We start from the raw sequence: 461,373 nt of genomic DNA, 5'->3' as shown, positions 1-461,373 counted from the left end.
GGCGGCCGACCCCGAGGCGTAGGGAGGCCGAGGCGGCCAACCGGCGACCTCTGGTCGTGGACCACAAGGCGATGAACGCTGAGCAGAAGGCCAAGGTGCGGGCAGAGCGCGCCAAGGCCCGCGAGTCGATGCTGCGCGGTGAGGAGCGCTACCTGCCGCCGCGGGACCGTGGCCCGCAGCGGCGCTTCCTGCGCGATGCCGTCGACAGCCGCTGGAATATCGGCGAGGTGCTGTTGCCGGTCATGCTGTTCCTGCTGGTGATGACCTTCCTGCCCATGGAGTGGGCACGGATGAGCGCCTTCCTGGCGGTCTACGGCCTCATCCTCTTCGGGATCGTGGACTGCTGGCTGCTGTGGAAGCGCACGAAGAAGAGCTTCGTGCGGGAGTTCGGTGAGGAGCCCGGCCGCGGCTCGGCCTGGTACCTGGTCATGCGCTCGTTCCAGATGCGCGGCAGCCGCGTGCCCCGTGCAGCGGTGGAACGCGGCTCCGAGCTGCACCGCCGCTAGGCCGAGAACTCGCCGGGCGGCCCCACGGACACGGCCGCCCGGAGACGCCTCAGTCGGCCGGCGAGAGGCTCATCGGGCCGTAGACGACCTCGTCGTCGCGCTGCAGGGTCACCGAGGCCACCCCCGCGTCGGCCAGAGTGGCCCACTCCTGCGACAGCCACGCCTCCGCGTCGGCCTGAGTGGGGAAGGTCGTCGAGGCCAGGCCGAGGTCGGTGACCTCGGTGCCGTCAGCCCGGCCGTAGCTCCACGTGTAGTTCTCGCTCATGGCCTCCACCCTAGGTTGCTGGGGGCCGTCCTTCATCTCAGCTCGCGGCGCCGCCCTCGACGAACGGTGGCTTCTTCACCTCGGCCTCGACCTTGCGCCCGCGCACGTCGATCACGACCGGCGTGCCCGCCTCCACGCCGCGGTCGAGCAGCGCCAGGGCGATGCCCTGCTTGAGGGTGGGGCTGAAGGTGCCGGAGGTGACCGCACCGATCTGCGCGCCCTCGGCGTCCAGGACCGTGCACCCGGGACGGGGTATGCCGCGCCCGGTCACCAGCAGGCCGCCGGAGAGCCGGCTCTCCTTGGCCTCACGCTGGGCCTGGAGCGCCTCCTTGCCCCAGAACTGCTCCTTCTTCCAGCCCACGGCCCAGCTCGTGCGGGCCATGACCGGGGTGATCTCGCGGGACAGCTCGTTGCCGTGCAGGGCGTAGCCCATCTCGGTGCGTAGGGTGTCTCGGCTGGCCAGGCCGGCGGGGACCCCACCGACGGGCTCCATCGCCTCCATCAGGGCGTCCCACACGGCCGAGGCGTCCTCGGTGCGGCAGACCACCTCATACCCCCGCTCGCCCGTGTAGCCGGTGCGGCAGACGGTCACCGGGTGGCCCTGCCAGTGCGTGTCCACGAAGCTCATGTAGCCGTGCCCCGCCGGCAGCCCGAGCGCCTCGAGCACCTCGTCGACCTTGGGCCCCTGCAAGGCCAGGACGGCGTGGTCCTCGTGGACGTTCTGCACGCTGATCCCCTCCGGCGCCGCCTCCTGCAGGCGGGCGACCACCTCGGCGTTGTTGGCGGCGTTGGGGATGAGGAAGACCTCCTCCTCGCTGCGCAGGTAGGCGATGAGGTCGTCGACGACGCCGCCGTTCTCGTCGCAGGCCAGCGTGTACTGGGCGCGTCCGGGCTCGATCTTGTCGAGGTCGTTCGTGAAGCACCGGTTGAGGAAGTCCTTGGCGCCGGGGCCACTGACCAGGGCCTTGCCCAGGTGGGAGACGTCGAACAGGCCGACGCGCTCCCGGACGGCGTGGTGCTCGGCGACGCCACCGGTGGCGGCGTACTCGATCGGCATCGACCAGCCGCTGAAGTCAGCCATCTTGGCCCCCAGCGCGGTGTGCTTGTCGTGGAGCGGAGACGTCTTCGTCGTGGCAGCACTCATGCCGGTCACCCTAGTCCCCGTCCGTTAGTTAGTCTCAGACTGACTAATCACGACCCCGACCGACAGGACCCGACGATGAGCCTGCCCACCACCGTGACCTTCACCAACTCCGCGCCCGCCGGGGTCGACGCCGACGCTCTGGTGCTCGCCGCCCGCAAGAAAGACGGCCAGGTAGTCCTGGTCGACAGCAACGGTCTCGGGGATGAGGCCCGGTCCTCGGTCGAGGCGGCCTTGGCCGCGGTCGGTGCCGAGGCCGGCTCCGAGGAGGTCACCAAGCTGACGGGTGTCGACGGTGTCGCGGCAAGCCTGGTGCTGGTCGTGGGACTGCCCGGCTCGGGCCCGGCCCCACGCACGGAGCAGTTGCGGCGAGCGGCCGGGGTGGCCGCGCGGGCGCTGGCCGGGCGGGAGAAGGCCGTCTTCGCCCTCGGCCAGACCGACCGCACCGAGGCCCTGGCCGTCGCCGAGGGCGTCGCCCTGGGCGCCTACACCTTCGCCGACCACCACGGCGTGGGCAAGGCCGAGTCCGCCAAGGCGGGCCTGGCGCAGGCGATGGTGACCGGGCTGGCGCAGGACGAGCAGGCTGACGCCGAGCTCGCTGCCGTCACCCAGGCCGTCGCCCTGGCGCGGGACCTGGTCAACACCCCGCCCAACGTGCTCTACCCCGAGACCTTTGCCGACCTGGTGGTCGAGCGGGCCGCCGGCACCCCCGTCGAGGTCGAGGTCTGGGACCCCGAGCGCCTGGAGGAGGAGCGCTGCGGCGGCGTCCTTGGCGTCGGCCAGGGCTCGGGCCGTGGCCCGCGCATGGTGACGCTGCGCTACACCCCCCAGGGCGCCAGCCGCCACCTCGCGCTGGTCGGCAAGGGGATCACCTTCGACTCCGGCGGTCTGTGCATCAAGCCGGGCGCCGCGATGGTCACCATGAAGATGGACATGGGTGGGGCCGCCGCCTGCGCGGCCGCCACGCTGGCGATCGCCGAGCTGGGCCTGCCTGTCCAGGTCACCGCCTACCTGTGTCTGGCCGAGAACATGACCGGCGACCTGGCCCAGCGCCCCGGTGACGTGGTCACCATGCGCGACGGCCGGACCGTGGAGATCATCAACACCGACGCCGAGGGCCGCCTGGTCATGGCGGACGGCCTGGCCTTGGCTAGCGAGCAGCAGCCGGACGCCATCGTCGACGTCGCCACCCTCACGGGTGCCTGCATCATCGCCCTGGGCGAGCGGACCATCGGCGTCATGGGCAACGACGACGAGCTGCGCGACTCCCTCGTCCGGCTCGGCACCGAGACCGGTGACACCGCCTGGGCGCTGCCGATGCCCGAGGAGATCAGGCCCACGCTTGACACCCCGGTCGCCGACCTCAAGCACACCGGCGAGCGGTCGGCCGGCGCGATGGTCGCCGCGACCTTCCTGCAGGAGTTCGTCGGCAAGCGGGGCGAGGGCGAGGACGCCGAGCAGATCCCGTGGGCCCACCTGGACATCGCCGGCCCGGCCTTCAATGAGAAGGCCCCGTGGGGCTACCGCGCCAAGGGCGGCACCGGCGCCGGCGTCCGCTCCCTCATCGCCTTGGCGCAGTCCTACCAGTCCCCCACCGCCTGACCGGGCACGCCATAGGGCCCGACGGAACACGTGATGCGGCTGTGCGGAGCACGCCGCCGCCGTTCTGTGGGGTGAACACACACGCAGGGGCACCTCCCGCGACGGGAGGTGCCCCTGGTCCGTGCCGGGCGAGCGTCAGCCGCTCTTGCGACGGAACATCTGCTCGGTCCCCGAGGTCTTGGCGCGGCGGCTTCCCGCCACCTTGCCGTGCTCGGAGTGGTCCGAGACATCCGTGCCTGCGTGGGCCCGCTTCTTGGCGAGCGCCTCGCGGAACTTGGCCTTGACGTCGTCCGTGGCCGGAGTGTCGTTCATGGCCACCTCCTTCCTCCCGGGGACATGACCTGCTCAGCCTCCCACGGGCCGCCCCGGCTGTCACGGCAATTCACGGGAGGTGGCAGGATGGCCACATGCCGACGACGCACTACGACATCGTGATCCTCGGGGGCGGCAGCGGTGGTTATGCCTGCGCGCTACGGGCGGCCCAGCTGGGTCAGAGGGTGGCTCTGGTCGAGAAGGACAAGCTCGGCGGCACCTGCCTGCACCGCGGTTGCATCCCGACCAAAGCGCTGCTGCACAGCGCGGAGGTGGCTGACTCGGCCCGGGACTCGGCGCGGTTCGGCGTGCAGACCACCCTGGAGGGGATCGACCTCGCCGCCGTGCACACGTACAAGGACGGTGTCGTCGGCCGGCTGTACAAGGGACTGCAGGGCCTGGTCAAGGCGGCCGAGAACATCACCTACGTCGAGGGTGAGGGCCAGCTGGCCGGGCCCACCACAGTCGTCGTCGGTGAGGACGAGCTGGTCGGGGAGCACGTCGTGCTCGCGACCGGTTCCTACGCCCGCACCCTGGGGATCGAGATCGGCGACGCGGTGATGACCAGCGACGAGGCGCTCACCCTGGAGCAGGTCCCGGGGCGGGCGATCATCCTGGGTGGCGGCGTGATCGGCGTGGAGTTCGCCTCCGTGTTGCGCAGCTTCGGCTCCGCGGTCACCATCGTCGAGGCCATGGACCGCCTGGTGCCGGCGGAGGACCCGGGGGTGAGCAAGGCCCTCGAGCGTGCCTTCCGCAAGCGCAAGATCACCTCCCGGACGGGCGCGCGGATGGAGTCGGTCAGCCAGCAGGACGGCGTGGTCACCCTCTCCCTGGAGGGCGGGGAGAGCCTGGAGGCCGACCTGCTGCTCGTCGCCGTCGGCCGTGGGCCGCGCACCGAGGGGTTGGGGTATGAGGAGGCGGGGGTCATCCTGGAGCGCGGCTTCGTGCAGGTGGACGAGCGGCTACGGACAGGGGTGGGCAACGTCCGCGCGGTCGGCGACATCGTGGCCGGCGTGCAGCTGGCGCACCGCGGCTTCGCGCACGGCATCTTCGTCGCCGAGGACATCGCTGGGCTGGAGCCCGAGCCGGTCCGCGACCACCTCATCCCCAAGGTGACCTACTCCGACCCCGAGATCGCCTCTGTGGGTCTGTCGGAGGAGCAGGCGCGCGAGCAGTACGGCGAGGGCGTAGCCAGCTACGAGTACAACCTCGGTGGCAACGGCAAGTCCCAGATCCTGGGTACGGCCGGTTTCGTGAAGCTGATCCGCTCCGCCGAGGACGGCCCAGTGGTGGGCATCCACATGGTGGGCGCGCGGATGGGTGAGCAGGTCGGCGAGGCCCAGCTCATCGTCGGCTGGGAGGCGTTACCGGAAGAGGTCGCCTCGTTCATCCACGCCCACCCCACCCAGAACGAGGCGCTCGGCGAGGCCCACCTGGCCCTGGCCGGAAAACCGCTGCACGCGCACGCCTGACCGACCCAGCGCCCGCATCCCAACTAGACTGCAGATCCCCGGACGAGGAGAGAGCGACAACATGTCGGAACGTGTATCGATGCCGGCCCTCGGTGAGTCCGTCACCGAGGGGACCGTCACCCGCTGGCTGAAGAACATCGGCGACAGCGTCGAGGTGGACGAGCCGCTGCTCGAGGTCTCGACCGACAAGGTCGACACCGAGATCCCCTCCCCCGTCGCGGGCACGCTGCAGGAGATCCTGGCGCAGGAGGACGACACCGTCGAGGTCGGCGCCGACCTGTGTGTCATCGGTGAGGGCGAGCCGTCCTCCGGTGGCGACGAGGGCTCCTCCGGTGAGGAGAACGAGCAGGAGGAGCAGGCACCCCAGGAGGACGCACCCCAGGAGGACGCCTCCCAGGGCAGCGACTCGCAGGAGGCCCAGGACGACAGCAGTTCCCAGGACCAGCCGGCCGACCAGTCCTCCGGCGGCTCCGGCGGGGGTGAGGTCTCCGGTGGCGAGACCGTGACCATGCCCGCGCTGGGCGAGTCGGTGACCGAGGGCACCGTCACCCGCTGGTTGAAGTCCGAGGGGGACCAGGTGGAGGTCGACGAGCCGCTGCTCGAGGTCTCGACCGACAAGGTGGACACCGAGATCCCCTCCCCCATCGCCGGCGTGCTGACGAAGATCATCGCCGGGGAGGACGAGACCGTGGAGGTTGGCGGCGAGCTGGCCGTCATCGGTGGCGAGGCCTCCGGCGGTGGTTCGGAGCAGGACAGCGGGTCCGCCCCCGCCGACGAGCCCGAGCAGGGCGACTCGGCTGCCGAGGGCGACGACCAGGAGCCCGCGGCGGACAAGGAGCAGGCGGAGGAGTCCGCCGACAGCGACCTGGGCGAGGAGCAGCAGGTCCAGCAGGAGGCCGCGCAGGAGTCGGCCAGCAGCTCCGGCGCCGAGAGCTCCCCGTCCTCCGCGCCGGACACCTCGGAGGCCGTGGGTGTGGGCACGCCGTCGGCCGACACCGGCAGCTCCTCGCACAAGCAGCAGAGCACCTCTCCGGACGTCAGCGCCTACGTGACCCCGCTGGTGCGCAAGCTGGCGGCCCAGCACAGTGTCGACCTGAGCAGCCTGCAGGGCACCGGCGTCGGCGGGCGGATCCGCAAGCAGGACGTCCTCGACGCCGCCAGGGCGCAGGAGGAGGCCGCCAAGGCACCGGCGCAGGAGACCCCGCAGGCCCCGGCCCCCGCGGACAGCCCACAGGCCCCGGCCGCCGGCGCTCCCTCAGCCCCCGCCGGGACCCAGGCCAAGCGCGGCACCACCGAGAAGATGTCGCGCTTGCGCAAGGTCATCGCCGCCCGCATGGTGGAGTCGCTGCAGACCGGCGCCCAGCTGACCACGGTCGTGGAGGTCGACGTCACGAAGGTGTCCCGTCTGCGCAAGCGGGTCAAGGACGAGTTCGCCCGCCGGGAGGGCACCAAGCTGTCCTTCCTGCCGTTCTTCGCGGTGGCCGCGGTCGAGGCGCTCAAGGAGCACCCGATCGTCAACTCCAGCGTCGAGGACGACACGGTCATCTACCACGGTGCCGAGCACCTCGGCGTTGCGGTCGACACCCCGCGCGGCCTGCTGGTGCCGGTGATCAAGGACGCCGGCGACCTCAACATCGCCGGGCTCGCCCGCAAGATCGCCGACCTGGCCGAGCGCACCCGGGACAACAAGATCAATCCCGATGAGCTCTCCGGCGGCACCTTCACGCTGACCAACACCGGCTCGCGGGGTGCGCTCTTCGACACGCCGATCATCAACCAGCCCAATGTGGCCATCCTGGGCACGGGCACGGTCGTCAAGCGCCCCGTGGTGGTCATCGACGAGGACGGGATGGAGACCATCGCCGTGCGCGACATGGTCTACCTGGCGCTGACCTACGACCACCGCGTCGTCGACGGCGCCGACGCGGCGCGCTTCCTGACGACCGTCAAGGAGCGCCTGGAGGATGGCAGCTTCGAGGTCTGAGATGGCCATCGCCATCACCGGGGCCGGCGGGCTGATCGGCTCCGCTCTGTCCACGGCGCTGCGTGGGCGCGGTGACCAGGTTGTGCACCTGGTTCGCCGCGCCCCGCGCCTCGCGGACGAGCTCGACCCGGGCGTCCGCGAGGCGCGCTGGACGCCTGGCGCCGACCTGGACCCCGAAGTGCTGGACGGCATCACGGCTGTCGTGCACCTCGCCGGCGCAGGGGTCGCGGACCGGCGCTGGAGCGACAGGCGCAAGCGCGAGCTGCTCGACTCGCGCACGGAGGGCACCGGCACCATCGCCCGTGCGCTCGCGGCGCGGGCGCAGACACCGGATTCCCCAGGAACCGCGTCCCCGCGCCTAGTGTCGGCCTCGGCCGTCGGCATCTACGGCGACCGCGGGGGGACGAGGTGCTCACCGAGGAGAGCCCGCCTGGTCAGGGCTTCCTGGCCGACGTGTGCCGCGACTGGGAGGCCGCGACCTGGCCCGCCAGCCACGCGGGCGTCCCGGTCGCGACGGTCCGCACCGGCATCGTGCTCGCCCGTCAAGGAGGCGCACTGGGCAAGCTCCTGCCCCTGGCCCGGGCCGGTCTTGCGGGCCCGCTGGGCGGGGGTGAGCAGTACTGGGCGTGGATCACCCTGCACGATCACGTCCGCGCTCTGATGTTCCTGCTCGACCACCCGGAGGTGACCGGTCCGGTCAACCTCAGCGGCCCGTGTCCCGACACGCAGACCGCGATCGTCAAGGCGCTGGGCCAGGCCCTCAGACGGCCCACGGTCGTCCCGGCGCCCACCATCGCCCTGCGGTTGGCCCTCGGGGAGATGGCGAGCGAGATCCTGGCCTCGGCCCGGGCGCTCCCGACCGTGCTCACCGAGACCGGGTTCACCTTTGACCACCCGGACCTGACCTCAGCGATGGCCTGGATCACGCACCACTGACGCCTCACCGCGCGGCCACCACCAGCCTGCGCCCGACGGTCACCCGGCCTTCCGAGGGCCCCGACCTGCCGACGGGTCACCTCAGCTCAGCCCAGGACCAGAGCAGCCACCGTCCTTCCTGCCGCACCAGCTCTAGGGCGACCCGCTCGGTGCGGGACGGGGCCCGCAGCACCCAGCCGTCGCCATCCCGGGCCTCGAGTGGCTCCCGCACCACCGTGACATCCACGTGCAGCCGGTCCAGATCCTCGTGCTGCACCGCCAGCTCGCGCACCTCGAACCCGACGCGAGGATAGTTGATCCCCGCCTCCCGGGCGCGGGACAGCTCTGCACTCTCCTCACCGTGGACCGGTGAACCAGCGGCCAGCACCGCGGTGAGCAGGCCGGGATCGGTGGCCTCCCAGGCCCTGGCCCGGGCATCCACCAGATCCTGCACGACCTGGCGCAGCCCCTCGGCGTCGGCGGCGTCCCCGTCCGGGTCGGACACCTGCTGCGCCGGTGGCGGGGCCGACCCGGCGGAGCCTCCCGCGGTCCCCTCCTCCGCCGTCCCCACCTCCTCGTCCGGCACCTCTTCTGCCACCTCGGTCACCACCTCGGTCACCGGGTCGTCCGTCGACTCCTGGGCAACGCCGGACCCGGCGGCCCCACCCCACCAGGAGCGGGTCAAAGACCACCCCATCCCGGCCAACATGACCAGCAGGAGCGCCCCCACCGCGAGACCCACGATGGCTCGGGCACGCTGGCGACCGTCCTGCTGCCTGGCGTCGGCATGCGGAGCGTCCGGGTCGACCCGTTCGGGCCGGTGGGCGCCGGGCTGGTCGCGCCCAGCACGCGCCGCCTCGTCCTCCTGGGCCACCTGCCGCAGGCGCTGGGTCAGGCCGTGGGCCGGGTCGGCGTCCGGGGCCACCTCCACCGGCTCGGGCGGGGCCACCGCGTGCAGCGCCACCGCCAGCTCCTCGGCGTCCGGTCGGTCTTCCGGCGCGCCCGCCATGCACCGGTGCACCAGGTCCACCAGCAGCTCGGGCAGGTCAGGCGCGACCTGGGCCAGCGGCTGGCGGTCGAAGCCCGGGCCCGGCACCTGTCCGGTCAGGGTGAGCCGCGCCAGGGCCCCCAGCTGGTAGACGTCGGACTCCCGGGTGGCCGGGAAGCCCTCGATGACCTCCGGTGCCACCATCCCGTCCCCCGCTCCGGTGCCGACGCCGCGCAGCCGATGCTCCCCCACGATCCGGGCTGTGCCTAGGTCCGCGAGCAGCGGCATGCCGTCCTCACGGAAGACGATGTTGCCGGTCGACAGGTCCCCGTGGACCACCCCCATCTGGTGCAGGTCCGCGAGCGCCGCGGCGACCGGCTGCAGCACCGTCACCAGCTCGCCCGGCGACAGCAGGCGCCGGCTGGCCAGCACCTGCGCCAGCGAGCCGCCGCCGGCGAGCTGGGTGACCAGCGCGACGGCGGGTGGGTCAGCGTCCCGCAGGGGCAGCACGTCGTAGAGGTGCACGACGTGCTGGTGCCGGACCCGCGCCAGCAGTCCGGCCTCCTGCAGGGCCTCGCCCACCCGGCCGTCGAGCGGCGCCACCACCTTCACCGCGACGGGCAGGCCGTCGCAGACCCGGCGGCCGCGCCATACCGTCGCGGTCGCCCCGGTGCCCAGCTGCCCGGTGAGGGTGTACCCGGGGATCTGCGGTGGGGTGCTCACGACGCGAGCCTGCCCGAGGCGCGAGCGGGCCCGCAGGACTTTTCCACAGGCGGTTACAGTGCGGGTATGCGGTTCGAGCACCTGGGCTTCTCTCCCGACCTCGTCGACTACCAGCAGGCGTGGGACCACCAGCGCGCGGTCCACGCGCAGGTCGTGGCCGGCGAGCTGCCGGACACGGTGCTGCTGCTCGAACACGCCGCCGTCTACACGGCGGGCAAGCGCACCGAGCCGCACGAGCGGCCGCTGGACGGCACTCCCGTCGTGGACGTCGACCGGGGCGGCAAGATCACCTGGCACGGGCCTGGGCAGCTCGTCGGCTACCCGATCGTGCGCCTGCCCTCCCCCGTGGACGTGGTCGCGCACGTCCGTCGCCTCGAGGAGATGATGATCGGGGTATGCCGTGACCTGGGCGTGCAGACCGGTCGCGTGGACGGGCGCTCCGGGGTGTGGGTGCTCGGCGACGGGGAGCGCCCGGACCGCAAGATCGGGGCGATCGGCATCCGGGTCAGCCACGACGTGACCATGCACGGCTTTGCCCTCAACTGCGCCTGCGACCTCGGCTGGGCCGACGTCGTCATCCCCTGCGGGATCGCCGACGCCGGGGTGACCTCGCTGGCCAAGGAGCTGGGCCGGGACGTGCCGGTGGCCGAGGTGCTGCCACTGGTCACCGCGCACCTGGAGCGCGTGTTGGACCCGGCCCGCACCACCGCCTGAAACACCACGCGGAGACCGTGGGGCGACACGCTGCCTGGGTAGGCCCTGCGCAGCCTCGGCAGCGTGTTGACTGCTCCCAGCAGGGATCGGCCGGGAGGCCGGCGGATGGGAGCAGAAGATGGGGCAAGCCGTGACCGCCCACGAGGGCGACGTTCTCGCCGTCGTCACGCGGGGATTGCGCAAGACCTACCGCACCAGGCGAGGGCGGCGCGTGGCCGTCCACGGCCTTGACCTGGACGTGCCCGCTGGCGGGGTGCACGGTTTCCTGGGGCCCAACGGTTCGGGCAAGACCACCACCATCCGGATGCTGCTCGGTCTGACTCGTGCCGACGGTGGCTCGATGCACCTCTTCGGCACCCCGGTGCCGCAGCAGCTACCCAGCGTCGTGGACCGGGTTGGGGCGATCGTGGAGTCGCCGAAGTTCTTTCCCACCTTCAGCGGCGCCAAGAACCTCTCCTTGCTCGCCGACGGCATCGGCACGCCGCGGCGCCGCGTCGGTGAGGTGCTGGAGGAGGTCGGGCTCGGCGCCCGGGGCCGCGACCAGTTCCGGGCCTACTCGCTGGGCATGAAGCAGCGCCTGGCGATCGCCGCGACGCTGCTGAAGTCACCGGAGCTGCTGATCTTCGACGAGCCGACCAACGGCCTGGACCCGGCCGGTATCCACGAGATCCGGCAGACGATGCGGCGACTGGCCGACGAGGGCCGCACCGTACTGGTCAGCAGCCACATCTTGTCCGAGGTCGAGCAGATCGCCGACACCGTCTCGATCATCGGGCGCGGCCGGGTGCTGGCCCAGGGCTCGGTCGCCGGGCTGATCGGGGGCGGCGGTGAGACGGTCGAGGTCGGGGTGGCCCACCCCGGGGTCGCGGTCCGCATCCTGCGCGACGCGGGTTTCACGGCCGAGTGGTTGGCGGCCCGGCGCGGCACCGACGCGGCCGAGGCGCTGGAGTATGCCGTCTCCGCCGACTCCGGGCGGCTCACCGTCACCGGCGCGCAACCGGCCGAGATCACCCGGCTGCTGGCAGCCCAGGGGCTGTACGTGGAGCGCCTGGTGCCCAGCCGGCGCGGCCTGGAGCAGATCTTCCTCGAGCTCACGCAGGACGACGCCCTCACCACTCAGTTCGCACCCGACGCGGGCGGCCCCGGCGATCGTGGTCCCGGCCATCGCCGTCCCGGTGCCGCCGGTCCGGAGGTTGCGCGGTGACCCGCCTGGTCCGGGTGGAGCTGCGCCGGATCCTGGCTCGGCGCGTCCTCGTTCTGGCCGTGCTTGCGGCGGCCGTCGTGGCGCTGATGGCGGTCTTCGGCGTGCACCAGCTCTCGGTCTCGATCAACGATCAGCGCGCCCACGCCCAGAACTATGTGGAGGAGGCCAGGAGCTACTGGGAGCCGTCCAGCCTGGAGGACTACCAGGCCTGCGTGCGGGACCAGGCCCGGGCGCGGCAGGAGACCGGTCAGGGGGAGGTCGACTTCGGCTGCGAGCAGATGCGGCGACCGCCCGTCCTCGAGGACTTCATGCCCGTCTCTCCCTCGATGGAGGGGCAGTACCGCGAGCTGTTGGGCTACCTCGTCTATCCCTTCCTGTTCCTGGCGCTCGCGGCTGGTTCGACGAGCGTCGCGGCCGAGTTCACGCACCGGACCATGGGCTCCTGGCTCACCTTCCTGCCCCGACGCCTGCCCGTCTTCAGCGCCAAGGTCGTGGCCGCGGCACTGACCGGGATCCCGATCGCCGGCGTCGGGCTGGGGCTGGTGCTGATCGGCGTTCCCGCGGTCTTCCGCTACCACGGGATCGACGACGGCCTCAGCGGGGCGCAGTGGGTCTCGATGGGCTGGATGGCGCTGCGCGTCGTCGGGCTGGCCGCGGCGGCGGCCGCGTTCGGCGCTGGCGCCGCCTTCCTGGTGCGGCACAGCGCGGTGGTGCTCGGCCTCATGGTCGGCTACCTGGTGCTGGCCGAGGGGATCCTGCGCGGCCTCTACCCCTCCTGGACCCGCTGGCTGCTCGGGACCAACCTCGAGGCCTTCGTCGAGCACGGCACGACTTGGGTGCAGTGGCCGACCTTCTGCGACGACATTACGGTCTCCTGCACCCCCACAACGCACGTGGTCAGCTTCGCCCAGGGTGCGGTCGTGCTGTCCACGCTGCTGGTCCTCACCCTGGGGCTGGCGCTGCTGCGCTTCCAGCGCTCCGACGTCGAGTAGAGATCCTGCCGTCGAGCAGGGCGGGCCCAGACAGAGGTGAGCTCGGCGCCCGGATAGGGACAACCGGGCGCCGAACCCACCGGTCTGTCAGCGCCGACGCAGGGCCTGGACCCCCACGGCCCCGGCGAAGGCGACGAGCATGCCCACCACCGGCGGGATGAAGAAGCCGGTCTCGTTGGCGGTCCAGGCGGCGAGGGAGGCGAGGGCATACACCGCGATGTTGCTCCACCGGACTCCGGGGATGTGCAGGGTGACCTCCTGCCCGGAGCCGCGCCGCAGGCGGGCCAGGTGGTCACCGAGGATGACCCCGCCCAGCGGCGGGATGAGGATGCCCAGCCATACCAGGTAGTCGACCAGGGAGTCGTAGATCCCCGTGACCGCGAGCACGGTGCCGAGCACGACACCGGCCACGACGAAGGGTCGCCGGGTCCGCACGTTGAACAGCTCGGCGCCGGCGACGCCCACGTTGTAGGCGGTGTTGTCGTTGGTGGTCCAGATGTTCGCCACGAGGAAGAGCAGACCCCAGGTGACCAGGCCCAGGTTGAACAGGACGACGACGAAGTCTCCCTCGCCGTAGGCGATCGCGCCGATCGCGCCGGAGAAGAGCATCAGCAGCTGGGCTGCGAGGAAGGCCCACATGCAGGTCCACAGGCCTGCCGCGGGCGTCTTGGCGAACCGGGTCCAGTTCGGCGCCTGGGTGCCGCCGGAGGCGAAGGTGCCGACGATGATGGTCACCGCCACGGCCAGGCCCATGCTCTCCGTCGGCTCAATGTCCAGCATCGGGCTCAGGCCACCGACCTCGTCGAAGGCCTGCCAGGTCACCCACGCCCCCAGGATGAGCATCAGCGGCAGTGCGACCAGGGACAGGACGTACATCCCCTTGTAGCCGATGTAGGCGGTGATCCCCATGACCAGGCCGGAGGCGACCATCAGCCAGCGGACAGAGGCGTCGCTGTCCCAGCCCAGCGCCTGCCCGGTGAGCAGCGCGAGGGTGGCGACGGAGACGCCGTACCACCCGATCTGGGTGCCGCCCAGCAGCAGCGAGGACAGCTTGGCACCGCCCTGGCCAAAGCTGGTCCGCGCCATCATCGCGGTCGAGAGGTTGGTGCGGGCGCCCAGCCAGCCCAACGCGCTCACGTAGATCCCCAGCACGAGGGAGCCCAGCAGCAGCACACCCATCAGCGGCAGGAAGGAGAACCCGGCTCCGACCTGGGCACCGGCCAGCATGGTCGGGGTGAACATGGTGAACCCGACGAGGACGATCGCCAGGGAGAAGGTGGTCTTGCGGGCCGACCTGGGGACGGGAGTGACCGGATAGTCCGGGTCGACGCTGATGTCGAAGGTCTCCGTGGTGCGGGATGTCGTCTCGCTCACGGCAGCTCCTGGCCGATGTCCTCGTGCCACAGCGACGGGTGCTCGGCGATGAAGCCGGACATCAGCTCCACGCACCGCTCGTCGTCCACGACGATGACCTCCACGCCGTGCTCGGCGACCCAGTCGTGACCGCCGGTGAAGTTCTTGCTCTCTCCCACGACGAGCCGCGAGATGCCGAACTGGCGCACCAGGCCGCTGCAGTACCAACAGGGGGACAGCGTGGTGACCATCGTCGTGCCGCGGTAGTGCGGCTGCCGCCCGGCGGCGCGGAAGGCATCGGTCTCGGCGTGGACCGACGGGTCCTGGTCCTGCACCCGACGGTTGTGGCCGCGGCCGAGCACCTCCCCCTCCGCCGACAGCAGCACCGCCCCGATGGGGACACCGCCCTCGGCCAGACCGGCACGTGCCTCCTCCAGTGCCGCCTCCAGACCGTGCCGGTCGCTGGGGCTCAGGTCCTCCACTGATCTCATCTGTGCCTACCTCCGCCTGTTCGGGACGTCACCGTCGACGTCCGGACCCGTCGAGCCTGGCAAACCCACGCCTGCGCCGCAATGGGCATACTGTCCAGGCCCGACCCGATGATCCGGGACACTTCGTCCGCGACCGGCCCACGACGAGAGGCGGAGGTATGACGCTTGCCCTGAGCCAGTTCCTTGGGCACCCCACGGTGCGTCGCGCCGACCCCGCCTTCCTGGGCCGTGAGGCCGACCTGGATCGACCGGTGACCTGGGTGCATTCCAGCGAGATCTACGAGATCGCGCCCCTGCTCTCCGGTGGCGAGGTGCTGCTCACCACGGGGCTGGGGCTGGCGGGGGCAGACGCCGGGACGCGGCGGCACTGGATCCGGGACCTGGCCTCCCGACAGGTGGCCGCGGTCGCGCTCGAGCCCGGCCGGTCGCTGCCCGAGCTGCCGGCGGAGATGGCCGACGAGGCCCGCCGTGCCGGGCTCCCGCTCATCGTCCTGCGGCAGGTGGTGCCGTTCGCGGAGATCTGTCGCGAGGTGAACTCCGACCTGCTCACCACCGACCTGGCGCGGCTGCGGCGCGGTGACGAGCTCACCACGCGACTGCACGAGCAGGCGGCGGACGGCGCCGGGCTGTCCGAGCTGGTCAGCCAGGCGGCGCAGGATCTCGGGGAGCCCATCGAGGTCCGGACCCTGTCCGGGCAGGTCGTCGCGGCCGCGGGAGGTCCGCAACGGGCCGGAACCGTCAAGCCGGACGCCGCGCACAGCGTGGTCCGCACCGCCGGGGCCCCGTGGGGCCAGGTGCTCCTGGGGACGCGGGTCACCGTCGAGACCAGCTTCCTGGCCCAGCGGGTGGCGGCGGTGGTCGGCCTGGTCGTCCAGCGCTCCACCCTTGACGGACCGGGGGCCAGCGACCCCGGGGTCAGCCTGCTCACCGACCTGCTGGACCGGCCGCGCTTCACCAACGCCGCCCAGCTGCTCACCCGCGGTGCGCTGGCGGGTTTCTGCCCGGCACCCGGGCAACTGGTGGTGGGGCTGGCCGGGGCCTGCGCTGACCCCCGGCGAGCCGCGGTCGTCCTCGGCCGGGTCGCCGGGTTGGGCCCCCACCTGCTCGCCGCCGTGCGCGGGCAGGTGCTGGGCCTGGTGGCGGTCGACCCGTCCGCGCCGGACCCGGCCGGTGCCGTCGCGGCCCTGGTGGCGCAGGCCGCCACCCGGCAGTGTGCCTGCCTGGTCGTCGGCCCGCCGCGCCGGCTGGAGGAGGCGGCCGACAGCCTGCTACGCGCCCGGGAGGGCCTGGACCTGTCCCCCGGCGATCTCGGCGCACGCACCTGGCGGGACTCCACGGCGCAGCACCTGCTGGCCAGGCTCCCCGCCGCGGACGTGCAGGCCCTCGTCGAGGACGGCTTGGAGCCGTTGCGCCGGTGGGACGCCGAGCATGGCACCATCCTGGTCGAGACCCTCGCCGCATGGCTCGAGAACGGTTTGAACGTCGCGGCCACGGCCCGCGACCTGGGGATCCGTCGACAGACCATGCATCAGCGGCTGGACCGCATCACCGGCGTGCTGGGCTACGACCCCGGGCAGGGCAGCGCGCTGGCGCACCTGGTGCTGGCGACCGCGGCGGCGCAGCACGGCCATGGCCCAGACCCCGGCCGCCCCTGGACCCAGCCCTGACCGGCACCACCGGGTTAACCGCCGGGGCCCCCGGCTCGCCGGGCGGCCGGACGGCATACCCTGGAGGGTGCGTGCGTTGACCCTAGACCGATCAACGCACACCCGACCAGCAAAAGGGAGTCCTCGTGACCGTCGCACCCGAAGGCCGCCGCCTGCTGCGCGTGGAGGCGCGCAACGCGGAGACGCCTATCGAGCGCAAGCCGGAGTGGATCCGGACCACCGCCAAGATGGGGCCGGAGTACCGCGAGCTGCAGTCGATGGTCAAGAGCGGCGGGCTGCACACGGTCTGCCAGGAGGCGGGTTGCCCCAACATCTTCGAGTGCTGGGAGGACCGCGAGGCGACCTTCCTCATCGGCGGTGACATCTGCACCCGACGCTGCGACTTCTGCGACATCGCCACCGGCCGGCCCAACGCCCTGGACATGGACGAGCCGCGCAAGGTGGCGGAGTCGATCCGCACCATGGAGCTGCGCTACGCCACGATCACCGGTGTCGCCCGCGATGACCAGAAGGACGGGGCGGCCTGGCTGTATGCCGAGGTGATCCGCAAGGTGCACGAGCTCAACCCGCACACCGGTGTGGAGATCCTGCCGCCCGACTTCGGCGCGGTGCCCGAGCTGGTCCAGCAGGTCTTCGACGCCCGCCCCGAGGTCTTCGCACACAACCTGGAGACCGTGCCGCGGATCTTCAAGAAGATCCGGCCCGCGTTCACCTACGACAAGTCCCTGCGGGTGCTGTCCATGGCGCGCGAGAACGAGCTGGTCACCAAGTCCAACCTGATCCTGGGGATGGGCGAGCGCGAGGAGGAGATCGAGCAGGCGATGCGCGACCTGCACGACGCGGGCTGCGACATCCTGACGATCACTCAGTACCTGCGACCCTCCAAGCTGCACCACCCCATCGACCGGTGGGTCAAGCCCCAGGAGTTCGTGCACTGGTCGGAGCTGGCTGAGCAGATCGGCTTCAAGGGCGTGATGGCCGGCCCGCTCGTGCGCTCCTCCTACCGCGCGGGCAAGCTCTACGCCTCGGCGATGCAGAAGTGGGGCCGGCCGGTCCCCGAGCACCTCAGCCACCTGCGCGAGCAGTACGAGGCCAATGTGCCGGCCCGCCAGGAGGCCGCCTCCCTGGTCGCCGCTGCACGTGAGCGGATGACGCCCGCCGCGCACGTATCCTGATCCCTATGTCGACCCCCGCCCAGGCCGAGCCGAAGAAGGGCCTCTTCGGCCGTAAGAAGAAGCCCAAGGACCCGAAGAAGCCCGGCTGGTTCAAGCAGTTCCGCCAGGTTTTCACCATGACCCGCAAGGCCGACCCGGCCTCGGTCTGGTGGATCCTGCTGGCCGCGCTGGCGGTGCTCGTGGTCGGTCTGCTCATCGGCCTCTGGCTGGATCAGGTTGTCTACCTCATGATCCTCGCGGTGCCGCTGGCCCTTCTGGCCGCCATGATCGTCCTGGGCCGCCGGGCCGAACGGGCCGCGTTTGCCCAGATCGAGGGCAAGCCAGGCGCGGCCTCGGCGGTGCTGCAGCAGCTGCGCCGCGGCTGGTTCTACGACCAGGAGCCGGTCGCCGCCGAGGCCGGTGGCCAGGTCCGCGGCATGCGCGACCTGCACAACGCGGCCATGGTCTTCCGTGCCGTCGGCAAACCGGGCGTCGTGCTCATCGCCGAAGGGCCGGCCGGTGCCGCCAAGCGGCTGACCGTCGCCGAGACCCGTAAGGTCACCCGGGTCGTCGGCGAAGAGGTGCCGGTGCACACCATCGTCGTCGGCCAGGGCGAGGGCCAGGTGCCGCTGGCCAAGGTCATCAAGACGGTCAAGAAACTGCCCCGCCAGATCAGCAACGACGAGGCCCTGGCCGTCCAGCAGCGGCTCAAGGCGCTGGTCGGCCGCAACCGGCCTCCGGTGCCGGCCGGCATGGACCCGATGCGCCCGCCACGGGCGAGCCGGCGCGCGCTGCGCGGCAAGTAGCCCTCGTGGTGGGCACGCTTGAGTCGCTCAGCGGGCCTTGACGACCACCGTGCGGGCGGCCTTGTCGTGCAGACCGCGGCCGTCGACGTCCATGATCACCGCAGGCACGAACAGGCAGAGCAGCGCGGCGCGGACGATCGAGCGACCCGGGGGCGGCGCCTGGTAGCCGTCGCCGTCGAGGGACACCACACGGATCCCCACCAACCGGTGCCCGATCGTCGTGCCAAGGGTGGTCACCAGGACCAGGTTGAGCACGAAGAAGAGGCCGAGCGGCAGGAAAGCCTGGGTCCCGCTGACCTGGCCCCACTGCATACCGAGCAGCCCGGTGGCGATGACCTGACACAGCGACCAGTCCACGACCAGGGCGACCAGCCGGCGCAGGAACGAGCCGGCCGCGCCCACGCCCTCGCGAGGCAGGCCCAGCGCTTCCCCACGGTAGCTCTCCAGTGCGTCCACGGTGGACCAGCCTAGTGCGCGGTGTCCGGGGCGTAACACGCACGTAACACCCGAGTGACGCACGAGAAATCCGCACCCTCTAGTGTCGATGTCGAAGCATGAACCCGACCAGCGGGCGGTCCGCGACCAGGAGGAAGAATGTTCAGTAACGCCGAGGAGGTCCTCGCCTTTATCAAGGACGAGGACGTCAAGTTCATCGACATCCGGTTCTGCGACCTACCGGGCGTCATGCAGCACTTCAACGTGCCCGCCGCGACCTTCGACGAAGAGTCCTTCACCACCGGGCAGATGTTCGACGGCTCCTCCATCCGTGGCTTCAAGTCCATCCATGAGTCGGACATGAAGCTGATCCCGGACCCGCAGACCGCCTACCTGGACCCGTTCCGGGTCGAGAAGACCCTGATCATGAACTTCTCGATCGTGGACCCCTTCACCGATGAGCCCTACGAGCGTGACCCGCGGCAGATCGCCCGCAAGGCGGAGAAGTACCTCGCCTCCAGCGGCATCGCGGACACCGCCTACTTCGGCGCCGAGGCCGAGTTCTACGTCTTCGACGACATCCGTTTCGCCTCCGAGCCCCAGGGCAGCTACTACTACATCGACTCCATCGAGGCCGCGTGGAACACGGGCCGGGCGGAGGAGGGTGGCAACCGCGGTTACAAGACCCGGTTCAAGGGTGGCTACTTCCCGGTGCCACCGGTCGACCATTTCGCCGACATCCGCGACCGCATGTGCATCGAGCTGGCCAGCGTGGGCCTGGACGTGGAGCGGTCCCACCACGAGGTCGGCACGGCCGGGCAGCAGGAGATCAACTACCGGTTCAACACCCTTCTGCACTCGGGTGATGACCTGATGAAGTTCAAGTACGTCGTCAAGAACTCCGCCTGGGCCGCCGGCAAGACCGCGACCTTCATGCCCAAGCCGCTCTTCGGGGACAACGGCTCCGGCATGCACACCCACCAGAGCCTGTGGAAGGACGGCGAGCCGCTCTTCTACGACGAGAACGGATACGGCGGGCTCTCCGACATCGCGCGGTGGTACATCGGCGGCCTGCTCCGGCACGGACCCTCGCTGCTGGCCTTCACCAACCCCTCGATGAACTCCTACCACCGCCTGGTGCCGGGGTATGAGGCGCCGATCAACCTGGTCTACTCCGCCCGCAACCGCTCTGCCTGCGTGCGCATCCCGATCACCGGCAGCAGCCCGAAGGCCAAGCGGATCGAGTACCGCGTGCCCGACCCCTCAGCCAACCCCTACCTGGCCTTCTCCGCCCAGCTCATGGCCGGCCTGGACGGGATCCGCAACCGGATCGAGCCGCCGGAGCCGGTGGACAAGGACCTCTACGAGCTGCCCCCGGAGGAGCTGCAGGACATCGAGCAGCTGCCGACGTCGCTGCCGGCGGTCCTGGACGCCCTCGAGGCGGACTACGACTACCTCACCGAGGGCGAGGTCTTCACCGAGGACCTGCTCGGCACGTGGGTCGACTACAAGCGCGCCAACGAGGTCGACCCGCTCCGCCTGCGGCCGCACCCGCACGAGTTCGAGATGTACTTCGACATCTGAGCAACGCCGCAGGTCAGCGACCTGTCAGACCCCACAGAGCGCAACGAGTCCGCACGGGACACGATCACAGCCACCACGGCTGCCCGTGCGGACTCGTCCGCGTCGGGCCTCAAGTGCCCGGAGGTGTTGAGCGTCGTCGTCGCGCTCCCCTGCCTTAAGCGTGTCAGCACGACCTTAGCGTTTCACGAGGCCTCCGTCCCCCCGGGAGGCTCGCTCGGCGGTATCCCCAGCCCGGACACTCCACCCCCGCGGGGACGGCGCGGAACGGGCCGGTGAGCTGGGTCACGAGTGGCGCCGAGTGGGCGAGCCGTCCCCTTCCTTCTCGGACGAGGTGCCTGCCGGTGCGGCAGGCAGCTGCACAGTGACACAGATGCCCCCGGCGGCCCGGGGTGCCAGGGTCAGGCTTCCCTCGTGTGCCTCGGTGATGCTCGTGACGATTGCCAGGCCGAGGCCGACGCCTGCGTGGTCGGTGCGGATGCGTTCGCTACCGCGCTGAAACGGCTCGACGAACGTCGCGGCCACCTCAGCGGAGAGCTTCTCGCCGGTGTTCTCGACAGTGAGTGAGACTCTCTCGGAGTCGTGACTGCTCGTGACCCACACCGTGCCGTGTTCCGGCAGGTTGTGCACCACCGCGTTGTGCAGGAGGTTGATGGTCAGCTGGAGGAGGAGCGCCGGTGACCCCATCGCCAACGCGATGTCGCCCGATGTCTCGATCGTGACGCCGCGTTGCTCTGCGACGGGCAGGAGTGTCTCGGTGGCCTCCTCCGCGGCCAGGGACAGGTCGACGGGTTCGCGGCTGAATGACCCCTGGCCGGCGCGGCTGAGCAGCAACAGCGCCTCCGTCAGGTTGATGGCTCGGCTGTTGACCGCCTGGAGGCGCTCGATGAGCTGCTTGGTGTCCGGGCTCGGGTCGTGGGCAGCCACGTCGAGCATCGTCTGCGAGATCGCGAGCGGAGTGCGCAGCTCGTGGGAGGCGTTGGCGGCGAACCTCTGCTGTTCGGCCACGTGTGCCTGGAGCCGCGCCAGCATGGCGTCGAAGGCGTCGGCGAGCTCCCGGAACTCGTCTTGTCGGCCTTGTAGCCGGATCCGGTGCGAGAGAGATCCGGTCGCCGCCAAGCGCGTCGCGTGCGTGATCCGGGTCAGCGGGGCAAGCATGCGGCCGGCGAGGACCCACCCTCCCACGAGACCGAATACCAGGAGGAAGGTCAGGGCCGCGGCTGTCGGCGGAGTGAAGGCGCGCACGAGGTCGGACTGGTTGGGCACGAACGTTCCGGGGGAACGGACGGAAACGTGGGTTACCTCCGGTACGTACCGCAGCAGGAACACCCACACCACCGCGAGCAGCAAGGTACTCGCGAGCATGATGACCCCGGCGTAGCTGAGGGCGAACTTGAGGCGGGCGCTCAACCTGGGCGCCCTAGGCACGGTCTTCGCCTTCATGGACCGTGTCCGGTCGACTATCGATGCGGTAGCCGACTCCTGGCACGGTTGTGATGACCCACGGTTCTCCGAGGCGTTTTCGCAGGGCGGACACAGTGATGCGCACGGCGTTGGTGAACGGGTCGGCATTCTCGTCCCACGCCCGCTCCAGAAGTTGCTCGGCGCTCACCACACCGCCTTCGGCAGCGACGAGCACCTCGAGCACCGCGAACTGCTTGCGGGTCAGCGCGACGTAGCGACCGTCCCGGTGGACCTCGCGGCGGAACGGGTCGAGCCGCAGACCTGCGATCTCCCGGACGGGCGGGCGCATGTGGGCGCGTCTGCGGTCGAGCGCTCTAAGCCGGAGCACGAGTTCGCGGAGCTCGAACGGCTTGGTGAGGTAGTCGTCGGCTCCGACCCCGAACCCGGAGGCCAGGTCATCGAGCCGGTCGGCCGCGGTGAGCATGAGAATCGGCATACCACCGCCGGAGGCGACGATGCGCTTGGCGACCTCGTCACCGGAGGGTCCGGGGATGTCGCGGTCGAGGACGGCGATGTCGTAGGCGTTGATGCCCAGCAGCTCCAGAGCGGTGTCACCGTCGCCGGCGATGTCGGCTGCGATCGCTTCCAGACGCAGGCCATCGCGGATGGCTTCGGCCAGGTAGGGCTCGTCCTCGACGATCAGCACGCGCATCAGACTCTCGATGTTACGAGTACGGATCTATCGTCAACGTATCGAAAAGCGCATACGCCCCGGCAACACCCCATTGCCTTGGCTGGTGGCATGTCCTACCGCAGACCGGCACGATCCCGAGCCCGCCGCACCCGCCCAGCCATCGTCGCCGTCCTCGCCGTCGTCGGCGCTGCGCTGGTCGGAGTCACCACATCTGACATTGGCTCCGTCCGGGCGACCAGTGAGGATCTCATCACCATCAGCGTTGACGGTCCGGCGATGTTCGCTGACGAGGATCCGGCCGTGGCCAAGCTCGACCCCGCTCTGCTCAGTGCCCTGCGCCAGGCTGCGCAGGATGCCGCCGGTGAGGGGGTACAGCTGCAGGTCAACAGTGGCTGGCGCTCGGCTGAGTACCAGGAACAGCTCCTTCGGGAGGCCATCTTGGAGTACGGGTCCGCGGAGGAGGCAGCTCGGTGGGTTGCGACTCCGGGGACGTCTGCCCACGTGTCGGGGGATGCGGTCGATATCGGGCCCTGGACGGCCGCGGAGTGGCTGTCCGAACATGGCGCCGGGTACGGCCTCTGCCAGATCTATCGGAACGAACCCTGGCACTACGAGCTGCGCCCAGAAGCCCTCGGAGACGGCTGCCCGCCCATGTATGACGACCCTACGCAGGATCCCAGGATGCAGCAGTGAGACTGTCCCGGTACGAATCGTCACGAGCTCTGTTCAGAACCCTCGGCAGGCTCAGGCGGAGGCTGGCTCTTCGGCACGTCTCAGACGATGGCAAAAGTCATCTGTGAGCGGTCGCGTTCAGGCTGCGATCGTGGAGCCGCCACACCGCGATCTCACGTGCGCGCCTGAGGAGCTGGTCATCGCCGTCGATGCCGCGATGGGCGATGGCTCCTTCGAGCAGCAGGTAGATCTCCTGAGCGACGGCGACAGACTCCTGGTGAGAGGCAGAACCTGGGCCGAGCAGCTCGACCAGGCGGTCGAGCACGGCTCGTTTGTGGGCGCGCACGACCCGGTAGGCGGGATGATCGGCGGGCAACTCCGCCGCAGCGTTGATGAACGCGCAGCCCCGATCCGATGACTCGGAATCTTGGGCGTACGAATCGAAAAGGGCGAGCACCGGAGACTCCGACTCCCGCGCCACCCGCCGCTCCATCCGTTCCCACCAGCGTTGGTGACGGGCCTGGAGGTAGACCGCGACGAGCTGGTCTTTCGACCCGAACCGGTCATACAGAGTGCGTTTGGTGATGCCCGACTCCGCAGCGATCGTATCGACACCGACCGCATGGATGCCATGCCGGTAGAACAGCTCGGAAGCTACTTCCACGAGGCGCCGCGCACCAGCGGTCAACGGCGGCATTTGTAGCACCTCAGCGGAGTCGTCCTCGGCCTCCATGTGAACTCCTCGCCTCGCGTCATTGACTTCACCGACCAGTATACGTACCGTGTTCTGGGTTCACAGATCTGTGAGATTGGAGCGGATAATGCGGGAGCAGAGCATGGTGGCCGAGGGGGACGAGGCTGGCCTACTCAGCCGGCGCCAGTCACTGTGGCTGACGGGCGCCGGGCTGTCGTTGATCGCGGTCTGCTACGGACTGGCCCGGTTCGCCTACGGGTTGTTCGTACCGGTCTTCCGCGCCGAGTTCGCGCTGGATGCCGGCACAGCCGGGGCGATCGCGTCCGGCTCTTACGTCTCATACTGCCTTGCGATCATCGCCTCCACGATCCTCACCCCACGGTTCGGCGGACGCGCCGTCGCCGTCGCAGCGGGAATGACTGCGACCGCCGGGGTGCTCATCGTCGCGGCCGCGCCAACTGCCGGAGTGCTCGCGGTAGGGGTACTCATCGCCGGATCGAGCACCGGCGTGGCATCGCCGCCCCTGGCCCACGCGGTTGCCCACACTGTGCCGGCACCGATGCGCAACCGGACGCAGACGGTGATCAACGCCGGCACCGGCATCGGTGTGGCTGTTGCCGGCCCGATCGCACTCCTTACCCACGAGCACTGGCGGGTCGCCTGGGTTCTGTTCGCGATCATCTGCGCCCTTGCCACCCTCTGGGCCGCCTTCGTTGTTCCTTCCGGGCCGGTGAACCGCTCGGGCGCAACCACCGCCGATGCCCTCATCCCTCGCCCCCTCCTACCCACCGGCAGCGGCCGACTGCTCACGGCGGCCGCGCTGATGGGAGCCGCCAGCTCCGCGATGTGGACCTTCGGTCGTGACTTACTCGTCAGCACCGGAGGAATGAGTGAATCCGCCTCGTCCATCGCGTGGGTCTTCCTCGGCGCCTTCGGCGTGCTCGGTGCGGCAGCCGGCGACCTGAGCCGTTGCTTCGGCATCAGGGCCAGTTGGGTGACGACCATGCTCGTCATGGGGCTGGCCACAGGCCTCCTCGCCGCGTATCCCGGTATCGTCGCGGTCGCGTGGCTCGCGTCGGCGGCCTTCGGTGCTGCCTACATCGCGTTGACCGGGCTGCTGCTGATCGGGGGAACCGAGGTCTACACGCAGGCCCCCGCAGCCGGGGTCGGATTAGCGTTTCTCGTCATCGCCCTCGGCCAGGCGGCCGGTGCTCCCGTCATGGGAGCTCTCTCGGCGAGCGCTGGCCCATTCATCGCCTTCATTGCAGCAGCCGCGGTCGCCGCGATCGGAGCCTTCATCCGCCCTGTCGTACGTCGGCCGTGAACGGTTCCGCTGGTCACCGGCGGTCGATCGATGTGGTGGCCTGTGGACTGCGAGTCCACCTCGGAGGAAGCGTCTGCCGATCAAGTACAGAGGGACCCCCTGGACCTCTCGACGGTGTTCCTGGTGCGGTTGAGTGCCGCAGAGCAGGACAAGATCCAGAGCGTGGCCGACGCCAACCACATCCCCGTCCCCACCCTTATACGCGCCTGGATCCTCGAGAGACTTGACCAGGAAGGCACCTGAGACGCACTACTTTGTCGCCAGTCGTTGGCTCGAGCTAGTGCCACTTGACCAGGTGACGAACTGCTGTCTGGTGGTCGGCGTGGCCGCTGGCGGGACTCCAAGAGCGCACCCGCCTTGCCAACGATGTCCGAGTAGGCGGCACATCGTAAGACGCTGGCGCTGGGGCGGTGGGCCGCGGAGTCCTGGAGGCCAAGGTCCTCAGTGGTCAGGTACTCCAAAGGGTCAACGTCCGAGAGGCTCGAGCAGCAGGTCGTCCTCGGTCAAGAGGTCCAGTCGCTCGCTCGTGGTGATCACGTAGTTGGCGACCGCGAGCTCGAACTGGCCGGTTCGGAGGCGGAGTTCTTGACGTTCTGGCCGCCGGCCCGCCCCGTCGACGTTGATGGTGAGGGTGCCGCCGGGGATGGGTACTCGCTGACCTTCAGGGGACTGGACCGCAGCTTCGGCCATCAGGACCGGTGCGGGCGAACGCCGTCGGTAGGGTCCGGCGTACGTCGAGTCGGCCCTCGAGTCTGGCGAGAGCGGTCGCCGCCCGGCTACTTATTATGGGGAGCTTGCAGGCCAATGTGGTCAGCGACCGCAAGGTCTGCCGCTTCTGGCTGCTCGGGACGGGGTGAGGCGCATCGCGAAGACGGCCAGATTCCCAGGCCCATCAGCCCCCACTCGCTACGGCACGCCGCCATCGCCAACGCTGTGGACGCCGGAGTGCCCCTACGCGACGCCCACATCCTGGCCGGTCACGCTGACCCCAGAACCACCGGGCACTACGACAGGGCCCGCGGCAACCTCGACCGCCACGGCGTCCACCTCCTCACCGCCTACGTCGCCGGCGTGTAGATATCCCTAGCGAAGACGTCAGTTCCGCCAAATGTGACGCGGGCGTAAAGCGGATGAGTGCACCGATGACACCGAGTCCGAAAAGATTTAGATCAATGCCTCACTGGGGTATGGGTAGCGACAAGAAGTGGCGAGTATGCAGGTCAGGGCGAAGGTGTGCTGGCTGGATAGAGTCCTGCGGCGGATCTTCTGCGGGCTGGCTGCGGACTGCTGGTGCCTCAGGACAGATAGCCTGGGGTGGTATGAGCGACGAGAGCCACGCTGATCCTGAAATCTTTCTTGTGACGATGGAGGAGGATCGCCGCGTCAGCATGATAGAGGGGCAACCACCGGAAGCCGCACTCCGCAGCCCCCGCACGTCGCTCTTCACGATCTTCTGCCCTGCGACGGCGACGATGAGAGCGCGCGGCTACTTGTTCACGACAAGGCGGGCGAGTGTCAACGACAGTTTCGACGTAGCCATCGATGCGGGCACCTTGCGCATCGTGGACAAGGAAGGAGGGGCCTTGCTGATGGCTTTCGCTCCAGGCATGTGGGGGACGTTCCAGAGTGCTGCCATCCTGGAGGGCCGTTATGCGATCCGCGTCGGCGCGACAACCGGCTCAGATGCTGGTTCTATGAAGAAAACGTTGATCCGGGTGCGGGACCTACAGTTGAGGATTGCAGAGGGTATGCACCCGTGGAGAGAGTCGACTCGCTACGACACGGGGGACTGCTGCACGGATAGGTGACACCTGAGCTGCCTAGTCCTCGGGCTGGGCTGAAAGGATGTTCACCGTGACCAAGCCCTACCCCCAGGAGTTCCGCGACGATGTCGTCAGGGTCGCGCGCAATCGGGAGCCGGATGTCGGACTCGATCAGATCGCTAAGGACTTCGGGATCCACTTCACGACGCTGTACACGTGGATGAAGAGGGCCGAGGAAGCCGACGGTGAGCGGCCCGGTGGGGCCGCGGTCGCCTCGGCTGAGCTGCGTGAGGCCAAGAAGCGGATCCGGTTGTTGGAGCAGGAGAACGAGGTCCTGCGCCGCGCGGCGGCCTATCTGTCTCAGGCGAACCTGCCGGGGAAATGATGTACCCGCTCGTCCGCGAGCTGGCCGTTGACGGGATCCCCGTCACGGTGACGTGCCGGGTGCTCAAGATTGCTCGCCAGCCCTACTACCGGTGGCTGGCGGGCCCGGTCACCGACGCCGACCTCGCCGCGGCGCACCGCGCGAACGCGCTGTTCGATGCTCACCGTGACGATCCTGAGTTCGGGTACCGGTTCCTGGCTGATGAGGCCCGCGATGCCGGCCACGCCATGAGCGAGCGGACGGCGTGGCGGTTGTGCTCGGACAACGGCTGGTGGTCTGCCTTCGGGAAGAGGCGGGGCAAGAACGGCAAGAAGCCTGGCCCGCCGGTGCACGAGGACCTGTGCGCTGTCAGCGATGAGAAGGGCCGGATCCGGCACGAGTTCACCGCCGACGCTGCGAACGAGCTGTGGGTGGGCGACATCACCGAGCATTGGACCGGTGAAGGAAAGCTGTACGTCTGCGCGTTAAAGGACGTCTTCTCCAACCGGATCGTGGGCTACTCCATCGACTCCCGGATGAAGTCCAGGATCGCCGTCACCGCACTCAACAACGCCGTCGCCCGGCGCGGTGACGTCACCGGTTGCGTGGTTCACACGGACAGAGGATCGCAATTTCGTAGCAGGAAATTCGTCCACGCTCTTAACCGCCACGACATGGTCGGGTCGATGGGTCGAGTCGGCGCCGCGGGCGACAACGCCGCCATGGAGAGCTTCTTCGCGCTGCTCCAGAAGAACGTCCTTGACCGACACCCCTGGGCCACCCGCAACGACCTGCGGATCGCGATCGTGACCTGGATCGAGCGCACCTACCACCGCCGCCGCCGACAAGCCGCTCTGGGCCGGTTGACCCCCATCGACTACGAGACCATCATGACCACACCAGCCAATCAGGCTGCGTGACTAACCACTGTCACCTGATCGTGCAGCAGTCCCCGGTCGACATCATCGTGGACGGTAAAAACCTAGTGGACTGGGTCCGCCCTCACGTACCACCCGGGTTCAAGCTACCCGAGTTTCTTGGTCACCCCATCGGGACCAACATGACCGAACTTCTCCTTGGTCATCGCCCTGAGGATGAGTCTGGGCGCACAGCGCTTCTCGGATGTACGTGCACGGTCATCGGCTGCGGGCCACTCCTTGCCCACATCGAGGTCGGATCCGAAACCGTGACGTGGTCGGACTTCGGGCCGGGATGTGGCGCAGACTACGAAGGGCTCGAGCTCCAATTCGACAGAGACACCTACATGGACGCGCTCACTCGGTACGAGCAGATCATCTGATCTGGTTGCGCAGCCGCACGGTGGACGCACGACTCTGCCGCGCTCAGGATGGCTGCGCTCGCCCGCTCATGCCGTGGGACGTTGTGGCACCTGCTGTCAAGGGTCGGATCAGACCGTGGTCGCAGAGCCGCCTGGAAAGCTCCTCCGGAGGTGGGATGCAGTCCCTGCGCATGGCACCTAGGTTGGGTCTCATGCCGACCATCGTCTGCCCTGCCTGCAGTCACGCCTTCGATCCTGCAATCTCTGGAGAGGGTGGCGTGCCTGATCCGTCTGTCGTCCGCTGGTTCGCCGCCGACGAGAGCGGGCTCGGTGACACTTCCACAGCTGAGGCCTACGCCCGCTACCTCCGGAGCACCGATGAGGCGCCCGCCTCGCGCGCGCGGTTCGTCGCTGACCTGGCCTACCTCGGCGTCGAAGAGGTGCTCGACGATGACACCCACATGCTGATCCGTCACTGAATGTCCCCGCATGGCGGGCAGACGGTCCCATTGGCCAGTGCCACGCCGGACCTCAACAGCATTGCGGGTCACCGCTCGGGTCGCAACGGCACCTCATCACTCCAGGCACGGCTCAGCTAGACATCCTGTTCTGCGGCGGGTCGCATGCCCTGGACGAGGCCGGCTCGCGCCAGACCTCCGGTAGCGTGCTCCCCTGACCGAGGCGTACAAGGACGACGCTTGCAGCCCTGCCCCTGGAAGGGACCCCCTCGATGCGGAAAGAAAGTCTAGGCGCACTTACTGTCGGCCTCCTTGCCTTCGGTATCGCCTTTCTCAACCTCACCAATCGCGCAGACGAGAACGCTTTTTGGCTCCTAGCCCTACTGGGTGTAGGGCTGATCGGCGGCGCCGTCGCACGAGGACTGCAGACCGGCACACCTTGAGACGCGTGGCGGCCGACCCTGTCCCACCTTGGAAGACGTTCGCTTCCCCCTTGCTACAGGCCGACCCACACAGGTCGCCCACTTCCTCACAGAAGCAAGAAGAATGCCGGACCGACCGCGCCTGACCGACAGCGCGTAAGGGCCCGACCGGACACCCCTGGTGGCGTTCGGTCGGGCCTCTTCACGTGCTCGGTAGGTCTGGCTCACCGGAGGGTGCGCAGGTGGTGCAGCACCTCCTCCGAGACGGCGACCGGGCCACCCAGGACGTTGATCGTCGAAGGGTCGAGCTGCTCCAGCTTGCCCCACGTCACACCCGGGACGTTGTCCTGACGGACCAGCAGCAGCGGTGCGGCCTCCCGCTTGGCCCACGCGGCGCCGGCGAGGGCGTCCGGCCAGTTCTGGCCCGAGGCCAGGACGACCATGTCGGCGCTGGTGAACTCCTCGGCTAGGAGCACCGCCGTGTGGTAGCGGTCATCGCCCGCCACCCGATCGACGTGACCGTAGGCCTCGAGCTCCCGCATCACCTCATCAGACACCGCCTCGACCCCACCGACCACGACGATCCGCTCGGGACTGATCCGCTCCAGCTCCGCGCGGGTCGCGCCCGGCAGCGACGTCGGACGGGTCAGCAGGACCGAGGCGCTCTCGTAGGCCGCCGGACCGACGGAGCCGCCGAAGGGCAGCGCCGATGCGGCGAGGGCGTCGGGGAAGTTGACCCCGGTCGTGACGTAGATGGTCTCCGGTATCCCGAACTCGCGGGCGACCAGAGCAGCCGTCTGGTAGCGGTCAGTGCCTCCGATACGACGCACCTCGGCAGCGGGCACGACCCCACGGATCTGGTCCATGACCGCGTCGTGGATCGCCTCGGTCCCGCCCAGGACCAGCACCGTGCTCGGTTCGAGGCGGCTGAGCTCGCTCCTGGTGGCGGAGGCGAGGCCGTGCGGTCTGGTCAGCAGGACCGGACCCGCCAGCTCACCGGCCCGCGCAGCGCCCACGAGGGCGTCGGCGAACTCCAGACCCGTCGCCACCACGACGGTGTCCACACCGGGCTCGTAGTGGGCCGAGATCTGGGCGGCCGTCGCGTACCGGTCGAGCCCGGCGACGCGCACCACCTCCGGGCCGTCCAGCTCGCCGTCGACGCGGAAGGCCCGGATCACCTCCTCCGTGACCGTGCTGCCGGCGGCGTCCGTCGCCGTGGCCCGCAGCGAGACGAACTCGGCGTCCGACGGGGCGTCGAACGCGACGGAGACGTTCCCCTGACCGTGCAGGGTCACCTCCGCCTCGGTCCACGTGTCGCCGTCGTCGGCGGACCACCAGGTCTCGAAGGCGGTCAGCTCCGGAGCCGGGGCCGGACCGTCCAGGGTGGGCATTGGGTAGACCTCGGCATCCATCCGGACCTGGCGCGCGCTCTCGTTGAGCAGGCTGAGCTGCTGCACGCCATACCGGATGTCGAGCATCGGCAGCGTCTGCAGGTCCTCGGTCGTGGCCGAGGGGAAGGTCCACTCGGTGTCTAGGTGGATGCTGCGTGGGAACTGCGGGTGGTCGATCTGTGTCCGCTGCACAAGACGGAGGTCTGCCTGCGTCGGCACCTCGGCCATGAGGTCCGGCCACTCCTCGCTCTCAGCGATGAGCTCACCTCCGGCCCACAGGCCGAGGTATGAGGAGGCCGCCCCCTCGACCATCGTCGCGTGACCGTGGTCGTCAGCCACGTGCGGTAGGACGAACTCGACGAGGTCAGCCTCTCGGACGCCGTGGATGCCGGGCAGCCCGTGGCTGTAGACCGCGCTCAGCCAGGCGGTGCTGAGCCGCTGACCCGGCTCGTAGCTCTCGAAATCGGTGTCCCACCAGGTCAGCGGCCAACCCTCATCATCGGGCTCCATCACCGACTGGACCCACTGGACGCCCTCGGTGCTGACGAACTCCGTGCGCTGCGTCGGGCCCTCCTGCTCGAAGAGGCCGATGGAGGCCATCCACCACCCATCGGGCAGCGGGCCTCGGCCCTCGAGGAAGAGGCTGGGATCGGTCTCGGCGCGGTAGGTCGAGTCGATGGCCGCGAGCTCGCTGTCGCTGACGACGTAGGTGAGGTCGGCGGGGACGACCGGCTCGACGAAGGCGAGGTCGTAGGTGTAGTCCGGTCGCTCGCCCGGGCCTTCCAGCCCGTGCGTGGACAGGTGCGCGAAGGTGCCGTCCAGGACGGGCTCGGTCGGGGTCGCGTAGAGCGGGATGTCACCGACTCCCCAGCCCACGCTCAACCCACCGTTGTCGGCGTAGTCGGTCCGCTGATGGGTCAGCGAGGCCTCCAGGGTGGTCGCCGGCTGCTCCGTCCGCACCGTCAGCGGGGTCGCCTCCCGCGCGTCCAGCTCGACCACCGTGTCACCGGCGACCTCGAGCTGCGGCTGGTAGATGCCGGTCAACGACACGACCTCCGGCCAGTCTCCGCTCTCGTCCCACTCCGGGAGGTAGGCCGTGACCGAGTAGGGGCCGGGCTCGACCCGGATCGTGGTCTCGCCGTCCACCGGAACGTCGATGTCGGCGAAGATGCTCGCGTCCTGGACGTTGAGGACGGCTGCGTCGACCTGGGCCGGCCCACCGCTGCGGTCGATCGCCCTGATGGTCAGGTCGTACTTGAGCGGCTCGTTCTCGAAACCGACGGTGGTGCGGACCTGCCGCCCCTCGTCGTCGCTGGCCAGCACGACACCGCCCCAGCGGCCGACGTCGACCTGGCCGGGGGTGATGGTGACGTCGACCGTGGCGGTTCCGCCGGCCGGGACGGCCAGGGTCTGCGCAGAGAGAGTCAGCGCGCTGCCACCGTGGTCCCCGGCATCGTCGGCGAGCTCGGTCGTCAGCGCGACCGTGACGTCGGTGTCGCCGTCGTTGCGGTAGGTCAGGGTCCGGGTCTCCGGCTGGAGCTCGTCCTGCGGGAACGGGAAGAGCCCGAAGGACAGCGAGGCCGGCTGCGCCACGAGCTGCGCATCCAGGGTCGTCGGCAGGTAGACCCGCCCGGCGCCCTCACGCCATACCGTGTCGCCGACCGGCTGAGCGGAGCCCATGAGCACCGACTTCAGCTCCTGGCCGGACAGGTCGGGCTGCGCCTGAGCCAGCACCGCCGCAGCCCCGGCGACGTGCGGTGTCGCCATCGAGGTCCCGGACATGCTGGTGTAGTGCTCGTCGATCGGGTCACCGAGCCAGCCGTCCGCGGCCCGCGCCGCGATGATGTCCACACCGGGGGCGACGATGTCGGGCTTGAGCGCGCTGTCGCCGGTGCGGGGACCCTGACCCGAGAACTCGGCCCAGACGTCCGACTTGTCGACTGCGCCCACGGTCAGTCCGAGGTCGGCGGTGCCGGGGGTAGCCACTGAGCCCGGACCCGCCCAGCCCTCGTTCCCGGCCGCGACGGCGATCAGGACGTCGTACTCCTCCGAGATGGCGTTGACCGCCTGCGCACCCGGGTCGGTGCCGTCGGTGAATCCGAAGGGCACGCCCAGGCTCATGTTGAGGATGTCCGCGCCCTGCTGGGCCGACCACTCCATGCCCGCGATGATCTCCGACTCCCAGCCGTACCCGTCGTCGTCCAGGACCTTGGTGTTGATCAGGGAGGCGTCGTACGCGACACCGCGCATGGCCGGGTCGACCGCACCGGTGCCGGCGATGATGCCGGCGACGTGTGTGCCGTGCCCCGCCCGGTCCATGGTGTCCGGACTGTCAGAGAAGTTGCCCTCCAGGATGACCTGCCCCGCCAGGTCAGGGTGGGTGGTGTCGATGCCGGTGTCCAACACGGCGACGGTGACGCCCTCACCAGTGAACCCGGCATCCCACGCCTGCGGGGCCCCGATCTGCGGCATCGACTCGGCATCCATGCTGCGCACGGGCGCGTCGAGCCACACCCGCTGGATCCTCGAGACCGCCGCGGGGCTGCTCCCGGGGCTGGCACCCAGGGCACCGACCAAGTTGAGACCTTCCTCGCCGGTGACGGCGGTCGCGACGGCATCGATGGAGGTCAGCGACCGGACCACGTCCAGGCCCGCATCCCGGGCGACACCGCGCATGAGGCTGTCGTCGCCCGTCGCGATGCTCTCACCGGTCATCTGCACGATGAGGCGGGTGTCCTGCTCGCCGGTGAGCCCGGCCTCGACCAGACCCGTCACGTCGAACAGGCGCCGGTCCAGCACACCGCTGGACACCAAGGCCGCCGCGTCGCTGGGCACGACAAATAGGCGTTCCCCGTCGTGCATCTGTCGGAAGGCGACGGGAACGCCGCCCGGGCGCGGCGCCGCGACGACGCTCGCCGTCGTGGTGGGCCGGGCACCCGCGGAGGTGGCCACCGTCACCACGTCACCAGTGATCAGGGTGACGGTATGCCGTTCCCCGCCCACGTCGCCTCCCGCCGAGGCAGTGCGCTCACCTCCCCCCGTGCCACCCGTGCCCGAGCCGGCGGCCTGGAAGGCCCCTGCCGATCCCGAGCCCACCGTGCTGGCCACCAGGCCAGCCACGACGACAGCTGCGATACGTCGCCCCATTGCGAGGTCCCCCGTCTGAACACGTAAGGAAATGTGAGCGGAGCGTATCCAGGGCGTCCGGGCGGCGCAAGGGCTCGTAGGAAATCACTCTGGCTCGCCTCGTCGAGGACTTCACCTCGAGCAATGGTCAGCCGCTGTAGGGCGGGACGACGTCCAGCACCCAGGTCACACCGTAACGGTCGGTCACCATGCCGTACAGCGGTGCGTAGCCGGCCGGCGCGAGGTCGGCCCGCACCGTGCCACCGACGGTCAGGGCATGCCAGTAACCCGTGATCTCCTCGGTGTCGGTGCCTCGCACCGATACGTAGAACGCGGCAGTCCCTGGGTGGTAGGACCGTCCCGGAGGGACGTCGAAGGCCATCACCGAGAACCCTCCGGGTGCGCTCACCCCGCCCCACTTGATCTGCTCGGCCACGGCGCCGTCGGCGGTGTCCTGCTCGTCCCCGGCCTGGGCGAAGGTGAAGGCCATGACCTGTCCGCCGAAGACCTGGGCGTAGAAATGCAGCGCCTCAGAGGCCTGTCCGCGGAAGTTCAGGTGCGTGGTGGTGGTGATGCTCATCTCGGGCTCCTTCTCTGCTGACGCCACCCCGTCGGTGGCGATGGGATGACTCTCTCCCGGGAAGAGGACAGGTTGGGTCCTGTTCTGGAGCATCATGAGGAGCATGACCGAGAGGAACCGTACGTCGACCCGGCTACTCACGCTGTTGTCCTTGCTGCAGGCCCGCAGGGACTGGCCAGGCGCCACCCTGGCCGACCGGCTGGAGGTCACGCCCCGCACGGTGCGCAGGGACATCGACCGGCTCCGCCAGCTCGGCTACCCCGTGCAGGCGTTCAAAGGGCCCGACGGGGGTTACCGCCTGGAGGCCGGCTCCCAGCTCCCGCCACTCCTGTTCGACGACGAGCAGGCGGTCGCGATGGCTGTGGGCCTGCAGCTCGCCGCCACGGGTGGCGCCGGCCTCGGTGAAGCCGCCTCCCGGGCCCTGACCACGGTGCGTCAGGTGATGCCCGCCCGACTCCGGCACCGCGTCGACTCTGTCCAGTTCACCCCTGTCGCCTCACACCGCGCTCCCGAGGTCACGCCTTCGGTCCTGGCGGCACTCAGCTCAGCGGTCCGCGCCCACGAGGTCCTGCGCTTCGACTACCGGAAGGACGAGGCAGCTGCCGGGGCACCAGTTGCGGCGGGGCCGACACCGGTCATCACCCCGAACCGGATCCCTCCTCCCCCCCGCCGCGTCGAGCCGCACCATCTGATCACTCGCAACGGCCGCTGGTACCTCCTCGCCTGGGACCTGGACCGCGGCGACTGGCGCACCTACCGCGCCGACCGCATCACACCCCGCCTCCCGACCGGACCCCGCTTCGCACCCCGCGACGTGCCCGGTGGTGAGCTCGCCACCTTCGTCAACGGCCTGTTCAAGGGCTCCACCGACGGCTCGGACGCCTGGCCCTGTACAGGCACCGTCGAGCTCGCCCTACCTACCTCTCAGGTGACGCCGTACGCCTACGACGGCATCGTCGAGGATCTTGGGCCCGAACGCTGCCGGCTCACCCTGGGCGCCTGGTCCTGGATCGGCCTGGCCGCCGCGATCGCCCGGTACGACGCCGATATCCTCGTTGTCGGCCCGCCCGCCCTCGCCGATGCCTTCCGCACGCTGGCCCACCGGTTCACCGCGGCGGCGGCGACCACCTCGCCCCGCTCAGCACGGTAGCCGCGCCCGCATAAGGGGACGAGCGACTGGCGGTATTGGCGTCCCCCAGGTCGCTGGAGGTCGTCGCCCGAGCCTGACGTAGCGACCCAGACTGAGCAACGGATTATGCGGAACATCCGGAACCTGCCGCTGTCGCGCGGAGCGACCATGCCACGGGCATGACAGTCGCTGAAGCGGGCATGATGTCGCTATGCCGGTCCATCGTCTGGGTGAATCTCAGTCCGTTGCCCTGCGGGCATAGCCGTTCTCATACGCCCCTGTGGGGGTTATCGACGGACCGGCACCGCGCGACTTTCATGCGATTCACCGGTCGGTCCTGCTACGACGCCGAGACTTCGACGCCGCGGCGCGCGAACTGCTCGGCGGCCAGATGCACGACCGCGCCGGCCTGGAGATGCACATCTCGAACGATCCACTGGAAGCCGGCTCCGTGGTTGTGCTCAGGCTAGGACTGGGGCGGTTCTCTTTACGGATTCCGTGCCGAGTAGTCGACGTCGTCCACGAGCCGCACCGCCGAGGATTCACGTACGGCACCTTGCCTGGGCACCCGGAGGCCGGCGAGGAACGTTTCCTCCTTGAGCAGCACCCCGATGGTCGCCTGTCCTTCACGATTACCGCCTACTCGAGGCCGGCGACAACGCTGGCCAGAGTGGCTGGACCGCTCAGCCGAACTGCACAGCTCGTGATGACCCGCCGTTACCTCAAGGCCATGGATCACCGCTCACAGCGCCGCGGTGAGACATCCGGATTCGTCCGAGGTCCGGGCAAGAAGGCAGCATCGGCCCACCGACCCAGAACAACGGATCGCACGAACCCCTGAAGAATGAACACCTCGATCGCTGGCTTCCCGGCAAGGGAACCTATGAGCCGCCCCGGGTTGCGTCGCAGTGCTAGTCGCGGCTGATCCGACTGGGGGTAGCGATGTCTTGTGGGTGGGAGACCTGCTCAGGTGTCGAGGCGGTCGGCGTGGTCGAGACCGTCACCCTCGACCACGATCTCCTCGTGGGAGACGTCGCTGCTGATGGTGCGCTCCTCGGTAGTCACGCTGCGGCGCAGCATCACCCGCTCGACGGGGACGACCTCCATCGTGACCACGGGGCGCTCGGCGTAGAGGACCATCTCCACGTCGTCGTCGGCGCGCGCCTCACTGAGACGTGCCTCGGGGCGGCGCGCCTCGTCCTGGGCGCGGTCGGAACCGAGGGTCTCGGCGTCGCTGCCGCGATCGTGGAGCGGGGCAGCGCTCACGTCGGCGGCGTCCTCCTCCACGACCTCGAGCTCCTCACGGCGCACGGTGACAGTGATCGTCTGCTCCTCCTCGACGACCCGCTTGCGCAGGACGACGCGGCCGCGGGCGACCTGCTCGGTGCGGACCCGCAGCTCCTCACGTCGGGTGACAAGGCTGGCGTCACTGTCGTTCCGCAGGTCTGCGTCGTGCTGGTCGTCATCGCGAAGGTGGGTGTCCGTGGGACGGTCGGTCATGGCGTGCTCCCGGGTTGTCGAGGGTTGGCACCGATGCCACCACCGATGCCAGGGAGGGCGGTGCCCCGTTGCCGTCCAGGCTCGCACGACCTGTCGCCCGTGGCGACCGGGGAAGCCTGTGGCGCCGCGCCTGCCTGCCCGAGCCGGTGACGAGGCCGGTTCCTCAGGCGTCGACCCGCTCGGCCGTGCGACGGATGGAGTCGGCGCTCTGCCGCAGCAGCCGGCGCTCGGCGTCGGACATCGGGACCTGCAGCCGCTCCATCGCGCCGCCAGAGCCCACCACGGTCGGGATGGACAGGCATACGCCGTCGATGCCGTAGTCGCCGGTAAGCATGGTGGACACCGGCAGCACGCGCCGCTCGTCGCGCAGCACCGACTCAACGATCTGGCAACAGGCAAGTGCGACGGCGTAGTTGGTCGCCCCCTTGCCCTCGATGATCTGGTAGGCCGCGTGCACCACGTCGTGGGCGATCGCATCCCGCGCGTCCTCGTCGAGCACCCCTCCGTGGCGTCGCGACCAGTCGACCAGGGGCACACCGCCGACGCTGGCCGAGCTCCAGAGCGGGAACTCGGTGTCGCCGTGCTCACCGACGACGTAGGCGTGGACGTTCTGGACCGCGACGCCGATCGTGTCCGCGATGCCGTACCGCAGGCGCGAGGAATCGAGGACGGTGCCTGACCCGAAGAGCTGCTCCGGCGGCATCCCCGTCATCCGCAGCGCCGCGGTCGTCACCACGTCCACTGGGTTGGTGACCATGATGTAGGTTGCGTCGGGCGCTACCTCGAGCAGGCGCGGCATGAGCTTCTTCGTCAGCAATACCGTGCTCTCGGCCAGCTCCATCCGGCTCTGGCCCGGCTGCTGCTTGGCGCCCGCGGTGACGACCACCACCCGCGCGTCGCGGCAGATCTCCACGTCGTCGCTGCCGTCGATCGACCCCATCGGCGTGAACGACAACCCGTGGCTGATGTCGAGCACTTCCGCCTTGAGCTTGGCGGCGTTGATATCGTGCAGCACTACGCGACGGGCGGTGCCGCGGACGAGGGCGGTGTAGGCGATCGTGGCCCCGACGGAACCCGCGCCGATGACGGCGACAGTGGGCGGCTGCCTTTGGGTGCGTGCGCTCATGGGCCTATCCTCCCCTGTCAGATGGGGTCGTGCAGACCTTCGACGCACCGTGACGACTGACGGGTCTACGTCGCCCCGCCCCCGGGGGTCGAAGCAGGTATGCCGTGGTGCGTTTCGCCCTCGCCGGCCGCCTCGCGACCTGGCAGCCGTCCTTGCCGACGTCGAGACCCCGACCTCACTCTCGTGCCGCGGGTCGCTCGCACGAATGAGCGGGTCGTCGGATCAGACGGGCGAGCCCTCAGGCCCCGATGTCCTTTTGCGACGCCCGTGCCAGGCGTTCGACGAGGTCGTCCGCGATGGGTTTGCGTGGCGAGAAGGTGATGCCGGTCTTGGTCGCCTTGAGGCCAGCCACCCCGCGCAAGCGTTCCAGCGTGGGTTGGAACGCTCGACTCTAAGGGGTTCTAGCCGATCGATGCCTCGCTGATTCCATACCTGAGGGACGGTTTCACTTCCCCCCGGCTCAGTCTGGCCACTCAGCTCGGGCGCGCCGTCGACCTGCCGGAGAGCCTGCCGGAGAGGTATCTGTGGGGTGCGTCAGATCGCATCGTGCTCGCGAGTATGACGAGGCCGTCCGCTGGTGGCTGGCAGAGGTCAACGCCCAGCCGTAGCCGAGCCCCTGAACGGAGCAGCACCCCCGCTCGGTCTCGGTGAGCGGGGGTGCGGCAAGCTCCTGTGGCGCCAGTAGTCCCTTACCTCGCCTACAGGGACGGCCCGTCGCCTTGCACGGCGCCGACCGTTTCCTGTCACAGCATACGGCAAAGGTTGGGTAAAGGGAACCAAAAGACAGTGGGCCCACGTGGGGCGGGGTCCGTTCTTGTGTTCGATGCTCGCGCACCTGCCGGCGCCCCCTCCCCCGCAGGTGCGTGTAGATGAAGGATCAAGTAGGGTTACTCACTGGTTGGCCCGCCCCCGTGGCGGTGTTGCCCTCGCGCCTCCTGTCGCCGTGACCGGCGGGAGGCGCTGCTCATCCCGCAACGGGACCGGGTTAAGCGGGGCTGGCGACCGATTGTCAGCCTCCCGGGGCGGCCGAGGTGAATGGCCAGCGCTCAGGGAATCGGTAGGGGGTTGTCCTTGAACCAGGAAGTCGCGTCCGGGTACCGGAGCACGCGCGCGAGGCCCGTCGGCCTCAGGCGAACACCCGAGCCAGCCAGTCAGCCCAGGCCTGCTCGGTGGCCTCCCGATCGATGTCCGCGTAGATGTAGTGGCCAACGGCCTGGGGCATGCCCATCGCCGAGTTGTCGTGGAAGCGATAGAGACCGTCGGCCGTGCGGAGCGCGAGGAAGTTGACGAACGGGGGATAGGCGAAGTCGACCACGCCCTCGAGCGCGGGCAGACCCTGGGGAGTCAGGCGCAGGTGCCGGCCCTGTTCGAACGGCCCTTGCACGCCCAGGGCCTTCTCGAGCGTGGCCCAGGATTCCGGGGTCCCCGAGGACGCCGGTCCCTGGGCGGTAACGAAGTGAGCGGGCCGGTTGGCGAAGTGCGTGAGGTACTGGGCCAAGGTGTGCAGATACATGTCCCAGCCGTAACCGGTCATCTCACCGAAGTCGAACTCCGCTTCCCAGTCGTCGCCGAGGTAGCCACTGTGGACGAAGGTGAGGGTGGTGGTGCTGCCGTCGTCAGCGGAGATGAGGTACTCGAACGCGTGGAAGGCGCCGTTCTCGGCCTCCGGCGTGCGCACGGCCAGGCGCTCGTTCTCGGTGGCCGACACCTCCATCCCCTCCCCCGGCTGGTAGGGGTCCGGGGACCAAGCGGCCTGACCCTCCGGGGTGGCGATCGCCCGCCACACCTGTTCTGGCGTGGCCTCCAGGACGACGGTCTTGCGGATCTCGAAGTTCTTCGACATGACGGTGCTCCTGAGGAGTGGTGCGGGACGGGCGGGGACGGCGTTCGGCGTCGTCTCTTCTTGGTCGACGGTTCAGTGGTGGTCAGTCGGTCGGGGAAGGAGGGCCGTCGACGGTGCCCGGGACGGCGGGGTGCAGGGCGATGACCAGACGATTGAGCTTGCCCGTGCCGGCCGTCCCCGACTGCTGGGCGGTGTGGTGCTTAGCCACCAGCTCGGTCACGGCTGCCGAGAGCTCTCCGGTGAAGGCGGCTCGGTCCGCGGCAGAGGCGAAGCGGATGTGACCGTCCATCGCGAACGTCGCCACCGGTCGTCCGGCCTGCTGGGCTCCGCTGAGCAGCGTGCCCACGTCGCGCACCAGGCGGGAGGCGAGGGCCAGCAGCCAGCGAGCCGAGAGCCGGTCCGGAGCTCGCCCCGGGTCGGGCTGGATCGGGCCGAGTGTGCCGGGTGAGATCACGTACGAGGCGGAGGTGGCCTGCAGCACCCGCTCGATAAAGTTCCCGCGGTGCCGCTCTGCCACCAGCTCGATCAAGCCGTGCTGTTCGAGGACCTTCAAGTGGTAGTTCACCCTCTGGCGGGGAATTCCGAGCCGGACGGCGATCGTCGACGCCGACCCTGGCTCGATCAGAGCCGTCAGGATCTTGCGCCGTAGAGGATCCAGCGACGCTTCGGCGGCCGCCGGGTCCGCGATCATGCTCACCTCGTGCATGGCTCCCATCCTGCCCCTTGACAAATTTGTTTGTCAAGAGCGGAAGCGGATGCCGAGTGACTGGCTGACCGACCCCCGGACCTAGGGAACCCGGTCCGTCGACGAGCCGAGACTGCACCTGCTCGGCTACGACGACTGGACCGGGTTCGCCTCGGCCACCATCATCGGCGGCAGACGCACCGCCAAGTCGGCGGCAGTTGCGATCACTTCCAACGGAAGACCTTGACCGCCACGGCGAAGGTGAGCACCGTCCACAGAGCCATCGAGATGAACTGCTCGGTCGGGAAGTCGCCCACGCCGAACCAGGCGGTGGTCATCGCCTGGCTGGCGCCGCCCAGCGGCATCCAGGTGGCGATCGTGCGGAGCATCTCCGGCATGATCGGGCCGGGGGTCCACAGGCCGGCGAAGAACAGCAACGGGAAGTAGATGAGCATCCCGATGCCGCTGGCCGCGGCCGCCTTGCGCATCACCCCGCCCAGGATCAGGCCGATCCCGAAGACCGATCCGATCGCCAGCGGCAGCGTCAGCAGCAGCAGTCCCCAATCGACCGGCAGCGGCACGTCCAGGAACACCACCGCGATCGCCACCGCGGCGACGCTGCCGATGGCCAGCCAGAAGAGGTTGACGCTGGCCAGCGCCACCAGGATGCCCTGCGGTGCCATCGGCGTCGTTGAGAGCCGGCGTAGCACTCCCTTCTCCCGGTAGGTTGCCAGGTAGGTCGGGAACGAGGACAGCCCGGCGGTCGCTATCGCGACGCAGACCATTGTCGGAACCATCAGGTCGATGACCTGCAGGCCGGTCCACGGGCCGGCGTCTTCAAGGCGCTGGTCCATGCCCGGGATCGCCAGGCCCATGCCGAGCAGCAACACGGTGGGGAAGGCGACGACGAAGAAGAGGTTGCCGTAGTCCCGGTTGAAGACCCGGAACTCGGTGCTGATGAGGCGGCCCAGTCCGGGCATACCCCCGCGGTGGGCGGGAGCGTGGCTGGACGCGGCCTTGCGGGGTGGTGTCGAGGTTGTGGTGCTCATGAGGACTCCTGCGGGGTGGTGACGAGCTCGACGAAGACGTCCTCGAGGGAGCGCGCCTGGGTCTGGACCTCGTCGGGGATGACATCCTGCTCGCTGAGGGCGAGCACGACGGCGGGTAGTACCCGGTCGGTGCCGGTGATCATCCAGGCACGGCCGGCCGGGGTGATGGACGTGACCTCGGCCAGGGCCTCCAGCCCCAGCGCGGTCGGGGTATGCCCGTACGGCAGGGCGATCCGGAACGCCCGACCGCCGTCGGTCGCGCCGGTGAGCTCAGCCGGGGAGCCGTGGGCAGCAACGACGCCACCCGCGATCACTATGAGCCGGTCGCAGAGGCGTTCGGCCTCGTCCATGAAGTGGGTGACCAGCACGATGGTGACGCCGGAGTCCCGCACCCGCTCGATGAGGCCCCAGGTCTCCCGGCGGGCCTGCGGGTCGAGCCCGGTGGTGAGCTCGTCCAGGATGGCGATCTCGGGGCGGCCGACCAACGCCAGCGCGATGGACAGGCGTTGCTTCTGACCGCCGGAGAGGTTGTCGAAGGGGGTGTCGGCCTTGTTCTCCAGACCCAGCAGCCGGAGCAGCACCTCGGGGTCCTCAGGGTCCGGGTAGAACGCGGCATACAGGCGCAGGGCTTCCCGCGGAGTGATCTTGCCCTGCAGGGTGGACTCCTGGAGCTGGATGCCCAGGCGCTCCTTGACGTAGGCAGGGTGCCTGCTCGGGTCGACGCCGAGCACCTCGACCTCGCCGCCGTCGGCCTGGCGCAGGTTGGCCACGATCTCGACGGTGGTGGTCTTCCCGGCGCCGTTGGATCCGAGGATGCCGAAGATCTCTCCCCGGCGTACCTCGAAGGACACGTCGCGCACGGCCGGCGTCCCGGCATAGCTCTTGCGCAGGTGCTGCACGCGGATCACCGGATCACCGGTGTCGTGCCTCGACGGCGGCTGTGGTCGTGCCGTCACATCGGTGGAGGTGCTCATGTCAGGACTCCTTTGGTGACAGGGTGAGGGTGCGGATCAACAGCAGGTAGGCGGCAGCGGCCAGGGTGATGATCGCGATGGCGATCACCGGGTGCCAGAGGCCGAGATCAACGGCGAGGTTGCCGGGCAGACTGTCCGGGGCCGGTCCCCAGGGCCGCCCAGGGGAGTTCGGGCGGCCCCCGAGGGCACCGACCAGGATGACCGGTGCCAGCGTGAGCGGCAGGGCCGCGGTGCCGAACAGCCCGCCGAGGCGGTAGTAGGCGGTGTGGACCAGCAGGCCAGAGATGTTCGCGGCGCAGAAGACGAGGAACAGGCTGGGCAGGTGCGGTGCGAGGGCACCGAGGGCCAGCCGCTCGGGGTCCGAGGCCAGCCCTGCCTGCCAGCCGAGCGCCTCGAAGATCCAGCGTTCCAGCACCAGGAAGACAGCAAACGCCGCGGTGAAGAGCGCGGCCATGGCGACAGCCGTCAGCACGGACCCGACGGAGGTGGCGCGGCGGGTGATCCCGTGCATCACGATTGTCGGGGTCAGGACGCCGCACATGATCATCAGCGAGAACGGGAACCAGATCCCCGCCTGCTGGCCGAACTGGACGATCGATACTTCGGGTGTGGTGATCCGAGTCATGATGAGCGCCGCCACGACGGCGATGCCGACCATGATGAGCAGGAACCACTTTGAGACGTACAGGCACACGCCCATCGTGGTGTCGAAACTGCGCATCCACTGCGGGCGCAACGACTGGGGCGCGGGGGCAGGGCGGGCAACGGTGGACGTGCTCATCGCGGGTCCTCCTCGGTCAGGTGAATGAACAGGTCTTGGAGCGGGACGGCACCGACCTCGATACCCGCAGCGCGGGCACGTTCCAGGTCGCCGGCGTCGAGCTCGCCGTAGACGGTGACCTGGCGCGTGGGGCCCAGGTCACGGGTGCCAATCACCGGCAGCCCGGAGACGAGGTCCGCTACCGTGGCCGCCGGCCCGGTCAGGGTCAGCCCCTGGGTCCTGACGTCGTCGGCCTCGTCCTGCATGACCAGGGCGCCGCGGTGCAGGATGGTGACCGTCTCGATAATCGGTTCCAGCTCTGCGATCAGATGGCTGGAGATGACATAGGTGCGCGGGTTCTCCGCGAAGTCAGCGATCAACTCGTCGTAGAAGCGCTGCCGGGTGGGCGCGTCCATCCCAAGGTGCACCTCGTCCAGCAACGTCAGCGGTGCCCTGCTCGCCAGTGCGATGATGGCCCCGACGGTGGAACGCTGACCGCGGGACAAGGTGTTCACCTTGCTCTTCGGCCGGAGACCGAAGGCGTCCACCAGGTCGTCGGCATACGCTCGGTCGAAGGTGGGACGCAGTGTCTCCACCATCTCCAGGGTGTCGGAGATCGGGTCGTCGACCAGCACGTCGCCGCTCTCGCGGACCAGGCAGATCTGCTCGGTCAGGGCGCCGCGTTCCCACGGGTTCTGCCCATCGACGCGGACCGAGCCGGAGGTGGGTCGACGACCGGCCGCGATCAGGGAGAAGAGGGTGGACTTGCCGGCGCCGTTGCGCCCGAGCAGGCCGTGGATGCGACCGGGGGCCCAGTCGAGCGAGACCTGATCCAGTGCTGTGGCGTCTTTGAAGCGGACGCTGACGTTCTCGAGGGTCACGTTCATCGGTCCGTTCCTTTCCGGGGGTAGTGGTCGGTGATGTAGGTGATGAGCTGCTGGGGGGTGATGCCCAGGTGGGCGGCCTCGGCCAGCACGGCGGAGAGCCGCCCCGAGAAGAAGGTGTCGCTGCCCCGGGTGCGCAGCAGCTCAGCAGCTCCGTCAGCCACGAACATGCCGACGCCGCGCTGCTTGTAGAGGACGCCTTCGTTCACCAGCTCGGCGAAGGCCTTGGCGGCCGTCGCGGGGTTGATTCGGTAGGTGGTCGCGTACTGGGTGGTGCTCATCACCTGCTCACCTTCGGCGAGGGCGCCGGAGAGGATCTCGCCGCGGATCGACTCGGCGATCTGGACGTAGATGGGCTCGCGTCCGTCGAACACGCAGCCTCCTTGGTCATGTGGTTCATTACATGACTAATGAACCACAGAACGCACCCGCCGTCAACCGTGCGACGAGATCGACCCCGCGTTCGTCTGCCGAGGCAGGCGAGGTGAGACCCTCAGGACCTCGACCGCGATGAACGGGATCGCCCCGGTCGCCAGCCCAGCACCGGTCCGACTCGTCGCCACCGCTGCCCCCGCAGGCGCCCCAAGTCCTTACCCAACCCGGTCGACGCCGCCACGCACCCTAGACGCCCTCGGTGGCGGCCCCCCCCCCCCCCCCACACGATTCGAGCGTCTACCGCTGCGGATCGATGAACCGCTGCCCGTCTTCATCGACGAGCACCGAAACGTGCTTGCCCGGGCCGCTGGCGGCTCCAAAAGCGGTGAGGTGGGGATCAGGTGACGTGCTGTTGCCTGTTGCTGAACCTAGCCATGACAGTTGCCATAGTCTCCATAAGGTCCGTGAGGCCGGGTTCCTCGACCGGGAAGTGACCGCATTCACGCAATATCGCCAATTGGGTGGGTGCTGCGATCTTGTCGAACCACGGAATGCTGACGTCGAGCGGGGTCCACGCGTCTGCTGCCGGCTGCGCCAGGATGACAGGAGTCTGCATCCCTTCCGGCGGCGTGTGCTGATATCTCAGGTAGGAGGCCAGGAAGCCGAGAGGAACACGCACCCCTCCACCACGAGGGTCAACCGCGCAGAGCCGGGACAGGTCGGCGCTACTGCTCATCTTGTGCAGGGCAGCCACCCATGACATCGGGATGCGCAGCCCAGCCAGGCGGCGGGGCAGCACTCGGGACATCGGTCCGGCGAGGATTCCGGCGGGTCCGAAACGGGTCATGACCCGCTGGACACGCCGGTCGCGGGGGTCAAGGAGGCACGTGGCCACGACTGCAGCGACGCGTCCAGAGCGTGCCGCCACCTCGTAGGCGAGCATGCCGCCGATGCTGGCGCCCAGGAGTATGAGCGGACGGCCGTCGTCCTCCTCCGCCAGGAAGTCGCACAGCAGGTCGACCCAGTCCGGGTACCGCACGGTTGCGGGATCTGGTGAGGTCGTCGCCCCATACAAAGGCAGGTCCACCGCGGCGAGGTCAGCGCTCGTGCCCGGCAGGAGAGAAGCGACCGGCCACAGCGCACTGCTATGCCCTCCGGCGCCATGGACCAGGAGAACCCGCGCCGGCGCGGCGGGGCTCCTCCTGCGCAGGACATGCACGTCATGGCCGCGCCACTCCCACCTGTCGTGCTCAGGATGCCTATCCACCTCACCGCGCCAGCGGTTTGGCAAGAAGGCGGCGTAGTCCTCAACCCCCGGTTCCGACACCCCCCACACACTACCTGGGACTGCCCTGAGGACCGCACCCTACTGTCGCTCCTAGGCGGTCGAAACTCGCGCTGCGCGCGTTCCCTCCTGGATGAGTGCCGGCAGGACGGCTGGGATGGGCCTGCACCGGTGTCGCAACCGGTCCGAGCGGGGACGCCGGTTCGCCGGTTGGAATAGCCCTGGCTTCCTGGGCGTATACAGCGTGCGGCGGGAGAGAGTCCCGACCCACAGCCATCGACGAGGAGCAGACGTGAGCAGCAGCGCACCCAGCATCGAGCTTAACAACGGCGTGCAGATCCCCCAGGTTGGTTACGGGGTGTTCCAGGTGCCAGAGGACGGTACCCAGCAGGCGGTCGAGACCGCCATCGAGGCGGGTTACCGCCACATCGACACCGCAGCGGGGTACTACAACGAGGCCGGGGTCGGCGCCGCGATCAAGGCCAGTGGGCTGCCGCGCGAGGAACTTTTCGTCACCACCAAGCTGCGCAACGGCGATCAGGGCTTCGACACGGCCCTGGGTGCGTTCGAGGACAGCCGCAAGGCGCTCGGCCTGGACGTCGTCGACCTCTACCTGGTGCACTGGCCGGTGCCGAGCAAGGGCCTCTACGTCGAGACCTGGGGCGCGTTTGAAAAGCTCTACGCCCAGGGTGCCGTCCGGGCAATCGGTGTCTCCAACTTCCTGCCCGAGCACCTGGCCACGCTGCTGGAGCAGGCCGAGGTAGTGCCGGCGGTCAACCAGATCGAGGTCCACCCGACGTTCCAGAACGTTGCGACGCAGGAGGCGACCCGCGCCGCTGGGATTGCGGTGGAGGCCTACTCCCCCCTTGGACAGGGCACCGACCTGGGCGACCCGGCCGTCACGACGATTGCCGAACGGATCGGTGTGACAGCCGGCCAGGTGGTACTCCGCTGGCACCTGCAGCAGGGCACCATCGTGATCCCCAAGTCGGTGACGCCCGAGCGGATCAGGTCCAATATCGACCTGACCGGTTTTGAGCTGACCCGCGACGACATGGCCACTATCAGCGCCATGGAGAAGGGGCAGCGCATCGGCGCCGACCCTGCAACAGCAGCGTTCACCCAGTACCGATCCTGATCAGATGGCCCCTGTCGCGTAGTGGTTCCCTCACAGTAAGGTCGCATGCAAGAGGGCGCATGAAGCCTTCGGCAACACCCTCGTCGGTGTCGTCGTGCACCAGGCCGCGTTGCATCTGGTCAGGGCAAACTCGTCGTCAGTATCAAGTTTCGGTGCAATCCGGCGCCTGACGTACTACTTTCTGCGAATAGCTCTACCGGTCTACCGGTAGTTGGCGGTGCAAACAGGCACTTCTCTCAGTTCCGTCCGCCGACGAACGCGACGGCGACGAGAATGTGCGCAAGGACTGTGGGTGCGACCCACAAGCCCAGCACGACTTGGCGAACCCAGGGATACCCGGCCCGCCAGTGCGCGTGCACAGAAGTAGAGGGTCAGACTCAAAGCACTTGTGAAAGGGAGTCCGAGGCCAGTAGCCCAGGCTTCTTCGCCGCCGTTCCATGTCTGCGACGCAGGGCGAACCTGACTATCGTGCCTGCGTTGCTGGGCGTCCTGCTGCTGTGCTGGTCCATGATTCCGGGAGTCACCGTGCCGCTGTGGGTGACATCGATAGCAGTTCTGCTTTTCTTCGCTGCTCTTATCCCGCTGATGCGCAAGGAAGGCATTATCAAGTCGAGGGCGGTAGCGCCAGGTTGGCGAGCACTGTCCGCTAAGCAGGGTCCAGGCGCCGGGCATGGTGTCCGGCGGCGTCGTGGTGCGGGCCGGGCCTGGTCATTCGCGTGATGAGCACCCCGAGGAGGCACAGTCCGGCGCCCAGCAGCATTCGTGGCGTGGGGACCTCGGCGAGGATCATCCAGCCCAGCAGGATGGTGACGACCGGGACGACGTACGTGGTTGCGGCTGTCCGGCCCGCGGAGGTGCGCCGGAGCACGTAGGCCCAGGTGGTGAAGGCCATCGCCGTGGGGAAGACGCCGAGGTAGACCACGCTCCACGTGGCCGCGGGTGCCGCGGAGGACAGATCGCTCACCAACTGGCCGCCCCACGGGACGAGCGCGACCGTGCCCGCCGCGGCCCCCACGAAGGTGAGGCTGGCCGCGTCCATGGTGCGCAGGAGGCGCTTCTGGACCAGGGTGCAGACGGCGTAGAGGACCGCGGCGAGCAGGGCCATCGCCAGGCCCGCGGGGGTGACCGTGGCCTCCTCGCCCGCACTGCCGATGAGGATGACCCCCAGGAATGACAGCGGCACGCCGAGGAGCAACTGACGGGGGAAGCCCTCCCCGAGCAGCGTCCCGGCCACGACCACGACGAGCAGCGGTGCCAGGTTGACGATGACCGCCGCCGTCCCGGCGTCAAGAGTGCGCTGCGCGGCGTTGAGGGCGAGGTTGTAGACGGCGAACCAGCCCAGCCCCCAGCCGGCCACCCACGCCCACTCCCACCCCCGAGGCGGGCGGAAGCCGGTTGCCGCCGCGACCAGTCCCAGACCGACGGTGCCGACGGCCATACGCAGGAGCGCCATGGACCCCGGGTGGTAGTCGAGGGACGCGGCCCGGATCCCGACGAACGCCGAGGCCCACAGAACCACGGTGACGGCGGCGGCGGCCAGGACGAGCGGTCGGTTCGCCGTGGTGGCGTCAGCGCCCCTCTCCCGGGGTGGCGGTGGGGAGAACGAGATCATGACCCCATCCTTCGCTCCGCTACACGCCGCGTCCAGCGCGCATTCATTAACAACCGTCCACGTCTGCTAAACAGTGCTAGCGTCGGGTCATGGACGTCCAGCGCCTGCGCGCCTTCCGCTCCGTCGTCGCGACCGGGTCGGTGCGCGCGGCCGCCGAGGCCCTCGGCTACTCATCCTCGGCCGTCAGCCAGCAGGTCTCCGCCCTGCAACGGGCGGTCGGACTGCCACTGCTGCAGCACGTCGGCCGCGGCGTCGAGCCGACTGCAGCGGGCGTCGCCCTGGCGGAGCGTATCGACGGCTTCCTTGCCGAGGTCGGGCACCTGGACGACTTTGTGGGCAGCCTGCGCAACGGACACAGCTCCACGCTCAACCTCGGTTATGTAGCCTCCCTCGCCGCCACCTGGCTGCCGACGATCGTCGGCTCACTCACCGCGGAGTTCCCCGAAACGGCAATCCACCTGCGCCACGCGGATGGGTTCGACGCCGCCGCCCGACCCCGGCTGGACGTCCAGATCCTCATCGAGCCAGCCGGCTTCGTGGAGCCGGACGGCTACCGCCTCGTGCCCGTCGCCCGGGAGCCCTACGTGGTCACCCTGCCTCCCGGACACCGGCTGGCCGACGCACAGGAGGTGGCGCTGGCCGAACTGGCCGACGAGCCCTGGATCGACAACGAGCTCGGCAACGCATGGTGCCGCCCCATTGTCGCCGACGCCTGCGCGGCAGCCGGCTTCCAGCCACGGTACCGACTGGGCGTCCACGACTACGCGCCCGCGCTGACCCTTGTCGGGGCTGGGCTCGGCGTCTCGCTCATGCCGGGGGTGGCCGCCCGGGCGGTCCCGGCCGGGGTCTCGATCCACCCCGTGGTGCAGCCAACCCCCGTCCGTGCCATCTCCGCCCTCGTGCTGCGCTCCACGTCCAGCACACCGGTGGTGCAACGGACAGTCGAGCTCATCCACCGCGCAGGGGGCACCCCAAGGCCCTAGTCCGGCCCCAGCCCTCCATGCGAACGCAATCAACTGCCATGGTCGCGCGGCACGGGCCAAGGGCATGACCGTGCGGTTGTCGCGGGAGCCGGCTACGGTGCCGCCACGTCACATGATTGCCGCACGTCGAAGGGCGGGCAGAAGAACTTGGCGCAAGCGATCGGGCTCATCACCCTTGCTGGGCTCGTGTGGCCCCCCGTCTGCTTGTGCGGGCCAGCGCTGTCCGGCCCTAGAGTCTCAAACATGCCGCCAGCACCTGTCCGGCCACGCCTGCTCGTCAACGGCAACGCAGCCCCGAGCCTGCACCGGGATCTCACTTCGGTGCGGGTGCATGTCGCCGTAGGACAAGCTACGGCGCAGGTGGCGCTAGCCGGGCCTGCGGAGGTCGGCCTCTTCGACCTCGACGATGTCGTGAACACCTCGCTCGAGATCCGTCTGCTGCAGGATGAGGAGTTCTTCGCCGGCTGGCTCACTGCGGTCGAGACGAAGTCCGGCGCTGACGTGCGAACCGTCCTTTATGCCGAAGGGTCGGCCCCGGAGACAGCCTCCTCATCGCCCCTCCCCCTGTCCTTCGGTGCCGAGGCCTCGGGCTCAGTGCGCAGGGACGCCGACGGGTGGACGGCGCACTGCACGTGCTCCCAGCTCGCCCTACGGATGAACAGCCGAATCGCCCTCACAACCCAGGACCCTGCCTTCGACGGTCAGCTGCGGGTCGTCGAGGCGTGGTACACCATCACCGCCCAGGAGGCCAGCGTGGAGTTCCTCGCCGTCGACGACAGGTCAGCGTAAGAGCGCGGTAGGAGGTAAGCGCGGCCGGGCCGGGCCGGATTACTCCGTGCCGTGCAGCGTGAGGATGCGCTGTCGTACAGCAACTCGAACGGCAAGGAGCCAGCGAGCAGCGGGTCACCGGACGGCGTCTCGCGCCTGGCGGTACCGGCGTCCTACAAGGCACTGGAGCTCACCACGCGAGCCTGACGACGCGAGCCAGCCTGAGCAACGGTTATCCGGAACGTCCGGAACCGCCGCGATGGGTTCTCCTCAGTCGATGAGGACGGTCCCTTCCCATTCGGCGTCGAACTCCCGCAAGCCGTCCCACTCCTCCAGGATGGGCAGGTACTTCTAGAAACACCGATCGAAGTGTTCGCCGGACATGGCCTCCTCATAACGGCTTCGGCTCGGCCATCGTTGGATGGCTAGGAGAGTCCGGCTGCCCAGCTGCTGCAACTCGAGGTGGCTGCCGACAGCCGGATCCTAGTGCCGTCGGGGCTCAGGCTCGGCAGCATCGACCTCAGATTCGCCTCGGGTGTTCTTCGTCCCGCCCAGGAGGAACCATCATGTTCGTGTAACCACAACCCTGACAGGTATAACTCTTTCTCACCTGCAGGATAGGCGCAACGCCGACATGGTCGAAAGTGGCGCTAGCCGTCTCGTCCTCCATTAATGTGAGGTTACCGCATCGCGAACATCCATGTTGATCGGTCAGCCACTGCGATACCATTCAGCCGCCTTCTATCGAGATTGAACGAGTTACTGTTGGGCACCGCTGGACGTTGATTTGGAGCCTGAATCGCCTTGCGCTTTTTGGCTTTCATTGCGCGACACAAAGAACCAGGCAATGAATGACAAGACGCCGAATGCTACGAGAGCCCAACCGACAAAATACCGCGATTCGCCGGGCTCATTCCCCATGAGGATGAGCGCCCCAAAGAGAACCGTGAACATCGCGAAGACGAAACGGATGAGATAGCGCGGCTCGATCACGTAGCGCCCTTGGCGGTAAGCATGGCGACGACGCTACACCATGGACGCCACGAAAAGCCGGCGGTCCAGCCCGTCTTAAGGCATAAAACACAATCGCTCCTGCCGCACTTCGGTTGTGATAACCGGGGTTCGGGGTACGCCTCAGATGGCCGCCGTGACTAGGCGAACCGCGAAGAACGCGGGCTTGCTGCATGGGCGCGACGGGCCTTGACCACCCAACCTCTGGACCAGGTCTCGCGGATCTGGACGTTGTCATGGGTGCCATTCGGTCGCGGTGAGAGAGAGATCGTCAGAAGTCGACGCGACGCCGCTCCTGTACCTTCCGCCAGATGGTCCATCCCACGCCGGCCGCCAGCAGGATGTACAACCCGATAGTGATGCCGCTGCTCACCAGCACCGAGGCGTCGTTGCCGGAGTTGGCCATGGCGTCTCGCAGGGAGTACTCCGCCAGCGGACCGAGGATGACGGCGATGAGAACCGGGGCGATGGGCACGTCGTAGCGTCGCATCGCGAAGCCCAGCAGGCCCAGGGCGAGCATCACGGTGAGGTCGAAGGTGCTGCCCGTCCCGGCATACACCCCGAGGCAGGCGAACACGAGGATGCCCGCATACAAGTAGGACTTGGGCACCTTGAGCAGCATCGCCCACAGCGGCGCGAACGGCAGGTTGAGGATGAGCAGGACGACCATGGCCACGAAGAGGCTTGCCAGGAGCGCCCAAACGATGTCGCCGCTGCGCTCGAACAGCAACGGACCCGGCTGCATCCCGTACTGCTGGAACGCCGCCAGCATGATGGCTGCCGTGGCAGAGGTGGGGAGGCCCAACGCCAGCAGGGCACCCATCGCCGTGCCCGCCGTCGCGTTGCCTGCGGCCTCCGGCCCAGCGACCCCTTGTATCGCTCCCTTGCCGAACTGCGGGTCCGCGCTGCGGCGGTCGATCCTGCGCTCGGTGCCGTAGGCCAGGAACGTCGGCACCTCGGCACCGCCCGCGGGGATCACCCCGAAGGGCAACCCGAAGGCGGTCCCGCGCAGCCAGGCGGGGGTCGCCTGCCGAAACTCCCGCCCAGACAGCCATGGGCGGCCCTTGGTCGGCACCAGCTTCCGCTCGTCCCTACGACCGACCCGTGACGCGACGTGGAAGACCTCCCCCACGGCCAGCAGCGCCACCGTGATGACGATAATACTGATTCCGTCGAGCAGGGATCGCTCCCCGAAGTCGAACCGGGCGGTGCCGGTGGGCTGGTCGATGCCGACCATGGCGAGGGCCAGCCCGATACCGAGGGCGGCCAAGCCCCGGATAGCGGAGTCGGAGACCACCGAAGAGATCGCGACGAACGCAAAGACGGCCAGCGCGAAGTACTCCGCGGGACCGAACCTGGTGGCCAACTGGGCCAGGGAGGGGGCGAAGAACACCACTAGGACAGTGGCGATCATGCCGCCGGTGAAGGCACCGATCGCTGCAGTGGCCAGTGCTTGCGCCGCCCTGCCGTTGAGCGCCATCCGATGCCCCTCGAACGCACTGGCGATCGCCGTGCTGTTGCCGGGGGTATTCATCAGGATGCCCGAGATCGAGTCGCCGAAGAGCCCCCCGAAGTAGATTCCGGCGAACATGATCAGTGCCGCCACCGGGTCCAGGACGAAGGTCATCGGCAGCAAGAGGGCGACGGCCATCGCCGAACCCAGCCCCGGGAGCACGCCCACCGCGGTGCCCAGCAGGCAGCCGATGAATACCCACAGCAGGTTGACGGGCGTAAGAATTTCGCCGAATCCGCCAGCGAGGTCAGCCAGCTGCCCCATTTCAGAACCTTCCGAGGAGGCCGGAGGGCAGGGAGATCTCGAGGATGCCACTGAAGGTGATCTGGATCACCGAGGCAAGCACGAGCCCGCCCAGCAGGCACGAGAGGTAGCGTCGGTTCCCCAGCCCGATCGCCACCGCCGCGAACAAGATGGTGGCGGCGATCAGCCAGCCCAGCCACTCCAGCGTCAAGATGAAGAAGAGCAGGCCCCCGAAGACCGTGAGCAGTGCCGGCCAGTTGCTGGCCTCCCGAGGCTCGTCCTCGACGACGAGGAGACGCCGCGGGCGGACGATGTCGGCCACCATCGCCAGCGCGACCACGAAGCAGAGGCCCGCGACGATGCGCGGAAAAGTCTTGGCGCCGAAGAGCCCACCGTCCCCCGCCTCCGTCATCGTCGCCGTGCCGTAGATCAGGAGGCCACCGATCGCGACGAGCACGGCCGGGATGATGACGGCGGAGAGGTCGCGCTCGGCCGGTGGCCCGTGCGCCTCGGCGGTGCCCTCGACCCGACCGGCGCCAGGTGTGATGTCGTTGCTCATGAAAGCCCCAACTCTTCTAGCAGTGCATCGATCCGTTCCTGTTCGTTGATGAGGAAGTCCTCGAACTCCTCTCCGGAGGCCGGATTCTCAACCCACCGGTTGCGCTCGACCGCGTCCCCCACGACTCGGTCTCCACCATCTCAGCGACCATGTCGACCAGCTCCTGACGCTCCTCCTCGGAGATCCCCGGGGGAGCGACGATGCCACGCCAGTTGACCAGGTCGACTTCGGGGTAGCCCAGTTCGATCATCGTCGGGGCGTCGACCCCCTCGAGCGGCTCCGGCGCCACGACCGCGAGCGCACGCAGCTGCCCGTCCTCGATGAGGTCACGGAAGTCGTTGAAGCCGCTGACACCCACGCCAACCGTCCCCTCGGCGGTCGAAAGCAGTGAGATGGTCAACTCGCCACCGCCGGCGTGCGCGGTGTAGCGCAGGTCCGCCGCAGGGACCCCGGCAACCTGTGCGAGTTGCGCAGCCACCATGTGGTCGATGCCACCGGCCGACCCACCACCGATGGGCAGGGACCCCGGATCGGCCGCCCACGTCTGCAACAGGTCGTCGAGGGTCTGGAAGTCGGAGTCGGCCGGGACCGCGATGACCTCGAAGTCCTCGGCCAGGCGGCTGACCGGTGTGACGTCCTGCAAGGTGGTCGCTCCCCCACCTTGGGTGATGCCGCCGAGCATCACCGTGCCCATGACCATGATCGTGGCCGGGTCGCCCTCCAGGCCGACGAGTCGGCTCAGGCCGATCGTGCCACCGGCACCGGGGATGTTGACCACCTTGACCGTGTTAGCGATGCCGTCCTCGCGCAGGGCCTGCTGAGACTCGCGGGCGACCAGGTCCCAACCGCCACCGGCTGCAGCTGGCGCGATGATCGTCAACGACGTCCTCGCTTGCTGACCCACATCCGACGTGCGGGCGTCGACGACCGCGAATCCAGTGAGCACGAGGGCGGCGACGACACCCGTATATCGCACCCAGCTCCGTTGGCGTTTCACGGTCCTTAGACTACGGTTGTTTGCAACTACAGGACTAGGTGTCGGGAGCCAATCGGATGTCGGTTGCCGTGGCGCACAGCATGACCGAGGCGGGCGCAGCCGCCTTGGAGTTGGCGATGACCGAATGCGGTTTCCGGTCGGAGCCCCTGGTCGTCCTGCACGTCGCCAAGGATGCTGACGACGCGCAGGACCCGCTGCACCGGGACCACTACCTGGAGCAGGTGCGCAGCCAGCTCAACGAGCTAGGGGCACCCGCTGACCTCGACTGGCGGCTCGAGGTCGTCGGCGCCGGCGGCGATGTGGCCGGCGCGCTGCTGGACCTGGCCGTGCAGGCCGGCGCGTCCATCCTGATCATCGGCCAGAAGCCGCGCAGTCGGGTGGGCAAGTTCCTGATGGGCAGCACAGTCCAACGAGTCGTGCTCGACGCCTCCATGCCCGTACTGGTCACGCGGGCTCACCCGGGATCACTCAAGGCCTGACACCAAGGCCAGCGTGTCAGTACTCACCTTTGTGGGGCCTGAAGACAGAATGCAGGGCGAGATCGACCGGCTCACCGAGGCGAGCACCCGGGGACTCTCGGGTACCTCCCCCGCTGACGTCCAGCGCCTGATGACCCAGGAGGTCATCCAGGACGCCACACGCCCGCGAGACGCCGCCTTCCGCTCCCGGGATCGGATCTACCAACTCCTGTGGCGTCTAAACGAGAATCACGCCATCAACGGCCCACCCGTCATGGGGGACCAGGGGCCATGGCCCCTCGGGAGGTGGGGCCGCAGAGACGGGTGGCAGCGAACAGACGACAACGCTGTCGGTTGAGAGTTCGGCCGTGCGAAGGGCCTGGTGCACCTATGCTTCCGGCTCCGACGGGGTCATCGAGCGTTTCAGCCAACGACTGCAGGGCAAGCTCCTCGCTGTCGAAGCTGCGGGGGTTGAGTACTTTTCCTCGCTCGTGGACGGCCACGACCCACCGGCCATCGCTGCGACGGGAGAGCAGGCTCACGCCACTGTCCTTACGTTGGTTCCAGTCCTCCTCGTACCCGACCTCTTCGGGAGACTGTCCAAGGTCCTCCTTAAGGCGGAGCAGGTCCCTCATGGTCCGCACGAATTAGGTCGCGTTTCATCATCAGGTCACCGGTTCCTGGTAGTCGTGATCGATATACCACTGTATGTCTCGACCTGGAGGGAAGTGTTATATAATAAGCCTCCGCCTGGCTACTCGAACCACGGAGCGATTCTCCCTCGTGACGCTGTCGAGAGCCGAAGCACCCGGTACTCCCCGTAGCTCACCTACTGATGTCGAAGACACGGAGCGCGCTGACCGACTCGTCGACGCCAGCAAGGGCGCGCACCCGCAGCAATCGCTTGTGGAGGGCGAGGTCGTCTGCTCGAAGCGCGCTGTGTAACCCACGCGCCTCGCAAGCAGTTCGTTGGACCCGGAACGGGGTGTGCGAGGCCGGCGCTGAAGAACGGGAGGAGACCTTCGACTTTTCCTGGCGTGAGGACCTTAGACCAGTTCGCAGTTCTACAGGCCAGCTTGGCAGAGGCGGCACTTCAGCTGCCGTATTACACTTCGCGGGCCGATGAGCTTGGAGGGAGGTCCAAGTGGTTCCGAGCAGCTCGGGGGCGGTGGTCCGGTTCACCGTCGCAACTTTCGTATGGACATGGCTGTGGTGGGGTCTCACCATCGGGCTGCTCCGGGTGAACCCCAACTCCTCGTGGACGATCCTCACGAGCTTCCTGGGCACCTGTGGCCCGGCTGTCGTGGCCATCGTGTTCCGTATCCGGCTGCAGGGTAGCCGCGGTGCGCTGCGTTCGATCGGTCGTAGCCTGCGACCGCGGGGCAGCAGGTGGGCATGGGTGCTTCTTAGCACCGCCGTCGTCGGTGTCGTCGGTGTGGCGAGGGCAGCGCACCAGGCGTTTGCAGGAAGCCCACCTGAGGCTCCTGCACTGTGGTTCATCATCCCCGCCCTCGTCGCGATGGCGATCGTGGGCGGTGGGCAGGAGGAGATCGGTTGGCGGGGGGTTTTGCAGCCCGCGCTGACGTGGCACCTCGGCCGATGGGCTGGCGCTGTGCTCGCCGGGGTGGTCTGGTTCTGCTGGCATCTGCCGCTGTGGTGGACCCCTGGAGCCGTGCAGCAGCACATCCCGATGGCGGCGTTCGCGGCCTTCTGCATCGGCTTCTCGCTGCTCGTCCAAAGGGGCTTTGAGGTGACAGGCGGTTCCGTCCTCCTCGCGGTGTGGCTGCATGCGCTGAACAACGCTTCAGCGGTGTGGCTGGTGTTCTACTCTTCGGCTTCAAACCAGCCGCCGATCGGCTCGTGGGTTCTCGGAACCGCCTACCTGGCCGTAGGCATCGTGGTGATGATGGCTCGGTATGGGGGTGAGTCGACGAACAGCGGAGCGAGTGCAGAGACCACCCGGGACTGCAGAAGCGTTGATTGACATGCAGGTGTGGTGTTTCAGGCCCCGCCGAGACGTCGCTCGAGCTCAGTCAGCCTGAGCGGTGGGGTAGATAGGTCTCGAACTCGATCGGAATCGGCGAAGTTCACCACGGGCTCTATCGAGGTCACGCAGCGCGTCGCGATTGACCTGCTCCTGCCCATCGCGGCCGTGCTCCCCTAGAACTGCCGCAAGAGGACCTTCACGCGGAGCGCCGGTGCGGGATGAATCCGCGGTTAACCCTTCTTGAGCTCCTCCGCAAGCATCACGATGATGCCGCTAGGGCCGCGGACATAAGTCAACTTGTAGACATCTTCGTAGGTCGCCACCCCACGTAACGGGTGGCAGCCGTGCGCCGCGGCGATCTGCAGTGCCTCTGGGATGTCGTCGACCGAGAAGGCGACGCGGTGCATGCCGATCTCGTTCGGTCGAGTGGGTTCCGTCTCAATCGCGGCGGGGTGGACGTACTCGAAGAGCTCGAGCCGACCGTTTCCGTCTGGCATCTGGAGCATGGCGATATTCGCATGGTTGCCGTCGAGGCCAACTGCCGTTTCGGTCCACTCTCCGCGGACCGTGTCGCGGCCGAGCAAGGTCATCCCAAGGTCGGAGAAGAAGGCGATCGCCGCCTCGAGGTCGCGGACGGCGATGCCTACGTTCTCGAGTTTGATGGGCATGCGTTTGACGCTACCGGTCTGGGCGCCGTCCTCCGTTCCCGGGGCCCGGCGCGGCACTTCCTCAGCGCAAGGCGTTTGCCAAACATGCGGCGTCGAGGACGGCTACGCACGCCCGACTCTGCCGTTGTCCGATCGTGTCGACGGAGATGGTCGCCGCGGCCGACCGCTGCCGCCACAACCGAACGCGCCGGGGTTTGCTTCAACTTCGGAAACCTGGGGGTGGTCGGGCAGGACAAGGTCGACCATCACGCCATAGTGGTCACTCCCACACGCCGTCGTCCGGTTGGTCGAGCACCCGCTCGCAGCCAGCCACGCGCAGCCTGGGGCCGTGCAGGCCGCTGCGCACGAGCACGTGATCGATCTTTCGGCTGACTCCGGTGGAGACCTCTCCCGCACGCACCAGCGGGTTAGCAACCTCGAACGTGTAGCCAGGATCCTCAGGATGTACGTACTCCCAGGCGTCCTGGTAACAGACGCTCAGGCCCTCTACCCCCTGCACCCCCGGAAGAACAGCATGCTTGCGGAGTCCGGCGTCGCGTCGAAGTCTCCCAGGATGACGGCGTGCACGTCACGGCCGCCGATGTGCTCCTCCAGCGTTCGTGCGGCCAGCACCGCCTGCTGCTCGCGCTCGAGCTCGTACGGGACAGCCAGCTGGGCTTGTGGTGAGCGAGCACCAGAGGTCCGAGTGGAGTATTGAGCTCCACCACGGTGGTTGCGGTCCAGGGCAGACCATCCCGAGAGCACTCGGTCAGATGCTGGTCGATCTCCGTGATGAGTCGATGTGGCCAGCGGGTCGCCAACGTGTAGTCGCGGTTTCTCCGTGGGTGCCTCGAGCACGAGGATCCTCGCCTCGGCCATGACCAAGTATGGCAGACCAACAACATCCGGAGCTGCGAACCCCCCCGCGGTGGGTTTCGACAACGATTCAGGAGGTGACGAGCGTGCGACCGAACATGATGACCATCGTCAGCATGGGCATCGCAGCACTGGCTGGGCTTGTCGGATTCCTGGTCGAAAGAATCTGGATTCTGCTGGCCCTGGGCTGCGTCTGCCTGGTCGGTTCCGTGTCAGCGCTGATATCGCGGCGGAAGATGAGCGCCGAAGGAGCGGCTGGAGCAGGTGGCCCACCCGCGCACTGACATGTCCTTCACGGGCTGAGTCAGTGCCCTAGGCCCGCCCAGGGACGAGCGCTCAGGGCCGGTGCGGCAGACGCACGTCCACCCACACGAGGCGGTGGTCGCTGGTGGGGAACGGGTAGGTGCCCACGAGCCGGAACAGCGGGTCGTCCGACAGCGGCCAGAAGACGCCGGCGTCGTCGATCTTCAATGACCTGCTGGGGAGCACGTAGTCGACCCGGAGGTTGCCCGGCGGCTCGGAGAAGTCGGCCGTGTCGAAGGCCGGGTCGCCCCGGTGTTCCAGGTTGCTCCCACCCTGGAGCAGGGCCTGCTCGTCCCCGCCCTCACTGGCCGGGGTGACCGTGGTGTTGATCCGTCGGTGGTTGAGCAGCTGGCCGATCGCGCCGTCGACGGAGTCGCCGTCGAAGGGATCGGCGTTGTAGTCACCGGCGATGACGAAGCGCTCGCCCGGCTTGAGCCCGCCCCGCGTTCCCTCGTCGTCGTATATGTAGGCGGACTGCTTCGGTGAGCTGACGTAGTCCGCCCAGAACCGGATCTCGTCGTGGTTGCGCCGGCCGTTGCGGTCCTCGGGACCATCGAAGGTCGGCGGGGTCGGGTGCGCCGCGAGCACGTGCACGGTCTTGTTGCCCACCTCCACGGGGACGTCCCAGTGGGACTTGCTGGACAGCCGCAGCACCTCCTGCTCCTCCTCGGAGTAGAACTCCTCCGGCAGCAGGTTCCCGGGCATGTCGCTCCACCGGAAGAGCTGGAAGGTGCGCACCTCGTTCTCAGCGATCGGATATCTGGAGTAGACGACCATGCCGTACTGCCCGGGGAATAAGCCGAAGCCAAAGGCGTCGTCAGGGCCACCGACGGTGCCGTCGTTGTTGAGGTCGAACCCGCTGGGGACACCCGTGTTGGCCGGCGCGATGTAGGCATAGGGGTAATCGATCGGGTCCGCGCCATTCTGCGACACCGCGAGGTAGTTGTCGCGGAACAGGTCCTCGTTGCCCGCCTCGTAGTCGAACTCATTGATGAGCACCACATCCGGCCGGGTGCGCTGGATAGTCTCGGCCACGTTCTGCGCCTGCAGGTTGTCGCCGGTCGACAGGTCACGGGCTAACTCACCCGCGTTGGAGCGGTTCAACGAGGCGTTGAAAGTCGCAAACCGCACGTCGAAATCCACCCGTCCCTGCCCCCGGTCGGGACTGCTGCACGATCAGGTGACAGTGGTTAGTCACGCAGCCTGATTGGCTGGTGTGGTCATGATGGTCTCGTAGTCGATGGGGGTCAACCGGCCCAGAGCGGCTTGTCGGCGGCGGCGGTGGTAGGTGCGCTCGATCCAGGTCACGATCGCGATCCGCAGGTCGTTGCGGGTGGCCCAGGGGTGTCGGTCAAGGACGTTCTTCTGGAGCAGCGCGAAGAAGCTCTCCATGGCGGCGTTGTCGCCCGCGGCGCCGACTCGACCCATCGACCCGACCATGTCGTGGCGGTTAAGAGCGTGGACGAATTTCCTGCTACGAAATTGCGATCCTCTGTCCGTGTGAACCACGCAACCGGTGACGTCACCGCGCCGGGCGACGGCGTTGTTGAGTGCGGTGACGGCGATCCTGGACTTCATCCGGGAGTCGATGGAGTAGCCCACGATCCGGTTGGAGAAGACGTCCTTTAACGCGCAGACGTACAGCTTTCCTTCACCGGTCCAATGCTCGGTGATGTCGCCCACCCACAGCTCGTTCGCAGCGTCGGCGGTGAACTCGTGCCGGATCCGGCCCTTCTCATCGCTGACAGCGCACAGGTCCTCGTGCACCGGCGGGCCAGGCTTCTTGCCGTTCTTGCCCCGCCTCTTCCCGAAGGCAGACCACCAGCCGTTGTCCGAGCACAACCGCCACGCCGTCCGCTCGCTCATGGCGTGGCCGGCATCGCGGGCCTCATCAGCCAGGAACCGGTACCCGAACTCAGGATCGTCACGGTGAGCATCGAACAGCGCGTTCGCGCGGTGCGCCGCGGCGAGGTCGGCGTCGGTGACCGGGCCCGCCAGCCACCGGTAGTAGGGCTGGCGAGCAATCTTGAGCACCCGGCACGTCACCGTGACGGGGATCCCGTCAACGGCCAGCTCGCGGACGAGCGGGTACATCATTTCCCCGGCAGGTTCGCCTGAGACAGATAGGCCGCCGCGCGGCGCAGGACCTCGTTCTCCTGCTCCAACAACCGGATCCGCTTCTTGGCCTCACGCAGCTCAGCCGAGGCGACCGCGGCCCCACCGGGCCGCTCACCGTCGGCTTCCTCGGCCCTCTTCATCCACGTGTACAGCGTCGTGAAGTGGATCCCGAAGTCCTTAGCGATCTGATCGAGTCCGACATCCGGCTCCCGATTGCGCGCGACCCTGACGACATCGTCGCGGAACTCCTGGGGGTAGGGCTTGGTCACGGTGAACATCCTTTCAGCCCAGCCCGAGGACTAGGCAGCTCAGGTGTCACCTATCCGTGCAGCAGTCCCGTCGGGCGCTCCAGCCGCGGGCACGGCGGAACCCAGTCCAAGCACCAGGGCGAGGGTCGACGTGGTCGCGATCCAACGGCGGGCCGAAGAGGTCATACCGCGCAAACTAAACCCGTATGCCGTGTTCCGCACCCGGACGCCACACCAACGCCTCCCCAGCCACCTGTGGGGCTGGGACGAAGGCTGCTTCTCGCGCCGGTGTTCGGCCGCCACGCCACGCAGGACGTCGAGGCCCAATGACGACGCAGGCACGGGGGCCAGCCTCACTGGCATGCGGGGCGGCGCCGCTAGGCCGCACGAGCGGCGATGACTGCGTGGGGACGTCGCTCACCCTCCGACTCCCGTTGCAAGCGTTCGACTTCCTCGAACTTGGCCATAGCCAATCGGCCAGCCATCTCGTCCATGGGCCACCGGTACGCAGTGATGACCCTGTGCTCGAAGGGCTCGCACACCCACCTTCGAAGGAGCCGACTACCAGCGCACCGCCGGGCGCTACGACCCGGCGGATTGCGGTCAAGTCGTCGTCCAACTGATCAGGGTCGAGATGGATCAGGGAACACCACGCCAGCACCCCCGCCACCGAGGCCTTGGGGCGGACGATCTCGACAAAGACCCCACCTGAAAGTACGCCTCCGGACCGACCTGCCGCGCGTGCGCGATGAAGTCTGGCACGAGGTCGATGCCCGTCACGTCGGCGCCGACGGAGCGCAAGAAGCCCGTCAGGTGACCGGGACCGCACCCAACGTCCAGGATGGGACCTTGGAGATGTCCCAACTGTCGCCCTATGAGCAGCAAGTCCTCAGGATGAACGTTCTCCACCGATCCCAGCCGGTCGATGTACAACTGCGCGAGTGAAGAGTAGGCGCGCTGGACATCTCGGGACTTCACAAGTCACAGGCTACTGAGCCGATCACCAAGGGACCACCGGTTGCGCAATTCGTGGGCATCGCCGAGCGTCTGTCGGCTCCCGTCTGGCTTCGCGGTGGGTGGGCGATGGATTTCTTCCTCGGCAGCGTTACACGTGAGCACCTCGACATCGACTGGTTCGCGCTTGCTGACGACGCACCACGGTTAGCCGCCGCGCTCATAGCAGAAGGGTTCGAAGACGTCACCACCGCACCCCACGATCAACAGATCGACCTGGTACGCGGCCCGATAGACCACGGAATTGTTTTCCTGTGGTTGGCACCTGGGGCGAGCCCCTCGTCGGCGGTGGCCCGTGGGCAGGTGAGCCATGGCCCGTTGACATGCTTGCTGGTTTGATAGGCCAGATCGGCGAGGTGCGCGCGCGAGTGATTTCGCCGCAAGCTCAGATCGAGATCAAGCAGATGACCCCGACCTGGAATCCGAAGCTCGCGCGCCGCCAGACAGATCTGGATGACATCACCGCGATCCGGTCGAGATTGGCTGAGCCTCACGACGGTGCTCGCTGAGCGATCGTCGCGTAAAACAGCCCTGCTGTATCAACCACTTGGTGGATGCGCGAATCAACCCGAGCTCAGACGATACGGTCGATGTGGCGGGCTGCGGTGCGCCCGTAACTTCAGCGTATGACCGCGTTAGAAGTACGACATCTGCACAAGCGCTACGGGGAGCACGTTGCCGTCGACGACGTCTCTTTCACCGTCGAGGAGGGGGAGGTTTTCGGCATCATCGGGCCCAACGGTGCCGGCAAGACGACAACTGTGGAGAGCATCGCCGGCCTGCGAACGCCCGACTCGGGCTCGATCTCTGTGCTAGGACTGGACCCGATCAAGGACCGGGCGGAGGTGCGTGAGCGACTCGGGGTGCAACTGCAGGAGAGCAGCTTCCCGGACGCGATCAAGGTCGCCGAAGCGCTCGAGCTCTACAGCTCCTTCTACCGTGACCCCGCCGACTGGCGCGAGCTTATGGAGCTCCTGGGTCTTACCGACAAGCGCACTACGCAGTACAAGGCTCTCTCAGGCGGGCAGAAGCAGCGGCTCTCGATCGCGCTCGCTCTGGTCGGCAACCCGAAGATCGCGATTCTCGATGAGCTCACGACGGGACTGGACCCGCAGGCGAGGCGCGACACCTGGCGGCTCATCGAGCGGGTGCGTGACACGGGCGTCACGATCCTCCTTGTCACGCACTTCATGGATGAAGCAGAGCGCCTCAGCGACCGGATCGCCGTCATCGATGGCGGCCGGGTTGCCGCAGTGGATACGCCGGCAGGGCTGATTGCGCAGGTGAGCGCGGTGCAGCAGGTCCAGTTCCGCGTGAGTCAGCCGCTGGACAAGAGTCTTCTGACCGAGCTTCCCGACGTGACCACTGTCGAGATCACCCAGGGCCGCTGGCTGGTCACCGGCAGGGGACAGCTGCTCAGCAGCGTCGCACGGGCTCTCGCGAGGGCGCAGGTCGTGGCGGAGGATCTCCGCGTCGCCCAACGCAACCTCGACGACGCGTTCGTTGCCTTCACGGGACGCGCCCCGGAATCCCCCGAACCCTCCGAGAGGAAGGCTGACTGATGCGTGCTCTCCTGAAGATGATCAAGGTCGAGACGAAACTCTTCCTTCGAGACTCTGCCACCGTCACCTTCGGTGTGCTGTTCCCGACGGGACTCTTGCTCGGGCTGGGGTCCATACCGGCACTCAGAGAGTCTCCGCCGGAGGCCGGCGGGCTCCGGTCCATCGACGTCTGGGCACCGACCGCGCTGGTGTTCGGCATGGTGATGATCGCCGTGCAGCACGTCCCGGCCGTGATTGCGACGTATCGCGAGCGCGGCATCCTGCGCAGGCTGTCGACGACTCCTGCGCATCCGCGGAGCGTCCTGCTCGCGCAGATGATTGTCGCGTTCGCCTCCGTGGTCGTATCAGCGGCGCTCATGATCTTTCTCGCCTGGGCGGTGCTGGACATAGCACCGCCCGAGCGGCCACTGCAGTTCGTCGTGGCCTTCATCGTCGGCTATGCGGCACTGCTCGGACTCGGCATGATCTCCGCGGCAGTGGTCCGCACGAGCGCTGCGGCGAACCAGATCGGCACGCTCCTATTCGTTGCGCTGATGTTCTTCGGCGGGGCCTTCCTGCCCCGTGTTCTCATGCCCGACGTGCTGCGCGAGGTCGGCGAGTTCATACCGCCCGGGCTACAGGCTCTGACCACGGCGTGGTCCGCCGAAGCGGGCGAGATCACCGCCACCGCCGGTGGGCAACCCTTCTGGCTGCAGATCGCCATAATGGCGGGTATCGCGGTGATCGCGAGCGGGGTTGCCGCGAAGTCCTTCCGCTGGGAGTAGGTGTCGATGATGCGGGATGCCGGGGCCGGCGAGGTCCCGAGCTCCGGGACGCACGAGTCCGCCATCGTCGATGAGGCGGAGATCGCGAATCGCTCCCGGTTGGCCTGGAAAGAGGAGCACCTGCGGGTCTGGGACCTTCTGCAGTTGTGCACGCCGTGGCTGCTGTTGACGATTTCGACGGGGATCTATTTCTCGTGGGTGCTCCCGGCCTCCGGTGAACGCTTCTGGTCCGAGGGCGCGTCCGTCCTCGGGCTGGTGGCGGTCGCGGTGCTGTGGGTGCTGTTCGGGCACACGCTGCCCATCAAGGGCAGGACGCTTCGGCCCGTGTCGGCGGGCATCTACTTCGTCGGGCTGCTGGCACTGTGCGTCACCCTCATGGCGCACTCCGAGGTCTTCCTCGTCTTCACCATTGCGGGCTTCTTCCACGCGTACTTGCTCAAGCCGTGGCCGTTGGGGGTCCTCGGAGTCCTGGCCACCTCCGTGGCCCTCAACGGCTCAGTGATGAACGTGGGGGCTGATCCGGCCCCGGAGGTGCTCGCGGAGTTCGTGCTGATCGTCGCCGTGCAGACTGCGGCGATCGGGGTGGGCATCCTGCTGACTGCGCGCAGCGAACCAGAGGAACGCAAGCGGGAGGAACTCGTCGAGCGACTCGAGGCGGCACTGCACGAGAATGCTGGGCTGCATGCGCAACTGGTCGCCCAGGCCCGTGAGTCCGGGGCGCAGGACGAGCGTCAGCGGTTGGCAGGCGAAATCCACGACACGCTGGCCCAGGGTCTCGCTGGCATCATCACGCAGCTGCAGGCCGCGGAGCGTTCCGCCAGTGTGCAGGGCGAGACGGAAGAGCACGTCGGACGTGCACTTCGGCTTGCGCGCAGCAGTCTGACCGAGGCCAGACGGTCCGTGCAGGCGCTCGCTCCTGAGGAACTCGGGCGGGCGCACCTGCCCGACGCGCTGCGCACATTGACCGAGCAATGGTCGAAGGACCAGGGCTTGAGAGCGCAGGTGGAGGTCACAGGTGCCCGAGTGCCACTGAGCCCGGCGATCGAGGTGTCGCTCTTCCGGGTCGCGCAGGAGTCGCTGACCAACGTGGCTAAGCACGCGGAGGCGACGCGCGTCGGCGTCACGCTGTCGTACACGGGCACCGAGGTGCTGTTGGACGTGCGGGATGATGGACGCGGGTTCACCAGCGGGCTCGGCGCCGGCTTCGGCATGACGAGCATGCGCCAGCGCATCAGAGGTGTGGGCGGTCAGGTGGAGGTGCAGAGCGCACCTGGTGAAGGGACATCTGTCAGTGCGCGCGTTCCGGCGATCGTCCCCGGGGGTGCGAGAGCAAAGGAGGAGACCGACCGATGATTCGACTGTTGATCGTTGATGACCATCCGATCGTGAGGGGCGGCCTTCGCGACACCTTTGCGGAGGCAGAGGACATCGTGGTGGTCGGCGAGGCCGGTGACGGCGTCGAGGGGGTTGAGCACGCGACCGCGCTGGCGGCGGATGTCGTGCTCATGGACCTTCGAATGCCCGGGATGGACGGTGTTGCCGCGACCGCGATCCTGCGCGAGCGGGCACCCAGTGCCCGGGTGCTGATCCTCACCACCTTCGACAGCGAGAGCGACGTCCTGCCGGCGATCGAGGCGGGCGCGATCGGCTATCTCCTCAAGGATGCGCTGCCCGAGGAACTGATGCGAGCCGTCCGGGCAGCCGCGCGTGGAGAGTCGGTGCTCGCGCCGTCGGTGACCAAACACCTGATGGGGCAGGTCCGAAGGCCCAGCGCCGGCACGCTGACCGATCGAGAGAAGGAGGTGCTGCAACTGGTCGCGAACGGCAGCTCCAATCGAGAGGCCGCCATAGCATTGTTCATCGGCGAAGCCAGCATCAAGACCCATCTGCAACACATCTACGACAAACTCGGCGTTCGTGATCGCGCCTCGGCGGTGGCCGAGGGCTACCGCCGCCGCCTGCTCACGTGAAGCCTCGTTGTTGGCCCAGCGCACGGCAAGATTGCTACCGGGAACTACCTCAAACTGTTTCCCGACCCGTGACGATCCCATCCCCGCTCTAATCGAGCGCAGTGAGAGAGGCTTGCGCCCGATCCCGAAGGCGTCGACCCGCTCAAGCGGCGTTCGCTCGACCGGACCCTGTTTGCTGAGTAGCTGCGCGACGTCGTACGACGGTTCGGTGCTGATTTGCACGTATCCCTCTCCCTGTTTGAGTTGTGACTGGAAGCATCACGGCGTCGGCCGTGACAGACCCTTGGCCGGAGGTGACCAGCCGCACCCGGTGGGACAGTCGTGCAGGCACGTCGACCACTCGTTCCGATCACCACCGGTGGATCGGCGGCCCCATCGCCGTCGAGCATGTCCCGCTCGAGCTCTTGGCACGGATCTTGAGCAGACTGTGGGGACCAAACTCATCGCGGCGTGCGCGGCCGTCATGCGAGCCGTCGTACCGAACCCGACAGAACTCGTCTGGTGTGCAGCTGTCACAAAGCGTGTCCGGTCGGTGTCTTGATGGCGTCAAGAACTCTCGAGGAAGGGGACCATGATGGCTGAGATGGTGCACGTAGTAGTTGTGGGTGGCGGGTACGCCGGGGTGATGGCGGCCAACCGCCTCGCTGGAAGCAGTGCCGTACCTAGGGTGCAGGTGACACTGGTGGATCCAGGGGAGCACTTCACCGAGCGGATCCGGCTGCACCAAGTCGCCGCTAGGACCCGAGACTCGGCGGGTGTGAAGTGGGCGGAAGTGCTGCACCCGCAGGCGCGACACCTACCGGCCAGGGCAGTGAGCATCGACGCCGGTCATCGGACGGTCGCTCTGGCGGACCAGGAGTCACTCCACTTTGACTGGCTGGTCTATGCGGTCGGCAGCGGGGAGCAGGCCACGCCGCTGCTGTCGGTGACCAATGCTGAGGCCGCGACAACCACCGCGAAGGCCATTGCCGAGCTGGTGTCCGGGTCGACGGTCACGGTCGCTGGTGCTGGACCGACCGGAGTGGAAGTCGCCTGCGCGATGGCGGTTTCTCGTCCAGATCTAGCGATCACGGTCGTGGCCCCTTCGGGTCTGGGACATCCGCTAACTGGGGCCCCGGCAGTGGCCCGACGCTTGGAGCGTCTGGGGATCAGGGTCATGGACGGGACGGTGGATCCGGCCACCGGGGTTGTCGCCACAGCGGGAGCGAACTCTCAGCCGGCGGCCGAGGCGACGATCTGGACAGTGGGACTAGCCGTCCCCACTGTGGCCGCTGACAGCGGCCTGCCTGTGGCCGAGGACGGCCGGTTGCTGGTCGACGCGACCCTCACTGTGGCTGGGCATGAGCGCATCCTCGGAGCTGGGGACGCAGTCACCGTGCAGGGGGCAGCCGGGACACACCTGCGCCCCTCGTGCGCGTCTGCGATCCCGCTGGGAGCTCACGCCGCCGGAGTCTTGCTCGCTCGCCTGGCCGGAACGGCACCGGCACCGATCGACATCGGCTACCTCCTGCAGTGCCTGGACCTCGGCGTCGGGCACGGTCACGTGCAAATAGTGCACCCCGACGACACGGTCCGCCGCTGGGCGCTGACCGGTCGAGCCGGCGGCTGGGCCAAGGAGCAGGTCTGCAGGATGACCGTCGGTTGGCTGGCCAAAGAAGCTCGTAGACCGGGGTCCTACACCTGGCCGTCGGGGCCGACTGCGGCCCTGAGATGAAGCCCGTGGCCACCACGACAGAACAGGGCGAGCTGTTCACCGTTCACCGCTCAATGGTCTTCGCCATCGCCTACGAGGTCCTCGGCACCCGAGCTGACGCTGACGACGTCGTCCAGGAGACCTACTTGCGCTGGGCCGACGTGGACATATCGACGGTGCGTGATCCACGCGCCTATCTGGCTACGATCGCCACCCGCACCGCGCTGAACACGGTGCGCACCGTGAGCCGGCGCCGGGAGGCCTACCCCGGGACCTGGCTGCCTGAGCCCTTGGTCAGCCATCACGAGAGCCCGGAGCAGCAACTGCTGATGAAGGAACAGCTCAGCTACGCACTTTCGGTGCTGCTGCAGCAGGCCACTCCAGAGCAGCGGGCGGTGTTCATGCTCCACGACGTCTTCGGCCTGCCCTATCCAGTCATCGCCAAGGCTGTGGGCAAGACCCAGGCCGCGGTCCGCCAAATCGCTCACCGGGCGCGCACTCGCCTCACCGCCACGGATCACGCTGAGGGCACCACCGACGACAGCGCGGAAGTACTCGAGGCATTCCTGGCGGCCGTGGTCACTGGTGACCTCCAGGCGCTGATGAATGTGCTGGCCCCGCAGGCAGTGCTGCTCTCCGACGGCGGAGGCAAGGTCGTGGCCGCCCTCAGGCCGATCACCGGCGCTGAGGCTGTGGCGGCCTTCCTGCTGAAGATCGCCCGGACCCCGGTTCCGCAGATGCGCGTGGACATAGACACCCTCAACGGTGGCCTCGGAGTGCTGATCCGGACCGGGGACCGGCTGGAGCTCACCGTGGCCGTGGCCGTGAACGACCAGCGCAAGATCACCGGCGTCTACCTCGTGCGCAACCCCGACAAGCTGCGTCCAGCTAGAAAGTGAGGAACGGATCCGATACGCAGGTCGCAGAACGGATCCCTTAGCCCAGTCATCGCTTTCTACCGCAGGTTGGCGGGGACGTGGCGGTGGCAGCCAGCCGGTGGAGCTGGTCGCCCCGCCTGAACGTGTCAGACGCTGCGCTTGCGAACAGGACGCCGACCTGCCGCTGTTCGGACGGGTAGCTCAGGGTGGCACACAACGTCGGACCGGTCACCGCCCTGGTCAAGGCAGTGGCCACGTCCAGGCTGCACGTGTCGCCAAGATCGCCCCGGCCAAGCCGGCAAGACCGCCCGGGCGGCCCGGCGCCGCCGCTCCGGAGACCTCGAGGACGCAGGCCCAGACGCTCGGCAAGCTGGTCTGGCATCGGGAGCACGCCTAAGTCGGCTACCCGACTGGGCCAACTGGCGGTAGCTCGACTCGCCCTTAAGCCCCCCCCCCCCGCCCCGCCGTCTGAGACAGGCAAGTCATCCACGCTCGCCATCGGTCATAGCGGCACCACTCCCCCGACGCGCGTGACATCACGGCCCCGCGAGAGTCGATCGATCAGCCGGCCCCTTGCTCGGCGCGCGTGACATCACTGTCACGCCGATGACAGCGCATCGAGACTGCGCCTAGGATCGATCTAGTGCCGTCCAGTCACAATGACCAAGGTCGAGTCATCCGAGTGATGAGCGGCCGCTTGATCCGATGAACCGAGGGACCCACCCCGAAGGGCTGCCGGCCGAGGTCCTCGACGACGTGGCCAGCGTGGTCGGGGCAGAGGTCACCCTGCTCAGTCGCCTGTCCGGAGGCGTCAACGCGGGTGCCATGCGCGTCCACCTGGCCGGAAGAGCAGACGCAGTGCTCAAAGCAGTGCCTCGCACACACCCCGACCACTTGCACGAGACGTTGCGAGCCCAAAGAGTGGTCGGGCACATGCGCGGGCGCGGCTATCCCACCCCGGCCTGGCTCGGAGTCGGGGCCACGACTACTCACGTGTGGCATCTGACGGACTTCGTCGACGGGGCTCCCGTGCAAGAGCTGACCCCGTCCCTCGTCGAGCAGCTGATGGAGATCATCGAGCTCCAGGCCGGCCAAGCCTCCGAGCCCTACGACCACTGGGAATACGCCTGGCTGGTCGTCACCGGTCGGGAGTCGGCTGTCGCCGGCCTCTCGGGGTACTGCTGCGCGGTGTCGGCCCTGGTCGAGCGCCTGCGGCTCGTGTGTGCCGACGTCCCACCACCACGAGGAACGCCTGACATGGTCCATGCCGATCTCAACCCGAGCAACGTCCTGGTCCGTGACGGAGCGGTGGTGGCGGTCGTGGACATCGGGAACGCAGGGAGCGGCACGCGGGCGACCGATCTCACCACCCTCCAGTGGCACACCTTCCAGGATCCGCTGGAAGGTGTCCGCAGGCGACTGTGGACGAGAATCCTCGACCTGGTCGGCTGGGACTGGGCCGCGGCGCTCGCAGCGACACAGGTCCTTCTGCAGCTCGAGTGGCCCATTCGTCTCGGGCGCCACGATGTCGTCCCAGGGGTGGTCGAGCGCGGCCATCGCACCCTCGACGAGCTGAACGCGCTTCGCTAGCCGTCGCCGGTATGCGTTCGTCCGCCCTGTCATCAGCGTGAGGCGTTCTACGTCAAGTGGGTCCGGGTGCCGTTGGCCCATCGTCGTCCCTGCATAGCGGTAATGGAGCTTGTGGCTCGACAGCGTGTGATCGGGTTCGGTGACGACGGGCCGGGGCGGCCCTTGATGACAGACGAGATACCGGTGAGGGTTCTCAATGCCGCGGAAGGCTCGCCCCGGCCCTGCTGGTGACGCGCGAACGCCTCGCTCGACGTGTTGGGGGTCAGGCCGCCACGAGCGGCCCCTGGGTCTTGGTGGTGCCGGCGGCCAGGGCGGGGTCCCAGGCCTGGCGGTGGACGACGACGGCGTGCAGCTGGCGCAGGATCGCCGCGGCGATGATGGTCTGCGCCTGCGTCGCCTTCAGCTTGTTCGTCTCCCGGGTGGTCAGGTGCCGGTACCGGGCGGCGTAGACCTTGTTCGTCTGCAGGCACCCCCACACCGCCCGCCACGCCGCGGTCCGCAGGCCAGGTCGTCCGGCGCCGGTCAGCCTCGCCTTGCCGGTGAACGTCCCCGACATCCGCTCCCGCGGGGCCAGGCCGGCGTGCTTGACCACGGCCCGGGCGGAGGTGAACCTGGACAGGTCCCCGGTCTCGGCCAGGATCGCCGCGGCGCCGACCGCGGACAGGCCGGGGATGGTGGTGACCAGGCCGGTCAGGTCTAGCTGGTCCAGGACGGTGACCATGCGAATCTCCACGTCGACCTGCTGGGCCCGGGCCGTGTCCCAGTCACTCAGCACCCACTCCGCGCGTTCCAGCGCCCCGGCCCGGTGGTCCAGGACACCGGCACGGTCGGCCAGGGCGGCGTACACCTTCCGCACGATCCGCAGGCACGGGCGCACCTTCCCACGACGAACCATCTCGGTCCGGACAAGACGCTCGAACCGGGCCGCGCCCAGGCGACGGGTCCGGTCCAGGTCGCCGCCGTCGCGGCGCAGGATGACGGTCAGTGCGGCGACCCAGGTGGTGGACTTGAACGGTTGCGCGGCCGCGGTCAGGACCGCGGGCCAGACGCACTCGAGCAGGTCACGCAGCTGCTGCACGCACGCGACGTGCTCCTCGAGCAGCTGGGCGCGGCGGGTGCCCAGGTGACGCAACCGGCCCCAGGTCTCATCGACCGGCTCGGGAAGGTAGCAGCGCAGCTGTCCGACCAGCCGGGCGATCAGGACGGCGTCCTTGTCGTCGGTCTTGTCGAACGTCAGATCCTCAGACTTGCGCGCCCACGAAGAGATCGTCGGCTGCACGCACACAAAGCCCATGCCCCGGTCGGTGGCGAGCTGGCCCAGGATCCGCCACCGGTGCCCGGTCGGCTCGCACGACACAGTCACCCCACTGAAGCCGCGCCGGGCAGCGTGGCCGGCGGCCCAGTCCAACGCCGCCCCCAGGTCCCAGGCCTTGCACCGAAAGGTGCGCCGGGCCAGGACCCGGGAGTCGTGGTCGCACACCACAACCATCTGCTTGCGCTCGGCCAGGTCGATGCCAACGATTGCATTGCTTACCGGGACCGCTGCACGCAGCCGGGCCAGCCGGGCGTTCCTGTTCCGGTCACCACGCGAGACACCACTACGGTTAGACATTGGGACGTCCTCCTGAAGGCGATGGGATACCAAGCCCGACAAGCGCATCAGGAGGACGTTCCTCACGTCCAGACCCCAGCGCTACAACGCCTTCCTATGCCGCGGTCCGTCAGCGTGGGACTGGCTCGAAGTGTTCCGCGGAACACCTCTCTGCCGCCGTCGGGGGAGTTCGGGCCGTGCTGGCATATTGGGCTCGGGAACTCAGATGCGCGGTGCCGCGTCTGAACTTACATCGGGCGGGTCAGCGAGGAGTGAACGATGCGGACATCAGCTGTCGGCCCCATTGTGGGCGTTGCCTTGGTCGGGCTGCTCGCTGGGTGCGGGCAGAACACTGGCCCTGCAGAGCTGCCGGAGGGTGCCGTGACGTTCGACGTCCCGACCTATGAGTGGGGCCGCGACGGCGGAATGGACGCAGGAGTCACTGGCCATCTGGGGTTCACCGACGAAGGTTGCACGATGCTCTACCAGCCCGGTCAGGAGGACAAGGCGCTTCCTCTGGTGTTCCCCAACGCCACCGGCATTCGCTACAGCAACGGTGCACGGGCCGTCATTGACGAACACGGTGATCTGTACGGGGTCGAGGGTCAACCGCTCAGCTACGCCGGGGGCTGGGTCGACCCGAACGAGTCCTGGACTGCAACTTGCGGCGCCTACGACGGTCCGGAAGTCGTCATGGTCAACGACGAACCAGCACATGGCCCCTCGGCAACGGAGCCGGCACCCCCCGACGCTGCGGTGCCGACCCGGCTTCCCACTGCTGCCGACCTTGGTTGGTACGACGTGCCGACATTCGTGTGGGACCCCGAACAAGGGGGCGACGCGGCACTCCTCGAGGGCAGGGTGACCTTCACGGACGACGGTTGTGCTGTGATCAACCACGACGGTGTGCGCACGGGGCTGGTCCTTCCGAACGCACGAGGCCATCGGGGTGACCACCAGGGCGGGGCGGGCATCTACGCGACCTTCCCCGAGGTCGAGATCATGATCGCCGAGCCAGGGGCCGACGCGGCCTATGGCGGAGGGTCCAGAGCCAACAGCGGAGAGCTCGCTGATGAGTGGGCCCGACTGTGTCCCGGCTCTCCTGTCGACAACCTCTTCCAGGTCTACGACGAGGACCCCTGGCAGTAGAAGAGCATCTTCCCGCCTCAAGTGCGTGCATCCCTAGCTCACTCCATGCACGACCTGCACGGCCCCGCCAGTTCCGCAGATGACGCCCCGACAAGGGCACTCTCATGCCGCGGGTCGTGATCGTGCCGAGCTAGGTGGTCTCCCACGGCTGGTTGAATGGGGAGGGTGTCGGGAAGGGTTGAGACTGGAGCGGTAGAGCCCGTGAGTTGTCCGTGGTTGCTTGTGGTCGCTGGCCGACCTGGAACGGGGAAGACCACACTGGCCAAGGGGCTGGCCGCTGCCACACGCGCCTGCTATCTACGCGTGGACGGGGTCGAGACGGCCTTGGGCCGCCTGCGCGACGACGTCGGTGCAGATGGGTAACGTCGTCATCCACGAGCTCGCTGCTTCCAACCTGTTACTCGTAGCAGTGTGATCGTCGACGCAGTGAACCCGGTTCCCGAAGCCCGCGTCGGTTGGAGGTCCACCGCATACGCGGCAGGGGCCAAGCTCATCGTCATCGAGACGTCGTTGACGGATGAGGACGAGCACCGCCGTCGGGTCGAGAACCGCACGCCCGATATCCCCGACCACCGCGTTCCAGCGTGGAGAGACGTTCAGCAGGACGGATGGGTGCCCTGGAACCTCGAGCGCGACGGTTCCCGGACCGTAATCGACACCACGGACAACTTTGCCGCACTCCGCGGCGCATTGACACTACTTCACGAAACCTAGTGCGCGATCATGCCGCCTACAGGGAAGTCCAATTGTCTCTTGACACGCTGGGGTAGCGCGACCGCGCCACGTCGATGCGCTGTTCCATCCCCTGCCCTGGGGAGCCGCTCCGAACGTCCATGGCGACCAGTGCGTGAACACCCGCGATGAGAGCGAGCCCGACAAGGAGGATGAGCGGCAGGACTGCTGGCCACATGAAAGCCCAAACGACCAGAGTGAAGGCCAGCAGCGCGTACAGCGCCCTGAAGCGTGAACCCATCATGACCTCCTTGAGCCCGGAAGGTCCAACCTACCTCCGACTACGACTTTTCGAATAGGGCCGCCAAAGACGCTGCACCCTCATACCTTCGCGCGGCCGAAGACGGGACCTGTCGAGCCGGATTGCGTGCAGGGCGGCGGCGCCCCTGACACCAGGCACGTCCAAGCAGTCATTGCGTTCACGGCGCTGCGGCTGAGCACTCGACACACCTTCGCCCTGAATGACTCGGGTGGCCGCGGTGACGGCAGAACGCCTGCGGTCACGCGTTGGCTCACGCGAAATCCTGTTCTGCCGCTGACCGGTCGTGGCGATGGGCGGACATTCGTGGTGAGAGCGGCTTACGGGCGCTTGAGGTCGGTGGCTGTTCCGAGAGGGAGGAAGCCAGCGGAGAGGTAGGTGGCCAAGGCGGCGGGATTCGAATCCTCCGCAACGACAGCCGCAGAAGTTGCTCCTTGCTGCTGGAGGGTCCTGGCGCCAGCAATCGTGATCGCGACGCCATAGCCCTTTCCGTGGTGATCACCGTGCACCCCCATCGGCTCGATGAGTCCCGGCCTGCCTTCGCCGGCGGTCCACACAGTGGTCACGGCTACCGGCGTGCCTTCGGCGTCGTAGGCGACAAGGCTGTGGGCACGGTCGGCGAACGGCCCGGTCATCATCCGCGTCCACCGCTGGACGAATCGGGCCCGAGAATCGTCATCGAATGGTGTTCCCTTGAAAGCAGACCAGTGAGTGCTCGTCCAGGCATGGGCGGCCTCCGGGCCGACCTCCTCGATCCGAAGGCCCGAGTTATTTAAGCGCGTTATGTCCAGCGTGCCGGTGAGGTCCAGGTTCATCGGCGTCCATGGCTCGTCATCGACCCACCCGCCCGCTTTCAGAACCTCGCCCAGCGCAGCCGCACCGCGCGCTTCCACGATGGCATTGTCGCCCGCAAACACCCCCGCCTCCGCATCGTTGAGGTCAACTGCGAGCTGGCGAGCTATGACCCGATCGTTGACGAACTCTGGAGCGATCGTCATCCGCAGGACCTCGGACCCGTCGAGCATCCCCAGCGCGATGGGCTCACCGTCGAGGACCCAGACCCGCAGGTCACGAGCCATCTGCTCGGGTCCGACAGACGAGTGCCAGCCGAGATCACCCGGGTGCACGTGACCGACCCAGGGGTCCTCCTGCCAGAGACTCAACCGGTTGGCAAGGGTGGGAAGTTGGTCAACGCTCGGCGTTACCTGTGTGATATTCACTGGGCCACTGAAGCAGATCGAGGCCGCCAAGTGTGCCCGTTTTCCATCTCACTAGATCACCCACCGCACCCATCGGACCTGCCCGTGCCCACCCCGGCGACACACTCATCTAATGGGTTGTACCGATCCTCTGGCAGGCTCGGTTCCGGTAGCGGCGGGCGGGTCAGCACTCTTCGAATCTGATCGTCGAGGTCTTGCGGCAGACCGTGCGCCCGCTGGTCGTGAGGAGGCGTGACCGCTGCTGGGATGACGTGCCCTCAGATCGTTCGGGTGAGCACTTGACATTAGATCGGCGGAAGTCCTCCTCCACGCTGCTGCTGACAACGGAACGCGACGGGGCGCAGGAGGAAAGGCGATGTTGTTCATAGGTATGACTGGGCCGAGGACCACCACGACGTCGAGCTCGTCGACGACCAGGGACGGATCCTGGCGCGAAGACGCCTGCCCGAGGGGCTGGTCGGAATCACCCGGCTGCACGCCCTGGTCGCTGAGCATGCACCACCGGAGTGGGCGGACCTGGACCCGGCCGAGGCGGCCGCCCAAATTGTCGTCGGTATCGAGACCGACCGCGGCCCGTGGGTCGGGGCACTGGTCGCGGCCGGGTACACCGTGTACGGGTTGAACCCGATGTCGGTGGCACGCTACCGGGAGCGGCACTCCACTTCTGGGGCGAAGTCGGACACCGCGGACGCGCACCTGCTGGCTGAGATCGTGCGCCTGGACCGGGCCCATCACCGCCCGGTCGCCGGGGACAGCGCGACCGGGGAGTCGGTCAAGGTCAGCGCCCGGGCGCACCAGTCGATGATCTGGGACCGGACCCGGTACGTGCTGCGCCTGCGTTCGGCGCTAAGGGAGTTCTTTCCCGCCGCGCTGGCCGCGTTCGGCGGCCTGGACGACCCGGACACCCTGGCGCTGCGGGCGCAGGCGTCCGCCCCGGACACCGCCGCCAGGCTGTCCAAGGCCAAGATCGTCCGGGCGTTGACCGCGGCGAACCGGCGCGACGTGCCCGCCCGGGCGGAGAAGATCCGGCAGGTGCTGACCGCGCCGGAGCTGCGGCAGCCCGGCCCGATCCAGGACGCGTACGCCGCGATCGTGAGCTCCGAGGTGGCGCTGATCACCGTGCTGAACGCCCAGATCGAGCCGCTCGGGCAGGTGGTGGCCGAGCATTTTGGCCGGCACCGGGACGCTGACATCTACACCAGCCTGCCCGGCCTTGGTGTGGTGCTCGGCGCCCGGATCCTGGGCGAGTTCGGCGACGACCCGCACCGGTACGCCGACGCCAAGGGCCGCAAGGCCTACGCCGGCACCGCCCCCATCACCAGGGCCTCCGGCACCAGACGTGTCTTGCTCGCCCGGTACGCTCGCAACCGCCGCCTCGGCGACGCACTGCAGCAGTGGGCCTTCTGCTCCATGCGCGGCTCAGCCGGTGCACGCGCCTACTACAAGGCCCTGCGAGAACGAGGAGTCGGCCATCAAGCTGCTCTGCGCCAGCTGGCCAACCGCTGGGTCGGGATCCTCCACGGCTGCCTGCGCTACCGCACCTCCTACGACGAGAACAAGGCCTGGCAGCAGCACCTCGACACCGCTGCTTGCCACAACCAGAACCTGGGATGTCTGCCGCCAGGGGCTGCCTTGCCCAGCGACTGTCGAAGGACTCCCGAAACACGGCGTCCGCCGCCATCCCATCGGGTGGGGCGACAAACCCCCCAAAGTACATAACGCGGGCCCTTTCGTAGATTGCCTTGCATGACACTCAGCCAGGCTCAGCAGCACACAGTTGACCGGTGGTTCCGGATGCAGAGGTCGTGACGGACATGAGCTGGGGTTTGGTGGACACAGTCGTCCTGCACCTGAGGACCCATGTCGGTGAGGTGGTGGTTAAGAGCTCCGGGCCGACCAACCACCATATTGGCCGTGAGATTGCGGCGCACAGGGACTGGACCGGACCGTGGCTGGACGGGGAACGCGTCAACCGGCTCCTGCACGCCCACGGCGAGCAGAATTTCATATGCCTCACTTCTGTTCCCGGCAACCTGGTCCAGGGAACTCCCGCGGCGGGTGACCCGGAGGTCTACCGCCAAGCCGGTGAACTACTTGTAGCCTTCCACCAGCAGGCCTCGACCGTCAGCGAGGATTGCGAGGCCCGGATGGACGCTCAGGCGATCCGGTGGCTCGATGGGGAACACCGTATTGATGTCGGGACCGAGACTGAACTGTGCAGCATCATCGCCACTCACGATCACGCATCAGCGGTGCTGGTACCGACCCATGGTGACTGGCAGCCACGCAACTGGCTGCTGGACGACGAGGGCTGCGTCCGCGTGATCGACCTCGGCCGGTGGGCGTTGCGCCCAGCCCTGACCGACCTCGCCAGACTCGCGCGACAGGAATGGGAAGGACGGCCAGACCTCGAGGCCGCGTTCCTGGCAGGCTACGGCAGCGATCCTAGGGAGCCCGCCGCGTGGCAACGCACTCTCGTGCGTGAGGCGATCGGCACTGCCGCCTGGGCCTACCAGGTGGGCGACGAGCCGTTCGAACAGCAGGGGCACCGCATGATCCACCAGGCACTGGAAGTCGCCAGCGTCTGAACAACGGAACCTAGGACAGCGTCCGACTCTGACGGTCGGCAGGATGCGGGGCGCCGTCAATGCCGATGTCCGTCATGGCCAATTGACTAGGGTTCGAGCCATGACCGCATTGGCTCCGTATGTCTACCTGCCCGGCACTGCCCGGGAGGCACTGAGCTTCTACGCCGACGTCTTCGGCTGCTCCGCCCAGATGCACACCGTGGAGGAGTTCGGGAGGACGGACGGACCGCCCGACTTGATCGCCCACGGCTTCATTTCCGACGGACCGGTCACCCTGTTCGCTGCCGACGCGACCGGTGACCAGTCCCCGTTCCGCTGCCAGGGAATGATGCTGTCCCTGCTTGGCGCGGCCCCTCCTGAGACCCTCCGAGAGTGGTTCCACAACCTCGCCCAGGGCGGCCAGATCGTCGACGACCTACAAGCTCGCCCCTGGGGAGCCACTGACGGACAGGTCATCGACCCTTATGGCCTGCACTGGCTCATCGGATACGAGCAAGACGACACCCCCTGAGCGCACTGGTTCTGCCGCCGATCGTATGTCGGTGTCCGGAACAGCCTGGGTGGCGGTGAACGGGTTGGTGCGGCCCTGTCCTTGAGGTCGCGATCCGAACCGGCCCAGATGCACGGCCGTGTCACACTGCCTGCTGTGACAGCGCTGCTCATCGACCTGGATGGGGTGCTGCGGCAATGGGATCTTGCCGTCATCAGCGGCGCTGAGCGTCGGGCTGGGCTTCCTGAAGGCACCATCGCCCGAGCGGCCTTCCTCGACCACGATCTCCTCCACCGGGCCGTGACCGGTGCTATCGACGACGCGACCTGGCGCAGCGCCATCGCAGACGCTATCGACAGGACGCACGGTGGCGGCGGGCGACAGGCGGTCAAGGAATGGTCTATCCCGGCGGGCCGGGTGGATCATGAGGTGCTCAGCATTGTGCGGGAGCAGCGATCAAGACGTCGCGTCGGTCTGCTCACGAACGCGACCACGCGGCTGCGACGGGATCTGGAGCGCCTCGGCCTGCAGGACGAGTTCGACGCCGTCATCAACACCGCCGACCATGGCGTGGCCAAGCCCGACCCACGAATCTTCGCCATCGCTGCGGACCAGCTCGGCAGTCCGCTCGCGAACCTGCTCTTCGTCGACGACACCCGCGTCAACGTCGAAGCCGCGGCCGCGCTAGGCGCATCCGTGCACCACTTCACCAACCCCAGCCGACTCCGCAATTGGCTCGCCACATGGGCGTGAGCCTGCAGAAGCACTGACCACGAGGGTCACGATTCCTACGAAGCACCACCCCTACCTCGTCGCCCCCCCACGAGCCGTGGCACTACCTCAGACAGTCCCGCCGCCCGGCTGTCACTTGCCCCTGCTGCGCAGACGCTGGCGAACCGATGTGAGGTAGAGAGGTTGATCTTGAGCTCGAGGACCTCCTCGCACGTGACGACCCGCTCGTGCGCGGGGATGGCAGCGGCCAGACAGTTCAGGAGCGTGGTCTTGCCGGCCTGAGTTCCCCCGGCGACCAAGATGTTGAGCCCGGCGACGACCGATGCCTCCAGGAAGTCGGCCGCCGCGGCCGTCAGGGTCCCTAACCGGACCAGGTCCGACAACTGCTCGGCGGCCACCACGAACTTGCGGATGTTGACGGCCCAGTGTCGGCGGGTGATGTCGGGGATGGCGACGTGCAGTCGGCTGCCGTCGGGAAGGCTGGCGTCCAGGAAGGGGTTGCTGAGGTCCACCCTACGTCCCGAGCTGCGCAGCATCCGCTCCACCAGGTCCCGGACCTGCCGCTCGGTGAGCAGGGGGCCGTGAGCCCGAGCGGTCTCCGGGTGCCATGAGCGACCCGCGCTCGCCGCGCCGGGTGGCTGCTAGCCGATGGGGCGCGGTGTTCGACTCAGTCCGCAGCTAGTCCGCCCGCCCCACCGCTCGATCGCTCGCGTCAGGTGGGTGGGCGGTCCGCCCGGCCGGCGGCGTCCTCGAGGGCGGCCACGGCGGCGGAGTAGGACAGGCCGAGCACGCGCAGGATGTCGACACAGGCGGCGCGGACCTGCCAGGCCAGGGCCTGTTCGGCCGCGGCTGCTTCCCCGGTGCGCAGAATGGTGGAGGCCATCCTGGCGGTCCGCAGCACCTGGTCCTGGATCACCGTCATCCGGGCCTGGCCGCGGACCCAGCTGCGCAGGTCCAGCAGCGCCTGGGAGAGCTGCTCCAGGGCGGTGACCAGCGCGGGATCAGCGTGCTGCCGGTGTCGCGCCATGGTGCTCACCGCCCGGGACGTGGAGCGGGCGGAGGTGACCATCACCCCGGCCCGGACCGCGAGCTGCTCCATCAGCCGCAGCCGCCGACGCTGCGCCGCCCGGGTCCGGGAGCGGCCCAAGGTGATCCGCTCCCGCGTCGCATCGATCGCGGTCTCCAGGTCCCGCCCCGAGGTCTCCAGCTGCTCGAGGTCGGCCAGCGTCCGCTCCGCGAGCGGGTAGTCCCGCCCGTCCAGCGCCCGGGAGAGCCGCCGGTACGCTACGGCCAGTCGGTCCAGGAGCTGCTCGGATGTGTCCAGGGCCACCCGGTGAGGGTCCGGGGCCAACACCGCGTTGAGCCCGATCGCGACCAGGCCACCGATGACGGCGTCAGCCAGGCGGATGAGTGGGGGCGTGTCCTGCAGCGGCACCAGCACCATCACGAACACCGCCGCCACCGCGGCCTGGTTGGCCATGAGCGTGCTCGCCCGGAGGGCCACTGCCGCCGACATCGCGAGCAGCACCGCCACCGCCAGCTGCCAGGTGCCGGCCCCGATGACCCGGGTGAGGACGTCGGCCATCACCAGCCCCAGGACGACCCCGGCGCTGATCTCCACCGCCCGGACCAGCCGCTGGCCGGCGGACAGCCCCACCGCGACCACCGCCGCGATCGGGGCGAAGATGGCATGCTCGGGGCCAAAGGCAAGGCTGGCCAGGAAGTAGGCGATCCCGGCGGCCGCGGCGGCCAGCAACAGGTGCGGGGCATGCCGCTGGACGCGGCGCACCATCCGAATCAGCCGCGTGCGAGGACGGACCCGGCGCAGCCACAGCACCGGGTCCCGCCGCAGATCCGGGTCAGGCCTCACCCGTCCATCCTGACACCAACCACACCGTCTGCGTCGCCTGCCGTGGTGGGTGAACCGATCCGGACGCGCGGTCTCCGGCGAACGAGGGCAACGTTGTGCCGAACCGGACGCGTGCGAAGCCGGGCGGGAAGTACCGTGGACGAGGTGACCTGCCTCTTCTGCCGCATCGTCGTCGGCGACGAGCCGGCCGAGGTCGTGCTCGACACCGATGACGTCGTGGCCTTCCTCGACACCCGGCCCGTCTTCAAGGGGCACGTGCTGGTGGTGCCGCGTGACCACATACCCACCTTGACCGAGCTGCCCGACCACCTGGTGGCGCCCTTGTTTGCGGGTGCACGCTGCGTCGCGGCGGCCGTGCGCGAAGCGCTCGGTGCCCAGGGCTCGTTCGTGGCGATGAACAACGTGGTCAGCCAGTCCGTGCCGCACCTGCACGTCCACGTGGTGCCCCGCACGAAGGGCGACGGGCTGCGGGGCTTCTTCTGGCCGCGGGTGAAGTATGCCGTGGGCGAAGCGAGCGACTACGCGGACCGGTTACGCCGCAGCCTGGGGTGAGTTCGAAGCAGACGACGCGCCCGCTCGCCGCACAGCACACGCCCGGTCGCCCGCCGACCGTGCGCTCAGTCGTGGTGGACGACCACGTCCTCGCGGACCTGGGCGAAGTGGCAGGCGGCGGGGTGCTGGATGCCGGGACGGACGATGAGCTCGGGGCTCTCCTGGGCGCAGATGTCCTGGGCCTTCCAGCAGCGGGTGCGGAAGCGGCAGCCGCTGGGGATGTTGGCCGGGCTGGGCGGGTCACCCTGCAAGATGATCTGCTCGCGCTGGCCGCGGACCGAGGGGTCGGGCACCGGCACGGCCGAGAGCAGCGCCTGGGTGTAGGGGTGCGCGGGGTGCTCGTAGATCTGGGTGTCGGTGCCGAGCTCGGCGATCTTGCCCAGGTACATGACGCCGACCCGGTCGGAGATGTGCCGCACCACCGACAGGTCGTGGGCGATGAAGATGTAGGACAGCCCGAACTCGGTCTGCAGGCTCTGCAGCAAGTTCATCACCTGCGCCTGCACCGAGACGTCCAGCGCGGAGACCGGCTCGTCGCAGATGATGATCTCCGGCTTGAGCGCCAGGCCGCGGGCGATCCCGATCCGCTGCCGCTGCCCGCCGGAGAACTGGTGCGGGTAGCGGTTGATGTGCTCAGGACTGAGGCCGACGACCTCAAGCAGCTCCTGGACCCGCCTGCGCCGCCCGCTCTTGGGCTCGACCTCGGGGTGGATGTCGAAGGGCTCGCCGACAATGTCGCCGACCGTCATCCTCGGGTTGAGGGAGGCGTAGGGGTCCTGGAAGACGATCTGAATGTTGCGGCGGACCTTGCGCAGCGCCGAGCCGGACAGTCCGTAGATGTCCTTGCCCTGGAAGTGGGCCGACCCGCTGGTCGGCATCTCCAGGCGCATGAGGAGCTTGGCCAGGGTCGACTTGCCGCACCCGGACTCGCCGACGATGCCGAGGGTCTCGCCCCTGTGCAACTGGAAGCTCACGCCGTCGACGGCCCGGATCTGCCCCACCGTGCGCTTGAAGATGATGCCCTGCGTCTGCGGGAAGTGCTTGACCAGATCTTGGACGTCCAGGACGACCTCGTCGGAGACCAGCTTGCGCGGCGGCGCGTCCGGGTGGAAGCCCGGCGCGTAGGGGTCCTGCTGCCGGGGGCCGCCCTGCGCACCGGCGTCCTCCCCCAGGCGTCCGGCCGGCCGACGTCCTGCGCATCGTCGGGACGGCGGGCGTCCGGCCGACCGGCGTCCTGCGGGCGGGGGTCAGGCGTGGTCACTGAGGACCTCCTCGGCGAAGTGGCAGGCGCTGAACCGGCCGGGGACCACCTCGCGCAGAGGTGGACGCTCGGCCTCGCACACCGACTGTGCCCTCGGGCAGCGTGGGCGGAACTCGCACCCCGTGGGGATGTTGGTCAGGCTCGGCGGCAGCCCCTTGATCGCCCGGAGCTCATGGCCCTTCTGGTCGATCCGGGGGATCGACTGGAGCAGACCCTCGGTGTAGGGGTGGGCCGGGTTGGCGTAGATGTCAAGGACGGGGGAGGTCTCCATCACCCGCCCGGCGTACATCACCGCGATCCGGTCCGCCACGTCGGCGACGACGCCGAGGTCGTGGGTGATGAGGATCAGCCCCATCCTCGACTCCCGCTGCAGGTCCCCGAGCAGCTCCATCACCTGGGCCTGCACGGTCACGTCGAGCGCCGTGGTCGGCTCGTCGGCGATGAGCACCTCGGGGTCCAGCGCGATCGCCATCGCGATCATGATGCGCTGCCGCATACCGCCGGAGAACTGGTGCGGGTAGTCCCCGACCCGGCTGGCGGCGCCCGGGATACGCACCCGGTCCATGAGCTCGATCGCCTTCTTCTTCGCCTCACGGCGGGAGACCTTGCGGTGTATGCGGAACATCTCGCCGATCTGCCACCCGACCGGGAAGACGGGGTTCAGCGAGGACAGTGCGTCCTGGAAGATCATCGAGATGTGCGGGCCGCGGAAGGAGCGCCGCTGCTCCTCGGACATCTGCAGCAGGTCCTGGCCGCGGAAGCGCACCTGGCCACCGGTGACGAAGCCGGGCGGGCTGTCGACGATGCCCATGATCGCCTGGGCGGTCACCGACTTGCCGGAGCCGGACTCCCCCAGGATCGCCAGCGTCTGCCCCTCGTCGACGCTGAAGGAGACGCCGTTGACGGCCTTGGCCACGCCATACCGGGTCCGGAACTCGACCTGGAGTTCGGTGACGTCCAGCAGCGGTGCGGACGGGTCGGGGCTGCCGACACCGCCTCTGGTCCGGGTGCCTCGCCGGGTGCGGGTCGGGCTGGTCAAGGTCTCGTCGGTCGAGGTCGTGTCGGGCGTCTTGTCGGTCATCGGCTCACCGCCTCTTGGGGTCGAGGGCGTCGCGCAGGGCGTCACCCATCATCATGAAGGAGAAGACCGCCAGCCCGACGAAGACGGCGGGGAAGAGGATCAGGTGCGGGTGGGTCATGATCCTCGTCTGGGCTCCGGACAGCTGCAGCCCCCAGGATATCGAGGGCAGCTGCAGACCGACGCCCAGGAAGGTCAGCGTCGCCTCGGCGCCGATGATGATCCCGACGTAGATGGTGGCGTAGACCACCACGGGAGCCAGCGCGTTGGACAGGATGTGCCTCCGCATGATCGTCAGGTCGCTGGCGCCGAGCCCGCGCGCGGCGGCGACGTAGTCGTTGGCCTTGACGGAGATCACCGACGAGCGCATGAGCCGCGTCATGGTGGGCCAGCCGAAGACGATGAGCACCAGCGCCACCTCCATCAGCCCGCGGTTCTCGATGACGTTGAGGAAGACGATGGCGCCGAGCAGGAAGGGCAGGGCGAAGACGACGTCGACGGCCCGGGAGATGAGCGCGTCGATGAACCCGCCGTAGAAGCCGGCGATCAGGCCGAAGACGATGGCGATGACGACCGCGCCGAGCGTCACCAGCGTCCCCACCGCCATCGAGGCGCGGGCACCGTAGACGACGCGGGCGTAGTAGTCACAGCCCTGGATATCGGTGCCGAACCAGTGCTCCGCGCTGGGGGTCTGCAGGGCGTCGGAAAGGTTGCAGGCCCGCGGGTCGACGCGGGTGAACAGCCCCGGCACGATCGCCATGAGGACGAAAACCAGCATCAGCACCCCGGCGATGATGAACCACGGGTTGCGGCGCAGTTCCTTCCAGGCGTCTCCCCACAGGCTGGCGCCCGCGTCACCGGAGTCGCCGGAGGTCTCGGCAGCGCGGGCGGTCAGCTCGCCGGACTCGGCGCCGGCCGTGGCCTCCTCGTGGATGGTGGTCTTGTCCGGAGCTTGGTTACTCATAGCGGATCCTCGGGTCGAGGTAGGCGTAGAGGATATCGACGATCAGGTTGATCACCACGAAGAAGAGGATGAAGAGGGTGACGATGCCGACCACGACCGTGCCCTCCTGGGCGCGGACGGCGCGGAAGACCTCTCCGCCGAGGCCGGGCATGTTGAAGATGCCCTCGATGATGATGGTGCCGCCCAGCATCGAGCCCAGGTCGGCACCGAGGAAGGTGACGACCGGGATCAGCGAGTTGCGCATGGCGTGCCGCCCGACCACCCGGCTGCGCTTCATCCCCTTGGCGGTCGCGGTCCGCACGTAGTCCGCGCGCAGGTTCTCGATCAGCGAGGTCCGCACCAGGCGGGCGACCATCGCCGTCGACACCGAGGCGAGGGCGGCGCCGGGCAGGAGGTAGGAGTACCAGCCCTGGTTGATGCCGGCGATCGGGAACCAGCCCAGCTGGAGGCCGAAGACGACCTGCATGATGAAGGCCATGGCCAGGGTCGGGATGGCGACCAGCACCACGGTGCTGACCTGGACCAGGCTGTCGACGAAGCCCTTCTGCCGGACCGCGGCCAGGATCCCGGCCAGCACGCCGATGACCGCCTGGATGATGAAGGCGACGATCGCGAGCCGCAGCGTCACCGGGAAGCGTTGGGCGATGATGTCGCTGACCGGCCGGCCCTGGAAGGTCGTGCCGAAGTCGCCCTGGAAGACGTTCGCCAGCCACTTGGCGTACTGCACCAGCAGCGGGTCGTCGAGGTTGTAGCGCGCCCGGATCGCCTCGACGATGTGCGGAGCCAGGGGCCGGTCGCCGGCGAGGGCCCGGATCGGGTCGCCGGGGATGGCGAAGACGAGCGCGAAGACGATGAACGTCGCGATCAGCGTGACCGGGATGAACTGCAGCAGCCGGCGGATGATGTACCGCGCCATGGTGCTCCTCTGAGGGTTGGGCTGGGAGCTCTAGCATGCCCGAACCCGGCGACCGTCGGGGAGCAGCCGGGCTGCTCCCCGACGGTCATGGTGCCGGGTCGGGCGGAGAGACCGGGTCAGCCGGAGGTGACCTCGACCTGCTCGACACGGACGAACGTCCGCGGGTCGACCACGATGTTGTCCACGTTGGTGCTGTGGACCGTCGTTCTCGTCTCGTACCACAGCGGAATGACCGGCATGTCCTCCAGCAGGATGTCCTCGGCCTGCTGGTAGAGCTCGGCCGCGGTGTCCTCGTCGGCCTCGGCGTTGGCCTGGTCGATGAGGCTGTCGAACTCCTCGTTGCTGTACCGCGCGTAGTTGGAGTCGGCACCCGTGCCGTAGAGCGGCTCCATGGCGTACTGCGGGCTCGGGTAGCTCAGCACCCAGCCCAGGCGGTACGGCCCGGTAACGACCTCTTCGTCGTGCAGGTCGAGGTACTGCGCGAACTCCAGCGACTCGAACGAGATGCTGTCGATCGGCAGGTTCTGCTGCCACATGTTCGCCACGGCCTCGGTCCACTCCTCGTGGCCGGCGCCGGAGTTGAAGTAGATGGTCAGCTCGGAGGGGCCGCCGGCGTCCTCGTACATCTGCCGTGCCGTCTCGGCGTCGAAGTCGCAGTAGTTGCAGGCGTCACCGCGGTACTCCGGCAGCACCGGCGGGATGACGCCGGTCGCGGGCTCACGGGCGCCGTTGAAGATGGTGTCGATGATCGTCTGCCGGTCGACCGCCATGGACAGCGCGTGCCGGATGTCCGGGTCCTGGAACTCCTCCTGGTAGAGGGGGAAGCCCAGGTAGGTGAACGAGCTGGTCTGGTCCTCCTGGTACTGGTCGGGGAACTCCTGGTCCACCGTGGCCAGCCGCTCCGGCGGGATGCCGTCCAGGATGTCGAGCGCGCCCGCCTGCACGTCAAGGTATGCGGTGTTGACGTCGGAGTAGATCGTCCAGACGATCCGGTCCGCCAGCCCGGGCGAGTCGCCCGGCCAGTCCTCGTAGCGGGTCATCGCGATCTCGACGTTGTGCACCCACTCGCCGTCCATCTGGTAGCGGCCGTTGCCGATCGGCGCCTCCTGGAAGGCGGCGATGTCCTCGAAGGCCACCTCGGGCAGCGGGTAGAAGGCGGTGTAGCTGAGTTGCGCAGGGAACGGCGAGAACGGCTCGGAGAGCGTGATCTCCAGCGTGGTGTCGTCGGGGGCGGACAGACCGGACATCTCCGTGGCGTCCCCGTCGACGACCTCCTGGTAGCCCTCGATCTTGTCGAAGAAGGCCCCCTGGGTCTGGCCGTTGTCCGGGTTGACGATCCAGTTCCACGTGTCGACGAAGGTCTGCGCGGTCACCGGGTCGCCGTTGTGGAAGGTGAAGTCGTCCCGGATCGTGAAGGTCCAGTTCTGAGCGTCCTCAGTCTCCCAGTCGGAGGCGACCACGCCGACGACCTCGCCGCTGTCGTAGTCGATCGAGGTCAGCCCGCTGTAGAGCTGGTCGAGGACCTTGCTGCCGCAGACCTCCGAGGAGCTGCCGGTCTGCAGGTTCTGGGGCTCGCAGTTGTAGATGGTGAACTCGCCGCCGGCGGCGCCGGGCTCACCGGTCTCGTCGTCCCCCTCGCCGGCCTCACCGACCGTCTGGTCGGGGCCGTCCGGGTCCGGGTCGACGTCGTCACTACCGCCGTTGCAGGCGGCAAGCACCAGGGTTGCGGCTGCGGTAGCGGCCGCCAACCTGAAAGCAGGTCGTCGAATGATCAACGCGGATCAGCTCCTTCGCTGGTCGGGAATGCGGATGAGACACACGGTGACCTATCCGGGGCCGCCGAGACAACTACCGATGTGGCCTGTGGGGCGATTGTCACCGGATCGTGACATGCCGTCACGTAAGGTCTTGCCCTGCCGGGTCGGGTCAGGCACCCTCACCGTGCTCGACCCCGTGCTCGTCCCCACCCACGCCCAGCTGGTCCAGCATGAAGGCGATCTCGAAGGCCGTTTCGTGCCACGCGTCATACCGCCCGGTCTTGCCGCCGTGGCCGGCGACCATCTCGGTCTTGAGCAGGATCGGGCGCTCGTGCGGGTCGTTGGTGACGGTCTCCCGCAGTCGGGCGACCCACTTGGCCGGCTCGACGAAGAAGACGCGGGTGTCGTTCAGGCCGGTGGTGGCCAGGATCGCGGGGTACTGCACGGGCCGGATGTTCTCGTAGGGGCTGTAGGAGCGCATCAAGGCGTAGATCTCGGCCGACTCCACCGGGTTGCCCCACTCCTCCCACTCACCGACGGTCAGCGGCAGGGAGGGGTCCAGGATCGTGGTCAGCGCGTCGACGAAGGCGACCCCTGCGTGCACGACCCGGAACCGCTCGGGGGCCAGGTTCACCACGGCGCCCATGAGCAGGCCGCCGGCGGAGCGGCCCTCGGCGGCGAGCCGGTCCGGCGCCACCCAGCCGCTGTCGACGACGTGGTCGGCGCAGGCGATGAAGTCGGTGAAGGTGTTGGTCTTGTGCTCCATCCGCCCGGACTCATACCAGCCGCGGCCCATCTCGCCGCCGCCGCGCACGTGCGCGACCGCGTAGACCACGCCCCGGTCCAGGTAGGACAGCCTGGAGACGGAGAAGTAGGGGTCGATGGAGATCTCGTAGGAGCCGTAGCCGTAGAGCAGGCCGGGTGCGGTGCCGTCGGGGGCGATGCCCTTGCGGGCGACCAGGGAGATCGGGATCCGGGTGCCGTCGGCGGCGATGGCCCACAGCCGGTGCTGCTGGTAGTCCTTCGGGTCGTAGCCCCCGAGGACGGGCTGACGCTTGGCCAGGGTCAGCGCGCCGGAGGCCAGATCCAGGTCGTAGACGCTGCGCGGGGTGACCAGCGACTCGATCACCACCTGCAGGGTGTCGGTGTCGTAGGTCGGGTTGGCACCGGTGTCGATCGAGTAGACCTCCTCCTCGATCGGCACCTGGTAGCCCGCACCCACGGGGCGTCCGTCGGCGGACAGCGGCAGGACCTGCACCTGGGTCAGGCCGTCACGGCGCAGGGAGACCGCCAGGTGCCCGGCGAAGGCGTCGACCCCGCTGATCCGCACCCCCTCCTCGCCGGGTAGCACGGTGGTCCAGTCGTCGGCGGACGCCGAGCCCATCGGGGCGACGGCGAGCTCGAAGTCGCGATGCCCCTTGTTGTGCACGATCCAGAGACGGTCGCCGGCCGGCTCCACGTCATACTCCACGCCCTCCTCGCGGGGGGCGACCACGCGGAACTCACCGGTCGGGTCGTCGGCCTCCAGGATGCGGAACTCGGAGGTGTTCTTGCTGCCGAGCGCGATGAGCACATGTCGGTCGTCCCGGGAGGTGCCCACGCCCATCCAGAACCGCTCGTCGTCCTCTTGGTAGACCAGCACGTCCTGGTCGGCGGAGCTGCCGACGGCGTGCCGCCACACCTGGAACGGGCGCCACGCGTCGTCGACGCGGGTGTAGAAGAGGTGGTCACCCTCGGCGGACCAGGCGGTGCCGTAGCCGATGCCGGTGACGGCGGTGTCGATGACCTCGCCGGTGCGCAGGTCCTTGACCCGCACGTCGAAGCGCTCGTCACCGGTGGTGTCCACGGCGTAGGCCAGCCGGTCGCCGGCCGGGCTGACGTCGAAGGCGCCCAAGGAGAAGAACTCCTCACCCGCAGCCTCGGCGTTGCCGTCCAGCAGCAGCTCCTCCCCCTCCGGTGCGCTGCCGGGGTCGAGCACCGGGCGGTCGGGGCTCTCCCCGACCGCGACCCGGCCGTGCACCGCATACTGCTGGCCCTCGACGGTGCGGGTGTAGTACCACCAGTCGCGGTGCCGGACGGGGACCGAGAGGTCGGTCTCCTGGGTGCGGCCCTTGATCTCAGCGAAGATGCGGTCGCGCAGGCCCTCCAGGTGCCCGGTGCGCGCCTGCGTCCAGGCGTTCTCCGCCTCCAGGTGGGCGATCACCTCCGGGTCCGACTTGTCTCGCAGCCACTCGTAGGCGTCGACGACGTCCTCGCCGTGGTGGCTGCGGACGGTCTCGCGGCGGGCGGCGACGGGCGGGGTGGTGTCTACGGTCACCCGCCCCACGCTACCTGCGGACTCACGATGATCCGATATCGGTCGGCGTGAACCCCGGGCCCGACACTGCTAGGGGTTCCGTGCCCGAGTGCCCGTGCTTCGAGAAGCGGGGCGGTGCACCTGCACCGCCCCGCTCGCGTCCTGATCTCAGGTGCGGGGCGCCGACCCGGTGCCGAGGTCGTCGCCGTCGCTGGGGGGCAGGGCGGGGTCCACGACGGGCGACACGGTGTCCAGCCCGGTCTCGTCCAGTTCACCCACGACGACAGTCTCCTCGACGATCACGACCTCTTCGTCCGATGAGTCTTTCGACCCGCGCTTGTTCTTGCCGGCCATCGCGGCCGCTGCGGCCGCAGCCACCCCGACCCCGGCGGCGGCCGCTGCCTTGCCGGAGATCCCGGCCTTGCCACTGTCCCCCTTGGAGGTAGCCGCATCAGTGGCGTCCGGCGTGCCGACCCCGGCACCCTCGTTGACCGACCCGCGCCACGCGCCGGTGGCGTAACCCTCGGACTCGATGAATGTCTTGAAACGCTCAAGGTCACCCTCGGCCTGATTCTCGACCACATTGAGCTTGTCGCCCACCTTCTCCACGAGCCCCTCGGGCTCGTAGGACAGCGAAAGGTGGATACGGGTCTGGCTGCCGCCAAGGTCCTCGAACCGCACGGCGCCGGCGTTGGTCGCGCCCTCGGTGGCGGCCCACGCCACCTTCTGGTCCGGGACCTGCTCCACGATCCTGGCCTCCCAGCGTCGCTTGACCCCGGCGATCTCGGCGACCCACTCCAGCCGGTCGTCGCCCAGCTGGGTGACCTTCTGGACACCGCCCATGAAGTGCGGGAACTCCTCGAACTGCGTCCACTGGTTGTACACGGTGCTCACCGGCACGTTCACGATCGTGGACTTCTCGACCTGCGTCGTCATGTCTTCTCCTATGCTCCGTCACCCGGTGAGGGCGGACGGTGGTGGGGAAACTGGCCGCTCCCAGCATCACCCGGCAGCGTGCACGGCGCGCGGTGAAAAGCGGATGCTGTGGTCGGCCTGCCCTGGCGTCCCCCTTCCCCATGGCACCTCTTGCCGCAGACCTCGGGCCTGGCCCTGGCGGCGGCTACGGTAGGGGACGATGGCTTCACCGATGATCCCTACCCCACTGCGTCACCGGACTGCGTGCTGGGTCGTGCGCGACGTGGGCCCGGGCAGGCCCCGGTGGGACGGCGCGCGGCGCGCCGGGGTGCGGCTGCGGCAGGCCGAGGGGTTGCTCCTGCTGCCGGACACCGGCCCGGTCGAGGTCTACGGCCGAGCTCCCGAGCCGCTGGGCCTGGACGTCCTGGAGGACGGGACCGGTCAGTGGGCCGGGCTGCTCACCGACGACGAGGCGCGGACCGCGGTCGCGCTCACTGACGTCCACGGTTTCGGGCACCTGTTCACCTACGCCCACCCGCGCGGGCGCAAGCAGGACGTCTACCTCGGCACAACGTTGGACGCGCTCGTCGACCGGCTGCGCGCCGACGGCGTCCGGCTGGAGGTCAACTGGCCGTTCGCGCTGACCACCCTGGCCTCGGCGCACATCCTGACGCGCTCGCACTGGAGCGAGGAGACCTTCGTCTCCGGCATCCGCCTGCTGCGCCCCACCGAACTGCTGGTCATGGACGTCGACGGCTGGGAGCTGCACGAGCGGCCGGTGACCACCGACCCGCAGGGCCGCTCCTACGAGGAGTTGCTCGACGCTGGCATCGACCGGGCCACACGACTGATCCGGTCGGTGGCCGACGCCGGCTGGCCTGACCTGCGCCTCTACAGCTCCGGTGGCAAGGACAGCCGGGCGGTGTACGGCCTGCTGCAGCACGCGGGGGTGCTGCCCCACGTGAGTGTGTCGGCAGCCGACCCGGTGCGGTGGGCCGACGCCCAGGGCCGCTCGGTCATCTGGCGCGACCTCGCCGTCACCGACAGCCTGCGCCGGCACTTCGACCTGTCCTGGACGGTGGAGCCGGACTACCAGGACCGGATGCTGTCCTGGGCGGAGAGCCTGGAGCTGCACCAGAGCTATGCCGCTGGCAACAGCTGGTCCTTCCCCGCCGCCCGTCAGCTGCGCTGGCCCGTCGAGCCGCACGTGGCCATCCGCGGCGCAGGCGGGGAGACCGTGCGTTCGGGCCACCGGGCGATCATCGCTCCCAGGGCCTGGGTGCGGGCGATGGGCCGCAAGCGCGCGACGCTGGGCCAAGACCTGGCCACCTTGCACACCATGATCGTGCACCCCGAGGCGCACCTGCCACCGCCGGTGGTCGCGGCCGGGCAGGACCTGGTCGCCCGCTCCTTCGCACCCCTGCCGTCCGCGGCGATCAACGAGCAGCTCAACTACCACTACCTGCTGCACCGCAACCGTTCCCACTTCGGGCACATGCTGCAGTCCCTCGACGCCCGGGCGCTCCCGCTGTACCCGCTCGCGACGCCCGAGCTGCTCCGCGCCGCCTACCTGCTGCCCTACTGGGAGCGGCACCGGGGGACGGCCGTCTTCGACCTCGTCGAGCGGGTCGCGCCCGAGCTGAACCGGATGCCGTTTGCGGAGACCTCCTGGCCCACAGAGGTCTGGGCCCAGCGAGACCCCGACTTCCGGCCACCACCCGGGCCCACCGGTCCGTTCACCCGGGAGCAGTTCCCGGACTACTTCGCCCAGGAGGATCAGAACCACGCCCGTCGCGGACGGTGGAGCGGTCCGCACCGGTTCGAGGTGCGCGGGCAGACGCACCGGGCCACGGTCGAGGGGCTGTGGCGCCTGCACGACCTGGCCGGGGACCCGGCGGTGCTGCCGGAGCGCACTGTCGCCGACCTGGCCAGGCTCACCGGGCTGGGCCGGCTGTCGGCGCCGGTCACGGTCGCCAAGGTCGCCTCTCTGCTCCGGGTGCTGGACTCCCCCGCTGCGCCGCAGCCCCTGGCGGCCGAGGTGCGGATCGGGCGGCGAGGAGTGCTACGGCGGTGGATGGGCCGCGGGGGCCCGTCGGAACCGGTCCTCACCGGCCGACCCGGCGGGGTTCGAACCCAGACCGAGCTCCTCGCCTCCTCGCCGGGTGCCGGTCTGGAGCCGTGGGCGGCCGATCCGGCGACACCCTTGGGCCCCGCCTGCCACGCCTGGGTCGACGGCTCACGGGTGCTGGCCCAGCGTGTCGGCCGGCTGGCCGACGGGGCGCCGCTGCGGCAGACCTTCACATTGGTGCAGGGCGCTGACCACCTGCATGAGGTGCAGACCGACGATCTGCAGGCGCAGGTGGGCTGCGGACTGGAGCCCGGCACCTACCGGGTGCTGCTCACCGCCCGTCGTATTGACCGGCCAGAGGTCGCCTACCGGCTCATGAGCCTCCCGGTGCGGGTGGTGGAGCGCTCACCCACCTGACCGGCGACACGGTTTGTCCCTCACCGGCGACACGGTTTGTCCTCACCGGCAACACGGTTTGTCCTCACCGGCAACACGGTCTGTCCCTCACCGGCAACACGGTTTGTCCCTGACCGGCGACACGGTTTGTCCCTGACCGGCGACACGGTTTGCGGCCGGACTGCTCAGACGCTGATGCAGGTGGGTCCCAGCAGCGCCTTGAGGTCGCCGAACAACTCGGGGCTGGCGGTGACCCGCAGGCTCGGGTCGAGGCGCAGCAGCACGGTCCGGCCGGGCTGGCTGAGCTTGACGTGCACGTCAGTGGCACCGGGGTGGTTGGCCAGAACGCCCTTGAGCTTGTGCGCCAGCCCATCGGTGGCGCGGCCAAGCGGCAGGTTGAGCACGACCGGCCCGCGGGGCCCTTGCCGGATGTCGGGCAGGGTCAGCTCGTTGCCGATCAGCTCGGCTCCGTCGTCCTTCTTCAACCGGCCCTTGACCACTACGACAGTGTCCTCGGCGAGCATCGTGGAGATCGTCATATAGGTCTTGGGCCAGAAGACGACGTCGAGGGAGCCCGCGAGGTCCTCGACAGTCACCCGGGCGTAAGGGTCGCCGTTCTTGGTGCGTTTGAGTTGCAGGTTGGTCAGCAGGCCCGCCACGGTGACGAAGTCGCCGTCCTTGACGCCCTCGTCCGCGACCATCTCCAGGATCGAGGCGCTGGCGTGCTGGGACAGGATGTGCTCGATGCCGTTGAGCGGGTGGTCTGAGACGTAGAGGCCCAGCATCTCGCGCTCGAAGGCCAGCCGCGCTGACTTCTCCCACTCGATGGCGGGCACAGGCGGCAGGGTGACGATCTGCATACCGGCAGCGGCTTCTTCCCCGTCGCCGAAGCCAAACCCGGAAAACAGGCTGTCCTGGCCGATCGCCTCCTGCTTCTTCTCATCGACCAGCGCGTCGACATAGCGCTCGTGGATGCTGGCCAGCCCCTGACGGGTGTGACCCAGGCTATCGAAGGCACCGGCCTTGACCAGCGAGTCCACCGTGCGCTTGTTGCACACCACTGCCGGACACTTGCGCAGGAAGTCCTCGAAAGAGGTGAACGCCCCCTTCTCCTCGCGGGTGCGCACGATGGCGTCCACGACGTTTGCGCCCACGTTGCGGATCGCCTGCAGGCCGAAGCGGATGTCGTCACCGACGGCGGCGAAGTTGGCGACCGACTGGTTCACGTCCGGGGGCAGGACCGGGATGCGCAGCCTGCGGCACTCGGCCAGGTAGAGCGCGGTCTTGTCCTTGTCGTCGCCGACGCTCGTCAGCAGCGCGGCCATGTACTCGGCCGGGTAGTTGGCCTTCAGATAACCAGTCCAGTAGGAGATCAGCCCGTAGGCCGCCGTGTGCGCCTTGTTGAAGGCGTAGTCGGAGAACGGCACCAACACGTTCCACAGTGCCGCGACCGAGGCCTCGGTGAATCCCTTGGCCTTCATCCCGTCAGAGAACGGGACGTACTCGGCGTCCAGGACCTCCTTCTTCTTCTTGCCCATCGCCCGGCGCAGCAGGTCGGCGTTGCCCAGCGTGTAGCCAGCCAGCTTCTGGGCGATCTCCATGACCTGTTCCTGGTAGATGCACAACCCGTAAGTGGTGCCCAGGATCGGCTCGAGCGCCGCCTCCATCTCCGGCTGCAGCTTGCCCTTGAGCTGGGGATCCAGGGGGGTGTTCTCCTGCTTGCCGTTCTTGCGCAGCGCGAAGTTGGTGTGGGCGTTGACGCCCATGGGGCCCGGACGGTAGAGCGCGAGTGCGGCGGAGATGTCCTCGAAGTTGTCCGGCTGCATCAGACGCAGCAGCTGGCGCATGCCGTTGCCGTCCAGCTGGAAGACGCCGAGGGTGTCGCCGCGGCTGAGCAGCTCGTAGGTCTTGCGGTCGGTCATGTCCTTGGACAGGGAGTCCAGGTCGATGTCCTCGCCTCGGTTGTCCTTGATGTTGATGATGGCGTCGTCGAGGACAGTGAGGTTGCGCAGCCCCAGGAAGTCCATCTTGACCAGCCCCAGAGCCTCGCAGGTGGGGTAGTCGAACTGGGTGATGATCTGGCCGTCCTGCTCCCGACGCATGATCGGGATCAGGTCGAGCAGCGGCTCGCTGGACATGATGACGCCTGCGGCGTGCACGCCCCATTGGCGCTTCAGGCCCTCCAGGCCACGCGCGGCCTCGTAGACCTCCCGGGCGTGTGCGTCGTCGGCGAGCAGCTCGCGGAACTCGGCGGCCTCGGCATACCTCTTGTCCTTGGGGTCCTCGATCCCGGACAGCGAGATCCCCTTGCCCATGACGTCCGGGGGCATTGCCTTGGTCAGCCGCTCTCCCATCGCGAACGGGAAGCCCATCACCCGGGAGGCGTCCTTGAGTGCCTGCTTGGCCTTGATCGTGCCGTAGGTGACGATCATCGCGACCCGGTCATCGCCGTACTTCTCGGTGACGTAGCGGATCACCTCGGCGCGGCGGCGGTCATCGAAGTCGACGTCGAAGTCGGGCATCGACATGCGCTCGGGGTTAAGGAAGCGCTCGAAGATCAGCCCGTGCGGGATCGGGTCCAGGTCGGTGATGCCTAGGGCGTAGGCGCACATCGAGCCAGCTCCCGAGCCCCGGCCGGGGCCGACCCGGATGCGCTGGCTCTTGGCCCAGTTGATGAAGTCGGCGACGACCAGGAAGTAGCCGGGGTAGCCCTTGCCGACGATGACTCCGGTCTCGTACTCGGCCTGCTTGCGCGCGTAGTCCGGCACCCCCTCGGGAAAGCGCTTGTGCAGCCCGGCCTCGACTTCCTTGATGAACCAGCTGGTCTCGTCCTCACCCTCGGGCACCGGGAACTTGGGCATGTAGCGGCCCTCCCCCTCGGTGAAGGACACCTCGCACCGCTCGGCCACGAGCAGGGTGTTGTCGCAGGCCTCGGGCAGTTCACGCCATACCTCGCGCATCTCCGCGGCGCTCTTGATGTAGTAACCGTCCCCGTCGAACTTGAACCGGTTGGGGTCGCTGAGCTGGGAACCGGTCGAGACGCACAGCAGTGCCCCGTGTGCGGCGGCGTCCTCGCGGCGGGTGTAGTGCAGGTCGTTGGTGGCCAGCAGCGGGAGCGACAGCTCCTTGGCCAGGCGCAGCAGGTCCTGGCGCACCACGCGCTCGATCTCGATGCCGTGGTCCATCAGCTCGAGGTAGTAGTTCTGCTCCCCGAAGATGTCCTTCATGTCCGAGGCGTACTGCACCGCCTGGTCCCACTGGCCCATCCGCAGCCGGGTCTGGATCTCGCCCGAGGGGCAGCCGGTGGTCGCGATGAGGCCCTGGCCGTAGGTCTCGAGCAGCTCGCGGTCCATCCGCGGCTTGAAGTAGTAGCCCTCCAGCGAGGCCAGTGAGGCCAGCCGAAAAAGGTTGTGCATGCCGTTGTTGTTGCGGGCCAGCAACGTCATGTGCGTGTAGGCGCCGGAGCCGGAGACGTCGTCGCGGCCCCCGTCGCCGTACTTCACCCGCGTCTTGTCGGTCCGGTGCGTGCCGGGGGTGACGTAGGCCTCCAGCCCGATGATCGGCTTGACGTCGTAACGCTGCGCCGTCTTCCAGAACTCATAAGCGCCGAAGACGAACCCGTGGTCGGTCGTGGCAATGGCCGGCATCCCCTGCTCGGCGGCCACCTCGAACATCTCGGAGATGCGCGCCGCACCATCGAGCATGGAGTACTCGGTGTGGTTGTGCAGGTGCACGAAGTTCTGGTCGGGGCTGGCTGAGGGTGACATCGAGACCGATCCTAGATCGGTCCACCGACAAGGATGGCAGCCGCCATCGGGGTCAGCTGCGGATGCGGTCGAGGGCGGTCTGCAGGTCCTGCGGGTAGGGCGACTCGAACTGCACGTACTCCCCACTGCCGGGGTGCTCGAAACCCAGGCCGGTGGCGTGCAGCCACTGCCGCACCAGGCCAAGACGCTTGGCCAGCACGGGGTCGGCGCCGTAGGTGAGGTCGCCTGCGCAGGGGTGACGTAGGGCGGAGAAGTGGACCCGGATCTGGTGGGTGCGACCGGTCTCCAGGTGGACCTCGAGCAGGCTAGCGGACCGGTGCGCCTCCAGCAGCTGGTAGTGGGTGACCGAGGGGCGCCCGGTGCTCATCACCGCGAACCGGTAGTCGTGGCCGGGGTGCCGGCCGATGGGGGCCTCGATGGTGCCCTCGTGCGGGTCCGGAAGGCCTTGGACCAGGGTGTGGTAGGTCTTGTCGACCACCCGGTCGCGGAAGGCCTGCTTGAGCACGGTGTAGGCCCGTTCGGACTTGGCCACGACCATCAGCCCGCTGGTGCCGACGTCGAGGCGCTGGACGATCCCCTGCCGCTCGGGCGCGCCGGAGGTGGAGATCCGGTAGCCGGCCGCGGCCAGGCCCCCGACGACGCTCGGCCCGCTCCAGCCCACGCTGGGGTGCGCGGCGACGAACGCGGGCTTGTCCACGACCACGATCTCGGTGTCGTCGTGGACGATCCGCATCCCCTCAACCGGCTCGGCGACGACCTCCAGGCCCGGCGGCGGGGAGGCGGGCGGCAGCTCGACGTCCAGCATCGACCCGGCGCTGACCCGGTCCGACTTGCCGACCACCTTGCCGTCGGCGCGCACGTTCCCGGCGGCGGCCAGCTCGGCCGCCTTGGACCGGGACAGGCCCAGAAGCCGGGCCAGGGCACTGTCGACCCGCTCCCCCTCCAGGCCGTCGGGCACGGTGAACCAGCGGGACTCGCTCATCGGCCGCGCTCCCCTGCGGGTCGGTCCGCGCCTCGCTCATCGGCTGCGTCCGAAGCACTGTCCCCGGCGGCAGAGGGGTCATCCTTGCTGCCCCCCGCGGCACCGGGGCGACCATCGGCGCCCCCGGCCGCTCGGTGGCCGGCGCCCTTCTCCACCAAGACATCCCGGGTCCCGTCGGGCAGGTGGCCCCGCATCGCCAGGATGACGATCGCCACAGCCGCGAAGGTGATCCCCATGTCCGCGAAGTTGAACACCGGGAAGTTGGGCAGCGCGAGGAAGTCGACGACGTGCCCGCGGCCCGGTCCGGGCGCGCGCAGGTAACGGTCGACGAGGTTGCCCAGCGCCCCGCCCAAGAGCAGACCCAGGGTCAGCGCCCACGGAAGGCTGCGCGTGCGCAGGGCCTGCCAGATAATCACCAGCACCACCACCGTGGCGAGCGCGGTGAGCACGCCCGTCATCCCGGTGCCGAGCGAGAACGCGGCACCGGAGTTGTAGGTCAGGTGCAGCTGCAGCAGCTCACCCACCAGGGGCACCGACTCGCCCCGAGTCAGGGCGCTCTCGGCCCACCACTTGGTGGCCTGGTCGAGGATGACCCAGCCGGCGGCCACCAGGAAGATGAGGATGGTCCGGCGGGGGTGGGCGTGGCTTAGCGGCGTTCCTGCTTCTGCTTGCATGTCAGGCATAGGGTCGCACGGGAGAAGGCCTGCAGCCGCATCTTGCCGATCGGCTCACCGCAGGACTCGCAGTTGCCGTAGGTCCCGTTCCCGATGCGTCCCAGCGCGTGCATGACCTGTTGCAACAGCTCGCGCGAGTTGTTGGCCAGCGAAAGCTCCTGCTCCCGCTCGAGGGTGGCGGAGCCGGCGTCCGCCTGGTCGTCCCCCGCGCCGTCGCCGTAGTCGCGCATCAACTCGGCGAGGTCCTGCTCGGCCTCCTCCACCTCGGTGTGCAACCGGTCGGCCTCCTCCAGGAGCGTGTTGCGAACCTCGTCCAGATCTTCCTGCGTCCAGGGGTCTTCCCCCTCGCGGACCGGCAACTGCTCCGGCTTGGCGTCCTGCACGGCGGCGCTGAGGCGGGGGTCGACGCCGGTCTTGTCGGTGCTGCTGGCCACGAGGTGCCCTTCAGTCGATGGCTGGGTCGCACGACGCGACGTCGCAGACCATGGTGGCGGCAGGATAGAGCAGCTCAGGTCGGCACACAACGCCGACGGACCCTACCCCCGCGACATGGTCCGTCGCAGGCTCGGCGGCGGGCCGGTGATGCACGGGTATGCCGTGTTCCCTCCCGCCGGGGCCGGGCTGGCGCCCCTCGTGGCGCTGGTCGCCGCGCGGGGTCAGCCCCGGTCGGCCTCCACCTTGGCCAGCTGGTCGGTCAGGAAGGTGCGCAGCCGGTCTCGCAGGTCGTTCTCCTGGGTGCGCAGCTCCTCGATCCGGCGCGAGAGCGAGTTCTGCTGGCTGGTGAGGTCCTCAAGGATCGAGCTGCGGCGCTGCTCGCCCTCGGTGACCAGACGATCGTGCGTCTCCTGGCCGGTGCGTACCAGGTCGTCGTGCCGCTCCTGGCCCTCGGTGACCAGACGGTCGTGCGTCTCCTGGCCGGTGCGCACCAGGTCGTCGTGCCGCTCCTGGCCCTCGGTGACCAGGAGGTCATGCGTCTCTTGACCGGTGCGGAGCAACTCCTGGCTCTGCTGGTCGGCCTCGGAGGTGACGCGGTCTCGGTAGGCCTCGGCCTCATCCACCAGCTGGGCCCTGGTGCTCTCGCCCTCGGCCACGTGCTGGTCGTGCAGGCGCTGGGCCAGGGAGATGATGGAGGTGGGGTCCTGGCCGCTGGACGCGGCGGCCTGGGCCTGCTGGCCCTGGTCCCCCGTCCCCTGCTCGTCCGTCCCCTGCTGGAGCACGGTCTGGGCCCGGGCTTCGGCCTGTGCGGCCCGTTCCTTCGCCTGCGCCAGCTGCTCCTGGGTGAGCCGCAGCTCCTCCTCGGTGCCGGCGATCCGGGCCAGCAGGTCCTCCAGCTCGGCCGAGTCACCGTCGCCGCTCACGTCGGCGCCGTCGGCGGTCCCGCCCTCGGCGCGCGCCCGCAGCTGGGTCTCAAGCTTGGCCCGCGCGTCCTGGCAGGACGCCAACTGGGTGCGCAGGGCCTCCACCTCGGCGGTGAGCTCGGTCACGCGCTGGTCACCGTCGGCGGCGGGCTCCGCAGCGACGTCGTCCTCGGCGAGCGGCGCGGCCACCAGCGTGTGCGGCTCCTCGGCCCGCTCCCCGGTGTCCCCGCCCAGGCCCCGGCTGGCCCGGCAGTCCTCGAGGTCAGAGCGCAGGCTCTGGTTCTCGGCGAGCAGTCGGCGCAGCTCCACCACGACCTCGTCGAGGAAGTCGTCGACCTGCGTCTCGTCGTAGCCACGCCGCAGGTGGGTGGCGCTGAAGCTCTTCTTGATCACGTCCTCGGGGGACAGCGTCATTCTTCACCTCGATCAGGGAGACCATCGGTGAGACGCCCGGATCGACGGACCGCGGGCAGGGCCGATGGGTGCGGTCTGCACGTGCATGGTCACTGTAACGCACCCCCACCTGCCTGCAGGCGGCCTCGTCAGGGCTGGTCAGGTCGCGGCCAGGAACCGACGCCGACCCCTACGCAGAGCGCCCGTGCCGCGCGGTGGGCGGAGCCTCAGAAGGGCAGCGAGGCGGAGCCTCAGAACGGCAGGGAGGCCGCCACCCCGCGGGCGATCCCGACCCCGAGGATGAGCACCAGGAAGGCCAGATCCAGCGCGATCCCACCCAGCCGCAGCGGGGGGATGACCCGCCGCAGGGCGCGCAGGGGCGGGTCGGTCAGCGTGTAGACGCCGTTGGCCAGGACTAGCACCGGGCCCTTGGGCCGCCAGTCGCGCGAGAAGACCTGTACCCAGTCGAAGATCAGGCGTCCGATGAGGACGAAGAAGTACAGGTTGAGAATGAGCGCGATGAAGTCGCCGACCATGTCGTCAGAGTACGTGAGGCGGCTGGGTGCTTCCTGGCCGCCCTATGCCGTTCAACTCTGGTTGAACGGGCCCTGCGGCGAGCGCTGGGCCTGCGCGGCGTTGCCGCTGTCGACACGGACGTGGGAAGGGCTGAGCAGGAAGACCTTGCTGGTCACCCGCTCGATCGACCCGTGCAGGCCGAAGGCCAGGCCGGCAGCGAAGTCGACCAGGCGCTTGGCATCCGCGTCGTCCATGTCGCTGAGGTTCATGATCACCGGGATTCCGCCGCGGTAGGCCTCGCCGATGTTCTTGGCCTCGTTGTAGGTGCGCGGGTGGATGGTGGTGATGCGGTTCATGTCGCCGACCTCCGGTTCACGGACGACCTCGGACACCGGGGTGCGGGTCGGAAGCGTGGCCACGTCTGCAGTGTCCTCGTCGTCGCTGTCGCGCACCGCACGCACCGGCGAAGCCCCGCGGCGGTGGCGGTCGTCCTCGTCCTGGTAGACGTCGTAGTCGTCGTAGCGCTCCTCGGACTCGGCGAGTCCGAGGTACTCCATGGTCTTGCGCAGTGCCCCGGCCATGTCAGCGAGCTCCTTGGGTGCGTGACGGGCGTCCACCCGACGTGGTCGATCTTCGAACGCCTCCGACGCTACCGGCCGGGCTGCCGCGATCCCAGGATTGCGCTTCCGACACGCAGGTGTGTCGCCCCGCTGGCGATCGCCAGCTCCAGGTCCGCGCTCATCCCTGCCGACAGCAGGTCTGCTTGGGGGTAGGTATGCCGCACATCTTCCCCTAGGTGGGCGAGCCGGTCGAAGGCCGCGCGGGTCCCGGTCTCGTCCAGGCCGAACGGGGCGACCGCCATCAGGCCGCGTAGCCGCAGGTGCTCCGCGCCTGCCACCGCCTCGGCCAGGGCCGGCACCTGCTCGGGCAGGACACCGCCACGGCCGGCCTGCTCCCCCTCGCCCAGGTCCACCTGGACGAGCACCTCCAGCGGCGCGGCGGCGTGTCCTTCCTCCCGCGCCGTGGCCCGGCCGCGATCCAGCGCGGCGACGATCTTGGACCGGTCCAGGGACTGGACCATGTCCGCATACCGGGCCACCCTGCCCGCCTTGTTGCTCTGCAGCTGGCCGACGAAGTGGACGGTCAGCCGCTCGCGCACCGCCTCCTCCAGCTCCTCGACCTTCGCGCCGGCCTCCTGGTCCTTGTTCTCACCGATGTCGCGCACGCCCAGCTCGAGCAGGTGGGCGATGTCGCTGGCCGGGAAGAACTTGGTCACCGCGATCAGGGTGATCTCATCCGGGTCGCGGCCGGCCTGCTCGCACGCTCGCTCGATCCGCGCACGCACCACGGTGAGCCGTTCCTTGATCTCGGTATGCCGCATACCCGCCTCTCCCATCAGGCCACCTGCTCCGGGGCGAGCAGGCGGATCACGCCGGCGAACCGGCCGGTGGCGCCGTCGCGCCGGTAGGAGTAGAGGTCGTCCCGCTCGCGGGTGCACCCCGGCAGCCAGGTCAGCTCAACACCCTCGCGCATCAACTGCTCGGCGACGCCCGCGCCGACATCGACCGCCGGCGTGCCCTGCCGGGTGACCGACGCGGCCACCGGCTCGACCTCAGCGGCCTGGCTGCGCATCTGCGCCGGAACCTCATAGCACCGGGGACAGACGGAGGGGCCGACCACGGCCTCCAGCGCCGAGCCGCCGAGCTCGCGGAGCCGGTGCACGGTGGCCGTCACGACGCCGGCGACCATGCCGGGCCGGCCAGCATGCACCGCCGCCGCGAGGCCCTCCTTCCGGTCGACCAGCAGAACTGGGACGCAGTCGGCCACCAGAACCACCAGGGCCTCGTCGACCACTCCAGAGACGATGCCGTCGGCGGCCGGCGCGATGAGCTCGGGCTGCAGTGGAGATGACCGAACCGGCGCTGCCTGCCCGCCGTCCCCGCGGGCGATCCCAGTCGCGGGGGTCAGGGCGACGGCGCAGCCGTGCTGCTGGTCCATGAACCTCAGGTCGGCCAGTCGCAGTCCCAGCTCGCGGGCCAGGCGGTGCCGGTTGGTCTCGACCGCCTCGGGCAGGTCGCCGACGTGCCCGCCCAGGTTGAACTCGGCATACCGGCCCTGGCTGGACCCGCCCAGACGGTCCGTGACCGCCCACTCGACCCCGAAGGTCGGGCCGTTGGGCTCGATTCGCTGCCGCCAGAAGAACACGCTGCTCAGGCTACCCGGCGGGACGTGCCTGCCCACCGGCGTCCGGGGGGCAGACACATCGCAGCGGGCGCCTCCCGAGGGGGAGACGCCCGCTGGTCACTCTGGGTGCCCTACTTCAGGAAGTCGGGCACGTCCAGGTCGTCGTTGTCCTCGAAGGTCACCTGACGCGGCGGCTGCTGGACCGGAGGACGCTGCGGGGCGCGCTGCTCGGTCGGGTCCTGCTGCGGCGGCTGCGGGGTGGCCTGGCGGGCCGGCTCCTGCTGCTGTCCGCCCTGCTGGCCGGCGGAGGCGCCGTTGGCCCCACCCTGGCCAGCGCCCTCCTGCTGACGCGAGGCACCCGCCTGCTGGGCGGGGGCACCTACGGGGCGCGGTGCCCCAAGACCGCCCTGCTGGGTCGGGGGACGGGTTGCGCTGCCACCCTGGGTCTGGCCCGTGGCGCGGTCCTCACCGCGTGCATGCGGAGCGCCACCGTCGAAACCGGCCGCGATGACGGTCACGCGCACCTCGTCGCCGAGGGAGTCGTCGATGACGGCGCCGAAGATGATGTTGGCCTCCGGGTGGGCCGCCTCCTGCACCAGTCGGGCCGCCTCGTTGATCTCAAACAGGCCGAGGTCGGAGCCACCCTGCACGGACAGCAGCACGCCGTGGGCGCCCTCGATGCTGGCCTCCAGCAGCGGGGAGGAGATGGCCAGCTCTGCGGCCTGCACAGCACGGTCCTCGCCGCGGGCCGAGCCAATGCCCATCAGTGCCGAGCCAGCACCCTGCATGACCGACTTGACGTCGGCGAAGTCCAGGTTGATCAGGCCGGGGGTGGTGATCAGGTCGGTGATGCCCTGGACGCCGGAGAGCAGCACCTGGTCGGCCGAGCGGAAGGCGTCAAGCATCGAGACGGTGCGGTCGGAGATCGACAGCAGCCGGTCGTTGGGGATGACGATGAGGGTGTCGACCTCTTCGCGCAGGCTGGCGATGCCGGACTCGGCCTGGTTGGCGCGGCGGCGACCCTCGAAGGTGAACGGCCGGGTGACCACACCGATGGTCAGCGCACCCAGCGACTTGGCGATCTTGGCCACGACCGGGGCACCGCCCGTGCCCGTGCCACCGCCCTCGCCCGCGGTGACGAAGACCATGTCGGCGCCCCGCAACGCCTCCTCGATCTCCTCCGTGTGGTCCTCCGCGGCGCGGCGTCCGACCTCGGGGTCAGCGCCGGCACCGAGGCCGCGGGTGAGCTCCCGGCCCACGTCGAGCTTGACGTCGGCGTCGCTCATGAGCAGCGCCTGAGCGTCGGTGTTGATGGCGATGAACTCGACGCCCTTCAGGCCGACCTCGATCATGCGGTTGATGGCGTTGACACCACCACCGCCGATGCCGACGACCTTGATGACGGCCAGGTAGTTCTGGGCTGCGGACACGGGTGAGACCTCTTCGGTTCGGGTGCGTTTCGGGCGGCGCGTGAGCCGTACTGGTCACCCTACGACGACCCGACCCTCAACCCCATCAACGTCAATCTCAACCTCAGGTCGAAGGTGTCGTCTCAGTCGGTGGGGGCGGGAGGCAGGCCGGTGACGACGGGGGTGTCGGGGGTGCGGACGTCGATGTCGATCCGGGTGTCCCCCTGGGGGTCGACCGCGTCCTGTCCGACGATGGCCGTGACGACCTGCCACTTCTTCTCGTTCTGCTCGGGCGGTCCCCAGAGCAGGCGAACCTCCCCCACGCGCATGGTCACGACACCGTCGGCGGCGACCCGGGGGCGGCCCAGGTCGCCCTTGAGCACGTCGGGGTCGGGACGCATCCGCCACAGCTGCGCCAGGCCCGCGACCGTGGGCCGGTCCAGCTCCGTCGGGTCGCCCCCGGTCTGGAACAGCGGCAACTTGTTGCTGGCCTGTTCCACCTGCTCATAGACAACACCGTCGGCGTCGGCCAGCCAGGTGGCGTCGCCGTCGCTCAGGGCCAGCACTGGCTCGCGCTCGGCCAGGACCAGCCGCACCGTCGAGGGCCAGTCACGCTCGACGGAGATCTCCGCGATCCGGGGGTCGGCCAGCACCCGCTCCCCCACTGCTCCCTCGGCCACCCGGGCCAGGGGCCGGCCGCTGGGGATCTGCGCCAGGCTGACCGCAGACTCCTGGACCTCCGCGCGGCCACCGCTGACCTCAAGGTCCTTGACCACGAAAGCGGAGGAGAAGAAGAACAGGAAGATGACGCCGGCGGCGAGCAACGCGACGAGGGCAAGCCCGGTGAGCAACGTGCGCCGCGGCCGGCCTTGCGAACGCCGCATCCGCAGCCAGCCCCTCATCCGCCCCCACCGGGTCGGGTCGGGGTTCGTCGACCGCTCGGCCCGAGCGCCCGTGGCCGGTGCGGTCCGCAGCCCAGCGCTCATGCCGCCCCTCCGTCCTGGTCAGGGCTGTGCCCGGTGCCGTCCTCGCCGCCCTCGTCGTGCCCGGTATCGCCTTCTGCGAGCCGGGTGAGCAGCCGGGGCCCCACCTCGGTCACGTCGCCGGCCCCGATCGTCAGCACAAGGTCATCCCGCCCCTCGACCAGCCGCGCCAGCAGCCGGGTCGCGTCATCCAGGCCCTGGGCCTCGTGCACCTCGGGCGCCTCCGGAGATTGCCGGACCAGGGTGGCCAGCAGCCCCGAGGTGACGTCGGGGTAGTCCTCCTGCGCCTCACGGGCACCGTAGACCGGCAGCAGGACCGCGACGTCCGCGGCCGCCAGCCCTTGGGCGAAGCCGTCGGCGAAGTCACGGGTGCGGGAGAACAGGTGGGGCTGGAAGGCGACCACGACCCGGCGCCCGTTGGCCGCGCTGCGGGCGGCCCGGACCGCCGCGCCGACCTTGGGGGCGTTGTGGGCGTAGTCGTCGACGACCTCCACCGCCCCGTGGCGGCCGACGAGCTCCAACCTGCGGTGCGCCCCGGCAAAGGCGGACAGCCCAGCCAGCGCCCGGTCCATCGCAGCTCCCACTCCGACCACCGCCGCCAGCAGCGCCGCCGTCGCGTTGTGCACGTTGTGCTCCCCCGGCACCGGCAGCGCCAGGGACACGGTGGTGCCCTCGCGGACCTGCCCAGCGGTCCGGGTGAAGGTGAGGGTGCCGGAGGACCGCATGCCGGCGCTGGCCACGTCAGTGAGCCGGACATCGGCGTCGGCCCCCTCCCCCCAGGTCAGCACTCGGATCCCACGGTCACGGGCCAGCTGCGCCAGGCGCGCCGCGCCCGGGTCGTCGGCGTGGGTCACCAGCAGCCCGCCGGGCCGCAGGGTGAGCACGAAGTCGAGATAGGCCTGTTCGAGGGCCTCTAAGTCGCCGTAGAAGTCGAGGTGGTCAGGCTGGACATTGGTCACCACGGCCACGTCCGGCCGGTAGGCCAGGAAACTGCCGTCACTTTCGTCGGCCTCGACCACGACCGGCGACCCCTCGCCGCCGGGGGCGGCGTTCGCGCCCGTGCTGGCCAGCGGGGCACCGATGACATAACCGGGCTCAAGCCCGGCCGCCTGCAGTGCAGTCGTGGTCATGGCGCTGGTGGTGGTCTTGCCGTTGGCCCCCGCCACGGCGATCACGCCGCGCCCGGCCAGTAGGGAGGCGATGCCCTGAGCCCGATGCAGGACCCGCAGCCCGGCCGCCCGGGCGGCGGCCAGCTCAGGGTTGTCCTCGCGTATCGCACCGGAGATCACCACCGTCTGGGCCGCCCCGAGGTGGGCCGCGTCGTGCCCGACGTGGACACGGGCGCCCTCGGCCTCGAGCGCCCGCAGGGCGGGGCTGTCGGACCGGTCCGAGCCGGAGACGGGTATGCCGCGGGCCAGGAACATCCGGGCCACCCCAGAAACTCCGGACCCGCCGATCGCGATGAGATGCACCGGCCCCAGCTGCTCAGCGGGTGGCACCGGCGCGGTGAAGTCGAACCTGCTGCTCAGCATCGTCCGGTCGACCTCACGCCCGGCCCGCGGCCTGGAGCACCAGATCGACCAGCCGCTCGTCGGCGTCGCGCTGGCCGTGCTCGGCGGCGGCCGCCGCCATGGTGTCCAGAGTCCTCCGGTCACTCAGGAGGGGTATGACGTCTGTCCGCACCCAGTCGGGCCGCACCTGGGCGTCCTCGACAATCCTGCCTCCGCCGGCCGCGACGACATCGGCGGCGTTGAGCCGCTGCTCGCCGTTGCCCACCGGCAGGGGGACATAGATGGCGGGGACCCCCACGGCGGCCAGCTCGCAGACCGTGCCGGCCCCTGCTCGGCAGACGGCCAGGTCGGCCACGGAGTAGGCCAGGTCCATCCGGTCGGTGTAGTCGAGCGCGACGTACCGGGCGCCGTCGGCCGCGGGCGGGGGAAGGTCAACGTCCTTGCCGGCACCGGTCAGGTGGAGCACCTGGACCCCGGCGGCCTGCAGGTCGGCGGCGGCCCGGGCGAAGGCCTCGTTGAGCCGCTGCGCGCCCAGCGACCCGCCGAAGACCAGCAGGGTGGGCCGGTCGGCGTCCAGCCCGAAGTGGGCCAGCGCCTCACCACGGGACTCGGCGCGGTCCAGCTCACGCACCTCGGTGCGCAGCGGGAGCCCGACGACGGTGGCGCCGGGCAGGGAGGTGCTGGCGAAGGTGATGGCGACGTGCTCGGCGAACCGGGCACCGAGCCGGTTGGCCAGGCCGGGGCGGGCGTTTTGCTCGTGGATCACCACGGGCACCCGGGCTCGGCGGGCGGCCAGGTAGGCCGGGGTGGCCACATACCCGCCGAACCCCACCACCACGTCCGCCTCGACGTCGTGGATGGCTTTGGCTGCGGTGGAGATGGCGCGGCGCAGCGCCCCGGGAAAGCGCAGCACGGCCGGTCCCGGCCGCCGAGGAAAAGGCACCTTCGGCACGACGGTCAGGGGGTAGCCCCGCTCGGGCACGAGCCTGGACTCCAGACCCTCGGCGGTGCCGAGCACCTGGATCCGCACGCCGGGTACCCGGCGCCGCAGCGCGTCGGCGGTGGCCAGGAGAGGGTTGACGTGCCCAGCGGTGCCCCCGCCGGCGAGCACGACGGACAGCGGGCGGTCAGGGCCGGCGCCGTCGCCCTGTGCCCGGGTCGCCTCGGGCCCGCTCACGGACGGCCTCCCGGGCGGCGCGCCGCACGGGGGACGGCGGCCCGCCTTGGCGTGGTCCGGGGGCCGTTGGGCTGGGCACTCTTGCGGGATGGCCGCTTCGCGGGCGTCTCCTTGTGGGAGGACCCCGCACGGGTGGCGCTCTGTGCGGCCGTTGTCCTGGCCCGGGCCCGACCGGCCGTGGCCGCGACGGGGACGGCGGCAATGGTGCGGCGCAGGATCGAGGCCCGGCCGGAGAATCGGCCCTGCGCCTCTGGCAGCGACCTGGCCAGGGCCAGGAGCAGCCCCACGCCCATGAGGGCGGCGATGAGCGCCGAGCCACCGCTGGAGACCAACGGCAGGGGCACACCGATGATCGGCAGCATGCCGATGACCGAGCCGACGTTGAGCAGCGCCTGGGACAGGAACCAGACCATCACTCCGGCGGCCGCCAGCCGGGCGAAGCTGTCCTCGGACGCAGAGACGATCCGGACGCAGGCGTAGGCCAGGACCCCGAAAAGGACCAGCACGGTGAGCGTCCCGGGCAGGCCCAGCTCCTCGCCGATGATGGCCAGGATGAAGTCGTTGTGCGGCTCGGGCAGCAGGCCCCACTTCTCCCGGGATCCGCCCAGCCCGACCCCCCACCAGCCGCCGTCGGCCAGGGCGTACTCGGCGTGCACCTTCTGGAAGCAGCCGTCCACGTGAGGGCTGTCGCAGATGCCGCCGATCCAGGTCTGGATGCGGTGCATCCGGTTGGCGCTGCCGGCCGCGAAGTACAGCACACCGCCGACGGCGACCAGGGACAGTCCGACGAACCAGCGGCCCGGCACCCCCGCTGCGTAGAGCATGCCGACCAGGATCATCAGCATGATCATCGCGGTGCCGAGGTCGTGCCCCATCAGCACCAGCCCGACCAGGAGCATGCCGAAGGGGAAGATCATCGGCACCACGGCGTGCGCCGGCTTGTGCAGGAGGGGGCGCTTGGCCGCCAGGACCCCCGCGCCAAAGACGACCATGGCCATCTTGGCCAGCTCGGCTGGCTGCAGGCTCCGGCCGCCCACCAAGATCCAGTTGCGGTTGCCCTGGAACTCCCAGCCGATGGGGCTGAACACCGCCACCTGCAGGGCCAGCGCCACGAACACGGCGGGCCAGGCGAGCTTGCGCCAGATCCGCACCGGCAGCCGGGACCCGACGACCGCGAGGGCGATGCCCACCCCGGCATACATGACCTGGCTGAGGAAGACGGTGTAGGAGTTGCCGCTCTCCAGGTAGGAGCCCGGGCCGCTGGCCGACAGGACCATCACCAGGCCGAGGACCGTGAGCACGGACGCGCTGACGGCGATCAGGTAGTAGGGCGCCACGGGCGAGCGCAGCCAGGTTCCGACCGAGGCGGCCGACCAGCCCTGGGCCTCCTCGCCGAACGTGGCGTAGTCATCTGCGTCGGAGTGTGCGGACCCACCAGAGCGCTGTGCTCCCGCGGACGCCCCCTGCCGGAAACGCGGCGGCAGGGTGGCCGTCACGGCGACCCCTCTTGGCGCAGGTGCCGGCGGACCGCGGCGGTGAAGGTGTCGCCGCGGCTGCCGTAGCTGGGGAACATGTCGAGCGAGGCCGCGGCCGGCGAGAGCAGCACGACGTGGCCCGGGCGGGCCAGCCGGGCGCACCGCGCGACGACGTCGTCCATCAGCTCCTCCAGACCGGTCATGTCCCCATGGTCGGTGACGCCGGCGTCCTCGACGGGGACGTGCGGCGCGTGTCGGGCCAGCGCCTCGGCGAACTGCGCCCGGTCCGCCCCGAGCAGCACCACCGCCTGCAGCTGCCCCGCGACATGGGCTACCAGCTGGTCGACGTCGGCGCCCTTGAGCTGGCCGCCGGCGACCCAGACGATGTCCGGGTAGGCCTCCAGCGCGGCCTGGGCGGCGTGCGGGTTGGTCGCCTTGGAGTCGTCGACCCAGGTGACACCCTCGTGCTCGGCGACGACCTGGGTGCGGTGGGCGTCGGCGCGGAAGGCGCGCAGCCCGTCGCGGACGGCGGCGGGGGTGATGCCCGCGGCCCGGGCCAGGGCTGCGGCCGCCAGGGCGTCCAGCACCAGGTGCGGCGGGGGCGCGCTGTCGCCGGTGCCGCCGGAGGCCCGCGCGAGGTCGGCGAGGGTGCCCAGCTCCGCGGCCGAGGTGCGCCGCTCCTCGACGAAGGCGCGGTCGGCCAGCACGTCGTCGACCAGCCCGAGCATGGACAGACCCGGTGTGCCAAGGGTGATCCCGATCGCCCGGGCCCCTTCGATGACCTCAGCCTCCTCCACCATCGCCTCGGTGGCGGGGTCCTGGACGTTGTAGACGCAGGCCAGCTGGGTGCGCTCGTAGATGCGGGCCTTGTCCGCGGCGTACTGCTCCATCGAGCCGTGCCAGTCCAGGTGGTCCGGCGCCACGTTCAGCACGCAGGAGGCCAGGGGGCTGACTGAGTGGGTGAAGTGCAGCTGGAAGCTGGACAGCTCCACGGCGATGACGTCGTAGGGCTCGGGGTGTTGGACGGCGTCCAGGACGGGCGTGCCGACGTTGCCCACGGCGATCGCCCGCAGCCCCGCCGCCTGCAGGATCGACTCCAGCAGCTGCACGGTCGTGGTCTTGCCGTTGGTGCCGGTGACGCACAGCCAGGGAGCGGCGCCCACGTGGGGCCGCAGCCGCCAGGCGAGCTCGACCTCGCTCCACACGGGTATGCCGCGGTGCGCCGCCGCGTGCAGCACCGGATGGTCCGGACGCCACCCCGGGGAGGTGACCACGACGTCTACATCGTCGAGGTCGGCCGGCCAGCCGGCCAGGTGCTCGGGGCCCAGGCGCACGTCGGCGCCGAGGATCCCCAGGATCCCGGCCTGCGTCGCCTGCTTCTCGGTGCCCGCGCCGGCGTCCACCACGGTGACCCCGGCCCCGTGCTGCAGCAGGGCGTCCGCCGCCGCGAAGCCGGTCACGCCGAGACCGGTGACGAGGGCTTTCACCCCGGCCCAGTCCGCGTCCCGGTGGGTCAGCCCCGCCAGCCGGTCGTGGCTCTCGGTGTCCTTCTCACTGCTCACAGGTTGGCCACCCACTCGGCGTAGAACATCCCTAGCCCGACCGCCACGCACATGCCGGCCACGATCCAGAACCGGATGACAATCGTCACCTCGGCCCACCCGAGCAGCTCGAAGTGGTGCTGCAGGGGTGCCATCCGGAACACCCGTTTACCGGTGAGCTTGAAGCTGGCCACCTGGATGATCACCGACAGGGTGATGATGACGAACAGCCCACCGAGCACCGCCAGCAGCAGCTCGGTGCGGGTGGTGATGGCCAGCCCGGCCAGCCCGCCTCCCAAGGCCAGGGAGCCGGTGTCGCCCATGAAGATCTTGGCCGGGGAGGCGTTCCACCACAGGAAACCGAAGCAGGCCCCGGCGACCGAGCAGGCCACGACCGCCAGGTCAAGCGCGTCTCGGACGTCGTAGCAGTTGGGCCCGGGCGCGATCTGGCAGTTCTGGTTGTACTGCCAGATCCCGATCACCGAGTAGGCCCCGAAGACCATCACGCTGGCCCCGGTCGCCAGCCCGTCCAGGCCGTCGGTGAGGTTGACGCCGTTGGAGGCCCCGGCGATAAGGATGTTGGCCCAGATGATGAACAGGATCACGCCCAGCACCGGCCCGGCGAAGGCGAGGTCGACGGAGGTGTCCCGGACGAAGGAGATCGCGGTCGACGCCGGCGCCCGGGAGCTGTCGTTGGTGACCAGCAGAGCCAACAGGGCAAAGATGATGGCGATGACGGTCTGTCCCGCCAGCTTCTCCAGCGATGTCAGGCCCAGGCTGCGTTGCTTAGAGATCTTGGTGTAGTCGTCCAGGAAGCCGATCAGCCCCAGGCCGGTGATGAGGAAGAGGACCAGCAGCGCGCTGAGCGAGAACCGGCTGTGGGTGACCTCCACGAGCCCGGACATGTCCAGCAGGATGAGCAGCAGGTGGGACAAGAAGTAGCCGAGGAGGGTGGCGGCGATGATCACCGCGCCCCCCATGGTCGGTGTGCCGCGCTTGGTGTGGTGGGAGGTGGGTCCGTCGTCGCGGATGAACTGGCCGTAGCCCTGTCGCACGAGGAAGCGAATGAACAGCGGGGTGCAGAGGAGGGCGACCAGCATGGCCACCCCCCGGCGAGCAGGACGTTGACCATCAGGGACCGACCCCTGCCAGTTCATCACCCAGCAGCCGCAGGCCGGAGTCGCGGCTGCTCTTGAGCAGGACGACGTCCGCCGGTCCCAGGTGGTCCGCCAGGAAGGCCCGGGCCTCGTGCCGGTCGGGCAGGAAGGTCGCCTCCGCGCCGCCGCCCTCCAGGTATGCGGTGGCGGCCGGCTCGGCCAGCTGGCCCACCGTGACGAGGTGGTCGACGCCCAACGCGGCCGCCAACGCCCCGACGCGGGCGTGCTCGGCGTCGCTGTCGGCACCGAGCTCGAGCATCCCGCCGAGGACCGCGACCAGCCGGCCATCCGGGGTGCGCATCGCGGCGAGGGCGCGCAGCGCGGCGGCGGTCGAGTCGGGGTTGGCGTTGTAGGCGTCGTTGACGACGACGAGGCCGTCGGGTCGCTCGGTGACCTCCATCCGCCACCGGGCCCGAGCCTCCGCGGTGCCGAGCGCCTGGGCGACCTGCTCCCACGGCATACCCCACTCGTGGGCGACGGCGGCGACAGCGAGAGCGTTGCCGACATGGTGCTCGCCGACCAGCCTCAGGGCGACCGGGACCCCCTCCTCGGGGGTGCCGGGCCCGCGCACGGTGCAGGAGGCGCGGCCCCGGGTGTCGGTGGTCACGTCGACGGCGCGCAGGTCGGCGTTGGTGCCCCGGCCGACCAGCAGCGTCCGGGCCCCGACGGCGGCCGCATCCCCGGCCATGGCGGCCACCACGGGGTCGTCGGCGTTGAGCACGGCCAGGCCCCCCGCGGGCAGGGACTGCACCAGTTCGGCCTTGGCCCGCCCGATCGCCTCGCGCGAGCCGAACTCACCCAGGTGGGCCGAGCCGACGTTGAGCACGACCGCCACCTGCGGCGGGGCGACGGTGGTGAGGTGGGCGATGTGCCCGGCCCCGGAGGCGCCCATCTCGGCGACCAGGTAGGCGGTGTCCGGCGTGAGCCGGCACACGGTCAGGGGCACGCCGACCTCGGAGTTGTAGGACGCCTCGGGTGCCAGCGTCGGCCCCAACCCGGAGAGCACCTGGGCCATCAGGTCCTTGGTGGAGGTCTTCCCGGAGGAGCCGGTGATGCCGACGATGCGCAGCCCGCCTGCGGCGGTGCAGCGGTCGACGACCTCACGGCCTAGGGCGGCGAACCCACGGGTCACGGCGTCGTAAGGGGGACGGTCAGGCCGCGGCGAGAGCCGGGCCGGGTCTTCGTCCAGGACCACGCAGGGCAGGACGTCGGACTCGCGGTTGGTCAGCGCTCCCACCGCGCCGCGGTCGGCTGCGGCGGCGAGATAGTCGTGACCGTCGGCGTGGTCTCCACGGCGGGCGACATACAGGCCACCGGGAGCAACCTCCCGGGAGTCGGTCACGACGGAGCCGCTGACCGTCAGCCCGGCCGCGGCCCCGTCACTGCCTCCGGGATGCACCCGGCCTCCGGTCACCTGCGCGACCTGCTGCAGTGTCAGGGGGATCACCCACCGGTCCTTTCGTCCTTGATCGCGATGTCCTCAAGTGTGACACCGGCGGGGTGGCCGGGAGCCTGCTCCTCGGGGTCGAACTCCAGCTCGACCTCCGGAGGCGGCGTCGTGTCGGGCAGGACGCCGTTCTTCTGCAGGGCGTAGCGCATGATGTCGGCGAACGGCGGCCCGGAGATCACGCCGCCGAACTCGCTGATCTGGCGCGGCCGCTGGATCACCACGGCGACGATGTACTTCGGGTCCTGCGCCGGGGCGAAGCCCATGAAGCTGGAGGTGACGCCACCGGTGTAGCGACCGGTCTGCGGGTCCACCCGGGTGGCGGTGCTGCTCTTGCCGGCGATGTGGTAGCCGGGGATGGCGGCCAGCGGCGCGGTGCCGGTCGGGGAGGCGGTGGCGGTCATCATCTCGGTGAGCTGGGCAGCCGTCTCCTCGCTGATCACCCGGGAACCCTCCCCCAGCGGCGCCTCGAGGTAACGGCCCTCCTGATCGACCGTGCCGGCGACCAGGGTGGGCGGCACGGTGACACCGCCGTTGGCCACGGTCTGGAAGACGCCCATCTGCTGCAGCAGGGTGCTCGACAGGCCCTGGCCGAACATAAAGGTGTAGCGGGTGGTGGCGCTCCAGGTGGAGGTCTCGGGGACCAGGCCGGTGGACTCCCCCGGCAGCCCCAGCCCGCTGAGCGAGCCCATTCCGAACTTCCGGTTCCACTCGTAGAGTTGCTCGTCGGTGAGCTTCTCGCCGTAGAGGATGGTGCCCTTGTTGGAGGAGTGGGCCAGCACGCCGGAGAAGGTGAGGTGCTGGACTGGCTTCTCGGTCGCGTCCTTGAAGGCGACGCCGGCCCGGGGGACGCGAACGGGCACCACGATGGGGGTGTCCGGCTCGGCGATCCGTTCCTCCAGGGCGGCCGCGGCGGTGACCAGCTTGGAGGTGGAGCCGGGCTCGTAGACGTCCTCGATCGCGGCGTTGCGCATCCCCTCGGAGGTCTGCGTGCTCTGCGAGGGGTCGAAGCCGGGGTAACTGGTCAGCGCCAGCAGCCGCCCGGTGCCGACCTCCATCACCGCGGCGTAGCCGGAAAGCGCGTCCGCCTCCTCGATCCGGTCCTTGAGGGCGTTGTGGGCATACCACTGGATGTCGGCGTCCAGGGTCAGGCGCAGGTCCTGCCCCGGCACCGCGGGGTCCTCCTCGTAGAGGCCGGTGGAGATGATTTCCCCGCTGCTGCCCGCCTCGTAGACCGCCTCACCGGGGGTTCCGGTCAGCGCCTCGTGGTGCACCAGCTCCAGGCCGCCCGCCGGCTGCTCGCCGGCGCCGATCCAACCAATCAGCGGCGCGGCAGACTCCCCAAGCGGGTAGTCGCGGCGCATGAGGTCCTCCGGGAAGACACCTCGCACCCCGCGGGCCCGCAGCTCTTGCCACTGCTGCGGGGAGGCGTCGGGGACGAGCACCGTCCAGCGCGGCTGGTCGGGCGAGGTCAGCTTGCCCAGCACCTGCGCCTCGTCGGCGCCGGTCACCTCGGCGATGACCTTGGCCGCGGCGGGGAACCCCTCGCCCAGCCTCTCCCGGTCCTCCCGCGGCACGTAGTCAGCGACCAGGGTCGGGTCGGCAGTGATCCGCTTGCGCTCCACACTCACCGCCAGTGGCTGGCCGTGGATGTCGGTGATAGTGCCCCGCGCGGCGGGAAGGACCATGCTCTGCAGGCGTCCGTCGAGCGCAGCGGCGGAGACGCTGGCGGCGTCCAGGCCCTGCAGGCGCACCAGCTGGGCGGCGAAGAGGGAGAGGACGACGAAGATGCCGACCAGAAGGACCCGTGCCCGCCGAGCCGGGTGGACCACCCCCGAAGCCACCGCACCCCGAGGGCGAGGAGAGGTGCGCGCTGCTGCCACTGGCCTGCTCACTCCTGCGTCAGTCGTCCTTCGGAAGCGGGATGCCCGTCGAGGGCAAATCCACGGTAATCGTGTGCCCGTCCTCGACCTTGGACGCCACGCCGGTGATGGAGCCGTCCGACAAACGCACGGTGGCGGTGGAGGTGGAGGGCACCATCTTCAGCTTCTCGGCGGCCCCCGCCAGGTTTTCCGGCGACTCCTTCTCGGCCAGCTCCTCGGCGAGGGTGACCTTCTGGTCGTGCAGGGCGGTCCTCTGCACCTCGAGCCGGGACAGGACGTAGGAGCCTTCCGCGCGGGCGGTGTTGAGCACCAAGACCGCGGTAAAGCTGCTGGCCACGATGAAGGCGCACAGCAGCAGGAAGCCGATGTTGGTCCGCGCCGGCGAGGCGTCGACGGAACGGGCGCCAGTCCTGGCGCGGGCGGCTCGGGGCAGACGGGCGGAGATCGTCATCTGGCTCATGCGAGGTCCTCTCGGGCGGCGTGCGGGCCGGGGGTATGGCGGTTGGTCTGATCGGGCGTAGGGCGAGTGCGCTGGGCCGCGCGGAGTCGGACCGAGGCCGAGCGCGGGTTGGTGGCCTGCTCGGCCGGGCTCGCCTGCTCGGCGCCGCGCACCAGCAGCTGCAGCCATGGCCGCTGCTCGGGGAGCTCAACGGGCAGTCCGGGCGGGGCCGAGCTGGTGGCGCCCGCAGCCAGCGCTCGTTTGGTGATGCGGTCCTCCAAGGAGTGGTAGGACAGGACGACGAGGCGGCCACCGACGCCGAGGGCGCGCAGGGCCGCGCGGACCCCTTCGTCCCAGACGGACAGCTCGGCGTTGACCTCGATGCGCAGCGCCTGGAAGGTGCGCTTGGCGGGGTGTCCCCCACTGCGCTGCGAGGCGGCGGGGACGACGCTGTGCAGCAGCTGGACCAAGGGTCCGGAGGTGGTGAACGGTTCCTGTTCGCGTCGGCGGACCACGGCCCGGGCGATCTTGCGGGCGAAGCGCTCCTCGCCATACTCGCGCAGCACCCTCTCCAGGTCTCGCGCGTCGTAGGTGTTCAGCACTTCTGCCGCGGTCATCCCGGTCGACTGGTCCATCCGCATGTCTAGGGGTGCGTCGGTGCGGTAGGCGAAGCCGCGGTCGGTCTCGTCCAGCTGCAAGGAGGAGACCCCGAGGTCGAAGAGGATCGCATCGGCCGTCGCCAGCCCGAGGTCGGCCAGCACCGCGGGCACGTCGTCGCTGACGTCGTGCACGGCGGTGAACCGCTCACCGAAGGGCGCCAGCCGCTCGCCTGCCAGCGCGAGCGCCTGGGGGTCACGGTCGATCCCGATCGCCCGGGACTGCGGGCAGGCGTGCAGCACCGCCTCGGTGTGGCCGCCCATCCCCAGCGTGCCGTCCACGAAGATCGCCCCCGGCCGGGACAGCGCGGGGGCGAGGAGCTCGACGCAGCGGTCCAGCATGACCGGCACGTGCCGGTCCGCGGTGGGTGGTGTGCCTGCAGCCATCGGTCCTGTCCCCGGTGATGCCTGGGCGATCCGCTCGACCTGATCCCCCGGGCCCTGGTCCCCCACCGTCCGCCGTGGCGCCCGGCCCGGGGGAAGTCGGGTCGGGAGCCTTCGGTTCGCGACCAGGCTTCGGGGAAGTGAAGTCTGGGTGCGGGACGGACGGGGGGAGGCCAGGGCCAGGGCGGGGGTCCGCCACGGCTCACATCAGCCCGGGGACCACCTCCTCCGACTGCTCGGCGAACGACTGCTCGGTCTGCTCCAGGTAGGTGTCCCAGGCGGCCGAGTCCCAGACCTCGACTCGGTTCCCCGCCCCGATCACGGTGCACTCGGTCTGCAGCCCGGCATACTCGCGCAGGATCTGCGGGATGGTCAGCCGCCCCTGCTTGTCCGGGGCCTCGTCGGAGGCACCGGAGAGGAAGACGCGCTGGTAGTCACGCACCGCGCGGGAGGTCGTCGGGCTGCTGTGCCACTGGGTGGTGATCCGCTCGAACTCCTCGCGCGAGAAGACGTAGAGGCAGCGCTCCTGCCCGCGGGTGATGACCAGACCGTCCTCGAGGGCGCGGCGGAACTTGGCCGGCAGGAACATCCTGCCCTTGTCATCGAGTCGGGGCGTGTAGGTGCCGAGGAAGAGCACTCTGGCCACCCCCTTCGACTCGGTGTGCGGGCCTGCCTTCTCCAGATTGCTCCACTTTACTCCACTTTGCTCCCCGCGCACCACCACTGACGCACTAATCTGCGGCTATTTCGACCAACCTCCCAGGTCAGGGGCGGGGAATGCGGTGGAGGACGGCATGATGCCAGGTCGGCCGACGCATCCCCCGCGCGGGCCGACGCGGCATACCCCGTGCCAAAGACGCAGGTCAGGGGCAGAGAGCGACCTACTGGCGCGAGATGGAGGACCGGGGTGGGGGGAAGTGGAGGGTGCCGTGTTCGGCAAAGATGCGGCGCCTGTCAGTCTGGTTTGGCACACTTCGCTCATGTCTGCCTTGTCGACCGCGCCCGAGACCGTGGATCTGGACGCCGTGACCGCGGTCGCCGGGGCCGTGCACCGCGCCATCACCACCGTCATCGAGGGCAAGGACGACGTCGTCTCGACCGCCGTCACCGTGCTGCTCGCCGAGGGCCACCTGCTCATCGAGGACGTGCCGGGAGTGGGCAAGACGATGCTGGCCAAGACCCTGGCCCGGGCCATCGACTGCCAGGTCAGCCGCGTGCAGTTCACCCCGGACCTGCTGCCCAGCGACATCACCGGGGTGAGCGTCTTCAACCAGGACACCAGGAGCTTTGAGTTCCGGCCCGGCGCGATCTTCGCCAACGTCGTCGTGGGCGACGAGATCAACCGGGCCTCCCCCAAGACCCAGTCCGCGCTGCTGGAGGCGATGGAGGAGCGCCAGGTCACCGTCGACAGGCACACCTACCCGCTGCCCCGGCCCTTCCTGGTGATGGCCACGCAGAACCCGATCGAGATGGAGGGCACCTACCCGCTGCCGGAGGCGCAGCGCGACCGGTTCATGGCGCGGATCTCGATGGGCTACCCCTCCCCTCGCTCCGAGATGGCGATGCTGGAGCACCACGGCGGCGTCAGCCCGCTGGATGAGCTGACGCCGGTGACCACTGCGGAGGACGTGCAGCGGCAGATCGAGGCGATCCGCGCGCTGCACGTCGCACCGGCGCTGCGCCAGTACGTCGTCGCGATCGTCGGCACCTCGCGCACCCACCGGATGCTGCGCCTGGGTGCCTCCCCGCGCGCCGGGCTGCAGCTGCTGCGGGCAGCGCGGTCGCACGCGGCCCTGACCGGGCGCGACCACGTCCTGCCCGAGGACGTGCAGTCCGTCGCCGTCCCGGTGCTCGCCCACCGCGTGCTGCCCACCGGGGAGGCGTCGCTGGCCCGGCACAACGCCGCGGACATCGTGCGCGAGCTGGTCGAGCGCACCACCGTCCCCTCGGGCCGCTGAGCAGGACCAGCGATGCGTTCACCGTGGAGGATGCTCACCAGCCGGGGACGGGCCTTCCTTGTCCTCGGGCTGGTCACCGCCGCCGCGGGGGTGCTGCTCGGGTATGAGGACATCACCCGGATCGGCGTCCTGCTGACGGCCCTGCCCGTCCTGGCCCTGCTCCTCATGCCCCGCCGTAGCCCGCGCATCCAGGTCCGCCGGGAGGCCGACCCCGCACGGCTGGTCCCGGACGAGCGTGGTGCCGTCGAGACCCACTTCACCAACGTCGGCAGGCGCCGTACCCCCGTCTACCTGGCCGAGGAGCACCTGGACTACCACCTGGGCGACCGGCCCAGGTTCGTCCTGCCCCGGCTGGACCCGGGGGAGCAACGGCGGCTGCGCTACACCGTGCGCTCCCGGCACCGGGGGGCCTACACGCTGGGGCCGGTCGTGCTGCGGCAGCGCGACCCGTTCGGGCTGACCTTCCTCACCCTGCAGCTGTCCTCGCGCTCTGAGGTGCTCGTGCTCCCCCGCACCCACCACCTGGGCGAAGGTCGCGTGCGGGGGACCTCCCGCGGCAGCGAGGGCGAGATGCCGCAGATGGTCGCCCTGCACGGCGAGGACGACGTGAGCATCCGCAACTACCGCGACGGCGACGAGCTGCGCCGGGTGCACTGGCCGGCGACGGCCCACCGCGGCGAGCTCATGGTGCGCCAGGAGGACCGTCCGGCACGGCGGCGCGCGGTGCTGCTGCTGGACTCCCGAGATCGGGCCCACCCCGGCGGCGGCGTCCGGGCGTCCTACGAGTGGGGGGTCTCCGCGATCGCGTCGGTGGCCCGGCACCTGCAGCTCCAGGGCTTCGTCATCCACCTGCTCACCGACAGCACCGTGCGGGAGGGCTCGGCCGACCACCCCGTGGAGCTGGACCAGGCGCTGACCATCCTGGCCCGAGCCACCCCCGAGGCGAACACCCGGTTGGCTCGGCTGGCCGCGGTCGCTGCCCCCTTCGCCGCCGGCGGCGTCCTCGTGGTCGCCGCCGTGGTCGCGCACGACGAGGAGGACCTGCGGGCGCTGGCCTCCATCCGCCAGCCCGGCTCACGCGCCCTCGCCTTCGTCCTGGACCCCTCTCGCTTCGGCGGCACGCCCCGCTCCGACGGGAGGGCTACCCGGCCCTCCGGAGCCGCGGGGGCGCTCGCCCAGGCGGGTTGGCGCACGGTGGAGTGCGGGCCGCATACCGAGATCCCGCAGGCGTGGGCCGCGCTGGGCGAGTCCGCACAGGTCGGGCGGTCGGCATGACCTCGACGCTGCCCCCACCGACCCAGACACCGTCGCCGCGGACACCCCAGCGCCCGCAGCCGCAGCGCTCCGAGCCTCGGCGGACTCTGCTGCCCGACCAGGACGCCTTCGCCCGAGGGATGTGGGCCGAGGGACTGGTCGCCGCCCTGGCCACGCTGGCGGTCGCCTGGCCGCTGACCGGCCTCCTGCGGGAGGACACCTGGTTGCTGCCCGCGATCGCTCTCGTGGCGCTCGTGACCGTCAGCGGCGCGCTGATGCGAACCTTCGACGTGCCGCCCAGCCTGGTGGCGCTGGGACAGCTGCTGCTCGGCATCGGCGGGGTGTGCACCGTCTTCCTGCGCGAGACCCTGTGGCGGGGCCTGGTCCCCACCGCGGACACCCTGGATCGGATCGGTGGCCTGCTGCAGCAGGCCGGCACCGTGCTGCAGACGTATGCCGCGCCCGCCCCCACCACGGAGGGGGTCTCCTTCCTGGTGGTCTCGGTGCTCACCCTCACCGCAGTCTCGGTGGACTCGATGGCGGTCACGGGGCGAGCCCCCGCAAGCGCCGGCATCCCCCTGGCCGCAGGCTTCCTTGTCTCGGTGTCGAACACCGGCCGGGCGATGGAGCCGTGGTACTTCCTCGCGGTGGGCCTGCTCTGGCTGGTCATGCTGGCCCAGCAGAGCCACCGGGTGACCAGCGGCTGGTCCTCGCCCAACCGGCAGGAGTCCCGCGGCGGCCAGGACGTGTCCACCGGTCCGCGCAGCCTGCGGGGGCTGGCCCAGGTGCTCGGGGCGAGCACGCTCGTCGTCGCGATCCTCGGTGCCAGCGCCCTGCCGCACCTGCCGCCCACCTTCTTCGGCGGCGGTCTGGCCCGCAACACCGAGGCCCGCACCGTCGGTGGCGACGCCGCTGGCGAGGTCGCCTTCACCGAGAGCATGGACCCCTCCCAGGACCTGCGCAACCAGTCGCAGGCTCCCGTGCTGCGCTACCGCACGACCGGGATCAGCGCGGAACCGCTACGGGTGACCGCCACCGAACGGTTCGCCGATGGTCGTTGGCAGGCGCCGGACCGGTTGTCCGCCGAACTGCTGCCGCTGAACTCTCCCCTGCCGAGGCCTGCCGGCGTTGCCGACGACGTCGAGGTGTCGACGTTCCAGACCCAGGTGCTGGAGAATCAGCTCGCCCCTCCGCACCTCGCCGCACCTGCGCCGCTGGTCGGGCTGGAGCTCAGTGGCGGCGACTACCGCTTCGACCTCACCGACTCCACGGCTGTGCTGCAGGGACGCGCGCCCCGCTACACGGCGCTCTACCAGGCGCCCATCCCCGGCGCTGAACTGCCGGGCCACGTCGGCTCCGTCCCTGCGGACCCGGCCGAGTTCTCACCCGACCTGCTCGCGGTGGACGCGGCCTCGGGCGACGCGATCGCCGCCCTGAGTGAGCAGGTGGTGGGCGCGGAGGACAACGCCCTGCAAGCCGCGATCCTGATGCAGAACCACTTCCGCCAGCCCGGCGCCTACACCTACTCCCTGGAGCTCACGCCCGCAGCCGAGGTCGGGGCGGCCGACCCGATCAGCGCGTTCATCGCCTCCCGGCGCGGGTACTGCGTGCAGTTCGCGCAGACCATGGTGATGATGGCGCGGCACGAGGGCATTCCGGCCCGGATGGCGGTCGGCTTCCTGCCCGGCACCCGGCAGAACGACGGCTCCCGGACCGTGGTCGTCGCCGACGCGCACACCTGGCCCGAGCTGTGGATCAGCGGGATGGGGTGGACCCGGTTCGAGCCGACGCCGGGTGCACGGGCGAGCTCGATCCCGCCCTGGACCCGCGCCCCGCTCGACAACGACCAGGCTCCCGCGACCGCCCAGCCGGCGCCGGACCCCGTGCCTGAGCTGCCCGAGCCCACGGAGGCGGCGGCGCCGCCGGCGGACAGCTGGGTGGACGATATGCGCCAGCTGCTGCCGACGATCGCCAGCGTCCTGGGGCTCGTGCTCGTGCTGGCCCTGCTGATGACGGTCGTGCCGCTCATCGGCCGGCGCTACCGCGAGCGCGGGCTGCGCGAGGCCCATGACCCCGCGGGCCGCGTCGAGGGCTACTGGCGGGTCCTGACTCGGTCGCTGGCCGACCTAGGGGTCGAGGAGCCACCGGCGCGCAGCCCCCGGGTGATGCGCGGCTACTACGAGCAACGGACCGTGCTGGTCTCCCCCGCCCAGGACGCACTGCGCCGGGCCACGGCGACCCTTGAGCGCAGCCGCTACGCCCCGGTCGGCACCCTGTCGGAGACCGACGCCGCACGGATGGGTCAGGACGTACGGGCCGTCGTGGACGGGGTGCGCCAAGCCTCGCCTTGGAACGTCCGGGCCAATGCGGCCCTGCTCCCCGGAAGCGGACTGGAGGGCGTTGGTCACTGGTTCGCCGAGCTGCGCACCCGGACGTGGCCCCGCTGATCCTTCTGTCTGGCTGCCATGCTGGGGGTATGCCTGCCGCTGAGCTCGACCTGGTGGTGCCGCCGGGGCCCGGCGTGCCCCGGGGTCTGGTCGTGCCCGCGGCGGAGCTGGAGGAGACGTTCAGCCGCGCCGGTGGGCCGGGTGGGCAGGGCGTCAACACCACGGACAGCAGGGTGGAGCTGTGGTGGGACCCGGAGACGTCCCCGGCCCTGACCCCCATTCAGCGTGCCCGGGCGGCCAGCGCCCTGGCGCCCCACCGGGTGGGCGGGCGGGTGCGCATCGTGGCGGCGGAGCACCGCTCGCAACGACGCAACCGACGGGCGGCGCGTCAGCGGCTGGCGGCTCTGCTGCGCGAAGCCCTGGCACCTCCGGCCCCCGCTCGCCGAGCGACCCGGCCCACGCGCGGCTCGCAACGCCGCAGGGTGGAGGCCAAGCGGCACCGGGCGCAGATCAAGGCGGGACGCTCGCGTCCCGGCACGGAGGGCTAGACGCTGTCCACGGTGCTGCTGTCAGCGCAGCGGCTTGGCCAGCTCCAGTTCCTTCACGCCCGCCAGGCGCGGGTGGTCGATGGTCTGGCCGGTGGGTCGGTACCCGTGCCGTGCGTACAGAGCCCGGGCGGGTTCGTTGAGCTCGCTCACGTGCAGCAGGAGGCGTTGCGCATCGAACTGCTCGACGGCCAGCTGCTCCGCCGCCCGCAGCAGCTGGTCCCCCACGCCACGGCCCCGAGCCCGCGGGCGTACGTAGACCGCCAGGACCATGACGTCACCCGGCCCGTGGGAGGGGTCCTTCTCGCTCTCAGGGCCGGGTCCGCGCGGCGCCACGGTGAGAGTGCCCAGGGCTGTGCCCTGCGCGTCCCGAGCCTGCAGGCTGGGCATGCCGCCAGCAGCCTGACGCCACTGCTCCTCGGTGCGGTCCACCACCTGGGAGTGCTGACTCCAGAAGGCCTCGGGCGCGTCGAGCAGCATCTCCAGGCGCAGGTCTCGGTAAGACTCCCAGTCCTTCTGGCTCACCGGGATCACGGTGACCGGTGCGTCCGCGGACGGCATACCTGGTCCGTCAGTCGAGGTAGTCGCGCAGGACCTGCGAGCGCGAGGGGTGGCGCAGCTTGCTCATCGTCTTGGACTCGATCTGACGGATCCGCTCACGGGTGACGCCGTAGACCTTGCCGATCTCGTCAAGGGTCTTGGGCTGGCCGTCGGAGAGGCCGAATCGCATCGAGACCACGCCGGCCTCGCGCTCGGAGAGCGTGTCCAGGACGGAGTGCAACTGCTCCTGGAGCAGGGTGAAGGAGACGGCGTCGGCGGGGACGACCGCCTCGGAGTCCTCGATAAGGTCACCGAACTCGCTGTCGCCGTCCTCCCCCAGGGGGGTGTGCAGGGAGATCGGCTCACGACCGTACTTCTGGACCTCAACGACCTTCTCGGGGGTCATGTCCAGCTCGGCGGCCAGCTCCTCGGGGGTAGGCTCGCGACCCAGGTCCTGCAGCATCTGGCGCTGGACGCGGGCCAGCTTGTTGATGACCTCGACCATGTGCACCGGGATGCGGATGGTGCGGGCCTGATCGGCCATCGCGCGGGTGATCGCCTGCCGGATCCACCAGGTGGCGTAGGTGGAGAACTTGTAGCCCTTGGTGTAGTCGAACTTCTCGACCGCCCGGATCAGGCCCAGGTTGCCCTCCTGGATCAGGTCCAGGAAGAGCATGCCGCGACCGGTGTACCGCTTCGCCAGCGAGACGACCAGGCGCAGGTTGGCCTCGAGCAGGTGGTTCTTTGCGTTCTTACCGTCATTAGAGATCCACCACAGCTCGCGCTTGAGCTTGGCGTCGATCTTCTCGCCCGAGTTGAGCTTCTCCTCGGCGAACAGGCCGGCCTCGATCCGCTTGGCCAGCTCGACCTCCTGCTCGGCGTTGAGGAGGGCGACCTTGCCGATCTGCTTGAGGTAGTCCTTGACCGGGTCGGCAGTGGCGCCGGCGGTGACCACCTGCTGGGCCGGGGCATCGTCGTCGTCCGCGGTCGACAGCACGAAGCTGTCGTCCTCCCTCTTGGCGCCGGCCGTGGTCTGCGCGCCGCCCTCGGCCTCCTCGGCGTCCGTGTCCGTCTCGGCGTCCCCGTCCTTCAGGGCGCCCTCCGCGGGGTCGACCTCCTCGAGGTCCTCACTGGTCTCCCCAGCACCCTTCGCCGCCGCGGTGGTCTGACGGGCGGTGGTCTTCTTGGCCGCGCGCTTCCGAGGGGTCGACGCGGTGTCCCCGGCTGCGGCGTCGGCGGCGGCCCGGGTGCTCGTGGCCTTCTTGACCGGAGCCTTCTTCGCAGCGGTCTTGCTGGCCGTGGTCTTGCTGGTGCCCTTCGCCGCGGTCGACTTGCTTGGGCTGCTCTGGGTGTCGGTGGCCTCGTCGGCCTCCGCCTGGGCGGCGGTGACCGTGGCCACAGCCGCGGTCTTGCGTCCGGTGCTCTTGCGGGTCGTGGTCTTCGGTGCCGTCGGCTCATCCCCGGCCGAGCTGTCCTCGACGTTGGGCTCCGCGTCCGTCTGCGTGGAGGTGACCGCGGCCGCCTTCTTGGCCGGCGCGCGTCGGCGGGCGGCGGCGCGCCTGACCGGTGTCACCTCTGCGCGCACCTCGATCGCCTGGTCGCTGAAGACCCGCAGCACCTTCTTCTGGTCGGCGGGCTTGATGACTTCGGCCGCCTCGAGCGCGGTCTTGACCTGGTCGGCGTCCACATAGCCCTGCTGCGTGCCCTGGGCCAGGAGGGCGCGCAGGGCGTCGTGCTCGAAGGCGGTGGGCAGTGTGGTGGCGGCGGGGGTATGGGATGTCCGGGCGGTCACGGGGATGTCCAACTCATTTCTTGCGGGAGAGGATGGCCACACCGGCGGGCGCGATCAGGCCGTCGGTCATGGGCGCGGGTGCCCTCGTCTGCCGGTCGGCAGGCTGACTGTCGCACCATTATAAAACGCCACCCGCCTCGATGACATTCCACCGCCCCCGGTCAGGGACGCTCCGCAGGGCTGTCTGCGCTGGTCAGAGCCCATCCGGTGAGGGGATGGACCCGGTGACCGGCGCCGCCGCTGGGACCGGTGGCGGCCCGCTCAGCCTCAGTCGTCCTCGCCGGCCTTCACGGCGAGCACGGGGCAGACGGCATCGAGCAGGATCCGCTGGGCGTTGGACCCCAGGATCAGCTTGCCGATCGGGGTGCGGCGCCGCAGGCCAATGACGATCAGCTCGCCGTCGGACTGTTCCGCGACCTCGATGAGATCCTCGGCCGGCTCGTTGCCGCGCACCAGCTGGCGGACCTCGTGGGGCACCCCTGCCTCGTCCAGGTCGCGCTGCACCCGACGCAGCTCCTCCTCGAAGAGCTGAGCCTGGTGGGCGTCGAAGTCCCGGCCGCCGCGCTGGGAGTTCACCACGACGAGCTTGGTCTTGCGCAGCAGCGCCTCGCTGCGCGCGGCGGTGAGAGCGGCCCGACCTTCACGGGTGGGGATGTAGCCGACGATGACCGACATGAGACTGCCTCCTCATAGGGCGTCCTACTGTGCTGGCAGCGACCCTACACCGCCGGCCAGACGCTCTGCGGGCCCTCCCCGCGCAGGTCGGCGGGCGTTCTGGGCATTGAGCGCGCCCCCACCTCCGGGCGGGTCGGCCGGTCGTCAGGCCGCCGTGTCCGAACCCCGCCTCCGGGCCCGGCGCTCCTGACGGTCCGCGCCGTCGCGAGTCGGCTTGATGCCGCGGTCCAGGCACTCCCGGAGCAGCACGGCCATCCGGTAGTCGGGGTCCACCTCCAGCGCCAGGTCGCACGCCTCGTTGGCCACCGTCCCCTGCCCATGGACCCACGCGACGAAGGCCGCCACGGTCACCACCGGCGCGCCCAGCTGCACTGGGACCTTGGCCGCCAGTTCGAGCAGCCGGTCCAGCGCGGCGTCGGAGTCCTCCCGGGGCCAGGGAGGAACCCACCTGGCCAGCAGCGCCGCGTCGTCGGGGCCCAGGACGTCGTGCAGGTCGAACATCTGCGGGAGCCAGCGCCCCAGGAGCGCGTCCCGCACCTGTCGGTCGTGCAGCTCGGCGGTGATCCAGGCGCGCTCACGTGCCCCCGGTGAGGGGGATCCGTGCACCACCCAGGCACCCAGCGCCCTCAGCGCCACGTCGCGGTCCAGCTTGGCTGGGTCCGCGGCCAGCAGCGTGAGCGCCAGGTCGGTCCGGGCGGCCGCCGTCTCATCGCGGCGTCGCACGGCCGCGGCGACCACCTCGCGGGAGGGGAGCGGCGCTCGGCCCTGCAGCACGAAGTCGGCGGCGGCCGGTACGTCCGCGGCGGGAGGCACCGGCTGCCACGGTTCTTCGGTCCGGCAGGTCGCCACGAGCAGACGTCGGTGCTCCCGGCCCTGGTCCCGGACCAGGTCGAGGTCGTGCAGCTCGGCCCCCGCCCGTCGGGCCGTGGACTCCAGCGTCTGCAGCAGCGCCTCGGCATACCCGGCATCCACCTCGCCGTCCGGACCCGTCGGAAGGTCATAGCCGAAGGTGTGCAGCATCAACTGCCCGCCCTCGCTCGCCACCCGGCGCAGCGGCCCGCCGAGCGCGTGGGGCAGCTGCGGCAGGTGGGTCGGGGGTGGCAGGTCGACACGGGCGGCGAAGGCCACCGAGCCCCGGTGGACCCCGTGTCGGGTGCCCTCGAGCCGGGTCGCCACCACGACCAGGCTGTGGTCGGGCCGATAACCGATCAGGTGGGGCACCACCGCCAGCAGATGGTTGATGCCGCGTACCAGGACGGTGTCGTCGTTCCGGGGTAAGCCCCCCGCCAGCTCAGGTGTTGTCATCACCTCAGCGTGGCGTGCCCGGATCCGCCGGAACGGGCCCGCTCAGGATCTGTGGATAACTCCCCGCTCAGCGGGTGTGGCCGTCGGCCTCCAGCACCACGCCGGTGAGTGCCTGGGTGGTGAACTCCGAGCGGGCGTGGTCGGCGATGCGCTTCATCAGCAGCCCGTCCAGGCCCGCGCCCACGATGCCGCCCGCGACCGGCACGTACCGGACGAACCGGGTCAGCGCCCGCCCACCGACCTGGGTCAGCAGCCGGAAGCCGACCGCCTTGTTGATCATCATGGCCGCGGCCCGCGGCATCCTGCTGGCGGCCATCGCGGCCAGCCGTGCCGAGCCGGTCATCCCCGCGACCGTGCCCAGGCCCGCCTTGCGCAGCAGGTCGTCGGCGTCGGCCCCGACCAGGGACAGCAGAACGGCCGAGCGGGCGCCCTTGGTGGACACGTCATAACCGCGCAGGGTGGCGATGCTGCCGACCATCCGCGTGGCCAGCACGTAGAACTCCAGCACGTTCGCGGGCAGTGAGACCGGCATCGTCACCACGCCGCCAGCGCCGGTCACGAAGCCGCCGACACCTGCCTTCTTGACGTGGTCGGAGACGATCTCCTTGATCGCCGCCTCGACGTCCTCGCCGTGCTTGCGGCGCATCCGGGCCACGACTTCCTCCACCGAGTCCACCGGCCCGATCCCGTCGATGCCGAGGTCGAGCAGTTTGCCGACGAAGGCGTTGGCCACCGCGTCGACCGGACCGGGGTCCTCGACGGGGGTGGGACTGTCGTCCCGACGGGCGGGCTTGTCAGATCGGAAGAGACCCACGACGAACTCCTAGGGTTCGGGTGCGGCAGGACGGTCCATCCTGGCACGGTGTGCGGCAGGGTGCGCGGTATGTCGTCGCACCCGGGCGTGCGCCGGTCAGGGCCGGGTGTCGCCGTCCTCGGAGGTCTCGGGGTCCTGAGACCCCTCGGAGCCCTCGGAGCCCTCAGGATCCTCGGACCCCTCAGGATCCTTGGCCAGCGTCGGGCTCTCCTCCGACGGCGCGGAAGGGTCGGCGGACTCCGGGTCGCGCAGGAACGCCTCCAGCTGGGCACCGATCTCGTCGGCGCTGGGCAGGTTGGCGGCCTGGGCGGCAAGCAGGCTCTTGCGCCGCTGGCCCTCCACGAACCGGTCGTAGCTGCGCTCCAACCCCTCGACGACCTCCTTGGCCTCCCCATGCTGAGCCAGCTCGGCCTCGATCTGGCCGCGGGTCAGGCCAGCCATGGCGATGAGGTCGGCGGTGGGCAGCACCAGGCCGGTGAGCTCCATCACCACGTCGGCCGCGGCGACCACCGCGTCACCGAACTGGGTGTCGGCGAGGTAGTGCGGGACGTGCACGGCCACCCCCAGGGTGAGCAGCCCGGCCTCGGCCAGCCGCAGGTGCAGCAGCGTGTCCGCGCTCGAGGGCACCTTGACCTGGCCGAAGATCGGGCTGTAGTCGCCCAGGGCCGAGGAGTCGCTGGCGAACCGGGTGGTGCCGACCGGGCGGGTGTGCGGGACCGCCATCGGGATGCCGTGGGCGGTGACCATCCGGCGCACCCCGAAGGCCAGGCAGAGCTGGCGGACCGCCTCGACGAAACCCTCCCAGCGGTAGTCCGGCTCCACGCCGTGCAGCAGCAGGAAGGGCTCCCCCGCCGAGTCCACCATCCGGTAGAGGACGAGCGAGGGCTGCTCGTAGGCGGTGTAGTGGTCAGCGTCGAAGGTCATCAGGGGCCGGCGCGAGCGGTAGTCCACCAGTTGGTCGGTGTCGAACCTGGCCACCGCCTCGTGCTCGAGCGTGTCCAGCAGGTGCTCGGCCAGGGTGGACCGGACGTGTCCGGCGTCCAGGAACCCCTCCAGGGACACCATCAGCAGCGACGCCGGCTGGGGCTGGCGGGCCGAGTCCACCTCCAGGCGGAACAGCGGGGAATGTGTGGTCACGCGGGACTCTCCTCTCCTCTGACGTGGGACAACGCCGTAGCCCCCTTGAGGATTCCGGGGCGACCCGTGCCGGTGCCGGATGATAGGACAGGATCCATGAGCGCACCAGCTTCAGCCTTTCACGACCTCGACCACTACGTCGCCCTGCCCCGCGTCTCCGGGCTGACCCTGAGCCCGGACGGGTCCCGACTGGTCACCACGGTGGCCACGCTCAACCGCAAGGGCACCGGTTACGCCTCCGCGCTCTGGGAGCTCGACCCGACCGGGGAGCGTCCCGCCCATCGGATCACCCGCAGTTCCAAGGGTGAGGCCGGTGCGGCGTTCGGGGTCGACGGTGCTCTCTACTTCACCTCCTCCCGCCCGGACCCAGAGGGTGAGGAGGACGAGGCGGCGACCGCCCTGTGGCACATCCCGGCCCAGGGCGGGGAAGCCAGGGTGGTGTTGAGCCGGGCCGGTGGCATCAGCGGTGTGTTCTGCGCCGAGAACGCCGACCGGGTGGTCGTCACCGGCGGACTGCTTCCCGGCGCTGGGAGCGAGGAGGAGCACGCCACCCTGCGCAAGCGCCGCAAGGACGCCGGTGTGGACGCGATCCTGCACAGCAGCTACCCCATCCGCTACTGGGACCACGACCTGGGCCCGGAGGTGCCGCACGTCTTCTCGGTCCAGCGCGGACCCAGCCCTCGGCCCGGTGCCGACGAGAGCGGCGACACCGAGGGTGAGGCGCGATCCCCGCTGCCCGGCACCACCGACCGCGCCCCCGAGATGCATCTTAGGCTGCTCACCGGCGGCACCTTCCCCGCACTGCATGACCCGAGCCCGATCATCGCCCCGGACGGCACCTTCGCGCTGCTGCCGGTCACGATCCCTGAGGCGCGCGCGAGCCTGCGCGAGGGGATCGCGCGGGTGGACCTGGCCACGGGCGATCGTCAGACCCTCTTCGACCAGGAAGGCCAGGAGGCCTCCCCCGGCCCGATCAGTCCCGACGGCACCCGGGCCGTGGTCGTGGTCGGCCGGACCACCTCGCCGACCGAGCCCCCGCAGCCGCGGCTGCAGCTGATGGACACCACCAGCGGCGAGCTCGCCCCCCTGGCACCGGACTGGGAGCTGTGGGCGACGCCGATGGCGTGGCTGCCCGACGCGTCCGCCGTCCTCGTCCTGGCTGACAGCGACGGCCGCCGGCCGGTCTTCCGGGTCGACGTCGCCAACGGCGAGGTGACCCAGCTGACCCACGACGACGCCGCCTGGAGCGAGCTGGCCGTCTCCCCCGACGGCACCACCGCCTACGGCGTCCGCAGCTCCTACCTCTTCCCACCGGAAGTCGTGCGCCTCGACCTGGCCAGCGGCGAGGTCACCCGCCTGCCGGGTCCGGTGGACCGGCCCACGATCCCGGGCCGGCTCGAGGAGGTCGAGACCACCACCGCCGATGGCGCCCGCGTCCGGGGCTGGCTTGCGCTCCCCCAGGACCGGCCGGGCCCCGAGGGCCACCCGCTGCTGCTCTGGATCCACGGCGGGCCGCTCGGGTCCTGGAACGCCTGGACCTGGCGGTGGAACCCGTGGCTGATGACCGCTCGCGGGTATGCCGTCCTGCTGCCTGACCCGGCCCTGTCGACCGGCTATGGCCAGGACTTCATCCAGCGCGGCTGGGGCGCCTGGGGCGACGCGCCGTACACCGACCTCATGGCGATCACCGACGCCGTCGAGGCCCGCGCGGACATCGACGCCTCCCGCACCGCTGCCATGGGCGGTTCGTTCGGCGGCTACATGGCCAACTGGGTCGCCGGCCACACCGACCGGTTCAAGGCCGTCGTCACCCATGCCTCGCTGTGGGGCCTGGACGCCTTCGGCTCCACCACCGACGCGGCGTTCTACTGGCAGCGGGAGATGACGCAGGAGATGAGCGGCAAGCACTCCCCGCACCTCTACGTCGACCAGATTGTCAGTCCGATGCTGGTGATCCACGGCGACAAGGACTACCGCGTGCCGATCGGCGAGGGCCTACGGCTGTGGTACGAACTGCTCTCTCGCTCCGGCCGGCCCGCGGAGCCGGACGGCTCGACGGTCCACCGGTTCCTCTACTTCCCCCACGAGAATCACTGGATCCTGGCACCCCAGCACGCCAAGGTCTGGTATGCCGTTGTGCTGGCCTTTCTGGCTGAGCACGTCCTGGGCGAGGAGCCCGAGGCACTGCCGGAGGTCCTGGGCCTGGTGGCGCCCCAGAAGGACGAGGCGTAGTGCTGCCGGGGTCTGCGTGAGCTCGTCCTACGCGCTGCCCGGCTGCCACCCGGTGCGGCGGGCCCAGGCGTGGGCCCGCCCAGCCGCCCGCGCGAACCACGGCTCCTTGGCCTCGGCGTACTCACTGCTCGTGAGCCCGCGCGCCGTGAGCGTGCGCTTGAGGTCGGCGTAGACGTTCCGCTCGGCCGGCTCGGCACGCCACCAGTCCCGGTAGAGCAGGGCGAGCCGCCAGGCCGGTGAGGCAGCCGGCCGCACGTGGCAGTGGACCACGCAGGCAGGGTCACCTGTCGCGAGGATCTTCTTCGGCCATAACGGCACCGCGGGAGCCCCTTCCCTTCTGGTCTCGTGGTCGTGGTCGTGCCAGACCCGGTCGGGCACGAGGAAGCCCACCTTCGCCAGCTCGGCCCTGGTCGCGGGGTCCTCCAGCACCTCGAGGTCCTCAACCACCACCTGCAGGTCGATCACGTCCTTGGCCTGCAGGCCGGGGACGCTGGTGCTGCCAATGTGGTCGACGCGGAGCGCCCTGGCGCCCAGCGCCCTTCGCACCCGTGCCAGCAGCCGTGCGGCCCGCGCCGGCCAGTCCGGGTCCGGGTCGACGACAGCCAGCTCCTCTGGCCGGCGCACCGGCGTGCCGGTGCGCAGGTTGCGCTCGAAGGGGACCAGCCGCTCGCGCCAGAGCGCGTCCACCCGCACATGCAGGCTGTCCACCGAGCCGGAGTTGTCGAGCAGCACGTCCGCCGCCGCCCGGCGCTGCCCGTCGTCGGCCTGGGCGGCGATCCGTGCACGAGCCTGGCCGGACGGCATACCCCTGGACTGGACCAGCCGCCGCAGCCGCTCCTGCTCGGGGACGTCGACGATCACGGTGAGGGCGTAGTCGGCGACGCGGCCGGCCTCCACCAGCAGAGGGATGTCGTGCACGACGACGGCATCGGCGGGGGCGGCGGCGAAGAGCTCGGCCGACCGGGCCTGGATCCGCGGGTGGGTGATCGCCTCCAGGTCACGACGTGCCTGCGTGTCCTCGAAGACGAGTGCGCCGAGGGCAGGACGATCCAGCGCGCCGGCCGCGGTCAACACCCCGGCGCCGAAGCGCTCGGCAATCTCCGCCAGCGCCGGCGTGCCCGGCTCGACCACCTCGCGCGCCACCTTGTCGGCGTCGACGACGACGGCGCCGAGCTCTGCCAGACGGGCCGAGACCGTGGACTTGCCGGAGCCGATCCCGCCGGAGAGGCCTACGCGCAGCATGGACCCAGGTTAGGGCCGGTAGTCTCGCCTCACGTGAACACTCCCCTCGTCGTGGCGCACCGCGGCGCCAGCGGGTATCGCCCCGAGCAGACCCGGTCCGCCTACGAGCTGGCCGCCCGGATGGGGGCGGACCTGCTGGAGCTCGACGTTGTGCCGACCAAGGACCACGTGCTGCTGGCCCGGCACGAGAACAACCTGGCCGGGACCACGGACATCGCCACGCGCCCGGAGTTCGCCGACCGGCGCGCCACGAAGGTCGTGGACGGGCAGGTGCAGGAGGGCTGGTTCACCGAGGATCTGACCCTGACGGAGGTCAAGCGGCTGCGCGCGGTCGAGCGGTTGCCGCAGCTGCGTCCGGACAGCGCCCGGCACGACGGGCTGGAGGAGATCCTCACGGTCGAGGAGGTCTTCGACCTGCGCGAGCAGTTGGCCGGCGAGCTGGGCCGGCCCATCGGGCTCTACCCCGAGATCAAGCACTCCGCCTACTTCGCCCGCCTGGGGCTCCCGGCCGAGCCGGCACTCACCGATCTCCTGCGCCGCTTCGACCAGGACCGGCCCGACGGCGACGTGCTGCTGCATGCCTTTGAGCCCAGCAGCCTGGTCACCCTGCACCACGATCTGGGCGTGCGTGCCCGCAGCTCCCTGCTGATGTTCTCCGGGGGGACGCCGGGGGACGCCGGGCCGGGCGACCCGGACTACGCCTGGTGGTCCGGGCCGCAGGGTATGGCGCGGGTGCGCCGGCTGGGGATCAGCGGCGTCAGCCCGGACCTGACCATGGTCATCAGCATCGGCCCGGGCGGGGCCATGGGCGAGGACACCGGGCTGGTCGCCGCCGCCCATGCGCAGGGCCTCTACGTCCACCCCTACACCTTCCGTGCCGAGAACCAGTGGCTGTTCACCGAGTTCCGCAGCAGCGAGGACCCCGCGGCCCACGGCGACCTGGTGGGGATGGTCTCGGCGTTCCTGGACGTCGGCATCGACGCGGTCAACACCGACCACCCCGACCTCGGCGTCCGAGCCGTGCGCGGTCATACCCGCTGACCCACGGCCGCCCGACCAGGCTCGTCAGGAGCCGTCGCCCTGGCCCCTCCCCTGCCAGGTGCAGATGCACGCCTCGTTGCCCTCGGCATCGGCCAGCACCCACCACGACGGGGCGAACTCGTCGGTCACCAGCCGGCCGCCGGCGGCCATCGCCGCGGCCAGCCGCTGCTCCGCGACGTCGTGCGGCACGGTGATGTCGAGGTGGAAGCGGCCGCGTTCGGTGCGCCGCTCGTCCATCTGCTGGAACCATAGCCCGGCGTGGCGGGCGGCAGGGTCGGCGAGGGAGGCCGCCGCATCCTCGTCGGAGCCGGGCTCGTAGCCGAGCACCGCACGCCAGAACGGTGCCACGTCCTCGGCGACCATCACGTCCAGGCCGATCTCGAGGGCGCTGAGCTGCTCCGGGGCCGCCCTCAGGCCGAGCTCGGCCGCGATCTGGGAGATGGCGATGGCCAGCCTGCGGTCCCGGCCGGTCAGCCTGCCCACGTCATGGGAGAGCGTCGTGACGGTGACATGGGGGTAGCGCAGGTCGATGTCGGGATGGTGGTCCAGCTCATCCGCCCGTGCGGCGACCCGCGAGGCGAACTCCGCGCCGGCGCTGAACCCACCCTTCCCGGTGCTGAACCGTGCCTGCAGCCGGCCGAGGAGCACTCTCCAGTCGGTCAGCTCCGGGTCGTGGCTGAGCTCGTGCTCGCTGGTCATGATCCGCTCCCGTCCATGCGGTTACTGTGCCAGCGCACGCCCCCGGACGCCAACGGTCCTGGATGCTGGCGGCCCGCGTCATGGCGCTGAGAGGTGCGTCTATGTCTGACATGCGAGACAGGTAGACCAGCCCACCTACTGGCGCTGCGGCCCTCAGCGGGGTCTGATGGACTCGCCACCGACCCGTCGTCGAAGGAGACAGCAATGGAAGGCGCACGCCCCGTCCGCGCGGGCCGCGGCACCACCCTCACCGCCCGCTCGTGGGCCACCGAGGCCCCGCTGCGGATGCTGATGAACAACCTCGATCCCGACGTCGCCGAGCGTCCGGACGACCTGGTCGTCTACGGCGGCACCGGCCGGGCCGCCCGGGACTGGCCCTCCTTCGAGGCGATGGTGCGCACGCTCACCGACCTGCGCGAGGACGAGACCATGCTGGTCCAGTCCGGTCGCCCCGTCGGTGTCCTGCAGACCCACGAGTGGGCCCCGCGGGTGCTCATCGCCAACTCCAACCTGGTGCCCGACTGGGCGAACTGGCCGGAGTTCCGCCGCCTGGAGCACCTGGGCCTGACCATGTACGGCCAGATGACGGCCGGCTCGTGGATCTACATCGGCACCCAGGGGATCCTGCAGGGCACCTACGAGACCTTCGCTGCGGTCGCGGCCAAGAAGTTCGGTGGCTCCCTCGCCGGCACCCTGACTCTCACCGGCGGCTGCGGTGGCATGGGCGGGGCACAGCCGTTGGCCGTCACCCTCAACGGCGGCACCTGTCTCATCGTCGACGTGGACGAGGCGCGCCTGCGCCGCCGGGTCAGGAGCCGTTACCTCGACGAGGTCGCGGACAGCCTCGACGCTGCCGTCGAGCGGGTGCTGCAGGCCAAGGCAGACCATGAGGCCGTCTCCGTCGGGGTCGTGGGCAACGCCGCCGAGGTCTTCCCCGAGCTGCTGCGGCGCGGGATCGGCATCGACGTGGTGACCGACCAGACCTCCGCGCACGACCCGCTGTCCTACCTGCCCGTCGGCATCGACCTCGCCGACTGGGCGGAGTATGCGCAGAAGAAGCCCGAGGAGTTCACCGACCGCGCCCAGGAGTCGATGGCCACGCACGTGCAGGCCATGGTGGAGTTCCAGGACGCCGGTGCCGAGGTCTTCGACTACGGCAACAGCATCCGCGACGAGGCGCGCCAGGGCGGCTACGACCGCGCCTTCGAGTTCCCCGGTTTCGTCCCGGCCTACATCCGCCCGCTCTTCTGCGAGGGCAAGGGCCCGTTCCGCTGGGCCGCGCTGTCCGGTGAGGAGCGGGACATCTACGCCACCGACCAGGCCGTCATGGACCTCTTCCCCGACAACGACCACCTGCACAAGTGGCTGCGCGGCGCGCGCGATCGGGTCGCCTTCGAGGGGCTGCCCGCCCGCATCTGCTGGCTCGGGTATGGCGAGCGGGACAAGGCGGGTCTGCGCTTCAACGAGATGGTCGCCTCGGGCGAGGTGTCCGCGCCCCTCGTCATCGGCCGCGACCACCTGGACGCCGGCTCGGTCGCCAGCCCCTACCGGGAGACCGAGGGCATGGCCGACGGCTCCGACGCGATTGCCGACTGGCCGCTGCTCAACGCTCTGGTCAACACCGCGTCGGGAGCCTCCTGGGTGTCCCTGCACCATGGCGGCGGGGTCGGGATCGGCCGTTCGATGCACGCCGGCCAGGTCTCGCTCGCGGACGGCACCGACCTGGCCCGGCAGAAGCTGGAGCGGGTGCTCACCAACGACCCCGGTATGGGCGTCATCCGTCACGTCGACGCCGGCTACCCCGAGGCCGAGCAGGTCGCCCACGAGCGCGGGGTGCGGGTGCCGATGCGCGAGGACGGCTCCCGGTGAGCACCCCCGCGATCGAGCAGGAGGTGGACGACGAGCGGCCGCAGATGTGGAAGTTCTTTGTCCTCTCGGCCGTGGGGATCTTCATGTTCTTCGTGCCGGTGACGATCGGCGGGCGCAGCAGCATCCCGCTGGACCACGTCGTGAGCTGGCTGCGGGAGAGCATCCCGTCCGTGCTGCCGTGGTACGCCCTGGTGCTCATCGCCGCCGGGGCGGCCTACCCATGGCTGTCGGGGACGTGGCGCCGGGACACCACCACCACCGTCTTCTCGGTGCTACGAGTTCTCGGGCTCGTCGTCGGGGTCATGCTCGTCTTCGGCGTCGGGCCGTCCTGGCTCTTCGAGGACGACATGGGGCCGTTCCTGCTCAACGCGCTGGTCATCCCGGTTGGGCTCCTCGTGCCGATCGGCGCCGTCTTCCTGGCGCTGCTCGTGGGCTACGGGCTGATGGAGCTGATCGGGGTCCTGGTGAGGCCGGTGATGGTGCCTCTCTTCCGGACGCCGGGCCGCTCCGCGATCGACGCCGTGGCCAGCTTCGTCGGCTCCTACTCCCTGGCGCTGCTCATCACCAACCGCGTCTACCTCGAGGGCAAGTACCACCGCCGCGAGGCCATGACCATCGCGACCGGTTTCTCCACGGTGTCGGCGACGTTCATGATCGTCGTGGCCAGCGCACTGGACCTGATGGCGCACTGGACCGTCTACTTCTGGTCGACGCTAGCCATCACCTTCCTGGTCACGGCGGTCACCGTGCGCATCTGGCCCCTGCGCTCGGAGCCAGCGGAGTACGCCCCGGGCTCGACCCCGCAGCCGGAGACCGACCCCGAGGGCCCCCGGTTGCAGACCGCCTGGCGGGCCGCGCGCTCGACGGTGGCCGCCGACCCGGGCGTGGGTCGCACCGTCCTGGCCACCTTCAAGGACGGCCTGCTGATGGCCATGGCCATCCTGCCCTCGATCCTGTCGGTGGGGCTGATCGGCCTCGTGCTGGCCAAGTACACGCCCCTCTTCGACTGGATGGGCTATCTCTTCTACCCCATCACCTGGGCCCTGCAGATCCCCGAGCCGCTGTTGGTCGCCAAGGCGGCGGCCCTGGGCATCTCGGAGATGTTCCTGCCGGCGGCCCTGGTGACCGACTCAGTGGCCTCGGTGAGGTTCGTGGTCGCGGTCGTCTGCGTCTCGCAGGTGATCTTCTTCTCCGCGATGGTGCCCAGCCTGCTCGGCACCCAGATCCCGGTCTCGATCCCCCGGCTGCTCGCCATCTGGTTCGTCCGCGTGGCGCTGAGCCTGGTTCTGGCGATCCCGCTGGCGATCTGGATCTTCTAGCGATGGGGCACAGGCCACCTAGAGTCGAGGGCATGAGTGACTCTTCCTTCGCCTGCATGTGGTCAGACCTGGAGTCCGTCGGGCGGGTCTCCAGCGGCGGATACCGCCGGTTCGCCTGGACCGCCGAGGACCACACGCTGCGCGAGTGGTTCGCCGGGGAGTGCGCCCGGCGGGGGTTGGACGTCACCGAGGACCGTGTCGGCAACCAGTGGGGTTGGTGGTGGGACGGTCCCGGCACCGTCGACGAGGCCGTCGCAACCGGCCGGAAGGCGGTCGTCACCGGCTCGCACCTGGACTCCGTGCCCGACGGCGGCGCCTTCGACGGGCCGCTCGGGGTGGTGTGCGCCCTCACGGCGGTCGATCAGCTGCGCGCTGCGGGAATCACTCCGCAGGTGCCCGTGGCCGTCACCAACTTCGTCGACGAGGAGGGCGCGCGCTTCGGCATCGCCTGCGCTGGCTCCCGCGTGCTGACCGGTCAGCTCGACCCCGCCACCGCGCTGGCCCTCACCGACGCGGACGGCACGTCCTATGCCGACGCCCTGCGCTCGGCCGGCCGTGGCCCGGAGACCTTCGGGCCGGACCCAGAGATGCTGCGGCGGGTGGGCGCCTTCGTCGAGCTGCACGTGGAGCAGGGCCGGGCCCTGGTCGACCTCGACGCCCCCGTAGCCGTTGCCAGCGACATCTGGCCGCACGGCCGCTGGCGTTTCGACTTCCCCGGCGAGGCCAACCACGCGGGCACCACCCGGCTGGAGGACCGGCGTGACGCAATGCTCGGGTATGCCGACCTCGTCCTGGGCGCCCGGCAGGTCGCCACCCAGCGGGGCTGCGTGGCCACGGTCGGGAAGGTGCGCGTCACCCCAGGCGGCGTGAACGCCATCCCTTCGCACGTCACCGGCTGGCTTGACGCCCGCGGCGCCGATGAGGAACAGGTGGTCGCCATGGTGGACGAGCTCACCGCGGGCGCCCGGGAGACGGGAGCCGCGGTCACCCGGGAGAGCTGGACCCCCACCACCCGCTTCGACCAGCGGCTGAGCGACCGGCTGCGCCGCGTGCTCGACCGCGACGCCGAGGTCTCCGCACCCGTCCTGGGCACCGGGGCCGGCCACGACGCCGGCATCCTGGCCACTGCAGGCATCCCCAGCGCCATGCTCTTCGTCCGCAACCCCACGGGCGTCTCGCACAGCCCGGCGGAGCACGCCGAGCGCGAGGACTGCCTGGCCGGGGTGGCGGCCCTGACTGAGTGCCTGCGCGACCTGACGACGGGCGAGGTCGCCGCACCGACCACCGCAGAAACCCAGCGATGAGCACCTCCTTCCACGCCGCATACGCCCACCTGCCGACGGGCCTGGCCAGGGACGTGCGCCTCACCGTCGACCAGGGGCGCTTCACCCGGGTGGAGAGCGGTCAGGAGGCCGAGGCCGGCGACCATCGGCTGCCCGGGGTCGTCCTGCCCGGCCTGGCCAACGCGCACAGCCACGCCTTCCATCGGGCGCTGCGCGGGCGCACCCACCTCGGGGGCGGCACCTTCTGGACCTGGCGCGAGGCGATGTACGCCATAGCCGCGCAGCTGGACCCGCTCAACTACCTCACCCTCGCCCGGGCGGCCTACGCCGAGATGGCCCTGGCCGGGGTGACGGCCGTGGGCGAGTTCCACTACCTGCACCACGGTCCGGGCGGGGCCCGCTACATGGACCCGAACATGATGGGCCAGGCGCTGATCCAGGCGGCCGCGGACGCCGGCATCCGGCTGACGCTGCTGGACACCTGCTACCTCGCCGGGAGCCTCGGGCCGGACGGTCACGCCGAGCTGGACGGCCCGCAGCTGCGCTTCGGCGACGGCGACGCCGAGACCTGGGCCATGCGCGTCGACGACCTGGGTGACCACCTCGACGGCGGACCCGAGCACCTGCGGGTCGGGGGGGCGATCCACTCCGTCCGCGCGGTGCCCCGCGACCAGCTCTCCACGGTCGCCGACGCGGTGCGGGCCCGTCCCCGGCCGCTGACCCGGTTCGGTGCGGGTGACGCCTACACCGGGCCGATCCCGCTGGTCGCGCCGCCTGGCGTCAACCGCTCCGAGACCCCGCTGCATATCCACCTGTCCGAGCAGCCGGCCGAGAACGAGGCCTGCCTGGCCGCCCACGGCCGCACGCCCACGGGTCTGCTCGAGGACGAGGGCGTGCTGGGGCCGGACCTGTCTGCCGTTCACGCGACCCACCTGACGCCCGAAGACATCGCGCTGCTCGGCGGCCACCGCTCCTGGGCCTGCTTCTGCCCGACGACCGAGCGCGACCTCGCCGACGGTATCGGCCCGGCGGTCGCCCTGCGGGAGGCAGGCGCGCGGCTGTCGCTGGGCTCGGACCAGCACGCCGTGGTCGACCTGATCGAGGAGGCGAGGGCGCTGGAGATGCACGAGCGGCTGGCCACCCTGCGGCGCGGACGCATCGCCCCCGCCGACCTCCTGATCGCCGCGGCCGCCCACGAGAGCATCGGCTGGCCCGACGCCGGCCGGCTCGAGGTCGGGGCCCGCGCGGACCTGGTCGCCGTCCGCGACGACACGGTGCGCACGGCCGGGGCCGACCCCGAGCAGATCCTGCTGGCCGCCACGGCGTCCGACGTCGACACCGTCATCGTCGACGGCAAGGTCGTGGTCCTGGACAGCCAGCACCGACTCGGTGACGTGGGGCGCCTGCTGCACGACGCCATCACCCCGTTGTGGAAAGGAGTCTGAGCATGAGCATGCTCATCACCGGCATCACCGAGCTCGTCACCGGCGAGGAGGGCGCGGACGGCGCGGTCGAGGACCCGCTGCACGCCGGCCTCGGTGTGCTGCGCGACGCGGCGATCGTCATCGGGGGCGGTGGCGAGGACAGCGCGGCGACCGTGGAGTGGGTCGGGCCGGCGGCCCAGGCTCCGGCGGCGGACTGGGCCATCGACCTTGAGGGTCGCAGCGTCGTCCCCGGTTTCGTCGACAGCCACAGCCACCTGGTCTTCGCCGGGGACCGGTCGGCGGAGTTCGCCGCTCGGATGTCCGGCACGCCCTACGACGGCGGGGGCATCGCGGTGACTGTCGAGGCCACGCGCGCCGCCAGCGACCACGAGCTGCGCACCCTCCTGCAGCGTCGCGTGCAGGAGATGCGGGCGCAGGGCACCACCACGGTCGAGGTCAAGAGTGGCTACGGTTTGACCGTCGAGGACGAGGTGCGCGCGTTACGCCTGGCCAAGGAGGTCACGGACGAGGTGACCTACCTCGGCGCCCACGTCGTACCCCCGGACCGGCGCGACGAAGCCGGTCGGGCGGCATACCTTGACCTGGTCTGCGGGCAGATGCTCCAGGCCTGTGCGCCGCACGCCCGCTGGGTGGACGTCTTCTGCGAGCCGGCCAGCCCGCACGCCTTCGACGGAGACGAGTCCCGCCGCGTGCTCGAGGCGGGCCGGCAGGCAGGTCTGGAGCTGCGGGTGCACGGCAACCAGCTCGGTGAGGGGCCCGGCGTGCAGCTGGCGGTCGAGCTCGGGGCCGCCAGCGTCGACCACTGCACCTTCCTGGCCGACGCTGAAGTCGAGGCGCTGGCCGGCAGTGACACGGTGGCCACGCTGCTGCCGGGCGTGGAGTTCTCCACCCGGCAGCCCTACCCCGACGCCCGGCGCCTGCTCGACGCCGGCGTCCAGGTCGCCCTGGCCTCGGACTGCAACCCCGGCACCTGCTACTCCTCCTCGATGCCGCTCATGATCGCGCTGGCGGTCCGGGAGATGGGTATGACGCCCGCCGAGGCCCTGCGTGCTGCCACCGTGGGCGCGTCGAAGGCGTTGCGCCGCAACGACATCGGGCGGATCGCGGTCGGCCTGCGCGCCGACTTCGCCGTGGTCGACGCCCCGAGCTGGTTGCACATCCCCTACCGGGTCGGGGTGCCGATCGTGCGCACGCTGGAGGTCTAACCGCGGCTCAGCCGGTCGCGTCCTCGGCACGGTCCATGGCTGCGTAGATCCGTTTGGCCGAGATCGGGCCCGCGGTGCCCAGGCGCTGAGCGAAGAGGGAGACCCGCAGCTCCTGCAGCGACCAGACGATGTCCAGCACGTCGGGGTCCTGCCGGCGATGCGGGGGCAGTTTGGCCAGGAAGGTGTCGAGCTCCTCCTCCACCACGTGCACCTCCTCCATCCGCTGCCGGTCGCGGGGCAGGTCCTGCACGCCCTTGTCGAGCCGCTCGCTCATAGCCCGCAGCCAGATGACCATCCGCGGCAGGCGGGCGTGCCCGACCTCGGCGACGAAACCCGGCCGCACCAGGGCGTCCAGCTGGCGGCGCAGGTCGACGGCCATATCGGCTGCCGCCGGGGCGTCCAGGCGCTGCAACCGCAGCGAGACCTCCCGCGCGGTGTCCAGGATCGGCACCAGCGACTCGACGATCTGCAGCACCCGCGGCACGCTGTGCTGCCGCACTCCCACCAGCGCCGCCTCGAACTGCGCGGGCGTGCGCACGATCCCGTGCGGCTGCTCTGCCACCACTGAGTCGACGGCGGCCGCAAGCGCGTCCTCGAGCAGCGCCGGGACCGAGCCGTGGGGGTTGTGTCCCAGCGAGAGCTTCTGCTGGTTGGTCAGCAGCGCCAGCAGGCGCTTCCACGGCGGCTGGGTGCCCAGGAGCAGCAGCCGGCGCACGCCGCGCCGGGTCTCCCGGTCCGCCTCGGAGCGCGTCGCCAGCACCCGGACGTCCACCGTGCCCCCGGTGTCGACGAGCGCCGGGAAACCCTGCACCGCACGGGGTCCCACCTGGCGGCTGAAGTTCTCCGGCAGCGGGTCGAGATCGACCGGCCAGGTGGTCAGGCCGGTCCGCTCGACGCCGCTGGCCGCGGCGGCCATCGTCGTGCGCACCTGGCCGGCCAGCTCGGCCTGCAGCGCAGCCAGGTTCTTGCCCTCCCCCAGCACCTCGACCCGGCCCCGGCCGCGCCCCTTGCCCTGGCCCCGCTGTCGACCGTTCTCCTGCCCACCGCCCTTGGCCTCGCCCTGCCCCACCCCGGACTCGGACGACCTCCCCGGGCGCACCGCCCGCTCGACCCGGAAGGTCATCTTCAGGTGGTCCGGCATTCGCTCCCAGTCGAAGTCCGAGGCGTGCACCCGCAGCAGGCCGCGCCGGGTCAGCTCCTCCGCCAGCGCCTCCCGGACCGGCAACGCACCCACCGAGCCTCGCTCCTGCATACCCCTCAAGGCGGCCCTCGCGTGGTCAGGGGCCGGCACGAAGTTGCGCCGGATGTCCTTGGCCAACGACTTGACCAGGGCGGTCACCAACTCCTCGTGCATCCCCGGGACCAGCCAGTCGAAGCCGTCCTCCGCGACCTGGTTGAGCACCTCCACCGGCAGGTGCACGGTCACGCCGTCGGCGTCTGCGCCGGGCTCGAACTGGTAGGTCAGCGGGAAGGCCAGCTCGCCCTGGACCCACTGCGTGGGGAAGTCGTCCGCGCTCACCGCGTCCGCCCCCTCGCCGATCAGCAGCTCCTCGGTGAAGGTGAGCAGGTGTGGGTCCTGCCGCCGGGCCTGCTTCCACCAGGTGTCGAAGTGCGCCCCCGAGACCACCTCAGGGGGGATCCGCTCGTCGTAGAAGGCATAGAGCGTCTCGTCGTCAGCGAGGATGCCCCGCCGCCGGGCGCGCGCCTCCAGCTGGGCCAGCTCCTTGACCAGCTTGCGGTTGGCGTGGAAGAAATCGTGGCGGGTGTCCCAGTCCTCCTCCACCAGGGCGGTGCGGATGAACAGCTCACGCGCCGTCTCGGGATCGATCCGCCCCAGCGGCACGGGACGACCGGCCACCAGGGGTATGCCGTAGAGCGTCACCCGCTCGTCCGCCACCGCCGAGCCGCTGGAGCGCGACCAGCGGGGCTCGCTGTAGGAGCGCTTGACCAGGTGGGCTCCGGCTTCCTCCACCCAGGCCGGGTCGACCACGGCGTTGGTGCGCGCCCACAGCCGGGTCGTCTCGACCAGCTCCGCTGCCATGACCCAGTCGGGGTTGCGCCGGTGCAGCACCGACCCCGGCTGGAGGACGAAGCGGGCGTTGCGGGCGCCCAGGTAGGCGCGGTTCTCACGCTCCCACATCCCCACGTGCGAGAGCAGCCCGGCCAGCAGCGACCGGTGGACCTGCTCCTCCTGCGCGGCGTGCTCGTTGACCTGCAGCCCCAGCGACTTGGCCGCCTGCCGCAGCTGGGTGTGCAGGTCCTGCCACTCCCGGACGCGCAGGTAGTGCAAGAACTCCGCCTTGCACAGCCGTCGGAAGGCGCTGCCGGACAGGTCCTTCTGCTGGCGCTGCAGATAGCGCCAGAGGTTGAGCAGGACGACGAAGTCGGAGTCGACGGCGTCGGACGTGGCCTGTTTCGGCCCCTGTCCCCCCGCACCCTGCACCCGGACCGGTTCTTTGTCCGCGCCACGCCGATCCTGCCCCGCGTCCTGGGCGGCGCCCGGCCGGCCGGCCTCTCCCCGCGGCACGCCACCCGGTCTGCGGAACCGGGCGTGTGCCTGGTCGGCCTGCTGCTGCTTGTCTGCGGGGCGCTCCCGGACGTCCTGGATGGACAGCGCCGACACGATGACCAGCACCTCCTTCAGCGCCCCCTGCCGCTCGGCCTCGACGAGCATGCGGGCCAGGCGGGGGTCGACAGGCAGTCCGACGATCGCCCGGCCGTAGGGGGTGATCCGCTTGCGCGGCAGGTGCGCCGGGGCCGTGGGATCGATGGCCTGGAGCTCGGTGAGCAGCCGCACACCGTCGTTGATCTGACGGGAGTCCGGCGGCTCCAGGAACGGGAACTTCTCGATCTCGCCCAGCCCTAGGCTGGTCATCTGCAGGATGACGCTGGCCAGGTTGGTGCGCAGGATCTCCGGGTCGGTGAACTGCGGGCGCGCTGCGAAGTCCTCCTCGCTATAGAGCCGGATCGCGATCCCGTCCGCCAGCCGGCCGCACCGGCCGGCCCGCTGGTTGGCCGAGGCCTGGCTGATCGGCTCGATCGGCAGGCGCTGGACCTTCAGTCGCTGGCTGTAGCGAGAGATACGCGCGGTGCCGGTGTCCACGACATACCGGATCCCGGGGACGGTCAGTGAGGTCTCGGCCACGTTGGTGGACACCACGATCCGCCGCCCTGCGTGGCGGGAGAAGACGCGGTGCTGCTCGGCCGCAGAGAGCCGACCGTAGAGCGGCAGTATCTCGGTCTGCGGCAGCTGCAGGCCGTCGAGCGCGTCCACGACGTCGCGGATCTCGCGCTCGCCGGAGCAGAAGACCAGCACGTCCTCCCCCTTGCCGTCCCGGCCGGTGCCCTCCGTCCACAGCTCCTCGACGGCCTCCACCACCCCGGTGACCTGGTCGATCTCTATCTGGACCGGCGCGGCGTCCGCGCCACCCCGGGTGGGCGCAGCCTCGCGCACCAGGGGGCGGTAGCGCACCTCGACGGGGTAGGTCCGCCCGCTCACCTCGATGACCGGCGCGGGGCGGCCCTCAGCGTCGGCGAAGTGCAGCGCGAAGCGCTCGACGTCGATGGTCGCTGAGGTGATGACCACCTTGAGGTCGGGGCGCTGGGCCAGCAGCTGCTTGAGGTAGCCCAGGATGAAGTCGACGTTGAGGCTGCGCTCGTGCGCCTCGTCGATGATGAGCGTGTCGTAGCGGCTCAGCAGCCGGTCCCGCTGCAGCTCGGAGAGCAGGATGCCGTCGGTCATCACCTTGATCAAGGTGTCCTGCCGGGACTGGTCGGTGAAGCGCACCTGGTAGCCGACCGTGGTGCCGAGCTCGACGCCCAGCTCCTCGCTGACCCGCTCGGCCACCGAGCGCGCGGCGATCCGGCGGGGTTGGGTGTGGCCGATCATCCCCTCGACCCCGCGCCCGAGCTCGAGGCAGATCTTGGGCAGCTGGGTCGTCTTGCCCGAGCCGGTCTCACCGGCCACGATCACGACCTGGTGGTCGCGGATGAGCGCGCGGATCTCCTCGCGCCGCTCGCTGACCGGCAGCTCGGGCGGGTAGTGCAACTGGTCCGAGGCGGGCAGGGCCGCCCTTCTCGCCTCGACCAGCTCGGCGCGTCTGCTGTGGCGATCCCGTTGGCCGCTTCCCTGACGCCCGGGGGTATGCCGCCCCCGTCCGCCCCGTCCGCCACGTTCACCCTGCCCGCCGTGACCCGTTCCTCCGGTCTGGGCGTCTTGTCCGACGGGTCCGACGCCGGCTCGGCCAGCTCGTCCCCGACGAGGCGGGCGCCGCGGTCGGGAGGTGGGCTCGGGCTCAGGCACGCCTTCCACCTTAAGCGGCGGCGCAACCGGGATTCGCCGGCAGCGGCCGGTCTCGATCAGCTGCCAGGTCAGGTCAGGCAGGCTGTGGACGCGGGCACAGGCCCGTCGGCCCCGGATGGCAGGGTGTCGGCAGACGACGACCTCAGGAGGGGGATCTCATGTGGGTGGCAATGGCTCCCCGCGAAGCGCAGGAGGCGAGCGCGGAGCTCGGACGGCTCGTCAGGCAGACGTGGGCGGTCGGCTGGCAACCGGCGGACCTGCGTCGGGTGTTCGCGCGGGGCAAGGACCCGGTGGTGACCCAGGTGCTGGGCGACCTGGTCGCGATGGAGGTGGCCCAGCACGCGCCGGCCACGGTCGACGATCGGTGGTTCGCCCAGCTGGAGGAGATGTCGGCCCGGGTCTGGTGGGAGCCGAGCAACGACCCCCTGACCGCCCGCGCCGCCCGCGCCAGGGACGGGTGGGAGGGAGTGCGCAGGGCGGTGCTCCTGCTGGGTCCGAGCCTGCGCACCCTGCCCTCGCTGGAGCGGCTCGGACCGCTGCCCGGTGAGGCGACGTCCCGCGGTGGCGCGGAGGCCGACCTGGACCTGAAGTTGCTGGCCAAGGTCCGCATGATGCTCGCCAAGGCGGAGTCGACGCCTTACGAGGAGGAGGCAGACGCGTTCACCGCGGCAGCCCAGAAGCTGATGGCCCGGCACAGCATCGACCGGGCCATGCTCGATGAGGCCGAGCGGGTGACCCTGCGGGTGGGCGGCCCGTCGGCGATTCGGGTCGGGATCGACCGGCCCTACGAGGGCGCAAAGTTCTCCCTCCTCGCATCCGTCGCGCAGGCCAACCGGTGCCGGGCGATCTGGCACCAGGGCCTCGGTTTCGGCACGGTCGTCGGATTCGGGGTCGACCTGCGCGCGGTCGAGCTGCTCCAGGCCTCGTTGCTGGTGCAGGCCACCTCGGCCATGCGCGCTCAGGGCTCGCGCACGAACAGGTATGGCGAGTCCCGCACCCGTTCCTTCCGACGCTCCTTCATCACCGGCTTCGCCCACCGGATCGGCGAACGCCTGACCACAACGACCCAGGAGGAGACGCTCCAGGCAGCGGGCGAGCTGGAGTGCCGCGCAGGGGCTGAGCTGGGTGGCACGGGACCCACCGGGACCGAGCTCGTCCGGGTGCTGGCCGATCGGGAGGAGTCTGTGGAAGACGCCGTCGCCGAGCGATTCCCCAGCCTGCGATCCGTGCGCTCCCGGGCCAGTATCGACCCGGAAGGATGGAACTCGGGCAGGGTCGCGGCAGAACGCGCCCAGCTCGGGGTGCGGGGCAGGTTGGCCTGACCGCTGGTAGGGCAGCCACTAGCCCGGTCCCGCTCACGGGCGGCGTACCGGCACCCGCGCCAGCCTCGCAGCCTCGTCCGCCGGAACCTCCTGCAGTTCGTCCGGAGAGCGGCCCGGCACCTCGTCGACGACCCGGTAGATCCCGCCGGCCCGGCGCAACCACCGGTAGTCCACCAGTTCGCGCCGCAGGGTCGAGATGTCCGGGTGGGCGGTCCGCAGGATCTCGTTGACCTCGCGCTCCGGGTAGTCCCGCCCCCGTTCGAACCGCAGCAGCAGGTACATGAGCACCGCCGCTCTGGCCCGCCGCTTGGTCGGGATCGAGCGCAGCCGGTCGCCGTCAAAGAAGGACCGGACCGCCTTGTCCGCCGCCGGGTCCGAGGTCAGGTCCACCGATGGGGCGACGGTTCGAGACGGCGGAGGGTCAACGTCGGCGCGTCCACCGGCCGGACGAGACGGCGGAGGTTCGGCGAGGACGGCCTCGCGTGCAGTCGTGTAGTTCTCCCCGGTGCGTTCCATCCGGCCACGCACCCTCGCCTTGAAGTCGGCGTCTCGAGTCATCTGGTCCACCTGTCCGGTCCCGGCTCCCCAGCCGCACCGATGACCGCAACTTGTGGATCTCGGCATACTCGGTGCCAGGTGGGCACCGCCCGGAGGATCTGCTCCCCTTCGCCTGATTGCGGTGCACGGGCTAGGCGTGCACCTCGGCTGGGCGCCGGGGTGGCGCCACGGTCAGGGTATGCCGCGCCCCGCCGGGTCGGCCAGGGGGTTGCGCGTCGGACGGTGCCATCCGCCTTCGCAGTGCGCTCAGGTAGACACCCCGCTCAACGGCGAGCCGAGCACCTCGAAGCGGTGGCCGCCCATCTGACCGGTGAGCAGGGGCATGGCTTGCCGGATCGCGTCCTGGACCGCAGGCAACCCCAGGGAAGAGGCGTGCGCTTCCGCGCTCTCCCAGCGCTCGATGACCACGACGGTGTCGCGGTCGTCGGCGCTGATGCCGACGTCGTACTGGAGGCAGCCGTGTGCGCCGAGATCAGCGGATGAGTCGGTGAGGATCACGACGAGATCCTCGGCACGCCCCGGGTGGGTCTGCAGGGTGCCGACGTTGGCGAAGGTCATGGACCCGAGTCTGCCACCGGACGCCGGTCTGGGGTGGTCGAGCCGACAGAGGGCGCGCCGGGTTGACTATGACGCTACGTCACATGCGCAGGATGAGTCATGCGGATCTCCGACTGCGCCGATCTCACCGGCACCACGGTGCGTACCATCCGGTACTACCACCAGATTGGCCTGCTTCCCACACCTGAGCGCGTGGGTGCCCGGCGGGACTACGAGCTGGAGCACGTGGCCCGTGTCCTGCGGATCAGGTGGCTGGCCGACGCCGGGCTCCCGCTCGACTCGATCGCTGCGCTCATCGAGGACGAGAGTGCCGGCGGCCAGGATGAGCCCGCGCCCCGGCAGGACCTCTCCCGTGTGGAGGAGTCCACCCTGCACGACCTGCGGGCCACCCACGCCGGCCTCGACGAGCGGATTGCCGAGCTGCAGGCCCAGCGCCAGCGGGTCGCCGCGCTCCTGCAGATGGCGGAGTCCGGTCGTGGACTGCGCGCCCTTCCGCCCGGTATGGACCGCTTCTACGACCACCTGGCCCGCTCGGTCACCGACCCGGCCGCCCTGGACGTGCTGCGGCGTGAGCAGCGGTTGGCCGAGTTGTTCGCTCAGCGTGGGCTGGTCCCGCAGGAGTTCGACACGTTGATCCTGCGGCTGCGCGAGGAGGATCTGAGCGTCATCGTCGACTTCTACACCCGCTACGCCCATCTGGACGATCTGGCACCAGAGGCGGCCGAGGCCGAGATCGAGGATCTCGTCAGATCCATGACCCGCTGGTGCAAGGACAACGATGGGCTCACGGCGGAGTTCGTCGCCGCGCTCCCGCGGTGGGCGGGCTCCCCCCAGGCGTTGCGCTCGCTGATCCGGCTCACCACCCTGTTCGCCTTCTCCCGCCGTCAGGCACAGGTCATGCACCGGCTGATTCCCGTCATGACTGACGTGCTCGTCAGCGATCCGCGCCGCACCAAGGAGACCCGTTGATGAACACCGACCCCGTCGAGGTCCGCGACCTGACCAAGACCTTCGGCTCATTCACCGCCCTGGACGCTGTCGACCTCACGGTCACCCCCGGATCGGTCCACGGGTTCCTGGGCCCCAACGGCGCGGGCAAGTCGACCACTATCCGAATCCTGCTCGGCCTCTACCGGGCGACCTCCGGTCACGTCCGCGTCCTCGGTCTCGACCCAGGCACCCACCCGGCGCAGGTCACCCGGCAGGTGTCCTACGTACCCGGGGACGTGGCCCTGTGGCCCAACCTGACCGGCGCCCAGGTCTTGGACCTGCTGGCCGGGCTGCGCGGCATCCGGGACGAAACCCGCGAGCGCCAGCTCATCGAGCGGTTCGCCTTCGACCCCTACAAGAAGGTCCGGTCGTACTCAACCGGCAACCGGCAGAAGGTCCTGCTCATCGCCGCCCTCGCCGCGCCCACCCCGCTGCTCGTGCTGGACGAGCCCACCTCCGGCCTGGACCCGCTCATGGAGCAGGTCTTCCACGAGTGCGTCCGCGAGGCGACGGCCACCGGGCGCAGCGTCCTGCTCTCCAGCCACATCCTGGCCGAGGTCGAGCGGCTCTGCACGGAGGTCACGATCGTCTCCGACGGGCGGGTCGTCGAGTCTGGAAGCCTGCAACGGCTGCGCCACCTCGCTGCGATGACGGTCACCGTGCAGGCTTCGGACGAGCTCCTCGCCGCCCTGGCCGCAGACCTGCGCGACCACGCCCCCAAGCACGCTGACGGCCGCCTGGTCAGCGAGGTCGAGCGCGACCGGCTGCCGGAGGTGCTCGCCCGGATCGCCGCGTCTGGCGCGACCGAGGTCACCGTCGCCCCGGCGAGCCTGGAGAGCCTGTTCCTCCGGCACTACGCGGTGGCGGCTCGATGATCCGGCTGCTGCTGCGTCGCCACCGCGTGGCCCTGGTGTCCTGGGTGGTCGGACTTCTCGCCCTGGTCGCCGTCACGATCCCCTCCTACGAGGCGACGTACGGAGATCCCCTCACCCGGATGATCCTCGTCCAGCAGCTCCAGGACACTCCAGGCCTGACCGTGCTCTACGGCGCCCTGCCGGACCCGGGCACTCTCGGCCAGCTGTTCGCCTGGGAGACCGGCACGTACGTGCTGGTGCTGGCAGCCGTCATGGCAAGCCTGCTCGGGGTCGCCGCGACCCGGGGAGAAGAGGACGCGGGCACGACCGAGCTGGTCCGCTCGATCGGGGTGCGGCCGCATACCCCTCTGGCCGCCGCCCTCGCCCTGCTCACCCTGGCCTGTCTCGCGGTCGGCGGCGGAACGGCTGCCATCTTGAGCGCCCAGGCCGCCAGTGTCGATGAGCTGGGGACCACTGGTGGCATCCTCTTCGCCACTGTCCTCGTCCTGTCGTCGCTCGCCCTGGGCCTGCTGGCGGTGGTCGCCGCTCAGCTCCGCGGTGACCGGCGGTCGGCGGGCACGCTCGCACTCACCGCCGTCGCAGTGGCCTTCCTGCTACGGGTGCTCGCCGACCAGGGAGCTCCGTGGCTGCGGTGGGTGACACCCCTGGGATGGCGGGACGTCGTCCGCCCGTACACCGACGACCGGTTCTGGCCCTTGCTGCCCATGCTGGGGATCTGCGTGGCGATCGCCACTGCTGGCGCCCTGCTCGCGCGAGGCCGGGAGCTGGGTGGTGCCTGGCTCCGGGGCACCGGTCGTAGCAACCATCGGCTGCGGGTCCGGTCCAGCTTTGGCTGGGCATGGCGGGACGCGCGGGGATCCGTCCTGGGTTGGAGCGCGGCCATCCTGGGCTGCGCGGCGCTCTTTGCCTCCATGACGCGCGGCCTGGTCACCACGCTTGAGCAGGACCGGACGACGGCGGAGCTGCTGGCCAGGATGGGTGGTGAGGCTCAGGATCCGGTCGGCATGTACTTCTCCTTCCTCGGCCTCTTCCTCACGCTGCTGGCCCTGATCTGCGGCGTGGCGCTGACCTTGCGGTGGCGCAACGAGGAGTCGTCCGGCCGGCTGGTCGCGGAACTGGGCGCGGGGACACCGCGGTGGTCCTCGCTGGTGGCCCGCGCTTCGGTCGCGGGAGTGACGGTCACGGTGCTCACAGCATTCTCCGGTCTGGTCCTTGGGCTGGTGGGGCGCTCCCAGCTGGACGACGTCGACCCGTTCCCCTACGCCTTGGCCTCGACCCTCGGCGACCTGCCAGGGGTGCTGGCCGGCGTGGGGCTGGCGGTCCTGGCGGCGGCGGTGGTGCCGAGGCTGACTGGGCTGCTCTGGGCCGTCGTGGCAGCAAGCGGCTTCCTGGTGCTGCTTGGCGGGCTGGTGGACGCGCCCACCTGGCTCATCGACCTGAGCCTGCTCGGGCACACCCCGACCGACGGGGCTGGGCCCACCCTGGACTGGTCCTCCTGGTTGGCCGGTAGGCCGATCGTCCTTGCCAGCGCTTGGCTGGTCTGCCTCGGCGCCGCAGGGGTTCTGGTGGGCAGGCGAGACCTGCGTCTGGGCTGAGCACCCCGGTAGCCCACAGCGTGACGCGCCCAAGAGGACCCAACATGTTCGAACATATGTTGCACCACTCTCGATCATGCGTTAGTATGTATGTACGAGTTTCGAAGTAGAGGCTCGGCAAGAGGCACCGGAGGGGGTGTGTGCAGGTGGGACGTAGGCAAAGCGACGAGAGTCCAGTCGACGGCAGCGGCGCCGGATGCCCGGCCGCGCCGGAGGAGAGAGCGGCGGGAACTGGCGTCGAGGCCCGGGACGGCGCGACGAGCACTCCTGCACCCCCGGATCGGACGCTGTCGTGGGCCGACCAGATCGCGTCCTGGCGAGAGCTGCTGCCGCAGGAACGGCTGGACGGACTCAGCGACGAGGACCGGCTGGCATTGCTGCGAGAGCTGGAGCTGCTTTCCCGGGCTGTGGCGGCGGTCGGCGCGAGCCTGCAGGTCGCGTTCTACACCTCGCAGGTCGCCGCGCAGATCGCCGACGGCGTCGCTCCGTCGCGGGCCGGGAAGGCGGTGCCGGACGACCTGGCTCAGGCTCGGTTGACGTCTCCTTACTGGGGATCGCGGGAGCTGACCTGCGCCAAGGCGCTGGTCCGAGAGATGCCGCGCACCCTGGGCGCGTTACGGGCCGGGGTGATCACCGCGCTGCAGGCTCGCGTCATCACGGAGGCCACGACCTGCGTGGATGCGGCCGACCGGGCCGAGATCGACGAGCGCCTGGGGCCCCGGCTGGCCGGGGCATCCACCCAGGAGATCGGCGCGTTGGTGCGCTCCCTGGTGTATGAGGTGGACCCGGCCGGTTTCGTCGCCCGCGCCCGCAAGGCGGCCGCGGACCGTGGGGTGTCCGTTCGACCCTGTCCGGACGTCATGGGGCTGCTGAGCGCCCGCCTTCCCGCACCGCAGGCCATCGCCTGCTACCACTCGCTGCGCGCCACCGCGGAGACGATGAAGGCCTCCGGCGACCCACGCACCCTGGGCCAGCTGATGGCAGACGCGCTCTTCGAGCGTCTCACCGGCCGCAGCGTGGTCGACGGGGTCGACGTCGAGGTGGGCCTGGTCATCACCGACGAGGCCCTGTTCGCGGGCACCTCGGACGCGGCTGTCCTCCTCGGCTACGGCCCGATCCCCGCCCAAAGCGCAAGAGACCTGCTCAATCCCACCACTGACACCAGCGACGCCGACACCAGCCAGGCCGACAGGAGCGAGGCCGGGACGGGCCTGGCCGATGACGCTGCCGAGGGCGACGAAAATGTCGGTGGGACCGCGCATAGTCCGGCCAGCACGCGGGCCGCACCGAGCATCTCGGCCGGCTTCGGTGGTGGCATCGTCCCTGCCGGCTACTGTCCCGGCGGCCCCCGGTGCACCACCTTCTCCTGCACCTTGACCCATGGCCACCCTGCGGCGAGCGGACTTCCTACCGCCCCAGATCTGGGGTCACTGAGCCGCCGAGCCGAACCCGCCAGCACCTTCACGAGCCCGACCACATCTGCCAGCGCGGCAGACTCTGAAGAACCTGACCCGTCAGCTCTAGGGGACAGCTGTGCCCACCAGGGCTCGAAGCCCGAGCGGGATCCGGCAGCCGGGCCAGGTTGCAACCCCGAGCTGGAGCAGAAGCGGCCCGAGTCCACCGGCGAACGACCGAACGACCCGGCCCGCGAGCAGCGTCGGCAGGTCGCCGTCCCCGAGGCTGCGCCCTCGGCGACCGTCTGGGTGCGACGGCTGTACACCGACCCGGTCAGCGGTGTCCTCACCGACCGGGACAACCGCAAGCGGCTCTTCACCGGTGCCCTGCGTGCCCTCCTCGTCTCTCGAGATCAGACCTGTCGCAACAGCTGGTGCGGTGCACCCGTCCGCCACATCGACCACGTCCAGCGCCATGCCGACCAGGGGTCCACCGACGCCGAGAACGGCCGCGGCCTGTGCGCCCGCTGCAACCTGGCCCGGGAGCGGCCCCGCCAGCTCGGCACCCCACCCTCCACCTACCGCCCACCTCCTCCGTTGCTGCCCTGCTTGCCTCGGCCAGAACACCGCGCCGCAGCATGACCGCGCGTGCGCTGGGGCGCGCCCGCCACCCGATCGGGCCTCAGCAGCACCGGGCTCATGCTCGTCCAGCCACACCCCAGCCACACCCCGGCCGCGCCCATGCCCGACCGTATCGCCGAGGCGGGCGGGCTGGCATACGGTCGAGAGGTCATGGATGCAGATCCCCCGAGCTCCCCGAAAGCAGCCCTGCCGGTGCCAGTGTCCTTGCTGGACCGGTCGCGCACCCGTGAGGGGGAGCCTGCCGCCGCCGCCCTGCAGCACACAGTCGATCGAGCCCGTCGGGCGGAGCGCCTGGGCTTGCGACGGTTCTGGGTGGCCGAGCACCACGCCGTGCCCGGCATCGGCAGCGGCAGCCCCCCGGTCCTCATGGCGCAGATCGCCGCGCAGACGTCCCGGATCAGAGTCGGCTCCGGAGGGGTCATGCTGCCCAACCACAGTCCTATCGTGGTGGCCGAGCAGGCCCGGATGCTCGAGGCGCTGCACCCGGGGCGGATCGACCTGGGTGTGGGACGCTCCCTCGGGTTCACCGCGCCGGTCCGGCTCGCACTGGGGGTCGAACGCTACGACCGGGCACGCTTCGCGGCAGACCTGGCCATGCTGGTCGACTACCTGCACGACGACGGCCCGGTCACGGCCATGCCCCGGGGGGTGGAGTCCCCGCCGGTCCTCGTCCTGGCCACCGGCTCTGGGCTCGCCCTGGCTGCCCGGCTCGGGCTGCCGGTGGTGGTCGGTGGCCCGATCCTGCACGGTGACCTCGGGCCGCTGCTGGACTACCGTCGCGACTTCCGGCCGCGCGACGGCCAGACGGAGCCCGAGGTCATCATCAGCCTCGACGTGATGATCGCCGACACCACCGACCGGGCGCGGGAGCTGCTCCTGCCGGAGGCGTGGGCGATGGCCGAGTCCCGCGCGACGGGTGCCTTCCCACCGCTGCGGCCCGACCCGCCCGAGCGGCTCACCCCCAAGCAGCAGTCGGTCGTGGAGCAGCAACTGCAGATGGCCGTCCACGGCACGGCGCAGGACGTGCTCTTCGAACTCGGCGCGCTCGTAGAACGCACCGGTGCATCGGAGGTGCTGGCCTCGACGTCCACCTACGACCTGGACGCCCTGGCCGAGGTCGACGCGGCCCTGGCCGCGCTGGCCCCCTGACTGCCGCGCAGGTCTTGGGCGGGGCTGCCGGACGGACTCACGGCGGTCGCGGCTGCACGGGGATGCCGCGGTCGGTTAGGCAGCCGTATCTGGGCCACCCATCTGGGGCGCCAGCTCGGGAGCCACGGGCAACGGGCTGACCCCGGCGGAGGTGGCCAAGTAGGCCCCCCACAGGGTGAGGCCGTGGTCACGGCATAGCTCCAGGGCGGCCTGGTGCAGCGCCCGGTCCTCGTCGCTGAGCCCACCCCACTGCCGGGCGATCGCGAGCACCAGCCCGTCGATCCCGGGCAGGTGGGGCAGCTGGTCCAGCACCAGATCGAGCAGGTTGAGGACGTCCGGGCAGCCGAGGGTGGACACCACGACCGGCTGCGCGAGCCGGCCGTCGGGCCGACACAACAGCAGGCCCAGGGCGCCGTCCCGCCGGTCGGCGTCGCTGACCACCAGATCCACCAGGTCCGCGGCCAAGATCGGGTCGGCCACGGAGCGCTGTGGCCAGTCACCAGGAAGGTCCTCGAAGCTCATGACCCGACCCTGCCCGCGCCGCCCGCCTGCACGCAGAAGTTGTCCACAACCCCTGGGGCACCCTCGCTCCCGGCCAGACGTGCATGGGCGCACACCGCCCGGGGCCGCACTCAGAGCAGGAGCTGGGACAAGCCGTGGATGACCAGCCCTACCAGAGCGCCGACCACGGTGCCGTTGATCCGGATGAACTGCAGGTCTCGACCGACGTGCAGCTCGATCTTCTCCGAGGCCTCCCGGGCGTCCCAGCGCTCGATGGTGGAGGAGATGACGGAGGTGATCTCCGGGCCGTAGCGCTCGACCAGCGCCACCACCGTGTCGGCCGTCCACTCGTCCAGCTTGGCCCGCAGACCCCCGTCCGTCACGACACGGGCGCCCAGGTCGCGCAGCGCGGACACCATCCGCTCACGGAGCGGGCTGGCGGGATCCTCCAGCGCCTCGAGCACCGAGTTACGCAGCGTCTCCGCCAGCCGGACGCCGGTGGTAGCCACCTGGGGGTGCTCCAGCAGCCGCTCCTTGAGGCTCTCGAACCGAGCCTGCGTCCGCGGTTCGTGCTGCAGGTCCGCGCCCAGCTCGGACAGATAAGAGTCGAGGGCCTGACGGACGTTGTGCCGCGGGTCGTCCTTGACGTCGCGGGCCCAGCGCAGCACCTCCTGATAGACCCGCCGGGTCACCTGGTCATTGACCCAGGACGGCGCCCACGACGGCGCCCGCGAGCGCACGATCACCTCGACCTCGTCCTGGTGCAGCGCCAGCCAGGCGTGCAGCTCGCGCGCCGCGAGGTCGACCAGCCCGTGGTGGGAGCCGTCCTCGATGACCCGCTCCAACAGGTGGCCGGCGACCGGCGACAGCGGCTCGCGCCGGACCCGCGGCAGCAGCACGTCCTCGATCAGGGTCCGCAGCTCAGGCTCGTCGACCCGCTCCAGCCCGCGCCGGAGGAAGGGGGCCGCCTCGGACACCACCCGCTCGGCATGCTCGGGCTCTGCCAGCCACTCGCCCAGCCGCAGCACCACCTGCGCGTCGGTGAACTTCTCCCGCAGCACCGCGGGCGTCAGGAAGTTCTCCCGCACGAACTGCTCCAGGCTCGCGCCCAGGTCGTTCTTGCGCCGGGACACCAGCGCAGTGTGTGGGATCGGTATGCCGAGCGGGTGCCGGAACAGGGCCGTCACGGCGAACCAGTCCGCGATCGCCCCGATCATCCCGGCCTCGGCGGCGGAGTTGACGTAGTCCCAGCCCGATCCGCGGTCGTAGGTCAGCACGTAGATCACAGCCATCAGCACCAGCAGCCCCGTCGCGACGACGCGCATCCGGCGCAGGCCCTGCCGCCGGGTCTCGTCGTCGATCCTGGTGAAGCTGCGATCCGCAGTGATGGTCATGCTGCTCCTGAGGTATGCCGTCGGGCCGTCCCGTGCAAGCGGCCCGCCCCACACCGTATTCCGTGCGTCCCGGTCCCAGCGAAGCGTCGCTGCCCCGCCCTACCCGGGCAGCAGCGCTGCCGCCACCTTCAGCGAGGCTAGGAGGAGCGACGACCCGCCACCGACGAGGTGATCATGAACCCCTCTCTGGTGACCCATGGCAGCGCGGTGACCTCCGGGCCGGTGCGCGTCAGACCGACACCGCATCTGTCGCCCCAGGGCTAGGGTGCGAGTATGCGCGGGCCGGACACCGACGCCGACTTCATCCCCGATCTCGCCTTCGTCGCTGAGGTGGTCGAGTGGCGCGGCCCGGCGCCCTTCTACTTCGTCGTGGCCCCGCCCGAGGAGAGTGAGTGGCTCACCGGGATCATGCGCGACGTCACCTACGGCTGGGGGATGATCCCGGTCATGGGGCGGGTCGGCCGCACGGACTTCACGACATCGCTGTGGCCACGCAAAGGCACCTGGTGGGTGCCGTTGAAGGACGCGGTGCGGCGGGCCGAGGGGATCGACCTCGGGGACGTCATCGGCGTGGAGCTGTCCGTGCAACCCGCGTCGGGACACCAGCGCCCCTGAGAGTCCGGTCGGCACGCGAGCCCGTGCCCGGCCGCACCTGGACCTGCTCGGCGGGACGCAGCACGCTCACGCCAGCCTCAGCTCCTTCGTCGGCGCACCACCCGGGCGGTGGCCCAGAAGTACGCGGTACCTGACCATGCAGTACCGAGTACCTACCCCGCCCCCGCCGAGAGGTCGAGGAGCGCGTCGACGTCCGCGAGCACGACCGTGCGCCCACCGCGCTGCTGGATCACCCCAGCCTGTGAGAGCCGTCGCAGCTGACGGCTGAGGGACTCCGGTGTGGTGTCCAGCAGCGAGGCGATGTCCTTCTTGGCCAGCGGCAGGGTGACCAGGACGGTCCCGTCGACGTGCTCGCCGGGCAGCCCCAACAGGTAGTCCGCGACCCTGGCCGCCACATTGCCCGACACCGCCGCGGCCAGCCGCTGCTCGGTCTCCTCCAGCCGCTGGCCGACGGCCTGAAGCATCCGCATCCCCACCCCGGGGTGCTCCCGGACCAGGCGACCCAGGTCCGCGTGCCGGAAGACGCACATGCTTCCGTCCTCGAGCGCGGAGGCGAAGTGGTCTGGGCGCGCGCCGGTGACGAAGGCCGACTCCCCCACGAAGTCCCCGGGCCCCAGGACCCGCACGATCTGCTCGTGTCCGTCGGCGCTGATCCGCGAGATCTTCACCTGGCCGGTGTGCACGACCATCAGCTGGGCCGCGCGTGACCCGGGGGCGTAGATCTGCTCCCCGCGCTGCACCGTGACCGGCCGGGCCAGGGAGGCGACGTTGAGCTGCTCGACGTAGGACAGGGGCGCGAAGAGCGGCACCCCGGCGACGCACAACTCGTCCGGACCCACCGGGTCGCTCCGGTCCCGGCGTGCTGGCTCGGTATGCGGCATGACCCACCTCCTCGTCCCACTATCGCAGGGGCGGTTCACCCCGTCCGCCGCGTACCGGGGGGATCCCCCCATGTGGGAGGCTGGAACCTGGGTCACAATAGGCCCGTCAGAGACGTCGCGCGGGCTTGCACAGGGGCCCCGGCGCACCCGCGACCCAGAGGAGACACGATGACCGACCAGCCGCTCGCCGCACCGGAGCCGATGGCCGAGCCGGGGGCATTGACCCTCACCGCCCCCGGGCCTGTTACGCCGGTCGCCGCGACCTCGGCCCCGAAGATGGCGCCGCCGGTGGACCCGGCGACGCTGCCTGCGCTGGACGCCAAGGTGGAGACCTTCCTGCAGGGCCTCACCGAGACCGAGACCCGCTCCCCCGAGTTCGCCAAGCGCGCGGCCGACGTGCGCACCATGGGTGACCAGGACATCCGCGCCGCTGCGGAGACCTCCAACCGGCTGCTGAAGTCGCCGGTCCGTGCGTTGCAGGAGGGCGGGGTGTCCAAGGAGTCCAAGGTCGGCCAGACCCTCACCGAGCTGCGCCGGACCGTCGAGGACCTCGACCCCAAGCAGGCGACGGGGCCCAAGAAGTGGCTGGAGCGGCTGCCTTTCTCCGACCGCGTCACCTCCTACTTCAAGAAGTACGAGTCGGCCGAGAAGCACCTGGACGCGATCCTGCACTCCCTCCGCAACGGCCAGGACGAGCTGTCCAAGGACAACGCTGCGCTGAACATGGAGAAGCAGCAGCTGTGGGACGCCATGGGCCGGCTCAACCAGTACGTCTACATCGCCGAGCAGCTGGACGCCAAGGTCTCGGCCAAGATCGCGATGATGGACGAGACCGACCCCGACCGGGCCAAGGCGATGCGCGAGGACGTGCTGTTCTACGTCCGGCAGAAGCACCAGGACCTGCTCACCCAGCTCGCGGTGTCGATCCAGAACTACCTGGCCATCGACATCATCATGAAGAACAACATCGAGCTCATCAAGGGTGTCGACCGGGCCTCGACGACCACGGTCTCCGCCTTGCGCACCGCCGTGCTCGTCGCCCAGGCGCTGAACAACCAACGCCTCGTCCTGGACCAGATCACCGCCTTGAACCAGACCACCTCGACGATGATCCAGCGCACCTCGGAGATGCTGCGGGACAACTCGGTGGCCATCCAGGAGCAGGCGGCGTCCTCGACCATCGGTCTGGAGCAGCTGCAAGCGGCCTTCGCCAACATCTACGAGACGATGGACGCCATCGACACCTTCCGGGTCAAGGCGCTGGACGGGATGGCGGAAACCATCGGCGTGCTCGAGGGCGAGGTCGAGAAGTCCCGCACCTACCTGGACCGTGCGCAGCGCACCGACGCGCGCCTGGTCGGCGGCGAGCTGGACCTGGGGGACGCACCCCCCACGAGGCGCTGAGGCATGGCGTTCTCCGCCCTGCTGGACCGGATGCTCGGGCGCACGCCCGACGTTTCCGATGACCGGCTGGCGCTGCCCGCACCTCCGACCGCCGAGGACGTGTACGCCGCGCTGGACGAGACCGAGCAGCTGCTCACCTCCTCCTCGCTGCCCTCGGTGGTGACCGCGCGCGGCCAGCGGGTGGTCGACACGGTCCGGGACACCGTGCCGCGGCTGGAGAAGCTCAGCGGTAGCGACCTGGGCTACACAATCATCGCGACCGCCACCGACTACCTGCCCGAGGCGATCGGCGGATACCAGCGCCTGCCCCGCCGCTACGCCGACACCCGGCCGGTCGACGGCGCCAAGACCTCGCTGCTGGTGCTCGTGGACCAGCTGGACCTGCTCGGGCTGACCATGGACCGGGTCTTTGACGCGGTCTTCCGAGACGATGCCCGCGAGCTGGTCGCGCAGGGCCGGTTCATCGCCGAGAAGTTCGGCTCCGCCGGTGCCGGTGGCCAGCTGGGCATCGGGCAGGACGAGGCCCCGGTCGTGCCGCAGCCCGACGAGGTCGAGGACCCGACGGGCGCGATCAGCCCGCTGACCCCGCCCGCCCGCAGAGGAGACGACCAATGAGCGCGACCGAGCTGCGAACTGCCGTTGACATGCTGGTGCGGGTCGGCCGGGAGGCCGGGCTGGACGAAGGTATGGCGCGGGCCGAGGGCGAGAAGGTGGCTGCGGCCGTGCTCGAGCAGCCCGGCCCCAACGGTGCCCACCGACTGTGGGGCGAGGCGGTGGGCCGTCCCGCCCAGGACTTCTTCACTGCCGTGCCCCGGGGCCGGCGCTACGCCTCCATCCCCACGACGCTGCTGTCCACCCTGGTCGCCGAGGGCAGCCCTCGCGCGGCCGGCTACGCCCAGGCTCTGGCCGACGTGGCCACTGCGGCCGCGACGGTCTCCGGCGCGGGGGCGGTCGCGGTCGGCAAGGCCACCTCGGTGGCCCGCGCGCAGCTCGCGGCGGCGGGGGCGGCCCCGGCGCACGGGCCCGGGACGCCTACCGAGGGCCTGACCCCTCCGGAGGCAGGTGTCCCCACCTCGCCTGCCCCCGGCGGCACCACAGGCGGCACCACGTCCGGCACCGACCAGGGTGACCTGCAGGCCTGGTCGAACGACCTGCTGCGCCGCGCCATGGACCAGGGCGACCGGATCCGCGAGATGCTCGGGCACCTGCCTGGGTCCCCGGGCAGCGGTCAGCCTCCCGCACCCGCCGGCGGCGGCCCCGGCGAGGTCCCCGGCCAGTACGGCATACCCGCAGACCCGGGCTCCGGCCCGAGCACCCACGGCACGGCCGTCGGGGAAGGGGCCACCGGGCAGGCCCAGGAGGACCCGTCGGGCACCCCCGCCGTCGAGGAGGAGCCGGAGGACGAGCGCACCGTCGAGGAGCTGCTGGCCGAGCTGGACGCCCTCGTCGGGCTGGAGCCGGTAAAGGCCGAGATCCACCGCCAGGTCGCGGTGCTGAAGATGGACGCCCGGCGCCAGGAGGCCGGTCTCAAGGTCGTCACCCTCACCCGCCACCTGGTGTTCGTCGGCAACCCGGGGACGGGCAAGACCACGGTCGCCCGGCTGGTCGGGGGCATCTACCGGGCGCTGGGCCTGCTGTCCAAGGGCCAGCTCGTCGAGGTCGACCGCAGCGAGCTGGTCGCCGGCTACCTGGGCCAGACGGCCGCCAAGACTTCCGACGTCGTCGCCTCCGCCCTGGGCGGCGTGCTCTTCATCGACGAGGCCTACAGCCTCAACGGCGACCAGTACGGCAAGGAGTCGATCGACACCCTGGTCAAGGAGATGGAGGACCACCGCGACGACCTGGTGGTGATTGTCGCCGGCTACCCCGAGCCGATGGCCGAGTTCGTCGCCTCCAACCCGGGGCTGGAGAGCCGCTTCCGCACGATCATCGAGTTCGACGACTACTCCGATGAGGAGCTCGTCGCGATCCAGACCCTGCTCGCTCAGAACATGGACTACGACATCGCCCCCGAGGCGACCGAACGCTTCCGGGAGATCCTGGCGGCGACGCCGCGTGGCCCAAGCTTTGGCAACGGCCGGTTCGCGCGCAACATGCTTGAGGCCGCCATCGGGCGGCACGCCTGGCGCCTGAGGGACGACGAGGACGCGAGCATCGAGGAGCTGCGGACGCTGCAGCGGCAGGACTTCGAGGACCGCGACGCCGTCGACCTGGCGGTGAAGGACACGGGTATGCCGCCCGCCGAGGATGACGTGGCCGACCAGGACCCGTGGCTGGGCGATGTGGATGGACAGGGCGGGGACGGACAGGGCGGGGACGGACAGGGCGGGGACGGACAGGGCGGGGACGGGTCATCAGCCGAAGACGCGGACGCTCCGCCCGACGACGTGCAGGCCCCTGCCCCAGATGACGAGGATCGATGAGCACGGCGAGCCCACCCGCCGGGCGGGGGCAGCCGGCACAGCAGAGGGGACCGGCCGCCGGACCTGCCCAGCAGTCCGGACAGGCCACCCAGCCCGCCGGGCAGGGTCCAGCAACCGGTCAGCCCGCGCCGCAGGGACAGCAGGCGAGAGGGCCGGCGCCCCAGGCCAAGGGCAAGGGCGCATCGACGCCGTCACGGTCGGCGTGGAGCACCCCCCGGCTCCTGCGCCTGGCCCGGGCCGGGGCCGCGACGGCGGTGCTGCTAACGGGTGTGGCCGCCACCGGCACCTTCTCCACCGACGGGCTGAACGCCACCCCGGACGTCATTGCCCAGCAGTGGGTGGCGGCCGAGCGCGCAGGCGTGGAGATGGCCCAGGCCGACCTGCGCGCGGCCGAACGGGTCGCCGGCAGTGAGGGTGAGGGCGCGCGCGAGGCGTTCGACGAGGCCGTGACCCAGGTCGGCATCGACCTCTCCGGGGTCGGAGTGGGCGGCGCCGAGGCCGGTGAGATCTCCCGGGAGTGGTCGACCTTCGTCCTGGGGGCTGAGCGCGCTTCCGCAGCGGCCGCGCAGGACCAGGGTGGCTCCCCCGAGCTCCCGGATGCCGTGACCGTGGAGTACGGCGCTGCGTCGACCGCCGCCCGGTCGGCGAGCGAGCGCACGGACCTGGCGGCCGAGCAGCACGCGCAGGACCTGCGCACCGGTTCCCGATCCGTCCTCACCGGGACCGTAGGCACGCTGGCCACCCTCGGGCTGGTCGGGCTCATGGTCTGGCTGGCCCTGCGCACCCGCCGCATCGTCAACGTGCCCCTGCTGGCGGCCACCGCCATCACGGCCGGGCTGACCTATCTGTCGTTCAACCCCTCAGCCTTGCCCCTCACCTACGACCAACGGCTCGCGGACACGACGGCCGCGGCCACCGCGCTGCAGGAGGTGTACCAGGCCAGGACGGCCCAGCACGCCCTCACCCCGGCGCAGAGCGACCTGTGGGCCGAGGAGTCGGTCCAGGCACGCCAGGCCATCGGCGCAGGTGCTGCCCGCACCCTGTGGGAGGAGATCGTGGCGGCAACCCCGGAGCCGGGCGTCGAGGCGGTCACCGCCACCCAGGAGAACTTCAGCGAGCTGGAGACGGTCCTGCGGGACCGGCTGGACGACCAGCTGAGCACTGCGGTCACGGCCGTCGGGCGGCCGGCCGGCATCACCTCTGGTGTCGCGCTGCTGCTCGGGCTGGTCGGTGCCGGGTTCGCCTGGACCGGCCTGTCTCGCCGGCTGAAGGAGTACCGCTGAGCGTGTGTGGGGTAGCGGCGATCGATGAGAGGCAGACACTGTGAGTGACCAGGACCGTCGCGCGGACGGGGTGGACGAGGACGCGGACGCTGCTGCACCCATGATCGTCCTGGGTGAGCGCGGTGACCCCGATGTCGAGGACACGACCCTGGAGGAGCTGCGGCGTCAGCGGGAGGAGCTGCTCCGCGAGCGGGCCGAGGCCCAAGAGCGGATCCGCGCAGACCGGGAACGGGCCGAGGCGGAGCTGCGTGCCGAGCGGGAGCGCACGGAGCAGGAGCTGATCGAGCGGCAGCGGCAGATCGACGACGCCGAACGGGACCTGCTGGCGGCCGAGAGGCGGGTGCGGCGGCAGGCCGAGCGCCGCGGCAACAGCCACACGGTGCCCAAGGTGACTCGGTCCAGCACCCCGCTGCCCCGAGGGGCAGGTTGCGGTCCAAGGGGACGGCCGGGCTCCTGGCCGGAGTCGTGGTTGTCTCGGGGATGATCGCGCTCGTCTCTGCCGGCACCCCGGCCTCCGAGGAGGATGTCAGGGGATATGCCAGCCTGGCCGAGGGGCAGCTGGCGTGGGACGAGGCCACCCAAGGCCTGGACGACCTCATCGTGACCAGGATGGAGCAGGCCGGCGGCGTGCCCTCCGACGAGGCCCGGGCTGCCACCGAGGACGCGGCCGAGGAACTCATCACCCTCGTGGAGGAGGCCCAGGTCGTCTCGCCGCTGCCGTACAGCACCGCTCTCGAACGGGCCGTCACCGGGATCCGTGCCATCGCGACCGACCAGTCGCCGGGGGCCGTCCGACCGGTCAACCAGTGGCGAGAACAGCGCTACTCCTTAACGGACGGCGCCTCCAACCGGAGAGCGTTCACGGACGCGACCGAGACGATGACGCCGGGGTCGCCTCTGGCCTGGTGGCTCCTGGGGATCATGTTGCTGGCCCTGGCCGAGCTCATCCGGCTGGCGGTCAAGGACCGGGCCTACGTCGCCCTCGCCCTGCTCGGGGTCGCCGGGGTCACGGGCGTGGCCAGCATGGTCTATCTCGGCATCTACCAGCAGGTGGGCTCGATGGCTGACAGCGTCTCCGCCCGCGACGACGTGGCGCGGGACCACAGGTCCACCGTCGACGCCCAGGGCAGGGACCTCGGCGTGATCTTCGGCGTGGACCGCAGCGTGCTGGGGGACGAGGAGCACTGGACCCGCATATATTTCCATGACCTCGAGGAGATCGACCCGGAGGTCGCGCAGAACTACTGGGACGTGCGGGCCGGGTTCGCCGACCTCGGCCCCGAGGAGCAGCTGGCGCGGGCCCCCGAGCTGGTCTCGGCGCTGGAGCCGGTCTGGGAGCAGCGCCGCGAGGACCTGCAGGCCGCAAACGCTGCGGTCATTGCCGCTGTCGATCACCCGCCCGGGGTGGCCCCGCTGCTGCTGACCACCCTCGTCACGGCCGGCCTGGCCGTCGGCGCGGTCTTCGTCCCGTCCCACCGGCCGGACCGGCTGCGCACCACGGCCGCGCTCTCGGGCAACGCCAGTCGTGGCGGCGACGTGAAGCGTGCGAACGACGTCAGCGCCAAGGGCGAGGGCAGTCGGGACAGCCGCACCGCCCGCGGGCAGAACGCTCAGCCCCGCAACACCGGCCGCAACACCCGCCGCAACACCCCCGCGCGGGGCAGAGCAGGACGCCGAGGAGGCCGCAGGTGAGCACCCCCTACGCCGTCACCCCGCCCGCCCCCGGGTCCCTCGGGGCTGACGTCCCGGCGCCTGAACTGTTGCGCTACCTGGATGCGATGATGCGCTGGAAGGACCAGCGGCGCACCGAGCTCGACGCCCTGGACCGGGCCGCGCTGGAGCTCTCTGACCCCGCGGACCGGGCCGCCGTCACCCCTGACGTCACCCTGTCCATGACCCTGTGGCAGGGGGTAGCCGACCGCCTGGACCTCATCCTGGCCACCTGGGACAACGGCCGGGTCGGCGAGCAGGAGCGGCGCCGTATCACCACCCTGGTCTGGGGCACCCTGGAGCAGCCGGGTTCACGGGGCCAGCAGGCGCTGGCCGTCTCGCTGCCCGAGGCAAGCCGGCTCTCGGACTCCCTGGCCTCCTCGCTGCGCTCCCGGCTGCGCCTGGACGGGGCCGACCCGGACCTTTCCGGCCGCCTGCGGGCGCTGCGTCAGCAGGTGGAACGGATCGCCGACCAGGTCGCGCTCGTGCCCTCGCGCCGGCGGGGGTCTGCCGCCGACGTGCACGCACGGCTGGACCAGCGGCTGACCGACATCACCGAGCGGGCCCGCCGCGGCGCCGACGTCGGCGGCCTGCTGGGCCCGCTGGAGTCACAGGCCGCGACGGTCGAGCGCGACCTCATCGTCGCGGCCTCCGCGCGGGCGCACGCCAAGGCCGACCACCAGCAGGCCACCCGCGAGGTGGCCGAGCTCAGCGCGCGGGGCGAGGCCTTGCGCCAGCTTGCCGCCCGGGCCAGGACGCAGGTCGTCCCTGCCCCCACGCTGGGGATCCCCGACGTGAGCGCCCTCGGGCCGGTGCCGACCGAGCCCGACGAGCTGACCGCATACCTGTCCCGCCTGGAGCGGGTGGAGCGGGCCCTCGCGCACGCCCACACCGAGTATGCCGCCGCCCTGGCGCGGCGGCAGGACCTGGCCGAGCAGGTGGCCCGGCTGCGTACGGCGCTGGAGGCCGTGGACGGCTCCGGCGCGATGCAGGCGCTGATGGCCGAGGCCGATGCGCTGTTGGCCACCGAGCCGACCGACCTGACCCGCCTGGAGGCGCTGGTGCGCGCCCAGGAAGGTTTCGCCCGCGCGATGGGAGTGAGTCTGTGAACCCGTGCGTCGAGCCGGGCTGTCCCGGTTCCTACGAGGACGGTTGGTGCAACGTCTGCGGCTCCCCCGAGCCGCGCCAGGCCCCGGTCGTCGCCACCCCGCTGCGCCCGGGCGACGCAGCCAGTCATGCCTCTGGGGCCTTGCCTGCCACCCCGGACGCCGGCGCCCCCAGCAGGACCGACCTTGGTGACCCGGCGGGTGCCGCGGGCACCAGCGGTGACCCTGCCGCGGGCTCGTCACAGATGGTCGCCACCCCCGCCCCCGGCCAGTCGCACAAGGCCGTCCGCGCGGCCACCGTGCGCCGCCAGCGCGCGCACGCGGCGGTGCGCCGCTCCCGGCTGGGGATGGGCCTGACCCAGGTCCCCGACGTCGTGCCGACCGACCCGTCCAACAAGGTCCTCACCGACGCCCAGGTCCCAGAGGACCGGCGGGTCTGCCCCAACTGCGGGGCCAAGGTCGGCCGCGCAGCGGGCGAGGGTGCGGGACGCCAACAGGGTTTTTGCCCGCAGTGCCGCGCGCCATACTCCTTCACCCCCAAGCTGGTCGAGGGCGACCTGGTCGCGGGCCAGTACGAGATCGTCGGGGCGCTGGCCCACGGCGGCATGGGCTGGATCTACCTGGGTCGGGACAAGAACGTCTCCGACCGCTGGGTGGTGCTCAAGGGCCTGCTCAACACCGGCGACCCCGACGCGCTCGACGCCGCGGTCGCCGAGCAGCAGTTCCTGGCCCAGGTCAAGCACCCACTCATCGTGGAGATCTACAACGTGGTGCAGCACGAGGGCGACGCCTACACGGTGATGGAGTACGTCGGCGGCAAGTCGCTCAAGCAGCTGCTCCAGCAGCGGCTGCGCGACGCGGGCCGCTACCACCCGTTCCCGGTCGACCAGGCGCTCGCCTACGTCATCGAGGTGCTGCCCGCCTTCTCGCACCTGCACGACCTCGGGCTGCTCTACTGCGACTTCAAGCCGGACAACCTCATCCATGAGGGCGAGGGCATCAAACTTATCGACCTCGGTGGGATGCGCCGCGCCGATGACCTGGAGTCCCCGATCTACGGCACGGTTGGCTACCAGGCGCCTGAGGTGGCCGACCTCGGCCCCTCGGTCGCCTCGGACATCTACACGATCGGCCGGACCCTGTGCGTGCTGACCTTCGAGTTCCGCGGCTACCAGAGCGAGTACGTCGACTCCCTGCCGCCGATGTCGCAGGTGCCGGCGTTCACCGAGCACGACGCCTTCTACCGGCTCGTCGCCCGCTGCTGCGCGCCCGACCCCAACGACCGCTTCCTCACCATCGAGGAGCTACGCACCCAGATGATCGGGGTGCTGCGCCAGGTCGTGGCCTCCGCCCAGGGCGAGGACCACGCCGCGACCCTGTCCGCGCACAGCCCGGTCTTCGAGGCGCCGGTCTCGACCGGGGAGACGCTGTCGTGGTGGGAGCTGCCAGAGCTCAAGCGGGACGACACCGACCCGATGCTGGACTGGCTCTCCTCGCTGCCGACCGGTGACCCGACCGAGCTGCACAAGGCCCTGGCCGGGGCCCCGGACCAGACGCCCGAGGTGCTGCTGGCCCGGGCCCGCGTCGGGATCCAGATGGGCCAGCAGGCATGGCTGGACGAGGCGGTGCGCGGGCTGCTCGCCGAGGACCCTTGGGACTGGCGCGCCTCGTGGGCCCGCGGGCTGTGGGCCCTCTCGCGGGCCGAGCTGGAGTCCGAGCGGGCCGGCGCCGATGGACAGTCGCCCGGGTCCGGGAGCACCACGGCCGGGCAGACGGCGGCCGGGCACTTCGCCGCGGTCCGCGACGCCCTCCCCGGTGAGATCGCGCCCCGGCTGGCGCTGGCTCTGGCCAGTGAGATCGCGGGTTACATCAAGGCGGCCGAGCTGGACTATCAACGGGCCTGGCGCACAGATGCCGCGTATGTGGCGCCCGCCGCCTTCGGGCTCTACCGGGTCCGGCTGGGGCGCGGTGACGTCGGCGGGGCCCTGGAGGCGCTGGACTCCGTGCCGGCCAGCAGCCGCGCCCACCCCCGGGCGCGCTGGCTGCGGGCCGAGCTGCTGCGCGGGCGCGGGTCGCTGACCGACCTGCGCGAGTCAATGTCCTCGGTGCGCCGTCTCACCCTCGACCCCCGGCAGCGGGCGCAGTTCTCCGCCACGATCCTGGAGCAGGCGCTGCGGCAGGTGGCTGAGCACGGCGAGCAGCCCAGCTGGCGCCTCGGCGACACCCCGGTCACGCGCGACGCGCTGAGCCGGCAGCTGGAGCGCGAGTACCGCGTCCTGGCCGACTACACCCCCGACCCGCAGGAGCGGGCGGTCCTCATCGACCGTGCCAACACGGTCCGACCCTGGAGCTGGACATGACCGATCAGACCCCGGAGCCGACCGCCACCGAGCTCCGCGAGCCCTCCCCGACAGAACGCGCGGAAAGTCCCGACAGCACACGCGAAGAGGCCTTACAGAACACGCCGGAGGGTGCGGCCGAGTCGGCTCCGGCCAACGCCGAGCCGGAGCCCGTCCGTGCCGAGCCGGAGTCCGCCCGTACCGTGACCGAGCCAGCAGAAGGCGAGGCGACGTCCCCGCATCCGGAGCCGTCCCAGGCTGGCGCCGAGGCCGAGGCGGAGGCCGAGCCCACAACCGAGGCGGAGGCCGAGCCCGCAGCCGAGGCGCAGGCCGAGCCCACAACCGAGGCCGAGCCGGAGATCACGCCGCTCACACCGCCGGACCCGCAGGAGGCGCACCCGGATCCCGACCCGTTCTCCGGGGGCCCACCTCCGTTGCCCAAGCCGATGTTGGTGCTTGACGGCACCCTGCCCGACGACGAGCCCGAGCCGCAGCCGGAGCCGGTCGACCACGGCACCTGCGCCTCGTGCGGCGGCGCCTACGACGAGGACGGCTGGTGCACCCAGTGCGGCGAGCGCCGACCTGACCCGCGCGACCACTTCAGCGACCGGCCTGCGCCGCACGTGGCGGCGGTCTGCGACCGAGGGCGACGGCATACCGAGAACCAGGACGCCATGGCCGTCCAGGCCGACGAGGAGAACCCGGGGCGAGCGGTCCTGGTCGTCTGCGACGGCGTGAGCAGCGCCGAGCGCTCGGCAGAGGCCAGCCTGGCCGCCGCGGAGGCCGCGGTCGAGGTGCTCTCCCGCACGGGAGCACCGCCCACCACGCGTCTGGTGCAGGCCGCCGACGCCGCCCAGGACGCGATCGAGGAGGTGGCGCGCGACTTCCCGGGCACTGCGCCGTCGTGCACCTTCGTTGCGGGCGTCGTCGACGGCGGCACGCTGACTGTGGGGTCGGTGGGTGACAGCCGGGCCTACTGGCTCCCCGACGAGGGCGAGCCGGTGCGGCTGACCAGCGACGACTCGTTGGCCGAGGAGCAGGTCCGCGCGGGGATGAGCCGCGCCGAGGCGGAGGTCAGCCCGATGGCGCACACGATCACGCGCTGGCTGGGCCCGGACACCCCCGACCACACGCCCCAGGTGCACACGCGGGACGTCTCCGCCCCCGGCTGGGCGCTGCTGTGCAGCGACGGTCTGTGGAACTACGCCTCTGAACCGCGCGACCTCGCCGCGGTCGTGCGGCAGGGTGTGCAGCGCGCCGGGGCCGACCCGCTCGACCTGGCGCTGGCGTTGGTGGAGTGGGCCAACGAGCAGGGCGGCGCGGACAACATCACGGTCGCCCTCGCCCGCACCGGGACCACGGGGCAAGATGGGACCCATGGCTGAGTTCACCTCGACCGTTCACCAGAACGAGTTCCTGCCCGACGGCGGCACCGACGTCCACGCGATCGTCTCGATCACCTGCACCGGTGCCGGCTCGGTCGCGCCGATGAGCTCGGCCTCCGGTGAGGCCGGTGAGATCATCATCGTCGACGTCTCGGGCTCGATGGACGTGCAGGGCGTGCAGGCGGCCGCCTATGCCGCCTCCGCCGCGCTGGACCAGATCGTCGACGGCGTGTGGTTCGCGATCATCGCCGGCAACCACGAGGCAGCGCTGTGCTACCCGGCCGGCACCTCTGCCGCGATGGCCCGGATGTCAGCGCAGACCCGCCTGGAGGCCAAGCGCTCGCTGCAGCGGCTGGCGCCCGGTGGCGGCACCGCGATGGGTCGCTGGCTGCTGGCCGCGGCGCAGCTGTTCGGGACCGTCCCGTCGCTGGCCAAGCGGCACGCGATCCTGCTCACGGACGGAGCCAACCAGCACGAGACCCCCCAGGAGCTGTCCTGGGCGATCGAGCAGGTCCGGGGCCGCTTCCAGGCCGACTGCCGCGGCCTGGGCGCCGCGTGGCAGGTCGCCGAAGTGCGCCGCATCGCCGAGGCGCTGATGGGCACCGTGGAGCTGATCCGCACCTGGGACGGACTCTCCGACGACTTCGCCCGGCTGATGCAGCAGTCGATGGGCCGGGGTGTGACCGACGCCGAGCTGCGCGTGTGGGCCCCGCAGGGCGCCGAGGTGCTCTTCGTGAAGCAGGTCAGCCCCACCCTGGAGGACCTGACCGGCCGACGCACCGCCGCGAACCCGTTGACCGGTGCCTACGACACCGGCGCCTGGGGCGATGAGACCCGTGACTACCACGTCGCGGTCCGGCTGGCGCCCCGGGATCTGGGCCAGGAGCAGTTGGCCGCGCGGGTGCAGCTGTCCGTCGGGGGCGAGGTGAAGACCCAGGGCCTGGTCAAGGCCTCGTGGTCCGCGGACAGCGGGCTCACCGCGCAGATCAGCCCGGAGGTGGCGCACTACACCGGCCAGACCGAGCTGGCCTCGGCCATCCAGGAAGGCCTGCGGGCCAAGTCGTTGGGTGACGATGCGACCGCGACCTCGCGGCTGGGCCGGGCGGTGCAGCTCGCGCGGCAGACCGGTGACGAGGCCGCCACGTCCCGCCTGGCCCGGGTCGTCGACATCGAGGACGCCGCGACCGGTCGGGTCCAGCTGCGGCGCCACGTGGACAAGCTCGACGAGATGGAGCTCGACACCGCCTCGACCAAGACCACGAGGGTCCGGCCGACGTGACGGTCACCTGTCCCGAGGGTCACCAGAGCGAGGCGACCGACTACTGCGACATCTGCGGCACCCCCATCGGGGGCGGGTCGGGCAGCGCCGAGGCGACCGGTGCCGGGTTCGCAGGTCCGAGCGGTGCCCCAGGGTCCTCGACGCCTGGCCCGGCCATCCCGCAGGCGGGACCAGACTCGGTGCTCGATCTAGACCCGGCCCCTGCACCTGCCCCGACGCTGACCTGCCCGCACTGCGGCGCGCTCAACGTCGCCGACGCGCTCTTCTGCGAGGCCTGCGGCTACGACTTCACCACCGGCGCCGCTCCGCTCGGCTCCGAGCCGGTCGTGCCGGACCAGGGCGCACCGGCCGCATCGAGTGCCCTGGACCTGAGGGACGACGCCGGGGATGGCGCTGGCGACGACGGTGGCGCTGGGGCCCGGGGAGAAGTTGCTGGGGCCCCGGAAGAGGCTGGGGTCGATGAGGGGCCCGGCGACGAGGAGGAGGCTGTCGAGTCCGCGGACGCCGGCGACGACGTCGCCTCCGAGCACGCCGCGGCCGAGGAGCCGGTGAACCACGCCGCGGCTGAGGAACCGGTGGCCGCCGCGTCCCGAGAGGAGGCGGCCGACGCAGCCCCGCGCCCCGTGCCCGCGTCCGAGCCCCAGCCCGAGCCCGAGCCGCGCCGAGATCCGGAGCCGCCACCCCCGGCAGCGCCCTCCCCCGCCGATGCCGGCGGGGCAGTCGCAGCGCACGTGCGGCCGCGGCATACCCCGCCCTCGCGCGTGCTCTCGGACACCTGGGTGGTCGAGGTGTGGATCGACCCGGACTGGTATGCCGTGCAGCAGACCGAGGAGGCCTGCCCCAGCCCGGGGCTGCCGGACATCGTGGTGGTGCACCGCAACGTGGTGCTCATCGGGCGCCCGTCGGGCAGCCTCGGGGTGCGGCCCGACGTGGACGCCGGCGCCGACTCGGCGGTGTCCCGACGACACGCACAGCTGACCAGCGACGGGTCCCGCTGGTGGATCGAGGATCTGGGCAGCAGCAACGGCACCTATGTCGGGTCCGTCGGCGAGCCGCCGCCCACCGAGCCGATCCGCCAGCGGGTCGAGATCGACCGGGACGACCGGATCTACGTGGGAGCCTGGACCCGGCTCGTGCTGCGCCAGGCGACCGCGTCGGAGCAGGCCGGCCAGGGCTGATCGGCGCAGCCGGGCTACCGACGGTCGCTGACGGCATGGCCGCCCAGCAGCGGGTGCCCCCAGCCGCCTAGAGTCGGAGCCATGCCCACCGAGGACCCTGGGACGACCAACCGCTCCCGCACCAGCCGGGCCCGGCTGCGCCGCTCGGGGCGACACCTGGTCCGGAGCGGTGTCGTGCTGGTCGTGGTCTCACTCGTGGTGACGGTCGTCGCCGGGTTCATGACCCGCAGCATGATCAGCCACCTGCAGACCAGCTCCGCCGAGCTCCTCGACGGCAGCGCGAGCGTGTCACTGCAGGCCGGGGCCGAGCGGACCCTCTACGTCACCGGCGGGCTGGTCGCCCCCGGCGAGCTGGTCCCCACCCCGGTGGAGCAGATCAGCTGCGCGATCACCGGTCCGGACGGGCAGCAGGTCACCTTCGACGACCGCACCGCCGACCGCGCCGGCATTGACCTGGCGGTCGCACGGATCCAGGTCGTCGGCCACTTCACCGTCCAGTCCGACGGGGAGCACCTCATCGAGTGCGACGGGCTCGGCGTCATCCTCTCCCCCGAGCTGTCGCCCGCCTCGGTCGTGGCGCGGTTGGGAGGCCTTGCGCTGGGCAGCCTCGGGACGATCCTGGGCGTGACCATGCTGCTCATCGGTGGTGTGCTCCTGCTGCTGCGCCGTGAGGACGACGAGGACGCCGCGGCCGACGAGGAGGACCTGCCGCCAGAGGAAGGCGCCGACCAGTGGTGGGAGAAGAACCAGGGTGAACCCGGTGCAGACGGGGTCGACGGGGCGGACGGGGCGGACGACTACGTTGAGCTCTCCGAGGAGCAGTTAGCCGCGTTCACGGACGAGGAGCTCGAGGAGCTGGTGGCCTCCGGGGCCATCGTCTTCGAGGACGAGGCCGGTTCCATGAGCGGCACCGACGACGGGGCTGCCGACGGCACCGACGATCGGGCTGCCAACGGGGCTGACGGCGGGGCCGACAGCAGCCGAGCCTGACGACGCGTCTCGACTACCCAGAAGAGGCAGAAGAGAGCGATCTCCCACCACTCCAGGAAGATCACCAGGTGGCCGGGGGCGAAGGTCCGGGCGATCCCCCAGGCGACGAGCGGCCCCAGCACCATGAGCACGAAGATGACGCGGTATCCCGCGAGGTAGACCAGCTCGTGCGACTCCAGCCGCTCCCGGGAGCGACGGGCCGCGGCCCGGGGCCAGGCGTGGCTCCAGACCGCGACGGCCAGCGCGCAGATGAGGAAGATCGCGGCCAGATCGTGGACCCGCAGCTGCACCTCTCCCACGACCGGCAGACCGGTCAGTCTCAGCCCCTCCATCGTCACCTCCTCGACGGGCGGCGCCCACAGCTGCCACATCGCCAGCCCCAGGAAGGACAGCAGCGTCCCGCCGGTCACGACCACGAAGACCAGCGAGATCGGGTCGCCCGTGACCAACGCCCGCATCCGCTCCCTGGCGCGCAGCTCCAACGCGAACAGCGCCAGGGCCAGCAGGGCCACCACGGTGAGGCTGAACCGCAGCGACCAGACGTACTCCGCCGCGCTGATGCCCTGACCGGAGAACGACACACCGCTGCGCAGCCCGGCCAGGGTCTCCGCCAGCCCGGTGGGCACCAGCGCCACGAAGACGGCGTAGAAGCCGGCGCCGCCCAGGTTGTAGTCCTCGAAGTACGTCGCGCCCTGGTAGGCGAGCAGCAGGACCGCCACCCCGATCATCACGCCGACGAAGACGTCCCGGACCGGGCCGCCGTAGTAGCCGCTGATCGAGGTCTCCAGGTGACCCTGCTGGATCGCCGCCCCCACTGTGACCACGAAGAGGACGGCCGGCAGCAGCACCAGGAGCCACCGCAGGTTGGCGTAGGTCAGCCGCAGGACCTGGGTGTGTGACTCGGGCGCCATCTTCCGCAGGATAGGGCCGACGACCGACACCCGCCATCCCCGACATTCCGCGAAAGCGGGGAGCCGCGCCAGCCGGTGGGTAGGCTGCCACGCATGACCTATGGGAGTGCGCCGACCCGACGCAGGAGCGGGATGACCACGGCGGGGAAATGGATGTTCATCATCGGGCTGGTGCTGTCCGTCATCACGGCGGGGGTGATGATCTGGGGCTTCTTCCAGGTCGTGAATGCGGCGGAGGCCATAGAGAGCGAGTCCACCTCGCTCAGCTCCCCGCAGACGGTGACGATGGACAACGGGGACAGGAGGATCGTCCTGGCCAACTCCCCTGGTGCGGTCACCTGCACCGTGACCCTGCCCGACGGGACCGAGCAACCGCTGGACGGGTCGGACGTGGACGACGTGGCCGCCGACGCCACAACGATGACCGTCATCGGCGGGCACGCCGCGACGACAGCGGGGGACCACACCTTCGCCTGTGAGGGCGGCGAGGCACACCTCAGCGGGCCCATCGACTCGGCCTTCCTGATCGGCGCGGCCGCAGCCGGCCTGGCGCTGCTCGCCCTCTTCCCCCTCGGCCTGATCACCATCATCGGCCTCATCCTGTGGCTGGTGGGACGCAGCCGGGACAAGAGGGAGCAGCAGGGCCCGATGCACGCAGGCGGCCCGGGGTATGGCGCTCCCTACGGCCAGCAGGGGTATGGCCAGCAGGGGTACGGCCAGGCGCCCTACCCGGGGCAGCAGGGCTATGGCCAGTCGGGGCCGCAGGACTCGCCCGGCTGGGGCCAGCCGGGCACTGGAGGCCAGGGCGGCAGCGGCGCCAGCTACGACCCGGACAACCCCTACGGCTCCCCCGGCACCTCGGACGGCTCCCAGGGCCGCCCGGACGGCGAAGGCCGCCCCTGACCGGAAGGTGAAGGAGGACCGATGAGATCGACCGCCAGAGCACGGGCCACCATCCTGGCCTCGGCATGCGCCGCGGCTCTGGTGCTGACTGCGTGTGAGGGTGACTCCGGCGACGGCTCCAGCACGACGGAGGGCGGCGACGGCGGCCGGGGTGGTTTCCTCGGGCTCGGTGGGGATGACTCGGACGAGCCGGAGCCCGACCCCCTGACCCCGGTCCTGGCCGCGCCATGGGACTGCCCCGACTGCGAGGATCCCGAGGCTCCGACAGCGGCGGTGCTCACCGCCGACCAACCCGACGCCCTGTCGGCCGAGGCCAGCGCCCTGTTCTTCGAAACCGCCCCCGTCGTGGTGCTGTCCAGCGCGGAGGAGCAGGTGCGGGCCGCCTCGGCCGGAGTTGCCCTGGGGGTGCCGGTCCTGGTCGACGGGAGTTCCACCTCCGCGCAGCTGGAGCACCTGGCTGCCGAGGTGGCCCTCGTCGTGGGTGAGGTGGCCGACCCCGGCATCGACGTGGTCGTGGCCGAGGACGACACCCGGCTCGCCGAGCTGCTCGGCATCGACGGTGAGCCGGTCAGCGTGAGCGCCGAGGATGCCCCGGGCCGGATCGGCGAGCTCGACCCGGACCAGCCGCAACTGCTCGTGCCGGAGAGCCAACCCGCCACGGACGAGGACGCCGCGGACGAGGACGCAGCGGACGAGGACGCAGCCGGGGATGACGCCGGTGCGACGGCGACCCCGGACCCGGCAGGGTCGACCGATGCCCCGGAGCCGCTCACCTCTGACCGTGACGAGCTCCCGCCGACCGCCCGCGCGGAACAGCTCACCTCGGTCGCGCTCATGAGCACGGGCATGCCGCACGACCTGGCGGCGCTGGGCACCGCCAAGGCGGCGGGCGCGCACGTGCTGGTGGGACCGCATACCGACCCGCGTGCGTCCTCCGAGACTGTCCAGGCCCTGGCCGGGCTCGATGTGACCGCCCTGGTCGGCCTGGGTGAAGACTTCGGGCCGGCGTCAGACCTGGCCTGGAAGGCAAGCGCCGCGAGGACCGGGGTCGAGCTGCCCGGGGGCGGTCAGCTGACGCTGCCCGGCAAGACCTACGTCGCGCTCTACGGCACGCCATCCACCAGCGCCCTGGGCGTCCTGGGCGAGCAGCCGATCGAGGAGACGATCGTCCGGGCGCAGGAGTACGCCGCACAGTACGAGCCGCTCACGGACGGGCCGGTCGTCCCGACCCTGGAGATCATCGTCACCGTGGCCAGTTCGCAACCCGAATGGGACGGCATGTACTCCAACGAGCTGCCGGTCGAGAGCCTGCGGCCGCTGGTCGACCTGGCCGCCGAGCAGGGGGTGTATGTCGTGCTCGACCTGCAGCCGGGGCGGCACGACTTCGTCTCCCAGGCCCAGCGTTACGAGGAGCTGCTGCTGCTGCCGCACGTCGGGCTGGCCCTGGACCCGGAGTGGCGGCTCGGCCCCGACGAGGTGCACATGGTGCGCATCGGCTCGGTCGACGTCGAGGAGGTCAACGAGGTCGTCGACTACCTGGCGGACCTGACCCGGGAGCACAACCTGCCGCAGAAGGTGTTGGTCCTGCACATGTTCCAGCTGGGGATGATCACCGGCGTGGACGAGGTGGACCGCAGCCGCGAGGAGGTCGCCGTGCTCATCCACGCTGATGGCCAGGGCGGTCAGGGTGACAAGCAGGCCACCTGGCGGGCGCTGCACGACCACGCGCCGTCCATCGAGCACTGGGGTTGGAAGAACTTCTACGACGAAGACTCCCCGATGCTCACTCCCGAGCAGACGATGAGCCAGGTTGACCCGGCGCCCGAATTCATCAGCTACCAGTAGCGTCAGCCGTCAGCCGTCAGCCGGCACCGCGCGGCCCAGCGCCGGGGCTCAGCCGCCCAGCGCGACCCTGGCCAGCGCCAAGGCGTCAGCCGGGGAGAGTCCGAGGTCGCGGGCCTGCCGGGCATAGGCGTCGGCGGCGCGTCGGGCGGCCGCCAGGAGCAAGGGGTCGCGGATGGCGGGGGTGTCTGCGGGGGCCGTGGCTTGGTCCGTCGACGCGCCCGCCGAGACGTAGGTCCCGGCCCGTCCCCGGCCCTGGATCAGCCCCTCGGTCTCGAGCTCACGGTAGGCCCGGGCCACGGTGTTGGGGGCGATCTCCAGATCCCCGGCCAGCCGGCGCACCGTCGGCAACCGGTCCCCCGGCGAGAGCTGCCCGCTCCGGATCTGCTCGGCTAGTTGGCGCCGAACCTGAGCGAAGGGCGGCTCGGCCGACCCCGGGTCGACGACCAGCATCAGACCCGGGCCTCCAGGTCGTCCGCCGAGCGTCCCTGCCACAGCCGGCTGCGGAAGTGCTCGCCGGCCTGGGGCCGGGCCCACCACGGGCTGGTCCCCAGCAGCGTGACCACGATGACGAAGGGCAGGACATAGCCGGCGACGAGCAGGGCCATGCTCCAGGCGGGACCCACCTGGCCGGCCTCCGTCGCGACGCGTGTGGCGGCCTCGTCCAGCGCGGCCCCGCAGACGCTGAGCCCCAGCAGGGCGACGATGACCAGTGGCATCAGGAGCCCGGTCAGCGTGTTGGCCCGCAACGCGTCCTGCCAGTAGAGCTCGGTCACGTCGGCGGCGGGCTGCGGGGCGTCCAGGACCCGGTGGGCCGCCCACCAGCTCAGCAGCGTCAGGACGACCAGGGCCACCACCAGCACCGGCACCGGGCTGCGCCACAGCACCTCCGCGGAGAACCACTGCGAGCCCCCCAGGAGCAGGGTGCCGAGCAGCGCGAGCACGCCCCCCATGACCAGCCCACCGGTGAGCCCGGCGGCCTGGCGCGGCACGTAGTCGCTGAAGCCGGGCGTGCGGGCTCTGGCCGCTCGCGGCCCCTCCCCCGGGACCCCTGGGTGCCGCAGCTCGGCCACCACGGTGCCACCCGCCCCGAGCACGACCACGAGCGAGACGACGAGCCAGCCTCCGCCGTCCAGGGGCGGCTCGCCCGGCCAGAGCAGCGCGAGCAGCAGGAGCGCCAGGCCGCCGAGCAGGATCCCGACGCCGACGCCCCGGGTGCGCCGGGTGAGCTTGACCTCCAGGACGGGACGCAGGCCCGGTCGCACCCGGGCACCCACTCGGCGGGCCAGGTCGTCGACCTGCCAGGAGCGAAACCCGGACGAAAGGGGCAGCAGGATGGCCACCACCCCCAGGCCCACCAGGACGATCGCGTCGGTCAACATATGTTCTCCCCGTCTCGACAAACTTTGTGTTGCCACAAAAGTAGTTGATAGGCAGGGTTTGTGTCAATACGTACGCGGGCTCTTCAGCTGGGTCGTGAGCGTCTCATTCGCGACGGGCGCAGCAACGTTGCCCTGATGCTCCTTGACCCCCGCGACGAGCTCGAGCAAGAAGGGCCACTCGCCCAGCTGGGTCACGCTGCGCGGCAGGCACGGAGGCATGTCCTCGCTGGTGGCTCCGCCGGCCAGCATCCCACCGACCGCGCGGGCGCACACGGCGGCGTCCCACACCGCGTTGGCGGGGGTGTGCGGACAGACCACCGTCGTGCTGAGGTCCACGTCCGGCAGCAGGGTCAGGTCGTTGCTGAGGATCCGCCCCTGTAGGACGTGCAGCCACTCCCCCGGGTCGAGGCCGAAGGCGTGGCGCAGGTGGTCGCTGTGCCGGCGCAGCAGCTCCAGTGCCTCGGCGGGCCTGCTCGAGGCGTAGTAGGCCAGGGCGGCGAGCTCCACCGCGTCGCCCCGCTCGGGGTGCTCGTCGCACAACCCCAACAGGGTGGGCAGCGCCTCCTCACCGCGGCCGCTCCAGATCAGGGTCCGCAGCCGCAGCAGCCGGGCCCGCTCCAGCAAGGCTTGGCCCGCGTGCCGCACCGAAGGGCCGAACTCCGCAGGCAGGTCGGCCAGCACGCGCGCGGGGTCGAGGTTGGTGCGTCCGGCCAGCAGCTGCTCGGCCCCGACGGGGTCGCGCCGGTCGAGCAGGCGCTGGGCCTCAGTCACCGCGCCCTGCAGCTGGTCGAGGTCGACCAGGACCTCCGGGTCGAGCAGGTAGCCGTCGTCCCGGTGCAGGACGAAGTCGCCCACCCAGCCGGCCTCGTGCGCGCCCTTGCGGATCGCTGAGACGTAGACCTGGATGGCGTTCGCCGCCGAGCGAGGCGGATTGCCGCGCCAGAGGGCGTCCGCGAGCCGTGCTGGCGCGAGGACGTCGGGAGAGGTCACCGCCAGGGCAGTGAGCACCGCGCGCGGGCGGGCGGGCAACGTCACCGCTGCACCGTCGACCACCAACGTCGTGCTCCCGAGCACGGCGACGACCGCCTTCATCGCTCAAGTATGTCGCACGACGCAGGGTGGCGGGAGGTCTGGAATGCGCCAAGGTGCGGGCGGTCAGGGACTCTGCCAGCCTGGAAGCGTGCGGCCCGGTCCCGGGCCGCATCGCCCGAGCACAGGAGGACATCGTGACCTACCAGGTCGGCTACTTCGTGGGCAGCCTGTCGTCCACGTCCATCAACCGGACGCTGAGCAAGGCGCTGATCCACCATGCCCCCGACGACCTCAGGTTCACCGAGATCCCGATCAAGGACCTGCCTCTCTACAGCCCGGACTTCGACGAGGAGTTCCCCCCGGAGGGTCGCGCCCTCAAGGACGCGATCGCCGCATCGGACGCCGTCCTGTTCCTCACCCCGGAGTACAACCGCTCGATCCCGGGGGCGCTGAAGAACGCCCTGGACTGGGCCTCGCGCCCGTACGGCCAGAACTCCTTCGACCACATGCCCGTCGCCGTCATCGGCGCCTCGCCCAGCGGCATCGGCACCGCGCTGGCCCAGCAGAGCCTGCGGGGCGTGCTGAGCTATTGCAACGCCCGGCAGATGACCGCCCCGGAGGCCTACATCACCTTCACCCCGGACGTGTATGCCGAGGACGGCTCGGTGAGCGACCCGGAGCTGGAGAACGTCCTGACCGACTACATGCAGGAGTTCCGCGATCACATCGAGCGGGTGCTGACCGTGCTGCCGCGCAGCTGAACTCAGGTCCTCGCTTGGTGCTGGCAGGATGAGGCCCATGCGCGCCCTCCTCTTCGACGCCTTCGGCGAGCTGCCCTATGTCGCCGAGGTGGCCGTCCCCGAGCCGGAGCCGGGCGGGGTGGTCGTCGCCGTGGAGGCGACCGGCCTGTGCCGCTCGGACTGGCACGCCTGGCAGGGCCACGACGATGACATCCGCGACCTGCCGCACGTGCCGGGTCACGAGTTCGCCGGTGTGGTGCATGCGGTCGGGGCCGGGGTGGACCAGGTGGTGGTCGGTGATCGGGTGGTGGTCCCGTTCGTGTGCGGGTGCGGCACCTGCGCGGTATGCCGTGCCGGTGGCTCCCACGTCTGCCCCGACCAGTGGCAGCCCGGGTTCAACGGGCCCGGGTCGTTCGCGGAGTACGTCGCCGTCCCCCGCGCCGACGCTAACGTCGTGCCGCTGCCGGGGCAGGTCAGTGCCGACGTCGCGGCGGGTCTCGGCTGCCGGTTCGCGACCGCATACCGGGGTGTGGTCGATGTGGCGCGGGTCCGCGAGGGTGAGCGGGTCGTGGTCCTCGGGTGCGGCGGGGTCGGGCTCGCCGCGGTGATGGTCGCGGCCGCCCAGGGTGCGGAGGTCGTCGCGGTCGACATTGCGGAGGCTGCGCTGGAGCTGGCGGTCGACGCCGGCGCCACGCACACCGTCGACGCCGCGGAGCGGGACACCGTGGAGGCGGTCCGGGGCCTCTGGCCGCACGGCGCGGACGTCGCGGTGGACGCGCTCGGCAGCGTGCAGACGGCCCGCGCCGCGACCTTCACCCTGCGCACCCATGGCCGGCACCTGCAGATCGGGCTGCTGCCGCCCGCGGTGGTGCAGGATCGGGCGACGGTGCCGATGCACGTCGTCATCGCCCGCGAGCTGCGAGTGCTGGGCAGCCACGGGATGCCGGCGGTCGACTATCCCCGGATGCTGCAGGACGTCGCGACCGGCCGGCTGACCCCCGAGCGGCTGATCTCCCGGAGAATCACCCTGGAGGAGGCACCCGCGGCTCTGGCCGCGATGGACACCGGGACCACGCCCGGGGTGACGATCATCCGACCCTGAGGCGGGCAGCCGACCACCGGCGGCGGTCTCCCGGGCCAGGGGAGCCGTGATGGGGCCGCGCCTACGGGGAGGCCGCGGACAACTTCTCCAGCCGGGTCTGGAGCAGCGCGGTGCGGTGCGCGTTGCCGTGCAGCGCCACATACTTCTCCCCGAACACGGACAGGAGCGCATCGTCGAGACGGCGCACGGCGCCAGGCGGGTAGCGGTAGCCCATCTTCGCCTCGATCTCGGCCGTGTCGACGCTGCGCAGCAGGTCACGCAGCTCGGTGAGGGAGGTGATGCCCAGTTCCAGCAGCAGCCCCGAGACCCACGCGTAGTGGTCGGTGCGGGACCAGCCGGCGTCGGCGAACTGGCCGGCCAGGAAGGCCGAGAGCTCCTGGCTGCCGATGCGCGGGTCGTCGTCGGCCGGCTCGACGGGCGGGGCAACCTCCTCGCGGTGCCGGTCGCGGATGGCGGTGAACTGCTGGTCGGCCAGCTCCAGCAGCCCGGCAGCCAGGGTAAAGCGCCGGTCGAAGTCGGGCGCATGAGCCTCGGGCACCGAGCCCTTGTAGCGGATGTCGTGCTCGAACTCGGCCCAGGCGTGCTGCAGCACGGTGCGGATCTGCACTGAGGCCTTGCGGCCCCGCAAGGGACCCTTGGCCCTGGCACGCACGGGGTCGAGGCCGACGAGCAGGTGCCGGCTGGCATAGCCCCAACGGCCCTCAGCCGCGGTCTCCCGACCCATGTCGCGATCCTCGAGGATGACCAGCTGGTCGGCCAGCAGCTCGACGACGGCACGCACGTCGCCCAGGACATAGGTGATGACCCGGATCCCGATCTGGTCGGTGATGTCGCGGACGGGGTCGGGGTAGACCAGCCGGCCGTCGACCCGCCGGGAGAGTTTGCCGGCGTAGGAGTCGATGGACTTGGTGCGGCTAGTGACGTCGAGGTAGTCGATGCCGGCGTCGTCGAGGAGCTGAGTGACCAGGGCGACGTAGGCCTCGGTGGCGGCGACGTACGCGTCGTGCTCTGCCGCATACCGGGCCGCGGCCCTGCGGATCTTGGCCGGCTCGGAGGACACCATGGGGACAGCCTGCCGCACAAGAGGACGCTTCACCGAGCGGCCTCGCCGTGGGCGGGCGCGCGCCGTTGGGCCGCGTCGAAGGCAGACCCTCATCGGGTCGACGCTGGCAGGAGGGGAAGCCGACGCGGTGACTAGAGTGACGCAGCATGGGGACCGACATGACGATCGCTCAGGCGCAGGCTGACGTCCGGGAGGTCTACTCAGGAGGCTTTGGCGGTCCCGCCGTCGCTGCCGTGGTCTGGCTGACGGCAGGAGTGGTGGCCAGCACCGTCGGTGTGCCGGTCGGGGCAGCCGTGCTCTTCCTCGGTGGCGCCGTCCTGATCTTCCCGGCCAACCTGCTGCTGAACCGCCTGCTCACCGGCCGCCCTGACCTACCGGCCGGGCACCCGATGCGGGGTCTGGCGATCCAGTCCGCCGCCACGATGGCCGTGATGCTGCTGGCGCTGTGGCTGCTGGCACCGCACCTGCCCGCAGCGTTCTTCCCCCTGGCCATGATCGCGGTCGGGAGCCACTACTTTCCCTTCGCCCACCTCTACGGTGACAACGCCTTCCTCGTCGCAGGTGCGATCCAGTCCGCCGCGGGCCTGCTGCTACTGATGATGGGTCTGGGTGACGTCGCGGCCTATGCCATGGCAGTCCTCCTGGCGGCGCTGTCCATCACCTTGGCTGTCCGCCGACGCGGCGACCACACCTGAGCGGCGGGCAACCACCCACCGAGCAGCCGCGCGGCGGCCGCGGGGGCCACTTCACCGAGCGGCCCCGCCGTGACCGGCCCACGATGGTCGGACGACCCGGTGGAGGCGCCGCCGGCACGCGCGAGGAAGGCAGTTGGTGGACATGACGTCCCTCTGGCAGGCAACGGCACCCCGACCCGAGACCGACCCCTGGCCCGGCGGCGCCAGCTGCGAGGTGCTGGTCGTAGGTGCCGGCCTCACCGGTCTGGCCACCGCGCACGCCCTCGTGCAGCAGGGCCTGGACGTGGTCGTGCTGGAGGCCCGCGAGGTGGGCGGGGTGACGACCGCACGCACCACCGGCAAGGTGTCCCTCCTGCAGGGCACGACGCTGTCCCGCATCCGCAGCAAGGCCGGGCCGGAGGCGGTGCGCCGGTATGTCGAGGCCAACCGGGTCGGCATGCAGTGGTGGCTGGACGTGATCGGAGAAGGGCCGGCGCTGCAGCGACGGCCTGCGCTCACCTACGCGACCACGAAGAAGGGCAAGCACTCGCTGACGCAGGAGTGGCAGGCCGCCACCGAGGCCGGACTGCCGGTCCAGGCCCTGGGCGGCGAGGCGATGGAGTATCCCGTGCCCGCGATCGCGGTCATGCGCCTGGGCGACCAGCTGCAGGCGCACACGCTCATCGCGCTGGAACAGCTGGCCCGCGAGATCCGGGCCGGCGGGGGCCGGATCGTGGAAGGGGTCCGGGTCATGGGGCTGAAGTCCGGGACGCCGCACGAGGCGCGCACCGACCACGGCCCGCTGCTGGCGCGCACCGTGGTTCTCGCGACCGGCATGCCGATCCTTGACCGGGGGATGCACTTCGCCCGGCTGGAGCCCCAGCGCTCCTACGCCCAGTCCTACCGACTGCCGGGCGGCGTGCCGCCGCAAGGGATGTACCTGTCCGCCGACAGCCCCAGCCGCTCGATCCGCTCGGTGCCGGTCGACGGCGAGGAGGTCTTGCTGGTGGGTGGCAACGGGCACACGGTGGGCCGCGACCCGCACCCCCAGGGCAACGTCGATGACCTGCGGCACTGGACCCAGGAGGTCTTCCCTGGCGCCGAGGAGCTGCACAGCTGGTCGGCGCAGGACTACCGCAGCGAGGACGGCATACCCGTCGTCGGGCCGCTGACCGGTGAAGACCCGACCCTGTTGTGCGCCAGCGGCTTCGGCAAGTGGGGCATGTCGAACGGCGCGGCCGCCGCGCTCGCCCTGGCCGGGTGGGTGACCGGGGACGTGCCGGAGTGGGCGCGGCTCTACCAGGAGCGCGGCAACGCCGGGTCACGGCTGGTCAGCCTGGGTCGCATCAACGCCGAGGTCACCGCGCACCTGGCGCGGGGCTGGGCCAGCGGGATGGCCAGCACGCTGCCCGAGCAGCCGCCCGCGGAGGGCGAGGGCGTCGTCGGGCGCGACGGGGCGAGCATGGTCGCCTGCAGCACGGTCGACGGGCAGACCCACAAGGTCTCGGCCGTGTGCACGCACCTGGGCGGCAAGTTGAACTGGAACGACGCCGAGATGTCCTGGGACTGCCCGCTGCACGGCTCACGTTTCGGCGCCGACGGGCGGGTGCTGGAGGGGCCCGCCACCTCACCGTTGAAGGAGCCGCTGAAGGAGCAGTGAGCCGCCGGGTGCTCAGGCGCTGGTGGCCTGCGTCGGCTGGTCCTCCTTCCTGACGAGGGTGCCAAGGTCCTCCCACCAGGACTCCCGGTCGGGCCGGCCGTCGTAGTCGCGGCGCCGGTTCGCCCCCGAGCTGCTGGGCAGCACGAACACCGGGGCGCCGGCGAACGTCCAGTCCTGCAGGCCAAGCCCGGGAGGCCGGTGACCCGCCCACCGGGCGCAGTGGGTCGCGGCGACCTTGCCGTTGAAGGCGACCCACCGGGGCCGGTGCTCCGAGAGCTTGGCGGCCAGGCTGGGGACGTCGAAGACCAGCTGACGGCCGTGCGACTGCGCCTCGATCTTGACCAGGTCGGTGAGCCCGATGCCGTGCTCGACCAGGGTGGCGTCGTCGGGCGGCGGGAGCACCCGCGGTGTGAGCCCGGCGCGCGCGAGCAGGGTCCAGAACGACTGGCCGGGCCCGGCGTAGTAGTGGCCCCGGCGCGCAGCACAGTCCCCCACTGCCGTCCCGACGACGACAAGCCGCAGGTCGTGGTCGAGCAGGTCGTCCAGGACGTCCACCGCGTGCTCCTTCTTCGGTGTTGGTTTCTTCGGTGTTGGTTTCTTCGGTGTTGGTTTCTTCTCAACCGTCAGGCTACGCCGCCGGACGGCTGACAGACCGACTGTCACTCCTCGCCAAACTGCCCCGTGAGCAGTCGATGGCGAGCCTGCGATGACCAGTTCAGCCCGACGATCTCCACGCTCTTGCCGAGACGGGCGTACTTGGCCTGCACCGCGTCCAGGGCCGCGACCGTGGAGGCGTCCCAGATGTGGCTCGCGGACAGGTCGATCACCACGCGGGACGGGTCGCCGCTGTAGTCGAACTGGTAGACGAGGTCGTTGCTCGTGGCGAAGAAGAGCTCGCCGGACACCTTGTAGGTGCGCACGTCGGGCTCGCCGCCCCCGTCTACGTCGGTCTCGGCGACTCGGTCGACGGAAGCGAAGTGAGCCACCCGCCGGGCGAAGAGGATGATCGCCGCGTTGACGCCGACGATGACGCCGTAGGCCAGGTTCTCGGTGATCACCGTGACGGCGACGGTCAGGAGCATGACCAGGTTCTCGCTGTGCGGCATCCGCCGGAGGGTGGCCGGGTGGATGCTGTGCCAGTCGAAGGTCGCCACCGAGACCATGACCATCACCGCCACGAGTGCGGCCATCGGGATCATCCCGACCAGCGGCCCGGCACCGAGCACGAGGGCAAGCAGGAAGACGCCGGCGAGGAAGGTGGAGATCCGGGTCCGCGCGCCCGAGACCTTGACGTTGATCATCGTCTGGCCGATCATCGCGCAGCCACCCATGCCACCGAAAAGGCCGGAGGCCATGTTGGCCACGCCCTGGCCCCAGCTCTCCCGAGTCTTGTCGGAGTGGGTGTCGGTGATGCCGTCGACCAGCTTGGCGGTCATCAGCGACTCCAGCAGGCCGACCAGGGCCATCGCCAGCGCGTAGGGGCCGATGATCTGCAGGGTCTCCACACTCAGCGGCACGTTCGGGATGAACAGCTGGGGCAAGGAGGTGGGCAGCTCGCCCTGGTCGGCGACGTCGGGCAGCTGCCAGCCGGCCCCCCACATCAGCAGGGTGATCACCACGATCGCGACCAGGGGCGCCGGCACGACGGTGGTCAGCCGCGGCAGGCCCACCAGGATCAGCAGCCCGAGGACGACCAGCGGGTAGACCAGCCACGGCACCCCGATGAGGTAGGGCAGCTGGGCCAGGAAGATGAGGATGGCGAGGGCGTTGACGAAGCCGACCATGACCATGCGCGGGATGAACCGCATGAGCTTGGCCACGCCCAGGACGGCCAGCACGATCTGCAGGATCCCGGCGAGGATGACCGTGGCGATGAAGTAGTCCATCCCGTGCTCGCGCGCCACCGGCGCGATGACGAGCGCCACGGCCCCGGTCGCCGCGGTGATCATCGCCGGCCGTCCGCCGACGAAGGCGATCGTGACCGCCATGATGAAGCTGGAGAACAACCCCACCCTGGGGTCGACACCGGCGATGATCGAGAACGAGATGGCTTCAGGGATCAGCGCGAGCGCCACGACCAGGCCGGCCAGCACCTCGGTGCGCAGCCGCCGCGGGTTGCGCAGCGCTGCCAGGCTCGAGGTCTCCCGCTCCCCCGCCTCCGGCACGACGGGGGTATGCGGCTCCTGGGGCACCTCGGTGGTGCGCGGCTCGAGCATCGGGCTCCTTCGGGCAGGCTGCGGTCAGCGGTGGCTGGACGGGGGCGTCGGCGACGCGGTAGGGCCGGACGAGCCCCATGGCAAAGCGACGGCGGCCCCGCCGTCGCTGCGGGGGCAACTCTACCGCCGAGATCTGCTGCAGGCGCTGGACAGCCTGAGTGACCCAGCCGGCCGTCGTAGCATCTCTTCGGCGCGCAGGACCTCGGTGATCCCGTCACGATGGGGCCATGAGCGACATCCGTTTCGGCTACACCCTGATGACCGAGCAGGCTGGCCCCAAAGAGCTCGTCCGCTTCGCCGTCGGCGCGGAGGAGGCCGGCTTCGACTTTGAGGTGAGCAGCGACCACTACTTCCCGTGGCTGTCGGCCCAGGGGCACTCCCCCTATGCCTGGACCGTCCTGGGCGCCGTCGCCCACGCGACGCAGCGGGTGGAGCTGATGACCTACGTCACCTGTCCGACCATGCGTTACCAACCCTGCCGTCGTGGCGCAGAAGGCGGCGACCCTGCAGATCCTGGCCGACGGCCGGTTCACCCTGGGCCTGGGCAGCGGGGAGAACCTCAACGAGCACGTCGTAGGACAGGGCTGGCCGACCGTCGGCACCCGTCAGGAGATGCTCGCCGAGGCCATCGAGATCATCCGCGCCTTGCACACCGGTGAGCTGGTCGAGCACCGGGGCGAGTACTTCGACGTGCCCTCGGCCCGGGTCTGGGACCTGCCCGAGGAGGGGGTCGACATCGCCGTAGCGGTCGGCGGCCAGGAGGCCATAGCCCGGTTCGCGCCGCTGGCCGACCACCTCATCGCGACCGAGCCCTCCCGCGAGTACTTCCAGCAGTGGAACGACACGGACGGCGCCCCGCGGATCGGTCAGGGCGGGCCGGCCCGCGCGATCGGCCAGATCCCGATCTGTTGGGACCCCGACGAGCAGCGCGCGGTCGAGCGGGCGCACGAGCAGTTCCGCTGGTTCGCCGGCGGCTGGGCCGTCAACGCCGACCTGCCGACGACAGCCGGCTTCGCGGGGGCGACCCAGTTCGTCCGGCCCGAGGACGTGGCCGAGCAGATCCCCTGCGGGCCCGACCTGGACGCGATCGTCGAGGCGGTCCGCCCCTACTGGGAGGCGGGCTTCACCGACATCGCCATGGTGCAGGTCGGCGGCCAGAGCCAGGACCAGTTCCTGGCCGAGTGCGCCAAGCCGCTCCTGGACAAGCTGCGCACCGCCGCGGGCTGACCGCTACTCCTGGCTGAACGCGGAGTCGAAGGAGGTCGTGGCTGTCGGGTAGTCGAACCGCCTGAGGTAGGCCAGCGCCTCGGGCGCACCGTGCAGCCGGTCCATCGACGCGTCCTCCCACTCCACCGAGACCGGGCCGTCGTAGCCGGCATGGGCCAGCGCGCGGAAGCAGTCCTCCCAGGGCACGTCACCGCGCCCGGCGGAGACGAAGTCCCAGCCGCGGCGCTGGTCGCCCCACGCCAGGTGGGAGGACAAGATGCCGTTGCGGCCGCCGCCCATCCGCATCCGGGTGTCCTTGCAGTCCACGTGGTAGATCCGGTCGGCGAAGTCGGTGATGAACCCGACGGGGTCGATGCCCTGCCACATCATGTGGCTCGGGTCCCAGTTGAGCCCGAAGGCCTCGCGGTGCCCGACGGCCTGAAGCGTGCGGACGGTCGACCAGTAGTCGTAGGCGATCTCGCTGGGGTGCACCTCGTGGGCGAACCGCACCCCGCACTCATCGAAGACGTCGAGGATCGGGTTCCACCGGTCGGCGAAGTCCTGATAACCGGCCTCGATGCGCTCAGCGGGGACGGGCGGGAACATCGCGATGTACTGCCAGATCGAGGAGCCGGTGAAGCCGACGACGGTCTTGACCCCCAGCTTCTGCGCAAGCCTGGCGGTGAGCTTCAGCTCTTCCGCGGCCCGCTGCCGCACGCCCTCGGGGTCGCCGTCGCCCCAGACCCGTGGGCCGACGATGGCCTTGTGTCGCTCGTCGATGGGGTCATCGCAGACCGCCTGGCCCTTGAGGTGGTTGGAGATCGCCCAGACCCCCAGGCCATGGCGGCGCAGGATCTCCAGTCTGCCCTCGACATACTCGTCGTCATCCCAGCGCCAGGCGTCCAGGTGCTCGCCGGAGACCGCGATCTCCAGCCCGTCATAACCCCAGCCTGCGGCGAGCTCAGCGACCTCCTCCAGCGTCAGGTCGGCCCACTGGCCGGTAAAGAGGGTGAACGTCTTGGCCATCATGTCTCCTTCGTCGGGTCAGGATCAGGGGTAGGCGGTGGGCGGGCAGGCGTCCAGCGTCTCCTCGTTGCCGGTCGGCGTGGTCACGCCCCCGGCCGCGTGGCTGGCCTCGATCGCCGCCAGGACCCGCTGGACGGACAGCCCGTCGGCGAAGCTCGGCAGCAGCTCTCCCCCGCCGGTGATCGCCCGCAGCAGGTCCGCGGCCTGTGCGGTGAAGGTGGAGTCCCAGCCCAGCGTGTGCCCGGGCGGCCACCAGGCGTCCACGTAGGGGTGCTCAGGCTCGGTGACGAGGATCTGCTTGGGGCCGTCGGTCGCCGAGCCGGTGCTCTCGTGCAGCACCAGTTCGTTGAGCCGCTCCAGGTCGAAGCGCAGCGACCCGCTCGTGCCGTAGACCTCGACCTGGAGGGCGTTCTTGCGGCCGGTCGCGACCCGGCTCACCTCCAGGCTGGCCACCACCCCGGACGCGGTATGCAGTGTCGCCCAGGCGGCGTCGTCGACGGTCACCTCCTCGGGCCCGTCAGGGCCCGGCCGCCGGGGCACGAAGGTGCGCAGCTCGCCGCGCACGCTGGTTACCGGCTCGCCGAGGATGGCATGCAGCTGGTCGACGGCGTGCGAGCCGAGGTCGCCGAGCGCACCGGACCCGGCCGTCTCCTTGCGCAGCCGCCAGGTCATCGGCGCGGCGTCGTCGGCCAGCCAGTCCTGCAGGTAGGCCAGACGAACCTCCCGGACCCGCCCGATGCGGCCCTCGGCCACGAGCGAGCGGGCCAGCGCGAGCGCCGGCACCCGGCGGTAGTTGTGCGCCAGCATCGTCCGCCCGGCCCCCTCCTGCCGGGCGGCTTCGACCAGCGCCTCCGACTCGGCCACCGTGTTGGCCAGAGGCTTCTCGACGATGACGTGCTTTCCGGCGGCGAGCGCGGCCAGCGCCACCTCGGCATGCAGGTGGCCCGGCGTGCACACGTCGACGATGTCGATGTCGTCCCGCTCGACGACGGCCCGCCAGTCGGTGGCGGCCTCGGCCCAGCCGTAGCGCCGGGCGGCCTGCCCGACCGCGTCCGCGTCCCGGCCGACGAGGACCTGCATCCGCACCGGCGGGACGTCGGGGTAGAACGCCGCGACATTGCGCCAGGCGTTGGAGTGGGCCTTGCCCATGAACGAGTAGCCGACGACGGCTACGCCGAGGGGCTCGGGCGCTCCAGCTGCCAAGGGTCTCTCCTTCTTCGAAAGGATGGTGCAGGTGGTCGGACGCTCGGGTGGGTTGAGCGTCAGGTGGTCAGCGAGCGCAGGAAGGCTAGGCCGTCGGCAGCCAGGTCGTCCTGCGTGGGCGCCAGCGGCCGCCAGATGGAGGCGGCGGTGGCAATGGCGGCGTTCTCGGCGGTGAAGCTCTCGATGCACAGCGCGCCGGTATAACCGACCTCGTCGAGCGCGGCAAGGATTCCCGGCCAGTCGGTCTGGTCGTCGCCGGGAGCGCCGCGGTCGTTGCCGCAGACCTGCACGTGCACGAGGTGTTCCCCCGCCCGCAGCACGGCGTCGGCGGAGGAGCGCTCCTCGATGCCCAGGTGGTAGGTGTCCAGCGCGAGACCGCACGCCGGGCCGAGCAGGCCCCCCAGCCCGGTGAGGGCCTGCTCGACCGTGTTCACCAGCGACGTCTCGTAGCGGTTGAGCGGCTCGATCCCGATCCGCACGCCGGCCTGGGCCGCGTGCTCGACGACCGGGGCGAGGTGCTCCCTCCACTCCTGGTAGGTCGCCTCCCGCTCGGTCGACGTCATCCGCCAGACCCGGCCGGTCGCGGCGTAGAACGGCCCGCACACCGCCGGGGCACCGATACCTGCCGCGAGGTCAACGCACCGGCGCAGGTAGTCCTGCGTCGTGGCGACGGCGCCCGGGGCGGCGACGACGAGGTCGCGACCCGGGGCCATCGCCCCGACGACGTGCGGCTGCAGCCCGGTGGCGTCCAACGAGGCCCGGACGGCGGGGACCGTGAGGTCGCCCGCGGACTCCAGCGGCAGCTCGACCGCGTCGAAGCCCATCTCCGCGACCCTCCCGAGCAGCTCGGGCAGCTGCCGGTCGGTCAGCGGGGACGTCCAGACCCACGTGTTGACGCCCAGGGGTCTCACGGGATCTGGCGGTCCTGCCACACCTGCGGGTAGCCGGGCAGGTCCTCGCCGCCGAACTTGGCGTAGTGCCCGTCGGGCATGCCGTCGTTGGCGGTCAGGAAGTCGCCGCGCTCGTCCTCGGTGATCGGTGCCTGGGGCAGGACCCACTCGGCGGGGATCTCCTCGCCGGCGGCGATCATCTCCAGCGCCAGCAGCGGGGTGCGCCACTGGAAGTTGGAGTAGACCGGCGCCATACCGGTCAGCCCGGTCTCCTCCCACTTGCGCAGGAAGCTCATCTCGTCCTCACCGGTCATGACCGGGTAGTCCGCGCCGGCGTCCTCGAAGGCCTCGATGGCGGCGACGGCACCGTCACCGGCGTCCATCCACACGCCGTGGACGTCGCCGCGGGCCAGCTCATCGGAGATGATCTTCTTGATCTCGGTCGGGTCGGCGCCGGTGAAGTAGTCGACCGCCTCGATGCCGTTCTCCTCGAAGATCTTCTCGGCGGAGGCCCACCGGTGCTCAAGCACGTCGACGCCGGGCAGGATGCGCAGCGCGACGACCTTGTCGCCCTCCTCGAGGTTCTCGACGAGGAACTCGGCCGTGTCGATGCCCCAGGCGTAGCCACCGATGGGGTGGATGAACGTGGTGGCGCAGTCGGTCTCCACGCCGCGGTCGAAGACGACGACCGGCATGCCCGTGTCGCAGGCCCGCTCGACCGCGGGCGTCATCGCCGCGGTGGAGTTGGGCGAGATGACGAACGCGTCGCAGCCGGCCTCGGCGATGAAGTAGTCGATGTCGGCGATCTGAGTGTTGTCGTCGTCCTGGGCGTCGCGGGTCTCCATCTCGGAGATGACCCCGGCGTCCTGCAGTTCCTTGAGCTGCTCGTTCATCGTGATCCAGCCGGTCTGCCGCCACGGGTTGGAGATCGAGGCGTTGGAGAAGCAGACCTTCATCGCCTCGTCGGTGGCGAACTCGGAGGTGTCGGTCATCTCACCGTCGATGTACTGCAGGTGCGGCGCGGACGCGTCACCCTCGAAGGTGGCCGAACGCTGCTCGTACTGCTCGTCGTAGACGGCCTGGTCGAACCAGTCGTCCGAGCCGCCGGCCTCCTCACCCGCTTCCTCGTCGTCGCCGGTGTCGTCGCCGGTGTCGTCTGCGGTGTCGTCGCCGCCCTCGGGCTCAGCGGCCGGGTTCTCGGCCTGCCCGGTGGGGTCGTCGAGGGACTCATCGGTCGAGCACGCCGCCAGCATGGCCAGCGCGGCGGTGGCAGCCATGAGGCTGCCGATCTTCTTCCTGCGCATCAGTTCTCTCCTGTTGTCGTGCCCGGGGTGGGCGTGGTGGTGGTAGTAGAGGTTGAGCTGCGGTCGGGGGCGTCGGGCTCGTTGGGGGCGTCGGGCTCGTCGGAGTTTCCGGTATGCCGGTTCAGCAGGCCCTTGTCGGGGCGCCGGACGCCGCTCCATACCCGGGCGGACGCGGCGACGGCGAGGATGATGATCACGCCCTGCACGGTGGGCCGCCAGGTCGAGGCGACACCCAGGAAGTTCAGCAGGGTGAAGAGCAGTTCCAGGGCGAAGGCCCCGGCCGCGGCCGAGAGCACCCATCCGCGGCCGCCGCCGAGGACGACCCCGCCGATGACGACCGCGGTGATCGCGGTGAACTCGTAACCGCTGCCCACCGAGGGGTGCACCCCGGCATACCCGACGAGGATGATCCCGGAGACGGTCGCGGCGAGGGAGGACAGCACGAAGGCGCGGGTCTTGACCCACCACACGGAGGCGCCGGACAGGCGGGCGGCCTCAGGGTTGTCCCCGGTGGCCACCAGGGTCCGGCCGAAGGGTCGGCGCATGAGCCACACGGCGCCGAGGGCGACGACGAGGAGGATGATCGCCGGGTAGGGAATGATGTCAAGGACCGGGACGTCGCGGATGCCTCCGCGGCCGATCTGCCGGAAGCTGTCGACCGGGTTGCCGGTGGCGGCGCCGCCGGTGAGGTAAAGGACCAGGCCGGACAGCGCCAGCATCATGCCGAGGGTGACGATGAAGCTGGGCACCTTCAGGATCGTGGTCGCCAGCCCGTTGATGATGCCGACGAGCGCACCGAGGGCGACCATGAGCAGCATCACCGGCAGGATGCGCGACTCGTCCTGGCCGATGAGGTTGCCCGCGAGGACCACCTGCATGGCCACGACCGAGCCCATCGACAGGTCGAACTCGCCGGAGACGATGACGAAGTACTGCCCGATCGCCGCAATCGCGATCGGGGCCGTGCGGCCGATGAAGCGGATGAGCGAGCCGGGCTCGCCGAAGCTGGGGTTGGCGCTGACCACTGCGGCCAGCAGCAGTACGACGAGGACGAAGACGGCGCCGCCGGGCGTCACGAGCGTGCGGCCGAACCGGCCGAGCACGCCGCCCTCGTGCAGCGGCAGCTCGTGCCGGCGGCCGCCGGCCTGCGAGGTGATGGTCTGGGTGCTCACGCGACCTCCTCCGCGACCCGGCGGTCGGCGCCTTGGGCGCCGAAGCGAGCCGGTCGCCGGTCCATGTTGCGCCGGGCGTAGACGGCGACGGCCAGGACGATGACGAGGCCGCGGACGACGTCGCGCAGGAACGAGTTGACCTCGAGCACGCCCATGACGTTGTCCATGACCGCGAAGATGGCAACACCGCCGAGGGTGCCCAGGACGTTGCCCTTGCCGCCGGCCAGGACCGTGCCGCCCAGGACGACGGCGGCGATCGACATCAGGTCGTATCCGCCCTGGCTGCCGATGGTGGGGCTGCCCACGGACAGGCGCGCCAGCAGGAGCAGGCCGGCCACCCCGGCCAGCATCGAGCAGAGCACGTGGGCCAGGATCACCGGCGGCGCGGTGCGCAGCCCGCTGAGCCGAGCGACCTGCGGGTTGCCGCCCACGGCATACAGGTGGTGGCCGACACGGGTGCGGCGCAGGAGCAGGATGACCAGGGCCGCGCAGGCCAGCATGATGAGGGTCGAGACCGGGACCGGGCCGATGTTCGTGGCGCCGATGAGGCGGAAGTCGCGTGGCGCAGACCCGGCGGACCCCTTGTAGTTGCTGCCCAGGTAGCCAGCGAGGATGAGCCCCATCCCCAGTGTCGCGATGAAGCCGTGGACGTGGAGCACGCTGACGACCAGGCCGTTGACCAGCCCGATCAGGGCTGAGACGCCGAGGGCCAGGACGACCGCGAGCGGGATGTTGCCCGACTGGCCGGCCATGGTCACGCCGGCCACGAGGCTGCTGAGGCTGACGACGTAGGGCACGGACAGGTCCAGGCTGCCGCCGAGGATGACCAAGGTCTGGCCGATGGCGACGAACCCCAGGATGCTCGTGCCGGTCAAGATCGCCGAGACGTTGCCGGGGCTGAGGAAGTTGCGTCCGGCGGTCGCGGTGAGCACGGCGCCGGCCACGAGCGCGAGGGCCAGCACGATGAAGACAATGCCGGTCGAGGTGATCGGTGCCCGGGCGAGGCGCCCCTGCTGGAAGGTGGTCATGCGCTGCGCACCTCCTCGCCAACCCCGGTGCCCAGCGCGAGGACGTCCTCCTCGGAGCTGCCCGCGGGCAGCTCACCGGCGAGCCGGCCGTCGCGCATCACCAGGATCCGGTCGGACAGGCCGATGACCTCGGGCAGGTCGCTGGAGACCATGAGCACGCCGACACCGCGGTGGGCGAGCTGGCGCAGCAGCTCGTAGATCGCGTGCTTGGCGCCCACGTCGATGCCGCGGGTCGGTTCGTCCATGAGGATGACCGCCGGGTCGGTGCTGAGCCAGCGCGCCAGGACGACCTTCTGCTGGTTGCCGCCGGAGAGGAACTGGACCTCTTGCCCGAGCGAGCGGGCGGCGACCTCGAGCGAGGACAGGATGCCGGGCATGTCGGCGCGGGTGCGGGCCGCCCGTCCGGGGAGGACGGCGCGGACCACGCCCAGGGCGTTGTCCAGGATCGACTGGTTGAGCGCCAGCCCCTTGGCCTTGCGGTCCTCGGTCACCAGTGCCAGACCCTGGCGGATCGCCTGGCGGGGTGAGGTGGTGCGCACCGTCCGGTCGCGCAGGGTCATGGTGCCGCGGGTGAAGGGGTGGACCCCGAAGATGCTCTCGACGAGCTCGGTGCGCCCGGAGCCCTGCAGACCCGCCAGGCCGACGATCTCACCGGCGCGCACGCTCAGGTCTACGCCGTCCACATACCCGTTGCCCGCGCCGCTGAGGGTGAGCAGCTCCTCCCCGAGGGTGGTGCCGGGGATCGCGTCGGGGAAGAAGGAGGAGATGGGGCGGCCGACCATGAGCCGCACGAGGGCGGCCTCGTCCAGCTCCGCCGCCGGCTGCGTGGTCACCTGGCGGCCGTCCTTAAGGACGGTGATCGTGTCGCAGAGGTCGAAGATCTCCTTGAGCCGGTGGGAGACGTAGAGGATCGCGACGTCACGCTCGAGCAGGCGCGAGATGATGCGGTAGAGCAGGTCGACCTCGTGGCCGGCGAGCGCGGCGGTCGGCTCGTCCATCGAGATGATCCGGGCGTCGTAGCTGACCGCCTTGGCGATCTCGACGATCTGCTGCTCGGCGACCGACAGCGAACGCGCGGTCCGGCTCGGCGACAGCCCCGTCACGCCGAGACCGTCGAGGAGGGCGGCGGTGTCGCGGTGCATGCGGCGGGTGTCGACGAGCGGTCCGCTGCGGGGCTCCCGACCGAGGTAGACATTCTCGGCGACCGTGCGGTCCGGCAGCAGGTTGAACTCCTGGAAGACGGTCGACAGACCGGACTGCTGCGCCTGGACGGGGTGGCTGAAGGAGCGGGTCTGGCCCAGCATCTCGATGGTGCCGCCGTCGGGGTGGTGCACGCCGGCGAGCAGCTTCATCAGCGTGGACTTGCCGGCACCGTTCTCGCCGACCAGGCCGTGGACCTGGCCGGGATGCAGGTCCAGGTCGACGTCCTGGAGCACGGCGTTGCCGAAGAACCGCTTGGTGAGGCCGCGGGCGCGCAGCACGGGAGGAGTGCTCGCGGTCGCGTGCGGCGGTGCAGCGTCGGGGGCGACGTCGTCGTCGTTCGTCACGACAGTGACTATGGCATGGTCCGAGCACTTTTGTCGAGAGGCATGCAGAAGTTGAGCACTGGACGTGACTAAGTACTGCGTGATTGACTGCGCCCGTGCAGACCAGCGACGTCTTCGAGCTTCTGCGCGACGGCCATCCACGGACGAAGGCGCAGTTGGCCGAGGCCATGGGGCTGGCCCGCTCGACCGTCGCCGCGCGGATCGAGGTGCTGCTGCGCCTGGGTCTGGTCATCCCCCACGGCGGTGCGAGGTCGACCGGCGGCCGACCTCCGTCGTTGTTCGCGATGAATCCCTCCGCGCGCGTCGTGGCGGCCGTCGACCTCGGCGCCACGCACGCCGTCGCCGCCCTGACCGATCTGGCCGGCACAGTGCTCGCCGAGATCCGCGCAGCACTGGACATCGCCGACGGCCCTGATGTCGTGCTGGCCTGGGTGGCGGGTGCAGTCGAGGACCTCCTGGCCCGGGCGAAGCGGCCGGTGCGCGACCTGATCGCGATGGGGATCGGTCTGCCCGGGCCGGTCGAGCACTCCACGGGCCGCCCGATCAACCCGCCGATCATGCCGGGCTGGGACCGGCATGACGTGCCGGCCCACCTGCAGCGCACCTTTCCTGTGCCGGTGCTCATCGACAACGACGTCAACATCATGGCGCTGGGCGAGCAGCGCACCCACCTGCCCGACGTGCCCAACCTCATCTTCCTCAAGGTGGCGACCGGCATCGGCGCGGGCATCATCTCCGGCAATCAACTGCAGCGTGGAGCCCAGGGCACGGCCGGCGACCTGGGACACGTGCGGGTGGCGGGTGCAGACGGCGTGCTGTGCCGCTGCGGCAACGAGGGTTGTCTGGAGGCGGTGGCCGCCGGGCCGGCGCTGGCTGCGGGCCTGCGGGAGCTCCAGGTGCAGGCGGCGACCACGCAGGACGTCATCGACCTGGTCCGCCAGGGCGATCGCGACGCGCTGCAGGTCGTGCGCCAAGCCGGCCGCGACATCGGCGAGGTGGTGGCGACGTCCGTCAACCTCCTCAACCCCTCGGTCGTCGTCATCGGCGGGCGCCTGGCCGACGCCGGCGAGCACCTGCTGGCAGGGATCCGTGAGGTCGTCTACCAGCGCTCCCTGCCGCTCGCCACCCAGCACCTGCAGGTCGTCGCCTCACGCGCCGGAGCACACGCCGGCGTGCTCGGCGCAGCGTTCCTTGCCATCGACCACGCGCTGTCACCCGAGGCGATCGAGGCCGCGAGCGCGAGCGTGGCCTGAGGCGAGAGCCTCAGCCGTGACCCTCCCTAGACCCCGAGACCGAGGAGCAGCAGGACGGCGGCGAAGACGATCCCGGAGGCGATCAGGGTCACCATCGTGTAGCCGAGGATGTCGCGCATCTTCAGGCTGGCGATCGCCAGCACCGGCAGCGCCCAGAACGGCTGGATCATGTTGGTCCACTGGTCGCCGTAGGCGATCGCCATGATCGCCACGGCGGGGTCCACACCCAGTCGCTCGGCGGCGTCCAGCATGACCGGGCTCTGCACAGCGAACTGCCCGCCCCCGGAGGGGACGAAGAAATTCACCACACCCGCCGACAGGAACGCGAGCACGCCGAACGTGGTCGGGTTGGCGATGCTGACCACCCAGTCGGAGAAGATGGTGATGAGGCCGGTCGTGGCCATGATCCCCATGATCCCGGCGTACAGCGGGAACTGCAGGAGGATCTCCCCGACGTTGGATGCCGCGTTCTTGATCAGCGCGATCAGCTCGAAGGTGTTGCGCACCAGCAGGAGGATCAGCGCCAGGAAGGTCCAGTTGACGATGTCGAGGGTCAGCTTCCCACCGTTGGCGAAATGCAGCACCAGGTAGGTGGCCAGGGCCAGGCCCACCAGCAGGGTCACCACCCGGCTTGCGTCGACCCGGTCCGCCGGCGTCACGACCTCGTCGTCCAGGTCCACGTTGTGGGAGTCCCGTGCGTCGAAGTCCAGCTCGATGACCTGCTCGCCCTCACGCGGTGCCACGAGGGCCAGGGCGATGCCGACGACAATGATCGTCGCGACGGCTGCGGCGATGTTCCACCACGTGAAGATCGTCTCGCCGACGGGGATGGTCCGGCCCAGCTGCTCGGCGATGAAGGAGCCCTCGGTGGCCGCGGTGAGGGGGCCCGAGGCCGAGTAGCCCATGTGCCAGATCACGTAACCGGAGTAGCCGGCTGCCACCAGCATCGGGAAGTGCAGGCGCAGACCACGCTCCCGGCCCTGGGCGGCCACCTCCTTGGCGAGCAGGACACCCACGACGAGGCCTAGCCCCCAGGTGATGAGCGAGGCGAGGGAGGCGATGACGAAGACGAACAGGTAGGCCTGCAGCACCGTCTTCGGCACCCCACCCAGCCGGGTGAGCAGCTTGCGCACCGGGCCGGTGTTGGCCAGCGTGTGGCCCAGGAGGAGGATCAGCGCCATCTGAGTCATGAAGGCCAGCAGCCCGGCCAGGCCGTCGCCCCAGCCGGTGATGACCTCGACCGGCCCGGCGTCGGTGAGCAGCAGGGCCGCGATAGCCACGACGAAGGTCAGCACGACGGCGAAGACGAACGCGCTGGGGATGAACCGCTCTACGAGGGAGTTCACCGGGCGCATCACCCGGGCGAGCGGGGCGGACTTCCCCCGAGTCTCTGGCGCAGCTGCTGACATGGGTGCACTCCTGGAATGTGGACGAAGAATCGTGGACTCCCGGCCCGTGGGCGTCGCTGCCACGGGTCCGCGGTGCCGAGAACATACTGCGCATCAACCGTCCGTGGGGGAGGCTCGACGCGTGGAGTCCGGGTGGAGAGGGACCTATGCCCCGGAGCGGTCCCGCCACCACTGGACTCCGCGCTCGACCAGCCAGCCCAGCACCAGCGCGGCGATCAGCGCCACCAGGACGCCCAGCAAGGGTTGCTCCTCCAGCCAGCTCCCCGCCAGCGCCCCAATGCCGACGTTGTAGGCCGCCCAGGTGGTCACCGCGAGGCCATCAAAGAGGATGAACCGCCGGCGGGGGAACTCCATGGCGCCCGCGGTGAGGTTGACCATCTGGCGGCCGCCCGGCACGTAGCGGCAGGCGATGATGATCATGCCGCCGCGTCGCAGCAGGAGCCGACTGATCCAGGTGACGAAGGCGCGCACCTTGGGCCGGCTGCTCTCCCGGAGCCGGCCCAGCCGAGTGTACCGGCCGAGGGTGTAGGTGAGGTTGTCCCCCAGGAAGCCGCCGATCGCCGCCACGGCCATCAGGGCCATGATGTTGGGCTGGCCCTCCGCGGCCGCGACCGCCCCCAGTGCCACCAGCGTGGGCTCGGCGGGCGCGGGCGGCAGAATGCCGTCGAGGATGCAGATGAGCAGCACGACGGGCAACAACCATGTCGAGTCGGCGTGCGTCTCGATGAAGGCGTTCAGCGCCTCGATCATGGATCCTCTTCCTCACGGGCCGGGCAAGTATGACACTTGCCCTGCTGCCACCACCGCCTCTTGGTCGTTGACGCTGACGCTGCCGCCCCTGCTCCGCAGTGGCGGCATTGACCAGCCCGGAGCCGAGGGCACGTCGAGGACGTCATACCGTGTGGACACGGTGGTCGCAGCACACGAGAGACGGAGACGCACGCATGTCGAACCTGATGAGAGCCCTGGTCGGAGGGGCGGCGTCGCTGGGCGTGATGGGCACCGGCGTCGGGCTGTATGCAGCACAGGCCCCGGAGCACGCTGCGAGCCAGGTGGTGGTGGACGACGGGGCGGAGATCCTGCACGAGCCGACCCTGCGTGAGGGCATCGATGGCCTTCGCTTTCACGAGCCCACCGACGTGGCCGTCTTCACCCATCGAGGCGGGGCGGCGGCGTTGACCGATGACCGGGCGCTTAACGACGCGGTGCTCGCCCACGCCCGTGAGTCGCGCACCGAGTGGCTGAGCGGCGATGAGCAGAAGTGGGCCGATGACCTCTACATCTTCGCCGTCGACCCCGAGGGGAGGCTGGTCGGGACCTACTTCGGTGAGAACCGCGCGGTCGATGAGGAGGCGCAGATGGCGATCCAGGACGCCACCAAGGACGACCTGGGCGCCGGCCGCTGGACAGAGGGAGCCATCGTGGGCGTCGAGGAGGCGGCCGACCGCATGAACGCCCCCTTCATGCGCACCACCGGCGGGATCACCGTCGCCACCGTTGGCTCGCTCGCCGTTCTCGGCGGAGCGGGCACCTGGCTCGGCGTCGGGCTGCACCGGGCCCGTCGCAGCCGTGCGGCCCGCGCCGAGGGCGACGAGCGGATGGCCAACGTGGTCCGCGACTACGAGACGACCGAGCTGCACGCCCGGCTCATCCCGGAGGGGTCGCGCTACGGCGGACTGATGCTGCGGCGGTATGACGAATATCAGCAGGGCTTCCGCGAGCTGACCGACCTGGGCAACGAGGCCCGCTCCATCCCCGAGCGCCACTACAACCGGGCCGACTCCCTGGAGCGGCTCACGGCATACCGGGACAAAGCCCGCGAGCTCGACCGGCTCGACGACGTGATCGCCGACACCGCCGCCCTCCTCAACCGCGACCAGGCCTGGCCCCTGGCGTGGCAGCGGCAGGAGTCCCCCGTCCGCGAGGACCTGGGGCGGGTCGGGCCCATGCTCGACTCGGACGAGATGGAGGACGTGCGCGGGAGGCCCGAGGCGCAGGAGCTGCGGGAGTTTGCCTCGCGGGCCCTGACCCGACTGGACCAGCTGCGGGGGGACCTGGAGTCCCGGGCGGTCTCCCCCGACGACGCGCTGGACGAGCTGCGCCAGATGCGCGATGAGCTGAGCGGCTGTCTGGACAAACTGGCCGGCGCGGTCACGGAAGGGCTAGACGCCATGTCCGAGCGGAAGCTGATGGAGCACGCGATGAGCAGGGAACGCGGGCTGCGCCGCCACGAGCCGACCATCCTCAGCACGACCAACCCGATGTGGACCTGGTACACCGTCGCCGCCTTCACGAACGGCCACTCCCGCGGCACCAGCGAGGTCGAGCAGGCACGCGCCCCCTCCTCGGGCGGGTCGTCGTCTGGCTACAGCGGCGGCGGCAGTTTCAGCGGATCGGGCAGCTCCTCACGCTTCTGAGTCGGCCGAGGGGATCGCGCCCACCCTCATCGCCGCCAGGATCGTGTCGTCGTCCACATTCATCGTCAGCATGGCGACCCGCACGCCGTCCTGCCGCCCGGGGACGAACCGCATTGCCCCTGGATGTGGGAGACGAATCTGATGCCGCCCCGGTAACCCGGGGGCTGAAGAGCCTCTTATTAAGAGTGAGCGCCAGGCGTGGCCGCAGCGGTACCTTGATCCCCTCAAGGCGAGGAGGTCGTGCATGAGCCAGATCCCGGCACCTGAGGGCCGGCCGCGGCCGGCCGGGCAGGCCCGTGGCCCCTGCGACGCAAGCGGCATGGAGGACATCCACCGCATGTTCCGTGCCGGCTTCGGGGAGGGCTCGCAGCTGGTCCCCTCGGTGGCCGACGGTGATGTCGCACACGCTGACCGGGTGGGTGACCACCTCGCGATGCTCTCTACCATGCTGCACGCTCACCACGAGTTCGAGGACGAGAACCTGTGGGACAGGCTCAGCGAGCGGGCTCCGGCCTGCGCCCTGCACGTCGACCGGATGAAAGACCAGCATTCGACGATGCTCGTCCATCTCCGCGAGCTCGACGCGGCCCTGCCAGCCTGGCGGTCCAGCGGCCGGACAAGTGACGCCCTACCCGTGCAGGAGGCCCTGGCCGGGATCAACGCGGCGCTGGCCGCCCACCTCCCTGACGAGGAGGAGCACATCGTCCCGGTCATGGAGCGGGTGCTGACCCAGCGTGAGATTAACGAGGCCGCGGTGCACGGCCGGCGCGCAACGCCGAAAGGTAAGACCTTCGCCATGCTCGGGGCTATCCTCGCTGCTCAGCCCGACGGTGGCGCAGCCTGGGCGCGCAAGCACCTGCCCCTGCCGGTGCGGCTGGTCTGGCGGACGATCGGGCGGTCCAGGTACGAGGCGGGCCGCGCCGCCTTGAGACGGCGTGAGCCAGGCGCGCGCGGCGGGTAGAGCAGCACGGGGTGACGACGGCACGCTACGTGGCGATGCTGCACGGGGAGAGCGTCGGCGTCACCGCCGCCCTGACCGGCTAGCCCAGCCTGGGTCAGGTGGGCCGGCCCAGTCCGGCGTCCCGCGCCTTGGCGATCGCCTCGGCCCGGCCGCCTGCGTGCAGCTTGGCCGCCTCCGGCCTGTCGATCGGGCCGAGGTTGACGTCGACCGCGGGAGCAGCCACATCAGGCAGGTTGTACGCGGGGGCTACGACGATCACGAGGGCGGCCAGAACCATGGCGACGGTTGCGGCCCACGAGGCCAACCGCCACCGACCGGCTAGGAACCGGCCAGTCGGGAAGAGCAGGAGCAGCAGGGCAATCGTCACCGGCAGGAATGCCGCGGCCCGGTTGAGGAGCCAGAGGGCGAGGTTGCTGCCCGCAAGCGCCTCGTCATACCCGATCGCGAAGCGCACCCAGGACTGGGCGAGGCAGTCGCGCGCCCAGAAGCAGCCGAGCCACGCAAGCGCCCAACCGAAACCCTGGCGCGGGTCGCGCACGAGGATGACGGTGGCGAGGGCGGTCAGGAGGGGTCCGAGTATGGCGTAGGGCCAGCCCCAGCCGGACGCGAGCTGGGCGCCGGCGCCGGTGGGGTCGGTGCGCAGGTCGAGGACGGCGCTGAGCACGAAGATGGCGCCCGTGACCAGCACGAAGCCGGCCCTGAACGCAGTGCTCACTTTGTCAGTCCGTCAGCCGTTGCGGAATGCCTTGTCGCCAGCGGTGAACCCGATGGCGGTGACGAGCAGCCACGGGACGGCGACGACGCCGGCCATGTACTCGAACGGCGAGATGCCCATGAGCAGCGTCAGCCCGCCCATGATCAGACCGACCCGGCCCTCCAGCGGGGCACGGCGGCGTGCGGCTGAGCGGCGAGGTAGAGGCTTAGCCCGGTCAGGCCGGCGAGGGTCCACAGCCAGGGGATCGTGCCGATCCAGTGGTTATACATGCTCACGCTCGTGGCCGTGACCCCTTCGCCGCCCGAGGCCAGCGCCCGCATGAACTCGGTGTCGAGACCAGAGCCCAGGATCGAGGCGACGGCGGTGCCGAGCAGCCCGGCGAAAGCGACGGGGGGCAGCATGCTGTCAGCCGGGAGCTTGGACCGGAGCCGGCGGTACAACCCGGCGCCGAAGATGATCATGAAGATCGCGCCGACGACGGTGATCGAGTGGAAGGCGTACATCCAGCTGGTCTGCGTCTCGAGCTCGGCGGCGATCTGCTCGGGGTGGTCAGGCTCGGGTCGTAGACAGCGCTGACGGCGCTGCTCGTGATGATCGTGCCGGCACCCAGGAGGGCGGAGCCGATGCCGGAGAGCGCCCAGAGGCGGCTCTGCCGGGAGCGGACCCGCGCCGGCTCGACGACGACGTCCGAGCGCACGGGGTTGGTGGTGGTGATGGTGGTCATCGCGGTTCCTTCTGTCGTGGTTGATGCGATGACACGACTTTGGCGGGCGGGGTGTCTCGGGGCACAGGGACGGGTGGGCACAGGTTGTCCCGTCTCAAGTCCTTCCGATCGGGGTGTCGTGCTGGGCGGTTCTGCTTGCGTTGCGCCCCGCCGCCTGCATGGCGTAGGTCAGTCGAGGATGTTGCGGGCTATCTGGTTGGCACCGTTGACGGGGTTCTGGCCACTGATGATGGCTGGGAGGTTGATCGTAAACCTGAGCGATTGGGCGTCGACGTGATGGTGGGCGGCCACAGTGTCGTGGCGCAGCACCTCGATGGCCGGATCGCTCATGTCATAACCACGGCAGAACGTCGTGGCGTAGGAGTCGGTGAAAGGCGCGTCCCGAGACATGGTCTGGTGGTCGTAGCCAAAGCCGGACTCAGAACCGTAGGCCGCCAAGTGTTGGAGTAAGGAGTCAGCCAAAGCCGTATTGCCGGTCGAGCTGAGGCGATCCAGGATGCGATCGACAAGCATGGGGATGGAGAAGGTGTTGCTGCTGGCGGCAGCGTTGGCCAGACCGATGCTCACCAGCAGAAGGCGGCCCTCGCCGGGGCCGTCGTCGGTGTCAGCGATGGCATCGACCTGGTGGACGCCTTGGACCATGTGGCTCGAACTGACGCGCTTCGTAGTCTTGACCTCGACGCCGACCCGGTTCCAGGCGAAGTCACGCTGCGAGCGGTGCCAGCCCGCCCAGGACTGCAGCACCGTCCCGACCTGCGGGTCGTCGGCCTCGTGGACCAGCGAGTTGAGGATGAGCAGTTCGCCGGCGAGTCCGAGCATGGCGCCCTCTGAAATCTGGAGGCGCCTGATCGCCAACTCAATGATTGGCTCGGTGAGGCTGAAGGCCTGGACCATGTCGTCCTCCGCACCATTGCGCAGCAATTCGGTGCAGATGAACGAACCGACTTGATCGAAGTGGCCAAGAGCTGGTAGCAAGATGCGGTTTGCGCTCAGTAAGGGCCCGGAGTCCCTGTGCCAGTCATGGTGCTGCAGGGCCTCGCGCACCGTCGCGGTTCGGGGCTCCAACCGTTCACCCGGCAGGAAGACCTCCAGGCGGCCGGCCTGGTCGCGCGCCACGGCGAGCGCCTGGGACTCGTTGAGCCAATGGATGTCCCTGGCGAGGCCCGATGGGGCGTCGGGGACCGACAAAATCTGGTCCAGGACGGACTCGTAGGTGTCCATGAGGATTCTCCGTTCAGATGGGGAGTGCGCTCGCCTTGGTGGCTGCGAACTGCTCTGGGCCCCCGGCGGGCAGACAGACACCGACCGCGATGCTGGGGTGCGGCTGGACATTCCACTCGTTGACGTAGAAAAGAATCAACCCGTCGGAGCCAGCTGGCCGCCAAGCAGTCCCACCACCGGCGGGAGGTAGCGGCGCGTTGTGATGGTAGTAGTCGAAGAACTCGTCGCCTCGGTAACCAGTGGGGCCGGCCTTGGGGTTGTTGGACCCCCACTCGGTCTTCATCTCGCCGCCCTCAACGCACTTGGCTGTGGTCGGAATCTGGAAGGGCAGGGCTGCCAGCGGACCAGAGTTGACGGGTGATCCGCCGCCGTAGCGGATGCCCACCCAGAAACGGGGCTGGGTCTGCCGCTTGCGGGTTAGGTTCGCCGTGGACCACCTGACGCCAGGCTGGCCGGTCACGAAAAGGCCACGGACAGAACGCGTGAGACAGGCGTCCCACAGCCTCATGTAGGCGGGGATCGAGTAAGGGCAGTCCGAGCGGACTGGATCGTCTTGACCCATGCCCGACGGTGCGCGGTAGAGGTCTCCGGCCTGCAGGGGAGCAGCGGCGGCAACTCGGGCCCGCACCTGGGCCCAGTGCTCGGCGATCCGATTATCGGCTCTCCCGGGCCGATAGTCCTCGAAGTTGAGTCCATCGAGCACTTCCGCGGCCTGCGTCAGCGTCAGGGGCTCATCGAGGATACGGCCGCGGAGGCTGTTACCTGCCACCAGGTCCGACGACGCGCCACCGGCGAACAGGCTGGCGACGAGCACGGCGTTGGGATCGGGCTGCCTGCCTGAGTTGACGAGCCGAACGAACGGCTTGGCACCCGGGCTCAACGGCCGCGTGTTGAGGTTTGCGATCTTGCCGGTGGCGAGGAAGCCGAGACCCTGCAGGACTGCGGGGTCGGGCGCACCGGCCTGCATATTCTCGGTGATGGCGATGCGGACCGCCTCGTCAATGTCGTGATAGGCCCGGAACAGGCTGAGTTGCTGTCGGTCGGCAAAGACCCTGCACAACTCGATGTACGCGCCCCGGTACCCAAACCAGCGCTGCATCTGCATCTGGGTGTCTGCGAACGGCGCCGGCGAGGACCGCTGAAACAGGGCGGTGGTCAGGCCCTCAAGGGTCAGGCCGCGCGCCATGACGTTGCCAGAGACGAAGATAGTAGACAGGTCGTGCGCGGGCAGCCACCTCTGTGTGCCCTCGTCGAATGACGGAGCGTACTCGGGCCGATCGTCAGCGGTCGGGTCGCTGTTCACGACTGCGACGCGCGTGCCCGGGATGACCTCGGTTTCAAGGAGGTGGCGGGTGGTGGGCCAGTCAGGAAACGGTGCAGGACTGAGCAGATTGAACTCGCCTGCTATGCCCCGGGCCGACGATTGGTACCACTCGAGCCATGCCTCCCACTGCGCCTCCTGCGAGCGCATCCGGGCGACCAGCGAGCCGGGCAAGCCGGCGCGGCCGGACTCCAGCATCGCTCGTGCTTCTCCTCGGTCGGCCACCCCCGCCCACAGCAAGACGTCCTCGGCGCCTCGGAAGTGGTCCTGGATGCTGGCCGAGGGGTGGTACAACATGGAGTGGGGCGGGGAGGTGGCCGTTGCGGCCTCGTCCCGGGTGTCGAAAGTCGACTTGATTGCCGAGTGCGGTCCCAGTCGCCGCGAGCGGTGGAGCCGGACCGCGCCGGCAACCAGGAACGCCCTCACCGCCTCCCCGAGGTCTTGTTCGGCGTTGCCGGTGGTCGCGGAGCACAGTCCGGCAGATTCGCTGCGGTGGTAAAAGACCTCTCCCCCGGTGTAGTAGGCGGACATCCCAAGCGGCTCGGGATAGGTCGATGACCGCGGCGCAGTGACGTTACCGACGGGGTTCGAGGGGTCCACCACGTGCCCGGAGTCCAGGGGCGTTCGTAGGGACACGAGGAAGTCCCGCGGAGCCAGTGGATTGTGGTCCTCCTGCAGCAGGTTGGCCTGCGGCGTCGCCGTGTAGGCGATATAGGTGGCGAACAGGTTGGCCGGGACTGAATCGGTGAATTCCCAGAGGTTGGCGATGCCCCGAGGGATCTGCTTGAGGTCGTCGCGTGCAGGATCACGTCCGGCCTCCACGACAGCGTCCAGGATAGATCCGTCGTCGGCTTCGTCGTCCAGGACAAGCATATGGAAAGGGCGGCCGAGTTCGCTGACCGTGTCGAAGACATTAGTGCGGAGGGATCGGGCAAGGGCATGTAGGTGGTTGATCTGCTTCATCGCCACAATGATGATTGGCTGACGCTTTGTCAGCCTGCGACGCACAGGGCTGGGTGCCATGTGGTACACCGACTGCAGATCTGCCTGCTCATCACTTAGGGCGATCTCCGGAACGGGGCGAAGGATGCGCCTCGCATCCCTGCCGGTGCCTTCGCCGGCGTCGAGTTGGCTGATAAGACGCTCATACGTCTGGCGCCACAACGAGATCCGCGTGCCGGCGAGCACCACGAGGATGTCGACCTCATGGTCGAGGGCGAGCGCCGAGACGCCGAGCATGGAGGCCGTCTTGCCGGACTGGACCGATCCCATCACCAGCCCGGTGCGAGCCCGGGTGGGCCAGACCCCCGCACTCGGGGGGCCGATGCCTAGGAGTCCTCTGTTCAGGATGAACCGGCAGTCGGCCTCCAACGCAGCGTGAGCCGTGGGCGATAAGCCCTTGAGTTGGGCAATGTAGCGAGCCCACCACGACCCCTGCGGTTGAGCGGGTGCAGGAGGGTCGAAGTAGACGCGCTCGGTCTGCGGTAGATGCTGGGCCATGTCGAGGTCAGGTGTCCTTCGACTTGACGATCATGTCCTGGAGTTGCTCGTACCCCGACGAGCCAAAGCGGTCGCGCACAATCTGCGAGGCGGCTGCACCATCGATGCCGAGAGTGTCGAGGATGTCACGTGCGAGGCGCGCGATGTAGTCCCATTGATCCTTGGTCTGGGTCTTCTTGGGGCGCCGCCAGCCGCGACTTTCGGAGGCCTTCCGGATGTCAGCGGTTTTCGACTCAATGAGGTCTTCGATGTCGTCGGGTCGAGTGATCGTCGCCAGGGCGACCCCCACCAGGGAACCCACCAGTTGGAGTTCCTGCCAACTGCCACTCCTCTTGCCGCCCATGAACTCTGCTGCCCAGAGTTCATCAAAAGAAGCGTGCAGGTCGATGGCTCGGCCGATCCACGTGAACAGGTCCGCGATCGTCTCGGCGCGCAGCAGCGGGCGACCGGAGTGCTCCTGCAGGTCTGCGAGCATCTGGTTGATGTGGGTCGCAGTCGAAGCGAAGGGCTTGCCCGGGTCGAAGACGAGCACTGAGATCATCCAGGCCAGCACCTTGGTTCGCTTGTACCGAGTGACTCCGAACTTGTACCCGGTGAGGGAGCGGCTGATGCGTTCCAAGCCCGCGACGTCGGCCAATGCCGGCGCAACGTCGGACACGTCCCTGCGCCGGTCAGCGTCCCCTGCAGCGAACAGGAGGGCCCGGGTGAGTTCGACCTCGTGGTAAACCGCGTTGCGGATCTCCTCGGCATTTAGGTGGACGCCCTGTTTATTGTAAAGCTTGAACACCTCGTGGATCTGACGGCGCTCGGCGTGTGTGTACTCGATAACGGGAATCTTATAGTCGGCAGGTTCCTCGAAGAGTTCCTGGACCGATAGTTCCTGCTCCGCGACGGTAATAGTCTCGTCCTTAACCTGGGTGTAATATTTGCCCTTCAGGCCTTGCAAGTCGGTGCCGATCAGTGCGCTTTCCTTTGATCCTCGCAGCCGGAAGGGGAAGTAGTACTCGTTCTCCACCTTTGCGGTGAGCGTTTCGCCCATCTTGTTTTTCCAGAGCTTCTTGAAGGCGGGGTAGTTCTCGTGGAAGAGGGTGTCGAAACCGGCATCGGGATGCTGCTCGGCCACGTCTTCGATCTTCTGCCTGGCGATCGGGTGAGTTCCAACGAAGCGCAGGATTGCGGTGAGCCGCTGCTTTCCGTCGACGACTTCGCGGGGCTTGGGCGCCTTGTTGCGCAGCAGGATGATCGACGGCAACGGGATGCCCCGGAGGATCGACTCGATGAGGGCGGAGCGGTCATTGTTGTTCCACACGTCGCCGCGCTGGTAGGACGGAGTGAGGTTGAGCTTGCCCTTCGCGAGGGCCTGAATAGGCCAGACCTCAGCCTTGGCCCGCACCGGCTGCGGGTTGGTGGGCTCGTCGTCTGTGGCCTGTTCCTCCCATGCGGCCGCCCAGTCTTCGGTGGCGGTACTAAGGGAGTCGCCCTGCTCCCTGCTCTGAAGGAAGCCCGACTGGAGGCGCACGGCGAGCTGGATGCGGCTGTGCAGCGCGGCCAGGGCCTCGGTGGTCAGTTCAGCTATGCCAGTGGTGTCCTCGATGGCGTCGGCCGGGTTTAGGCTCAGTTGCGAGACAAGGGCGGTGAAGAAGGCCACGCGACTGTCGGCAGACAGTTCTTCGATGTTGAGCCATCCCTGGACTTCGATGAACTGGTGGAGCCAAGCGTCAGAGTCGAAGTCGACCTCCGACGACGAGAAGGTGGTGGATGCCGCCGGCACGTCGTTCGGAGCCTCCGACGCCTCGGACAGGGTGGCCATGTCGTCGGCGATGGCTACGAGCAGTTCCTCCCTTGTGTCGTCTTCGGCCTCGTCAAGGACGTGCTGTGTTTCGGTCACGATGCGGCTCCCACAGTTCTGGTCGTTCGAGTGTTGGTGGCTCCCGGGATGGCAAACAGCAGCGGCTTTGCGATGGCTTTGACGACCTTGGCGTTGACGGCGTTACCAAGGGCCTTGTACGCGTCGAGGTCACTTTCGGGCAATGAGATGTCGCCGAGGCTCTGCAGGTTCGCGCACTCCCGCGGAGTCATGTAGCGGCGTCCACCGGCGAGATTTGCCCCAAGGATTGGTACCTGGCTCTGTGTGAAGGCGATCAGGCTCGGAGCGGTGGTCGGCCGCTTTATCCGAACACCGGAGGCGCGCACCTGCAGCACGAAGTTATCAATGTCGCGCTCCTCCCCTTGGGCGTTCCACTCCATCTTCTGGAAGCTCGAAGGGAAGTCCCACGGCTGCCACTGGTTCATCCACGGGTTGATCCAGCCTGCGTTGTCACGGTAGAACTCCCGGTTCTGTCGGATGAAGGTGCGCTTCCAGCGCGGGAACTCGACGTCACCCTGGCGGCGCGAGTGACTTGGGATCCGCGCCCGCTGTTCGGGGATGGGAAGGCCATCGAGTTCGAAGCCGAAGCTGCCGCGCACGTGCATGCCGCTGAGCCCGTACTTGCGACGACGCTCCCAGACGGCCGAAGGTGTCTCGAACTCAAACGGGTAGGTAGCCCCGAACTCCATGGCCCAGATGGGGAAGGATGGCATCTTCAGCGAGGACGGGGAGCGCTTGAGGAAGTCGCCCCACATGTCGATGGCCCGAAGGGTCAGGTCGGGGATCGGGCGGCTCGACATGATGCTCGTGTGAAGCACCTTGGAAATGCTGGTTGGGTCCTTGTGCTTCTCGGGCCACTCGAAGCCGTCGAGCCCATCGAGCGATCCGACGAAGTAGGCACGGTCACGTACCTGCGGGATGCCGAACTCGTGCGGCGAGAAGTGCGCCACTTTGACCGCGTACCCAAGATCCTGCAGCATGTTGAACATGGTGTCCTTGGTTCGACCGCCGTCGTGTCGCAGGATGTTGGGAACATTCTCCAGAATGAACCGGGGGGGCCGCTTCACCTTCAGGATCTGGTGCACCTTGAAGAAGAGGTTGCCCTGCACAGTGTCTTGGAATCCGAGTTGATCACCAGCCTTAGAGAACGGCTGACACGGAAAACCTGCGGTAAGGACGTGATGTTCAGGGACCTTTTGGTCGATATCTTCGTCGGTTTTTAGCCTGTTAATGTCGGACCAAACCTCTACGCCAAAGTTGTGCCTGTAGAGCGCGTTGAGGGTCGGCTCCCACTCGACAGCAAAAACACCCTGACCACCGAGTTCCTGCAGGGCCACGTGAAAACCACCGAGGCCGCTGAAGAGATCGATAAAACGGAAGGCTCCGCTACTTTCCAGCACCCTCAACCGTCCCATCCCACACGACCACAGCACCAACTCTCTTGACTGACTATGTTCTATCTTGCCAGCAGGAGCTGACATTTCCGCGATGGGGCGGGGGGTGTGTCAGGGGCCCGGTCAGACCTTCACGCTCCTGAGCATCCTGCCCAAGGGGGCGGTGTCGCACATGCCCGCGTCGTTGGATGAGCGTCTCACCCTGGCGCCGTCGTCCTCCAAGACGTCAATGGGATACCTGAGCCTCGCCTCCGACAGAACTGACGTTACCTCGCATGGGCGGTCGGGACACAAGACCGACAATGCGCAAGCCCGCGGAGCCTCTTCACGGCCTGGTCCTAGGGTCAGGGTGGCAGGCCGTTGGCAGCATGCCACCCTGCCTCCATAAGCACGCGCCGCAACTCTGGCCGTCCTTTTGTCGGCGGCGCTTGAAAACTGAGCAGGTACGGCGCGGCAGCTTCCACTCAACGTCGCAACACCGTTCATGGGCTCATCCTCCCGGTGGCGAGCGGAACTTCGAGCGACGTGACTGGAGGCGACTGATGTCTACGCCAGTCCAAAACACGCAACTGCAGCAGGGGCTCGCTTCTCGACGCCAGGTCAACTCGAAGCCATCGCAAGCCCCCGCGCCACCCGACACATCAGCGACTCGCGCATTTGACGACCCGTCCCTCGAACCACATGGGCAGGGCAAGGGCGTGACCTCACCAGTTGGGGCCACGCCGTTGCCTTGGGTTCAGGTTAGGAACGCATCCGCATCGTGGTCACTCTTCTAACCTCATTTAGCGGGGGCAATCCGGCTGCCGTGGACAGACCCCTACTCAAGTTTTCAACTACAGCCGCTGGTGCTGCCGCAGCCCTCGCACACGTAGCAGGACCCGGCCGGCCGCATCTTCGTGCCGCAGGTCATGCAGATTGGCGCGTCGTTGACCTTGCCGGCGAACTGCTCGAGCAGCTCGGCCGAGGAGTGGACGTTGGCATCAGCCTTGCGGACGTCCGCAGCACCGGCGCCGGACTTGTCGGCCTCCTTCTCCGCCTTCTTGGCCGGGGCGGTGGCCACGCCCTGGGAGAAGCCCTCCAGCTCGTCCTCGTAGTCCTCCTGGGAGCCGTTGCTCGGAGCCACCGGGGCGTAGGAGCCGGTCTCAAGCTGGCGGGCCCGCTCCTCAGCGGAGTGGATGCCCATGTAGGACCGGGACTCAAAGTCCAGGTGGTCCAGCGCCAGGCGGCGGAAGACGTAGTCCATGATCGACTGCGCCATGCGCACGTCCGGGTCGTCGGTCAGGCCGGCCGGCTCGAAGCGCAGGTTGGTGAACTTTTCCACAAAGGTCTCCAGCGGCACGCCATACTGCAGGCCGATCGAGACCGCGATCGAGAAGGCGTCCATCACGCCGGCCAGGGTCGAGCCCTGCTTGCCGAACTTGAGGAAGATCTCGCCCAGGTCGCCGTCGTCGTAGGTGCCGGCGGTGAGGTAACCCTCGGCGCCACCCACGGCGAAGCTGGTGGTCTGCGACGAACGGCGCTTGGGCAGACGCTTGCGGACGGGGCGGTACTCGATGACCTTCTCGACCTTGGGCTCGGCCTCGTTCTCGGTCTTCTTGTCGTTCTTGTCACCCTTGCCGTCGGACAGCGGCTGGCCGACCTTGCAGTTGTCGCGGTAGACGGCCAGCGCCTTCAGGCCCAGCTTCCAGCCCTGCAGGTGAACGTCCTCGATCTCCTCCACGGTCGCCGACTCAGGCAGGTTGACCGTCTTGGAGATGGCGCCGGACAGGAACGGCTGGACCGCGGCCATCATCCGCACGTGGCCCATCGGGGCGATCGAGCGCACACCCATGGCGCAGTCGAAGACCTCGTAGTGTTCGGTCTTCAGACCCGGGGCGTCGATGACGTGACCGTTCTCGGCGATGTACTCAACGATCGCCTCGATGGTCTCCTCGGTGTAGCCCATCCGCTTCAGCGCGCGGGGGATCGTCTGGTTCACGATCTGCATCGAGCCGCCGCCGACAAGCTTCTTGAACTTCACCAGCGAGAAGTCGGGCTCGATGCCGGTGGTGTCGCAGTCCATCATGAAGCCGATGGTCCCGGTGGGGGCCAGCAGCGAGGCCTGCGCGTTACGGAAGCCGTTCTTCTCACCGGTCTTGACCACGGCGTCCCACGCCTTGGTCGCGGCCTTGTGGATCTGGCTGTCCATGGTGTGCAGGGTGCGGATCTCGTCGTTGGCGGCCTGGTGCTTGCGCATCACCCGCTTGTGCGCGTCGGCGTTGCGGGCATATCCGTTGTACGGGCCCACGACCGAGGCGAGCTCGGCAGAGCGCTTGTAGGCGGCGCCGGTCATCAGCGAGGTGATGGCGGCGGCGAGCGCGCGGCCACCGTCGGAGTCGTAGCCGTGGCCGGTGGCCATCAGCAGAGCGCCAAGGTTGGCGTAGCCGATGCCCAGCTGACGGTAGTCACGGGTGGTCTGCCCGATCGCCTCGGTCGGGAAGTCGGCGAAGCAGATGGAGATGTCCATCGCGGTGAAGATCAGCTCAGTGACCCTCTCGAAGGTCTCCACGTCGAAGGTGTCGTCCTGGCGGAGGAACTTCAGCAGGTTGATCGAGGCGAGGTTGCAAGAGCTGTTGTCCAGCGACATGTACTCCGAGCACGGGTTGGACGCGGTGATCCGGCCGGTCTCGGGGTTGGTGTGCCAGTCGTTGATCGTGTCGTCGTACTGGATGCCCGGGTCGGCGCACTCCCAGGCCGCCTTGGCCATCTTCTCGAAGAGGGTCTTGGCGTCGACGGTCTCGATGACCGAGCCGTCCTTGCGGGAGGTCAGGCCGAACTCTTTGCCCTCCTCCACGGCGCGCATGAACTCGTCGGTGACACGCACGGAGTTGTTGGCGTTCTGGTACTGCACGGACACGATGTCCCTGCCGCCCAGGTCCATGTCGAAGCCGGCGTCGCGCAGCGCGCGGATCTTGTCCTCCTCGCGCGCCTTGGTCTCGATGAACTCCTCGATGTCAGGGTGGTCCACGTCGAGCACGACCATCTTGGCCGCTCGACGGGTCGCGCCGCCGGACTTGATGGTGCCCGCGGAGGCGTCGGCGCCTCGCATGAAGGACACCGGGCCGGAGGCGGTGCCGCCGGAGGAGAGCAACTCCTTGGAGGAGCGGATGCGGGAGAGGTTGAGGCCGGCGCCGGAGCCGCCCTTGAAGATGAACCCCTCTTCCTTGTACCAGTTGAGGATCGAGTCCATCGAGTCGTCGACCGCGAGGATGAAGCACGCGCTGACCTGCTGCGGGCTGGCGGTGCCGACGTTGAACCAGACCGGGGAGTTGAAGGAGAAGACCTGGTGCAGCAGTGCATAGGTGAGCTCGTGCTCAAAGATCTGCGCGTCCTCGTCGGTCGCGAAGTAGCCGTGCTCCTTGCCCGCCCGGGTGTAGGTGAGCACCACACGGTCGATGAGCTGCTTGAGCCCCTGCTCCCGCTCCGGGGTGCCGACCGCACCACGGAAGTACTTCGTGGTCACGATCGTGGAGGCGTTCACCGACCAGAAGTCGGGGAACTCCACGCCCCGCTGCTCGAAGATGGTCTCGCCGCTCTTCCAGTTGGTCTGGACGATGTCCCGCGACTCCCAGGTGACCTGGTCGTACGGGTGGACGCCAGGCGTGGTGAAGATCCGGTCAATCTTCAGGCCCCTGCCGCTGCGGCGGGTGCGAGCCCTCGCCCCGGTCGTCTCGGTCATGACATCTCTCCTTGGTCAGGTGGTGCGGTGTGCGGTCGATCTCTTGGTATGTAGTGCAGCACCGGGGTCTGACAGACCACGGCGCACGGGGGCAGGGTTACTGCATACCCCCAGGTCGGACGGGCGCACCGGCCGTGGCCGGTGCGTCCCGCTCGGTGCGGAGCAGGGTGATGGCGGCCTCGAAGTCCTCGAGGGAGTCAAAGGCTTGGTAGACGGAGGCGAAGCGCAGGTAGGCGACCTCGTCGAGGCAGCGCAGCGGTGCCAGGATCGCCAGACCCACCTCGTGGGCATCGACCTCGGCCTGGCCCAGGGAGCGGATCGACTCCTCGACCTGCTGGGCCAGCACCTGCAGCTGCGCCTCGGTCACCGGCCTGCCCTGGCAGGCCTTGCGGGCGCCGGAGATGACCTTGTCGCGGCTGAACGGCTCGGTCGCGCCGGAGCGCTTGATCACCGACAGGGTGGCGCTCTCGACGGTGCCGAACCGGCGGCCGCACTCGGGGCACTGACGGCGCCGTCGGATGACGGTGCCTTCCTCCTGGACGCGGCTGTCCACGACACGGGAGTCGGTGTGCCGGCAGAACGGGCAGTGCATCTCGCCTCCTGTGTCGAGCGTGGCAGCGGCCGCTGGCAGCGCGCCGCGAAGACACCCCTTGCGGAGGGTGTCCTGTGGGTGGTTGTGGGGACTTCCTGTGGATGACGTGTGGGTACGCGCCATCCCGCTGTGCACAAGATGTGGAGGAACCACATCCCTGTAACTACTAGATGTTGGGATCGTATGTCGCTCCCGCTACTAGATGCAACACCCTGGCGGCGCGGGTTGTGCCCAGGCTTGCCAGAACCGCACAACCGCGCGGAACGAGTGCGAAAAGTCGCCGGCGTGTCGGGCGCGGCGGGCGTGTCACGGCTCCGACACGCCGTGGGGCACCCCGGACCGGAGGACGACAGGACGCCCGACAGCCCACCCGGTAGGGTGCTGTCCGACCACCGCCAGGGAGGGAGCGGACAATGCCCACAGTCGATGTCGCGGCGACGCGGCAGGCGGCGAGCGACCTGACAGAGGCCGCCGAGAACATCCACCATGCGCGACCGGCGGTGGCGGTCGCGTCCATCAGCGACCAGGTGCCAGACGCGGTCAGCCGCTCGGTGCTGGGCGGCCTGCAGGCTGCGCTGCAACTGCGCCTGCAGGATCTGAGCGGCGAGATCGACACGATGTCAACCGCGATGTCGACCCTCGCGGACAACGTCGAGAAGGCGATGGACGGCTGATGGGGGCCGACCACCTCGGCATCTGGAGTTGGATGGTCCACGATGGGGACGAGGTCCGCGCCGCCGGCACGAGGCTGCACGACACCGCCTCCGTGCTGGGCCAGCAGGAGGACCAGCTGCGGTCGACCCTCGGCTCGGCCTCCACCGCCCTTGGCTGGGAGGGTCAGATCGTGGACCGGGCCGACCAGCCCGCCAGCACGGCGCAGACCCAGATGGCCCGGTTCGCAGAGGACCTGCAGGCGGCGGGCACGGCGTTGCGTGATCTCGGCAGCGCGATGGACGCCAACGCCCCGCAACTGCGCCAGGTGCGGGCCGACTGGGACGCGTTGCAGAGCGACCCCCCGAAGCGGCAGGGGCTCGGCCCTTTGGACGGTCTCCTAGTAGACCGCGCGGCGCTGCACGAAGCCGAGGCGGCCCTGCGCAGCCGGGCGGAACTGCATACCGACAACCTCAGCACCGCCGACGGGGCCTGCCGCGACCTGCTCGCCTCCGCGGTCGAGAGCGTCCGCGGCCTGGTGCCGCTGGGCACCTCCCCCGACTTCCTGCGCTCGCTCATCCCGTCGGAGGCCTACGGCGTCTTCGCCGAGCACGGGATCGCCGACACCGACGAGGAGCGGGTGCTCGCCGAGCGCATCCTGGCGCAGTGCCACACCCCGGAGGCCGTCCGGGAGATGCTGGCCGGGGTCCCGGTCGAGCGCCTGGCAGAGTTCCTGGGGCGCCACCCCGAGATCGCCGCGGCGCTGGCCAACGACTGGGACTACCGTGGCGAGGACCCGGTGCTGGGCGGCCTGCTGCAGGCGCGGGGGGATCTCGGCCCGAACGGTCAGCTGCCGGACGGGGTCGAGGGCGTCGCCGCATACTGGGCCTCCTTGTCGGAGCTGGAGCAGGAGCGGCTGCGCCTGCTCTACCCCACGCTCGTCGGCAACACCGACGGCATACCGCTGCCCGACCGGGCGATGGCCAACCGGTGGCTGCTCATGGACGCCTTGCGCCAGGAGCTCGCCGTAGAGGCGATGCTGGCCGCAGCCCCGACCACCCAGGAGGAGGAGGAACGCCGGCGCGATGAGGATGCCTGGTACGTGCCCGGCTTCTGGCGCGACCTGACCGAGCGCTGGGACCAGTTCCACCGCGACGGCATCGGGCAGATGATCAACCGGACTGAGCACCCCGACCTGTTGCTGGACGAGTCACGGACACGCATCGCGCTCTATGAGCAGATGCTGCATGACGAGCCGGTGGTCCTGCGTGAGGACCTGCCGGGGCTCCCCGGCGACCAGCGCATGGTCATCCTCTTCGACCCGCGGGGGGACGGCCGCTTCGCGGAGTACTCCGGAAAGCTGGACGCCCAGAACCTCAGCGTGATCGTGCCCGGCACCGGCAACGACATGGCCGGGATGAAGGACTACAACGAGCGCTTCGCGGGCATCGCTGCCGATCACCCGGACGACACCGCCGTCATCACCTGGCTGGGCGGTGACATGCCGAACGCGATCGGCGCCGACGCCCCAGACAACACCTACACCTCGGACAACGGGCACCGGCTGGTCACCTTCGTCGAGGGTCTGCGGACGGTCGGCGACGCCCAGTGGCTTTCGCTGGTGGGGCACTCCGCCGGCGGTGCGGTCGTGGGCTTCGCCGACAAGTATGGGGTGGAGGCGGACGCCGTCCTGCACGTCGCCTCGGCAGGGACCGGGACGGGGATGTCCGACGCCGCGCTCTATCCCACCCACACCTGGGCAGGCGCGGACGGGCCGGAGCGCGACGTGCGGCGCTACTCCCAGACCGCGCCCGGGGACCCGATCATCTTGGCCCAGCGCGCCGGCGAGATCGACGACGCTCTGGACAGAGTGGGCCTGGGGCTTCCCGAGGACATCGGCCACGGCTACAACCCGGACACGACACCGGGCTTCACGCCGCTGGACACCGGCGTGTGGCTGGAGGACGGTGGGGCGCGCGGCAACACCTTCCGGGCCGGAGACCTGGTCGAGGGGCTCGAGTCGCACGACTACGTCATCAGACCGGGGACGACTTCGTGGCAGAACATCATCGGTGTGATCCGCGCCGACTGGGACAGTGTGGTGGAGAAATGAGATCAGTCATCGCGGCCGTGCTCGCGCTGGGGCTGGTCGGTGGGCTGGGCAGCTGCGGGCCGGCCGAGCAGCCGGAGCCGACAGGTGCGGAGACTGGCACCGACGGGTCCACGAGTTCCCCCAACCCCGCGACCACCAATGAGGAGACGTCGATGAGCGAGCAGCAGATGCGGCAGGCAGCAGAGGCCGAGCAACCGGTGACCGAGACCAAGTTGCGGGAGGTCGCGGCCCTGCTGCACCCCGACCTTGATCAGCTGCAGACCGAGCGGCCCCGCTGGATCGGCGGCGGAACAGCCGCGTGCACCTGGGACCGCAGCGCCCTGAGCTACATCGCCAGGGGCAGCGTCCCCGCCGCCGAGTCGCCGGAGGCCGCGGCGCAGGATGCGATCGCACAGCTGCCGGACACGTGGACCGCGAACGAGGGCGCCTCCACCGGTGGCCACGGCCGGTACTTCGAGGACCCCGACGGCTACCTGCTCATGGTGTCCTGGCAGAGCGACCCGGACTTCGTGCTGCTCAGCGTCGAGTCTCCCTGTCACGGCTGAGCCCGCTCTGATGGCCCGGGGTCGCCGACCGGCTGGCCTGCGCGCATGACCCGGGTGAGTGGCCGATGGGGCCACTCGCAGCCGACGCCGTGACCGTCCCGGTGCTTGCCGGACCCTGGCGCACCAGCTCGCGTCCGAACACGCTTCTTCTGAGGCCTCGACGACGTGTCAGCGTGGGTGGGTGGGACTGAAGTTGCGCGAGTGACTCCTCGCCACTGAAGGTGCGAGATTGTGCCCTGTGGACACCTGGCCCGAGGCGGTCACCTGGTGCACACTGGTCGGATCGTTCCCGCCCGCGGAGGGGCCGCGGGCCGACTCCCCGAAGGGGGTAGAGCGTGCGCGTCGTCGCCATCGCTGCCGCCGCTGGTGTCGTTCTGCTGGCCGGTTGTGACACCCAGACCGACCCTTCGCCTCCCCCGACCACGGAGGATGCACTCACGACCTTGACGGCGACACCGACCACTCACGCGGACGACGTCGACATCACGACGGAAGCCGCACCCACCACTGCGGAGCCGACCACCAGCGAGCCAGTCGCTGACGATGGGCCGCCCGAGATGCCGGCTGAAGCGCAGGAACAGACTCAGGCGGGCGCCATTGCCTTTGCTGAGCACTTCGTTGAAGTCGTCAACTACACCGGGATCCATCCCACGCCGGGGCTTATTTCCGGCCTGTCTCTTGAGGATTGTGGGACATGCGGCAACCTCGAGGCCACGGTGGAGTACAGCGCGGAAAACAACGAAGTTCTGAATGAGGACCTCTGGGAAATAACCGCACCACCAGACATTCTTGTGTTTTCCGGGTCCGATGCTCTGGTCCGCGTACCGCTCACGCAGCACGAACTAGCGGTCTTCGACGACAACGACCAAGAAGTGGAAAGGACAGATCGGCAAAGCCTCAACTTAGGGATTGACCTCTCCTGGGAGGACGGCTGGATCATCAGAGCGGTGCAAGTGGGATGAATCTCGCAAGTCCATTGGTTTTATCGATGCTCCTACTCATCCCGCCTGTGACAGGCACACCGGCACCTCCAGAAAACCCTCCCGATAATCCATGTCGACGCGGAGTCTGTCTAATCGACGATGGCGGCATTGGAATGTACTACAACTCGAGCCAGACGCGCGACTTAGTTCATACTTATCCACCCGAAGTAGACCCAGCAAAACCGACGTCGTGGTTCGAGTACATCGCGGTCATCAACTGCCTCGGAAATTCACCAGAGTTTCCACGTCGAGACATCTGCATGGAAGCCGTCACGGTTTGCGAGATAGTCGAACCCGGGTCACCCGGCCCGCTGTCTCGCATCATGCGAAGAGAGGTGTTTGCTGGAGGATCCCCAGAACCTACGACATGGGATCTGCTCGGGGTTACCTGTCACACTTCATCGGTCCCGCCCCGCTCTGGCGAGCCGGCTGAAGAACTCACGGACGCGATGATCCTTGAGCGGTTCCACCGCACGGATTTCGCGTTGCCAGAGATGGTCATCCAGCCGCCGGACGGGCAGACTCTCGTGAACCTGCCGGTGTACTTCCAGCTCAGTTGGCCCGAGGCTGGGTTCGAGCCTGGAGAGGTCGACACCACGACCATCGTCGGCCACGAGGTGCGGATCCGGCCGACGCTCGCCGGTGTCACGTATCACACTGGCGACGGAGCCAGCGTCGGCCCGACCACGAGCCTTGGCGGTCCCTACCCCACGGGCGATATCACCCACGAATACAGCCGGGCCGCACAGGTAACGCCCTACATCTCGGTCGAGTACGGCGGAGAGGTAAGCGTCGACGGCGGGGCGTGGAGCGTCATCCCGGGCAGCGCCACGGTGGAGGGTCCAGGGAGCCCGCTCCAGGTGCTGACCTCGGAGAACCGTCTCTACACGAACTGAGCCGGGGTCGGCTAGCAGCTGCGCCGACCCCCAGTAGCTTGTCAGCAGCGTTTGCGCTCAGCGGGTCTGTCGGTGCTGACTGCTTGACTGAGGTATGGCGTTGATCCAGGGCACCGGACAGCCGCCACGTGAGGGGCACGTGGGGGCAGTCGTCGAGGTGCTCGGACGCCAGCTCAACAGCATGGGCCGTCCCGCCGGGGTGGACGCGGCGGCCTGGGCTGCTGAGCAGGAGGAGAGACTCTGCACGCTCGCGGACGAGTTGTTCGTGCCTCCCCACCCGGTCGACGCCGAGGAGCTCGCCTACTGGGCGCTGGTGGCCGATCTGGAGCGGCATGGCGTGGGTGACAGCCTCGACCACGACGCCGGTGAAGACCGTTACGCCGTCGGTGGGAGTGACGTTGACGACGCCGGTGGTGGCAACCGCGCGCCTGGGTTGCCGGCGCAGGAGTTGGCCGCCGGCCTGGAGGACGCGGCCCGTGGGTTGGCTCGAGCCGCGTTGACCGAGGACGAATCGGTGCGGGTGCTGGACGCCGGGATCGTCTCGGGCACCGAAGCACTTGGACGGTTGCGAGCCGAGGCCGACGCGAGGATGGTGCTGCTTGCGCTCGAGGCCTCTGCCCGCGGACTCCATGCCGAGAAGGGTCTGTCGTTGCCGGACTGGTTGCGCGCACGATGCCCATGGCTGCCACCCCAGGACGCGACCAACCTCCACCAGATCGTCAAATGCGCCTCACTTGCATCCGGTGGCCCGCTCAAGCAGGTCGCCATCACCGGGCAGGCCCCACTGCACCGGGCCGCCCTCGTCGCGCGGACGCTGAACCGTGTGGTCAGGTGCGTCGATGTGGACCAGCACGAGGGGTATGCGCAGATCCTGGCCGACGCGGCGGCCAATCCGAATCTGTCCGACGCCGAACTCGCCCGGGTGTGCGCGGAGCTGATCCGGGCCCTGCTGGACGACCCGCCCGAGCGGGAGAAGACCGCCGAGGAGCTGCGGCGAGTGACCCGACGCGCTGTCGGTGAGGGACTGACCCGGTTCACGATCGACGCCCCTGATGCCGCAGCCGCGACTCTGGACGGCATCCTCACCTCCAAGCTCGCCGCACCAGCTCCCGGAGTCGACGAGACCGGTCTCGAGGTCGCCGACCCCCGCAGCGCCGGTCAGCGCCAGTTCGACGCCCTGATGACCGTGGTGAACCGGGGTCTGTCGAACCCCGGCGCCGCGCCGTCGGCGGCGCGGGCCTCAGTGCTCCTGCTGATCCCGTTCGACCCAGACAAGGGCGCCCCGTCCGGGGTCGCCCATACGCCCACCGGCTTGCTCATCGGAGAGCGGAATGCCGGCAAGCTGTCTTGCTCCGCCGACATCACGCCCGTGTGGGTCGGCCCCGGGAACGAGCCACTGGCGCTGGGGCATACCGCCCGATGCGCCAGTCCGGGACAGTTCAAGGCCCTGGTCGTCCGGGACGAACACTGCACCTTCCCCGGGTGCTCCAGACCCCCGCAGTGGTGCGATGTGCACCACCTGACCTGGTGGTCCCGCGGTGGGCGGACCGACGTCGACCAGATGGCACTGCTGTGCGAGCAGCACCACACCCACGTCCACCTGCACGACATCAGCGGTGAAGTCGCCGGCGGCCACGTCGTCTGGCACGTTTGACGATCCCGCCCCGTGCCCGGCCCCGGGGCCGGGCACGGAAGCATGCCCCCGGCATACCCGACGCCTCGTGAACGTTGCCGACGACATGCCCACCTCTTCGAGCCGCACTACGCTGTCCATCCTCGACCTGGTCCCCCTCTCGCAGGGGATGACGCCGACCGAAGCCATTGAGGAGTCGGTGAAGCTGGCGCAGGAGGCGGATGAGCTGGGCTACCACCGGCTCTGGGTCGCCGAGCACCACGGCAGCGAGGCGTTCATGGCGTCGGCGACCTCCCTGCTGCTCGGGCACTTCGCCGACCGCACCAGCCGGATCCGGCTGGGCTCCGGCGGGGTCATGCTGCCCAACCACTCCCCGCTGATGGTCGCCGAGTACTACGGCACCCTTGCCACCATCCATGGTGACCGGTTCGACCTCGGCCTGGGCAGGGCGCCCGGCACCGACCCGATGACCGCAGCCGCGCTGGCCCGCTCCAGTGGGCATCTGCCGGACTTCGCCTCCGAGGTCGCCCAGCTGCAGCAGTACCTGGGCAACCCGCCGACGCTGACCGGCGGCCGGGGCCAGGTCCGTGCCATCCCCGGCGAGGGCACCCACGTCCCGCTGTGGATGCTCGGCTCCTCCACTGGTGGCGCGCAGGTGGCAGCCGCCCTCGGGCTGCCGTTCTCCTTCGCCTCGCACTTCGCGCCCGACCAGATCCGCGAGGCGCTGCTGATCTACCGCGACCGCTTCCGCGCCGACGCCGACACCGCACAGGTGGACCGACCCACGACGATGGCCGGCGTGAACGTACTGGTTGCGCCCACCCAGGAGGAGGCGGACTACCTGTTCACCACTGCCCAGCTAATGGCGATCCGCATCCGCTCGGGCCAGCCGGCACCGCTCGACCCGCCGGTGGAGAACCTCGCCGACGTCGTGCCGAGCCAGTTGCTGCCCCTCGCGGAGGCGCACCAGGCGGTCCGGATGGTCGGCACCCCGGACCGCATCGTGACCCAGCTGGAGGAGTTCGCGGCCCAGCACGAGCTGGACGAGCTGATCGTCACGACCTACACCTACGACCCCGCGCTGCGCCGCCGCTCCTACCGACTGCTCGCCGAGGCCTGGGGCATGACCGGCTAACGGCAGTCACACTCAACGGACAGCATCTGTCCCCGACGAGGAGCATGATGGCGTCATGAACGCCGAGGCCGACCGCCGCATCACTGCCCTGCAGTTCCAGCAGGCCGACCGCACCGGGGACTGGCGCGTCCTCGGGAGCGGCGCCAGCACCTGGTATGCCGCGCCCTCTCACTCTGCTGGCGCGGCACTGGCCCGCCGGATCCTGGCCCTCACCCAGGAGTGCGTCGGCCCACTGCCAGACGGTGCCTCACTGCCGATCGACCTGGACATCAGGGCCGACGGCGTCCGGGTGCGGATCCCGCTCACCCCCGAGGACGGCGGCTTCCGCCCTGACCATTCCGCGCTCGCCGAGACGGTGTCCTCGGCAGCCGCCGAGCTGGGGCTGCCCGCCGACCCTGTCGCGGTGCAGGACGTCCAGCTCGCCTTCGACGTGCTCGACCAGGAGTCGGTCAGCAGCTTCTGGGAGACGGCCCTCGGCTACCGCAGGGTCGGGGACGAGGACGTCATGGACCCCGTCCGGCGACATCCACTGATCTGGTTCCAGGACATGGACGCACCGCGGCCGCTGCGCAACCGCCTGCACTTGGACGTCGTCACGCCCGAACCGGTGGCCAGCACCGCCGTCAACGCCCTCGAGGCCCTGGGTGGGCATGCGGCCCGGCACGGCTACTACGCCACGGTCGCCGACCCAGAGGGCAACGAGGTCGACGTCCTCCCCCTCGAGGTGGGGGCCGACCGGTGGCACGGGGACCGGACCGAGGACTGGCGTCTCGTCTTCGCCGCGATGGCCTGCTACCCCGTCGCGGACGCGCACCAGGCGGGCGAGCTCGCGACGAAGGCGGCCGAGCTGGCCGACGAGGCCCACCTGCCCGTCAGGATCGATCTCCGCCCCGGCGTGGTCGTCATCGACACCGGAAAAGACCGGTGGGAGACGGAGGAGGGTTATGAGGCGCTCGCCGCCCGGGTGCAGGAGGTCGCCCGGGACCTGGGGCTGGTCGCAGACGTCACGCTGCCGCGGTTCGTCCAGGTCGGCATCGATGCGGTCGACATCCCGGCGGTCCGCCGGTTCTGGTGCGCCGCCCTGGGGTACGAGCCGGACCCCCGCCCGCACGTGACCGACATCGTCGACCCGCGCCAGCTCAACCCGGTGCTCTTCTTCCAGGACCTCGACGCCTCCGACGACGCACGTCGGGCCCAGCGCAACCGAATACACCTCGACGTCTTCGTCCCCCACGACCAGGCCGAGGCCCGCATCGAGGCGGCCCTGGCCGCGGGTGGACGTCTGGTCTACGAGGACGAGGCGCCAGACTTCGTGACGCTGGCCGACCCGGAGGGCAACGAGGTGGACATCGCTGTGTCCGTGGGTCGTGAGGAACGCTGGCAGGCGGCCCACCCCGCCTGACCCGCCTCCCGCCCGGCGCACATCGCGACCCACCGACCTGAGCCGTGCGGGCACGGCGACTATCCTCGGCCCGTGCCGTCCTCCGCGACCCCGTCCGAGCCTGCCCCCCAGCCGGCGACACTCCCGGGGCGGTCCGCCCCCGTGACGCTGCTGCCGGCCGCCGGAGTGTCGTTCTCGGCGTTCCTGCTTTTCGGGATGCAGGTCGGCTGGCCGGGCCACGCCGTGCTCGTGGCCAGCCTGCTCACGGCATACCTGCTGGACAAGGCGCTGGCCAAAGACCTGCTGCTCATCGGCGCCGGCATCACGATCGTCTCGACCACCTCGGTCAAGGCCGACATCAACTGGGACCGGTTCTTCATCGTCGGCTTCGTGCTCGCGATAGCGGTCATCTTGCCCGTTATGATCGACCGGCTGGTCTACCGGCGCAAGGCGATCCGCTTCCCCTGGTTCGGCGGCGGCCGGTGGACGCGCTTCCAATGGTCCTACATCGTGGCCGTGCCGCTGCTGGGCTACCTGATCCTGCCCTACTTCTTCATCAGCTCCGGCGCCTACCAGAACTGGCCGGCGATCTACACCGCCAGCGAGTACGGCCGCTTCTTCGTCGGGGTCAACGCGGTCGGGTTGTGGGACGAGCTCTTCTTCATCTGCATCTGCTTCGTCCTCTTCCGCCGGCACTTCCCCCTGTGGCAGGCCAACCTGCTCCAGGCGACGATCTTCGTCTCGTTCCTCTGGGAGCTGGGCTACCAGTCGTGGGGGCCGCTGCTGACCATCCCCTTCGCGCTGCTGCAGGGCTTCATCTTCATGCGGACCAAGTCCCTGACCTACGTGGTCCTCATCCACCTGCTCTTCGACGCGATCGTCTTCCTGGCCATCGTGCACGCCCACGACCGCAGCTTCTTCCCGTACTTCCTCTACTGACAGAGCGCGCGAGAAGGCCCGACAGGACACCTCACGGAGCCCGACAGAGCCGGTGGAGCTGAGTTTGGTCGGCGGGCCGGTCGCAGTCCAGCCCGCCGCACCCTGTGTATGCCGCACGCGGCCCGGTTGTTGCACCGCCGGGCTCCCGGCGGGGTCAGGCTCCCGGCGGGGTCAGGCTCCCGCCACGAACAGCCAGCCGCGGCCCGGGGCGTAGGGAAGTTCGCGGACCTCCACCGCAGAGAAACCCGCCTGCTCGAGTGAGGCCACCAGAGCCTCCTTGCCACGGAAGCGCAGGGTGCTCGTCGAGTCCACGCGCTCGCCGTCGGCGTGGAAGATCGTGGGTGACTCGAAGGTCACCAGCTCCCCATCGATGGCGGTGACCTGCACCCAGTCCTCGACCGGCCCCTCCCCCTCGACCTCCACCACCTGGTGGGTGAGCTCCTTGGTCCACCGTTCCCAGGCCCGGTCAGCGGGGTCCCTGGTCTCGAAAGCAAGGTGGGCCCCGGGCCGAAGGCACGAGCGGATCAACCCCAGGGTGGCCGACCAGTCGGCATCGTCGATGAAGACCTGCGCCACGTTGGCGGTCATGGTGGCCAGGTCGTAGCGGCCCCGGCGGTTCAGGTCCGCGGCCACCTCGGTCGCGGTGCCCACCACCCACTCGACCCGGTCGGCTCCGTGCTTGGCCCGCGCCACGTCGACCGACGCCTCGGCCGGGTCGAAGCCCAGGACGTCGACACCGGAGGCGGCGAGGCGGCAGGCCAGGGTCCCGGTGCCGCAGCCGACGTCCAGCACAGACGTGGCAGCGAACTCGCGGACAAGGTCGACATAGGAGTCAAGGTCGCTGCGGTCGGGGTCGAGCGGGTCGTACACCCGGGCAACCCTGGGGTGAGAGAAGATGGCATCAGGCACGCTGCCGAGGGTAGCTGCCCACTCCCGGTCCTGTTGGCGGGGATTCTCGGGGCTTGGCCTCAGCCCTCGAGCGCCAGCACCAGCGGCAGCACGCCGGGAGCGCCGGCCAGCCGTAGCTCGCGCGCCGCGACCGTGAGAGTCCAGCGCGAGTCGGCCAGGTCATCCACGAGCAGCACGGGACCGGCCGCCCGGGACTGAAGCTCGCGCAGGGCAGTCGCCAACTCGGGTCCGACGCCGATGCGGCCCCAGACGTTGGCCAGCCGGAAGGCGCTGTTGCCGCCCGGCTCGCCCACCGGGCCGCCGTGGACCAGGTCCAGCGTGCCCAGCAGCGGCAGCCGGCCGATCTGGCTGATGTGCTGCGCCAGAGAGCCGACGAGCGCCGGGCGGCGCCGCGAGGGCATCGCCACCACGCCCACGGGTCGCTCGGCCCAGCCCCAGCCACGCAGCACCTCGACGACGGCGCGGGTGAGGTCCTCGGGCACCGGCTGCCCCGGCACGAGGTCACGCCCCCGCTCCGGGTCCTCCGGCACCTCGGGGTCGGCCTGAGAGGTGCCCTCGGCCAGCACCGTCCGCAGCCGCTGACCCCAGCCCAGGTCGGACAGCCGGGCCAGGGCCCGGCCCTCCGATGCCTGCTCCTCGATGGGGATGCGGCCCTTGACGTCCACGCCGAGGCGCGGCATACCCGTGGGCCACTGCCCCCGCGGCTCGACCGGCACACCCACGGCGCCGAGCCGGTCCCTCGCGGCGCCGACCGCGCCCTCCGGGATCTCGGTGGGAAACCACGTGCTGTCGCACCGGTCGCACCGGCCGCAGGGCGCCGCCGACGGGTCGTCCAGGCACTCCTGCAGGAAGGCCATCCGGCAGCCGTCGGTGGCCTGGTAGGTCAGCATCAGCTCGGCCTCACGGACGCGGGCGTCCGCGACGCGGGTGTAGCGCTCCTTGTCGTAGACCCAGGGCTGCCCGGTCGAGACCCAGCCGCCCTGCACCTTCTCCACCGCGCCGTCCACGTCGAGCACCTTGAGCAGCAGCTCGAGCCGGGTGCGGCGCACGTCGACGATCGTCTCCAGCACCGGAGTCGACAACGGCCGGCCCGCCTCCCCCAGCGCCGCCAGCACCGCGTCGGCCTGGTCCTGCCGCGGCATCGACACCGTCGCGAAGTAGTTCCAGATGTCCCGATCTTCTGAGCCCGGCAGCAGCAGCACGTCCGCGCGCTCGGTGGCGCGACCGGCTCGACCGACCTGCTGGTAGTAGGCCACCGGTGAGCTGGGCGCGCCCAGATGCACCACGAACCCCAGGTCCGGCTTGTCGAAGCCCATCCCCAGCGCGCTCGTCGCCACCAACGCCTTGACCTGGTTGTCCCGGAGGGCGCCCTCGAGGCGCTCGCGCTCCTCGGTGTCGGTCCGGCCGGTGTAGGCCGCGACCCGGTGCCCGGCCGCCCGCAGCGCCTCGGCCACGTCCTGCGCTGCCGACACCGTCAAGGCGTAGACGATCCCGCTGCCCGGCAGCGTCTCCAGGTGCGCCAGCAACCAGCCCAGCCGCTGCTCGGGCGTGAGCCGCGGCAGCACGCCCAGCCGCAGCGACGCCCGGGCCAGCGGCCCGCGGATCGTGCGGACCTCGGCGCCCCCGGCACCCAGCTGCTCGACCACGTCATCGACCACCCGCTCGTTGGCGGTCGCCGTCGTGGCCAGCACAGGCGTCCCGTCGGGCAGCCCCTCCAGCAGCGTCCGGATCCGGCGGTAGTCGGGGCGGAAGTCGTGCCCCCAGTCGCTGATGCAGTGCGCCTCGTCGACGACCAGCAGACCGCACCGCGCCGCGAGGTCGGGCAGCTGCTCGTCGCGGAACCGTGGGTTGTTCAGCCGCTCCGGGCTGACCAGCAGCACGTCCACCTGGTCCGCCGCCAAGGCCTGACGCACCTGGTCCCACTCGGTGGCGTTGGCGGAGTTCATCGTCACGGCCCGCACCCCGGCCCGTGTTGCTGCCGCGATCTGGTCGCGCATCAGCGCCAGCAAGGGGGAGACGATCACCGTCGGCCCGGCCCCCTGCGCCCGACGCAGGGCCGTCGCCACGAAGTAGACGGCCGACTTGCCCCACCCGGTCCGCTGCACGACCAGCACCCGGGCCCGTTGCTCCACCAGCGCCCGCACCGCCTCCAGCTGCCCGTCGCGGAAGTCCGTGTCTTCCCGACCGACGAGCCGCCGCAGCGCCGCGAGCGCCGCCCCGTCCAGGGTGGCGTCGAGGGCCGGGTCCGCGCTCTGCTTCGCATGCTGCATACCTCGACCGTAGCCGCCGCGCCCGACACCGCCTGCCAGTCCTCCACATCCGATCCCCCACCAAGCCCACCGGCGGACCGGACACCCCGGCAGGTCGTTGCCCACCCGCACGGCTGCGCCCCCCACCGCTAGGGTTGGCCGCGTGGACTGGGACACGGTGGACGCGGCCCTCTTCGACCTCGACGGGGTGCTCACCCCGACAGCAGAGGTTCACATGCGCGCCTGGGAGGTGATGTTCTCGCGCTTCCTGCAGAGTCTGGACGAGGAGCACGACCCCTACACGGACGAGGACTACTTTGCCCACGTCGACGGCCGGCCCCGCTACGAAGGGGTTGCCGCCTTCCTCGAGTCGCGCGGGATCGAGCTGCCCCATGGCGACCCCTCCGATGCGCCGGACGACCAGACGGTGTGCGGTCTCGGCAACCGCAAGAACGACGTCTTCCTGGAGATCCTGGCCAGCGAAGGCATCGAGGTCTACCCCGGCTCCCTGAAGCTGCTGGACCACCTGCGCGAGGTCGGCACCTCCGTCGCCGTGGTCTCCTCCTCCCGCAACGCCCATCAGGTCCTGCGCACCTCAGGCCTCTCACCACGCTTCAGCGTCGTCGTGGACGGCATGCTGGCCGCCCAGGAGCAGATCCCGGGCAAGCCACGCCCGGATACCTTCGTGTATGCCGCCGAGCAGCTGGGGGTGGACCCGGCTCGCGCCGTGGTCATCGAGGACGCGGTCTCCGGCGTGCAGGCCGGCGCGGCGGGCGGTTTCGCCGCGGTGGTGGGCGTAGACCGGGGTGTTGGCGAGCAGGCGCTGATCGCCGCCGGGGCCACCCGCGTGGTCACCGACCTGGCGGAACTGGTCCGGTGAGGATGGACTGCCACCACCGGCCCCCGCCGTCGCTCGACCCGATGGACCGTAGCCGCTTCCCCGTGGACCCCTGGCGACTGGTGGAGACCGACTACGACCCCGAGGATCTGGGCCTGACCGAGACCCTCTTCTCGGTGGCCAACGGCTACCTGGGCCTGCGCGGCAACGTCGAGGAGGGACGGGACACCTTCGCACACGGCACCTACGTCAACGGCTTTCACGAGACCTGGCCGATCCGGCACGCGGAGGAGGCCTACGGCCTGGCCCGGGTCGGCCAGACGATCGTCAACGTCCCAGATCCCAAGACGCTCAAGCTCTACGTCGACGACGAGCCGCTGCTGCTGTCGACGGCCGACCTGGAGCACTACGAGCGCTCCCTCGACTTCCGCGACGGCATGCTGCGCCGGGAGGTGGTCTGGCGGACCAGCGCCGGCAAGCGAGTCCGGATCTCCAGCACCCGGATGGTCAGCGTCGTCCAGCGGCACCTGGCGGTGATGACCTTCGAGGTGGAGATGCTGGACGGTGAGGCCCCGCTGGTCATCTCCAGCCAGGTGCTCAACCGGCAGGACGGCTCGGACGAGTACCACGTGCCCTCGGCGGCCATGGGCACCGGCGTCGACCCGCGCAAGGCCGAGGGGCTCGGCCACCGCGTCCTGGACCCGCAGCTGCACGAGCTGCGGGACGACCGGTTGCTGATGGGCTACCGCTGCCACAACTCCCGGATGACGCTGGCTCTGGCCGTCCAGCACCTGATGGAGACCGACAACACCTTCACCCAGCGCGCCACGGTGGGCCAGGACCAGGGCAAGGAGGTCTACCGGATCGACGCGCGCCAGCACGTGCCCATCCGGCTGACCAAGATCGTCTCCGTGCACACCTCCCGCGGCGTGCCGGTCCCGGAGCTGGCCGACCGGTGCATGCGCACCCTGGACCGGGCCGAGCTCGAGGGGATGGACGCCCTGCACGCCGAGCATGCCGCGACCTGGGACCGCTTCTGGGAGGAGTCCGACGTGCTGGTCCAGGGGCACCGGCTGGGGCACGTCCAGCAGGCGGTGCGCTGGAACCTCTTCCAGCTGGGCCAGGCTTCGATCCGGTCCGGCTCGCACGGCATACCGGCCAAGGGCCTGACCGGCAGCGGCTACGGCGGGCACTACTTCTGGGACACCGAGTGCTACGTCCTGCCCTTCCTCATCCACACCCACCCGCAGGCGGCCCGCAACGCCTTGCGCTTTCGGCACGGCATGCTCGACCAGGCCCGCACACGGGCCTCGGAGCTGTCCCAGTACGGCGCGCTCTACCCCTGGCGCACGATCAACGGTGAGGAGGCCTCGGCCTACTTCGCGGCCGGGACGGCGCAGTACCACATCAACGCCGACGTGGCCTACGCCCTGATGAAGTACGCCCGGGCCACGGGTGACCGGAAGTTCCTGCGCAACGACGGTGTCGACATCCTCGTCGAGACCGCTCGGCTGTGGGCGGATCTGGGTTTCTGGCAGCCCAACGGCGACGAGAGCTTTCACATTCACGCGGTGACCGGCCCGGACGAGTACACCACCGTGGTCAACGACAACCTCTTCACCAACGTCATGGCCCAGCTCAACCTTCGGGCTGCGGTGGAGGCGGTGCGCGAGCTCGAGATGGCCGACGCCAACGGTCTGGCCCGGGCCGTGGCCCGGCTGCGGCTGGGCAAGTCGGAGGTGGACGACTGGGAGCGGGCCGCGGATGGCATGCACATCCCCTACGACGACCGGCTCGGGGTGCACCCACAGGACTCGCACTTCCTGGAGCGGGAGGTCTGGGACCTGGACGCCACCCCCGACGAGCGGCGGCCGCTGCTGTTGCACTACCACCCGCTGGTGATCTACCGCTTCCAGGTGCTCAAGCAGGCCGACGTCGTCCTGGCGCTCTACCTGGCCGGAGACCAGTTCTCCGCCGAGCAGAAACTGGCCGACTTCGACTACTACGACCCGATCACCAGCGGCGACTCCAGCCTCTCCTCGGTCGTGCAGTCGATCGTCGCCGCGGAGGTGGGCTACCAGGACCTAGCCCTGCGCTACTTCTACGGCGCGCTCTTCGTCGACCTCACCGACCGGCACGGCAACACGGCCGACGGGGTGCACGTCGCCTCCACGGGAGGGGTATGGAGTGCGCTCGTCGGCGGCTTCGGCGGCATGCGCGACCACGGTGGCAATCTCACCTTCGACCCCCGCCTTCCGAGAGAGTGGGACTGCCTCACCTGGCGGATGCGCTGGCACGGCTGCCGGCTGCGCGTGCGGCTGGAGCACGACGCGCTGTCGATCGCGGTCGAGGTCGGCGGACCGGTGACGGTGCACGTGCGGGGTGAGCAGGTCCAGGTCGGCACCGAGGAGGTGCGGGTGCCGCTGGCCGACCAGGGACCGCGCCGTGACGGCGGACCGGACACTGGTGACCGGGGTCAGAGCATCCCCACCGACCGCGAGCAGTCGCGGCGGGTCTCCTCCTCCCCTGTCCCGCCCGGGGTCGTGCCGCACAACTGGCCGGTCGGGTCGGCAGACATCACGGGGCCGGTCCCGGTCCAGCGTCACCCGCGCGACGTCTGAGGGCTGATCAGCAACCGCCCTGTGCCGCCGGGGCCGGCCCTGGCACCTGCGGCACAAGGCCGGGTCAGCATCCGGAGCCTCCGGCGATCCGTCTTGGCGCGCCAGGGCCGGTGTGGTCGGATAGCGGGTATGACCGATCCGACCGCCCTGCCCTTCCAGGACGACGACCGCCCCGGCACTGCGCCGGAGGACTCGATCTACGAGGGGCAGCGGCCCGGGGTCCCTGGCACCGAGCACGCCGAGGGTGGCGTCCAGGAGGATGACGAAGGGGGTCGGCCCCTTTCGTCCGGGGGCAGTGACCTGCCGCCGTCGGAGACCGACCGGCTGGCCGCGCAGGTGACCGGAGCGGACGACCAGGTGGGGATGACCGCGCTGTGGCGGCTGACGATGTCGCTGGACCACTGGTGGTTCATCGCCGTGGGCGACGAGGGCCTGGAGTCGCCGGCTGCGGCCACGATCGAGGACCAGCTCATGGTGCTGACCTTCACGGCTGCCGAGCGAGCGCGGGACTTCGCCGTCAAGAACGGCATGATCGGGCCGGATGAGGACCTGCGCGCGATTGCCCTGCCCCCCCGTGAGGTCGTCGAGTCGGCCGAGACCTACCGCCAGGCCGGCATCGGCGGGCTGATGTTCGACCCGCATATCGCGGGCTACTTCATCCCCACCGGGCAGCTACCCATGGTCTGGGACGCCGTCTACTCCACGGCGCAGGGTGTCGACCCGGCCGGTGGCGCGGGGTCCGACGGCGCGGACGGGACCGCCCTGGGCCGCGAGGGCTGACCCGGTCAGCGGCCGGGGATCACCAGCTCCTGGCCTGCGGCGATCGAGCTCGTGCTCAGCTTGTTCGCCCGCTGGATGTCGGTGACCGCCTCGCTCAGGGGCACGTCGGGCAGCTGCTCGGCGGCGATCTGCGACAGGGTCATCCCGGGCTGGACGACGATCGAGCTGGTCGCGCCGGCCGGACCGATCAACCCCATGAGGGACAGCAGCACGAGAGCCACGACGAGGGTGGCGGTGCTCGTCAGCGCGAGCCGGCCCCGCCGGGTGATCCGCAGCGGTCTGACCGCGCCACGTCGGGCTGCGAGCGTCCGGCCCGCTGCGGAGGCCAGCGCCCCGCCGTGGGCGGCGCTGCTGCCGCCGGCTCCGGTCGGCACCAGTCGCAAGTGTGGGGGGATCCCGCGCGGTGCGCGTCGGCGGTCGGACCGGCCCGGGGCGAGCCCCAGCGGGAGGGCCGCAGTGGTCTCGAGGGTGGCAGTGCTCATGCTGATCACCTTCCTGTTCCTCTTGGTCCTTCGGACGCTTGTCCGATGGAACTTTGTCCTAGTTGTAGCACAGCCGTCCGAGGAAGTCGACACGCGGACCGAACAGATGTTTGTCATTCGATCCTGGCGCACGTACCCTTGTGGCATGTCAGGAACTGAATCATCCGCCACTGACAAACCCTCTGACCTGGACTTTCGGCCAGGAGCCTGACAAGCAGCGGGAGTGGCGACAGAACGAGGGGATGGAGACCCATGGCCACGATCCACGAGCTGCCCGACCGAGACGGTGGGGCCAAGCTGACCAACCGGCAGCAGCGCGTCCTCGACGTCATCCGCGACTCGGTGGACGCCCGCGGCTACCCGCCGAGCCTGCGCGAGATCGGTGAGGCGGTCGGGTTGACCTCACCCAGCTCGGTCGCCCACCAGCTGAAGATGCTCGAGCGCAAGGGCTACCTGCGCCGCGACCCGCACCGACCCCGCGCCATCGAGGTCGTCCACCCCACCACCGAGGGCCAGGGCTACCGGCGTGGTGACACCGATGGTGGGCGGGTCTCGCACGGTGAGGTGGACGAGACCGGCATCGGCGATGCCCGGCCGCGTCCTTCCTACGTGCCACTGGTCGGGCGCATCGCCGCCGGCGGGCCGATCCTGGCCGAGGAGGCGGTCGAGGACGTCTTCCCCCTTCCCCGGCAGCTGGTCGGCGACGGCGAGCTTTTTTTGCTCAACGTGGTCGGTGACTCGATGATCGACGCCGCGATCTGCGAGGGCGACTGGGTCGTCGTGCGCCGTCAGCCGACCGCCGTCAACGGAGACATTGTGGCCGCGCTGCTGGACAGCGAGGCCACGGTCAAGACCTACCGCCATCGCGACGGCAAGACCTGGCTGATGCCCCACAACCCCGCCTACGAGCCGATCGACGGCGACCACGCCACGATCCTGGGCAAGGTCACCGCGGTCCTGCGCCGGGTCTGACCCGCCTGAAGCCCCCCTAGACCGCGGCGTCGTCTTCGACCTCCATCCCCTCCGGAGGCGGCGCCGCACCATACCGCTGCACCGGGCACGGCCCCGGCAGCCTGCGCAATGACCTAACCGCTCGGAGCAGCGCCGGCCAGCTCCGGCTAGGACCCCCGCCGGCTCAGGCCGACGGAGCCGGCCCCTCGTCGATCGCGTAATAGTCGTACAGCTGCTCTTCTTCGTCTTCGGTCAGGTGCTCGACCGCCGGTATCTCCGGGGCGTCCTTGATCATCCCGACCGGGTAGGGGACGCGGATCTGCGTGCCCACAACCTCGGCGTTGGTCAAGGGGCAGAACACCCGGCGGCCACCGAGCCACCCGGTCCGCACCAAGACCCACGCCGGGACGCCCGTGGCGTTGTCGAGGTAGACCCTGTCCAGCGGACCGACCTTCACTCCGGCCTGGTCGAGGACTTCGGCGTCGTAGAGGGCGTCGAGCTGAGCCTGGGTGACCACGGGACCTCCTGGATGTCGTGCAGCGGCGTCCCTGCAGTCTGCTCCCCCGGGACACCAGGAGGGGCACGACCCACCGGTCGTGCCCCTCCTGGTCAGGCTCGCTTAGGCGGCCTCAGATCACTGTCCGTCAGACGCCGCTGCCGCGGCCATCCCGGTCGGTGCCGCCCAGACCATCCCGGTCGGTGCCGCCAAGGCCATCCCGGTCGGTGCCGCCCAGGCCCTCGCCCTGACGGTCCACGTCGACCTCCTCGTGGGACACGTCGGTGACAACCTGCTTCTCGTCGGTGACGGTCTCCTTCTGGAGCCCGACACGCTCGGTCGCGACCACGTCCTTGTCGATGACAGGACGCTCCTCGTGCAGCGTCACCTCGGCCTCCTCATCCTGGAGCCGACCGCCGGCGTCCACGTCACCCGAGGCGACGGGCTCGCGGACGATCTCGACCTCTTCGCGCTGGACGGGCACGGTCACGTTCTCCTGCTCGGTGACGACGTGCTTGCGCAGGCGCACCCGGCCGGTCTCCACCTGCTGGGTGCCGACGTCGACCCGCTCCTCGTGCAGGGTCATCGAGCCGTCGTCGGTGGAGCCGCCCGCACGGTGCAGGTCGGCGTCCCCCGTGCGCTGCCCGCTGCCGACGTCGCCGCCGGTCGTGTGCCCCTCAGCATGCACGCCCTGGTGGCCCATGACGTCGCCCACGGCCGCGTCACGGTCCCCCGTGCCTCCAGTGTGGGTGCCGGTGCCTGCGGTCCCGGCCGTGTCGAGGTCGTCGTAACGGCTGACGTTGACCCCCGCGCTGCCGTAGTAGCGGAAGAGCGCGTCCTGGTCCTCTGCGGACAGGTGGGCGTCCGCGTCCACGTTGGGCGCATCCTTGATGACGTCCTTGCTGGGGACCACGCGCACCGTGCCCTCGGACGAGAGCTCGGCTCCGTCCAGCGGCACCAGGCTCTCGCTAGTGCCGAACCAACCGGTCTTCACGCTCACCCAGCTCGGTTCGCCGGTGTGGTCGTCCAGGTACACCTGGCCGACGCCGCCCAACTTCTCACCATCCTGGGTGACTACCTGGGCCGAGTAGAGTTCGTTGATCTGCTCCTGGCTGACGTTCATGTGTCGCCTCCTTCGAGTCAGTTCCTGCCCTGACCGTTCGGCCGGGGCTCAGTAACGACTCCATCACCGACCGCGCGTTGGTGCATCTTGGAGCGACACCCGGCACCCCTAGAGGTGGCCCTCAGGCCGGACCCGCCCGGGGCCGCGAGGGGGCGCGTGCCACCTCGTCCGCGAGCCGGGGCAGCACATCGTCCAGGAGCGCGTCCAGGTGCACGGTGGTCTCGGCATCGGCCCTGGTCTGGCCCCGGGTCACGACGAGCACGGGTATGCCGTCCCGGCGCGCCCTGCGGACGAAGCGGTATCCGCTCATCACCCGCAGCGAGGAGCCGAGCACCAGCAGGCTGAGAGCTCCGCTCAACAGCTCGAACGCCCGGTCCACCGTCGACCGCGGCACCGACCCGCCGAAGAAGACCACGTCGGGCTTCAGCCGGTCACCACCGCAGACCAGGCACCGGGGGCTGCGGAAACCGGCCACCAGTTCCTCCGGCAGCGCGACGTCCCCGTCCGGCCGTACCTGTCCCGGGTCGCTCGCCTGCCGCAGGAACCCGGGGTTGGCCTCTACCAACCAGGCGTGCACCTGGTCCCGGGTCGTGACCTCCTCGCAGTCCAGGCAGACGACGCGCCCCAGGGACCCGTGCAGCTCCACCACCCTCCGCGCGCCGGCTTCCTGGTGCAGGCCGTCCACGTTCTGGGTGAGCACGTGGTCGACGACCCCGACCCGTTCGAGATCGGCGACCGCCCGATGGGCGGCGTTCGGGGCGGCCGCGGCGAACCGCTCCCACCCCACGGACGCCCGAGCCCAGTAGCGCTGCCGCCCGGTGGCGGACCCGACGAACTCCGCGTGCTGCATGGGCTGCACCCGCCGCCGGCCGTCGGGGCCGCGGTAGTCGGGGATCCCCGAGGCGGTCGACATCCCGGCCCCGGTGAGCGCCAACACTCCCCCGCGCCCCACCACCTCGCGCAGGACGGCATACCTCTGCTCGTCCACGGCCGTCCGCGGTGGCAGCGTCAGCGCGAGCGGGCGAGGCCCGTCCAGGACCGGCGGCTGCGCCTCGGGGGGTCGGTCAACGGCTCGAGCGGGTGACCCAGGGTGCGTTGGCGCAACGGCCGCGGCGCCACCTGCTCCTCCACCATCGTCCCCGCTCCCAGCGTGCGTCCTGTGCCGACACAGGCAGCGTAACCTCGCCAGCGGCGCCGTCACCGGGTGGATCACCCGTCGTTATGCTGATTGACATGTTCGACGTTGCGGGACTGCGGGTCATGCGGGCGATTGCCGAGCAGGGCTCGTTCACGGCCGCGGCCAACTCCCTGGGTTACACCCAGCCGGCGATCTCCCAGATGGTCCGCCGGCTCGAGCAGCGCACCGGCACGGCGCTGGTGGAGCGTAGTGGGCGGACGGTGCGGCTGACCGAGGCCGGGTCCCTCCTGGCCGACCGGGCGGCCGACATCCTGGACCGGATCGAGAAGGCGCAGGCCGAGGTGTCGGCGATCGCCGGGCTGCAGGCTGGGCGGGTGCGGCTGATGGCCTTCCCGTCCTCGTCCGCCACGCTCGTCCCCCGCGCCCTGGCCCGCCTGCGTGCGAGCCATCCCGCGGTCACCGTGCAGTTCAGCGAGGCCGAGCCACCGGAGTCGCTCGCGGCGCTGCGCAGTGGTGAGGTCGACCTGGCGGTGGCGTTCTCCTACGAGGGCAACGATCCCGGCCGCGGTGTCGATGACCTCAGCGGCCTCGACGTCTTCGACGTCCTCACCGACCCGGTGATGCTGGTCTTGCCCAAGGACCACGAGCTGGGCGCCCAGGACGCCGTCAACCTCGCCGACCTGGAAGCGGAGCAGTGGATCGCCGGCTGTCCCCGGTGCCGCGGGCATCTGCTCACGCTGGCCCACAAGGCGGGGTTCGACCCCGAGGTGGCCTTTGAGACCGAGGACTACGTGGCGGTGCTGGGACTGGTCGCCGCCGGGCTGGGCGTGGCGCTCGTGCCGCACCTCATCCTCACGACGGTGTCCCACCCGGACGTCGTCGTCCGCCCCGTCGTCCCGCCCTCGCGCCGGGTCGTGCAGGTCATCACCACCCCCGACCTGCGCCGGGTCCCGGCCGTCGCGGCCGCTCTCGACGCCCTCAGCAGCAGCGCTGCCGAGCTGCGCGGCAACCCCTGCGACCACCAAGCCTGCGAGGAGATCGAAGGCGATCAGGCGTCTTGACGGTGATGCGCCCCGCCCAGGCGTGACTGCGGTCCTGCGGCTCATCCGCTCCTCCGGCGGTGCACCACCAGGCGGCCGGCGTCGTCGCGCGCCACGGCGATGTCGCCGTGCAGGTCGGTGCGCAGCACCACCGCACCGTTGGACTGCAGCAGCGTGAGCAGGCTCGGCGCTGGGTGGCCGAAGGTGTTGTCCGCCCCTACCCCGATCAGCGCCACCTCGGCCCGCGCGCCGCGGATCAGCCGCTCGTCCTGGGCCGCCGAGCCGTGGTGCGCCACCTTGAGCACGTCGTAGTCGCGGCCGTGCACCCACTGGCGCACGGGCCGCATACCCTCCGGCTCGAGGTCGCCGGTGAGCAACACCCGCGTGCCCTCCACTACGACGTCGAGGACGACACTGCCGTTGTTGGCGGCCGACCCTCCCGCCGCCGGCCGCAGCCCGGGACCCACCACCTCAACGGTCGCGCCGCCCACCTGCGCCACGTCACCGGCCCGGGCCACGTGCACGGACACGCCCTCACCGGCGAGCCGGGCCAGGGTCCGCTCTGCGACGTCCGCGGGCTCGGTGACCGGAGAGACGTAGGCCGCGTCCACGTGGGCCTGCCCCAGCACCCCGGCCAGCCCCCCGACGTGGTCGGCGTGAAAATGGGTCAGGACGAGCAGGTCTACGTCCCGCACCCCGAGGTCACGTAGGCACCGCCCCACCGCTGGAGGGTCCGGGCCGGTATCGACCACGAGCGCACGGGCCGGCGCGGTCGACACCACGAAGGCGTCCCCCTGCCCCACGTCGCAGCCCACCACCACCCACCCCGGCGGCGGCCATTCGCTCAGCGCCGACGACGGCCACAGCCAGGCGGTCACCGCGGCCAGCGCGGCACCGGCCCACCAAGGGCGTCGGCGCGCCTGGTGCCACCACCATGGTCCCGTCACCAGCACGAGGACCGTGAGCGCGGTGAGCAGCCAGGCGCCGGCAGGGCCGTCCAGCCAGTCGATCGTGCCGTACGGCAGCTGCGCGCACACCCGGGCGACCCGGCCGATGACCCACGCCGGCAGCGCCGCCAGCCAGGCGACCGCCGTCGACAGCGGGACTGAGAGCGGCGCCAGGCAGGCCGCCAGCACCCCGAGGACCGTCGTGGGCGCCACGAGCGGTGCCGCCAGCAGGTTGGCCAGGACCGCGTGCGTCGTGATGTGGCCCTGGAGCAGGACGATGACCGGGGCGCAGATCACCTGGGCGGACAGCGGTATAGCGGTCGCCATCGCGAGCAGGTGAAGCCGCGCCGGCAGGTGGCGCGCCATGGCCCGACCCCAGGGCCGGGCCCACAGCACCAGCCCGAGGGTGGCCAGCGTCGACAGGGCAAAGCCGTAGGACCGGGCCAACCACGGGTCCAGGCAGAGCAGACCGATGACCGCCGCCCCCAGAGCGGGCAGGCTGGCGCGGCGCCGCCCCGTGGTCAGCGCCAGCAGGCCGACGCTGCCCATCACCCCGGCCCGCAGGACCGACGGCTCGGGGCGGCAGAGCAGGACGAAGCCGACGAGGCTGAGGAGCACCAGCGGGGTGCGCCAGCGACGTGGGGTTCCCACCCGCGCGAGGAGCACGGCCACGGCACCGCAGACGAGGCTCACATTGCTGCCGGACACCGCGGACAGGTGGGTCATCCCGGTCACCCGCATCGCCTCGGTCAGGTCCGCAGGGGTGAGCGAGGTGTCGCCGATGACCAGCCCCGGCACCAGCCCACGGGAGTCGGTCGGCAGCGGCTGCAGGGCCACCCGGAAACGGTCGCGGACGACGTCGACCCCGCGCAGCACGGCTGTCGGCTCGGCCAGGACGCTCGGCCCCCCGCGCGGGGTCAGCACGGCCCGGGTCCGGTCGCCGGGCTCGGCAGGCGCCCACCTGCCGGTGGTGGCGACGATGCTGCGCCAGCGCACGTCCTCCCACCCCTGTCCGGCGCTGGCGAAGAGCACGACCGGTGTGCGTGGGGTGGTCACCTGCCCACGAGCCTGCGCGCGCGTCACCCGTGCCTCCAGCACGACCAGGGGCTGCCGCTCGTCGCCGCGGGCCAGCACGCGCGGTTCGGTCGTGACGACCAGCTCGACCTGACTGGTGGCCCGCTGCTCCGCCCACCCGGTCACCAGGCCAGCGTCGGAAGTGGCCACGTGCAGGGCCGTCGCCCCGGTGACCAGCCCGACGGCGGCGCACGACATCGCCAGCACCCTGGTCCAGCCCGCCGCAGGACTGACATGGGCAACACGCAGCAGCACGACCGCCCCGACGAGACCGAGCGTCGCCGCCGCGCCGACCAGCCCCATGGACCTGGGGAGCAGCGTCACCAGGACTCCCCAGGCCAGCAGGGCCGGCAGGAGCAGGCGCAGGTCCAGCACCCGCAGCTCCGCGCCCGCATCGTCCCCGCCCAGCACCCCAGCCAACGACCCGCCCGGCGCGGACTCGGACCTGCCTCGGTGCCGGGTCGCCCGGTCGTCAGGCGCAGCAGGCCGCTGCGGGGCCGCGCCCGTGGGACGCACCGGGTCAGCCGCCGACGCTGACGTGGGGTCGCAGCTGCTCAAGGGTCTTCTCGCCGATCCCGCTGACCTCCGTCAGCTCCTCCACCGCCGTGAACCCACCGTGCTGCTCGCGCCAGGCCAGGATGTTGCCAGCGGTGACGGGGCCGACCCCGGGCAGCTCCTCGAGCTGGGCCTGGTCCGCCCGGTTCAGGTCCACCAGGAGTGCACCCTGCCCACCGCCACCGCCCACGCCGTCGCCTGGCTGACCTGAGCCGGGGCCTCCCGCTCCTCCGCCCACGCCGACCGCAGGTGGCGCCGGCGCGGCCTGCAGCCACGGAGGCGGCTCCTCCCCCGGGGCACCCACCCAGACCTGCTCTCCGTCCACGACCGACCGAGCCAGGTTCAGCGACGCCGGGTCCGCCTCATCGGTGACACCCCCCGCCGCGCGGACCGCGTCGATCACCCGAGACCCCGACGGCAGCTCCACCACCCCCGGCTCCTGCACCTCACCGATGACATGCACCACCAGGACTGCCTCGCCAGCGGCGTCGGCCCCGCCTGCGGTGCTCGCGCCCGCCGCGCCCGGCACCTCACCCTCGTCAGCCGCCGTATCGGACGCCGCATCCGACGGCCCTGCGGGAGCGGTAGGCCCTTCAGCGCCGACGGCACCCTCCGGACCTCCTCCGCCCTCCGCAGGCGTCCCCTCTGCGCTGCTTCCTGGGGGCGTGCTCCCCGGTCCGGCTCCTGCCAGGCCCGCACCGGCACCCACGACCTGCTCCACCGGCACCCCCACCGCCTGCTGGCTGACCCACCACCAACGACCCCCCAGAGTCAGGAGTAGCACGGCCGTGATCAGCAGCAGGCCTCGCACCGCACGGCCACCCACGGCGACGTCCACCGACCGCAACGAGTCTGGCACCGAGAACAGCGGCACGACTGTGGTCTCCGGGCCCGGCATCCCAGGCTCGTCGCCCACGTCCTGATCCGGGGGTGTGGCCCCGCCCTGGGCCGCAACCGCGCCGCGTCCACCCCCGCTGGCACCCGTGCCGCGTCCACCCCCGCTGGGGCCGGCGGCCCCCCTGCCAGCGCCCCCTAGCTCTGCATCGCCGTCACCTTGGGGCCGAACGCGCCGGTGCCGACCTACATGGTCGGCTCCCGCGTGGACGCGGGCGGGACGCTCGGAAGGCCAGGCCATGGCGGCAGGCTAGGCAGCGCGTTCTCCGTGACGGCAGCCCTCTCAACCGATCTGTGGACAACGCCGTGGACGACCGAGGCGTGTGGACAGGGTTCAGTGGCCATCCCCCACCACACGGTCACCCCGTCACCGGTGCGACGACCACACCGAGGGTGCCGGGACCGGTGTGCACGCCGACGACGGGGTCAAGCTCGACCACGACGGGGCAGACCCCGGTGCGCTCCTGCAGCTGGCCCGCCAGCTCCTCCCCGGCCTCTCGGGCGCTCAGCTCGTGCACCGCCAGCTCGACGTCCAGCCCGCCCCGCCGGGCCTGCTCAACCGCAGCGACGGCGTGCTCGACCAGCCGTGCGAGCGCCTTGGACCGGGTCCGCACCCGCTCCTGGGGCGCGACCTCGCCGTCCTTGAGGGTCAGCAGGGGCTTGATCGCGAGCGCGGAGCCCAGCAGCGCCTGGGCCCGGCCGATCCGGCCGCCACGCCGCAGGTGCTCAAGGGTGTCGACGTAGAACCACGTGCGCCCTGCCTCGGCCCTCGCGCGGATCGCCTCCACCACCTCCGGCGCCGCGGCGCCCGCGGCGGCCGCGGCGGCGCCGGAGCACGCCGCATACCCCAGGGCCATGCCCAGCACCCGGGAATCCACGACGTGCACGGCCAGCTCGTCGGCCAGCTCCTCCCGGGCCAGCTGTGCCGCCTCGACCGTCGCGCTGACCCCGCCAGACAGGTGCACGGAGACGATCTCGCCGCAGCCGGTGCGCTGCGCCACCTCGCGGTAGGCAGCGGAGAACTCACCGGGTGCCACGCCGGAGGTGGTCACCCGCTCCTTGCCTCTGCGCAGGATCTCCGCGATCTCCCCGGGCTGGATCTCGCGGCCGGCCAGCCGCCCTCGGCCACCCACGTGCACGTGCAACGGCACGACCGTCAGCCCGGCCGCCACGACCCGTTCGGGGTCGAGGCAGGAGGTGCTGTCGGTGACGACCGCGACGCTCACGCCGGCCTCCTTCGGCTGTTCCGGGACCCGGGAGGGGTCAGACGACGATGTTGACCAGGGTGGGCGCCCGGACGATGACCTTGCGGACCGGGGCGCCGTTCATCGCAGCCTGCGCCTTCGCGCTGGCCAGGGCCAGCGTCTCCAGGTCGGCGTCGGTGACATCGGCCGCCACCTCCAGCCGGTCCCGGACCTTGCCCTTGACCTGCACCACGCAGGTCACGGTGTCGTCGACCAGCATCGCCGGGTCGGCCTGCGGGAACGGCTCGTGGGCCAGCGACTCGCGGTGACCCAGCCGCTCCCACAGCTCCTCCCCCAGGTGCGGCGCCACCGGGGCGACCATCTGCACCAGGGGCTCGACCGCGGCGCGGGGCACCCGCTCCAGCTTGGTCAGCAGGTTGTTCAGCTCGATCATCTTGGCCACGGCCGTGTTGGTGCGCAGCGCCTGGTAGTCCGCGCGCACCCCGTCGATCGTGCGGTGCAGCGCCTTCTCGACCTCCGGCGACAGCGGCTCGTCGAAGACGACGACAGCACCGGTCTCCTCGTCGACCACGTTGCGCCACAGCCGCTGCAGGAAGCGCTGGCTGCCGACGACCGCGCGGGTCTCCCAGGGCCGGTACTGCTCCAGCGGCCCCATCGACATCTCGTAGACCCGGAAGGTGTCAGCGCCGTACTGCTCACACATCTCGTCCGGGGTGACGACGTTCTTCAACGACTTGCCCATCTTCCCGTACTCCTGGGTGACCGGCTCACCCTTCCACGTGAACGAGTCAGTCGCGCGGTGTGGCCCGGCGGGGTGCTGCTCGACTTCCTCCGCCGGCACGGGGAAGCCCCGGGCGTCGCGGTAGACCCAGGCCTCGATCATCCCCTGGTTGATCAGCCGGCGGAACGGCTCCTCGCTGCTCACGTAGCCCAGGTCGAAGAGCACCTTGTGCCAGAACCGGGCGTACAGCAGGTGCAGCACCGCATGCTCGACACCACCGACGTACAGGTCTACGCCGCCGGGGTCGACCGAGCCGTCGGGCGCCCCGGGCACCGTCTCGGCCCGCGGGCCGGTCCAGTAGCGCTCGACCTCGGGGTCGACCGGAGCCTGGTCGTTGGCAGGATCCTGGTAGCGCAGGTGGTACCAGCACGACCCGGCCCAGTTGGGCATCGTGTTGGTCTCGCGGCGGAAACTGCGTGTGCCACGGCCGTCGCCCAGGTCGAGCTCGACCTCGACCCAGTCCCTGGCGCGGGCCAGCGGTGCCTCGGGTGAGCTGTCCGCGTCCTCGGCGTCGAAGGTGCGCGGGCTGTAGTCGGGGACGTCGGGCAGCTCGACCGGCAGCATCGAGTCCGGCACCGAGTGCGGGATCCCGTCCTCGTCCCAGACGATCGGGAACGGCTCGCCCCAGTAGCGCTGCCGGCTGAACAGCCAGTCCCGCAGCCGGTAGGTCACGGTCTCCTCGCCCAGGTCCTTGCGCACCAGCCACTCGATGATCCGCGCCTTGGCCTCCTCGACGCCCAGCCCATCCAGGCTGACCTCGTCGTTGGCCGAGTTGACCGCCGGGCCATCCCCGGTGAACGCCTGGTCATCCGGGTGCCCCTCGGTCGGCTGCACGGTGCGCACGATCGGCAGGTCGTAGGCGACCGCGAAGTCCCAGTCGCGCTGGTCCTGCCCCGGCACCGCCATGATCGCGCCGGTGCCGTAGCCCATCAGCACGTAGTCGGCGACGAACACCGGGATGGGCGCGCCGGTGACCGGGTTGGTCGCGAACGCCCCGGTGAAGACACCGGTCTTGGTGGCGTCCCCGTGCTCTCGTTCCCGCTCCACGTCACTCTTGGTGGAGGCCATTCGCTGGTATGCCGCCACGGCCGTCCGCGGGTCGGGGTGTCCGTCGGTCCAGCTCCCCCCTGTCCCCTCCGGCCAGGTCTGCGGCACGATCTCCTCCAGCACCGGGTGCTCGGGAGCGACCACCATGAAGGTCGCGCCGAACAGCGTGTCGGGCCGGGTAGTGAAGACGTGGATCGGGACCGTGCCGTCGTGACCGGGGCTGGCCGAGGGCACCTCAAAGCGCACGTTGGCGCCGGTGGAGCGGCCGATCCAGTGCCGCTGCATCAGCCTGACCTTCTCCGGCCAGTCCAGCCGCTGCAGGTCGTCGGTCAACCGGTCGGCATACGCAGTGATCCGCATCATCCACTGACTCAGGTTGCGCTTGAAGACCGGGAAGTCGCCGCGCTCGGACTTGCCGTCGGCGGTGACCTCCTCGTTGGCCAGCACGGTCCCCAGGCCGGGACACCAGTTCACCGGTGCCTTGGACAGGTAGACCAGGCGGTAGCGGTCCAGAACCTCGGCCTGCTCGGCCGGGGACAGATCGGCCCAGGCCAGCTCGCGGCCCTCGTCGTCCCGGCGCTCGCAGGAACGCTCGCCGGATTCGAACTGCGCGACCAGGTCGCTGATCGGGCGCGCCCGGCCCGGCGTCGCCTGGCCCGAACCCTCCCGTGGCGCCGCCTCGGGGTCGTACCAGGACTCAAAGATCTGGGTGAAGATCCACTGCGTCCACCGGTAATAGTCAGGGTCGATGGTGGCGAAGCTGCGCCGCCGCTCGTGGCCCATCCCCAGCCGGCGCAGCTGGCGCCGGTACACCTCCATGTTGGCCTCGGTGGTGACGCGCGGATGCTGGCCGGTCTGCACCGCATACTGCTCGGCGGGCAGGCCGAAGGCGTCGAAACCCATGGTGTGCAGCACATTGGCCCCGGTGGTGCGACTGAACCGCGCGTGCACGTCGGTGGCGATGAAGCCCAACGGGTGCCCGACGTGCAGGCCTGCCCCGGAGGGGTAGGGGAACATGTCCATGATGAACCGATGCTCCCGGCCCTCCTGCAGCCGCGGGTCGTCCGGGGTCGCCCAGACCCCAGCCGGGTTGGCCGAGGCGAAGGTCCCCTCCGTCTCCCAGCGCTCCTGCCACCTGGCCTCGATCTGGTTGGCCAGCTCGGCGGTGTAGCGGTGCTGAGGCAGGTGGTCGGTGCGCTCGCTCATGTTCTCTCTCACTCGGGACGCTGCTCTTGCGGGGATGCCGTTCGGTGCACAAAAAAGCCCCTCGCTCAGGAGGGGTCAGCCGCGCTGGTGGTGCGTCTCAGCGCGGCTGCGTAAGGAGGAGCTCGCAGCGGGTCGTCATGGTGAGGCTCAGGATAGCAGCGGGCGTCCGCCCCCCGAAAGGGACGGACGCCGGGGTGCCGGATCCGCGCCTCAGGCGCCGATCTTGTTGAACTTCTTGGCCATGGACGACTTCTTGTTGGCCGCCTGGTTCTTGTGCAGCACGCCCTTGGAGACGGCCTTGTCCAGCTTCTTGGAGGCCACCTTGAGCGCTTCCTCGGCCGTCGCGGCGTCTCCGCTGTCCGCGGCCTGGCGGAACTTGCGGATGAAGGTGCGCAACTCGGACTTGTGAGCCCGGTTGCGTTCGGTGCGCTTGGCGTTGGTCTTGACGCGCTTGATCTGGGACTTGATGTTTGCCACGAAGTGATTCTTTCCTGGTCAGTCGTTGGTCTGGTGTCGTGAGGGCGACAGCGCACGGGACAGGATTGAGGCGTGGGGGTGCCCTGGCGGCTGTCTCGTGCGTGTGATGCATGCGTTGCGCACACGACCGAGCGCGCACGCAAGGAGCCAACCTACCAGCGCGGGGGCCCGCAGCCCAAGTCGAGGGGCCTAACGCAGGCCGGTCCTGCAGGTGACCTCCACCAGCGTGAGGTCCCCATCCCTGTCCAGCCCCACGGCGTCTCCGCCACGCTTCGACTCAGGCGGCGGCCGGGCGGGTGATCCGGTAGCGGACGAAGGACGGCACCACCAGGGCGGCGATGACCGTGCCGATGATCACCAGCACGCCACCGCCCGCAGCGGCGACGGCGGTCCCGACCAGAGCGGCCGCAGACCCGTGCGCGACGTCGGCCACGCGCGGGCCGCCGGCGACGATGACGATGAAGACGCCCTGCAGCCGGCCGCGGACGTTGTCGTCGGCGGCGTTGAGCAGCATCGAGGTCCGGAACGCGGCCGAGGCCATGTCCGCGGCTCCGCCGACCGCCAGGCAGAGCAGGGCCACCGCGAGCATGGTGGGCCGGTCGAGCTCGGAGAAGAAGACCGCCACCCCGAACCCGGTCATCGCCACTCCCCAGACCAGGATGCAGATGATCACCGCAAGCCCCTGGCGTTCCACCCGGGAGACCCAACCGGAGAGCACGCCGCCGAGCACCGCCCCGGCCGGGATGGCGGCGAAGAGCAGGGCGAAGACCATCCCGCCCTCCTCGTTCCCGCCGAAGTCCAGGTGGGCGATCTCGGGGAACAGGGCCCGCGGCATGCCGAAGACCATCGCGACCAGGTCCACGACGAAGGACATCAGCAGCACCGGGTGGTGACGCAGGTAGGCGAAGCCCTCCACGACCGAGCGCAGTCCGGGCACCTTGGCGGCTGCCCCCTCGATGGCCAGCGCAGGGAGTCCCCAGACCGCCCAGAGGGTGGCGAAGAGGGTGACGGTGTCGAGGGCGTAGAGCCAGGAGTAGCCCAGCAGCGGGATCAGGGCGCCGCCGACCAGGGGTCCGGCGATCGCTCCGGCCGACATCACCGTCATGTTCAGCGAGGCCGCCGAGGGGATGAGCCCGGCGGGCAGGAGGGCGGGCAGGATCGCGCTGCGGGTGGGTTGGTTCACCGCGAAGAAGGCCTGCTGCACGGAGAACAGCCCGAGCAGGAACCACACCCCGAAGCCGTCGATCCCGCCGACGGCCGCCTGCAGCCAGAACAGGCCGCTGGTGATGATCAGGCCCCAGGTGGTGATCACCAGGATGGTGCGCCGGTCGAAGACGTCGGCCAGCGCCCCACCCCACAGCCCGAAGACGACCAGGGGGACCAGGCCGAACAGGCCGGTCAGACCGACCCAGGCCGAGGACCCGGTCATGGCATAGATCTGCGCCGGCACCGCGACGATCGTCAGCTGGGCACCGATGACGGTGACGATGTTGGCAATCCACAGCCGCCGGAAGTGATCGTTGCGCAGCGGTCGGGTGTCGGCCACCAGGCCGCGAAGGATGGACACGGATCGGAGATCGTACGCTCCCCCGCGGCGGGAGTCTCGACCCGGCCGGCACCGGGGCGGCCCCTGACTGGGTACGTCGTGCCGCAGCGAGCGGGAGGCCGTCAGCTGGGGCGGGTGTGCCGCAGCCGGCAGACCTCCAGGACCGCCCGCTCGACGGCGTACTCCGGGCTGCGGACGGCCAGCTCGGTGCGGATGCCGCCCTTGACGTCGACGTCGGCCTGGGCGACCGCCTCGATCGCCGCGCCCAGCCGCTGCCCGTCCCAGCCCTGCGCCACCCGACGGGCCTGGTCGACCTGCCAGGGCGCCATCCCGAGGTCCTTGGCCAGCTGCCCGGCGCTGCCGCGTCCCGCCGCCGCGACCCGGCCGACCTGGCGCAGCTGCATCGCCAGCACCGCGACGATCGGCACGGGGTCCAGGCCACCGAGCATGGCGTGCCGCAGCAGCCGCATCGCCTCCGAATGGTTGCCGGCCAGCGCGGCCTCGGCCACCTTGAAGCCGGTGGTCTCGACCCGTTCCCCGTAGTAGGTGTGCACGTCCTCGACCTCGACCATGCCCTCCACGTCGCGGACCAGCTGGGCGCAGGCGCCGGCGAGCTCGCGCAGGTCCTTGCCCACGGCCAGGACGAGGGCGGCCACGGCCTCCTCGGTGATCCGCCGCCGGGATGCCCGGAACTCTCCCTTGACGAACTCGGTCTTGTCCTTCTCGGTCTTGACCGCCTTGGCCTCGATGAGGCGCGCTCCCTGCTTCTTCAGCAGGTCAAGCAGCTTCTTGCCGCGGTTGCCGGTCTTGTGCCGCACGACGAGGGTGACCGCGTCCGCCGGCTGCTTCAGGTAGGACAGCAGATCCTCGACCAGCGCGTCGTCGGCCTCATCGACGTCGTGCGCCACGATGACGGTCCATCCCCCGAAGAGGCTGGGGCTGGCGTGCACGAGCAGCTCACCGGGCTGGTAGGTCGAGGCGTAGAGTTTGACGACCTCCGCCTCGGGCTCAGTGCCCCGCACCGCCTCCACAACCGACTCCACGCCCCGCTCGGCCAGGGTGTCCTCCGGTCCGGTGATGAGGGCGAGGGGCAGCGGTGCGGTCACGGACCCCAGCCTGCCACGGCGCACGGTCAGACCCGGACGGATCCCCACAGCCCCTTGCGCCGGGTCAATCTATCGACTATCGTCGATCATCGATGAAAAATCTCCAGATCCTGGCCCGTGAGGCCGCCGAGGAGTACGCGGAGTGGTTCCGCACTCTCTCGGACGCCACGCGGGTCCAGCTGCTGGCCTGGTTGGCTCGGCAGGACGGCCCGGTGCGGGTGGGTGAGGTCGTCGCCGCGTTCCCGCTGTCCCAGTCCACGGTGAGCCATCACCTCGCCGCCCTCGAGCGCACCTGCTTCGTCACCGCGCAGAAGCGCGGCACCAGCACCTACTACGCGGTCAACCCCGCCTGCCTCAGCGCCCTGCCCGTCGCAGCCGACCACATCATGGCCGGCGCCTCGGGCATCTGCTGCTCCCCTACGCTCGCCGACCTTCCTGCCCCCGGCGACGCAGCCCTCGTCACGACCAAGGAGCGCACATGACCGACATCCGCGACACCGTCCGCGACCGCTACGCCTCTGCCGCTCGCGCCGCAGCCGGTGGGGCGCAGGAGGGATGCTGCCGCGGGGACGCCGCCTTCGTCGAGCTCAACCGGGACGCCGAGGGGCGCCCGGTCTTTGGCAAGGAGCTCTACGGAGAAGACATCGACGAAGAGGGCACGACCGAGGCCATCGAGGCATCCCTGGGCTGCGGCGTGCCCACCGCGGTAGCCGACCTGCACCCCGGCGAGGTGGTGCTGGACCTCGGCTCAGGAGCCGGTGGCGACGTGCTCATCTCCGCCCGCCGCGTCACCCCGGGTGGCCGGGCCATCGGCCTGGACATGACCACCGAGATGCTTGACCTGGCGCGGAGGAACGCCGCGGCGGCCGGCGTCGACAACGTGGAGTTCCTGCAGGGCTACCTGGAGGAGGTCCCCCTGCCTGACGACAGCGTGGACGTGGTGATCTCCAACTGCGTGATCAACCTCGCGGCCGACAAGTCGGTCGTGCTGGCCGAGGCGGCGCGGGTGCTGCGGCCCGGCGGGCGGTTCGCGGTGTCCGACGTCGTCGCCGACGAGGACATGGACGAGGCCACCCGCGCCGATATGGCCCAGTGGACGGGCTGCATCGCCGGCGCCCTGACGCAGGCGCAGTTCCGGGCGGCACTGCTGGACGCGGGCTTCACCGACATCGAGATCACCCCGACGCACCGTGTGCACAGCCACGCCAGCTCGGCGCTGATCAGGGCACGGCTACCGCTGACCTGAGCCACGCAGGTGTGCTACTCCGGGATGCCGCTGGGCTGCCAGTCGGCCCCCGTCGACGTGCCCTATGTATGGACGATCGTCTATGCGAGGGGTAGCCTGGGCGGATGAGCACCTCCGCAGCACCGTGGACCGACGTGCCGTCGACCATCGGCGACGTCTGCTGCCCCGGCACTGACTGCGAGCTGCTGGCCAAGGACCGGGCCGAGGACCTCGCGCTGGTGTTCAAGGCGCTGGCCGACCCGACCCGGGTGCGGTTGCTGCAGTATCTGGCCGAGGCGGAGTCCGGCACCGCCTGCGCGTGCCATCTGCCGGCCGCGCTGGAGATCAGCCAGCCGACGCTGTCCTTCCACATGCGCAAACTGCACGACGCCGGCTTGGTCGATCGGGACAAGCGCGGCCGGTGGGTGCACTACACGGTGCGGCCCGAGTCGCTGCAGCGGGTGCGTGGCTTCCTCGACCTGCAGGTCGACACCGCGACGAGTCGCTGCTGCTGACGCATCTTGACGGGGCTCGGGCACTCAGCTCAGGGGCGGGCCGGCAGGCCCAACGACTCGATCAGCGCGGTGACGCGTGATCTGATCTCGTCGCGGATCGGGCGCACAGACTCCAGCCCTTGCCCCGCCGGGTCGTCCAGCTCCCAGTCCTCGTAGCGCTTTCCCGGATAGACCGGGCAGGTGTCGCCACAGCCCATCGTGATCACCACGTCGGAGGCCTGGACCCCATGGTCGGTGAGCAGCTTGGGCTGCTCTGCCGCGATGTCGATACCCTCCTCGGCCATCGCCTGCACCGCCGTCGGGTTGATCTGGTCGGCGGGCGCGGACCCGGCGGAGCGGACCTCGACCTGCCCGTCGGCCAGGTGCCGCAGGTAGCCGGCCGCCATCTGGGACCGGCCGGCGTTGTGGACGCAGACAAACAGGACGGTGGGCTTGTCAGACACTGCTTGGCCTTTCGGTGGCTGGGGCTAGAAGGGTCACAGGCCGAGACCGCGCAGCAGCGCAGAGACCCGGGTCTGGACCTCGTCGCGAATCTCCCGCACGACCTCCAACGGCTGGTCCGCGGGATCGGCAACGAGCCAGTCTTCGTAGCGCTTGCCGGGGTAGACCGGGCAGGCGTCTCCGCAGCCCATCGTGACGATGACGTCGGCGGCACGCACGACGTCGTTCGACAGCGGCTTGGGGAAGGCCTCAGAGAGTGTGATTCCGCGCTCCGCGAGCGCCTCGACCACGACCGGGTTGAGCTCACCGGTCGGTGCCGACCCGGCCGAGCGGACGTGCACCCTCCCGGCGGCGAGGTGGCGCGCCAGGGCGGCCGCCAGCTGTGAGCGTCCGGCGTTGTGCACGCACACGAAGAGCAGCTCCGGAACGGTCTTGACGAGCCGGCCGTCGACCTGGGCGGCGGCGGTGAGCCGCTCCCGTGCCAGGCGGGAGGCCAGCACCGGCAGGTAGGTGGGGATCCGTGAGACCGACGAGAGCTCTGCCCACGCGGTCCGGACCGCCTGGTCGATCTCCTCCGGGGCGAAGACCCCGTCGAAGGAGTAGGACAGGTCGCTGATGACCTGCGTGAAAGCCAGCTTGACGTCAGTGGGCGTGGTCTCGGGCATCGACACGGACCTCCTGGTGCGGGAAGAACTTTCGCAGGCGCAGCGAGACATAGGCCAGCCCGACCAGGACCGGGACCTCGATCAGCGGGCCCACGACCCCGGCCAGCGCCTGGCCCGAGGTCACCCCGAAGGTGGCGATCGCGACCGCGATCGCCAGCTCGAAGTTGTTGCCCGCAGCCGTGAAGGCCAGGGCTGTGGTGCGCTGGTACGTCATACCCAGGCCCTTGCCGACCAGGTAGCCCAGAGCCCACATGGCCGCGAAGTAGATCAGCAGCGGGACCGCGATGCGGGCGACGTCCAACGGACGGTTCGTGATCTGCTCACCCTGCAGTGCGAAGAGGAGCACGACGGTGAACAACAGGCCGCGCAGCGCCCAGGGCGAGACGATGGGCAGGAACGTCTCCTCGTACCAGACCCGCCCCTTGGCCTTCTCGCCCCAGACCCGGGACAGGTAGCCGGCGACCAGCGGGATACCGAGGAAGATCAGCACGGACTTCGCGATCTGCCACGCGCTGACGTCCAGGTTGGCCTGCTCCAGGCCGAGCCAACCGGGCAGGACTGTGAGGTAAAACCACCCGAGTCCGGCGAAGGCGATGACCTGGAAGATCGAGTTGAGCGCGACCAGGACGGCGGTGGCCTCCCGGTCCCCGCAGGCCAGGTCGTTCCAGATGATGACCATCGCGATGCACCGAGCCAGCCCGACGATGATCAGCCCGGTGCGGTACTCCGGCAGGTCGGGCAGGAAGATCCACGCCAGCGCGAACATCAGGGCCGGCCCCAGGACCCAGTTGAGCCCCAGGGAGCTGACCAGCAGCGGTCGGTCGGCCACGACCGTGTCCAGCCGGTCGTAGCGGACCTTGGCCAGCACCGGGTACATCATCACCAGCAGCCCCAGGGCTATCGGCAGCGAGACCCCGTCGATCTCGACCGTGCCCAGCCACTCCCCCAGACCAGGGATCATCCGCCCTAGCAGCAGGCCGGCAACCATCGCCACCCCGATCCAGACCGGCAGGTACCGGTCCGTCACTGACAGCCGCGCCGGGACGTCTTCTACCGCGGCCTGGGTAAGGGGGCTGCCCTGGGTCATGCCGATCCAATCCATAGACGAACGTCGATACGAGAAGCATGGCGAACGTATCGACGGATGTCAATCAGCGACCGGCACCCAGGGTCCAAGGTCGAGCCAACCCCGGTCCACGCTTGCCGGTCGGGTCCGGATCACTGACTCGACCGGTAGCGCGCCGTAGACGTGCGGGAACATGAGGGAGTCAGGGTCCGAGGGGTCGCCGGGCTCCAGCCGGACCTCGACGCCGGCCTGCCGCAGGGCCACGGGGTGTATCTCCAGGACGACGAGAGGGTCGGCATACCGGGCGTAGCAGGCCTTGACCACCCCGGGCAGCTGCTCAGGGTAGGAGGCGTGCAGGAAGCCGACCTCAGCCAGCGTGGCCCCGAGCGTGGACTGCACGTAGGTCCCCGAGGCCACCGCAGCCTGCCAGTGCCGCACCTCGGCGAGGTGCCAGAAAGGACGGTCCTCCGGGGCCTGGTCGTTCACGCGCCGACCTTCAGACCGAGCTGGTTCAGCCGGGCCGTCACCAGGTCGGGCGCCAGCTCCAGGTGCTCGCAGAGCTCCTCGAGGGGGACCCCGGCCTCGACCCCGTCACGCAGTTCCTCGTCCTGCGCGTCGCTCCACGCGTGCCCACCGGTGACGGCGGTACGGGGCGAGCGGGCCACCGGCACCGGATCGGTCGGCAGGGGTGCGCCGCCAATGCCGCGCGCTCCCGGCTCCGCCACCGGCAGCACCTCGGGGGCGGTCGCGTCCAGGCGACGCAGCGCCCCGAGCACCAGCTCGCGGTCCGCGGTGGGCCAGAACGGGGGCAGCGAGCGCTGCAGGAAGCCGGCGTAGCGGGCCGACATCATCCGCGAGTCGAGGAAGGCGACCACGCCGCGGTCATCGCCACGGCGGATCAGCCGGCCGGCGCCCTGGGCCAGGCGCAGCGCGGCGTGGGTCGCTGAGACCGCCATGAACCCGTTGCCGCCCATGCTGCTGATCTTCTCGGTGCGGGCCGAGGACAGGGGGTCATCAGGCCGGGGGAAGGGGATTCGGTCGATGATCACCAGCTGGCAGGCCGGCCCGGGCACGTCTACCCCCTGCCACAGCGACATCGTGCCGAAAAGGCAGGTGCTGGCGTCGGAGGCGAAGCGGCGCACCAGGGCCGGGAGCTGGTCCTCGCCCTGGCAGAGCATGGTGATGCCGGCGTCGGCCAGCCGCTCGCGCATCTGCTCGGCCGCCGTCTCGGCGGCCCGCCGGGAGCTGAACAGCCCGAGCGTGCGCCCCCCGGCCGCACGCACAAGTGCCTCGATCTCGTCGAAGGTCGCCGGGCCGGCGCCGTCGCGACCGGGTGGGGGCAGGTGGGCGGCGACGTAGGCGATGCCCTGCTGGGGGTAGTCAAACGGCGACCCGACGTCCAACCCCTGCCACGGCGGTGACCCCGGCCCCCGCAGCCCGATCGTGCCCGCGACGGCGTCAAAGGTGCCGCCGAGCTCGAGGGTGGCCGAGGTGAGCACCACCGTGCGCTCGCTGAAGATCTTGTCCCGCACCAGCATCGCCACGCTCATCGGCGCCACCCGCAGCACGCTGCCCCGCCGGGGGTCGTGGCTGATCCAGACCACATCCAGCTCGTCATCGGTCAGCACCCGCTCGGCCGTGTCGAAGACATCCTGGACCGCCGCCAGCGCCACCTGGGTGGCGCCGGCGACCTCGCTGCCCTTCTCCGGCTTGAGCTCGCTGAGGCTCGCGCGCGCTGCGTCGCGGACCAGCTGCAGGGTGGTGACCAGCCGCTCGGGCAGCGCCGTCAGCTTGCCTTCAGGCAAGTTCTCCAGGGTCGCGGCGACCAGCTCGACCGTGTCGGCGAGGCGGGCGGCGCCCTCCCCCTTGCCTGCCCGTCGCGCCGCCACCGAGACGGCTGAGGAGGTGAGCTCATCGGTGATCGTGGAGGTGATCCGGTCAGTGAGCTCGTGCGCCTCGTCGATGACGAGCAGGTCGTGGTCGGGCAGCATGAACCGGCCCTCGAAGGCGTCGATCGCCATGAAGCTGTGGTTGGTGACGATGACGTCCACCTCGCCGGCCGCCGCGCGAGAGCGCTCGACGTAGCACTCGGCGACCACCGGGCACTTGCTGCCCAGGCACTCGTGGGCGGTGACCGACACCTGTCGCCATGCCCGGTTGCTGACGCCGGGCACCAGCTCGTCCCGGTCGCCGGACTCGGTGATCTCGGCCCACTGCCGCAGCCGCATGACCTCCTCGCCGAGCCGTCCGCGCTCGCGGTCCACGGAGCCCATCGTCAGCAGGGCTTCCTCGTCCTCGTCCGGGAAGCCGCCGACCAGCTTGTGCTCGCACAGATAGTTCGCGCGACCCTTGACCAGCGCGAACGTGGGCCGGCGGCCGAGCAGCGGCGCCAACGCGTCCGCGATCCGCGGCAGGTCCCGGTCGACGATCTGCGCCTGCAGCGCCAGGGTGGCGGTCGCGACCACGGCAGGCTTGCCGGTGCGGACCGCATGCGCGATCGCCGGCACCAGGTAGGCCAACGACTTGCCCGTGCCGGTCCCGGCCTGCACGAGCAGGTGCTCCTCGCGCTCCACGGCGCGCTCCACGGCCTTGGCCATCCGCACCTGCCCGTCCCGCTCGGCGCCGCCCACGGCGCCGACCGCCGCGCGGAGCAGGGCGTCGAGGCTGCGGTCGTCGGTGTCGGGCACGGGTTCAGGGTATGCGCTCCCACCCCCGACGAGGGTGCCCGTCCACAGCGGGCCGCCCCTCGACCCGGCCCCGGCGCGATGCGGTGCACCGCCGACCGACGGCCCTCTGGGTCAGCCGGTCGCGACCGGCTTGGTCAGCACCCGCTCTACCCCGGTATAGACGTTGAGGGCGGTGCCCCGGTTGAACCCGATGAGCGTCATCCCGGCCTCGTCCGCCAGGTCGGCCGCCAGGGACGAGGGAGCCGAGACCGCCGAGAGCACCGGGATTCCGGCCAGCACCGACTTCTGCACCAGCTCGAACGAGGCCCGCCCGGACACCTGGATCACGCTGCCGCGCAACGGCATACCGTGCTCGCGCAGCGCCCACCCCAGCACCTTGTCCACCGCGTTGTGCCGGCCGACGTCCTCGCGCAGGCAGGCCAGGGTCAGCCCCTCCGTGCCCGGCAGGAAGAGCCCGGCCGCGTGCACGCCGCCGGTCCGGTCGAAGACCGCCTGCGCCTCCCGCAGCCGGTCCGGGAGGGCGAGCAGCTGCGAGAGCGGGTAGGTCGAGCGGTCGGTCGTCAGGTCGTGCGCACCGGTGCGGCGCACCGACTCGATCGAGGCGGTGCCGCAGACGCCGCACGAGCTGGAGGTGTAGACGTGCCGCTCCAGTGTCGGGTCCGGCGGGGGGACACCCTGGGCCAGGGTGACGTCGACGACGTTGTAGTCGCGCAGCCCGTCCGCGCCGATCCCGGAGCGGTAGTCGATCTGGGCCACGTCCGCCCACGAGGTCACCACGCCCTCGCCGTGCAGGAAGCCCACCGCCATGTCGAAGTCATCACCTGGCGTGCGCATGGTGACCGAGAAGGACCGGCCGTTCACCCGGATCTCCAGCGGTTCCTCCCCCGCGAGCACGTCGGCGCGGGCGCGCTCACCCCCGTCCGCGGACAGACGGGTGACGCGTCGGCGCTGGGTCACACGGGCCATGCCCGCCAGCGTAGGCCCGGCGGGGCGCCGGCGGCCCGGCGGATGTGCCGCCTCCCCTCAGCGGTTGGCGATCCCGTCAGGCGCGCAGATGAAGTGGGCCACGAGCGCGGTCCAGCCCGTCTGGTGCGAGGCCCCCAGGCCCACTCCGGAGTCACCGTCAAAGTACTCGCTGAAGGTCGGGTGGGAGTCCCACAGCGGCCCGGAGGGGTGGTGCACCGGCGTGGATGGACGACGTCCGTCCACGCCGGGCCGGAAGAGCCCGACCAGGCGCTGCTCGATCCGGGCGGCCACCTCGTCGATGGGCAGCTCCTCTCCCGAGCCGGTGGGGTACTCCACCGGCCGGCCCGCCCCGGCGCCCCGGCCGTAGGTCCGCAGGGCGTCGGTGAGCAGGGCGTTGACCGGGAGCCAGACGGGCCCGCGCCAGTTGGAGTTGCCGCCGAACATCCGGGAGTCGGACTCCCCCGGGACGTAGGCCAGCGACAGGTCGGAGCCGCCGATCTGCACCTGGACCCCGTCGCGGTGCGCCGCCGACAGCGAGCGCAGCCCGCCGGGCGAGAGGAACTCCGCCTCGTCCAGCATTCGGGCCGCGACCGCGCGCCATTGCCGCCGGTCGACCATCGACAGCGTCCGCAGGGCGTAGCCGTCGTGGTTGGTATGCAGCAGGGCGTCCCGCAGCTCAGGCCGGCGCCGGGTCCACCCGGCGAAGAACTCGGTGAGGTCGGGCAGCTCGTCGAGGACCCAGTTGGGCACGATGGCAACCCCCGCCAGCGGCAGCAGGCCGACCATCGAGCGCACCGGCATCCGGTGGACCTCGCCATCCTCGGTGGTGAGGATGTCGTGGAAGAAGTCGTCCTCCTCGTCCCATAACCGGGCATGCCCGCGGCCGATGTCGTCCATCGCCTGGGCGATCGAGAGGAAGTGGACGAGGAACTTGGTGGCCACCTCGTCCCACGCGGGGTCTTCGCGGGCCAGCTCCATCGACATCCGCAGCATCTTGAGGCAGAAGAGCCCCATCCAGGCGGTGGCGTCTGCCTGCTCCAGCCGCTGCCCGTCGGGCAGCGGGTCGGAGCGGTCGAACAGGCCGATGTTGTCCAGGCCCAGGAAGCCCCCCTCGAAGACGTGGCTGCCGTCGGCGTCCTTGCGGTTCACCCACCAGGGGAAGTTGAGCAGCATTTTGAGCACGACCCGCTCCAGGAAGACCCGGTCCCGCGAGCCGTCGATGCAGTAGACCTGCCACGCCGCCCAGGGGTGCACCGGCGGGTTGACGTCGGAGAAGTTCCACTCGTAGGCGGGCAGCTGGCCGTTGGGGTGCATCGACCACTCGCGGCACATGAGCAGCAGCTGCCACTTGGCGAAGAACGGGTCGACGTGGGCGTAGGCGACGCAGTGGAAGGCCAGGTCCCAGGTGGCGAACCACGGGTACTCCCACTCATCAGGCATCGAGATGACCTCGGCGAGGTTGACGTGCTGCCAGCTGGTGTTGCGCCCGGCCCGCTCCGCCCGCTCCGGCGGCGGGGGCGGCTGACCGGGGTCGCCCTGCAGCCAGCGGGTCACGTCATACAGGTAGAGCTGCTTGCACCACTGCAGCCCCGCGAAGGCCCGGCGCGCCACGAGGGCGTCCTCGGCGTCGGTGCCCTCCGGCAGCACCGCGGCGTAGAACCTGTCCGCTTCCTGCCTGCGCAGCGCGACGACCTCCTCGTCGCCAGGGGCGTCCGAGCCGGGGCCGCGACCCTCGGTCAGCCGCAGCCGCACGGTCACGCTCTGCCCCGGCGCGACCTCGTCAAAGGACCACCAGAAGGCCATCTTCGTCCCCCGCTGCTCGGGGTTGCAGGCGTCGTCCTGACCGTGCACGACCGCGCGGCCCACCGCGTCCTTCGGGTATGCGGTGTGCCCGGGCGGCACCGCGTCCTGCCCGTGGAGGGCGGCTGCGTTGGTGTCGTTCTCGCAGAAGAGGGTCCGCGGCGCCCCCTCGGCGCGCACGGTGACCGACCCCAGGTCGTGGTGCTCGGCCCGGACGACGACGGTGCCGTCCTCGTCGTTGGCCGCCGCGTCGTCGCGCCACAGCGCGGGGCGGCGGTCGTCCAGCCCCCAGGACCAGGTGTTGCGGAACCACACCTGCGGGAGCAGGTGCAGCGGCGCCGACTCCGGTCCGTGGTTGGTCGCGGTGACCTCGACGACGACGTCGCCCGGCGCCGCCTTAGCGTGGGTGACGACGACGTCGAAGAAGCGGCCCTCGTCCAGCACCCCCGTGTCGGCCAGCTCGTGCTCCGGGTCCTCCACCCCCCGCTCGGCGTTGACCCGCAGCAGCTCCTCGTAGGGGTAGGCCGCCTGCGGGTAGCGGTACAGGGTGCTCGCGTAGGAGTGGGTAGGCAGCCCCTCCAGGTGCCACCAGTACTCCTTGACGTCTTCGCCATGGTTGCCCTGCGGGTTGGTCAGCCCGAAGTAGCGCTCCTTGAGCCGGTCGTCGCGGCCGTTCCACATCGCGACGGCGACGTTGAGGTGGCCGTCGACGTCGCTCAGGCCGGCGATGCCGTCCTCGCCCCAGCGGTACGCCCGCAGGTGAGCGTGGTCGAACGGGAAGTGCGTCCAGGCATCCCCGTCCGCCGAGTAGTCCTCACGGACCGTCCCCCACTGGCGGGCGGAGACGTAAGGCCCCCAGCGCCGCCAGGGCGCACGCGGATCCTCGGAGGTGGCCAACCGGTCGTGCTCGGCGGACGTCGGGCGCTGCTGGTCAGGGGTCACCCGACCAGCGTAGGCGGTGGGCAGGGACGGCCCCGGAGGCTCAGACGGCGTACTCGCCCAGCTGACCGTGCAGGTCGGGGTTGACCTTGGCCTGCACCCGGGTGCCATCGCCGGTGTGCTCCTCGCCCAGCACCTCTCCCTCGTCGTGCAACCTGGCGACAAGGTCGCCGCGGTCGTAGGGCAGCAGCACGTCGACCAGGATCTCCGGGCGTGGGAGGACGTCCTCGACGGCAGCGAGCAGCTCTGGGATGCCCGCACCGGTGCGGGCCGAGACGACCACGACGCGCGGGTAGGCGGCGCGCAGACGGTCCAGGGTCTCCGGCTCGGCGATGTCGGCCTTGTTGACCGCGATGATCTCCGGGACCGAGGAGGTGGTCTCCTCGTCGGCGAAGACCTCGTCGAGGACGGCGTGCACCGCGGCGATCTGGCCCTCGGGGTCCGGGTGGGAGCCGTCGACCACGTGCAGCAGCACGTCCGAGTCGGCGGCCTCTTCCAGGGTGGAACGGAAGGCCTCGACAAGTTGGTGCGGCAGGTTGCGCACGAAGCCGACGGTGTCGGACAGGGTGTAGTTGCGGCCGTCCTCGCTCTCGTGGCGGCGCACCGTGGGGTCCAGGGTGGCGAAGAGCTGGTTCTGCACCAGCACGCCCGCCCCGGTGAGCCGGTTGAGGATCGAGGACTTCCCGGCGTTGGTGTAACCAATGATGGCCACGCTGGGCACGTGCTGCGAACGGCGCGAGGAGCGCTTGGTGTCGCGCACCGTCTTCATGTCCTTGATGTCGCGGCGCAGCTTGGAGATCCGGGTGTTGATCCGTCGGCGGTCCAGCTCGATCTTCGTCTCACCAGGGCCGCGGGAGCCGATGCCCTCACCGCCGGCGACGCGTCCACCGGCCTGCCTGGACATCGACTCACCCCAGCCGCGCAGGCGCGGCAACAGGTACTCCAGCTGGGCCAGCTCGACCTGGGCTCGGCCCTCCTTGCTCTTGGCGTGCTGGGCAAAGATGTCGAGGATCAGCGCGGTGCGGTCGATCACCTTGACCTTGACGACGTCCTCAAGGGCACGACGCTGGGACGGTCCGAGCTCGCCGTCCACGATGACCGTGTCTGCACCCTCGGCGGCAACGATCTCCCGCAGCTGGGCCGCCTTGCCCGAGCCGAGGTAGGTGGCGGCGTCCGGCTTGAGCCGGCGCTGGATGACGCCGTCGAGCACGGTCGAGCCGGCCGTCTCGGCCAGCGCGGAGAGCTCACGCAGGGAGGTCTCAGCGTCTTCCAGGGTGTTCTGCCCGTTGTCCTCCCAGACGGAGGCGAGGACGACCCGCTCCAGGCGCAGCTGGCGGTACTCGACCTCGGTGACGTCCTCGAGCTCGGTGGACAACCCGCCGACCCGGCGCAAGGCAGCACGCTCCTCGCGGTCCAGCTGGTCGCCGTCGACGTCGGGCGCAGCCTCCCCGCCGTCGGCGTCCTCACCGCTCCAGGTGCCCCAGTCATGCCCGTGCAGGTCGATCGTGCTCTCGTCCAGCGCGTCGGCGCGCCGGTCGAGGACGCGCTTGCGGGGGGTCTGCTCGGCAGAGCTGTGCGGCTGGGCCATGGTCTCCTTCAGGTATGCGGTGCGGTGGGTCACGCGTCCGCGTGCTCTCCACCCTCTCACCAGTCAACGCACGGTGCCACCGATTTCTGCCCGGGCCGTAGGCTGCTGGCGTGCAGCCCGACCACTACTTCACCGCCCAGCCGGCCTCCGACGGGGAGCTGCATCGACGTGCGGTCCGGCTGGCCGGTCGGGACGTCGAAGTTGTCACCGCCGGGGGGATCTTCTCCCCCGACGGCGTCGACAAGGGCACCCGGGTGCTGCTTGAGGAGGTGCCTGCACCGCCCGGCGAAGGCACCTTCCTCGACCTCGGCTGCGGGTGGGGGCCGCTGGCCCTGGCGATGGCGATGGCGTCGCCGGCCGCGACGGTGCACGCCGTCGACGTCAACGCCCGGGCGCTGGACCTGGCGCGCCGCAACGCCCAGGCCCTGGGCTGCACCGGGGTCCGGGTGGCCCGCCCCGAGGAGGTGGACGCGGACGTGCGGTTCGACCTCGTCTGGTCCAACCCCCCGATCCGGGTCGGCAAGCAGGTCCTGCACGAGATGCTCACCACCTGGCTGCCGCGGCTGCGCGAGGGCGGCACGGCCTACCTCGTCGTGCAGAAGAACCTGGGCTCGGACTCGCTGCACCGGTGGCTGCAGGAGACCTTGCCCGGTCTCATGGGTGAGGTGCAGGTGTCCCGGGCCGCGAGCAGCAAGGGCTTCCGGATCCTGCAGGTGCGCCGGCCATGACTGACCTGGGCGACTACCTGTCGACGCTGGCCACCGTCAACCGGCACGGCTTCGGCTTCCTGCTGGCCTACGGCACCACCTGGCTGGCGGCGGCCGCCTTGTGGTGGCGCCTCGGCCCCCGAGTCGGCGCCTACGCCGCCCTCTTCCAAGGACTGGTCGCCCTCCCGCTCGGCCTGACCCTGACCGCACTGTTCGCCGCCGGAGAACGACCGGACGACCCGACCATGAACGCCCTGTCCATCTACCTCGCCATGGGCCAGCTGCTCCTGCTTCCCCTGGCCGTCGTGCTCCTCGTCCGCCAGCACTTCCTGCTCGCCACGGCCTTCCAGGCGGTCGTGGTGGCCGTGCACTTCGTGCCCTACTCCTGGCTCTACGGCACACCCCTGTTTGCCGTGCTGGGCCCCGTCATCGCGTTCGCCGTAACCGTCGTGGTCGCACAGCAAGACCGGTGGGCCGGGGAGACGAGGACCGGGCGCACACCCGGGGCCCTGGTGTGCCTGTCGGTCGGGGTATCGATGGCGCTCGGCGGCGTCATCGCCCTGCTGCTGTGAACCGGGCCTGGCGGTCCGACTCCTGGGTCAGGCGTCCTCGGCCTGGCGCACGACGTCCAGCGCCCGGTCCACCAGGTCGGGGTCGTCGTGCTCCAGCCACACCACCCGGGGATCGGCGCCGAACCACCGCTCCTGCCGGCGCGCCAGGCGCCGCGTCGCCACGACTGTCTCGGCGACCGCCTCGTCCTGCGTGAGTTCCCCGTCCAGCTGGCGCAGCGCCTGGGCGTAGCCCACCGCCCGGGACGCGGTCCGGCCGTTGCGCAGGCCCTCCCCCTGCAAGGTCCGAACCTCCTCCACCAGCCCGGCCCGCCACATCCCGGCGGCCCGCTGCTCGATCCGGGCGTCCAGCACCTCACGCGGCGCCCGCAGCCCGATCAGGACCGCAGGTTCCACGAACTCTCGGGACGGCAGGGTGGCGCTGAACGGGCGCCCGGTCAGCTCGATCACCTCCAGGGCCCGGACGATCCGGCGCCCGTTGCGCGGTTCGATCGCTGCGGCCGCAGCCGGGTCGAGCTCGACGAGCCGGTCGTGCAGGGGCTGGGCGCCCTCCACCTCCAGCCGCTCCTCCCACCACGCCCGGACCCGCGGGTCCGTCGGCGGGATCTCCAGCCGATCCAACAGGGCCCGCACGTACAACCCCGAGCCGCCCACGACGACCGGCACCCGCCCCCGCTTCCGGATCCCGGCCAGATCGGCCCGGCCCGCCTGCTGGTAGGCCGCCACGCTCGCCTCCTGGGTCACCGTCAGTACGTCCAGCTGGTGGTGGGGTATGCCGTGCCGCTGCTCCGCCGGCAGCTTGGCGGTGCCGATGTCCATACCCCGGTAGAACTGGGAGGCGTCGGCGTTGACCACCTCTCCATCGAAGAGGCCGGCCAGGGCCAGCCCGAGGTCGGACTTGCCGGTGGCCGTCGGTCCCACGACGGCGACCGTCCTGGTGCCCTCGTCCCCCGGGCCGCCACCGGCCACCGACACAACTTCCGCCGGGTCCGTGCCACCTGAGCTCATGACTGGCATCCTGTCACTGGCGACCAGACCCCGGGCAGGCCGCCTTTGGGGGCTCCACCAGGTCGCCAGCGACGAGGAGACAACGATGTCCACTCCCCCTGACCCCCACCAGCAGCCCGGCCCGAACCGTCCCGGTCCCGGCGGGCGCGGCAGCGATCTGAGCACCTCCAGCACGGGTCTGATCAAGGCCCTGTTCGACTTCAACTTCGACACCTTCATCACCCCCAAGATCGTCAAGATCGTCTACGTGGTCGCCACCGTGCTGGTGGGCCTGGCCACGCTGGGGATGATCTTCAGTGCCCTGGCGATGATGACCGACGGAGGCGTGGCCGTCCTCCTCGGCCTGATCTTCCTGGTGGCCGCCCCGATCCTGGGTCTGGTCTACCTGGCCTTCATCCGGATGAGCCTGGAGCTCTACTACGCCGTGATCCGCCTGTCCGAGGACGTTCACCACGGACCCGGACGGCTGTGACGCGCCGTCCACCCCGGTTGCCGCCGGCCGGCGACCGGGGCAGGCTGGCGGCATGAGCGAGACGACCAGCAGCCCGCGGGACCGTGACGAGGACGAGGAGCAGGGCTCCTTCGTCGGTGGCGAGTTCGGCCACGGCGACAACACCGAGGACGGCCACCTGACCAGCGCCCAGCAGGCTGAGGCCGAGCGCGAGCGCGAGGCCCACCTGGCCGACCCGGACCAGTCCGCGGCGATCACCCAGGAGACGGTCGTCGATCCCCTCGGCGAGTCGACCCTGGCCAGCGCGTCTGCTGGTCCTGACGGGTCCGGAGGCCTCGGTGGCGACGTCGAGGGAATCGGCACCGAGCCGGCGCCGGGCGACCGCAACGAACCCCTCTAAAGGCCTGCCCCCTACTCTCGGTCCATGTCCCGCACGACGATCGAGGTCCACGTCATCGCCGACTCCACGGGCGACACGGCCGCCCGCGTCGCCCGTGCGGCCGCGGCCCAGTACGCCGGATACGACGTACGGATCATTCGCCACCCCCGGCAGTCCAGCGCGGACGGGCTGCTCGACGCCTTCGGCCGGATGCACCCGGACCGGGCCCGCACGGTCGTCTTCTCCACCGTCGTTGACGAAGGCCTGCGCCACCTGGTGGCCCAGCTGTGCGCCGAGCGGGGGTTGCCGCACGCGGACCTGCTCGAGCCGGCGGTCGCCGCCCTGACGTCCGCGACCGGGCAGGCTCCCGAGCGGGTGGTGCGCCCCGTCGGGGTGAGCGAGGACTACTTCAAGCGGGTCCAGGCGATGGAGTTCGCCATCGCCAACGACGACGGCAACCTGCAGAACCACCTGCGAGAGGCCGACATCGTCCTGGTCGGGGTCAGCCGCTCGGGCAAGACGCCCCTGGCCATGTACCTGGGATATCTGGGGTTCAAGACCGCCAACATCCCGCTCGTCCCCGGCATCCCGGTCCCTGGCCAGCTGCACGAGGTCGAGCGCTGGAAGATCGTCGGGCTGAGCATCGACCCCGAGCGGCTGCAGCAGATCCGTGGCCGCCGGCTGCGGGCGATGGGCAGCGTTGGGGTGCGCCGGGACGGTTACACCGACCTGGTCAAGATCTTCGACGAGCTGGACGAGATCAGCGGCGTCCAGCGCAACCTGGGCTGCCCGATCATCGACACCACCGACATCGCGCTGGAGGAGGCCGCCGGCCGGGTCATCGAGCTGGTCGAGCGGCGCAAGGAGGCCGCACAGGGGCGGTGAGACCTTTCCCGGGGGTGGCGATACTCTCGGTGGTGTCCGGCGGGGCGCTGGTGCCCCGTCCCCCCTCACGAGGAGCGATCTGCCGATGACCGGTGAAGCCGCCAAGTACCTCTACGACATGTCTGAGGGCAGCGCCCAGATGCGCACCATCCTGGGTGGGAAGGGTGCCAACCTGGCAGAGATGAAGCGCCTGGGCATCCCTGTCCCGGACGGTTTCACGGTGAGCACCGCCGCCTGTGTGGACACCATGCGCGCCGGGGGTGAGTGGCCCGACGGCTTGTGGGAGGACGTGCAGACCGCCCTGGAGCGCCTGCAGGAGCGCACCGGACGCACCCTGGGCGGACAGGACCCGCTGCTGCTCTCGGTCCGCTCGGGGGCCGTCTTCTCCATGCCGGGGATGATGGACACCATCCTTAACCTGGGCATCGGCGACGACACCGTCGAGGCGCTCGCGGCCCAGGCCGACAACCCGCGCTTCGCCTGGGACTCCTACCGCCGGTTCATCCAGATGTATGGCGACGTCGTCGAGGGCGTCCCGCCGCACCTGTACGAGGACGAGCTGACCTCGCTCAAGGCCCGTCGCGGGGTCGAACAGGACACCCACCTGTCCACCGAGGACCTACAGGAGCTGGTGGCGACCTTCAAGGACGTCTCGCGCCGCGAGCTGGGTAGGGACCTGCCCACGGACCCGCACGAGCAGCTGCGTCGGGCGATCGACGCCGTCTTCCGATCCTGGGACACCCCCGCGCCCGGGTCTACCGCAAGGCCAACGACATCCCCGATGACCTGGGGACGGCGGTGAACGTCATGCAGATGGTCTTCGGCAACCGCGGCGAGACCTCCGCCACCGGCGTTTGTTTCACCCGCGACCCCTCCACCGGCGCGCACGAGCTCTACGGCGAGTTCCTGGTCAACGCCCAGGGCGAGGACGTGGTCGCCGGCATCCGCACCCCGCGCCCGCTGCCGGAGATGGAGCAGGTGCTGCCGCAGGCCTACGAGCAGCTGGTGGCGACGATGCGCGACCTCGAGGCGCACTACAAGGACATGCAGGACATCGAGTTCACCGTCGAGGAGGGCACGCTCTACCTGTTGCAGACCCGTAACGGCAAGCGCACGGCGGCGGCCGCGCTCAAGGTCGCCCGCGACATGGTCGAGGAGGGCGTGCTCACCCGCGAGGAGGCGCTGCAGCGGGTGGAGCCCGGGCAGCTGGACCAGCTGCTGCACCCCGCCATCGACGCCGAGCACGGCCGGACGCCGGTGACCAAGGGCCTGCCGGCCTCCCCCGGCGCCGCCGTGGGCGAGGTCGTCTTCGACGCCGACACCGCCGCCCGGCGCGGTGAGGCGGGGGAGGCGGTCGTGCTGGTCCGCTACGAGACCACCCCCGATGACATCCACGGCGTGATCCAGGCCCAGGGCGTGCTGACCGCGCACGGCGGGATGACCTCGCACGCCGCCGTGGTCGCGCGCGGCATGGGCAAACCCTGCGTGGCCGGTGCCAACGCGATCCGGATCAACACCTCCGAGAAGTCGCTGACCATCGGTGACCGGGTCTTCCGCGACGGGGACGTCATCACCCTCGATGGCTCGACCGGCCACGTCTACGGCGAGGCGCTGGAGCTGGTGCCCCCGCAGATCAACGAGGACTTCGAGGCGATCCTGGGCTGGGCCGACGAGGTCCGGCGCCTGGGCGTGCGCGCCAACGCCGACACCGGCGAGGACGCGGCGAAGGCCCGCGAGCTCGGCGCGGCCGGCATCGGGCTGTGCCGCACCGAGCACATGTTCATGGCCGCCGACCGGCTGCCCGCCGTGCGGGAGATGATCCTGGCCGAGGACGAGGACGCGCGGGCCCAGGCTCTGGAGAAGATCCTACCGATGCAGCAGGAGGACTTCGAGGCGATCTTCACGGCGATGAAGGGCCTGCCGGTGACCGTCCGGCTGCTGGACCCGCCGCTGCACGAGTTCCTGCCCCCGCTGGTGGACCAGTCGCTGCTCGTCCAGCGTTTGGAGCTCACCGACGGCGACGGGGGCGAGCTGGAGCGGGCGAGGGTCCTGCTCGGACAGGTCAAGCGCCTGCACGAGCAGAACCCGATGCTGGGCACCCGCGGCTGCCGGCTGGCCATGCTCTACCCGGAGATCCCGGCCATGCAGGCCCGCGCCATCGTCCGGGCCGCCCTGGCCGTGCGCGAGCGGGAGGGCGAGACGGCCGGCGTGGAGATCATGATCCCGCTGGTCGCCTACGCCGCCGAGCTGCAGAGCCAGCGCCGGGTGGTGGAGGAGGTCGTGGCCGAGGAGCTGGAGTCCGCCGGGGCGGAGCTGGAGGTCAGCGTCGGCACGATGATCGAGCTGCCCCGCGCCTGCGTGGTCGCCGACCAGATCGCCGAGCACGCCGACTTCTTCTCCTTCGGCACCAACGACCTCACCCAGACCGGCATCGGGATCTCCCGCGACGACGCCGAGGGCGGCTTCCTGTCCGACTACGTCGCCGAGGAGGTCATCCCGAGCAACCCGTTCGAGTCGATCGACCGCGACGGTGTGGGCGCCCTGGTCCAGATCGGCGTGGAGAAGGGGCGGGGCGCCAAGCCCGGGCTGAAGCTCGGCGTCTGCGGAGAGCACGGCGGCGACCCCGCCTCGATCGCGCTCTTCGACGAGTTGGGCCTCGACTACGTCTCTTGCTCCCCCTTCCGGGTGCCGATCGCCCGGTTCGCTGCCGCTCGCGCCGTCCTGGGCGGGCAGAAGCGCGCCGACGGCTGACCTCCCACCCCGACAGGACACGATCCATCAGCACCGACCTGACCGAGCCCGACCGTTCCTGGCTGCAGACCTTGCGGGACCTCGGCGGCTTTCACGAGCTGACTGCGCCCCCACCGCCGGGGTCGGACGCCATGCCCTGGGAGCAGGTGCTCGCCGAGCAGTCGCTGACCGCACGGTTCGTCCACGTCCGGGAGGTCCTGGCGGCGAGCAGCGGTCTGCCGGTGGACGACGTCGACCCCAAGGTCGCGGTGTCCGCGGCCCAGGTCGCCCTCGCCTCACGTCTCTGGTCGGTGACGCTGGCGAGCGCCGTCCTGCACCAGCACGTCCCGGATGTCTCCCCCGCCAACCTCGTGGCCAGCCCCGCGCACCGCGGCCCCGTGCCGCTGGGGCTGAGCGACCCGCAGCGCTGGTATGCCGCCGGCTCGCTCGACCAGGCCGTCACCGCGATCGACGGCCTGGTCGTGCGGGGCAGCCTGGCAGCCCTGAACCACGCCTGCGGTCGGATCGGCCGCACCCCGCAGCGGGTGCTGGCTAGCAACGCCACGTCCTCGCTGGTCGGCGCGGCCCGGGTGCTGGCCCGGCTGCGCCCCGACGCCGGACCCCGGGCGTGGGCGCTGGCCCGGGCGCTGCTCGCCCTGGACGGCGTGGCTCAGGGCGGTGGCCTGCGCGACCCCGGGACGCTGCCCGAAGGCGTCGGTGGGGCGACGGAGCGAGCGGGTGAGGTGTTTCTGCGCTCCGGCTGCTGCGTCTTCTACCGGCTCCCGGGCCACGGGCTGTGCCCCGACTGCGTCCTGGCGCAGCACCACGCGGAGCGGGTCACCCCAGCCCACTGAGGGGCCGAGGTGGGTTTCACGACCTGCTGGCGCGGCCGGCCACATCGCGGCGCCGTGGCGGTGTAGCGTGAGGCTCAGCGCGGCCGGACAGAGCCCCTCCCCGAGGTCTCGTCCCAGGAGTAGACCTCGACCCCGTCGATCCAGGTGCGCAGCACCCGCGACTGCAGCTCGAACGGGTCGCCGGACCAGAGCACCAGGTCGGCGTCCTTGCCCACGGCCACCGAGCCCACCCGGTCCTGCACCCCGAGCACCCTGGCCGGGTTGAGCGTCACCGCCCGCAGTGCGGCATCACGGTCCATACCCTCCCGGACGGCGAGTGCCGCCTGGGTGATGAGGTACTCGATCGGCACGACCGGGTGGTCGGTGATGATCGAGACCTCCACGCCGGCCCGGTCCAGGATGCCGGGAGCGCGCAGCGAGCGGTCCCGCACCTCGACCTTGCTGCGGGAGACGATCATCGGGCCGTAGAGCACCGGGACCTGCTTCTGCGCCAGCACGTCCGCCAGCAGATAGCTCTCGGTGCCGTGGTCCAGCACCAGCCGGTAGCCGAACTCGTCGGCCAGCCGCAGCGCGGTGGCGATGTCGTCGGCCCGGTGGCAGTGCTGGCGCCACGGGATCTCCCGGTCAAGGACCTTGCCCAGCACCTCCGCGACCAGGTCGGTGTCGACCGGCTTGCCCTCGGCCGCGGCCACCTTGGCCTGGTAGGACCGGGCCGCGGCGAAGGCCCGCCGCAGGACCAGCGCGACCCCTAGTCGGGTCGAGGGCGTCTTCTTCTGCTCGCCGTAGACCCGCTTGGGGTTCTCCCCCAGCGCTGACTTGACCCCGGAGGGGTTGCGCAGCACCATCTCGTCGACCATCCGGCCGTAGGTCTTCAGCGCGACCGCCTGTCCCCCGATCGGGTTGCCCGAGCCGGGGGTGATGTTGACGGTGGTGATGCCGCCCATGAGGGCGTCGTCGAAGCCGGCCTCGCGCGGGTTGATCCCGTCGATCGCCCGCGCGGCGGCCATCACCGGGTCGGTCATCTCGTTGGTGTCCTGACCGGCCCAGCCCTCGCCCTCCTCCCAGACACCCAGGTGGACGTGGGCGTCGACCAGGCCGGGCAGCACCCAGCCGCCAGCGGCGTCGATCACCTCGGCGTCGGCGGGCACCTCCACCTGACCGGACTCACCCAACGCCTCGATCCGGCCGTCGCGGACCAGGACGACCCCGCCCTGGATCGGGTCACCCTCGACGGGCACGACGTAGCCCCCCACGACGGCAAGGATGGAGGGCGAGGTCTGGTCGGTCCGGGCGCTGGTCTCTGCAGAGGTTGTCGACATGAATCTCACCCTAGACAGCCCCCGCGCGTCCCGGCTCACCGGGACGAATGTGACTGACGCCTCATACCCTCGGCTCGACCAGCACAAGCCAGACCCTTGTGCCTCCTGCGCCTGGATGGAACACTGGGGAACAGTGTGTACAACTTCCACGTTGGCACTTCAGATGTAGCGGGCGTACGACTCAGGGCGCTCGCAGGACGAGAGCAATGATGTGTCGTCCCGTCCGGCGATGTTTCCCTGCTAGCCAGACCGGTGACGACCTCGAGCGCTGTCCCCGGACGGCGAGCAAGGAGTACTACTGATGGACTGGCGCGATCGCGCGGCGTGCCTCGACGAAGACCCTGAACTCTTCTTCCCGATCGGCAACACCGGCCCGGCGCTGCAGCAGATCGAAGAGGCCAAGGCCGTCTGCCGCACCTGCCCGGTGATCGACACCTGCTTGAAGTGGGCACTGGAGACCGGTCAGGACGCCGGCGTCTGGGGAGGACTGTCCGAGGACGAGCGTCGGGCCCTGAAGCGGCGCAAGGCGCGGGCCCGCCGGGCCGGTTAGAACCGCCCGGGCGGGACGCCCGCCCCCGTCCGGGGCACCCGCACCACGCAGACCGCTCACCCCTGACCCCACGCCCCTGCCCCCGGCAGCCGCACGATGAACCGTACGACGGTTCCGTGCGGCTGTGCTGTTCCCCAGGAGATATCCCCGCGCAGGTCGGTGAGCAGAGCCTGCACGATCTGCATCCCCAGCCCGCTGCCCGGACCCTCCCCCGTCCGGGCCGCGGCGGCCGCCGGCCCCGACATTCCCCGGCCGTTGTCGCGGACCTCCACCTCGAGCACGTCCTCGGTGTTGTCCACGCGGCGTCGGGCCTGCACCACGACCCGGGGGGCGGGCCGCTCCCCGTCAGCCTCCTCGAAGCCGTGCTCGACAGCGTTGTGCACCAGCTCGGCGAGCACCATCGCCAGGTGGGTCGCCGCCTCCGCCCGCAACCGCCCGAAGCTGCCCTCCAGGGCGGTCGCGACCGGCAGGGTGCGGGTCGAGGCCACCTCGGCGGTGGCGCGCAGGATGCGGGTGGCGACCTCGTCGAAGTCGACCGACTCGGTGAATCCCTGGGACAGCGTGTCGTGCACCAGCGCCACCGTGGACAGCCGCCGTCCGGCCTCGGCCAGCGCCGCCTGCGCGCCCGGGTCGGTCAGCCGACGCGACTGCAGCCGCAGCAGCGCCGCCACCGTCTGCAGGTTGTTCTTCACCCGGTGGTGGATCTCCCGGATGGTTGCGTCCTTGCTCAGCAGCTCGCGCTCGCGCCGCCGCAGCTCGCTGACGTCGCGCAGCAGCAGCAGCGCACCCACCCGTTGCCCCCGGCGGGTCAGCGGCACCGCCCGCAGGGTGAGGTTGAGCGACGGTGTGGCGATCTCGGTGCCCCACGGCGCGCGCCCGGTCAGCACCAACGGCACCGTCTCGTCCAGCGTCGTGCCCTGCGGCAGCCGCGAGGTGACGATCTCGGACAGATCGGCCCCCAGCACCGGGTCGGTGTGCCCCAGCCGGCGCAGGGCCGACACCGCGTTCGGGCTGGCGTAGTCGATGACCCCCTCCGCGGTGAGCCGCACCACCCCGTCGCCGACCCGGGGTGTGCCCCTCCCCACCCCGCCGGAGGCTGCCCCCTCGGTCGGGAAGCCGCCCTCGGCGATCATGCTGAAGAGCTGCTGGCTGATCTGCAGGTAGTTGACCTCCAGGCCGCCCTGCTGGCGCATGTTCTGCAGGTCGGTATGCCGCACCATCACCGCGATCGCCCGGCCCGCCCGCACCACCGGGATGTACTGCTCCCGCACGAAACCGACCTCCGGCGGTGTCACCGGCCGGGCGGTCTGCATCACCTGCTGTAGCCACCCCTGCCGCTCCTGGGTGGGGGGCTGGCCGATGACGTCCTCGTGGTAGAAGTTCGGTCCCGTCGACGGCCGGGCGTGGGCGGCCAGGAACCACGGCGAGACGTGCGGGTCCGACTCGTCGTCCTGCTGCACCGGCAGCCACAGCGTCAGGTCCGCAAAGGACAGGTCCGCCAGCATCTGCCAGTCCCCGACCAGCCGGTACAGCCAGTCGACGTCGGCGCTCGACATCGTCGACCGGGACAGGGTCTCGCGCAAGGAGGGCACGCGAGGAGCCTAACCGCGGCGGGCGGCACAGCTCCCGTCGGGCCGGACGTGGCTCCCACCGGGCCGGACGCACCTTGCGTCGGGCCCGGCGGGGTAGGCCGTCAGTCGGCCGCGCCCTGGCGTACCAGGCCGCGCAGGGTGCGCAGCGCCACCGACAGCGGTGCCAGGTTCGGCTCCTGCATGTCGCTGACCGCGCGCATGACGTGGCCGATGCGCACCAGCGACGCGCGGTGCTGGGTCATCCAGCCGCCCACCCGGTCCAGCGCGTTGTCATAACCGTCAGCATCGGTGCCTTCCAGCACGGTGCGGGTCAGCCCACGCATGACGCCGTAGATGTCGTCCCTCATGGCACCGCGCGCCAGGGAGGCCCACCGGTCCTCGCGCGGCAGGTGGGAGACGTGGGTGAGCAGGTCGTCGAGGCGCAAGCCCTCGGAGACCCCGAAGTAGACCTGGGCCACCTCCGAGTCCTCGGACCCGGTCCTCATCGCCAGCTCGACGACGTCCAACAGTGAGAAGCTGTCCAGCAGCGAGGCGTAGGTGGCAGCCAGCCCCTCCGGCACGCCCTGACCGGTGGCCCAGTCCTTGCGGGCGGCCCAGCGCTGCCGCTCGTTGCCCTGGAGCAGCTGCCCCAGCTGGGGCACGAGGCGCTGCATCGGTCCGGCGAAGCGCTCGATCTCCTCGTCCATGTCGGTGGACAGCGAGCGGTTGTTAAGGAACCAGCGGGCGGCCCGGTCGATCAGGCGCCGGAACTCCAGGTAGAGCTGGGTCTGGGTGTCGGTGTCGACCACGTTGTCCAGGGCCTCGACCTGGGCGATGTAGTCCGGCATGGCGAAGACCGAGCGGACCACGTGGAAGGCCCGGGCGATCTGGGCCGCGGTGGCCCCCGTCTCCTCCTCGGCGCGGTAGACGAAGGAGACCCCGCCGCGGTTGATCATCGCGTTGGCGATCTCGTTGATGATGATCTGCCGGCGCAGCGGGTGCTCCAGGATCTGCGCCCGGGCCCGTTCCTGCAGCGGCTGCGGGAAGTAGCCGAGCAGCGTGTCCACCAGGGCGGGGTCGTCGGGCAGCTCGGTGCCCTCCAGCTCCTGCTTCAGCGCTAGCTTGGCGTAGGCGACGACGACGGCGAACTCAGGGCTGGTCAGCGCGTGGTCCTCGGCGCGCCGGCGGGCCCACTCCTCGTCGTCGGGCAGGAACTCCAGGCGCGGATCCAGGTCCGCGTGCTCAGTGAGGTAGCGGATCAGCCGCTGGTGGACGGTGACCATGACCTCGCGCTGGTGGCGGCCGTTACCGATGAGCACGTTCTGCTCGTAGTTGTGCCGCAGCACCTTCTCGGCGACCTCATCGGTCATCGAGGCCAGCAGCTCGTCTCGCTCCGGCATCGACATGGACCCGTCCTGGACCAGAGGGGTCAGCGCGATCTTGATGTTGACCTCGTGGTCCGAGCTGTCCACGCCGGCGGAGTTGTCGATGGCGTCAGTGTTGACGTGCACCCCGGCCAGCGCCGCCTCGACCCGGCCCAGCTGCGACATACCCAGGTTGCCGCCCTCCCCGATGACCCGCACCCGCAGGTCCTGGCCGTCCACCCGGATCGGGTCGTTGGCGCGGTCACCGATGGCGGCGTGAGTCTCCCGGGAGCTCTTGACGTAGGTGCCGATGCCGCCGTTCCACAGCAGGTCGACCGGGGCGCGCAGGATTGCCCGCAGCAGCTCGTGCGGCGTCATCTTCTCCACCCCGTCCTCGATGCCGAGGGCTTGGCGGACCTGCGCGCTGACCGGGATCGACTTCAGGGCGCGGGCATAGACACCACCGCCTTCGCTGATCAGGCTGGTGTCGTAGTCCTCCCAGGACGAGCGCGGCAGGGCGAACATCCGCTGCCGCTCGGCGTAGGAGGTGGCGGCGTCCGGGTCGGGATCGAGGAAGATGTGCCGGTGGTCGAAGGCCGCGACCAGGCGGATGTGCTCGGAGAGCAGCATCCCGTTGCCGAAGACGTCACCGCTCATGTCGCCGATGCCGACCACGGTGAACTCTTCGGCTTGGGTGTTGACCCCCAGCTCGCGGAAGTGCCGCTTGACCGACTCCCAGGCGCCGCGCGCGGTGATGGCCATCTTCTTGTGGTCATAGCCCGCCGAGCCGCCGGAGGCGAAGGCGTCGTCGAGCCAGAAGCCGTAGTCGCGGGCCACCGAGTTGGCCAGATCGGAGAAGGTCGCGGTGCCCTTGTCGGCCGCCACCACCAGGTAGGGGTCGTCGTCGTCGTAGCGGACCACCCGCTCCGGCGGGACCACCTCGCCGGCGACCCGGTTGTCGGTGACGTCGAGCAGGGCGCGGATAAAGGTCTGGTAGGCCGAGCGCCCCTCCGCCAGCCAGGCGTCCCGGTCCACGGCGGGGTCGGGCAGCTGCTTGGCGAAGAAGGCGCCCTTGGAGCCGGTGGGCACGATGACGGCGTTCTTGACCATCTGCGCCTTGACCAGGCCCAGCACCTCGGTGCGGAAGTCCTCGCGCCGGTCGCTCCAGCGCAGACCGCCGCGGGCCACCTTCCCGAAACGCAGGTGGCTGCCCTCCACGTTGGGCGAGTAGACCCAGATCTCGAAGGCCGGCCGCGGCTCGGGCAGCAGGTCAAGAGAACGTGGCAGCAGTTTCAGGGCCACGCGGGCCTTGTGCGCGCCGTCCTGGCGCCGCTGGTAGAAGTTGGTCCGCAGGGTGGCCATCACCACGTCCATCAGCCCGCGCAGGATCCGGTCCTGGTCGAGGCTGGCGACCTCGTCCAGGGCTCCGGTCAGTTCCTGGACGACCTGCGAGGTGCGCTCCTCGCGGTCCTGCTCGGGCCCGTCGGGGTCGAAGCGGGTCTGGAAGAGGTCGACCGTCAACTCTGCGATCCGCGGGTTGGCGACCAGGGCCTCCTCGAGGTAGTCGAGGCTGTAGGTGCCGACCTGGCGCAGGTAGCGGACCAGGGTGCGCAGGATGACCACGCGGCGCCAGTCCAGGCCGGCGGTGAGGACCAACCCGTTGAGGGTGTCCGACTCGGCGGCGCCACCCCATACCGCGGAGAAGGCGTCCTCGAAGGCGGCGGCCACCTCCTCCTCGGTGCGGTCCTCGCCCCCGGTCCACACCGAGGCGTCCTTGGCGCGCAGTCCGAAGTCGTAGATGTAGCTGACCGGCCCGCCGTCGGGATCCAGCTCGTAGGGCCGCTGGACGGTGACCTCCAGACCGAAGTGGGCGAAGACCGGCAGCACGTCGGTGAGCGACATCTCCTCGGTCCGGTAGACCTTCATCCGACGTTCCTCGTCCGGGTCCCCGTCCTCGCGGTAGAGGTGGGGCCGGGCGGAGCGCTCCTCGCCGTGCAGGTCCGAGAGCCGGCCGAGGTCGAAGAAAGCGGCCTCCCCCTCGAAGTCCTCCTTGTAGGCCTCGGGGAAGGCGGAGGCGTAGCCCGCGACGAGGTCGCCAGCGTCCCCCTCGTCCTCGACCTGGGCGGCGACCGCCTCGGTCAGGCCCTCCATCCAGGTGCGGGTGGCCTCGGCCAACCGGTCCTGCAGCTCCTGCGGGTCCACGTCGGGGACGGTCTGGCCCTTGGGCAGGCGGATGACGAAGTGCATCTGGGCCAGCGGCCCGTCGCCGACACGCGTGGCGTAGTCGGCCAGCTCCCCGCCGTAGGCCTCCTCCAGCATCCGCTGCACCCGGATCCGGTTGGCGGTGTTGTAGCGGTCGCGCGGCAGGAACGCCAGAGCGGTGACGAAGCGGCCGAACTCGTCCCGGCGCACGTAGACCTTGGCCGCCGGCCGCTCCAGCAGGCGCACGACGTCGTTGGCCGTGCGGCCCAGCTCATCTGCATCGGCCTGGAAGAGCTCGTCGCGGGGGTAGGCCTCCAGGACGCTGAGCAGGTCCTTGCCGGAGTGGCTGTCGGGCGCGTAACCGGACTCCTGCAGGATGCGCTTGACCTTGCTCCCCACGATCGGCAGCCGGGTGGTGGACTCGGCATAGGCGGCCTGGGTGAACAGGCCCAGGAAGCGGTGCTCACCGATGACCTCGCCGCGGTCGTCGAAGCGGCGGATCCCCACGTAGTCGAGCGGGACGGTGCGGTGCACCGTGGCCCGAGTGTTGGCCTTGGTCACGGTGAGCAGGCGCGGCTCACGGGCGCTGGCGGCGGCCTCCGGGCGCAGCTCGCTCACCGTGGCGGGAGCCCCGGGCGCCTCGCGCAGGATGCCCAGACCGCTGCCCGGGACCGAGCGCAGCGCGGCCGAGCCGTCCTCCTCGACCAGGTCGTAGGACCGGTAGCCCAGGTAGGTGAAGTGGTGGTCGTCCACCCAGCGCAGGAAATCGATGGTGGGCGCAACGGTCTCGGGGTCGACGGTGCTCGGCGGCCGCAGCTCCAGCTCGGCCATGATGGCGCGCGCCCGCTGCCCCATGGTGCCCCAGTCGTCCACCGCGTGGCGCACGTCGGTGAGCACCCGCTCCAGATCGGCCGCCAGCTCCGCGCGGGCGGAGTCGGAGGGCATCCGGTCGATGTCCACCTGCACCCAGGACTCCACGCGCTGCTCCTGCCCTGCGCGCAGCGGGTCGACGTCCACGACCTCACCGGAAGCAGCGTCAAGGACCATCTGCGGGTGCAACAGGCGGTGCACCCCGTAGCCGTGCCGGGCCACCTCGCCCAGGACGGAGTCGACGATGAAGGGCATGTCGTCCACGACCACCTGGACCACCGTGTAGCGGCTGCTCCACCCGTCCGCCTCGGCGCTGGGGTTGAGGACCCGCACCGCTGCGTGGCCCGAGGGGCGCCCCGACGACAGCTCGGCCATCGAGGACGCCGCAGCCGCCATCTGGCTCGGGTCGCGTCCTTCCTTCTCCTCCTCGGATATGTGGTGGTAGAAGCGGTCGAACAGCGTGTCGGTGGACGCCATCGCAGTCAGAAACTCCTCGGTAGCCGTGGGGCCGCACGTCCTCGTGCGCTCGAAAGCCAGGTTACCCGCCTGGGGATGACCGACCCACTCAGGCATCGACCTGCCTACAGTGGGGGTATGACGCCCCGCCGCCCCGAGGTGAGCGCACCCGGGAGCGTCACCGCATGGCGAGCCGCCCGTGAGCTGGAGGGCCTCGCGCCGGACCTGGGATGGGCCGAGGCGACCGGCCTCGTGGACGGGCTGGTGGACGGGCTGGTGCACCGGTGCGTCGACCTCGCGGCGGGGCGGGACGAGCCCACTCCCCTGCCGCTGGTGGCGGGCCCCCTGGGCGCGCCGGACGCCCCCGCCGATCACGCCTCGTGCCGGGCCGCCGCCGCCCGGCTGCGCGCGGCGGCGACGACGCTGCGAGGAGAGGGAGCGAGCCTGGCCTGGGCCCTCAGCGCCGCCGAGGTCGCGCAGGACCTGGCCGAGCTGCTCGACCACGTCGCGGACCGGACCCGGACCGGCCGGCTGCGGCCCGCCGACAAGGGTGTGGTGTTGCGCCGTCTGCACGCCGCGCAACGCCTGCTGCACGCTGGCTCGACTACCTTGAGGCCATGAGGATCACCGAGACCGTCATCCACGCCGCGGACCCGCTGCGCACCTACGAGATGCTCACCGACCACGACTACCAGGTGGCCCGCTGCGAGCGGACCGGCGCCACGGACCAGACCGTGACCATCGACCGGGAGCCGGAGGGCACCACCACGGTGACCACCCAGCGGCACATCCCCAGTGACGGGGTCCCCGACTTCGCCAAGGCCTTCGTCGGACCCACCCTGTTGCTGGTGGAGACGGTGCGATGGGGTGCCCCCGACGCCGACGGCGAGCGCGAGGGCGCGATGAGCCTGGAGCTGCCCGGCATCCCGGTGTCCTTCACCGGCGGGATGCACCTGCGCCGGGGTGGGGCGCCCGGTCAGACCGAGCACACCGTCGACGGCGATCTGGACGCCCGGATCCCCCTGCTCGGCCGGCGGATCGAGGCCATGGTCTCCGAGCAGGTGGGCAGGATGATCCAGGAGGAGCGCCAGCTCGCTGAGGAGTGGCTCAGGGACCACCCTGGCGCGCCAGCCTGACCCCGGGGCGCCCGAGCCGGCCCAGCCCCTGACGGGGCGGGGCTGGCTGCAGGCTCAGCCCATGTGCGGGTAGCGGGAGCTCTTCGGCGGGACGAAGGTCTCCTTGATCACCCGGGTGTTGATCCAGCGCTGCAGGTTTGCCGCGGAGCCGGCCTTGTCGTTGGTGCCCGAGGCACGGGCGCCGCCGAAGGGCTGCTGGCCTACGACCGCGCCGGTGGGCTTGTCGTTGATGTAGAAGTTGCCGGCCGCGAAGCGCAACTGTGCGGCGGCCTCGGCCACCGCGGTCCGGTCCTGGGCGATGACCGCTCCGGTGAGGGCGTAGGGCGCCACCGACTCCATCTGGTCCAGCATCGTGGACCACTCGGCGTCGGGGTAGACGTGCACGGTGAGGATCGGCCCGAAGTACTCGGTGGAGATCATCTCGTGCGCCGGGTCCTCGACGACGGCGATCGTGGGCCGGACGAACCAGCCGACCTCGTCGTCGCAGGAGCCGCCGGCGACCACCTCCACCTTGTCGTCCTGGCGGGCCTGGTCCAGGGCCGCCTTGTGCTTGGCGAAGGCCCGCTCGTCGATGACCGCACCCATGAAGTTGGACAGGTCCCGGACGTCGCCGACGGACAGGGCCTCGGTCTCCTGCACCAGATCGTCGCGCATCTGCTTCCACAACGAGGCGGGGACGTAGGCGCGGGAGGCGGCCGAGCACTTCTGGCCCTGGTACTCGAACGCGCCGCGCACCATCGCCGTCCGCAGCACGTCCACGTCGGCGCTGGGGTGGGCGACGATGAAGTCCTTGCCACCGGTCTCGCCGACGATGCGTGGGTAACCGCGGTAGCGGGAGAGGTTGGTGCCGATCTGCGCCCAGAACATGTTGAAGACGGCGGTCGAGCCGGTGAAGTGGACCCCGGCGAAGTCCGGGCTGTCCAGGACCACGTCCGAGATCGCCGGGCCTGTGCCGGTGACCATGTTCAGCACGCCAGGCGGCAACCCGGCCGCCTCGAGCACCTCCATGGTCACGCTGGCCGCCCGCTGCTGGGTCGGCGCCGGCTTCCACACCACCGTGTTGCCCATCAACGCCGGCGCCGTGGGCAGGTTGCCGCCGATCGCGGTGAAGTTGAAGGGCGTCACGGCATACACGAAGCCCTCGAGCGGCCGCTGGTCGATGCGGTTCCAGGTGCCCGGGGCATTGCGGATGGGCTGCTCGGCGAGCAGCTGGCGACCGTAGTAGGCGTTGAACCGCCAGAAGTCGGCCAGCTCGCACGCCGCGTCGATCTCGGCCTGGATCGCGGTCTTGCTCTGCCCGAGCATGGTCGCGGCGTTCATCCGAGCCCTCCAGGGGCCAGCCAGCAGATCGGCAGCCCGCAGGAAGACCGCGGCGCGGTCCTCGTAGGACAGCGCGCGCCAGGCCGCACCCGCCTCCAGCGCCGCGTCCACCGCCCGCTGCGCGTCCTGCTTCGTGCCGTCGCGCAGGGTGCCGAGCACCTCGGCATGGGCGTGCGGCTGCACCACCCGAATCTCCGTGCCCCCGCCGGTGACGCGTTCGCCGCCGATGATGTGCGGCAGCTCAACCGAGCTGGCGGCGAGCTCGGCGAGCGCCACCTCCAGCTTGGCCCGCTCGGGGCTGCCGGGGGCGTAGTCCAGCACGGGCTCGTTGATGGGCGTGGGGACATCGACGATGCCGTCCATGGTCACCTCTTCGTGTTTCGCTTGGCGGTTCTTTCGGTGGTCATGCGGAGAGACCAGGTATGCCGTGCGCTCACTGGCGCTGCCCCTCCGCCAGGGCGTCGGCCAGCTCGATGACCTGGCCGAGCTCGGTGGTGTCATACCAGGACAGCTCGATCTCCTCGTCCGGGCCGGGCAGTGCCGAGGGGTCACCGGTCACGACGTCGTCACCAACGTGGATGGCGGCGACGCGCGGCAGGTCGACGTCGCCCACCCGGACCTGCGGGCCCTCGGGACGGGCGGCGTCGACGGCCTCTTCGACGAGGTCGACCGCGGCCACGATCACCGGATGACCCTCGGCGGCCAGGCCGACGGCGGCAGCCTGGAGGGCGGCGTACTCCCACTCGTCCTGGTCGCCGGAGGGCAGGGACGCACGCACCGATCGGGTCACCGTGGTGGCCCGTAGCGGACCGGCCAGGCGCCGGTCGGTCCGGAGGGTCTGCAACTGCTCTGGGCTCAGCGGCAGGTAGCACCGCAGCGTCGCCATCGCGCCTCCTCGCTCCACAGGTCGCACGCTGGACCCGGTCAGGCCCCGCGTGGCCATCGTCGCAGACTCGGCGGGGTGCGTCCGCATCGGCTTCGTCAGGCCCGTCGGCGTCGTGGCCACCAGCGAGGCCCGGTGCCCTTCGGCGACGGAGCCCGGCCAGCGATCCGATCGGCCAGCCCCCGGATGCTGGTCCGTGCCGCGCTGCCGGGCCGGGCCTCGGCCAAGGCCCGGCCGTGCAGGAGCGCGGCATCCATCGACTCCCGGTCCTCGGGGACCAGGTGCACTTCCCTGGCCCCGGCAAAGCGCTCCAGCGCCTCCTGGATCCGGCGTTCGGGGTCCGGACCGACGGGACCGGGCCGGACGCGGGTGACCACGACCTCCCGCGGGGCGGCGCTGAGGGTGGGCAGGAGGTCCAGCCCCCGGACGAGCCGCTGCAGGCCGATCGGGTCACCCGCGCCGACGACGACCATGCGGTCGGCCGCCTCGAGCGCGGTGAGGGTCGCCCCATTGCGGCGCGGCGCCTGGGTGTCGAACGACAGCTCCTCGTCCTGCTCGACACCCGCGGCGACGTCCAGCACCACGAAGGAGGCGCACCGGCGGGAGACCTCGATGATGTCGGCGAGCGCACTGTCGCGGACCTCGGGCCACCGGTCCGCCCGCGGCAGCCCGGTGAGCAGCATCAACCCGGGCCGGACTTCGGGAGCCAGCCGGGCCAGCACCCGCTCGTCCAGGACCCCCTGGTCGGCCGCGCGGGCCGCCGCGGCCAGACCGGGCGCCTCGTCGAGGACAGCCAGCGACTGGGCGAGGGCGGAGGCGGAGGTGTCGGCGTCGATGAGCAGCACGCGGGTCAGCGGGTCGGCGAGCTCGGCGGCCAGGTTGAGCGCCAGCGTGGTGCGGCCCGGACTGCCGGGCCCCCAGACGACGATCACCTCCCCCGGTTCTCCCATGGGGCCCTCGTCCGCCGGTTGCTCCGCCCGCTCCAGTCCGCCACCAGGCGGTCCACCCGCCTCCTCCACGAGGCGGCGTAGCTCCTCGTCCATCGGATCGGGGGTGCCCCGATGAGCGCCGCCAGGCCCGGACGGCGCGAGGTCTTCGATCTGGCCTGGGGCTGCCGGTGCCAGGTCCTTGGCGTCGGTGGCTCCGGACTGACCGCGGGCCGGGGTGGTCCCGGGTAGATCGCTGGTCGACTCGTCACCGGCGTCCGCCGGCGAGGGTTGCTCGCCCCGACGCTGCCTGCGCCCAACCCGTTGGGGGTCATTCCAGCCCGGCTGGCCGTCCGGGCCTCGCTCCGGCTGCTTGCTGGCCTTCCGTCCCGGTGGATGCTCCCGTTCCTGCGCAGCGGGCCCGGCTGCGTCCGGGGCTGCCTGGCCCTTCTGACCGGCGTCATCGACGACACCTGGCCCGGCCGTCGCGTCCACGGCCGCCTCGATTGCCTGGTCCAACGCCTCGGGGTCCAGGTCTGCGGGCAGCACCACCTGGATCCCCCACCGGCGCAGCGTACGTCCGGCGTCGGCCTGGCTCGGCGGGTGCACCCCCACGACGGCCACGCCGGAGGCGAGCAGGGACTCAACCGCGGCCCGGTCCAAAGACCGGAAGTCGCTGGAGACGACCACGACCCGGGCCAGCCCCGCCGCCGAGACGCCGAGCAGCTCGGGGACGTCGGCGCAACGCCGGACCAGCTGGGCACGGACCGAGCTGCCGAGCAGTTCGGCCAGCCCGCTCTCCCACCGGGGGGCGACGCCCGTGACGGTGGGCAGACTCATCAGTCCGTCCCCTGCTGGGACCGGGGTGCGGGCACGAGCGTGAGCCGGGCGTCCTGATCGACCGCACCGATGACATCACCGACCCGGTCCGCGGGCACCACCACCGAGACAGACGCTCGGCCCAGCCCGGCCCCCAGCCCGGAGCCCTGCTGGGGCACCCGGTCCACGACTGCACCCGCGAGCAGCAGTCTGGGGTCGAGATAGCTGACGCCCAGAGCGTCGGGGTCGCGCGGGCTCACCCAGACGTCCACCAGCGTTCCCGTCGTCAGCCCAGGCAGTGCGCTGGGGTCGACGGGGACGGTCACGGTCTTGTCCAGCGCCTCCCGTGCAGTGCCCAGCGCGGCGACGGGCACCAGCTCGCCGGTGCCGACCCCTCGCACCAGGTAGGTCCCAGGCGCGATCGGCTCGGCACCGTCCACATAGCGTTCGGCCTGCTCCCCCATACGCACCTGCACCGCGGCCAGGTCCTCCGCGGTGACCGGCTGGCCCGGCAGCAGGTCCCGGGCTGCCGCATACACGGGGATGGTGTCGTCCAGCGACATCACCAGGCGCGTCCCTCCCGCCACCGAGAGCAGGACGAGCAGCACCCCGACCACCAGGCGCAGGTCACGCCAGCCCGGTCGTTGCAGACGGCGTGCACTGCGCCCGGGGCTCGCGCTGGGGTCGGCACCGGCTCCGGGCATCGGCCGTGTCTTGCGTCCCTGAGTGCTTACCGCCACCTCGGTCCCTTTCTGCTGGAGCCGATCGACGCCGACGTCGACCCGGTCCGCTGACCTCCGCCGCGCCCGCCGGACGTGACGATGACTGGTCCATCTTGTCCACAGGTGGGCCAAGATGGCTACTGAACTTCCGTAAAATCTGCTCAACCCCTGCCCCCGGACCACAAAGGAGCTCGCCGTGGCGGCCCCCCGCTTCCTCACCCTCACCGACGTGGCCGACACGCTCAACGTCTCGCTGTCGCAGGTCAAGGCGCTGGTGCGTTCCGGGCAGCTCGTGGGCGTCAAGCTCGGCGGCCGCGGGGTGTGGCGGGTGGAGAACGTCGAGCTCGAGGCCTACATCCAGCGGATGTACGAGCAGACCCGCGAGATCACCCGGCAGGGTGATCCCGCTCCCTGAGCCGCCCTCCCGGTGGGCCAGCCTGCCCAGCGGCTGCCTCACAGCCGACGCACCAGGGCGAGGGTGGCGTAGGCCAGGCTGACCCTGCCACGGACGGCGCTGGCCCGTCTCGGTTCGTCGTCGGCGTGCCGGGCCAGGTCCAGATGGTCGGCCATCACGGCGTCGATCGTGCCGGTCAGGTGGTCCCCGTCGACGTCGTGGATCCGAACTCGCGCGCGGTCCCGGCTGACGGCACGCAGGGCGGAACGCAGGCCGAACCGTCGGCTGGCCACCTGCTCCCGAGGGTCGGCCCGGGTGGCCAGGCCCTCCACGGCACAGACTGCGGGCAACGGGACCAGCAGCTCGCGCCCGGTCCGGCCCGAGCCGGCCCCCTGCGCCAAGATCCAGTCCCGCCCCACGTCGGTGAGGTCGACGTCGATCCAGCCGACCCCGCGGACCCGCAGCCGCACCGGGGCGGCGGGGTCCGCTGCGAGCCTGTGGACGAGCTCGATCTGCCCCCGCTCCGCCCGGACGTGCTCGGCCACCTCGGCCGCGCGCTCCTGCAGCTCAAGAGCCGCCAGCTGGGCGCCGAGGTCCTCGAAGAGCTGGTGCCAGCGCATGCCCTCATGCTGCCACCGATCAGGTGAGGCATGGGCCGTCGTCCACAGGCTGGGCGCGACCTCTTGACCGGCCACCCGGCCGGTCGTAATCTGCCGCATATACACGCAATCACACACAAACGAACGCTTTCGCACCTCCGGGTGTGGATGAGGAGACACCACCATGGGCGATCACAGGACCGCGCGGCCGCAGCGCGCGGCCGGGCTCGGTGCCCTGCTCGGCGCTTTCACACTGGCCAGCGTCCCGATGCTGGGCCGACAGGTCGTCCAGACCTGGCCGGGCGGCGGTCCGACCGGCATCGAGACGGCCTTGCTGACCGTGACCCTCGCCGGCGCCACGCTGCTGATGTGCTGGGTCAGCGTGGTGCTGACGCTCGCCGTTCTCGAGCTGCTCCGCGGCACCGCTGTCGGGCACGGTGGGGTCGGGCACGGTGGGGTCGGGCACGGTGGGGCAGCGATGTCCAGCCGCAGGCGCTGGCCGTCCACGGCGCTCCCGACGACCTTCGGGACGGTGCGCCGGGTCAGCGTCATCCTCCTGGCCCTCACCGCCGTCCCGGCCCACGCCGCACCGGCCGGGCCTCCGGAGCCCTCGTGGAACGGCGCGTCCCAGGACCCGATCGCCAGCTCGGTCACCACACCTGACCCGGAGCCTGCGCGGGAGCAACCCCGCTTGCCGGACGGCTCGCCGGTGCCCTTGCCCGGCTGGACACCCACGCCAGCGTCAGCCTCGGTCAAGCCGACCGCCACCATCGGCCTGGTCAGCGCGGCACCGCGGGAGGCGCCGACCGAGCACGTGGTCGTGCGGGCCGGCGACACGCTGTGGTCCCTGACCGCCCGTCATCTTGGCCAGCAGGCCACCGTGCAGGACATCGCCGAGGAATGGCCTCGATGGTATGCGGCCAACCGCGAGGTCATCGGCCCAGACCCGGACCGCATCCTGCCGGGCCAGGAGCTGCGGATCCCCGGCCCCGACGCGCCAGCCGCACAGACAGACCCCGCCGATGAGGAGGCCCGGCGATGACCGGGGAGCCCCGTCTGCCAGTCGTCCGGCTGGCACCGGCCCCGACCGCAGAGCCCCCGTCCGTGGGCCCCGACTGGCACGGCGCGGGTGGTCGGACAGGACAGGAGCCGACCGGCCGTTACGTGCAGGGCTCGCTAGCGGTGGACTTCCGGCAGGAGGCCTACGACAGTTTCTTCGGCCCGCAGGCGACCGGCACCGCCGACCTGCCGCCTGCCCAGGCGTGGGCCCGCAAGCTCATCCAGGCCATCCTGGAGGTCTGTGAGGGCACCCGCTCACCAGAGCAGCTCTCGCGGTGGCTGGCCCCGGACGTGCGCGAGCGCGTGGCCCGGCGTGGGGTGCTCGCCCGGCGCCGGGCCCGCCGCCCCCACCAGGCACCGCTCATCCGCGCACTGCTCCTCTGCCACCCTGCGGACGGGGTCTGCGAGGTCTCGGCGGTCGTCCGCTGCTCCGGCCGTGTGCGGGCGCTGGCCCTGCGGATGAGCGGGGTCGACGGACGCTGGCTGATCACCGCGCTCGAGCTTGGCTGATCAACGCGCCGCCGAAGAGACCCGACGCCGCGACGATCACTCCTCGCCCCGGGCCGGGCGCCTCCGAAGCGTCCGGCCCATGAGACGAGCTGGGTCAGCGGGCGCGGCGGGCGGCCTTGCGCCGGTCGGCGCGGTTGTTGGCCTGGCCACCTGCTCCGGCGCCGCTCACCGCCGGGGTCCGGCCCTGCTCCTCGGCGGGCAGGCTGCCGTCGGCCCGGACGGGCCGGGCCTCGGCCTCACCACGCTCGCCCGGGGCGACGAAGGTCAGCTGCTGCTCGGCCGGCTTGGCTGGGGCCGCGTCCTCGGTCTTCTTCACCTCGGCCTGGAAGAGGAACTGGACCGACTCCTCCTTGATCGCCTCCATCACGGCCTGGAAGAGCTGGAAACCCTCGCGCTGGTACTCCACGAGCGGCTCACGCTGGGCCATCGCCCGCAGCCCGATGCCCTCCTTGAGGTAGTCCATCTCGTAGAGGTGCTCGCGCCACTTGCGGTCCAGCACCTGCAGCACGATCCGCCGTTCGACGTCACGCATCAGCTCCTCGCCGATCTCGGCCGCACGCTGGTCGTAGGCATGCTGGGCGTCGCTGGTCAGCTGCTCGACGAGCTGCTCGGTAGTGACCCCGGCCCGGCTGCCGGCCTGTTCCACCACGTCCTCGACGGTGATGCCGACCGGGTAGATCTTGCCCAGCTCGGCCCACAGGGCCTCCAGATCGATCCCGTCCGCCAGCCCCATCCCGCCGGCCACCGTGACGTAGTCGGTCACCACGTCGTTGATGAAGTGCCGCACCTGCTCGTGCAGGTCCTCGCCCTCCAGCACCCGGCGACGCTCGGCGTAGATCACCTCGCGCTGGCGGTTGAGCACGTCGTCGTACTTGAGCACGTTCTTGCGGGTCTCGAAGTGTTGTGCCTCGACCTGCGCCTGCGCGCTGGCGATCGAGCGCGAGACGATCTTGGACTCGATCGGGATCTCGTCGCTCAGCCCCGTGGTCGACATCACCCGGTCGACCATCGCGGCGTTGAACATCCGCATCAGGTCGTCCTGAAGGCTGAGGTAGAACCGGGACGCGCCCGGGTCGCCCTGACGTCCGGCGCGGCCCCGCAGCTGGTTGTCGATGCGGCGCGACTCGTGCCGCTCTGTGCCCAGCACGTAGAGCCCGCCCAGCGCGGTCACCTCGTCGTGCTCGGCGGCGACCGATGCCTCCGCCTGGGCCAGCGTGCTCTCCCAGGCCGCCTCGTACTCCTCCGGCGTCTCCTGGGGGTCCAGGCCCTTGGCGTGCATGGCCGCGATCGCTCGGAACTCCGGGTTGCCGCCCAGCATGATGTCGGTGCCTCGGCCGGCCATGTTGGTGGAGACGGTCACGGCGCCCTTGCGACCCGCCTCGGCCACGATCGCGGCCTCCCGCTCATGGTGCTTGGCGTTGAGGACCTCGTGCTTGACGCCTCGACGCCGCAGCTGCTCGGACAGGTACTCCGACTTGGCCACCGAGGTGGTGCCGACCAGCATCGGCTGACCGGCCCGGTGGCGTTCGACGATGTCGTCGACGACCGCCGAGAACTTAGCCTCCTCGGTCCGGTACACCAGGTCCGGCAGGTCTTTGCGGACCATCGGCCGGTTCGTGGGGATGGACAGCACACCGACCTTGTAGATCTGGTGCAGCTCGGCGGCCTCGGTCTGGGCGGTACCGGTCATCCCGGCGAGCTTGTCGTACATCCGGAAGTAGTTCTGGAGGGTGACGGTCGCCAGGGTCTGGTTCTCGTTCTTGATCTCCACCCCCTCCTTGGCCTCGATCGCCTGGTGCATGCCCTCGTTGTAGCGGCGACCGGGCAGGATGCGGCCGGTGTGCTCGTCGACGATCATCACCTGACCGTCCATCACCACGTAGTCCTTGTCGCGGTTGTACAGCTCCTTGGCCTTGATTGCGTTGTTGAGGTAGCCGATGAGCGGGGTGTTGGCCGACTCGTACAGGTTGTCGATGCCGAGGTAGTCCTCGACCTTCTCGATGCCCTGCTCCAGCACGCCGACGGTCCGCTTCTTCTCGTCGACCTCGTAGTCCCCAGAGGCCTCGATGCCCCGCATCGGGTCGGCCGCGGTGCCCCGCTCCAGGCGGCGCACGATCTTGGCGAACTCGTTGTACCACTTGGTTGCCTGGTCCGCGGGGCCGGAGATGATCAGCGGCGTGCGGGCCTCGTCGATGAGGATGGAGTCCACCTCGTCGACGATCGCGAAGTGATGCTCGCGCTGGACCAGGTCCTTCAGCGACCAGGCCATGTTGTCGCGCAGGTAGTCGAAACCGAACTCGTTGTTGGTGCCGTAGGTGATGTCCATGTGGTACTGCTCGCGCCGCTGCGCCGGCGTCATCGAGGACAGGATGACGCCGGTCTCCAGACCCAGCGCCCGGTGCACGCGGCCCATGAGCTCGGACTGATACTGCGCCAGGTAGTCGTTGGTGGTGATGACGTGCACGCCCTTGCCGGTGAGGGCGTTGAGGTAGGAGGGCAGGGTGGCGACCAGGGTCTTGCCCTCACCGGTGCGCATCTCGGCGACGTTGCCCTGGTGCAGGGCGGCCCCACCCATGAGCTGGACGTCGAAGTGCCGCTTGCCGATCGTGCGCTTGCTGGCCTCACGCACCGCGGCGAACGCCTCGGGCAGCAGCTGCTCCAGGGTCTGACCGTCGGCCAGGCGGGCCCGGAACTTGTCGGTCTCCCCCCGCAGCTCGGCATCGGTGAGACCCTCGAAGTCCTCCTCCAGGGCGTTGACCTGGCGGGCGACGGTCTGCAGCTTGCGCAGCGCGGACTTCTCACCGGCGCGCAGGATCTTCTCGAAGAGGTTCGGCACGCACCTAGGCTAACCGTCCCGGCTGGAGGTTCCCTAGCACGGGTGCCGGAGCGGCGGGCTCAGGGGGCCGGCAGGTCCACCCTTCCCAGACCCAGCCACCCGGCCATCGCCTCCAGCTCGGCAACCAGGGCTGGGCCCGCCCGGGTCACGTCCGCGCCGACCTCCCAGTGCAGGGACTGCACCCGCAGCACGCCTGCGGCCCGGTCGGCCTTGAGGTCCACCCGACCGACGAGTCGTTCGTCGTGCAGGAAGGGCAGCACGTAGTAGCCGTGCTCCCGCAGGGGCGCCGGCACGTAGATCTCGATCCGGTAGCGAAAGCCCCACAGGTCCTCCACCCGGTCCCGCTGCCAGACCAATGAGTCGAACGGGCTGAGCAGCGCCGAGCCTGGCACCGCGCGGGGACGACGTGCCGCTGGGTCCAGGTATGCCGTGCGCCGCCACCCCGGGACGCTCACCGGCTCGACCTCTCCGGAGCTGACCAGTCGCTCCAGCGCCTGGTCGACGACCGGCCCGCGCACCCGGAAGTAGTCGGCCAGGTCGCGCTGGGTGCCGATGCCGTGGGCCCGGACCGCCAGCCGCAGCAGGTGGGTCACCGACTCCAGCCGCTCGGGGGCCTCCGGTGAGCCGGGTGCCCGGGCCAGCACCTCCGGCGGCAGCACCTGATCGGGCACGGCATACCGTCGCTCGAACTGGGACGAGCGCCCCGCCGAGGTGAGCTGCCCGGCCCGGAACAGGTGCTCCAGGCACCGCTTGACCGCCGACCAGTTCCAGCCCCAGTGCTCACGGCCCTTGCCAGCCCCGTGCGGCAGGTGGGCCTCGACCTCGCGGGCGGTGAGCGGCCCGTGCCCACGCACCACCTCGACGACGGCTTCCGGCAGCCCGGGGTGCGCCTGACGCAGGCTGAGGTCCCCGTCACCGGACCGGGCCTGCAGCATCCGAAAGCCAAGGTAGGGCCAAGTGGAGGGTGGGATCAGGGAGGCCTCGTGCGCCCAGTACTCGACCAGGCTTCGACCGCCCCGCGACCGGGGACCGCGGCCGTCGCGCATCCGGTCCAGCAGCGCGGTGTCGTAGGGCCCGAGCCGGGAGAAGAACGGCAGGTACTGGGCACGGGTGAGCACGTTGACGCTGTCGATCTGCACCACCTGCAGCTGGTCCACGACCCGACCGAGCGCTCTGGTGCCCGGGCTGGCGGGGCGGGGCCGCCCAAAGCCCTGCGCGGCCAATGCGATCCGGCGCGCCTGCTCGACCGGGATGGTCCGCACGGTGCGCGGCCGGGGGCTCGAGGACGTCATGGTGGTCACTGTGCCACGGGCGACCGACAACCGAGCCGGCCGATCGTGTGCACCCGCGCACACAGGGCGGGCGCCCCGCCTGTCGGCAGGGGCGCCCTTGCCTGTGTCACGCGCTGGTGACGGGACGGTCAGGAGGCGACGGCCTCGTCGTCGTCCCCGGCCTCAGGGACGTCCTCGTGCTGGAGGCGCAGCACGCCGTAGGACCAGCCTCGACGACGGTAGACCACGCTGGGTTGGTCGGTGTCGGCGTCGTGGTAGAGGAAGAACTCGTGGCCCACCAGCTCCATCTGGGACAGCGCCTCGCCGAGGGTCATCGGACCTGAGGAGTGCACCTTCTCGCGGATCTCGATGGGGCTGTTCCCCTGGGTCTGCAGCGCCTCGTCCACCGCCTCCTCGGCAGTGCGGGTCTCCTCGCCCTGCTGGTCGGAGTCCTGCGGAGCCAGCGGCTCGGTGGGCAGGCCGAAGGTGGCCTCGGCGACCGAGGGCAGGCGGTGCTTGCCGGTGTGGCTGACCCGCCGCTTGTCGCTCAGGCGGCGCAGCCGCTCGGTGAGCTTGCTCATCGTCAGGTCGAGCGCGGCGTACTCCTCGTCGGCTGCGGCCTCCGCGCGCACCACGGTGCGGTGCACGTAGCAGGTGATCTCGCAGCGCTCGGCCTCCTTGGCCAGGCGAGGGTTGTTCTCGCGCGTCAGGACGACCTCGGTGCGCCGCACCCGCGGCGTGAGCTGTGGGATCTTGGACAGCTTGTCCTCGAGGTGGCGGCGGAACCGCTCAGAGATGTCCTTCTTGCGACCGGTCACGGTGAGTTCCATCGGGTCCTCCATCAATGGGGTGTGTGCTGGTCATGCTGCCGCCGCGTCATGGCTGCGGCACTTGCGTAGGGCCTGCATCACCCCCTTCGTTTGACTCGCGAAGGGCTCCATGCGCCTACACTAGTCCGCCCGCTGCGGACGTGCCTGGGCAGGCCGACGGGCCGTCGCGGCGACCGTGACGGCCACCACCGGACCGGCCCCCGCGGCCAGCAGCGCCCGCGTGCACTCGGCCAGCGTGGCCCCAGTGGTGACCACGTCGTCGACCACCACGCACGGCACCTCGCGAAGCGCCGCACGCACGCGGGGACGCACGGTGACAGCACGCTGCAGGTTGGCCGCGCGCTGCTGCGCCGACAGCCCGGCCTGGTCCTGCACCCTGCGGGTCAGCCGCAGCGCGTCGACCAGCAGGTCCGCCCGACCAGCCGCCGCAGCCAACTCGGGCACGGGTCGCCGCCCGCGGGTGCGGATGCTGCTGGGCGCCGAGGGGGCAGGCACCAGGGCGACCGGGGTGTGCTGCAGGACAGCGGCGGTATGCGGTGGCGACCCGGCGAGGGCCTCGGCGAGGACTCCCCGCAGAACCGTCGCCAGGACCGGGTTCAGCTCTACCCGGTCCTGCTCTTTCCAGGCGACGACGGCAGCACGCACCTGGCCTGCGTAGGCCAGACCCGTCCAGGTCGGGGGGAACCCCCGTGGGCAGGGCGTGGGCCGCCAGGGCCGCGGGGCGCTGGCGCTGAGGACGACCGCGCAGTCGGGACACCACCGAGTGCCTGCTGCCCCGCACCCGGCACAGGAGCTGGGAGCGGCCAGCTCGACGAGCGCGAGCAGGTCGGGGCGCCACGGCATCTCGTCAGCCTGGCAGGGTCCGGCCCGACCTGGTCTCGGTCGTCCACAGGCTCAGCTGCCCGGGACCACCAGCTCATCCCCGTTGCGAGCGTTGAACCAGCCCCGGGTGCCCTCCTCGGTGTAGAACCGGCCGTCGGCGCTGCGCACGACCGGACGCGGGCCCTCGACCCGGGGCACCGGCACCACCTCGACGAAGTCCACCCCGTCCACCGCACCCAAGGGTTGCAGGAAATCGCCCAGGGGCAGCGAGAAGCCTCGGAGGGCGGTGTCCTCCTGGCGCTGTCCGACGAGGTAGAGCGCGCGCGGGGAGGCCCACCGGGCCGAGCTGACGTCGACCAGGGATCCGGCCGCCGGCACAGCCCGGGTCAACCCTCGAGGTTTGCCCTCCTGATCCCGCAGAATCCCGGCGATCATGAGGCGGCCGCGCTCCCGTGTGGCCTCACCCATGACCATCGCCACCCGCGTGCCGTCCGGGGAGACCGACAGCGAGCGCACCCGGTCCCGATCCCGCAGCCAGGGCACGTCCAGCGGCTCGGCCAACGAGTGCACGTCGTCCCGGTCCAGCGCCCACACCCGGGGAGCCCCGGTGCTGCGGTGGACCCCGGCGACCAGGAAGGCCCCCTGGGGGTCGACGGCGGGGACGGTCAGCTGGTTGCCGATGCCGGCGTTGGTGCTGGACTCCCCCTCAGACTCCCGCTGCTGCCACCGCCACACCGAGGTGCGGTCGTTGGACACCGCGGCGAAGTCCTGCAGGTCCGCGGTCACGGCGACCCCACCCCAGGAAAGCCCTAACCGGGGCAGCCGGAGGTTGGCAGCCTCCTCGGTCAGATTGGGCAGGCGGGCGTCGGTCGGGTCGACCGGGAAGAACTGCTCGCCGATTCGGAGCAGCGCGATGTTGACGCTGCGCTCCGCCTCGACGTAAGGCAGCTGGCCAGTGCTGGTGATCGGCCCCTCGTGCCCGCGCACGCCCAGCGACCGCCCCGCCGCCTGCACGTCGACCGCACTGATCCCGCCCAGCGCCAGCAGCGCCTGGCTGATCTGACTCACCAGCGCCTCGGAGGCGTCGCCGCCGTCGACCGGCCCGGAACCCTCCAGGGGCACCGTGGCCAGCCGGGTCTCCGGGTCCACCGTGACCGACGGGGCCGCGAGCCGGACGTTCTCGCTGTCACCCGTGCGCACCGCGCCCGCCAGGTGCTCCGGCACCGGGGCCAGGGCTGCCCGGGTCACCGCCGTGGGCAGTCCCTCGCCCCGGGCCAGCCAGCGGACCTCCGGGACGAAGTACTGCCCCTGGGTGCTGAGGTGGTACAGGCTGGTGGCCCGGAAAGCGGCGGTGAGGTCGGGGTAGGTGAGCCAGACTCCGAAGTCGTCCGGGAAGGCGCTGATCCGCCACTGGCCCTGTATCCGGGTCAGCTCAAAGGACTGGGTGACGGTGCCAACCTCCTGCTCGGTCAGCCGACCCTGCGCGTCGATGCGAGCCACCACCTCAATGCTCACCTGCGCCTCGCGGCCGGTGTCGCTGACGGTGACGACCGGCGTGCCGTCGTAGACCAGGACGTTGCTGGTCGGCACCCACTCGCTGGCCAGACCTTCGACCAGGAACCGCCGGACGACGTCCTCCTCGTCGGCAAAGCCCACATTGGCCCGCAGGAAGCCCCGGACGATGTCCGCCGCCGAGGCGTCCGGCTGGGGCGAGTTCAGCAGCCGCTGGATCTCCGGCTGGGCCTGCACCTGGACCGGCAGGCCGGCCCGGGGCTCCGGCGTCGTGGGCAGCTGCCCGGAGCAGGCGGCCAGGAGCAGCGCAACGATGGCGGCCCCCGCGAGGCTCCGGGCTCGTCGTGGGGCTCGTCGTGGGCCATGGTGCCGCCCCTGGTGGCTGAGTCTCATGCATCCCCCTGTCGGGTCGCCAGCGCAAGCACGACCGGCGGCACCTCGTTGTCGGGCAGGTCTCCGGCCTGGGAGACGACGGGCGGCACGGCGGAGGCCTCGCCGTGCAGGCTCCCCCGGGCCGCCACGTCCCACGGCTCCGGAGTCGGTCGCACCCGCACCGTCTCACCCTGCGACCCGTCCGGCCGCGCGGCCGTAGAGGCGTGGTCCGGGCCGGTGGCCAGGGGTCGGTGGTCCAGGTCCGTGGCGGGGGTGGCGCAAGCAGAGGGCGGCGGCCCGGACACGGCGGTAGCCGGCAGGTCCCCCGTGGTTCCCGGCCCGTCGGCGGCGACCAGGGCTACCGCTGGCTTCGGCTCGTTCGTCGAGGGCAGAGTCTCCAGCTCGGCGTCGCCCCAGGTCTGGGCCGGCTGGTCGTGAGTGACCAGCGGCACCGGGGGCGGCCGGTCGGCGATGACGAAGGCCTCGTGGCGGGGCAGCAGCAACCGGAAGCAGGCACCGTGCCCAGGCACGCTGCCGACCTGCAGCCAGCCACCGTGCACCCGCGCGTCCTCCTTCGCGATCGCTAGGCCCAGCCCGGTCCCACCAGTCGTGCGGGTGCGCGCCAGGTCGGCGCGCCAGAACCGGTCGAAGACCCGCGCCTGCTGCTCAGCCGTCAGCCCGATGCCGTGGTCGCGCACCGAGCAGGACACCACGTGCTCGGTTGCTGCCACGGTGACCTCGACCGGGCCGCCCTCGGCATGCTCCAGCGCGTTGGAGAGCAGGTTGCGCAGCACCCGGGAGATGCGCCGGCCGTCCATGCTGACCAGAACCGGCTGCTCGGGGACCACCAGCACGATGGTCGAGCCGTGCGTCTGCGCCAGCTGCTCCATGCTGGACACGGCCGAGCGCACCAGCGGGACGATGTCCTCCTGATGCCGCTCGACGGTGACGGCCCCGGCGTCGAACCGGCTGATCTCCAGCAGCTCGGTGAGCAGCTCCTCGAAGCGGTCCAGCTCCTGGTCCAGGAGCTCGGCCGAGCGCGCCACGGGCAGCGGGAAGTCCTCTTTGGAGGCGTGCAGCACGGCACCGGCCATCCGCATGGTGGTCAGCGGGGTGCGCAGCTCGTGGGAGACGTCGGAGACGAAGCGTTGCTGCAGCTGGGACAGCGAGCGCAGCTCGCGGATCTGGTGCTGGATCGAGTCGGCCATGGTGTTGAAGGAGGTGGCCAGCTGGGCGATCTCGTCGGTGCCGTGGACCGGGAGCCGCTCGTCGAGGTGGCCCTGAGCCAGCTCGCGCGAGACCTTGGCCACCTCGGCTACCGGCCGGGTCACCATCCGCGTCGCGATCGTCGCCAGCCCGGCCACGAGCAGCACCAGCCCGGCGCCGGCGGCCAGGAACAGCTGGCGGACCAGATCGAGGGTCTCTTGCTCCTGATGCAGGGGATAGATCAGGATCAGGTCATAGGTGCCGGCACGCAGCAGCGTGACCCGCGAGCCGACCACCACCGCCGTCACCGCCTCCTCCTCGCCGGTCAGGGTCGCCGGGACGATGACGACCTGTTGGTTCTCGGGGTCCTGGTCGACGGCCAGCTGCAAGGCCTCCGGGATGTCCGAGGCCGTGACGCCCAGGGCGATGCCCTCCACGATCGCGCCCCCGTCGTTGCTCAGGGATGGCAGCAGCAGGACCCGCCGACCGTCCGGTCCCGCCCCGGCCATCGCAGAGACCTGCTCCCCGGCCGCGTACCGCAGGCCCGAGTCGTCCCGCCGGTCGGTGGAGTCGAAAGCGTCCTGAAAGAGGGCAACCTGCTGGGCGGCGTCGCGCTGGGCGGAATCGGTGCCCTGCTGGACCAGCCCGACCGCGATCTGCTGATACAGCACCGACCCCAGCAGGCCGGCCAGCACCAGCCCGATGAGGACGGTGGTGGTGATGACGCGCGCACCCAGCGAGGCCAGCCACCAGCGCGGGCCACGCCACCGCCTGCGCGGCTCTGCCTCAGGAATGTCCGGCCTTGTATCCGACGCCACGCACGGTCACCACGATCTGGGGATTCTCCGGGTCCTTCTCGATCTTGCTGCGCAGCCGTTGGACGTGCACGTTGACCAACCGGGTGTCGCCCGCGTGCCGATAGCCCCACACCTGCTCCAGCAGCGACTCCCGGTCGAAGACCTGGCTCGGCTTGCTGGCCAGCGCCACCAGGAGGTCGAACTCCAGGGGGGTCAGCGGGATCTGCTCGCCGTCCCGGGTCACCTGGTGACCGGCCACGTCGATGACGACATCGCCCACCTGCAACTTGTGCTCGTCCTGGGAGTGGTCGCGCCGGAGCCGGGCCCGGACCCGCGCGAGCAGCTCCTGCGGTTTGAACGGCTTGACCACGTAGTCGTCGGCGCCGGCCTCGAGCCCAGCCACCACGTCCTTGGTGTCGGTGCGAGCGGTGAGCATGACGACCGGGACCCCCGACTCAGCGCGCAGCAGACGGCATACCTCCACCCCGTCCATCGAGGGCAGCATCACGTCGAGCAGCACGAGGTCGGGCCGGAACTGACGGATCATCGGCAGCGCCCGGGCCCCGTCCCCGCACGTGGCGACCTCGTAGCCCTCTTTGCGCAGCACGATCCCCAGCATCTCGGCCAGGGCCTGGTCGTCGTCCACGACGAGCACACGTGCGCTCATGGCTTCTCCTGCTCCTCACGGGTCACCGGACTGTGGGCAGCCTACGTGCTAGTACCGGTAGAGCTCGGACTTGTACGGCCCAGCGGGGTCCAGGCCCAGGTACTCGGCCTGCGCCTTGCTTAGCTCGGTCAGCTGGGCCCCGAGCGAGCCCAGGTGCAGGCGGGCCACCTCCTCGTCCAGCTCCTTGGGCAGGGTGTGCACGCCGAGCGGGTAGTCCTCGAGGCGGGTGAACAGCTCGATCTGGGCCAGCACCTGGTTGGCGAAGCTGGCGGACATCACAAAGCTGGGGTGGCCCGTGGCGTTGCCGAGGTTGAGCAGCCGTCCCTCGGAGAGCACGATGATCGACCGGGCCCGGCCGCCTTCGGCGTCCGCTGGGAAGGTCCATTCGTGCACCTGGGGCTTGATCTGGGTGCGGGTCACACCGGGCACCCTGGCCAAGGCGCCCATGTCGATCTCGTTGTCGAAGTGACCGATGTTGCCCAGGATCGCCTTGTCCTTCATCGCCATCATGTGCTCCACGGTCACCACGTCCGTGCAGCCGGTGGCGGTGACCACGAAGTCGGCGGAGGCGATGACGTCCTCAAGCCGGGCGACCTGGTAGCCGTCCATCGCGGCCTGCAGGGCGCAGATGGGGTCGATCTCGGTGACGATGACCCGGGCCCCCTGTCCGCGCAGGGCCTCGGCGCAGCCCTTGCCGACGTCGCCGTAGCCGCACACCACGGCCACCTTGCCCCCGATGAGCACGTCGGTGGCCCGGTTGATGCCGTCGATCAGGCTGTGCCGGCAGCCGTAGATGTTGTCGAACTTGCTCTTGGTCACCGAGTCGTTGACGTTGATGGCGGGGAAGAGCAGGCCGCCGGCCTCGTGCAGCTGGTAGAGCCGATGGACACCGGTGGTAGTCTCCTCCGTCACCCCGCGCAGCCCCCGGGCGACGTCGGTCCAGCGGGTCGGGTGCGCCTGCAGCCCTTCACGGACCGTCCCCAGGATGACCCGCCACTCCTCGGGGTCGTCCTCCTCGGCGGTGGGGACGGCGCCCTGCCGCTCCCACTCGGCCCCCTTGTGCACCAGCAGGGTGGCATCACCGCCGTCGTCGAGAATCAGGTTGGGCCCCTCCCCGGGCCACAGCAGGATCTGTGTGGTGCACCACCAGTACTCCTCCAGGGTCTCGCCCTTCCAGGCGAAGACCGGCACGCCTTGCGGGTCCTCCGCGGTGCCGTGCGGGCCGACCGCGACGGCCGCGGCGGCCTCGTCCTGGGTGGAGAAGATGTTGCAGGACGCCCACCGGACCTGCGCGCCGAGCTCGACGAGGGTCTCGATCAGCACCGCGGTCTGCACGGTCATGTGCAGCGACCCGGCGATCCGGGCGCCGGCCAGCGGCTGGGAGTCCGCGAACCGCTCCCGCAGCGCCATCAGGCCGGGCATCTCGTGCTCGGCCAGGCGGATCTGGTGCCGGCCCTGCTCGGCCAGCCCCAGGTCACGCACCCGGAACGGGGCTGACCGGTCCAGCGGCTGGTCCAGCGCGCTGGAGTGGGCGGGGTTGAGGCTCTGCGTGTCCGGCATGACCCAATGCTACGTGGCAGGCACGTCCTCCCCGACCGGGTCATAGTCGGCCGTGACGTCAAACTCGGGCTCCACGTCCAGCGCGAGCAGGGCGTTCTCCAGCACCTCGGTCAGGGCTGGGTGGATCCAGTACTGGCCGCGGGCCAGTTCGTGCGCGGTAGGGCCGCCGTCCGGCCCGGCCAGGGACAGCGCCTGGATGACTGGCTGGATGAGGGTCGAGGCGTGCGGGCCCATGGCGTGGGCACCGAGCAGCCGTCCGGTGGCCCGGTCGGCGACCACGGTGAACAGCCCGGTCGAGTCCTCCATGGCCCAGCCGTAGGCCACGTCGCCGTAGCGCTGGGTCTTGGTGGTCACGGCATACCCCTGCCCCCGCGCCTGGTCCAGGGTCAGGCCGACGGTGGCCACCTGCGGGCGGCTGAAGACCGCGGCCGGGACGTAGCGGTGGTCGAAGGACTGCAGGTCGTCGGGGTGCACGAGGTTGTGCGCCACCACCCGTGCCTCCTGGTTGGCCACGTGCTTGAGCTGGTAGGGCGAGGAGACGTCACCCAGCGCCCAGACCCCCTCCACGTCGGTGCGGCCGTGCTCGTCGACGACCACCCGGCCGTCGCGGTGGGTGCGCACCGCCGTGTGCTCCAGCCCCAGGTCGTCGCTGTTGGGGACCCGCCCGGTAGCCACGAGCAGCAGCTCCCCGGTGACGATGCCGTCGCTCAGCTGCAGCTCGACGCCGTCGCCCCCCTGGCGTACTGCCTCGACGGTCACCCCGGTCCGCACGTCCCACTGGGCCCGGGCCAGGTCGGTGAAGGCGGCGGAGATGTCCTTGTCGAAGTGGGTGAGCAGGCCCTTGCCCCGGGTCACCACGCTGACCCGCACGCCCAGGCTGGCAAAGACGTGCGCGAACTCGGCGGCGATGACCCCACCGCCCAGGATGACCAGGCTGGCCGGGAGCTCGTCCATGCGCATGATCGAGTCGGAGGTGTGGAAGGGCACCCCGGAGGAGCGCACCTCCTCGGGGACGAAGGGGCGCGCACCGGTCGCGATGACGACCTGCTTGCCGGTGATCCGGTGCCTGCTGCCGACCTCATGGCTGCCGCCAGGGGTGGTGATGTGCACCTCGAGCTCGCGGTCCCCGACAAAGCGGGCGTGCCCCAGGTAGGCCTCGGTGTGTTCGGCGTCCCGCCGGTACTCGCGCCCACCTTCGCTGATCGCGTCGATGCGGCCGAAGACCCGGTCGCGGATGTCCCGCCAGCGCACCCCCTCCAACGTCGCGTCGACCCCGAACCGGGCCGCGTCGGTGATGGTGGCGGCGATGTCGGCGGTGTGCACGAACATCTTGGTGGGGATGCAGCCCACGTTGAGGCACGTGCCGCCGAAGGCGTCCTCGCTCCCGACTCCCCGGTCGACGACCGCCGTGCGGAGCAGGTCGAACTCGGGGGTGACCAGGGAGTTGCCGGAGCCGCTGCCGATGATGACCAGGTCGAAGTGCGTGGGATCCTCGCTCACCGTCGAAGGGTAGCCTGCGGGCCCGAGCGCGTGGCCTAGACCCGCTCCAGCTCCTCCCGGACCGCGACCAGCCCGTCCCACACCTCGACAAACGTCGTCGACAACGGCGCCAGCCCGAGGCGCAGCCCGTCCGGCGCGCGGAAGTCGGGGATCACGCCACGTGCCCAGAGCCGGGCGTTGACCTGCTCGAAGCCCGAGTGGCGCAGGGTGAGGTGGCCCCCGCGGCGGTCGTGGTCGGCCGGGCTGGCGACCGTGATCCCGAGCCCCTCCGGCCACGCGGCGACCACCCGGGCAGCGAAGTCGGTCAGCGCCAACGACTTGGCCCGCACCGCGTCGATGCCCGCCTCCTGCAGCATCTGCAGGGCCAGCCGTAGCGGGACCATCCCGGCCACCGGTGGGGTACCGCTGACCAGCGCCCGAATCCCTTGGGCCGGCACATATCCGGCCTCCATGAGGAACGGGTCACGGCGACCCATCCAGCCCTGGATCGGCTGCCTCAAAGTTGGTATGTCGTGGTGCCGGCTGGCCAGGTAGGCGTGCGCGGGCGCCCCGGGACCTGCGTTGAGGTACTTGTAGTTGCACCCGACGGCAGCGTCCCACGCCCAGTTGTCCGCGTGGATCGGCACCGACCCCGCGGAGTGGCAGGTGTCCCACAGGACCATCCCGCCGGCCTCGTGCACCACCCCGGTGATCGCCTCGGCGTCGGCGAGCCACCCGGACCGGTAGGCCACGTGCGAGAGCAGCACGACGCCCGTCCTCGGGCCCACCGTCTCGGCGACCTGGTCGGCGGTGACACCGGCGGCGGTGTCCACGTCGATCCACCGCAGCACCAGGCCGCGCTCAGCGGCCACGCCCTGCGCCACGTAGCGGTCGGTCGGAAAGTTGTCGGTGTCCAGCACGAGCTCGGTGCGGCCCGGGTCGACGGCGAGCTGGTGGTCGACCAGTGCCCGCAGCACCTTGTAGAGCAGGACGGTCGTGGAGTCCGCGACCACGGTCTGCCCGGCAGCGGCACCGAGGGCGGCGGCACCGAGCAGGTCACCGGTCTCCTCCGGCCAGCGCATCCACGCTTCGTCCCAGGACCGGATCAGCCTGCTGCCCCAGTCGTGCCGCACGAACTGTGCCATCGCCTCCGCGGTGCCGGCCACGGGGCGGCCCAGGGAGTTGCCGTCGAAATAGGCGAGCACGCCCTCGGCCCGCTCGAAGCAGCTGGCGTAGTCGGCCAACGGGTCGGTCGCGTCCAGCTCCCGCGCCAGCTCCCGGGTCGGCACCTGGTCGACGTGGTCGACCGTGCCCTGCGCGTGCTCAGCCACGGCTAGTCCCCCCGTGGTAGCCCTCCGGCGTGACGTCCTGGAGGCGGGTGCGCACGTCGTAGAGCTCGGGGAAGAAGGTCAGGTCCAGGGCCCGGCGCAGGAAGGGCACCCCCGAGCTGCCGCCCGTGCCGCGCTTGGAGCCGATGATCCGCTCGACCGTCTTGAGGTGACGGAAGCGCCATACCTGGAAGTTGTCCTCCACGTCGACGAGCTCCTCGGCCAACTCGTACTCCAGCCAGTGCTCGTGCGGCGCGTCGTAGACCGCGGCGAAGACGTCCAGCACGCCCTCGTGCGCCTCGTAGGGCTGGGTGACGTCGCGGTCCAGTACCTCCTGCGGCACGGGGTGACCGCGGCGGGCCAGCAGGCGCAGCACCTCGTCGTAGAGGCTCGGCTGGTGCAGCAGGTCCTCCAGCTGCGCCTGGACGGCCTCGTCGTGCGCGAAGACGCGCAGCATGTCGGCGTTCTTGTTGCCGAGGGAGAACTCGACCGCCCGGTACTGCCAAGACTGGAAGCCGGAGCCGGTGGCCAGGAAGTGGCGGAACTGCGCGTACTCGCTCGGTGTCATCGTCGCCAGGACCGACCACTGCTCGGTCAGCGTGTGCTGGATGTGCTTGACCCGCGCGATCCGCTTCAGCGCCGGCTGCACGTCGTCGTCCGCGAGGAGCTCGCGGGCCGAGGTGAGCTCGTGCAGCATCAGCTTCAGCCATAGCTCGGACGTCTGGTGCTGGATGATGAAGAGCATCTCGTCGTGGCGGGGAGGGACGGCCTGCGGGTGCTGGGCCGACAGGACCCGACCCAGGTCGAGGTACTCCCCGTAGGACAGGTTGCGCCCGAAGTCGCGCTCGATCCCCTCCTCCAACTCACGTCGGGACCGGGTATGGCGGGTGATCGGGTCAGCGTCGGCGCTCATCCGGCGATGATGACACAGGGGGTGACGGGAGCCGGGTCGGGTGCGTGGTCGTTCCCTTCGGACGGCCCCCGGGGACGCCTGCGTCACTAACTCAGCGCGTGCGGTCGCGCAGATCCGCGACGTGCGGCGACACCGACGGGTCCAGGCCCAGCCCGATCGCCAGGTAGGTCGCGGTGAAGTCCAGGGTCGCCACGTGGTCGGCGAGCCGGACGATCGGCGCGCCGGCCTCGGCCTGGACCTCCAGCACCCGCACTCCGGCCTCCCGGGCGGTCGCCAGGACCGCGTCGGTCAGTGCCTCGGCCTCGACCGACTCCCGGGTAGGTGGCTCCAGCGGGGCGTCGCGCAGCAGCAGCAGACCCAGCGGGGGCGGGCTCGGGCCGTCCAGGTAAGGATCGGCGAAGATGTCCCGGCCACCGTCCCGGCCGCCGCCCTGGTCCGGGCCGGTGGCGCGCTCCATGAGCTCCCCGTCGGGCTCGGCGAAGTGGTGCGGCTCCCACGAGGAGGTGTCGATGTCGCCGAGCCGGATCCGGGAGTCGTCGTAGGTGCCCTGCCGGCGGCCGCCCAGCGAGGTGTACGGCCCGTCGAAGCAGGCGACGATCCCGCTGGCCGCGTCCGGCAGCTCGCCGAAGGTGGCGGGGATCCGGGCGGTCCTGGCCAGCATCGAGGAGGCTCGAGCGGCAGCAACCCCGCCGAGGGGGCCGTCCCCCAGCACCACGGGCACGGTCTCGGCGAGCTGGACAGCCAGCAGCTTGGCGGGGTTGACGAACGACTCGGAGCTAGGACGCATCTCCTCAGCCTTGCGGTCCAGTCGGTCCGCCACCGCCTCGAGCATCTGCACCGGCGCGTCCAACAGCCCCAGGCCGTCGGCACCGAGCAGCACCGGGGTCAGCATCGTCCACAGCGCGGTCCGAGAGCTGGTGCGCCCACGGCCGACGCCCACGTGCACGCCGCGGGCGCGGCGGCATACCTCTGCCAGCGGCGAGTCGTCGGCACCCACCGTCAGCAGCATGGCACCCCGGCGGGCAGCCTCGGCGGCGACCGCCAGCGGGCCGGGGGCCCGGCCGGACAATGAGACCGCGACCACCAGGTCCAACGGCCCGACCCACCCCGGCAGGGGCAGGTTGCGCCGGGCCTGGACCGGCACCGGCGAGCCCGGCTCAGCCAGCAGCTCCAGCACCTCGGCGACGATCGCCGACCCCCCGATCGCGGCCACCAGGACGGACCGCGGCCGGTCCATGGTCGCCAGCCGGTCGATGCCCGCCTCGTGCGCCAGGGTCAGCCCCTCCCGGACCTGAGCCCCGGCCGAGGCGAGAGCGCGCAGCGTATCCTGAGAGTCCTTGCGCTGCAGCTCATCCAGGTCATCGAGCAGGGCCTCGTCGATGTACGGCACCGCGCCCCCTCAGCTGCCCGGTGCCGGCACGAGCACGGCCTCGTCCGCGAGCAGCACCGGGATGCCGTCCGTCACCGGGTAGCGACGTCGTTGGCCGGGGGCGCCGCAGTCCTGCGCGCACTCCAGCGCCGGCGCGCCCTGCTCGTCCTGGGTGTCGACCAGCTCGTGCAGACCGACGGGGCAGCGCAGGATCTCTCGGACCCACGGGTCGTACGGGGGACGTGCCATGGCTATCTCTCCTGTCGCACCAGGGTCAGCACGCTGTCCCTGACCTGTTCCATCACGGCCCGGTCCTGGGCCTCGACGTTGAGCCTCAGCAAAGGCTCGGTGTTGCTGGGCCGCAACGAGAACGACCAGTACGGGTCCTCGTGCACCATCGACAGCCCGTCCAGGCGCTCGTCGGAGGCGCCCTGCGCCGCTGCCCACTCGCGCACCCGCTCGGTGGCGGCCGCCACGTCGGGCACCCGGGAGTTCAGCTCCCCCGAGGCCACATACCGGTCGTAGGCGGCGACCAGCTGCGAGAGGGGGTCGTCCTGCTCACCGAGGGCCGCGAGCAGGTGCATTGCGGCCAGCATGCCGGTGTCGGCAAACCAGAAGTCCTTGAAGTAGTAGTGGGCGGAGTGCTCCCCCCCGAAGACGGCCTCGTGCTCGGCCATCTGCGCCTTGACGAAGGAGTGCCCGACGCGGCTGCGGACGGCCCTGGCCCCGTGCTCCTGGATCGTCTCGGGCACGGCCCGGGAGCAGATGGTGTTGTGCACGACCGCGACATCGGAGGGGTCGGCACCGGCCTGCACCGCCCGGGTGATCTCGCGCGCCGCCACCAGCGCGGTCACGGCGCTGGGGCTGACCGGCTCGCCACGTTCGTCAACGACGAAGCACCGGTCGGCATCCCCGTCGAAGGCCAGGCCCAGGTCTGCCCCGTGCTCGCGCACCGCCGCCTGCAGGTCGCGCAGGTTCTCCGGCTCCAGCGGGTTCGCCTCGTGGTGGGGGAAGGTGCCGTCCAGCTCGAAGTAGAGCGGTTCGACGGTGATCGGCAACCCGTCCATGCCGAGCACCACCGGGACCGTGAGCCCGGCCATGCCGTTGCCCGCGTCGACGACCACCCGCAGGGGCCGGATGTCGTCCAGCCGGACCAGAGAGTGCAGGTATGCCGCATAGCCGGCCAGCATGTCCGTCTCGGCAACAGAGCCGGTCCGCTCGCTCGTCGGCAGGTCGTGCATGGATCCCCGGTCCAGCAGCCATTGGGCGAGGTCACGGATCTCGGTCAGGCCCGAGTCCTGGCCGACCGGTCGGGCCCCTCGGCGACACAGCTTGATCCCGTTGTAACCGGCGGGGTTGTGGCTCGCGGTGAACATGGCCCCGGCGCGCTGCTCGACGCCGCTGGCGTAGTAGAGGATGTCGGTGGAGCACAGGCCGATCATGGTGATGTCCACCCCGTGGGCCGCCACGCCTGCGGCGAAGGAGCGGGCCAGCTCGGGCGAGGAGTCGCGCATGTCATGGCCGATCACCACCCCGTCCTCACCCTCGGGGATCACCACGACCTGGGCGAACGCCGATCCCAGTGCGGTGGCGACACGGGCGTCCAGCTGCTCGGGCACCAGGCCGCGGACGTCGTAGGCCTTGACGATGTCGGCCAGCGCTATCGGGCTCACGGTCGACCAGACTACCCAGGGACCAGCGCGCGGTGACGGTGCCTGCCGACACGCCTCACCGGTCGCGGAGGACCCGCAGGTGACCGCGCCGGGCGATCTCGGTCACCGAGGCGTACTCGCCGCGTTCGGTCCGGTAGCCGTTGTCCCCGGCTTCGACGGTCACGGTGCCCCGGTGTTCACGGACCGCGTCCGCCAGGGCCGCGAGGTCGTCCACCGGCGGGCGGGGCTCGCCCTCAGGCAGCTCCAGGCGAACGACGTCCCACCCGCGGGGGGCGGTGAGACGGGTGGCGTGCTGCTCGCACAGGTCGTAGGAGTGCGGCTCGGCGTAGGTGGCCAGCGGCCCCAGCACCGCGGTCTGCTCCGCGTAGACGTAGGTGAGCGTGGACGTCGCGGGACGCACGCAGGCCGTCTTGGAGCACTGGCGGATCAGGGTCACTCCGACACTCTAGGCATGTGAACCGACAAAGCCGGTGAGGCGCTCCGAGAGAGCGCTGCCGGTGGGCCTCGGCCGCTGGGTTAAGGTGCGAGCCATGGGCGGGCGACGCGACCGGCACGGACGGGGACCGCGCGGCCCTCTCGCGTGGCCCCCGGTGCCCCTGATGACCACCCGTCGCGAGCGGTTCGACGAGCTGGCGCTCGAGGCCGTCGAGTCCGTCGAGCGCATCCTTTCCCACGAGCTGGGGATCGAGCTGGCCGTCGAGGAGGTGCCACCCTCAGACCCTGCACCCTGGGAGCACGGCGTCCCGCTGGGCCGGTTGTTTCCGGCCGAGCGCTCGATGCCGGCCCGACTGGTGCTCTACCGCCGGCCCATCGTGCAGCGCGCCCAGGAGCCGGAGGAGCTGGCTGCCCTCGTGTCCGAGGTGGTGACCGAGCAGGTCGCCCGCATGCTGGGCCGCGACCCCGACGACCTGCGGTAGCGCGAGCCCGCCTCAGGGCAGGACCGGCACCAGCGCGGGGACCTGGCGGGTCCACGGCACCGGCGGCACCGACGCTGCGCTGAGGTAGGACCCGACCACGTCTTGGCCCTGCAGGTGCAACGCCGCGGCCACGCCCGCGTCCCCTGTCGGCAGGACCCAGAAGGCGATGGCCCCGGCAGGTGCCTGAAGGACCTGGGTGGTGTCGTTGGCCAAGGTGAGCTCCACGCTGCTCACGTCGCCGTCGCCGTCCAGCCACAGCACCGAGGCGCTGGTCGCGTCGACCGCCGACACCGCCAGCGTGAGGGCCGGTTCCAGGTCGGTGTCCCACTCCCGCGCGCCCTCCTGCCCGTTCCCGCCAGACGCCTCTTCCCCAGGCACGTCGCGCCGGTCGGCCAGACGGGGGATGTCCGTCAGATCAGGCAACGCCATGCCCACGGGGATGTGGGACAGCGGCACCGCCGCGACCCAGGCGCTTTCCCCCGCGGGGCGCAGCACCGGCTCCGCCTGCCGGTCGGCCTCCTCGCCGCCGGGCCCGGCTGTGCTGGCCACGCCGTCGGGACCGGAGGTGGTCACCGCCTCGTCGGGACCGGAGGTGGTCACCGCCTCGTCGGGACCGGCCGTGCTCGGCGCATCGTCGGGGCTGGACGTGCCCCTGGCCTCGTCAGGGCCAGGGGTGTCGGCCGCCTCATCCGGGTCGGCGGCCCGGTCCCCTTGCTCGACCACGATCGGCTCGTCCGAGGACGGGCCGACCTGCAGCAGGGCTCCGGCGGTGACCGGTGCGTCCGCACGCAGCAGCAGAGCGCTGGCGTCGGGCAAGCCCTCGAGCGTGATCTCCGTGGTCCCGCCTGCAGGCACCCGCACCACGGCGGTTCCGGGGACGTGGGCGCCGCGGTCGGTGAGCGCCCGCAGCTCCACCACAGCCTCCGCCTCGGGGGCGAACAACCGCAGGGTGACGGTCTGGTCGCCCTCCGTCGAGGTCGGCAGAGCGGGCACCACCAGCTCCCGGCCGGGGACCGCTGCGGGCGCGGCCATCTCGCGGCCCAGGTCGGCCGTGCCTTGACGGTGCCGGTCGGCTAGGTGGGCCACGACCGGACCACCCTGGGCCACCACCCGTACGACCGGCTGCTGCACGGAGGGCGCGAGGGCGTCGAGCCGTTGCACCAACCTGCCGTGCGCCGGGATGACGAGGCCGGAGCCGCCCACGGTGGACACGGCGCCGTCCACCCCAAAGACCTCGATGTCGACGGTGACGGGGTCCGTTGCGGGGTTGGTGATGACCACGAGCTCCACCCGCCCAGCACCCTCCCCGCCACCCACGAGGTGGACCAGGTCCTCAGCCGGCAGGCACGGCGTCATGGCCCACCCCCGCGCCCCGGCGTCGGGGATCAGTGACACCTGGCTCGCTGCCAGGCCAGGAGCCCGCTGCGCCTGCGCCTGGACCACGCCCCAGCGACCGTCCTCGAGGGCCGCTTCGAGCGGGCCACCGGCGTCCTCGTCCAACTGGTCGATGCCGTCCGCGCCGATCAGAGCCAGCTCGACCCCGCCTGCGTCACCCTCGGGCAGGAAGGACCCGGAGAAAACCTCCTCGGGTGCGCTGGCCACGCGGAGCCTGGTCTGGCCCGCGGTCACCTCCTCGCCGTCCTCGACGCTGCCGGGGCACGCCAGGACCGCCTCGGCGAGGTATGCCGCGCGGTCGGGAGCGGAGGTCGACGCAACCGGGGCCGCCGGCCCGGCCTCGCCGGGACCCAGCGCCAGGTCCGTGGCTGCTGCCGCGCCCACCAGAGCCCCTCCGACGACGAGGGCAGCGAGCAGCCGGAGGGGGCCCGCACGTCGCGCCGCCACCATCACGTCTTCTCCGTCCCGGCACCTGGGCCGTCGGCTTGACCTGCGTCCCGGCCCGCCTCGTGCCGCGACCTGGTGCGGGTCGTTCCCGGCGCCGGGAGGGTCTGACCCTCCCGGCGTCCCACCGGGAGGGCGAGGAAGCCGACGACGAGCGCCAGCCCGAGGGTGCCTAGGTGCCACGCCAGGCGCGGCCGGCCCAGCTCGACCTCCACCTGCCGGGCCCCTTCGGGCAACGCGACCTCGGTGCCCGGCGAGACCGACATCTCCTGTCCGTCGACGAGCACGCTGGCGTGCCGTGACCAGCCGGCACCTTCTGCGACGTCGAGGGCCGCGGCCCCCGGCAGCTCACGCAGGTCCCCCTCGGCGCGCGCGTGGGGCCCGGTGGCGGTCAGTCTCCCGATCAGTGCCCCGTCGGCGTCCAGGACCCGGACCCGGCCTGCGTCGGCGTCCGTCCGGCGCCACAGCACCTGCTCCGGTGGCCCGGAGACCCTGGTCAGGCCGCTGACCTGGTCGATCTGCGCCGCGAGCGGATGCTCCTCGGCCGCGTGCAGAAGAAGGTACCCGGCACCCACGTCCATCACCGCCTCAGCGGCCTCGTCCGGCGACCTGCCGGACACCAATACCTCCGCGGCCCGGAGCACCTCGGCTCGCTCCTGCACCGGCGTCGTGAGGTCGGTCGTGCGGTCGCGCAGGATCCTGGCCGGCTCCGGCTCCGAGGCGAGCAGGTCCACTCGGACGGCGTCGGTGGGGTCCGGCCCCGTCGGTGCAAGCACCAGCGTGCGCAGGGCGGCCGGGCCACGGCCCTGCTCGGCCGCCACGGGGGGCAACGGGTCGGTCGCGACCCCGAGAGCATCTGGACGCTGGGCGGGAGACAGGCCCCAGGCTCCGAGTGCTGCCGTCGGGGCCAGGATCAGCGCCACAAGCACCCGACGCCAACGGCGGGTGGAGGCGGTGGGGTTCATCAGCCGGTCGACCAGGATCCCCGTGCCCAGCAGCAGGGCAGCACCGGCAATCGACAGCGCAGTCCCGGGCCAGGCGGTGACGAACAGCCCTGCCTGGGCATGCTCCGCCGGAAGTCGGCCGAGGCCGGTGCGCAGCGCCAGCAGGGCAGCGGCCAACCCCAGGAGCGCGGCAGCAAGCAACACCCCGGCCCGGCGACCGGAGCGGCCCGGCACCAGCAGCGCTCCCAGGGCCCCCCACCACAGCGGGACCGTCAGCCACAGCGGCACCGCAGCCAGCGAGCCCGCCTGGACCGGGGCACCGGGCTGGAGCAGAAGGGTCTGCCACACCGGGGCCACGGACGGCAGCGAGGTAACAGCCATGGTGGCGCCCGCGCCCCCAGCCAGGCGCACCGGCTCGGTGAGGACGGCGGGCAGCCACGGCAGCAAGAAGGCCCACGGCAGCAGCGCGAGCACGCCACCGCGCCAGCGTGCGGACCCACGGCCCAGGGCGAGCAGGAGCAGGCCACCCGCGGTGCTCAGCACCAGCAGGGCAGGCACCCACAGGGCGGCGAGCGCGATCCCCAGCACCGTGGCGAAGCATGCCGCGGTGCGCCGCACTCCACGCTCGGGCATCGCGCAGACCACAACCCCGGCAACCAGCAGCGGAGCCAGCACATGGACCGCGGCCGGGCCCAGCCGGCCGTCGCCGAGGGCCAGCGGCAACGGCGCGAGGCCGGCCCAGCCCAGCGCGAGGAGCGCACGGACCCACCGGCCGTGCGTGACCCGGCGCAGGGCCAGGTATGCGGTGAGGACAGACAGCGGTCCGGCCAGCGCCAGCACCCACGCCAGTGCTGGACCTGCCACCGTCGCCCCCGCCCCCGGCAGCCAGGAGGCCAACCACGCGATGGCCGCCGCGGGCAAGAGCCAGGGCTCCGGTGCCCGCTCATGGCCCAGGCCCCCGCCGCGCCACCCGTCGAGGGCGGAGGAGAACAGGCCGCGGGCGTCGGTGGCGGCCGGGCCGAGCTCGGGACCTACCAGACCCACGCCTCCAGGGTCGAGGGCACCGATGAGGTCCCGCCCCCACCACCCGGTGACCACCATGGTGACCAGCACGGCCAGGGCCAGCGGGGCGCTGAACCGGCTACGGTGTGCATCACCGGCCAGGTTGGCGAACTCGTCCGACACCGGCCCCGTCTCGGTCCCGCCGTGCGGCGGGCCCGTCCGCCCCGCCGACCCCTCGGACCACCGACCCGCCCGGGGGTCGAGCGCCTCGACGACGGTTTCGCGAGTGCTGAGCCAGCCGCTGCGGGCGGGGCTGTGCAGGCCGGCCAGGTCCCGGGGTCGCACCGTACGGCGCCGGGCGAACCGGCCGCGGGCACCCCAGCCACGAGCCGGGCTGAGCACGGCCCGCACGTCGGCCCACTCCCCCGCGGCCTCAGCCGGGCGCTTGACCAGGAGCAGGACGAGGGCAGCCAGCAGGGAGGTGACCGCCACGCCAAGGGTCCGCCAAGGGGCTGCCCAGAGCGACCCGCGCGCCAGCGCCACCTGCCGCTGACGCATCCGCGTCCGCAGGGGGTCCCGCACGCCGAGGCCGTCCTCGCCCTGGCGAACCACGGCGTCCGGGGCGACGATGACCCGGTGGCCGGCCAGGTGGCTGCGCCACCCCAGGTCCAACCCGTCGACGCCGTCCTCGCCGAAGGCCCGGTCCAGGCCACCGACCGCGTCGAGCACGGCGCTGTCCACCAAGGAACCGACCAGCGGCATCCCGAGCACGTCCTGGCGCAGATCGTGCTGCCCCTGGTCGACCAGGCCGGCGGGGTGGGCATCGGTCGCGCGGCCGGCCACGGTCAGGTGGTGGCCGAGGCCGACCAGCAGGCGAGGGTCCTCCGCGTCCACCAGCTTGGGCCCCACGAGGCCGACCCGGCTGCTGCGCCGGGTGGCCGACAGCAGTGCGGACAGGGCATCGGGCGCCGGCCGGGAGTCCGGGGCCAGGAACCACAGCCAGTGACCCTGCTGGACGGGCAGGCCCCGGCGCGCGTCCTCGACGACCTTCCACCGAGGTACGTCCGGCTCCAGAGGGCCGCGCAGCAGCAGGGGCACCCGGTGCACGGCGGTGAGCGGGTGGCGCAGCACCCGGTCGGCGCCTTCACTGTCCTGGTCGATCCCCACGACGAGCACCCGACGGGGCATCAGCGTCTGCTGCTGAACGGCGTCGAGGACCGCCACCATGGCGTCGACGTCGCTCTCGACGCCATCGTCAGAGCCCGCGCCATCGTCAGAGCCCGCGTCCGCGAGCCCTGGGAGGAGGATGACGGTGACGTCGTGGAGAGGCGCGCGGTCGGTGGGGACCGCGCCGGCGACCGAGGAGGTCGTCGACGTCATGGGCGGGGTTGACGGAGCGGGCGCGCGAGGCGGCGCCGGTCAGACAGCGCGCTTCTTCAACTTGCGCCGCTCGCGCTCCGACAGGCCTCCCCAGATACCGAAGCGCTCGTCGTTGGACAGGGCGTACTCCAGGCACTCGGCCCGGACCTCGCACCCGACGCAGACCTTCTTGGCCTCCCGGGTCGAACCGCCCTTCTCGGGGAAAAATGCCTCCGGGTCAGTCTGCGCGCACAGGGCACGCTCCTGCCAGGACACCGGCTCCGACTCCTCGGCGCCGTTCAACAGGGACAGCAATTCCAGCTCGTGCATGGCTCCTCCTCGACCTCTCGCCACACGTACACCCGCCGTCATGACGCGAAGTCACAACAAGAGAATTACACGCGTGTCATGCCTTCGAGTCAACCCCTGATCTGCTACAAGCTCCTGACCTCGCACAATGGGGGTATGCAGATCACCGCACTCTCGGGTGGCGTGGGCGGAGCCCGCTTCGTCCGTGGCCTCGTCCAGGCCCTCGCCGCCAGCCCCGGCGCTTCCCGCGGCGACGGCGAGCCCACGCAGCTCACCGTCGTGGGCAACACGGGGGACGACATCACCCTCTTCGGCCTCCGGGTCTGCCCGGACCTGGACTCGGTCCTCTACACCCTCGGGGGTGGCGTCGACGAGGACCAGGGCTGGGGACGGGCCGGTGACACCCACGCACTGCTCGCCGAGCTAGCCAAGCTCGGTGTGGGCCCTGAGTGGTTCGGGCTGGGCGACCGCGACCTGGCCACCCACGTGGCCCGCAGCTTGTGGCTGGGCCAGGGCCTGAGCCTCAGCCAGGTCACCGAGCGGCTGGCCCGTCGGTGGGGCCTGCCCGAGCTGGGGGTGCGGCTGCTGCCGGTGACCGACACCCCGATCGAAACCCACGTCGTGGTGCCCGACGAGGAGGGAGGCGAGCGGGCCATCCACTTCCAGGAGTGGTGGGTACGGCACGGGGCGCGGCTGCCAGCCAGCGCGTTCACGGTCGCCGGTCTGGCCCAGGCCACCCCTGCACCAGGGGTGCTGGAGGCCATCCGCTCGGCGGACCTCGTCGTCCTGCCGCCAAGCAACCCGGTGGTCTCGATCGGGATCATCCTGGGTGTCCCCGGGGTCCGGGACGCGCTGCGCGGCACGCGGGCGCCCGTCGTCGGGGTCAGCCCCCTGATCGGCGGTCGGCCGGTCCGCGGCCACGCCGACGCCTGCCTGGCGCCGCTGGGCGTCGAGGTGTCGGCGGCCGGTGTCGCCGGGCTCTATGCCGACTTCCTCGACGGCTGGCTTGTGGACCACGCCGACGCAGGCGCCCCCTACCCCTCGCGGCTGCCCGTGCAGGCCACCGATCTGCTGATGCGGGACGTCCCCGGCGCGACGCGGCTGGCGGGTGAGCTGCTCGACCTCGCGGGCGGCCTGTCCCCCGGCCGGGGTCGGCGTGCGGTCGACGCCGGACCGGCCGCCCCGTGAGGCCCGCGCCGGGGGCGCTCCACCTGCTGCCCCTCACCGGGCTGCCCGAGGTCCAGGAGGGCGCCGATGTCGCCGCTTTGCTGGGCACCGCACTCGAACGCTGGGGCGGCCTGCTCGACGGCGATGTCCTGGTGGTCTCCGGCAAGGTGCTGTCCAAGGCCCACGGGCTGCGGGAGCATGCCGCTCGCGAAGAGGCGGTGGCCCGGCATACCGTCCGGGTGGTCGCCGAGCGCACCACCGCGCACGGCACGACGCAGGTGGTGGAGTCGCTGGCCGGCCCGGTCCTGGCCGCGGCAGGGGTGGACGCGTCGAACACCGGCCCCCGCGGAGGGGTGCTGCTGCTGCCGGCCGACCCGGACGCCGCGGCCCGCGACCTGCACCAGCAGCTGGCCGCCCGCGTCCCGGGAGTCGCCTTCGGGCTGGTGCTCAGCGACACGGCCGGCCGCCCCTGGCGGGCGGGGCAGACCGACTTCGCCCTGGGGGCTCACGGCGTTCGCGTCCTGGATGACCTTCGCGGGGGCTTCGACGTCGATGGCCGCCCGTTGGCAGTCACCGCCCGCGCTGTGGGCGACGAGCTCGCCGCCGCGGCCGACCTGGTCAAGGGCAAGGCCGACGCCGTCCCCGCGGCCCTGCTCCGGGGCCTGTCCGACCTCGTGGACCCCTCCGCCACCGGCGCCCGGGCCTTGGTGCGCACCGGCCCCGGTGACTGGTTCGCCCTGGGACACCAGGAGGCTGTCCGCGCCGCCCTGGGCGCCGCCCCCGGCACGGACCAAGCCCGGTTCGTGGGGGTGCCCGACGTGGTGCCCGAGCCAGCCGACGCCAGGGCCGCACGGGCGGTCCGCCTGGCCCTGCTGAACCAGCCCGGGGCAGAGGTCGTGGGCCGACACGGGCAGGGGTATACCGTCCACGCGGCGGACCCCGTGCTGGCCGGCCGGGTGGCCGCCCGCCTCGAGGTGGCCCTCGCCGGTGAGGGCCTGCACGCAGCGGTCAACGTGCCAGCACCTGACCAGCTGTCAGGGTGGCCGGCCCCCTGACCCGTGCGCGTGCCGGCGCCTACCCAGCCGCTCAGCGGGCGACCGGCAGGTGCCCGCGCGGGGCCATCCGCGGCCCACGGCGCGGCCGCAGGGCACCGTCCAGCTGCAGGAGCCGCTGCACCCGGTAGCGGTGCCCGGCGTAGGGGCGTAGGACCTCGACCAGCCCGTGGTCGTCCATAGGCCGACCGGTCAGCGCCCAGCCGATGTTGGCCGCGACGTGGTAGTCACCAAAGCTCACCGCGTCGGCGTCACCGAGCGCGCGCTGTGCCGTCTCGGCCGCGGTCCACACCCCCACGCCCGGGATGCTCACCAGACGGCGACGGGCCTGGGGCAACGGCATACCCGACGTCTCCTCCAGCCGTCCGGCGACCCTCGCCACCCGGGCCACGGTGTCGGAGCGTTGCGGGCTCACGCCGGCGCGCAGCCAACCCCAGGACGGGATCGCCGCCAGCTGCTCGGCGGAGGGCGGCACCCGCACCCCCAGGGCGCCGCCAGGACCGGGCGCGAGGTCACCGAAGCGGCGCACGATGCGACCCCAGCCGCCGAACGCCTCCTGCCCCGTGACCTTCTGCTCCACGACGGCGGGCACGAGGGACTCCATGACCAGGGTGGTGCGGGGGACACGCCAGCCGGGGTGCCGGCGCAGCGCCAGGGCGACCCGGTCGTGGTGGGGTACGAACCCCTCGGCGTCGTCCTCCGCGCCCAGCATCAGCGGCAGGTGGCCCAGCACCCAGTCCGCCCCCGCGCCCCAGGCGTGCGCCTCCACCAAGCCGTCCGAGGCGTGAGCGACCACCCGTAACGTGGCCGAACCCTCGGGCGTGCGCAGCCCACGCCACAGCGCGCCACCGGAGACGACCCAGCAGGGATCCCCGGCCCCGCGGCGCAAGGGGCCCCAGATGGCTCCGACGTCAACCGGGGCACCCGGCCGCCAGACCCTGCGGCGAGCCCGGGAGAAACCGGCCGGCTGCGCCCGGTGAGGGCCTCGCGGGCTCCGGCCTGGGGTGGTCACGGCGCCCCAGCCTGCCCCTGCACCGCCCTTGGTGCAAGTGCAGCGACTACGGTGGGGGCCGTGCACATGCCTGCCCAGGTCCTGAGTCGGGCCGTCGCCCGCGACGCGACGCGACCGGCGCTGACGTACTACGACGACACCCCCGACGGCACCGGCGAGCGGATCGAGCTCTCCCGCGCCGTGCTGGCCAACTGGGTCGCCAAGGCCGCCAACGCCCTGCAGGAGGGGCTGGACGTGCAGCCGGGCTCGGTGGTCCTGGTCGACCTACCGGCCCCGCACTGGCGGCTGGCCTACTGGGCCCTTGCGGTCTGGTCGGTCGGGGCCACCCTGACCGTCGACACCCACGAGGGCGCCCACGTCCTGCTCACCACCGATCCCGACGGTGAGCTGGCCGAGGACTGCGACGAGGTGGTGGCCGTCACGCTCCCCGCGCTGGCCCGTGACTTCGGCCGCGAGCTGCGCTCCGGCGTGATGGACGAGGCCGCCGAGCTGGCCACCTACGCTGACGACTTCGTCGCCTGGGACGAGGCAGAGGCCGATGACATCGCCCTGGTCAGCGCCGGTGAGCGGGTCAGCTTCGCCGACCTGCTCGAGGGCCTGCCCACGGCGCCCGAACGGTCGCGAGCGCTGGTCAGCACGCAGGACCGGGGCCTGTTCGTGCGGCAGGTGCTGCAGCTGCTGCACCTGGACGGGTCCGCCGTCCTGGTCCGCGGCCCGCAGCCCGGCCCGGAGGACCCCCGGATGGCGGCGGAGGGTGTCGACGCCCGGTGCGCCACCACGTGGCGCGCCGGGGAGGGCCCCGTCTAGGTCCCCGCCGACCCTTGTAGGGTCGGGCCCATGGACAAAGTCGTCGCTTCCGCGCAGGAGGCGCTTGAGGGCCTCACCGACGGCATGACCGTCACGGTGGGCGGCTTCGGGCTCTCCGGTATCCCGACCGTGCTCATCCGCGAGGTGCTCTCCCGGGGCACCAAGGACCTGGAGGTCGTCTCCAACAACTGCGGCGTCGACGGTGCGGGGCTGGGGCTGCTGCTGGAGCAGAACCGCATCCGGCGCGTCATCGCCTCATACGTCGGGGAGAACAAGGAGTTCGCCCGCCAGTACCTCTCCGGCGAGCTGGAGGTGGAGCTGACCCCGCAGGGCACCCTGGCCGAGAAGATGCGGGCAGCCGGCGCCGGCATCCCTGCCTTTTTCACCCCCACCGGCGTGGGCTCGCAGGTGTCCGAAGGGGGTATGCCGTGGCGTTACGACAGCGAAGGCAACGTCGTCAAGGAGTCACCGGCCAAGGAAAAGCGGGAGTTCGACGTCCGCGGGACCGTCCGCGACTACGTGCTCGAGGACTCCATCTTCGCCGACTTCGGGCTGATCCGGGCCGCCAAGGCCGACCGGCACGGCAACCTGGTTTTCAACAAGGCCGCCCGCAACTTCAACCCGTTGTGCGCCATGGCCGCGGACATCGCGGTCGCCGAGGTCGAGGAGCTCGTCGAGCCCGGCGAGATCGAGCCCGACGACGTGCACCTGCCCGGCATCTATGTCCACCGGGTGCTCGTGCTCACCCCGGAGCAGGCCCGTGAGAAGGACATCGAGAAGCGCACCACCCGTGGGCCCCGCCCCTGCGGGCAGGACGCCCCCGGTTCCGCCCGCACCGACCAGGAGGCCTGAGCCATGGCACTGACCCGTGAGGAGATGGCCGCCCGCGCCGCGGCCGAGCTCAAGGACGGCGACTACGTCAACCTGGGCATCGGCATGCCCACCCTCGTCCCCAACTACGTGCCGGACGACGTCGAGCTGGTGCTGCAGTCCGAGAACGGCATCCTCGGCGTGGGGGCCTACCCCTACGACGGGGAGGAGGACCCTGACCTCATCAACGCCGGCAAGGAGACCGTGACGCTACGCCCTGGCGCCAGCTTCTTCGACTCCGCGACCAGCTTCGGGATGATCCGGGGCGGCAAGGTCGACGCTGCCATCCTGGGCGCCATGCAGATCTCGGCTGCGGGCGACATCGCCAACTGGATGATCCCCGGCAAGATGGTTAAGGGCATGGGCGGGGCGATGGACCTGGTCCTGGGCGCCAAGAAGGTCGTGGTGCTCATGGACCACGTCGCCAAGGACGGCTCCTACAAGATCAAGAACGAGTGCGACCTGCCGATCACCGGCCTGAAGGTGGTCCAGCGGATCATCACTGACCTGGCCGTCATCGACGTCACCCCCGACGGCCTGGTGCTGCGCGAGGTCGCCCCCGGCGTCTCCGTCGAGGAGGTCGTGGAGAAGACCGAGCCCGAGCTCATCATCGCCGTCGACGAGCCCACGCCGGAGCCCACACCGCCGACCCAGGGCTGAGCACCGGGCGGCCAGCCGCCCGGGTCACGGCGGCGGCTCGGGACCGCGGAGGAAGCCGGCGCCCCACGTCAGGTGCATGGTCGCCAGCACCGGCGGCACCCGCAGCAGCACACCCGGCGGCTGGCCACGGGCGATCCAGGCCCCGCCCACGGTGATCGTCGCGGCATACCCGGCCGGCAGCAGCCAGAGGGGACGCCAGGCGAGCCCGCCTACGACCCCTGCGGCCAGGACCGCCACCGCGACCGGAGGTGCCAGGTAGCGGGCGCTGACCGTGTCTCTGTGCTGGCGCATCACCTGCCGCCGCCAGCGACCGGTGCGGTAGAACTGCCGGGCCAGCTCGCGCAGCGTGCCGCGCGGCCGGTAGGTCACCGTGAGCTCGGGGGTGAACCACACCACGCCCCCGGCCTTGCGGATCCGGTGGTTCATCTCCCAGTCCTGAGCCCGGGCGTAGGCCGGGTCGTAGCCGCCCACCTGCCTGAGCCAGGAGCGCCGGAAGACGCCCAGGTAGACGGTCTCGGCCGGACCCGGGCGGCCCCCGATATGGAACCGGGCGCCGCCCATGCCCAGCGGCGAGCGCATCGCGACCGCCACCGCCTGCTGCATGTCGTTCTTCCCCTCGGCCAGCATCAGCCCCCCGACGTTGGCCGCCCCGGTCTCCTCCAGCACCTCCACGGCCCGGCGCACGTAGCCGTCGCTGAGCACCCCGTGGCCGTCCATCCGCACCACGACCTCGTGGCTGGTCCTGGCCAGGGCCGCGTTGAGACCGTCGGGGGTGCGGCCCGTCGGGTTGTCGACGACCACCACGCGAGGGTCGGCCGCGGCCAGCCCTTCCGCCACCTCCCGGGTGCCGTCCCGGCTCGGCCCGACCGCGACCACGACCTCCATACCCCCGGGATAGTCCTGGGCGAGCACCGAGCCGACCGCCTCGGCCAGGTGGGCCTCCTCGTTGAGGATGGGCATGATCACCGAGACGGGCGGGTATGCGGTGCTGCCGGGTGCCTGGGTCACGACGGCGAGGTTATCGTCCGGCGGGGGAGCGGAGGCACGCGGGCGGTGGCCGCTTTCAGGAGTCGGCAAGGTGACTGGCCTAGGCTGTCTCCCCGTGGCGAACCGACCGGACGACGAGTGGACCCGCCCCGTGCCGCGCACCCCGCGCGGTGGACGGGACCGGCATGTCCCGCGCGTCCGTCGCGGGCAGGACGGCCGGTCTGACCCCCAGGACGAGACCCAACTGATCCCCCGGCAGCCGCGCGCGGGCAGGGGTGACCAGGACCGCTACGACCAGACCCAGCGGATCCCCCGCGAGCCCCGACCGGGGGGCCGCGACTCCCGCGACGACCGGTATGACGGCCGCGCCGGCCGCCGGGACCGGGGTGACGTCGACCACCACGACGGGGGCGCCCACCGCGGCGAGGGCTACGACGACCGCGGCGCCCGCCGCCGCGAGGCCTACGACGACGACAGCTATGACGACTACGCCGAGCACCGGGACGACCGAGGCCGTCCGCCGCGCCCCGGCGCCGCTCCGGCCGGGGCCCCCCGCCGCGACGCCGCCGTCCCCGGTACCGGTTGCGGCGCGTCATCGCCCTGCTGGCCCTGCTGCTGGTCGCCTACCTGGTCACGATGGTGGTGGTGGTGACGATGATCTGGGGCAATATCAACCGGGTGGACGCCGCACCGGACGCGAGTGACCGACCGGCCGCCTCGGCCGGCGCCAACTACCTGCTGGTCGGCACCGACTCCCGCGAGGAGCTGTCCGATGACCAGCGCAGCCAGTTCGCAACCGGCAACTTCGAGGGGCATCGGGCAGACACGGTGATGCTGCTGCACGTCCCGGGTTTCGGGGATCCGACGCTGGTCAGCCTGCCCCGGGACAGCTACGTGGAGGTGCGCGGCCACGGCTGGCAGAAGCTGAACTCGGCGCACAGCTTCGGCGGCCCCGAGCTGCTGGTGGACACCGTCGAGCAGTCGACCGGGCTCAGGATCGACGGCTACCTGGAGATCGGTTTCGGTGGCTTCGTCAACGTCGTGGAACATGTCGGCGGTGTCGAGATGTGCCTGGACGCCCCCATCCAGGACACCCGAGCACACATCGACCTGCCTGCCGGCTGCCAAGAGCTGAGTGGTGCCGAGGCGCTGGGCTACGTGCGCATGCGCTACAGCGACCCGCGCGGGGACTTGGGCCGGGTCGAGCGGCAGCGGGAGTTCCTCGCCGCGTTGGTGCAGCGGATGGCCAGCCCGGCGACCCTGCTCAACCCCGTGCGGCTGCACCAGGTCGGCACCGCGACCGGCGACTCAATGAGCTTCGGGGAGGACACCTCCATGTTCGAGGCGGGGCGCATGGTGCTGGCGATGCGCGCCGTCTCCGCCGGCTCAGGCACCTCGACGACGGTGCCGGTGGCCGACGCCGACCACCGGACCAACGTAGGCAGCACGGTGCTGTGGGACGAGCAGGGCGCCTCGGCCCTGTTCACCGCGCTGCGCAACGGCGACCAGGTGACCGTGGACCCGTGAGCGAGCAGCGCGACCCAGACGACCTCACCACCACCTCGGAGACCCCGGTGGGTGAGGAGCCGAGCCTGGTCGCGGGTCGCTACCGGATCCGCCGGACGCTGGGCAGGGGCGGCGGGGGCCACGTCTGGCTGGCCCACGACGAGAAGCTCGGCCGGGAGGTGACGCTCAAGCGGGTCAGTGGTGAGGCCGACGCCGAGGTGTTGCTGACCCGGGGTTTCCGCGAGGCCCGCACCAGCGCCACCCTGGCCCACGAGAACGTGGTGCGGGTCTACGACGCCTTCGAGCACGACGGGTTCCCGTGGATCGTCATGGAGTACATCCCGGGCCCGTCGTTGGCCGAGCTGCTGGAGGGTGGTCGACGGCTGCCCGTGGACCAGGTCGCCACCATCGGGGCCCAGCTGGCGACGGCCTTGGCCGCGGCCCACGGTGCCGGGATCCTGCACCGCGACGTCAAGCCCGGCAACGTCCTGCTCCGGGACGAGCGTGGCCGGGACGCCAAGCTGACCGACTTCGGCATCGCCCGGGCCGAGGAGGACCACCAGCTGACCCGGACCGGTTTCGTCTCCGGCACGGCCGCCTACTTCTCCCCCGAGCTGGCCCGCGGAGAGGACTCCAGCCCGGCCGCCGACGTCTGGGCGCTCGGCGCCACTCTCTACTCCGCCCTGGAAGGCCGCAAACCCTTCCCGGACCGTGACAACGCGGTCGCCCAGCTGCACGTGATCGCCCGGGACCAGCCGCGTCCTCCTGAGCGCGCCGGAGCGCTGACTACCGTCCTCGCCGGGATGCTCGACCCCGACCCGGACACCCGCTGGGACGCCGCGCGGGCCGCCCGCGAGCTCGAGGCGGTCGCGCGCGGGGGGAGCGGACCGACGAGCTGGCCCGGCGCCGGCGCCGGCTCGGCCGCAGCGGCAGCGGCAGCCCGCCATCCCCGGCCTGCCCAGGGTGTTCCCGAACAAGCCTCCCAGGCCCCCCACGCCTCCCGCCACGTCCCCCACGACCCCACCCAGGCCGTCCCGCCGGTGGACTCGACCCGCGCGATCCCCCACGCCCGGCCACGACGCGACGCGCCTGAGCCGGGCCGGCCCGGTGAGCGGCCCCGGTCGGCTGATCCGGCCCGATCAGGTGGGGCTGGGGCTGGCGCCAGGGCTGGGGCTTACCACCGTCCGGCCGGGCAGCGGCGCCCGCGCCGCACGGCGATGTGGCTGGGCTGGCTGCTCGCGGTGCCCCTGCTGGCAGCCCTGGGTTGGCTGGTGTGGACCATCACCGAGGACGTGCGGTCCGGCGACGGGGCTCAGACGACCGCCTCGCAGACGGGGACGGTCGGCTCCGGTGAGGCCCGCGAGCTTGCCGAGGAGTTCTACGACCGGTTGCTCAGCCAGGGACTGGACGCCGCCCGTGAACTCACCACGGACGAGGCCTTCATCGACGAGGGCCTCACCCTGAACCTCACCTCGCTGGACGTGTCCGGCATGGAGTCGGTCGAGAACCTCGACGGAACCGCCACCGTCACTGCGCTGGTGACCTACTCCTACGGCGAGCGGGTCATCGTCCAGGACGAGACCCTGCAGGTGGATCGGGTGGACGGGGCGCCCCTGATCGTCTCCCGCTACGCACCAGAGGTCTCCGACAGCGGCGACGACTAGGGGCTGCCTGCCTGCGATCAGCGGTGCCGGCTCAGCCCTTGAGCAGCTGGCGCGCCATGACGATCCGCTGGACCTGGTTGGTGCCCTCGTAGATCTGGGTGATCTTGGCGTCGCGCATCATCCGCTCGACCGGGAAGTCCTTGGTGTAGCCGTAGCCGCCGAAGAGCTGGACGGCGTCGGTGGTGATCTCCATCGCCGCGTCGGAGGCGTAGCACTTGGCCGCGGCCCCGAAGAAGGGTAGGTCGGCATCGCCGCGCTCGGACTTCGCGGCGGCGACGTAAACCATCTGTCGGGCCGCCTCCAGCTTCATCCCCATGTCGGCGAGCATGAACTGCACTCCCTGGAACTCGGCGATCGCCTTGCCGAACTGCTGACGCTCCTTGACGTAGGCCAGCGCCGCGTCCAGCGCGCCCTGGGCGATCCCGACCGCCTGCGCCCCGATCGTGACCCGGGTGTGGTCCAGGGTCCGCAGCGCGATCTTCAGCCCCTCGCCGAGGCCGCCGACCATCCGGTCCCCGGGGATCCGGCAGTTGTCGAAGTGCAGCTCCCGGGTGGGGCTGCCCTTGATGCCCAGCTTCTTCTCCAGGCCGCCGAAGGTGAACCCCTCGTCATCCTTCTCCACCACGAATGCGGTCACATTGCGCCCGCGCGGGCCGTCGGGATCGGTCACGGCCATCACCGTGTAGTACTCCGACTCGCCGGCGTTGGTGATCCAGGACTTCTGCCCGTTGAGGACGAACGACCCGTCTGCCTGCTCCAGCGCCTTGCACGTCATCCCTGCGGTGTCCGAGCCCGCCCCGGCCTCGGACAACCCGTAGGAGAACATCGCCTCACCGCGCGCCACCGGGGGCAGGTACTTCGACTTGACCTCCTCGCTGGCGGCCAAGATGAGCGGCATCGTCCCCAGCTTGTTCACCGCCGGGATGAGGGAGCTGCTGGCGCAGACCCGCGCCACCTCCTCGATGACGATGCAGGTGGCCAGAGCGTCGGCGCCCACGCCGTCGTACTCCTCGCCGATGTGCGGGGCGTGCATGTCGGTGGCCACCAGGGCCTTGAGCGCCTCGTGCGGGAATCTCGCCTGCTCGTCCACGTCCGCGGCGTGCGGCGCGATCTGCTCCTCAGCGATCTCCCGGATCGCCTCGCGCAGCACCTCGTGGTCCTCGTTGATCCGGAACAGGTCGAAGTCGCTCATGCAGCTCAGCCTACCTGCGCGCCACCGCCCGCTGACGCCGACGTCAAGCGTCCTACCCTCAGCCTGGGCAAGGAAACCACCTGTCAGACGAGGAAATATCCGCGGTCATCAACCGGCTACCTTGCCCAGCTGCGGTCAGGCTGGAGTGAGGCCCGCTTGGCGCCCTTGCTCGCTGCCTGGACCAGGGCGATCGAGCCCAGCAGCACCCCGCCGTAGCCGACCACGAAGGCCCCGACCGTCAACGGGTGCAGTGCCTCCGGGTCGGCGACCTCAAGGAAGCCGCAGGCGACGAGGACGGCACCCCCTACCAGGCCGAAGATCCCCAGTCGGCGTGCCCAGGGCAGGGCCGCCCGGTGGCCGGCTCGCCATGCCTCCGGCGAGGCCTTGGTGGCGGCGGTGCGGATGCCAGCGGCTTGGTTGCGCTGCAGGCCCCCGTCGGCCGCCATCCGCGTCACCCCCCAGATCAGCGCGCCGGTCATGCCGAGGGAGATCCCGCCGAGCAGACCCATCAGGAGGTTGGCCTCGCTCACGCCGCGGGCTCCCGGTCGCGGCCGCTCACGCCCGCCGTCACCCGCGCAGCGCGGGGATGACCTCGTCCTCGAAGAGCTCGATCCCCGAGGTGTCGTAGGCGGCCTCCGCGAAGTAGGTGATGGCGTAGGTCATCCCCTGCTCCTGCAGGCCCCCCAGCATCTCGGTGATCTGTTCGGGGGTGCCGACGGCGGGCTGGGTGCGCAGGTTCTCCACGGACCGGGCCGCGGTGTCCTCGGCGATGCCGCCGCGGACCATCCGGTCCTTGATCCCCCGAAGCCGGTCGGTGACCTCAGCCTCGTCGCGGCCGATCACCACGTTGTAGTTGGCGGAGCGGGTAATGGCCTCGAAATCGGTGCCGACGTCGGCGCAGTGCTCCTGGAGGATCCCTGACTTGCGCGCGAATCCCTCCGCGGTGCCGTCGAAGTTGGTGTAGTCGGCATACTCCGCGGCGATCCGCAGCGTCTTGCGCTCACCCCCGCCGGCGACCCACAGGGGTATGCCGTTGCGCTCGCTGCCGGCAAACGTGGTGCCCTGCAGGGGCCGGGGCCAGCAGAGTGCCCCGTCGACCTGGTAGTGCTCGCCGTCCAGGGTGGCCGAGCCGGTGGTCCACATCTGGCGGAAGATCTCCACCCCCTCGCGCAACCGGGCCAGGCGCTCACCGGCGCTGGGGAAGCCGTAGCCGTAGGCGCGCCACTCGTGCTCGTACCAACCCCCGCCGATGCCCATCTCCACCCGTCCGCCGCAGATCGCATCGACGGTGGCGGCGACCTTGGCCAGGTAGGTGGGCTCGCGGTAGCTCATGCAGGTGCACATCTGCCCCAGCCGCACCCGGCCGGTGGTGGCCGCGAACGCTGCCATCAGCGTCCACGCCTCGTGGGTCGCCTCCTGCGTCGGCTCCGGCGTGGTGTGGAAGTGGTCGTAGACCCACAGCGACTCCCACGCCTCCTCGGCGTCCAGCCGCTGGGCGAGGTCGAGCATCACCCCCCACTGCCGCTCGGGTGCGATGCCGACGAGGTCCGTCCGCCAGCCCTGGGGCACAAACATTCCGAAGCGCATGAGCCCCAACCTACGTTGTCCCCGCGCGGGCTGCGGCCGATGGCCGCGGGCCCCACCCCGCCGACCGTCAGCCGCGCCGCTGACGCAGCCGCTCGCCCTTGGCATGGGCCTGGTCACGCAGGTCGTCGGCGAACCGGGCCAGCTGATTGCGCCACGCTGCGGCCTGATCGCCCTTGCCCGCGGCCAGCATGCGCACGGCCAGCAGGCCGGCGTTGCGGGCCCCGGCCACCGAGACGGTCGCGACCGGGATCCCGGCCGGCATCTGCACGATCGACAGCAGGCTGTCCATGCCGTCCAGGTGCTTCAGCGGCACCGGCACGCCGATCACTGGCAGCACGGTGACCGAGGCGAGCATCCCGGGCAGGTGGGCCGCACCGCCGGCGCCGGCGATGATCACCCGCAGCCCCCTGTCGGCCGCCTGCTGCCCGTAGGCGACCATCTCGGTCGGCATCCGGTGGGCGGAGACGACGTCCGCCTCGTAGGGGACGTCGAACTGCTCCAGCACCTCGGCCGCGGCCTCCATCACCGGCCAGTCGCTGTCGCTGCCCATCACCAGGCCGACCAGGGGCGCGGTGCTCGCCGCGGCGGGCTCACTCATCGATGACTCCTTGCAGGTAGTCGGCGGCGTGCCGGGCCCGTTCGCGCAGCTCGGCGAGCGACCCCGCGCTCCCGTCGCCGCCGAAGACGGTGACGTGGCCCAGCTTGCGACCGGGGCGCACGCCCTTGCCGTAGAGGTGGATCTTCAGCCCGGGGTCCCGGGCCATCAGGTGCCGGTAGGTCGGGTACAGGTCGGGGTGCTCCCCGCCCAGGACGTTGCCCATCACCGTCCACGGGGCCCGGGTCGAGGGGTCGCCCAGCGGCAGGTCGAGCACTGCGCGCAGGTGCTGCTCGAACTGGCTGGTCACCGATCCGTCGATGGTCCAGTGACCGCTGTTGTGCGGGCGCATGGCCAGCTCGTTGACGAGGTATGCGCTGCCTGCGGACCCGTCCGCCGTCCCGGCGCCGCTGGGTCCGGCCACCTCGAACAGCTCCATCGCCATCACCCCGGTCACCCCGAGCTCCCCCGCGATCCGCAGCGCTCCCTCGACGGCTGCGACGGCGAGGTCCTCGTCCAGGTCGGGCGCGGGCACCAACACCTCGGTGCAGACCCCGTCGGTCTGCACGGTCTGCGCCACCGGCCAGGCGGCCGCCTGCCCCGACGGGCTGCGGGCGACCATGACCGCCAGCTCGCGGGTGAAGTCGACGGCCTCCTCCAGCAGCAGGCCGTCGACGAGGCCCGCCTCCCCCACGCCGGACAGCCACGGCTCCACCTCGGCCAGGCTGCGGCATACCTGCACTCCCTTGCCGTCGTACCCGCCACGGGGCGCCTTGACCACGATCGGCCAGCCCACCTGCGCGGCGAACTCCTCCACCTCCTGCGCGGTCCGGGCCTGCGCCCAGCGGGGGCACGGCAGCCCGAGCTCGGTCAGTCGGCGGCGCATCGCCAGCTTGTCCTGGGCATGGACGAGGGCGGCCGGCGAGGGGTGCAGGGGTATGCCGTCCGCCTCCAGCGCGGCCAGGACGTCGGCGGGGACGTGCTCGTGGTCGAAGGTGACGACGTCGCAGTGGCGGGCGAACTCCCGCACCGCCGCCAGGTCGGTGTGCTCCCCGACGGGGCTGTGCGGCACCACCAGCGCGGCGCTGGCGGTCGGTGACTCGGCCAGCACGGACAGAGTGAGCGACAGGGCGACGGCCGGTGGCTGGCACATGCGCGCCAGCTGGCCCCCGCCGATGATGCCGACGACCGGGAAGCCGCCGTCGGCCCGGACCGGGGTGGGCCTGGCGGACGCGGTGCTCGGCCCGGGGATCGACACGGGGTCGGACACGGGGTCGGGCACGGGGTCGGACACGGCGTCAGACACGGCGTCGGACACGGGTTCGGGCACCGTGCCGGGCGTGGCTGCGGGGGACGGGACCGGGGGCGAGGAGGTCTGCTCGGCGCTCACCCGGCAACCCTACCCAGCGGCCGGGACGCGTCCCGCCCCCATGAGCGGACAACCAGGAGCGGACGACCATGAGCGGACGGCGCCACCCAGCGGTGCCGCCTAGACTCCTGTGCCCGTGACCTCTGCCCACCTGCGCCTGCTCGCCCGCCTGAGGGCCGCCTGGAGCACCCTGGTGGCCGAGGTCGCCAAGTTCGGCACGGTCGGGGCGGTGGCTTTCGTCGTCGACGTGGGGCTGTACAACCTGCTGGTCTTCGGCATGCCGACAACCGGGCCAGGGCCGCTGGCCGACGCACCACTGCTGGCCAAGGCGGCCTCGACCACGGTGGCCACGGTCGTCGCCTGGTCGGGCAACCGGTGGTGGACCTTCCGACGCCGGCGGCGCACCGCCAAGACGGCGGAGTTCGCGCTGTTCGTGCTCTTCAACGCCATCGGGCTGGGCATCGCGCTGGCCTGTCTTGGGTTCTCCCGCTACGTGCTGGGCCTCGACAGCCAGCTTGCTGACAACGTTTCCGGCAACGGCATCGGTCTGGCCCTGGGGACGCTGTTCCGGTTCTGGACCTACAAGCGGTTCGTGTTCCGCGGGCACCTGGAGGCGGGTCGGGACGGGGATGGGGCCGGGGACACTGAAGGGGTCATCACCACCGGCAAGTAGGTGCCCCCCGGTCATCGCCAACGGGCGGGTGCAGGCTCAGCGAGTCATCGCCAGCGGCAGGTAGCAGGTGAAGACCGGCGGGCGGACCGTGGTCAGCTCCAGCCGACCGCCGACAGCCTCCGCGGTGGCGCGCGCGACCGACAGGCCCAGGCCGGTCCCCTCGCCCGAGGTGAGACCCCGGTCGAAGATCACCCGGGCCAGCTCCCGCGGCACCCCCGGGCCCTGGTCGGCCACGGTGAACACCGCAGACGGCCCTGACCGGCCCACGTGGACGCGCACCCGGCCGGCGCCGTGAATCAGGGCGTTCTCCACCAGGGTGTTAAGGATCTGGCTGATCGCCGAGGAGCTGGCCTCAACGATGATCCCCCGCTCGCAGGTCAGCGAGATCTCTCGTCGGACCTCCTCGAAGGCGGGCGTCCACTCCTGGGTCAGGCTGGACAGGACCATGTCGACCGCGCTCAGCGCCCCCCCGCTGGCGTGCCCCGGACGGGTGCGGCGCAGCAGCTCGTCGACCACCCCCGTCAGCCGCTCCACCTGCCGGATGGCGATCTCGGCCTCCTCCCGGGCGGCCGGGTCGTCGCACTGGGCAATCTCCTCCAGCCGCAGCAGGAGCGCGGCCAGCGGTGTGCGCAGCTGGTGGGAGGCGTCGGCGGCGAAGGACCGCTCGAAAACGAGGGCCTTGGCGAAGATCGAGTGGTGCCGGTCGATCTCCCGGGCGACCGCGTCCACCTCGGGGATGCCGGACTTCAACGGCTCGGGCTCCACGAACCGCCCCGGACGGGCCTTGGGGTCCAGGGCAAAGCCGCCGGAGGCCATCTCGTCGGTGCGGTGTGCGAGCAGCCGCAGCGGCGCCGCGATCCGCTCCGAGGTGCGGTCGGCGATCGGACGGACCATCGAGGTGGCCACCGCGAGCGCGCCGCCGCAGACCAGCAGGAAGATCGGCAGCGCCACCCACAACGGCATCGCCTCGGTCGCTCCGGCCTCCATCCGGGCGACCTGCACCTCGCGCAGCGCCCACACCACGACCGTGCCTGCCCCCGCGACGACCCCGCCGACCGTCAGGGTCACCCGCACCGTGTGTTCGCGCAGGATCGTGCGCACGAGCTCAGGCCGGCTCGTCGGGGTCGTTCTGGAAGCGGAAACCCACCCCGCGCACGGTGACGATGTGGCGCGGGTGCTGGGCGTGGTCGCCGATCTTGCGGCGCAGCACCGAGACGTGCATGTCGAGCGTCTTGGTCGAGCCGAACCAGGTGTCCCACACCTCGCGCATCAGCACCTCGCGGGAGACCACCCGCCCCTCCTCGCGCATCAGCACGCGGAGCAGCTCGAACTCCTTGGTCGTCAACCGCACCTCGCGGTCGTGCAGGAAGACCCGACGGGCACCGATGTCCATCCGCAGCGCGGCCCCGATGTGCTCCGGCGGCGCCCCCGGGCCCCGCCGCAGCAGGGCCCGCACGCGGGCCAGCAGCTCGCCCAGGCGGAACGGCTTGGTGACGTAGTCGTCGGCGCCGGCGTCCAGGCCGACGACCGTGTCCACCTCCTCGGTGCGCGCGGTGAGCATGAGGACCGGCAGCGTGCTGCCCCGCTCGCGCAGGGTCCGGCACACCTCGACACCGTCGAGCAGGGGCAGCCCCAGGTCGAGCACGAGCAGGTCGTAGGCACCCTCCCCGGAGGCCTCGCTCAGCGCGGCGCGTCCGTCGGCGGCGACGGTCACCTCATACCCCTCGCGGCGCAGGGCGCGCTCCAGCGGCTCCGAGATCGTGGGGTCGTCCTCGGCCAGCAGGACCTTGGTCACCTGATCCGCTTTCATCGCACCCTGCCTCTCGTCGCCGTCACGGGCCAGTATGTGGTGGTGCTCATCGGCCCGGCCACTTCGGAGTCCGCTTCTCGGCGAAGGCGGCCACGCCCTCGCGCCGGTCGCCGCTGAAGGCCGTGGCCCGCCAGGCCCCGTCCTCGATCTCCAAGCCCGCGGCCAGGTCGGTGCCCATGCCCAGGCGCATCGCCTGCTTGGCGTTGCGGACGGCGACCGGGCTGTTGGCCGCGATCTGGGCGGCGACCTCCAGGGCCCGCTGACGCGCCGTCCCCGGGGCCACCAGCTCGTCGACGGCCCCCAGCTCATGTGCCTGCGCCGCGGTCATCCGGCGGGCGGTAAAGATCACCGAGGCGGTCCGGGACCAGCCGACCCGGCGGGTCAGCAACTGGGTGCCACCCCCGCCGGGGACGACCCCCACGCCGACCTCGGGGAGCGCGAGCGTCGCCCCCTCCCCCGCCACGATCAGGTCGCAGGACAGCGCGATCTCCATGCCGCCACCGAGGGCGTAACCCTCCACCGCCGACAGCGCCGGCACCGGAAGGTCGAGCACCCCGCGGTAGGCCCGCCGGGTGATGAGCCGGTGCTCCATCATCTGGGCGTCGGTGAAGCCGTTGCGCTCTTTGAGGTCGGCACCGACGCAGAAGGCCCGCTCGTGCGCGCTGGTCACCACCACCGCCCGCACGACGTCGTCCGCGGCCAGCCGGGCCGTGGCGGCGGTGATCTCCTCGGCGAAGGCCGTGGAGATGGCGTTCATCGCCTCGGGGCGGTCCAGGGTCAGCTCGACCACATGGCCACCCTCACCGTGTCGGGTCAGGTGCAGCATGCTCGGTGCGTCCATGGCTGGCAAGGCTACTCGCAGGTCAGCCGGGGTGCGGCCCCGGGCGCAGGTGCTCCACGTCCCCCGCGTGGTGCTCGGACCGCCCGCCCGGGCCCTGCAGCACCAGGGCTCCGTCGGCGGCCACGTCGAGCGCCGTGCCCGTCGTCGCCACGCCCTTGGCGCCGTGCACCACCACGGGCCGGCGCAGCGTGCCGCACGCCTGCCGGTAGGCCTCGCGCACGCCCTCGGGTCGGCCCGCCGCGAGCTCGTCGTGCAGCTCGGCGAGGTGGCGCAGGTAGTCCTGCAGGAAAGCCTCACGCGCGCCGTCCGGCAGCGGGGCGCCGCCCCGGCACAGGCGCCAGGAGGTGGCCCCCGGGACGGGTAGCTGGTCGGCGTCGTGGTCGACGTTGAGCCCAGTGCCGACCACGACGGCCCCTCCGTCGGCGACCTGGGCCAGGATCCCGGCGAGCTTCCCGGGCCGGGTGCCGTCCTGGACGAGCACGTCGTTGGGCCACTTCAGCGTCGCGTCCACGCGCCAGCGACTGGCGCGCAGTGCGGATCGGACTGCCAGGCCCGCGACCAGGGGCACCCAGCCCATCACCGCGGCGGGCAGCGGGGGGACGACGGCAGAGATCGCCATACCCGTCCCAGGGGGCGAGGACCAGCTGCGCCCACGGCGTCCCTGGCCCGCCGACTGGTGGTCGGCCACCACCACGCGGCCGGGGCGGGGGTCCCGCAGCGCCTCGATGTTGGTCGACCCGATCGTCGGGTGGGTCTCGGGCGGCTCCCAGGCCCACGAGGGCGCGGGCGCCCGCTTCGACGTGCTCATGGGCTCAAGGCTAAGTTGATGCCCATGACCGACACCGTCAACGCGGACTCGCAGGGCGAGCAGAGCTCTGGGGAGGGCCCCGACCTGCGCACCACGGCAGGGCGTCTGCAGGACTATCGCGCTCGGGTGGAGGCGGCCGTGCACGCCGGCTCGGCCAGTGCGGTGGAGAAGCAGCACGCCAAGGGCAAGAAGACGGCCCGGGAACGGATCGAGGACCTGCTCGACGAGGGCAGCTTCACCGAGCTGGACGCCCTGGCGCGGCACCGCTCCACCGCTTTTGGGCAGGAGCAGAAGCGGCCCTACGGCGACGGGGTCATCACCGGCTACGGCACCGTGGACGGGCGCCCGGTCTGCGTCTTCGCCCAGGACTTCACCGTCTTCGGCGGCTCCCTGGGCGAGGTCTTCGGGGAGAAGATCGTCAAGGTCATGGACCTGGCGATGAAGATCGGCTGCCCGGTTGTGGGCATCAACGACTCCGGCGGCGCCCGGATCCAGGAGGGCGTGGTCGCTCTGGGTCTGTACGCCGAGATCTTCAAGCGCAACGTCCACGCCTCCGGCGTCATCCCCCAGATCTCCCTGGTCATGGGCCCGGCCGCCGGCGGCGCGGTCTACTCCCCGGCGATCACCGACTTCGTCGTCATGGTCGACCAGACCTCCCACATGTTCATCACCGGCCCCGACGTGATCAAGACCGTCACCGGCGAGGACGTCACCTTCGAGGACCTGGGCGGGGCCCGCACCCACAACACCGTCAGCGGTGTGGCGCACTACATGGGCGCCGACGAGGACGACGCGATCGACTACGTCAAGGAGCTGCTGAGCTACCTGCCGCAGAACAACCTGGAGGACCCCCCGGCCTACGACACCGACATCGACGAGGAGGTCGGGCCCCAGGACGAGGCGCTGAACACCCTTATCCCCGACTCCCCCAACGTCCCCTATGACATCCGCACCGCCATCGAGGCCGTGCTCGATGACGGGGAGTTCCTGGAGGTCCAGCCCCTGTTCGCGCCCAACATCGCCATCGGTTTCGGCCGCGTCGAGGGCCGCTCGGTCGGGGTCGTGGCCAACCAACCGCTGCAGCTGGCCGGCACCCTGGACATCGACGCCTCGGAGAAGGCCGCCCGCTTCGTGCGCACCTGCGACGCCTTCAACATCCCCATCCTGACCTTCGTCGACGTCCCAGGCTTCCTGCCCGGCACCGACCAGGAGTTCGGCGGCATCATCCGCCGCGGCGCCAAGCTGCTCTACGCCTACGCCGAAGCCACCGTGCCCCTGATCACCGTCATCACCCGCAAGGCCTACGGCGGCGCCTACGACGTCATGGGCTCCAAGCACCTGGGCGCCGACATCAACCTTGCCTGGCCCACCGCCCAGATCGCGGTCATGGGCGCCCAGGGCGCGGTCAACATCCTCTACCGCAAGCAGCTGCAGGCCGCCGCCCAGGACGGTGGCTCCGAGGCCCTGGAAGCCGAACGCGCCCGTCGCATCCGCGAGTACGAGGACACCCTGGCCAACCCCTACGTCGCCGCCGAGCGCGGTTACATCGACGCCGTCATCGAGCCCTGCGCCACCCGCGTCGAGGTCGCCCGCGCCCTGCGCCACCTTCGCTCCAAGCGCACCACCCGCGCCCCCCGCAAGCACGGAAACATCCCCCTGTGAACGACACGTCCCTGCCCCAGGAGCCGGACACAGTTCACACCCCGGTGATCCGCGTCGTGCGTGGCAACCCCACCCCCGCCCAGCTCGCCGCCATCACGGTGGCGCTCTTGGCCGCCGGCGAGGCCCCCGAGCCCGCGCCGCCCCGGCGGACGCTGTGGACCAACCGCGCCCGCTACGCCCGGCCGCGGCCCGCGGTCGGCCCCGGCGGGTGGCGCGCCTCGGCGCTGCCCCGCTGACGGGCCGGCCCCGGTGCCCCAGGCCGGCCGGGAGGTCGGCGCGGTCCCTCAGTCGGCCGGGAGGTCGGCGCGGTCCCTCAGCGGGCGGGGGCGAACCGATGCACCAGCCGCTCGTGGTACATCGGGGGCAGGCACTGCGCCGCCAGGACCCTGCGCCCGGCCTCGTCGTCCCCCATCGCCGAGGCGAAGGCCGTGCTCATGTCGATGTCGTGCTGCGGCGGCTCCAGCACCTCGATCGGGTCGCCGGGCCGGACCTGCCCCGGCACCACCACGCGCAGGTAGGCGCCGCACCGGCCGCGCTCGGTGAAGCGGCGCACCCACGCCCGCTCCCCCAGGTGCCGCTGGAAGGTGGCACAGGGGGTGCGCGGGATCGACACCTCCAGCATGACCTCCTCGCCCACCCGCAGTCGCTGGTTGACGAGCAGCGCCTCCAGGTCCAGCCCTTCCGTGGTGAGGTTCTCCCCGAACATGCCGTCCGAGAGCCCACGCCCGAGCTCAGCCTCCCACCAGTCCAGCTCCTCCCGGCTGAAGGCGTAGACCGCCTTCTGCGCGCCGCCGTGGTGCTGGGCGTCGCCGATGAGGTCACCCGCGACGCCCGGCCCGTCGCCATACCTCGGGCCGGGGGTGAACAGCTCGACCGCCGGCACGGGGCGCTTGTCGATGCCGGTCGTGCGCGGCGTGCCGGGGTCGGGCTTGGGGTGGGCCAGGTTCGTCGAGCGGATCCGTCCGGTCATGACCAGAGGGTATGCCGCATCCCGGCCGCGCCGAGGGCAGGGGACGGCCACCGGTCCCGCGAGGCGGCCGGGGCGCGTGCTGGGTCATAGCGGTAGGTTGCTTTTCGTGACCACGCAGAGCCGCCCGCAGACCGAGATCGACCGCCTCGCCGAGGCTGCCCTGGACGCCGCCGTGGCGCTGAGCCCCCTGGAGGCGACCTACCTGGGGGTGCCCGGGCAGGACCACGCCATCGACGACCTGTCGATCGAGGGCCTGCAGGCTCGGCGCGACCTGGCCGCGCGGACACTGGAGCAGCTCGGCGGCCTGCTGCCCGAGGACGACGTGGACCGGGTGACGGTCGCCGCCCTGCGCGAGCGCCTGGGCCTGGGGGTGCAAGAGCTGGATCTGGTCCTGGCCGGCCGGGCCCCGGTCGAGCTCAACGTCATCGCCTCGGCCCCCCAAGAGCTGCGCGACGTCTTCGACCTCATGGGTAAGGACACCCCGAGCAGTGGGCGAACATCGTCGCCCGGCTCGAGGCGATGCCGGTCGCGGTGGAGCAGTACGTCTCCGCGCTGCGCTACTCCGCTGGGCACGGGCAGGTGGCCCCCCGCCGCCAGGTCGACCGCGTCGCCGAGCAGTGCCGCGACCAGGCCGGGGACGAGGCGAGCACCTTCGACGCCCTGCTGGCCGAGGCCGAAGGCCAGTCCGAGCAGCTGCGCACCCACCTGACCACCGCGGTCCGAGGCGCCAAGGCCGCCTTCGGCACACTGGCGGCCTATCTCGAGACCGAGCTGGCCGCCCGGGCCCCGGAGTCCGACGCGTGCGGCCGGGAGATCTACGCCCTGCGCTCGCGGGGCTTCCTCGGGGCCGAGATCGACCTGGAGGAGACCTACGCGTGGGGCCAGGAAGAGCTGGCCCGGATCACCGCGATGATGGAGCAGACCGCCCAGCAGGTCCGCCCCGGCGCCACCGTCAAGGAGGCGGTGACGATCCTGGACGAGGACCCCCGATACCAACTCGAGGGGACCGAGGCGCTGCGCGAATGGATGCAGGTCAAGGCGGACGAGGCCGTGGCCAGCCTGGCCGGGACCCACTTCGACGTGCCCGAGCCGGTGCGCACGATCGAGTGCATGATCGCGCCAAGCCAGACCGGCGGCATCTACTACACCGGCCCGTCGGAGGACTTCTCGCGGCCCGGGCGGATGTGGTGGTCGGTGCCCAAGGGGGTTACCCGGTTCTCCACCTGGCGCGAGCTGACCACCGTCTACCACGAGGGCGTGCCCGGCCACCACCTGCAGATCGGGCAGACCGTCTACCGCTCCGAACTGCTCAACCGCTGGCGTCGGCTGGCGTCGTGGACCTCCGGGCACGGCGAGGGCTGGGCGCTGTACAGCGAGTGGCTGATGGCCGACCTGGGTTACATGGACGACCCTGGTGACCGGATGGGGCTGCTCGACGGGCAGTCACTGCGGGCCGCGCGGGTGGTGCTCGACATCGGCGTGCACTGCGGCTTCGAGGCCCCCGCGGAGGTCGGCGGTGGCGAGTGGACCTACGACAAGGCCTGGCTGTTCCTGCAGAACCACGTGAACATGGACGAAGGATTCGTCCGCTTCGAGCTGGACCGCTACCTGGGCTGGCCCGGGCAGGCCCCCAGCTACAAGATCGGCGAGCGGCTGTGGTTGCAACTGCGCGACCAGGTGCGCGAACGGGAGGGGGACGACTTCGACCTGAGAGCCTTCCACCGCCGGGCGCTGGACATCGGCGGGGTCGGGCTCGACACGCTGCGGGCCGCGGTGCTCGGCGAGCTCTGAAGCCCCTACCCTGACATCAGGAGAAACCCATGCTCCCTCTGGTTCTCGCCTCCGCCTCCCCTGCCCGCCTGACCACCCTGCGCAGCGCCGGTGTCGAGCCGGAGGTGCTGGTCTCAGGCGTGGACGAAGACGCCGTCCTCGCCTTCCACCAGCAGCGGTACGGCCCGCTGGACCCGACCGACGTGGCCCTCACCCTGGCCCGGGCCAAGTGCGAGGACGTGGTCACGCGGCACGACCCCGCGGCGTTGGTCCTGGGCTGCGACTCCGTGCTGGAGCTGGACGGGCAGGTGTACGGCAAACCCGGGACCTCGCAGGTGGCGATCGAGCGGTGGCAGGTGATGCGTGGCCGCTCGGGGATACTGCACACCGGGCACTGGCTGGTCGACAACCGCGACGAGGAGGACGGGGGCAGCAGCGCGACGTTCGGGGCCTGCTCCAGCACGGTGGTGCACTTCGCCGACCTCTCCGACGCCGAGATCGCGGCCTATGTCGCGACCGGTGAGCCGATGCAGGTGGCGGGTGCGTTCACCGTCGACGGGCTGGGCGGGCCCTACGTCACCGGCATCGAGGGCGACCACCACGGTGTGGTCGGGCTGAGCCTGCCCCTGCTGCGCGAGCTGCTTGGGCAGTTAGCCATCGACTGGCACGACCTGCGCGACTGACCGAGGGGCGGGGTGACGGCCGGCGCGCCCGAGCTCCGGACGTGGCCCTCCCGGCCGGTCGCCGTGACGCCCACCCCGGTTGCGGGCCGGACGCGCGGAGGTGTGACCATGGGCTAGGCAAGGCTCGATGAGGAGGTCGGCAGTGGCTGGAGACGTGCGCAAGGTCGCCGTGGTGGGTGCGGGAATGGTCGGACTGTCGACCGCTTGGTTCTTGCGTGAGCAGGGTGTGGAGGTCACGGTCCTGGACCGCTCGGGCGTCGGCGCCGGAGCCTCCTGGGGCAACGCCGGGTGGCTGACGCCTGCGATCGCCACGCCGCTGCCCGAGCCGGCTGTGCTGCGCTACGGCGTGCGTGCGGTCATCTCGGCCAACTCCCCGGTGTACGTCCCGCCCACCCTGGACCCGAACCTGGCCCGGTTCGTCGCCGGCTTCATGCGCCATAGCACGAACGGGCGCTGGAGGACGGCGATGCAAGCCCTGCTGCCCGTCAATGCCCAGTCCCTGGACGCCTTTGACCATCTCGGGGCGCACGGCGTCAGCGCCGAGGTCTTCGAGGCCGACCCGTTCATCGCTGCCTACGAGCGTGCCGGTGACGTCCAGGTGCTGCTGGAGGAGTTCGAGCAGATCGAGCGCGCGGGCGGGAGGGTCGAGCACGAGCTCGTCGGCGGCGCCGAGGCGCGACGTCGGGAGCCGGCTCTCTCCGAGACGGTCCAGGCCGCGATCATCATCCACGGCCAGCGCTACCTGCGCCCGGTGGAGTATGTCGAGTCTCTCGCCGAGGCGGTGCGCGCGCAGGGGACAGAGATTCTCTCCGACGCGCAGGTCGTGGGCATCGACGACCTCGGCCGCGCAGGCGTGCAGGTGCGCACCAGCGGGCCCGGCTCGGGCAGCTACGACGCCGTCGTCGTGGCGACGGGCGCCTGGCTGGGTGACCTGGTCCGCCCTTACGGCGTCCGGCACGTCGTTCAGGCTGGGCGGGGGTACTCCTTCAGCGTCGAGACCGAGCGCCTGCCGCGGGGGCCGATGTACTTCCCGGCCGTCCGGGTGGCCCTCACACCACTCAGCGACCGGCTTCGCGTCGCCGGCATGATGGAGTTCCGCAAGGCCGACGCCGCACTGGACCCCCGCCGGATCCGCGCCATCGTCGAGGCCGCCAGGCCGCTGCTCAAGGGCGCCGACCTGGACCGTCGGCAGGACGAGTGGGTTGGGTCCCGCCCGGTCACCGCCGACGGCCTGCCCCTGATCGGGCGTACCGAGTCCGAGCGGGTCTTCGTCGCCGGTGGCCACGGCATGTGGGGCATCACGCTCGGCCCCGTCACGGGCCGCCTGCTGGCCGAGCAGATCACGACCGGGCGGGTGCCTGCCGAGCTGACCCCTTTCGACCCGCTGCGCCGCCTGCAGTGGGCCCCGTCCCGGCTGCGTGCCGCGCGGCGCCGGACGGGCTCGGCCGCGCTCTGAGGGCCCGGCGCCGCCCGACCCCCGGCCGGGGCAGCTCAGGCCCCGCGGGGCGAGTCAGGCGTCGTAGTCGATGGTCACCAGGTCGCTGACCGGGTGCGACTGGCACATGAGCCGGTAGCCGCGTTCCACCTCGTCCGGCTCCAAGGCGTAGTTGCGGTCCATGCGGACCTCGCCGGTCACCACCTTGGCCCGGCACGTGCCGCACACGCCGCCGGTGCAGGAGAAGGGGGCGTCCGGGCGCTCGCGCAGCGTGGCGTCCAGGATCGATTCCGCTCTGGCGGGCATCGGCACGGTCGTGGTGCGCCCGTCCAGCGTGACGGTGACGACGGCCTCCGGCGGGGCCGTGGGGTCGACCTCGACCGGCGCGACCTGGGTCACCGGGCCCCCGGCGGCGTCGACGTGGAAGATCTCGTGGTGGACGTGCTCAGGGTCCACGTCCCGCTCGGCCAGCACGGTCCGCACCGTCTCGACCATGTCGTGCGGCCCGCACAGGTACCACTCGTCAACCTCGTCCTCGGGCACGAAGGTGGCCAGGAACTCCTCGAACTTCGCCCGGTCGATGCGACCGGTGAACAGCTCCAGGCCCTGCACCTCGCGGGAGAGCACGTTGAGCAGGGTGAACCGGCCCGGGAACCGGTTCTTCAGGTCCATCAGCTCCTCCAGGAACATGATGGAGTCGGTGCGCCGGTTGCCGAAGATCAGCGTGGCCCGCGACTGCGGCTCCTCCTCCAGCGCCGTCGTGAGCAGCGAGAGCACAGGGGTAATGCCCGAGCCTGCGGCCACGCCGACGTGGTGGCGCCGCGCCGTGGGGTCAGTCCGGCAGACGAAGCTGCCCATGGGGGTCATCACCTGCAGGGTGTCTCCGGGCTGGACCTCGGTGCTCAGCCAGGTCGACATGACGCCGGTCGGGACGCGCATCGAGGCTACCCGGACCTCGCCGAGGCGTCGGGCCTCGGCGCGGGAGATGCAGCAGGAGTAGGAGCGGCGCACGTCCTGCCCCTCGATGGTCGCCCGCAGGGTCAGGTGCTGGCCCGGCTCGAAGTCGAAGTCGCGGCGCAGCTCCTCGGGGACCGCGAAGCTGATCGCGACCGCGTCGTCGGTCAGCCGGTCCACCCGGGTGACGGTCAGGTCGTGGAAGGTGGCGCGGCGGCGGGTGGGCTGCTGCAACAGGCTCAACATCGCTCCTTGGGGTCTGGGGCGGGCCCCCAGCTGCGGGGGCTGCGGGGCGGTGCCCCATGCGTCTAGATCGTCTTGAACTCATCGAACGGCTCGCGGCAAGACAGACAGCGCCGCAGGGCCTTGCAGGCCGTGGACCCGAAGCGGGAGATCTCCTCGGTGTGCTCCGAGCCGCAGAGCGGGCAGGTGACCTGCCGGACGGAGAGCCCAACCGGCACCGGCCCGTGTGCCTTCTGACCGGTGGGTGGGGCGATGCCGAAGCGGCGCAGGGCCTCCCGGCCCTCCTCGCTCATCCAGTCGGTGGTCCAGGCGGGCGAGAGGCGGGTGACGATCTCGACCGGGACGCCGGCCTGGGCGCAGACGCGGCGGATGTCCTCCTCCATCACCCGCATGGCCGGGCATCCGGAGTAGGTGGGGGTGATGGTGACGCGCAGGCCCTCTCCGTCCCGCTCGATCTCGCGGATGACCCCGAGCTGATGGATGGTGATGACGGGAATCTCGGGGTCCGGCACCGCCTTCAACGCCGCCTGGACCTGCGCCAGCCGGTCGGTGACGGCGACGCGCGGTGCCTGCTCCACGTCCATACCCACCTCCACCCTCACCAGGTGGCGCCGGGGTGGCTGCGGGCGATGTGCTGCATCTCCGCGAGCAGGTAGCCCATCGCCTCGGAGTGCACCCCCTCCCGGCCGCCTCGGGCGTGCCAGCGCGGGGGCTCGGGCATGGCCAGGGTCGCCTGGGAGACCACCTGCGCGACGACCGAGTTGACCGCCTCGGTCAGCTCCGAGGGCAAGACGCCGATGCCCTGCTCGCTGGCCCAGACGGCCGCGGGGTAGTCCTCGCCGAGCTCGCCTACGTAGGGGTGCACCGCCTCCAGCGCGACCTGCATGCGCCCGTGGCTCAGCTCGGTGCCGTCACCCAGGCGCAGCACCCACTGGGCCGCGTGGTCGCGGTGGTAGTCAACCTCCTTGACCGCCTTCTCGGCGATCCCGGCCAGCACCTCGTCGGCCGAGTCCACCAGCCTGGAGTAGAGCTCGCACTGGTAGGAGGCGAACCACAGCATCCGTGCCATCTCGTAGGCGAAATCACCACGGGGCTGCTCCACCAGCTGCACGTTGCGAAAGCTGCGCTCGTCGCGCAGCATCGCCAGCGCGTCCTCATCACGGCCCTCGCCCTCGACCTCACCGGCCCGGGTCAGCAGCGTCCGGGCCTGCCCGAGCAGGTCCAGACCGACGTTGCCCAGGGCCATGTCCTCCTCGATCTGCGGGGCATGGGTGAGCCACTCCCCGAGACGCTGGGCGTAGATCAGCGCGTCGTCGCCCAGGGAGAGCAGGTAAGCCGTGTGCAGCTGGGCGGGGGAGGCGCCGCGCACCCCCCCGACATCGGCGCGTTCACCGGCGATCGGCGGCCGGGTCGTGACCTCGTTCATAGGTACTCCACGTCCTCGGGCACGTCGTAGAAGGTGGGGTGCCGGTAGACCTTGTCCGCCGCGGGGTCAAAGAAGCTGTCCTTCTCCTCGGGGCTGGAGGCAGTGATGTCGGCTGAGGCCACGACCCAGATGGACACCCCCTCCTGGCGGCGGGTGTAGAGGTCGCGCGCGTTGCGCAGCGCCATCTGGGCGTCCGGGGCGTGCAGCGACCCCGCGTGCACGTGGTTGAGCCCGCGCCGGCTCCGGACGAAGACCTCCCACAGCGGCCAGGTGGTGCTCATGCGACCTCGTCCTGCGCGCTCTGCTTGCGGGCGTAGGCCAGGGCCGCCTCCCGTACCCAGGCGCCCTCCTCGTGGGCGGCGACCCGGGTGTCGATGCGCTGCGCATTGCACGGCCCGTCGCCGCCCAGCACGCGCCAGAACTCCTCCCAGTCGATCTCGCCGAAGTCCCAGTGCCCGCGCTCCTCGTTCCAGCGCAGGTCGGGGTCGGGCAGGGTGATGTCCAGCTTGACCGCCTGAGGGACAGTCATGTCGATGAACTTCTGCCGCAGGTCGTCGTTGGAGAAGCGCTTGATGCCCCAGGCCATGCTCTGCCGAGTATGTCCACCACCTTGTGGCCTGCCGTGGTCATCCTCCCCGGAGTCGGGCGGCCCGAACATCATCAGGGCCGGCCACCACCAGCGGTCGGCGGCGTCCTGCAGCATGGCGCGCTGGGCCTCGGTGCCCCGGGAGAGGGTCCACAGGATCTCGAAGCCCTGGCGCTGGTGGAAGGACTCCTCCTTGCACACGCGGATCATCGCCCGGGCGTAGGGGCCGTAAGAGCACCGGCACAGCGGGACCTGGTTCATGATCGCGGCGCCGTCGACCAGCCAGCCGATGGCACCCACGTCGGCCCACGTCAGAGTGGGGTAGTTGAAGATCGAGGAGTACTTCTGCCGGCCGGTGTGCAGCTTGTCGAGCAGCTCGGCGCGGTCCACCCCGAGGGTCTCGGCGGCGGAGTAGAGGTAGAGCCCGTGCCCCGCCTCGTCCTGCACCTTGGCCATCAGGATGGCCTTGCGGCGCAGGCTGGGGGCCCGGGAGATCCAGTTACCCTCCGGCTGCATGCCGATGATCTCGGAGTGCGCGTGCTGGGCAATCTGCCGGATCAGCGTCTTGCGATAGCCAGCGGGCATCGCGTCGCGCGGCTCGATCCGCGAGTCCTCGTCGATCAGGCCGTTGAAGTAGTCCTCCAGCGCCTGCTGGTACTCGGGGGTCTCCGCGGCGTTCAGGGGCGCATCTGCGTCGTTGCGGGGCCCGAAGTCGTTGCCGTACATACCCCTATTGTGCCAGAGAACCCCGGTTTTGTGACAGTTTCGACGTCGAACGACGGCGAATCTGTTACATCACACGGGTGGGAGACTGGAGGGGTGAGCGACCACCATCCCGAGCCCGGACCTGAGCACGGTGCCCAGCAGGACCCCGAACGGCCCGGCGGCCACCACCCCCACCAGCACCAGATCGGGCACCAGCACCCGCACGGGGACGAGCCGGCTGCGGCGGCCCCCGGCCCGCTGGCGGACGCCAGCGTGCGCACCGCCCGACCTAGCGACGCCCCGGCGGTGGGGCTGGTGCAGGCCACGGTCTACCAGGCCGAGCTGGCCGCTGTGCTCGCCCCGGAGCTGCTCGAGGAGCTCACCGGACCCCGGTTCGCCGCCGGCTGGCGCCGCTCCCTGGAACGCCCCCCCTCGACCCGCCATCGGCTGCTCGTCGCCTGCGCCGGGCCCCAGGTGGTGGGCTACGTCGCGCTGGGGCCCGCCGAGGATGAGCCGGGGTTGGACGCGGAGCGCACCGGCATGGTCTACGACGGCGGTGTCCACCCCGACGGCCGGGGAGCCGGTCACGGCTCCCGCTTGCTCAACGCGGCGGTGGACACCCTGCGGGCCGGCAACGACGAGCTGGCGGCGGTGGCGACCTGGGTACGCGCCGACGCCGAGGGGCCCCTGACCTTCCTGCAGGCCGCGGGTTTCACCCCGGACGGCGCCTGGCGCGACCGGGTCGTCGGTGAGGACGGCCGCACCACGCGGGAGGTGCGCCTGGTGACCGAGGTATGACGTGGTGGCGCACGCCGGCCGCCCGGCAGGGGGTGGCGGTCGGCCTGGTCGGCCTATACGGGGTGAGCGCGGGGGCTCTGGGGATAGCTGCCGGACTGACCGTCGGGCAAACGGTGCTCACCTCGCTACTGCTTTTCTCCGGCGGCTCCCAGTTCGCCTTCTACGGCGTGATCGGCGCGGGCGGCAATCCGCTGGCGGCGATCGCCACCTCGACCCTGCTGGGGCTGCGCAACGGCTTCTACGGCCTGGAGCTCTCCCGCCGGTTGGCACCCTCCCCCGCCCTGCGCCCGCTCACCGCCCATCTGACGATCGACGAGTCCACCGCCGTGGCGGTTGCCCAGCCGGACCAGCGCTCGACCCGGATCGGGTTCTACACCACCGGCGCGGTGCTCTTCGTGGTGTGGAACACCATGACCCTGCTGGGGGCCCTGGCCGGTGAGGCCATGGGCGACCCCCGCTCCTGGGGGCTGGACGCCGCTGCCGCCGCCGCGTTCGTGGCCCTGGTCTGGCCACGGCTGAGGGGGCGCGGACCGATCGGCACCGCGGCCCTCGCCATGGTGCTCACCCTGGTGTCGGCGCCGTTCGTGCCGACCGGGGTGGAGGTCCTCATCGGCGCCACGGCGGCCCTGGCCCTCGGTCTGCCCCAACGCGGTCGCACCGATCTGCCCCTGACCCCCGTCGCGCGGGAGGCCGAGCCGATCCGCGCTCATGAGGTGACGCGGCCGGAGGAGCGCCGGTGACCCTGTGGATCGCCGTCGTCGCCGCCTGCCTGCTGGCCTGGTTGGTCAAGCTGGCTGGCTACCTCGTGCCCGAGCGGGTCCTGCAGATCCCGTGGGTGGACCGGGTCGTGCCACTGCTCACGGTCGCCCTGCTCAGCGCGCTGGTCATCACCCAGGGCTTCTTGGACGGCGCCCGGCTGCCCGCCCTCGACGCCCGTGCCGCCGGGGTCGGGGTCGCCCTGGTGCTGCTCGTGCTGCGCGCCCCGTTCCTCGTGGTCGTCGCCGCGGCCGCCGCCACCGCCGCACTGCTGCGGCTCTGGGGAGGATAGGCCGTGACGGGGGTGGACCCAGGGAAGGGTGAGCGGGCAGGGGCCGCTGTCGGCCCGCGCCGGGCAGGACGGCTGGTGAGCGTGGACCTGGCACGGCTGCTGGCTCTGCTCGGCATGTTCGCCTCCCACCTCATCCTCCCGCTGCGCGCCGACGCCGGCGTGGACGGCCTGTTCCAGGTCGTCGCGGGTCGCTCCTCTGCCCTGTTCGCCCTCCTCGCGGGCGTCAGCCTGGCCATCGTCACCCGTGACCTCCACGCCGGTGGCGGTGGTCCCGCCGGTAGCCGCACCGCCAACCCCGCATGGCACCGGCACCGACTGCTCGTGCGGGCGGCGGCGGTCGGGGCCGTCGGCCTCGTCCTCGGGCTCCTCGACTCCGGTATCGCGGTGATCCTGGTCTACTACGCGGTGCTGTTCTGCTGCGCCCTGCCGGTGCTGACCTGGAGGGCGCCTGCCCTGGCGGCCTTGGCGATGACCTGGGGCCTGGTCAGCCCACTGCTGAGCATGATGGCCCGCCCGGCGCTACCGTCGACCACCTATCAGGTGCCGTCGCTGGTCAGCCTGCGCGATCCGGTCCAGCTGCTCAGCGAGCTCCTGGTCACGGGGTACTACCCGGTGCTGACCTGGGCGACCTATCTCTTCGCCGGGCTGGCCGTCGGTCGCCTGCTGGCGCCTGGGGGCACCGTGTTGTCCGATGCGCGCGTCTCCTCCCGACTGGGCGCCATACTGACGCTGCTCGGCCTGCTCCTGGCCGCGGTCCCCCTGGTGGTCTCGCGCATGCTCACCGGGTCCGAGCAGGTGCGGCAGGCCCTGGTCGAGACCTCGGGGGCCGCCAGCTGGACACACCTATCGGTCGAGCTTCGGAGCGGCTTCTACGGCGTGCACCCCGAGGGCACGTCCTGGTGGCTCGGGGTGTGGGTGCCGCACAGCGGCAGCATCGCGGATCTGGCCCACACGACCGGGTGCGCACTGCTGGCGCTCGGCCTGTGCTGGTGGGCGGTCCGCCTGCTCCCGCGGCTGCCCTGGCAGCTTGTGGCGGGGGCGGGCGCCATGACGCTGACCCTCTACACCCTGCACGTGGCGGTCCTCGGCAGCCCGTGGGGCGAACCCGGGAGGGCGCTGGCCCGGGGGTCGCAGACGGCCCTGGTCCTGCACGCGGCCCTGGCCCTGATGGTCGGCGTGGTCTTTGCTGCACTGCGCCGGCCCGGCCCGCTGGAGCACGGTCTGCGCTGGCTGACCGCGGTGGCCGTCCCCCGCGCACCCCGCGGATGAGACACCCTCCCGCGCAGAGGGCTCGCCTCCTCGGCCCAGTGGCAGGCCACCCGGTGCCTTTTCGGATCCTTCAGCACTGTCTGTACGTGTTCATCTAGCGTTCACCACATCAGCCTCACCCGCCGCACAGTCTCCGAAGATGCGCTGATCACCGACTTCGACACCCCTGCCGGTCGGCGGCCGTTTACCTTCTGTTCACTTTTAGGCTAGGCTAGGTGAACACACGGTAAACAACTGGTCTGCAGACGCCGACCACGAGTCCGAAGGAGGGCACCATGACCACGGTTCGTCAGCTACCCAAGGCGCGACGTCGCGTCGTCCTGGCGTGGGTCCCCGTGACCGACGCCGACGGCCGCACCCGCATGGAGATGCGCTGGGACGTCTCGGGGGATCCGCTCCCCGGCGTGCCGCAGCGGCCGCCTGAGACAGCCTAAGACACCGACCCACGAGGGCCCGGACGCACATCGCGTCCGGGCCCTCGTCGTACCGGTGGGTTGGTGACGGTGGTCTGGCTCCCGTCACCACGGCTCACTCACTCTGAGTCGGAACCGCCCTGGCTCTGGTCATCGCCCCCGCCGTTGCCACCGCGGCCACGGCCGCCGCGACGCCGACGCTGACGACGGGGACGGTCGCCGCCGTCCTGGCCCTCCTCGGACCCGGAGCCGCTCCCGTCGGCGTCCTCGGCGTCGGGGACGTCCTCGGGGTCCTGCACGTCCTCAGGCGCCGGGGGCAGGTGCGCCTCGACCGCCTGGGTCTGCGGGGCCTCGGCCTCAACAGCGGGCGGGGTCTGGACCGCGTCACCCTGGGTGCCACCGTCGCCGTTCCCGTCACCCTCGACGACGGCAGCCAGCGAGAGCTTGCCGCGCGGGTCGATCTCCTTGAGCTCCACCTGGACCTTCTGGCCCACTGACATCACGTCCTCGACGGCGTCGATGCGACGGCCGCCGACGAGCTTGCGGATCTCAGAGATGTGCAGCAGGCCGTCCTTGCCCGGAAGCAGGGAGATGAACGCGCCGAAGGTTGTGGTCTTGACCACGGTGCCCAGGAAGCGCTCGCCGATCTCCGGCATCTGCGGGTTGGCGATCGCGTTGACCGCCGCGCGCGCCGCCTCGGCCGAGGGGCCGTCGGTGGCGCCGATGTAGACCGTGCCGTCGTCCTCGATCGAGATGTCGGCGCCGGTGTCCTCCTGGATCTGGTTGATCATCTTGCCCTTGGGGCCGATGACCTCGCCGATCTTGTCGATCGGCACCTTCACCGAGATGACGCGCGGGGCGTAGGGGCTCATCTCGTCCGGGGTGTCGATGGCCTCGTTCATCACGTCCAGGATGTGCAGGCGCGCGTCGCGGGCCTGGGTAAGGGCACCGCCCAGGACATCGGCGGGGATGCCGTCGAGCTTGGTGTCCAGCTGGATGGCGGTGACGAACTCCTTGGTGCCGGCGACCTTGAAGTCCATGTCGCCGAAGGCGTCCTCGGCGCCGAGGATGTCGGTCAGCGCCGCGTAGCGCATCTGCCCATCCACCTCCGCCGAGACCAGGCCCATCGCGATGCCCGCGACCGGGGCGCGCAGCGGCACGCCGGCGTTGAGCAGCGACATCGTGGATGCACAGACCGAACCCATCGAGGTCGAGCCGTTGGAGCCCAGCGCCTCGGAGACCTGGCGGATCGCGTAGGGGAACTCCTCGCGGGAGGGCAGCACCGGCATGAGCGCACGCTCGGCGAGCGCACCGTGACCGATCTCGCGACGCTTCGGGGAGCCCACGCGCCCGGTCTCACCGGTGCTGTAGGGCGGGAAGTTGTAGTTGTGCATGTAGCGCTTGCGGGTCACCGGGGACAGGGTGTCCAGCTGCTGCTCCATGCGCAGCATGTTCAGCGTGGTCACGCCCATGATCTGGGTCTCGCCCCGCTCGAAGATCGCCGAGCCGTGAGCCCGCGGCAGGACCTCCACCTCTGCGGACAGCGCCCGGATGTCCTTCAGACCACGGCCGTCGATGCGCACCTCGTCACGCAGGATGCGCTCTCGGATGAGGTTCTTCTGCACGGCCCGGTAGGCGGCGTCGATCTCCTTGTCGCGCCCGGCGAACGGAGCGTTCTGGGTGACGTCCGAGTCACCCGCCGCGTCCCAGTGCAGGCCAAGGAGCTTGCCCTTCATCGCGATCTTGATCTCGTCGATGCGGGTCTCCCGCGCCTGCTTTCCGGCGATCTGCAGCGCCTGGGCAAGGTCAGCGGCGGCCGCGTCCTGGACCGCGGTGTAGGCGTCGTCCTCGTAGTCGAGGAAGCGGGGGAACTGCTGGACCTCCTTGGCCGCCTCAGCGGCCAGCTGGGCCTGGGCCTGGCACAGGAGCTTGATGAACTTCTTGGACTCCTCCAGACCCTGGGCGACGACCTCCTCCGTCGGGGCCTGCTTGCCCTCGTTCTTGACCAGCTCCCAGGTCGCCTCGGTGGACTCGGCCTCGACCATCATGATGGCGACATCGCTGCCGTCACCCACGACACGCCCGGCCACGACCATGTCAAAGGTCGAGCGCTGGGCGTCGGGGAAGTCTGGGAAGGCGACCCACTGGCCGTCGATGAGCGAGACGCGGGTCGCGCCGATCGGCCCACCGAAGGGCAGGCCGGAGATCTGGGTCGACAGCGATGCAGCGTTGATCGCGAGCACGTCGTACTGGTGCTCGGGGTTCAGGGACAGCACCGAGATGACGACCTGGACCTCGTTGCGCAGGCCCTTGGCAAAGGTCGGGCGCAGCGGGCGGTCGATGAGGCGGCAGGTGAGGATCGCGTCGGTGGACGGGCGACCCTCCCGCCGGAAGAAGCTGCCGGGGATCTTGCCGAGGGCGTACATGCGCTCCTCGACGTCCACGGTCAGCGGGAAGAAGTCGAAGTGGTCCTTGGGGTGCTTGCTGGCCGTGGTGGTGGACAGCAGCATCGTGTCGTCGTCAAGGTAGGCGGTGACGCTGCCGCCGGCCTGCCTGGCCAGGCGCCCGGTCTCGAACCGGACGGTGCGGGTGCCGAAGCTGCCATTGTCGATGGTGGCTTCGCCGAAGGTGATCTCTGGACCCTCCATGGGCCCTCCTTTTCTGTTCTCTCGCAAACACCGGGCATCGTCGTTGTGCTCGGCTGTTCCCAACTGCTGGGGCGTGCCGTCGCGGCAGGCCCCGACGCACGCTCGTGCGCACGTCATACGCAAAGGAGCGGCTCCCGGATCGGGAACCGCTCCCTCGCGAAGTTCAGCGGCGCAGGCCGAGCCGCTTGATCAGCGACCGGTAGCGCTCGATGTCGGTCGACTCCAGGTAGCGGAGCAGACGCTTGCGCTTGCCGACCAGCAGCAGCAACCCACGGCGGCTGTGGTGGTCGTGCTTGTGCTCACGCGAGTGCTCGGTGAGCTCCTTGATCCGGTGGGTCAGGAGCGCGACCTGCACCTCCGGGCTGCCGGTGTCGCCCTCGGTCGTGGCGTACTCCTTGATGATGTCCTGCTTGGCAGCAGTCTCGTTCGCCATGGGCGACTCCTTCATGATCGTTGCGCGGCGCAACCCGGGCCTGTTCACCGGGGCACTCTGGATCCGCGGCCGTTCAGACGGCAACCCCCAGATTATCAGCGCCCGGACCCCCTGCCCTAATCGAGCCCGTGGGCTGCCAGAGTGGGGGTATGGAGCTGCATCCCTTCCCGCAGGACTGGCAAAGGGCGCTGGTCGTGGCCGCCCACCCCGACGACATCGAGTACGGCACTGCCGCCGCAGTGGCCGCCTGGACCGCCGCCGGGAAGGAGGTCACCTACCTGCTGGTCACCCGCGGGGAGGCGGGGATCGACACCATGCATCCCCACGACGCGGCGGTGGTGCGCGAGCAGGAGGAGCGGGACGGCGCCCTGGAGGTGGGCGTCGAGGTCGTCGACTTCCTCGACGGCTTCCAGGACGGGACGCTGGAGCCAGGGCTCGAGCTGCGTCGGGCACTGGCCCGGCAGATCCGCCGCCGCCGGCCGGAAGTGGTTGTGACCGGCACCTTTGACGTCCGCTTTGCTGGCGGCGCGCTGAACCAGGCCGACCACCGGGTCGTGGGCCTGGAGATTCTCGACGCCGTCGCGGCCGCGGGCAACCGGTGGATCTTCCCCGAGCTGCTGCAGGAGGGTCACGAGCCGTGGTCCGGGGTGCGCCACCAGTGCTGGAGCGGGGGTGAGCGGGTCACCCACGAGGTCGATGTGACCGCGCACTTCGAGGCGGCCGTGCGCTCGCTGGAGGCCCATCGGCGCTACAACGAGGCCCTCCCGGAGGACTACCCCTCGCCCCGTCAGCTGCTCACCCAGATCCTGGGCGTCCCGGAGAGCCGCGGCGCAGACGGCGTCCCGACCCGTTACCGGTGGACCGCCGACGTCGCGGGCTGAGCTCAGGTGCGTCGCTGGCAGCCGCCGCACCAGAACAGGTTGCGGCCGGCGACGACCTTGTGCCGCACCGCTGACCCGCACCGCAGGCACGGTGAACCTGTGCGCTGGTAGACCGCGAACTCCCGCGGCACCTGCGGGCGTTCCCCGCGCTTCCACGCTGCAGCGGTGTCCTCGAGCACGTCGTCGAGGGTGATGATCGAGCCGGTGCGCACGCCCCACGGCATCAGCGCGACGAGATCGTCCCACATCAGCTGCCAGGAGGACCGCTTGAGCGAGCGGCCCGGCTTGAGCGGGTGCAGCCGGTGGCGCCACAGCACCTCGCAGCGGTAGATGTTGCCCACCCCGGCCAGCACGGTTTGGTCCATGAGCAGCTCGGCCAGGGTCTTGCCCGAGCGACTGATCTTGCGGTATGCCGCGTCCGGGTCGTTGCCCTCCCCCACCGGCTGCAAGGGGTCCGGTCCCTGGCGCGCGACCAGCGCGTCGACCGCCTCCTCGTCCAGCACCTGGCACGCCATCGGCCCCCGCAGATCCGCGACGTGCTGCTCGTGCAGGATCCGCAACCGGACCGCACCGGTGACCGGGGGCTCGCTACCCGGCGGGTGCACCGGCAGCACGAACCACTTGCCGATGAGCCCGAGGTGGACGTAGAGGGTGCGCCCCTGCGCAAAGTCCACGAAGAGCAGCTTGCCGTGCGCCCAGGAGCGCTCGACCAGCTGGGCGTCCAGCAGCGCCGCACCCTCCACGAACCGGCCCTGCGGGCTGCTCACCTGCGGCTGCCTGCCGGCGAAGGCGGCGTCAAGGGACTGGGCCAGGCGGTGCAGGGTGTGACCTTCGGGCATGCCCAGATATTCTCAGGTCGGGCGCCCGCACCCTGCCGTGGGCCCGGCTGACACTCCGCAGCAAGGCGACGCCCCGGCCGCCAGGGCGGTCGGGGCGTCGCGGAGGCGAGGTGAGGATCAGTTGCTGACGCCAGGCACCTTGCCGAAGGTGACGTCGCCGGAGGGCCAGATGGCGCGCTTCTGCACCGGCAGGCCCGGGCGGCCGGAGTCCCACAGCATGTTGTCGCCGGCGTAGATGCCGACGTGGTAGGCGGGGGCACCGAAGAACACCAGGTCGCCCGGACGGGGATTGGTCGTCGTCGTCGCGAACACCTGCTGCTGGGCCGCGGTGCGCGGCAGGCTGATGCCGAGCTGGCCGAAGACGTACTGGGTGTAGCCCGAGCAGTCGAAGCCGGCCGGGGTGCTGCCGCCCCAGAGGTACATGACCCCGGCGTACTTGGCGGCCTCCTGCAGCACCGCGGCGCCAGTGACGGTCCCCGGCGGAGCCGGAGGGGCGGGCGGAGCAGGTGGGGCCGGAGGCGCCGGCGCGCCGCCGCCTGAGAGCAGCTCACCGAAGACGAACCGGTCGTTGCCCAGGTCGAACCAGTTGTTGTTGGTGTACCGACCGGTGACCTGGGTGCCCGCGGTCAGGCCGCCCACGATGCTGTAGTTCGTGCCCGGGCCCGAGCGCACATTGGCGCCGGTGGTCACTGTGCGGGTCACCGTGTCCCCGGGCGGCGGGCTCGGGGCCGGCGGGGCGGGCGGAGCCGGGGGGTTCGGGGCAGGGGGCGCCGGCGGGTTCGGCGCGGAGCCGGAGAGGAGCTCGCCGAAGACGAACCGGTTGTTGCCCATGTCGAACCAGCCGTTGCTGGTGTACTTGCCCGTCACCTGAGCACCGGCGGCCAGACCACCGACGACACCGTGGTTCGTGCCCGGGCCCGAGCGCACGTTGGCGCCGACGGTGACCGTGCGGGTCACCGTGTCACCGGGCGGGGGGCTCGGGGCCGGCGGCGTCGGCGCGGGCGGCGTGGGGGTGGAACCAGAGAGCAGGCTGCCCAGGACGAACCGGTTGTTGCCCATGTCGAACCAGCCGTTGCTGGTGTACTTGCCGGTGACCTGGGCGCCGGCCGCCAGACCGCCGACGATGCTGTGGTTCGTGCCCGGACCGGAGCGCACGTTCGAGCCCACGGTGACCGTGCGGGTCACCGTGTCACCCGGGGGCGGGCTCGGGGCCGGCGGGGCCGGGGTGGGCGCGGAGCCGGAAAGCAGGTCGGCGAAGACGAACCGGTTGTTGCCGAGGTCGAACCAGCCGTTCCCGGTGTACTTGCCCGTCACGCGGGCGCCAGCGGCGAGGCCACCGACGACGGGGTGCTGGGTGCCCGGCCCGGAGCGCACGTTGGCGGCGGCGGTGACGGTGCGGGTGACGGTGTTGGTCTGAGGGGTGTCCGGCGTCTCAGGGGTCGGCTCGCCCGGCGTGGCCGGCAGAGGGGTCGCCGGCTGCGGCGTCGTGCCCAGCGGGGTCATCGGCAGCGGGGTGGTCGGCAGCGGGGTGGTCGGCAGCGGGGTGGTCGGCAGCTGGGCCGGGGGTGCGGCCTGGGCGGGGAGCACACCCAGGGGAGCGGCCATCGCCGCGGCGACGACACCGAGGGAGGCTGCGCGGGGCAGGCGGCGGGACGGTGCAGGGCAACGCGAGACCATAGGGACATCCATCGTGACAAGAGCGGGACAGGACCAGGCGGTGCTCGCGGGACAGCGCACATCGCCGTTGCAATTGTGGTGCGTCTGGGCCCCCTGGGACGGCCGTGGCGAGGGGCCCGGACGACTGTGAACCTAGCCCGGGTTTGGCCCCCACGCAAGCCCCTGGCCTGCGAAACCGGCGCCCTGGACCCCCAAATCAACTGCAACACGCGTGACCTTGGTCACAAACGCATGCTTATCCCCACTGTTCCCGCCGGCCACTCGCGCCCGTCAGAGCAGTCTTGCGGCGGGAACAACACGCGCCACTGGCGAACCCCCTGCCACATGCGCTGCCGGCCGGTCGCTGCGGGCACCCGCAGCTCCCCGCTGTCCTGACCGCGTCGTGCGGTCAGTCGTCGATCTCCAGTACCTCGCCGGTCATCGAGACCTTGACCTCGACGTCGTCGCCGCGGTCGGTGCCGCCCAGGCTGACCTCCCAGTAGTGGGTGCCGTCGTCCTCCTCCAGCTCGGCGTCGTCGAGGTGTCCACCCACCTCGGCGACCGCCAGCTCGATCGCCTCGCTCATGGTGATGGTGGCGGCGTCCAGCCCGGCACGGTCGTCGTCGTCCAGGTCGTCGTCCTCGGTCTCGACCACGGTGCCGTCGTGGCCCACGGTCACCTCCACGGATCGGTCGTCGACGGCCACATCGATCTCCCAGCTGCCGTCATCCTGCTGGTCATCGATCTCGTAGGCCGTCCCACCAGCCTCCGCCTCGGCCACCTGCACCGCCTGGAGGGCCTGCCCGGTTACGTCACCGTCGCTCCCGTCGGGCGTGGCCTCGGCGGGAGCGACGGTCGTTCCGGCCTCCCCCGTCTCCTGCGTCGCGCTCTCGTCCCCCGTCTCCTGCGTCGCACTGTCGTCACCCGCCGAGTCCTGCACCGCGGGCGGGGTCGGGGTCTCCGCCGCATCCGAGGAGCACCCTCCCAGGCTCAGCGCGAGGGCCAGGGCCAGACTTGCGGACAGTGCGGTCGTCTTGCTGGTGGTCATGCTTTCACCCTGCCAAGACGAGATGAGAGTTGTCCTCATGAAGCGCCCGTCCCGGCGGGGACCCGGTGAGGCCACCAGACCATTCGGACCGGGCCGGCGCAGGGCAGGGTCAGCGCTCAGCCGGTATTGCGCAGACCAGCCGCGACACCGTTGACCGTGACCAGCAGGGCGCGCTGGAGCTCGCGGGTGTCAGCCTCGGCCAGGTCCCCGTCGGCATCCGCGGCGCGGAGCCGGCGTAGGAGCTCGACCTGCAGGTAGCTGATCGGGTCCAGGTAGTTGTCGCGGACCGCGAGCGTGCGCTTGAGCACCGGTTGGTCGTCGAGGAGGTGCACCTCGCCGGTGAGCGCCTTGAGCTCGGCGACGGTTAGCTCGAACTCCTCACGGATGGTGCTGAAGACATGCTGGAGCTCCTCGGGCACCAGGGTTTGGACGTAGTGCGCCGCCACGCCCAGGTCGGTCTTGGCCACCGTCATCTCCACGTTGGAGATCACCGAGCGGAAGAAGTGCCAGTGCTCGAGCATCTCGCGCAGGGTGCGCTCGTGCCCGGCGGCGCGGGCGGCCTTCAGCCCCGAGCCGACACCGAACCAGCCGGGCACGATCTGGCGGGTCTGGGTCCAGCCGAAGACCCAGGGAATGGCCCGCAGTCCGTCCAGGCCCTGGCCGGTGTCCGGACGCTTGCTCGGTCGGGAGCCGATGTTGAGCTCCCCGAGCTGGTCTACCGGGGTCGCGGCAACGAAGTAGGCCGGCAGGTCCGGGTCGTCGATGAGGCGGCGGTAGGCGTCATACGCGGCCTCGCTGGCGCAGTCCATGACCTCGCCGTACCGGGCTCGCTCCTCCTTGGTGGTGCGCGGGTCGCGGTGCAGCGCGGAGGCGCGCAGTACGGCCGCCAGCGATAGCTCCAGGTTCTCCCGGGCCAACGCGGGCAGGGAGTACTTGTCGGAGATCACCTCGCCCTGTTCGGTGAACTTGATCTCGCCCTCGAGCACGCCGGAGGGCTGGGCCAGGATGGCGTCGTAGGTGGGGCCTCCGCCGCGACCGACCGAGCCGCCCCGGCCGTGGAAGAGCCGCAGCCGCACCCCGTGCCGGTGGGCGACGTCCCTCAGCGCCCGTTGGGCCCGGTGGATCCCCCACTGGCTGGTCAGCACCCCGGCCTGCTTGTTGGAGTCGGAGTAGCCGAGCATGACCTCTTGCACGTCGCCGCGCAGGCGCACCAGGTCCCGATAGGCCGGGATGCGCAGGAGGGTGTCGACGAGGTCGGCCGCCCCGCGCAGCTCGTCGATGGTCTCCAGCAGGGGGGCGAAGCCGACGTGGGCAAAGGCCCCCTCGCCGCCCGGGCCGCCGTGCAGGTCGAGCAGCCCGGCCTCCCGGGCCAGCACCGCGGCGGCGAGCACGTCGTCGGGGCCCTGGGTCATCGAGACGATGTAGGTCTCCACGACCTCCTGCCCGTAGGTGGCGATCGCCTCCCGGATCTGGTCGAAGACCGCCAGCGTCTGACCTCGCGGCGCGGCCGGCGTCAGCAGCGGGCGCCGCGAGGCCAGCTCCTCCCCCAGCAGCGCGGTGCGCGCGGGCCGGTCCAGCGCGGCATACCCCTGGGTGGCCCCCGCGGCCTCGAGCAGCGGCGCAAGCGCCTCGTGATGCTTCTCTGCGTGCTCGCGCACGTCCAGTGTGGCCAGGTGCAGCCCGCTGCCGGCGATGGTCTGGATCGCCCGGGCGACGCGGCCGTCGGCGACGAGCTGCCCCCCGTGGGCGCGCAGGGAGTCCGCGACCAGCTGGAGGTCGGCCAGCAGCTCGCCGACTCGGGCGTAGTCGCGACCCTGCTGGTGAGCCGTGCGCCCCTCCACCCGTCGGCGGGTGCCCAGCAGCTTGGCCCGCACGCAGGAGAGCTTGAGGCGGTAGGGCTCCTGCGCGTTCAGCTCGCGGACCCGCGGGTCCAGGTCGGGCAGGGCCGCCAGGTCGCGGTGCAGCGACTCCTCCAGCTCCGGCGCGACGCCGACGACCACGGTCGAGGAGGACAGCTGGGAGATGAGCACGTCCACCAGGCTGAGGGCCACGTCCACGGCGTGCAGGGACTGCAGGCGAAGCACCTCGCGGGTGACCTCGGGGGTGACGTAGGGGTTGCCGTCACGGTCGCCGCCGATCCAGCTGCCGAAGCGGACCGGTGGCCGGGAGGTGTCGGTGCGCACCCCGTGCGCCGCGGCCTGCTCGGCCAACTGGCCGAACAGGTCTGGCATGGTGGTTGTGAGCACCTCGTCGAGGTAGTACATCGCGTTGCGGGCCTCGTCCATCGGCGTCGGCCGGGACTGGCGCAGCTCGTCGGTCTGCCAGATGAGGTCGATGAGCTCGGCCAGGTCACGGTCCTGGCGACGGCGGGCCAGGGTGTCCGGCTCGGTGCCGGCGGCCAGGACGTCGGACAGGTGCCTGATCTTGGTCAGCACGCTGCGCCGCGACGCCTCGGTCGGGTGGGCGGTGAAGACCGGGCGCACGTCCAGCTCAGCGAGGGTGTCGGCGAGCAGTTGGGGTCCGCCGGCCTGCACGATGTCCCGCACCGCGGACACCAGCCAGCCGTCCTGCTCCGGGCGGGCGGCGTGGGTGCGCACGCGGTGGACCTGCTCGGCCGCGTTGGCCAGGTGGAAGTAGGCGGAGAACGCCCGGACCAGGTCAGTCGCCAGGTCGAGCGGCAGACCGGCCAGCATCTGCCGGACCTGCTCGGTGGCCGCCTCGTCGCCCTGTTGGCTGGCCTTGGTGGTGAGCCGGACCTGCTCGACCTGGTCCAGCAGTGCCTGGCCGTGGTGCCGGACGAGCGACTGGCCCAACAGCGTGGACACGCGGCGCACGTCGGCCCGCAGCTCAGGGCTGATCGCGTCGTCGGCCTCGGTTCCCGTGTGCTTGGGCGCTGGGTGCTCGGTCGCGGTGGGGTCGGGGATCGGGGGGTGCTCGCTCACGAACCGACCCTACGGCAGGCGGGCGCGCTCAGCCGATGGCGTCCCGGACACGCAGGGCCTCCCAGATGGCCCGGGCTGCAGGGGTGGCGGTGGTGGCACCCAGTCCGCCCTCCTCGACCACCACGACCACCACATACTCCGGATCGGTCGCGGGCCCGTAGGAGGCGAACCAGGACGTCGCCTCTCGGCCGAAGGACTCCGCGGACCCGGTCTTGCCCGCCAGCGGGTAGTCGGTATGTGGCCACCCGGCGAAGGCCGCTGCTGCGGTGCCGTCGGTGATGACGTCCTCCAGGCCCTCTCGCACGACGGACAGGACGGTGTCGCTGAGTGAGACGTTGCCGGTGCTGACCGGCTCCACCTGCTCGACGACGGTGCCGTCCGGGCGGACGAGGGCGTCGGCGACGGTGGGTGCCCACAGCCGCCCGCCGTTGGCGACGGCGGCGTAGACCACGGCGATCTGCAGAGGGGTCGCGGCGACGTCGCCCTGGCCGATGGAGAAGTTCGCGGCGTCGCCGGGCCGCCACTGCCAGCCGTCGACACAGTTCTCCCGAGCCAGTTGCTCCAGGAACTCCCGGCGTTCCTCATCCTCCAGGTCCGGATAACCGGACTCGGCCGCGGCGCAGGTCTGCTCCCGCGTGGCCTCCCAGTACTCGCGCTTCCACTGTCGCGAGGGCAGGTGTCCGGCGACCTCGCCCGGCAGGTCAACCCCCGTGCGCTGGCCGAGGCCGAATCCCCGAGCCACCGCCAGGAACCGGTCGTCGGCGTCGGAGGCCTGCCCCAGACCGCCCAGATCCACCCAGGCGTCGTGGGCCCAGGTGTAGAACGAGGTGTCGCAGGAGACCTCCAGCACCCCGGGCAGGTCCAGCTCGCCGTGGTCCTCGGACTGGTAGTTGGTGAACACCTGCCCGGCAATCGTCACCTCTCCCGGGCAAGGGTAGGTCCCCTCGGGGTCGACGCCGGTCTGGACCGCCGCGGGCAGGCTCACCACTTTGAACGTGGAGGCCGGCGGGAAGGTGTCCCCCACCAGCCTGCTGACGAGGGGTTGTCCGCGCGCCGGGTCCAGCAACCGGTCGTACTCACGCTGGCTCACCCCGCTGGTCCAGATCCCCGGGTCGTAGGTGGGAAAGCTGGCCGCGGCGAGCACCGCCCCGTCGTCGGGGCGCATGACCACCGCCGCGCCGCTGGTGGCCGGTGCCCCACCGCGCCGGGCGGAACGGATCGCGTCCAGCAGCGCCTCCTCCGCGGCGGCCTGGACCTGCACGTCCAGGTGGGTGCGCAGGTCGGACCCCTGGACCGGGTCGGAGCGGGAGCGCTCGCCGGTGACGATCCCGCGGGGGTCGACCGTCACGACAGCGGTCCCGGGGATGCCCCGAAGGGCCTGGTCGTAGACGGTCTCGAGGCCGGCCCGGCCCAGCGTGCTGTCCGCACCGATCCGGCCGTCGGACGCCTCGACCTCTTCCTGGGTGGGTCGGCCCAGGTAGCCGACCAGGTGGGCCGCGTTGATCCCCTCCGGAGCGGGATAAGTACGGACGGCCTGGCTGGTCACCTGCACCCCCGGGAACTCCTCAGGTCGTTCCAACACCGCCAGAGCGGTCACGGGGTCGACGTCGTAGGCGATCGGCACCGCTTGGTACGGCGACCCGCTGAAGCAGGCCGGGATGGGCGGGGCACCCTCGGTGCCGCACAATCGGGTGCGGCCCCACAGGTCCTCGACCGGCAGCTGCAGGGAGTGCGCCACCCGGGCGACCAGTGCGCGGGCCTCGTCCTCGTCCGCGAGCAGCAGCTCGGGGTCGACGGTGACCACGGAGGTCGGTGAGTTGACCACCAGCGGGGCGTCGTCGGCGGCCAGGATACGGCCGCGCAGGGCGGGGGTGATGACCTCACGGGTGCTGACCTGCGCGGCCTGCTGCGCCAGCTCCTCGTGCTGGGCCAGCTGCAGCTGGCCCAGCCGACCGGCCAGCACCATCCCGAGCAGCAGGATGGCCACCAGGACCGTCCACAGCGGACGGGCGCTGGGCCGGCGCCGCACCCGGGGCGGGGTCAGGACCGGGCGCGGCAGCCGGACCGGATCCCGGTGACCGGCCCGGACGATGCGCCGGGCGGGACGTTGCGGCGTCGGACCGGTCATACCCACCCCCGGTCCAGGAGCCGACGTTCTAGGCCCATGAGCAGGGGCAGGAGCGGAACCGCCACGAGCATCGTCATCAACCACGACCAGGTCAGCTCCGACGGCAGGGCCACACCGAGGCCGGCGGCGGAGGCCACCCACCGCACGGCGAGCACCGCGGCGGCGGCCAGCCCGGTCGCGACCCAGGGCAGCAGCGGGGAGGCGACGGTGAGGCGTCGGCCGAGCCCGAGCAGCAGTCCGACCAGGGCGTAGGTGAGGGCGGTGGCCCCCAGCGGCTCGGCGCCGGGGGGCACCAGGTCGAGCAGCCACCCGCCCAGCAGACCCACGAGCATCCCCGTGCTGGGCCGGTGCAGCAGGCCGACGGCTGCGACGACGAGGATGACCAGGTCGGGGCGGGGCAGACCCCCGGGCCAGGCGGAGGGCAGGAGCACCGCGCCCAGCAGCAGCAGGACGCGCAGCAGCACGCCGGGGAGCCTGCTCACCGGTCCACCCTCCCGGTGAAGACCACCGCGACCAGGTCGAGGGTGTCGGTGTCGACGTGGGGGGTGACCACGGCGGTGCGACCCAGCTGTCCCCGGTCGGGGTCGACGGCCCTCACCGTGCCGAGCGGGATCCGCGCGGCGTAGGGCCGATCGTCCGGGCTGCCCAGGGTGCTGACCTCGTCCCCGACCTGGATCTCGCTATCGCCCAGGGCGGTGAGGGTGAGCTCGCCGTGACCGCGGGCCGGCAGGCCCGGCACCGGGCGGGCCTCGACGCTGCCCAGGGCTCCGTCAAGGCCGAACCGGACCCCCACCACCACTCCGGCGTCTCCGAGCAGTAGGACGTCGCTGCTGGTGGGAGCCACCCGCAGCACGCGGCCTACCAGCCCTTCGGCGGCTACGACCGTCTGGTCGGGGACCACCCCGTCCCGCGCCCCGACGTCGATCGTCACGGTGCGGCCACCCACCGGGGAGGTGCCCGGGGAGAAGGCCACCACCCGGGCCGGGAGCAGATCGTGATCACCCCAGGTGGTCGCCCGGTCGAGGGTTCGCAACTGTTCGTGGCGCGCCACCTGATCCTGCAGCCGGGCGACCTCGGCCGCGAGCGCGTCGCGCTCCTCGGTCAGCGTGCGGACGCTCCCGTCGTCCCAGCCGGCCAGCGCGGACTGCGCGGGCGCGGCGAGTGTGGCCATCCCCTGCCGCACCGGCTGGGCCAGGCCGGGCCGGGCGAGATCGATCACCAGCACCGCCGCGGTGAAGAGGGCGAGCACGAGGGCCAGGAGCGGCATACCCCGTCCTGGGGGCGGTGGGCGGAGGGGCAAGCGCCCGCCGCGAGCGGCCGCTGCGGCGCCACGCCCACCCGTGGCCAGCCGGCTCATGGCCGTGGGGCGCCCGCCAGCAGCCGCTGCAGCGCCCCCAGGTCGTCGATGCAGATGCCGGCGCCCCGGATGACCGCGTGCTGCGGGTCGTCGGCCAGGCGGACCGGGACGCCGAGCTCGTGCCGTAACCGCCCGGTCCAGCCACGGAGCAGGGCACCGCCCCCGGTGAGCACGATCCCGCTGTCCAGCAGGTCGCCGGCCAGCTCCGGCGGGCAGATGTCCAGGACTGAGCGGACGACCTCGACCACCTGGGCGGTCACCGGCTCGATCATCCGCCGGACCTCCTCGCTGCCCAGCTCCACGGTGCGCGGCAAGCCCGTGGACAGGTCCCGCCCGCGGACCCGGGTGATCAGCTCCTCGGCGAGCGGCCAGACGGACCCCACCTGCGTCTTGATCGCCTCGGCGGAGCGCTCGCCCAGCAGCAGGTCGTGGTCGGCCTTGACGCCGGCGACGACGGCCTCGTCCACCTCGTCACCGCCGACCCGCAGGCTTCGGGCGTTGACCACGCCCCCGAGGCTGATGACGGCGACGTCGGTGGACCCCCCGCCCATGTCGACGACCATGCTGGCGGTGGCCGACTCGACCGGCAGCCCGGCGCCGATGGCGGCGGCCATCGCCTCCTCCAGGACGTAGACCCGGCGGGCGCCACAGCGGATCGCGGCGTCCTCCAGGGCACGACGCTCCACCGCGGTGACCACGCTGGGCACGCAGACCACCGTCCGGGGCCGCATCAGCCGGGACGGGCGGACCCGGGCGATGAAGTGGCGCAGCAGCTGCTCAGTCACCTCCGAGTCGGTGATGACGCCGTCGGTCAGCGGCCGCAGGGTCAGCACGTGCTCGGGCGTGCGCCCCAGCATCTCGTGGGCGCCAGCGCCGGCGGCGACCAGGCGCCCGCTGCGGGTGTCCACCGCGACCAGGGTCGGCTCGTCCAGCACGGTCCCCCGCCCCCGCACGTGCACCTGGGTCGTGGCGGTCCCCAGGTCAACGGCCAGGTCCCGCCCGAGCGGCGCGAAGCCCGCCCTGCTGCTGCGCCTGCGGTCCGCCGTGCTCACCCCGCGATGGTAGGCGACGGACCCTCGCTGCCCAGTGCGCCCGTCCGGCGCCGTCACGCCCGCAGTGCCACGCCTTTGAAGAGGGGCACCCGGCTGTGCGCCGGTCGGCCCACCGCCTTGCAGGTCAGCGCTGCCGCCGGGCGCAGATGCTCGGTGACGTCGGCCACCATCTGCCGACCGTCGGCGACGTCGACGTCGATGCGCCAGCGGGCCACCTCCGCGCCGGCGGCGGCCAACTGCTCCCCTTGCTCCTCCACCTGACTCTCGGGCAGCCGCGCCGTCGCCTCGACGAGGGGCCCGAGCCGGGTCTGACCCCAGGGCAGCCCCAGCTCGAGCTGGGTGCCCAGCAGCGCGGCCTGGACAGGGCGTGGGTAACCGATCAGGCCGCGCAGGTGCTGGCGCACCTCGCCGGGACGCCCCTGGCGGTGGGCGGCAACCGTCTCCAGCGCCGAGTCGGTGTCCAGACCGCCGTAGATCGCCCCGTCCGGCAGCACGACGACGTTGGCCGCGAACCGGTCGCCCCCGGTGTGCGTGCACTCCCAGGTCTCCTCAGGGAAGCGTTGCGCCAGGGAGAGCGCCACCGGCCTGCCCCGTACGGCGCAGCAGACGTCTTTGCGGCCGTTGGTGCAGACCAGCAGCAGCAGCTCGTCGTCCCCAGGTGGGGTCCCCGTGCGAGGCTGCCTAGTGTCAGCGGGGAGGGCTCTGGCCTGGGGCCCGGTGTCGTGCTCCTGGCCGGGGGCCGCGTGGCCGGCGGCCCTGGCCCAGGACGCGAGCTCCTCAGCCCGCTCGACCCCGGCGAGCAGTTCGGTCGGGTAGGACCAGGTGCCCCAGGTGATGCGGTGGCCCGCGGGGGCGAAGGGGTCCACCACGCACCAGGCGCGCATCAGACAGACCGAGGATCGCTGGCGTCCGGGGCGTCGGATGAGCATCACCCGCGTGCCCGACCCGGCGGTGCTGGCCCGGATCTCCTCCCGCAGGTCGTCGGGAACGTCGAGGGAGGCGAGGGCGTCACTGCCCCAGCCGCTGTCCTGCTCCACGAGCAGCAGACGCCGCTGGGGCGGTGCGGTGCCCAGCATCGGGTCCATCCGCTCCCGCGCGGCGTCCGAGCAGCGGAAGGTGTCAGCCATACCCACCAGTCTCGCCCACGGCCCCCAGCACCACCGCCACCCCCCGCCTCACCAGGGTGCGGGCGAACCGGAGGCCCGCGTCGGGCTCCAGGCCCGCGGCCTCGGCCAGCTCCGCCACCGTCACCCGCCCGCCGGTGCGCAGCCGGTCGAGCGCGGGCAGGTGCGCGGCCGGCATCCCGAACCGGCCGGCCCGGGAGGACAGCGTGACCTGCCCCTCAGGACCGGGCAGGACATCGAGCATCAGGTGCTCGCGCAGGCGCAGGAGGCTGCCGGTGTCGAGGCGGTCAGCACCGGCCAGCTGGGCCAGGGGCGACACGGCCGCCGGGCGCTGCGCCGAGCGAGCCCGGCCGCGCAGGACCAGGGCCACATCCGCCTCCGGCACCGCACGGATCGCCTCGAGCAGGGCCTCGCGGGCGGTCTGGACGTCCTCGGCGAGGCTCTCGGCATCGGCCGGGTTCACGCCGATCGGAAGGCTGGCACGGACCTGGTCGGCCCGGCCGAGTCGGTCACGGGCCTGGTCCAGCAGGATCTCCGCGAGGTGGTGCCGGGTCCAGGCGTGCACCCCGAAGGTCAGATGAACGCTGGTGCCGCCCAGGGCCCGGGCGGAGTGGATCCACCCGCGCGGCAGGTAGAGGCAGTCGCCAGGGCGCAGGGTGGTCTCCAGGTATGCCGCGCGGCGGGCGCGATCCTCGACCGCCTCGCGGCGGTCCGCCCAAGGCTCGTCCCGTAGCGGGTCGACGTGGACCGGCTCCCGCAGCGCCCACTGCTTCTCTCCGTGGACCTGCAGCACGAAGACGTCGTGGACGTCGTAGTGGTCGGCGAAGCCCTGGCTCTGTGGCGGCGTGACGTAGGCGTTGACCTGCACCGGGTGGCCGAGGTCGGCGGCCAGGGCCTGGCTGAGGTCGCGCACGGGGGCCCAGGTGCGGTGCAGGCCCTGCAGGACCACGGTCGCCCCGTCGGCGAAGAGCTGCAGCAGCTTATCCTCGCTGACCTGGTCACCGATGCCTGCGCCGATGCCGCCGCCGGCGGTGAACGCCCGCTCGGGCAAGGTGCTGCCGTCCTTAGCCACCCGCAAGAACGGGGTGCGCAGGCCGCGGTCGGCGACGAGCTCGTCGACCGCGTCAAGGGAGAAGACGTCGGCGAAGGTGTCCCCTCCCCGGTCCTGCGCGCTGGCCAGGTGGGGCCGCCGGCCCCAGATCGTGTCCGCGAACTCCTCAGGGCCGGTGGGGTGGATCAGGCGGGAGAGGGCCGGTGCGCCGACCCTCTCCCAGGGGTGGGCTGCGGTCACCCAGCAGACCTGTCCGCACCGCCATCGGCGCCACCGTCCGCGCCCCCATCGGCGCCCCCATCGGCGCCACCGTCCGCGCCACCGTCGGCACCACCGTCGGCACCACCGTCCGCGCCCCCATCGGCGCCCCCATCCGCGCCACCGTCGGCGCCACCGTCGGCGCCCCCATCGGCGCCACCGTCCGCGCCACCGTCGGCGCCACCGTCCGCGCCGCCGCTGGCACTACCGTCCTGGTCGCCGTAGGCGCCGCCCATCTTTCCGGGGCCGGGCTGGGCCAGCGCATCGAACTCGTCCACCGCGTCGTCCGGACGCCGGTCGGGTGACTCGAAACTGTCGCCCGTCGTGACGGTGTCCGTCCCGTCGCGGTCGGCGGTTCCCATCCCCGCGAGCGCGCCGTCGGGTCCGCCCGCGCTGGCGAACTGGTCGCCCAGGTCGGTGCCCTCGTTGCCGGGTGTCGTCTGGTCGCTCATTGGTCGTCCCTTCTGAAGTGTGGTGTCGAACGGGCCGACGCCGACTGCGCCGTGGCCCGCCTTCACTCTCGTGGGGGGACGACCGGCCTGCAACCGCAAGCCTCACCGCCGGGTGGCAGCGGCCCGGCGTCGGCCGGGGAGGGCTCTCAGGCGTGCTCGGGGAACCAGATGGCGATCTCGTGGGCTGCGGACTCAGGCGAGTCCGAGCCGTGCACGATGTTCTGCTGCACCTTCAGCCCCCAGTCGCGACCCAGGTCACCCCGGATCGTGCCGGGCGCGGCGGCGGTGGGGTCGGTGGCTCCGGCCAGGGAGCGGAAGCCGGCGATGCAGCCGTGGCCCTCTACGATCGCCGCCGTCACCGGCCCGGACAGCATGAACTCCACGAGCGGCTCATAGAACGGCTTGCCCTCGTGCTCGGCATAGTGCTGGGCCAGCTGCTCACGGGTGGGCGTCATCACGGCAAGAGCCGCCAACGAGTAGCCCTTGGCCTCGATGCGGCGCAGCACCTCCCCGGTGAGCCCCCGGCGGTAGCCGTCGGGCTTGACGAGGACGAGAGAGCGTTCGGTCTGCGGGGTCTCGGTCACGGCACCCAGGGTATGCGGTGCCTCGGCCGGGCCGCGGTCAGGGCTCGATGACGCCAAAACCGAGCAGCGCGAAGAGCACCAGGGCCAGGACGATCCGGTAGATGACGAACGGGGTGAAGGTGTGGGTGCTGATGTAGCGCATGAACCAGGCGATGACCGCGAAACCCACGACGAAGGAGATCCCCGTCGCGAGCCACATGGGCCCCCAGGCCACGCTGATCGCGGTGGTCTCGTTCAGCGACTTGTGCACCTGGAACCCGCCTGAGGCGAGCACCGCGGGGATGGCCAGCAGGAAGGAGTAGCGGGCAGCCGCCTCGCGGGTGTAGCCCAGAAACAGGCCGCCGGAGATCGTGCCGCCGCTGCGGGAGACGCCAGGGATCAGCGCGGCCGCCTGCCACAGCCCGTAGATGATGCCGTCGCGCCAGGACAGCTCGCGCATCGCCTTGGTCTGCTTGCCCACCTTCTCGGCCACGAGGATGACGAAGGAGAAGACGAGCAGCATGGTGGCCGTGATCCACAGGCTGCGCAGCTGGGTCTCGATGGAGTCCTGGAAGAGCAGCCCGAGCACGCCGATCGGGATCGAGCCGAGGATGACCAGCCAGCCCATCCTGGCGTCCGGGTCGCTCTGCGGCACCTTGCCCACCAGGGCCAGGGACCACTGGCGCACGATCCGCCAGATGTCGCGCCAGAAGTAGATCAGGACCGCGGCCTCGGTGCCCAGCTGGGTGATGGCCGTGAACGCCGCCCCCGGGTCCTCCTGACCCAGGAACCGGCCCACGACCGATAGGTGGGCGCTGGAGGAGACGGGGAGGAACTCGGTCAGGCCCTGGACGAGGCCGAGGACGGCCGCGGTCAGGAAGTCCACCTCAGCCCTCTCCTTCGCTCAGCTGGCGGGCCTGCGCCTCGCGCTCGGCGTTGACCGTGTCCATCCGGCGTCCGTGCCGCAGGCACAGGAACCACAGCGTGCCGAAGATGCCGGCCACGATGACCATCGCCGGCAGGACGAGGGCCGAGGCCAGGGTGAGGATCTGCACGGCCCAGCCCAGCGCGGCCCCGTGGCGGCTGCGCAGCGCCCCCACGGCCACCACGCACAGCAGGGCCAGCGCCACCCCGCCGACGAGATAAAGGTCAGCCCGTTCCTCGTTATAGGCCTGGGCCAGACGCCATGCCACGAGAGCGCCGAAGAAGACGGAGAGCGCCTGGGCGAGCAGGGTCGCGCCGCACAGCCGTCGGGTGAGGATGCCGAGAGTCACACTACCCATGCTCCCAGACCCGGGTGGCCGATCCGTTGACCTGGCTCCCAGGCACACCGCATACCCTGTGGGCAGTTTTCGCAGCCCCCCAGCCAGGAGGTCCTCCGACCATGCCCCGACCCGACCGCTCGCCAGCCGGCTCCGACCGCGCAGCCAAGGTGGCCAAGATCCAGAAGGCAGGCGCCGCGGCCGACCGACGCCGCAGCGGACTCATCTGGGGTGCGGTTGCCCTCATCCTGGTCCTCATCGTCGGTCTGGTGGCCTGGGCGATCATCCGGGACTCCCCGGCGCTGGTCGACCTGTCCGCCGTGGAGGAGTACGAGAACAGCGCTCAGCAGCACACCACCGAGCCCGTCGAGTACGACGTGATGCCTCCCGTCGGGGGCGAACACCACCCGACCTGGTTCAACTGCGGTGTCTACCAGGAGGAGCTGCCGCTGGAGCACGTCGTGCACTCCCTGGAGCACGGCGCGGTGTGGCTGACCTACCAGCCGGACCTGCCCGCCGACCAGGTCGAGGTGCTGGAAGACCTGGGTGAGCAGGAGTACATGATGGTCAGCCCGCTGGCGGCGCAGGACTCTCCCGTCGTGGCAACGTCCTGGGACACCCAGCTCACGCTGGAGGAGGCGGACCAGCGGACCCTGCAGGCCTTCATCCGCGAGTACAAGCAGGGGCCGAAGACTCCTGAGCCCAATGCGCTGTGCACCAACGGCACCACGATCGACCTGATTCCGCGCGGATGACCGGGCCCCAGCAGGAGCCCTCGGAGGTGCAGGACGACCAGGGGCCGACCCCGACCTCCGTGGCACCGCGTGACCGGTGGCGCACCTTCGGCGCGCCGGCCCTGGCCGCCGTCACGGTCCTGGCCCTCAGCCTCGGGGTGCTGCTGGGGTGGATATCCTTCGGCCAGCGCACCCCGGACGACATGAGTGTGGACGCTGGGTTCGCCCGCGACATGAGCGAGCACCACGCGCAGGCGATCGAGATGAGCTTCCTCGTCCTGGAGCGCACCGATGACCACGCCGTGGGCCGGCTGGCGATCGACATCGCCAACAACCAGGCCACCGAACGCGGCATGATGAGCGCCTGGCTGCAGTCCTGGGGCCTGCCCTTCGCCTCCCCCGACGGTGAGCGAATGGCCTGGATGGAGCACGACCACCACGCGGCCGAGGCGCTGCCCCCGGGCGTACCGATGCCCGGGATGGCCACTCCCACGGAGATCCAGGAGCTCACCGACGCCAGTGACGAGGAGGCCGAGGTCCTCTTCCTGCGGTTGATGACCACCCACCACATCGCGGGGGTCGAGATGGCCGAGGACGCCCTCCGCAACGCCGACTCCCCCGAGGTGAGGGCGGCCGCCCAGCGCATGGTCAACGCCCAGTTCGGCGAGGTCACCCTGATGAAGGACATGCTGCAGGAGCGAGGCTCGGAGCCCCGGGAGGACGTCGACGCCTGGGTCGCCAGCCAGCAGGGCAACGTCACCGACGACGGGGACGACGGCGGGCACAACCACTGAGTCGGCCGGCTGGGCGGTTCGGCGACCGGGAGATGTGGCGATGACGCGGCTCGGGCCCGACATCGAGGTCTGGAACCGGGCCACCTCCGGCGTGCCGTGGAGCGACTTGGCCGGCGACGTCGCCCTGGCACACGTGCTGCGCTTCGACGGATACGCCGCCGCCGGCAGCGTCCTCGAAGCGGTCGAGATGGAGATCAGCGAGGACTGGGCGGGGCAGGGCCGGGCAGGGTTTGCCTGGCTCGGGATGGACGAGGTGGTCGCCCTGCTGGACGACGTCGTCCGGCGGTACGACGAGTTGAACGCGGGCGACCTCGAGGGCTCGGCCCACGCCGCGCGCTACGACAAGCACGATCGGGACGGTTCCGCGCGCTACGCCGAGGTCGCGCCGACTGAGCTCCTCACCACCGCCCTGCAGCGGGCCCTGACCGAACGCCCCGACGCCTTCGCCCCCACCACGGGCTCCCTTGTCGAACCCAGGAGTTCAGCAACGGAGGGGGTCACAACATCCGCCGACCCCGTCCTGCAGCTGCTCCACGACGCTGCCGCCCGCGAACGCGCCGCCTACGCCCAGGACCTCCCGGCAGGGGACAAACTGCTCCGCTCCGCCCAGGCGCTCACCGCCTTCGGCCTCGCGGCGGGCGTCGAGGACGGCCAACTCGTGCTCCAGCCCTGGGCCGATGAGGAGGACCAGCTGGTGCAGGCAGTCTTCACCCTGCTCGACCTGCGCTACCCGGAGCCGTGAGAGCACGGCTGCCTGCCGAGCCCGCGATACCCCGGCGCTGCACGCTCCCGGAGTGACTCCTCGCCCGGCGTGTTCCGTCGGGCTCTTTCGCGTGTCCTGTCGGGCTCTTCCGCGTGTTCTGTCGGGGCGGGGAGTGGGCGGGTCAGGTGGTGGTGACCCCGAGCAGGGCGCGGACCTCAGCGGCGGTGGTGATCGAGCCGGTCGCCAGGACGGCGCCGGCGACTCCGCCGCCGCTGCTGCTGTCGTCGGCCAGACCGGCGGCGACGTCGAGGGCCTCCGGCAGGTCCTGGACGACGGTGACGCGGTCCTGGCCGAAGTACTCGGCGCACAGCTCGCCCAGCCGGTGCGGCCGGATCGCCCGCGGCGAGGTGGTCCGGGTCACCACGACGTGGTCCAGGACGGTCTCCAGCTCCTGGATCATCGACTCGGCGTCCTTGTCCTCCAGGACTGCGAGCAGCCCGACCAGGCGGGTGAAGGCGAACGACTCCTGCAGCGCGGCGGCGAGCGCAGCCACCCCGGCCGGGTTGTGCGCGGCGTCCACCACGACGGTGGGCGAGCGGCGCACGATCTCCAACCGGCCCGGTGAGGAGACCCCGGCCAGGCCGGCCTGCAGCACCTCGTGGTCGATGGGCTGCTCCCCGCCGCCCACGAACGCCTCGACGGCCGCGATCGCCAGGGCAGCGTTGTGCGCCTGGTGGGCTCCGAACAGGGGCAGGAACAGGCCGGGGTAGTCCCCGGCGAGCCCGCGCACCGAGATCTGCTGCCCGCCGACGGCGACCTCGCGGGAGAGCACCCCGAAGGACAGGCCCTCCGCGCGCAGGTCGGCCCCGACCTCCTCGGCCCGGTCGACGAGGATCTGCATGACCTCGGGCTCCTGGACCGCGGCAACCGTGAGCGCCCCGTCCTTGATGATCCCGGACTTCTCGGTGGCGATCTCCTCCAGCGTCGAGCCCAGCAGCCGGGTGTGGTCGATGGCGACCGGTGCGACGACCGAGACCACGCCGTCGGCGACCGAGGTGGCGTCCCAGACGCCGCCCAGCCCGACCTCGACGACGGCCACGTCGACGGGTGCGTCGGCGAACGCGGCATACGCCAGGCACACGACGACCTCGAAGTAGGTCATCCGGACGTGGCGTTCCGGAGCCATGGACGCAGCGCTTTCCTTGTCGACCATCTCCACGAACGGGATGACGTCGTCGTAGGTGGCCAGGAACGCCTCGATGCCGATCGGCTCCCCGTCCAGGGCGATCCGCTCGCGCATGTCGTGCAGGTGGGGGCTGGTGAACCGCCCGGTCCGCAGCCCCATCTCGCGCAGGATCCGCTCCACGAAACGGGTGGTGGAGGTCTTGCCGTTGGTGCCGGTGAGGTGGATCAGCGGGAACGCCCGCTGCGGGTCGCCCATGAGCTCCATCACCCGGGCCACCCGGTGCAGCGTCGGCTCAGGCATGTGCTCGGGAGTCCGCGCCAGGATCGCGTCGACGACCTCGGCGTAACGCGCCCGCAGCTCGGGAGCGACCTCCTGCTCGGCGCGCCCGCGGCGACCGCCGGAGCGCACCTCCGGCACCGCCGCCCCGGGGTAGACCTGCACCTCTGGACCGTCCGGGCCGAACTCGTCGTCGCCCTCCAGGGGCAGCTCGTTGTCCTCGAAGAACTTCTCGCTCATCGTGCGTCCACCTTGGTGATCAGCAGGTCCACGGATCGGTCGCCGTCGAGGGTGACCGAGGTGGTGTATGAGGTGATGCGCGGCTGGGGCCCAGTCGTGTCACTGCCGGGATCGTCTGCAGCGGCGGAGCCGTTGTGCCTCGACCCCTTGGGCAGCGGGGTCCCGGCGCCGGCCGCGCCGAACTGCACCGCCAGGGTCTCGTCCATGACCAGCTTCTGGTGCTCGTTGGCGGCCTGCCACACGTCGTCGTCGCCGACGACGGTCAGGCTGATGCGGTCGGTGATGTCCAGGCCGGCGTCCTTGCGGGCGCCCTGCACCGCGCGGACGAGGTCACGGGCCAGACCCTCGCGGGCCAGGTCCTCGGTCACCTCGGTGTCGAGGACGACGAAGCCACCAGCGCGCAGCATGGCGGTGGCCCGTGAACCGCCGGCCTCGCCCTGGGCCACGACGGCCTCCAGCGTGTACTCACCCTCCAGCAGCTCCAGCCCGCCGGCGGTCACGGTGCCCTCCTGCGCCACCGACCAGTCGCCGGACTTGGCGCCCTTGATCGCGGTCTGCACGTCGCGACCCAGGCGCGGCCCGGCGGCTCGCGCGTTGACGGTGAGCCGCTGCTCGACGCCGAAGTCCGAGGCGGAGGCCTCCGAGACGTCGAGCACGGCGACCTCCCGCACGTTGACCTCGTCGCGGACGATGTCGGCCAGCCCGGGGTGCCGGCGCAGGACGTCGGCGAGGTCGGTGGCGACAGTCAGCGAGGACAGCGGCAGGCGCACCCGCAGCTGCTCGGCCTTGCGTAGCCCCAGCGTGGCGGAGCAGACCTCGCGCACGGCGTCCATGGCCTCGACCAGCTCCGGGTCCCCGGGCAGGTCTGCGACGTCCGGCCAGTCGGTCAGGTGCACCGACTCCCCGCCGGTGAGCCCGCGCCATACCTCCTCGGTGGTGAGGGGAAGGAGCGGTGCGGCGACCCGGCAGAGCACCTCGAGCACCGTGTAGAGGGTATCCAGGGCAGCACGCAGGCCTTCCTCACCGGCGGAGCCGGTGCCCCAGAAGCGGTCCCGGGAGCGGCGGATGTACCAGTTCGTCAGCACGTCGACGAAGGACCGCACGCCGTCGCAGGCGCCGGCGATGTTGAGGTCGTCCTGGGCCTGCTGCACCTCGGCGACGAACGCGCGGGTCTTGGCCAGGATGTAGCGGTCCATCGGGTCCGTGGACGCCGTCGACCAGCGGGCCTCATAGCCGGAGGCGTTGGCGTACAGGCCGAAGAAGTACCAGGCGTTCCACAGCGGGATGAGGACCTGGCGCACGCCCTCGCGGATGCCCTGCTCGGTGACGATGAGGTTGCCGCCGCGCAGGATCGGGCTGGACATGAGGAACCAGCGCATCGCGTCGGCGCCGTCGCGGTCGAAGACCTCGCGCACGTCCGGGTAGTTCTTCAGCGACTTGGACATCTTCTGCCCGTCGTTGCCGAGCACGATGCCGTGGCTGATGCAGTGGCTGAACGCCGGGCGGTCGAAGAGGGCGGCCGCCAGCACGTGCATGGTGTAGAACCAGCCGCGGGTCTGCCCGATGTACTCCACGATGAAGTCGGCCGGGTAATGCTGCTCGAACCACTGCGTGTTCTCGAACGGGAAGTGCCACTGAGCGAACGGCATCGAGCCGGAGTCGAACCACACGTCCAGCACGTCCTCCACGCGCCGCATCGTGCTCTTCCCCGTCGGGTCATCAGGGTTGGGCCGGGTCAGCTCGTCGACGAACGGGCGGTGCAGGTCGACCTCGCCGTCCCGGTTGCGCGGCAGCGTGCCGAAGTCCCGCTCGATCTGCGCCAGCGAGCCGTAGACGTCGGTCCGCGGGTAGGCCGGGTCGTCGGACTTCCAGACCGGGATCGGGCTGCCCCAGAAGCGGTTGCGCGAGATCGACCAGTCGCGGGCGTTGGCCAGCCATTTGCCGAACTGGCCATGCTTGACGTGCTCGGGCACCCAGGTGATGTCCTCGTTGGTGCGCAGCATCGTGTCCTTGAACTTCGTCACCTCGACGAACCAGGACGACACGCCCTTGTAGATCAGCGGCTGGCGGCAGCGCCAGCAGTGCGGGTAGGAGTGGTCGTAGGCCTCCCGGCGCAGCAGCACCGTGCCCTCGGTGACCGCGCCCGTGTCCAGGGTCGACGGGTCCGCGTCCGGGGCCTGCGCGCGAGTCGCGGCCTTGAGGTGGTCCACGATGGGGGCGTTGGCGTCGAAGACGAGCATGTCGGCGTACTCCTCGACGGGACGGGTGAAACGTCCGTCCGCCCCGACGGGCATGACCGCCTCGATCCCCTCCCGGTCGGTGACGACCTTGTCCTCCTCACCGAACGCGCCGGCGGTGTGCACCAGGCCCGAGCCGTCGGTGGTGGTGACGATCTCGGCCACGACGAGCCGGTGGGCGCGTTCCCAACCCAGGTAGTAGCCAAACGGCGGGACGTAGGAGCGGCCGGCGAGCTCGGCGCCCCTGAACCGCGCGAGGACCGTGGGCTCCTCCCCCAGCTCGTTCTGGTATGCCGCCAGCCTCGCCTCGGCGAGCAGGTAGCGCTCGGTCCGCCCGGTGAAGTCCGACTCGACCAGGACGTAGTCGATGTCCTCCCCGACCATGATCGCCAGGTTGGAGGGCAGGGTCCACGGCGTCGTCGTCCAGACCAGCGCGAGGGCGCCGGCGAGCAGGTCGGCGCCGGCCTGCCCGGCGTCCCCCAGGTGGTGCTGTTCTGGCAGGATCCGCAGGCCGACCGTCACGGCCGGGTCGCGCCGGACCTGGTAGACCTCCTCGTCCATCCGCAGCTCGTGGTTGGACAGCGGGGTCTCGTCGTTCCAGCAGTAAGGCAGGACGCGGAAGCCCTCATAGGCCAGACCCTTGTCGTGCAGGCTCTTGAAAGCCCACAGCACCGACTCCATGTAGCCGACGTTGAGGGTCTTGTAGTCGTTCTCGAAGTCCACCCACCGGGCCTGCCGGGTGACGTACTCCTGCCACTCGTGGGTGTACTTCAGCACCGACTCGCGGCAGGCGGCGTTGAACTTCTCGATCCCCAGCTGGAGGATGTCGTCCTTGGTCTTGATGCCCAGCTGGTCCATCGCCTCCAGCTCGGCGGGCAGCCCGTGCGTGTCCCAGCCGAACCGTCGCTCGACCCGCTTGCCGCGCATCGTCTGGTAGCGCGGCACGACGTCCTTGACATAGCCCGTGAGCAGGTGGCCGTAGTGCGGTAGGCCGTTGGCGAAGGGCGGCCCGTCGTTGAAGACGAACTCGTTGGCGCCGTCCTCGCCCGCCTCGCGCTGCTCGACGCTCTTGGCGAAGGTGCCGTGCTCGTCCCAGTAGTCCAGCACCGCACGCTCGATCTCCGGGAAGGCCGGGGACGGCGTCAGGCCGGTGGTGCCGGTGTGCTTCTGGGGGTAGGCCATGGAGGGGGCTCCTCGTGGTGCTGCGGGTGGTCGATCGGGCTGCGTTGCCACGAGGACGACACGGCCCGGGAATCTCCTCCCGGGCGGCACCGCGGTACCACCTCGCTTGTGCACCTCACCCCGGCTCAGGTGTGCGGGGGTGCTGCGCACCACTTCGTTGAGGCTGTGACGGGCCTGCCCCGTGCGGGTCTAGTGGGCGCACCCGCTGGCGGCGGGGGCCGTTCTTCCACAAGCTCGCCGCTGATGACGGCTCGGACGCTGGTGCCCACCATGGTAGCGGGCGGAACACCCTGGGAGGTTCCGGTCGCCCGGGCACACCTGCACCGCTAGCGTGACAGCCGTCGGGAAGGGGAGCAGATGGCCACGCAGACCAGCGCCGGAGGCCACCCGCAGGGCGGGGCGGTGACCCGTTTCCTGGACGTGGTCGAACGGGTGGGCAACCGCATACCGCACCCCTTCTGGCTCTTCGTCGGCCTGGCGCTGCTGGTCGTCGTCCTCAGCGCGGTGCTCAGCCGGACCCCCATCAGCGTGACCGTCCCTGGGCAGGACGCCCCCGTCGGGATCGAGAACCTGCTGAGCGTGGACAACCTGCGCCGGATGGTCGTGGAGTCGATCAGCAACTTCACCGGCTTCCCCCCGCTGGGGATCGTGCTCGTCGTCATGCTCGGCGTCGCCGTCGCCGAGGGCAGCGGGATGATCATGGCGGCGGTGCGGCTGGTCGTCACCAAGGTCTCGGGCCGCTGGCTGACCTTCGCCATCGCCATCACCGGCATCACCGGCTCGATCGCCTCCGACGCCATCACCGTCATCCTGCCGCCGCTGGCGGCGATGGCCTTCCTGGCCGTCGGGCGCAGCCCTCTGGTCGGGATCGGGCTGGGCTTCGTCTCGGTGAGCGCCGGCTTCAACGCCTCCCTCATCATCAACGCGACCGACCCCCTCCTGGCCGGCATCTCCACCACCGCGGCGCAGATCATCGAGGAGGAGTACGTCGTCTCGCCGCTGGCGAACATCTACTTCACCATCGTGTCCTCACTGGTCCTGGCCACGATCATCACGCTCGTCTTCGAGCGGTGGGTGAGCCCACGGATGGAGGGGGTCGAGCTGGACGGGGACGGCGGCCCGGTCGGCTCGACGCCAGACGAGCAGGAGTCCGCGGACCTCGATCCGAACGAGTTCGACGACCTCCAGTCAGCAGCCCTGGACGACACCGAGCGGCGCGGGTTGCGCAACGGCGCGCTCGCCGGACTGGCCTTCCTGCTGCTCGTGGCCGCGGTGACCGCGATCCCCGGCTCCCCCCTGCGCGGCGAGGACGGCGAGATCCTCACCGGCCCCGCCATCATGAGCGTCTCGATCCTCATCGCGCTGCTCTTCGTCGTCATGGGCCTGGCCTACGGTCTGACCGCGCAGACCATCACCTCCTGGGCCGACCTGCCCGCCTTCATGGCCAAGGGCATGTCCGACCTGGCGCCGGTGCTGGTGCTCTTCTTCGCCGCCGCCCAGTTCATCGCATGGTTCTCCTGGTCCAACATGGGCACGGTGCTGGCCGTCGGCGGGGCGGGCGCGATCGAGCGTCTCGGTGTCCCCCCGCTCGCGGTCATCCTGCTGGTCGTGCTGCTGACCTACCTGCTCAACCTGTTCATCACCAGCGGCTCGGCGCAGTGGACGCTGATGGCGCCCGTCGTCATCCCTGCTCTGCTCATCCTGGGCATCACCCCCGAGGTGAGCCAGATGGGCTTCCGGATGGGTGACTCCGCGTCCAACATCATCACCCCCCTCAACGTCTACTTCGCGCTCATGCTGACCTACCTCCAGCGCTACAAACGGGACGCCGGCGTCGGCACTCTCATGGCCATGACCCTGCCCGCCTCGGTGGCCATCCTCCTCGGCTGGGTCAGCTTCTTCGTGCTCTGGTACGTGGTGGGCCTGCCGCTGGGCCCCGGGGTGCCGGTGCGCTGAGGCCGACCACCCGGCCCATCGTGGACCACATACCGTGGCCCCATGAGCACCACCGTCGACCTAGACCGCCTCCTGCCCGGCCGGGTGGTCACCGACCCCGGCATCGCCGCCGGGTATGCCGTGGACGCGTCGCCGCAGGCGGTGGCGCTGACCGGGGATGAGTTCACCGTCGTCCGGGCGCGCTCCCGCGAGGATGTGGTGACCACGCTGCGCTATGCCGCCGAGCGCCGCGTGTCTGTCGTTCCGCAGGGCGGGCGGACGTCCACGACCGGGTCCGGCGAGGCCCTGCCCGGCGCGATCGTGCTCTCCACCGCGACGATGACCAGCGTGCACATCGATCCGGTGGAGCGGATTGCCGTGGTCGGACCCGGGGTGATCAACGCCGACCTCAAGGCGGTGGCCGCCAAGCACGGGTTGGCCTACCCGCCGGACCCGGCGAGCGCGTCGATGTGCTCGATCGGCGGCAATATCGCCACCAACGCAGGCGGGCTGTGCTGCGTGAAGTACGGCGTCACCGCCGACTACGTGCGCGGCCTGGAGGTGGTACTACCGGGTGGTGAGGTGATGCGCACCGGCCGCCGGACGGCCAAGGGCGTCGCCGGCTATGACCTCACCGGGCTGTTGGTCGGCTCGGAGGGGACGCTCGGGGTGGTGACCGAGGCCGTGCTGCGACTGGTGCCCCTCGGCGACCCACCGCTGACGGTGCTCGCGGTCTTCCCCGACCTGGCCGCCACGGTCGCGGGCATCGAGGCGCTGCGGACGCAGCCGCATACCCCGAGCCTGGTCGAGCTCATGGACGGGCCGAGCATCGCGGCGGTGCAGGCCTACGGCGACTACGGCTTCCCCGCCCACGCAGGCGGAGTGCTGCTGGTTCAGTCCGACCGGCCCGGCCACGCCGGGTCAGACGTGCAGCGGTATGCCGAGCTGCTCAGCGCTGCCGGCGCCACCGAGGTCGCCGTGGCTGAGGACCGCGTCGAGGCCGACCTGCTGCTCGAGGGCCGTCGCGCGCTCAACCCGGGGCTGAAGGCGCGGGGCGACCACATCATCGAGGACGTCTGCGTCCCGGTTGGGCGCCTCGGCGAGCTGGTCGCGGCCGTGCACGAGATCGGCGCGCGGCACGCGGTGGGCACCACGTGCGCCGGTCACGCCGGGGACGGCAACCTGCACCCGTGCTTCTTCTACGACCGGCACGACCCGGTCAGCCAGCAGGCCGCCGAGCGCGCCTTCGATGATCTCGTCCGGGTCGCCTGGGACCTGGGCGGCACCCTCACCGGGGAGCACGGCGTCGGCTCGCTCAAGGTCGACTGGCTCGCCGAGGAGCTGGGCACGGCGGAGGTCAATCGTCAGCGCGCCGTCAAGGCGCTCTTCGACCCGCTGGGGATCATGAACCCCGGTCGCGGCATCGCCTGAGGCCCCTGCCGCGGGTGGCGCCGGCCCGCCGTGCCGCGGATCAGCTGCGATCGTCGCCCGGGCCCGGGGTGTCAGCGTCGCGGCCGGGCTCCTGTCCGGGACGCCGGGCGCGCAGCCGCCTCTGCACACCGGGGGGTGGCGGGTAGGGCCTGGTGGCTGTGCCGAGACCAAAACCGTCGTCGTGGGGATCGTCCTGCGGCAGACCGGTCGTCGGCGGCGCCTCCACCCCCTCGCGCAGCTCCTCGGGACTGGCGCCGAGGTCGGCTGCGTTGCGACCGGTGGAGTCCACCAGCTGGGTGGGGTCGGCGATCTCCTCCAGCCTCGTCTCCTTCTGGGCGTCCTCCACGCCCAGCTGGTCCAGGATCCCTGCCTTGCGGTCGGCGAGGTACTGCTTCATCTCCCGCTTGATGGTCGGCAGCAGCAGGTAGACACCCAGCAGGTTGACGAAGGCGCAAACGAAGAGGAAGTTGTCGGCGAAGTCGAGCACCGAGGTGAAGGTGAGGATGCAGCCCAGGACGGTGAAGAGCAGGAAGACGACCCGGTAGATCAGCGTCGAGCGCCTGGTGTCGCCAAAGAGGTAGTTCCACGCACGCTGACCGTAGTAGGACCAGGTGATGAGGGTGGAGATCGCGAACAGCGCGACCGCCAGGGCCAGGACCGGCGGGAACCAGGAGATCTGGGCGCCGAAGGCGTCGGAGGTGATCTGCACGCCGGAGAGACCGTGGTCGCCGTCGGAGTCGAAGTAGAGCTGGCGCTGCTCGTTGTAGAAGTCGGTGCTGGCGATGCTGATGGTCAGCGCCGTCATCGTGCAGATGAGCACCGTGTCGATGAACGGCTCGAAGATGGCGACGAACCCCTCGGACACCGGGCGCCGGGTCTTGACCGTGGAGTGCGCGATCGGCGCGGAGCCCAGGCCGGCCTCGTTGGAGAAGGCCGCCCTGGTCATCCCCACGACGATGACGCCGAAGAAGCCACCCACCACCCCCTCCGGGGTGAAAGCTCCGGTGAAGATGCCGGCGATCGCGCTCGGGATCTGCGGCATGTTGGTGAGGATGACGACCAGGCAGGCCAGCACGTAGATGCCGCCCATGAGCGGCACCAGGGTGGCCGTGGTCCGTCCGATGGAGCGCATGCCGCCGATGATCACCAGGCCCACGAGGGTGGCGATGACCAGCCCGGTGACCAGACCGCCGGTGGTCGAGGACAGGAAGCCCGTGCCGTCGGGGTCGAGGACGGTGACGACCTGGCTGTAGGTCTGGTTGGACTGGAACATGTTGCCGCCGCCCACCCCGAAGAACAGGATCGCCACAGCGAACAGGCCGGTGAGGAAGACGGAGATGGGCCTGGGGAACCTGGTGAAGGCCACCGGCAGGTACTTGAACGGGCCACCGGAGACCGTGCCGTCCGGCCGGATCTCCCGGTACTTCACCCCCAGCGTGCACTCGGCGAACTTGGTCGCCATGCCGAACAGGCCCGCCAAGATCATCCAGAAGGTCGCCCCCGGGCCGCCCATGGTGACCGCCGCGCCCACGCCGGCGATGTTGCCCAGGCCCACGGTCCCGGACAGGGCCGAGGTCAGCGCCTGGTAGTGCGGGATCTCACCGGGGTCGTCCTTGGAGGAGTACTTGCCCCGAATGACGTTGAAGGCCGTCGGGAGACCCCGCACCTGGATGAAACCCAGGTAGAAGGTGATCACGATGGCGGCAACGACCAGCCAGAGAACCACGAAGGGGATGTCCAGGAACGGGACTTCAAAGAAGATGATGTCCCCGGAGAGGTCGGTGACGATCTTGAAGTTGTCGTTGACCGTCGTCTCCAGGTTCGTGATCCACTCCGGATCCCGCCTGTCGATGGCGCTTTCGGCGTCCCCCATGGGGAGCTGCAGGCTCGTCAGCATGGGGAAACACAACTCTTACCCCCTACCCACGTCAACGACAACCAACCATCGTGACCTAATCGTGACCTTGACGGCATACCTCCTGTGGGTCTGGGAGAATGACGCGCATGACCTCCACGCACCGCTCCCTGGACCCGTCGCGCCCGGCAACCCTGCCCGAGCGCCCCACCGTCGACGGTCTGGAGCAGCGCTGGGTAAAGGTCTGGAAGGAGCGCGACGTCTACGCCTTCGACCGGGAGGCGGCGCTGGCTCCCGACGTCGACCGCAGCCAGATCTTCGCGGTCGACACCCCGCCGCCGACCGCGTCGGGCAGCCTGCACATCGGGCACGTCTTCGGCTACACCCAGGCCGACTGCCTGGCCCGCTACCACCGGATGACCGGCAAGCACGTCTTCTACCCGATCGGCTGGGACGACAACGGCCTGCCCACCGAGCGCCGGGTGCAGAACTTCTACGGCGTGCGTGGCGACGCGACCCTGCCGCACGACCCCGGCTTCACCCCGCCGCAGCAGGGCGGGGACGGCAGGAGCACCCGGGCCGCTGACCAGGTGCCTGTGGGCCGCGCCAACTTCATCGAGCTCTGCGAGGAGCTCACGGTGATCGACGAGAAGGCCTTCGAGGACACCTTCCGGCGCCTTGGCCTGGCCATCGACTGGAACGTCCAGTACCGCACTATCGACGACCGCTCCCGCGCCGTCGCGCAGCAGGCCTTCCTGCGCAACCTGGCCCGCGGGGAGGCCTATCAGGCGGAGGCGCCCGGGCTATGGGACATCACCTTCCAGACCGCGGTCGCCCAGGCCGAGCTGGAGGCCCGCGACTACCCCGGCGCCTACCACCGGGTCGCCTACCACCCCGTTGCCGACGGTGAGGGCGCCGAAGAGGGTCATGCCGAGCCCGTGTATATCGAGACCACCCGTCCCGAGCTCATCTGCTCGGTCGTCGCGCTCATCGCCCACCCCGACGACGAGCGCTACCAGCACCTGTTCGGCACCACCGTCGCCTCGCCGTTGTTCGGCGTCGAGGTCCCGGTCCTGGCCCACCCCATGGCTGAGATGGACAAGGGCGCGGGCATCGCGATGTGCTGCACCTTCGGCGACATGACCGACGTGCAGTGGTGGCGCGAGCTGTCGCTGCCGACTCGCTCGGTCATCACCCGCAACGGTCGCCTGCAGACCGAGACGCCCGAGTGGATCGCCGGCGGGCCCGGCGAGCGCCTGTATGCCGAGCAGCTCTCCGGGCGGACCACCCACTCCGCGCGGGAGGCCGTCGTCGCAGCGCTGCGCGAGTCCGGCGACCTGCAGGGAGAGCCGCAGAAGACCCAGCGCAAGGCCAACTTCTTCGAGAAGGGTGACAAGCCGCTGGAGATCGTGACCACCCGGCAGTGGTTCATCCGCAACGGCGGCAAGGACGAGGCTGTGCGCGAGGCGCTGCTGGACCGCGGCGAGGAGCTGGCCTTCCACCCCGAGTTCATGCGCACCCGCTACCGCAACTGGGTCGGCGGGCTCAACGGCGACTGGCTGGTCAGCCGCCAGCGCTTCTTCGGCGTCCAGATCCCGGTCTGGTATGCCGTGGACGCCCACGGCGAGGTCGACCACGACACCGTGCTCGTGCCCGCCGAGGAGCGGCTGCCGATCGACCCGATGTCCGACGTCCCCGGCGGCTACACCGAGGACCAGCGGGACAGGCCCGGTGGCTTCACCGGCGACCCCGACATCATGGACACCTGGGCCACCTCCTCGCTCTCCCCCCAGATCGCCGCCGGCTGGCCGGTCGCCGGTGCACCGGACGGGGAGCGCGGCAACGACAGCACGCTGTTCGACAAGATCTTCCCCTTCGACATGCGGCCGCAGGGGCACGACATCATCCGTACCTGGCTGTTCGCCACGGTCGTGCGCGCGCACTACGAGCACGGCTCCCTGCCCTGGACCGACGCCTATATCAACGGCTGGATCTTGGACCCGGACCGCAAGAAGATGAGCAAGTCCAAGGGCAACGCCACCACGCCGCTGGGGATGTTGGAGGAGCACGGCACCGACGCGGTCCGCTACTGGGCGGCTGCCGCCCGGCCCGGCGTGGACACCATCGATGACCCCGGCCAGATCAAGGTCGGGCGCCGGCTGGCGATCAAGCTGCTCAACGCCAGCAAGTTCGCGCTGTCCTTCGGCGAGCTGCCCGAGGGCCGCGACGTGGCCGAGCTGGTGACCGAGCCGATCGACCGCTCGATGCTGGCCGGACTGGCGGCCGTCGTGGAGCGGGCCACCGCGTCCTACGAGGCGTGGGACTACTCGAGCGCGCTGGACGTCACCGAGTCGTTCTTCTGGGCGTTCTGCGACGACTACCTCGAGTTGGTCAAGGAGCGGGCCTACGGCGGTGCCTTCTCCGCGGAGGGGCCGACGACCGACCCAACGCCGCAGACGCTGTCAGCCCGGGCCGCGCTGCGCCTGGCCCTCTCGGTCCAGCTGCGCCTGCTGGCGCCGGTGGTGTCGTTCGCAACCGAGGAGGTCTGGTCCTGGTTCCACGACGAAGCCTCCTCGGTGCACCTGCAGCCCTGGCCGCGGGTCGAGGAGCTGGCCGCCGCTGCCGGCAGTGGTGACGCCGCGCTGCTGCCGACGGTCGGCCAGGCCCTCACCGGGCTGCGCAAGGCCAAGTCGGAGGCCAAGGTGAAGATGCGCACCGAGATCTCGGCCGCGACAATCGCCGGGCCGCAGGACGAGCTCGGCCGTGTCCGCGCCGCCCTGGGCGACCTGTCCGCCGCCGGCAAGGTCAGCGGCGACGTCTCCTTCGCCGAGGCGGAGACCCTGGAGGTCCGCGACGTCTCCCTGGTGACCGAGGACGCCCCCAGCGCCTGACCGTGTCCCCGGTCGGGGGCATAGCCTGTCCCCGGTCGGGGGCATAGCGTGTCCCCGGTCGGGGGCATAGCGTGTCCCCGGTCGGGGCGACATAGGGTGGCGGGCATGCGTAGGGGCATGACGTCGACCGTGGTGGTCACCGTGCTGTTGGCCGTGGGGGGCCTGCTTCTGCTGGTCTGGAGCTCCTCCAGCGGGTCACCGCTGGTCGGGGCGCCCCAGGGCACTTGGGGGCCCCCGCCGATCACGATGCAGGCAGAGCCCCCCGTCGACCTCGAGCTCGAGACCCTCCCCCCGGAGCAGGCGGCCGACTCGCCCGACGGGCCAGACCTCAATCAGTGGATCGTCGACGCCGTCCAGCTGCTGCTCCTGCTCACGCTCGTCTTCGGGCTGCTGCACGTCCTCCGCAGGTTGCTCGAGCGCGAGAAGCGCGAAGGCACCGGTCCGCCCCGGGAGCGCGAGGAGGAACTGGCCGCCCTCCTGGACGCCAGCGGCGAGGAGGTCCGCTACCGCGCCCTGACGCAGGGCGACCCGCGCAACGCGGTCGTCGCCTGCTGGGTGGCCCTGGAGGACGCCGTCCAGCGCTCGGGGTTGGACCAAGACCCCTCCCAGACCGCCAGCGAGCTCACCGGCGAGGTCCTGACCCGCTGGGAGGTCGACCCGTTGGCCATCCGCGACCTAGCCGCCGCCTACCGCGAGGCTCGCTTCTCCCGCCACCCCATCACCGAGGGGCAACGCCGGGCCGCCGTCGACGCCCTGGAGCGGATCCACCACGACCTGCGCCGCAAGGTCAAGGCCGAGCAGGAGGCCCGAGAGGCGCGGGAGGCCACCGACCAGACCGCCGCGCAGGCCGTCGCCGGGGAGGGCACCCCGGCCGAGGTTGCCCGATCCGGCGACACCCCGCACGGTGGCCGCGGACGCCCCCAGCACGGGACGGACCGCTGATGCGCCCGCGCCTGTGGGACCGGCTCCGGGCCGCCTACCTGCCTTTTGCCCTGCTCGCGCTCGGAGTGGGGGCGCTGCTGTACTACATCGGCTCGCTGCCGCATACCCTGCCCGCGGCGGTACTCGTCGTCCTGCTGGGCACCGCGGTCCTGGCGCTGATCCACCGGGTACTGGCCCAGGACGGCCGCGGGGTCGAACCGGCCTACTGGGTCTCCACCCCGCACGCCGAGTCGACCCCACCCGCCGCGATGGACTACCGCCTGCTGCGCCTGCGCCGTGACCTGCGCGACGCGCTGGAGCGCGAGGACCGGCCCGACCACATCTATCCAGTGCTGCGCGAGCTGACAGCCGAACGGTTGCGGGCCCGGCACGACATCGACCTCGACGACCAGCCCGAGCTGGCCCGCCAGGTGCTTTCCCCTGGCCTGATCAGATACCTGGACGCCCCTCCCACAGACACCCGCCGACGCAGCCGGAGCGCGCTGCACCACGCCATCGAAGGGATCGAGAAGCTATGACCGAGACGACGACCGCGCAGATGAGCGTGGCCGAGGTGTGCGCACGGGCCGGTGCGGTGCTGGACCGCGTCGAGCAGGCAGTCGTGGGCAAGCGTGAGTCACTGACTCTCGTGCTGACCTCCGTCCTGTCCCGGGGCCACGTGCTGCTGGAGGACTTCCCCGGCCTGGGCAAGACCCTGGCGGCGCGATCCTTCGCCCAGACCCTGGGGCTGGACTTCACCCGCGCCCAGTTCACCCCCGACCTGCTGCCCTCGGACCTCACCGGGTCCTTCGTCTACGACCAGAAGGTCTCCGAGTTCGCCTTCCGGCCCGGGCCGCTGTTCACCGGCCTGCTGCTCGCCGACGAGATCAACCGCACGCCCCCCAAGACGCAGTCAGCGCTGCTGGAGGCGATGCAGGAGCACCAGGTCACCGTCGAGGGCCAGACCTTCGCGCTGCCGCAGCCCTTCCACGTCCTGGCCACCGCCAACCCGGTCGAGTACGAGGGCACCTACCCCTTGCCCGAGGCCCAGCTCGACCGTTTCCTCATGCGGGTCTCCTTCGGCTACCCCACCGCCGAGGAGGAGTGGGACGTGCTGCGCCGCCGGATCGCCCGCCAGCAGGAGGACCAGCACCTCGAGGCGGTCACCGACGCCGAGGGGCTGGCGGCCATGCAGGCCGCGATCGAGACCGTGCCGGTGGAGGACGACATCTCCCGCTACTGCGTCGAGCTGGCCGCGGCCACCCGCCGGCACCGGGCGGTGCTGGTCGGCTCCTCCCCCCGCGGCTCGTTGGCGCTGATGCTGACCAGCCGGGCGTATGCCGTGGTGCACGGCCGTGACTTCGTCACCCCCGAGGACGTCAAGGCGGTCGCGCACGCCGTCCTGGACCACCGGATCTCGATCAAGCCCGAGCTGTGGATGTCGGACACCGGCGGCGCAGCGGTTGTGACCGCCGCGCTGGGTCAGGTGCCGGTGCCGGGGTCCCGGACCGGGGCCGCGACGGTCGAGGCCGATGACGCGCCGGGCACCCGGGCGGCAGCCGGCGCCGGCACCCCCACCGGCGACCGGCGCTGAGGCTGTCCATGGCCAGTGCCCCGCCCACCGCGCAGCGCGCGGACCCCGCCGACTGGCGGGACCGCTGGCGCGCGACGCACGCCTACCTGCGCTGCCTCGTCGTGGTCCTCACGGTGGCCCCGGTCGCGCTGCTGTGGCGCCGGCCGGACCTGCTCGTGCTGGCCTCGCCGTTCGCGATGATCCTGGCCTGGAGCGTAGTGACCCGCCCGCACGCCGTCCCGACCCGGCGGTTCGCGCTCTCACACAGTTTGGTGCGGGAGGGCCAGCAGGTGCTGGCCGTCGCCGCGATCGAGCCCGTGGAGGGGGCAGAGGTGCTCTCGGCCGCCGTCTCGCCCGCGCCCTACATCGAAGGCGTCGTGCAGGAGCAGGTCCGCGCCGTGCGCGACCTGGAGGGCTTGGAGAAGGAGCACACCTGCGCGGTCGCCGACGCCTCAGGCGAGACCGTCGGCGGGCTGCGACGCGTCCTGGTCGGGCTGCGGGTCGGCCGGTGGGGCGTGCGCCGCGTGGGACCAGTGCAGATGGCCGCCACCAGCGCCTGGGGCTCCTTCCGTTGGGGGCCCATCTCCCAGCCTCCGTTGGGTCTGCGGGTGCTGCCGCAGCCTCTGGCCTTCGACACCTCTGCCCCGGCCCCGCACCCGCGCGGGCTGGTAGGGCAGCACCGGTCCGCCCGCCCCGGGGACGGCGCCGAGTTCGCCACGCTGCGCCCCTTCCAGGTCGGGGACCGGCTGCGACGCATCCACTGGCCGCGTTCCACGCGCGAGCCCGGGCAGCTCTACGTCACCTCCAGCTACGCCGACCAGGACACCCACGTCGCGGTGCTCCTCGACGCCCACTACGACCTGGGTGTCTCTGGCGGCCTCGACGGCGAGCCCAGCTCCCTGGACCGCTCGGTGCGGGCCGCCGCCGCAATATCCGAGCATTTCCTGCAGCAGGGGGACCGGGTCAGCCTGCGCGTCCTGTCGGCCCGCACCCCCCTGACGGTGCCGATCGGCACCGGCAAGCGACACGGCATACGCATCCTGGACACCCTGTGCCGGGTGGTGCCCTCCGTCGACGACCAGACCGACCCCGCCACCGTCCACCTGGGCGTCAAGGAGGGCACGCTGGTGGTGATGATCTCCGCGCTGGTCTCCCCCGACGCGCTGACCCAGGCCGCGATGCTGGCCGCCCGCGGGATCTCGGTGGTCGTCATCGACGCGCTCGTCGACCCGCAGGAGGGCGGTGTGGTGCCGAGTGCGGACAAGGACCAGCTGGCCCGGACCGCCTGGCGCATCCGACTGTTGGAGCGCGAGCGGGAGATCCGGGCCATCCAGGCCCAAGGCGTGGCGGTCGTGCCGTGGCTGGGCCCGGGTAGCCTCGACGTGGTGCTGCGCGAGCTGGCTCGCCGCGGCAGGAGGGCCGGGGTATGAGCGCGCTGTTGCCCCGTACGGCCCCTGACGGCAGGAGGGTCGCGGCGTGACTGAGCTGCGAGCTCTATGGATCGACCTCGTGTCGGCCAGCCAGACCCAGCTGAGGGTGCGCCTGGTGGCGGTCGCCGGCGCGCTGGTCTTCCTGCTGTCCTTCGTCGCCGCCGGTGGCGGAGGCTGGTGGTCCTGGGGCGGGATGCTGCTGCTCGGGCTGGGGCTCGCCCTCAACCCGGTCACGCTGCTCCCGGTCACCTTCGTCCTGTTCGGGATCGCCTCGTGGTGGGCCAGCGCCGAAGGCCCCTGGCACTGGGCTCTCCTGCCCGCCACCCTCGGTCTGCTCCTGGTGCACGCCGGGACCGCGCTGGCCGCCTCGGTGCCCCCGCAGGCAGCGTTGCCCCGGTCAGTGATCGAGCTGTATGGGGTGCGGGTCGCCCTCGTCGCAGCCCTGGCCATCCTCGTCTGGGGACTGACCGGTGTAGTCAGCGGGGTCGCGACGGGTGCAGGCGGGGCGGTGCCGGGCATTCTGGGACTGACGCTGCTGGTCGCCGCGCTGGCCTTCTACGTCCGCGGCACCCGGTCGGCCGTGCGGAGGGGCTGAGCAGTCGGCATACGCCCGGTCAGCCCTCAGGCGCTCTCTTTGCGCTGGGTGCGCTTGCGCTGCACCTCGCGGCGCACGATCGTGGGGTTCACGTTCTTGGCGACGACGTCCCCGGTGATGACCACCTTGGCGATCTCGTCGTCGCTGGGGACGTCGAACATCACCGGCAGCAGCACCTCTTCCAGGATGGCCCGCAGGCCGCGGGCCCCGGTGCCGCGCAGCAGCGCCTGGTCGGCGATCGAGTCGAGTGCCTTGTCCTCGAACTCCAGCTCCACGCCGTCGATCTCGAACATCCGCTGGTACTGCTTGACCAGCGCGTTGCGCGGCTCGGTCAGGATGTTGACCAGCGCGTCCCGGTCCAGCGGGGTGACCGTGGTGATGACCGGAAGGCGGCCGATGAACTCGGGGATGAGGCCGAACTTCATCAGGTCCTCGGGCAGCACCTCGGCGAAGTGCTCGTTGGCGTCGGTGGCCGACTTCAACTCCGCCCCGAAGCCCAGGCCCTGCTTGCCGGTGCGGGCCTCGATGATCCTCTCCATCCCGGCAAAGGCACCCCCGACGATGAACAGCACATTGCCGGTGTCGATCTGGATGAACTCCTGGTGCGGGTGCTTGCGCCCGCCCTGCGGCGGCACCGAGGCGACCGTGCCCTCCAGGATCTTCAGCAGAGCCTGCTGCACGCCCTCACCGGAGACGTCACGGGTGATCGAGGGGTTCTCGCTCTTGCGGGCGATCTTGTCGATCTCGTCGATGTAGATGATCCCGGTCTCGGCCTTCTTGACGTCGAAGTCCGCGGCCTGGATCAGCTTGAGCAGGATGTTCTCGACGTCCTCGCCCACGTAGCCTGCCTCGGTGAGGGCGGTGGCGTCGGCGATCGCGAAGGGCACGTTGAGCATCCGGGCCAGGGTCTGGGCCAGGTAGGTCTTGCCGCAACCGGTGGGGCCGATGAGCAGGATGTTGGACTTGGCGATCTCCACCGCGTCCTCCCCCCGGACGCCCTCCCCCGCCTGGATCCGCTTGTAGTGGTTGTAGACCGCGACCGCGAGCGCTCGCTTGGCCGGGTCCTGGCCCACGACATACTGCTGCAGGAACTCGAAGATCTCGCGTGGCTTGGGCAGCTGGCCCAGGCCCAGGTCACTGGACTCGGCCAGCTCCTCCTCGATGATCTCGTTGCACAGGTCGATGCACTCATCGCAGATGTACACGCCAGGGCCCGCGATCAGCTTCTTGACCTGCTTCTGGCTCTTCCCGCAGAAGGAGCACTTCAGCAGGTCGCTGCTCTCACCCATTCGCGCCATGCCCCGACGCTACCTTGCCGGACGAGACGGGGACAGGGTTTTGCGCTCATGGCCGAGGTGTGTTGCCAACTGTCCGCTGTGGGCGCAACCCCGTCAGCCCCCTCACGCCGGCGTGCGCTGACTCCCGCGCGGCTGCGGCAGGCCGGCTCTTTCCCGCCCGGGCCTGGCCCGCAGTCAGGCCGGTCAGCAGGAGCAGCACCGGCAGGAGCGCCACGAGATAGCGCGCGCGGGTCTCGAAGATGCTGAGGTATGCCGTGAGCACCAGGAGGGTGAGGGCACAGGCGGCCACCCAGGGGTGGGCTCGGGCACGCCACAGGCCGACCGACGTGATGAGGAGCACGGCCACCCACAGGCCTTGCACCAGTGGTGCGACGTGCTGCCGGTAGGGCTCGCCGCTGCCGATGTGCCACTGCTGCATCTGGCCCCAGCTTCCCGGCAGCAGTCCCGGTTGGGTCCTGTCATCCCCCTCCCAGTGGGCCGCGAAGGTGCCGTCGCCCCACGTCCAGGCCACCTTCTTGGTGAGGAACTCGAGGTTGCCCACGACCCCTCGCTCGCCCACCTGCTGCCCGATTTTCTGTCTGGAGATCTCCCTGCGGACGTCCGGGTCCGGCTCGTGCCTCATCGCCGAGGCATGCTCCCAGTTCCAGGCGCCGTAGGCCCGCGTCGGCGACGGGTCCTGCGAGTCATAGGTGCCCATCGCGAGGAAGTGCTCGACGGGGTAAGGCTCCGTCGCCTGCGCCCGTCGCTCCTCGGGCAGCTCGGTGAAGCGTGCGGCACCGGCGTGGACCCCGACAACACCCACCACCAGCGTGGCCAGGACGCCCAGCACCACCGCTCCAGCCCGCACGCGCCCCCGCCGCTGGGCCAGCGCGGGCACGAGCGCGAGCGCCCCCAGGGCGAGCGCCACGGCATACGCCTTAAGGCTGACCGCAAGCACCAGGGCCGCGAGCGCCACCGCCCACCATGCCCCACCGGCCCCCGTCCAGGCGCGGACCACTGCCCAGAGGGCAAGTGCCACCAAGGCGGCGGTCGGCAGGTCGGAGTAGGGGATGGCGGCCTGAGCGTTGAGGCCGAGAAGCACCGTGGCCAGCGCCTGGGCCGGCCACACCGCACCTGGCCGCCCGAGCCGCACCAGCGTCGAACCGAGACACCAGAGGACCACCAGCATCCCGGCCGTCTGAACCGCGAGCATGCCGGCGAGGACGGGCAGACCCAGCCCGGAACCGATGGTGACGCCGCCGTACATGAGGGCGAGCAGGGGAATGTTGTTGGGATACTTCGCAAAGTACTCGACACCCCCTTGGCTCAAACCCCGCCCATCCGCGAGCTTCTCGACCGCCCAGTAGACCTGGCGGGCGTCCCAGCCGAAGTCGATCAGGGCCAGAGGCAGGTGGGCGAGGATCAACACACCACCGAGGACCGTGCCGAGCGCCACTGCCCGGGCCGGCCTGCGAGCCACCGCCCGCGCCATGGCGTTGCCCGTCCGTGCTCCACCGATGAACGCGAGGAGGACGACGGCCGTGGCGGCCCAGACGGCCCCCACGGGGAAGACGAACCAGGTGTTCCGCGGCGCGACCAACGCTACCCCGGCGACGACGGCCAGCATGAGGCTCAGGGCGCGAGGCATCCAGTGCAGGACTCGGGTCACTCGCCAGACCCTAACGGGGGTCCAGTCGATGCCAGCGCATAATCGGCCGCAGATAGCGCAGCGCGCCCGGTCACGGGTGACCGGGCGCGCTGCGCCGTGTGCGGTGGGCCTCAGTCCTCGAGCGAGGCCTTGCGGGAGCCGAGCACCTCATCGATCAGGCCGTACTCCTTGGCCTCCTGGGCGGTGAGGATCTTGTCGCGCTCGATGTCCTTACGGACCTGCTCGATCGACTTGCCGGAGTGCTTGGCCCAGGTCTCCTCCAGCCAGTTGCGCATGCGCAGCACCTCGTTGGCCTGGATCTCGATGTCGGAGGCCTGGCCGTACTCGCCGCCCATGAGCGCGGGCTGGTGGATGAGCACGCGGGCGTTGGGCAGGGAGAAACGCTTGCCGTGGGCACCGGCGGCCAGCAGCACGGCAGCGGCCGAGGCCGCCTGCCCGATGACGAAGGTCTGCACGTCGGGCTTGATGTACTGCATCGTGTCGTAGATCGCCGTCAGCGCGGTGAAGCTGCCACCGGGGCTGTTGATGTACATCAGGATGTCCCGGTCGGGGTCCTGGCTCTCCAGCACGAGCAGCTGGGCGATGACGTCGTCGGCCGACGCGTCGTCGACCTGCACGCCGAGGAAGATGATGCGGTCCTCGAAGAGCTTGGTGTACGGGTCCTGACGCTTGGTGCCGTAGGAGGTGCGCTCCTCGAACTGCGGCAGGATGTAGCGGCTGGAGGGGGCGGGCACCGGGAGGTGGCCGCCGGCCGGGGCGGCGCCCATCCAGGCGCCGCCGGCGTAGGGGCTGTGGGGCTGGGTCATATCAGCTCGTCCTTGTCTCTGGTCGCCGTCAGGCCTGGTCCCGGGCGGCCCCGGTGGAGGTCGCGTAGACGTGGTCGACGAAGCCGTACTCCTTGGCCTCGGCCGCGGTGAACCAGCGGTCGCGGTCGGAGTCGGCCTCGATCTGCTCCACGCTCTGCCCCGTGTGCTCGGCGATCAGCTCGGCCATCTGCTTCTTGATGTGCAGCATCTGCTCGGCCTGGATCTTGATGTCCGAGGCGGTGCCGCCGATGCCGCCGGAGGGCTGGTGCATCATGACTCGGGCGTGCGGGGTGGCGTAGCGCTTGCCCTTGGTGCCCGCGGAGAGCAGGAACTGGCCCATCGAGGCCGCCAGGCCCATCGCCACGGTGGCCACGTCGTTGGGGATCCACTTCATCGTGTCGAAGATCGCCATGCCGGCGGTCACCGAGCCACCCGGGGAGTTGATGTAGAGCCAGATGTCCTTCTCCGGATCCTCGGCGGAGAGCAGGAGCAGCTGGGCGCAGATCGCGTTGGCGTTGTCGTCGCGGACGTCGGAGCCCAGGAAGATGATGCGCTCCCGGAGGAGACGGTTGTAGATCTGGTCGTCCAGGCCGCCCATCGGGCGATCGGCCATCACCGCGGGGGTGCTGGCGGAGGTGCGGGCAGGGCCGTGATCGGTCATGTTCCCTCTATCTCTTCTCGTGCGAAGTATGCCGTGCCCCGGCTCGCCGGGCGGCGGGACAGCGGCTGGACACCTGTACTCGACCCTAACGTCCGCCCCCTGTCCCCTAGTCCCGCGGGGCGGGCGTGTTCGCCGTGAGCGCAAGCGCGGACGGAGCGCGCCGGAGCCTTTCGGTGGGGTGTCCGATCGAGGGGGTTGAGGGGCGCGCGGGGGGCTCGGCGCGGTCTGGCACGCTAGCCCAGTGAGCGACGTGGGATCCCGATCGGACCGGACCTGGCTGGTGGCGCTGGCCGCCTCTTTGTGGGGGCTGTCCGCACTGTGGCGCGGGCCGCTGGCGGCGCAGTTCCCGTCGGTGGCGATCGTCTTCTGGGAGCATCTGGTGCTCACCCTGCTGGTGCTGCCCTGGCTGGTCCCGGCGGTGCGACGCGTGCTGGCCGCGTCCCGCCGCACGCAGGCCGCGGTCCTGGTGATCGGCGCCGGGTCCTCGGCCCTGGCGACCGTGCTGTTCACCCTCGCCTTCGCCGTCGGCGACCCCATCACCCCGCAGGTGCTGCAGAAGCTGCAGCCGCTGCTGGCCCTGGCCCTGGCAGCGCTCCTGCTCGGTGAACGGCTGCGGCGCAGCTACCTGTTCTTCCTCCTCCCCGCTCTGGTGGGATCCTGGCTGCTGACCTTCGCCGACCCGCTGGGGGTCAGCGTGGCCTCGGCCCAGGCCGCGCTGCTGGCCGTGGGGGCGGCCGCGCTCTGGGGCGCGGGCACCGTGCTCGGCCGGCTGGCCAGCGCCGAGCTGTCCTTCAAGGACCTCACCGCCCTGCGCTTCAGCATCGGGCTGGCGACGCTGGCGGTGGTCGCGGGCGCCACCGGGACACCCCTGGCCCTGAGCTGGTCGGCCGCGCCCCAGGTGGTCCTGCTCGCGCTCCTGCCCGGGCTGCTGGCGCTCGTCCTCTACTACCTGGCCCTGGGCCGCACCCCGGCCTCCCGGGCCACCCTGGCCGAGCTCGCCTTCCCCCTCACGGCTGCGCTCGTCGGCGTGGTCGCCTTCGGCAGCCGGCCCGAGGCCAGCCAGTGGCTGGGCGTAGCGATCGTCCTGGTCACGGTGGTGTCCCTGTCCCTGCACGAGCAGCGGGCCGCCCGACCTGTCGTCGTCGCCCAGACCCGCGTCCCCGTGCCGCGGTAGGTCAGACCCGCGCCCCGGCGCGCGGTGAGAGGCGGGCCCTCGGCCGCCGCATACCTTCTGGTGGGTGCTGCGCCGAGCTGGCTCATGGCATCGGCGGCGGCCAGACCGCCGGCCGGGCGGTCATCGACCTGGCCGACCCAGCCCGTGCGGTCACCACGGGGGCCGCGACATCCTGCTCCTACGCGTCCTAATGCACAAGGCGCCGCATACCCAAGACGACCGTGCGGGTGCCTGCAGCGCAGGCGCCCGCACGGTCGGGTAGACAGCGGTCGAGCGACCGCTGTTGATCAGGCCTTCGCGTCGGCGTCCTGCTCGGAGGCCGCGTCGTCGGTCTCGGCGACCTGCGCGTCATCCTCCGCGCCCAGGTCCTCGACGGTCTCGAGGTCCTCGTCGTCATCCTCGGCGTCCGGGTCGATCTCGTTCAGGTCGATGACCTTGCCCTCGTCGTCGACCACCGTGGCGGCCTCCAGCACGGAGGCCAGCGCCTTGCGGCGGCCGACCTCGGCGACCATGGACTGCACCTGACCGCCCTGGTCGATCTGCTGGGCAAACTCCTGGGGGTTCATCCCGTACTGCTGAGCGGTCATCATGATGTACTCGATCAGCTCGCCCTGGTCCACCTGGACCTCGTCGCGCTCCACGAGCGCATCGAGCAGGAACTGGGTGCGCATCGCCTTGGTCGTGGACTCGGTGACCTCGGCGCGGTGCACGTCGTCTTCGAGGCGGTTCTCACCCTCCAGGTGACGGTGCACCTCGGCTTCGACCAGGCTCTCGGGGACCGGGATGTCCACGCGCTCGAGCATGGCGTCCAGGACCTTGTCCCGGGCGGAGATGCCCTGCTCGAACCGGGCGCCCTGCTCGGCCTGCTTGCGCAGGTCCGCCTCGAGCTCGGCCATGGTGTCGAACTGGCTAGCCAGCTGGGCAAAGTCGTCGTCCAGCTCGGGCAGCTCCCGCTCCTTGACCGTCTGCACGGTCACGGTGACGTCCGCATCCTGGCCGGCACGGTCGCCACCGGCCAAGGGGCTGGTGAACTCCACGGTGTCGCCGGCCTTCGTGCCGCGCAGCGCCTTGTCCAGGCCCTCGAGCATGGTGCCGGAGCCGATCACGTAGGAGACGCCGGTGACCGAGTCGATCTCCTCGTCGCCGATCTTCGCCGACAGGTCGATCGTGGTGTGGTCGCCGGTCTTGGCCTTGCGCTTGATGGTCTTCAGGGTGCCGAACCGCTCGCGCAGGTTGTCCAGGCGGGCCTGCACATCCTCCTCGCTGGCCTGCGCCGCGTCGACGGTGACCTCGATGTCGGAGAAGTCGGGCAGCTCGAAGGCGGGGATGATGTCGAGCTCGGCCTCGAAGACGAAGTCCTGGCCGTCCTCCAAGGGCAGCGAGGTCAGGTTGACCTCGGGCTGGCCGAGCGGGCGCAGCTCGTGCTCCTGCACGGCCTGGGTGTAGTACTCCGGCAGTGCGTCGTTGATCGCCTCCTGCACCACGGCACCACGGCCGAAGCGCTGGTCGATGATCCGCGCGGGGACCTTGCCCTTGCGAAAGCCCGGGATCTGGACGTTGGCACCAATGCTCTTGTAGGCGGCGTCCAGCCGGGGCTTGAGGTCGGCGGCGGGGACCTCAACGGTCAGCTTGACCCGGGTCGGGGTCAGGTTTTCGACAGCGCTCTTCACTGCGGGTGCTCCAGAGGGGTTTCGGGGGTATGCCGTGCGACGGCACGACGGGTCAGTCGACTCCATGCTAAGTCGTCGGGGTAGCCGGATTCGAACCGGCGGCCTTCCGCTCCCAAAGCGGACGCGCTACCAAGCTGCGCCATACCCCGCGCATCCCCGTGCGCGGAGCACCCGGGGACAGAGGGTTAGACTATCCGTTCGGTCGGCCTGATCCCGCATCCGCGGGACACCGGGGCCGTCCACGCGGGTGTAGCTCAATGGTAGAGCCCCAGTCTTCCAAACTGGCTACGCGGGTTCGATTCCCGTCACCCGCTCCACCTGCCCCTGTGGCGCACCGGTGGTGCGATCCCGTCACTCCCTGCCCGTCACCTCCTCCAGAGGCACCGCTGACCGGCCTACGATCGGCCCATGGACCCTCGTCACACCATCGTCGTCGCCGGCACCGGCCGGGCTGGCGCCGCCCCCGACTCCCTCGTGCTCGACCTGCAGCTCGAGGGGCACGGGTCGACCGTGTCCGAGGCCCTGGACGCGCTCACCACGGCGACCGCTGCCGCGGGTGCGGCGTTGCCGGATCACGACCTGCTGACCCACCGGCTGGGCCTGCACCCACGGCACGACCACCAGGGACGCCAGGTGGGTCACACCGCATACCAGTCGCTGCAAGTGCGCACCACGGACCCGACGCGTGCGGGCGAGCTCGTGCACCGGCTGGCCGAGGCGACCGGGTCGGCGCTCGGGGTCAACGGGCTGCGCCCGGAGGTCAGCGACACCACCGAGCTGGAGCGGCTCGCGCGGCAGCGGGCGGTCGAGGAAGCCCGGGGCCGGGCCGAGCAGCTGGCCGAGCTCGGTGGCCGGGGTCTGGGACCGATGCTCTGGGCGCGGGAGGGCGGGGGTTGCTCCCCAGGGCCCTACGAAGGGGCCGACGCCCGGATGACGCTGGCCGAGGGCGGGCCGGCCGTAGACCCGGCCGACCAGGAGGTGCTGGTCGTGGTCGAGATCGGCTGGGCGCTGCGCCCCGAGGCGTAACCGGGTAGGTCCCGGCGCCTCCTCGTCTTACCTGCCCTTGTGGCGCCTCACCTTCGCAGCTTCCCGCCGAGAAGCACGACAAGTTAGGCAAGGCGGCAAGAAGCTGGAGCCTCACCACCCACCCGCGCCCCGCCCGGAGAGGCGAGGTCTCACAGGCCCAGGACCGCGCCGGCGATGAGGAAGTAGACGACCAGGCCGGTCGCGTCCACGAAGGTCGTGATGAACGGTGCGCTGACCACCGCTGGGTCCACACCGAAGCGTCTGGCCAGCAGCGGGATCAACCCCCCGGCGGTGGCCGCGAGGGCACACACCACGACGAGGGACAAACAGATCACCAGCGCCACCTGACCGTCGGTGAAGAAGCGGGCGGGGGCATAGGCCACGATCGCCAGCGCCGCACCCAGGGCCACCCCGGTGGCCAGCTCCTTGCCGAGCACACGGGGCAGGTCGACGAAGCGCACGTCGTCCACGGCGACGGCCCGGATCATCGTGCTCGCGGCCTGCGCCCCGACGTTGCCACCGGTGCCGATGAGCAGCGGGATGAACAGGGCCAGGGTGACGACCTGCTCCAGGCTGGCCTCGAAGTAGTCGAGCACGTTGACCGTCAGGGTGGCGGCGACGATGAGGATGAGCAACCAGGCGATCCGGCTGCGGACCAGGGAGGCCACGGAGGTCGACAGGTAGGGCTTGACCAGCCTGCTGGTCCCCGCGGTGCGGGCCGAGTCCTCGTCCTCCTCCAGCTGCAGCACACGCATGGCGTCGTCGACAGTGAACAGCCCCACCAGGCGCTCCTCGTCGTCCAGGACCGGCACCGCGAGGGCGCCGTGGTCGCGCACCACGTTGGCGCCGATCTCCTGGTCGTCGGTGGCGTGGACGCTGATCGGCTCCCGCATGATGCTCGCCAGCGGGACCTCGGGGTCGGTGGCAAGCAGCCTGCGCAGGGAGACCACCCCGACCACCCGGCGGTCCGGGTCGATCACCGGCACGACGTACACCGTCTCGGCAGCGCCGATCCCCTCCTGCACCGCGCGCAACGCCTCCCCGGCCGTCGCGTCCTTCGGCACGCTCACCAGCTCCGGCGTGGCCCAGCGCCCGATGGTCTCCGGCTCGTGAGCCAAGACTCTCTGGGTCTTCGCCCGCTGGTCCTCGGGCAGCCCCGCCAGCAGCTGGCGCGCCAGGTCATGGTCCAGCCCGTCCAGGGTGCGGGCCCGGTCGTCGGGGTCGAGATCGGCGATCAACCGGCTGACGTCGCGCGAGCCCAGCTCGCCGAGCAGGTCGGCCTGGACGGCGGGAGCGAGCATCTGGAAGGCCCGCACGGCGCTGGCCCGGGGCAGCAGGCGGAACGCCGTCGTGCGCTGGGCCGGCGCCATCCGCTCCAGCTCGTCGACCACGACGGGCAGGTCCGCACCGAGCAGGATCGCGCGCAGCCCCGTGAGGTCTCCGGAACGGGCGCGCTGCAGGGCCTGCGCCGCCCGCTCTAGCCCGTCCTCCTGACGGCGACGATCTGCACGCCTCATCGGGCGGTTCCCATCCTCACGGGAGCGGCGGGAGGGTGCCGTCGGCCTCGTAGGCGGTCAGCATGTCGATGCGCCTCTGGTGGCGCGTCTCGCCGGAGAACGGCGTCTGCAGGAAGACCCTGACGATCTCCCCCGCCTCCTCGACTGAGACGAACCGCGAGCCGAGCGAGACCACCCGGGCGTCGTTGTGCTCCCGGGACAGCTGGGCGATCTGCGGGGTGTAGGCCAGGGCGGCACGGATCCCGGCCACCTTGTTCGCGGCCATCTGCTCGCCGTTGCCCGACCCGCCCAGGACCACGCCGAGGGAGCCGGGGTCCTCGGCGACGGCCTGCGCGGCGCGGAGCACGAAGACCGGGTAGTCGTCCTGGGCGTCGTAGTCGACCGGTCCGTGGTCGACCACGTCGTGGCCCTGCTCGGCGAGCCAGGCGACCAGGTTACGTTGCAGCTCGTGGGCGGCGTGGTCACCGCCGAGGTGGACGCGCATGCAGTGGTCCTTTCAGGATCAGGGCGGGGTCCGACGAGTGTCGGTCGGGTGGTGCCGCCGGTAGGGGGTGCGGGCGCCGCCGGGTGCGGTGGCGGCGTTGGTCGGCGGTGGTGCGGCTGGTGCGGCTGGTGCGGCGCTGAGGCCGAGCCAACCCGGGACCGGCGCGACCCCGACGACTGCCGGGGTCGCGCGGGTCGTCAGGAGAAGTCGGGGCCCTGGTCGCGGGTGCGCTTGAGCTCGTAGAAGCCGGGAGTGCCGGCCACCAGGACGCAGCCGTCCCAGAGCCGGCCCGCGGCCTCGCCCTTGGGGGCCGGAGTGACGACGGGGCCGAAGAAGGCCACGCCCTCGACGGCGACCACCGGGGTGCCGACCTCGTCCCCGACCAGGTCCATGGCCCGCTGGTGGGAGGCGCGCAGCACCGCATCGTGGGCTTCGGAGGCGCCCGCCTCCTTCAGCGCCGGGTCCAGCCCGAGCTCCTCAATCACCTCGGCGGTGACCGCGGGCAGGTCGTCGGTGCCGCGGCCGTCGAGGTGGATCCGCTGGCCGTAGGCGTCGTACATCTTCTTGCGCAGCGCGCTGGCCTCCTCCTCGGGCAGCCCCTCGGTGGCGGCGATGATCGTCCGCACGGGCACCCAGGCCCGGGTCAGCATCGCCCGGTAGCCCTCCGGCAGCTCGTCGCGGCCCTCGTTGAGCACGGCCAGGCTCATCACGGACCAGGTGATCTCCAGGTCCCGGACGGCCGCCGCCTCGATCAACCAGCGGGAAGTCATCCACGCCCAGGGGCAGATCGGGTCGAAGAACATCTCAGCGCGTTGGGTCATGCCGCCTATCGTCCCACCCACCGTGCGGGGTAGGCGATCCGGGCGGCACGGGCATACCCTGAACCTCGTTTGCCCACCAGATGCGACGGAGAGCCCGATGCCCGGCACCAACCTGACCCGCGATGAGGCGGCTGACCGCAGCCGGCTCGTCGCCACCCAGTCCTACGACGTGGCGCTGGACCTGACCTGCGGGCCGGAGACCTTCGCCACCACCAGCACGGTGCACTTCACCTGCGTCGAGCCGGGCGCGTCGAGCTGGGTCGACTTCGTCGGGCGCTCGGTGGAGCGCGTCGTGCTCAACGGCACCGAGCTTGACCCGACCCAGGTCTACGCCGACGGGCGGATCACCCTGTCGGGGCTCGCGGCCGACAACGAGCTCGTGGTCGAGGCGACCGGTCTCTACATGAACACCGGCGAGGGCCTGCACCGGTTCGTGGACCCGGCGGACGGGGAGGTCTACCTCTACACCCAGTTCGAGGTGCCGGACAGCCGCCGGGTGTTCGCGGTCTTCGAGCAGCCCGACCTCAAGGCCACCTTCGCCTTCACGGTGACCGCCCCGGCGCACTGGAAGGTGATCTCCAACGAGCCGACGCCGCAGCCGGTGGCGGCGCCGGACGCCCGCAACGCCGACGGGGTGCCGGCCGATCAGGTCGCCACCTGGGTCTTCCCGGCGACACCGCGCATCTCCTCCTACATCACCGCCCTCGTCGCCGGCCCCTACGACGTCGTCCGCGACAGCGTGCGCACCCGGGCGGGTGAGGTGCCACTGGGGGTTTTCTGCCGCCGCAGTCTGCGCGAGCACCTGGACGCGCAGAACATCCTCGACGTCACCAAGCAGGGCTTCGCCTTCTTCGAGGATGAGTTCGACCAGCCCTACCCGTTCACCAAGTACGACCAGATCTTCACGCCGGAGTACAACATGGGCGCGATGGAGAACGCCGGGTGCGTGACCATCGTGGAGAGCTACGTCTTTCGCTCCAAGGTGACCGAGGCGATCGTCGAGCGCCGGGCGCTGACGATCCTGCACGAGCTGGCGCACATGTGGTTCGGCAACCTGGTGACGATGCGCTGGTGGGACGACCTGTGGCTCAACGAGTCGTTCGCCGAGTGGAGCTCGACCGCCTGCCAGGCGGAGGCGACGCAGTGGACCGACGCCTGGACCACCTTCGGCACCGCCGAGAAGGCTTGGGCCTACAAGCAGGACCAGCTCTCCTCCACCCACCCGGTAGCGGCAGACATGGTCGACCTGGCCGCGGTCGAGGTGAACTTCGACGGCATCACCTACGCCAAGGGAGCCTCCGTGCTCAAGCAGCTGGTGGCGTATGTGGGGCGCGAACCGTTCCGGGACGGGCTGCGGTCCTACTTCCGCACGCACGCGTGGGGCAACACCACGCTGGACGACCTCCTGGTCGAGCTGGAGCGGACCAGTGGCCGGGAGCTGCGCGACTGGTCGAGGGCCTGGCTGGAGACCGCGGGGGTCAACACCCTCACGCCGCAGGTCACGGTGGGCGCGGACGGGAGGATCACCGCCCTGGAGATCGTGCAGACCGCGCCCGAGGATCACCCGACGCTGCGGCCGCACCGGCTGGCGGCCGGGGCCTATTCGCTGCAGGACGGGGTGCTGCGCCGGGTGCGGCGGGTCGAGCTGGACGTGGCCGGTGAGCGGACTGCGGTATCCGAGCTGGTCGGCGAGCCGATGCCGGACCTGCTGCTGGTCAACGACGACGACCTGGCCTACGCCAAGATCCGGCTGGACGAGCAGTCGTTGGCCACCGCCCTGCAGCACATCCGGGCCTTCGAGTCCTCGCTGCCTCGAGCCCTGGTTCTCGGCGCCGCCTGGGACATGGCGCGGGACGGCGAGATGCCGGCCAGCTCCTACGTCCGGCTGGTGCTCGACGCGCTGCCGGGCGAGCAGGACTCGACACTGCTGCGGGTGCTGGTCCAGCAGGTGACGGCGGCCGCGCTGACCTACACCGCCCCAGCGCACCGGGACGCGGTGGTGGCCGAGCTCACCGCCGGGCTGCGCGCGACGGCGCAGACCGCGGACCCGGGCTCGGATGCCCAGCTGCAGCTGGTGACGGCCTGGGCATCGTTCGTCCAGTCCCCGGAGGACGTGGCCGAGGTGCGCGGGCTGCTGGACGGCTCGCGGTCCTGGCCCGGCCTTGATGTCGACCAGGACATGCGCTGGACCCTGCTCACCGCGCTCGTCACTGCCGGCGCCGCCGACGAGGCGGAGGTCTCGGCGGAGCGCGAGCAGGACAACACCGCCACCGGCCACGAGAAGGCGGCCCGGGCCAGGGCTGCGGTCCCGACCCCAGAGGCCAAGGAGAGGATCTGGGTCGAGGCGGTCGAGGCCGACGGGCTGTCCAACTCGCTGCTGGCCGCGATGGCCCTGGGCTTCGGCCGCGTGCACGACACGTCCCTGCTGGAGCCCTACGTGGCCCGCTACCACGACGTGGTGGCCCAGGTGTGGGCCGAGCGCACGCACCACATCGCGGAGTCGCTGGCGGTGGGCTTCTACCCGCTCGCCCTGGCCTCCCCCGAACTACTCGAGGCCAGTCAGTCCTGGCTCGAGGCCCACCCGGACGCCTCCAACTCCCTGCGTCGCACCGTGGCCGAGAACCGCGACACCGTCGCCCGTGCCCTCAAGGCCCAAGCGGCCGACGCCACCGCCTGACAGGACACGCCACAGGGCCGGCCTTCCCCGCGTGTCCTGTCGTGCCTTCCCGCGTGTCCTGTCAGCGGGCTCTGTCAGCGGGGCTGCGGTCGACGGTGCGGGCCAGGCTGCGGGCCGAGGGCCAGGTGGACAGCTCCTCGAGCAGGACCGGGTTGCCGTCGGGGCCGGCGAGGGGGATGCGCCAGTTGGGGTACTCCTCGTCGGTGCCGGGCTGGTTGATCACCCGCGTGTCACCAGCGAGGTCGCTGACGCTGACGCCGACCAGCTTGGCCGGGGTCTGGGCCAAGAAGGCGTGCAGCGCCTCCACCTGCTCGGCCACCGGCGCGCCCGCACGCAACAAACCCCTCTGGCGCAGATCCGCCAGGACCTCGTCGCGGGAGCGTTCCTCCTCGGCGGTCTCCTCCTCCAGCGAGCGCTCCAGCAGGCCGAGACGGTGCCGCAGGTCGACGTGGACCCCCTGCAGGTAGCCCGCGGTCGGCGGCAGGTCATGGGTGGTCACCGTGGCCAGGCACAGCTCGCGGTAGCTCTCCGGCGGCAGCAACGCCCCGCCGCCGTCCCAGTCACGCTCGAACCACAGGATCGAGGTGCCCAGGACGCCGCGCTCCGCGAGGTAGTCGCGCACCCAGGGCTCCACCGTGCCCAGGTCCTCGCCGATGACGACGGCACCGGCCCGGTGCGCCTCCAGCAGCAGGATGCCGATCATCGCCTCGTGGTCGTAGCGCACGTAGGTGCCCTGGTAGGGCTTCATCCCCTCCGGGATCCACCACAACCGGAACAGGCCGATGACGTGGTCGACCCGCAGCCCGCCGCTGTCGCGCAGTGCCGCGCGCACCATGTCCCGGTATGGCGCGTAGCCCAGCTCGGCCAGCTTGTCCGGCCGCCACGGCGGCTGGCTCCAGTCCTGCCCCAGCTGGTTGTACTGGTCAGCCGGGGCTCCCACGGTGACCCCCCGGGCCAGGGCGTCCCCCAGCCCCCAGGCGTCCGCACCCTCCGGGTGGACACCGACGGCCAGGTCGGAGATCACCCCCAGCGACATCCCGCTGTCGAGGAGGTCGCGCTGAGCCCGGGCGAGCTGGTCGTCGAGGTTCCACTGCAGCCAGCAGTGGAACTCCACCTCCTCGGCGTGCTGCTCCCGGTAGGCCTCCACGGCCGGGCTGGTCGGGTCCTGCAGCTCCTCGGGCCAGCTGCGCCAGGAGGTGCCGTGCTCTTGGGCGACCGCGCACCAGCTGGCGAAGTCGACCAGCCCGCGCCCCTCCCGCTCGACGTAGGCCTGGAAGGCCCGCGAGCGCCGCAGCGAGCGCCGCTGCGGGAAGATCAGCCGCAGCGCCGACTCCTTCACCCGCCAGACCGCGTCACGCTCAAGCATGTCTAAGTCCAGGTAACGCTTGGCGTCGTCGGAGTGCCACTCGACCAGCTGCCGCTCGGCGGCGGACAGGTAGGCGACCTCGGGCACGTCCTCGACCCGCAGGTAGATCGGGTTGACGAAGCGGCGGCTCGTCGGCAGGTAGGGCGAGGGCTCCATCTCCCCGACCGGCTCGGCCGCGTGCAACGGGTTGACCAGCACGAAGTCAGCCCCGAGCCCGGCGGCCCACGCCCCAGCGTCGCCCAGGTCGGCCAGGTCCCCAGTGCCCCAGGACTCCGAGGACCGCATCGCGTACAGCTGGGTCATCAGCCCCCAGCTCTGGGCCTCGGGCGAGCGCAGCACCTCGGGCAGCTCGACGCGGGCGGGGGTGACCACCAGCGGCATCCGCCACGTGTCGCCGCCGGTGCGGACCTGGACGGCGTGCCAGCCCAGCGGCAACCCCAGCTCAAGCTGCAGGTCGGTCCGCTCCACGGTCGTGTCCCCCAGCTCGCGGGTCTCGCCGCGCTCCCCCGGCACGACGTCTAGGACCTGCCTGGTCCCGTCCTCCAGCACCAGCTCGGCCTCGAAGCCGGCCCCCTGCTGCACCCTCACCGGCACGACCACCTGGTCCTGCTCGGTCGCGACCATCACCGGGGGTAGCACCCGCGACCACGGCTCGCGCTCCACGTCGGCCAGCGCCCGCTCCACCGCCTCCTCGCTGTCGGCGTCCACGCCCAGCGCACCGAGAACGGCCAGCACGGTCTCGGCCGTCGCCGGGGTATGGCGGCCCTGCCAGTCCGAGAACTCCGTGGCCACGCCGTGGGCGGCGGCCAGCTGGGACAGTCGGGGGGTCAACTCGGTCACGGGTGACCAACCTCTCAGGAGCGCGGGGAACGACGGGGTCCAGTCTCTCAGGTTTCTCCCATGGCACCCGTCGCGTGGCGACCCCGGCGCCCTGCCCAACCGCGTCCCGCGTCCCGGACAATGGGGGGTATGCCGTTGCCCACCCTGAACCTGCCGTTCGAGACCTGGGAGTCCACCCGGGCCTGGTTGCTCGGACCCCCGCTGCGGATCGTGCTCATCCTCGTGGGCGCCCTGCTTCTGCGCTGGCTGGTCAACCGCGCGATCAGGACCGTGGTCACCAACGCCGTGGCCCGCGCCGACCAGCACGAACGCACCGCCGGAGACCGCGCGACCGAGGCTAGCAGCGAGCGCCGCCGGCAGCGGGCCCTGACCATGGGCTCGTTGCTGCGCAGCATCGCCACCTTCGTCATCGCCAGCGTGGCGATCCTCACCGTGATGGCCGAGCTCGGCCTGCCGCTGGGACCGCTGCTCACCTCGGCCGGGATCGGTGGCATCGCCCTGGGCTTCGGGGCTCAGTCGCTGGTCAAGGACTTCCTGTCCGGGATCATGATGATCATCGAGGACCAGTACGGCGTCGGGGACGTCATCGACACCGGTGAGGCCATCGGCACCGTCGAGGAGGTCACCCTGCGGGTCACCCGGTTGCGGGACGCCACGGGCGTCGTGTGGTTCATCCGCAACGGGGAGATCGTGCGGATCGGCAATCGCAGCCAGGGCTGGGCCCAGGCCACCATCGACATCCAGGTCGCCTACGACGAGTCCCCGGAGCGGGTGATCGGCCTGCTCGAGGAGGTCGTCACCGGGGTCCACCAGGACCCGATGCTGGCCGAGAAGCTGTTGGAGCGCCCCACCGTCGCCGGTGTCGAGTCCGTCACCGGGGGCACGATGACGATCCGGATCTTCGCCAAGTGCCGCCCCGGCGAGCAGTTCGCCGTCCCACGTGTCGTCCGCGAGCGGGCCAAGGCCGCGTTCGACGCCGCCGGTGTCCGCGGCCCCGCCTTCCCCTTCGGAGATCCCCAGATCTAGCGCACACCGCCAGGGGCGCGGGAGGATGGCCCCATGACCGGCGGCGTCGGCCCCGACCCCGGTGACGGACTCGTCCCCGGCGACCTCGACGCGCTGCACCGCACCGCCGTCCTGCTGACCATGGACGCCGACCTGGCCCTGGACCTGGTCGCTCCCCTGCTGCTCCGTCGGCGACCCCTGCACGGCACAGCCGCCGACCCGCCCGACTCCCTGGACCGGCTGCGCGCCGAGCTCGTGCGCGCCTACCTGCACATGGCGCCCCGCCAACCGGACGGACCTGGCCGGGAGAGCGTCGCCGAGGCGGCCCGCCACGAGCCGGGCGCGGACGCCTACGACGTCCTGCGCGCGCTGCGCCCCCGGGCACGGGCGGTCACCGTCCTGCGGGTCGCCCACGGCTGGGAGCTCGCGGCGACGGCGACGACGGTCGGCCTCACCCCTCGCCGGGCCGAGGCCCTCCTGCCCGACGTGCCGGGCCTGGACCGGGCACTCGAGGCGGTCGGCGAGCAACACCACCTGAGCACGGCCGAGGTGCTGGCCGCTGTCGGTCATCTCGCCGCCCCCGCTGCCAACGCGCAGCACCCGCCCCGCCGGTGGAGCGCACAGCTGCTGGTCGGGACCGGGGCCGTCGTCGCGCTGGCAGCCTGGTCGGTGCTCACCCACCCCGATGCTGGGGCCGACACCCCGCCCGACGCCGTCGAGGACACCCACGCCGATCCGGGCCCGGACCTGACCCCCTACGGCTGGCGCCTGGACGAGGACCAGAAGCCGCCGGTGGTGGCGATGGGGCTGCAGCGCCAGACCGTGGTCGACCTTTCTTACACCGACCCGTCGCAGGAAGTCACCTGGGACGCCGGGCACCTGCTGCCGGGCGGGCCGGCAGCCTACGCCGTCCTCTGGTGCGACCTGCCTCCGGACGACCCGCACATCGAGCAACCCTCCGCCCGGCTGGCCACCGGTGCCATGAGCGTCGACCTGCCCTGCGCCGGCCGCGACGGCGGGCCCCCGGTGCACCAGGTGACGGCGGTGCCGGTCAGCGGCCCCGCCCAGGTGGAGCTCGTGGGTGACCTCCCCCGCACCGGCGGGGCCACGCTGGCCTTCTACCGCGAGGGAGCGCTGAGCGCGACGCTGCCCCTCCCCGAGGGCTCCACCGCAACCACCACCCCGCCGGTCCCGACCGGCGCGGCGGTCGTCGAGGAGGTGCTGGTGCCCCGGGACTGGGCGGGGCGCACCCGCCTCGTCGGGTCGCTGCGGGTCTCAGCGGCGAGCGAGCTGCAGGTGTGGGCAGGCCGGACCGGCAGCGTCAGCGTCTTCGTCGACGGGCTGCCGGTGACCGACGACGGGGATCTGGCCAACCCCGACGACCCCGGCTGGCAGGGCCAGCAGGTGGACCTGCGCGACGGCCGGTGGGTCGTCTACCTGCCGGGGACGTCGCGGACCTTCCCGCTGCCCGAGCAGCTGCGGCCGCCGGACGGCCGGGCCAGAGTCGTCACCGTCGAGGTGTTCACGCAGGGCATGGGGCAGGACCTCCAGGTGCTGGCCACGCGGGCACAGCCCGCGCGACCCCGGCCGACCGGGGGGAGCGCCGTCCCGCTCGACCTCCCCGGGCCAGACGAGTTCCTGCCGCAGGCCGGGGGCCACCGCCTGGTCGGGGCATGGACCGTGCCCCAGGACGGCCTGGCCCACGACCTGCGGCAGGTAGGCAGGCCCGACCTGGAGCCCGGGACCGAGCTGGTCGCCTTCACCGGCGCCGCCCCGGTGGCCGGGGGGCCGGACCGGGACGAGGGCTGGGGTCTGGCCCAGCACCGCGAGGACGGGGGCGACGTCGTGCGGCCCTTACTCTTGGCCCCCGGCGACCCCGACGCCGACGGCTGGTCCGCCCGGCGTCTAGACCCCTGGCGGGTGCAGCAGGACCTGACGGTGCCCGTGGTCGGGCCGGGTCAAGGGGACCCGACGGTCCCGGTGGCCGGGCCGGGTCACGCGCCCCGGGTCTGGCTCCCCGCCGTCCCTGGCCACCCGCCCGCCACGGTCCTGGCCCTGGCGCCGGTCTGGGACAATGGTGCTCAATGACCACCACCCAGCAGACCTTCTACGACCGCGTGGGCGGCCACGAGACGTTCGTCGAGCTGGTCGCCGCCTTCTACCGGGGCGTGGCGCAGGACCCGCCGCTGCGCGACCTCTACCCCGAGGAGGACCTCGGCCCCGCCGAGGAGCGGCTGCTGCTCTTCCTGGAGCAGTACTGGGGCGGGCCGACCACCTACCAGGAGACCCGCGGCCACCCCCGGCTGCGGATGCGGCACGCGCCCTACCCGGTGACGCCGACCCAGCGAGACCGGTGGCTGCGGCATATGAACGCCGCCATCGACACGATCCACGACCGGTTGGGGCCGTTGGACGAGCAGGTCATGCGCGACTACATGGCCCACGCCGCCCAGGCGATGGTCAACACCCTGGACGACCCCGAGGCCTGACCCACCCGACGGTTCGTCACCCGGCCGCTGGACCGCATACCCTCGACGGTCGTGACCCCTCACCCCCCCGAGTCCCACGACGCCGCCTGGTGGCGCCACGCCGTCATCTACCAGGTCTACCCGCGCAGCTTCGCCGACAGCAACGGCGACGGGATCGGGGACCTGCCGGGCATCACCGAGCGGCTGCCCTATCTGGCCGACCTGGGCGTGGACGCCATCTGGGTCAGCCCGTTCTACGTCTCCCCGATGAAGGACGCGGGGTATGACGTGGCGGACTACCGCCAGGTGGACCCGATCTTCGGCACCCTGGCCGACGCCGACACGCTCGTGGAGCGGGCACACGCGTTGGGGATCCGGGTCATCGTCGACCTGGTGCCCAACCACACCAGCGACCAGCACGCCTGGTTCCAGCAGGCCCTGGCCGCAGGCCCTGGCTCGCCGGAGCGTGAGCGCTACCTCTTCCGCGCGGGCCGGGGCGTCGACGGGAGCGAGCCGCCGAACAACTGGCGCTCGGTCTTCGGCGGCAACGCCTGGACCCGCGTCACCGAGCCGGACGGCTCGCCGGGGCAGTGGTACCTGCACCTCTTCGACGACACCCAGCCCGACCTCAACTGGCGCCACCCCGAGGTCGTTGCCGAGTTCCACGACATCCTGCGCTTCTGGCTGGACCGCGGCGTGGACGGTTTCCGGGTCGACGTCGCCCACTCCTTGGTCAAGGACGAGGAGATGCCGGATTGGCACGAGCGCGCGGTGATGGCCGGCAGCGAGGGGGACGCCGAGCACAACCTGGGGCCGATGTGGGACCAGGACGGAGTGCACGAGATCTACCGGGGCTGGCGGCGGGTGCTGGCGGAGTACAACCCGGCCGCCGACCCGCAGCAGGACCGCATCCTGGTCGCCGAGGCCTGGCTGCCCACGCAGGAGCGGACGATGCGCTACGTCCGGGCCGACGAGATGCACCAGGCCTTCAACTTCCACTTCCTGGAGAGCCCCTGGCGCACCACGGACCTGCGCCGCGTCGTCGACGCCTCCCTTGCGGCCGCCGACGCTGTGGGCGCCCCGACGACCTGGGTGCTGTCGAACCACGACGTGGTCCGGCACGCCTCGCGGCTGGGTCTGCCGATCGGCTCCCGCCGGCCGACCGGCATCGGCCCGGAGGACCCGCAGCCCAACGCCCCGCTCGGCCTGCGCCGGGCGCGGGCCGCGACGACGATGATGCTGGCCCTGCCCGGCTCGGCCTATCTCTACAACGGCGAGGAGCTCGGCCTGCCGGAACACACCGGGCTGCCAGACGCGGCGCGTCAGGACCCGTCCTTCCACCGCACGCGCGGCACGGCCGACGCCGAGACCGGCCGGGACGGCGCCCGCGTCCCGCTGCCGTGGGACGCGACCCAGCCGAGCTTCGGCTTCAGCGGGGGCCAGGAGTCCGAGCCGTGGCTGCCCCAGCCCTTGCTCTACGGGTTGCACGCGGTGGACCGCCAGGAGGGGGTCGACGGGTCGACCCTGGAGCTCTACCGGGAGCTATTGGCGCTGCGCCGGCGACACGACCTGGGTGTCGGGGGTCTGGAGTGGCTGACCGAGCTCGAGGGCGTCCCCCTGGGCCCGGAGGTGCTGGCCTTCCGCAACACCCGCCCGGACGGGACCGACGTCACCGTAGTGGCCAACCTCGGGATCGACCCGGTGCCGCTGCCGCAGATGGACGTCCTGGCCTGCTCGGGCCTGCTGCGCGAGGATGCTGGCGCGATCCACCAGGACACCACGGTCTGGCTGGCCTGACGGCTCACCGGGCCGGCTCGAGTGCGCGGGTCACCTCGAAGGACGTCAGTGCAGATCTGGCGGCGCCGCAGGTCGCTGCCCCGTCAGCTCGTCCAACTCGCGCGGCAGCTGGCGCATCGAGATCAGCGGGCTGGCCAGGACCGGGAGCGCCGCGACCACGCTGAGCGCGGCGAAGATCCACAGGGTGGGGACCACCCCGAGCTCGCGGCCCAGCAGGCCGCCCAGAAAGGCGCCGACCGGCATCGGGCCCCACACCAGGAACCGGATGGAGGCGTTCATCCGGCCCAGCAGTGGCCTGGGGCACAGCCGCTGCCGAAAGCTGACCTGGGCGATGTTGTAGACCACCACTGACCAGGAGAGCACGAACTGGCCGACCAGCAGGGTGGGCACGGCAGGCAGCGTCGCGGCCGCGGGGACCGACAGGACGGCTACCCCGCCCAGCAGCGCCGCCACCGGGATCGCCCGCCCCTCCCCGACCAGGCGGGAGAACCGGTTGGCGGACACTGCTCCGAGAAGACCACCGACGGCAGCGGCCGACATCACCAGGCCGAGCGTGGTCTCGGCCAGGCCGAGGACGCGCACGGCGTACAAGACGAAGAGGGCCATCACCGCGGCTGAGGCCAGGTTGGTCAGGCCGGTGCAGGCCACGATCCGCCGCAGCAGCGGATGACCCAGGACGAAGGCCATACCCTCCTTGACCTCCAGCCGCATCGGTCGCCGCGCCGCAGGATCGGGCGTCTCTTCTTGGTGGCGGATCCGGCTGACGAACAGCGAGGACAGCGCCATGCAGGCCGCGGTGACGGCGACGGTCAGCGGCGAGCCGACCAGCCGGACCAGGGCCCCCGCGGCGGCAGGCCCGGCGACCATCGCGGTCTGCTGGCTCGCCTGCAGCTTGCCGTTGCCGTCCCCGATCTGCTCCGGCTCGACGAGCTGGGGCAGGTAGGACTGGTGGGCGACGTCGAAGAAGACGGTGATGCAGCCCACTGCGAAGACCACGAGGAAGAGCTGGGTCATGGTGAGCGCGCCGAGCAGCCAGGCGGCCGGGATGGTGAGCAGGAGCGCCGCCCGCAGCAGGTCGCCGGCCACGATGACCCGCTTCTTGCGCCACCGGTCCACCCATGCCCCGGCCGGCAGGCTGATGAGCAGGAAGGCCAGCGACTCCAGCATCGCCAGCAGGCCCATCTCAAACTCGTCGGCGTGCAGCAGCTGCACCGCCAGCAGCGGCACCGCCAGTCCGATGAACTGCATGCCGAACACCGAGACGGTGTCACCCATCCACAGCAAGCGGAAGTCGCGGTGCCGAAAGAGGCTGCGCCTCGGCGGCGCTGCGACATTCCTGGTGGACGACACGGTGACCCCTGCGTGATGTGATTGATATTTCTCGATCAGTCATCGTCGACCATCGATAGGGTTTTGTCAATCACTGTTACGGTGGCGCCATGTCCCCCGCCGACCCGACGACCGGCTCGTCGGCCATCCGGCGGTCCGACACGCCGACCACGCAGCCGATGCCGCCGGAGCGCCGGATGGCCGACGATGCCGAGGCCCGGGCGCTGGCCTCCGGGCTGCGGCTGCGCATCCTGCGGCTGTGCCTGGACGAGCCGCTGACCAACCGGCAGATTGCCGAGGCAGTGGGGAAGAACCCGGCCACCGTCCTGCACCACGTGCGCACCCTGGCCGACACCGGTTTCCTACAGGCCCAGGAGGTCCGGCGCGGCCGCCGGGGAGCGCGGGAGATCCCCTACCTGGCGACCGGCAAGTCGTGGTGGGTGCAGACCCCGGCGTTGGCCGGGCGGCTGCTTGAGGCCTTCTTGGCTGAGATCGACCAGACTCCCCCGGAGCAGCACGACCTGACCCGCCTCGGGCTGCGTCTGCCCCCCGACCAGATGCACGAGTTCCGCGCCCGCCTGAGGTCCCTGCTGGAGGAGTTCGCGCAGCGTCCACGTGACCCGCAGGCCGATCCGTGGTCGCTCTTCGTGGCGCTGCACCCGGACCCCAGCACCCCAGCGCAGACCGCCACCCGCGATAGCAGTGCGACGCAGGGGCCCAACCAGTGCTAGCGTAGACATCACCTGTCCGGTGAGCGTCCGCGAAGTTCGCGTGCTCCCGACCGATCGGGGGCACCACGTGGAGGCGCACCAGGACAGTCCGGAGGTACCGCACACGTGGGCCCCGTCAGACGATCAAGAATGAGGCAGCACCAGTGGCAACAGGCACCGTGAAGTGGTTCAACTCCGAGAAGGGCTTCGGTTTCATCGAGCAGGATGGCGGAGGCGCTGACGTCTTCGTGCACTACTCGGCGATCGACTCCTCGGGTTACCGGGAGCTCACCGACGGTCAGAAGGTCGAGTTCGACGTGACCCAGGGCCCCAAGGGTCCCCAGGCTGAGAAGGTTCGCCCTCTCTGAGCTGATCCCCCCAAGGACACGACGAGGCCCCGCGCAACTGGCGCGGGGCCTCGTGGCATGTGTGGACATGTGCGGGCCTGCACGGGGCTACGTAAATGGGGCCACGTAGGGCGTGCCTCCTCACCCGGGGGGCGGTGGCACCAGCCGGACCCGCACGGGCCCGACCGCTCTGCGTCCGTCCACCACGACCCCCTGCTGCGTGACCTCGACCAGCCCCTCGTCTGCCAGCGTGCACGCCACAGCCCGCGCCAGGTGGGTCAGTTCCTGACGCCGTGACGGGTCGACCGCTCCCGCGGCCTCGGAGGGGCACAACGTCTTCTCCGCTCCCCGGCCCTTCGCCAGCCTCAGGACCTCCTCCCGCAGCCGCCCCTGCAGCTCGGGCGAGCCGCCGAAGGTGCCCAGCGCGGTGTCAAGCCGGTGCAGGAAGGTAGCCAGGCCATGCTGCTGCCGCCCGCGCCACCGCCGGCCGCAGCGGCGCGAGGAGGTGACGACGGGGGCGAGGTGCGTGCTCGTCCACGGCAGGCCGGCGCCGTGCCGGATCGCGTGCACGAGCTGGGCGTCCTCCCCCACATCGGTCGCGGGGAAGCCACCGGCCTGGTGGTAGGCCGACAGTCGCGTGCCCAGACTCGCCGCGTGCAGGCCGCGGTGCCCCTCGACCGAGTGGTGCGCGCGCCAGAACCCGACCGCCGCTGAGCCGTCGTCCACCGGCTCCACGGCGCCGAGCACCAGGTCCAGTCCACTGTCGGCGAGCTCGCGCTGGACGGCCAACCACGTCGACGGCACGCGCGAGTCCGCGTCGGTGCACGCGACCCAGACGGTGGCCGGGTCGAGGCTGCCCAGGACGGGATGGACCAGGGCGCTAAGCACACCTTCTGCACGGGCCTCGCCGAGTGTCTCCGCGTCGCTGTCGGCGACGACCCAGCCGGTCGAGGCCCGGGCCTCGGCACCCTCGACGAACCCGTCGACCAGGTCGCCCGTGCCGTCCGTGCACCGGTGCCGCACGACGCAGACCACGACCGGCAGACCCTCCGCGCTGACGACGGCAGCTGCTTCGTCGAGCCCGCTCAGGCAGTCGCCGACCACGTCCTGCTCGTCGCGCGCGGGGACGACGACCAGGACCCCCTCCAGGGCCGGTCGGTCGGCGGTCTCGTCGCGGGGGCGCACCAGCGCATCCTCACACGCGGGGTCGGCCTGCCGTCCCTACGCCGTGCCCGTGGCCCCGCGGGACAGCACGTATCCGCTCGGGAGGCTGACCCTCGTCCAGGCGCCCTGTCGGTGGACCGTCGCCGACCGCTCGTCCCCGGCCCGGGCGAAACCGAGCACTCTGGCCGCCAGCCCTGCGCCCGCCGGGGCACCGGTCGGCGCTCCGGCAGCGTCGAGGACCTCGTGAGACCAGACCCGGGCGCGCAGCATGCCCACGGCCGCGGCCCCCGATCCCTCGGGCGCACCCTGGGCCACCTCGGTGATCCCCTCCTCGGCAGCGGCGAGCAGGTCGGCGGTGCGCACCGTGCTGATCGGCTGCCACCCCCCACGCGGTGGCAGCACCCCGGCCCAACGGGGCGAGATCTCGGCCGGGGGCACCTGCAGGGTGGTGCCCGCCTCCCCGTTCGCGGACCGCCGGGCAAACCGGTCCCCCAACGCTGCCAAAGCCACGGTGACGTCCAGGTCGTGCGCCCCGGCCAGCGCCATCGTGCGCAGCCCCAGGACCGTGCCGGACCCCGTCAGCCCCTGTCCAGGCACCACGCAGACCCAGGCCGCGAGCACGCCGCCCACGGCCTGGAGCCGGACCGCGCCATCCGCCTCCAACGAGCGAGCGCGGGCGACGTAGGTCCCCAGGTCAGCAAGCGTCTCCCCGTCGGGGAAGGTCAGTTTCATGCCTTCAGCCCCTTGGCCCGCAGCACCTTGGCCTCGTGGCGCAGCAGGGGCGCCTCAGCGAAGACCTCGCCCAGCGCCGCACGCTCGGCCTCACCGAGCCGTCTTGGTCGTTGCTCGACCAGGTCGTAGGCAACCAGGCTGACCCGCCCGCGCGCGTAGACGGTCTCGTCCCCGTCCGGGCCGGCGACGGCATACCCCAGGTCGAAGCTGGCCGCCCCGACCGCGGTGCACCACACGGCCACCCGGGCCGGTGCGTAGGCGTAGCCCATGGGCAGCAGGTAGTCGATGGCTTGGGAGACGACCAGCATCCCCTCGTCGATGAGGTCCCGGTCGGCACCGAACCAGCGCTTGAAGGCATGGACGCGGGCCTCTTCGAAGAACCGGAGGTACTGCACGTTGTTGACGTGGGCGTAGGCGTCCATGTCCGACCAGCGAACGGTGATCGGGAAGACGTCGGCGACCTCGGGGACGTCCGGCAGAGGGCTCATGTGCCACATCGTGGCAGGTGCGCCACTCGTCGCGACCCGCCGACCCGGGTTTCACGGTGGACGGGTGGGGTCCGTGCGCCTAGTGTCGACCACACAGGCCACCATGAGCCCGCAGGAGGCCCCATGTCGAGCAGCCAATCCACACCGCTCACCGGAACGGAGCGCACCTCCGTCCTGCCCGGAACCGGCCTGACCGTGGCGCTCTTCGCCACCTGCTTCAACGACACCCTCTGGCCCGAGGCGCCGCGAGCGACGGTCACGCTGCTGGAGCGGCTGGGCTGCCGGGTGGTCTTCCCCCGCGAGCAGACCTGCTGCGGGCAGATGTTCACCAACACGGGGTATGCCGACGACGCCACCCCGCTGGTGCGCAAGTTCGTTGACACCTTCGAGCGCTTCGACCACGTCGTCGCGCCCTCCGGGTCCTGTGTCGGCTCGGTGCGGGAGCAGCACGCGATGCTGGCCCGCCGGTCCGGGGACGACGGCCTGCTCCAGGCGGTGGAGCAGACCGCGCCGCGGGTCCGTGAGCTCTCCGAGCTCCTCGTCGACGTGCTGGGTGTCACCGACGTCGGCGCCTACTTCCCGCACCGGACGACCTACCATCCCACCTGTCACAGTCTGCGGATGCTGCACGTGGGCGACCGCCCGCTGCAGCTGCTGCGGGCGGTGCGCGGCATCGACCTGGTCGAGCTGCCGTCGGCGACCGAGTGCTGCGGCTTCGGCGGCACCTTCGCGGTGAAGAACGCCGACACCTCGATCGCGATGGGCGCCGACAAGGCCCGGCACGTGCGCGGGACCGGCGCCGAGGTGCTGGTTGCCGGCGACAACTCCTGCCTGGCCCACATCGGCGGCGTGCTCGGCCGGCAGCGCAGCGGCGTACGCACCCTGCACCTGGCCCAGGTGCTGGCCTCGACCGAGGAGGACCCCGCATGAGCGCCGATCCCACCTCCCTGCCGCCGGGCGACGTGGGCGCCGGCCCCACGGCATACCCGGACGGCGGTCGCGCGGACGATGGCGCGCCCCTGCAGGTGACCTCACCCATCTTCCTGGGTATGCCGTCCTTCCAGCGGGCCGCGAGGGACGCCCTGGCTAACACCCAGCAGCGGCGCAACCTGGCACACGCGACCGCCACGATCCGCGCCAAGCGGGAGCGGGTGGTCGGCGAGGTCGACCGGTGGGAGGACCTGCGGGTCGCCGGTGCGGAGGCCAAGGACGAGGCGCTGCACCACCTGCCGGACTACCTGGAGCAACTCGAGGCCAACCTCACCGCCCGGGGCGCCACCGTGCACTGGGCCCGGGATGCCGACGAGGCCAACGCGATCGTGCTGGGCCTGATCCGGGACAAGGGCGCCGACGAGGTAGTCAAGGTCAAGTCGATGCTCACCCAGGAGATCGAGCTCAACGAGCGCCTGGAGGAGGCCGGGATCCATGCCTGGGAGACCGACCTGGCCGAGCTCATCGTCCAGCTCGGCCACGACCGGCCCAGCCACATCCTCGTCCCGGCGATCCACCGCAACCGGGCCGAGATCCGGGAGATCTTCCTGCGCGAGATGGGCTCGGTGGGCCGCCCGGCACCCAAGGACCTCACCGACGAGCCGGCCAAGCTGGCAGAGGCGGCACGGCTGCACCTGCGGGAGAAGTTCCTGCGCGCCAAGGTGGCGATCTCCGGCGCCAACTTCGCGGTCGCCGACACCGGCACCCTGGTCGTGGTCGAGTCCGAGGGGAACGGCCGCATGTGCCTGACCCTGCCCGAGACGCTCATCTCTCTCGTCGGAGTGGAGAAGGTGCTGCCCACCTTCGCCGACCTGGGCCCGATGCTGCAGCTGCTGCCGCGCTCGAGCACCGGGGAACGGATGAACCCTTACACCTCGATGTGGACCGGGGTGACGCCCGGTGACGGACCGCAGGAGGTGCACGTGGTGCTCGTCGACAACGGCCGCAGCCGGGTGCTGGCCGACGAGGTCGGGCGGCAGGCGCTGCGCTGCATCCGGTGCTCGGCCTGTCTCAACGTCTGCCCGGTCTACGAGCGTGCCGGCGGGCACGCCTACGGCTCGGTCTATCCCGGGCCCATCGGGGCGGTGCTCAACCCGCTGCTGCGCGGGACCGGGTCGGAGGTCGACAAGTCCCTGCCCTACGCCAGCTCCCTGTGCGGGGCCTGCTTCGAGGCCTGCCCGGTGCGCATCGACATCCCCCAGCTGCTGGTGCACATGCGCACTCAGGTGGTCGACGAGGCCTCGGGGCGCTCACCCGAGGCCCTGGGGATGAAGGCTGCGGCCTGGACCTTCGCCGACCACCGGCGGCTGGAGACCGCGCAGCGGGCCTCAAGCCTCAGTGGCCGGCTGTTAGGTAACCGCACCGTACGCTCGGTGCCCGGGCTGGGCGCCTGGACCCAGGCCAGGGACGTCCCTACCCCGCCGAAGGAGACCTTTCGGCAGTGGTGGCGGCGGACCCACGAGGACGAATCGTGAGCGCGCGTGAGGAGATCCTGGCCCGCCTACGGGCCGCCACCCGCGACGTCACGACGCAGCAGGGCGCACGTGGCGAGCTCGCCGTCACCGCGGCGTCCGCGGAGTCGCCCGCACGGACCCTGGAGCTGTTCGTGCACAACGTCGCCGACTACCGGGCCAGGGTCGAGCGGTGCTCGCCTGGGGACGTAGCCACCTCGATCGCCGCAGCGCTGGTGCGGGGCGGCGCCCACCGGGTGGTCGTCCCCGACGGCCTCGACGCGTCCTGGATAGCGCCCCTGCGGGACAGCGGGATCCGGCTGGTCCCCGACCGCGCCGACGACGGGCGGCCGCTCTCGTCAGCCGAGCTGGACGAGGTCGACGCCGTGGTGACCGCGGCGCGGGTCGGCATCGCCACCACGGGCACGATCGTGCTGGACCACGACACGGACCAAGGCCGACGGGTGCTGTCCCTGGTCCCTGACCAGCACGTGTGCGTCATCCGCGCCGACCGTGTCGTGCACGACGTCCCGGACGCGGTGAGCCTGCTGGATCCGCTGCGGCCGCTCACCTGGATCAGCGGCCCCAGCGCCACCAGCGACATCGAACTGGACCGGGTCGAGGGCGTGCACGGCCCCCGCATCCTGGACGTGATTGTCATCGAGCCCTGACCCTGATCCTCGTCAGGATCCGGCCGGCCGAGCGGCGACTGGGCGTCAGGGTCCGGGCGTGGCGCAGCCTCTGCCGCCTCGAGCCGACAGCCGTCACCGAACCTCCTCACTGCGACGGGGCTGCACCGGGCGAGGGGCAGTAGCAGAGGTGCGCGCCATCACGCGGCGCACCGGTCAGAGCAACCACGTTGGTGGGGGTGCGTCCAGCAACTAGGCTCAGCCGGGTGAACGACGCGCCCCTGCCCGACCCGATCGATGACCTGCTGGACGTGCTCGATCTGGAGCGCGAGGGGTCCACCTCCATCCACGTGGCCTCACCCCAGGGCATCGGCGAGGACCTGGCCGACTCCGACGGCGACGTCTTCGTGGGCCGCAGCCAGCCGATGCCGCACGGACGGGTGTTCGGCGGGCAGGTGCTGGCGCAGTGCATCGTGGCCGCCGGACGCACGGTTACCCCCGTGGCGGACGGCTCGGGCACCGAGCCGCAGGAGCGGCACATTCACTCCATGCACGGCTACTTCCTGCGCCCCGGCGACGCCAACCGTCCGCTGCGCTTCCTGGTCGAGCGGATGCGCGACGGCCGCAGCTTCAGCGCCCGCCGCGTGCACGCCATCCAGGACGGCCGGATCCTGATGTCGATCATCATGTCCTTCCAGGAGGAGGCGGACGGGCTGGACCACCAGCTGAGCATGCCCCAGGTCCCCGGGCCGGAAGGGCTGCGCTCGGACAAGGAGATCCTGGAGCGCGTCTCGCACCCGGTGGCCAAGGCCACCGCCCGCACCCGTCCCGTGGAGCTCCGGCACGTGGAGCCGTTGCTGCTGGCGCCGGGTGAGCCCGGGGCAAGCGAGCAGTCGGTGTGGTTGCGCATCGCGCGCGAGCTGCCCGACGACGCCCTGCTGCACGCGGCGATCCTGGCCTACGCCTCGGACTACGTGCTGCTCGAGCCGGTCCTGCGCCGCCACGGCATCGGCTGGGGCGACCCCCGCCTGCGCCCTGCCAGCCTGGACCACTCGATGTGGTTCCACCGTCCGGTGCGCGTCGACGACTGGGTGCTGTACACCCAGTCCTCCCCCTCCGCGCAGGCCGGACGCGGGCTGGGGCTCGGGCACATGTATGCCGCCGACGGCACCCTCGTTGCCACCGTGGGCCAGGAGGGCATGGTCCGGCTCAAGGGCTGAGGCGGTGGCTGGAGCCGGTGCCGACAGGCAGGTAACGATCAGGTCACGGTGATCGCTACGGATAGACACCTGCCACGGGCGGGCAGATACTGCCAGAGCCAGCGACAGTCGAGTCAGGACAGTCTCAGCCCTGGCCCGAGGACAATGGCGTCCCTCCCTCCCCAGCAAAGGACAGAACCGTGCCGAAGACACCTGTGAGCCGGAGGACGCGCCTCGTCGCGTTGGCCGGCGCAGGCGCCGTCCTCGCCCCGATGGCTCTCGGATTGCCCGCATCATGGGCAACCCCGGAGCTCTCGGTAGCCGAGGACGGCTCCTACCTCGTCATGCTCAAGGACGACTCCCTCGCCAGCTACTCCGGCGGGATCCAGGGCATTCCCGCCACGAAGGCCACCAGCGGCGGCAAGCTCGACACCACCAGCACCGCCGCGCAGCGCTACAACACCTACCTTGAGGCTGAGCAGGAGGCGGTCCTCGCGGACGTCGGCCTGAGCACCGAGGACAAGAGCTACTCCTACACCACGGTCTTCAACGGCTTCGCGGCCGAGCTGACCGCCCAGCAGGTCACCGCCCTGCGCAAGCACCCGGACGTGGCCTACGTCTGGGAGGACGAGGTCCGTCACGCCGACACCGTCTCCACCCCTGACTACCTGGGGATGCGCGGACCGGGCGGCGTCTGGGAGAACGAGTTCGGAGGTCCCGAGAACGCTGGCGCCGGAGTCGTCGTCGGGGTGATCGACTCGGGCATCTGGCCGGAGAACCCCAGTTTCGCTCCGCTGCCCGGCGCGGAGATCCCCGCAGACTGGAACGGCGTGTGCCAGCAGGGTGCGGACCCCGATCCCGAGGGCAACATCAGCTGCAACAACAAGCTGATCGGCGCCCGCTTCTACCCCGCGGGCAACAACACCTCGCTCGACTTCCTCTCCCCCAGGGACACCAACGGCCATGGTAGCCACACCGCCGGCACCGCCGCCGGTAACGACGGCGTGGACATGGTCGTGCACGGCACCGACATGGGCACCGGTGCCGGTATGGCACCCGCCGCCCAGATCTCGGCCTACAAGGCGCTGTGGCAGAACTCGGATGGTGGAGCCAGCGGCGTGACCGCCGGCCTGCTCGGTGCCATCAATGACGCCGTTGCGGACGGCGTCGATGTGATCAACTACTCGGTCTCCGGGTCCTCGCAGTACGTCGTGGACAGCGTCGAGCTGGCCTTCCTCAACGCCGCCAACGCCGGCGTCTTCGTCGCCGCCTCGGCCGGCAATGCCGGGGCGACCGGCGGCCCTGGCTCAGTCGCCCACAACTCCCCGTGGGTGATGACCGTCGCAGCCTCCACCCACGACCGGGACACCAGCAAGCACGTCAACCTCGGCGGCGAGGACATCGTCGACCGCATCGAGGGCAAGGACCGCTACGCCACCGCCGCGCAGATCGCGCTGCAGGGTTATGACGACGTCGACACCGTCTACATCGCGACCGGCAACCAGTTCGCCGACGCGCTGGTCGGTGCCGCTCCGGCCGCCCAGGGTATGACGCTGGACACGATGAGCCCGATGACCACCCCCGACGGCGACCCCGCCCCGGTGCTGCTCACCAAGGTCGATGACCTGCCGGGCGCGACCGTGGCTGCGCTGGAGGCGCTGGAGCCCTCGAACATCGTCATCCTCGGTGGCCCCGTCGCGGTCTCTGATGCGGTCGAAGAGGAGCTCGAGGCCTACGGCGATGTCGTGCGCGTCAGCGGCAAGGACCGCTTCCAGACGGCGGCCATGATCGCCGAGGAGTACGGCCAGGTCGACCACGTCTACGTCGCCACCGGCGTGGGCAACAACTTCCCCGACGCCCTCTCCGGCTCCGCCCTGGCGGGCGCCGAGGGCGCCCCGGTGCTGCTCGTGCGCGGGGACAACGTCCCCAGCGCGGTGACCGATGCGCTCTCCGCGCTGGGTGACCCCGAGGTCACCGTCCTGGGTGGCCCCAACGCCGTCAGCCAGGCCGTCGCCGAGCAGCTCGGCGCCACACAGCGCCTGGCCGGCAAGGACCGCTACGGCACCTCCGTGGCCGTCGCGGAGCAGTTCGGCTACTCCGCGGATGACCCGGCCCCGGTGACCTACGTCGCGACCGGCGCGGACTACCCGGACGCGCTGGCCGGCTCCGCCCTGGCCGGCTGGCAGCAGGTGCCGGTCATGCTGAGCAAGCCGACCACGCTGCCCGGCCGCGTCCTGGACGCCATGACAGCGATGGACCCGCAGTGGGTCCACATCCTTGGTGGCGAGGTGGCGCTCAGCCCGGCCGTGGAGGCTCAGCTGGAGGAGGCCTTCAACACCGAGGGTCTGCGTTTCCAGGGTGTTGGTGTCGGCGAGGCCGTCGGTCCCGCCCCGCTGGTCGACTCCGAGGATTTCCCGGCCGAGGGTCGCACCGCGGCCGAGGCCCGGCTGTGCTTGCCCGGATCGCTGGACGAGGACGCCATCGACGGGGAGATCGTCATCTGCACCCGTGGTGAGAACGCCCGGGTGGAGAAGGGCGAGACTGTCGCCGCCGCCGGCGGCATCGGGATGATCCTGGCCAACGCCACCGACTCCGAGTCGCTGAACGCCGACTTCCACCCGATCCCCACCATCCACGTCAACGCCACCGATGGCGCGGCGATCAAGGCCTACGAGGAGTCCGACCCCAACCCCACGGCGTTCATCTCCGCCACCGGTGAGGGCGACGTCGAGCTGGTCTACCCCGAGATGGCTGGCTTCAGCTCCTATGGCCCGGCGATCGCCGGCGGCGGTGACCTGCTCAAGCCGGACATCACCGCTCCAGGCGTCGACGTCATCGCTGCGGTCTCCCCGGCCGGTGACCCGGGCACCGAGTTCAACGCCCTCTCCGGCACCTCGATGTCGGCTCCGCACGTGGCCGGCCTGGCCGCGTTGATGATGGGCAAGTACCCGTCCTGGGGCCCGATGGCTGTCAAGTCGGCGATGATGACCACCGCCGACCCGACCAACAACCTCGGTGAGCCGATCAACTACGGCGGGGCCCCCGCCAGCCCGCTGCACTACGGCTCCGGCGAGGTGCGTCCGGCCGCGGCGTACGACACGCCGCTGGTCTACGAGTCCGACATCGTCGACTGGTACGCCTACGCGTGCGCTATCGGTCAGCTGCAGCTCGTCGGTGGCGGGCAGGCGGTCTGCGATGAGGTGAGCGGGATCATCGGCGGGATCCCCGACCCGAGCGACCTGAACTACCCGAGCATCGCGATCGGTCAGCTCGCCGGCTCCCAGACGGTCACCCGCACGGTCACCGCGACCGACGGCGGCGGCACCTACACCGCCACCGTGGAGGCGCCCGAGGGGATGTCCGTCGTCGTCACGCCGGCCACCATCACGGTGCCCGAGGGTGGGGAGGCCGAGTTCACGGTCACCATCACCAACAACGGCGCCGCGCTCGGCGAGTGGGCCTTCGGGTCCATCACCTGGACCGGTGAGGGGTCCGACGTCCGCAGCCCGCTCGCGGTCAACCCGGTCGCCGTCGCCGCACCCACCGACCTGGTGGTCACCGGCACCGAGGGCAGCACGACCTTCGAGGTGGTGCCTGGCTCGACCGGCACCATGACCTCGGTGGTCCACGGACTGACCCCGGCGAACACCCAAGAGGTGGAGGTCGAGTCTGACGGCCCGGGCGGCGGTGGCAGCATCGCCGACCTGGTCGTCCCGGTCACCATTGCCGAGGGCGCGGCGGCGTTCCGGGTCGAGGTCTGGGAGGACGAGTGGAGCCCCGCGGGGCTCGACCTCGACCTCTACCTGGCCGACTCGACCGGGCAGGTCGTCGCGCAGAGCGCGGCCGGCGGCTCGGACGAGGCGATCACCCTGGTCAACCCGACCCCGGGCGACTACCAGATCGCGATCGACTACTGGGACGGCGCCGCCGGCGCCGTCGCGACCGGTCCGCTACACACCTACGCGCCGGTGGGCGACCAGGACAACCTGGACGTCACCCCGTCGCCGGTGGCCGTGGTGTCCGGCGTGCCGGTCGAGCTGACCGCCGCCTGGTCCGGTCTGGAGGCCGGCATCCGCTACCTGGGTGTCATCGGTTATGACTTCGGCGACGGTGAGGCTGGCCACACCGTGGTCACGGTCACGCCGTAACCAACTGGCCTGAGGCCCCATCCCCTCAGGTCATCCGATCCGGGCCCGTCTCCTCTCCGGGGGAGGCGGGCCCGCGTCACGTTCCCGCCCAGGTCCCCAGTGGCCCGTAGTCTGGTCCTGTCAAGGTGACGGATCGTCGGTCAGAAGGGTGCAGCCATGTGGTGGCAGGACCTCCTATGGGGCCTCTGGAACGGGGTGACCGCCTGGATCGTGTTCATCGCGCACGTCTTCGGGGCCTGGGAGCGCTTCCCGGTCTACGACGTGGACCGGGTGGGCAACTGGTACAACCTGGGCTTCCTACTCGGCGCCGGCTCGCCGGTGCTAGGCCTGTTGCGGGGCCGCGGGAAGGGCTGAGCGGCGCGCCCCCTGCTGACCGCGTTGACCGCGTCCGTCGTCCTCAGCCCACGGGCCTGATCGGCAGTTCGCGACGGCTGACGACCTCTCGCTCCTGCCCGCTGACCGGGTCGGTGAAGCGCACTGCACACGCCAGCAGCTGCAGCGGGGTCGAGAAGTCGCCCGGCGCAACCGGGCGCACCTGAGGGTAGAGCGGATCCCCCAGGACGGGGATATCGAGGCCGGCCAGGTGGACGCGCAACTGGTGAGTCTGACCGGTCATCGGGGTCAACCGGTAGCGGCCCACCAGCTGGCCGCCGGCCCGCGCGGTGCCGGCCAGCTCGACCCGGGTCACGGCGTTCGGCTCCCCGTCCTCGACTGTGGCCTGCAGGTTCCCCCGGCGCTTGACCAGCCGGTTGCGGACCGTGACCGGCAGGGCCAGGTCGCCACGGAGCGGGGCCAGCGCCTCGTAGGTCTTGGCCAAGCCCCCGGCCTGCACCAGGCGCTGGTAGGGCGAACGGGCCTCCGGCCGCATGGTGAGCAGCAGGACGCCGCTGGTCAGCCGGTCCAGCCGGTGGACCGGGGCCAGGTCGGGCAGACCCAGCTCGCTCCGCAGCCGCACAAGCACGGTCTGGGCGACGTGGCTCCCCCGCGGCATGGTGGCCAGGAACGGCGGCTTGTCAACGATCAGAAGGCCGGTCTGGTCGTCGCGCAGCAGCACGGTCGGCTGCCCGGGCACCGGGGCCTCCTCGGGCAGGTCACGATAGAGGTATGCGGCCCCACCCGGCCGGTAGGGCGTGTCGGCCCCCACCGGGGTCCCGTCGGTGAGCCGGATCTCACCGGCCCGGACCCGACCCCATATCCCCTCCTCGTCCCCGCTGAGGTGCACCAGGAAGTCGACGACGGTCGCGAACGGTGCGCGGCCCGGGCAGTCCGGGGGGTGGCCCGGCGGGCACCCGACCTGCTGGGGCGGCATCCGGACGCGCGCCGCCCCCAGCCCGTCGCGCGGCGGCAACGGGGGATGGGGGCGGGGACGGCGTGGCACAGCTGGCCCGAGGCCGGGGACGTCAGTCGCGGGTGAGCTTGCGGTAGGTCACGCGGTGCGGGCGGGCGGCGTCGGGCCCCAGCCGCTCGACCTTGTTCTCCTCATAGGCGTCAAAGTTGCCCTCGAACCAGTACCACTTGGCCGGGTCCTCGGCGTCACCCTCGTAGGCCAGGATGTGGGTGGCCACCCGGTCCAGGAACCACCGGTCGTGGCTGATGACCACGGCGCAGCCGGGGAACTTCAGCAGTGCGTTCTCCAGCGAGCCCAGAGTCTCGACATCGAGGTCGTTGGTCGGCTCGTCCAGCAGCAGCAGGTTGCCCCCCTCCTTGAGCGTGAGCGCCAGGTTAAGCCGGTTGCGCTCGCCGCCGGAAAGGACGCCGGCCTTCTTCTGCTGGTCCGGGCCCTTGAAACCGAACTGGCTGACGTAGGCGCGGCTGGGGATCTCGACCTGGCCGACCTGGATGTAGTCGTTGCCTTCAGAGACGACCTCCCACAGCGACTTCTCCGGGTCGATGTTCTCCCGGGACTGGTCGACGTAGGAGATCTGGACCGTCCCGCCAACCTTGACCTCGCCGGAACCCGGCTCCTCCAGACCGACGATGGTCTTGAACAGCGTCGTCTTGCCCACGCCGTTGGGGCCGATGACGCCGACAATGCCGTTGCGCGGCAGGGTGAAGGACAGCCCGTTGATGAGCACCCGGTCACCGAAGCCCTTCTTCAGGTCCTGGACCTCGATGACCTGGCTGCCCAGACGCGGACCCGGCGGGATCTGGATCTCGTCAAAGTCCAGCTTGCGGGTCTTCTCAGCCTCGGTGGCCATCTCCTCGTAGCGGGCCAGGCGGGCCTTGCTCTTGGTCTGCTTGGCCTTGGGATTGGAGCGAACCCACTCCAGCTCGGACTCCAGGCGCTTGGCCAGCTTGGCGTCCTTCTTGCCCTGGACCGCGAGGCGCTCGCGCTTCTTCTCCAGGTAGGTGGAGTAGTTGCCCTCGTAGGGGTAGAGGTGGCCGCGGTCGACCTCGGCGATCCACTCGGCGACGTTGTCCAGGAAGTACCGGTCGTGCGTGACGGCCAGAACGGCGCCGGGATAGCTGGCGAGGTGCTGCTCGAGCCATTGCACCGACTCGGCGTCCAGGTGGTTGGTGGGCTCGTCGAGCAGCAGCAGGTCGGGCTTGGACAGCAGCAGCTTGCACAGCGCAACGCGGCGACGCTCACCACCGGAGAGCACGGTGACGTCAGCGTCCGGCGGCGGGCAGCGCAGGGCGTCCATCGCCTGCTCCAGCTGGGCGTCCAGGTCCCAGGCGTCGGCGTGGTCGATCTCCTCCTGCAACTGGCCCATCTCGGCCATCAGCGCGTCGAAGTCGGCGTCCGGCTCAGCCATCTGCTCGCCGATCTCATTGAACCGGTCGACCTTCTGCTTGATCTCGCCCAGGCCCTCCTCGACGTTGCCCAGCACCGTCTTCGCCTCGTTCAGCGGCGGCTCCTGCAGCAGGATGCCGACGCTATAACCGGGCGTCAGCCGCGCCTCGCCGTTGGAGGGCTGGTCCAGCCCGGCCATGATCTTCAGGATCGTCGACTTCCCGGCGCCGTTCGGGCCCACGACGCCGATCTTCGCGCCGGGGTAGAAAGACATCGTCACGTCGTCGAGGATCACCTTGTCGCCGACCGCCTTGCGGGCGCGCGTCATGGTGTAAATGAATTCGGCCATGGCTCCCAGGGTAGTCCGGGGACCGTGGAGGGCCGAATCGTGAGTTTCCGGCGGCGCCCTGCCCTCCGCGGACCCGCGCCGGCGGCTCGGCGGGCAGATGGCCGTGCCATCGGCGCGGGGCTGAAGCGAGCTGCCGGCCACGGCACTGCGGGCCGCAGCACGGCAGGCTCAGGCCCTGCGGCCCCGTCCCCGGGTGGGCGTCAGGCACTCCGGGCATAGAAGTTCTCAGCGTCCTCCTCGCTCACGACGCCGTCCTCGTCGGCGGCCGGCCCGTCATGGTGGGCGTCCGCGCGGTCGTCCACCCCGCGGTCGTCCACCTCGCGGCCGTCCACCTCGTGCTCGCCCACCTGCGGCGGCGTCGGCCGGTTGGTGACGGCGGCTTCCCGCTCCGCCGCGATCTCCCTGAAGTCGACCTCCTGGTCCACCCGGTCCTGGCCATAGCCAGCCTGCCCCCGGACCAGGGACGCGGTGCCGAACCTCAGGTCCGGACCGAGGTGTTCACAGGTGAGCGTGGGGGTCTGGGAGCGTTGGGTCTCGCCCTCCCAGACGCTCACCTTGAACCGCCCGAGGGCGACGACCGGATCACCTACCTTGAGCGAGGCGACCACGTTGGCGCCCAATCCGCCGAAACAGATGAGCTCGTAGAAGGTGGTGTCGATGTTGACCCACTTCTCCTGCTCCTTGTCGAAGCGGTCGTTGTTGACCGCGACCGAGACGACGCAGAACGGCGCGCCGGTGGTCTTGCCGTGTCTGATCCTGGGTTCCTGCGCGACGCGGCCGCTGATGGTCAGCATGGTCTGGGCCATGATGCTCCCCTCCTTGTCCGGCCCGTCCGGTGACGGGTCCTCGCTCCACCGTGGCTGCGGGCCGGGGCCGCGGACCAGTGGCCCGCAGGGATCTGTGGACAACCCGGCGTGGCCCCAGGGGATGTGGACGAGCTCAGGCGAGGGCGGCAACCCTGCTCGACGCGGGGCGGGACGCAAGGCGCGAGGCGAGGCCGGGGGGGCGCCGGGGAACCTCCTAGAGCCTCCTAGAGCAGGGAGGCGTAGACCACGGCGTTCACCACCAACAGCACTGCTGCGTAGAAGGGCGCCAGCACCCGCCGTCTGCGCAACGCGCCCGGTGAGCCGGCCACCACCCACGGCAGGTCGCGGGCGCGCAGGACGCCCAGGGCCGCGCCGCCACCGATGACCGCGAAGAGCAGTGACCAGCCCCAGGAGGTCAGCGGGGTCCAGGGCACGAAGACCCGGGTGAGGAACACGACGAGTGCGGCCTCGAGGGTGAGACTGAACAGGCCAAACCGGTCTCGCGGCTCCCGCTCCCTGCGGCCGAGCGCCCAGGCCCACAGCAGCCACAACTGCCATCCGGCCCACGCCAGCAGGAAGAGGGTGAGCGCGAGGATCACGGGACCTGCTCCGTGAGCAGCTGCAGCCCGACCTCGCCCATCGGCTCGCTGGTGGCTGCCAGCACCACGACCGCGGTGCCCGATGCCCGGTCCATCCCCAGCCAGGTCCGGAAGCCGCCGGTCCCGCCGTCATGCCAGGTGTAGGTCAGGCCCTCCTGCTCGCTGGTGAACCAACCCGCACCGATCTGGTGCTCGTCGAACTCGGCGGCCGGCTCGAGCGCGGCGCTGCCGGGGGCCGTGCCGGTGAGCAGCGCCCGGGCCAGCTCGGTCATGTCGCCAATGTCGGCACGGATGGCGCCGGCAGGCGCGTCGCCCAGCCCGGTCCAGGCCTGCTGGCGGCGCCCGGAGGCGTCCCTCCCCTGCACGGCATGCTCGGCCAGGTCGGCCGCCGAGGTGGGGATCGTGAAGCTGTCCAACCCCAACGGGCCGGACACCCGCTCGGCGACCAGCACGTCATACCGGGTCCCGGCCTGCGCGGCGAGCGCGTGCCCGAGCACCGCGAAACCGTAGTTGGAGTACAGCGGCGCCGCCCCGTCGGCGCCGACGGTGTTCAACCGGGCGATATTGTCCTCGGTCGACAGGCTGTAGGGGTCCCTGGCCAGGACGCTCGCCACGGCAGCCCGCGCCATCATGCCCAGCCCGCCGGCGAGCCGGGGCAGGCCCGAGGCGTGCTGGCTCAGCTGCTCAAGGGTGACGTCAGCCGCGGCGGCGTCACCCAGCCCGAAGACCTCCCCGAGGGTCGTGTCCGGCTCGACCTCTCCGCGCTCGACGGCGTCGACGTAGAGCATCCCGGTGATCCCCTTGGTGATCGAGCCGATCTCGTAGGTGCCATGGAGCGGGGCACCGATGCTGGCCGTCCGGATCTGGCCGTCTCGGACCACACCGACGGCCACCGCGCTCGGTCGGCCGCCGGTGAGTTCGCGGACGCTCGCCGCCAGCTCGGTGTCGCCGTGTTCCTCCTCCTGCAGGGAGTGCGCGGTCGGCCGCAGCACGAGGCCGAGCGCGAGGGCGAGCAGGGACCCGATCACGACAGCGAGGGCCCGCCCTCGCTGGCTGTATGGCCTCGTAGTCATGAGCTCACCCCCATCGCGACCAGGAGGGGTATGACACGCTCGGCCGGCACCGCGACTTGCCCCCGCGCGGCCGGACGCAGCCAGCCGGCCGTCGTGAGCGCCTTGACGTGGTGGTAGACCTGCCCGCTCGTGCCCAGGTTGAGCAGCTCGGCCAGGTCGGCGGTGCGGTCGTGACCCCGAAGGACCGCGGCCAGGATGGCCAGGCGGGCCGGGTGTCCGAGCGCCGCCAGCCGCGCGGCGACCTGGGCCAGGTCGCCACGATCGGCACCCTCGTCAACTCCTGCGACGGCGTCTGGTGCTCCCAGTAGGTCGTCCACGTGGTGGGCGTACTGCCAGTCCACCTCGCCGGCCTCGGACCGGAAGGTGCCGGCGTAGACCACGGCGCCGCTGCCTTGCGCCTGGGGCCGCAGCCCCTCCAACGCCCAGAACGTTGCCGGGGCCGTGGGGTCCTTCTCGCCCGGCCCAGCCGGTCGCCCCGCCGCGGCCTCCAAGGCAGCGACCCGACGCTCCAGCTCGTCCCAGCGCCCACTCTCCATACTGACGATATTACGCAAATACGTAGAACGAGGCAAGTGACGGCTGCGGCTGGTAGGACAGCCGCGTGTCGCCCCGGAACTTAGGAGGCAGCGACGGCGAGCAGCTCGCGCGTGCGGTCGTGACGGTCCAGGACCGTCGTGATCGGCCGGCGCACGTGCTGGTAGGCGACCTCGTCGATCGCTTCGTCGAGAAGGTGCTCGACGTGCCGTCGTCGGCGCCGGGCCCCGACTCTGGCGGCGATCCGGGCCAGTAGCGCGACCAACAACCCGGCGAGCAGCCCGCCGACGAGCAGCGCGAGCGGGACCGGCGCCGGTCCCCAGTAGAGCGGGTCCACCTGGACCTGGAACCAGCCGAGGAGCGCGAGGACGGCCAACCAGGCGAGCCCGACCACAGCGGTCAGGGCCAGAATGAGTTGCACCCCCCGGCGGCGGCCCACCACCAGGGGGTCCGCTGCCGCAACGGGACACCAACGACCGCCTGGTCCAGCGCGTCCGACAGGGTGTCCTCCTGGGGGCTGGCCGCCTCGAGGACCGCCTCCGCCCACCGTGGCGGCAGGGAGGCACCGGCCTCCTCGCCGAGCCGGCGGGTGGCCAGCTGGACGTTGGCCCGGGCAGCCGGGGTCGGAGACGGCAGCGAGGAGCGGCCCAGGACCCGGCGCACGTCGGAGGGGGCGATGCCGGTGGGGCCGGGGCGGTCGTCACCCAGCCGGAGCCGGCGCAGCGGGTCCGGGCGCAGCGCCGAGACCCACCGGGTAAAGGGCCAGCCGGTGCGCTGCCCGGCCTGCCGGACGTAGTCACGCTCGACGGCGTCCAGGACGACCGGCACACCCGAGGCCACCTTGAGCGTCTCGTGCAGCCGGCGGTCCACGCCCTCCCCCAGGCCAGGGGTGTTCGGCGCCACTCCTTCGGCGACGTGCTCGGCCTGGGTCCGCAGGTCGGCCATGAGCCGCGCCTCGGCGGCGTTGCGGGCGCTCACGACATGGCCGATGCGTGCCCGCAGCTCATCCAGGCCGGTGCCGACACGGGCCGAGGTGACGATCACCTCGTGGTCGCCGGCGCCGTCCTCGCGGACCAGGCGTCGCAGGTCGTCGGCGATCCGGTCAGAGCCGCCCTCCTCCCGGATGCGGTCGGCCTGGTTGAGCACGAGCAGCATCACGGTGTCGTGGTGTCGCAGGGGCCGCAGGTAGTCGTCGTGCAGCCGGGCGTCGGCATACTTCTGAGGGTCGGTCACCCAGACGAAAACGTCGGCCCGCTCCAGGATCCGGTCGGCCTCGATCCGGTGCCGTAGCTCTCGGGAGTCGAAGTCGGGCAGGTCCACGAGCACCAGACCCTCCAGGTCGAGATCGTCACCGCTGGTGGGCACGTGGTGACGGTTGTGCACGCCGAGCCAGTCGAGCAGCTCACTCGCGTCCGCCTCCCCCAGATGGCGGCGCCAGCTTCGGCCGTCGTGGGGCGCCGGGGACTGATCGTGGACACCTCGCCGCCGGCCAAGCGGTTGAACAGGCTGGATTTGCCCGAGCCGGTGGCCCCGGCGAGCGCGACCACCGTGCGGGAACCCGTGAGCGCCCACCGTTCGGTGACCCGGCCCACCACCGCCCGCGCCTGCTCGCTCGCTGACGGCTCCAGCTCGTCACCACCGATGTCGAGCGCTGAGCGCAAGGCGTCCGCCCGCTCCTCCACGGGGGCCGTGGACGGACCGCCGTCCTGACCACCACGGCGCAGCCTCATCGGGCTGCCTCCACCGCGGCCGCGGCCTCGTCCAGCTCGCGGATGACCTGCTCGGGCACGGGCACCTCCTCCAGGACCGCGTCGAAGCGGGCCCTCTCCTGCTCGTAGAGCTCCTCCACCCGGGTCAGCAGGGCGGTGCGCGCCTTGCGGGACATCTCCCGGACCGCCTGATCGCCGAAGACGGCCTCGAGCAGGCGCTGGGCCAGGACGGCCGAGCCGCCGGCGATGGCGACCTCCGCTCCGGTCGGGATAAAGCTGGTGGCGCTGAAGACCACGATCATCAGCAGCACGGCCAGCCCGTTGACCCCAAAGGCCAGGTAGCGCGCGGTGGAGCGGCGGCCCCCCGCCTCCTCGCGCACCATCTCCAGAATGTCGCGCTGCCAGTCGCGGATGAGCCGCTCCACCTGCTCGGGGTAACCGGGGGTGGCCTTGCCCAGCTCGGGGTGCTCGCGCACCAGCGGTTCCCCGGCAGGGCTGCGCTTCCAGGCCCGCGCCGCCGTGCTGGCGGCGACCTGGCCGTGCGAGGTGACCAGCGCCGCGGCTCCGGTCTGCAGCGCCTCCTCAAGGGGTTCAGAGCTGACCTCCCTGCCGGTGAAGAAGGCGGTGACGCGGTCACGAACCCGTCCGACGCCGGCCTCGACCGAACGCAGGAACTCTCCAGTCCCGACCAGTTCCTGCCAGCGGGCGAGCACCTCCCCACGCAGCAACGAACCGTCCTGAACACCTTCGCCGACGTTGCGCAGCGCGTCGGCGTAGGCGGCCCTCGGCGCCTCGTGCAGTTGACTGTGGGCGGCCAGCTGCTCACGCCCCGCCCAGGCGATCTCTCGTGCTCGTCCACCCAGGGAGCCCAGCGCCCCGCTCAGGGTGCGGCGGACGACCAGTGCCCGGGCCCGGGCATCGCCGGCCAGCGAGTGCAGCCAGCCGCTGAGCCGCTGCACCTGCCGCTCCGGTATGCGGCCGTCCTCCAGGTCGACCTCGGGGACGGCGAAGATCGGGGCCTTGCCGAGCCCCTGGTCGCGCAGCATGGTGGCCAGGTGCACCCTGACCTCCTGCAGGGCCTCGGGGGGCACCCGGTTGAGCACGACGGCCACCGAGGTGCCGCGTTCGGAGGCCTCACGCAGCAGATCCCAGGGGACGGCGTCGGCATACCGGGCGGCCGTCGTGACGAACAGCCACAGGTCGGCCGCGGCCAGCAGCTGTCTGGACAGCTGGCGGTTGGCCTGGACGACGGAGTCGATGTCGGGGGCGTCCAGCAGCGCCAGTCCGGGCGGGAGCGCGTGCGTGCCGACCAGCCGCACCGAGCCTGGGTCATCCACAGCGCCGTCCTCGTCGACCACGCGGGCCAGGTCAGGCAGCACCCGCTTGCCGGTGAACCACCGGGTGTCCTGCTCGGTGTGGACCAGGACCGAGGCGCGGGTCGTCGGCCGGATGATCCCCGGACGGGTGACCTCTTGACCGACCAGCGAGTTCACCAGGGTCGACTTGCCGCTGCCGGTGGAGCCCCCGACGACGGCCAGCAGCGGGGCCTCGAGGGACCTCAGCCGGGGGAGCACGTAGTCGTCCAGCTGCTGGACCAGCTCACGACGGGCGGTACGGGCCGGCTCGGCGCCGTCCAGCGCAAGCGGCAGGCGCAGCCGCTGCGCCGAGTCCCGGAGCCGCTCGACAGCGGCGACCAGCTCGGCGGGGTCGGTGTCGGTCACCGGCACAGTCTCCCCCGCACTGGTGTCGGTGACCAAGACGAACCGCCAGGCCCTCCGGCCAGGGACGGATGGCGGGCCGCTAGGTCCTGGTCGCGTCGGCGTGGGCGAGCAGGGCGGCGGACTCGGCGAGGAATCTCTGTGCGTAGTCGCCGAACCACTCCCCCACCTGCTCGAACTGGGTGACGAAGGCCTCCCGGTCGCCGCTGCGGAGCAGGTCGATGGCCTGGCCGTAGCGCTCGTGGTAGCGGGTGATGAGCTCCATCGCGTCCGAGGAGGCGGTGATGATGTCGTAGTAGAGCCCGGGGTCCTGAGCGAAGAGGCGTCCGACCATGACCAGCTCCAGCCGGTAGATCGGTGAGGACAGGGCCAGCAGGGTGGGCAGGTCACGGTCCTCGTGGGCCAGGTGGGCGCCGTAGGCGAAGGTGGAGAAGTGCCGCAGGGCCTGGATCAGGCCCATCGCGTGGTCGTGTTCCTCCGCGTCGACCCGGTGCAGCCGGGCCCCCCATAGCCGGATCTGCTCCAGCAGCCAGCCGCTGGCCTCGGGCTCCCGCCCGGGAACGTAGGCCACCACCTGCTTGGCGAAGCTGTCCACGTCGGGGCCGAACATCGGGTGCAGGCCCAGCACCGGGCCTGGGTGCACCTCCAGCATCGCGCCCATGACTGCCCGCTTAGTCGACGTCAGGTCGGCGAGCAGGCAGTCCGCCGGCAACGGCGGCAGCGAACGCACGACCTGGACCGTCTCGTGGATCGGCACCGAGACCAGCACCATCCCGACGCCCTCGACCAGCTCGGCCACCTCCTGGGGCGAGTGCTCCTGCTCGACCACGCGCACCTCATACCCGGACAGGCGCAGCATGCGCCCGAAGAGAGCACCCATCCGCCCCGCCCCGCCGACGACGACGACCGGCCCGAGGTCGGGGGCTTGGGTGGTGAAGCCCATGCTCTTCTCGTGGGTGTACGCCTCGCGCATGCACCGGCGCAGCACGTCCTCGACCATTCCGGGAGGCACGCCCTGCTCCTCGGCGAGGGCCCGCTTGGCGGCGATCATCGTCGCCTCACGCTCGGGGGCATAGATCGGCAGGCCGTGCCGCCCCTTGATCTCCCCCACCTGCGAGACCAGCTGGAGGCGGCGGGCCAGCAGCTCCACCAGCTCCCTGTCGACCTCGTCGATCTGGCCGCGCAGCGCTGCCAGGGGCTGCTCCGCGCCCGCTCCGTCCGTCATGCTGACCGATCCTAGGACCGCAGACCTACACTGTGACCTTCCGGCCCCCGTAGCTCAATGGATAGAGCACCGGCCTTCTAATCCGTAGGTTGCAGGTTCGAGTCCTGCCGGGGGCGCAGCGCGTTCGCCTCAGATCAGTCGGGGTGGATGACGTGAGGCCCACCGCTCAGGCCCGGCCCGCTGTCACGACGATGGCCGGCCAACGGAGTCCGGCCTCGGGGAGGGCCTCGTGCGCAGGGTCGTCTCGCGCCGGGGGCGGTCTTGGTCCTGACGGTCCGCGGGCGGGCGGCAACCGATCGGGCGCGGCGCGCGTCGTATCGGTATGACGGGATCAACTCCAGGGTGGGCGCGCGTGGCCGTGCCCCTGTCCCTGGCGGCACTGCTCGTGCTGCCGGCGTGCGGTCAGCAGACGGCGCAGCCGGAGGAGGCATCGCCTGAGGGGACCCTGCCGGTCGCCCAGCTGGACCGGCGCGCGGTCAGCGTCCAGGAGGCCAAGGCGATAGAGGATCTGGTCGTCGCTGCGGACGGTATGGGGCTGGAGCTCATCAATCTCCAGCCTGAGGTGACGACCGTGACCTCACCCGCGAGCCTGCAGGTCGCCCTGTCGATGGCCGCCGAAGGGGCCGAGGGTCAGACGCTGAGCGAGCTCGAGGCGCTTATTGGCGCCACGGGCACCGGGCGCAGCGATGCCATGAACGCGTTGATGACCGCACTAGAGGACCTGGACGGTGACCCTGCCGTCGTCCAGGACGACGAACTCCCCGAGACCCCGATGGTGCACCGCGCCGACCGGCTCGTGCTGGACGACACCCTGGTGGTCAAACAGGACTTCGTCGACGCGTTGGCCCGCCATTACGGCGCCACGTCCGAGACGACCGACCTGGGCAGCGAAGCGGGCAAGGCAGTTCTGGACTCCTGGGTGAACGAGCACACAGGTGGACTCGTCCCGCAGTCGGCTATCAAACCGGACCCGGGCCTGCGGCTGGTGCTGCAGGACGCCATCGTGCTGGCCGCCCGCTGGCAGGACCCCTACTATGCGGCGCTCACCAGTCCAGAGCAGTTCACCCTGCCCACCGGTGAGGTGGTTGACCTGGACATGATGGACACCGGTAGGGAGCGCGACACGATCTACGCCGAGGTCGACGGGTGGCAGGCGGTGCGGCTGCCCTACACGGGAGGCCGCTTGCACGCCGACGTCATCCTTCCCCCGCTGGGCACGGCACCGACCCAGGCCAGCACCGAACTGCTCGCCCAGCTCCAGGGGCAGCTCGACGCAGACCAGAGTCGACTGGTCATCCTGCGGATGCCCGTCGTCGACGCCACGTCGAAGCTGGACCTAAGGCCATTCCTGTCCGAACACGCACCCTCAGCCCTGGCCGGCGGCTTCGGCGGCATCGCCGACGAAGACCTGGCCATCGACCAGGCTGCCCAGCAAGGGGTTCTCGCGATCGATGAGGAAGGCACCATCGCCGCCGCCGTCACCGAGATCGGCTTCCCCGTATCTGGGACGGCGCAGCCTCCCCTCAAACTCACTGTCGACCGCCCCTACCTGGTGCACATCGCCGACAGCACCACAGGCTGGCCCCTCTTCCTTGCCCACATCGCCGACCCCCGTCGGATGAACAACTGATCCACCGCCCGATCACAATCAAGCACAAACGTGCACTCTCACCATGGGTAGCCTCCTGGGGTGAGCACTCCCATCGAGCCCTTTGACCGAGGCATGCTGACCCTCCGCGATGGAGCTCAGATTTATTGGGAGACCACAGGCAACCCGGCCGGAACGCCGTTGCTGTGGCTGCACGGCGGCCCCGGCACGGGGCTGCTCTCCGGAGGGTACAAGCGCGCCCCCGATCCCAAGAGCTGGCTCATCGTCGGCCTGGATCAGCGGGCCTGCGGACGCAGCCGACCCCTGGCGAACGAGCCCGGCTTCGATCTGAGCACTCTGCAGACGCCCGCCTTGATCGCCGACCTGGAAGAACTGCGCCAACACCTGGGCATCGAGCGCTGGCTGGTGGCTGGCGGTTCATGGGGCACAACCCTGGCGATGGCCTATGGGCAGGCCCATCCAGAACGGGTCACCGGATTCGTTCTGACCGCGGTCACCGATGGCAGCCGGGGATACGTCGAATGGATCAGCGAATCCGTAGAGAGGGTGTTTCCTGAGGCCTGGGAAGCCTACGAAGCCGCTTCAGGTCGAGCACCCGGACAACGGCTGCTCGACGCCTATGTGGAACGGCTCACTGACCCCAACCCAAGGGTTCGCGACGCGGCGGCCATGGCGTGGTGCACATGGGAGGACGCACATATGTCCATCCCCCATCGAGTCGCTCCCGACCTCGCGTCACGGGACCCTCAGTTTCGTGAGGTCTATGCCCTCCAGGTGGCCTACTCCTGGGCCAACAACGCCTTCCTCGGGGAGCAAGGCATCCTGGACAACATCCACCGAATCTGCCACCTGCCCGCAGTGCTCATTCATGGACGCCTGGACATCAGCGGCCCGGTGGGCACAGCCAGGCGGCTGCACCGCCAATGGCCCGGCAGTCAACTGGTGATCGTCGAGCACGAAGGACACGGCGGGCCGGACATGGGCGCTGCACTACGCCAGGCCTACACCGATCTCCTCCCCATCGTCTGCGCATCGTGAAGCTCTCAGACCCATCCTGGACAGCAGCAAAGACAGTGCGTTCAGGCTGCTGATCGCCCTAGGGTCAGGCCATGCCTCGAGTCGTCCTCATGTGCGGCCCCGCCGGGTCGGGAAAGTCAACTGTTGCCCGCCGGCTCGAGGCTGCTGGCGGCATGACGCGACTCTCCTACGACCAGGAAGCCTGGAATCGCGGACTACGGGCGATGCCGTTGCCCCACGACGCGGACAACGAGCTTGACGCGCACCTGCGCCAACACTTGATCCGGCTCCTTGACCAGGGCCGCGACGTCGTCCTTGACTTCTCCTTCTGGTCCCGTGCAATGCGCGACGACTGGCGTCGACTTGTGGCTCGGTACGGCATCACTGCGGAGACCATCTACATGGCGACCGACAAAGAGACCTGCATGGATCGCATACGAGCGAGAGTGCTTACCCACGGAGACGACTTCCCCTTAGAACCCGACGTCGCGGCCCACTACTTCAATCACTTCCAGCCACCCACGGAAGAGGAAGGCCCACTGACCGTTCATCGGTGAGCTCCACGGCAGTGGCCTCCGTTCCGCGCCTGATGGGGCGAGTTGAGTACGTGTCCCGAAGGGCGCTGACTCAGGTCCTGGGCAGGGCAGGTCGGGGTTGGGGTGGCCCTGTCGATACTGGTCGGCGGCGTCCTGGGCGATGAGGCCCTCATCCGCGAGCCATTCGACGGCTCGCCTGTTGGCGCGAACTTCCCGGAAAGCCTTCCAGACCGGCAGGAGTTCGGGGAACCCCTCGTACAGCTCGTCCTTGAGCCGCCGGAAGGCTCCTGACCCTGAATGGCTCGCGCGAGCCGTTGTGCCGCGGCGTCATGGCACAATCGCTCCGCGAAGTCAGCCAGGTCCACCTGGCTTAGCTCGAGCATGACCCCCATAGGGGGAACGCTTGCACTTGGCCCGGCGTGTTGCCTAGCGGTCCAGTTGCAGGCGGGACCACGCTCGGACCGTGAGGGCTGCCGACAGGGCCGGTACGAGGGCGACGAGTGTGAGCTGGCGCGCGCTTACCTGTTCGGGGGCGACTGCCCATAGTGCGGGCGCCACGATGGGGAACCACGCCCCTGTGCCCATGACCGCAAAGACCTGGGCGATCACAATCAGCACCACGGTCGCGGCGATTCCGGGCAGCAACCCCCGCCCGAGCGTGGCGACCCATGCTGCGGGCCAGACCAGGAACCCGGTGAGCACGGTGAGGATGAACAGCCGCGCAAGCCCGTTCCACGCAGCAGGATCGGGGGCGCCCAGCCCGGACACCAGACCGACAAGGAAGACGACCGCGGTGAGGAGCAGCGCGACTGGGAACGTCGCGCCGGCGAACACCGCTAACTTCCCAAGGGCGATGTGCGTGCGCGAGATCGGCAGCGCGAAGAGGCCGGCGACAGTGCGGTCGGTGAACTCTCGCCCTATCAACCAGCTCAGGGCAACCCCGAAGGCCAGGAACCCGGCGGCTGCGGTGATCTGTGAAGCCCCACCGATGAGCTGCGGCCACGGGTCGGCGTCGCCCAGACCGGCCAGCTGAGCACGGATCTGTTCGTTGCCACCGCGAGCTGCCGCGGTCATGACCCCCGCCAGGACCCCCACGCCGGCGACAAGCAGCACGCCGGTGGTGAGAAGCACCGGCGACGACGCGGCTTTGCGGCCCTCGACGGCGACAGCGGTGATGACCTCTGGTGCGATCAGGCTCATGACATCCTCTCCCGACCTGACTCCTCCTCGGCCAGCACCAACGCGAAGAAGTCCCGCTCAATATCTGTGCCACCTGGGTCAAGGGAGCCGATCACGGCTCCGTGACTGATCACCGTGATCCGGTCGGCGATCCGTGCGACCTCGTCCAGGTGGTGGCTGGAGACGAGCACGCCTGCACCCTCTGCCGCGCGGCGCAGCAGTGCCGTGCGCAGCAGGATCACCCCGCGTGGGTCCAGCGCGCTGGTCGGCTCATCGAGAATCAGCACGCGTGGATTGTGCTGCAGCGCGGCGGCGAGGTTGAGGCGTTGGCGGTTGCCCTGCGACAGGGCCCGGGCTCGGCGCGTAGCGTAGGCCTGCAGGCCGAGCTCGGCGATGGCACCTGCGACGACCTCGCCCACAACCGCTCGTGGCACCCCACGCAGCCGGGCGGCGACAGTCAGGTTGGCAATGGTAGTCAGGTCTGGATAACCGAACGGCTCATCCACGGTGTGGCCCGCTTCAGACCAGGGCGCGCCGATCGCGACGGTGCCGGAGTCGGCTCGCAGCATGCCCAGAAGCAGACGCATGAGTGTGGTTTTGCCCGCTCCGTTGAGCCCGACGAGAGCGTGGACCTCGCCGTACTCCACGTCCAGGTCCATCCCGCGGACACCCACTCCCCCGGGGAAGGTCCGCACCAGCCGTTCGGCCCGGATGGCGAGCTCACCCATCACGGCGCTCGAGCGTCTCGATCGCGACGAGCAGCGCCTCGCCCAGCACTAGGTCCTCATGCGCAGCCCACTCCAGGATGGCCGCCGTGACGGCCGCCATCGTCGCCGCGGCCGCAGCCCGGGCGGCCAGCATCTCGACGCCGTCCTCCCTGAGCACCTCGACGATCGATGCCTCGGTCGCCGCGTTGCTGCCGGCCATCTCGCTCGCGATAGAAGGTGTCTGCGCGACGATCCGCACCTTGCGACGAACCACAGACTCCTGGGGTTCAGGCAGACCCGCCCACGCCGTGCGCACCGCCCGAGCCGTCCGGGTCAGCGGATCCAGGGCCGATGGCTGCTCGGCCACCGCAGCGGCGATGACCGGGTCGTACGGGTCGTCGAAGAGCACACCGGACTTGGAGGCGAAGTGCCGGAAGAACGTCATCTGCGCTACTCCTGCCGCGTCCGCGATCTGCGCCACCGTCGTCTGGTGGAAACCACGCTGCTCGAACAGATCCAGGGCCACCTGCTCGATGCGGGCGCGGGTGCGCTCCGACTTGGTCGGTGCCACGCTTAAATGTTAGCCGATAACATTGCCGACGACCAACCCATCCTCCACGCCTCATCCCACACTCATCTCGGACTGGCTTAGAGGGATACGCGCACGCGCACCACGATCGCCGACGATGGTCACCGAGCTCTCCGGTGGGCTCGTCGCGCGTCCGCCCCCGCGGTCAGACACCGCGCGCGGTGGACCACACCTGATGCTCGTCCACGAGCAAGACACGAGCGCCGTCAGCGGCCAATGAGTGCGTCAGGCGGGTGCCCGGTCCGGGGCCCGACGGTGTCCTTGCGTAGCCATCTGAGCAGGTGAGCAACGACTGGTGAAGCGCAAACGTATGCCATGAGCAGGATCCTGACCGGAAGAGCAACCAGCGCCAAAGTCGTGCGTCTCCCTCCGCTCAGCATGGTCGACCTGGCCGTGTGTTCTGCCACTCGAGTGTCGTCTGAAGGGGTTCGCCTCCGTGTCGGGTGGCCATCAGGTGGGAGTCGCGATTGGTCGCGTCGGTTTCAGCCGTGATGTTGTCGGCGGCGCTTGAAAACTGAGCAGGTACGGCGCTCGAAAAGTGAGCACTCTTCGACGATTGGAGTGTGATCACCATGGAGGACTGGGCGCTGATCAGGAGGCTGGCCGCCGAGGGCGTGCCGAAGGCCGCGATCGCCAGGAGGTTGGGCATCTCGAGGAACACGGTCGCTGCGGCCGTGGCTTCCGAGGGTCCACCGAAGTACGAACGAAGACCAGGGCCGACGTCGTTCACGCCGTACAAGGCGCGGGTGCGTGCGCTGTTGGCGGAGACCCCGGACATGCCCGCGACGGTGCTGGCTGAACGGGTCGGGTGGAGCGGCTCGATCCGCTGGTTCCGGGACAACGTCAACCGGGTCCGGGCTGACCACCGCCCGATCGACCCGGCCGACCGGTTGACGTGGACGGCCGGGGACGTGGCGCAGTGCGACCTGTGGTTCCCGCCGCGCAAGATCCTGCTCGAAGACGGCTCCCGGACCCTGCTTCCAGTGCTGGTGATGACCTGCGGGTACTCCAGGTTCATGCTCGCCCGGATGATCCCGACCCGGAAGACACCTGACCTGCTGCTGGGGTCCTGGTCGCTGCTGGAGCAGCTGGGCCGTGTTCCGCGTCGGCTGATCTGGGACAACGAGCCCGGCATCGGACGCCGGAAGGTGACCGAGCCGGTGGCGGTGTTCGCTGGGACGCTGGCGACGCGGATCGTGCTGCTGCCGCCGAAGGACCCCGAGTCCAAGGGCATCGTGGAACGGCGCAACCGCTTTTTTGAGACCTCCTTCATGCCCGGGCGCCACTTTGAGTCCCCGGGCGACTTCAACGCCCAGTTCACCGACTGGCTGCTGACCGCGAACGCCCGGGTGGTGCGCACGATCAAGGCCCGTCCCGTGGACCTGCTGGGCGCGGACAAAGAGGCAATGTTGCCGTTGCCGCCGGCGGTGCTGCACCTGGGCTGGCGTAACCATGTCCGCCTGGGCCGGGACTACTACGTACGCATCGACACCAACGACTACTCCGTGGACCCCCGCGCCATCGGTGCCCGGGTCGACGTCGCTGCCGACCTTGATGTCGTCCGGGTCCGCCACGGTGGCCGCCTAGTGGCTGAACACCCGCGTCGGTGGGCCCGCGGCATGACCATCACCGACCCCGCTCACGTCGCCACCGCCGCGAAGCTTCGGCACGACTACCAACACCCCGCGACACCGGCGCCCGCCGACGACGGCATGGTGCGGGACCTGTCCGAGTACGACCGTGCGTTCGGCCTGGGCGAGGTGAGCCAGCCATGACCCGCAAGACCACCTCCGCCACGACTGAGACCCTCAAGCAGATCACCCACCTGGCCGCGGCGCTGAAAGCACCACGGATCACCGAGTCCGCCACCCGGCTGGCCGACCACGCCCGCGATGCCGGATGGACTCATGAGGACTACCTGGCCGCCGTCCTGGAACGTGAGGTCGCCGCCCGCAACGCCTCCGGCGCACGGCTGCGGATCCGCGCCGCCGGCATGCCCGCGGCCAAGACGATCGAGGACTTCGACTTCGACCACCAACCCGGTGCGCGCACCCCGATCCAGGCCCTGGCCTCCGGGGCGTACCTGGCCGAGCACCGCAACGTCGTCCTGCTCGGGCCACCGGGCACCGGCAAGACCCACCTGGCCACCGCCCTCGGCGTCGCGGCCGCCCGGCAAGGCCACCGGGTCCTGTTCGCCACCGCCACCGACTGGGTCACCCGACTGACCGAGGCCCACGACCGCGGACGGCTCGCCGTTGAGCTGACCCGGCTGCGCCGCTACGGGCTGATCATCGTCGATGAGGTCGGCTACCTACCGTTCGACCAGGACGCAGCGAACCTCTTCTTCCAGCTCGTGTCCTCCCGGTACGAGCACGCCTCCCTCATCCTGACGTCCAACCTGCCTTTCTCCTCCTGGGCCGGCGTCTTCGGTGACCAGGTCGTCGCCGCGGCGATGATCGACCGCATCGTCCATCACGCCGACGTCATCGCCCTCAAAGGCGCCTCCTACCGACTGCGCGACCGCGGCGTGGAGACCCTACCCAGCATCAAAGCCGAGCAAGAATCCCTAGACTGAAACCGCTCACTCTTCGACCGCCGAAACCGCCCAGTTTTCGAGCGCCGTCGACAGATGTGGGTGAAGCCCCCGGTGTGCAGCGTTGTGGCGATCTCTTGGACGAGGACGAGAGCCAGCCGGGTGCGGCGCCAGGGCCGCGTCACTCCGATGCACCCCAGTCTGGGTTCGGGCCGACCATGCGAGGCGCCAGCCCTGAAAGGGCCACCCGGAACGGCAATACCGTGGGCAGCGAGCACTGCCGAGCCCATCACGGTGAGGCCGGTCACCCCTGGGCCGGGCGGTCGGCACGCGTCAGTTTGGGCGGCCAGCCGTAGGGGCGGATAGTGGATACAGTGAGTGAGCCGCACCGTCTTCAGATCAACTGGGTCAATTCCGCAGGTGGCGCCCTGGGGGCCGTGTCTTCGGCCGTGCTCCTGTCCAGTCTCGGCGCGGCCGGCACCCTGGTAGGTGCTGCACTGGGCAGCTTGTGCATCACAGTGGGGGGCGCCGTCTACTCTCACTACTTGGCGATGACAAGGGACCGCGTGGCAGCGCAGGCCTTCGCGGCTCGGCGCACCGGGCGAGTGCACGAGCTGGCGCCGGCCCAGGAAGGGCCAGCCGCGCGGGCTGAGGAGCATCGACGTGCCGAAGGCAACGTCGACCTCAAGGATCGACCGGACGTGCGAAGGTCCGTGAGGCGAGTACTGCAAGGCCTGCCCTGGAAGCGGATCGCTGCTCTCAGCGCTGCGCTCTTTGTGCTGGCGATGGTCCTCATCGTGGCCTTCGAGCTTGCGACCGGGCGCGCGGTGTCCACCTACACGGGCGGCACGAACAACACCAGTGTCGGTACCTCGATCCCGGGCTGGAGCGGCACGGGGGAGGTACCGCCCGACGCTGAGCTCGACGTGCCTCTGCCAGGTGAGGTCCAGGACACTGACCCGCCGCAGGAGCAGGCGCCGCAAGACGCGCCAGATGAACAAGTTCCTCAGCAGGAGGCGCCCCAGGAGGAGGCGCCCCAGGAGCAGTCACCGCAGGAGGACGCGCCCTAGCCGCCGGCACCAGAGAACCCCCGCCCCATAGGTTTCTGGTGGACATCCTCGGCGGGACGTTGCGCCGTCGATGTCTGGCCATCCTCCAGCCTGCCGCCACCCAGCTCAACGGACCCGCTGCAGAGCCATTGGACTTCAGGAGGACACCGGTGGCCGCGAGGCACCGAATGAGCAACGGCATGTGGTGTCTCGCGTAGTCACCGGACCTGGGTGCTGCGCACATCCCCGCCTGGCGATGACCGGCGGCAAGACAGTGCGACGCCAGGCGGCGATGGGCCGGTGTTCATGAAGGGTCCTTGTCTAGATCGGAGGGGGACGTGGCTGCCTGGAGGTGGAGAGTGGGCCAGCCGGCCACGTCGCGGAGGAGCTGACGGTCGTGGGTCGCGACGACGACTGCGCAGCTGGTCTGCTGCAGTTCGGTTGTGAGCTCGTCGACCAGGCCGGCGGAGAGGTGGTTGGTTGGCTCGTCGAGCAGCAGCAAGTCCGGCTGCTCGGCGAGGCACAAGGCCAGGTGCAGCCGGCGCTGCTGCCCCTGAGACATACGGGTTACCGGGGTCCGCCAGCTGCGGGCCTCCAGCAACCCGGTACGCGAGGCCGCCACCCGGGGACTCGGGGCCCGCCCCGATCGGGAGGCGAGCTCGGCGAGGTGCCGGTCGTAGACCTGGTGGGCGGTGAGCTCGGGTGGCCAGCCAGGCACCTCCTGCGAGAGGAAGGCGACGCACGCTGCCGGGTGTAGGCGGACCTGGCCGGTGGTGGGGGTCAACTGCCCGGCGAGGACTCCGAGCAGGGTGGACTTGCCGGCACCGTTGGCGCCGGTGACGACCAGTCGGTCGCCGCCGTTGACGGACAGGCTCGTCGGTGTTGTGAGGCGGCCTTGGACGGTGGCCTCGGCGCAGGTCAGGACGGGGCGACCGGGGGTGGTTCCTGGGTCGGGCCAGTGCAGCCGCAGCGGAGGTTCGGGGACCGAGACGACGTGCGCCTCGAGGTCTTCCTGCCTGCGGTTGAATGCCTGGACGACCCCGCCGGTCCGGGTGGCACGCTGGTGCTTGCCGTGGCCCTTCTCGGGGCGCCACCCGGACCGGAGGCGACCCCTGGCCTCCTCGGCTGCCTGGGCGAGCTGGGCCCGCTCGGCGAGCTGGTCGGCGTAGTCCTGCTCCCACCGGACCCGGTCGCGGCGACGGCCGTCGACCCAGGCGTCATAGCCACCGGCGTACAGGCGTGGGCGTCCGTCCTCGCTGGGGTCGAGGTCCAAGAAGCTCGTCGCGACGTCTCGCAGCAGCGCCCGGTCGTGGCTGACGATCGCCAGCCCGCCTCGGTGAGCCTGCAGGCGTTCGGTGAGGAAGTCCAGGCCCTTTGCGTCCAGGTGGTTGGTCGGCTCGTCGAGAAGCATGAGATCGGAGTCTGCGCCCAGGACGCACGCGAGCCGAACCCGGTACCGCTGACCTACCGAGAGCGTGGACAGTGTCCGCGCCCTGTCTGTGCAGGCGTCGAGCCCCGCCAGGGCCACGTCAACGCGCCGCTGTGCGTCCCAGGCGTCCAGCGCGATGGCCAGGTCGAGGGCGGCGGCGTACGCCTCATCGGCGCCTGGGCGTCTCTCGGTGAGGGCCTCAGTCGCCGTCTCAAGGCGCGCCAGTGCCGTCAGAGAATCGCCAATCGCGTCCTCAACGAGTGCACCGACGGTCTTGTCACTGCGGGCATCGAGGGCCTGCTGGACGACGGCCAGGGTGCCGACCCGGGTGACGGTACCGAGCTCCGGCTCGGTCAACCCGGCGAGGACGTGGAGGAGAGTGGTCTTGCCGCGGCCGTTCTCGCCGACGATCGCCAGCCGAGACCCGGCGGAGACGACGACGTCGACGTCGCGGAGGACCCGCCGATCTCCGAGGGTTACATCGACGCCCTCAGCTCGGATGTGGGCGGCGGCGCCTGCGGGGAAACCGCCGTAGAAGGGGCTTTGCTTGTGATACGGGTTCTGCACTGTTCTCTCTTCGGCTCGTCATGGGAGCCGGGCAGCACAAGAAGGGGCCGCCCGGCGAAGGCCAGGACGGCGTACAGAGACAGGGAGGACGAAGTGGCTCTGCCGCCGTCAGCGGCGAGCCCAGGGCTTCATCGAGGCGATACCCACCATGTCATCAGGATACGAGACTCAGACGCCTGCCCAAACTGGTTAACCGGCAGCACGACGACCTTCCGACATGGCAACAGCAAGGGCCCTCACGTCGAGCGAAAGGTCTCCTGAGCCGCTTGGGCCGCCTGCCGGACCCCGCCGCGTTCGGCAAGGAACCCGCCGAGCATCCCGACAACGGGGAGGTTGCGCATGGCACGTGCGACCAGCCCGCCCTGGGGGCGCTCACCCTGCAGGCCCGCGAGGGAACGGAACTGACGAGCCACACGGCGGATCAGCAGCGCCGTGGAGCCCAGTCGGCGCAGCACCCCCGGCGGGTCATCCTGGTCCTGGTCGAGCTCGGCCTGCAGCTCGTCGGGCTCGCCAAGCCCCTCGTCGGTCCGCTCTGCGCTCAGCTGACGCCGAACCGCGTCGAGGTCGAGGTCGCGTCCCAGCACGATCGACGCTGCGGCGACCACCCGGTCGGCCTCGTCGGTGCCACCCACTTCGTGCGCGACGGCGTTCACGACGAGCACCTGCCCGGCTGCGCCGACCGTGTTCAAGATGGGGGACATGGCCGTCCGCGTCACGATGCCACCGAAGCTGGGTAGGGCGACCAACGCCGCGACACCCGTGCCAAACCGGTCGACCCACCACTGGATGCGCTCATCCGTGCTCAACCCCGACCAGTCCTCGTGCCTGGGGTGCACCTGCCCGGTGACGCGCCGCACGCCGAAGCGGGCTGCCCAGGCTGCAGCAGACCCGACCGTGCCAGCGGCTGAGGCAGCTGCCTGCGCAGCAGAACCCGCGGCTCCAAGAACACCGCCACGTCCGGTGTGCTCCCCCGTCGGCGCCCCCGGGACCCGTCGCGTCCGGCGTGTTCCCCCGGTCGACATGCCCGCAACCCGTTCCGGCGTCGGCTCGTCCTCGCGGAGCAGGACGCCCCGCACGCGCTCGAACTCACGGCTGGCGCGCGCGAGGGCAGAGATCAGGTGCTCGTCGGAGATTTTGCTCATGTCACATTCTCGACCACGAGCGCACATACCTCCTGCCCTGAGGCCCAGGCCTCCGCATGAGCCGTGCACGAGGGTTGGCCGCTAACATCGGCATATGACGATGACATCGACACCGGGGACTGCGGCCAACCCGTCAGGGAATGAGGGGCTCGGCGTGGCGGCGGCGTTGTTCCACGGGCTGTCAGACCCGTCCCGGCTGGCGATCCTGCAGCACCTGACGTTGGGCGAGCACCGGGTGCGTGATCTGACCGAGCATCTGGGACTGGCACAGTCGACCGTGAGCACGCACCTGGCATGCCTGCGCGACTGCGGGCTGGTGGTGTCGCGGCCGGAGGGTCGGGCATCGATATTCTCGCTGACCAGTGCGCCGCAACTGCTGGGGGTGCTGGACGCCGCAGAGCAGTTGCTCGCCGTCTCGGGGTATGCCGTGGCCCTGTGCCCGAACTACGGCATCGGGACCGAGGGCAGCCCGGCCGCTGACCAGCTGCGCGCGCACGCCGGGCGGGACGCCGGGGAGTGAGCGGCCAGGACAGGCCGAAGCATCAGGTCCTGATGGACGCGTGCGGGTGCGAGATCACACCGCCTCCTGCCCCGGTCGGCGAAGAAGGGCAGGAGCCGGTCACCCGGGTCTGGCACGTGCGGGAGGTGCAGCTCGGTCTGCTCTCCGGTGCGCTGCTGGGCGCCGGGTTGCTCGCCGGGTTAGCCGAACAGGGGACGACGGAGCTCGTGCTGGCTGCCGCCGCCCTGCTGGTGGGCGGATCCACGTTCGTCCCGGGTGCGCTACGGCGGCTAGCGCGCGGCAAGCTCGGCGTCGGCCTGCTGATGACGATCGGCGCGGTGGGGGCCACCCTGCTCGGTCAGGTACAGGAGGCCGCCGCCCTGGCGTTCCTGTTCTCCCTCAGCGAAGGCCTGGAGGAGTACTCCCTGGCCCGGACCCGGCACGGCCTGCGGGCGCTGCTGGACCTGGTCCCGAAGGAGGCGACAGTGCTGCGCGACGGCCGCGAGCTCGTGCTCGACCCCGCACAGCTGAGGGTCGGGGATGTCATGGTGGTCCGCCCGGGCGAGCGGCTGGCGACCGACGGGACCGTACTGACCGGTCGTAGCAGCCTGGACACCTCAGCGATCACCGGTGAATCCATGCCGGTAGAGACCGGGCCGGGTGAGGAGGTCTTCGCCGGGTCGATCAACGGCTCCGGAGCACTGGAGGTCGAAGTCATCGCCCCTGCTCAGGACAACTCCCTGGCCCGCATTGTGCACGTGGTGGAGGCCGAGCAGTCCCGCCGCGGCGCCACGCAGCGGCTGGCTGACCGGATCGCCGGGCCGCTGGTGCCCGGCATCCTGGTCGCCGCGGGGCTGACGGTGCTGCTCGGTGCGCTCGTGGGGGACCCGTCGGTGTGGGTGCACCGGGCCCTGGTCATGGTCGTGGCCGCCTCACCCTGCGCGCTGGCGATCTCTGTGCCGGTCACCGCAGTTGCCTCGATCGGTGCGGCCAGCCGCCGCGGCGTCCTGGTCAAGGGTGGCGCCGCGATGGAGGCCCTGGGCCGGGTGCGCACCATCGCCCTGGACAAGACCGGCACGCTCACCCGTCACCAGCCGACCGTGATCGACGTCGCCACCGCACCCGGCCACGCCCCGGACCAGGTGTTGGCGTGGGCGGCTGCGCTGGAGGCCCGCAGCGAGCACCCCCTGGCCGCGGCGATCCTGGCCGCCGCCGGCCAGGTCCCCGCTGCACAGGACATCGAAGCGGTCGCCGGCGCTGGACTGGACGGCACCGTGGACGGCGCCTGGGTCCGGCTGGGCAAACCCGGCTGGATCGAGCCCGGGGATCTCTCCCTGGCCGTGACCGCCATGCAGCAGGCCGGCGCGACCGCGGTCGTGGTGGAGGTCGACGGCCACCCGGTCGGCGCGATCGCGGTCAGGGATGAGCTGCGACCAGAGGCGAGTGAGGTCATCGCCCGCTTCGCCGACCGCGGCTACACGGTGGCGATGCTCACCGGCGACAACCAGGTCACCGCCCAAGCGCTAGCCGCGCAGGCCGGCATCGATGAAGTGCACGCGGACCTGCGCCCTGAACATAAGACGCAGGTGGTGGCCAGGCTGCGCACACACGGACCGACCGCGATGGTCGGGGACGGCATCAACGACGCGCCCGCGCTGGCCACCGCCGACGTCGGTGTCGCGATGGGCGCCATGGGCACCGACGTCGCCATCGAGACCGCCGACGTCGCCCTCATGGGTGATGACCTGCGGCTACTTCCATTCGCGTTCGACCACGCCCGCCGCACCCGCGCGATCATGCTGCAGAACGTGGTGCTGTCGCTGGTCCTGATCGCGGTCCTGATCCCGCTGGCGCTGTTCGGCATCCTCGGCCTCGCGGCCGTGGTGCTGATCCACGAGCTCGCCGAGGTCGTCGTCATCGCCAACGGCGTCCGCGCCGGACGCGCAAGGCACGTGCCCGTCCTGGACGATGCCGATGTCCCTGCCCGCTGTCGAGTGTGACGCGATCGGGTGTCCGGCTGCGGTCGTCTCCCTTCCGACGGGTTAGCCCAGCTCCTCCAGCAGCGCGGGAAGGACCTCGTGCATGTCGCCGATGACGGCATACTGCGCCTTGGTCACCATCGGCGCCTCGTCGTCGGTGTTGATGGCGATGATGGTCCGCGAGGACGCGCATCCGGCCCAGTGCTGGATCGCGCCGCTGATGCCGCACGCCAGGTAGAGATCGGGACTGATGCGGCTGCCGGTCTGTCCCACCTGCTCGTGGTGCGGACGCCAGCCGAGGCTGGTCACCACCCGCGAGACGCCGACCGCGCCACCGAGGCGTTCGGCGAGTGCCTCGGCAGCGGTGAACCGGTCGGCGCCACCGACCCCGCGTCCGACCCCGACGACCACCGAGGCGCCGGTCAGGGCCGAGGTGTCGCCAGCCTCGCGCACCTCGCTGCGCCGCACCTGGGCGGCCAGGTCGGCCGGGGTCAGCTGGACCGCGACCTGTTCCACCTGTGTCTGCGTCGGCTCCGCCGACGGGACGGGTGCCACCGCGTGTCCCGCCACCGACGCCACCGCGAGCTCACCGCCAAGCCCGATCCGCTCCAGCACCGCACCACCGACGACCTGCCGCTCGACCTCCAGCGGGTCCGACTGGACGATCTGCACCACGTTCGCCGCCATCGGCACGTCGTGGAAGGAAGCCACGTGGGCCAGCACCTCGTTGCCCCGCGGAGTGCCACCGCCGATCAGGTATGCCGCACCGCTCCCCTGGAGGCCGGCGTCGACGACACGGGCCCAGGCGCGGGCCGCGTAGCGCTCCAGCTGCGCATCCGTGCTGACGAACAGGGTGCGCACCCCATGCTCGCGGCACTGCGCCAGCACCCTCTCACTGGGCAGGCCGACGTGTCCGACGAGCACCGCGTCGACCGCGTCCCCGGGTAGTCCACGCGCGAAGGTCAGCGTCTCCTCAGCCACCACGGACAGTCCCGGCTCGCCCTGGCCGGCGACCTCCGTCTCCACCAGCACCAGCACACTCATCGCACCACTCCCAGCTCTCGCAGCACCTGAGCAAGCCGCGCGGCGGCGCCCTCACCCTGACCCAGCACCTCCACCTGGCTGTCCGGCGGTGGAAGCACCCGCAACCCGAGCCGGCCGTTGCCCCGCGGTTCGACACCCGGCTCGAGGACCTCGATCGGCGTCTTCTTGGCGCGCATCCGTCCGCTGATCGAGGGGTAGCGCGGCTGCACACCGCCCTCCAGCACGGTCGCGACCGCGGGCAACGGCAGCTCGTAGACCTCGGTCCCCGTCGCCGTATCGGCGCGGACCTCGGCCCGGCCCTCCGCCACGGTGACCGTCAGTGCCCCTGCCACCACCGGCCGCTCGAGCAGATGCGCCAGCCGGATACCGACCTGGTGATCTCCGGTGTCAGCAGCATCGTTGCCCAGCAGCACCAGGTCGTAGCTGGCGCCCCCGGCCTCCTTCTCACGCACGGCGGAGGCGATCGCGGCGGCAACATCCCCCGGCCCGAAGGCATCTGCCAGCGCATCGATACGGACGGCCGCATGGGCCCCCACTGCGACCGCGGCCCGCAGCTGTTCCACGCAGTCCTCCTCCCCCAGGCTGAGCACGGTGACCTCACCATCGGACTCGCCGGCAATGCCCACCGCGATCTCGAGGGCACACTCCTCGTGCGCGCTCATGGTGTAACCGGCGTAGCGTCCATCCACCGAGTCCCCGGCCTCGGTGAGCACCACCTCGCCGCTGGCGTCGGGCACCCGCTTCACACAGACCAGCACGTCGGTCATCTCAGGCACCCCCCACGCCCGCACCCAGCTCGGCATACCGTCCCTTGACCCGCAGATTGTCCGGGTCGAGCAGCGGGGTGGCGTCTGCACGAGCCACAGTGACCGGGAAGAGCTGCTCCATGTAGGACACCGCCAGCTCGGTGCCGGGCACCGCCTGCGCGGGCGGGAGGAATGCCATCAGCACGTGCTTGCCCAGACTCGGCGCCGAGGCGGCCGAGGTGACGTAGGGATGGTGACCGTGCCCGTCCGTCAAGGGCTGACCCTCACGGGTCAGGATGGGTTCACCGCCGAGCATGTAGCGCCTTGAGCCGTCGGCGCTGGTGTGGTCGTCGACGGTCAGGGCGCACAGGACCGCCTTGGGGTCCACGCCTTCCTGCTCGAGGACCGCCTGTTTGCCGATGAAGTCGGCATCCTTGATCTTGGGCCTGCTCATCCCGGTCTCGGACAGGCTCCGCTCCGCGTCCAGCTCGGCGCCGTAGGCGCGGTATCCCTTCTCGATCCGACCCGTGGTGGTGTAGACACCAATCCCGACAGGCCCGACGCCGTGCTCGCGACCGACCTCGATCAGCCGGTCCCACAGCGCCGCTCCAGTCTCCATCGGCACGTAGAGCTCCCACCCGAACTCCCCCACGTAGGAGATCCTGGAAGCCAGCACCGACAGCTCCCCGACCTCGATCAGCTTCCACGTCCCAAACGCGAAGTGCTCAGGGGAGATGTCGTCGTCGGTCAGCGCACCCAGCACGTCGGCCGCCCGCGGTCCCCAGAGACCGATCGTGCTGATCGCCGAGGTGAGGTCAACCAGCTCGGCCCCCTCGGGCAGGTGGTCAGCGAACCACTTCTGGTCGACCATGCCGTGCGCGCCGCCGGTGACGACGCGGAAGTGGTCGTGCCCGAGGCGCATGACGGTGAGGTCGGAGCGGAAGCCACCGGCCTCATCCAGCACCGGGGTGTAGATGACCCGGCCCACGCGGACGTCTGCCTGTGCCACGACGATGCGTTGGATCGCTGCCAGGGCTTGCGGGCCGACGACGTCGAAGATGGCGAAGGCGGTCAGGTCCACGATCCCACCCCGGGCCCGCATCGCCAGGTGCTCAGCGTTGATGATCGGGCTCCACCAGCGGGCATCCCACTCGTTCTCCCGGGGCATCACCGCCTCACCGAACTCCTCCAAGAGCCCCGCGTTGCACTCGTACCACTGTGGGCGCTCCCAGCCCACAGCCTCATGGAAGACGGCGCCGAGCTCACGCTGCGCGGTATGCATCGGGGACAGGCGCACCCGGCGTGAGCTCTGCCACTGCTCTCCGGGGTGCACGATGCCGTAGGTCTTGTTGAAGGCTTCGCTGGTGCGGGCGCGGACGTGGGCGCGCGTCCGCTGGTGGGGATAGAAGCGGGCGATGTCACTGGCGCCCAGGTCGATCTCGGGGCGACCGTGCGTCATCCACTCGGCCACCGCCCGCCCGACCCCGGGGCCCTCCTTGATCCACACCGCGGCGCAGCTCCACAGCCCACCAACCTCGGGGGTCTCTCCCAGCACCGGCGCGCCGTCCGGGGTGAGCGAGAGGAGGCCGTTGATGGCATACCGGATCTCGGCCCGCTCGTCACCGAGCAGCTCGGGCATGAGCTCCAGCGCCTGCTCCAGCTGCGGGTCGAAGTCGTCCTCGGTGAACGGCATCTCGGTCGGCGAGAGCTTGGCCTGGGTTATCGAGGGGATCTCTTCGGGCTCGTGCAGGATCGGCCGGTGCGCATAGGAGCCGACCTCCATGTCCGAGCCATGCTGGCGTTCGTAGCAGAAGGTGTCCATGTCGCGGACGATGGGGAAGCTGATCTCGCCGTCCGTGCTGGCCAGGGGGGCGCAGGGGCCCACTGAGATCATCTGGTGCACCGCCGGGGTCAGCGGGATGTGCGCGCCAGCCATCCGCGCCAGTTGAGGGCTCCAGACGCCGCAGGCGATGACCACCACGGGGGCCTCGATCGTGCCCCTGTCGGTCTGCACGGCTCGGACCCGTCCCTCGGTCACGCTGATCCCCGTCACCTCGACGTTCGGCACAGTGGTCAGCGCACCGGACTCCTGGGCCTGCTCCCGCATGATGGTGCCGGCCCGCAGCGAGTCGACCACGCCGACGGACGGCGTGTAGAAGCCCCCGACCAGGACGGAGGGGTCGACGAAGGGCACCAGCTCGACGATCTCCTCGGGTGTGACCAACCGCGACTCGATCCCCCAGGCCCGGGCCGACGACATCCGACGCCGCAGCTCCTCCATCCGCTCCTGTGTCCGTGCGACCTCGATGCCGCCGGACTCGATGAAGACGCCCATCTCGCGGTACTGCCGGACCGAGTCCAGCGTCAGGTCGGTGATCTCCCGACTGTGGTCGACCGGGAAGATGAAGTTGGAAGCGTGACCGGTGGAGCCGCCGGGGTTCGGCAGCGGACCCTTGTCGATCTGCACAATGTCCTGCCACCCCAGGCGAGCCAGGTGGTGGACCAACGCGTTTCCGACGATGCCGGCTCCGATGACCAGCACGTCGCAGCGGTCCGGGAGGGCTGAGGTGCTCATCGAGGCATACCCTTCGAAGTGCGTATTGCGCAACTGTGCGCACATGACGCAACTATCGTGCGCCCGCGCCGGACTCCTGTCAAGGGCCGCGCAGGACTGCCGTGCCTGGTCCCGCCCCCGGGGCCGCCTCACCGAGCCAACCGAGCCGGGCCGAGACGGCGCCGGCGGCGCGGACCAGGAGCGGCACCAGCTCGTCGACCCGTGCCGGACCGATCCGGAAGGTCGGTCCGGAGATGCTCATCGAGGCGCTGATCTCCCCGTGCGCGTTGCGCACCGGCGCGGCGACCGCCGTCAGGCCCACATCCAGCTCGTCCCGCACCACGGCATACCCCTGCGTCCGCGCCTGCGCCACCAGCTGCTCCAGCACCCCGGCATCGGTCACGGTCTGGTCGGTGTATGCCGACAGCTCGCCCCAGGTGTCGAGGCGCACCGAGGAGGGCATCTCGCTGACCAGGATCCTGCCGTTGGAGGTCGCGTGCAGCGGGATGTGCTGACCCACCCAGTTGTACGAGGTGATCGTGGACGGCCCGATCACCTGGTCCACGTAAAGCGCCGACCGGTCGGCGAGGACGGCGAGGTTCACGGTCTCGTTCGTCCGTGCCGCCAGCGCCCGGCACACCGGCCTCGCCTCCTGCACCAGGTCAAGCCGTGCGTTGGCTGCACCGGCCAGGCGCAGGATTCCCGGCCCCAGCCGGACCCGTCCACGGACCTCCGGCTGCTGCACCATCTCGTGCTCCACCAGGGCCGCCACCAGTCGGCTCGCCGTCGACCGGTGCACCCCGAGCTCGGCCGCGACCTCGCTCACGCTGACCTCCCCGCTCCGGGCCAGCAGCTCCAGGATGGTGAGGGCGCGGTGCACTGACTGCACCACCCCCGAAGCCTCGGTTCGCTCCTCACCCATGGGCCAACTCTACGACCGGCGTTGCGTATGGCGCTCACCGTTGCGCTCTCCGCTTATCGTGCGATAGCGTCATGAGCACGCTGGATCACAGCCCACGGCCTGATCGGTCCGTGCCGCTCCAGCCCCGCCCCGCGCAAGGAGACGACGATGACTCCGTCCCGGAACACCAACCACAACCACCCGACGGTGGACCAGGGCCGGACCGTTCCGGTCAACCTTCGGCAGACCGGACCGACCCCGGTGGAACTGCTGATCTCCACCCGCATCCGCAAGTCCCCCTACTGGCACCTGTCGGTCGCCGCCGGCGCCTGGCGCGCCGAGGTCTACAACCGCGTCTACCACCCGCGTGGGTATGTCGCCATGGATGAGGGGGGTCCGCTCAACGAGCACCAGGCCGTGGTCAACGACGTCACCATGTGGAATGTCGCAGTGGAGCGGCAGATCCAGGTCAAGGGCCCGGACGCTGAGGATTTCGTCAACTACGTCATCACGCGGCAGGCCAAGAAGATCTCGCCGATGCACGCGCGCTACGTCATCCTGTGCAACGAGGCCGGCGGCATCCTGAACGACCCGGTGCTGCTGCGCCTGTCGCAGGACGAGTTCTGGTTCAGCCTGTCCGACTCCGACCTCATGCTGTGGCTGCAGGGGGTGAACGTCGGCAAGGGGTATGACGTGCACATCCAGGAGATCGACGTGGCCCCGGTCCAGATCCAGGGCCCGAAGTCCGAGGCCTTGATGCGTGACCTGATCGGCCCGGTGATCGCCGACATCCCGAACTACGGTCTCGCCGCGGCCGAGGTTGCCGGGCTGCCGGTGATCGTCTCCCAGACCGGGTTCACCGGTGAGAAGGGTTACGAGATCTACCTCTACGACGCCACCTTGCACGCCGAGGAGATGTGGAAGGCGGTACTGGAGGCCGGCAAGGCGCACAACCTGCGGGTGATCGCCCCGGCCCACCCCCGACGTGTCCAGGCGGGCATCCTCTCCTGGGGTCAGGACATGGACGCCGAGACCTCGCCGCTGCAGACCAACCTGGCCTACCAGGTGCCGCGGATGAAGGATGAGGACTACGTCGGCAAGGCAGCGCTAGAGGCCCAGCGGGCACAGCTGGAGGCAGGCAACCCGCCCTTCACCCAGATGCTGGTCGGGATGCGGCTCGGTGGGAAGCCGATCACCGACTACGCGCCAGACTTCTGGTTGGTCAGCACCGCCGAGCAGGACGACCCGGTCGGCTACCTGACCTCACCCTGGTACTCCCCCGAGCTCGAAACCAACATCGCCCTCGGGTACGTGCCGATCGAGCAGAGCCAGGTCGGCACCCAGCTGCGGGTATGGCTGCCCGAGGAGTATGCCGAGACCTCCGGTGAACCGGTCGACGCCGTGGTGGTGGAGGTGCCCTTCCGCCCGTCGGTCAACCCCAACACCCGCGAGGTGCTCAAGGACGAGGGCAAGCAGTTCCTCTGAGTCGCACGCGCACCCGCTGAGGCCCGGCCGCGCCGCCGGGCCTCAGCCGTGCCACCCGAGCCGGGTGGACAGGTCGGTCGCCGCGCTGCGCAGCGGTGCGAGCAGCTCCCGCTCCCGCTCGACGTCCATCCGGAAGGACGGGCCGGACAGGCTGATCGAGGCCACCAGCTCCCGGTGGACGTTGTAGACGGGGGCAGCCATCGCGGTGAGGCCGATGTCCAGCTCGTCACGCACCACGGCATAACCCTGCTTGCGGGCCACCGCGACAAGCCGTTCCAGCTCCGCGGGCTGCGTCACCGTGTGCTCGGTGAAGGCGGTGAGCTCACCCCAGGCCTTCCTGCGCTCGGCGGGGGAGAGCGCACCGACCAGCACCCTGCCGTTCGACGTAGCGTGCAGCGGGATCTGCTGTCCAACCCAGTTGTGGGAGGTGATCGTCGAAGGGCCGAGCGCCTGATCCACGTAAAGAGCCGTGTGTCCGGCCATCACCGCGACGTTGACGGTCTCGCCGGTCTCCTCCGCCAGTCGCCGGCAGACCGGCCGCCCCTCCTGGACGAGGTCGAGCCGGGCAGTGGTCGCCCCGGCCAGGCGAAGGATGCCCGCGCCTAGCCGCACCGGACCGCGTGCCTCGGACTGCTCCACCAGGTCATGGGCAGACAAGGCGGCGACCATCCGGCTGACGGTGCTCTTGTGAACCCCCAGCTCCTCGGCGATCTCCCCCAGACCTGCCTCACCTGTGCGTGCCAGGATCTCCAGGATGGTCAGAGCCCGGTCGACGGACTGCACCGGGGACCGATCACCTCCATCGCTCCCCTCGGCTGCCATACCGTCACCCTACGGACCGGCGGGACGGGCGCCGCGCTCGGGGTGGCCGCCTAGAGCCTGTCCAGCTGCTCACGCCGCCAGGCCTCGATGCGGCCGACCTGGTTGAAGGTGTAGATGTGCAGCCCGCGGATCCCTAGGCGCTCATCCGCAGCCAGCTGGGCGACCTTGCGCACGAAGGTCGTGCTGGAGAAGCCGGGCAAGGCGATCCGCGCGAACACATTCTTCTGCTTGCGCAGGAAGCGCATTGAGTCACCGACCCCGATCGTCGTGGCCATCCGCAGCAGCTTGCCGGGGTCGACCGGGCCGGGGACGCCGATGTGCACGGGCAGCGTGACGCCGCGGTCGCGGACCGACTCCAGCCACCTGCCCACCATCGCGTGGTCGAACGTCATGTTGGAGACGATGGCAGTGGCGTGCTCGCGCTTGTCCCACATGGACTGCACCAGGACGTGGTCCTCGATGCCGGGATGGGACTCCGGATAGCCAGTGATGCCCACCTGCTCGAAGGGCCTGCCCAGCTCGTCGAGGGCGAGCAACAGGTCCAGGGCACTGTCGAAGGTCTCGACGGTGCCCGACGCGTCCCCCCCGGGCACGAACACCTCGGTCACGCCCGCTTCCTGCAGCCGGGACACCAGGTCGGGCAACCCAGCCCGGGGCACCATCCGTGCCGCCAGGTGCGGCACCACGCGGTAGCGCTGCGCCAGCCGTTCGGTGACTTCAAGCGTGGCGTCCAGTCCCTTGGTCGGTGACGCGGTCACGGTGACGGTGCGACCCGGCGCCACGTGCTCGTGCACCCGGTCGACGATGCCCCCGGATGGCAGCACCTCCAGCCTGGCCTCGAGCAGCAGCGACTTCAGGGCCGGCGGTGGACGCTTGTTGCTTATCACGCAACCTCTTTCACGATGTGGTCAGTCTACGAGGGCGCGGGCTGCTGGACAAGGGCTGCGGGACAAGGGCTGCTGATGGGCTCATGACGCTCGTCAGCTCCCGCCCAGCCCAAGGCGGCGCGCTGCTACGAGCTGGTGCCCGGCACCGGGGCCGGTGCCTGTGGACCGACATACCTTGCCGATGGCCGGAAGATCTTGCTCTCCTGCGCCTGCTCGAGGATGTGCGCGCCCCAGCCGACGACGCGAGCGGTCGCGAAGGTCGGGGTGAACATCTCGCGGGGGATGCCGCACTGCTCCATGACCACGCCCGCGTAATACTCGACGTTGGTGTGCAGGGCGCGGCCGGGCTTGAGCTCGGCGAGCGCGTCGATGACCTCCTGCTCCACCCGGACCGCCAGGTCGGCCAGCGGCCCACCAAGGTCCTGGGCGATCTCGCGCAGCATCGCCGCCCGGGGGTCCATGACCCGGTAGACGGCGTGTCCGAAGCCCATGATCCGCTCGCCGCCAGCCACCTTGTCGCGCACCCAGTCCGATGCCCGCTCCGGTGAGCCGATCTCGTCGAGGGAGTCCAGAGCACGGTCCGGGGCGCCGCCGTGCAGCGGCCCGGCGAAGGTGCCGATCGCGGCGCACACGGCGGAGGCGACGTCGGAGCCGGCGGAGGTCACCACCCGCGCGGCGAAGGTGCTCGCGCTGAAGCCGTGGTCGACCGTGCTGGTGAGGTATGCCGTGATCGCGCGGCTGTGCTGCGCGCTTGGTTCCTCCCCGGTCAACATCCACAGCCAGCTGCCGGCCGCGCCGAGCTCGGGCCGTGCGGGCAGCGGCTCCAGCCCGTGGCGCAGCCGGTAGAGCGCCGCCTGGATGACCGGGACCGCGCCCACCAGTCGCAGGACGTCGGCCCGCACCTGGGCGGGGTCCGCGCCGTACGTGGGACCGAAGCCCTCGAGTGCCCCCAGGTGCGAGACCGCGGTGCGCAACCTGGCCAAAGATGCACGGTCCGGCCCCGTGCGGGCCACGTCGAGCAGCACCTCGAGCAGCCCGTGCGGCAGCACGGACGCCTGGGCGAGCCGGTCCTGGAGGACCTGCGACTGCGCAGGGGTGGGCAGGGTGCCCTCCAGCATCAGGTGGCAGACGTCCTCAAAGCTCCGCGACCGGGCGAGCTCCACCGCGGAGTACTCCCGGAAGTGGTAGAACCCCTCCTCGCCGCGCACGTCGCCGGTCCGCGTGTCCGCGACGACGACGCCCTTGAGGCCGGGTGGGGTGGTCATCGTGCTGTTCTGGGTCTGCTCCATGCCGCGAGAGTGACGCACTGTTGATGATGCTGTCAACGTTGATCCAGTCAATATGATGGCCTGATGGACGGTGAGCTGACGACGGGACAGGTGGCGGACTACCTCGGGGTCAAGGTGCAGACGGTCTACGCCTACGTCAGCCGCGGTGTGCTGGCCCCGGTCCGGCGGGAGCCGGGGACCGGGAGCCTCTTCGCCCTCGCCGACGTGCGCGGCCTGGTGCGGGGCGGGCGTGCCGGGCGGCGCGGCGGGCCGGCGGCCAGCGACGACGTCCGCACCCAGGTCACCGAGGTCACCGGAGGCCACCTGGCCTACCGGGGTCACGACGTGGAGGACCTGGCCGGCACGTGGTCCTTCGAACAGGTGCGGGAGTTGCTCGTGGGTGTGCCTGGCGACGCGTCCTGGCCGGGCCCGGGCGAGCGAGAGTCCCTGGCGGCCCTGACCGCCGCGTTGCCGGAGCGGACCGGTGTCATGGACCGGTTCAAGCACGCCGTGCTCGTCGCCGGGGCCACCGACGTGGGACGGCACGACCGCAGCCCGGGGGCTTTCGCCCGCGCCGGGACGCGGTCGGCGGCCTTCATGGCCCTGTCCCTGCCGGGTGCGGAGCCGGCGCCGGCGGGCCGGCCGACCCTGGCGGGGACGTTGACGACATACCTCGACCGCTGTCCGACCGAGCTGCTCGACGCGGCCCTGGTGCTCCTGGCCGACCACGACCTCGCAGTGTCGACGACCGCGGTCCGCGTCGCGGTGTCCTCCGGCGCCGACCCCTACAGCGCGCTGCTCGCCGGGCTCGCCGCAGCGGACAGCCCGCTGCACCTCACCGCCTCGCTGCAGGTGCTGGACTGGCTGTCCGGGGCGGTGCGTGACCCGCAGGGCGCCATCGACGCGGCCCTGGCCGGGCGCCGCCCGCCCGGCTTCGGCCACGTGGTCTACACCGAGCAGGACCCTCGGGCCCAGCTCCTGCTCGAGCGGCTGGAGCCGGCGTGCGACCGCGATGAGCTGGCGGCGCTGCGCACGATCGAGGCCGAGCTGCTCGAGCGGCGGGGCTGGGTGCTGAACATCGACGTGGGGCTTGCCCTGCTGGTGCGCGTCCTGGGTCTGCCCCGCGACGCTGGACCGGTGATCTTCGCCTGCGCCCGGACAGCCGGCTGGACCGCGCACGCCGTCGAGGAGCTGCGCGAGCCCGGCATGCGGTTTCGTCTCCGGGGGGTCTACAACGGGCCCCGTCGCGGCTGAGTCAGGCCCTGGGGACGAAGACCTGGCGGTGGGCGCTGACCGCCTTCAGCAGGCGACGCTCGTGCTCGAGCCAGTGCGGGTCGGTGCCGCCCCCGCCGTGCACCATGTGCTTGCGCACCATCGCCAGCTCCCCACTCTCGTCCTGGAAGGCCCGCATCGCCTGCTGGGCGCGTCGGCCACCGATCCCGCGGGCCCACGCCCGGGCACGACGGCGCTCACCGGGATCGGCGAGCATAGCCACCTCCGCGGGGGTGTACCAGCCGTTCAGGCCGTAGCCGGTGAGAATGTCCCGCAGCAGCCGCGACTCCCGGCGGCGGGCCCAGTAGAGCAGCAGCAGGAAGCCGACGAAGAGCGGGATCTGGACCAGCACGAAGATCAGCAGGTAGGCCTCGGCCCGGACGACCGCGCTGTAGTTCCACAGCCCGTGCAGGAAGATCGCGCCGGCCAGGCCGAGCAGCACGATCCACGCCGAGCTCCAGCGGCGTCGGTGCGCGATGAGCCCGAGGGCCAGCCCGATGCAGATGGTGAACATCGGGTGCGCGAATGGGCTCACCAGGCAGCGCATGACGAAGATCGCAACGAGGCCGGGGACGCCGCCGTCGACATACATCGTGCCCAGGTAGAGGATGTTCTCCACGAAGGCGAAGCCGGCCGCCACGATGCCGGCGTAGACGATGCCGTCGATGACGCCGTTGAACTCGCGCCGGGCCAGGAGGAAGATCAGCAGCACCCCCAGGCCCTTGAGCACCTCTTCGGTTACCGGGGCGATGACCACCGCTCCAAGCACCATCGGGTCGGCGTCCAGCCCGGCGAAGAACGCCAGGCCGAGCTCACCGAGGACCAGCGCGCCGAGGGTGGAGATCAGCGCGCCCCACAGGAAGGCGAACCACAGCAGGCGCGGCGGCTCGGCCTCGAGTCGGTCGACCCACAGGAAGAGGGGTATGACGATCCCCAGCGCGATCGCCGAGCTCACCAGGGCCAGCAGGGCGGCGCGGGGGCCGACCGCAGTGGTCACCACGAAGGTCATGGCCAGGGCGGCCAGTCCGAAGACGACCGCGACGACGCTCCAGCCGACGATGCCCCGCAGCATCGGGCGCCGGGTGGGGTTGGCCGGGGCCGGCACCTGCGGCTGATAGGTCATCAACTGGTGCCAGCCGGCGTGCACCGGATCACCCGTGGGCGGTGGCGGGGGCGCGTGCGACATGGAGGCGAGGTTATCCCGCCGACCCGCAGCGCCTACGCTGGTCGCGTGGCTGGTGAGCGGATTGTCTGGATCGACTGCGAGATGACAGGGCTGGACCTGCAGGCGGATGCCCTGGTCGAGGTCGCGTGCCTGGTCACCGACTCCGAGCTGAACGTCCTCGGGGACGGGGTTGACGTCGTGATCCGGCCCCCGCAGGAGGCGCTGGACCAGATGGGCGACTTCGTCCGGGAGATGCACACACAGTCCGGGCTCCTGCCGCTGCTTGAGAACGGCACCACCCTGCAGGACGCCCAGGAGCGGGTCCTCGCCTACGTGCGTGAGCACGTCCCCGAGGGCCGCAAGGCGCCCCTGGGCGGCAACACGGTCGGCACCGACCGCACCTTCCTGGCCCGGGACATGCCCGAGCTGGAGACCCACCTGCACTACCGCATCGTCGACGTCTCCTCGATCAAGGAGCTGGCCCGCCGCTGGTATCCACGCGCCTACTTCGCCGCGCCCAAGAAGACCGGTGGGCACCGGGCCCTGGGCGACATCCAGGACAGCATCGCCGAGCTGCGCTACTACCGCGAGGCGGTCTTCAAGGACCAGCCTGGCCTCGACACCGCCACCCTGCGGGGCATCGCCGCGCGGCATACGACCATCCCAGCCTCCCCCGAGCCCCCGGCCACCCCTGGCTCCCCGGAGCCCCTCACTCCCTGACGAGGGGCCGTCCTCCTAGGGCCCGGGCGGGCGCTGTGTGGGTGTCGGCACCGAGCCGGCTCGAGCCCGCTGGCTCAGCGGGTGGCGGACTCCAGCTGTTCCAGCACGTGTCGGTAGGTGCGGCCGGTGGCGCGGGTCATCCCGATCTCGCACGTCCGGTTGTCGGACAGGAAAATTGTGTCTTGCGGGTGGGCATCCAGCAGCCCACGCTGGGAAAGCTCCGCCACCTCCGGAGCGGTGGCCGAGGCGGTGAGCTCGGGATGCAGCAGGCCTCGGTCACCGGCGAACCCGCAGCAGCCCCAGTCTGTGGGGACGACGACCTCATGCGACAACGAGGCCGCGAGACGTTCGAGGTAGATGGTCACGCCGAGCGTCTGCGTCCCACACGTCGGGTGCAGCACCACGCGTCCGACCCGGCGGGGGTCCGGCAGCCGCGGGAGCAGTGCCGTGGCGGCCCACTCGACCGCATCCACGACCCTGATGCCGACGCTTTCCGGGTGGCCGTGCTCGGCCGCGTTCTGGACCATCACCCTGACGCCCGCGGTGCAGGACGCGGCGTCTGTCACGACCGGCAGGCGTCCCTGACCGCTCGCTTCCCACAGGGCAGGCAGCACCCGGCGTGCCATCACGGCATACCCCTGGGTCAGTCCCTTGCTCTTCCACGGTGTGCCGCAGCACAGCCCGGCGAGGCCGGTGGGGGTGCGCACGCCCGCACCCGCGCGGCCCGCGAGCCGGACCAGCGCGGCGCTCGCGCCCTGGCTGCCCTCCTCGGGCCCGAACATCGATCCGACGCAGGCGGGGAACAGGACCGCCTCCGCGGCCGGGTGCTCGACCTGCCGACGGGCCGGCCCGCCGCGCGGCAGCTCTCGGTGATAGGCGGGCACGAGCTCGTCCGGCAGGACCCGGCGAGCCAGACCGGTTGCCGCCTCGCCCAGCGGCCCCGGCAGCCGGTCGGCGACCGAGAGACCGATGCTCCCCGCGCGGCTGACGGGCGCCCATCCCCGTGCGGCCGCGGCCCAGCTCCCCTGGGCGATCGGCCCCGCGTCCTCCGCGCGGAGCCGGCGGACCAGGTCGCCGGTGTTGATCTGCACAGGGCAGGCGGTCTGGCACATCCCATCCACCGCGCACGTCTGCAGCCCGGGGTAGTCGTAATCGGCCTCCAGGGAGGCGGCGAGCTCCAGGTGACCACGGTCAGCCGCCGCGGTCATCTCGCGCCGCAGCACGATCCGCTGGCGGGGGGTGAGGGTGAGGTCGCGCGAGGGGCAGACCGGCTCGCAGAATCCGCACTCCACGCAGCGGTCAACCTCCTCCTCCACGACAGGCGCGGTCTTGAGGTCCTTGAGGTGGACCAGTGGGTCATCTCCCAGGATCGTGCCGGGTCCCAGCAGACCTGCGGGGTCGAACAGTGCCTTGAGTTCCCGCATGACCGCGTAGAGCTCGTGCCCGTACTGCCGCTCGACGAACGGCGCCATGATCCGCCCGGTCCCGTGCTCAGCCTTGAGCGTCCCACCGCGGGCGAGGACGAGCTCGACCATGTCCTCGGTGAAGTCCGCATAGCGCTGCAGGGCGACGGGGTCGGTGAACCTCTCGTTGAGCATGAAATGGACGTTGCCGTCCTTGGCGTGCCCGAAGATCACCGACTCCTCATAACCGTGCCGGTCGAACATGGCGGTGAGGTCGACGCAGGTGCGGCCCAGGACGTCGAGGGGGACGGCGATGTCCTCCAGCAGGGCGTTGGTGCCTTGAGGCCGGGCACCAGCCACCGCGGAATAGAGAGCCTTGCGGACAGTCCAGAGCGCGGCCCGCTCGGCGACCGCACCGGTGAGCACGGCAGGTGCGGTCAGTGGCAGGGCCTCGAGCACCTGCTGGGCTGCGCTCGTGACCCCGGCGAGCTCCTCGGCGGTGTCGGCATGCCACTCCACCAGCAGGGCCGCATGCTCCTCCACCTGCAGCCCGGTGATCTGGGCAGGGGCGCCCGGGGCAAGCGCAGAGACGCGCAGGGAAGCAGCGTCCAGCAGCTCGGCCGTGACGGCACCCGCCTCCACGATCTGCGGGACGACACCCGTGGCCGCGCGGACCGTGTCGAAGACGAGCAGCCCGGTCGCCACCTTAGGCCGCACCGGCACCGTCTGGAAGGTCACCGACGCGATGAAGCCGAGCGTCCCCTCGCTGCCAACCATGAGGTGCTCAAGGATCGCGACCGGGTCGTCGTGGTCGAGGAAGGAGTTGAGGCCGTACCCCATCGTGTTCTTCAACGAGAACAATCTGCGGACAGTAGCGACCGACTCAGGGTCACCGCGCAGCCGGTCGCGCAGCCGCAGCAACCCTTCGTGCAAGGCCGGCTCCAGCGCCCTCAGCCGTTCGCCCGCATCCTCGGCACCGGTGTCCAGGACCGTGCCGCTGGACAGGACGACCACGAGCGAGTCCAGCGTCTCGTAGGTGTTGAACTCGGTGCCGCAGTGCATGCCGCTGGAGTTGTTGGCCACCACCCCACCGACCGTGCACGCCCCCTCGCTCGCCGGGTCCGGGCCGAGTTTGGTCCGGTATGGAGCCAGCCGCGCGTTGACCTGGCGCACCGTGACGCCGGGGGCAACCCGGACCCGAGCGCCGTCGTCGAGCACCTGCACGTCCCGAGAGAAGTGAAGCCGGGTGTCGACCAGCACGTGCTCCGTCACGGCCTGACCGGACAGGCTCGTCCCACCCGAGCGGAAGGTCAGGGGCATCCCCTCCTGAGCACATGCTCGCAGGAGCGCGGCCACCTCCTCGGTGCTGCGCGGGCGGACGACGACATCGGGGATGAGCAGATAGTGCGAGGCGTCGTGCGCGAGAGCGTGACGCTCCAACGGCCGGTCGGTGGCCATCTCCTGGCCCAGGCGACCGAGCCGGGACATGAACCGGTCTTTTCGTTCGCGACGCTCCGTGGTGGCCTCGACGTCCGTCATCTCTGCATCCTGCCACCTCTAGAGCAGGGTTGTCCGGGACAGGGGCGAGGAAGATACTCAGGTCGGGCGGCGCCCAGAGCGGGGCAGCCGAACCGCACGGCGAGAGCACCGAAACACGCAATGGCCCCAGACTTTGCGCGGTTGCGCGGAGTCTGGGGCCATCCTGCGGTGGCGCACCCGGCGCCATCTCTCCGGGTGAGTGACGGGACTTGAACCCGCGACATCCGCGACCACAACGCGGCGCTCTACCTGCTGAGCTACACCCACCATGTTCATCCGGGCAACCTGGGCTGTCCGGACAACGCGGACCATCCTACAACGTCGCCCGGCCTGATCTGAACAGCACGCTCGTGGCCTGGTGGTCGGGGCCGTGGAGGCGGGCGACGCCGGCGTGATGCAATGCGGGGCATGAACCCAGCGACGATCTCCGAGGCCGACGCGATCACCCTGGTGCGCGCCGAGGCACGCCGGCTGATGGTGCTGGGTGGCGCTGGCTTGCTGGTGGCGATGCTGCTCTACCTGGGGGTGAGCATCCTGTGGCTGGAGCGGCCCGTGCAGGAGGCGGCGACCCGGGCGCTGCCACTGCTGGTCCTGGTCGCGGTGCTGGCCTACTTCTTCCAGCTGCCGCGCTGGGTGCGAGCCCGGCAGGGGCCGGTGGTCAGGGGCACGGTGGGCCGCCTCACCGAGGACGAGATCGTCCTGGAGGGTGGTCAGCAGGGTGCGGTGAGCGTGGTGCTCCCCCGCGGCACGACCGGGTTCCGTCCCGGTGACCGGGTCTGGGTCTGCCCGGACCTGCAGCCGGCCCAGACCGTCGCGGTGGTGGTGCCGGCGCACGTCACCTCGCCCCGTCCGGTGATCAGCGCCCGCGCGCTGCCCGTGCGGGACTGAGGCACGCCCCGGCGGCCCTTCAGTCTTTGCCGCGGCCCTCGAGCCCGACGTCCTTGCCCTGCCGGCGCAGCTCGCCGGCGGCCGTCATCCGCTGCTTGCGGGCCTCGCGGACCGCGTCGGCCTGCTTGGCCTCCTTCTTCTGCGTCCCCTTCACGTCCCGGGGCGGCAGCAGGATGTCCTCCTCCGCGGGCATCCCGGCAGCCAGCTCCCGGCCGCGCTCCAGCTCGGCGTCCAGCTCAGCACCAATGACCAGCACGTTGTTGATGATGAAGATCAGCAGCAGCAGGATGATCACACCACCGATCGCACCGTAGGTGGCGTTGTAGCTCTCCTCCCCGCCGAAACCGGTGAGGTAGAAGAAGAAGCCGGCCGCCGCGAGGATGGCCACGATCACAGCGAGCGCCGCGCCGGGCGAGAGCCACTTGAACGAGGGCTGGCGCACGTTGGGAGTGCCCCAGTAGAGCAACGCCACCATGACGACGAGGATCACCAGGATGACCGGCCACTTGGCGATGTTCCACACCGTGTCGACGGTCCCGGACAACCCGATTGCGCCGAAGACCGCCTCGGACACCGCACCGGACAGGGTGACGGAGAGAATGATGGTGACCAGGCCCAGGAGCATCAGCAGGGTGATGACCAGCAGCCAGGGGCGCAGTTTCCACACCGGCCGCCCCTCCTCGATCTCATAAACCTTGTTCATCATCCTGCTGAAGGCGTTGACGTAGTTGGAGGCCGACCACAGGGCGCCGAGCAGACCGACGACTAGCAGGATCCCTGCTCCCCCGGACTCGCCCATGCTGGCGATATAGCTCTTGACCGTCTCCAACGTGTCCTGCTGCACCCCCAGATCGCCGCCCAGCTGGTCGATCACCTCGTTGATCGCGCCACCCTCCCCCTCGGCCCCGGACTGGCCGAAGAGGGACAGCAGCGTGGACAGGGCCAGCACCATCGGCGCCAGCGACATGATCGCGAAGTAGGTCAACGCAGCGGCCAGGTCGGGCCCACCGTCCTTGCCGAACTCGGACAAGGTGCGCTTGAGCACACCCTTCCAGTGCGACTTCGGCAGGTCGGAGGGGCTGTCCGGGGCGTTGT

400 protein-coding genes, 4 tRNA genes and 6 pseudogenes (2 of these 410 cut by a window edge) are annotated in these 461,373 nt (G+C 70.8%); 178 read left to right on the top strand and 232 right to left on the bottom strand.

From position 1 onward, the window contains the following. Window positions 1-506 carry the 3' portion of a DUF3043 domain-containing protein gene (locus FY030_RS05410; RefSeq protein WP_238348565.1) on the top strand. It extends 112 nt beyond the left edge of the window, so only the last 506 of its 618 coding nucleotides appear in the window; its start codon lies off the left edge, out of view; its stop codon occupies window positions 504-506. A gap of 49 nt (window positions 507-555) precedes the next feature. On the opposite strand, the gene FY030_RS05405 is transcribed toward FY030_RS05410, so the two are convergent. Together FY030_RS05405 and gcvT are read right to left on the bottom strand one after the other, a co-directional pair. Beyond that, window positions 556-771, bottom strand: coding sequence for a hypothetical protein (locus tag FY030_RS05405; protein ID WP_158060616.1), 216 nt, complete (start codon window positions 769-771; stop codon window positions 556-558). A 37-nt stretch (window positions 772-808) separates the two neighbouring features. Beyond that, window positions 809-1,915 (bottom strand): glycine cleavage system aminomethyltransferase GcvT, encoded by a 1,107-nt coding sequence (gene gcvT / locus FY030_RS05400; RefSeq protein WP_158060615.1) that lies wholly within the window; start codon window positions 1,913-1,915, stop codon window positions 809-811. A 75-nt stretch (window positions 1,916-1,990) separates the two neighbouring features. Here gcvT and FY030_RS05395 point away from each other — a divergent pair, with 75 nt between their 5' ends. Then, on the top strand, window positions 1,991-3,514 hold the full coding sequence (locus FY030_RS05395) for a leucyl aminopeptidase (protein WP_158060614.1): 1,524 nt from the start codon (window positions 1,991-1,993) through the stop codon (window positions 3,512-3,514). 135 nt (window positions 3,515-3,649) lie between these two features. On the opposite strand, the gene FY030_RS05390 is transcribed toward FY030_RS05395, so the two are convergent. Then, entirely contained in the window at window positions 3,650-3,826 is a 177-nt protein-coding gene (locus tag FY030_RS05390) for a DUF5302 domain-containing protein (RefSeq protein ID WP_158060613.1), read from the bottom strand. A 95-nt stretch (window positions 3,827-3,921) separates the two neighbouring features. Here FY030_RS05390 and lpdA point away from each other — a divergent pair, with 95 nt between their 5' ends. From lpdA to FY030_RS17185, 4 genes and pseudogenes are all read left to right on the top strand, one after another. Continuing rightward, on the top strand, window positions 3,922-5,298 hold the full coding sequence (gene lpdA / locus FY030_RS05385) for a dihydrolipoyl dehydrogenase (RefSeq protein ID WP_158060612.1): 1,377 nt from the start codon (window positions 3,922-3,924) through the stop codon (window positions 5,296-5,298). Window positions 5,299-5,359: 61 nt separating this feature from the next. Next, window positions 5,360-7,282 (top strand): 2-oxoglutarate dehydrogenase, E2 component, dihydrolipoamide succinyltransferase, encoded by a 1,923-nt coding sequence (sucB, locus tag FY030_RS05380; RefSeq protein WP_158060611.1) that lies wholly within the window; start codon window positions 5,360-5,362, stop codon window positions 7,280-7,282. Further along, window positions 7,263-7,625 (top strand): annotated as a pseudogene (locus FY030_RS17190) (NAD-dependent epimerase/dehydratase family protein); the annotation flags it as partial. The gene sucB and the pseudogene FY030_RS17190, both read left to right, overlap by 20 nt. 65 nt (window positions 7,626-7,690) lie before the next feature. Then, the gene (locus tag FY030_RS17185; protein WP_337692484.1) at window positions 7,691-8,218 is read left to right on the top strand and encodes a DUF1731 domain-containing protein; all 528 of its coding nucleotides are present in this window, start codon (window positions 7,691-7,693) and stop codon (window positions 8,216-8,218) included. Window positions 8,219-8,294: 76 nt separating this feature from the next. On the opposite strand, the gene FY030_RS05370 is transcribed toward FY030_RS17185, so the two are convergent. Then, the gene (locus FY030_RS05370; RefSeq protein WP_192498731.1) at window positions 8,295-9,908 is read right to left on the bottom strand and encodes a serine/threonine-protein kinase; all 1,614 of its coding nucleotides are present in this window, start codon (window positions 9,906-9,908) and stop codon (window positions 8,295-8,297) included. Between the two features lie 66 nt (window positions 9,909-9,974). On the opposite strand from FY030_RS05370, the gene lipB reads away from it, so the two are divergent. From lipB to FY030_RS05355, 3 genes are all read left to right on the top strand, one after another. Next, window positions 9,975-10,622 (top strand): lipoyl(octanoyl) transferase LipB, encoded by a 648-nt coding sequence (gene lipB / locus FY030_RS05365; RefSeq protein ID WP_158060609.1) that lies wholly within the window; start codon window positions 9,975-9,977, stop codon window positions 10,620-10,622. Between the two features lie 130 nt (window positions 10,623-10,752). Continuing rightward, on the top strand, window positions 10,753-11,826 hold the full coding sequence (locus FY030_RS05360) for an ABC transporter ATP-binding protein (protein ID WP_238348564.1): 1,074 nt from the start codon (window positions 10,753-10,755) through the stop codon (window positions 11,824-11,826). Further along, window positions 11,823-12,818 (top strand): ABC transporter permease subunit, encoded by a 996-nt coding sequence (locus tag FY030_RS05355; protein ID WP_158060607.1) that lies wholly within the window; start codon window positions 11,823-11,825, stop codon window positions 12,816-12,818. The genes FY030_RS05360 and FY030_RS05355 overlap by 4 nt, the downstream gene beginning before the upstream one ends. Window positions 12,819-12,905: 87 nt before the next feature. On the opposite strand, the gene codB is transcribed toward FY030_RS05355, so the two are convergent. Together codB and FY030_RS05345 are read right to left on the bottom strand one after the other, a co-directional pair. Beyond that, window positions 12,906-14,192: a cytosine permease gene (gene codB / locus FY030_RS05350; RefSeq protein WP_158060606.1), complete on the bottom strand. Its 1,287-nt coding sequence runs from the start codon at window positions 14,190-14,192 to the stop codon at window positions 12,906-12,908. After that, entirely contained in the window at window positions 14,189-14,662 is a 474-nt protein-coding gene (locus FY030_RS05345) for a nucleoside deaminase (protein WP_158060605.1), read from the bottom strand. The genes codB and FY030_RS05345 overlap by 4 nt, the downstream gene beginning before the upstream one ends. Window positions 14,663-14,820: 158 nt before the next feature. Between FY030_RS05345 and FY030_RS05340 the strand changes: the two genes are divergently transcribed. From FY030_RS05340 to FY030_RS05330, 3 genes are all read left to right on the top strand, one after another. Continuing rightward, window positions 14,821-16,329: a PucR family transcriptional regulator gene (locus FY030_RS05340; RefSeq protein ID WP_158060604.1), complete on the top strand. Its 1,509-nt coding sequence runs from the start codon at window positions 14,821-14,823 to the stop codon at window positions 16,327-16,329. A 125-nt stretch (window positions 16,330-16,454) separates the two neighbouring features. Next, window positions 16,455-17,504 (top strand): lipoyl synthase, encoded by a 1,050-nt coding sequence (lipA, locus tag FY030_RS05335; RefSeq protein WP_158060603.1) that lies wholly within the window; start codon window positions 16,455-16,457, stop codon window positions 17,502-17,504. Between the two features lie 5 nt (window positions 17,505-17,509). Continuing rightward, window positions 17,510-18,289 (top strand): DUF4191 domain-containing protein, encoded by a 780-nt coding sequence (locus FY030_RS05330; protein WP_158060602.1) that lies wholly within the window; start codon window positions 17,510-17,512, stop codon window positions 18,287-18,289. A gap of 27 nt (window positions 18,290-18,316) precedes the next feature. On the opposite strand, the gene FY030_RS05325 is transcribed toward FY030_RS05330, so the two are convergent. After that, entirely contained in the window at window positions 18,317-18,745 is a 429-nt protein-coding gene (locus tag FY030_RS05325) for an RDD family protein (protein WP_238348563.1), read from the bottom strand. A gap of 138 nt (window positions 18,746-18,883) precedes the next feature. Here FY030_RS05325 and glnA point away from each other — a divergent pair, with 138 nt between their 5' ends. Next, the gene (gene glnA, locus FY030_RS05320; protein ID WP_158060600.1) at window positions 18,884-20,308 is read left to right on the top strand and encodes a type I glutamate--ammonia ligase; all 1,425 of its coding nucleotides are present in this window, start codon (window positions 18,884-18,886) and stop codon (window positions 20,306-20,308) included. A gap of 282 nt (window positions 20,309-20,590) precedes the next feature. Here glnA and FY030_RS05315 read toward each other — a convergent pair whose 3' ends face one another. Together FY030_RS05315 and FY030_RS05310 are read right to left on the bottom strand one after the other, a co-directional pair. Continuing rightward, window positions 20,591-21,715: a sensor histidine kinase gene (locus FY030_RS05315; RefSeq protein WP_272950542.1), complete on the bottom strand. Its 1,125-nt coding sequence runs from the start codon at window positions 21,713-21,715 to the stop codon at window positions 20,591-20,593. A 10-nt stretch (window positions 21,716-21,725) separates the two neighbouring features. Continuing rightward, entirely contained in the window at window positions 21,726-22,421 is a 696-nt protein-coding gene (locus tag FY030_RS05310) for a response regulator transcription factor (RefSeq protein WP_158060598.1), read from the bottom strand. A 90-nt stretch (window positions 22,422-22,511) separates the two neighbouring features. Here FY030_RS05310 and FY030_RS05305 point away from each other — a divergent pair, with 90 nt between their 5' ends. Continuing rightward, the gene (locus FY030_RS05305; RefSeq protein ID WP_158060597.1) at window positions 22,512-23,096 is read left to right on the top strand and encodes a M15 family metallopeptidase; all 585 of its coding nucleotides are present in this window, start codon (window positions 22,512-22,514) and stop codon (window positions 23,094-23,096) included. A gap of 97 nt (window positions 23,097-23,193) precedes the next feature. On the opposite strand, the gene FY030_RS05300 is transcribed toward FY030_RS05305, so the two are convergent. After that, a complete protein-coding gene (locus FY030_RS05300) occupies window positions 23,194-23,808 on the bottom strand; it encodes a TetR/AcrR family transcriptional regulator (protein WP_158060596.1) in 615 nt (204 codons plus the stop codon). Window positions 23,809-23,911: 103 nt separating this feature from the next. Between FY030_RS05300 and FY030_RS05295 the strand changes: the two genes are divergently transcribed. Beyond that, window positions 23,912-25,093: an MFS transporter gene (locus FY030_RS05295; protein WP_158060595.1), complete on the top strand. Its 1,182-nt coding sequence runs from the start codon at window positions 23,912-23,914 to the stop codon at window positions 25,091-25,093. 465 nt (window positions 25,094-25,558) lie between these two features. On the opposite strand, the gene FY030_RS05290 is transcribed toward FY030_RS05295, so the two are convergent. Next, window positions 25,559-25,783 carry a hypothetical protein gene (locus tag FY030_RS05290; RefSeq protein ID WP_158060594.1) on the bottom strand — a complete coding sequence of 75 codons (225 nt, stop codon included), beginning with the start codon at window positions 25,781-25,783 and terminating at the stop codon, window positions 25,559-25,561. A 114-nt stretch (window positions 25,784-25,897) separates the two neighbouring features. Here FY030_RS05290 and FY030_RS17280 point away from each other — a divergent pair, with 114 nt between their 5' ends. The 5 genes from FY030_RS17280 to FY030_RS05270 all read left to right on the top strand — a co-directional run bounded on the left by FY030_RS17280 (window position 25,898) and on the right by FY030_RS05270 (window position 28,978). Next, window positions 25,898-26,170, top strand: a complete 273-nt coding sequence (locus FY030_RS17280; RefSeq protein ID WP_158060593.1) for a tyrosine-type recombinase/integrase — start codon at window positions 25,898-25,900, stop codon at window positions 26,168-26,170. Window positions 26,171-26,412: 242 nt separating this feature from the next. After that, the gene (locus tag FY030_RS05280) at window positions 26,413-26,901 is read left to right on the top strand and encodes a hypothetical protein (protein ID WP_158060592.1); all 489 of its coding nucleotides are present in this window, start codon (window positions 26,413-26,415) and stop codon (window positions 26,899-26,901) included. Between the two features lie 46 nt (window positions 26,902-26,947). Then, a protein-coding gene (locus tag FY030_RS05275) for an IS3 family transposase (RefSeq protein ID WP_420371882.1) occupies window positions 26,948-28,140 on the top strand; the annotation gives its coding sequence in 2 pieces (ribosomal slippage) (window positions 26,948-27,232 and window positions 27,235-28,140; 1,191 coding nt in all). A gap of 20 nt (window positions 28,141-28,160) precedes the next feature. After that, the gene (locus FY030_RS16310; protein ID WP_192498730.1) at window positions 28,161-28,520 is read left to right on the top strand and encodes a hypothetical protein; all 360 of its coding nucleotides are present in this window, start codon (window positions 28,161-28,163) and stop codon (window positions 28,518-28,520) included. Window positions 28,521-28,777: 257 nt separating this feature from the next. Beyond that, a complete protein-coding gene (locus FY030_RS05270) occupies window positions 28,778-28,978 on the top strand; it encodes a hypothetical protein (protein ID WP_158060591.1) in 201 nt (66 codons plus the stop codon). Window positions 28,979-29,603: 625 nt separating this feature from the next. Here the strand turns inward: FY030_RS05270 and FY030_RS05265 are convergent. Both FY030_RS05265 and FY030_RS05260 read right to left on the bottom strand, forming a co-directional pair. Then, entirely contained in the window at window positions 29,604-33,917 is a 4,314-nt protein-coding gene (locus FY030_RS05265) for a S8 family serine peptidase (protein ID WP_158060590.1), read from the bottom strand. Between the two features lie 127 nt (window positions 33,918-34,044). After that, on the bottom strand, window positions 34,045-34,476 hold the full coding sequence (locus FY030_RS05260; RefSeq protein WP_158060589.1) for a VOC family protein: 432 nt from the start codon (window positions 34,474-34,476) through the stop codon (window positions 34,045-34,047). Window positions 34,477-34,579: 103 nt separating this feature from the next. Between FY030_RS05260 and FY030_RS05255 the strand changes: the two genes are divergently transcribed. Next, window positions 34,580-35,626: a helix-turn-helix transcriptional regulator gene (locus FY030_RS05255; RefSeq protein WP_202879765.1), complete on the top strand. Its 1,047-nt coding sequence runs from the start codon at window positions 34,580-34,582 to the stop codon at window positions 35,624-35,626. Between the two features lie 259 nt (window positions 35,627-35,885). Next, a complete protein-coding gene (locus tag FY030_RS17275) occupies window positions 35,886-36,446 on the top strand; it encodes a DUF1990 family protein (protein WP_202879764.1) in 561 nt (186 codons plus the stop codon). Between the two features lie 125 nt (window positions 36,447-36,571). Here the strand turns inward: FY030_RS17275 and FY030_RS05245 are convergent, their stop codons facing one another. The 10 genes from FY030_RS05245 to FY030_RS05190 form a co-directional block, all read right to left on the bottom strand. Then, on the bottom strand, window positions 36,572-37,105 hold the full coding sequence (locus tag FY030_RS05245) for a DUF2382 domain-containing protein (RefSeq protein WP_158060587.1): 534 nt from the start codon (window positions 37,103-37,105) through the stop codon (window positions 36,572-36,574). A gap of 163 nt (window positions 37,106-37,268) precedes the next feature. Continuing rightward, the gene (locus FY030_RS05240; RefSeq protein WP_158060586.1) at window positions 37,269-38,231 is read right to left on the bottom strand and encodes an L-lactate dehydrogenase; all 963 of its coding nucleotides are present in this window, start codon (window positions 38,229-38,231) and stop codon (window positions 37,269-37,271) included. A gap of 1,126 nt (window positions 38,232-39,357) precedes the next feature. Beyond that, window positions 39,358-40,074: an SRPBCC family protein gene (locus tag FY030_RS05230; RefSeq protein WP_158060585.1), complete on the bottom strand. Its 717-nt coding sequence runs from the start codon at window positions 40,072-40,074 to the stop codon at window positions 39,358-39,360. Window positions 40,075-40,156: 82 nt separating this feature from the next. Beyond that, window positions 40,157-40,780: an ArsR/SmtB family transcription factor gene (locus FY030_RS05225; protein WP_158060584.1), complete on the bottom strand. Its 624-nt coding sequence runs from the start codon at window positions 40,778-40,780 to the stop codon at window positions 40,157-40,159. A 203-nt stretch (window positions 40,781-40,983) separates the two neighbouring features. Then, window positions 40,984-41,808 carry an ABC transporter permease gene (locus FY030_RS05215; RefSeq protein WP_158060583.1) on the bottom strand — a complete coding sequence of 275 codons (825 nt, stop codon included), beginning with the start codon at window positions 41,806-41,808 and terminating at the stop codon, window positions 40,984-40,986. Beyond that, window positions 41,805-42,782 carry an ABC transporter ATP-binding protein gene (locus tag FY030_RS05210; RefSeq protein ID WP_158060582.1) on the bottom strand — a complete coding sequence of 326 codons (978 nt, stop codon included), beginning with the start codon at window positions 42,780-42,782 and terminating at the stop codon, window positions 41,805-41,807. The genes FY030_RS05215 and FY030_RS05210 overlap by 4 nt, the downstream gene beginning before the upstream one ends. A 1-nt stretch (window position 42,783) precedes the next feature. Next, complete coding sequence (locus FY030_RS05205) at window positions 42,784-43,563, bottom strand: hypothetical protein (protein ID WP_158060581.1); 780 nt, start codon at window positions 43,561-43,563, stop codon at window positions 42,784-42,786. Beyond that, window positions 43,560-44,429, bottom strand: coding sequence for an ATP-binding cassette domain-containing protein (locus FY030_RS05200; protein WP_158060580.1), 870 nt, complete (start codon window positions 44,427-44,429; stop codon window positions 43,560-43,562). The genes FY030_RS05205 and FY030_RS05200 overlap by 4 nt, the downstream gene beginning before the upstream one ends. Continuing rightward, on the bottom strand, window positions 44,426-44,800 hold the full coding sequence (locus FY030_RS05195) for a GntR family transcriptional regulator (protein ID WP_158060579.1): 375 nt from the start codon (window positions 44,798-44,800) through the stop codon (window positions 44,426-44,428). The genes FY030_RS05200 and FY030_RS05195 overlap by 4 nt, the downstream gene beginning before the upstream one ends. Window positions 44,801-45,198: 398 nt before the next feature. Next, window positions 45,199-46,020, bottom strand: a complete 822-nt coding sequence (locus FY030_RS05190) for an alpha/beta fold hydrolase (protein WP_238348638.1) — start codon at window positions 46,018-46,020, stop codon at window positions 45,199-45,201. A gap of 358 nt (window positions 46,021-46,378) precedes the next feature. Between FY030_RS05190 and FY030_RS05185 the strand changes: the two genes are divergently transcribed. Continuing rightward, on the top strand, window positions 46,379-47,224 hold the full coding sequence (locus tag FY030_RS05185; protein WP_238348562.1) for an aldo/keto reductase: 846 nt from the start codon (window positions 46,379-46,381) through the stop codon (window positions 47,222-47,224). Window positions 47,225-47,870: 646 nt separating this feature from the next. On the opposite strand, the gene FY030_RS05180 is transcribed toward FY030_RS05185, so the two are convergent. Then, the gene (locus FY030_RS05180; protein WP_158060577.1) at window positions 47,871-48,836 is read right to left on the bottom strand and encodes a DMT family transporter; all 966 of its coding nucleotides are present in this window, start codon (window positions 48,834-48,836) and stop codon (window positions 47,871-47,873) included. An 89-nt stretch (window positions 48,837-48,925) separates the two neighbouring features. Here FY030_RS05180 and FY030_RS05175 point away from each other — a divergent pair, with 89 nt between their 5' ends. Together FY030_RS05175 and FY030_RS05170 are read left to right on the top strand one after the other, a co-directional pair. Beyond that, window positions 48,926-49,819 carry a LysR family transcriptional regulator gene (locus FY030_RS05175; protein WP_158060576.1) on the top strand — a complete coding sequence of 298 codons (894 nt, stop codon included), beginning with the start codon at window positions 48,926-48,928 and terminating at the stop codon, window positions 49,817-49,819. A gap of 243 nt (window positions 49,820-50,062) precedes the next feature. Then, on the top strand, window positions 50,063-50,608 hold the full coding sequence (locus FY030_RS05170; protein ID WP_158060575.1) for a hypothetical protein: 546 nt from the start codon (window positions 50,063-50,065) through the stop codon (window positions 50,606-50,608). Between the two features lie 738 nt (window positions 50,609-51,346). On the opposite strand, the gene FY030_RS05165 is transcribed toward FY030_RS05170, so the two are convergent. The 4 genes from FY030_RS05165 to FY030_RS05150 form a co-directional block, all read right to left on the bottom strand. Continuing rightward, window positions 51,347-51,580, bottom strand: coding sequence for a hypothetical protein (locus FY030_RS05165; protein ID WP_158060574.1), 234 nt, complete (start codon window positions 51,578-51,580; stop codon window positions 51,347-51,349). 289 nt (window positions 51,581-51,869) lie between these two features. Next, window positions 51,870-53,375: a tripartite tricarboxylate transporter permease gene (locus FY030_RS05160; RefSeq protein ID WP_158060573.1), complete on the bottom strand. Its 1,506-nt coding sequence runs from the start codon at window positions 53,373-53,375 to the stop codon at window positions 51,870-51,872. A gap of 1 nt (window position 53,376) precedes the next feature. Continuing rightward, complete coding sequence (locus tag FY030_RS05155; RefSeq protein WP_158060572.1) at window positions 53,377-53,913, bottom strand: tripartite tricarboxylate transporter TctB family protein; 537 nt, start codon at window positions 53,911-53,913, stop codon at window positions 53,377-53,379. 16 nt (window positions 53,914-53,929) lie between these two features. After that, window positions 53,930-54,889 (bottom strand): Bug family tripartite tricarboxylate transporter substrate binding protein, encoded by a 960-nt coding sequence (locus tag FY030_RS05150; RefSeq protein WP_202879763.1) that lies wholly within the window; start codon window positions 54,887-54,889, stop codon window positions 53,930-53,932. Between the two features lie 77 nt (window positions 54,890-54,966). On the opposite strand from FY030_RS05150, the gene FY030_RS05145 reads away from it, so the two are divergent. Further along, window positions 54,967-55,389: a universal stress protein gene (locus tag FY030_RS05145; RefSeq protein ID WP_158060571.1), complete on the top strand. Its 423-nt coding sequence runs from the start codon at window positions 54,967-54,969 to the stop codon at window positions 55,387-55,389. Window positions 55,390-56,193: 804 nt separating this feature from the next. Here the strand turns inward: FY030_RS05145 and FY030_RS17270 are convergent. After that, entirely contained in the window at window positions 56,194-56,595 is a 402-nt protein-coding gene (locus tag FY030_RS17270; protein WP_420371871.1) for a DUF6308 family protein, read from the bottom strand. Here FY030_RS17270 and FY030_RS05140 point away from each other — a divergent pair. After that, entirely contained in the window at window positions 56,513-57,352 is an 840-nt protein-coding gene (locus tag FY030_RS05140) for a CPBP family intramembrane glutamic endopeptidase (protein ID WP_337692483.1), read from the top strand. The genes FY030_RS17270 and FY030_RS05140 overlap by 83 nt on opposite strands. Window positions 57,353-57,585: 233 nt before the next feature. Here FY030_RS05140 and FY030_RS05135 read toward each other — a convergent pair whose 3' ends face one another. From FY030_RS05135 to FY030_RS17030, 3 genes are all read right to left on the bottom strand, one after another. Beyond that, window positions 57,586-58,023 (bottom strand): VOC family protein, encoded by a 438-nt coding sequence (locus FY030_RS05135; RefSeq protein ID WP_158060569.1) that lies wholly within the window; start codon window positions 58,021-58,023, stop codon window positions 57,586-57,588. Between the two features lie 259 nt (window positions 58,024-58,282). Then, window positions 58,283-58,522: an exonuclease/endonuclease/phosphatase family protein gene (locus FY030_RS05130; protein ID WP_158060568.1), complete on the bottom strand. Its 240-nt coding sequence runs from the start codon at window positions 58,520-58,522 to the stop codon at window positions 58,283-58,285. Next, the gene (locus FY030_RS17030; RefSeq protein WP_272950541.1) at window positions 58,510-58,635 is read right to left on the bottom strand and encodes a hypothetical protein; all 126 of its coding nucleotides are present in this window, start codon (window positions 58,633-58,635) and stop codon (window positions 58,510-58,512) included. The genes FY030_RS05130 and FY030_RS17030 overlap by 13 nt, the downstream gene beginning before the upstream one ends. A 341-nt stretch (window positions 58,636-58,976) precedes the next feature. Here FY030_RS17030 and FY030_RS05125 point away from each other — a divergent pair, with 341 nt between their 5' ends. Further along, window positions 58,977-59,162 carry a hypothetical protein gene (locus FY030_RS05125; protein ID WP_158060567.1) on the top strand — a complete coding sequence of 62 codons (186 nt, stop codon included), beginning with the start codon at window positions 58,977-58,979 and terminating at the stop codon, window positions 59,160-59,162. A 52-nt stretch (window positions 59,163-59,214) separates the two neighbouring features. On the opposite strand, the gene FY030_RS05120 is transcribed toward FY030_RS05125, so the two are convergent. The 3 genes from FY030_RS05120 to FY030_RS17265 form a co-directional block, all read right to left on the bottom strand. Continuing rightward, window positions 59,215-60,324 carry an endonuclease/exonuclease/phosphatase family protein gene (locus FY030_RS05120; RefSeq protein ID WP_158060566.1) on the bottom strand — a complete coding sequence of 370 codons (1,110 nt, stop codon included), beginning with the start codon at window positions 60,322-60,324 and terminating at the stop codon, window positions 59,215-59,217. A gap of 51 nt (window positions 60,325-60,375) precedes the next feature. After that, a protein-coding gene (locus FY030_RS05115; protein ID WP_420371882.1) for an IS3 family transposase occupies window positions 60,376-61,568 on the bottom strand; the annotation gives its coding sequence in 2 pieces (ribosomal slippage) (window positions 60,376-61,281 and window positions 61,284-61,568; 1,191 coding nt in all). Window positions 61,569-62,186: 618 nt separating this feature from the next. Beyond that, window positions 62,187-62,348, bottom strand: a complete 162-nt coding sequence (locus FY030_RS17265) for a class I SAM-dependent methyltransferase (protein WP_420371881.1) — start codon at window positions 62,346-62,348, stop codon at window positions 62,187-62,189. On the opposite strand from FY030_RS17265, the gene FY030_RS16770 reads away from it, so the two are divergent. The 10 genes from FY030_RS16770 to FY030_RS05070 all read left to right on the top strand — a co-directional run bounded on the left by FY030_RS16770 (window position 62,289) and on the right by FY030_RS05070 (window position 71,018). Continuing rightward, a complete protein-coding gene (locus FY030_RS16770) occupies window positions 62,289-62,492 on the top strand; it encodes a hypothetical protein (protein ID WP_238348561.1) in 204 nt (67 codons plus the stop codon). The two genes, FY030_RS17265 and FY030_RS16770, sit on opposite strands and share 60 nt — an antisense overlap. Window positions 62,493-62,576: 84 nt before the next feature. Further along, on the top strand, window positions 62,577-62,900 hold the full coding sequence (locus FY030_RS05105) for a nucleotidyltransferase domain-containing protein (protein WP_192498729.1): 324 nt from the start codon (window positions 62,577-62,579) through the stop codon (window positions 62,898-62,900). Further along, the gene (locus FY030_RS16305; protein ID WP_192498728.1) at window positions 62,897-63,070 is read left to right on the top strand and encodes a hypothetical protein; all 174 of its coding nucleotides are present in this window, start codon (window positions 62,897-62,899) and stop codon (window positions 63,068-63,070) included. Before FY030_RS05105 ends, FY030_RS16305 begins: the two co-directional genes overlap by 4 nt. 117 nt (window positions 63,071-63,187) lie before the next feature. Beyond that, window positions 63,188-64,123 (top strand): ABC transporter ATP-binding protein, encoded by a 936-nt coding sequence (locus FY030_RS05100; protein WP_158060563.1) that lies wholly within the window; start codon window positions 63,188-63,190, stop codon window positions 64,121-64,123. After that, window positions 64,123-64,887: an ABC transporter permease gene (locus FY030_RS05095; RefSeq protein WP_202879761.1), complete on the top strand. Its 765-nt coding sequence runs from the start codon at window positions 64,123-64,125 to the stop codon at window positions 64,885-64,887. Before FY030_RS05100 ends, FY030_RS05095 begins: the two co-directional genes overlap by 1 nt. 6 nt (window positions 64,888-64,893) lie before the next feature. Then, complete coding sequence (locus FY030_RS05090) at window positions 64,894-66,240, top strand: sensor histidine kinase (RefSeq protein ID WP_202879760.1); 1,347 nt, start codon at window positions 64,894-64,896, stop codon at window positions 66,238-66,240. Then, window positions 66,237-66,857, top strand: coding sequence for a response regulator (locus tag FY030_RS05085; protein WP_158060562.1), 621 nt, complete (start codon window positions 66,237-66,239; stop codon window positions 66,855-66,857). Before FY030_RS05090 ends, FY030_RS05085 begins: the two co-directional genes overlap by 4 nt. A 571-nt stretch (window positions 66,858-67,428) precedes the next feature. Next, window positions 67,429-68,571: an NAD(P)/FAD-dependent oxidoreductase gene (locus tag FY030_RS05080; protein WP_158060561.1), complete on the top strand. Its 1,143-nt coding sequence runs from the start codon at window positions 67,429-67,431 to the stop codon at window positions 68,569-68,571. 5 nt (window positions 68,572-68,576) lie between these two features. Continuing rightward, window positions 68,577-69,449: an RNA polymerase sigma factor SigJ gene (gene sigJ, locus FY030_RS05075; protein WP_238348559.1), complete on the top strand. Its 873-nt coding sequence runs from the start codon at window positions 68,577-68,579 to the stop codon at window positions 69,447-69,449. A 684-nt stretch (window positions 69,450-70,133) separates the two neighbouring features. Further along, a complete protein-coding gene (locus FY030_RS05070; RefSeq protein ID WP_158060559.1) occupies window positions 70,134-71,018 on the top strand; it encodes an aminoglycoside phosphotransferase family protein in 885 nt (294 codons plus the stop codon). Window positions 71,019-71,280: 262 nt separating this feature from the next. Here FY030_RS05070 and FY030_RS05065 read toward each other — a convergent pair whose 3' ends face one another. Next, on the bottom strand, window positions 71,281-72,630 hold the full coding sequence (locus FY030_RS05065) for an IS110 family RNA-guided transposase (RefSeq protein ID WP_192498614.1): 1,350 nt from the start codon (window positions 72,628-72,630) through the stop codon (window positions 71,281-71,283). 360 nt (window positions 72,631-72,990) lie between these two features. Here FY030_RS05065 and FY030_RS05060 point away from each other — a divergent pair, with 360 nt between their 5' ends. The 3 genes from FY030_RS05060 (at window position 72,991) to FY030_RS05050 (ending at window position 74,472) form a co-directional block, all read left to right on the top strand. Next, window positions 72,991-73,758 carry a hypothetical protein gene (locus FY030_RS05060; RefSeq protein ID WP_158060557.1) on the top strand — a complete coding sequence of 256 codons (768 nt, stop codon included), beginning with the start codon at window positions 72,991-72,993 and terminating at the stop codon, window positions 73,756-73,758. A 156-nt stretch (window positions 73,759-73,914) separates the two neighbouring features. Further along, window positions 73,915-74,121 carry an AAA family ATPase gene (locus tag FY030_RS17260; RefSeq protein ID WP_158060556.1) on the top strand — a complete coding sequence of 69 codons (207 nt, stop codon included), beginning with the start codon at window positions 73,915-73,917 and terminating at the stop codon, window positions 74,119-74,121. 48 nt (window positions 74,122-74,169) lie between these two features. Beyond that, window positions 74,170-74,472 carry a hypothetical protein gene (locus tag FY030_RS05050; protein ID WP_158060555.1) on the top strand — a complete coding sequence of 101 codons (303 nt, stop codon included), beginning with the start codon at window positions 74,170-74,172 and terminating at the stop codon, window positions 74,470-74,472. A 597-nt stretch (window positions 74,473-75,069) separates the two neighbouring features. Here the strand turns inward: FY030_RS05050 and FY030_RS05045 are convergent. Next, entirely contained in the window at window positions 75,070-75,969 is a 900-nt protein-coding gene (locus tag FY030_RS05045; RefSeq protein WP_158060554.1) for a GNAT family N-acetyltransferase, read from the bottom strand. Window positions 75,970-76,324: 355 nt separating this feature from the next. Here FY030_RS05045 and FY030_RS05040 point away from each other — a divergent pair. From FY030_RS05040 to FY030_RS05025, 4 genes and pseudogenes are all read left to right on the top strand, one after another. Continuing rightward, window positions 76,325-77,562, top strand: a pseudogene (locus FY030_RS05040) (IS110 family RNA-guided transposase); the annotation flags it as partial. A 221-nt stretch (window positions 77,563-77,783) separates the two neighbouring features. Then, window positions 77,784-78,557, top strand: coding sequence for a phosphotransferase (locus FY030_RS05035; RefSeq protein WP_158062651.1), 774 nt, complete (start codon window positions 77,784-77,786; stop codon window positions 78,555-78,557). 100 nt (window positions 78,558-78,657) lie between these two features. After that, window positions 78,658-79,068 (top strand): VOC family protein, encoded by a 411-nt coding sequence (locus tag FY030_RS05030; protein WP_158060553.1) that lies wholly within the window; start codon window positions 78,658-78,660, stop codon window positions 79,066-79,068. Window positions 79,069-79,203: 135 nt separating this feature from the next. Further along, window positions 79,204-79,800 (top strand): HAD family hydrolase, encoded by a 597-nt coding sequence (locus FY030_RS05025; RefSeq protein ID WP_192498726.1) that lies wholly within the window; start codon window positions 79,204-79,206, stop codon window positions 79,798-79,800. 164 nt (window positions 79,801-79,964) lie between these two features. Here the strand turns inward: FY030_RS05025 and FY030_RS05020 are convergent. After that, window positions 79,965-80,354: pseudogene (locus tag FY030_RS05020) on the bottom strand (ATPase, T2SS/T4P/T4SS family); the annotation flags it as partial. Between the two features lie 137 nt (window positions 80,355-80,491). After that, entirely contained in the window at window positions 80,492-81,649 is a 1,158-nt protein-coding gene (locus FY030_RS05015) for an FUSC family protein (RefSeq protein WP_238348558.1), read from the bottom strand. Window positions 81,650-81,784: 135 nt separating this feature from the next. Between FY030_RS05015 and FY030_RS16765 the strand changes: the two genes are divergently transcribed. Further along, window positions 81,785-82,201: an HIT family protein gene (locus tag FY030_RS16765; protein ID WP_238348557.1), complete on the top strand. Its 417-nt coding sequence runs from the start codon at window positions 81,785-81,787 to the stop codon at window positions 82,199-82,201. A 65-nt stretch (window positions 82,202-82,266) separates the two neighbouring features. On the opposite strand, the gene FY030_RS05005 is transcribed toward FY030_RS16765, so the two are convergent. The 7 genes from FY030_RS05005 to FY030_RS04975 all read right to left on the bottom strand — a co-directional run bounded on the left by FY030_RS05005 (window position 82,267) and on the right by FY030_RS04975 (window position 91,409). Next, the gene (locus FY030_RS05005; protein ID WP_158060549.1) at window positions 82,267-83,286 is read right to left on the bottom strand and encodes an ABC transporter ATP-binding protein; all 1,020 of its coding nucleotides are present in this window, start codon (window positions 83,284-83,286) and stop codon (window positions 82,267-82,269) included. Between the two features lie 162 nt (window positions 83,287-83,448). Beyond that, window positions 83,449-84,543 carry an ABC transporter ATP-binding protein gene (locus FY030_RS05000; protein ID WP_158060548.1) on the bottom strand — a complete coding sequence of 365 codons (1,095 nt, stop codon included), beginning with the start codon at window positions 84,541-84,543 and terminating at the stop codon, window positions 83,449-83,451. A gap of 4 nt (window positions 84,544-84,547) precedes the next feature. Next, window positions 84,548-85,504, bottom strand: a complete 957-nt coding sequence (locus FY030_RS04995; RefSeq protein WP_158060547.1) for an ABC transporter permease — start codon at window positions 85,502-85,504, stop codon at window positions 84,548-84,550. Further along, a complete protein-coding gene (locus tag FY030_RS04990; RefSeq protein WP_158060546.1) occupies window positions 85,497-86,420 on the bottom strand; it encodes an ABC transporter permease in 924 nt (307 codons plus the stop codon). The genes FY030_RS04995 and FY030_RS04990 overlap by 8 nt, the downstream gene beginning before the upstream one ends. Before the next feature lie 116 nt (window positions 86,421-86,536). Beyond that, complete coding sequence (locus tag FY030_RS04985) at window positions 86,537-88,168, bottom strand: peptide ABC transporter substrate-binding protein (protein ID WP_158060545.1); 1,632 nt, start codon at window positions 88,166-88,168, stop codon at window positions 86,537-86,539. A gap of 178 nt (window positions 88,169-88,346) precedes the next feature. Next, a complete protein-coding gene (locus tag FY030_RS04980) occupies window positions 88,347-90,494 on the bottom strand; it encodes a S9 family peptidase (protein WP_158060544.1) in 2,148 nt (715 codons plus the stop codon). A gap of 147 nt (window positions 90,495-90,641) precedes the next feature. After that, window positions 90,642-91,409: an SRPBCC family protein gene (locus FY030_RS04975; protein ID WP_158060543.1), complete on the bottom strand. Its 768-nt coding sequence runs from the start codon at window positions 91,407-91,409 to the stop codon at window positions 90,642-90,644. Window positions 91,410-91,620: 211 nt separating this feature from the next. Between FY030_RS04975 and FY030_RS04970 the strand changes: the two genes are divergently transcribed. Then, window positions 91,621-93,873, top strand: coding sequence for a hypothetical protein (locus FY030_RS04970; RefSeq protein ID WP_158060542.1), 2,253 nt, complete (start codon window positions 91,621-91,623; stop codon window positions 93,871-93,873). 164 nt (window positions 93,874-94,037) lie between these two features. On the opposite strand, the gene dnaE is transcribed toward FY030_RS04970, so the two are convergent. From dnaE to mraZ, 21 genes are all read right to left on the bottom strand, one after another. Continuing rightward, window positions 94,038-97,619, bottom strand: coding sequence for a DNA polymerase III subunit alpha (dnaE, locus tag FY030_RS04965; protein WP_158060541.1), 3,582 nt, complete (start codon window positions 97,617-97,619; stop codon window positions 94,038-94,040). 52 nt (window positions 97,620-97,671) lie between these two features. Beyond that, the gene (locus FY030_RS04960) at window positions 97,672-98,601 is read right to left on the bottom strand and encodes an RluA family pseudouridine synthase (protein WP_158060540.1); all 930 of its coding nucleotides are present in this window, start codon (window positions 98,599-98,601) and stop codon (window positions 97,672-97,674) included. Continuing rightward, on the bottom strand, window positions 98,598-99,275 hold the full coding sequence (gene lspA / locus FY030_RS04955; protein WP_158060539.1) for a signal peptidase II: 678 nt from the start codon (window positions 99,273-99,275) through the stop codon (window positions 98,598-98,600). The genes FY030_RS04960 and lspA overlap by 4 nt, the downstream gene beginning before the upstream one ends. Then, window positions 99,248-99,709 (bottom strand): TraR/DksA family transcriptional regulator, encoded by a 462-nt coding sequence (locus tag FY030_RS04950; RefSeq protein ID WP_158060538.1) that lies wholly within the window; start codon window positions 99,707-99,709, stop codon window positions 99,248-99,250. The genes lspA and FY030_RS04950 overlap by 28 nt, the downstream gene beginning before the upstream one ends. A gap of 222 nt (window positions 99,710-99,931) precedes the next feature. Beyond that, window positions 99,932-101,047 (bottom strand): DivIVA domain-containing protein, encoded by a 1,116-nt coding sequence (locus FY030_RS17025; protein ID WP_158060537.1) that lies wholly within the window; start codon window positions 101,045-101,047, stop codon window positions 99,932-99,934. Window positions 101,048-101,277: 230 nt separating this feature from the next. Next, window positions 101,278-101,562, bottom strand: a complete 285-nt coding sequence (locus FY030_RS04940) for a YggT family protein (RefSeq protein ID WP_158060536.1) — start codon at window positions 101,560-101,562, stop codon at window positions 101,278-101,280. A 51-nt stretch (window positions 101,563-101,613) separates the two neighbouring features. Next, window positions 101,614-102,123, bottom strand: coding sequence for a cell division protein SepF (locus FY030_RS04935; protein ID WP_158060535.1), 510 nt, complete (start codon window positions 102,121-102,123; stop codon window positions 101,614-101,616). A 68-nt stretch (window positions 102,124-102,191) separates the two neighbouring features. Further along, a complete protein-coding gene (locus tag FY030_RS04930; RefSeq protein WP_158060534.1) occupies window positions 102,192-102,938 on the bottom strand; it encodes a YggS family pyridoxal phosphate-dependent enzyme in 747 nt (248 codons plus the stop codon). Continuing rightward, complete coding sequence (locus tag FY030_RS04925) at window positions 102,938-103,747, bottom strand: purine nucleoside phosphorylase YfiH/LACC1 family protein (RefSeq protein WP_158060533.1); 810 nt, start codon at window positions 103,745-103,747, stop codon at window positions 102,938-102,940. Before FY030_RS04925 ends, FY030_RS04930 begins: the two co-directional genes overlap by 1 nt. Window positions 103,748-103,857: 110 nt before the next feature. After that, window positions 103,858-105,156 carry a cell division protein FtsZ gene (gene ftsZ / locus FY030_RS04920; protein WP_158060532.1) on the bottom strand — a complete coding sequence of 433 codons (1,299 nt, stop codon included), beginning with the start codon at window positions 105,154-105,156 and terminating at the stop codon, window positions 103,858-103,860. Window positions 105,157-105,278: 122 nt separating this feature from the next. Then, window positions 105,279-106,121: a cell division protein FtsQ/DivIB gene (locus tag FY030_RS04915; protein WP_158060531.1), complete on the bottom strand. Its 843-nt coding sequence runs from the start codon at window positions 106,119-106,121 to the stop codon at window positions 105,279-105,281. Beyond that, the gene (gene murC, locus FY030_RS04910) at window positions 106,118-107,650 is read right to left on the bottom strand and encodes a UDP-N-acetylmuramate--L-alanine ligase (RefSeq protein WP_158060530.1); all 1,533 of its coding nucleotides are present in this window, start codon (window positions 107,648-107,650) and stop codon (window positions 106,118-106,120) included. Before murC ends, FY030_RS04915 begins: the two co-directional genes overlap by 4 nt. A 13-nt stretch (window positions 107,651-107,663) precedes the next feature. Next, window positions 107,664-108,806 carry an undecaprenyldiphospho-muramoylpentapeptide beta-N-acetylglucosaminyltransferase gene (gene murG, locus FY030_RS04905; RefSeq protein WP_202879759.1) on the bottom strand — a complete coding sequence of 381 codons (1,143 nt, stop codon included), beginning with the start codon at window positions 108,804-108,806 and terminating at the stop codon, window positions 107,664-107,666. After that, window positions 108,803-110,302 (bottom strand): putative lipid II flippase FtsW, encoded by a 1,500-nt coding sequence (gene ftsW, locus FY030_RS04900; protein WP_238348556.1) that lies wholly within the window; start codon window positions 110,300-110,302, stop codon window positions 108,803-108,805. Before ftsW ends, murG begins: the two co-directional genes overlap by 4 nt. After that, window positions 110,299-111,843 (bottom strand): UDP-N-acetylmuramoyl-L-alanine--D-glutamate ligase, encoded by a 1,545-nt coding sequence (gene murD, locus FY030_RS04895; protein ID WP_158060529.1) that lies wholly within the window; start codon window positions 111,841-111,843, stop codon window positions 110,299-110,301. Before murD ends, ftsW begins: the two co-directional genes overlap by 4 nt. Beyond that, complete coding sequence (gene mraY, locus FY030_RS04890) at window positions 111,840-112,922, bottom strand: phospho-N-acetylmuramoyl-pentapeptide-transferase (protein WP_238348555.1); 1,083 nt, start codon at window positions 112,920-112,922, stop codon at window positions 111,840-111,842. The genes murD and mraY overlap by 4 nt, the downstream gene beginning before the upstream one ends. Before the next feature lie 31 nt (window positions 112,923-112,953). Then, on the bottom strand, window positions 112,954-114,426 hold the full coding sequence (locus FY030_RS04885) for a UDP-N-acetylmuramoyl-tripeptide--D-alanyl-D-alanine ligase (RefSeq protein WP_158060527.1): 1,473 nt from the start codon (window positions 114,424-114,426) through the stop codon (window positions 112,954-112,956). Next, window positions 114,423-116,270 carry a peptidoglycan D,D-transpeptidase FtsI family protein gene (locus tag FY030_RS04880; RefSeq protein ID WP_158060526.1) on the bottom strand — a complete coding sequence of 616 codons (1,848 nt, stop codon included), beginning with the start codon at window positions 116,268-116,270 and terminating at the stop codon, window positions 114,423-114,425. The genes FY030_RS04885 and FY030_RS04880 overlap by 4 nt, the downstream gene beginning before the upstream one ends. 58 nt (window positions 116,271-116,328) lie before the next feature. Beyond that, window positions 116,329-116,769, bottom strand: coding sequence for a cell division protein FtsL (gene ftsL / locus FY030_RS04875; RefSeq protein ID WP_158060525.1), 441 nt, complete (start codon window positions 116,767-116,769; stop codon window positions 116,329-116,331). Beyond that, a complete protein-coding gene (gene rsmH, locus FY030_RS04870; RefSeq protein ID WP_158060524.1) occupies window positions 116,766-117,791 on the bottom strand; it encodes a 16S rRNA (cytosine(1402)-N(4))-methyltransferase RsmH in 1,026 nt (341 codons plus the stop codon). Before rsmH ends, ftsL begins: the two co-directional genes overlap by 4 nt. A 199-nt stretch (window positions 117,792-117,990) precedes the next feature. Beyond that, a complete protein-coding gene (gene mraZ / locus FY030_RS04865) occupies window positions 117,991-118,425 on the bottom strand; it encodes a division/cell wall cluster transcriptional repressor MraZ (protein WP_158060523.1) in 435 nt (144 codons plus the stop codon). 343 nt (window positions 118,426-118,768) lie between these two features. On the opposite strand from mraZ, the gene FY030_RS04860 reads away from it, so the two are divergent. From FY030_RS04860 to arfB, 4 genes are read left to right on the top strand one after another with little or no spacing between them, the layout of a single operon-like run. Further along, window positions 118,769-119,746, top strand: coding sequence for an AAA family ATPase (locus tag FY030_RS04860; protein WP_158060522.1), 978 nt, complete (start codon window positions 118,769-118,771; stop codon window positions 119,744-119,746). Between the two features lie 12 nt (window positions 119,747-119,758). Further along, a complete protein-coding gene (locus FY030_RS04855) occupies window positions 119,759-121,021 on the top strand; it encodes a DUF58 domain-containing protein (protein ID WP_158060521.1) in 1,263 nt (420 codons plus the stop codon). Then, window positions 121,018-123,447 carry a transglutaminase TgpA family protein gene (locus tag FY030_RS04850; protein WP_158060520.1) on the top strand — a complete coding sequence of 810 codons (2,430 nt, stop codon included), beginning with the start codon at window positions 121,018-121,020 and terminating at the stop codon, window positions 123,445-123,447. The genes FY030_RS04855 and FY030_RS04850 overlap by 4 nt, the downstream gene beginning before the upstream one ends. 29 nt (window positions 123,448-123,476) lie before the next feature. Further along, on the top strand, window positions 123,477-123,935 hold the full coding sequence (arfB, locus tag FY030_RS04845) for an alternative ribosome rescue aminoacyl-tRNA hydrolase ArfB (protein WP_158060519.1): 459 nt from the start codon (window positions 123,477-123,479) through the stop codon (window positions 123,933-123,935). Between the two features lie 21 nt (window positions 123,936-123,956). On the opposite strand, the gene FY030_RS04840 is transcribed toward arfB, so the two are convergent. The 6 genes from FY030_RS04840 to FY030_RS04815 all read right to left on the bottom strand — a co-directional run bounded on the left by FY030_RS04840 (window position 123,957) and on the right by FY030_RS04815 (window position 130,195). Continuing rightward, window positions 123,957-124,493, bottom strand: coding sequence for a GNAT family N-acetyltransferase (locus tag FY030_RS04840; protein WP_158060518.1), 537 nt, complete (start codon window positions 124,491-124,493; stop codon window positions 123,957-123,959). A gap of 10 nt (window positions 124,494-124,503) precedes the next feature. Next, window positions 124,504-126,264, bottom strand: a complete 1,761-nt coding sequence (locus tag FY030_RS04835; protein ID WP_158060517.1) for an RNA polymerase sigma factor — start codon at window positions 126,262-126,264, stop codon at window positions 124,504-124,506. A gap of 267 nt (window positions 126,265-126,531) precedes the next feature. Further along, entirely contained in the window at window positions 126,532-126,939 is a 408-nt protein-coding gene (locus FY030_RS04830) for a universal stress protein (protein ID WP_131104157.1), read from the bottom strand. Between the two features lie 144 nt (window positions 126,940-127,083). Beyond that, window positions 127,084-128,244 (bottom strand): DUF4192 domain-containing protein, encoded by a 1,161-nt coding sequence (locus FY030_RS04825; RefSeq protein WP_158060516.1) that lies wholly within the window; start codon window positions 128,242-128,244, stop codon window positions 127,084-127,086. 67 nt (window positions 128,245-128,311) lie between these two features. Further along, window positions 128,312-129,058, bottom strand: a complete 747-nt coding sequence (locus tag FY030_RS04820; RefSeq protein ID WP_158060515.1) for an EcsC family protein — start codon at window positions 129,056-129,058, stop codon at window positions 128,312-128,314. Between the two features lie 96 nt (window positions 129,059-129,154). Further along, window positions 129,155-130,195: a PAC2 family protein gene (locus FY030_RS04815; RefSeq protein ID WP_158060514.1), complete on the bottom strand. Its 1,041-nt coding sequence runs from the start codon at window positions 130,193-130,195 to the stop codon at window positions 129,155-129,157. 96 nt (window positions 130,196-130,291) lie between these two features. On the opposite strand from FY030_RS04815, the gene FY030_RS04810 reads away from it, so the two are divergent. Then, on the top strand, window positions 130,292-132,427 hold the full coding sequence (locus FY030_RS04810; protein WP_158060513.1) for a S9 family peptidase: 2,136 nt from the start codon (window positions 130,292-130,294) through the stop codon (window positions 132,425-132,427). A 27-nt stretch (window positions 132,428-132,454) separates the two neighbouring features. Here FY030_RS04810 and coaE read toward each other — a convergent pair whose 3' ends face one another. After that, window positions 132,455-133,669, bottom strand: coding sequence for a dephospho-CoA kinase (gene coaE / locus FY030_RS04805; protein ID WP_158060512.1), 1,215 nt, complete (start codon window positions 133,667-133,669; stop codon window positions 132,455-132,457). 33 nt (window positions 133,670-133,702) lie between these two features. Between coaE and FY030_RS04800 the strand changes: the two genes are divergently transcribed. Continuing rightward, window positions 133,703-134,710 carry a glycerophosphodiester phosphodiesterase family protein gene (locus FY030_RS04800; protein WP_158060511.1) on the top strand — a complete coding sequence of 336 codons (1,008 nt, stop codon included), beginning with the start codon at window positions 133,703-133,705 and terminating at the stop codon, window positions 134,708-134,710. Window positions 134,711-134,734: 24 nt separating this feature from the next. Here the strand turns inward: FY030_RS04800 and FY030_RS04795 are convergent, their stop codons facing one another. After that, the gene (locus FY030_RS04795; protein WP_158060510.1) at window positions 134,735-135,409 is read right to left on the bottom strand and encodes a VOC family protein; all 675 of its coding nucleotides are present in this window, start codon (window positions 135,407-135,409) and stop codon (window positions 134,735-134,737) included. Window positions 135,410-135,613: 204 nt separating this feature from the next. Between FY030_RS04795 and hutU the strand changes: the two genes are divergently transcribed. From hutU to hutI, 5 genes are read left to right on the top strand one after another with little or no spacing between them, the layout of a single operon-like run. Then, window positions 135,614-137,278, top strand: coding sequence for a urocanate hydratase (hutU, locus tag FY030_RS04790; protein WP_158060509.1), 1,665 nt, complete (start codon window positions 135,614-135,616; stop codon window positions 137,276-137,278). 44 nt (window positions 137,279-137,322) lie between these two features. Further along, complete coding sequence (locus FY030_RS04785) at window positions 137,323-138,597, top strand: YjiH family protein (RefSeq protein ID WP_158062648.1); 1,275 nt, start codon at window positions 137,323-137,325, stop codon at window positions 138,595-138,597. A 32-nt stretch (window positions 138,598-138,629) separates the two neighbouring features. Next, window positions 138,630-139,901: an allantoate amidohydrolase gene (locus tag FY030_RS04780; RefSeq protein ID WP_202879758.1), complete on the top strand. Its 1,272-nt coding sequence runs from the start codon at window positions 138,630-138,632 to the stop codon at window positions 139,899-139,901. Continuing rightward, window positions 139,898-141,325 carry a formimidoylglutamate deiminase gene (locus FY030_RS04775; RefSeq protein WP_158060508.1) on the top strand — a complete coding sequence of 476 codons (1,428 nt, stop codon included), beginning with the start codon at window positions 139,898-139,900 and terminating at the stop codon, window positions 141,323-141,325. The genes FY030_RS04780 and FY030_RS04775 overlap by 4 nt, the downstream gene beginning before the upstream one ends. A 2-nt stretch (window positions 141,326-141,327) precedes the next feature. Continuing rightward, window positions 141,328-142,530, top strand: coding sequence for an imidazolonepropionase (hutI, locus tag FY030_RS04770; protein WP_158060507.1), 1,203 nt, complete (start codon window positions 141,328-141,330; stop codon window positions 142,528-142,530). Between the two features lie 7 nt (window positions 142,531-142,537). Here the strand turns inward: hutI and hrpA are convergent, their stop codons facing one another. Beyond that, window positions 142,538-146,833 (bottom strand): ATP-dependent RNA helicase HrpA, encoded by a 4,296-nt coding sequence (gene hrpA, locus FY030_RS04765; protein ID WP_158060506.1) that lies wholly within the window; start codon window positions 146,831-146,833, stop codon window positions 142,538-142,540. A 170-nt stretch (window positions 146,834-147,003) separates the two neighbouring features. Between hrpA and FY030_RS04760 the strand changes: the two genes are divergently transcribed. Further along, window positions 147,004-148,155, top strand: coding sequence for a DUF2786 domain-containing protein (locus FY030_RS04760; protein WP_192498725.1), 1,152 nt, complete (start codon window positions 147,004-147,006; stop codon window positions 148,153-148,155). Between the two features lie 33 nt (window positions 148,156-148,188). Here FY030_RS04760 and FY030_RS04755 read toward each other — a convergent pair whose 3' ends face one another. Both FY030_RS04755 and FY030_RS04750 read right to left on the bottom strand, forming a co-directional pair. Continuing rightward, window positions 148,189-148,713: a DUF2087 domain-containing protein gene (locus FY030_RS04755; RefSeq protein ID WP_158060504.1), complete on the bottom strand. Its 525-nt coding sequence runs from the start codon at window positions 148,711-148,713 to the stop codon at window positions 148,189-148,191. Between the two features lie 246 nt (window positions 148,714-148,959). After that, entirely contained in the window at window positions 148,960-149,271 is a 312-nt protein-coding gene (locus FY030_RS04750; RefSeq protein ID WP_158060503.1) for a putative quinol monooxygenase, read from the bottom strand. Between the two features lie 99 nt (window positions 149,272-149,370). Here FY030_RS04750 and FY030_RS04745 point away from each other — a divergent pair, with 99 nt between their 5' ends. From FY030_RS04745 to FY030_RS04725, 5 genes are all read left to right on the top strand, one after another. Continuing rightward, a complete protein-coding gene (locus tag FY030_RS04745) occupies window positions 149,371-150,240 on the top strand; it encodes a MerR family transcriptional regulator (protein ID WP_158060502.1) in 870 nt (289 codons plus the stop codon). Then, window positions 150,240-151,136: an ABC transporter ATP-binding protein gene (locus FY030_RS04740; RefSeq protein ID WP_158060501.1), complete on the top strand. Its 897-nt coding sequence runs from the start codon at window positions 150,240-150,242 to the stop codon at window positions 151,134-151,136. The genes FY030_RS04745 and FY030_RS04740 overlap by 1 nt, the downstream gene beginning before the upstream one ends. Then, entirely contained in the window at window positions 151,133-152,731 is a 1,599-nt protein-coding gene (locus tag FY030_RS04735) for an ABC transporter permease (protein ID WP_158060500.1), read from the top strand. Before FY030_RS04740 ends, FY030_RS04735 begins: the two co-directional genes overlap by 4 nt. Window positions 152,732-152,877: 146 nt before the next feature. After that, complete coding sequence (locus tag FY030_RS04730) at window positions 152,878-154,767, top strand: HNH endonuclease signature motif containing protein (RefSeq protein WP_192498724.1); 1,890 nt, start codon at window positions 152,878-152,880, stop codon at window positions 154,765-154,767. 192 nt (window positions 154,768-154,959) lie between these two features. Continuing rightward, window positions 154,960-155,916, top strand: coding sequence for an MsnO8 family LLM class oxidoreductase (locus tag FY030_RS04725; protein WP_192498723.1), 957 nt, complete (start codon window positions 154,960-154,962; stop codon window positions 155,914-155,916). A gap of 75 nt (window positions 155,917-155,991) precedes the next feature. Here FY030_RS04725 and FY030_RS04720 read toward each other — a convergent pair whose 3' ends face one another. Continuing rightward, window positions 155,992-156,438, bottom strand: coding sequence for a hypothetical protein (locus FY030_RS04720; RefSeq protein WP_158060498.1), 447 nt, complete (start codon window positions 156,436-156,438; stop codon window positions 155,992-155,994). 110 nt (window positions 156,439-156,548) lie between these two features. Then, the gene (locus FY030_RS04715) at window positions 156,549-157,811 is read right to left on the bottom strand and encodes a DUF445 domain-containing protein (protein WP_238348554.1); all 1,263 of its coding nucleotides are present in this window, start codon (window positions 157,809-157,811) and stop codon (window positions 156,549-156,551) included. A 273-nt stretch (window positions 157,812-158,084) separates the two neighbouring features. Here FY030_RS04715 and FY030_RS04710 point away from each other — a divergent pair, with 273 nt between their 5' ends. Then, a complete protein-coding gene (locus FY030_RS04710; protein ID WP_158060497.1) occupies window positions 158,085-158,426 on the top strand; it encodes a DUF1905 domain-containing protein in 342 nt (113 codons plus the stop codon). A gap of 152 nt (window positions 158,427-158,578) precedes the next feature. On the opposite strand, the gene FY030_RS04705 is transcribed toward FY030_RS04710, so the two are convergent. Further along, on the bottom strand, window positions 158,579-159,307 hold the full coding sequence (locus FY030_RS04705) for a Crp/Fnr family transcriptional regulator (RefSeq protein ID WP_158060496.1): 729 nt from the start codon (window positions 159,305-159,307) through the stop codon (window positions 158,579-158,581). Between the two features lie 168 nt (window positions 159,308-159,475). Here FY030_RS04705 and FY030_RS04700 point away from each other — a divergent pair, with 168 nt between their 5' ends. From FY030_RS04700 to FY030_RS16760, 11 genes are read left to right on the top strand one after another with little or no spacing between them, the layout of a single operon-like run. Next, window positions 159,476-160,711, top strand: a complete 1,236-nt coding sequence (locus FY030_RS04700) for a toxic anion resistance protein (protein WP_158060495.1) — start codon at window positions 159,476-159,478, stop codon at window positions 160,709-160,711. Between the two features lie 3 nt (window positions 160,712-160,714). Further along, window positions 160,715-161,326: a hypothetical protein gene (locus FY030_RS04695; protein WP_158060494.1), complete on the top strand. Its 612-nt coding sequence runs from the start codon at window positions 160,715-160,717 to the stop codon at window positions 161,324-161,326. Beyond that, on the top strand, window positions 161,323-163,134 hold the full coding sequence (locus tag FY030_RS04690; protein ID WP_202879757.1) for an AAA family ATPase: 1,812 nt from the start codon (window positions 161,323-161,325) through the stop codon (window positions 163,132-163,134). Before FY030_RS04695 ends, FY030_RS04690 begins: the two co-directional genes overlap by 4 nt. Then, window positions 163,131-164,417, top strand: a complete 1,287-nt coding sequence (locus FY030_RS04685) for a hypothetical protein (protein ID WP_158060493.1) — start codon at window positions 163,131-163,133, stop codon at window positions 164,415-164,417. The genes FY030_RS04690 and FY030_RS04685 overlap by 4 nt, the downstream gene beginning before the upstream one ends. Before the next feature lie 40 nt (window positions 164,418-164,457). Continuing rightward, complete coding sequence (locus FY030_RS04680; protein WP_158060492.1) at window positions 164,458-164,901, top strand: hypothetical protein; 444 nt, start codon at window positions 164,458-164,460, stop codon at window positions 164,899-164,901. Further along, complete coding sequence (locus FY030_RS04675; RefSeq protein ID WP_158060491.1) at window positions 164,898-166,109, top strand: DUF1634 domain-containing protein; 1,212 nt, start codon at window positions 164,898-164,900, stop codon at window positions 166,107-166,109. Before FY030_RS04680 ends, FY030_RS04675 begins: the two co-directional genes overlap by 4 nt. Next, window positions 166,106-167,236 carry a coiled-coil domain-containing protein gene (locus FY030_RS04670; protein WP_158060490.1) on the top strand — a complete coding sequence of 377 codons (1,131 nt, stop codon included), beginning with the start codon at window positions 166,106-166,108 and terminating at the stop codon, window positions 167,234-167,236. The genes FY030_RS04675 and FY030_RS04670 overlap by 4 nt, the downstream gene beginning before the upstream one ends. Next, on the top strand, window positions 167,233-169,593 hold the full coding sequence (locus FY030_RS04665; RefSeq protein ID WP_158060489.1) for a serine/threonine-protein kinase: 2,361 nt from the start codon (window positions 167,233-167,235) through the stop codon (window positions 169,591-169,593). Before FY030_RS04670 ends, FY030_RS04665 begins: the two co-directional genes overlap by 4 nt. Next, window positions 169,590-170,957, top strand: coding sequence for a PP2C family protein-serine/threonine phosphatase (locus FY030_RS04655; RefSeq protein ID WP_192498722.1), 1,368 nt, complete (start codon window positions 169,590-169,592; stop codon window positions 170,955-170,957). Before FY030_RS04665 ends, FY030_RS04655 begins: the two co-directional genes overlap by 4 nt. Further along, window positions 170,950-172,236: a VWA domain-containing protein gene (locus FY030_RS04650; RefSeq protein ID WP_158060486.1), complete on the top strand. Its 1,287-nt coding sequence runs from the start codon at window positions 170,950-170,952 to the stop codon at window positions 172,234-172,236. The genes FY030_RS04655 and FY030_RS04650 overlap by 8 nt, the downstream gene beginning before the upstream one ends. Continuing rightward, complete coding sequence (locus FY030_RS16760; protein ID WP_238348553.1) at window positions 172,233-173,414, top strand: FHA domain-containing protein; 1,182 nt, start codon at window positions 172,233-172,235, stop codon at window positions 173,412-173,414. Before FY030_RS04650 ends, FY030_RS16760 begins: the two co-directional genes overlap by 4 nt. A 797-nt stretch (window positions 173,415-174,211) precedes the next feature. On the opposite strand, the gene FY030_RS04635 is transcribed toward FY030_RS16760, so the two are convergent. Continuing rightward, complete coding sequence (locus FY030_RS04635) at window positions 174,212-175,315, bottom strand: hypothetical protein (protein ID WP_158060485.1); 1,104 nt, start codon at window positions 175,313-175,315, stop codon at window positions 174,212-174,214. A gap of 93 nt (window positions 175,316-175,408) precedes the next feature. Between FY030_RS04635 and FY030_RS04630 the strand changes: the two genes are divergently transcribed. Then, the gene (locus FY030_RS04630) at window positions 175,409-176,218 is read left to right on the top strand and encodes a hypothetical protein (protein WP_158060484.1); all 810 of its coding nucleotides are present in this window, start codon (window positions 175,409-175,411) and stop codon (window positions 176,216-176,218) included. Window positions 176,219-176,239: 21 nt separating this feature from the next. Continuing rightward, window positions 176,240-178,063, top strand: a complete 1,824-nt coding sequence (locus tag FY030_RS04625; RefSeq protein WP_158060483.1) for a hypothetical protein — start codon at window positions 176,240-176,242, stop codon at window positions 178,061-178,063. Between the two features lie 48 nt (window positions 178,064-178,111). Here FY030_RS04625 and FY030_RS04620 read toward each other — a convergent pair whose 3' ends face one another. The 3 genes from FY030_RS04620 to FY030_RS04610 form a co-directional block, all read right to left on the bottom strand. Then, window positions 178,112-178,513, bottom strand: coding sequence for a GntR family transcriptional regulator (locus FY030_RS04620; RefSeq protein ID WP_192498721.1), 402 nt, complete (start codon window positions 178,511-178,513; stop codon window positions 178,112-178,114). Continuing rightward, window positions 178,513-179,442, bottom strand: coding sequence for a hypothetical protein (locus FY030_RS04615; RefSeq protein WP_158060482.1), 930 nt, complete (start codon window positions 179,440-179,442; stop codon window positions 178,513-178,515). Before FY030_RS04615 ends, FY030_RS04620 begins: the two co-directional genes overlap by 1 nt. Window positions 179,443-179,505: 63 nt before the next feature. Further along, complete coding sequence (locus FY030_RS04610) at window positions 179,506-180,534, bottom strand: AfsR/SARP family transcriptional regulator (RefSeq protein WP_158060481.1); 1,029 nt, start codon at window positions 180,532-180,534, stop codon at window positions 179,506-179,508. Window positions 180,535-180,665: 131 nt separating this feature from the next. On the opposite strand from FY030_RS04610, the gene FY030_RS04605 reads away from it, so the two are divergent. Both FY030_RS04605 and FY030_RS04600 read left to right on the top strand, forming a co-directional pair. Then, a complete protein-coding gene (locus FY030_RS04605) occupies window positions 180,666-181,235 on the top strand; it encodes an NADPH-dependent FMN reductase (protein ID WP_158062641.1) in 570 nt (189 codons plus the stop codon). Window positions 181,236-181,272: 37 nt separating this feature from the next. Further along, window positions 181,273-182,316, top strand: coding sequence for an alcohol dehydrogenase catalytic domain-containing protein (locus tag FY030_RS04600; protein ID WP_158060480.1), 1,044 nt, complete (start codon window positions 181,273-181,275; stop codon window positions 182,314-182,316). Between the two features lie 61 nt (window positions 182,317-182,377). Here FY030_RS04600 and FY030_RS04595 read toward each other — a convergent pair whose 3' ends face one another. Then, window positions 182,378-183,379: a GTP pyrophosphokinase gene (locus FY030_RS04595; RefSeq protein ID WP_158060479.1), complete on the bottom strand. Its 1,002-nt coding sequence runs from the start codon at window positions 183,377-183,379 to the stop codon at window positions 182,378-182,380. Window positions 183,380-183,525: 146 nt separating this feature from the next. Here FY030_RS04595 and FY030_RS04590 point away from each other — a divergent pair, with 146 nt between their 5' ends. Next, entirely contained in the window at window positions 183,526-184,074 is a 549-nt protein-coding gene (locus tag FY030_RS04590) for a DUF7010 family protein (protein ID WP_158060478.1), read from the top strand. A 142-nt stretch (window positions 184,075-184,216) separates the two neighbouring features. Further along, entirely contained in the window at window positions 184,217-185,713 is a 1,497-nt protein-coding gene (locus tag FY030_RS04585) for an FAD-dependent oxidoreductase (protein ID WP_158060477.1), read from the top strand. A 12-nt stretch (window positions 185,714-185,725) separates the two neighbouring features. Here FY030_RS04585 and FY030_RS04580 read toward each other — a convergent pair whose 3' ends face one another. Both FY030_RS04580 and FY030_RS04575 read right to left on the bottom strand, forming a co-directional pair. Next, the gene (locus FY030_RS04580) at window positions 185,726-186,268 is read right to left on the bottom strand and encodes a mismatch-specific DNA-glycosylase (RefSeq protein WP_192498720.1); all 543 of its coding nucleotides are present in this window, start codon (window positions 186,266-186,268) and stop codon (window positions 185,726-185,728) included. A gap of 104 nt (window positions 186,269-186,372) precedes the next feature. Then, on the bottom strand, window positions 186,373-187,929 hold the full coding sequence (locus FY030_RS04575; protein WP_158060476.1) for a SulP family inorganic anion transporter: 1,557 nt from the start codon (window positions 187,927-187,929) through the stop codon (window positions 186,373-186,375). Between the two features lie 227 nt (window positions 187,930-188,156). Between FY030_RS04575 and FY030_RS04570 the strand changes: the two are divergent. After that, window positions 188,157-189,156: pseudogene (locus tag FY030_RS04570) on the top strand (LLM class F420-dependent oxidoreductase). A 3-nt stretch (window positions 189,157-189,159) separates the two neighbouring features. On the opposite strand, the gene FY030_RS04565 reads toward FY030_RS04570, so the two are convergent. The 7 genes from FY030_RS04565 to FY030_RS04535 are packed head-to-tail and all read right to left on the bottom strand — an operon-like array spanning window position 189,160 to window position 197,305. After that, window positions 189,160-190,161, bottom strand: coding sequence for a sugar phosphate isomerase/epimerase family protein (locus FY030_RS04565; RefSeq protein ID WP_158060475.1), 1,002 nt, complete (start codon window positions 190,159-190,161; stop codon window positions 189,160-189,162). Window positions 190,162-190,185: 24 nt separating this feature from the next. Then, the gene (locus tag FY030_RS04560) at window positions 190,186-191,364 is read right to left on the bottom strand and encodes a Gfo/Idh/MocA family protein (protein WP_272950540.1); all 1,179 of its coding nucleotides are present in this window, start codon (window positions 191,362-191,364) and stop codon (window positions 190,186-190,188) included. A 59-nt stretch (window positions 191,365-191,423) separates the two neighbouring features. Beyond that, complete coding sequence (locus FY030_RS04555; protein ID WP_238348552.1) at window positions 191,424-192,275, bottom strand: sugar phosphate isomerase/epimerase family protein; 852 nt, start codon at window positions 192,273-192,275, stop codon at window positions 191,424-191,426. Then, a complete protein-coding gene (locus tag FY030_RS04550) occupies window positions 192,272-193,558 on the bottom strand; it encodes a substrate-binding domain-containing protein (RefSeq protein ID WP_238348551.1) in 1,287 nt (428 codons plus the stop codon). Before FY030_RS04550 ends, FY030_RS04555 begins: the two co-directional genes overlap by 4 nt. Next, window positions 193,558-194,682 (bottom strand): ABC transporter permease, encoded by a 1,125-nt coding sequence (locus FY030_RS04545; protein ID WP_238348633.1) that lies wholly within the window; start codon window positions 194,680-194,682, stop codon window positions 193,558-193,560. The genes FY030_RS04550 and FY030_RS04545 overlap by 1 nt, the downstream gene beginning before the upstream one ends. A gap of 44 nt (window positions 194,683-194,726) precedes the next feature. Next, entirely contained in the window at window positions 194,727-195,758 is a 1,032-nt protein-coding gene (locus tag FY030_RS04540; RefSeq protein ID WP_158060474.1) for an ABC transporter permease, read from the bottom strand. Then, window positions 195,755-197,305, bottom strand: a complete 1,551-nt coding sequence (locus tag FY030_RS04535; RefSeq protein WP_158060473.1) for a sugar ABC transporter ATP-binding protein — start codon at window positions 197,303-197,305, stop codon at window positions 195,755-195,757. Before FY030_RS04535 ends, FY030_RS04540 begins: the two co-directional genes overlap by 4 nt. A 95-nt stretch (window positions 197,306-197,400) precedes the next feature. On the opposite strand from FY030_RS04535, the gene FY030_RS04530 reads away from it, so the two are divergent. After that, a complete protein-coding gene (locus FY030_RS04530; protein ID WP_238348550.1) occupies window positions 197,401-198,558 on the top strand; it encodes an ROK family transcriptional regulator in 1,158 nt (385 codons plus the stop codon). A 26-nt stretch (window positions 198,559-198,584) separates the two neighbouring features. On the opposite strand, the gene FY030_RS04525 is transcribed toward FY030_RS04530, so the two are convergent. Together FY030_RS04525 and FY030_RS04520 are read right to left on the bottom strand one after the other, a co-directional pair. Next, window positions 198,585-199,967, bottom strand: a complete 1,383-nt coding sequence (locus FY030_RS04525; protein WP_238348549.1) for a short-chain fatty acid transporter — start codon at window positions 199,965-199,967, stop codon at window positions 198,585-198,587. Between the two features lie 144 nt (window positions 199,968-200,111). Next, a complete protein-coding gene (locus FY030_RS04520; RefSeq protein ID WP_158060472.1) occupies window positions 200,112-200,717 on the bottom strand; it encodes a DedA family protein in 606 nt (201 codons plus the stop codon). Window positions 200,718-200,911: 194 nt separating this feature from the next. Between FY030_RS04520 and FY030_RS04515 the strand changes: the two genes are divergently transcribed. Continuing rightward, the gene (locus FY030_RS04515; protein WP_158060471.1) at window positions 200,912-202,384 is read left to right on the top strand and encodes a DUF5129 domain-containing protein; all 1,473 of its coding nucleotides are present in this window, start codon (window positions 200,912-200,914) and stop codon (window positions 202,382-202,384) included. Here FY030_RS04515 and FY030_RS17020 read toward each other — a convergent pair. Then, on the bottom strand, window positions 202,373-202,498 hold the full coding sequence (locus FY030_RS17020) for a hypothetical protein (protein WP_272950539.1): 126 nt from the start codon (window positions 202,496-202,498) through the stop codon (window positions 202,373-202,375). The genes FY030_RS04515 and FY030_RS17020 overlap by 12 nt on opposite strands. 130 nt (window positions 202,499-202,628) lie before the next feature. Between FY030_RS17020 and FY030_RS04510 the strand changes: the two genes are divergently transcribed. Continuing rightward, window positions 202,629-203,345, top strand: a complete 717-nt coding sequence (locus FY030_RS04510) for a hemerythrin domain-containing protein (protein WP_158060470.1) — start codon at window positions 202,629-202,631, stop codon at window positions 203,343-203,345. Window positions 203,346-203,439: 94 nt separating this feature from the next. Here FY030_RS04510 and FY030_RS04505 read toward each other — a convergent pair whose 3' ends face one another. The 9 genes from FY030_RS04505 to nrdR form a co-directional block, all read right to left on the bottom strand. Beyond that, the gene (locus tag FY030_RS04505; RefSeq protein ID WP_158060469.1) at window positions 203,440-204,060 is read right to left on the bottom strand and encodes a hypothetical protein; all 621 of its coding nucleotides are present in this window, start codon (window positions 204,058-204,060) and stop codon (window positions 203,440-203,442) included. Between the two features lie 12 nt (window positions 204,061-204,072). Further along, window positions 204,073-204,201, bottom strand: coding sequence for a hypothetical protein (locus FY030_RS17015; protein ID WP_272950538.1), 129 nt, complete (start codon window positions 204,199-204,201; stop codon window positions 204,073-204,075). Window positions 204,202-204,203: 2 nt separating this feature from the next. Next, window positions 204,204-204,563: a hypothetical protein gene (locus FY030_RS04500; RefSeq protein ID WP_158060468.1), complete on the bottom strand. Its 360-nt coding sequence runs from the start codon at window positions 204,561-204,563 to the stop codon at window positions 204,204-204,206. Window positions 204,564-204,952: 389 nt separating this feature from the next. Further along, the gene (locus FY030_RS04495; RefSeq protein WP_192498719.1) at window positions 204,953-206,005 is read right to left on the bottom strand and encodes a PD-(D/E)XK motif protein; all 1,053 of its coding nucleotides are present in this window, start codon (window positions 206,003-206,005) and stop codon (window positions 204,953-204,955) included. Between the two features lie 13 nt (window positions 206,006-206,018). Next, window positions 206,019-208,598, bottom strand: coding sequence for a Z1 domain-containing protein (locus tag FY030_RS04490; protein ID WP_238348548.1), 2,580 nt, complete (start codon window positions 208,596-208,598; stop codon window positions 206,019-206,021). 235 nt (window positions 208,599-208,833) lie between these two features. Beyond that, entirely contained in the window at window positions 208,834-210,714 is a 1,881-nt protein-coding gene (locus FY030_RS04485; RefSeq protein WP_158060465.1) for a DUF262 domain-containing protein, read from the bottom strand. Next, the gene (locus FY030_RS04480; protein ID WP_202879756.1) at window positions 210,711-212,093 is read right to left on the bottom strand and encodes a DNA cytosine methyltransferase; all 1,383 of its coding nucleotides are present in this window, start codon (window positions 212,091-212,093) and stop codon (window positions 210,711-210,713) included. The genes FY030_RS04485 and FY030_RS04480 overlap by 4 nt, the downstream gene beginning before the upstream one ends. An 823-nt stretch (window positions 212,094-212,916) precedes the next feature. After that, complete coding sequence (locus FY030_RS04475; RefSeq protein ID WP_158060463.1) at window positions 212,917-215,805, bottom strand: vitamin B12-dependent ribonucleotide reductase; 2,889 nt, start codon at window positions 215,803-215,805, stop codon at window positions 212,917-212,919. Between the two features lie 97 nt (window positions 215,806-215,902). Beyond that, complete coding sequence (gene nrdR, locus FY030_RS04470) at window positions 215,903-216,397, bottom strand: transcriptional regulator NrdR (RefSeq protein WP_158060462.1); 495 nt, start codon at window positions 216,395-216,397, stop codon at window positions 215,903-215,905. Between the two features lie 413 nt (window positions 216,398-216,810). Between nrdR and FY030_RS04465 the strand changes: the two genes are divergently transcribed. The 9 genes from FY030_RS04465 (at window position 216,811) to FY030_RS04430 (ending at window position 226,673) form a co-directional block, all read left to right on the top strand. Continuing rightward, entirely contained in the window at window positions 216,811-217,071 is a 261-nt protein-coding gene (locus FY030_RS04465; protein WP_158060461.1) for a hypothetical protein, read from the top strand. Then, window positions 217,071-219,161 carry an alpha/beta hydrolase gene (locus tag FY030_RS04460; protein ID WP_158060460.1) on the top strand — a complete coding sequence of 697 codons (2,091 nt, stop codon included), beginning with the start codon at window positions 217,071-217,073 and terminating at the stop codon, window positions 219,159-219,161. Before FY030_RS04465 ends, FY030_RS04460 begins: the two co-directional genes overlap by 1 nt. Beyond that, window positions 219,158-219,706: a hypothetical protein gene (locus tag FY030_RS16295; RefSeq protein ID WP_192498717.1), complete on the top strand. Its 549-nt coding sequence runs from the start codon at window positions 219,158-219,160 to the stop codon at window positions 219,704-219,706. Before FY030_RS04460 ends, FY030_RS16295 begins: the two co-directional genes overlap by 4 nt. 335 nt (window positions 219,707-220,041) lie before the next feature. After that, window positions 220,042-220,668, top strand: a complete 627-nt coding sequence (locus FY030_RS04455; protein WP_158060459.1) for a DUF6318 family protein — start codon at window positions 220,042-220,044, stop codon at window positions 220,666-220,668. 470 nt (window positions 220,669-221,138) lie between these two features. Beyond that, on the top strand, window positions 221,139-221,585 hold the full coding sequence (locus tag FY030_RS04450; RefSeq protein ID WP_158060458.1) for a hypothetical protein: 447 nt from the start codon (window positions 221,139-221,141) through the stop codon (window positions 221,583-221,585). 94 nt (window positions 221,586-221,679) lie between these two features. Continuing rightward, complete coding sequence (locus FY030_RS04445) at window positions 221,680-223,239, top strand: HNH endonuclease signature motif containing protein (RefSeq protein WP_158060457.1); 1,560 nt, start codon at window positions 221,680-221,682, stop codon at window positions 223,237-223,239. A gap of 85 nt (window positions 223,240-223,324) precedes the next feature. Then, window positions 223,325-224,353, top strand: a complete 1,029-nt coding sequence (locus tag FY030_RS04440) for an LLM class flavin-dependent oxidoreductase (protein ID WP_158062633.1) — start codon at window positions 223,325-223,327, stop codon at window positions 224,351-224,353. Between the two features lie 55 nt (window positions 224,354-224,408). Continuing rightward, the gene (locus tag FY030_RS04435) at window positions 224,409-225,755 is read left to right on the top strand and encodes a VOC family protein (RefSeq protein ID WP_158060456.1); all 1,347 of its coding nucleotides are present in this window, start codon (window positions 224,409-224,411) and stop codon (window positions 225,753-225,755) included. 72 nt (window positions 225,756-225,827) lie between these two features. Then, the gene (locus FY030_RS04430; protein ID WP_238348547.1) at window positions 225,828-226,673 is read left to right on the top strand and encodes a CPBP family intramembrane glutamic endopeptidase; all 846 of its coding nucleotides are present in this window, start codon (window positions 225,828-225,830) and stop codon (window positions 226,671-226,673) included. 171 nt (window positions 226,674-226,844) lie between these two features. On the opposite strand, the gene FY030_RS04425 is transcribed toward FY030_RS04430, so the two are convergent. Continuing rightward, entirely contained in the window at window positions 226,845-227,582 is a 738-nt protein-coding gene (locus tag FY030_RS04425) for a class I SAM-dependent methyltransferase (RefSeq protein WP_158060455.1), read from the bottom strand. Between the two features lie 59 nt (window positions 227,583-227,641). Further along, the gene (locus tag FY030_RS04420) at window positions 227,642-229,852 is read right to left on the bottom strand and encodes a RecQ family ATP-dependent DNA helicase (protein WP_158060454.1); all 2,211 of its coding nucleotides are present in this window, start codon (window positions 229,850-229,852) and stop codon (window positions 227,642-227,644) included. Window positions 229,853-229,994: 142 nt separating this feature from the next. On the opposite strand from FY030_RS04420, the gene FY030_RS04415 reads away from it, so the two are divergent. The 3 genes from FY030_RS04415 to FY030_RS04405 all read left to right on the top strand — a co-directional run bounded on the left by FY030_RS04415 (window position 229,995) and on the right by FY030_RS04405 (window position 234,070). After that, window positions 229,995-230,711 (top strand): HAD family hydrolase, encoded by a 717-nt coding sequence (locus FY030_RS04415; protein ID WP_158060453.1) that lies wholly within the window; start codon window positions 229,995-229,997, stop codon window positions 230,709-230,711. Between the two features lie 41 nt (window positions 230,712-230,752). Continuing rightward, window positions 230,753-233,290 (top strand): glycoside hydrolase family 65 protein, encoded by a 2,538-nt coding sequence (locus FY030_RS04410; RefSeq protein ID WP_158060452.1) that lies wholly within the window; start codon window positions 230,753-230,755, stop codon window positions 233,288-233,290. Between the two features lie 129 nt (window positions 233,291-233,419). After that, on the top strand, window positions 233,420-234,070 hold the full coding sequence (locus FY030_RS04405) for a hypothetical protein (RefSeq protein WP_158060451.1): 651 nt from the start codon (window positions 233,420-233,422) through the stop codon (window positions 234,068-234,070). Between the two features lie 5 nt (window positions 234,071-234,075). Here the strand turns inward: FY030_RS04405 and FY030_RS04400 are convergent, their stop codons facing one another. Then, window positions 234,076-234,552, bottom strand: a complete 477-nt coding sequence (locus tag FY030_RS04400; protein WP_192498716.1) for a LysM peptidoglycan-binding domain-containing protein — start codon at window positions 234,550-234,552, stop codon at window positions 234,076-234,078. Between the two features lie 252 nt (window positions 234,553-234,804). On the opposite strand from FY030_RS04400, the gene lexA reads away from it, so the two are divergent. Beyond that, complete coding sequence (gene lexA, locus FY030_RS04395) at window positions 234,805-235,524, top strand: transcriptional repressor LexA (protein WP_158060449.1); 720 nt, start codon at window positions 234,805-234,807, stop codon at window positions 235,522-235,524. Between the two features lie 163 nt (window positions 235,525-235,687). Here the strand turns inward: lexA and FY030_RS04390 are convergent, their stop codons facing one another. From FY030_RS04390 to FY030_RS04380, 3 genes are all read right to left on the bottom strand, one after another. Then, entirely contained in the window at window positions 235,688-236,020 is a 333-nt protein-coding gene (locus FY030_RS04390; RefSeq protein WP_158060448.1) for a PRC-barrel domain-containing protein, read from the bottom strand. A gap of 127 nt (window positions 236,021-236,147) precedes the next feature. Further along, window positions 236,148-237,122, bottom strand: coding sequence for a DUF2382 domain-containing protein (locus FY030_RS04385; RefSeq protein ID WP_158060447.1), 975 nt, complete (start codon window positions 237,120-237,122; stop codon window positions 236,148-236,150). A 121-nt stretch (window positions 237,123-237,243) separates the two neighbouring features. Next, window positions 237,244-238,110, bottom strand: coding sequence for a Sir2 family NAD-dependent protein deacetylase (locus FY030_RS04380; protein WP_238348546.1), 867 nt, complete (start codon window positions 238,108-238,110; stop codon window positions 237,244-237,246). 245 nt (window positions 238,111-238,355) lie between these two features. Between FY030_RS04380 and FY030_RS04375 the strand changes: the two genes are divergently transcribed. Then, window positions 238,356-239,321, top strand: a complete 966-nt coding sequence (locus FY030_RS04375; RefSeq protein ID WP_158060446.1) for a LysR family transcriptional regulator — start codon at window positions 238,356-238,358, stop codon at window positions 239,319-239,321. 41 nt (window positions 239,322-239,362) lie between these two features. On the opposite strand, the gene FY030_RS04370 is transcribed toward FY030_RS04375, so the two are convergent. The 7 genes from FY030_RS04370 to holA all read right to left on the bottom strand — a co-directional run bounded on the left by FY030_RS04370 (window position 239,363) and on the right by holA (window position 250,138). After that, window positions 239,363-241,837 (bottom strand): DNA internalization-related competence protein ComEC/Rec2, encoded by a 2,475-nt coding sequence (locus FY030_RS04370; RefSeq protein ID WP_158060445.1) that lies wholly within the window; start codon window positions 241,835-241,837, stop codon window positions 239,363-239,365. Between the two features lie 4 nt (window positions 241,838-241,841). Continuing rightward, the gene (locus FY030_RS17010; protein ID WP_158060444.1) at window positions 241,842-242,792 is read right to left on the bottom strand and encodes a ComEA family DNA-binding protein; all 951 of its coding nucleotides are present in this window, start codon (window positions 242,790-242,792) and stop codon (window positions 241,842-241,844) included. 337 nt (window positions 242,793-243,129) lie between these two features. Beyond that, window positions 243,130-243,996: a DegV family protein gene (locus tag FY030_RS04355; RefSeq protein ID WP_158060442.1), complete on the bottom strand. Its 867-nt coding sequence runs from the start codon at window positions 243,994-243,996 to the stop codon at window positions 243,130-243,132. A 37-nt stretch (window positions 243,997-244,033) separates the two neighbouring features. Continuing rightward, window positions 244,034-247,009, bottom strand: a complete 2,976-nt coding sequence (gene leuS, locus FY030_RS04350) for a leucine--tRNA ligase (RefSeq protein ID WP_158060441.1) — start codon at window positions 247,007-247,009, stop codon at window positions 244,034-244,036. 210 nt (window positions 247,010-247,219) lie between these two features. Continuing rightward, complete coding sequence (gene rpsT, locus FY030_RS04345; RefSeq protein WP_158060440.1) at window positions 247,220-247,486, bottom strand: 30S ribosomal protein S20; 267 nt, start codon at window positions 247,484-247,486, stop codon at window positions 247,220-247,222. Window positions 247,487-247,763: 277 nt separating this feature from the next. Next, complete coding sequence (locus FY030_RS04340) at window positions 247,764-249,053, bottom strand: MFS transporter (protein WP_158060439.1); 1,290 nt, start codon at window positions 249,051-249,053, stop codon at window positions 247,764-247,766. Between the two features lie 101 nt (window positions 249,054-249,154). Next, the gene (holA, locus tag FY030_RS04335) at window positions 249,155-250,138 is read right to left on the bottom strand and encodes a DNA polymerase III subunit delta (RefSeq protein WP_158060438.1); all 984 of its coding nucleotides are present in this window, start codon (window positions 250,136-250,138) and stop codon (window positions 249,155-249,157) included. A gap of 92 nt (window positions 250,139-250,230) precedes the next feature. Between holA and FY030_RS04330 the strand changes: the two genes are divergently transcribed. The 3 genes from FY030_RS04330 to FY030_RS04320 all read left to right on the top strand — a co-directional run bounded on the left by FY030_RS04330 (window position 250,231) and on the right by FY030_RS04320 (window position 251,878). Continuing rightward, window positions 250,231-250,620 carry an ArsR/SmtB family transcription factor gene (locus tag FY030_RS04330; RefSeq protein ID WP_158060437.1) on the top strand — a complete coding sequence of 130 codons (390 nt, stop codon included), beginning with the start codon at window positions 250,231-250,233 and terminating at the stop codon, window positions 250,618-250,620. Continuing rightward, complete coding sequence (arsM, locus tag FY030_RS04325; RefSeq protein ID WP_158060436.1) at window positions 250,617-251,384, top strand: arsenite methyltransferase; 768 nt, start codon at window positions 250,617-250,619, stop codon at window positions 251,382-251,384. The genes FY030_RS04330 and arsM overlap by 4 nt, the downstream gene beginning before the upstream one ends. A gap of 104 nt (window positions 251,385-251,488) precedes the next feature. Beyond that, complete coding sequence (locus FY030_RS04320) at window positions 251,489-251,878, top strand: ArsR/SmtB family transcription factor (RefSeq protein ID WP_158060435.1); 390 nt, start codon at window positions 251,489-251,491, stop codon at window positions 251,876-251,878. Between the two features lie 29 nt (window positions 251,879-251,907). On the opposite strand, the gene FY030_RS04315 is transcribed toward FY030_RS04320, so the two are convergent. The 8 genes from FY030_RS04315 to hflX form a co-directional block, all read right to left on the bottom strand. Continuing rightward, window positions 251,908-252,321, bottom strand: coding sequence for an arsenate reductase ArsC (locus FY030_RS04315; protein ID WP_158060434.1), 414 nt, complete (start codon window positions 252,319-252,321; stop codon window positions 251,908-251,910). Window positions 252,322-252,354: 33 nt separating this feature from the next. Continuing rightward, window positions 252,355-252,984: an arsenate reductase/protein-tyrosine-phosphatase family protein gene (locus tag FY030_RS04310; RefSeq protein WP_158060433.1), complete on the bottom strand. Its 630-nt coding sequence runs from the start codon at window positions 252,982-252,984 to the stop codon at window positions 252,355-252,357. Beyond that, window positions 252,962-254,071: an ACR3 family arsenite efflux transporter gene (arsB, locus tag FY030_RS04305; protein WP_158062630.1), complete on the bottom strand. Its 1,110-nt coding sequence runs from the start codon at window positions 254,069-254,071 to the stop codon at window positions 252,962-252,964. The genes FY030_RS04310 and arsB overlap by 23 nt, the downstream gene beginning before the upstream one ends. A 60-nt stretch (window positions 254,072-254,131) precedes the next feature. Continuing rightward, the gene (locus tag FY030_RS04300; RefSeq protein ID WP_202879755.1) at window positions 254,132-254,536 is read right to left on the bottom strand and encodes a DUF952 domain-containing protein; all 405 of its coding nucleotides are present in this window, start codon (window positions 254,534-254,536) and stop codon (window positions 254,132-254,134) included. Beyond that, entirely contained in the window at window positions 254,533-256,737 is a 2,205-nt protein-coding gene (locus tag FY030_RS04295; RefSeq protein ID WP_158060432.1) for an ATP-dependent DNA helicase, read from the bottom strand. The genes FY030_RS04300 and FY030_RS04295 overlap by 4 nt, the downstream gene beginning before the upstream one ends. Window positions 256,738-256,848: 111 nt before the next feature. Beyond that, entirely contained in the window at window positions 256,849-257,703 is an 855-nt protein-coding gene (fdhD, locus tag FY030_RS04290) for a formate dehydrogenase accessory sulfurtransferase FdhD (protein WP_158060431.1), read from the bottom strand. 57 nt (window positions 257,704-257,760) lie between these two features. After that, a complete protein-coding gene (locus FY030_RS04285) occupies window positions 257,761-260,445 on the bottom strand; it encodes an MGH1-like glycoside hydrolase domain-containing protein (RefSeq protein ID WP_158060430.1) in 2,685 nt (894 codons plus the stop codon). Between the two features lie 40 nt (window positions 260,446-260,485). Next, on the bottom strand, window positions 260,486-262,030 hold the full coding sequence (gene hflX / locus FY030_RS04280) for a GTPase HflX (protein WP_158062628.1): 1,545 nt from the start codon (window positions 262,028-262,030) through the stop codon (window positions 260,486-260,488). A gap of 110 nt (window positions 262,031-262,140) precedes the next feature. Here hflX and FY030_RS04275 point away from each other — a divergent pair, with 110 nt between their 5' ends. Both FY030_RS04275 and FY030_RS04270 read left to right on the top strand, forming a co-directional pair. Next, window positions 262,141-262,758 carry a class I SAM-dependent methyltransferase gene (locus tag FY030_RS04275; RefSeq protein WP_158060429.1) on the top strand — a complete coding sequence of 206 codons (618 nt, stop codon included), beginning with the start codon at window positions 262,141-262,143 and terminating at the stop codon, window positions 262,756-262,758. Continuing rightward, window positions 262,755-263,309 carry a DUF7010 family protein gene (locus FY030_RS04270; RefSeq protein WP_158060428.1) on the top strand — a complete coding sequence of 185 codons (555 nt, stop codon included), beginning with the start codon at window positions 262,755-262,757 and terminating at the stop codon, window positions 263,307-263,309. The genes FY030_RS04275 and FY030_RS04270 overlap by 4 nt, the downstream gene beginning before the upstream one ends. 27 nt (window positions 263,310-263,336) lie before the next feature. Here the strand turns inward: FY030_RS04270 and miaA are convergent, their stop codons facing one another. Beyond that, on the bottom strand, window positions 263,337-264,314 hold the full coding sequence (gene miaA, locus FY030_RS04265; RefSeq protein ID WP_158060427.1) for a tRNA (adenosine(37)-N6)-dimethylallyltransferase MiaA: 978 nt from the start codon (window positions 264,312-264,314) through the stop codon (window positions 263,337-263,339). 85 nt (window positions 264,315-264,399) lie between these two features. Here miaA and FY030_RS04260 point away from each other — a divergent pair, with 85 nt between their 5' ends. The 6 genes from FY030_RS04260 (at window position 264,400) to FY030_RS04240 (ending at window position 269,613) form a co-directional block, all read left to right on the top strand. Next, window positions 264,400-264,786, top strand: coding sequence for a DUF4282 domain-containing protein (locus FY030_RS04260; protein ID WP_192498715.1), 387 nt, complete (start codon window positions 264,400-264,402; stop codon window positions 264,784-264,786). A 52-nt stretch (window positions 264,787-264,838) separates the two neighbouring features. Further along, complete coding sequence (locus FY030_RS04255; RefSeq protein ID WP_158060425.1) at window positions 264,839-265,165, top strand: hypothetical protein; 327 nt, start codon at window positions 264,839-264,841, stop codon at window positions 265,163-265,165. Between the two features lie 24 nt (window positions 265,166-265,189). Further along, a complete protein-coding gene (locus tag FY030_RS04250; RefSeq protein ID WP_158060424.1) occupies window positions 265,190-266,029 on the top strand; it encodes a pyruvate, water dikinase regulatory protein in 840 nt (279 codons plus the stop codon). An 85-nt stretch (window positions 266,030-266,114) separates the two neighbouring features. Next, entirely contained in the window at window positions 266,115-266,831 is a 717-nt protein-coding gene (locus FY030_RS17395; RefSeq protein ID WP_475475136.1) for a PEP/pyruvate-binding domain-containing protein, read from the top strand. Continuing rightward, window positions 266,828-268,780 (top strand): pyruvate, phosphate dikinase, encoded by a 1,953-nt coding sequence (gene ppdK, locus FY030_RS04245; protein WP_475475135.1) that lies wholly within the window; start codon window positions 266,828-266,830, stop codon window positions 268,778-268,780. Before FY030_RS17395 ends, ppdK begins: the two co-directional genes overlap by 4 nt. 131 nt (window positions 268,781-268,911) lie before the next feature. Then, entirely contained in the window at window positions 268,912-269,613 is a 702-nt protein-coding gene (locus FY030_RS04240; protein WP_158060423.1) for a (2Fe-2S)-binding protein, read from the top strand. Window positions 269,614-269,687: 74 nt separating this feature from the next. Here the strand turns inward: FY030_RS04240 and FY030_RS04235 are convergent, their stop codons facing one another. Beyond that, on the bottom strand, window positions 269,688-270,932 hold the full coding sequence (locus FY030_RS04235) for an amidohydrolase (RefSeq protein ID WP_158060422.1): 1,245 nt from the start codon (window positions 270,930-270,932) through the stop codon (window positions 269,688-269,690). A 301-nt stretch (window positions 270,933-271,233) separates the two neighbouring features. Here FY030_RS04235 and FY030_RS04230 point away from each other — a divergent pair, with 301 nt between their 5' ends. Next, window positions 271,234-271,482, top strand: a complete 249-nt coding sequence (locus tag FY030_RS04230) for a WhiB family transcriptional regulator (RefSeq protein ID WP_075958809.1) — start codon at window positions 271,234-271,236, stop codon at window positions 271,480-271,482. 56 nt (window positions 271,483-271,538) lie between these two features. On the opposite strand, the gene FY030_RS04225 is transcribed toward FY030_RS04230, so the two are convergent. After that, window positions 271,539-273,074, bottom strand: coding sequence for a sensor histidine kinase (locus FY030_RS04225; RefSeq protein ID WP_238348545.1), 1,536 nt, complete (start codon window positions 273,072-273,074; stop codon window positions 271,539-271,541). Window positions 273,075-273,175: 101 nt separating this feature from the next. Next, complete coding sequence (locus FY030_RS04220; protein WP_158060421.1) at window positions 273,176-277,966, bottom strand: NAD-glutamate dehydrogenase; 4,791 nt, start codon at window positions 277,964-277,966, stop codon at window positions 273,176-273,178. Between the two features lie 117 nt (window positions 277,967-278,083). Between FY030_RS04220 and FY030_RS16290 the strand changes: the two genes are divergently transcribed. Next, a complete protein-coding gene (locus FY030_RS16290; protein ID WP_192498714.1) occupies window positions 278,084-278,566 on the top strand; it encodes a hypothetical protein in 483 nt (160 codons plus the stop codon). Then, window positions 278,563-279,081, top strand: a complete 519-nt coding sequence (locus FY030_RS16285; protein ID WP_192498713.1) for a DUF2505 domain-containing protein — start codon at window positions 278,563-278,565, stop codon at window positions 279,079-279,081. Before FY030_RS16290 ends, FY030_RS16285 begins: the two co-directional genes overlap by 4 nt. 54 nt (window positions 279,082-279,135) lie before the next feature. On the opposite strand, the gene pruA is transcribed toward FY030_RS16285, so the two are convergent. The 4 genes from pruA to FY030_RS04195 all read right to left on the bottom strand — a co-directional run bounded on the left by pruA (window position 279,136) and on the right by FY030_RS04195 (window position 283,733). Next, window positions 279,136-280,764, bottom strand: a complete 1,629-nt coding sequence (gene pruA / locus FY030_RS04210; protein ID WP_158060419.1) for an L-glutamate gamma-semialdehyde dehydrogenase — start codon at window positions 280,762-280,764, stop codon at window positions 279,136-279,138. 70 nt (window positions 280,765-280,834) lie between these two features. Further along, the gene (locus FY030_RS04205) at window positions 280,835-281,344 is read right to left on the bottom strand and encodes a DUF6912 family protein (RefSeq protein ID WP_158060418.1); all 510 of its coding nucleotides are present in this window, start codon (window positions 281,342-281,344) and stop codon (window positions 280,835-280,837) included. Window positions 281,345-281,382: 38 nt separating this feature from the next. Continuing rightward, the gene (locus FY030_RS04200) at window positions 281,383-283,050 is read right to left on the bottom strand and encodes a CpaE/TadZ family protein (protein WP_158060417.1); all 1,668 of its coding nucleotides are present in this window, start codon (window positions 283,048-283,050) and stop codon (window positions 281,383-281,385) included. Next, window positions 283,050-283,733 (bottom strand): CpaB family protein, encoded by a 684-nt coding sequence (locus FY030_RS04195; protein WP_158060416.1) that lies wholly within the window; start codon window positions 283,731-283,733, stop codon window positions 283,050-283,052. The genes FY030_RS04200 and FY030_RS04195 overlap by 1 nt, the downstream gene beginning before the upstream one ends. Window positions 283,734-283,947: 214 nt before the next feature. Here FY030_RS04195 and FY030_RS04190 point away from each other — a divergent pair, with 214 nt between their 5' ends. Next, window positions 283,948-284,166 carry a helix-turn-helix domain-containing protein gene (locus FY030_RS04190; protein WP_158060415.1) on the top strand — a complete coding sequence of 73 codons (219 nt, stop codon included), beginning with the start codon at window positions 283,948-283,950 and terminating at the stop codon, window positions 284,164-284,166. A 38-nt stretch (window positions 284,167-284,204) separates the two neighbouring features. Here FY030_RS04190 and FY030_RS04185 read toward each other — a convergent pair whose 3' ends face one another. Next, window positions 284,205-284,765 (bottom strand): hypothetical protein, encoded by a 561-nt coding sequence (locus FY030_RS04185; protein WP_158060414.1) that lies wholly within the window; start codon window positions 284,763-284,765, stop codon window positions 284,205-284,207. A 163-nt stretch (window positions 284,766-284,928) separates the two neighbouring features. Here FY030_RS04185 and FY030_RS04180 point away from each other — a divergent pair, with 163 nt between their 5' ends. Then, on the top strand, window positions 284,929-285,786 hold the full coding sequence (locus FY030_RS04180) for a LysM peptidoglycan-binding domain-containing protein (protein ID WP_158060413.1): 858 nt from the start codon (window positions 284,929-284,931) through the stop codon (window positions 285,784-285,786). After that, window positions 285,783-286,313 carry an Rv3235 family protein gene (locus FY030_RS04175; protein WP_158060412.1) on the top strand — a complete coding sequence of 177 codons (531 nt, stop codon included), beginning with the start codon at window positions 285,783-285,785 and terminating at the stop codon, window positions 286,311-286,313. Before FY030_RS04180 ends, FY030_RS04175 begins: the two co-directional genes overlap by 4 nt. Before the next feature lie 94 nt (window positions 286,314-286,407). On the opposite strand, the gene secA is transcribed toward FY030_RS04175, so the two are convergent. The 15 genes from secA to FY030_RS04100 form a co-directional block, all read right to left on the bottom strand. Further along, a complete protein-coding gene (gene secA, locus FY030_RS04170) occupies window positions 286,408-289,149 on the bottom strand; it encodes a preprotein translocase subunit SecA (protein WP_158060411.1) in 2,742 nt (913 codons plus the stop codon). 59 nt (window positions 289,150-289,208) lie between these two features. Next, window positions 289,209-290,441, bottom strand: coding sequence for a winged helix-turn-helix domain-containing protein (locus FY030_RS04165; protein ID WP_158060410.1), 1,233 nt, complete (start codon window positions 290,439-290,441; stop codon window positions 289,209-289,211). Window positions 290,442-290,569: 128 nt separating this feature from the next. Further along, a complete protein-coding gene (gene hpf, locus FY030_RS04160; protein WP_158060409.1) occupies window positions 290,570-291,250 on the bottom strand; it encodes a ribosome hibernation-promoting factor, HPF/YfiA family in 681 nt (226 codons plus the stop codon). Window positions 291,251-291,370: 120 nt separating this feature from the next. Further along, the gene (locus FY030_RS04155) at window positions 291,371-292,093 is read right to left on the bottom strand and encodes a ComF family protein (RefSeq protein WP_158060408.1); all 723 of its coding nucleotides are present in this window, start codon (window positions 292,091-292,093) and stop codon (window positions 291,371-291,373) included. Window positions 292,094-292,144: 51 nt separating this feature from the next. Next, window positions 292,145-293,977: an LpqB family beta-propeller domain-containing protein gene (locus FY030_RS04150; RefSeq protein ID WP_158060407.1), complete on the bottom strand. Its 1,833-nt coding sequence runs from the start codon at window positions 293,975-293,977 to the stop codon at window positions 292,145-292,147. Then, entirely contained in the window at window positions 293,974-295,980 is a 2,007-nt protein-coding gene (gene mtrB / locus FY030_RS04145) for an MtrAB system histidine kinase MtrB (protein ID WP_158060406.1), read from the bottom strand. The genes FY030_RS04150 and mtrB overlap by 4 nt, the downstream gene beginning before the upstream one ends. After that, window positions 295,949-296,626 (bottom strand): MtrAB system response regulator MtrA, encoded by a 678-nt coding sequence (gene mtrA, locus FY030_RS04140; protein WP_158060405.1) that lies wholly within the window; start codon window positions 296,624-296,626, stop codon window positions 295,949-295,951. Before mtrA ends, mtrB begins: the two co-directional genes overlap by 32 nt. Window positions 296,627-296,674: 48 nt before the next feature. Further along, entirely contained in the window at window positions 296,675-298,186 is a 1,512-nt protein-coding gene (ahcY, locus tag FY030_RS04135; RefSeq protein ID WP_158060404.1) for an adenosylhomocysteinase, read from the bottom strand. 9 nt (window positions 298,187-298,195) lie between these two features. Then, complete coding sequence (locus tag FY030_RS04130; protein WP_158060403.1) at window positions 298,196-299,686, bottom strand: mycothione reductase; 1,491 nt, start codon at window positions 299,684-299,686, stop codon at window positions 298,196-298,198. Between the two features lie 35 nt (window positions 299,687-299,721). After that, window positions 299,722-300,996 carry a kynureninase gene (locus tag FY030_RS04125; protein WP_238348544.1) on the bottom strand — a complete coding sequence of 425 codons (1,275 nt, stop codon included), beginning with the start codon at window positions 300,994-300,996 and terminating at the stop codon, window positions 299,722-299,724. Continuing rightward, the gene (gene kynA, locus FY030_RS04120; RefSeq protein WP_158060402.1) at window positions 300,989-301,906 is read right to left on the bottom strand and encodes a tryptophan 2,3-dioxygenase; all 918 of its coding nucleotides are present in this window, start codon (window positions 301,904-301,906) and stop codon (window positions 300,989-300,991) included. The genes FY030_RS04125 and kynA overlap by 8 nt, the downstream gene beginning before the upstream one ends. Window positions 301,907-301,997: 91 nt before the next feature. Next, window positions 301,998-303,296, bottom strand: coding sequence for an SIS domain-containing protein (locus FY030_RS04115; RefSeq protein WP_158060401.1), 1,299 nt, complete (start codon window positions 303,294-303,296; stop codon window positions 301,998-302,000). Between the two features lie 9 nt (window positions 303,297-303,305). Then, the gene (locus FY030_RS04110; RefSeq protein ID WP_158060400.1) at window positions 303,306-303,524 is read right to left on the bottom strand and encodes a Trm112 family protein; all 219 of its coding nucleotides are present in this window, start codon (window positions 303,522-303,524) and stop codon (window positions 303,306-303,308) included. A gap of 2 nt (window positions 303,525-303,526) precedes the next feature. Then, complete coding sequence (locus FY030_RS04105) at window positions 303,527-304,948, bottom strand: phosphomannomutase/phosphoglucomutase (RefSeq protein WP_158060399.1); 1,422 nt, start codon at window positions 304,946-304,948, stop codon at window positions 303,527-303,529. 55 nt (window positions 304,949-305,003) lie between these two features. Then, window positions 305,004-305,384: a DUF3499 domain-containing protein gene (locus tag FY030_RS04100; RefSeq protein ID WP_158060398.1), complete on the bottom strand. Its 381-nt coding sequence runs from the start codon at window positions 305,382-305,384 to the stop codon at window positions 305,004-305,006. A 163-nt stretch (window positions 305,385-305,547) separates the two neighbouring features. On the opposite strand from FY030_RS04100, the gene FY030_RS04095 reads away from it, so the two are divergent. Further along, window positions 305,548-305,865 (top strand): metallopeptidase family protein, encoded by a 318-nt coding sequence (locus tag FY030_RS04095; protein WP_238348543.1) that lies wholly within the window; start codon window positions 305,548-305,550, stop codon window positions 305,863-305,865. Window positions 305,866-305,877: 12 nt separating this feature from the next. On the opposite strand, the gene FY030_RS04090 is transcribed toward FY030_RS04095, so the two are convergent. The 3 genes from FY030_RS04090 to FY030_RS04080 are packed head-to-tail and all read right to left on the bottom strand — an operon-like array spanning window position 305,878 to window position 311,339. Further along, on the bottom strand, window positions 305,878-307,710 hold the full coding sequence (locus FY030_RS04090; RefSeq protein ID WP_158060396.1) for a DUF5719 family protein: 1,833 nt from the start codon (window positions 307,708-307,710) through the stop codon (window positions 305,878-305,880). Then, on the bottom strand, window positions 307,710-311,030 hold the full coding sequence (locus FY030_RS04085) for a glycosyltransferase (protein ID WP_158060395.1): 3,321 nt from the start codon (window positions 311,028-311,030) through the stop codon (window positions 307,710-307,712). Before FY030_RS04085 ends, FY030_RS04090 begins: the two co-directional genes overlap by 1 nt. Window positions 311,031-311,069: 39 nt before the next feature. After that, window positions 311,070-311,339 (bottom strand): WhiB family transcriptional regulator, encoded by a 270-nt coding sequence (locus FY030_RS04080; protein ID WP_131103961.1) that lies wholly within the window; start codon window positions 311,337-311,339, stop codon window positions 311,070-311,072. Between the two features lie 135 nt (window positions 311,340-311,474). Between FY030_RS04080 and cofD the strand changes: the two genes are divergently transcribed. After that, window positions 311,475-312,506 (top strand): 2-phospho-L-lactate transferase, encoded by a 1,032-nt coding sequence (gene cofD, locus FY030_RS04075; protein ID WP_158060394.1) that lies wholly within the window; start codon window positions 311,475-311,477, stop codon window positions 312,504-312,506. Continuing rightward, window positions 312,503-313,540: a coenzyme F420-0:L-glutamate ligase gene (locus tag FY030_RS04070; RefSeq protein ID WP_192498712.1), complete on the top strand. Its 1,038-nt coding sequence runs from the start codon at window positions 312,503-312,505 to the stop codon at window positions 313,538-313,540. Before cofD ends, FY030_RS04070 begins: the two co-directional genes overlap by 4 nt. A 31-nt stretch (window positions 313,541-313,571) precedes the next feature. Here FY030_RS04070 and FY030_RS04065 read toward each other — a convergent pair whose 3' ends face one another. Beyond that, window positions 313,572-314,549, bottom strand: coding sequence for a DNA-3-methyladenine glycosylase family protein (locus FY030_RS04065; protein WP_238348542.1), 978 nt, complete (start codon window positions 314,547-314,549; stop codon window positions 313,572-313,574). Between the two features lie 66 nt (window positions 314,550-314,615). On the opposite strand from FY030_RS04065, the gene FY030_RS04060 reads away from it, so the two are divergent. The 3 genes from FY030_RS04060 to FY030_RS04050 are packed head-to-tail and all read left to right on the top strand — an operon-like array spanning window position 314,616 to window position 316,886. Then, the gene (locus tag FY030_RS04060; protein ID WP_238348631.1) at window positions 314,616-315,356 is read left to right on the top strand and encodes a TIGR03089 family protein; all 741 of its coding nucleotides are present in this window, start codon (window positions 314,616-314,618) and stop codon (window positions 315,354-315,356) included. 30 nt (window positions 315,357-315,386) lie between these two features. Next, window positions 315,387-316,208, top strand: coding sequence for a CoA transferase subunit A (locus FY030_RS04055; RefSeq protein WP_158060392.1), 822 nt, complete (start codon window positions 315,387-315,389; stop codon window positions 316,206-316,208). A gap of 3 nt (window positions 316,209-316,211) precedes the next feature. Beyond that, window positions 316,212-316,886, top strand: a complete 675-nt coding sequence (locus tag FY030_RS04050) for a 3-oxoacid CoA-transferase subunit B (RefSeq protein ID WP_158060391.1) — start codon at window positions 316,212-316,214, stop codon at window positions 316,884-316,886. Between the two features lie 24 nt (window positions 316,887-316,910). On the opposite strand, the gene FY030_RS04045 is transcribed toward FY030_RS04050, so the two are convergent. Continuing rightward, window positions 316,911-317,894, bottom strand: coding sequence for a glycosyltransferase family 2 protein (locus FY030_RS04045; RefSeq protein WP_272950537.1), 984 nt, complete (start codon window positions 317,892-317,894; stop codon window positions 316,911-316,913). A gap of 94 nt (window positions 317,895-317,988) precedes the next feature. Here FY030_RS04045 and FY030_RS04040 point away from each other — a divergent pair, with 94 nt between their 5' ends. The 3 genes from FY030_RS04040 to FY030_RS04030 are packed head-to-tail and all read left to right on the top strand — an operon-like array spanning window position 317,989 to window position 321,043. Continuing rightward, window positions 317,989-318,525 (top strand): hypothetical protein, encoded by a 537-nt coding sequence (locus FY030_RS04040; RefSeq protein ID WP_158060390.1) that lies wholly within the window; start codon window positions 317,989-317,991, stop codon window positions 318,523-318,525. Next, a complete protein-coding gene (locus tag FY030_RS04035; RefSeq protein WP_238348541.1) occupies window positions 318,456-319,400 on the top strand; it encodes an LCP family protein in 945 nt (314 codons plus the stop codon). The genes FY030_RS04040 and FY030_RS04035 overlap by 70 nt, the downstream gene beginning before the upstream one ends. Beyond that, window positions 319,397-321,043 (top strand): serine/threonine-protein kinase, encoded by a 1,647-nt coding sequence (locus FY030_RS04030; RefSeq protein WP_192498711.1) that lies wholly within the window; start codon window positions 319,397-319,399, stop codon window positions 321,041-321,043. The genes FY030_RS04035 and FY030_RS04030 overlap by 4 nt, the downstream gene beginning before the upstream one ends. Before the next feature lie 31 nt (window positions 321,044-321,074). On the opposite strand, the gene FY030_RS04025 is transcribed toward FY030_RS04030, so the two are convergent. From FY030_RS04025 to FY030_RS04005, 5 genes are all read right to left on the bottom strand, one after another. Next, a complete protein-coding gene (locus tag FY030_RS04025) occupies window positions 321,075-322,235 on the bottom strand; it encodes an acyl-CoA dehydrogenase family protein (RefSeq protein WP_158060388.1) in 1,161 nt (386 codons plus the stop codon). Window positions 322,236-322,351: 116 nt separating this feature from the next. Continuing rightward, window positions 322,352-322,765 (bottom strand): SdpI family protein, encoded by a 414-nt coding sequence (locus FY030_RS04020; RefSeq protein ID WP_158060387.1) that lies wholly within the window; start codon window positions 322,763-322,765, stop codon window positions 322,352-322,354. 37 nt (window positions 322,766-322,802) lie between these two features. Next, on the bottom strand, window positions 322,803-323,822 hold the full coding sequence (locus FY030_RS04015; RefSeq protein ID WP_158060386.1) for an LLM class F420-dependent oxidoreductase: 1,020 nt from the start codon (window positions 323,820-323,822) through the stop codon (window positions 322,803-322,805). Between the two features lie 67 nt (window positions 323,823-323,889). Beyond that, window positions 323,890-324,420 carry a 5-(carboxyamino)imidazole ribonucleotide mutase gene (purE, locus tag FY030_RS04010; RefSeq protein ID WP_158060385.1) on the bottom strand — a complete coding sequence of 177 codons (531 nt, stop codon included), beginning with the start codon at window positions 324,418-324,420 and terminating at the stop codon, window positions 323,890-323,892. After that, on the bottom strand, window positions 324,413-325,669 hold the full coding sequence (locus FY030_RS04005; protein WP_238348630.1) for a 5-(carboxyamino)imidazole ribonucleotide synthase: 1,257 nt from the start codon (window positions 325,667-325,669) through the stop codon (window positions 324,413-324,415). The genes purE and FY030_RS04005 overlap by 8 nt, the downstream gene beginning before the upstream one ends. Before the next feature lie 253 nt (window positions 325,670-325,922). On the opposite strand from FY030_RS04005, the gene FY030_RS04000 reads away from it, so the two are divergent. Then, on the top strand, window positions 325,923-326,459 hold the full coding sequence (locus FY030_RS04000; protein ID WP_158060384.1) for a GtrA family protein: 537 nt from the start codon (window positions 325,923-325,925) through the stop codon (window positions 326,457-326,459). A 36-nt stretch (window positions 326,460-326,495) separates the two neighbouring features. On the opposite strand, the gene FY030_RS03995 is transcribed toward FY030_RS04000, so the two are convergent. The 4 genes from FY030_RS03995 to FY030_RS03980 form a co-directional block, all read right to left on the bottom strand. Beyond that, a complete protein-coding gene (locus FY030_RS03995; protein WP_158060383.1) occupies window positions 326,496-327,560 on the bottom strand; it encodes a sensor histidine kinase in 1,065 nt (354 codons plus the stop codon). 4 nt (window positions 327,561-327,564) lie between these two features. Next, window positions 327,565-328,254 carry a response regulator transcription factor gene (locus FY030_RS03990; protein WP_202879801.1) on the bottom strand — a complete coding sequence of 230 codons (690 nt, stop codon included), beginning with the start codon at window positions 328,252-328,254 and terminating at the stop codon, window positions 327,565-327,567. A 61-nt stretch (window positions 328,255-328,315) separates the two neighbouring features. Continuing rightward, window positions 328,316-329,110 (bottom strand): enoyl-CoA hydratase-related protein, encoded by a 795-nt coding sequence (locus FY030_RS03985; protein ID WP_158060381.1) that lies wholly within the window; start codon window positions 329,108-329,110, stop codon window positions 328,316-328,318. 22 nt (window positions 329,111-329,132) lie between these two features. Next, complete coding sequence (locus FY030_RS03980; protein ID WP_158060380.1) at window positions 329,133-329,918, bottom strand: biotin--[acetyl-CoA-carboxylase] ligase; 786 nt, start codon at window positions 329,916-329,918, stop codon at window positions 329,133-329,135. A 24-nt stretch (window positions 329,919-329,942) separates the two neighbouring features. On the opposite strand from FY030_RS03980, the gene FY030_RS03975 reads away from it, so the two are divergent. Then, the gene (locus FY030_RS03975; RefSeq protein WP_158060379.1) at window positions 329,943-331,580 is read left to right on the top strand and encodes an acyl-CoA carboxylase subunit beta; all 1,638 of its coding nucleotides are present in this window, start codon (window positions 329,943-329,945) and stop codon (window positions 331,578-331,580) included. Continuing rightward, window positions 331,577-331,816 carry an acyl-CoA carboxylase subunit epsilon gene (locus FY030_RS03970; RefSeq protein ID WP_238348540.1) on the top strand — a complete coding sequence of 80 codons (240 nt, stop codon included), beginning with the start codon at window positions 331,577-331,579 and terminating at the stop codon, window positions 331,814-331,816. Before FY030_RS03975 ends, FY030_RS03970 begins: the two co-directional genes overlap by 4 nt. Before the next feature lie 77 nt (window positions 331,817-331,893). On the opposite strand, the gene FY030_RS03965 is transcribed toward FY030_RS03970, so the two are convergent. Further along, a complete protein-coding gene (locus FY030_RS03965; RefSeq protein WP_158060378.1) occupies window positions 331,894-332,550 on the bottom strand; it encodes an MOSC domain-containing protein in 657 nt (218 codons plus the stop codon). A gap of 106 nt (window positions 332,551-332,656) precedes the next feature. Between FY030_RS03965 and FY030_RS03960 the strand changes: the two are divergent. From FY030_RS03960 to FY030_RS03950, 3 genes and pseudogenes are all read left to right on the top strand, one after another. After that, window positions 332,657-334,341 (top strand): annotated as a pseudogene (locus tag FY030_RS03960) (DUF885 domain-containing protein). Window positions 334,342-334,370: 29 nt separating this feature from the next. After that, window positions 334,371-335,003, top strand: coding sequence for a Maf family protein (locus FY030_RS03955; protein ID WP_158060377.1), 633 nt, complete (start codon window positions 334,371-334,373; stop codon window positions 335,001-335,003). 142 nt (window positions 335,004-335,145) lie between these two features. Then, window positions 335,146-336,459 carry an NAD(P)/FAD-dependent oxidoreductase gene (locus tag FY030_RS03950; protein ID WP_272950536.1) on the top strand — a complete coding sequence of 438 codons (1,314 nt, stop codon included), beginning with the start codon at window positions 335,146-335,148 and terminating at the stop codon, window positions 336,457-336,459. 54 nt (window positions 336,460-336,513) lie between these two features. Here the strand turns inward: FY030_RS03950 and paaE are convergent, their stop codons facing one another. The 5 genes from paaE to paaA all read right to left on the bottom strand — a co-directional run bounded on the left by paaE (window position 336,514) and on the right by paaA (window position 340,373). Further along, window positions 336,514-337,638, bottom strand: a complete 1,125-nt coding sequence (gene paaE / locus FY030_RS03945) for a 1,2-phenylacetyl-CoA epoxidase subunit PaaE (RefSeq protein WP_158060375.1) — start codon at window positions 337,636-337,638, stop codon at window positions 336,514-336,516. Between the two features lie 62 nt (window positions 337,639-337,700). Continuing rightward, complete coding sequence (gene paaD / locus FY030_RS03940) at window positions 337,701-338,219, bottom strand: 1,2-phenylacetyl-CoA epoxidase subunit PaaD (RefSeq protein WP_158060374.1); 519 nt, start codon at window positions 338,217-338,219, stop codon at window positions 337,701-337,703. A 14-nt stretch (window positions 338,220-338,233) separates the two neighbouring features. Further along, window positions 338,234-339,061, bottom strand: a complete 828-nt coding sequence (paaC, locus tag FY030_RS03935) for a 1,2-phenylacetyl-CoA epoxidase subunit PaaC (protein WP_158060373.1) — start codon at window positions 339,059-339,061, stop codon at window positions 338,234-338,236. After that, window positions 339,058-339,342, bottom strand: coding sequence for a 1,2-phenylacetyl-CoA epoxidase subunit PaaB (gene paaB / locus FY030_RS03930; RefSeq protein WP_158060372.1), 285 nt, complete (start codon window positions 339,340-339,342; stop codon window positions 339,058-339,060). Before paaB ends, paaC begins: the two co-directional genes overlap by 4 nt. Next, window positions 339,339-340,373: a 1,2-phenylacetyl-CoA epoxidase subunit PaaA gene (gene paaA, locus FY030_RS03925; RefSeq protein WP_158060371.1), complete on the bottom strand. Its 1,035-nt coding sequence runs from the start codon at window positions 340,371-340,373 to the stop codon at window positions 339,339-339,341. The genes paaB and paaA overlap by 4 nt, the downstream gene beginning before the upstream one ends. A gap of 93 nt (window positions 340,374-340,466) precedes the next feature. Here paaA and FY030_RS03920 point away from each other — a divergent pair, with 93 nt between their 5' ends. The 5 genes from FY030_RS03920 to FY030_RS16280 all read left to right on the top strand — a co-directional run bounded on the left by FY030_RS03920 (window position 340,467) and on the right by FY030_RS16280 (window position 343,901). After that, the gene (locus FY030_RS03920) at window positions 340,467-341,150 is read left to right on the top strand and encodes a GNAT family N-acetyltransferase (RefSeq protein ID WP_238348538.1); all 684 of its coding nucleotides are present in this window, start codon (window positions 340,467-340,469) and stop codon (window positions 341,148-341,150) included. Further along, complete coding sequence (locus FY030_RS03915; protein WP_158060370.1) at window positions 341,147-341,890, top strand: AzlC family ABC transporter permease; 744 nt, start codon at window positions 341,147-341,149, stop codon at window positions 341,888-341,890. Before FY030_RS03920 ends, FY030_RS03915 begins: the two co-directional genes overlap by 4 nt. Beyond that, the gene (locus tag FY030_RS03910; protein ID WP_158060369.1) at window positions 341,887-342,198 is read left to right on the top strand and encodes an AzlD domain-containing protein; all 312 of its coding nucleotides are present in this window, start codon (window positions 341,887-341,889) and stop codon (window positions 342,196-342,198) included. Before FY030_RS03915 ends, FY030_RS03910 begins: the two co-directional genes overlap by 4 nt. Window positions 342,199-342,273: 75 nt before the next feature. Beyond that, complete coding sequence (locus tag FY030_RS03905; RefSeq protein ID WP_158060368.1) at window positions 342,274-343,467, top strand: heparan-alpha-glucosaminide N-acetyltransferase domain-containing protein; 1,194 nt, start codon at window positions 342,274-342,276, stop codon at window positions 343,465-343,467. Between the two features lie 275 nt (window positions 343,468-343,742). Next, complete coding sequence (locus FY030_RS16280) at window positions 343,743-343,901, top strand: hypothetical protein (protein WP_192498710.1); 159 nt, start codon at window positions 343,743-343,745, stop codon at window positions 343,899-343,901. Between the two features lie 98 nt (window positions 343,902-343,999). Here the strand turns inward: FY030_RS16280 and FY030_RS03900 are convergent, their stop codons facing one another. Both FY030_RS03900 and rpsO read right to left on the bottom strand, forming a co-directional pair. Continuing rightward, a complete protein-coding gene (locus FY030_RS03900) occupies window positions 344,000-346,528 on the bottom strand; it encodes a polyribonucleotide nucleotidyltransferase (RefSeq protein ID WP_158060367.1) in 2,529 nt (842 codons plus the stop codon). A gap of 163 nt (window positions 346,529-346,691) precedes the next feature. After that, window positions 346,692-346,961 (bottom strand): 30S ribosomal protein S15, encoded by a 270-nt coding sequence (rpsO, locus tag FY030_RS03895; protein ID WP_158060366.1) that lies wholly within the window; start codon window positions 346,959-346,961, stop codon window positions 346,692-346,694. Between the two features lie 149 nt (window positions 346,962-347,110). Here rpsO and FY030_RS03890 point away from each other — a divergent pair, with 149 nt between their 5' ends. Beyond that, window positions 347,111-347,842 (top strand): PIG-L deacetylase family protein, encoded by a 732-nt coding sequence (locus FY030_RS03890; RefSeq protein ID WP_158060365.1) that lies wholly within the window; start codon window positions 347,111-347,113, stop codon window positions 347,840-347,842. Between the two features lie 2 nt (window positions 347,843-347,844). Here FY030_RS03890 and FY030_RS03885 read toward each other — a convergent pair whose 3' ends face one another. The 14 genes from FY030_RS03885 to FY030_RS03820 form a co-directional block, all read right to left on the bottom strand. Next, window positions 347,845-348,681 (bottom strand): Fpg/Nei family DNA glycosylase, encoded by an 837-nt coding sequence (locus FY030_RS03885; RefSeq protein ID WP_158060364.1) that lies wholly within the window; start codon window positions 348,679-348,681, stop codon window positions 347,845-347,847. A gap of 117 nt (window positions 348,682-348,798) precedes the next feature. Beyond that, entirely contained in the window at window positions 348,799-350,358 is a 1,560-nt protein-coding gene (locus FY030_RS17005) for a C40 family peptidase (protein WP_158060363.1), read from the bottom strand. Window positions 350,359-350,746: 388 nt separating this feature from the next. Next, entirely contained in the window at window positions 350,747-351,385 is a 639-nt protein-coding gene (locus FY030_RS03875) for a PepSY domain-containing protein (RefSeq protein ID WP_192498709.1), read from the bottom strand. Between the two features lie 116 nt (window positions 351,386-351,501). Then, window positions 351,502-354,327, bottom strand: coding sequence for a phosphoenolpyruvate carboxylase (ppc, locus tag FY030_RS03870; RefSeq protein WP_420371869.1), 2,826 nt, complete (start codon window positions 354,325-354,327; stop codon window positions 351,502-351,504). Window positions 354,328-354,355: 28 nt separating this feature from the next. Then, complete coding sequence (mrdA, locus tag FY030_RS03865; protein ID WP_158060361.1) at window positions 354,356-356,455, bottom strand: penicillin-binding protein 2; 2,100 nt, start codon at window positions 356,453-356,455, stop codon at window positions 354,356-354,358. Further along, window positions 356,452-356,937 (bottom strand): rod shape-determining protein MreD, encoded by a 486-nt coding sequence (gene mreD, locus FY030_RS03860; RefSeq protein ID WP_158060360.1) that lies wholly within the window; start codon window positions 356,935-356,937, stop codon window positions 356,452-356,454. The genes mrdA and mreD overlap by 4 nt, the downstream gene beginning before the upstream one ends. Further along, the gene (mreC, locus tag FY030_RS03855; protein WP_192498708.1) at window positions 356,934-357,722 is read right to left on the bottom strand and encodes a rod shape-determining protein MreC; all 789 of its coding nucleotides are present in this window, start codon (window positions 357,720-357,722) and stop codon (window positions 356,934-356,936) included. The genes mreD and mreC overlap by 4 nt, the downstream gene beginning before the upstream one ends. A gap of 86 nt (window positions 357,723-357,808) precedes the next feature. Beyond that, complete coding sequence (mreB, locus tag FY030_RS03850; protein WP_158060358.1) at window positions 357,809-358,864, bottom strand: rod shape-determining protein; 1,056 nt, start codon at window positions 358,862-358,864, stop codon at window positions 357,809-357,811. Window positions 358,865-358,917: 53 nt separating this feature from the next. Continuing rightward, window positions 358,918-359,991, bottom strand: a complete 1,074-nt coding sequence (locus FY030_RS03845) for a sucrase ferredoxin (RefSeq protein ID WP_158060357.1) — start codon at window positions 359,989-359,991, stop codon at window positions 358,918-358,920. Then, complete coding sequence (locus FY030_RS03840) at window positions 359,984-361,279, bottom strand: cupin domain-containing protein (protein WP_158060356.1); 1,296 nt, start codon at window positions 361,277-361,279, stop codon at window positions 359,984-359,986. Before FY030_RS03840 ends, FY030_RS03845 begins: the two co-directional genes overlap by 8 nt. Next, a complete protein-coding gene (locus FY030_RS16545) occupies window positions 361,276-361,749 on the bottom strand; it encodes a hypothetical protein (protein ID WP_202879754.1) in 474 nt (157 codons plus the stop codon). The genes FY030_RS03840 and FY030_RS16545 overlap by 4 nt, the downstream gene beginning before the upstream one ends. A 146-nt stretch (window positions 361,750-361,895) precedes the next feature. Then, a complete protein-coding gene (ndk, locus tag FY030_RS03830; protein ID WP_158060355.1) occupies window positions 361,896-362,333 on the bottom strand; it encodes a nucleoside-diphosphate kinase in 438 nt (145 codons plus the stop codon). 37 nt (window positions 362,334-362,370) lie between these two features. Next, the gene (locus FY030_RS03825; RefSeq protein WP_158060354.1) at window positions 362,371-363,198 is read right to left on the bottom strand and encodes an undecaprenyl-diphosphate phosphatase; all 828 of its coding nucleotides are present in this window, start codon (window positions 363,196-363,198) and stop codon (window positions 362,371-362,373) included. A gap of 1 nt (window position 363,199) precedes the next feature. Beyond that, window positions 363,200-363,586, bottom strand: a complete 387-nt coding sequence (locus FY030_RS03820) for a DUF4233 domain-containing protein (protein ID WP_192498707.1) — start codon at window positions 363,584-363,586, stop codon at window positions 363,200-363,202. A gap of 110 nt (window positions 363,587-363,696) precedes the next feature. Here FY030_RS03820 and FY030_RS03815 point away from each other — a divergent pair, with 110 nt between their 5' ends. Genes FY030_RS03815 through FY030_RS03805 form a run of 3 tightly spaced genes read left to right on the top strand, consistent with a single transcriptional unit; the run spans window position 363,697 to window position 365,844 of the window. Beyond that, window positions 363,697-364,329 (top strand): DUF3105 domain-containing protein, encoded by a 633-nt coding sequence (locus FY030_RS03815; RefSeq protein ID WP_158060352.1) that lies wholly within the window; start codon window positions 363,697-363,699, stop codon window positions 364,327-364,329. Next, complete coding sequence (locus tag FY030_RS03810; protein ID WP_158060351.1) at window positions 364,326-365,102, top strand: DUF305 domain-containing protein; 777 nt, start codon at window positions 364,326-364,328, stop codon at window positions 365,100-365,102. Before FY030_RS03815 ends, FY030_RS03810 begins: the two co-directional genes overlap by 4 nt. A gap of 40 nt (window positions 365,103-365,142) precedes the next feature. Continuing rightward, a complete protein-coding gene (locus FY030_RS03805) occupies window positions 365,143-365,844 on the top strand; it encodes a hypothetical protein (RefSeq protein ID WP_158060350.1) in 702 nt (233 codons plus the stop codon). Window positions 365,845-365,986: 142 nt separating this feature from the next. On the opposite strand, the gene FY030_RS03800 is transcribed toward FY030_RS03805, so the two are convergent. Together FY030_RS03800 and ileS are read right to left on the bottom strand one after the other, a co-directional pair. Beyond that, window positions 365,987-367,507 (bottom strand): bifunctional folylpolyglutamate synthase/dihydrofolate synthase, encoded by a 1,521-nt coding sequence (locus FY030_RS03800; protein WP_158060349.1) that lies wholly within the window; start codon window positions 367,505-367,507, stop codon window positions 365,987-365,989. Continuing rightward, window positions 367,504-370,926, bottom strand: coding sequence for an isoleucine--tRNA ligase (ileS, locus tag FY030_RS03795; RefSeq protein ID WP_158060348.1), 3,423 nt, complete (start codon window positions 370,924-370,926; stop codon window positions 367,504-367,506). Before ileS ends, FY030_RS03800 begins: the two co-directional genes overlap by 4 nt. Window positions 370,927-371,283: 357 nt before the next feature. On the opposite strand from ileS, the gene FY030_RS03790 reads away from it, so the two are divergent. Both FY030_RS03790 and FY030_RS03785 read left to right on the top strand, forming a co-directional pair. Continuing rightward, window positions 371,284-372,882, top strand: a complete 1,599-nt coding sequence (locus FY030_RS03790; RefSeq protein ID WP_158060347.1) for an AbgT family transporter — start codon at window positions 371,284-371,286, stop codon at window positions 372,880-372,882. 42 nt (window positions 372,883-372,924) lie between these two features. Further along, entirely contained in the window at window positions 372,925-374,292 is a 1,368-nt protein-coding gene (locus FY030_RS03785) for an FAD-binding oxidoreductase (RefSeq protein WP_158060346.1), read from the top strand. 40 nt (window positions 374,293-374,332) lie between these two features. On the opposite strand, the gene FY030_RS03780 is transcribed toward FY030_RS03785, so the two are convergent. After that, window positions 374,333-376,189, bottom strand: coding sequence for an alanine/glycine:cation symporter family protein (locus FY030_RS03780; RefSeq protein ID WP_238348537.1), 1,857 nt, complete (start codon window positions 376,187-376,189; stop codon window positions 374,333-374,335). Window positions 376,190-376,296: 107 nt separating this feature from the next. Here FY030_RS03780 and valS point away from each other — a divergent pair, with 107 nt between their 5' ends. The 6 genes from valS to FY030_RS03750 all read left to right on the top strand — a co-directional run bounded on the left by valS (window position 376,297) and on the right by FY030_RS03750 (window position 383,557). Further along, on the top strand, window positions 376,297-379,038 hold the full coding sequence (valS, locus tag FY030_RS03775) for a valine--tRNA ligase (RefSeq protein ID WP_158060345.1): 2,742 nt from the start codon (window positions 376,297-376,299) through the stop codon (window positions 379,036-379,038). Window positions 379,039-379,143: 105 nt separating this feature from the next. After that, a complete protein-coding gene (locus tag FY030_RS03770) occupies window positions 379,144-379,980 on the top strand; it encodes a DUF4129 domain-containing protein (protein ID WP_158060344.1) in 837 nt (278 codons plus the stop codon). Continuing rightward, entirely contained in the window at window positions 379,980-380,498 is a 519-nt protein-coding gene (locus tag FY030_RS03765; protein WP_158060343.1) for a hypothetical protein, read from the top strand. The genes FY030_RS03770 and FY030_RS03765 overlap by 1 nt, the downstream gene beginning before the upstream one ends. After that, a complete protein-coding gene (locus FY030_RS03760; protein ID WP_238348536.1) occupies window positions 380,495-381,553 on the top strand; it encodes an AAA family ATPase in 1,059 nt (352 codons plus the stop codon). Before FY030_RS03765 ends, FY030_RS03760 begins: the two co-directional genes overlap by 4 nt. A gap of 8 nt (window positions 381,554-381,561) precedes the next feature. Beyond that, window positions 381,562-382,962, top strand: a complete 1,401-nt coding sequence (locus FY030_RS03755) for a DUF58 domain-containing protein (RefSeq protein WP_158060342.1) — start codon at window positions 381,562-381,564, stop codon at window positions 382,960-382,962. Window positions 382,963-383,008: 46 nt separating this feature from the next. Beyond that, window positions 383,009-383,557: a hypothetical protein gene (locus tag FY030_RS03750; RefSeq protein ID WP_158060341.1), complete on the top strand. Its 549-nt coding sequence runs from the start codon at window positions 383,009-383,011 to the stop codon at window positions 383,555-383,557. Between the two features lie 26 nt (window positions 383,558-383,583). Here FY030_RS03750 and clpX read toward each other — a convergent pair whose 3' ends face one another. The 4 genes from clpX to FY030_RS03730 all read right to left on the bottom strand — a co-directional run bounded on the left by clpX (window position 383,584) and on the right by FY030_RS03730 (window position 387,922). After that, a complete protein-coding gene (clpX, locus tag FY030_RS03745; protein ID WP_158060340.1) occupies window positions 383,584-384,855 on the bottom strand; it encodes an ATP-dependent Clp protease ATP-binding subunit ClpX in 1,272 nt (423 codons plus the stop codon). A gap of 46 nt (window positions 384,856-384,901) precedes the next feature. Next, complete coding sequence (locus tag FY030_RS03740) at window positions 384,902-386,503, bottom strand: hypothetical protein (protein WP_158060339.1); 1,602 nt, start codon at window positions 386,501-386,503, stop codon at window positions 384,902-384,904. A 110-nt stretch (window positions 386,504-386,613) separates the two neighbouring features. Then, window positions 386,614-387,270, bottom strand: coding sequence for an ATP-dependent Clp protease proteolytic subunit (locus FY030_RS03735; protein WP_192498775.1), 657 nt, complete (start codon window positions 387,268-387,270; stop codon window positions 386,614-386,616). 67 nt (window positions 387,271-387,337) lie between these two features. After that, on the bottom strand, window positions 387,338-387,922 hold the full coding sequence (locus tag FY030_RS03730) for an ATP-dependent Clp protease proteolytic subunit (protein ID WP_238348628.1): 585 nt from the start codon (window positions 387,920-387,922) through the stop codon (window positions 387,338-387,340). A 289-nt stretch (window positions 387,923-388,211) separates the two neighbouring features. Here FY030_RS03730 and FY030_RS03725 point away from each other — a divergent pair, with 289 nt between their 5' ends. Next, complete coding sequence (locus FY030_RS03725) at window positions 388,212-389,144, top strand: DMT family transporter (protein WP_158060336.1); 933 nt, start codon at window positions 388,212-388,214, stop codon at window positions 389,142-389,144. 287 nt (window positions 389,145-389,431) lie between these two features. Here the strand turns inward: FY030_RS03725 and tig are convergent, their stop codons facing one another. Both tig and FY030_RS03715 read right to left on the bottom strand, forming a co-directional pair. Then, complete coding sequence (gene tig / locus FY030_RS03720; protein ID WP_158060335.1) at window positions 389,432-390,814, bottom strand: trigger factor; 1,383 nt, start codon at window positions 390,812-390,814, stop codon at window positions 389,432-389,434. Window positions 390,815-390,889: 75 nt separating this feature from the next. Beyond that, window positions 390,890-390,963, bottom strand: a tRNA-Pro gene (locus FY030_RS03715). 94 nt (window positions 390,964-391,057) lie between these two features. Between FY030_RS03715 and FY030_RS03710 the strand changes: the two genes are divergently transcribed. Both FY030_RS03710 and FY030_RS03705 read left to right on the top strand, forming a co-directional pair. After that, window positions 391,058-391,131: transfer RNA gene (locus FY030_RS03710), tRNA-Gly, on the top strand. A gap of 91 nt (window positions 391,132-391,222) precedes the next feature. After that, window positions 391,223-391,840 (top strand): SIMPL domain-containing protein, encoded by a 618-nt coding sequence (locus FY030_RS03705; protein ID WP_158060334.1) that lies wholly within the window; start codon window positions 391,223-391,225, stop codon window positions 391,838-391,840. A gap of 149 nt (window positions 391,841-391,989) precedes the next feature. Here FY030_RS03705 and mgtE read toward each other — a convergent pair whose 3' ends face one another. The 3 genes from mgtE to FY030_RS03690 form a co-directional block, all read right to left on the bottom strand. Next, window positions 391,990-393,357 carry a magnesium transporter gene (gene mgtE, locus FY030_RS03700; protein WP_158060333.1) on the bottom strand — a complete coding sequence of 456 codons (1,368 nt, stop codon included), beginning with the start codon at window positions 393,355-393,357 and terminating at the stop codon, window positions 391,990-391,992. Window positions 393,358-393,373: 16 nt separating this feature from the next. Continuing rightward, window positions 393,374-393,841, bottom strand: a complete 468-nt coding sequence (locus FY030_RS03695; RefSeq protein ID WP_158060332.1) for a ribose-5-phosphate isomerase — start codon at window positions 393,839-393,841, stop codon at window positions 393,374-393,376. 197 nt (window positions 393,842-394,038) lie between these two features. Continuing rightward, complete coding sequence (locus tag FY030_RS03690) at window positions 394,039-394,662, bottom strand: mycothiol-dependent nitroreductase Rv2466c family protein (protein ID WP_158060331.1); 624 nt, start codon at window positions 394,660-394,662, stop codon at window positions 394,039-394,041. 97 nt (window positions 394,663-394,759) lie between these two features. On the opposite strand from FY030_RS03690, the gene pepN reads away from it, so the two are divergent. Continuing rightward, window positions 394,760-397,339: an aminopeptidase N gene (gene pepN / locus FY030_RS03685; protein WP_158060330.1), complete on the top strand. Its 2,580-nt coding sequence runs from the start codon at window positions 394,760-394,762 to the stop codon at window positions 397,337-397,339. A 61-nt stretch (window positions 397,340-397,400) separates the two neighbouring features. Here the strand turns inward: pepN and malQ are convergent, their stop codons facing one another. Further along, window positions 397,401-399,545, bottom strand: coding sequence for a 4-alpha-glucanotransferase (gene malQ, locus FY030_RS03680; RefSeq protein WP_158060329.1), 2,145 nt, complete (start codon window positions 399,543-399,545; stop codon window positions 397,401-397,403). Between the two features lie 129 nt (window positions 399,546-399,674). Here malQ and FY030_RS03675 point away from each other — a divergent pair, with 129 nt between their 5' ends. The 4 genes from FY030_RS03675 to FY030_RS03660 are packed head-to-tail and all read left to right on the top strand — an operon-like array spanning window position 399,675 to window position 404,815. Further along, on the top strand, window positions 399,675-400,571 hold the full coding sequence (locus FY030_RS03675; protein ID WP_192498706.1) for a mechanosensitive ion channel family protein: 897 nt from the start codon (window positions 399,675-399,677) through the stop codon (window positions 400,569-400,571). Between the two features lie 33 nt (window positions 400,572-400,604). Next, a complete protein-coding gene (locus tag FY030_RS03670; RefSeq protein WP_158060328.1) occupies window positions 400,605-402,638 on the top strand; it encodes an RNA polymerase sigma factor in 2,034 nt (677 codons plus the stop codon). After that, the gene (locus FY030_RS03665) at window positions 402,635-403,039 is read left to right on the top strand and encodes a globin (RefSeq protein WP_158060327.1); all 405 of its coding nucleotides are present in this window, start codon (window positions 402,635-402,637) and stop codon (window positions 403,037-403,039) included. The genes FY030_RS03670 and FY030_RS03665 overlap by 4 nt, the downstream gene beginning before the upstream one ends. Window positions 403,040-403,090: 51 nt before the next feature. Next, window positions 403,091-404,815, top strand: a complete 1,725-nt coding sequence (locus tag FY030_RS03660; protein ID WP_238348535.1) for a glycoside hydrolase family 13 protein — start codon at window positions 403,091-403,093, stop codon at window positions 404,813-404,815. Window positions 404,816-404,860: 45 nt separating this feature from the next. On the opposite strand, the gene FY030_RS03655 is transcribed toward FY030_RS03660, so the two are convergent. Next, the gene (locus tag FY030_RS03655; protein WP_272950535.1) at window positions 404,861-406,165 is read right to left on the bottom strand and encodes an MFS transporter; all 1,305 of its coding nucleotides are present in this window, start codon (window positions 406,163-406,165) and stop codon (window positions 404,861-404,863) included. An 89-nt stretch (window positions 406,166-406,254) separates the two neighbouring features. Between FY030_RS03655 and FY030_RS03650 the strand changes: the two genes are divergently transcribed. Together FY030_RS03650 and FY030_RS03645 are read left to right on the top strand one after the other, a co-directional pair. Continuing rightward, the gene (locus tag FY030_RS03650; protein ID WP_337692477.1) at window positions 406,255-406,875 is read left to right on the top strand and encodes an ArsR/SmtB family transcription factor; all 621 of its coding nucleotides are present in this window, start codon (window positions 406,255-406,257) and stop codon (window positions 406,873-406,875) included. A 143-nt stretch (window positions 406,876-407,018) separates the two neighbouring features. Next, window positions 407,019-407,222 carry a cold-shock protein gene (locus FY030_RS03645; RefSeq protein ID WP_158060324.1) on the top strand — a complete coding sequence of 68 codons (204 nt, stop codon included), beginning with the start codon at window positions 407,019-407,021 and terminating at the stop codon, window positions 407,220-407,222. Window positions 407,223-407,342: 120 nt separating this feature from the next. Here the strand turns inward: FY030_RS03645 and FY030_RS16740 are convergent, their stop codons facing one another. Genes FY030_RS16740 through FY030_RS03630 form a run of 3 tightly spaced genes read right to left on the bottom strand, consistent with a single transcriptional unit; the run spans window position 407,343 to window position 409,585 of the window. After that, window positions 407,343-408,386, bottom strand: a complete 1,044-nt coding sequence (locus FY030_RS16740; RefSeq protein ID WP_158060323.1) for a DUF3253 domain-containing protein — start codon at window positions 408,384-408,386, stop codon at window positions 407,343-407,345. Between the two features lie 36 nt (window positions 408,387-408,422). Further along, window positions 408,423-409,097, bottom strand: a complete 675-nt coding sequence (locus FY030_RS03635) for a DUF8185 domain-containing protein (RefSeq protein WP_158060322.1) — start codon at window positions 409,095-409,097, stop codon at window positions 408,423-408,425. After that, complete coding sequence (locus FY030_RS03630; protein WP_158060321.1) at window positions 409,094-409,585, bottom strand: acyl-CoA thioesterase; 492 nt, start codon at window positions 409,583-409,585, stop codon at window positions 409,094-409,096. The genes FY030_RS03635 and FY030_RS03630 overlap by 4 nt, the downstream gene beginning before the upstream one ends. A 123-nt stretch (window positions 409,586-409,708) precedes the next feature. Between FY030_RS03630 and FY030_RS03625 the strand changes: the two genes are divergently transcribed. The 6 genes from FY030_RS03625 to FY030_RS03600 all read left to right on the top strand — a co-directional run bounded on the left by FY030_RS03625 (window position 409,709) and on the right by FY030_RS03600 (window position 418,356). Beyond that, entirely contained in the window at window positions 409,709-410,515 is an 807-nt protein-coding gene (locus FY030_RS03625) for a (Fe-S)-binding protein (protein WP_158060320.1), read from the top strand. A gap of 119 nt (window positions 410,516-410,634) precedes the next feature. Then, window positions 410,635-412,050, top strand: a complete 1,416-nt coding sequence (locus FY030_RS03620) for a LutB/LldF family L-lactate oxidation iron-sulfur protein (protein ID WP_238348627.1) — start codon at window positions 410,635-410,637, stop codon at window positions 412,048-412,050. Then, window positions 412,047-412,697, top strand: coding sequence for a LutC/YkgG family protein (locus FY030_RS03615; protein WP_158060318.1), 651 nt, complete (start codon window positions 412,047-412,049; stop codon window positions 412,695-412,697). Before FY030_RS03620 ends, FY030_RS03615 begins: the two co-directional genes overlap by 4 nt. A 224-nt stretch (window positions 412,698-412,921) precedes the next feature. Beyond that, complete coding sequence (locus FY030_RS03610) at window positions 412,922-413,875, top strand: acyl-CoA thioesterase (protein ID WP_158060317.1); 954 nt, start codon at window positions 412,922-412,924, stop codon at window positions 413,873-413,875. Between the two features lie 179 nt (window positions 413,876-414,054). Continuing rightward, on the top strand, window positions 414,055-418,002 hold the full coding sequence (locus tag FY030_RS03605; protein ID WP_158060316.1) for a cell wall-binding repeat-containing protein: 3,948 nt from the start codon (window positions 414,055-414,057) through the stop codon (window positions 418,000-418,002). A gap of 156 nt (window positions 418,003-418,158) precedes the next feature. Then, window positions 418,159-418,356 (top strand): hypothetical protein, encoded by a 198-nt coding sequence (locus tag FY030_RS03600; RefSeq protein ID WP_158060315.1) that lies wholly within the window; start codon window positions 418,159-418,161, stop codon window positions 418,354-418,356. 43 nt (window positions 418,357-418,399) lie between these two features. Here the strand turns inward: FY030_RS03600 and FY030_RS03595 are convergent, their stop codons facing one another. From FY030_RS03595 to tyrA, 11 genes and pseudogenes are all read right to left on the bottom strand, one after another. Beyond that, window positions 418,400-419,350, bottom strand: a complete 951-nt coding sequence (locus FY030_RS03595) for a pseudouridine synthase (RefSeq protein ID WP_238348534.1) — start codon at window positions 419,348-419,350, stop codon at window positions 418,400-418,402. Window positions 419,351-419,402: 52 nt separating this feature from the next. Beyond that, a complete protein-coding gene (ettA, locus tag FY030_RS03590) occupies window positions 419,403-421,085 on the bottom strand; it encodes an energy-dependent translational throttle protein EttA (RefSeq protein WP_158060314.1) in 1,683 nt (560 codons plus the stop codon). A 200-nt stretch (window positions 421,086-421,285) separates the two neighbouring features. Then, complete coding sequence (locus tag FY030_RS16275; protein WP_192498705.1) at window positions 421,286-421,891, bottom strand: single-stranded DNA-binding protein; 606 nt, start codon at window positions 421,889-421,891, stop codon at window positions 421,286-421,288. Between the two features lie 224 nt (window positions 421,892-422,115). Continuing rightward, the gene (locus FY030_RS16270) at window positions 422,116-422,490 is read right to left on the bottom strand and encodes a hypothetical protein (protein ID WP_192498704.1); all 375 of its coding nucleotides are present in this window, start codon (window positions 422,488-422,490) and stop codon (window positions 422,116-422,118) included. Continuing rightward, window positions 422,487-423,563, bottom strand: coding sequence for a serine hydrolase domain-containing protein (locus FY030_RS03580; protein WP_158060312.1), 1,077 nt, complete (start codon window positions 423,561-423,563; stop codon window positions 422,487-422,489). The genes FY030_RS16270 and FY030_RS03580 overlap by 4 nt, the downstream gene beginning before the upstream one ends. Next, window positions 423,560-424,099 (bottom strand): ArsR/SmtB family transcription factor, encoded by a 540-nt coding sequence (locus tag FY030_RS03575; protein ID WP_158060311.1) that lies wholly within the window; start codon window positions 424,097-424,099, stop codon window positions 423,560-423,562. The genes FY030_RS03580 and FY030_RS03575 overlap by 4 nt, the downstream gene beginning before the upstream one ends. Before the next feature lie 80 nt (window positions 424,100-424,179). Continuing rightward, window positions 424,180-424,518, bottom strand: coding sequence for a hypothetical protein (locus FY030_RS16735; protein ID WP_192498703.1), 339 nt, complete (start codon window positions 424,516-424,518; stop codon window positions 424,180-424,182). Further along, window positions 424,497-425,462: a P-loop NTPase family protein gene (locus tag FY030_RS16730; protein ID WP_192498702.1), complete on the bottom strand. Its 966-nt coding sequence runs from the start codon at window positions 425,460-425,462 to the stop codon at window positions 424,497-424,499. The genes FY030_RS16735 and FY030_RS16730 overlap by 22 nt, the downstream gene beginning before the upstream one ends. A gap of 119 nt (window positions 425,463-425,581) precedes the next feature. After that, a pseudogene (locus FY030_RS17175) lies at window positions 425,582-425,827 on the bottom strand (ABC transporter); the annotation flags it as partial. After that, a complete protein-coding gene (locus tag FY030_RS03565) occupies window positions 425,824-427,527 on the bottom strand; it encodes a dynamin family protein (protein ID WP_158060310.1) in 1,704 nt (567 codons plus the stop codon). The pseudogene FY030_RS17175 and the gene FY030_RS03565, both read right to left, overlap by 4 nt. Window positions 427,528-427,606: 79 nt before the next feature. Next, a complete protein-coding gene (tyrA, locus tag FY030_RS03560) occupies window positions 427,607-428,749 on the bottom strand; it encodes a bifunctional chorismate mutase/prephenate dehydrogenase (RefSeq protein WP_158060309.1) in 1,143 nt (380 codons plus the stop codon). 43 nt (window positions 428,750-428,792) lie between these two features. Here tyrA and FY030_RS03555 point away from each other — a divergent pair. The 4 genes from FY030_RS03555 to FY030_RS03540 all read left to right on the top strand — a co-directional run bounded on the left by FY030_RS03555 (window position 428,793) and on the right by FY030_RS03540 (window position 431,932). Further along, window positions 428,793-428,865: transfer RNA gene (locus FY030_RS03555), tRNA-Arg, on the top strand. A 236-nt stretch (window positions 428,866-429,101) separates the two neighbouring features. Beyond that, window positions 429,102-430,379, top strand: coding sequence for a serpin family protein (locus FY030_RS03550; RefSeq protein ID WP_202879753.1), 1,278 nt, complete (start codon window positions 429,102-429,104; stop codon window positions 430,377-430,379). A gap of 60 nt (window positions 430,380-430,439) precedes the next feature. After that, window positions 430,440-431,396: an alpha/beta fold hydrolase gene (locus FY030_RS03545; RefSeq protein ID WP_238348533.1), complete on the top strand. Its 957-nt coding sequence runs from the start codon at window positions 430,440-430,442 to the stop codon at window positions 431,394-431,396. A 71-nt stretch (window positions 431,397-431,467) separates the two neighbouring features. Then, window positions 431,468-431,932, top strand: a complete 465-nt coding sequence (locus tag FY030_RS03540) for a P-loop nucleotide/nucleoside kinase family protein (protein WP_158060308.1) — start codon at window positions 431,468-431,470, stop codon at window positions 431,930-431,932. Window positions 431,933-432,337: 405 nt separating this feature from the next. On the opposite strand, the gene FY030_RS03535 is transcribed toward FY030_RS03540, so the two are convergent. The 3 genes from FY030_RS03535 to FY030_RS03525 are packed head-to-tail and all read right to left on the bottom strand — an operon-like array spanning window position 432,338 to window position 434,368. After that, the gene (locus tag FY030_RS03535) at window positions 432,338-433,111 is read right to left on the bottom strand and encodes an ABC transporter permease (protein WP_158060307.1); all 774 of its coding nucleotides are present in this window, start codon (window positions 433,109-433,111) and stop codon (window positions 432,338-432,340) included. Then, the gene (locus FY030_RS03530; RefSeq protein WP_158062611.1) at window positions 433,108-433,818 is read right to left on the bottom strand and encodes an ABC transporter ATP-binding protein; all 711 of its coding nucleotides are present in this window, start codon (window positions 433,816-433,818) and stop codon (window positions 433,108-433,110) included. Before FY030_RS03530 ends, FY030_RS03535 begins: the two co-directional genes overlap by 4 nt. Further along, the gene (locus FY030_RS03525; protein WP_158060306.1) at window positions 433,811-434,368 is read right to left on the bottom strand and encodes a TetR family transcriptional regulator; all 558 of its coding nucleotides are present in this window, start codon (window positions 434,366-434,368) and stop codon (window positions 433,811-433,813) included. Before FY030_RS03525 ends, FY030_RS03530 begins: the two co-directional genes overlap by 8 nt. 581 nt (window positions 434,369-434,949) lie before the next feature. On the opposite strand from FY030_RS03525, the gene istA reads away from it, so the two are divergent. The 3 genes from istA (at window position 434,950) to FY030_RS03510 (ending at window position 437,989) form a co-directional block, all read left to right on the top strand. Continuing rightward, window positions 434,950-436,161: an IS21 family transposase gene (gene istA, locus FY030_RS03520; RefSeq protein ID WP_158060305.1), complete on the top strand. Its 1,212-nt coding sequence runs from the start codon at window positions 434,950-434,952 to the stop codon at window positions 436,159-436,161. Next, entirely contained in the window at window positions 436,158-436,961 is an 804-nt protein-coding gene (istB, locus tag FY030_RS03515) for an IS21-like element helper ATPase IstB (protein ID WP_158060304.1), read from the top strand. The genes istA and istB overlap by 4 nt, the downstream gene beginning before the upstream one ends. Before the next feature lie 503 nt (window positions 436,962-437,464). Then, window positions 437,465-437,989, top strand: a complete 525-nt coding sequence (locus tag FY030_RS03510) for a hypothetical protein (protein ID WP_158060303.1) — start codon at window positions 437,465-437,467, stop codon at window positions 437,987-437,989. A gap of 283 nt (window positions 437,990-438,272) precedes the next feature. Here the strand turns inward: FY030_RS03510 and FY030_RS03505 are convergent, their stop codons facing one another. Next, a complete protein-coding gene (locus FY030_RS03505) occupies window positions 438,273-439,964 on the bottom strand; it encodes an ATP-binding cassette domain-containing protein (RefSeq protein WP_202879752.1) in 1,692 nt (563 codons plus the stop codon). Between the two features lie 236 nt (window positions 439,965-440,200). Next, complete coding sequence (locus FY030_RS03500; RefSeq protein ID WP_158060302.1) at window positions 440,201-441,106, bottom strand: hypothetical protein; 906 nt, start codon at window positions 441,104-441,106, stop codon at window positions 440,201-440,203. Window positions 441,107-441,200: 94 nt separating this feature from the next. Between FY030_RS03500 and FY030_RS03495 the strand changes: the two genes are divergently transcribed. Next, entirely contained in the window at window positions 441,201-441,626 is a 426-nt protein-coding gene (locus FY030_RS03495; protein ID WP_158060301.1) for an ArsR/SmtB family transcription factor, read from the top strand. Between the two features lie 32 nt (window positions 441,627-441,658). Then, window positions 441,659-443,605: a heavy metal translocating P-type ATPase gene (locus FY030_RS03490; protein WP_192498700.1), complete on the top strand. Its 1,947-nt coding sequence runs from the start codon at window positions 441,659-441,661 to the stop codon at window positions 443,603-443,605. 42 nt (window positions 443,606-443,647) lie between these two features. Here the strand turns inward: FY030_RS03490 and FY030_RS03485 are convergent, their stop codons facing one another. The 4 genes from FY030_RS03485 to FY030_RS03470 are packed head-to-tail and all read right to left on the bottom strand — an operon-like array spanning window position 443,648 to window position 448,850. Further along, a complete protein-coding gene (locus FY030_RS03485; RefSeq protein ID WP_158060299.1) occupies window positions 443,648-444,628 on the bottom strand; it encodes an electron transfer flavoprotein subunit alpha/FixB family protein in 981 nt (326 codons plus the stop codon). Continuing rightward, on the bottom strand, window positions 444,625-445,395 hold the full coding sequence (locus tag FY030_RS03480; RefSeq protein WP_158060298.1) for an electron transfer flavoprotein subunit beta/FixA family protein: 771 nt from the start codon (window positions 445,393-445,395) through the stop codon (window positions 444,625-444,627). The genes FY030_RS03485 and FY030_RS03480 overlap by 4 nt, the downstream gene beginning before the upstream one ends. 1 nt (window position 445,396) lies before the next feature. After that, the gene (locus tag FY030_RS03475; RefSeq protein WP_238348532.1) at window positions 445,397-447,994 is read right to left on the bottom strand and encodes a GcvT family protein; all 2,598 of its coding nucleotides are present in this window, start codon (window positions 447,992-447,994) and stop codon (window positions 445,397-445,399) included. Between the two features lie 34 nt (window positions 447,995-448,028). Further along, a complete protein-coding gene (locus FY030_RS03470) occupies window positions 448,029-448,850 on the bottom strand; it encodes an IclR family transcriptional regulator (RefSeq protein WP_158060296.1) in 822 nt (273 codons plus the stop codon). Window positions 448,851-448,997: 147 nt separating this feature from the next. Between FY030_RS03470 and FY030_RS03465 the strand changes: the two genes are divergently transcribed. Continuing rightward, complete coding sequence (locus tag FY030_RS03465; RefSeq protein ID WP_158060295.1) at window positions 448,998-450,314, top strand: aminomethyl transferase family protein; 1,317 nt, start codon at window positions 448,998-449,000, stop codon at window positions 450,312-450,314. 42 nt (window positions 450,315-450,356) lie between these two features. Here the strand turns inward: FY030_RS03465 and FY030_RS03460 are convergent, their stop codons facing one another. The 3 genes from FY030_RS03460 to FY030_RS03450 all read right to left on the bottom strand — a co-directional run bounded on the left by FY030_RS03460 (window position 450,357) and on the right by FY030_RS03450 (window position 453,312). Then, window positions 450,357-451,136: an IclR family transcriptional regulator gene (locus tag FY030_RS03460; protein ID WP_158060294.1), complete on the bottom strand. Its 780-nt coding sequence runs from the start codon at window positions 451,134-451,136 to the stop codon at window positions 450,357-450,359. A gap of 50 nt (window positions 451,137-451,186) precedes the next feature. Beyond that, complete coding sequence (locus FY030_RS03455) at window positions 451,187-452,023, bottom strand: methylenetetrahydrofolate reductase (protein ID WP_238348531.1); 837 nt, start codon at window positions 452,021-452,023, stop codon at window positions 451,187-451,189. Window positions 452,024-452,148: 125 nt separating this feature from the next. After that, on the bottom strand, window positions 452,149-453,312 hold the full coding sequence (locus FY030_RS03450) for a citrate/2-methylcitrate synthase (RefSeq protein ID WP_158060293.1): 1,164 nt from the start codon (window positions 453,310-453,312) through the stop codon (window positions 452,149-452,151). Between the two features lie 63 nt (window positions 453,313-453,375). Here FY030_RS03450 and FY030_RS03445 point away from each other — a divergent pair, with 63 nt between their 5' ends. Next, complete coding sequence (locus FY030_RS03445; protein WP_158060292.1) at window positions 453,376-454,545, top strand: citrate/2-methylcitrate synthase; 1,170 nt, start codon at window positions 453,376-453,378, stop codon at window positions 454,543-454,545. A gap of 1 nt (window position 454,546) precedes the next feature. Here FY030_RS03445 and FY030_RS03440 read toward each other — a convergent pair whose 3' ends face one another. Then, on the bottom strand, window positions 454,547-455,749 hold the full coding sequence (locus FY030_RS03440; RefSeq protein WP_158060291.1) for a PrsW family intramembrane metalloprotease: 1,203 nt from the start codon (window positions 455,747-455,749) through the stop codon (window positions 454,547-454,549). Between the two features lie 45 nt (window positions 455,750-455,794). On the opposite strand from FY030_RS03440, the gene orn reads away from it, so the two are divergent. Further along, a complete protein-coding gene (orn, locus tag FY030_RS03435; protein ID WP_158060290.1) occupies window positions 455,795-456,448 on the top strand; it encodes an oligoribonuclease in 654 nt (217 codons plus the stop codon). A 74-nt stretch (window positions 456,449-456,522) separates the two neighbouring features. Here orn and FY030_RS03430 read toward each other — a convergent pair whose 3' ends face one another. Both FY030_RS03430 and FY030_RS03425 read right to left on the bottom strand, forming a co-directional pair. After that, a complete protein-coding gene (locus tag FY030_RS03430; RefSeq protein ID WP_337692476.1) occupies window positions 456,523-459,390 on the bottom strand; it encodes an FAD-binding and (Fe-S)-binding domain-containing protein in 2,868 nt (955 codons plus the stop codon). Between the two features lie 194 nt (window positions 459,391-459,584). Then, window positions 459,585-459,657: transfer RNA gene (locus FY030_RS03425), tRNA-His, on the bottom strand. A gap of 141 nt (window positions 459,658-459,798) precedes the next feature. Here FY030_RS03425 and FY030_RS03420 point away from each other — a divergent pair. Continuing rightward, window positions 459,799-460,278 (top strand): hypothetical protein, encoded by a 480-nt coding sequence (locus FY030_RS03420; RefSeq protein ID WP_158060289.1) that lies wholly within the window; start codon window positions 459,799-459,801, stop codon window positions 460,276-460,278. 19 nt (window positions 460,279-460,297) lie between these two features. Here FY030_RS03420 and FY030_RS03415 read toward each other — a convergent pair whose 3' ends face one another. Then, window positions 460,298-461,373, bottom strand: partial view of a YihY/virulence factor BrkB family protein gene (locus FY030_RS03415; protein WP_238348530.1) — the 3' portion only. Its footprint extends 70 nt past the window's final position; 1,076 of the gene's 1,146 nt are visible here — the last part of the coding sequence; the start codon falls outside the window, past its right edge; it ends in the stop codon at window positions 460,298-460,300.

The organism is Ornithinimicrobium pratense, assembly GCF_008843165.1.
Taxonomy (GTDB): domain Bacteria; phylum Actinomycetota; class Actinomycetes; order Actinomycetales; family Dermatophilaceae; genus Ornithinicoccus; species Ornithinicoccus pratensis.
The sequence above is the reverse complement of the archived record's forward strand: the minus strand, read 5'-3'. Positions and strand labels throughout refer to the sequence as shown.

What these genes read in the sequence shown, in the direction of transcription:
- FY030_RS03530 (WP_158062611.1), bottom strand. Translation starts at nt 433,818, where the DNA reads ATGGGTGAGCTCGCCATCCGGGCCGAACGGCTGGTGCGGACCTTCCCC.
- FY030_RS04990 (WP_158060546.1), bottom strand. Translation starts at nt 86,420, where the DNA reads ATGGCGCGGTACATCATCCGCCGGCTGCTGCAGTTCATCCCGGTCACG.
- FY030_RS04400 (WP_192498716.1), bottom strand. Translation starts at nt 234,552, where the DNA reads ATGAGCACTGCCACCCTCGAGACCACTGCGGCCCTCCCGCTGGGGCTC.
- FY030_RS03600 (WP_158060315.1), top strand. Translation starts at nt 418,159, where the DNA reads ATGTGGTGGCAGGACCTCCTATGGGGCCTCTGGAACGGGGTGACCGCC.
- FY030_RS04165 (WP_158060410.1), bottom strand. Translation starts at nt 290,441, where the DNA reads ATGACGTCCTCGAGCCCCCGGCCGCGCACCGTGCGGACCATCCCGGTC.
- FY030_RS05135 (WP_158060569.1), bottom strand. Translation starts at nt 58,023, where the DNA reads ATGCCCATCAAACTCGAGAACGTAGGCATCGCCGTCCGCGACCTCGAG.
- FY030_RS04200 (WP_158060417.1), bottom strand. Translation starts at nt 283,050, where the DNA reads ATGAGTCTGCCCACCGTCACGGGCGTCGCCCCCCGGTGGGAGAGCGGG.
- FY030_RS03495 (WP_158060301.1), top strand. Translation starts at nt 441,201, where the DNA reads ATGACGATGACATCGACACCGGGGACTGCGGCCAACCCGTCAGGGAAT.
- pruA (WP_158060419.1), bottom strand. Translation starts at nt 280,764, where the DNA reads ATGGACGGCATCGTCGATGTCCCCACGCCCATCAACGAGCCCGTGCTG.
- kynA (WP_158060402.1), bottom strand. Translation starts at nt 301,906, where the DNA reads ATGAGCGCCGACGCTGACCCGATCACCCGCCATACCCGGTCCCGACGT.
- FY030_RS05395 (WP_158060614.1), top strand. Translation starts at nt 1,991, where the DNA reads ATGAGCCTGCCCACCACCGTGACCTTCACCAACTCCGCGCCCGCCGGG.
- FY030_RS04520 (WP_158060472.1), bottom strand. Translation starts at nt 200,717, where the DNA reads ATGATCGAGGCGCTGAACGCCTTCATCGAGACGCACGCCGACTCGACA.
- FY030_RS03705 (WP_158060334.1), top strand. Translation starts at nt 391,223, where the DNA reads ATGGACCCTCGTCACACCATCGTCGTCGCCGGCACCGGCCGGGCTGGC.
- FY030_RS03765 (WP_158060343.1), top strand. Translation starts at nt 379,980, where the DNA reads ATGCGCCCGCGCCTGTGGGACCGGCTCCGGGCCGCCTACCTGCCTTTT.
- FY030_RS03430 (WP_337692476.1), bottom strand. Translation starts at nt 459,390, where the DNA reads ATGACGGACGTCGAGGCCACCACGGAGCGTCGCGAACGAAAAGACCGG.
- paaE (WP_158060375.1), bottom strand. Translation starts at nt 337,638, where the DNA reads ATGTTGAGCCTGTTGCAGCAGCCCACCCGCCGCCGCGCCACCTTCCAC.
- FY030_RS04975 (WP_158060543.1), bottom strand. Translation starts at nt 91,409, where the DNA reads ATGACGACGCAGGTCGAGAAGTCCACGATCGTGAACGTGCCGGTGAGC.
- FY030_RS04050 (WP_158060391.1), top strand. Translation starts at nt 316,212, where the DNA reads ATGGCACTGACCCGTGAGGAGATGGCCGCCCGCGCCGCGGCCGAGCTC.
- FY030_RS03735 (WP_192498775.1), bottom strand. Translation starts at nt 387,270, where the DNA reads ATGGGCGCCGCCCCGGCCGGCGGCCACCTCCCGGTGCCCGCCCCCTCC.
- FY030_RS04745 (WP_158060502.1), top strand. Translation starts at nt 149,371, where the DNA reads ATGCGGATCTCCGACTGCGCCGATCTCACCGGCACCACGGTGCGTACC.
- FY030_RS05295 (WP_158060595.1), top strand. Translation starts at nt 23,912, where the DNA reads ATGGTGGCCGAGGGGGACGAGGCTGGCCTACTCAGCCGGCGCCAGTCA.
- FY030_RS05065 (WP_192498614.1), bottom strand. Translation starts at nt 72,630, where the DNA reads ATGTCTAACCGTAGTGGTGTCTCGCGTGGTGACCGGAACAGGAACGCC.
- FY030_RS04410 (WP_158060452.1), top strand. Translation starts at nt 230,753, where the DNA reads ATGGACCGTAGCCGCTTCCCCGTGGACCCCTGGCGACTGGTGGAGACC.
- FY030_RS05230 (WP_158060585.1), bottom strand. Translation starts at nt 40,074, where the DNA reads ATGTCGAAGAACTTCGAGATCCGCAAGACCGTCGTCCTGGAGGCCACG.
- FY030_RS05290 (WP_158060594.1), bottom strand. Translation starts at nt 25,783, where the DNA reads ATGGCCGAAGCTGCGGTCCAGTCCCCTGAAGGTCAGCGAGTACCCATC.
- FY030_RS05095 (WP_202879761.1), top strand. Translation starts at nt 64,123, where the DNA reads ATGCGTGCTCTCCTGAAGATGATCAAGGTCGAGACGAAACTCTTCCTT.
- FY030_RS16295 (WP_192498717.1), top strand. Translation starts at nt 219,158, where the DNA reads ATGAGATCAGTCATCGCGGCCGTGCTCGCGCTGGGGCTGGTCGGTGGG.
- FY030_RS04330 (WP_158060437.1), top strand. Translation starts at nt 250,231, where the DNA reads ATGAAAAATCTCCAGATCCTGGCCCGTGAGGCCGCCGAGGAGTACGCG.
- FY030_RS03780 (WP_238348537.1), bottom strand. Translation starts at nt 376,189, where the DNA reads ATGCTGACGAGCCTGCAGCTCCCCATGGGGGACGCCGAAAGCGCCATC.
- lipB (WP_158060609.1), top strand. Translation starts at nt 9,975, where the DNA reads ATGCGGTTCGAGCACCTGGGCTTCTCTCCCGACCTCGTCGACTACCAG.
- FY030_RS04565 (WP_158060475.1), bottom strand. Translation starts at nt 190,161, where the DNA reads ATGGCCAAGACGTTCACCCTCTTTACCGGCCAGTGGGCCGACCTGACG.
- paaA (WP_158060371.1), bottom strand. Translation starts at nt 340,373, where the DNA reads ATGTACGGCAACGACTTCGGGCCCCGCAACGACGCAGATGCGCCCCTG.
- purE (WP_158060385.1), bottom strand. Translation starts at nt 324,420, where the DNA reads ATGAGTGAGCCCGCCGCGGCGAGCACCGCGCCCCTGGTCGGCCTGGTG.
- FY030_RS03785 (WP_158060346.1), top strand. Translation starts at nt 372,925, where the DNA reads ATGAGCACCACCGTCGACCTAGACCGCCTCCTGCCCGGCCGGGTGGTC.
- FY030_RS04255 (WP_158060425.1), top strand. Translation starts at nt 264,839, where the DNA reads ATGAGCGAGACGACCAGCAGCCCGCGGGACCGTGACGAGGACGAGGAG.
- FY030_RS04810 (WP_158060513.1), top strand. Translation starts at nt 130,292, where the DNA reads ATGAGCGCACCAGCTTCAGCCTTTCACGACCTCGACCACTACGTCGCC.
- FY030_RS04620 (WP_192498721.1), bottom strand. Translation starts at nt 178,513, where the DNA reads ATGCTGGTCGTCGACCCGGGGTCGGCCGAGCCGCCCTTCGCTCAGGTT.
- FY030_RS04025 (WP_158060388.1), bottom strand. Translation starts at nt 322,235, where the DNA reads ATGAGCGACTTCGACCTGTTCCGGATCAACGAGGACCACGAGGTGCTG.
- FY030_RS03620 (WP_238348627.1), top strand. Translation starts at nt 410,635, where the DNA reads ATGCCGTCCTTCCAGCGGGCCGCGAGGGACGCCCTGGCTAACACCCAG.
- FY030_RS05090 (WP_202879760.1), top strand. Translation starts at nt 64,894, where the DNA reads ATGATGCGGGATGCCGGGGCCGGCGAGGTCCCGAGCTCCGGGACGCAC.
- FY030_RS04995 (WP_158060547.1), bottom strand. Translation starts at nt 85,504, where the DNA reads ATGAGTAACCAAGCTCCGGACAAGACCACCATCCACGAGGAGGCCACG.
- FY030_RS05200 (WP_158060580.1), bottom strand. Translation starts at nt 44,429, where the DNA reads ATGAACGTGACCCTCGAGAACGTCAGCGTCCGCTTCAAAGACGCCACA.
- hutU (WP_158060509.1), top strand. Translation starts at nt 135,614, where the DNA reads ATGGAAGGCGCACGCCCCGTCCGCGCGGGCCGCGGCACCACCCTCACC.
- FY030_RS05345 (WP_158060605.1), bottom strand. Translation starts at nt 14,662, where the DNA reads ATGAGATCAGTGGAGGACCTGAGCCCCAGCGACCGGCACGGTCTGGAG.
- FY030_RS04240 (WP_158060423.1), top strand. Translation starts at nt 268,912, where the DNA reads ATGCCCTGGGAGCAGGTGCTCGCCGAGCAGTCGCTGACCGCACGGTTC.
- FY030_RS04060 (WP_238348631.1), top strand. Translation starts at nt 314,616, where the DNA reads ATGCCTGCCCAGGTCCTGAGTCGGGCCGTCGCCCGCGACGCGACGCGA.
- FY030_RS16545 (WP_202879754.1), bottom strand. Translation starts at nt 361,749, where the DNA reads ATGAGCGACCAGACGACACCCGGCAACGAGGGCACCGACCTGGGCGAC.
- FY030_RS03690 (WP_158060331.1), bottom strand. Translation starts at nt 394,662, where the DNA reads ATGACCCAACGCGCTGAGATGTTCTTCGACCCGATCTGCCCCTGGGCG.
- FY030_RS04310 (WP_158060433.1), bottom strand. Translation starts at nt 252,984, where the DNA reads ATGCCCGAGACCACGCCCACTGACGTCAAGCTGGCTTTCACGCAGGTC.
- FY030_RS03490 (WP_192498700.1), top strand. Translation starts at nt 441,659, where the DNA reads ATGGACGCGTGCGGGTGCGAGATCACACCGCCTCCTGCCCCGGTCGGC.
- FY030_RS03675 (WP_192498706.1), top strand. Translation starts at nt 399,675, where the DNA reads ATGCCGTTGCCCACCCTGAACCTGCCGTTCGAGACCTGGGAGTCCACC.
- FY030_RS05300 (WP_158060596.1), bottom strand. Translation starts at nt 23,808, where the DNA reads ATGGAGGCCGAGGACGACTCCGCTGAGGTGCTACAAATGCCGCCGTTG.
- FY030_RS03900 (WP_158060367.1), bottom strand. Translation starts at nt 346,528, where the DNA reads ATGGAGGGTCCAGAGATCACCTTCGGCGAAGCCACCATCGACAATGGC.
- FY030_RS03670 (WP_158060328.1), top strand. Translation starts at nt 400,605, where the DNA reads ATGACCGGCGGCGTCGGCCCCGACCCCGGTGACGGACTCGTCCCCGGC.
- FY030_RS04440 (WP_158062633.1), top strand. Translation starts at nt 223,325, where the DNA reads ATGCCCACCTCTTCGAGCCGCACTACGCTGTCCATCCTCGACCTGGTC.
- FY030_RS17280 (WP_158060593.1), top strand. Translation starts at nt 25,898, where the DNA reads ATGTGGTCAGCGACCGCAAGGTCTGCCGCTTCTGGCTGCTCGGGACGG.
- FY030_RS03730 (WP_238348628.1), bottom strand. Translation starts at nt 387,922, where the DNA reads ATGGCCGATCGCCCGATGGGCGGCCTGGACGACCAGATCTACAACCGT.
- fdhD (WP_158060431.1), bottom strand. Translation starts at nt 257,703, where the DNA reads ATGGCCCGTGTGACCCAGCGCCGACGCGTCACCCGTCTGTCCGCGGAC.
- FY030_RS04515 (WP_158060471.1), top strand. Translation starts at nt 200,912, where the DNA reads ATGTCGAACCTGATGAGAGCCCTGGTCGGAGGGGCGGCGTCGCTGGGC.
- FY030_RS04095 (WP_238348543.1), top strand. Translation starts at nt 305,548, where the DNA reads ATGACCACCCGTCGCGAGCGGTTCGACGAGCTGGCGCTCGAGGCCGTC.
- FY030_RS05170 (WP_158060575.1), top strand. Translation starts at nt 50,063, where the DNA reads ATGCCGCCAGCACCTGTCCGGCCACGCCTGCTCGTCAACGGCAACGCA.
- FY030_RS03450 (WP_158060293.1), bottom strand. Translation starts at nt 453,312, where the DNA reads ATGGAGCAGACCCAGAACAGCACGATGACCACCCCACCCGGCCTCAAG.
- valS (WP_158060345.1), top strand. Translation starts at nt 376,297, where the DNA reads ATGACCTCCACGCACCGCTCCCTGGACCCGTCGCGCCCGGCAACCCTG.
- FY030_RS03535 (WP_158060307.1), bottom strand. Translation starts at nt 433,111, where the DNA reads ATGAGCCTGATCGCACCAGAGGTCATCACCGCTGTCGCCGTCGAGGGC.
- FY030_RS04460 (WP_158060460.1), top strand. Translation starts at nt 217,071, where the DNA reads ATGGGGGCCGACCACCTCGGCATCTGGAGTTGGATGGTCCACGATGGG.
- FY030_RS03475 (WP_238348532.1), bottom strand. Translation starts at nt 447,994, where the DNA reads ATGTGCGCACAGTTGCGCAATACGCACTTCGAAGGGTATGCCTCGATG.
- FY030_RS04840 (WP_158060518.1), bottom strand. Translation starts at nt 124,493, where the DNA reads ATGCCGTCCGCGGACGCACCGGTCACCGTGATCCCGGTGAGCCAGAAG.
- FY030_RS03460 (WP_158060294.1), bottom strand. Translation starts at nt 451,136, where the DNA reads ATGGCAGCCGAGGGGAGCGATGGAGGTGATCGGTCCCCGGTGCAGTCC.
- rpsO (WP_158060366.1), bottom strand. Translation starts at nt 346,961, where the DNA reads ATGGCGAACGAGACTGCTGCCAAGCAGGACATCATCAAGGAGTACGCC.
- FY030_RS04595 (WP_158060479.1), bottom strand. Translation starts at nt 183,379, where the DNA reads ATGGTGTCCTCCGAGCCGGCCAAGATCCGCAGGGCCGCGGCCCGGTAT.
- FY030_RS03440 (WP_158060291.1), bottom strand. Translation starts at nt 455,749, where the DNA reads ATGTCGCACGCGCCCCCGCCACCGCCCACGGGTGATCCGGTGCACGCC.
- FY030_RS04685 (WP_158060493.1), top strand. Translation starts at nt 163,131, where the DNA reads ATGAGCACGGCGAGCCCACCCGCCGGGCGGGGGCAGCCGGCACAGCAG.
- FY030_RS04600 (WP_158060480.1), top strand. Translation starts at nt 181,273, where the DNA reads ATGCGCGCCCTCCTCTTCGACGCCTTCGGCGAGCTGCCCTATGTCGCC.
- paaD (WP_158060374.1), bottom strand. Translation starts at nt 338,219, where the DNA reads ATGGACGTGGAGCAGGCACCGCGCGTCGCCGTCACCGACCGGCTGGCG.
- FY030_RS04650 (WP_158060486.1), top strand. Translation starts at nt 170,950, where the DNA reads ATGGCTGAGTTCACCTCGACCGTTCACCAGAACGAGTTCCTGCCCGAC.
- FY030_RS03790 (WP_158060347.1), top strand. Translation starts at nt 371,284, where the DNA reads ATGGCCACGCAGACCAGCGCCGGAGGCCACCCGCAGGGCGGGGCGGTG.
- mgtE (WP_158060333.1), bottom strand. Translation starts at nt 393,357, where the DNA reads ATGAGGCGTGCAGATCGTCGCCGTCAGGAGGACGGGCTAGAGCGGGCG.
- FY030_RS04755 (WP_158060504.1), bottom strand. Translation starts at nt 148,713, where the DNA reads ATGACTCGAGACGCCGACTTCAAGGCGAGGGTGCGTGGCCGGATGGAA.
- FY030_RS03650 (WP_337692477.1), top strand. Translation starts at nt 406,255, where the DNA reads ATGTCCCCCGCCGACCCGACGACCGGCTCGTCGGCCATCCGGCGGTCC.
- arsM (WP_158060436.1), top strand. Translation starts at nt 250,617, where the DNA reads ATGACCGACATCCGCGACACCGTCCGCGACCGCTACGCCTCTGCCGCT.
- FY030_RS04590 (WP_158060478.1), top strand. Translation starts at nt 183,526, where the DNA reads ATGGGGACCGACATGACGATCGCTCAGGCGCAGGCTGACGTCCGGGAG.
- FY030_RS04695 (WP_158060494.1), top strand. Translation starts at nt 160,715, where the DNA reads ATGGCGTTCTCCGCCCTGCTGGACCGGATGCTCGGGCGCACGCCCGAC.
- FY030_RS04205 (WP_158060418.1), bottom strand. Translation starts at nt 281,344, where the DNA reads ATGGCCACGCGGGGCCTGACCGGGTCCAGCGTGCGACCTGTGGAGCGA.
- FY030_RS04850 (WP_158060520.1), top strand. Translation starts at nt 121,018, where the DNA reads ATGACCTCGACGCTGCCCCCACCGACCCAGACACCGTCGCCGCGGACA.
- FY030_RS04155 (WP_158060408.1), bottom strand. Translation starts at nt 292,093, where the DNA reads ATGCCGTGGCGCCCCGACCTGCTCGCGCTCGTCGAGCTGGCCGCTCCC.
- FY030_RS03815 (WP_158060352.1), top strand. Translation starts at nt 363,697, where the DNA reads ATGCCCCGACCCGACCGCTCGCCAGCCGGCTCCGACCGCGCAGCCAAG.
- FY030_RS04625 (WP_158060483.1), top strand. Translation starts at nt 176,240, where the DNA reads ATGAGATCGACCGCCAGAGCACGGGCCACCATCCTGGCCTCGGCATGC.
- murC (WP_158060530.1), bottom strand. Translation starts at nt 107,650, where the DNA reads ATGCTGAGCAGCAGGTTCGACTTCACCGCGCCGGTGCCACCCGCTGAG.
- pepN (WP_158060330.1), top strand. Translation starts at nt 394,760, where the DNA reads ATGCCCGGCACCAACCTGACCCGCGATGAGGCGGCTGACCGCAGCCGG.
- FY030_RS05405 (WP_158060616.1), bottom strand. Translation starts at nt 771, where the DNA reads ATGAGCGAGAACTACACGTGGAGCTACGGCCGGGCTGACGGCACCGAG.
- FY030_RS04740 (WP_158060501.1), top strand. Translation starts at nt 150,240, where the DNA reads ATGAACACCGACCCCGTCGAGGTCCGCGACCTGACCAAGACCTTCGGC.
- FY030_RS04855 (WP_158060521.1), top strand. Translation starts at nt 119,759, where the DNA reads ATGCGTTCACCGTGGAGGATGCTCACCAGCCGGGGACGGGCCTTCCTT.
- FY030_RS04630 (WP_158060484.1), top strand. Translation starts at nt 175,409, where the DNA reads ATGACCTATGGGAGTGCGCCGACCCGACGCAGGAGCGGGATGACCACG.
- FY030_RS04175 (WP_158060412.1), top strand. Translation starts at nt 285,783, where the DNA reads ATGACCGGGGAGCCCCGTCTGCCAGTCGTCCGGCTGGCACCGGCCCCG.
- FY030_RS03890 (WP_158060365.1), top strand. Translation starts at nt 347,111, where the DNA reads ATGGAGCTGCATCCCTTCCCGCAGGACTGGCAAAGGGCGCTGGTCGTG.
- FY030_RS04525 (WP_238348549.1), bottom strand. Translation starts at nt 199,967, where the DNA reads ATGTCAGCAGCTGCGCCAGAGACTCGGGGGAAGTCCGCCCCGCTCGCC.
- FY030_RS03805 (WP_158060350.1), top strand. Translation starts at nt 365,143, where the DNA reads ATGACGCGGCTCGGGCCCGACATCGAGGTCTGGAACCGGGCCACCTCC.
- FY030_RS17015 (WP_272950538.1), bottom strand. Translation starts at nt 204,201, where the DNA reads ATGGGCGGGCTGACGCTGCTCATGGGCATCTCGCCGTTCGAGTACATG.
- hutI (WP_158060507.1), top strand. Translation starts at nt 141,328, where the DNA reads ATGAGCATGCTCATCACCGGCATCACCGAGCTCGTCACCGGCGAGGAG.
- FY030_RS17005 (WP_158060363.1), bottom strand. Translation starts at nt 350,358, where the DNA reads ATGGTCTCGCGTTGCCCTGCACCGTCCCGCCGCCTGCCCCGCGCAGCC.
- FY030_RS04675 (WP_158060491.1), top strand. Translation starts at nt 164,898, where the DNA reads ATGATCGCGCTCGTCTCTGCCGGCACCCCGGCCTCCGAGGAGGATGTC.
- lexA (WP_158060449.1), top strand. Translation starts at nt 234,805, where the DNA reads ATGGCCACGATCCACGAGCTGCCCGACCGAGACGGTGGGGCCAAGCTG.
- FY030_RS05330 (WP_158060602.1), top strand. Translation starts at nt 17,510, where the DNA reads ATGTCGACCCCCGCCCAGGCCGAGCCGAAGAAGGGCCTCTTCGGCCGT.
- FY030_RS05100 (WP_158060563.1), top strand. Translation starts at nt 63,188, where the DNA reads ATGACCGCGTTAGAAGTACGACATCTGCACAAGCGCTACGGGGAGCAC.
- FY030_RS05340 (WP_158060604.1), top strand. Translation starts at nt 14,821, where the DNA reads ATGACGCTTGCCCTGAGCCAGTTCCTTGGGCACCCCACGGTGCGTCGC.
- FY030_RS17395 (WP_475475136.1), top strand. Translation starts at nt 266,115, where the DNA reads ATGACCGGTGAAGCCGCCAAGTACCTCTACGACATGTCTGAGGGCAGC.
- FY030_RS04235 (WP_158060422.1), bottom strand. Translation starts at nt 270,932, where the DNA reads ATGTCGACAACCTCTGCAGAGACCAGCGCCCGGACCGACCAGACCTCG.
- FY030_RS04860 (WP_158060522.1), top strand. Translation starts at nt 118,769, where the DNA reads ATGTCTGCCTTGTCGACCGCGCCCGAGACCGTGGATCTGGACGCCGTG.
- FY030_RS03635 (WP_158060322.1), bottom strand. Translation starts at nt 409,097, where the DNA reads ATGAAACTGACCTTCCCCGACGGGGAGACGCTTGCTGACCTGGGGACC.
- FY030_RS04585 (WP_158060477.1), top strand. Translation starts at nt 184,217, where the DNA reads ATGACGTCCCTCTGGCAGGCAACGGCACCCCGACCCGAGACCGACCCC.
- FY030_RS04270 (WP_158060428.1), top strand. Translation starts at nt 262,755, where the DNA reads ATGACTGACCTGGGCGACTACCTGTCGACGCTGGCCACCGTCAACCGG.
- FY030_RS05030 (WP_158060553.1), top strand. Translation starts at nt 78,658, where the DNA reads ATGACCGCATTGGCTCCGTATGTCTACCTGCCCGGCACTGCCCGGGAG.
- FY030_RS04500 (WP_158060468.1), bottom strand. Translation starts at nt 204,563, where the DNA reads ATGTACGCCTTCCACTCGATCACCGTCGTCGGCGCGATCTTCATGATC.
- FY030_RS04230 (WP_075958809.1), top strand. Translation starts at nt 271,234, where the DNA reads ATGGACTGGCGCGATCGCGCGGCGTGCCTCGACGAAGACCCTGAACTC.
- FY030_RS03885 (WP_158060364.1), bottom strand. Translation starts at nt 348,681, where the DNA reads ATGCCCGAAGGTCACACCCTGCACCGCCTGGCCCAGTCCCTTGACGCC.
- FY030_RS03625 (WP_158060320.1), top strand. Translation starts at nt 409,709, where the DNA reads ATGTCGAGCAGCCAATCCACACCGCTCACCGGAACGGAGCGCACCTCC.
- mraY (WP_238348555.1), bottom strand. Translation starts at nt 112,922, where the DNA reads ATGCTGGTCGCCCTCCTCTGCACCCCGCTGTTCATTCGCTTCCTCGTG.
- FY030_RS05035 (WP_158062651.1), top strand. Translation starts at nt 77,784, where the DNA reads ATGAGCTGGGGTTTGGTGGACACAGTCGTCCTGCACCTGAGGACCCAT.
- FY030_RS05155 (WP_158060572.1), bottom strand. Translation starts at nt 53,913, where the DNA reads ATGAGCAACGACATCACACCTGGCGCCGGTCGGGTCGAGGGCACCGCC.
- FY030_RS03875 (WP_192498709.1), bottom strand. Translation starts at nt 351,385, where the DNA reads ATGACCACCAGCAAGACGACCGCACTGTCCGCAAGTCTGGCCCTGGCC.
- FY030_RS04250 (WP_158060424.1), top strand. Translation starts at nt 265,190, where the DNA reads ATGTCCCGCACGACGATCGAGGTCCACGTCATCGCCGACTCCACGGGC.
- FY030_RS05175 (WP_158060576.1), top strand. Translation starts at nt 48,926, where the DNA reads ATGGACGTCCAGCGCCTGCGCGCCTTCCGCTCCGTCGTCGCGACCGGG.
- clpX (WP_158060340.1), bottom strand. Translation starts at nt 384,855, where the DNA reads ATGGCGCGAATGGGTGAGAGCAGCGACCTGCTGAAGTGCTCCTTCTGC.
- lpdA (WP_158060612.1), top strand. Translation starts at nt 3,922, where the DNA reads ATGCCGACGACGCACTACGACATCGTGATCCTCGGGGGCGGCAGCGGT.
- FY030_RS17020 (WP_272950539.1), bottom strand. Translation starts at nt 202,498, where the DNA reads ATGCGGTTCGTCCCCGGGCGGCAGGACGGCGTGCGGGTCGCCATGCTG.
- FY030_RS04960 (WP_158060540.1), bottom strand. Translation starts at nt 98,601, where the DNA reads ATGAGCGAGTCCCGCTGGTTCACCGTGCCCGACGGCCTGGAGGGGGAG.
- FY030_RS04015 (WP_158060386.1), bottom strand. Translation starts at nt 323,822, where the DNA reads ATGCGCTTCGGAATGTTTGTGCCCCAGGGCTGGCGGACGGACCTCGTC.
- FY030_RS04080 (WP_131103961.1), bottom strand. Translation starts at nt 311,339, where the DNA reads ATGCACGAGCTGGAATTGCTGTCCCTGTTGAACGGCGCCGAGGAGTCG.
- FY030_RS03480 (WP_158060298.1), bottom strand. Translation starts at nt 445,395, where the DNA reads ATGACCGACGTGCTGGTCTGTGTGAAGCGGGTGCCCGACGCCAGCGGC.
- FY030_RS16275 (WP_192498705.1), bottom strand. Translation starts at nt 421,891, where the DNA reads ATGGCCCAGACCATGCTGACCATCAGCGGCCGCGTCGCGCAGGAACCC.
- FY030_RS03420 (WP_158060289.1), top strand. Translation starts at nt 459,799, where the DNA reads ATGAACCCAGCGACGATCTCCGAGGCCGACGCGATCACCCTGGTGCGC.
- FY030_RS03755 (WP_158060342.1), top strand. Translation starts at nt 381,562, where the DNA reads ATGGCCAGTGCCCCGCCCACCGCGCAGCGCGCGGACCCCGCCGACTGG.
- FY030_RS04970 (WP_158060542.1), top strand. Translation starts at nt 91,621, where the DNA reads ATGATCCCTACCCCACTGCGTCACCGGACTGCGTGCTGGGTCGTGCGC.
- FY030_RS04915 (WP_158060531.1), bottom strand. Translation starts at nt 106,121, where the DNA reads ATGAGCGCTGGGCTGCGGACCGCACCGGCCACGGGCGCTCGGGCCGAG.
- FY030_RS05260 (WP_158060589.1), bottom strand. Translation starts at nt 34,476, where the DNA reads ATGAGCATCACCACCACCACGCACCTGAACTTCCGCGGACAGGCCTCT.
- FY030_RS05160 (WP_158060573.1), bottom strand. Translation starts at nt 53,375, where the DNA reads ATGGGGCAGCTGGCTGACCTCGCTGGCGGATTCGGCGAAATTCTTACG.
- FY030_RS04705 (WP_158060496.1), bottom strand. Translation starts at nt 159,307, where the DNA reads ATGCCGCATACCGAGCCAGCACGCCGGGACCGGAGCGACCCGGTGGGT.
- FY030_RS04320 (WP_158060435.1), top strand. Translation starts at nt 251,489, where the DNA reads ATGAGCACCTCCGCAGCACCGTGGACCGACGTGCCGTCGACCATCGGC.
- FY030_RS03580 (WP_158060312.1), bottom strand. Translation starts at nt 423,563, where the DNA reads ATGACTACGAGGCCATACAGCCAGCGAGGGCGGGCCCTCGCTGTCGTG.
- hpf (WP_158060409.1), bottom strand. Translation starts at nt 291,250, where the DNA reads ATGGAACTCACCGTGACCGGTCGCAAGAAGGACATCTCTGAGCGGTTC.
- FY030_RS03465 (WP_158060295.1), top strand. Translation starts at nt 448,998, where the DNA reads ATGACTCCGTCCCGGAACACCAACCACAACCACCCGACGGTGGACCAG.
- FY030_RS04260 (WP_192498715.1), top strand. Translation starts at nt 264,400, where the DNA reads ATGTCCACTCCCCCTGACCCCCACCAGCAGCCCGGCCCGAACCGTCCC.
- FY030_RS05245 (WP_158060587.1), bottom strand. Translation starts at nt 37,105, where the DNA reads ATGACCGACCGTCCCACGGACACCCACCTTCGCGATGACGACCAGCAC.
- FY030_RS03845 (WP_158060357.1), bottom strand. Translation starts at nt 359,991, where the DNA reads ATGGCTGACACCTTCCGCTGCTCGGACGCCGCGCGGGAGCGGATGGAC.
- FY030_RS04375 (WP_158060446.1), top strand. Translation starts at nt 238,356, where the DNA reads ATGTTCGACGTTGCGGGACTGCGGGTCATGCGGGCGATTGCCGAGCAG.
- FY030_RS05280 (WP_158060592.1), top strand. Translation starts at nt 26,413, where the DNA reads ATGAGCGACGAGAGCCACGCTGATCCTGAAATCTTTCTTGTGACGATG.
- cofD (WP_158060394.1), top strand. Translation starts at nt 311,475, where the DNA reads ATGCAGATCACCGCACTCTCGGGTGGCGTGGGCGGAGCCCGCTTCGTC.
- FY030_RS16290 (WP_192498714.1), top strand. Translation starts at nt 278,084, where the DNA reads ATGACGCCCCGCCGCCCCGAGGTGAGCGCACCCGGGAGCGTCACCGCA.
- FY030_RS04750 (WP_158060503.1), bottom strand. Translation starts at nt 149,271, where the DNA reads ATGACCTTCGCCAACGTCGGCACCCTGCAGACCCACCCGGGGCGTGCC.
- FY030_RS04510 (WP_158060470.1), top strand. Translation starts at nt 202,629, where the DNA reads ATGAGCCAGATCCCGGCACCTGAGGGCCGGCCGCGGCCGGCCGGGCAG.
- FY030_RS04150 (WP_158060407.1), bottom strand. Translation starts at nt 293,977, where the DNA reads ATGAGACTCAGCCACCAGGGGCGGCACCATGGCCCACGACGAGCCCCA.
- FY030_RS04420 (WP_158060454.1), bottom strand. Translation starts at nt 229,852, where the DNA reads ATGCAGCATGCGAAGCAGAGCGCGGACCCGGCCCTCGACGCCACCCTG.
- mreC (WP_192498708.1), bottom strand. Translation starts at nt 357,722, where the DNA reads ATGCCGCTCCTGGCCCTCGTGCTCGCCCTCTTCACCGCGGCGGTGCTG.
- FY030_RS04405 (WP_158060451.1), top strand. Translation starts at nt 233,420, where the DNA reads ATGACCGATCCGACCGCCCTGCCCTTCCAGGACGACGACCGCCCCGGC.
- FY030_RS05125 (WP_158060567.1), top strand. Translation starts at nt 58,977, where the DNA reads ATGATGACCATCGTCAGCATGGGCATCGCAGCACTGGCTGGGCTTGTC.
- FY030_RS05265 (WP_158060590.1), bottom strand. Translation starts at nt 33,917, where the DNA reads ATGGGGCGACGTATCGCAGCTGTCGTCGTGGCTGGCCTGGTGGCCAGC.
- FY030_RS03485 (WP_158060299.1), bottom strand. Translation starts at nt 444,628, where the DNA reads ATGAGTGTGCTGGTGCTGGTGGAGACGGAGGTCGCCGGCCAGGGCGAG.
- ftsL (WP_158060525.1), bottom strand. Translation starts at nt 116,769, where the DNA reads ATGAGCCAGATGACGATCTCCGCCCGTCTGCCCCGAGCCGCCCGCGCC.
- FY030_RS04055 (WP_158060392.1), top strand. Translation starts at nt 315,387, where the DNA reads ATGGACAAAGTCGTCGCTTCCGCGCAGGAGGCGCTTGAGGGCCTCACC.
- sucB (WP_158060611.1), top strand. Translation starts at nt 5,360, where the DNA reads ATGTCGGAACGTGTATCGATGCCGGCCCTCGGTGAGTCCGTCACCGAG.
- FY030_RS05310 (WP_158060598.1), bottom strand. Translation starts at nt 22,421, where the DNA reads ATGCGCGTGCTGATCGTCGAGGACGAGCCCTACCTGGCCGAAGCCATC.
- FY030_RS04775 (WP_158060508.1), top strand. Translation starts at nt 139,898, where the DNA reads ATGAGCACCTCCTTCCACGCCGCATACGCCCACCTGCCGACGGGCCTG.
- FY030_RS05225 (WP_158060584.1), bottom strand. Translation starts at nt 40,780, where the DNA reads ATGCACGAGGTGAGCATGATCGCGGACCCGGCGGCCGCCGAAGCGTCG.
- FY030_RS05070 (WP_158060559.1), top strand. Translation starts at nt 70,134, where the DNA reads ATGAACCGAGGGACCCACCCCGAAGGGCTGCCGGCCGAGGTCCTCGAC.
- glnA (WP_158060600.1), top strand. Translation starts at nt 18,884, where the DNA reads ATGTTCAGTAACGCCGAGGAGGTCCTCGCCTTTATCAAGGACGAGGAC.
- FY030_RS05085 (WP_158060562.1), top strand. Translation starts at nt 66,237, where the DNA reads ATGATTCGACTGTTGATCGTTGATGACCATCCGATCGTGAGGGGCGGC.
- FY030_RS03695 (WP_158060332.1), bottom strand. Translation starts at nt 393,841, where the DNA reads ATGCGCGTCCACCTCGGCGGTGACCACGCCGCCCACGAGCTGCAACGT.
- coaE (WP_158060512.1), bottom strand. Translation starts at nt 133,669, where the DNA reads ATGCTGCGCGTAGGCCTCTCCGGCGGGATCGGCTCCGGCAAGTCCACG.
- FY030_RS05205 (WP_158060581.1), bottom strand. Translation starts at nt 43,563, where the DNA reads ATGAGCACGTCCACCGTTGCCCGCCCTGCCCCCGCGCCCCAGTCGTTG.
- FY030_RS17260 (WP_158060556.1), top strand. Translation starts at nt 73,915, where the DNA reads ATGGGGAGGGTGTCGGGAAGGGTTGAGACTGGAGCGGTAGAGCCCGTG.
- hflX (WP_158062628.1), bottom strand. Translation starts at nt 262,030, where the DNA reads ATGGCCCAGCCGCACAGCTCTGCCGAGCAGACCCCCCGCAAGCGCGTC.
- FY030_RS04490 (WP_238348548.1), bottom strand. Translation starts at nt 208,598, where the DNA reads ATGGGATCGGTCCAGTCCGGCAAGACGGCCTCCATGCTCGGCGTCTCG.
- FY030_RS04445 (WP_158060457.1), top strand. Translation starts at nt 221,680, where the DNA reads ATGGCGTTGATCCAGGGCACCGGACAGCCGCCACGTGAGGGGCACGTG.
- rsmH (WP_158060524.1), bottom strand. Translation starts at nt 117,791, where the DNA reads ATGGCTGCAGGCACACCACCCACCGCGGACCGGCACGTGCCGGTCATG.
- FY030_RS04540 (WP_158060474.1), bottom strand. Translation starts at nt 195,758, where the DNA reads ATGACCACCTTCCAGCAGGGGCGCCTCGCCCGGGCACCGATCACCTCG.
- mrdA (WP_158060361.1), bottom strand. Translation starts at nt 356,455, where the DNA reads ATGACCGGTCCGACGCCGCAACGTCCCGCCCGGCGCATCGTCCGGGCC.
- FY030_RS03760 (WP_238348536.1), top strand. Translation starts at nt 380,495, where the DNA reads ATGACCGAGACGACGACCGCGCAGATGAGCGTGGCCGAGGTGTGCGCA.
- FY030_RS04385 (WP_158060447.1), bottom strand. Translation starts at nt 237,122, where the DNA reads ATGAACGTCAGCCAGGAGCAGATCAACGAACTCTACTCGGCCCAGGTA.
- FY030_RS04475 (WP_158060463.1), bottom strand. Translation starts at nt 215,805, where the DNA reads ATGACCGAGACGACCGGGGCGAGGGCTCGCACCCGCCGCAGCGGCAGG.
- FY030_RS04935 (WP_158060535.1), bottom strand. Translation starts at nt 102,123, where the DNA reads ATGGCCGGGGCACTGCGCAAGACCATGGAGTACCTCGGACTCGCCGAG.
- FY030_RS04720 (WP_158060498.1), bottom strand. Translation starts at nt 156,438, where the DNA reads ATGAGCTTCGAGGACCTTCCTGGTGACTGGCCACAGCGCTCCGTGGCC.
- FY030_RS03800 (WP_158060349.1), bottom strand. Translation starts at nt 367,507, where the DNA reads ATGAGCGAGAAGTTCTTCGAGGACAACGAGCTGCCCCTGGAGGGCGAC.
- nrdR (WP_158060462.1), bottom strand. Translation starts at nt 216,397, where the DNA reads ATGCACTGCCCGTTCTGCCGGCACACCGACTCCCGTGTCGTGGACAGC.
- FY030_RS03500 (WP_158060302.1), bottom strand. Translation starts at nt 441,106, where the DNA reads ATGAGCAAAATCTCCGACGAGCACCTGATCTCTGCCCTCGCGCGCGCC.
- FY030_RS04635 (WP_158060485.1), bottom strand. Translation starts at nt 175,315, where the DNA reads ATGGCGCCCGAGTCACACACCCAGGTCCTGCGGCTGACCTACGCCAAC.
- FY030_RS04930 (WP_158060534.1), bottom strand. Translation starts at nt 102,938, where the DNA reads ATGGGAGAGGCGGGTATGCGGCATACCGAGATCAAGGAACGGCTCACC.
- paaB (WP_158060372.1), bottom strand. Translation starts at nt 339,342, where the DNA reads ATGAGCACCACCTGGCCGCTGTGGGAGGTCTTCGTCCGGAGCCGGCGC.
- FY030_RS04700 (WP_158060495.1), top strand. Translation starts at nt 159,476, where the DNA reads ATGACCGACCAGCCGCTCGCCGCACCGGAGCCGATGGCCGAGCCGGGG.
- FY030_RS03810 (WP_158060351.1), top strand. Translation starts at nt 364,326, where the DNA reads ATGACCGGGCCCCAGCAGGAGCCCTCGGAGGTGCAGGACGACCAGGGG.
- FY030_RS03470 (WP_158060296.1), bottom strand. Translation starts at nt 448,850, where the DNA reads ATGGGTGAGGAGCGAACCGAGGCTTCGGGGGTGGTGCAGTCAGTGCAC.
- ettA (WP_158060314.1), bottom strand. Translation starts at nt 421,085, where the DNA reads ATGGCCGAATTCATTTACACCATGACGCGCGCCCGCAAGGCGGTCGGC.
- FY030_RS04785 (WP_158062648.1), top strand. Translation starts at nt 137,323, where the DNA reads ATGTGGAAGTTCTTTGTCCTCTCGGCCGTGGGGATCTTCATGTTCTTC.
- istB (WP_158060304.1), top strand. Translation starts at nt 436,158, where the DNA reads ATGACCCGCAAGACCACCTCCGCCACGACTGAGACCCTCAAGCAGATC.
- arsB (WP_158062630.1), bottom strand. Translation starts at nt 254,071, where the DNA reads ATGACCCAGGGCAGCCCCCTTACCCAGGCCGCGGTAGAAGACGTCCCG.
- FY030_RS03915 (WP_158060370.1), top strand. Translation starts at nt 341,147, where the DNA reads ATGACGTGGTGGCGCACGCCGGCCGCCCGGCAGGGGGTGGCGGTCGGC.
- tyrA (WP_158060309.1), bottom strand. Translation starts at nt 428,749, where the DNA reads ATGACGGACGGAGCGGGCGCGGAGCAGCCCCTGGCAGCGCTGCGCGGC.
- FY030_RS04940 (WP_158060536.1), bottom strand. Translation starts at nt 101,562, where the DNA reads ATGGTCGGCGACTTCATCGCGCTCATTCTCAACCTGTACTTCTTCGTC.
- FY030_RS05145 (WP_158060571.1), top strand. Translation starts at nt 54,967, where the DNA reads ATGTCGGTTGCCGTGGCGCACAGCATGACCGAGGCGGGCGCAGCCGCC.
- FY030_RS05255 (WP_202879765.1), top strand. Translation starts at nt 34,580, where the DNA reads ATGACCGAGAGGAACCGTACGTCGACCCGGCTACTCACGCTGTTGTCC.
- FY030_RS04180 (WP_158060413.1), top strand. Translation starts at nt 284,929, where the DNA reads ATGGGCGATCACAGGACCGCGCGGCCGCAGCGCGCGGCCGGGCTCGGT.
- FY030_RS03985 (WP_158060381.1), bottom strand. Translation starts at nt 329,110, where the DNA reads ATGGACGCACCGAGCATGCTGCACCTGACCCGACACGGTGAGGGTGGC.
- FY030_RS04110 (WP_158060400.1), bottom strand. Translation starts at nt 303,524, where the DNA reads ATGGCACGTCCCCCGTACGACCCGTGGGTCCGAGAGATCCTGCGCTGC.
- arfB (WP_158060519.1), top strand. Translation starts at nt 123,477, where the DNA reads ATGCCTGCCGCTGAGCTCGACCTGGTGGTGCCGCCGGGGCCCGGCGTG.
- FY030_RS04830 (WP_131104157.1), bottom strand. Translation starts at nt 126,939, where the DNA reads ATGTCGGTCATCGTCGGCTACATCCCCACCCGTGAAGGTCGGGCCGCT.
- FY030_RS05210 (WP_158060582.1), bottom strand. Translation starts at nt 42,782, where the DNA reads ATGAGCACCTCCACCGATGTGACGGCACGACCACAGCCGCCGTCGAGG.
- FY030_RS04715 (WP_238348554.1), bottom strand. Translation starts at nt 157,811, where the DNA reads ATGACCATCACTGCGGATCGCAGCTTCACCAGGATCGACGACGAGACC.
- FY030_RS04615 (WP_158060482.1), bottom strand. Translation starts at nt 179,442, where the DNA reads ATGTTGACCGACGCGATCGTCCTGGTGGGCCTGGGGGTGGTGGCCATC.
- FY030_RS16280 (WP_192498710.1), top strand. Translation starts at nt 343,743, where the DNA reads ATGACCACGGTTCGTCAGCTACCCAAGGCGCGACGTCGCGTCGTCCTG.
- FY030_RS05240 (WP_158060586.1), bottom strand. Translation starts at nt 38,231, where the DNA reads ATGAGCGCACGCACCCAAAGGCAGCCGCCCACTGTCGCCGTCATCGGC.
- FY030_RS04465 (WP_158060461.1), top strand. Translation starts at nt 216,811, where the DNA reads ATGCCCACAGTCGATGTCGCGGCGACGCGGCAGGCGGCGAGCGACCTG.
- dnaE (WP_158060541.1), bottom strand. Translation starts at nt 97,619, where the DNA reads ATGTCACCCTCAGCCAGCCCCGACCAGAACTTCGTGCACCTGCACAAC.
- FY030_RS04435 (WP_158060456.1), top strand. Translation starts at nt 224,409, where the DNA reads ATGAACGCCGAGGCCGACCGCCGCATCACTGCCCTGCAGTTCCAGCAG.
- FY030_RS03965 (WP_158060378.1), bottom strand. Translation starts at nt 332,550, where the DNA reads ATGACCGGACGGATCCGCTCGACGAACCTGGCCCACCCCAAGCCCGAC.
- FY030_RS03575 (WP_158060311.1), bottom strand. Translation starts at nt 424,099, where the DNA reads ATGGAGAGTGGGCGCTGGGACGAGCTGGAGCGTCGGGTCGCTGCCTTG.
- leuS (WP_158060441.1), bottom strand. Translation starts at nt 247,009, where the DNA reads ATGAGCGAGCGCACCGACCACCTGCCTCAGCACCGCTACACCGCCGAG.
- ahcY (WP_158060404.1), bottom strand. Translation starts at nt 298,186, where the DNA reads ATGCCGGACACGCAGAGCCTCAACCCCGCCCACTCCAGCGCGCTGGAC.
- FY030_RS04655 (WP_192498722.1), top strand. Translation starts at nt 169,590, where the DNA reads ATGACCGATCAGACCCCGGAGCCGACCGCCACCGAGCTCCGCGAGCCC.
- FY030_RS05215 (WP_158060583.1), bottom strand. Translation starts at nt 41,808, where the DNA reads ATGAGCACCACAACCTCGACACCACCCCGCAAGGCCGCGTCCAGCCAC.
- FY030_RS03445 (WP_158060292.1), top strand. Translation starts at nt 453,376, where the DNA reads ATGGACGGTGAGCTGACGACGGGACAGGTGGCGGACTACCTCGGGGTC.
- miaA (WP_158060427.1), bottom strand. Translation starts at nt 264,314, where the DNA reads ATGAGCTCAGGTGGCACGGACCCGGCGGAAGTTGTGTCGGTGGCCGGT.
- FY030_RS04550 (WP_238348551.1), bottom strand. Translation starts at nt 193,558, where the DNA reads ATGCGCAGGAAGAAGATCGGCAGCCTCATGGCTGCCACCGCCGCGCTG.
- FY030_RS03975 (WP_158060379.1), top strand. Translation starts at nt 329,943, where the DNA reads ATGACCGACACCGTCAACGCGGACTCGCAGGGCGAGCAGAGCTCTGGG.
- FY030_RS04195 (WP_158060416.1), bottom strand. Translation starts at nt 283,733, where the DNA reads ATGCCCGGAGCCGGTGCCGACCCCAGCGCGAGCCCCGGGCGCAGTGCA.
- FY030_RS05000 (WP_158060548.1), bottom strand. Translation starts at nt 84,543, where the DNA reads ATGACCGACAAGACGCCCGACACGACCTCGACCGACGAGACCTTGACC.
- FY030_RS04610 (WP_158060481.1), bottom strand. Translation starts at nt 180,534, where the DNA reads ATGAAGGCGGTCGTCGCCGTGCTCGGGAGCACGACGTTGGTGGTCGAC.
- FY030_RS04575 (WP_158060476.1), bottom strand. Translation starts at nt 187,929, where the DNA reads ATGCTCGAGCCGCGCACCACCGAGGTGCCCCAGGAGCCGCATACCCCC.
- FY030_RS03630 (WP_158060321.1), bottom strand. Translation starts at nt 409,585, where the DNA reads ATGAGCCCTCTGCCGGACGTCCCCGAGGTCGCCGACGTCTTCCCGATC.
- FY030_RS04780 (WP_202879758.1), top strand. Translation starts at nt 138,630, where the DNA reads ATGAGTGACTCTTCCTTCGCCTGCATGTGGTCAGACCTGGAGTCCGTC.
- FY030_RS04795 (WP_158060510.1), bottom strand. Translation starts at nt 135,409, where the DNA reads ATGACCAGCGAGCACGAGCTCAGCCACGACCCGGAGCTGACCGACTGG.
- FY030_RS04735 (WP_158060500.1), top strand. Translation starts at nt 151,133, where the DNA reads ATGATCCGGCTGCTGCTGCGTCGCCACCGCGTGGCCCTGGTGTCCTGG.
- FY030_RS04760 (WP_192498725.1), top strand. Translation starts at nt 147,004, where the DNA reads ATGGCTCCCCGCGAAGCGCAGGAGGCGAGCGCGGAGCTCGGACGGCTC.
- FY030_RS05305 (WP_158060597.1), top strand. Translation starts at nt 22,512, where the DNA reads ATGTCCTACCGCAGACCGGCACGATCCCGAGCCCGCCGCACCCGCCCA.
- FY030_RS05390 (WP_158060613.1), bottom strand. Translation starts at nt 3,826, where the DNA reads ATGAACGACACTCCGGCCACGGACGACGTCAAGGCCAAGTTCCGCGAG.
- gcvT (WP_158060615.1), bottom strand. Translation starts at nt 1,915, where the DNA reads ATGAGTGCTGCCACGACGAAGACGTCTCCGCTCCACGACAAGCACACC.
- FY030_RS05180 (WP_158060577.1), bottom strand. Translation starts at nt 48,836, where the DNA reads ATGATCTCGTTCTCCCCACCGCCACCCCGGGAGAGGGGCGCTGACGCC.
- lspA (WP_158060539.1), bottom strand. Translation starts at nt 99,275, where the DNA reads ATGCAAGCAGAAGCAGGAACGCCGCTAAGCCACGCCCACCCCCGCCGG.
- FY030_RS04450 (WP_158060458.1), top strand. Translation starts at nt 221,139, where the DNA reads ATGATCCTTGAGCGGTTCCACCGCACGGATTTCGCGTTGCCAGAGATG.
- FY030_RS03665 (WP_158060327.1), top strand. Translation starts at nt 402,635, where the DNA reads ATGACCACCACCCAGCAGACCTTCTACGACCGCGTGGGCGGCCACGAG.
- FY030_RS04690 (WP_202879757.1), top strand. Translation starts at nt 161,323, where the DNA reads ATGAGCGCGACCGAGCTGCGAACTGCCGTTGACATGCTGGTGCGGGTC.
- FY030_RS04185 (WP_158060414.1), bottom strand. Translation starts at nt 284,765, where the DNA reads ATGCGCTGGCACCAGCTCTTCGAGGACCTCGGCGCCCAGCTGGCGGCT.
- FY030_RS17270 (WP_420371871.1), bottom strand. Translation starts at nt 56,595, where the DNA reads ATGGTGAGACCCCACCACAGCCATGTCCATACGAAAGTTGCGACGGTG.
- FY030_RS04090 (WP_158060396.1), bottom strand. Translation starts at nt 307,710, where the DNA reads ATGGTGGCGGCGCGACGTGCGGGCCCCCTCCGGCTGCTCGCTGCCCTC.
- FY030_RS04710 (WP_158060497.1), top strand. Translation starts at nt 158,085, where the DNA reads ATGCGCGGGCCGGACACCGACGCCGACTTCATCCCCGATCTCGCCTTC.
- FY030_RS17025 (WP_158060537.1), bottom strand. Translation starts at nt 101,047, where the DNA reads ATGACGCTGTCCCCCGAGGACGTGATCAAGAAGAGCTTCAGCGCCACC.
- FY030_RS04220 (WP_158060421.1), bottom strand. Translation starts at nt 277,966, where the DNA reads ATGGCGTCCACCGACACGCTGTTCGACCGCTTCTACCACCACATATCC.
- FY030_RS03980 (WP_158060380.1), bottom strand. Translation starts at nt 329,918, where the DNA reads ATGAGCACGTCGAAGCGGGCGCCCGCGCCCTCGTGGGCCTGGGAGCCG.
- FY030_RS04495 (WP_192498719.1), bottom strand. Translation starts at nt 206,005, where the DNA reads ATGGACACCTACGAGTCCGTCCTGGACCAGATTTTGTCGGTCCCCGAC.
- FY030_RS03540 (WP_158060308.1), top strand. Translation starts at nt 431,468, where the DNA reads ATGCCTCGAGTCGTCCTCATGTGCGGCCCCGCCGGGTCGGGAAAGTCA.
- ileS (WP_158060348.1), bottom strand. Translation starts at nt 370,926, where the DNA reads ATGGCCTACCCCCAGAAGCACACCGGCACCACCGGCCTGACGCCGTCC.
- FY030_RS05080 (WP_158060561.1), top strand. Translation starts at nt 67,429, where the DNA reads ATGATGGCTGAGATGGTGCACGTAGTAGTTGTGGGTGGCGGGTACGCC.
- mtrA (WP_158060405.1), bottom strand. Translation starts at nt 296,626, where the DNA reads ATGAGCGCACGTGTGCTCGTCGTGGACGACGACCAGGCCCTGGCCGAG.
- FY030_RS03770 (WP_158060344.1), top strand. Translation starts at nt 379,144, where the DNA reads ATGCGTAGGGGCATGACGTCGACCGTGGTGGTCACCGTGCTGTTGGCC.
- FY030_RS04825 (WP_158060516.1), bottom strand. Translation starts at nt 128,244, where the DNA reads ATGACAACACCTGAGCTGGCGGGGGGCTTACCCCGGAACGACGACACC.
- paaC (WP_158060373.1), bottom strand. Translation starts at nt 339,061, where the DNA reads ATGAACGAGGTCACGACCCGGCCGCCGATCGCCGGTGAACGCGCCGAT.
- FY030_RS16285 (WP_192498713.1), top strand. Translation starts at nt 278,563, where the DNA reads ATGAGGATCACCGAGACCGTCATCCACGCCGCGGACCCGCTGCGCACC.
- FY030_RS03955 (WP_158060377.1), top strand. Translation starts at nt 334,371, where the DNA reads ATGCTCCCTCTGGTTCTCGCCTCCGCCTCCCCTGCCCGCCTGACCACC.
- FY030_RS04085 (WP_158060395.1), bottom strand. Translation starts at nt 311,030, where the DNA reads ATGACGTCGACGACCTCCTCGGTCGCCGGCGCGGTCCCCACCGACCGC.